Source organism: Hyphococcus sp., assembly GCF_041986965.1.
Taxonomy (GTDB): domain Bacteria; phylum Pseudomonadota; class Alphaproteobacteria; order Caulobacterales; family Parvularculaceae; genus Hyphococcus.
This window is the reverse complement of record NZ_JBHIXB010000001.1, coordinates 55,684-503,281: the sequence shown is the minus strand read 5'-3', so window position 1 is coordinate 503,281 and position 447,598 is coordinate 55,684. Positions and strand designations below refer to the sequence as shown.

432 protein-coding genes, 7 tRNA genes, 1 other RNA gene, 2 pseudogenes and 1 riboswitch (2 of these 443 running past the window's edge) are annotated in these 447,598 nt (G+C 58.8%); of the genes and pseudogenes, 239 read left to right on the top strand and 203 right to left on the bottom strand.

Features of this window, described 5'->3' with window-relative positions; genetic code table 11:
- Positions 1-431, bottom strand: the 5' portion of a protein-coding gene (locus tag ACFC5L_RS02475; protein ID WP_375201865.1) for a TVP38/TMEM64 family protein. It extends 163 nt beyond the left edge of the window; only the first 431 of its 594 coding nucleotides appear in the window; its start codon is at positions 429-431; its stop codon lies off the left edge, out of view.
- 120 nt (positions 432-551) lie between these two features.
- A complete protein-coding gene (hemH, locus tag ACFC5L_RS02470; protein WP_375201866.1) occupies positions 552-1,595 on the bottom strand; it encodes a ferrochelatase in 1,044 nt (347 codons plus the stop codon).
- A gap of 191 nt (positions 1,596-1,786) precedes the next feature.
- Between hemH and ACFC5L_RS02465 the strand changes: the two genes are divergently transcribed.
- Positions 1,787-2,779: a hypothetical protein gene (locus tag ACFC5L_RS02465; RefSeq protein ID WP_375202355.1), complete on the top strand. Its 993-nt coding sequence runs from the start codon at positions 1,787-1,789 to the stop codon at positions 2,777-2,779.
- Between the two features lie 13 nt (positions 2,780-2,792).
- Here the strand turns inward: ACFC5L_RS02465 and ACFC5L_RS02460 are convergent, their stop codons facing one another.
- Positions 2,793-3,164, bottom strand: coding sequence for a hypothetical protein (locus ACFC5L_RS02460; RefSeq protein WP_375201867.1), 372 nt, complete (start codon positions 3,162-3,164; stop codon positions 2,793-2,795).
- A gap of 166 nt (positions 3,165-3,330) precedes the next feature.
- Between ACFC5L_RS02460 and ACFC5L_RS02455 the strand changes: the two genes are divergently transcribed.
- Complete coding sequence (locus tag ACFC5L_RS02455) at positions 3,331-4,140, top strand: SDR family NAD(P)-dependent oxidoreductase (RefSeq protein ID WP_375201868.1); 810 nt, start codon at positions 3,331-3,333, stop codon at positions 4,138-4,140.
- A 138-nt stretch (positions 4,141-4,278) separates the two neighbouring features.
- Here the strand turns inward: ACFC5L_RS02455 and ACFC5L_RS02450 are convergent, their stop codons facing one another.
- Both ACFC5L_RS02450 and ACFC5L_RS02445 read right to left on the bottom strand, forming a co-directional pair.
- Positions 4,279-4,611, bottom strand: coding sequence for a UrcA family protein (locus tag ACFC5L_RS02450; protein WP_375201869.1), 333 nt, complete (start codon positions 4,609-4,611; stop codon positions 4,279-4,281).
- A gap of 257 nt (positions 4,612-4,868) precedes the next feature.
- The gene (locus ACFC5L_RS02445) at positions 4,869-7,163 is read right to left on the bottom strand and encodes an NADP-dependent malic enzyme (protein ID WP_375201870.1); all 2,295 of its coding nucleotides are present in this window, start codon (positions 7,161-7,163) and stop codon (positions 4,869-4,871) included.
- A 165-nt stretch (positions 7,164-7,328) separates the two neighbouring features.
- Between ACFC5L_RS02445 and ACFC5L_RS02440 the strand changes: the two genes are divergently transcribed.
- From ACFC5L_RS02440 to ACFC5L_RS02420, 5 genes are all read left to right on the top strand, one after another.
- Positions 7,329-8,201: a DMT family transporter gene (locus tag ACFC5L_RS02440; protein ID WP_375201871.1), complete on the top strand. Its 873-nt coding sequence runs from the start codon at positions 7,329-7,331 to the stop codon at positions 8,199-8,201.
- A gap of 77 nt (positions 8,202-8,278) precedes the next feature.
- Positions 8,279-8,863: a NifU family protein gene (locus tag ACFC5L_RS02435; protein WP_375201872.1), complete on the top strand. Its 585-nt coding sequence runs from the start codon at positions 8,279-8,281 to the stop codon at positions 8,861-8,863.
- A gap of 96 nt (positions 8,864-8,959) precedes the next feature.
- Complete coding sequence (locus tag ACFC5L_RS02430; RefSeq protein WP_375201873.1) at positions 8,960-9,169, top strand: dodecin; 210 nt, start codon at positions 8,960-8,962, stop codon at positions 9,167-9,169.
- A 42-nt stretch (positions 9,170-9,211) separates the two neighbouring features.
- Complete coding sequence (locus ACFC5L_RS02425; protein ID WP_375201874.1) at positions 9,212-9,805, top strand: malonic semialdehyde reductase; 594 nt, start codon at positions 9,212-9,214, stop codon at positions 9,803-9,805.
- An 18-nt stretch (positions 9,806-9,823) separates the two neighbouring features.
- A complete protein-coding gene (locus ACFC5L_RS02420) occupies positions 9,824-10,600 on the top strand; it encodes a class I SAM-dependent methyltransferase (protein ID WP_375201875.1) in 777 nt (258 codons plus the stop codon).
- Here ACFC5L_RS02420 and ACFC5L_RS02415 read toward each other — a convergent pair.
- Positions 10,597-11,181, bottom strand: coding sequence for an N-acetylmuramoyl-L-alanine amidase (locus tag ACFC5L_RS02415; protein ID WP_375201876.1), 585 nt, complete (start codon positions 11,179-11,181; stop codon positions 10,597-10,599). The genes ACFC5L_RS02420 and ACFC5L_RS02415 overlap by 4 nt on opposite strands.
- A gap of 66 nt (positions 11,182-11,247) precedes the next feature.
- On the opposite strand from ACFC5L_RS02415, the gene tsaB reads away from it, so the two are divergent.
- The 4 genes from tsaB (at position 11,248) to ACFC5L_RS02395 (ending at position 14,147) form a co-directional block, all read left to right on the top strand.
- The gene (gene tsaB / locus ACFC5L_RS02410) at positions 11,248-11,922 is read left to right on the top strand and encodes a tRNA (adenosine(37)-N6)-threonylcarbamoyltransferase complex dimerization subunit type 1 TsaB (RefSeq protein ID WP_375201877.1); all 675 of its coding nucleotides are present in this window, start codon (positions 11,248-11,250) and stop codon (positions 11,920-11,922) included.
- Positions 11,919-12,365, top strand: a complete 447-nt coding sequence (locus ACFC5L_RS02405; protein WP_375201878.1) for a GNAT family N-acetyltransferase — start codon at positions 11,919-11,921, stop codon at positions 12,363-12,365. Before tsaB ends, ACFC5L_RS02405 begins: the two co-directional genes overlap by 4 nt.
- Positions 12,366-12,454: 89 nt before the next feature.
- Positions 12,455-12,874, top strand: a complete 420-nt coding sequence (locus tag ACFC5L_RS02400) for a Fur family transcriptional regulator (protein WP_375201879.1) — start codon at positions 12,455-12,457, stop codon at positions 12,872-12,874.
- Between the two features lie 163 nt (positions 12,875-13,037).
- Positions 13,038-14,147, top strand: coding sequence for a ferritin-like domain-containing protein (locus ACFC5L_RS02395; RefSeq protein WP_375201880.1), 1,110 nt, complete (start codon positions 13,038-13,040; stop codon positions 14,145-14,147).
- A 77-nt stretch (positions 14,148-14,224) separates the two neighbouring features.
- Here ACFC5L_RS02395 and ACFC5L_RS02390 read toward each other — a convergent pair whose 3' ends face one another.
- Positions 14,225-14,761, bottom strand: a complete 537-nt coding sequence (locus ACFC5L_RS02390; protein ID WP_375210733.1) for a hypothetical protein — start codon at positions 14,759-14,761, stop codon at positions 14,225-14,227.
- 215 nt (positions 14,762-14,976) lie between these two features.
- Here ACFC5L_RS02390 and pip point away from each other — a divergent pair, with 215 nt between their 5' ends.
- The 3 genes from pip to ACFC5L_RS02375 all read left to right on the top strand — a co-directional run bounded on the left by pip (position 14,977) and on the right by ACFC5L_RS02375 (position 17,310).
- On the top strand, positions 14,977-15,933 hold the full coding sequence (pip, locus tag ACFC5L_RS02385; RefSeq protein WP_375201882.1) for a prolyl aminopeptidase: 957 nt from the start codon (positions 14,977-14,979) through the stop codon (positions 15,931-15,933).
- A 152-nt stretch (positions 15,934-16,085) separates the two neighbouring features.
- Positions 16,086-16,250, top strand: coding sequence for a hypothetical protein (locus ACFC5L_RS02380; protein ID WP_375201883.1), 165 nt, complete (start codon positions 16,086-16,088; stop codon positions 16,248-16,250).
- Positions 16,251-16,413: 163 nt separating this feature from the next.
- Entirely contained in the window at positions 16,414-17,310 is an 897-nt protein-coding gene (locus ACFC5L_RS02375) for a hypothetical protein (protein WP_375201884.1), read from the top strand.
- Between the two features lie 17 nt (positions 17,311-17,327).
- Here ACFC5L_RS02375 and ACFC5L_RS02370 read toward each other — a convergent pair whose 3' ends face one another.
- Together ACFC5L_RS02370 and ACFC5L_RS02365 are read right to left on the bottom strand one after the other, a co-directional pair.
- Positions 17,328-17,465, bottom strand: coding sequence for a hypothetical protein (locus tag ACFC5L_RS02370; protein ID WP_375201885.1), 138 nt, complete (start codon positions 17,463-17,465; stop codon positions 17,328-17,330).
- Between the two features lie 255 nt (positions 17,466-17,720).
- Entirely contained in the window at positions 17,721-18,464 is a 744-nt protein-coding gene (locus ACFC5L_RS02365) for a DUF1223 domain-containing protein (RefSeq protein WP_375201886.1), read from the bottom strand.
- Between the two features lie 170 nt (positions 18,465-18,634).
- On the opposite strand from ACFC5L_RS02365, the gene miaB reads away from it, so the two are divergent.
- The 7 genes from miaB to metK all read left to right on the top strand — a co-directional run bounded on the left by miaB (position 18,635) and on the right by metK (position 25,900).
- Entirely contained in the window at positions 18,635-20,014 is a 1,380-nt protein-coding gene (gene miaB, locus ACFC5L_RS02360) for a tRNA (N6-isopentenyl adenosine(37)-C2)-methylthiotransferase MiaB (protein WP_375201887.1), read from the top strand.
- Entirely contained in the window at positions 20,011-20,973 is a 963-nt protein-coding gene (locus tag ACFC5L_RS02355; protein ID WP_375201888.1) for a PhoH family protein, read from the top strand. Before miaB ends, ACFC5L_RS02355 begins: the two co-directional genes overlap by 4 nt.
- Entirely contained in the window at positions 20,948-21,439 is a 492-nt protein-coding gene (gene ybeY / locus ACFC5L_RS02350; protein ID WP_375201889.1) for an rRNA maturation RNase YbeY, read from the top strand. Before ACFC5L_RS02355 ends, ybeY begins: the two co-directional genes overlap by 26 nt.
- A 29-nt stretch (positions 21,440-21,468) precedes the next feature.
- Positions 21,469-22,365 carry a hemolysin family protein gene (locus ACFC5L_RS02345; RefSeq protein WP_375201890.1) on the top strand — a complete coding sequence of 299 codons (897 nt, stop codon included), beginning with the start codon at positions 21,469-21,471 and terminating at the stop codon, positions 22,363-22,365.
- A 16-nt stretch (positions 22,366-22,381) separates the two neighbouring features.
- Complete coding sequence (gene lnt / locus ACFC5L_RS02340) at positions 22,382-23,974, top strand: apolipoprotein N-acyltransferase (protein ID WP_375201891.1); 1,593 nt, start codon at positions 22,382-22,384, stop codon at positions 23,972-23,974.
- A 102-nt stretch (positions 23,975-24,076) separates the two neighbouring features.
- Complete coding sequence (locus ACFC5L_RS02335) at positions 24,077-24,535, top strand: helix-turn-helix domain-containing protein (protein ID WP_375201892.1); 459 nt, start codon at positions 24,077-24,079, stop codon at positions 24,533-24,535.
- A 144-nt stretch (positions 24,536-24,679) separates the two neighbouring features.
- Positions 24,680-25,900, top strand: a complete 1,221-nt coding sequence (metK, locus tag ACFC5L_RS02330) for a methionine adenosyltransferase (protein WP_375201893.1) — start codon at positions 24,680-24,682, stop codon at positions 25,898-25,900.
- Between the two features lie 28 nt (positions 25,901-25,928).
- Here metK and ACFC5L_RS02325 read toward each other — a convergent pair whose 3' ends face one another.
- Positions 25,929-26,693: a hypothetical protein gene (locus ACFC5L_RS02325; RefSeq protein WP_375201894.1), complete on the bottom strand. Its 765-nt coding sequence runs from the start codon at positions 26,691-26,693 to the stop codon at positions 25,929-25,931.
- A gap of 214 nt (positions 26,694-26,907) precedes the next feature.
- Here ACFC5L_RS02325 and ACFC5L_RS02320 point away from each other — a divergent pair, with 214 nt between their 5' ends.
- The 6 genes from ACFC5L_RS02320 to ttcA all read left to right on the top strand — a co-directional run bounded on the left by ACFC5L_RS02320 (position 26,908) and on the right by ttcA (position 31,519).
- The gene (locus ACFC5L_RS02320; RefSeq protein ID WP_375201895.1) at positions 26,908-27,408 is read left to right on the top strand and encodes a hypothetical protein; all 501 of its coding nucleotides are present in this window, start codon (positions 26,908-26,910) and stop codon (positions 27,406-27,408) included.
- A gap of 47 nt (positions 27,409-27,455) precedes the next feature.
- Positions 27,456-28,136, top strand: coding sequence for a tRNA (guanosine(46)-N7)-methyltransferase TrmB (gene trmB / locus ACFC5L_RS02315; protein ID WP_375201896.1), 681 nt, complete (start codon positions 27,456-27,458; stop codon positions 28,134-28,136).
- Between the two features lie 57 nt (positions 28,137-28,193).
- Entirely contained in the window at positions 28,194-29,486 is a 1,293-nt protein-coding gene (locus ACFC5L_RS02310; RefSeq protein ID WP_375201897.1) for an alpha/beta hydrolase family protein, read from the top strand.
- Positions 29,487-29,630: 144 nt separating this feature from the next.
- The gene (locus ACFC5L_RS02305; protein ID WP_375201898.1) at positions 29,631-29,993 is read left to right on the top strand and encodes a PilZ domain-containing protein; all 363 of its coding nucleotides are present in this window, start codon (positions 29,631-29,633) and stop codon (positions 29,991-29,993) included.
- A gap of 225 nt (positions 29,994-30,218) precedes the next feature.
- Positions 30,219-30,581, top strand: coding sequence for a PilZ domain-containing protein (locus ACFC5L_RS02300; protein ID WP_375201899.1), 363 nt, complete (start codon positions 30,219-30,221; stop codon positions 30,579-30,581).
- Between the two features lie 53 nt (positions 30,582-30,634).
- Positions 30,635-31,519 carry a tRNA 2-thiocytidine(32) synthetase TtcA gene (ttcA, locus tag ACFC5L_RS02295; RefSeq protein WP_375201900.1) on the top strand — a complete coding sequence of 295 codons (885 nt, stop codon included), beginning with the start codon at positions 30,635-30,637 and terminating at the stop codon, positions 31,517-31,519.
- Positions 31,520-31,526: 7 nt separating this feature from the next.
- Here ttcA and ACFC5L_RS02290 read toward each other — a convergent pair whose 3' ends face one another.
- Both ACFC5L_RS02290 and ACFC5L_RS02285 read right to left on the bottom strand, forming a co-directional pair.
- A complete protein-coding gene (locus ACFC5L_RS02290) occupies positions 31,527-32,072 on the bottom strand; it encodes a CDP-alcohol phosphatidyltransferase family protein (protein ID WP_375201901.1) in 546 nt (181 codons plus the stop codon).
- A gap of 36 nt (positions 32,073-32,108) precedes the next feature.
- On the bottom strand, positions 32,109-32,603 hold the full coding sequence (locus tag ACFC5L_RS02285) for a DUF2937 family protein (RefSeq protein ID WP_375201902.1): 495 nt from the start codon (positions 32,601-32,603) through the stop codon (positions 32,109-32,111).
- Positions 32,604-32,892: 289 nt separating this feature from the next.
- On the opposite strand from ACFC5L_RS02285, the gene ACFC5L_RS02280 reads away from it, so the two are divergent.
- The gene (locus ACFC5L_RS02280) at positions 32,893-33,231 is read left to right on the top strand and encodes a hypothetical protein (RefSeq protein ID WP_375201903.1); all 339 of its coding nucleotides are present in this window, start codon (positions 32,893-32,895) and stop codon (positions 33,229-33,231) included.
- A gap of 78 nt (positions 33,232-33,309) precedes the next feature.
- On the opposite strand, the gene ACFC5L_RS02275 is transcribed toward ACFC5L_RS02280, so the two are convergent.
- Both ACFC5L_RS02275 and ACFC5L_RS02270 read right to left on the bottom strand, forming a co-directional pair.
- Entirely contained in the window at positions 33,310-34,017 is a 708-nt protein-coding gene (locus tag ACFC5L_RS02275; protein ID WP_375201904.1) for a hypothetical protein, read from the bottom strand.
- Positions 34,018-34,070: 53 nt separating this feature from the next.
- Positions 34,071-35,027, bottom strand: a complete 957-nt coding sequence (locus tag ACFC5L_RS02270) for a glycosyltransferase family 2 protein (protein WP_375201905.1) — start codon at positions 35,025-35,027, stop codon at positions 34,071-34,073.
- A gap of 224 nt (positions 35,028-35,251) precedes the next feature.
- Here ACFC5L_RS02270 and rimP point away from each other — a divergent pair, with 224 nt between their 5' ends.
- From rimP to truB, 9 genes are all read left to right on the top strand, one after another.
- Entirely contained in the window at positions 35,252-35,788 is a 537-nt protein-coding gene (rimP, locus tag ACFC5L_RS02265) for a ribosome maturation factor RimP (protein WP_375201906.1), read from the top strand.
- Complete coding sequence (nusA, locus tag ACFC5L_RS02260) at positions 35,785-37,413, top strand: transcription termination factor NusA (protein ID WP_375201907.1); 1,629 nt, start codon at positions 35,785-35,787, stop codon at positions 37,411-37,413. Before rimP ends, nusA begins: the two co-directional genes overlap by 4 nt.
- Before the next feature lie 31 nt (positions 37,414-37,444).
- On the top strand, positions 37,445-38,008 hold the full coding sequence (locus tag ACFC5L_RS02255; protein WP_375201908.1) for an RNA-binding protein: 564 nt from the start codon (positions 37,445-37,447) through the stop codon (positions 38,006-38,008).
- A 106-nt stretch (positions 38,009-38,114) separates the two neighbouring features.
- A complete protein-coding gene (gene infB, locus ACFC5L_RS02250) occupies positions 38,115-40,748 on the top strand; it encodes a translation initiation factor IF-2 (protein WP_375201909.1) in 2,634 nt (877 codons plus the stop codon).
- A gap of 31 nt (positions 40,749-40,779) precedes the next feature.
- Positions 40,780-41,265, top strand: a complete 486-nt coding sequence (locus ACFC5L_RS02245; RefSeq protein ID WP_375201910.1) for a GNAT family N-acetyltransferase — start codon at positions 40,780-40,782, stop codon at positions 41,263-41,265.
- Positions 41,266-41,336: 71 nt separating this feature from the next.
- Positions 41,337-41,732 (top strand): 30S ribosome-binding factor RbfA, encoded by a 396-nt coding sequence (gene rbfA, locus ACFC5L_RS02240; protein ID WP_375201911.1) that lies wholly within the window; start codon positions 41,337-41,339, stop codon positions 41,730-41,732.
- A gap of 160 nt (positions 41,733-41,892) precedes the next feature.
- Complete coding sequence (locus tag ACFC5L_RS02235; RefSeq protein ID WP_375201912.1) at positions 41,893-42,891, top strand: glycosyltransferase 61 family protein; 999 nt, start codon at positions 41,893-41,895, stop codon at positions 42,889-42,891.
- Positions 42,888-43,973, top strand: a complete 1,086-nt coding sequence (locus ACFC5L_RS02230; protein ID WP_375201913.1) for a hypothetical protein — start codon at positions 42,888-42,890, stop codon at positions 43,971-43,973. The genes ACFC5L_RS02235 and ACFC5L_RS02230 overlap by 4 nt, the downstream gene beginning before the upstream one ends.
- A 93-nt stretch (positions 43,974-44,066) precedes the next feature.
- Positions 44,067-45,002 (top strand): tRNA pseudouridine(55) synthase TruB, encoded by a 936-nt coding sequence (gene truB, locus ACFC5L_RS02225; RefSeq protein WP_375201914.1) that lies wholly within the window; start codon positions 44,067-44,069, stop codon positions 45,000-45,002.
- Between the two features lie 22 nt (positions 45,003-45,024).
- Here truB and ACFC5L_RS02220 read toward each other — a convergent pair whose 3' ends face one another.
- Complete coding sequence (locus ACFC5L_RS02220; protein ID WP_375201915.1) at positions 45,025-45,885, bottom strand: SMP-30/gluconolactonase/LRE family protein; 861 nt, start codon at positions 45,883-45,885, stop codon at positions 45,025-45,027.
- A 197-nt stretch (positions 45,886-46,082) separates the two neighbouring features.
- On the opposite strand from ACFC5L_RS02220, the gene rpsO reads away from it, so the two are divergent.
- From rpsO to ACFC5L_RS02185, 7 genes are all read left to right on the top strand, one after another.
- Positions 46,083-46,352, top strand: a complete 270-nt coding sequence (gene rpsO / locus ACFC5L_RS02215; protein ID WP_375201916.1) for a 30S ribosomal protein S15 — start codon at positions 46,083-46,085, stop codon at positions 46,350-46,352.
- 42 nt (positions 46,353-46,394) lie between these two features.
- Positions 46,395-47,156, top strand: a complete 762-nt coding sequence (locus tag ACFC5L_RS02210; protein WP_375201917.1) for a 3-hydroxyacyl-CoA dehydrogenase — start codon at positions 46,395-46,397, stop codon at positions 47,154-47,156.
- A 101-nt stretch (positions 47,157-47,257) separates the two neighbouring features.
- Positions 47,258-49,372, top strand: a complete 2,115-nt coding sequence (gene pnp / locus ACFC5L_RS02205; RefSeq protein WP_375201918.1) for a polyribonucleotide nucleotidyltransferase — start codon at positions 47,258-47,260, stop codon at positions 49,370-49,372.
- Between the two features lie 163 nt (positions 49,373-49,535).
- A complete protein-coding gene (locus ACFC5L_RS02200) occupies positions 49,536-51,431 on the top strand; it encodes a DUF885 domain-containing protein (protein ID WP_375201919.1) in 1,896 nt (631 codons plus the stop codon).
- 37 nt (positions 51,432-51,468) lie between these two features.
- Entirely contained in the window at positions 51,469-52,989 is a 1,521-nt protein-coding gene (locus ACFC5L_RS02195) for a S10 family peptidase (RefSeq protein ID WP_375201920.1), read from the top strand.
- The gene (locus ACFC5L_RS02190; RefSeq protein ID WP_375201921.1) at positions 52,986-53,999 is read left to right on the top strand and encodes a hypothetical protein; all 1,014 of its coding nucleotides are present in this window, start codon (positions 52,986-52,988) and stop codon (positions 53,997-53,999) included. Before ACFC5L_RS02195 ends, ACFC5L_RS02190 begins: the two co-directional genes overlap by 4 nt.
- Before the next feature lie 101 nt (positions 54,000-54,100).
- Entirely contained in the window at positions 54,101-54,952 is an 852-nt protein-coding gene (locus ACFC5L_RS02185) for a DUF5694 domain-containing protein (protein WP_375201922.1), read from the top strand.
- On the opposite strand, the gene ACFC5L_RS02180 is transcribed toward ACFC5L_RS02185, so the two are convergent.
- The 3 genes from ACFC5L_RS02180 to ACFC5L_RS02170 all read right to left on the bottom strand — a co-directional run bounded on the left by ACFC5L_RS02180 (position 54,953) and on the right by ACFC5L_RS02170 (position 57,271).
- The gene (locus ACFC5L_RS02180) at positions 54,953-55,375 is read right to left on the bottom strand and encodes a cupin domain-containing protein (protein WP_375201923.1); all 423 of its coding nucleotides are present in this window, start codon (positions 55,373-55,375) and stop codon (positions 54,953-54,955) included. It lies immediately after the preceding gene.
- Positions 55,372-56,187 (bottom strand): enoyl-ACP reductase FabI, encoded by an 816-nt coding sequence (locus tag ACFC5L_RS02175; RefSeq protein ID WP_375201924.1) that lies wholly within the window; start codon positions 56,185-56,187, stop codon positions 55,372-55,374. The genes ACFC5L_RS02180 and ACFC5L_RS02175 overlap by 4 nt, the downstream gene beginning before the upstream one ends.
- A 163-nt stretch (positions 56,188-56,350) precedes the next feature.
- Positions 56,351-57,271: an alpha/beta hydrolase family protein gene (locus tag ACFC5L_RS02170; RefSeq protein ID WP_375201925.1), complete on the bottom strand. Its 921-nt coding sequence runs from the start codon at positions 57,269-57,271 to the stop codon at positions 56,351-56,353.
- Positions 57,272-57,355: 84 nt separating this feature from the next.
- On the opposite strand from ACFC5L_RS02170, the pseudogene ACFC5L_RS02165 reads away from it, so the two are divergent.
- Positions 57,356-57,676, top strand: a pseudogene (locus ACFC5L_RS02165) (AraC family ligand binding domain-containing protein); the annotation flags it as partial.
- A gap of 54 nt (positions 57,677-57,730) precedes the next feature.
- Positions 57,731-58,192, top strand: a complete 462-nt coding sequence (locus ACFC5L_RS02160; protein ID WP_375210743.1) for a helix-turn-helix domain-containing protein — start codon at positions 57,731-57,733, stop codon at positions 58,190-58,192.
- On the opposite strand, the gene ACFC5L_RS02155 is transcribed toward ACFC5L_RS02160, so the two are convergent.
- From ACFC5L_RS02155 to ACFC5L_RS02140, 4 genes are all read right to left on the bottom strand, one after another.
- Complete coding sequence (locus ACFC5L_RS02155) at positions 58,189-58,377, bottom strand: hypothetical protein (protein WP_375201927.1); 189 nt, start codon at positions 58,375-58,377, stop codon at positions 58,189-58,191. The genes ACFC5L_RS02160 and ACFC5L_RS02155 overlap by 4 nt on opposite strands.
- 3 nt (positions 58,378-58,380) lie before the next feature.
- Positions 58,381-59,595, bottom strand: coding sequence for a beta-ketoacyl-ACP synthase I (gene fabB, locus ACFC5L_RS02150; protein WP_375201928.1), 1,215 nt, complete (start codon positions 59,593-59,595; stop codon positions 58,381-58,383).
- A gap of 42 nt (positions 59,596-59,637) precedes the next feature.
- Positions 59,638-60,171 carry a bifunctional 3-hydroxydecanoyl-ACP dehydratase/trans-2-decenoyl-ACP isomerase gene (fabA, locus tag ACFC5L_RS02145; RefSeq protein ID WP_375201929.1) on the bottom strand — a complete coding sequence of 178 codons (534 nt, stop codon included), beginning with the start codon at positions 60,169-60,171 and terminating at the stop codon, positions 59,638-59,640.
- 99 nt (positions 60,172-60,270) lie between these two features.
- Positions 60,271-60,861 carry an SH3 domain-containing protein gene (locus tag ACFC5L_RS02140; protein ID WP_375201930.1) on the bottom strand — a complete coding sequence of 197 codons (591 nt, stop codon included), beginning with the start codon at positions 60,859-60,861 and terminating at the stop codon, positions 60,271-60,273.
- Between the two features lie 153 nt (positions 60,862-61,014).
- Here ACFC5L_RS02140 and ACFC5L_RS02135 point away from each other — a divergent pair, with 153 nt between their 5' ends.
- Positions 61,015-62,022 carry a 2-hydroxyacid dehydrogenase gene (locus ACFC5L_RS02135; RefSeq protein WP_375201931.1) on the top strand — a complete coding sequence of 336 codons (1,008 nt, stop codon included), beginning with the start codon at positions 61,015-61,017 and terminating at the stop codon, positions 62,020-62,022.
- On the opposite strand, the gene ACFC5L_RS02130 is transcribed toward ACFC5L_RS02135, so the two are convergent.
- Positions 62,019-63,038, bottom strand: a complete 1,020-nt coding sequence (locus ACFC5L_RS02130; protein WP_375201932.1) for a lipid A deacylase LpxR family protein — start codon at positions 63,036-63,038, stop codon at positions 62,019-62,021. The genes ACFC5L_RS02135 and ACFC5L_RS02130 overlap by 4 nt on opposite strands.
- 158 nt (positions 63,039-63,196) lie before the next feature.
- Here ACFC5L_RS02130 and ACFC5L_RS02125 point away from each other — a divergent pair, with 158 nt between their 5' ends.
- Positions 63,197-63,814, top strand: coding sequence for a class I SAM-dependent methyltransferase (locus tag ACFC5L_RS02125; protein WP_375201933.1), 618 nt, complete (start codon positions 63,197-63,199; stop codon positions 63,812-63,814).
- 226 nt (positions 63,815-64,040) lie between these two features.
- On the top strand, positions 64,041-64,508 hold the full coding sequence (locus ACFC5L_RS02120) for a DUF2141 domain-containing protein (RefSeq protein ID WP_375201934.1): 468 nt from the start codon (positions 64,041-64,043) through the stop codon (positions 64,506-64,508).
- A 14-nt stretch (positions 64,509-64,522) separates the two neighbouring features.
- On the opposite strand, the gene ACFC5L_RS02115 is transcribed toward ACFC5L_RS02120, so the two are convergent.
- The 6 genes from ACFC5L_RS02115 to rdgB are packed head-to-tail and all read right to left on the bottom strand — an operon-like array spanning position 64,523 to position 68,976.
- Positions 64,523-65,290, bottom strand: coding sequence for a HesA/MoeB/ThiF family protein (locus ACFC5L_RS02115; protein WP_375201935.1), 768 nt, complete (start codon positions 65,288-65,290; stop codon positions 64,523-64,525).
- A gap of 33 nt (positions 65,291-65,323) precedes the next feature.
- Complete coding sequence (locus ACFC5L_RS02110; protein ID WP_375201936.1) at positions 65,324-66,019, bottom strand: phytanoyl-CoA dioxygenase family protein; 696 nt, start codon at positions 66,017-66,019, stop codon at positions 65,324-65,326.
- Positions 66,016-66,462 (bottom strand): DUF2721 domain-containing protein, encoded by a 447-nt coding sequence (locus tag ACFC5L_RS02105; RefSeq protein ID WP_375201937.1) that lies wholly within the window; start codon positions 66,460-66,462, stop codon positions 66,016-66,018. Before ACFC5L_RS02105 ends, ACFC5L_RS02110 begins: the two co-directional genes overlap by 4 nt.
- Before the next feature lie 17 nt (positions 66,463-66,479).
- Entirely contained in the window at positions 66,480-67,601 is a 1,122-nt protein-coding gene (hemW, locus tag ACFC5L_RS02100; protein ID WP_375201938.1) for a radical SAM family heme chaperone HemW, read from the bottom strand.
- Positions 67,598-68,368: a subclass B1 metallo-beta-lactamase gene (gene bla, locus ACFC5L_RS02095; RefSeq protein ID WP_375201939.1), complete on the bottom strand. Its 771-nt coding sequence runs from the start codon at positions 68,366-68,368 to the stop codon at positions 67,598-67,600. The genes hemW and bla overlap by 4 nt, the downstream gene beginning before the upstream one ends.
- Positions 68,368-68,976, bottom strand: a complete 609-nt coding sequence (gene rdgB / locus ACFC5L_RS02090; protein ID WP_375201940.1) for an RdgB/HAM1 family non-canonical purine NTP pyrophosphatase — start codon at positions 68,974-68,976, stop codon at positions 68,368-68,370. Before rdgB ends, bla begins: the two co-directional genes overlap by 1 nt.
- Positions 68,977-69,342: 366 nt before the next feature.
- Between rdgB and ACFC5L_RS02085 the strand changes: the two genes are divergently transcribed.
- From ACFC5L_RS02085 to ACFC5L_RS02070, 4 genes are read left to right on the top strand one after another with little or no spacing between them, the layout of a single operon-like run.
- Positions 69,343-69,477, top strand: coding sequence for a hypothetical protein (locus ACFC5L_RS02085; protein ID WP_375201941.1), 135 nt, complete (start codon positions 69,343-69,345; stop codon positions 69,475-69,477).
- On the top strand, positions 69,477-69,632 hold the full coding sequence (locus ACFC5L_RS02080) for a hypothetical protein (protein ID WP_375201942.1): 156 nt from the start codon (positions 69,477-69,479) through the stop codon (positions 69,630-69,632). Before ACFC5L_RS02085 ends, ACFC5L_RS02080 begins: the two co-directional genes overlap by 1 nt.
- Positions 69,633-69,679: 47 nt before the next feature.
- Complete coding sequence (locus ACFC5L_RS02075; RefSeq protein WP_375201943.1) at positions 69,680-70,192, top strand: DUF2975 domain-containing protein; 513 nt, start codon at positions 69,680-69,682, stop codon at positions 70,190-70,192.
- On the top strand, positions 70,192-70,416 hold the full coding sequence (locus ACFC5L_RS02070; protein WP_375201944.1) for a helix-turn-helix domain-containing protein: 225 nt from the start codon (positions 70,192-70,194) through the stop codon (positions 70,414-70,416). Before ACFC5L_RS02075 ends, ACFC5L_RS02070 begins: the two co-directional genes overlap by 1 nt.
- A gap of 5 nt (positions 70,417-70,421) precedes the next feature.
- On the opposite strand, the gene ACFC5L_RS02065 is transcribed toward ACFC5L_RS02070, so the two are convergent.
- Complete coding sequence (locus ACFC5L_RS02065; RefSeq protein WP_375201945.1) at positions 70,422-71,717, bottom strand: MFS transporter; 1,296 nt, start codon at positions 71,715-71,717, stop codon at positions 70,422-70,424.
- 152 nt (positions 71,718-71,869) lie between these two features.
- On the opposite strand from ACFC5L_RS02065, the gene ACFC5L_RS02060 reads away from it, so the two are divergent.
- Together ACFC5L_RS02060 and rlmN are read left to right on the top strand one after the other, a co-directional pair.
- Complete coding sequence (locus tag ACFC5L_RS02060) at positions 71,870-72,367, top strand: GFA family protein (protein ID WP_375201946.1); 498 nt, start codon at positions 71,870-71,872, stop codon at positions 72,365-72,367.
- A 53-nt stretch (positions 72,368-72,420) separates the two neighbouring features.
- Positions 72,421-73,566 carry a 23S rRNA (adenine(2503)-C(2))-methyltransferase RlmN gene (rlmN, locus tag ACFC5L_RS02055; RefSeq protein WP_375201947.1) on the top strand — a complete coding sequence of 382 codons (1,146 nt, stop codon included), beginning with the start codon at positions 72,421-72,423 and terminating at the stop codon, positions 73,564-73,566.
- On the opposite strand, the gene ACFC5L_RS02050 is transcribed toward rlmN, so the two are convergent.
- Together ACFC5L_RS02050 and ACFC5L_RS02045 are read right to left on the bottom strand one after the other, a co-directional pair.
- Positions 73,563-74,459 carry a hypothetical protein gene (locus ACFC5L_RS02050; RefSeq protein WP_375201948.1) on the bottom strand — a complete coding sequence of 299 codons (897 nt, stop codon included), beginning with the start codon at positions 74,457-74,459 and terminating at the stop codon, positions 73,563-73,565. The two genes, rlmN and ACFC5L_RS02050, sit on opposite strands and share 4 nt — an antisense overlap.
- 81 nt (positions 74,460-74,540) lie before the next feature.
- Entirely contained in the window at positions 74,541-74,849 is a 309-nt protein-coding gene (locus ACFC5L_RS02045) for a DUF1244 domain-containing protein (protein WP_375201949.1), read from the bottom strand.
- Positions 74,850-74,904: 55 nt separating this feature from the next.
- On the opposite strand from ACFC5L_RS02045, the gene arfB reads away from it, so the two are divergent.
- The 8 genes from arfB to ACFC5L_RS02005 all read left to right on the top strand — a co-directional run bounded on the left by arfB (position 74,905) and on the right by ACFC5L_RS02005 (position 83,456).
- Positions 74,905-75,324: an alternative ribosome rescue aminoacyl-tRNA hydrolase ArfB gene (gene arfB, locus ACFC5L_RS02040; RefSeq protein ID WP_375201950.1), complete on the top strand. Its 420-nt coding sequence runs from the start codon at positions 74,905-74,907 to the stop codon at positions 75,322-75,324.
- Between the two features lie 74 nt (positions 75,325-75,398).
- Positions 75,399-76,118 (top strand): 2OG-Fe(II) oxygenase, encoded by a 720-nt coding sequence (locus ACFC5L_RS02035; RefSeq protein WP_375201951.1) that lies wholly within the window; start codon positions 75,399-75,401, stop codon positions 76,116-76,118.
- Positions 76,119-76,146: 28 nt separating this feature from the next.
- Entirely contained in the window at positions 76,147-76,896 is a 750-nt protein-coding gene (locus ACFC5L_RS02030) for a hypothetical protein (RefSeq protein WP_375201952.1), read from the top strand.
- 91 nt (positions 76,897-76,987) lie between these two features.
- Positions 76,988-77,566: a hypothetical protein gene (locus ACFC5L_RS02025; RefSeq protein WP_375201953.1), complete on the top strand. Its 579-nt coding sequence runs from the start codon at positions 76,988-76,990 to the stop codon at positions 77,564-77,566.
- 82 nt (positions 77,567-77,648) lie between these two features.
- Entirely contained in the window at positions 77,649-79,184 is a 1,536-nt protein-coding gene (locus ACFC5L_RS02020; RefSeq protein ID WP_375201954.1) for a M20/M25/M40 family metallo-hydrolase, read from the top strand.
- A gap of 278 nt (positions 79,185-79,462) precedes the next feature.
- Positions 79,463-80,629 carry a glycerophosphodiester phosphodiesterase family protein gene (locus ACFC5L_RS02015; protein ID WP_375201955.1) on the top strand — a complete coding sequence of 389 codons (1,167 nt, stop codon included), beginning with the start codon at positions 79,463-79,465 and terminating at the stop codon, positions 80,627-80,629.
- Positions 80,630-80,718: 89 nt separating this feature from the next.
- Entirely contained in the window at positions 80,719-82,581 is a 1,863-nt protein-coding gene (locus ACFC5L_RS02010) for a DUF885 domain-containing protein (RefSeq protein ID WP_375201956.1), read from the top strand.
- Between the two features lie 35 nt (positions 82,582-82,616).
- Complete coding sequence (locus ACFC5L_RS02005; protein ID WP_375201957.1) at positions 82,617-83,456, top strand: glycosyltransferase family 2 protein; 840 nt, start codon at positions 82,617-82,619, stop codon at positions 83,454-83,456.
- Here the strand turns inward: ACFC5L_RS02005 and ACFC5L_RS02000 are convergent.
- The 4 genes from ACFC5L_RS02000 to ACFC5L_RS01985 form a co-directional block, all read right to left on the bottom strand.
- The gene (locus tag ACFC5L_RS02000) at positions 83,453-83,923 is read right to left on the bottom strand and encodes a CC0125/CC1285 family lipoprotein (protein ID WP_375201958.1); all 471 of its coding nucleotides are present in this window, start codon (positions 83,921-83,923) and stop codon (positions 83,453-83,455) included. The two genes, ACFC5L_RS02005 and ACFC5L_RS02000, sit on opposite strands and share 4 nt — an antisense overlap.
- A 71-nt stretch (positions 83,924-83,994) precedes the next feature.
- Complete coding sequence (ppk2, locus tag ACFC5L_RS01995) at positions 83,995-84,783, bottom strand: polyphosphate kinase 2 (RefSeq protein ID WP_375201959.1); 789 nt, start codon at positions 84,781-84,783, stop codon at positions 83,995-83,997.
- Between the two features lie 4 nt (positions 84,784-84,787).
- Positions 84,788-85,681: an Hsp33 family molecular chaperone gene (locus ACFC5L_RS01990; RefSeq protein WP_375201960.1), complete on the bottom strand. Its 894-nt coding sequence runs from the start codon at positions 85,679-85,681 to the stop codon at positions 84,788-84,790.
- Positions 85,682-85,709: 28 nt separating this feature from the next.
- On the bottom strand, positions 85,710-86,567 hold the full coding sequence (locus ACFC5L_RS01985; RefSeq protein WP_375201961.1) for an ABC transporter permease: 858 nt from the start codon (positions 86,565-86,567) through the stop codon (positions 85,710-85,712).
- Positions 86,568-86,903: 336 nt separating this feature from the next.
- On the opposite strand from ACFC5L_RS01985, the gene ACFC5L_RS01980 reads away from it, so the two are divergent.
- Positions 86,904-87,416: a GcrA family cell cycle regulator gene (locus tag ACFC5L_RS01980; protein ID WP_375201962.1), complete on the top strand. Its 513-nt coding sequence runs from the start codon at positions 86,904-86,906 to the stop codon at positions 87,414-87,416.
- Positions 87,417-87,498: 82 nt separating this feature from the next.
- On the opposite strand, the gene phoB is transcribed toward ACFC5L_RS01980, so the two are convergent.
- The 3 genes from phoB to ACFC5L_RS01965 all read right to left on the bottom strand — a co-directional run bounded on the left by phoB (position 87,499) and on the right by ACFC5L_RS01965 (position 90,530).
- Complete coding sequence (phoB, locus tag ACFC5L_RS01975; protein WP_375201963.1) at positions 87,499-88,188, bottom strand: phosphate regulon transcriptional regulator PhoB; 690 nt, start codon at positions 88,186-88,188, stop codon at positions 87,499-87,501.
- Between the two features lie 15 nt (positions 88,189-88,203).
- Positions 88,204-88,935, bottom strand: coding sequence for a phosphate signaling complex protein PhoU (phoU, locus tag ACFC5L_RS01970; RefSeq protein ID WP_375201964.1), 732 nt, complete (start codon positions 88,933-88,935; stop codon positions 88,204-88,206).
- Between the two features lie 125 nt (positions 88,936-89,060).
- Entirely contained in the window at positions 89,061-90,530 is a 1,470-nt protein-coding gene (locus ACFC5L_RS01965; RefSeq protein WP_375201965.1) for an ATP-binding protein, read from the bottom strand.
- 29 nt (positions 90,531-90,559) lie between these two features.
- On the opposite strand from ACFC5L_RS01965, the gene ACFC5L_RS01960 reads away from it, so the two are divergent.
- On the top strand, positions 90,560-91,759 hold the full coding sequence (locus ACFC5L_RS01960; protein ID WP_375201966.1) for a DUF547 domain-containing protein: 1,200 nt from the start codon (positions 90,560-90,562) through the stop codon (positions 91,757-91,759).
- A 23-nt stretch (positions 91,760-91,782) separates the two neighbouring features.
- Here the strand turns inward: ACFC5L_RS01960 and ACFC5L_RS01955 are convergent, their stop codons facing one another.
- Together ACFC5L_RS01955 and ACFC5L_RS01950 are read right to left on the bottom strand one after the other, a co-directional pair.
- A complete protein-coding gene (locus tag ACFC5L_RS01955) occupies positions 91,783-93,585 on the bottom strand; it encodes a DUF885 domain-containing protein (RefSeq protein ID WP_375201967.1) in 1,803 nt (600 codons plus the stop codon).
- Positions 93,586-93,614: 29 nt separating this feature from the next.
- Positions 93,615-94,079, bottom strand: a complete 465-nt coding sequence (locus ACFC5L_RS01950; RefSeq protein ID WP_375201968.1) for a hypothetical protein — start codon at positions 94,077-94,079, stop codon at positions 93,615-93,617.
- Positions 94,080-94,206: 127 nt separating this feature from the next.
- Here ACFC5L_RS01950 and ACFC5L_RS01945 point away from each other — a divergent pair, with 127 nt between their 5' ends.
- Entirely contained in the window at positions 94,207-95,406 is a 1,200-nt protein-coding gene (locus ACFC5L_RS01945; protein WP_375201969.1) for a PQQ-dependent sugar dehydrogenase, read from the top strand.
- 17 nt (positions 95,407-95,423) lie between these two features.
- On the opposite strand, the gene ACFC5L_RS01940 is transcribed toward ACFC5L_RS01945, so the two are convergent.
- Complete coding sequence (locus ACFC5L_RS01940; RefSeq protein ID WP_375201970.1) at positions 95,424-95,906, bottom strand: MmcB family DNA repair protein; 483 nt, start codon at positions 95,904-95,906, stop codon at positions 95,424-95,426.
- 63 nt (positions 95,907-95,969) lie between these two features.
- Positions 95,970-96,290: a 2Fe-2S iron-sulfur cluster-binding protein gene (locus ACFC5L_RS01935; protein ID WP_375201971.1), complete on the bottom strand. Its 321-nt coding sequence runs from the start codon at positions 96,288-96,290 to the stop codon at positions 95,970-95,972.
- Between the two features lie 107 nt (positions 96,291-96,397).
- Between ACFC5L_RS01935 and tsaE the strand changes: the two genes are divergently transcribed.
- The 6 genes from tsaE (at position 96,398) to trxA (ending at position 105,623) form a co-directional block, all read left to right on the top strand.
- Complete coding sequence (gene tsaE / locus ACFC5L_RS01930; RefSeq protein ID WP_375201972.1) at positions 96,398-96,856, top strand: tRNA (adenosine(37)-N6)-threonylcarbamoyltransferase complex ATPase subunit type 1 TsaE; 459 nt, start codon at positions 96,398-96,400, stop codon at positions 96,854-96,856.
- A gap of 44 nt (positions 96,857-96,900) precedes the next feature.
- Positions 96,901-97,971: an aminoglycoside phosphotransferase family protein gene (locus ACFC5L_RS01925; RefSeq protein WP_375201973.1), complete on the top strand. Its 1,071-nt coding sequence runs from the start codon at positions 96,901-96,903 to the stop codon at positions 97,969-97,971.
- Positions 97,968-98,711, top strand: a complete 744-nt coding sequence (locus tag ACFC5L_RS01920) for a nucleotidyltransferase family protein (RefSeq protein ID WP_375201974.1) — start codon at positions 97,968-97,970, stop codon at positions 98,709-98,711. The genes ACFC5L_RS01925 and ACFC5L_RS01920 overlap by 4 nt, the downstream gene beginning before the upstream one ends.
- Positions 98,711-101,743 (top strand): double-strand break repair protein AddB, encoded by a 3,033-nt coding sequence (addB, locus tag ACFC5L_RS01915; protein ID WP_375201975.1) that lies wholly within the window; start codon positions 98,711-98,713, stop codon positions 101,741-101,743. The genes ACFC5L_RS01920 and addB overlap by 1 nt, the downstream gene beginning before the upstream one ends.
- Positions 101,740-105,222 carry a double-strand break repair helicase AddA gene (addA, locus tag ACFC5L_RS01910; protein ID WP_375201976.1) on the top strand — a complete coding sequence of 1,161 codons (3,483 nt, stop codon included), beginning with the start codon at positions 101,740-101,742 and terminating at the stop codon, positions 105,220-105,222. The genes addB and addA overlap by 4 nt, the downstream gene beginning before the upstream one ends.
- Positions 105,223-105,287: 65 nt before the next feature.
- On the top strand, positions 105,288-105,623 hold the full coding sequence (gene trxA / locus ACFC5L_RS01905) for a thioredoxin TrxA (RefSeq protein WP_375201977.1): 336 nt from the start codon (positions 105,288-105,290) through the stop codon (positions 105,621-105,623).
- Between the two features lie 26 nt (positions 105,624-105,649).
- On the opposite strand, the gene ACFC5L_RS01900 is transcribed toward trxA, so the two are convergent.
- The 3 genes from ACFC5L_RS01900 to trpA are packed head-to-tail and all read right to left on the bottom strand — an operon-like array spanning position 105,650 to position 108,856.
- Complete coding sequence (locus ACFC5L_RS01900) at positions 105,650-106,951, bottom strand: bifunctional folylpolyglutamate synthase/dihydrofolate synthase (protein WP_375201978.1); 1,302 nt, start codon at positions 106,949-106,951, stop codon at positions 105,650-105,652.
- Between the two features lie 42 nt (positions 106,952-106,993).
- Positions 106,994-107,971: an acetyl-CoA carboxylase, carboxyltransferase subunit beta gene (gene accD, locus ACFC5L_RS01895; protein ID WP_375201979.1), complete on the bottom strand. Its 978-nt coding sequence runs from the start codon at positions 107,969-107,971 to the stop codon at positions 106,994-106,996.
- A 60-nt stretch (positions 107,972-108,031) separates the two neighbouring features.
- Positions 108,032-108,856 carry a tryptophan synthase subunit alpha gene (trpA, locus tag ACFC5L_RS01890; protein ID WP_375201980.1) on the bottom strand — a complete coding sequence of 275 codons (825 nt, stop codon included), beginning with the start codon at positions 108,854-108,856 and terminating at the stop codon, positions 108,032-108,034.
- 107 nt (positions 108,857-108,963) lie between these two features.
- Here trpA and yidD point away from each other — a divergent pair, with 107 nt between their 5' ends.
- Positions 108,964-109,314 (top strand): membrane protein insertion efficiency factor YidD, encoded by a 351-nt coding sequence (gene yidD, locus ACFC5L_RS01885; protein WP_375201981.1) that lies wholly within the window; start codon positions 108,964-108,966, stop codon positions 109,312-109,314.
- Positions 109,315-109,375: 61 nt separating this feature from the next.
- Here the strand turns inward: yidD and ACFC5L_RS01880 are convergent, their stop codons facing one another.
- The 5 genes from ACFC5L_RS01880 to ACFC5L_RS01860 all read right to left on the bottom strand — a co-directional run bounded on the left by ACFC5L_RS01880 (position 109,376) and on the right by ACFC5L_RS01860 (position 113,036).
- Positions 109,376-110,299 (bottom strand): hypothetical protein, encoded by a 924-nt coding sequence (locus ACFC5L_RS01880; RefSeq protein WP_375201982.1) that lies wholly within the window; start codon positions 110,297-110,299, stop codon positions 109,376-109,378.
- A gap of 205 nt (positions 110,300-110,504) precedes the next feature.
- Positions 110,505-111,650, bottom strand: coding sequence for a slipin family protein (locus ACFC5L_RS01875; RefSeq protein ID WP_375201983.1), 1,146 nt, complete (start codon positions 111,648-111,650; stop codon positions 110,505-110,507).
- A gap of 592 nt (positions 111,651-112,242) precedes the next feature.
- Positions 112,243-112,307, bottom strand: a tRNA-Ser gene (locus ACFC5L_RS01870).
- A gap of 5 nt (positions 112,308-112,312) precedes the next feature.
- Positions 112,313-112,384, bottom strand: a tRNA-Gln gene (locus tag ACFC5L_RS01865).
- A 142-nt stretch (positions 112,385-112,526) separates the two neighbouring features.
- Positions 112,527-113,036 carry a DUF6265 family protein gene (locus tag ACFC5L_RS01860; RefSeq protein ID WP_375201984.1) on the bottom strand — a complete coding sequence of 170 codons (510 nt, stop codon included), beginning with the start codon at positions 113,034-113,036 and terminating at the stop codon, positions 112,527-112,529.
- Positions 113,037-113,116: 80 nt separating this feature from the next.
- Between ACFC5L_RS01860 and ACFC5L_RS01855 the strand changes: the two genes are divergently transcribed.
- Genes ACFC5L_RS01855 through ACFC5L_RS01840 form a run of 4 tightly spaced genes read left to right on the top strand, consistent with a single transcriptional unit; the run spans position 113,117 to position 118,219 of the window.
- Positions 113,117-113,968, top strand: a complete 852-nt coding sequence (locus tag ACFC5L_RS01855) for an ATP-grasp domain-containing protein (RefSeq protein ID WP_375201985.1) — start codon at positions 113,117-113,119, stop codon at positions 113,966-113,968.
- A gap of 31 nt (positions 113,969-113,999) precedes the next feature.
- Positions 114,000-115,964, top strand: a complete 1,965-nt coding sequence (thrS, locus tag ACFC5L_RS01850) for a threonine--tRNA ligase (protein WP_375201986.1) — start codon at positions 114,000-114,002, stop codon at positions 115,962-115,964.
- Between the two features lie 10 nt (positions 115,965-115,974).
- The gene (locus tag ACFC5L_RS01845) at positions 115,975-117,240 is read left to right on the top strand and encodes an O-antigen ligase family protein (RefSeq protein WP_375201987.1); all 1,266 of its coding nucleotides are present in this window, start codon (positions 115,975-115,977) and stop codon (positions 117,238-117,240) included.
- A gap of 10 nt (positions 117,241-117,250) precedes the next feature.
- Positions 117,251-118,219, top strand: a complete 969-nt coding sequence (locus tag ACFC5L_RS01840; RefSeq protein WP_375201988.1) for a glycosyltransferase — start codon at positions 117,251-117,253, stop codon at positions 118,217-118,219.
- A gap of 37 nt (positions 118,220-118,256) precedes the next feature.
- Here ACFC5L_RS01840 and ACFC5L_RS01835 read toward each other — a convergent pair whose 3' ends face one another.
- Positions 118,257-119,744: an ArnT family glycosyltransferase gene (locus ACFC5L_RS01835; RefSeq protein ID WP_375201989.1), complete on the bottom strand. Its 1,488-nt coding sequence runs from the start codon at positions 119,742-119,744 to the stop codon at positions 118,257-118,259.
- A gap of 17 nt (positions 119,745-119,761) precedes the next feature.
- A complete protein-coding gene (locus ACFC5L_RS01830) occupies positions 119,762-121,372 on the bottom strand; it encodes an ArnT family glycosyltransferase (protein ID WP_375201990.1) in 1,611 nt (536 codons plus the stop codon).
- 196 nt (positions 121,373-121,568) lie between these two features.
- On the opposite strand from ACFC5L_RS01830, the gene ACFC5L_RS01825 reads away from it, so the two are divergent.
- Together ACFC5L_RS01825 and ACFC5L_RS01820 are read left to right on the top strand one after the other, a co-directional pair.
- A complete protein-coding gene (locus ACFC5L_RS01825) occupies positions 121,569-122,309 on the top strand; it encodes a glycosyltransferase family 2 protein (protein WP_375201991.1) in 741 nt (246 codons plus the stop codon).
- Between the two features lie 139 nt (positions 122,310-122,448).
- Entirely contained in the window at positions 122,449-122,868 is a 420-nt protein-coding gene (locus ACFC5L_RS01820; protein ID WP_375201992.1) for a hypothetical protein, read from the top strand.
- A gap of 32 nt (positions 122,869-122,900) precedes the next feature.
- Here ACFC5L_RS01820 and ACFC5L_RS01815 read toward each other — a convergent pair whose 3' ends face one another.
- Entirely contained in the window at positions 122,901-123,110 is a 210-nt protein-coding gene (locus ACFC5L_RS01815; RefSeq protein WP_375201993.1) for a hypothetical protein, read from the bottom strand.
- Between the two features lie 125 nt (positions 123,111-123,235).
- Between ACFC5L_RS01815 and ACFC5L_RS01810 the strand changes: the two genes are divergently transcribed.
- Positions 123,236-125,002 carry an EAL domain-containing protein gene (locus tag ACFC5L_RS01810; RefSeq protein WP_375201994.1) on the top strand — a complete coding sequence of 589 codons (1,767 nt, stop codon included), beginning with the start codon at positions 123,236-123,238 and terminating at the stop codon, positions 125,000-125,002.
- Positions 125,003-125,023: 21 nt separating this feature from the next.
- Here the strand turns inward: ACFC5L_RS01810 and phaR are convergent, their stop codons facing one another.
- Positions 125,024-125,644, bottom strand: coding sequence for a polyhydroxyalkanoate synthesis repressor PhaR (gene phaR / locus ACFC5L_RS01805; protein WP_375201995.1), 621 nt, complete (start codon positions 125,642-125,644; stop codon positions 125,024-125,026).
- 234 nt (positions 125,645-125,878) lie between these two features.
- On the opposite strand from phaR, the gene ACFC5L_RS01800 reads away from it, so the two are divergent.
- From ACFC5L_RS01800 to ACFC5L_RS01785, 4 genes are all read left to right on the top strand, one after another.
- Positions 125,879-127,054, top strand: coding sequence for an acetyl-CoA C-acetyltransferase (locus tag ACFC5L_RS01800; protein WP_375201996.1), 1,176 nt, complete (start codon positions 125,879-125,881; stop codon positions 127,052-127,054).
- Positions 127,055-127,112: 58 nt separating this feature from the next.
- Positions 127,113-127,838 (top strand): acetoacetyl-CoA reductase, encoded by a 726-nt coding sequence (phbB, locus tag ACFC5L_RS01795; protein ID WP_375201997.1) that lies wholly within the window; start codon positions 127,113-127,115, stop codon positions 127,836-127,838.
- 93 nt (positions 127,839-127,931) lie between these two features.
- Entirely contained in the window at positions 127,932-128,828 is an 897-nt protein-coding gene (locus ACFC5L_RS01790) for a DUF4908 domain-containing protein (protein WP_375210732.1), read from the top strand.
- Between the two features lie 83 nt (positions 128,829-128,911).
- A complete protein-coding gene (locus ACFC5L_RS01785) occupies positions 128,912-129,307 on the top strand; it encodes a hypothetical protein (RefSeq protein WP_375201999.1) in 396 nt (131 codons plus the stop codon).
- Between the two features lie 9 nt (positions 129,308-129,316).
- Here ACFC5L_RS01785 and ACFC5L_RS01780 read toward each other — a convergent pair whose 3' ends face one another.
- Positions 129,317-129,961, bottom strand: a complete 645-nt coding sequence (locus tag ACFC5L_RS01780) for a MarC family protein (protein WP_375202000.1) — start codon at positions 129,959-129,961, stop codon at positions 129,317-129,319.
- A gap of 106 nt (positions 129,962-130,067) precedes the next feature.
- The gene (locus ACFC5L_RS01775) at positions 130,068-132,191 is read right to left on the bottom strand and encodes an alpha/beta fold hydrolase (protein ID WP_375202001.1); all 2,124 of its coding nucleotides are present in this window, start codon (positions 132,189-132,191) and stop codon (positions 130,068-130,070) included.
- A gap of 238 nt (positions 132,192-132,429) precedes the next feature.
- On the opposite strand from ACFC5L_RS01775, the gene ACFC5L_RS01770 reads away from it, so the two are divergent.
- A complete protein-coding gene (locus ACFC5L_RS01770) occupies positions 132,430-133,893 on the top strand; it encodes an amidohydrolase family protein (protein WP_375202002.1) in 1,464 nt (487 codons plus the stop codon).
- A gap of 87 nt (positions 133,894-133,980) precedes the next feature.
- Here ACFC5L_RS01770 and groL read toward each other — a convergent pair whose 3' ends face one another.
- Positions 133,981-135,636 carry a chaperonin GroEL gene (gene groL, locus ACFC5L_RS01765; protein ID WP_375202003.1) on the bottom strand — a complete coding sequence of 552 codons (1,656 nt, stop codon included), beginning with the start codon at positions 135,634-135,636 and terminating at the stop codon, positions 133,981-133,983.
- 34 nt (positions 135,637-135,670) lie between these two features.
- On the bottom strand, positions 135,671-135,958 hold the full coding sequence (groES, locus tag ACFC5L_RS01760) for a co-chaperone GroES (RefSeq protein ID WP_375202004.1): 288 nt from the start codon (positions 135,956-135,958) through the stop codon (positions 135,671-135,673).
- 333 nt (positions 135,959-136,291) lie between these two features.
- On the opposite strand from groES, the gene ACFC5L_RS01755 reads away from it, so the two are divergent.
- The 9 genes from ACFC5L_RS01755 to ACFC5L_RS01715 all read left to right on the top strand — a co-directional run bounded on the left by ACFC5L_RS01755 (position 136,292) and on the right by ACFC5L_RS01715 (position 145,846).
- The gene (locus ACFC5L_RS01755; RefSeq protein ID WP_375202005.1) at positions 136,292-136,960 is read left to right on the top strand and encodes an OmpA family protein; all 669 of its coding nucleotides are present in this window, start codon (positions 136,292-136,294) and stop codon (positions 136,958-136,960) included.
- 163 nt (positions 136,961-137,123) lie between these two features.
- Complete coding sequence (locus ACFC5L_RS01750) at positions 137,124-138,239, top strand: EAL domain-containing protein (RefSeq protein WP_375202006.1); 1,116 nt, start codon at positions 137,124-137,126, stop codon at positions 138,237-138,239.
- Positions 138,240-138,258: 19 nt separating this feature from the next.
- Complete coding sequence (locus ACFC5L_RS01745) at positions 138,259-138,684, top strand: hypothetical protein (RefSeq protein WP_375202007.1); 426 nt, start codon at positions 138,259-138,261, stop codon at positions 138,682-138,684.
- A gap of 36 nt (positions 138,685-138,720) precedes the next feature.
- Positions 138,721-139,569, top strand: coding sequence for a TIGR01459 family HAD-type hydrolase (locus ACFC5L_RS01740; RefSeq protein ID WP_375202008.1), 849 nt, complete (start codon positions 138,721-138,723; stop codon positions 139,567-139,569).
- Between the two features lie 11 nt (positions 139,570-139,580).
- Positions 139,581-140,459: a bifunctional riboflavin kinase/FAD synthetase gene (locus ACFC5L_RS01735; protein WP_375202009.1), complete on the top strand. Its 879-nt coding sequence runs from the start codon at positions 139,581-139,583 to the stop codon at positions 140,457-140,459.
- Positions 140,460-140,610: 151 nt separating this feature from the next.
- A complete protein-coding gene (locus ACFC5L_RS01730; RefSeq protein WP_375202010.1) occupies positions 140,611-141,312 on the top strand; it encodes a hypothetical protein in 702 nt (233 codons plus the stop codon).
- A 391-nt stretch (positions 141,313-141,703) separates the two neighbouring features.
- Complete coding sequence (gene ileS / locus ACFC5L_RS01725; RefSeq protein WP_445727732.1) at positions 141,704-144,652, top strand: isoleucine--tRNA ligase; 2,949 nt, start codon at positions 141,704-141,706, stop codon at positions 144,650-144,652.
- Between the two features lie 14 nt (positions 144,653-144,666).
- On the top strand, positions 144,667-145,200 hold the full coding sequence (gene lspA, locus ACFC5L_RS01720; RefSeq protein WP_375202011.1) for a signal peptidase II: 534 nt from the start codon (positions 144,667-144,669) through the stop codon (positions 145,198-145,200).
- A gap of 88 nt (positions 145,201-145,288) precedes the next feature.
- The gene (locus ACFC5L_RS01715; protein WP_375202012.1) at positions 145,289-145,846 is read left to right on the top strand and encodes a DUF3035 domain-containing protein; all 558 of its coding nucleotides are present in this window, start codon (positions 145,289-145,291) and stop codon (positions 145,844-145,846) included.
- A 160-nt stretch (positions 145,847-146,006) separates the two neighbouring features.
- Here the strand turns inward: ACFC5L_RS01715 and ACFC5L_RS01710 are convergent, their stop codons facing one another.
- The 3 genes from ACFC5L_RS01710 to ACFC5L_RS01700 form a co-directional block, all read right to left on the bottom strand.
- Complete coding sequence (locus ACFC5L_RS01710) at positions 146,007-146,408, bottom strand: hypothetical protein (RefSeq protein ID WP_375202013.1); 402 nt, start codon at positions 146,406-146,408, stop codon at positions 146,007-146,009.
- A gap of 214 nt (positions 146,409-146,622) precedes the next feature.
- Positions 146,623-147,351 carry a helix-turn-helix transcriptional regulator gene (locus tag ACFC5L_RS01705; protein ID WP_375202014.1) on the bottom strand — a complete coding sequence of 243 codons (729 nt, stop codon included), beginning with the start codon at positions 147,349-147,351 and terminating at the stop codon, positions 146,623-146,625.
- A 114-nt stretch (positions 147,352-147,465) separates the two neighbouring features.
- Positions 147,466-148,188 (bottom strand): helix-turn-helix transcriptional regulator, encoded by a 723-nt coding sequence (locus ACFC5L_RS01700; RefSeq protein ID WP_375202015.1) that lies wholly within the window; start codon positions 148,186-148,188, stop codon positions 147,466-147,468.
- Positions 148,189-148,387: 199 nt separating this feature from the next.
- On the opposite strand from ACFC5L_RS01700, the gene mutL reads away from it, so the two are divergent.
- The 5 genes and pseudogenes from mutL to lepA all read left to right on the top strand — a co-directional run bounded on the left by mutL (position 148,388) and on the right by lepA (position 154,193).
- Positions 148,388-150,265 (top strand): DNA mismatch repair endonuclease MutL, encoded by a 1,878-nt coding sequence (gene mutL / locus ACFC5L_RS01695; protein ID WP_375202016.1) that lies wholly within the window; start codon positions 148,388-148,390, stop codon positions 150,263-150,265.
- Positions 150,266-150,868: 603 nt separating this feature from the next.
- A pseudogene (locus ACFC5L_RS01690) lies at positions 150,869-150,952 on the top strand (ATP-binding protein); the annotation flags it as partial.
- 1 nt (position 150,953) lies between these two features.
- Positions 150,954-151,643 (top strand): nitroreductase family protein, encoded by a 690-nt coding sequence (locus ACFC5L_RS01685; RefSeq protein ID WP_375202357.1) that lies wholly within the window; start codon positions 150,954-150,956, stop codon positions 151,641-151,643.
- A 154-nt stretch (positions 151,644-151,797) separates the two neighbouring features.
- Positions 151,798-152,202, top strand: coding sequence for a large-conductance mechanosensitive channel protein MscL (mscL, locus tag ACFC5L_RS01680; protein ID WP_375202017.1), 405 nt, complete (start codon positions 151,798-151,800; stop codon positions 152,200-152,202).
- 191 nt (positions 152,203-152,393) lie between these two features.
- Complete coding sequence (gene lepA, locus ACFC5L_RS01675) at positions 152,394-154,193, top strand: translation elongation factor 4 (protein ID WP_375202018.1); 1,800 nt, start codon at positions 152,394-152,396, stop codon at positions 154,191-154,193.
- On the opposite strand, the gene ACFC5L_RS01670 is transcribed toward lepA, so the two are convergent.
- Positions 154,190-154,822: an energy transducer TonB gene (locus ACFC5L_RS01670; protein ID WP_375202019.1), complete on the bottom strand. Its 633-nt coding sequence runs from the start codon at positions 154,820-154,822 to the stop codon at positions 154,190-154,192. The genes lepA and ACFC5L_RS01670 overlap by 4 nt on opposite strands.
- Positions 154,823-154,881: 59 nt before the next feature.
- Here ACFC5L_RS01670 and ACFC5L_RS01665 point away from each other — a divergent pair, with 59 nt between their 5' ends.
- On the top strand, positions 154,882-155,817 hold the full coding sequence (locus ACFC5L_RS01665) for an alpha/beta hydrolase (protein ID WP_375202020.1): 936 nt from the start codon (positions 154,882-154,884) through the stop codon (positions 155,815-155,817).
- Positions 155,818-155,872: 55 nt separating this feature from the next.
- Here the strand turns inward: ACFC5L_RS01665 and ACFC5L_RS01660 are convergent, their stop codons facing one another.
- From ACFC5L_RS01660 to ACFC5L_RS01645, 4 genes are all read right to left on the bottom strand, one after another.
- Positions 155,873-157,324 carry a hypothetical protein gene (locus tag ACFC5L_RS01660; protein ID WP_375202021.1) on the bottom strand — a complete coding sequence of 484 codons (1,452 nt, stop codon included), beginning with the start codon at positions 157,322-157,324 and terminating at the stop codon, positions 155,873-155,875.
- 173 nt (positions 157,325-157,497) lie between these two features.
- Complete coding sequence (gene efp / locus ACFC5L_RS01655; RefSeq protein ID WP_375202022.1) at positions 157,498-158,061, bottom strand: elongation factor P; 564 nt, start codon at positions 158,059-158,061, stop codon at positions 157,498-157,500.
- 82 nt (positions 158,062-158,143) lie between these two features.
- Positions 158,144-160,375 (bottom strand): carbohydrate binding family 9 domain-containing protein, encoded by a 2,232-nt coding sequence (locus ACFC5L_RS01650; RefSeq protein ID WP_375202023.1) that lies wholly within the window; start codon positions 160,373-160,375, stop codon positions 158,144-158,146.
- Between the two features lie 218 nt (positions 160,376-160,593).
- A complete protein-coding gene (locus ACFC5L_RS01645) occupies positions 160,594-161,337 on the bottom strand; it encodes a YebC/PmpR family DNA-binding transcriptional regulator (RefSeq protein ID WP_375202024.1) in 744 nt (247 codons plus the stop codon).
- A gap of 83 nt (positions 161,338-161,420) precedes the next feature.
- Between ACFC5L_RS01645 and ACFC5L_RS01640 the strand changes: the two genes are divergently transcribed.
- Both ACFC5L_RS01640 and ACFC5L_RS01635 read left to right on the top strand, forming a co-directional pair.
- Entirely contained in the window at positions 161,421-162,164 is a 744-nt protein-coding gene (locus tag ACFC5L_RS01640) for an SDR family NAD(P)-dependent oxidoreductase (RefSeq protein ID WP_375202025.1), read from the top strand.
- A 58-nt stretch (positions 162,165-162,222) separates the two neighbouring features.
- The gene (locus ACFC5L_RS01635; protein ID WP_375202026.1) at positions 162,223-162,741 is read left to right on the top strand and encodes a hypothetical protein; all 519 of its coding nucleotides are present in this window, start codon (positions 162,223-162,225) and stop codon (positions 162,739-162,741) included.
- A 23-nt stretch (positions 162,742-162,764) separates the two neighbouring features.
- Here ACFC5L_RS01635 and ACFC5L_RS01630 read toward each other — a convergent pair whose 3' ends face one another.
- A complete protein-coding gene (locus tag ACFC5L_RS01630) occupies positions 162,765-163,976 on the bottom strand; it encodes a CaiB/BaiF CoA transferase family protein (protein ID WP_375202027.1) in 1,212 nt (403 codons plus the stop codon).
- Between the two features lie 245 nt (positions 163,977-164,221).
- On the opposite strand from ACFC5L_RS01630, the gene ACFC5L_RS01625 reads away from it, so the two are divergent.
- Both ACFC5L_RS01625 and ACFC5L_RS01620 read left to right on the top strand, forming a co-directional pair.
- Positions 164,222-164,482 (top strand): YjhX family toxin, encoded by a 261-nt coding sequence (locus ACFC5L_RS01625; protein ID WP_375202028.1) that lies wholly within the window; start codon positions 164,222-164,224, stop codon positions 164,480-164,482.
- A gap of 69 nt (positions 164,483-164,551) precedes the next feature.
- Positions 164,552-166,504 (top strand): serine hydrolase domain-containing protein, encoded by a 1,953-nt coding sequence (locus tag ACFC5L_RS01620; protein WP_375202029.1) that lies wholly within the window; start codon positions 164,552-164,554, stop codon positions 166,502-166,504.
- On the opposite strand, the gene ACFC5L_RS01615 is transcribed toward ACFC5L_RS01620, so the two are convergent.
- From ACFC5L_RS01615 to ACFC5L_RS01595, 5 genes are read right to left on the bottom strand one after another with little or no spacing between them, the layout of a single operon-like run.
- Positions 166,501-167,610, bottom strand: coding sequence for an alginate O-acetyltransferase AlgX-related protein (locus ACFC5L_RS01615; protein ID WP_375202030.1), 1,110 nt, complete (start codon positions 167,608-167,610; stop codon positions 166,501-166,503). The two genes, ACFC5L_RS01620 and ACFC5L_RS01615, sit on opposite strands and share 4 nt — an antisense overlap.
- A 7-nt stretch (positions 167,611-167,617) precedes the next feature.
- On the bottom strand, positions 167,618-169,030 hold the full coding sequence (locus ACFC5L_RS01610) for an MBOAT family O-acyltransferase (protein ID WP_375202031.1): 1,413 nt from the start codon (positions 169,028-169,030) through the stop codon (positions 167,618-167,620).
- Positions 169,031-169,037: 7 nt separating this feature from the next.
- Positions 169,038-169,850, bottom strand: a complete 813-nt coding sequence (locus ACFC5L_RS01605; RefSeq protein ID WP_375202032.1) for a TIGR00282 family metallophosphoesterase — start codon at positions 169,848-169,850, stop codon at positions 169,038-169,040.
- A 19-nt stretch (positions 169,851-169,869) separates the two neighbouring features.
- Positions 169,870-170,454 (bottom strand): 5-formyltetrahydrofolate cyclo-ligase, encoded by a 585-nt coding sequence (locus tag ACFC5L_RS01600; RefSeq protein ID WP_375202033.1) that lies wholly within the window; start codon positions 170,452-170,454, stop codon positions 169,870-169,872.
- 9 nt (positions 170,455-170,463) lie between these two features.
- Entirely contained in the window at positions 170,464-170,946 is a 483-nt protein-coding gene (locus ACFC5L_RS01595) for an Lrp/AsnC family transcriptional regulator (RefSeq protein WP_375202034.1), read from the bottom strand.
- A gap of 181 nt (positions 170,947-171,127) precedes the next feature.
- Here ACFC5L_RS01595 and ACFC5L_RS01590 point away from each other — a divergent pair, with 181 nt between their 5' ends.
- Positions 171,128-172,087 (top strand): serine hydrolase domain-containing protein, encoded by a 960-nt coding sequence (locus tag ACFC5L_RS01590; protein ID WP_375202035.1) that lies wholly within the window; start codon positions 171,128-171,130, stop codon positions 172,085-172,087.
- Here ACFC5L_RS01590 and ssrS read toward each other — a convergent pair.
- From ssrS to rsmD, 3 genes are all read right to left on the bottom strand, one after another.
- Positions 172,084-172,241, bottom strand: a non-coding RNA gene (gene ssrS, locus ACFC5L_RS01585) — 6S RNA. The genes ACFC5L_RS01590 and ssrS overlap by 4 nt on opposite strands.
- 53 nt (positions 172,242-172,294) lie before the next feature.
- Complete coding sequence (locus ACFC5L_RS01580; protein WP_375202036.1) at positions 172,295-172,579, bottom strand: XrtV sorting system accessory protein; 285 nt, start codon at positions 172,577-172,579, stop codon at positions 172,295-172,297.
- Positions 172,580-172,675: 96 nt separating this feature from the next.
- A complete protein-coding gene (rsmD, locus tag ACFC5L_RS01575) occupies positions 172,676-173,239 on the bottom strand; it encodes a 16S rRNA (guanine(966)-N(2))-methyltransferase RsmD (RefSeq protein ID WP_375202037.1) in 564 nt (187 codons plus the stop codon).
- Between the two features lie 156 nt (positions 173,240-173,395).
- Here rsmD and ACFC5L_RS01570 point away from each other — a divergent pair, with 156 nt between their 5' ends.
- Positions 173,396-175,249: a M61 family metallopeptidase gene (locus tag ACFC5L_RS01570; RefSeq protein WP_375202038.1), complete on the top strand. Its 1,854-nt coding sequence runs from the start codon at positions 173,396-173,398 to the stop codon at positions 175,247-175,249.
- Here the strand turns inward: ACFC5L_RS01570 and ACFC5L_RS01565 are convergent.
- Both ACFC5L_RS01565 and ACFC5L_RS01560 read right to left on the bottom strand, forming a co-directional pair.
- Positions 175,246-178,380, bottom strand: a complete 3,135-nt coding sequence (locus tag ACFC5L_RS01565; protein ID WP_375202039.1) for an efflux RND transporter permease subunit — start codon at positions 178,378-178,380, stop codon at positions 175,246-175,248. The two genes, ACFC5L_RS01570 and ACFC5L_RS01565, sit on opposite strands and share 4 nt — an antisense overlap.
- Before the next feature lie 4 nt (positions 178,381-178,384).
- Entirely contained in the window at positions 178,385-179,536 is a 1,152-nt protein-coding gene (locus ACFC5L_RS01560) for an efflux RND transporter periplasmic adaptor subunit (protein WP_375202040.1), read from the bottom strand.
- Positions 179,537-179,794: 258 nt separating this feature from the next.
- Here ACFC5L_RS01560 and ACFC5L_RS01555 point away from each other — a divergent pair, with 258 nt between their 5' ends.
- The 6 genes from ACFC5L_RS01555 (at position 179,795) to ACFC5L_RS01530 (ending at position 184,500) form a co-directional block, all read left to right on the top strand.
- Positions 179,795-180,811 carry an SDR family oxidoreductase gene (locus tag ACFC5L_RS01555; RefSeq protein ID WP_375202041.1) on the top strand — a complete coding sequence of 339 codons (1,017 nt, stop codon included), beginning with the start codon at positions 179,795-179,797 and terminating at the stop codon, positions 180,809-180,811.
- Positions 180,812-180,943: 132 nt separating this feature from the next.
- Complete coding sequence (locus ACFC5L_RS01550; protein ID WP_375202042.1) at positions 180,944-181,192, top strand: hypothetical protein; 249 nt, start codon at positions 180,944-180,946, stop codon at positions 181,190-181,192.
- 40 nt (positions 181,193-181,232) lie between these two features.
- Complete coding sequence (locus ACFC5L_RS01545; protein ID WP_375202043.1) at positions 181,233-181,715, top strand: Fur family transcriptional regulator; 483 nt, start codon at positions 181,233-181,235, stop codon at positions 181,713-181,715.
- A gap of 119 nt (positions 181,716-181,834) precedes the next feature.
- The gene (locus tag ACFC5L_RS01540) at positions 181,835-182,164 is read left to right on the top strand and encodes an NIPSNAP family protein (protein ID WP_375202044.1); all 330 of its coding nucleotides are present in this window, start codon (positions 181,835-181,837) and stop codon (positions 182,162-182,164) included.
- A gap of 4 nt (positions 182,165-182,168) precedes the next feature.
- Positions 182,169-182,999, top strand: a complete 831-nt coding sequence (locus tag ACFC5L_RS01535; RefSeq protein WP_375202045.1) for an isocitrate lyase/PEP mutase family protein — start codon at positions 182,169-182,171, stop codon at positions 182,997-182,999.
- A 106-nt stretch (positions 183,000-183,105) separates the two neighbouring features.
- The gene (locus ACFC5L_RS01530; protein WP_375202046.1) at positions 183,106-184,500 is read left to right on the top strand and encodes an MATE family efflux transporter; all 1,395 of its coding nucleotides are present in this window, start codon (positions 183,106-183,108) and stop codon (positions 184,498-184,500) included.
- Here ACFC5L_RS01530 and ACFC5L_RS01525 read toward each other — a convergent pair.
- The 11 genes from ACFC5L_RS01525 to ACFC5L_RS01475 form a co-directional block, all read right to left on the bottom strand.
- Positions 184,495-185,907 (bottom strand): alkaline phosphatase PhoX, encoded by a 1,413-nt coding sequence (locus ACFC5L_RS01525; protein ID WP_375202047.1) that lies wholly within the window; start codon positions 185,905-185,907, stop codon positions 184,495-184,497. The two genes, ACFC5L_RS01530 and ACFC5L_RS01525, sit on opposite strands and share 6 nt — an antisense overlap.
- 127 nt (positions 185,908-186,034) lie before the next feature.
- The gene (locus tag ACFC5L_RS01520) at positions 186,035-186,568 is read right to left on the bottom strand and encodes a DinB family protein (RefSeq protein WP_375202048.1); all 534 of its coding nucleotides are present in this window, start codon (positions 186,566-186,568) and stop codon (positions 186,035-186,037) included.
- Positions 186,569-186,665: 97 nt separating this feature from the next.
- Positions 186,666-187,358, bottom strand: coding sequence for a DUF2461 domain-containing protein (locus ACFC5L_RS01515; RefSeq protein ID WP_375202049.1), 693 nt, complete (start codon positions 187,356-187,358; stop codon positions 186,666-186,668).
- Positions 187,359-187,379: 21 nt separating this feature from the next.
- On the bottom strand, positions 187,380-187,685 hold the full coding sequence (locus tag ACFC5L_RS01510; RefSeq protein ID WP_375202050.1) for a hypothetical protein: 306 nt from the start codon (positions 187,683-187,685) through the stop codon (positions 187,380-187,382).
- A 71-nt stretch (positions 187,686-187,756) separates the two neighbouring features.
- Positions 187,757-188,194 (bottom strand): DUF4112 domain-containing protein, encoded by a 438-nt coding sequence (locus tag ACFC5L_RS01505; RefSeq protein ID WP_375202051.1) that lies wholly within the window; start codon positions 188,192-188,194, stop codon positions 187,757-187,759.
- 59 nt (positions 188,195-188,253) lie between these two features.
- Entirely contained in the window at positions 188,254-188,670 is a 417-nt protein-coding gene (locus tag ACFC5L_RS01500) for an MAPEG family protein (RefSeq protein ID WP_375202052.1), read from the bottom strand.
- Between the two features lie 73 nt (positions 188,671-188,743).
- Positions 188,744-189,661, bottom strand: a complete 918-nt coding sequence (locus ACFC5L_RS01495; RefSeq protein ID WP_375202053.1) for a DMT family transporter — start codon at positions 189,659-189,661, stop codon at positions 188,744-188,746.
- 61 nt (positions 189,662-189,722) lie between these two features.
- Complete coding sequence (locus ACFC5L_RS01490; protein WP_375202054.1) at positions 189,723-190,061, bottom strand: hypothetical protein; 339 nt, start codon at positions 190,059-190,061, stop codon at positions 189,723-189,725.
- Positions 190,062-190,122: 61 nt separating this feature from the next.
- A complete protein-coding gene (locus ACFC5L_RS01485) occupies positions 190,123-191,346 on the bottom strand; it encodes an acyl-CoA dehydrogenase family protein (protein WP_375202055.1) in 1,224 nt (407 codons plus the stop codon).
- Positions 191,347-191,412: 66 nt separating this feature from the next.
- Positions 191,413-191,826: a DoxX family protein gene (locus ACFC5L_RS01480; protein WP_375202056.1), complete on the bottom strand. Its 414-nt coding sequence runs from the start codon at positions 191,824-191,826 to the stop codon at positions 191,413-191,415.
- Positions 191,827-191,854: 28 nt separating this feature from the next.
- Positions 191,855-192,307 carry a nucleoside deaminase gene (locus tag ACFC5L_RS01475; protein WP_375202057.1) on the bottom strand — a complete coding sequence of 151 codons (453 nt, stop codon included), beginning with the start codon at positions 192,305-192,307 and terminating at the stop codon, positions 191,855-191,857.
- A gap of 103 nt (positions 192,308-192,410) precedes the next feature.
- Between ACFC5L_RS01475 and ACFC5L_RS01470 the strand changes: the two genes are divergently transcribed.
- The 4 genes from ACFC5L_RS01470 to ACFC5L_RS01455 all read left to right on the top strand — a co-directional run bounded on the left by ACFC5L_RS01470 (position 192,411) and on the right by ACFC5L_RS01455 (position 196,178).
- Positions 192,411-193,166: a pseudouridine synthase gene (locus ACFC5L_RS01470; RefSeq protein ID WP_375202058.1), complete on the top strand. Its 756-nt coding sequence runs from the start codon at positions 192,411-192,413 to the stop codon at positions 193,164-193,166.
- 351 nt (positions 193,167-193,517) lie between these two features.
- Positions 193,518-193,712 (top strand): DUF4169 family protein, encoded by a 195-nt coding sequence (locus tag ACFC5L_RS01465; protein WP_375202059.1) that lies wholly within the window; start codon positions 193,518-193,520, stop codon positions 193,710-193,712.
- A 113-nt stretch (positions 193,713-193,825) separates the two neighbouring features.
- The gene (locus tag ACFC5L_RS01460; RefSeq protein ID WP_375202060.1) at positions 193,826-194,704 is read left to right on the top strand and encodes a YihY/virulence factor BrkB family protein; all 879 of its coding nucleotides are present in this window, start codon (positions 193,826-193,828) and stop codon (positions 194,702-194,704) included.
- Positions 194,705-194,906: 202 nt separating this feature from the next.
- Complete coding sequence (locus ACFC5L_RS01455) at positions 194,907-196,178, top strand: adenylate/guanylate cyclase domain-containing protein (RefSeq protein WP_375202061.1); 1,272 nt, start codon at positions 194,907-194,909, stop codon at positions 196,176-196,178.
- Here ACFC5L_RS01455 and rpoH read toward each other — a convergent pair.
- Positions 196,175-197,101 carry an RNA polymerase sigma factor RpoH gene (rpoH, locus tag ACFC5L_RS01450; protein ID WP_375202062.1) on the bottom strand — a complete coding sequence of 309 codons (927 nt, stop codon included), beginning with the start codon at positions 197,099-197,101 and terminating at the stop codon, positions 196,175-196,177. The two genes, ACFC5L_RS01455 and rpoH, sit on opposite strands and share 4 nt — an antisense overlap.
- Positions 197,102-197,500: 399 nt before the next feature.
- On the opposite strand from rpoH, the gene ACFC5L_RS01445 reads away from it, so the two are divergent.
- The gene (locus ACFC5L_RS01445; protein WP_375202063.1) at positions 197,501-198,082 is read left to right on the top strand and encodes a murein L,D-transpeptidase catalytic domain family protein; all 582 of its coding nucleotides are present in this window, start codon (positions 197,501-197,503) and stop codon (positions 198,080-198,082) included.
- Positions 198,083-198,085: 3 nt separating this feature from the next.
- On the opposite strand, the gene ACFC5L_RS01440 is transcribed toward ACFC5L_RS01445, so the two are convergent.
- Together ACFC5L_RS01440 and ACFC5L_RS01435 are read right to left on the bottom strand one after the other, a co-directional pair.
- A complete protein-coding gene (locus ACFC5L_RS01440; protein WP_375202064.1) occupies positions 198,086-199,345 on the bottom strand; it encodes a L,D-transpeptidase family protein in 1,260 nt (419 codons plus the stop codon).
- Positions 199,346-199,370: 25 nt separating this feature from the next.
- On the bottom strand, positions 199,371-200,462 hold the full coding sequence (locus ACFC5L_RS01435; protein ID WP_375202065.1) for an RluA family pseudouridine synthase: 1,092 nt from the start codon (positions 200,460-200,462) through the stop codon (positions 199,371-199,373).
- Positions 200,463-200,525: 63 nt separating this feature from the next.
- On the opposite strand from ACFC5L_RS01435, the gene ACFC5L_RS01430 reads away from it, so the two are divergent.
- A complete protein-coding gene (locus tag ACFC5L_RS01430) occupies positions 200,526-200,954 on the top strand; it encodes a hypothetical protein (protein WP_375202066.1) in 429 nt (142 codons plus the stop codon).
- On the opposite strand, the gene ACFC5L_RS01425 is transcribed toward ACFC5L_RS01430, so the two are convergent.
- Positions 200,951-201,868, bottom strand: coding sequence for an aldo/keto reductase (locus ACFC5L_RS01425; protein ID WP_375202067.1), 918 nt, complete (start codon positions 201,866-201,868; stop codon positions 200,951-200,953). The genes ACFC5L_RS01430 and ACFC5L_RS01425 overlap by 4 nt on opposite strands.
- Positions 201,865-202,566, bottom strand: coding sequence for a hypothetical protein (locus ACFC5L_RS01420; RefSeq protein ID WP_375202068.1), 702 nt, complete (start codon positions 202,564-202,566; stop codon positions 201,865-201,867). Before ACFC5L_RS01420 ends, ACFC5L_RS01425 begins: the two co-directional genes overlap by 4 nt.
- Positions 202,567-202,729: 163 nt before the next feature.
- Here ACFC5L_RS01420 and ACFC5L_RS01415 point away from each other — a divergent pair, with 163 nt between their 5' ends.
- Both ACFC5L_RS01415 and ACFC5L_RS01410 read left to right on the top strand, forming a co-directional pair.
- A complete protein-coding gene (locus ACFC5L_RS01415) occupies positions 202,730-203,398 on the top strand; it encodes a hypothetical protein (RefSeq protein ID WP_375202069.1) in 669 nt (222 codons plus the stop codon).
- A gap of 3 nt (positions 203,399-203,401) precedes the next feature.
- Positions 203,402-203,719 carry a winged helix-turn-helix domain-containing protein gene (locus tag ACFC5L_RS01410; RefSeq protein ID WP_375202070.1) on the top strand — a complete coding sequence of 106 codons (318 nt, stop codon included), beginning with the start codon at positions 203,402-203,404 and terminating at the stop codon, positions 203,717-203,719.
- Between the two features lie 62 nt (positions 203,720-203,781).
- Here the strand turns inward: ACFC5L_RS01410 and ACFC5L_RS01405 are convergent, their stop codons facing one another.
- The 4 genes from ACFC5L_RS01405 to ACFC5L_RS01390 form a co-directional block, all read right to left on the bottom strand.
- Complete coding sequence (locus ACFC5L_RS01405) at positions 203,782-204,045, bottom strand: DUF6460 domain-containing protein (RefSeq protein ID WP_375202071.1); 264 nt, start codon at positions 204,043-204,045, stop codon at positions 203,782-203,784.
- A 142-nt stretch (positions 204,046-204,187) separates the two neighbouring features.
- Positions 204,188-205,801, bottom strand: a complete 1,614-nt coding sequence (locus ACFC5L_RS01400; protein WP_375202072.1) for a ShlB/FhaC/HecB family hemolysin secretion/activation protein — start codon at positions 205,799-205,801, stop codon at positions 204,188-204,190.
- A 64-nt stretch (positions 205,802-205,865) separates the two neighbouring features.
- Positions 205,866-206,807, bottom strand: coding sequence for a hypothetical protein (locus ACFC5L_RS01395; protein WP_375202073.1), 942 nt, complete (start codon positions 206,805-206,807; stop codon positions 205,866-205,868).
- A gap of 237 nt (positions 206,808-207,044) precedes the next feature.
- Positions 207,045-208,010, bottom strand: coding sequence for a mechanosensitive ion channel family protein (locus ACFC5L_RS01390; RefSeq protein WP_375202358.1), 966 nt, complete (start codon positions 208,008-208,010; stop codon positions 207,045-207,047).
- A gap of 85 nt (positions 208,011-208,095) precedes the next feature.
- On the opposite strand from ACFC5L_RS01390, the gene ACFC5L_RS01385 reads away from it, so the two are divergent.
- Positions 208,096-208,497: a hypothetical protein gene (locus ACFC5L_RS01385; protein ID WP_375202074.1), complete on the top strand. Its 402-nt coding sequence runs from the start codon at positions 208,096-208,098 to the stop codon at positions 208,495-208,497.
- Here ACFC5L_RS01385 and ACFC5L_RS01380 read toward each other — a convergent pair.
- Complete coding sequence (locus ACFC5L_RS01380; RefSeq protein ID WP_375202075.1) at positions 208,454-209,416, bottom strand: IS1595 family transposase; 963 nt, start codon at positions 209,414-209,416, stop codon at positions 208,454-208,456. The two genes, ACFC5L_RS01385 and ACFC5L_RS01380, sit on opposite strands and share 44 nt — an antisense overlap.
- Before the next feature lie 101 nt (positions 209,417-209,517).
- Here ACFC5L_RS01380 and ACFC5L_RS01375 point away from each other — a divergent pair, with 101 nt between their 5' ends.
- From ACFC5L_RS01375 to ACFC5L_RS01365, 3 genes are all read left to right on the top strand, one after another.
- The gene (locus tag ACFC5L_RS01375) at positions 209,518-209,763 is read left to right on the top strand and encodes a DUF6471 domain-containing protein (RefSeq protein WP_375202076.1); all 246 of its coding nucleotides are present in this window, start codon (positions 209,518-209,520) and stop codon (positions 209,761-209,763) included.
- Positions 209,718-210,719: a hypothetical protein gene (locus tag ACFC5L_RS01370; protein WP_375202077.1), complete on the top strand. Its 1,002-nt coding sequence runs from the start codon at positions 209,718-209,720 to the stop codon at positions 210,717-210,719. The genes ACFC5L_RS01375 and ACFC5L_RS01370 overlap by 46 nt, the downstream gene beginning before the upstream one ends.
- Positions 210,720-210,898: 179 nt before the next feature.
- Positions 210,899-212,383: a DUF2793 domain-containing protein gene (locus ACFC5L_RS01365; protein WP_375202078.1), complete on the top strand. Its 1,485-nt coding sequence runs from the start codon at positions 210,899-210,901 to the stop codon at positions 212,381-212,383.
- A 2-nt stretch (positions 212,384-212,385) separates the two neighbouring features.
- Here the strand turns inward: ACFC5L_RS01365 and msrB are convergent, their stop codons facing one another.
- The gene (gene msrB / locus ACFC5L_RS01360; RefSeq protein WP_375202359.1) at positions 212,386-212,811 is read right to left on the bottom strand and encodes a peptide-methionine (R)-S-oxide reductase MsrB; all 426 of its coding nucleotides are present in this window, start codon (positions 212,809-212,811) and stop codon (positions 212,386-212,388) included.
- A gap of 152 nt (positions 212,812-212,963) precedes the next feature.
- Positions 212,964-213,899, bottom strand: coding sequence for a 4-hydroxybenzoate octaprenyltransferase (gene ubiA / locus ACFC5L_RS01355; protein ID WP_375202079.1), 936 nt, complete (start codon positions 213,897-213,899; stop codon positions 212,964-212,966).
- A 147-nt stretch (positions 213,900-214,046) separates the two neighbouring features.
- Here ubiA and ACFC5L_RS01350 point away from each other — a divergent pair, with 147 nt between their 5' ends.
- The 7 genes from ACFC5L_RS01350 (at position 214,047) to ACFC5L_RS01320 (ending at position 219,133) form a co-directional block, all read left to right on the top strand.
- The gene (locus ACFC5L_RS01350; RefSeq protein ID WP_375202080.1) at positions 214,047-214,334 is read left to right on the top strand and encodes a GIY-YIG nuclease family protein; all 288 of its coding nucleotides are present in this window, start codon (positions 214,047-214,049) and stop codon (positions 214,332-214,334) included.
- Positions 214,335-214,391: 57 nt separating this feature from the next.
- The gene (locus ACFC5L_RS01345; protein WP_375202081.1) at positions 214,392-215,174 is read left to right on the top strand and encodes a 16S rRNA (uracil(1498)-N(3))-methyltransferase; all 783 of its coding nucleotides are present in this window, start codon (positions 214,392-214,394) and stop codon (positions 215,172-215,174) included.
- A 93-nt stretch (positions 215,175-215,267) separates the two neighbouring features.
- Entirely contained in the window at positions 215,268-216,641 is a 1,374-nt protein-coding gene (locus ACFC5L_RS01340; protein WP_375202082.1) for a glutamate--cysteine ligase, read from the top strand.
- Entirely contained in the window at positions 216,629-217,276 is a 648-nt protein-coding gene (locus ACFC5L_RS01335) for a DNA-3-methyladenine glycosylase family protein (RefSeq protein ID WP_375202083.1), read from the top strand. Before ACFC5L_RS01340 ends, ACFC5L_RS01335 begins: the two co-directional genes overlap by 13 nt.
- 182 nt (positions 217,277-217,458) lie before the next feature.
- Positions 217,459-218,025 carry an HNH endonuclease gene (locus ACFC5L_RS01330; protein WP_375202084.1) on the top strand — a complete coding sequence of 189 codons (567 nt, stop codon included), beginning with the start codon at positions 217,459-217,461 and terminating at the stop codon, positions 218,023-218,025.
- Between the two features lie 98 nt (positions 218,026-218,123).
- Positions 218,124-218,879 carry a M48 family metallopeptidase gene (locus ACFC5L_RS01325; RefSeq protein ID WP_375202085.1) on the top strand — a complete coding sequence of 252 codons (756 nt, stop codon included), beginning with the start codon at positions 218,124-218,126 and terminating at the stop codon, positions 218,877-218,879.
- 177 nt (positions 218,880-219,056) lie between these two features.
- A tRNA-His gene (locus ACFC5L_RS01320) sits at positions 219,057-219,133 on the top strand.
- Positions 219,134-219,148: 15 nt separating this feature from the next.
- Here ACFC5L_RS01320 and ACFC5L_RS01315 read toward each other — a convergent pair.
- The gene (locus tag ACFC5L_RS01315; RefSeq protein WP_375202086.1) at positions 219,149-219,988 is read right to left on the bottom strand and encodes a sulfotransferase family protein; all 840 of its coding nucleotides are present in this window, start codon (positions 219,986-219,988) and stop codon (positions 219,149-219,151) included.
- Positions 219,981-220,772: a sulfotransferase family protein gene (locus tag ACFC5L_RS01310; protein ID WP_375202087.1), complete on the bottom strand. Its 792-nt coding sequence runs from the start codon at positions 220,770-220,772 to the stop codon at positions 219,981-219,983. The genes ACFC5L_RS01315 and ACFC5L_RS01310 overlap by 8 nt, the downstream gene beginning before the upstream one ends.
- A gap of 414 nt (positions 220,773-221,186) precedes the next feature.
- Between ACFC5L_RS01310 and ACFC5L_RS01305 the strand changes: the two genes are divergently transcribed.
- The 6 genes from ACFC5L_RS01305 (at position 221,187) to ACFC5L_RS01280 (ending at position 230,247) form a co-directional block, all read left to right on the top strand.
- Positions 221,187-222,410: a glycosyltransferase family 4 protein gene (locus ACFC5L_RS01305; protein ID WP_375202088.1), complete on the top strand. Its 1,224-nt coding sequence runs from the start codon at positions 221,187-221,189 to the stop codon at positions 222,408-222,410.
- A complete protein-coding gene (locus ACFC5L_RS01300) occupies positions 222,407-223,999 on the top strand; it encodes an O-antigen ligase family protein (RefSeq protein ID WP_375202089.1) in 1,593 nt (530 codons plus the stop codon). The genes ACFC5L_RS01305 and ACFC5L_RS01300 overlap by 4 nt, the downstream gene beginning before the upstream one ends.
- Positions 223,983-225,356 carry an oligosaccharide flippase family protein gene (locus tag ACFC5L_RS01295; RefSeq protein WP_375202090.1) on the top strand — a complete coding sequence of 458 codons (1,374 nt, stop codon included), beginning with the start codon at positions 223,983-223,985 and terminating at the stop codon, positions 225,354-225,356. Before ACFC5L_RS01300 ends, ACFC5L_RS01295 begins: the two co-directional genes overlap by 17 nt.
- A 241-nt stretch (positions 225,357-225,597) precedes the next feature.
- Positions 225,598-227,127, top strand: a complete 1,530-nt coding sequence (locus tag ACFC5L_RS01290; protein ID WP_375202091.1) for a TolC family protein — start codon at positions 225,598-225,600, stop codon at positions 227,125-227,127.
- Positions 227,124-228,908 (top strand): type I secretion system permease/ATPase, encoded by a 1,785-nt coding sequence (locus ACFC5L_RS01285; protein ID WP_375202092.1) that lies wholly within the window; start codon positions 227,124-227,126, stop codon positions 228,906-228,908. Before ACFC5L_RS01290 ends, ACFC5L_RS01285 begins: the two co-directional genes overlap by 4 nt.
- A gap of 1 nt (position 228,909) precedes the next feature.
- Complete coding sequence (locus tag ACFC5L_RS01280) at positions 228,910-230,247, top strand: HlyD family type I secretion periplasmic adaptor subunit (RefSeq protein WP_375202093.1); 1,338 nt, start codon at positions 228,910-228,912, stop codon at positions 230,245-230,247.
- A gap of 228 nt (positions 230,248-230,475) precedes the next feature.
- Here the strand turns inward: ACFC5L_RS01280 and ACFC5L_RS01275 are convergent, their stop codons facing one another.
- From ACFC5L_RS01275 to ACFC5L_RS01255, 5 genes are all read right to left on the bottom strand, one after another.
- Complete coding sequence (locus ACFC5L_RS01275) at positions 230,476-231,699, bottom strand: AAA family ATPase (protein ID WP_375202094.1); 1,224 nt, start codon at positions 231,697-231,699, stop codon at positions 230,476-230,478.
- 343 nt (positions 231,700-232,042) lie between these two features.
- A complete protein-coding gene (locus ACFC5L_RS01270) occupies positions 232,043-232,615 on the bottom strand; it encodes a DUF5681 domain-containing protein (RefSeq protein WP_375202095.1) in 573 nt (190 codons plus the stop codon).
- Complete coding sequence (locus ACFC5L_RS01265; protein ID WP_375202096.1) at positions 232,612-233,955, bottom strand: site-specific DNA-methyltransferase; 1,344 nt, start codon at positions 233,953-233,955, stop codon at positions 232,612-232,614. Before ACFC5L_RS01265 ends, ACFC5L_RS01270 begins: the two co-directional genes overlap by 4 nt.
- Positions 233,952-234,326, bottom strand: a complete 375-nt coding sequence (locus tag ACFC5L_RS01260; RefSeq protein ID WP_375202097.1) for a hypothetical protein — start codon at positions 234,324-234,326, stop codon at positions 233,952-233,954. The genes ACFC5L_RS01265 and ACFC5L_RS01260 overlap by 4 nt, the downstream gene beginning before the upstream one ends.
- Before the next feature lie 785 nt (positions 234,327-235,111).
- Positions 235,112-236,032: a TM2 domain-containing protein gene (locus ACFC5L_RS01255; RefSeq protein WP_375202098.1), complete on the bottom strand. Its 921-nt coding sequence runs from the start codon at positions 236,030-236,032 to the stop codon at positions 235,112-235,114.
- Positions 236,033-236,123: 91 nt separating this feature from the next.
- On the opposite strand from ACFC5L_RS01255, the gene ACFC5L_RS01250 reads away from it, so the two are divergent.
- The 3 genes from ACFC5L_RS01250 to ACFC5L_RS01240 all read left to right on the top strand — a co-directional run bounded on the left by ACFC5L_RS01250 (position 236,124) and on the right by ACFC5L_RS01240 (position 238,610).
- Positions 236,124-236,357 carry a helix-turn-helix domain-containing protein gene (locus tag ACFC5L_RS01250; protein ID WP_375202099.1) on the top strand — a complete coding sequence of 78 codons (234 nt, stop codon included), beginning with the start codon at positions 236,124-236,126 and terminating at the stop codon, positions 236,355-236,357.
- Positions 236,358-236,446: 89 nt separating this feature from the next.
- The gene (locus tag ACFC5L_RS01245) at positions 236,447-237,442 is read left to right on the top strand and encodes a glycosyltransferase family 2 protein (protein WP_375202100.1); all 996 of its coding nucleotides are present in this window, start codon (positions 236,447-236,449) and stop codon (positions 237,440-237,442) included.
- 103 nt (positions 237,443-237,545) lie between these two features.
- Entirely contained in the window at positions 237,546-238,610 is a 1,065-nt protein-coding gene (locus ACFC5L_RS01240) for a glycosyltransferase (protein ID WP_375202101.1), read from the top strand.
- Here the strand turns inward: ACFC5L_RS01240 and fcl are convergent.
- The 4 genes from fcl to ACFC5L_RS01220 form a co-directional block, all read right to left on the bottom strand.
- Positions 238,607-239,569, bottom strand: a complete 963-nt coding sequence (gene fcl / locus ACFC5L_RS01235) for a GDP-L-fucose synthase (protein WP_375202102.1) — start codon at positions 239,567-239,569, stop codon at positions 238,607-238,609. The two genes, ACFC5L_RS01240 and fcl, sit on opposite strands and share 4 nt — an antisense overlap.
- Position 239,570: 1 nt before the next feature.
- The gene (gene gmd / locus ACFC5L_RS01230) at positions 239,571-240,632 is read right to left on the bottom strand and encodes a GDP-mannose 4,6-dehydratase (protein WP_375202103.1); all 1,062 of its coding nucleotides are present in this window, start codon (positions 240,630-240,632) and stop codon (positions 239,571-239,573) included.
- 120 nt (positions 240,633-240,752) lie between these two features.
- Complete coding sequence (locus ACFC5L_RS01225) at positions 240,753-245,858, bottom strand: FkbM family methyltransferase (protein WP_375202104.1); 5,106 nt, start codon at positions 245,856-245,858, stop codon at positions 240,753-240,755.
- Between the two features lie 226 nt (positions 245,859-246,084).
- A complete protein-coding gene (locus ACFC5L_RS01220; RefSeq protein ID WP_375202105.1) occupies positions 246,085-246,774 on the bottom strand; it encodes a class I SAM-dependent methyltransferase in 690 nt (229 codons plus the stop codon).
- A 166-nt stretch (positions 246,775-246,940) separates the two neighbouring features.
- Between ACFC5L_RS01220 and ACFC5L_RS01215 the strand changes: the two genes are divergently transcribed.
- A complete protein-coding gene (locus tag ACFC5L_RS01215) occupies positions 246,941-247,744 on the top strand; it encodes a putative capsular polysaccharide synthesis family protein (protein WP_375202106.1) in 804 nt (267 codons plus the stop codon).
- 18 nt (positions 247,745-247,762) lie between these two features.
- Here ACFC5L_RS01215 and ACFC5L_RS01210 read toward each other — a convergent pair whose 3' ends face one another.
- From ACFC5L_RS01210 to ACFC5L_RS01165, 10 genes are all read right to left on the bottom strand, one after another.
- Positions 247,763-248,458 (bottom strand): methyltransferase domain-containing protein, encoded by a 696-nt coding sequence (locus ACFC5L_RS01210; protein ID WP_375202107.1) that lies wholly within the window; start codon positions 248,456-248,458, stop codon positions 247,763-247,765.
- Positions 248,459-248,533: 75 nt separating this feature from the next.
- Positions 248,534-249,142 (bottom strand): hypothetical protein, encoded by a 609-nt coding sequence (locus ACFC5L_RS01205; protein ID WP_375202108.1) that lies wholly within the window; start codon positions 249,140-249,142, stop codon positions 248,534-248,536.
- 29 nt (positions 249,143-249,171) lie between these two features.
- On the bottom strand, positions 249,172-251,373 hold the full coding sequence (locus ACFC5L_RS01200) for a sulfatase-like hydrolase/transferase (RefSeq protein WP_375202109.1): 2,202 nt from the start codon (positions 251,371-251,373) through the stop codon (positions 249,172-249,174).
- A 28-nt stretch (positions 251,374-251,401) separates the two neighbouring features.
- The gene (locus tag ACFC5L_RS01195) at positions 251,402-252,064 is read right to left on the bottom strand and encodes a gamma-glutamyl-gamma-aminobutyrate hydrolase family protein (protein WP_375202110.1); all 663 of its coding nucleotides are present in this window, start codon (positions 252,062-252,064) and stop codon (positions 251,402-251,404) included.
- 17 nt (positions 252,065-252,081) lie between these two features.
- A complete protein-coding gene (locus ACFC5L_RS01190; protein WP_375202111.1) occupies positions 252,082-255,135 on the bottom strand; it encodes a PEP-utilizing enzyme in 3,054 nt (1,017 codons plus the stop codon).
- A gap of 7 nt (positions 255,136-255,142) precedes the next feature.
- Positions 255,143-255,871 (bottom strand): YidC/Oxa1 family membrane protein insertase, encoded by a 729-nt coding sequence (locus ACFC5L_RS01185; RefSeq protein ID WP_375202112.1) that lies wholly within the window; start codon positions 255,869-255,871, stop codon positions 255,143-255,145.
- Positions 255,872-255,979: 108 nt separating this feature from the next.
- Positions 255,980-256,858 (bottom strand): formyltransferase family protein, encoded by an 879-nt coding sequence (locus tag ACFC5L_RS01180; protein ID WP_375202113.1) that lies wholly within the window; start codon positions 256,856-256,858, stop codon positions 255,980-255,982.
- Positions 256,855-258,462, bottom strand: coding sequence for a hypothetical protein (locus ACFC5L_RS01175; RefSeq protein WP_375202114.1), 1,608 nt, complete (start codon positions 258,460-258,462; stop codon positions 256,855-256,857). Before ACFC5L_RS01175 ends, ACFC5L_RS01180 begins: the two co-directional genes overlap by 4 nt.
- Positions 258,463-258,471: 9 nt before the next feature.
- A complete protein-coding gene (locus ACFC5L_RS01170; protein ID WP_375202115.1) occupies positions 258,472-259,254 on the bottom strand; it encodes a phosphocholine cytidylyltransferase family protein in 783 nt (260 codons plus the stop codon).
- Between the two features lie 89 nt (positions 259,255-259,343).
- Positions 259,344-259,565: a hypothetical protein gene (locus tag ACFC5L_RS01165; RefSeq protein ID WP_375202116.1), complete on the bottom strand. Its 222-nt coding sequence runs from the start codon at positions 259,563-259,565 to the stop codon at positions 259,344-259,346.
- 352 nt (positions 259,566-259,917) lie between these two features.
- Between ACFC5L_RS01165 and ACFC5L_RS01160 the strand changes: the two genes are divergently transcribed.
- Positions 259,918-260,673, top strand: a complete 756-nt coding sequence (locus ACFC5L_RS01160) for a putative capsular polysaccharide synthesis family protein (RefSeq protein WP_375202117.1) — start codon at positions 259,918-259,920, stop codon at positions 260,671-260,673.
- A 30-nt stretch (positions 260,674-260,703) separates the two neighbouring features.
- The gene (locus tag ACFC5L_RS01155; protein ID WP_375202118.1) at positions 260,704-261,483 is read left to right on the top strand and encodes a sulfotransferase domain-containing protein; all 780 of its coding nucleotides are present in this window, start codon (positions 260,704-260,706) and stop codon (positions 261,481-261,483) included.
- A 40-nt stretch (positions 261,484-261,523) separates the two neighbouring features.
- Here ACFC5L_RS01155 and ACFC5L_RS01150 read toward each other — a convergent pair whose 3' ends face one another.
- From ACFC5L_RS01150 to ACFC5L_RS01130, 5 genes are read right to left on the bottom strand one after another with little or no spacing between them, the layout of a single operon-like run.
- Entirely contained in the window at positions 261,524-262,423 is a 900-nt protein-coding gene (locus tag ACFC5L_RS01150; protein ID WP_375202119.1) for an SMP-30/gluconolactonase/LRE family protein, read from the bottom strand.
- Positions 262,420-263,157 (bottom strand): SDR family NAD(P)-dependent oxidoreductase, encoded by a 738-nt coding sequence (locus ACFC5L_RS01145; RefSeq protein ID WP_375202120.1) that lies wholly within the window; start codon positions 263,155-263,157, stop codon positions 262,420-262,422. Before ACFC5L_RS01145 ends, ACFC5L_RS01150 begins: the two co-directional genes overlap by 4 nt.
- A complete protein-coding gene (locus ACFC5L_RS01140) occupies positions 263,154-264,098 on the bottom strand; it encodes an NAD(P)-dependent oxidoreductase (protein ID WP_375202121.1) in 945 nt (314 codons plus the stop codon). The genes ACFC5L_RS01145 and ACFC5L_RS01140 overlap by 4 nt, the downstream gene beginning before the upstream one ends.
- A gap of 4 nt (positions 264,099-264,102) precedes the next feature.
- Entirely contained in the window at positions 264,103-264,822 is a 720-nt protein-coding gene (locus ACFC5L_RS01135; RefSeq protein WP_375202122.1) for an acylneuraminate cytidylyltransferase family protein, read from the bottom strand.
- A 56-nt stretch (positions 264,823-264,878) separates the two neighbouring features.
- Positions 264,879-265,838, bottom strand: a complete 960-nt coding sequence (locus tag ACFC5L_RS01130; protein ID WP_375202123.1) for a glycosyltransferase family 2 protein — start codon at positions 265,836-265,838, stop codon at positions 264,879-264,881.
- Positions 265,839-266,257: 419 nt separating this feature from the next.
- On the opposite strand from ACFC5L_RS01130, the gene ACFC5L_RS01125 reads away from it, so the two are divergent.
- The 4 genes from ACFC5L_RS01125 (at position 266,258) to ACFC5L_RS01110 (ending at position 269,812) form a co-directional block, all read left to right on the top strand.
- Positions 266,258-266,893 carry a hypothetical protein gene (locus ACFC5L_RS01125; RefSeq protein WP_375202124.1) on the top strand — a complete coding sequence of 212 codons (636 nt, stop codon included), beginning with the start codon at positions 266,258-266,260 and terminating at the stop codon, positions 266,891-266,893.
- A 166-nt stretch (positions 266,894-267,059) separates the two neighbouring features.
- Entirely contained in the window at positions 267,060-267,905 is an 846-nt protein-coding gene (locus tag ACFC5L_RS01120; RefSeq protein WP_375202125.1) for an ABC transporter permease, read from the top strand.
- Positions 267,906-267,908: 3 nt separating this feature from the next.
- Positions 267,909-268,769 carry an ABC transporter ATP-binding protein gene (locus ACFC5L_RS01115; protein ID WP_375202126.1) on the top strand — a complete coding sequence of 287 codons (861 nt, stop codon included), beginning with the start codon at positions 267,909-267,911 and terminating at the stop codon, positions 268,767-268,769.
- Positions 268,766-269,812 (top strand): hypothetical protein, encoded by a 1,047-nt coding sequence (locus ACFC5L_RS01110; RefSeq protein ID WP_375202127.1) that lies wholly within the window; start codon positions 268,766-268,768, stop codon positions 269,810-269,812. Before ACFC5L_RS01115 ends, ACFC5L_RS01110 begins: the two co-directional genes overlap by 4 nt.
- A 10-nt stretch (positions 269,813-269,822) precedes the next feature.
- Here the strand turns inward: ACFC5L_RS01110 and rfbC are convergent, their stop codons facing one another.
- Positions 269,823-270,374, bottom strand: coding sequence for a dTDP-4-dehydrorhamnose 3,5-epimerase (gene rfbC, locus ACFC5L_RS01105; RefSeq protein WP_375202128.1), 552 nt, complete (start codon positions 270,372-270,374; stop codon positions 269,823-269,825).
- Positions 270,375-270,630: 256 nt separating this feature from the next.
- On the opposite strand from rfbC, the gene ACFC5L_RS01100 reads away from it, so the two are divergent.
- Positions 270,631-271,674, top strand: a complete 1,044-nt coding sequence (locus ACFC5L_RS01100) for a ribonucleotide-diphosphate reductase subunit beta (protein ID WP_375202129.1) — start codon at positions 270,631-270,633, stop codon at positions 271,672-271,674.
- Here ACFC5L_RS01100 and ACFC5L_RS01095 read toward each other — a convergent pair.
- Entirely contained in the window at positions 271,671-272,819 is a 1,149-nt protein-coding gene (locus ACFC5L_RS01095) for a polysialyltransferase family glycosyltransferase (protein WP_375202130.1), read from the bottom strand. The genes ACFC5L_RS01100 and ACFC5L_RS01095 overlap by 4 nt on opposite strands.
- A 12-nt stretch (positions 272,820-272,831) precedes the next feature.
- Here ACFC5L_RS01095 and ACFC5L_RS01090 point away from each other — a divergent pair, with 12 nt between their 5' ends.
- Both ACFC5L_RS01090 and ACFC5L_RS01085 read left to right on the top strand, forming a co-directional pair.
- Positions 272,832-273,548, top strand: coding sequence for a glycosyltransferase (locus ACFC5L_RS01090; RefSeq protein ID WP_375202131.1), 717 nt, complete (start codon positions 272,832-272,834; stop codon positions 273,546-273,548).
- Positions 273,535-274,200, top strand: coding sequence for a class I SAM-dependent methyltransferase (locus ACFC5L_RS01085; RefSeq protein ID WP_375202132.1), 666 nt, complete (start codon positions 273,535-273,537; stop codon positions 274,198-274,200). Before ACFC5L_RS01090 ends, ACFC5L_RS01085 begins: the two co-directional genes overlap by 14 nt.
- Positions 274,201-274,203: 3 nt before the next feature.
- Here the strand turns inward: ACFC5L_RS01085 and ACFC5L_RS01080 are convergent, their stop codons facing one another.
- Positions 274,204-276,492, bottom strand: a complete 2,289-nt coding sequence (locus ACFC5L_RS01080) for a S8 family peptidase (RefSeq protein ID WP_375202133.1) — start codon at positions 276,490-276,492, stop codon at positions 274,204-274,206.
- 216 nt (positions 276,493-276,708) lie between these two features.
- On the opposite strand from ACFC5L_RS01080, the gene ACFC5L_RS01075 reads away from it, so the two are divergent.
- Together ACFC5L_RS01075 and ACFC5L_RS01070 are read left to right on the top strand one after the other, a co-directional pair.
- Positions 276,709-276,921: an AMP nucleosidase gene (locus ACFC5L_RS01075; RefSeq protein ID WP_375202134.1), complete on the top strand. Its 213-nt coding sequence runs from the start codon at positions 276,709-276,711 to the stop codon at positions 276,919-276,921.
- Between the two features lie 85 nt (positions 276,922-277,006).
- On the top strand, positions 277,007-278,449 hold the full coding sequence (locus ACFC5L_RS01070) for an alanine/glycine:cation symporter family protein (RefSeq protein ID WP_375202135.1): 1,443 nt from the start codon (positions 277,007-277,009) through the stop codon (positions 278,447-278,449).
- Here ACFC5L_RS01070 and aguB read toward each other — a convergent pair.
- On the bottom strand, positions 278,446-279,297 hold the full coding sequence (aguB, locus tag ACFC5L_RS01065; protein ID WP_375202136.1) for an N-carbamoylputrescine amidase: 852 nt from the start codon (positions 279,295-279,297) through the stop codon (positions 278,446-278,448). The genes ACFC5L_RS01070 and aguB overlap by 4 nt on opposite strands.
- Before the next feature lie 138 nt (positions 279,298-279,435).
- Here aguB and ACFC5L_RS01060 point away from each other — a divergent pair, with 138 nt between their 5' ends.
- The 3 genes from ACFC5L_RS01060 to ACFC5L_RS01050 all read left to right on the top strand — a co-directional run bounded on the left by ACFC5L_RS01060 (position 279,436) and on the right by ACFC5L_RS01050 (position 281,593).
- Positions 279,436-280,074, top strand: coding sequence for a 2-hydroxychromene-2-carboxylate isomerase (locus ACFC5L_RS01060; RefSeq protein WP_375202137.1), 639 nt, complete (start codon positions 279,436-279,438; stop codon positions 280,072-280,074).
- A 62-nt stretch (positions 280,075-280,136) separates the two neighbouring features.
- Entirely contained in the window at positions 280,137-280,445 is a 309-nt protein-coding gene (locus ACFC5L_RS01055) for a hypothetical protein (protein ID WP_375202138.1), read from the top strand.
- A gap of 2 nt (positions 280,446-280,447) precedes the next feature.
- Positions 280,448-281,593: a serine hydrolase domain-containing protein gene (locus ACFC5L_RS01050; protein WP_375202139.1), complete on the top strand. Its 1,146-nt coding sequence runs from the start codon at positions 280,448-280,450 to the stop codon at positions 281,591-281,593.
- Here ACFC5L_RS01050 and ACFC5L_RS01045 read toward each other — a convergent pair whose 3' ends face one another.
- Positions 281,594-281,881, bottom strand: a complete 288-nt coding sequence (locus tag ACFC5L_RS01045) for a hypothetical protein (RefSeq protein ID WP_375202140.1) — start codon at positions 281,879-281,881, stop codon at positions 281,594-281,596. It lies immediately after the preceding gene.
- A 109-nt stretch (positions 281,882-281,990) separates the two neighbouring features.
- Positions 281,991-282,959, bottom strand: a complete 969-nt coding sequence (locus ACFC5L_RS01040; RefSeq protein ID WP_375202141.1) for an alpha/beta fold hydrolase — start codon at positions 282,957-282,959, stop codon at positions 281,991-281,993.
- On the opposite strand from ACFC5L_RS01040, the gene ACFC5L_RS01035 reads away from it, so the two are divergent.
- Complete coding sequence (locus ACFC5L_RS01035) at positions 282,936-283,499, top strand: PaaI family thioesterase (protein ID WP_375202142.1); 564 nt, start codon at positions 282,936-282,938, stop codon at positions 283,497-283,499. The two genes, ACFC5L_RS01040 and ACFC5L_RS01035, sit on opposite strands and share 24 nt — an antisense overlap.
- 11 nt (positions 283,500-283,510) lie before the next feature.
- Here ACFC5L_RS01035 and rarD read toward each other — a convergent pair whose 3' ends face one another.
- The 3 genes from rarD to ACFC5L_RS01020 form a co-directional block, all read right to left on the bottom strand.
- Positions 283,511-284,440 carry an EamA family transporter RarD gene (gene rarD, locus ACFC5L_RS01030; RefSeq protein WP_375202143.1) on the bottom strand — a complete coding sequence of 310 codons (930 nt, stop codon included), beginning with the start codon at positions 284,438-284,440 and terminating at the stop codon, positions 283,511-283,513.
- A 181-nt stretch (positions 284,441-284,621) separates the two neighbouring features.
- Positions 284,622-285,371 (bottom strand): hypothetical protein, encoded by a 750-nt coding sequence (locus ACFC5L_RS01025; protein WP_375202144.1) that lies wholly within the window; start codon positions 285,369-285,371, stop codon positions 284,622-284,624.
- A gap of 55 nt (positions 285,372-285,426) precedes the next feature.
- Positions 285,427-286,452, bottom strand: coding sequence for an aspartate-semialdehyde dehydrogenase (locus tag ACFC5L_RS01020; RefSeq protein WP_375202145.1), 1,026 nt, complete (start codon positions 286,450-286,452; stop codon positions 285,427-285,429).
- Positions 286,453-286,847: 395 nt separating this feature from the next.
- Here ACFC5L_RS01020 and ACFC5L_RS01015 point away from each other — a divergent pair, with 395 nt between their 5' ends.
- Positions 286,848-288,116, top strand: a complete 1,269-nt coding sequence (locus ACFC5L_RS01015; RefSeq protein ID WP_375202146.1) for an MgtC/SapB family protein — start codon at positions 286,848-286,850, stop codon at positions 288,114-288,116.
- On the opposite strand, the gene ACFC5L_RS01010 is transcribed toward ACFC5L_RS01015, so the two are convergent.
- A complete protein-coding gene (locus ACFC5L_RS01010; protein WP_375202147.1) occupies positions 288,113-288,955 on the bottom strand; it encodes an LD-carboxypeptidase in 843 nt (280 codons plus the stop codon). The two genes, ACFC5L_RS01015 and ACFC5L_RS01010, sit on opposite strands and share 4 nt — an antisense overlap.
- A 92-nt stretch (positions 288,956-289,047) precedes the next feature.
- Here ACFC5L_RS01010 and ACFC5L_RS01005 point away from each other — a divergent pair, with 92 nt between their 5' ends.
- Positions 289,048-290,439 carry a UDP-N-acetylmuramate--L-alanine ligase gene (locus ACFC5L_RS01005; protein WP_375202148.1) on the top strand — a complete coding sequence of 464 codons (1,392 nt, stop codon included), beginning with the start codon at positions 289,048-289,050 and terminating at the stop codon, positions 290,437-290,439.
- On the opposite strand, the gene ACFC5L_RS01000 is transcribed toward ACFC5L_RS01005, so the two are convergent.
- Positions 290,436-290,735 carry a putative quinol monooxygenase gene (locus ACFC5L_RS01000; protein WP_375202149.1) on the bottom strand — a complete coding sequence of 100 codons (300 nt, stop codon included), beginning with the start codon at positions 290,733-290,735 and terminating at the stop codon, positions 290,436-290,438. The two genes, ACFC5L_RS01005 and ACFC5L_RS01000, sit on opposite strands and share 4 nt — an antisense overlap.
- Before the next feature lie 4 nt (positions 290,736-290,739).
- Positions 290,740-291,045, bottom strand: coding sequence for a putative quinol monooxygenase (locus tag ACFC5L_RS00995; protein WP_375202150.1), 306 nt, complete (start codon positions 291,043-291,045; stop codon positions 290,740-290,742).
- 165 nt (positions 291,046-291,210) lie between these two features.
- On the opposite strand from ACFC5L_RS00995, the gene ACFC5L_RS00990 reads away from it, so the two are divergent.
- The 6 genes from ACFC5L_RS00990 (at position 291,211) to ACFC5L_RS00965 (ending at position 296,063) form a co-directional block, all read left to right on the top strand.
- Positions 291,211-291,867 (top strand): OmpW/AlkL family protein, encoded by a 657-nt coding sequence (locus ACFC5L_RS00990; RefSeq protein WP_375202360.1) that lies wholly within the window; start codon positions 291,211-291,213, stop codon positions 291,865-291,867.
- A 115-nt stretch (positions 291,868-291,982) separates the two neighbouring features.
- Positions 291,983-292,672 carry a GNAT family N-acetyltransferase gene (locus ACFC5L_RS00985; protein WP_375202151.1) on the top strand — a complete coding sequence of 230 codons (690 nt, stop codon included), beginning with the start codon at positions 291,983-291,985 and terminating at the stop codon, positions 292,670-292,672.
- A gap of 78 nt (positions 292,673-292,750) precedes the next feature.
- Positions 292,751-293,944, top strand: coding sequence for an ADP-forming succinate--CoA ligase subunit beta (gene sucC, locus ACFC5L_RS00980; protein ID WP_375202152.1), 1,194 nt, complete (start codon positions 292,751-292,753; stop codon positions 293,942-293,944).
- 11 nt (positions 293,945-293,955) lie between these two features.
- On the top strand, positions 293,956-294,399 hold the full coding sequence (locus ACFC5L_RS00975) for an acyl-CoA thioesterase (protein ID WP_375202153.1): 444 nt from the start codon (positions 293,956-293,958) through the stop codon (positions 294,397-294,399).
- Complete coding sequence (locus ACFC5L_RS00970; protein WP_375202154.1) at positions 294,399-295,202, top strand: class I SAM-dependent methyltransferase; 804 nt, start codon at positions 294,399-294,401, stop codon at positions 295,200-295,202. Before ACFC5L_RS00975 ends, ACFC5L_RS00970 begins: the two co-directional genes overlap by 1 nt.
- 6 nt (positions 295,203-295,208) lie before the next feature.
- Positions 295,209-296,063 (top strand): 23S rRNA (adenine(2030)-N(6))-methyltransferase RlmJ, encoded by an 855-nt coding sequence (locus ACFC5L_RS00965; protein ID WP_375202155.1) that lies wholly within the window; start codon positions 295,209-295,211, stop codon positions 296,061-296,063.
- A 36-nt stretch (positions 296,064-296,099) separates the two neighbouring features.
- On the opposite strand, the gene ACFC5L_RS00960 is transcribed toward ACFC5L_RS00965, so the two are convergent.
- Entirely contained in the window at positions 296,100-296,465 is a 366-nt protein-coding gene (locus ACFC5L_RS00960) for a PRC-barrel domain-containing protein (RefSeq protein WP_375202156.1), read from the bottom strand.
- A 105-nt stretch (positions 296,466-296,570) separates the two neighbouring features.
- Between ACFC5L_RS00960 and ACFC5L_RS00955 the strand changes: the two genes are divergently transcribed.
- Positions 296,571-296,936 carry a cupin domain-containing protein gene (locus tag ACFC5L_RS00955; RefSeq protein ID WP_375202157.1) on the top strand — a complete coding sequence of 122 codons (366 nt, stop codon included), beginning with the start codon at positions 296,571-296,573 and terminating at the stop codon, positions 296,934-296,936.
- Between the two features lie 148 nt (positions 296,937-297,084).
- On the opposite strand, the gene ACFC5L_RS00950 is transcribed toward ACFC5L_RS00955, so the two are convergent.
- A complete protein-coding gene (locus tag ACFC5L_RS00950; protein WP_375202158.1) occupies positions 297,085-297,900 on the bottom strand; it encodes a DUF1206 domain-containing protein in 816 nt (271 codons plus the stop codon).
- Positions 297,901-298,042: 142 nt separating this feature from the next.
- Between ACFC5L_RS00950 and sucD the strand changes: the two genes are divergently transcribed.
- From sucD to lpdA, 5 genes are all read left to right on the top strand, one after another.
- Positions 298,043-298,954: a succinate--CoA ligase subunit alpha gene (sucD, locus tag ACFC5L_RS00945; protein ID WP_375202159.1), complete on the top strand. Its 912-nt coding sequence runs from the start codon at positions 298,043-298,045 to the stop codon at positions 298,952-298,954.
- A 103-nt stretch (positions 298,955-299,057) separates the two neighbouring features.
- Positions 299,058-302,036, top strand: a complete 2,979-nt coding sequence (locus tag ACFC5L_RS00940; protein ID WP_375202160.1) for a 2-oxoglutarate dehydrogenase E1 component — start codon at positions 299,058-299,060, stop codon at positions 302,034-302,036.
- A 26-nt stretch (positions 302,037-302,062) separates the two neighbouring features.
- Complete coding sequence (gene odhB, locus ACFC5L_RS00935) at positions 302,063-303,589, top strand: 2-oxoglutarate dehydrogenase complex dihydrolipoyllysine-residue succinyltransferase (RefSeq protein WP_375202161.1); 1,527 nt, start codon at positions 302,063-302,065, stop codon at positions 303,587-303,589.
- 35 nt (positions 303,590-303,624) lie between these two features.
- On the top strand, positions 303,625-304,191 hold the full coding sequence (locus ACFC5L_RS00930) for a hypothetical protein (protein WP_375202162.1): 567 nt from the start codon (positions 303,625-303,627) through the stop codon (positions 304,189-304,191).
- Between the two features lie 4 nt (positions 304,192-304,195).
- Positions 304,196-305,602, top strand: coding sequence for a dihydrolipoyl dehydrogenase (gene lpdA, locus ACFC5L_RS00925; protein ID WP_375202163.1), 1,407 nt, complete (start codon positions 304,196-304,198; stop codon positions 305,600-305,602).
- A 24-nt stretch (positions 305,603-305,626) separates the two neighbouring features.
- Here lpdA and ACFC5L_RS00920 read toward each other — a convergent pair whose 3' ends face one another.
- Positions 305,627-307,726, bottom strand: coding sequence for a DUF3857 domain-containing transglutaminase family protein (locus ACFC5L_RS00920; protein WP_375202164.1), 2,100 nt, complete (start codon positions 307,724-307,726; stop codon positions 305,627-305,629).
- A gap of 242 nt (positions 307,727-307,968) precedes the next feature.
- Here ACFC5L_RS00920 and ACFC5L_RS00915 point away from each other — a divergent pair, with 242 nt between their 5' ends.
- From ACFC5L_RS00915 to ACFC5L_RS00900, 4 genes are all read left to right on the top strand, one after another.
- Complete coding sequence (locus ACFC5L_RS00915) at positions 307,969-308,574, top strand: exopolysaccharide biosynthesis protein (RefSeq protein ID WP_375202165.1); 606 nt, start codon at positions 307,969-307,971, stop codon at positions 308,572-308,574.
- Between the two features lie 52 nt (positions 308,575-308,626).
- On the top strand, positions 308,627-308,878 hold the full coding sequence (locus tag ACFC5L_RS00910) for a CBU_0592 family membrane protein (RefSeq protein ID WP_375202166.1): 252 nt from the start codon (positions 308,627-308,629) through the stop codon (positions 308,876-308,878).
- Positions 308,879-309,135: 257 nt separating this feature from the next.
- Positions 309,136-310,938, top strand: coding sequence for a peptide MFS transporter (locus ACFC5L_RS00905; protein ID WP_375202167.1), 1,803 nt, complete (start codon positions 309,136-309,138; stop codon positions 310,936-310,938).
- Between the two features lie 68 nt (positions 310,939-311,006).
- Complete coding sequence (locus ACFC5L_RS00900) at positions 311,007-311,552, top strand: cob(I)yrinic acid a,c-diamide adenosyltransferase (RefSeq protein ID WP_375202168.1); 546 nt, start codon at positions 311,007-311,009, stop codon at positions 311,550-311,552.
- 9 nt (positions 311,553-311,561) lie between these two features.
- Here the strand turns inward: ACFC5L_RS00900 and ACFC5L_RS00895 are convergent, their stop codons facing one another.
- The 6 genes from ACFC5L_RS00895 to ACFC5L_RS00870 form a co-directional block, all read right to left on the bottom strand.
- A complete protein-coding gene (locus ACFC5L_RS00895; protein WP_375202169.1) occupies positions 311,562-312,338 on the bottom strand; it encodes an ABC transporter ATP-binding protein in 777 nt (258 codons plus the stop codon).
- Positions 312,335-313,336: a FecCD family ABC transporter permease gene (locus ACFC5L_RS00890; protein ID WP_375202170.1), complete on the bottom strand. Its 1,002-nt coding sequence runs from the start codon at positions 313,334-313,336 to the stop codon at positions 312,335-312,337. The genes ACFC5L_RS00895 and ACFC5L_RS00890 overlap by 4 nt, the downstream gene beginning before the upstream one ends.
- The gene (locus ACFC5L_RS00885) at positions 313,333-314,145 is read right to left on the bottom strand and encodes an ABC transporter substrate-binding protein (RefSeq protein WP_375202171.1); all 813 of its coding nucleotides are present in this window, start codon (positions 314,143-314,145) and stop codon (positions 313,333-313,335) included. The genes ACFC5L_RS00890 and ACFC5L_RS00885 overlap by 4 nt, the downstream gene beginning before the upstream one ends.
- Entirely contained in the window at positions 314,145-315,992 is a 1,848-nt protein-coding gene (locus ACFC5L_RS00880) for a TonB-dependent receptor plug domain-containing protein (RefSeq protein ID WP_375202172.1), read from the bottom strand. The genes ACFC5L_RS00885 and ACFC5L_RS00880 overlap by 1 nt, the downstream gene beginning before the upstream one ends.
- A gap of 70 nt (positions 315,993-316,062) precedes the next feature.
- A riboswitch (cobalamin riboswitch) is annotated at positions 316,063-316,251 on the bottom strand.
- Between the two features lie 62 nt (positions 316,252-316,313).
- Positions 316,314-316,442, bottom strand: coding sequence for a hypothetical protein (locus tag ACFC5L_RS00875; RefSeq protein ID WP_375202173.1), 129 nt, complete (start codon positions 316,440-316,442; stop codon positions 316,314-316,316).
- A 197-nt stretch (positions 316,443-316,639) separates the two neighbouring features.
- Complete coding sequence (locus ACFC5L_RS00870; RefSeq protein ID WP_375202174.1) at positions 316,640-318,001, bottom strand: M28 family metallopeptidase; 1,362 nt, start codon at positions 317,999-318,001, stop codon at positions 316,640-316,642.
- Between the two features lie 258 nt (positions 318,002-318,259).
- On the opposite strand from ACFC5L_RS00870, the gene ACFC5L_RS00865 reads away from it, so the two are divergent.
- The gene (locus ACFC5L_RS00865; protein WP_375202175.1) at positions 318,260-319,411 is read left to right on the top strand and encodes an OmpA family protein; all 1,152 of its coding nucleotides are present in this window, start codon (positions 318,260-318,262) and stop codon (positions 319,409-319,411) included.
- An 87-nt stretch (positions 319,412-319,498) separates the two neighbouring features.
- On the opposite strand, the gene ACFC5L_RS00860 is transcribed toward ACFC5L_RS00865, so the two are convergent.
- On the bottom strand, positions 319,499-320,122 hold the full coding sequence (locus ACFC5L_RS00860; protein ID WP_375202176.1) for a TetR/AcrR family transcriptional regulator: 624 nt from the start codon (positions 320,120-320,122) through the stop codon (positions 319,499-319,501).
- Positions 320,123-320,394: 272 nt separating this feature from the next.
- Here ACFC5L_RS00860 and ACFC5L_RS00855 point away from each other — a divergent pair, with 272 nt between their 5' ends.
- Positions 320,395-322,257, top strand: a complete 1,863-nt coding sequence (locus tag ACFC5L_RS00855; RefSeq protein ID WP_375202177.1) for a transglycosylase domain-containing protein — start codon at positions 320,395-320,397, stop codon at positions 322,255-322,257.
- On the opposite strand, the gene ACFC5L_RS00850 is transcribed toward ACFC5L_RS00855, so the two are convergent.
- A complete protein-coding gene (locus tag ACFC5L_RS00850) occupies positions 322,242-322,994 on the bottom strand; it encodes a M48 family metallopeptidase (RefSeq protein WP_375202178.1) in 753 nt (250 codons plus the stop codon). The two genes, ACFC5L_RS00855 and ACFC5L_RS00850, sit on opposite strands and share 16 nt — an antisense overlap.
- Positions 322,995-323,108: 114 nt before the next feature.
- Between ACFC5L_RS00850 and mutS the strand changes: the two genes are divergently transcribed.
- The 5 genes from mutS to trpS all read left to right on the top strand — a co-directional run bounded on the left by mutS (position 323,109) and on the right by trpS (position 332,038).
- Entirely contained in the window at positions 323,109-325,778 is a 2,670-nt protein-coding gene (mutS, locus tag ACFC5L_RS00845; protein ID WP_375202179.1) for a DNA mismatch repair protein MutS, read from the top strand.
- Positions 325,779-325,850: 72 nt separating this feature from the next.
- Complete coding sequence (locus ACFC5L_RS00840; RefSeq protein ID WP_375202180.1) at positions 325,851-326,525, top strand: hypothetical protein; 675 nt, start codon at positions 325,851-325,853, stop codon at positions 326,523-326,525.
- 106 nt (positions 326,526-326,631) lie between these two features.
- On the top strand, positions 326,632-329,352 hold the full coding sequence (gene glnD / locus ACFC5L_RS00835) for a [protein-PII] uridylyltransferase (protein ID WP_375202181.1): 2,721 nt from the start codon (positions 326,632-326,634) through the stop codon (positions 329,350-329,352).
- Between the two features lie 23 nt (positions 329,353-329,375).
- Complete coding sequence (murJ, locus tag ACFC5L_RS00830; protein WP_375202182.1) at positions 329,376-330,971, top strand: murein biosynthesis integral membrane protein MurJ; 1,596 nt, start codon at positions 329,376-329,378, stop codon at positions 330,969-330,971.
- Positions 330,972-331,006: 35 nt separating this feature from the next.
- On the top strand, positions 331,007-332,038 hold the full coding sequence (gene trpS / locus ACFC5L_RS00825; protein WP_375202183.1) for a tryptophan--tRNA ligase: 1,032 nt from the start codon (positions 331,007-331,009) through the stop codon (positions 332,036-332,038).
- Here the strand turns inward: trpS and ACFC5L_RS00820 are convergent.
- Positions 332,035-333,303 carry a flavohemoglobin expression-modulating QEGLA motif protein gene (locus ACFC5L_RS00820; RefSeq protein ID WP_375202184.1) on the bottom strand — a complete coding sequence of 423 codons (1,269 nt, stop codon included), beginning with the start codon at positions 333,301-333,303 and terminating at the stop codon, positions 332,035-332,037. The two genes, trpS and ACFC5L_RS00820, sit on opposite strands and share 4 nt — an antisense overlap.
- Before the next feature lie 117 nt (positions 333,304-333,420).
- Between ACFC5L_RS00820 and ACFC5L_RS00815 the strand changes: the two genes are divergently transcribed.
- Genes ACFC5L_RS00815 through ACFC5L_RS00805 form a run of 3 tightly spaced genes read left to right on the top strand, consistent with a single transcriptional unit; the run spans position 333,421 to position 335,623 of the window.
- The gene (locus tag ACFC5L_RS00815) at positions 333,421-333,972 is read left to right on the top strand and encodes an RNA polymerase sigma factor (protein ID WP_375202185.1); all 552 of its coding nucleotides are present in this window, start codon (positions 333,421-333,423) and stop codon (positions 333,970-333,972) included.
- A 4-nt stretch (positions 333,973-333,976) separates the two neighbouring features.
- Positions 333,977-334,348 (top strand): DUF6768 family protein, encoded by a 372-nt coding sequence (locus tag ACFC5L_RS00810; RefSeq protein ID WP_375202186.1) that lies wholly within the window; start codon positions 333,977-333,979, stop codon positions 334,346-334,348.
- 42 nt (positions 334,349-334,390) lie between these two features.
- Positions 334,391-335,623, top strand: a complete 1,233-nt coding sequence (locus tag ACFC5L_RS00805; RefSeq protein ID WP_375202361.1) for an endonuclease/exonuclease/phosphatase family protein — start codon at positions 334,391-334,393, stop codon at positions 335,621-335,623.
- Between the two features lie 7 nt (positions 335,624-335,630).
- Here ACFC5L_RS00805 and ACFC5L_RS00800 read toward each other — a convergent pair whose 3' ends face one another.
- Complete coding sequence (locus ACFC5L_RS00800; protein WP_375202187.1) at positions 335,631-336,527, bottom strand: isoaspartyl peptidase/L-asparaginase family protein; 897 nt, start codon at positions 336,525-336,527, stop codon at positions 335,631-335,633.
- Positions 336,528-336,629: 102 nt separating this feature from the next.
- Between ACFC5L_RS00800 and gpmA the strand changes: the two genes are divergently transcribed.
- Entirely contained in the window at positions 336,630-337,346 is a 717-nt protein-coding gene (gene gpmA, locus ACFC5L_RS00795; protein ID WP_375202188.1) for a 2,3-diphosphoglycerate-dependent phosphoglycerate mutase, read from the top strand.
- 15 nt (positions 337,347-337,361) lie between these two features.
- Here gpmA and ACFC5L_RS00790 read toward each other — a convergent pair whose 3' ends face one another.
- From ACFC5L_RS00790 to ACFC5L_RS00780, 3 genes are read right to left on the bottom strand one after another with little or no spacing between them, the layout of a single operon-like run.
- The gene (locus ACFC5L_RS00790; RefSeq protein ID WP_375202189.1) at positions 337,362-338,519 is read right to left on the bottom strand and encodes a protein kinase domain-containing protein; all 1,158 of its coding nucleotides are present in this window, start codon (positions 338,517-338,519) and stop codon (positions 337,362-337,364) included.
- Positions 338,520-338,547: 28 nt separating this feature from the next.
- The gene (locus ACFC5L_RS00785) at positions 338,548-338,874 is read right to left on the bottom strand and encodes a cell division protein ZapA (protein WP_375202190.1); all 327 of its coding nucleotides are present in this window, start codon (positions 338,872-338,874) and stop codon (positions 338,548-338,550) included.
- A gap of 12 nt (positions 338,875-338,886) precedes the next feature.
- Positions 338,887-339,120: a hypothetical protein gene (locus tag ACFC5L_RS00780; RefSeq protein ID WP_375202191.1), complete on the bottom strand. Its 234-nt coding sequence runs from the start codon at positions 339,118-339,120 to the stop codon at positions 338,887-338,889.
- Between the two features lie 171 nt (positions 339,121-339,291).
- Between ACFC5L_RS00780 and tkt the strand changes: the two genes are divergently transcribed.
- The 6 genes from tkt (at position 339,292) to ACFC5L_RS00750 (ending at position 346,343) form a co-directional block, all read left to right on the top strand.
- Positions 339,292-341,277, top strand: coding sequence for a transketolase (tkt, locus tag ACFC5L_RS00775; protein WP_375202192.1), 1,986 nt, complete (start codon positions 339,292-339,294; stop codon positions 341,275-341,277).
- 11 nt (positions 341,278-341,288) lie between these two features.
- Complete coding sequence (gene gap, locus ACFC5L_RS00770; protein ID WP_375202193.1) at positions 341,289-342,296, top strand: type I glyceraldehyde-3-phosphate dehydrogenase; 1,008 nt, start codon at positions 341,289-341,291, stop codon at positions 342,294-342,296.
- A 60-nt stretch (positions 342,297-342,356) separates the two neighbouring features.
- Entirely contained in the window at positions 342,357-342,809 is a 453-nt protein-coding gene (locus tag ACFC5L_RS00765; protein WP_375202194.1) for a hypothetical protein, read from the top strand.
- 8 nt (positions 342,810-342,817) lie between these two features.
- Entirely contained in the window at positions 342,818-344,026 is a 1,209-nt protein-coding gene (locus ACFC5L_RS00760; protein ID WP_375202195.1) for a phosphoglycerate kinase, read from the top strand.
- A 94-nt stretch (positions 344,027-344,120) separates the two neighbouring features.
- Positions 344,121-345,308: a hypothetical protein gene (locus tag ACFC5L_RS00755; RefSeq protein WP_375202196.1), complete on the top strand. Its 1,188-nt coding sequence runs from the start codon at positions 344,121-344,123 to the stop codon at positions 345,306-345,308.
- A 141-nt stretch (positions 345,309-345,449) separates the two neighbouring features.
- Positions 345,450-346,343, top strand: a complete 894-nt coding sequence (locus ACFC5L_RS00750; RefSeq protein WP_375202197.1) for a fructose bisphosphate aldolase — start codon at positions 345,450-345,452, stop codon at positions 346,341-346,343.
- An 18-nt stretch (positions 346,344-346,361) separates the two neighbouring features.
- Here ACFC5L_RS00750 and ACFC5L_RS00745 read toward each other — a convergent pair whose 3' ends face one another.
- The 4 genes from ACFC5L_RS00745 to ACFC5L_RS00730 form a co-directional block, all read right to left on the bottom strand.
- The gene (locus ACFC5L_RS00745) at positions 346,362-347,594 is read right to left on the bottom strand and encodes a tetratricopeptide repeat protein (protein WP_375202198.1); all 1,233 of its coding nucleotides are present in this window, start codon (positions 347,592-347,594) and stop codon (positions 346,362-346,364) included.
- Positions 347,595-347,694: 100 nt separating this feature from the next.
- Positions 347,695-348,558 carry a sulfurtransferase gene (locus ACFC5L_RS00740; protein ID WP_375202199.1) on the bottom strand — a complete coding sequence of 288 codons (864 nt, stop codon included), beginning with the start codon at positions 348,556-348,558 and terminating at the stop codon, positions 347,695-347,697.
- A gap of 101 nt (positions 348,559-348,659) precedes the next feature.
- Positions 348,660-349,388 (bottom strand): Bax inhibitor-1/YccA family protein, encoded by a 729-nt coding sequence (locus ACFC5L_RS00735; RefSeq protein ID WP_375202200.1) that lies wholly within the window; start codon positions 349,386-349,388, stop codon positions 348,660-348,662.
- 178 nt (positions 349,389-349,566) lie between these two features.
- On the bottom strand, positions 349,567-351,051 hold the full coding sequence (locus ACFC5L_RS00730) for an RsmB/NOP family class I SAM-dependent RNA methyltransferase (protein ID WP_375202201.1): 1,485 nt from the start codon (positions 351,049-351,051) through the stop codon (positions 349,567-349,569).
- Between the two features lie 143 nt (positions 351,052-351,194).
- On the opposite strand from ACFC5L_RS00730, the gene ACFC5L_RS00725 reads away from it, so the two are divergent.
- The 3 genes from ACFC5L_RS00725 to ACFC5L_RS00715 all read left to right on the top strand — a co-directional run bounded on the left by ACFC5L_RS00725 (position 351,195) and on the right by ACFC5L_RS00715 (position 353,202).
- Positions 351,195-351,920 carry a YbjN domain-containing protein gene (locus tag ACFC5L_RS00725; protein WP_375202202.1) on the top strand — a complete coding sequence of 242 codons (726 nt, stop codon included), beginning with the start codon at positions 351,195-351,197 and terminating at the stop codon, positions 351,918-351,920.
- A 209-nt stretch (positions 351,921-352,129) separates the two neighbouring features.
- The gene (locus ACFC5L_RS00720; protein ID WP_375202203.1) at positions 352,130-352,624 is read left to right on the top strand and encodes a TadE family protein; all 495 of its coding nucleotides are present in this window, start codon (positions 352,130-352,132) and stop codon (positions 352,622-352,624) included.
- On the top strand, positions 352,624-353,202 hold the full coding sequence (locus ACFC5L_RS00715; protein ID WP_375202204.1) for a TadE/TadG family type IV pilus assembly protein: 579 nt from the start codon (positions 352,624-352,626) through the stop codon (positions 353,200-353,202). The genes ACFC5L_RS00720 and ACFC5L_RS00715 overlap by 1 nt, the downstream gene beginning before the upstream one ends.
- 42 nt (positions 353,203-353,244) lie before the next feature.
- On the opposite strand, the gene ACFC5L_RS00710 is transcribed toward ACFC5L_RS00715, so the two are convergent.
- Positions 353,245-353,320 (bottom strand) — tRNA-Ala (locus tag ACFC5L_RS00710).
- Between the two features lie 128 nt (positions 353,321-353,448).
- Complete coding sequence (locus ACFC5L_RS00705; RefSeq protein WP_375202205.1) at positions 353,449-353,883, bottom strand: TIGR02300 family protein; 435 nt, start codon at positions 353,881-353,883, stop codon at positions 353,449-353,451.
- 114 nt (positions 353,884-353,997) lie between these two features.
- Between ACFC5L_RS00705 and aroA the strand changes: the two genes are divergently transcribed.
- The 10 genes from aroA (at position 353,998) to ACFC5L_RS00655 (ending at position 367,106) form a co-directional block, all read left to right on the top strand.
- Entirely contained in the window at positions 353,998-355,368 is a 1,371-nt protein-coding gene (gene aroA, locus ACFC5L_RS00700; protein WP_375202206.1) for a 3-phosphoshikimate 1-carboxyvinyltransferase, read from the top strand.
- A 60-nt stretch (positions 355,369-355,428) separates the two neighbouring features.
- Positions 355,429-356,100, top strand: a complete 672-nt coding sequence (cmk, locus tag ACFC5L_RS00695) for a (d)CMP kinase (RefSeq protein ID WP_375202207.1) — start codon at positions 355,429-355,431, stop codon at positions 356,098-356,100.
- A gap of 175 nt (positions 356,101-356,275) precedes the next feature.
- Positions 356,276-357,979 carry a 30S ribosomal protein S1 gene (gene rpsA, locus ACFC5L_RS00690; protein ID WP_375202208.1) on the top strand — a complete coding sequence of 568 codons (1,704 nt, stop codon included), beginning with the start codon at positions 356,276-356,278 and terminating at the stop codon, positions 357,977-357,979.
- A gap of 148 nt (positions 357,980-358,127) precedes the next feature.
- On the top strand, positions 358,128-358,988 hold the full coding sequence (gene mutM / locus ACFC5L_RS00685; protein ID WP_375202209.1) for a bifunctional DNA-formamidopyrimidine glycosylase/DNA-(apurinic or apyrimidinic site) lyase: 861 nt from the start codon (positions 358,128-358,130) through the stop codon (positions 358,986-358,988).
- A gap of 128 nt (positions 358,989-359,116) precedes the next feature.
- Positions 359,117-359,383, top strand: coding sequence for a 30S ribosomal protein S20 (gene rpsT, locus ACFC5L_RS00680; RefSeq protein WP_375202210.1), 267 nt, complete (start codon positions 359,117-359,119; stop codon positions 359,381-359,383).
- A 629-nt stretch (positions 359,384-360,012) separates the two neighbouring features.
- Complete coding sequence (locus ACFC5L_RS00675; RefSeq protein WP_375202211.1) at positions 360,013-361,443, top strand: DnaA ATPase domain-containing protein; 1,431 nt, start codon at positions 360,013-360,015, stop codon at positions 361,441-361,443.
- A gap of 289 nt (positions 361,444-361,732) precedes the next feature.
- Positions 361,733-362,848, top strand: a complete 1,116-nt coding sequence (dnaN, locus tag ACFC5L_RS00670) for a DNA polymerase III subunit beta (RefSeq protein WP_375202212.1) — start codon at positions 361,733-361,735, stop codon at positions 362,846-362,848.
- A 74-nt stretch (positions 362,849-362,922) separates the two neighbouring features.
- Positions 362,923-364,041 carry a DNA replication/repair protein RecF gene (gene recF / locus ACFC5L_RS00665; RefSeq protein WP_375202362.1) on the top strand — a complete coding sequence of 373 codons (1,119 nt, stop codon included), beginning with the start codon at positions 362,923-362,925 and terminating at the stop codon, positions 364,039-364,041.
- 17 nt (positions 364,042-364,058) lie between these two features.
- Entirely contained in the window at positions 364,059-366,470 is a 2,412-nt protein-coding gene (gene gyrB, locus ACFC5L_RS00660; protein ID WP_375202213.1) for a DNA topoisomerase (ATP-hydrolyzing) subunit B, read from the top strand.
- Between the two features lie 54 nt (positions 366,471-366,524).
- Positions 366,525-367,106: a DUF2971 domain-containing protein gene (locus ACFC5L_RS00655; protein ID WP_375202214.1), complete on the top strand. Its 582-nt coding sequence runs from the start codon at positions 366,525-366,527 to the stop codon at positions 367,104-367,106.
- A gap of 9 nt (positions 367,107-367,115) precedes the next feature.
- Here the strand turns inward: ACFC5L_RS00655 and ACFC5L_RS00650 are convergent, their stop codons facing one another.
- Complete coding sequence (locus ACFC5L_RS00650; protein ID WP_375202215.1) at positions 367,116-368,090, bottom strand: TraB/GumN family protein; 975 nt, start codon at positions 368,088-368,090, stop codon at positions 367,116-367,118.
- A gap of 168 nt (positions 368,091-368,258) precedes the next feature.
- Here ACFC5L_RS00650 and ACFC5L_RS00645 point away from each other — a divergent pair.
- A tRNA-Arg gene (locus tag ACFC5L_RS00645) sits at positions 368,259-368,335 on the top strand.
- A gap of 228 nt (positions 368,336-368,563) precedes the next feature.
- On the opposite strand, the gene ACFC5L_RS00640 is transcribed toward ACFC5L_RS00645, so the two are convergent.
- From ACFC5L_RS00640 to ACFC5L_RS00625, 4 genes are all read right to left on the bottom strand, one after another.
- Positions 368,564-368,767: a cold-shock protein gene (locus ACFC5L_RS00640; protein WP_375202216.1), complete on the bottom strand. Its 204-nt coding sequence runs from the start codon at positions 368,765-368,767 to the stop codon at positions 368,564-368,566.
- A 257-nt stretch (positions 368,768-369,024) separates the two neighbouring features.
- Positions 369,025-369,915 (bottom strand): NosD domain-containing protein, encoded by an 891-nt coding sequence (locus ACFC5L_RS00635; protein ID WP_375202217.1) that lies wholly within the window; start codon positions 369,913-369,915, stop codon positions 369,025-369,027.
- A gap of 58 nt (positions 369,916-369,973) precedes the next feature.
- Positions 369,974-370,639 carry a DsbA family oxidoreductase gene (locus tag ACFC5L_RS00630; protein ID WP_375202218.1) on the bottom strand — a complete coding sequence of 222 codons (666 nt, stop codon included), beginning with the start codon at positions 370,637-370,639 and terminating at the stop codon, positions 369,974-369,976.
- Positions 370,636-371,391 carry an enoyl-CoA hydratase/isomerase family protein gene (locus ACFC5L_RS00625; protein ID WP_375202219.1) on the bottom strand — a complete coding sequence of 252 codons (756 nt, stop codon included), beginning with the start codon at positions 371,389-371,391 and terminating at the stop codon, positions 370,636-370,638. Before ACFC5L_RS00625 ends, ACFC5L_RS00630 begins: the two co-directional genes overlap by 4 nt.
- Before the next feature lie 88 nt (positions 371,392-371,479).
- Here ACFC5L_RS00625 and ACFC5L_RS00620 point away from each other — a divergent pair, with 88 nt between their 5' ends.
- Positions 371,480-372,016, top strand: a complete 537-nt coding sequence (locus tag ACFC5L_RS00620; protein WP_375202220.1) for a DsrE family protein — start codon at positions 371,480-371,482, stop codon at positions 372,014-372,016.
- Here ACFC5L_RS00620 and ACFC5L_RS00615 read toward each other — a convergent pair.
- The 10 genes from ACFC5L_RS00615 to acnA all read right to left on the bottom strand — a co-directional run bounded on the left by ACFC5L_RS00615 (position 372,013) and on the right by acnA (position 382,177).
- The gene (locus tag ACFC5L_RS00615; protein ID WP_375202221.1) at positions 372,013-373,095 is read right to left on the bottom strand and encodes a DUF2855 family protein; all 1,083 of its coding nucleotides are present in this window, start codon (positions 373,093-373,095) and stop codon (positions 372,013-372,015) included. The genes ACFC5L_RS00620 and ACFC5L_RS00615 overlap by 4 nt on opposite strands.
- A gap of 379 nt (positions 373,096-373,474) precedes the next feature.
- A complete protein-coding gene (locus ACFC5L_RS00610; protein ID WP_375202222.1) occupies positions 373,475-374,026 on the bottom strand; it encodes a GNAT family N-acetyltransferase in 552 nt (183 codons plus the stop codon).
- Between the two features lie 96 nt (positions 374,027-374,122).
- Positions 374,123-374,383 (bottom strand): 50S ribosomal protein L27, encoded by a 261-nt coding sequence (rpmA, locus tag ACFC5L_RS00605; RefSeq protein ID WP_375202223.1) that lies wholly within the window; start codon positions 374,381-374,383, stop codon positions 374,123-374,125.
- Between the two features lie 10 nt (positions 374,384-374,393).
- The gene (locus tag ACFC5L_RS00600) at positions 374,394-375,005 is read right to left on the bottom strand and encodes a 50S ribosomal protein L21 (RefSeq protein WP_375202224.1); all 612 of its coding nucleotides are present in this window, start codon (positions 375,003-375,005) and stop codon (positions 374,394-374,396) included.
- Positions 375,006-375,245: 240 nt separating this feature from the next.
- Positions 375,246-375,335, bottom strand: a tRNA-Ser gene (locus ACFC5L_RS00595).
- A 186-nt stretch (positions 375,336-375,521) separates the two neighbouring features.
- Entirely contained in the window at positions 375,522-376,100 is a 579-nt protein-coding gene (locus ACFC5L_RS00590) for a thymidine kinase (protein WP_375202225.1), read from the bottom strand.
- Between the two features lie 3 nt (positions 376,101-376,103).
- The gene (gene dapF, locus ACFC5L_RS00585; protein WP_375202226.1) at positions 376,104-376,988 is read right to left on the bottom strand and encodes a diaminopimelate epimerase; all 885 of its coding nucleotides are present in this window, start codon (positions 376,986-376,988) and stop codon (positions 376,104-376,106) included.
- Complete coding sequence (locus tag ACFC5L_RS00580; RefSeq protein ID WP_375202227.1) at positions 376,891-378,573, bottom strand: glycosyltransferase family 2 protein; 1,683 nt, start codon at positions 378,571-378,573, stop codon at positions 376,891-376,893. Before ACFC5L_RS00580 ends, dapF begins: the two co-directional genes overlap by 98 nt.
- Positions 378,570-379,373 carry a hypothetical protein gene (locus ACFC5L_RS00575; protein ID WP_375202228.1) on the bottom strand — a complete coding sequence of 268 codons (804 nt, stop codon included), beginning with the start codon at positions 379,371-379,373 and terminating at the stop codon, positions 378,570-378,572. Before ACFC5L_RS00575 ends, ACFC5L_RS00580 begins: the two co-directional genes overlap by 4 nt.
- Positions 379,374-379,501: 128 nt before the next feature.
- Positions 379,502-382,177, bottom strand: coding sequence for an aconitate hydratase AcnA (gene acnA / locus ACFC5L_RS00570; protein WP_375202229.1), 2,676 nt, complete (start codon positions 382,175-382,177; stop codon positions 379,502-379,504).
- Positions 382,178-382,366: 189 nt separating this feature from the next.
- On the opposite strand from acnA, the gene ACFC5L_RS00565 reads away from it, so the two are divergent.
- Entirely contained in the window at positions 382,367-382,888 is a 522-nt protein-coding gene (locus tag ACFC5L_RS00565) for an invasion associated locus B family protein (RefSeq protein ID WP_375202230.1), read from the top strand.
- 28 nt (positions 382,889-382,916) lie between these two features.
- Here the strand turns inward: ACFC5L_RS00565 and gor are convergent, their stop codons facing one another.
- The 4 genes from gor to glmU form a co-directional block, all read right to left on the bottom strand.
- Complete coding sequence (gene gor, locus ACFC5L_RS00560) at positions 382,917-384,302, bottom strand: glutathione-disulfide reductase (protein ID WP_375202231.1); 1,386 nt, start codon at positions 384,300-384,302, stop codon at positions 382,917-382,919.
- 8 nt (positions 384,303-384,310) lie between these two features.
- Positions 384,311-384,829: a hypothetical protein gene (locus ACFC5L_RS00555; protein ID WP_375202232.1), complete on the bottom strand. Its 519-nt coding sequence runs from the start codon at positions 384,827-384,829 to the stop codon at positions 384,311-384,313.
- 93 nt (positions 384,830-384,922) lie between these two features.
- Positions 384,923-385,621 carry a ribose-5-phosphate isomerase RpiA gene (gene rpiA / locus ACFC5L_RS00550; protein ID WP_375202233.1) on the bottom strand — a complete coding sequence of 233 codons (699 nt, stop codon included), beginning with the start codon at positions 385,619-385,621 and terminating at the stop codon, positions 384,923-384,925.
- 6 nt (positions 385,622-385,627) lie between these two features.
- A complete protein-coding gene (gene glmU / locus ACFC5L_RS00545) occupies positions 385,628-386,977 on the bottom strand; it encodes a bifunctional UDP-N-acetylglucosamine diphosphorylase/glucosamine-1-phosphate N-acetyltransferase GlmU (RefSeq protein WP_375202234.1) in 1,350 nt (449 codons plus the stop codon).
- A 139-nt stretch (positions 386,978-387,116) separates the two neighbouring features.
- On the opposite strand from glmU, the gene ACFC5L_RS00540 reads away from it, so the two are divergent.
- Positions 387,117-387,794, top strand: a complete 678-nt coding sequence (locus ACFC5L_RS00540; protein WP_375202235.1) for an HAD-IA family hydrolase — start codon at positions 387,117-387,119, stop codon at positions 387,792-387,794.
- On the opposite strand, the gene ACFC5L_RS00535 is transcribed toward ACFC5L_RS00540, so the two are convergent.
- Entirely contained in the window at positions 387,791-387,991 is a 201-nt protein-coding gene (locus ACFC5L_RS00535) for a phosphoglycolate phosphatase (protein ID WP_375202236.1), read from the bottom strand. The genes ACFC5L_RS00540 and ACFC5L_RS00535 overlap by 4 nt on opposite strands.
- Positions 387,992-388,223: 232 nt before the next feature.
- On the opposite strand from ACFC5L_RS00535, the gene ACFC5L_RS00530 reads away from it, so the two are divergent.
- Positions 388,224-388,889 carry a helix-turn-helix domain-containing protein gene (locus ACFC5L_RS00530; protein ID WP_375202237.1) on the top strand — a complete coding sequence of 222 codons (666 nt, stop codon included), beginning with the start codon at positions 388,224-388,226 and terminating at the stop codon, positions 388,887-388,889.
- 22 nt (positions 388,890-388,911) lie between these two features.
- Here the strand turns inward: ACFC5L_RS00530 and ACFC5L_RS00525 are convergent, their stop codons facing one another.
- The gene (locus tag ACFC5L_RS00525; RefSeq protein WP_375202238.1) at positions 388,912-391,671 is read right to left on the bottom strand and encodes an ATP-binding protein; all 2,760 of its coding nucleotides are present in this window, start codon (positions 391,669-391,671) and stop codon (positions 388,912-388,914) included.
- 176 nt (positions 391,672-391,847) lie between these two features.
- Here ACFC5L_RS00525 and ACFC5L_RS00520 point away from each other — a divergent pair, with 176 nt between their 5' ends.
- The 3 genes from ACFC5L_RS00520 (at position 391,848) to ACFC5L_RS00510 (ending at position 394,050) form a co-directional block, all read left to right on the top strand.
- Complete coding sequence (locus tag ACFC5L_RS00520; RefSeq protein WP_375202239.1) at positions 391,848-393,020, top strand: ATP-binding response regulator; 1,173 nt, start codon at positions 391,848-391,850, stop codon at positions 393,018-393,020.
- Positions 393,021-393,084: 64 nt separating this feature from the next.
- Positions 393,085-393,159 (top strand) — tRNA-Val (locus ACFC5L_RS00515).
- Positions 393,160-393,357: 198 nt separating this feature from the next.
- The gene (locus ACFC5L_RS00510) at positions 393,358-394,050 is read left to right on the top strand and encodes a TetR/AcrR family transcriptional regulator (RefSeq protein ID WP_375202240.1); all 693 of its coding nucleotides are present in this window, start codon (positions 393,358-393,360) and stop codon (positions 394,048-394,050) included.
- Between the two features lie 56 nt (positions 394,051-394,106).
- Here ACFC5L_RS00510 and ACFC5L_RS00505 read toward each other — a convergent pair whose 3' ends face one another.
- From ACFC5L_RS00505 to ACFC5L_RS00495, 3 genes are read right to left on the bottom strand one after another with little or no spacing between them, the layout of a single operon-like run.
- Positions 394,107-396,380 carry a TonB-dependent receptor gene (locus ACFC5L_RS00505; RefSeq protein WP_375202241.1) on the bottom strand — a complete coding sequence of 758 codons (2,274 nt, stop codon included), beginning with the start codon at positions 396,378-396,380 and terminating at the stop codon, positions 394,107-394,109.
- Between the two features lie 36 nt (positions 396,381-396,416).
- The gene (locus ACFC5L_RS00500; RefSeq protein WP_375202242.1) at positions 396,417-397,133 is read right to left on the bottom strand and encodes an alpha/beta fold hydrolase; all 717 of its coding nucleotides are present in this window, start codon (positions 397,131-397,133) and stop codon (positions 396,417-396,419) included.
- On the bottom strand, positions 397,130-398,581 hold the full coding sequence (locus ACFC5L_RS00495; RefSeq protein WP_375202243.1) for a DODA-type extradiol aromatic ring-opening family dioxygenase: 1,452 nt from the start codon (positions 398,579-398,581) through the stop codon (positions 397,130-397,132). The genes ACFC5L_RS00500 and ACFC5L_RS00495 overlap by 4 nt, the downstream gene beginning before the upstream one ends.
- Before the next feature lie 168 nt (positions 398,582-398,749).
- On the opposite strand from ACFC5L_RS00495, the gene ACFC5L_RS00490 reads away from it, so the two are divergent.
- The 4 genes from ACFC5L_RS00490 (at position 398,750) to ACFC5L_RS00475 (ending at position 402,630) form a co-directional block, all read left to right on the top strand.
- Positions 398,750-399,805: a Rieske 2Fe-2S domain-containing protein gene (locus ACFC5L_RS00490; protein ID WP_375202244.1), complete on the top strand. Its 1,056-nt coding sequence runs from the start codon at positions 398,750-398,752 to the stop codon at positions 399,803-399,805.
- Entirely contained in the window at positions 399,802-400,770 is a 969-nt protein-coding gene (locus tag ACFC5L_RS00485) for a fumarylacetoacetate hydrolase family protein (protein WP_375202245.1), read from the top strand. The genes ACFC5L_RS00490 and ACFC5L_RS00485 overlap by 4 nt, the downstream gene beginning before the upstream one ends.
- A gap of 118 nt (positions 400,771-400,888) precedes the next feature.
- Positions 400,889-401,953, top strand: a complete 1,065-nt coding sequence (locus ACFC5L_RS00480) for a VPLPA-CTERM sorting domain-containing protein (protein ID WP_375202246.1) — start codon at positions 400,889-400,891, stop codon at positions 401,951-401,953.
- A gap of 17 nt (positions 401,954-401,970) precedes the next feature.
- On the top strand, positions 401,971-402,630 hold the full coding sequence (locus ACFC5L_RS00475; RefSeq protein ID WP_375202247.1) for a hypothetical protein: 660 nt from the start codon (positions 401,971-401,973) through the stop codon (positions 402,628-402,630).
- Positions 402,631-402,642: 12 nt separating this feature from the next.
- On the opposite strand, the gene ACFC5L_RS00470 is transcribed toward ACFC5L_RS00475, so the two are convergent.
- Positions 402,643-405,264, bottom strand: coding sequence for a helix-turn-helix transcriptional regulator (locus ACFC5L_RS00470; protein WP_375202248.1), 2,622 nt, complete (start codon positions 405,262-405,264; stop codon positions 402,643-402,645).
- 201 nt (positions 405,265-405,465) lie between these two features.
- Between ACFC5L_RS00470 and ACFC5L_RS00465 the strand changes: the two genes are divergently transcribed.
- Complete coding sequence (locus ACFC5L_RS00465) at positions 405,466-405,906, top strand: hypothetical protein (RefSeq protein WP_375202249.1); 441 nt, start codon at positions 405,466-405,468, stop codon at positions 405,904-405,906.
- Positions 405,907-406,353: 447 nt separating this feature from the next.
- Here the strand turns inward: ACFC5L_RS00465 and ACFC5L_RS00460 are convergent, their stop codons facing one another.
- A complete protein-coding gene (locus ACFC5L_RS00460) occupies positions 406,354-407,571 on the bottom strand; it encodes a winged helix-turn-helix domain-containing protein (RefSeq protein WP_375202250.1) in 1,218 nt (405 codons plus the stop codon).
- 181 nt (positions 407,572-407,752) lie between these two features.
- Here ACFC5L_RS00460 and ACFC5L_RS00455 point away from each other — a divergent pair, with 181 nt between their 5' ends.
- The 3 genes from ACFC5L_RS00455 to ACFC5L_RS00445 are packed head-to-tail and all read left to right on the top strand — an operon-like array spanning position 407,753 to position 410,596.
- Positions 407,753-408,445: a hypothetical protein gene (locus ACFC5L_RS00455; protein ID WP_375202251.1), complete on the top strand. Its 693-nt coding sequence runs from the start codon at positions 407,753-407,755 to the stop codon at positions 408,443-408,445.
- Entirely contained in the window at positions 408,408-409,139 is a 732-nt protein-coding gene (locus tag ACFC5L_RS00450; protein WP_375210731.1) for a hypothetical protein, read from the top strand. The genes ACFC5L_RS00455 and ACFC5L_RS00450 overlap by 38 nt, the downstream gene beginning before the upstream one ends.
- Positions 409,140-409,144: 5 nt before the next feature.
- Positions 409,145-410,596, top strand: a complete 1,452-nt coding sequence (locus tag ACFC5L_RS00445) for a serine hydrolase domain-containing protein (protein ID WP_375202253.1) — start codon at positions 409,145-409,147, stop codon at positions 410,594-410,596.
- 48 nt (positions 410,597-410,644) lie between these two features.
- Here the strand turns inward: ACFC5L_RS00445 and ACFC5L_RS00440 are convergent, their stop codons facing one another.
- The 3 genes from ACFC5L_RS00440 to ACFC5L_RS00430 all read right to left on the bottom strand — a co-directional run bounded on the left by ACFC5L_RS00440 (position 410,645) and on the right by ACFC5L_RS00430 (position 413,514).
- Complete coding sequence (locus tag ACFC5L_RS00440; protein WP_375202254.1) at positions 410,645-412,492, bottom strand: serine hydrolase domain-containing protein; 1,848 nt, start codon at positions 412,490-412,492, stop codon at positions 410,645-410,647.
- 114 nt (positions 412,493-412,606) lie between these two features.
- Entirely contained in the window at positions 412,607-413,218 is a 612-nt protein-coding gene (locus tag ACFC5L_RS00435) for a DUF2306 domain-containing protein (RefSeq protein ID WP_375210730.1), read from the bottom strand.
- Between the two features lie 14 nt (positions 413,219-413,232).
- Positions 413,233-413,514, bottom strand: coding sequence for a hypothetical protein (locus tag ACFC5L_RS00430; RefSeq protein ID WP_375202256.1), 282 nt, complete (start codon positions 413,512-413,514; stop codon positions 413,233-413,235).
- Between the two features lie 145 nt (positions 413,515-413,659).
- Between ACFC5L_RS00430 and ACFC5L_RS00425 the strand changes: the two genes are divergently transcribed.
- The 6 genes from ACFC5L_RS00425 to ACFC5L_RS00400 all read left to right on the top strand — a co-directional run bounded on the left by ACFC5L_RS00425 (position 413,660) and on the right by ACFC5L_RS00400 (position 418,695).
- On the top strand, positions 413,660-414,799 hold the full coding sequence (locus tag ACFC5L_RS00425; RefSeq protein ID WP_375202257.1) for a sensor histidine kinase: 1,140 nt from the start codon (positions 413,660-413,662) through the stop codon (positions 414,797-414,799).
- Positions 414,796-415,551 (top strand): LytR/AlgR family response regulator transcription factor, encoded by a 756-nt coding sequence (locus ACFC5L_RS00420; RefSeq protein WP_375202258.1) that lies wholly within the window; start codon positions 414,796-414,798, stop codon positions 415,549-415,551. Before ACFC5L_RS00425 ends, ACFC5L_RS00420 begins: the two co-directional genes overlap by 4 nt.
- A 102-nt stretch (positions 415,552-415,653) precedes the next feature.
- Positions 415,654-416,232 carry a hypothetical protein gene (locus tag ACFC5L_RS00415; protein ID WP_375202259.1) on the top strand — a complete coding sequence of 193 codons (579 nt, stop codon included), beginning with the start codon at positions 415,654-415,656 and terminating at the stop codon, positions 416,230-416,232.
- Positions 416,233-416,245: 13 nt separating this feature from the next.
- Positions 416,246-416,848 (top strand): hypothetical protein, encoded by a 603-nt coding sequence (locus ACFC5L_RS00410; protein WP_375202260.1) that lies wholly within the window; start codon positions 416,246-416,248, stop codon positions 416,846-416,848.
- A gap of 50 nt (positions 416,849-416,898) precedes the next feature.
- The gene (locus ACFC5L_RS00405) at positions 416,899-417,453 is read left to right on the top strand and encodes a hypothetical protein (RefSeq protein ID WP_375202261.1); all 555 of its coding nucleotides are present in this window, start codon (positions 416,899-416,901) and stop codon (positions 417,451-417,453) included.
- A 75-nt stretch (positions 417,454-417,528) separates the two neighbouring features.
- Positions 417,529-418,695, top strand: a complete 1,167-nt coding sequence (locus ACFC5L_RS00400) for a hypothetical protein (RefSeq protein ID WP_375202262.1) — start codon at positions 417,529-417,531, stop codon at positions 418,693-418,695.
- 130 nt (positions 418,696-418,825) lie between these two features.
- On the opposite strand, the gene ACFC5L_RS00395 is transcribed toward ACFC5L_RS00400, so the two are convergent.
- Positions 418,826-419,971, bottom strand: a complete 1,146-nt coding sequence (locus ACFC5L_RS00395; protein ID WP_375202263.1) for a pyridoxal phosphate-dependent aminotransferase — start codon at positions 419,969-419,971, stop codon at positions 418,826-418,828.
- Between the two features lie 1,057 nt (positions 419,972-421,028).
- On the opposite strand from ACFC5L_RS00395, the gene ACFC5L_RS00390 reads away from it, so the two are divergent.
- From ACFC5L_RS00390 to ACFC5L_RS00370, 5 genes are all read left to right on the top strand, one after another.
- The gene (locus ACFC5L_RS00390; protein WP_375202264.1) at positions 421,029-422,030 is read left to right on the top strand and encodes a sulfite exporter TauE/SafE family protein; all 1,002 of its coding nucleotides are present in this window, start codon (positions 421,029-421,031) and stop codon (positions 422,028-422,030) included.
- Positions 422,031-422,051: 21 nt separating this feature from the next.
- Positions 422,052-423,242, top strand: a complete 1,191-nt coding sequence (locus ACFC5L_RS00385; protein ID WP_375210729.1) for a pyridoxal phosphate-dependent aminotransferase — start codon at positions 422,052-422,054, stop codon at positions 423,240-423,242.
- 408 nt (positions 423,243-423,650) lie between these two features.
- Entirely contained in the window at positions 423,651-426,206 is a 2,556-nt protein-coding gene (locus ACFC5L_RS00380; RefSeq protein WP_375202265.1) for a TonB-dependent receptor plug domain-containing protein, read from the top strand.
- Positions 426,207-426,650: 444 nt separating this feature from the next.
- On the top strand, positions 426,651-429,338 hold the full coding sequence (locus ACFC5L_RS00375) for a TonB-dependent receptor (RefSeq protein WP_375202266.1): 2,688 nt from the start codon (positions 426,651-426,653) through the stop codon (positions 429,336-429,338).
- Positions 429,339-429,596: 258 nt separating this feature from the next.
- Positions 429,597-429,998, top strand: coding sequence for a hypothetical protein (locus ACFC5L_RS00370; protein WP_375202267.1), 402 nt, complete (start codon positions 429,597-429,599; stop codon positions 429,996-429,998).
- Positions 429,999-430,244: 246 nt separating this feature from the next.
- Here the strand turns inward: ACFC5L_RS00370 and ACFC5L_RS00365 are convergent, their stop codons facing one another.
- Together ACFC5L_RS00365 and ACFC5L_RS00360 are read right to left on the bottom strand one after the other, a co-directional pair.
- The gene (locus ACFC5L_RS00365) at positions 430,245-430,601 is read right to left on the bottom strand and encodes a DUF423 domain-containing protein (protein ID WP_375202268.1); all 357 of its coding nucleotides are present in this window, start codon (positions 430,599-430,601) and stop codon (positions 430,245-430,247) included.
- Positions 430,598-431,188: a Tll0287-like domain-containing protein gene (locus ACFC5L_RS00360; RefSeq protein WP_375202269.1), complete on the bottom strand. Its 591-nt coding sequence runs from the start codon at positions 431,186-431,188 to the stop codon at positions 430,598-430,600. Before ACFC5L_RS00360 ends, ACFC5L_RS00365 begins: the two co-directional genes overlap by 4 nt.
- A gap of 425 nt (positions 431,189-431,613) precedes the next feature.
- On the opposite strand from ACFC5L_RS00360, the gene ACFC5L_RS00355 reads away from it, so the two are divergent.
- Together ACFC5L_RS00355 and ACFC5L_RS00350 are read left to right on the top strand one after the other, a co-directional pair.
- Positions 431,614-432,051 carry an FKBP-type peptidyl-prolyl cis-trans isomerase gene (locus ACFC5L_RS00355; protein ID WP_375202270.1) on the top strand — a complete coding sequence of 146 codons (438 nt, stop codon included), beginning with the start codon at positions 431,614-431,616 and terminating at the stop codon, positions 432,049-432,051.
- 163 nt (positions 432,052-432,214) lie between these two features.
- Positions 432,215-432,496: a hypothetical protein gene (locus tag ACFC5L_RS00350; protein ID WP_375202271.1), complete on the top strand. Its 282-nt coding sequence runs from the start codon at positions 432,215-432,217 to the stop codon at positions 432,494-432,496.
- A gap of 546 nt (positions 432,497-433,042) precedes the next feature.
- Here ACFC5L_RS00350 and ACFC5L_RS00345 read toward each other — a convergent pair.
- Positions 433,043-433,426, bottom strand: coding sequence for a hypothetical protein (locus ACFC5L_RS00345; RefSeq protein WP_375202272.1), 384 nt, complete (start codon positions 433,424-433,426; stop codon positions 433,043-433,045).
- 706 nt (positions 433,427-434,132) lie between these two features.
- Here ACFC5L_RS00345 and ACFC5L_RS00340 point away from each other — a divergent pair.
- On the top strand, positions 434,133-434,219 hold the full coding sequence (locus ACFC5L_RS00340; RefSeq protein WP_375202364.1) for an SEC-C metal-binding domain-containing protein: 87 nt from the start codon (positions 434,133-434,135) through the stop codon (positions 434,217-434,219).
- Positions 434,220-434,325: 106 nt separating this feature from the next.
- Here the strand turns inward: ACFC5L_RS00340 and ACFC5L_RS00335 are convergent, their stop codons facing one another.
- The 3 genes from ACFC5L_RS00335 to ACFC5L_RS00325 form a co-directional block, all read right to left on the bottom strand.
- Entirely contained in the window at positions 434,326-434,862 is a 537-nt protein-coding gene (locus ACFC5L_RS00335; RefSeq protein ID WP_375202273.1) for a hypothetical protein, read from the bottom strand.
- Between the two features lie 8 nt (positions 434,863-434,870).
- On the bottom strand, positions 434,871-436,805 hold the full coding sequence (locus tag ACFC5L_RS00330; RefSeq protein ID WP_375202365.1) for a ribonucleoside-diphosphate reductase subunit alpha: 1,935 nt from the start codon (positions 436,803-436,805) through the stop codon (positions 434,871-434,873).
- A 268-nt stretch (positions 436,806-437,073) separates the two neighbouring features.
- The gene (locus tag ACFC5L_RS00325) at positions 437,074-438,492 is read right to left on the bottom strand and encodes a hypothetical protein (protein WP_375202274.1); all 1,419 of its coding nucleotides are present in this window, start codon (positions 438,490-438,492) and stop codon (positions 437,074-437,076) included.
- 236 nt (positions 438,493-438,728) lie between these two features.
- Here ACFC5L_RS00325 and ACFC5L_RS00320 point away from each other — a divergent pair, with 236 nt between their 5' ends.
- Complete coding sequence (locus tag ACFC5L_RS00320) at positions 438,729-439,517, top strand: acyl-CoA thioesterase (protein ID WP_375202275.1); 789 nt, start codon at positions 438,729-438,731, stop codon at positions 439,515-439,517.
- Positions 439,517-439,903: a VOC family protein gene (locus tag ACFC5L_RS00315; protein WP_375202276.1), complete on the top strand. Its 387-nt coding sequence runs from the start codon at positions 439,517-439,519 to the stop codon at positions 439,901-439,903. The genes ACFC5L_RS00320 and ACFC5L_RS00315 overlap by 1 nt, the downstream gene beginning before the upstream one ends.
- A 20-nt stretch (positions 439,904-439,923) precedes the next feature.
- Here the strand turns inward: ACFC5L_RS00315 and ACFC5L_RS00310 are convergent, their stop codons facing one another.
- Together ACFC5L_RS00310 and ACFC5L_RS00305 are read right to left on the bottom strand one after the other, a co-directional pair.
- Positions 439,924-440,145 carry a hypothetical protein gene (locus tag ACFC5L_RS00310; RefSeq protein WP_375202277.1) on the bottom strand — a complete coding sequence of 74 codons (222 nt, stop codon included), beginning with the start codon at positions 440,143-440,145 and terminating at the stop codon, positions 439,924-439,926.
- Positions 440,103-441,914 carry an ABC-F family ATP-binding cassette domain-containing protein gene (locus ACFC5L_RS00305; RefSeq protein WP_375202278.1) on the bottom strand — a complete coding sequence of 604 codons (1,812 nt, stop codon included), beginning with the start codon at positions 441,912-441,914 and terminating at the stop codon, positions 440,103-440,105. Before ACFC5L_RS00305 ends, ACFC5L_RS00310 begins: the two co-directional genes overlap by 43 nt.
- Positions 441,915-442,058: 144 nt before the next feature.
- On the opposite strand from ACFC5L_RS00305, the gene ACFC5L_RS00300 reads away from it, so the two are divergent.
- From ACFC5L_RS00300 to ACFC5L_RS00290, 3 genes are all read left to right on the top strand, one after another.
- Positions 442,059-442,604 carry a helix-turn-helix domain-containing protein gene (locus ACFC5L_RS00300; RefSeq protein ID WP_375202279.1) on the top strand — a complete coding sequence of 182 codons (546 nt, stop codon included), beginning with the start codon at positions 442,059-442,061 and terminating at the stop codon, positions 442,602-442,604.
- Between the two features lie 222 nt (positions 442,605-442,826).
- Entirely contained in the window at positions 442,827-443,141 is a 315-nt protein-coding gene (locus ACFC5L_RS00295) for a hypothetical protein (RefSeq protein WP_375202280.1), read from the top strand.
- A 38-nt stretch (positions 443,142-443,179) separates the two neighbouring features.
- Complete coding sequence (locus ACFC5L_RS00290; protein ID WP_375202281.1) at positions 443,180-443,545, top strand: hypothetical protein; 366 nt, start codon at positions 443,180-443,182, stop codon at positions 443,543-443,545.
- A gap of 13 nt (positions 443,546-443,558) precedes the next feature.
- Here ACFC5L_RS00290 and ACFC5L_RS00285 read toward each other — a convergent pair whose 3' ends face one another.
- The 4 genes from ACFC5L_RS00285 to ACFC5L_RS00270 all read right to left on the bottom strand — a co-directional run.
- Positions 443,559-444,491 (bottom strand): fatty acid desaturase, encoded by a 933-nt coding sequence (locus ACFC5L_RS00285; RefSeq protein ID WP_375202282.1) that lies wholly within the window; start codon positions 444,489-444,491, stop codon positions 443,559-443,561.
- 74 nt (positions 444,492-444,565) lie between these two features.
- On the bottom strand, positions 444,566-445,408 hold the full coding sequence (locus ACFC5L_RS00280) for an alpha/beta hydrolase fold domain-containing protein (RefSeq protein ID WP_375202283.1): 843 nt from the start codon (positions 445,406-445,408) through the stop codon (positions 444,566-444,568).
- 276 nt (positions 445,409-445,684) lie between these two features.
- Positions 445,685-446,740 carry a 1,9-bis(guanidino)-5-aza-nonane synthase gene (locus ACFC5L_RS00275; RefSeq protein ID WP_375202284.1) on the bottom strand — a complete coding sequence of 352 codons (1,056 nt, stop codon included), beginning with the start codon at positions 446,738-446,740 and terminating at the stop codon, positions 445,685-445,687.
- 161 nt (positions 446,741-446,901) lie between these two features.
- On the bottom strand, positions 446,902-447,598 hold the 3' portion of the coding sequence (locus ACFC5L_RS00270; protein ID WP_375202285.1) for a type III PLP-dependent enzyme. The gene runs 503 nt beyond the window's last position; only the last 697 of its 1,200 coding nucleotides appear in the window; its start codon lies beyond the right edge, outside the window — the gene reads right to left on this strand; it ends in the stop codon at positions 446,902-446,904.

Here is a 447,598-nt window from a genome sequence, read left to right as displayed (position 1 = left end):
CATAAAAACGTGCGGAACGGAACGGGCGCCACGCCGGAGCCGTAATTGACGACCGTATAGGGGATGAGCGGTATCATCCGTATCAGGAGTAAAAACGGCGTGCCGCGTTTTTCAACCGCATGCTCGAAATGGACGAGACGCTTCGCCGACACAAAACGATGGACCAGCGGCCGGGCGATTGTCCGCGCGAGGAGGAAAGCGAGCGCGGCTGCGATCATGGCGCCGATCCAGGTGAGTATGAAGCCTTCCACGCGGCCGAAAGCCATGCCGTTGGCGATGGCCACGGTTTCGGCGGGCAGGGGCAGGAAAGAGACGATGATCATGGCCGCGACCGCCATCACTGGCGCCCAGGGGCCCATATCTTCGATCAGCGCTTCATAGCGCTCACCATCCCACAGGAAGGACCAGAAGCCGGGATCGAAGAATTCCATGATATGGGGCCCAGTCGGCTCAAAACGCCATGATGGCGCGGCTGTGGCGTCTGGCAAGCATTCTCTCGGCGAGCCGGTGGCGCGATGTGACAAAGCGAAGATGGGTAAAGCGAAGACGGGTCAGGCGGTCCAGCCAGCGGTTTCGCGCCGGGCGAGGGTTTCCATCAGTACTGTCATTTCCGGCGCGTCATTGAGGCAGGGGATTGCGGTGAACGCCTCACCACCCGCTTCCATAAAGGTTTCCCGGCCTGCAATGTCGATCTCTTCCAGCGTTTCGATGCAGTCGGCCGTAAAGCCCGGCATGATGACGGCGAGTTTTTTGACGCCCTCGCTTGCAAGGCGGTTGATGGTTTCTTCCGTCGCCGGCTCCAGCCATTTCTCGCGCCCGAATTTCGACTGGAACGCCATGGGCGCAAAGTCTTCCGTCCACCCCATTTCCTCGCGCAACAGGCGCGCGGTCTTCGCGCAATGGCAATGATACGGATCGCCGAGATCGAAATAGCGCTGGGGCAGGCCATGGAATGAGATGACCACCCGTTCCGGTGCAAAGTCCTCGCCTGCGAGATGGCGGCGGGTCACCGCGGCGAGGGCGTCGATATAGTGCGGTTCATCATGAAAGGCGGGCGCCATGCGGATCGCCGGCTGCCAGCGCATGGCTTTGACGGCGTTGAATACGGCGTCGGCGACGCTCGCCGTCGTCGTTGCGGAATATTGCGGATAGAGGGGAATGACGAGAATGCGCTCGCAGCCCGCCTGTTTCATGGCGTCGAGGCGGGAAGCGACGGATGGATTTCCGTAACGCATGGCCCAATCCACGGTGACGCCGGCAAGCCTCGCATCGAGGCTCTCGGCTTGTGCGCGGGTGTAATAGCGCAAAGGGCTTTCATTGCTCTCGGCGCGCCAGATCTTGGCGTAGTTGCGCGCTGTCGCGGCGGGCCGGACATTGAGGATGATCCCGTGCAGCACTGGCAGCCACAAAGCCCGGGGCAGATCGACGATGCGCTCATCGCTCAGGAATTCGCGAAGATAACGGCGCACGGCGCCGGGCGTGGGTTCATCGGGCGTGCCAAGATTGACGAGAAGAACGCCGACCTTTGGTTTCGCGATAGGCGGGTGATCCGCCGGCAAGGGAGAGGGCTGAGGCCCGCCTGCATCCGTCATCATAACTTCTCTGTGATCGTTTCTCTGTCGAATTGACGATTTCCGCCAGACTTGTGGCAAAAACCGCCCCTTTGTCACAATAGTGAAACATAAAAAATAGAGGGTGCGCGCGATTTTGACAGGCGGCGCGCCCAGTGCATCTGTGTTGGGCGCCGAGGGGTCCGTCTGCACGGCTGAGAAGGGCTGTTATGGACATCGACATTGGATTTTGGGCCGCGATTGGTTTTGCGTTTGCGGCCTACGCCGTTGTGGGCAATGACGCGCTCCAGACTCTCGGCACCTTTATCAACTCGAACCGGCGCCTGCCCTGGTGGGCCTTGTTCCTGTTCGCCGCGACCGTGCTCGTGATCGTGTTCGCCTATGGCTACATGACCAATGGCGGCGATCCGTCCTATGGCCGTCTCGACAACGTCAAAAAATATCCGATCTTCGAACCGCAATGGTATCACGCCGTGCCGCCGCTGGCGCTCCTGTTGCTCACGCGTCTCGGCATTCCGGTTTCCACAAGCTTCATGATCCTCGCGATTTTCGCGACCCTCGACGGCATGTATTCCATGCTGATGAAGTCGCTGATGGGGTATGCGGTCGCCTTCGTCACCGGCGGGGTCATTTATGTCGCATTGGCGCCGACACTGGAGCGCTGGTTCCTGAAAACGTCGGAGCAACAGCATGCGCCGATCTGGGTGCTGTTGCAGTGGATTTCCACAGGCTATCTCTGGTCCGTCTGGTTGATGCAGGATTTCGCCAATATCTTCATCTTCCTGCCGCGCGGCGTCGATGCGGCGGGCGCCCCGGCGCTCAATCATTATGAAGCGGGCATCGCCATCGCCGGCATCGTCGTGCTGCTCGCCTATACATTCTGGAACGGCGGCGGTCCGGTGCAAAAGGTGCTGAAGTCGAAAACGAACATCACCGATATTCGTTCGGCGACCATCATCGACTTCACCTATGCGACGCTGCTCTTCTACTTCAAGGAACTGAACAACATCCCCATGTCGACGACCTGGGTGTTTCTGGGGCTGATCGCCGGCCGGGAGTTTGCGGTCGCCACCCTCGACAAGGTCCGTTCCCCTCAAGCCACGGCGAAGATTGTCCTGACCGATATCGGCAAGGCGACGGTGGGTATTATCGTCAGTGTTGTGCTGGCCATGGGCCTGCCGCTGGTTGCGCAAAGCATCGGCGGTTAGCCGCGTCAGGGCATTAGTCTCCGGGGGCGCTCCGGCCTGTCGCCGGCTTGAATTTCGCGGCCTTGTCTTTCACGCGATAGCGCGCCTCATCCTGACGGCGAAAGCGCCTGCGCGCGGCCTCGTCATCGTCTTTCTGGACATAGGTTGAAGTGGTGGTTGATGCGGCCTTTTTTTCCTCACGGCTGTCTCGAAGCCCGGCTGGCTTGCGGGCCGTGCGGTCCTTGAGGCGATAGGAAGGGCGGCGTCCATGCTTGACGATGTCGGGGTCGTCTTTCAGGGCGAGAAAGCCCAGAAGGCCGTCGGAACGCGCCTCGGCGTTGCGCAAATACCAGATGATGACGACAGCGAAAGTCGCGACAATCAAGATGAATTCGATGCTGTCCATGGCCGTTCCGTCATCCTTCCACCGCCGATGATAGCCTTGGCGCGTTGGCAAGGAAATCACGCAGGACGGCGGAGTTTACCATGCAAGCCCCGTGCTAAGACGTCGCCGCCCGTTAACGCTGTTCGCCGCCATGGACCCTATGGGCGGACCGCACTAGACAATAGTCATGAATTACAAAGACAAATGGGCGCTCATCACAGGCGCTTCCGCAGGCATCGGCGCGACCTTCGCGCGGGCCTACGCGGCCAAAGGCGCCAATGTCATTCTCGTTGCGCGGCGTGAAGACCGTCTCAGGGAGCTCGCCGGAGAGCTTGAAAAAGCCCATGGCGTCACGGCGCGCATCCTCGCCGCCGACCTTTCAGAGCCCTCCGCGCCGCAAATGATTTTCGACGCGCTGGCGGCGGAAGGAACGCCGGTCGATATCCTGGTCAATAATGCAGGCTTCGGTATGCCGGGCTCTTACACCGATAATGACTGGCCGACGCACCGGGCTTTTCTTGAATTGATGCTCGTTTCCTATGCGCAGATGACGCGGCTTTTCCTGCCCGGCATGCGGGAGCGCGATTTCGGCCGCATCATTCAGGTGGCTTCGCTTGCCGGTCTTGTTCCCGGTTCCGCCGGTCACACGCTTTACGGTCCGTCAAAGGCGTTTCTGGTCAGTTTCGCGCAATCGCTTGCGGCCGAATGCGACGGGACCGGCGTTCATTCGACAGCTTTATGCCCGGGCTTCACTTATTCCGAATTTCATGACGCCAATAATACGCGCGGGCTGGTCTCACAGCTTCCGAAATACATGTTCATGGAAGCCGAGCCCGTGGTTGAGGGCGCCATTGAAGCGGCCGAAACCAAACGCGCTGTTTACGTGCCCGGCGCCTGGAACAAATTCGCCGCCTGGCTTGCGCGCACCTTGCCGCGGCCAATAGCGGAACGAATGGTCAGGAAACAGTCGGCGCGGTTTAGAAAGAAACACGCCTGAAAAAAGGCGGCTTCGCCAGCTTGCGATCGAAAAACGCCGTCTGCCGCCGGCGTTTCAATGTCGCCGGGCAAGACTCGGAGGCTCCTTGCCCGGCAGTCGTAGTCGTTCTGTCGCAATGCTGACGAAGCCTGCGCCGGCCTAGTTCGCCGACGCAACCTGAGGCGCGCCGTTTTGGGCGTGCAGACGGTTGAGACGTGAATCGTCGATCTCTGCGATCCAGTCAGCGACCAGGTTTTCTGTGCAGGTCTGGGCGGTTTTCTTGGCGTAAAGCGCGCGTGCGTCCGCCGCACACAGGTTTTCGGCGCGGTTTTCAATGCGCTGGAAAAGGCTTGAGACGCCAGCGGTCGATTCCAGTTCGCTTGTCTTGTAGCTGAATGAAACGCTGTCGCCAGCCTGCGCCGCCGTGACGGCGACAAGTGCGGAAATAGCGGACAGCGCAGAAATTTTAAGAGCTTTTGCGTTGAGGGGCATGGGGTTTCTCCTTTGGCGATTTCGCCTTTGTTGTTGAAACTGACCCGCGCCCCGCGGCCACAAAGCCGCCGATCGCTCTCACGCGCCGTTGGCTCTGATAAAAAGATAATAGGAATACGGATGATTTTTTGAAAGCCGTTTCGCCGTACGCGTTGAACGGTTCGTCGAAAATTGCGTCGTGAAAAGCGAACTAGGTGCGTTTAGAAAGGTTTAACGACAGATATAAGCGCGTAGCACGCATAAAATGCTAATCGGCCTTAAGCCGTCTTTTCGGCCCAGTTGCGGTGTTCGGCGTCAAGCTCGTAAGCCGCCATCGCCGCCAGCGTGACAAGATCGCCCACGGGGGCGCCCACCTGGGCAATCTGCACCGGCCGCTCAAGTCCGATGAGAACCGGGCCCAGAACGAGTGCGCCGCCCACTTCGCCGAGCAGCTTTGTAGAGATCGCGGCGGAATGAACGCCGGGCGTGATCAGCACATTCGCCTCGCCTTTAAGGCGTGAGAATGGATAGATTGCGCGCACTTTCTCGTTCAGCGCCATGCGCGGTGTCATCTCGCCTTCATATTCGAAATCGATGTCAGCGCGCTTGTCCAGAATTTCCACGGCGCCCGCGACCCGGCGCGAATGCTCCGTGTCGGGATTGCCGAAATTCGAATAGGAAACGAACGCGACTTTCGGCGGAAAGCCGAGATGGCGCGCAGCGTGAGCCACTTGCATGGCGATTTCCGCAAGGTCTTCCGGCCCGGGAAGCTCGGTCACATTCGTGTCCGCGACGAAAAGCGTGCGGTTCTTGGTGAGAATGATCGAGACGCCGATCATGCGTTCGCCGGGACGCGGGTCGAGGGCGAGGCGCACATTCGAGAGGGCGACATCGTAATGGCGGGTGACGCCCGTGACCATGCCGTCGGCGTGCCCGTGGGCGAGCATGCAGGCCCCATAGACATTGCGGTCCGTATTGACGAGGCGCACAGCGTCGCGGTGGAGATAGCCTTTGCGCTGAAGCCGCTTGTAGAGATATTCCGTATAAAGATCGCTGTGCTTTGCTGTGCGGGAATGATGAATCTCGAAGTCTGCGTCTTCGGGCAGGCCTGCGTCTTTCAGACCCTGGCGAATATACTCCTCACGGCCGATCAGGATCGCGCGCCCAAGATTTTCCTGCTGGAAACCATAGGCGGCGCGGATGACCGCCTCCTCTTCGCCTTCTGAAAAGACAACCCGTTTCGGCGTTTCTGTGGCGCGCAGGGACGAATAGATGCGCTGGAGGAACGAAGCTGCGGGATCGAGGCGCGCGGCGAGGGTGTTTTTATAAGTGGTAAAGTCTTCGATCGGTTTGCGCGCGACGCCGCTGTCGACGGCGGCTTTCGCGACCGCCGGCGGAATTTCGGAGATCAGGCGCGGATCGAACGGCGCCGGGATGATATAGCCGGGACCGTATTTCAGGCGCTTGCCATAGGCGGCGGCGACTTCGTCGGGCACATCCTCGCGCGCAAGTTTCGCCAGCGCTTCGGCGCAGGCGATTTTCATTTCTTCATTGATCGTGCGCGCCCGCGCATCAAGGGCGCCGCGGAAGATGTAGGGGAAGCCGAGAACATTGTTCACCTGGTTCGGATAGTCCGACCGCCCGGTGGCGATAATGGCGTCATCGCGCACGGCCTGGATTTCTTCGGGCAGGATTTCCGGCGTCGGGTTCGCCATGACGAAGACGATCGGGTTTTTCGCCATGGACTTGATCATGTCCTGGGAAATCGCGCCGGCGACAGAAAGGCCAATGACCACATCGGCGCCGTCCATGGCGTCGGCGAGGCTTTTCTTGTCCGTTTCGACGGCGTGGGCCGAACGCCATTGATCGAGCTGACGGCCCTTGGTGAGAATGCCCTTGGAATCGCAGACAAAGGCGTTTTCGTGGGGCAGGCCCATGGCCTTGATCAGGCCGATCACGGAAAGCGCTGACGAGCCCGCGCCTGATACAGCGACCTTGATGTCCTTGATCGACTTGCCGGTGACGTCGAGCGCATTCAAGAGGCCGGCGGCGGCGATGATCGCCGTGCCGTGCTGGTCGTCATGGAAAACGGGGATGTCCATGAGTTCCTTGAGGCGCTGTTCGATGATGAAGCTTTCCGGCGCAGCGATGTCTTCGAGATTGATGCCGCCGAAAGCGGGGCCGAGATGTTTAACCGCGTTGATGAAGGCTTCGGGGTCTTTCGTATCCACTTCCAGGTCGACCGAGTCGATATCGGCGAAGCGTTTGAACAGAACCGACTTGCCCTCCATCACAGGCTTGGACGCCAGCGCGCCGAGATCGCCCATGCCGAGGATCGCCGTGCCGTTGGAGATGACGGCCACCATGTTGCCTTTGGACGTGTAATCGTAAGCCTTGTCCGGGTCCTCCGCGATGGCGCGCACCGGCGCTGCGACGCCTGGCGAATAGGCGAGAGAAAGGTCGCGCTGGGTCGACATGGGCTTGGTCGGCGTGATCTCGAGCTTGCCGGGCTTGCCGCGGCTGTGAAAGTCCAGGGCTTCCTGATCGGTGTATTTCGTCGTGTTGTCGTCCATGGGGAGGCGTTTCCGGCTGTCTGGTGAGTGGATTGAGGCATACGCGGGTCATGCATCGCCCGCAATCCTTCAGGGAACGGCAGGCATGGAACAATTTCCTGAAATTCTCGTTTAGCTTGTATGGGCCACCAAACAACGCCGGGCGAAAGAGACAGGTTCTCCTTCATGTTGCTTGCTGCGGGCATGATCCTTTTCGGATCGGCTACGCCGGTGTCCAAGATCGTCACTGACGCCATGCCCGTTTTCGTAGCGTCCCTCCTGCGTGTCTCCATCGGCGCCCTTGCGCTGGCCCCCTTTGCGTTGGGGCGTCTCAATGAAGTGAAAAAGGCCAGCCGCAAGGATGTCATCGCCCTTGGCGCAATCGTGCTTTTCGGCATGGTCGGTTTTTCCGCCTTCATGCTTTACGGCATGCGCATGTTGTCAGGCGTTGGCGGCGCTGTCGTCATGGCGACGACACCGGCGGTTACGGCTCTGGGTGCGATTGTCTTTTTCGGTGAAAGCGCAACGGCGCGAAAACTGGTGGCGCTCGCCCTGGCGGTCGGCGGGGTCGTGCTGCTTCATGCTACTGGCGCTGCCGGCGATGAAGGCGGCGGGGCGGCGCTTGCCGGCATGGCGCTGATATTTGCGGCCGTGTGTTGTGAGGCGGCTTACACGCTCCTTGGCCGCAAGGTGAGCGCAGATCTTTCCCCGGTGGTTGTCGCATTTCTGGCTTCGCTGGCGGCGATCCCGTTATTTGCGCTGCTGTCGGTTTTTCAGTGGAGCGCATTCAATCCCGGCATGGTGAAGGCAGGCCAGTGGATAGCGGTGGCGTGGTACGGCGCAGGCACGCTCGCGCTTGGCACGGCGCTCTGGTATGTTGGCCTTTCGTGCACGCAAGGCTCCGTCGCTGCGGTGTTTATGGCCCTGATGCCCGTCTCGGCGCTGGTCCTGTCTTACATCCTTCTCGGAGAGAGCTTCCGCTGGCTTCATCTGCTAGGTTTTGGCGTTGTTTTGGCCAGCGTTATTCTGATTTCTCGCGAACATATGAAGGCCGTCTAGGGATTCCACGCCTTCTGCGGCGTTGCGGTCCGGCCTTTTCGTCCCTAGGTAGGAGGCCGGAAAGAAGAGAGTATCCGATGTTCATTCAGACCGAAGACACGCCGAACCCGCAATCCATGAAGTTCCTGCCCGGACAGCCGGTTCTGGGGCAGGGCGCCCTGGGGATCGATTTTCCGACCATCGAAGCCGCCGCCTCTTCGCCGCTTGCCGCCATGCTGTTTGAGACGGACGGGGTCATGGGGATTTATCTGGGCGCGGACTTCATCACGGTGACCAAGGCCGAAGCCGTCGAATGGGTGCACATCAAGCCGACGCTGCTCGGCGCCATCGCCGATTTTTTCGCCGCCGGCCTGCCGGTTCTGGCGGAGGGCGCCGCCGCGCCGTCATCCGCCCCGGCGACGCCGGTTGAAGACTATGAGGGCGAAGACCGCGAGATTGTCGAGCAGATCATCGAGCTAATCGAAACGCGGGTGCGTCCCGCCGTCGCCGCTGACGGCGGCGATATCGTCTTCAAGCATTATGAGCCGCGCACCGGTGTCGTCTTCCTGTCCATGCAGGGCGCCTGCGCCGGCTGCCCGTCCTCGACCATGACCCTCAAAAGCGGGATCGAGAACATGCTGAAGCACTATGTGCCCGAGGTCGCCAGCGTCGAGGCGGCGTAGCGCCGCCAATCTTCACCCTGTAAGCCGAACTTCAGCGGCGGACGCCGTGTTCCCTTCCTGAGCGCTCTATGCGCGAGAAATGGAAAGGAACGCCTCATGTCAGATAATGTCTACGCCGTCTCGAAAGTCGTCGGGACCTCGAAATCCTCCATTGAGGACGCCATTCAAAACGCCATCGCGACAGCGTCCAAAACACTGAAAAATCTCGACTGGTTCGAAGTGACGGAAACCCGCGGCCTCATCGACGATAACAAGGTCGCCTATTATCAGGTCGCGGTTGAGCTTGGCTTTCGCTATGAAAAATAGCATGAAGGGCGGCGAGCCAAGAGCCGATGGAGCAAGCCCCTCATGTCCGACAAGATGATCAACGACCAGGCCCTCGATATTATTTTCCGCGATGCGCGCACCCATAATGGCTGGGAGGAGCGCAAGGTGACGCGCCCCCTGATGCAGGCGGTTTACGATCTCATGAAATGGGGAGCGACCTCGGCCAATTGCTCGCCGGCGCGGTTTGTCTTTGTGGCGTCCGATGAGGCGAAAAAGCGGCTTGAGCCGCATCTCGGCGAGGGCAACAAAGCGAAAACCATGGCTGCGCCCTGCTGCGTCATTATCGGGCATGACATGGAGTTCTACGAAAAGTTGCCGGAGCTTTTTCCGCATACGGACGCGAAAAGCTGGTTCACCGGCAATGACGAGCTGATCAAGACAACGGCGTTTCGCAACGGCACGCTTCAAGGCGCCTATTTCATGATTGCGGCGCGCGCCGTTGGCCTCGATTGCGGGCCCATGTCCGGTTTCGACAATGAAGGCGTCGACAAGGAGTTCTTCGCCGGCACCAGCTACAAGTCGAACTTTCTGTGCAATATCGGTTACGGCACCGATGAAAATCTCTTCCCGCGCTCGCCGCGGCTGGAATTCGACGACGCCTGCCAGGTTCTTTAAGTCCATTTGGAAACGGCTGTGAAACAGCGTCTTGTCTCTGTTGCACGCGCACTCGGCCTGTTGCCGGCGTTCGATGCGCTGCGGTTCATGCGCTCCAAATGGGCGAGCGCGGAAGACAATGCGAGGTTCCGGAAAGCCCGTCCTGATTTTATCCCGCCGCCGCTCTGGTGGATGCATGACATGTATCGCCACACCTCCTTCGAGCTTTACTGGAAGACCGGACAGGCGACGGCGGAGAGGCTCGCCGGACTGATTGATGCGCATGTAAAGACGGATACGCCGCGGGTTGCCGATTGGGGGTGCGGGCTTGCGCGTGTGCTGCGTCATCTCCCGGATCGCTATCGCCGCACCGGTTTTGATTATAATGACCGCGCTATTCGTTGGTGTACGGAAAATATAAAGGATGCGCAGTTTTTCCATAACGGCCTGATGCCGCCCTTACCTGCCGCCGCCGCGTCTTTCGATGCGCTTTATGCGCTGTCGGTTTTCACCCATCTTTCTGAAGAGGCCCATGACGCATGGATGCATGACATCGCCCGTGTGCTGGCGCCGGGCGGCGTTTTCCTCGGCGCCTTTCATGTTAATCTCGCGCCGGACCAGCTTCTGCCGGAAGAGCGGGCGCGATTTGACGCCGGCAAGCTGGTTGTGCGCGGGCGGGTCAAGGAAGGCTCACGCACCTATGTCGCCTATCACCCGGAAAGCTGGCTTAGAAATCATCTTTTTCACGGCTGGGAGATATTGGAAGGCCCGGTCGATTTCTTCGGTCAATCGCTTTTTGTTGCGCGCCGCCCTTAACCGAGCACAAGTCTTTTAAATTCCGTCCACGGAAAGTTCTCGCCGGGGTCGGTGCGCCGCGATGGGTCAAGGCGCGCATGGCTGACCACATGGGAAAGGTTCGGGTATTTTCCGGCGGCGTAGCGAATAATCCCGGCTGTCGCTTCGAGCTGCCAGTTGGAAAATGGATCCTCCCCATTCTGCCGGTTGACGATTTCAATCCCGAGCGACAGGCGGTTGATGTTTGTCGCGCCGGCGCAGATGTCGGGGTGGGCGCAGGATTTTCGCACATGCCATGCGGCGAGGCGTTCAGGACAGGTCGCCCAGACATGCTCGCCATGGGCGGTTTCATCCTTACCTGGAACAATCCAGTGAAAGCTCGCGCGGCCCTCCTCCATGACAGAAACGGCGCCCGCCGTTGACGCGCCCGCTGTCGCGTGGATGACGATGACGCGGATCGCTTCCTCCGGCGGCGCCCCCCGCAATGACGCGCAGCCGCCAGCGGCGGCCCAGGCGGTCCGGTGAATGTCTTCGGCGAGCGGGATGCGCGCCCCATTGCGATCAGGCGGCAGGTCGAACTGGAATTCGGTCGGGTCGGCCATGAGGCCTCCTTTCAACTGAGCGTGCAGGGATTTGCGGAAGGGCGTCGGCGCCCTATGGAGGCGCCTATGTTGGTTTTGGGATTGGATACGGCGCTTCAACGCTGCTCGGTCGCTATCATAAGAGGCGATGAGGTGGTGGGGGATGAATCCGTCGGGATGGAGCGCGGCCATGCGGAGCGGCTCGCGCCTATGGCGGCGTCGGCGCTGAAAAAAGCGGGCGTTTCGATCCGTGATCTGGACCGGGTTGGCGTTGTGGTCGGGCCCGGGGGATTTACCGGGGTCAGGGTGGCCCTTTCTTTCGCGCGCGGGCTTGGCGTTGGGACAGGCATCCCCATTCTCGGGATCACTAGCCTTGCGGCGCTCGCGGCCCCCTTTTGGGGCGACGGGCTGGTCGCGCCGGTAATCGATGCAAGGCGGGATCAGGTCTACGCCGCCCTTTATGGAAAGGGGGGCGAGATTATCCTTCCGCCCTTTGTCTCTGAACCGAAAGAGGCTTTGAAAAAACTGGAAGAAAAGGTCTCCGGGGCTAAAGTTCGCGTCATCGGGTCGGGGGCGGGGCTCCTTGGCGTGGCGGCTGCCGGCTGGGATGTTTCGGCGGGCGGCGAGGAGATCGACGCCAGGATTGTCGCCCGCCTGGCCGCCAGCGCACCCGCGCCTGATGGGCCGCCGGCCCCGCTCTATCTGCGTCCGCCCGACGCCAAGCCGGGCAAGCCCGCTCTCTTCGGCGGCGCAGCGCCATGACAGCGTGGCGGATCTGGCCTGCCAGCCGTAAAGACGCCGATGCGCTCGCCCGGCTCGAGGCGCTCGCCTTTGGCGGGCGGAGCTGGGGCGCGGACAGCGTGCGCGAGAGTTTTGTTGCGCCGCGCGTGACAGTTCTTTTTGGCGGCGAAAGCGAAGCGGAGCCGCAAGGCTTTGCGGTCTGGCGCGACCTTGGTGAGGAAGCGGAAGTGCTCACCATCGGGGTTGTCGGCGCGGCGCGCGGGGCCGGGCTCGGCCGGGCGTTGCTGGATGGCGTTCTGGAGTCGGCCCGGACATCAGGCGCGGAGCGTTGTTTTCTGGAGGTCGACGCCCTCAATGAAGGCGCGCTAAGGCTTTACGCCCGCGCCGGTTTTGCGCAAGTGGGCGAGCGCCGGCGCTATTACCGCGATGGCGGCGATGCGGTGGTGATGGCGCTCGACTTGTAGCGCGCCCGCCCGGTTCGCTTTCGAGTTGCATGGCGCGGCGGCGGCGGCGATAAAGGCGCTCATAGCCTGCGCCGGATCAAGGAGACTACATGGATCGGCTCGAGAAAATCTGTGTCGCCAAAGGCATGCGCATGACAGAGCAGCGCCGGGTGATCGCGCGCGTCCTGTCCGTCGCCGAGGATCATCCCGATGTGGAGGAGATCCACCGCCGGGCCACAGAGATCGATGACAAGATTTCGATCGCCACCGTTTATCGCACCATGCGTCTGTTTGAGGAGGCCGGGGTCGTTGAGCGGCATGATTTTCAGGACGGCCGCGCCCGCTACGAAGAGGCGACGGAATCGCATCACGACCACCTCATCAACCTCAAATCCGGTGAAGTCATCGAATTTGTGAATGAAGAGATCGAGGCGCTGCAAAAAAAGATCGCCGAGCAACACGGCTTCAGGCTCGTGGATCACCGGCTGGAGCTCTACGGCGTGCCGCTAGATAAGGCCAAGAATTCATAATATTTTGGTTAGAAAAGCCAAAGCGCATAAGGAATTCTTGACACTCCACAGGTAAACTGGTCAGTGTAATCGCACCGGGCATGCGCGCCGACCGTAGCGTCAGAAGGAAAAACATCAGCGCGCGGCCTCCTGTCGGCTTTGAGCCAGTTTGGGAGAAAATATCATGGCGTCTTTGCGCGAGCTTTATCCGATCCCCGATATCGATCCGGTCTGGACCGTGCCCCAGGATTTCGAAACCGCTTTCGACTGGGAATATGACGACGGCCGCAAGCAGATGATGCACCTTTATCAGAAGGGCAAGGACATGCAGTGGGATGCGCTGGAGCGCATCGACTGGTCGCTTGAGCTTGGCGAAGACAATCCCATGGGCATCGCCGATGAAATGGGCGGTCTTGTTCACACGGATGTCTGGAAGAAGATGAATGACAAGGAGCGCGCCGAGCTCCGCCGTCACAATCAGGCCTGGACGATTTCGCAATTCATGCAGGGCGAGCAGGCGGCGCTGATCTGTGCGGCGAAGATCGTGCAGCAGGTGCCGGATCTCGACGCCAAGTTCTATGCGTCAACGCAAGTGATGGACGAAGCGCGCCATGTAGAAGCGTACAAAAAACTCCTGACATGTTTCGGCGTCGCCTATCCCATGACGCATCCTTTGCAGACGCTTGTGGATCAGGCGCTGCGCGACTCGCGCTGGGATATGACTTATCTCGCCATGCAGGTGGTGATTGAGGGGCTGGCGCTTGCCGCTTTCAACAATATCCGCGAGACGGCGGGCAATCCGCTGGCGCAACAGATCAACGCCTATGTGATGCAGGATGAATCCCGGCATGTCGCCTTTGGGCGTTTGACGCTGAAGGATTACTATCCGCAACTCACCGAAAAAGAGCGAGATGAGCGCGAAGAGTTTCTGGTCGAGGCCTGTTATCACATGCGCGACCGCTTCGAAGCGCGCGAGCTTTATCAAAGCCTCGGGCTGCCGGTGGACGAAATCGTCGAAGCGCAAATGGCCTCGGGCTATCAGCAGATGTTCCGCACCATGCTGTTCTCGCGCATCGTGCCGATCGTGCGCGATATCGGCTTGTGGTCTGATAAAATTCAGGCGGCCTATGGCGAAATGGGCGTCCTCGGCTTCGCAGACGTGGACTATGGCGAGCTGATGAAGAACGACAATGACCGCGCTGAAGAGTTTGACGAAATCAACAAGCGCAAGCGTCAGGAATATGTCGAGGATGTCGCCGCGCTTGGCGCATCCGGCATTGCGGCGGCGGAATAGTCTCTTTTAATGACGAAACAAAATGGCGCGTCCTTTATGGGGCGCGCCATTTGCATTTTTCAGGATCTTGAAAGCGTTTAGACGCCGGAAAGGTTGTGCATGCGCGGCTTTGTCGGCGAAGCGTAATTTTCCGACTGGTCGCGGTCGAGCCGGTCGGCAAGCGCGTCAGCGGCTTCGCCGAGATCGCGGATGGCGTGATTGTAGGCTTCGCGAATTGCGTCCAGGCGATCATCGTCAACTGTTTCACCCAGCTTTTCGATCTGGTGGGCGGCGTTTACATAAATCTGCCGGTTCTCGCGGAGCGCCTGAATGGCGTCCTCGACCATGGCGACGTCATTGCCCGTCAGGCGCGGCGCCGTGACGGCGTTTTCCGCGATGTTCAAAAGCTGGTCGGCGGCTTTGAGATTGGCGCCGGCGTCAGCCTCCAGCACGGAAAAGCGCGCGCCGGCTGGTTGTAGCTTGCTGGCGTAGACTTCGGCGGCGTCTGTCTTGGTGAAGCCGTCATCGATCGCGCCGGCCGTGATGCGGGAAACAAAGGAAACCGGTTCCGGTTTGGGCCATGGCGCATCCGCCACGGCTTCGGCGGCGTCGGCGAGGAGATCGCGCTCGGCCACAGTCTGATGCTTGACGCTGGAGTGTGAGGAAATGGGGTTCACCGCGCATCCGCCGGTAAACGCCATTGCTATTACTATCGCTGCAAACGCCCCAATAAACGACTTTGCAGTCTGAACGCCCCTGATCACCAAACTCTTATCCCACAGAAAGACTTGTTACCCATGTCTCTCCCCACTAAACGCTAACCGATTGAAAAAGGGTTGTCAGCAGGGAAATGTCCGTAGTTCGCAATTTATATCCGCCTCTTGAGCCCTTTGACGCCGGTATGCTGCGCGTCAGCGATGTTCATGAGCTCTATTATGAAGTTTCCGGCGCGCCCGACGGTAAGCCCGTTGTCGTTTGTCATGGCGGACCGGGCGGCGGCTCCACCCCGTCCATGCGCCGTTATTTCGACCCTCAGCGTTACCGCATTGTTCTTTTCGATCAGCGCGGATGCGGGAAGTCGCGCCCGCACGCCGATCTGACCGACAACACAACATGGCATCTTGTCGAGGACATGGAGAAATTGCGGCGGCATCTGGGCATAGAGCGCTGGCAGGTGTTTGGCGGCTCCTGGGGCTCGACGCTGGCCCTTGCTTATGCGCAGACCCACCCCGACGTGGTGACCGAGCTTGTCTTGCGGGGGATTTTCACCCTGCGGCGGGAAGAGCTGTTGTGGTTCTATCAGGAAGGGGCGAGCTGGCTCTTTCCCGATCTGTGGGAAGGCTATCTTGCGCCGATCCCCGAAGATGAACGCAGCGACCTCATCGCCGCCTATTACAAGCGCCTGACGGGAAGCGACCGCGCGGAACAGATCCGCGCGGCCAAGGCGTGGAGCATGTGGGAGGGCGGCACGGTTTCGCTGTTGCCGTCGGAAGAGCGCGTGCAGGCGTTTTCAAGCGACGCCTTCGCCCTCGCTTTCGCGCGCATCGAATGTCACTACTTCCAGCATGGCGGCTTTTTTGACCGCGACGATCAAATTCTCGCCAATATCGACCGTGTGCGGAATATTCCCGGCGTGATCGTGCAGGGGCGCTATGACGCCTGCACCCCCGTAAAAACCGCCTGGCAATTGCATAAGGCGTGGCCGGAAGCGGAGTTCAAACTGATCGACGATGCTGGGCACGCGGCGTCGGAGCCGGGGATTATCGACGCGCTGGTGAGGGCGACGGATGGTTTCGCCGGTCAATGAGGGGCCTGGAATCAGCGGCATAGGCGAATCCATTGTTTCTGCACGGAATATAGCCGATTCGGCCGTCGATATTCATTGCAAAGCCGTCTGGCGCGACCCATCTAATAGTCTCGCCGGCAAATCAATGCAGGTGAATTTGGAAATTAATCAAAATGTTTAAGAAAAGCGATAATCAAGGCGATAGAACCCCGAAGCCGGCCACAAAAGAAGGCGCTGAAAAAGAAACTGTAGCCGCAAATGATGCTGCGTCCGGTCAGGACAAAACAGTCGCTGCAACGACGCAGCCTGAAAAAACGCCTGAAGAAGCAAAAGCATAAATCGACGCGCGGAGGGCGCTGTGCTCCCTCCGCGACTCCAAAATAAACAGCCTTCAATTCGTTCAAGATGCTGAACGCCGCCCTTTCTCGCGCCCTAACTTAAGTGTTCAGACGCCGATTGGCGGGGCTGCGTATGTTGCACATATCAGATCGGACTATCAGGATGAGTAATCACCACACGGATTATATTTTGATGAGCTGGATGTTCAAGATTATCCTTGCAGCTTTCGCAATCATGGCGATGGGGCTTGTTATCCCCGCTCACGCTCAAGCCGCGGCGTCGGGCCTTCCCGACAACGCCCGCAGCAAGGGTTACCTTGGCGAATGGGAGTGCGAGCGAGGCTATGTAAAAGAAGCTGACGCGTGTGTTGAGGTTTCAATTCCCGAAAACGCTTATGCAACAAACTCCGCCTATGATCGTGGTTGGGAATGCCAATACGGATATCGTCGTGACGGAAACGCCTGCGCCGAAATCGTCTTGCCGGCCAATGCCTATTTAACGGCGCTGGGCTTTCAGTGGGATTGCGCCCGCGGGTTCCAAAAGATCGACAAGGCCTGCGTTCGCATCGACGTCCCCGCCAACGCTTATCTTTCCGGCGATAAATATGGTTTCGGCTGGACCTGCGACCGGGGGTTTCGCGCGCAGGAAACTACGTGCTTGCCTGTCAATGTTCCCGAAAACGCCTTCGCCACGAACGCAACTTATGGTCAGGGATGGGAATGTAATCGCGGTTACCGCGAACGCGCCGGCGCGTGCGCCTTGTTGACGGTGCCGGAAAACGGATTTCTGGTCTCGGGAAGAAATGGCAGCGACTGGGAATGCGATCGCGGCTATCGCGCGGCCGGTGACGTCTGTGCGAAAGTGAACGTTCCAGCCAATGGTTATCTCACCGACACGGCATACGGCGCAGGCTGGAATTGTGAACGTGGCTTTCAGGTCAGAGGCGCAGCTTGCGTCGCCGTCACGATGCCGGGAAACGCCCATCTCGATTATAGCGGCAACGCATGGGAATGTGATGCGCCCTACCGGCGTCAGAACAATCGCTGCGTTCGCGCCTGAAAGCTTCCCGTAGTTTATTACGTTTTTGCGCCCTTCTTTTTGGGCTTGCCGTGGAAAAGCTCCTCCGTCTGAGAGACTGGCGTTGCGGTTTTCTTGGGCTTGTTTTGTTTCGGTTTTTTCGGTTCGCGGTTGCTGCGCTGCTGGCCTTTAGCCATGGACTGGCCTTCCTTTTCGTTGGTTGTAAATATAGGCCGGATGTTTTCGGCGACACCGTTCGAGGCGTGCCGAAAACCGCGTATGAGCCATCCTTGAGACAAGGCTCATTGACGAACCATGTTCATGCGCCTGAGACTAGGCAATAGCAAGTGAAATTCCGTATACCGAGAATTACTTCGAGGTTCGCTATCCGGCGGCGTCAAGAACGCCCGCGCCCATGTTCAAAGGGCGACAAGCAAGGCGTCCGGGGGCTCTCAGCCTGGGCAGTAAGCCGCTGCGACGACGCGTTTCTGTCCGGGCTCCTGGACAATGAGCGCGCAATCCTCGCCTTCTGATGGTTTTTCAACCCACAAGTCGCCGCCGCGTTTGCGGACAACGCCAAGGGGGCGAATGCCGGTCACGACATTGACTTCTTCGAACGTCTTGCCGGTGTTGGCGCCGCCTGTAATGCGCGTCGAGGTGCGTTTCTTGAACGTGACGAGATAGGCGTTGCCGCCGGTTTCGCTGTCGTCGATCTCGAACTGCATGCCGCCGCGGGAAAGGGACGCCTCGATCGCGGCGCCGGTGCGCGGCGCCTGATCGATCAACGCCGTGATCTTTTCTTTTTTGCCGCCGACGGTTTGCGTCTCGCCGCCGACGACGACCTGAGGCGTATAGATCGAGCTTTTGTGGCGGATATTGGCGTTGTAGCGCTTCTGGCGCTTGGTGTAGGCGGCTTTGGAAAACGGGTCCTCCCAGCGGCCGTTGCGCGAACTTGTCATGTTCCAGTAGTCGACATGCCAGGACAGGGCGACGACATCGGCGCGTTCGGCGATTTCCGGAAACAGGGCGGCCGCCGGCGGGCACATGGAGCAGGCCTGGGACAGGAACAACTCCACGAGAACGGGCGGTTCCGCCTCCGCAGAGGCGGAATCCTGCGCCCCTGCCGGCCCCGAAAACAGGCTCAATCCCGCTGCTGCGCTCGCGAGCGCGCGCAAAAAACACCGATTTGACGTCATCAACACCCTCAAGAAAGCGATACGCGCTCTCTCCCTGCGTCTAATTTGCCGCGCAACCAGTGCGCGATCAAACCAATAATGCTCACAAGGCCGCGATTATCGCACACTCATTGCATTGCCGGGCCTGCCCGCCTAAATAGCGGCGCTTCCGTGATATATGACAAGAGACCATGACCGATCCGCGGCCAAAACAAGGTAAATCCGTCTTCATCCGCACCTATGGGTGCCAGATGAATGTCTATGATTCCGAGCGTATGGCGGGGCTGTTAAAGCCCCTGGGCTATGACGTCGCCGCGGCGCCGGACGGGGCGGATCTTGTTATCCTCAATACATGCCACATTCGTGAGAAGGCGGCGGAGAAAGTCTATTCCGAGCTGGGGCGGCTGAAACGTCTTAAAGCCGACAAAGCCAAAGCCGGCGGCGAGATGAAGATCGCCGTGGCGGGCTGCGTTGCGCAGGCCGAAGGGCCGGAGATTACGGCGCGCGCGCCGCAAGTGGATATGGTGGTCGGCCCGCAGGCTTATCACCGCCTGCCGGAGCTGATTGCAAAAGCGGCGCGCGAGCGCGGCGATATTCTGGATACGGACTTTGCCGTCGAGGAAAAATTCGACCGGCTCGCGATGCGTGAGGCTGACGGGCCCACGGCCTTCCTCACCGTGCAGGAAGGGTGCGACAAGTTCTGTACGTTCTGCGTCGTGCCTTACACCCGCGGCGCTGAAGTTTCGCGCAATGTGGACGCCATTGTCGCCGAAGCGCGCTCGCTTGCGGCGCAAGGCGTTCGCGAAATCACCCTGCTTGGCCAGAATGTGAACGCCTGGGGCGCGACGCCCCCGGCTGGCGTTTCCGGCGATCAATGGGGGCTTGGCGATCTGTGCCGGCATCTTGCGAAAATCGACGGGATCGAGCGCATCCGCTTCACCACCTCCCATCCGCGCGACATGGATGACGGGCTCATCGCGGCCTTTGCCGAGGAAGAGAAACTGATGCCTTATCTGCACCTTCCCGTGCAGGCGGGCTCGGATAAGATCCTGAAGGCGATGAATCGCGGCCATACCGCCGAGCACTACATCAAATTGATCGAACGGATCCGCGCCGCGCGGCCCGATATCGCCCTTTCCGGCGACTTTATCGTCGGTTTCCCCGGCGAAACGAGTGAGGATTTTGAAGCCACATTAGCCCTTGTGGAGACAGTCGGCTACGCCTCGGCCTATTCCTTCAAATATTCCCGCCGTCCCGGAACCCCGGGCGCCGCCATGGCCAAACAGGTGGCCGAAGACGAAAAGGATGGCCGCCTCGCGCGTCTGCAAAGCCTTCTCGAGACCCAGCGTCAGGCCTTTAATCAGGCGCAGATCGGCGCCGAACTCCCGGTTCTTTTTGAAAAGCCCGGCCGTCATGAAGGCCAGCTCATTGGCCGCTCCCCCTATTTGCAAAGCGTTCACGTTGAGGCGCCACAATCTTGTCTCGGAACAATTGCTAAGGTGAAGATCGAAGGCGTGACGCCGAACGCCCTTGCAGGCGTGTTGTTGAAAATGGAAGAGGCCGCCGCTTGAGCGAACAGAAATCTTCAGGCGAGATCGAACATATCGACTTTGACGACAACCGTCTGGTTGCGGCCCTTTCCGGCGAACATGACGCCCATCTCTCCATTCTCGAAGACGCCCTTGATGTGCGCATCAATCCGCGCGGCAACCGCTTTGCCGTGTCGGGCGCGCAAGGGGCCCGGTCACGCGCGATCGCCGCGCTTTCCTCTCTTTACGCCCGGCTTGCGCGCGGCGAGGCGGTGGCCGCCGGCGATGTGCGCGCCGCGGCGAAACTTTCCGAAGCGCCGGTCGAAGTTCATTCCATGAGCCCCGGCATCAAGACGCCAAAGCGGCTGATTACGGCGCGGACCCCTAATCAGGCGGCGTATCTGCGCGCGCTCTCTGAAAACGATCTGACTTTCGGCGTCGGTCCGGCGGGCACAGGCAAGACTTATCTCGCTGTCGCTCATGCGGTGGGGCTTTTGCTGTCGGGCCAGGTGGAGCGGATCATTCTTTCGCGCCCGGCGCTGGAGGCCGGTGAACGCATTGGCTTCCTGCCGGGCGAAATGCGCGAGAAGCTCGATCCTTATATGCGCCCGCTTTATGATGCGCTCTATGATATGATGCATACGGATTATGTGGAGCGACGCATTGCGGCGAACGAGATTGAAATCGCGCCGATCGCTTTTATGCGCGGGCGCACGCTTGCGCGCGCCGCCGTTATTCTTGATGAGGCGCAGAACGCGACGCCCGCCCAGATGAAGATGTTCCTGACCCGTCTCGGCGAAGGCGCTCATATGGCGATCACCGGCGATCCGACCCAGACGGACCTTCCGTCGGGCGAGGTTTCCGGCCTCGCCGATGCGCTTGGCATTCTCACCGGCGTCAAGGGCGTCGCCGAAGTGCGCTTCGAGGCGTCAGACGTTGTCCGCCATCCGCTCGTGGCGCGCATCATCGCCGCCTATGACAAACGCGGCGCCCGGAAATGATCCCCAGACGATGATCGAGGCGGTGATCGAGGATGAAGGCTGGAGCGAGCTCCTGCCGGATGCGGCGGCGCTGGCCGGGGCGTGCCAGACCCATGCGGCGGCGGTCGAGGCGGAAATCGGGCGTGAGATCGCCCTTCTGTTCTGCGATGACGCCGCCATGGCGGACCTCAATTCCCGGTTTCGGAGCAAGGACGGGCCGACCAATGTTCTGTCTTTTCCTTCCGGGGAAGCGGAGGGGTTTCTGGGCGACATCGCCCTGGCGCGCCAGACCTGCGCTACGGAAGCCGCCGGAAAAGGGATTTCATTGCGCGATCACGCGGCCCATCTCATTATCCATGGCATGCTCCACCTGATCGGCTATGATCACGAGACGGAAAGCGAAGCGCTCCAGATGGAGCGGCGCGAGACGGAGATCCTGTCAGCCATGGGGATTGAAGATCCTTATGGCCCTAAAGATGATGCATGAGCGGACGGACGAGATGAACGGCGAAGCCAATGACGACTGAAGAGAGCGGCGACGAAAACGGATTTGGCGACAGTATTCTGGCGCGGCTGCGTTCCATGATTGGAAAGCCCGGCCGCGCTGATGACATCGCCGCCGCTATCGAGAATGGCGACAATACTGTCACGCGGGTATTCGATCAGGCCCGCCGCGAAATGATCGAGCGGGTCATCGCCTTCGACGAAAAGAAAGTCTTCGATGTGATGGCGCCGCGCGCGGATATTTCCGCCGTGGATATCGATACGCCGTTGCAGGAGTTGATCCGCCTGTTCTCCGAGGCGGGCCATTCGCGCATGCCGGTTTATCGCAACGATCTCGACGATCCGGTGGGGATGGTCCACATCAAGGATGTGATCGGCCTCATCGCTGATGACGCCAAGCCCTTGCCGGCTTCGGGCCCGATCTTGAAGACGCTTCGGCGCGATGTTCTTTACGTTCCGCCCTCCATGCACGTCACCGACCTTCTCCTCAGAATGCAGGCGTCGCGCATCCATATGGCGCTTGTTATCGACGAATATGGCGGCACCGACGGCCTCGTTACAATTGAAGACCTCGTTGAAGAAATTGTCGGCGAAATCAATGACGAGCATGACGATGAAGATGAGCTTGTCATCACCGCCCTGCCCAGCGGCGGCTGGGAGGTGGACGCCCGTGTTGAGCTGGCGGATTTCGAAGAAGAAACAGGGCTTCATCTCGATACGGAGGATGATGAGATCGACACGGTCGGCGGCTTCGCGGTTTCGCTGGCGGGCCGCGTGCCTCAGCGCGGGGAAGTCCTGTCCGCGCCGAACGGCTTCGATTTCGAAGTGACCGAAGGCGATGCGCGCAAAGTCCGCAAGTTGCGCATCCGCCCGTCCGCTGCGAATGCGCCGGGCAAGGCTGCGGAGTAGGCGTTTGCAAGGCGTCTTGTCTCGATTTTCAGAAATGTTGACGCGCGGCGCTGAAAGGGTCCGTTCGGCGTCGGGCTGGCGGCGCTGGTTCATGGCCTTTGCGGCGGGGCTTGGCTCTGCAACCGCGCTGGCGCCGCTTTATCTTTTGCCGATGATGGCGGTGGGTCTGACCGTGCTGGTTCTGCTGATCGACGGCGCCGCGGCGAAAGAAAAGCCAAAGCGCAGCGCCTTCGTCGCCGGATGGTTCTGGGGCTTCGGTTATTTTCTCGCCGGCGTTTACTGGATGGCCTTGTCGTTTTTTGTGCAGGCCGATCAGTTCGCCTGGATGGCGCCTTTCGCCGTCACTGGCATGCCAGCTTTCCTTGCGCTCTTTACCGGCGCGGCGGCGGCTTGTTGCGCCGCCTTTCCCAGAACCGGCTGGGCGCGCATTCTTTTCTTCACTGGGGTTTTCGCGGCTGTCGAATATGCGCGCGGTCATATTCTGACCGGGCTGCCGTGGAATTTGACCGGGCAGGTGTTTGCGGGCGGCGCCGTCGGATCGCAGACGGCGGCCTGGTATGGCGCATACGGATTAAGCCTCGTTGCGATCTTCCTTGCAGCCGCCCCGGCGGCGGGCCTTGAGGCGCGTGAAAACGCGAAGCCGCTTTCCGGCTTCATGGTCATGTTTGGCGGCGCGGCGCTTTTGTTCGCCGCCGGCGCTCTGAGGCTCGCCCTGCCGGAGCCGCAAGGCGACGCCCGCCAGCTCGTAAGGATTGTCCAGCCGAATATTCCTCAGCGGGAAAAAATCCAGTGGAGTTACTGGGCGAAAAATTTCGAACGCCAGATGGAGCATTCCCGTGGGGCTGTGCCGCCGGACGCCCGGCTTTTCATCATCTGGCCGGAAAACGGCGCGCCCCTTCTCAACGAATCGCCGTCGGCGCTTGAGTTTTTGTCGGAGGACCTGCCGGAAAAGTCCGTGCTGATCGCCGGGACCGTGCGGCGCGAGCAGAGTGAAGATGGAGAGGAGCGCTGGTATAATTCCATTGCCGTGGTGGAGCAGGATGAAGGCCGGCGACGGATTACGGGCCACTATGACAAGCATCATCTGGTGCCCATCGGGGAATATCTGCCCTTCTACGATGTTTTGAAGCGGATCGGCGTCGCCTCGCTGACACCTTATCAGGATCGCGGATTTTTCTCAGGGCGGGGTCCGGAGACCCTCTCCGCGGGCGGCGCCTCTTTCTCCCCCATGATCTGCTACGAGGCGATTTTTCCGGGCGCCTCTTATTCGAAAGGCGACCGCCCTGACTGGCTTGTCGTCGTGACCAATGACGCCTGGTTCGGCGACAGTTCCGGTCCGCGCCAGCATCTCGACATGGCGCGACTGCGCGCTGTGGAGACGGGCCTTCCCATGGCTCGCTCGGCGAATACCGGCGTCTCGGCGCTGATTGACGCAAAAGGACGCATCCTGGCGCGTATCCCGCTCTACGAGGCGGGCCGGATTGATGCGCCTTTGCCGCCGAAATTGCCGCAAACGCTGTACGATCGCGTCGGAGACTGGCCTTTTTTGCTGTTTGTGCTGATTTTCCTGATACTGCCTTTTCAGCGAAAGCTGCTTGCAACTGCATGATTTTACTGACGCCGCCTTTGCGCGTTTATAGGCAGTGGCTTATAAGCGGCGGCTTGGTACCCGGGGCCAGAAGGCCCCGTTAGTAAGGCATTGGGAAGAACTATGGCGAAACCGCAGAAAGCGGCGGAAACAACTTCGGGGGAAGGGGGCAAGCGTAGCGGGCCGCATCCGATCGATGTGCATGTGGGTTCACGCGTCAAACTGCGCAGAATGATCCTGGGCATGAGCCAGGAAACGCTCGGGAAGTCGCTCGGGCTGACCTTCCAGCAGATCCAGAAATACGAAAAAGGCGTGAACCGCATCGGCGCGAGCCGGATGTATGAGCTCTCGCGCCTTCTCGAAGTGCCGGTGCAGTTCTTTTATGACGATTATGGCGATCGGCCGGCCGCTATCGGTTTTGCCGAAGGCGAGCCCGGCGAGCGGGTTATGGCGCTGGTGAACTCCCCTGAAGGGGTTCAGCTTTGCCGCTATTTTTCGGAAATCAAAGACCCCCAGGTCCGTAAACGGGTGCTCGATCTGGTGAAATCCATCGCCGAAACCGAAGGCGTGGTTCCCTCATAGGGGCCGAAATACCCCTTTGCATCTTTTCACACGCCATTCGCGCCGCCTCTGGAAAAACTGTTCCCTTTCGGTTGGACAGAGCGGCGTGGTTTCTGTATAGCCGGGCATATAAAGTTTTCCTTATATGTGAGGTCTAGCATTTCCATGGCTCGTCAGTCCTATCTTTTTACCAGTGAAAGCGTTTCAGAAGGCCACCCTGACAAGGTTTGCGACCGCATTTCCGATGAGATCGTCGATCTGATTTACCGGGAGGCTGCGTCCTCCGACATGAATCCCTGGGATGTGCGGGTCGCCTGCGAAACGCTCACCACCACCAACAAGGTTGTAATCGCCGGCGAAGTTCGCGCGCCTGAAGCGCTGATGGACGGCAAGGGCGGGGTGAAACCCGAGGCCTTTGTTGAGGCCGCCCGCGGCGCCATCAAGGCCATTGGCTACGAACAGGACGGCTTCCACTGGAAGACGGCTGACATCGACGTCCTTCTCCATGGCCAGTCGGCCGATATCGCCCAGGGAGTCGACAAGGCGGCGGACGCCAACGCCGAGGGCGCGGGCGACCAGGGCATCATGTTCGGCTATGCCTGCCGTGAAACGCCGTCGCTGATGCCGGCGCCGATCTATTACAGCCACAAGATTCTCGAAGATCTGGCCGCCGCCCGCCACGCGGGGAAAGGCGATGCGGGACTGCTCGGTCCTGACGCCAAGAGCCAGGTCACCGTGCGCTACCGCAATGGCGAGGCGGTGGAGATCACCTCGATCGTTCTGTCGACGCAGCATCTCGATGGATCGTGGAATTCCGCCAAGGTGCGCGAAGTGGTTGAACCCTATATCCGCAACTCCGTTGCTGAACTTCCGATCGCCGAGAATTGCGCCTGGCATGTGAACCCCACGGGCAAATTCGTCATTGGCGGGCCGGACGGCGACGCCGGCCTCACCGGCCGCAAGATTATCGTCGACACCTATGGCGGCGCGGCGCCCCATGGCGGCGGCGCTTTTTCCGGCAAAGACACAACCAAGGTCGACCGGTCAGCCGCCTATGCGGCGCGCTATCTGGCGAAAAACGTTGTTGCGGCCAATCTCGCCGACCGTTGCACCATCCAGCTTTCCTATGCGATCGGCGTTGCGCAACCGCTTTCGATCTATGTGGATCTGCATGACACGGGCAATGTCGACGAAGAGGCGCTGGAACGGGCCCTGGGCGAAGTGATGGACCTGTCGCCTTCGGGCATTCGGCGCGTGCTCGATCTTAACAAGCCGGTCTATGCGCGCACGGCGGCTTACGGGCATTTCGGCCGCGAGCCGGATGCGGAAGGCGGTTTCTCCTGGGAGAAAACCGATCTGGTCGATGCGCTGAAAAAAGCGATCTAGACGGATCGACCCTACTACACGCGCCGCGTCAGGAAAGCGGATACTTGGTCACAAGATAATCCGCGCCTACAATCGCGATGACGACGAGTAATATCGAAATAAAAGTCCTTGATCGGCCGAGGGCGAAAGCGGTGATGAGACTGATCAGCGTCATCGAAATAGCTATTCGGTATATTCGATAATCTAGCAGAGAGATATAGCTGCCGGGCTCTATCCGTTGATAGATGACCTCGATGCCGCTTCCGAAAATGCGTTGCCCTAAAACGGAAGCGGCGGACATCCAAAAAACCAAGATTAACATTTTTCTCAGGGATAGCTTGCGCCAGTAGCTTACAGCTCCCAGCAATACGGCAACCACAGCGGTGCCGATGTGCCAATAATAATCGGCTTGAAATCGTTTAAGTATCTGGTCATCCCCCCATAGCGCTGCAGAACTCGAACTGGATGGAGAGCCTAAAAAAATAATTACGAAAATGACGACCAGTGAAAGGAAGGAAATTATTGCTGATCCCGCCGCTGTCAGGCCGGACAAACGGACAGATTTAGTGTTTAAAAGGACGTACAGTGACAAAGCGCACAATGTCAGAGACCGATTCGTGTTGTCGCTGATTGAAACCTGCGTCGGAAACAAGTCTAGTAAAGCCTGCCAGAAGTCATGTGTGGCATTGCTCCATGAAGTCACAAGGGCGTGCAACGGTTCCGAGAACTGATAGAAAACGCCTAAAAAACCCAAAAGTGTCAGCACATGCCCTAAAGGGCCAAGCTGCTTAAGAATCAGTCTGAGCCAACTCATTTGCCCCGCCCCTTCAGACGCCCCAAAGCTATCCTTTCAAAATGAGGGCGCGTTATCAATGGTAATAGAGATAGAGAAATTCATGTACCGGGGTGCAACATAATGATATTATTAGATTTTTTGAGATGACGTTTAATGATGAAGGATCGGCGCAACCGTCGATTGCGGGCCGTCATACTCGTCTATGACGGCAACTATTATCTGGAGAAGAGTCATGGTCCGTACGGTGCTCACCATTATCGTGACATTGTTTTGTCTTACCCAGTCCGCTGCGGCTGGGAGCCCGTCTGTGCTGCTCAAGCAATTCGAGGGCCGCTGGACCTCGGATGGCCCAGCCTTTGGCGGCGCGGCGCAAAGCGTCATGATTTGGGCCCCGACGCTCAAGGATAAGTTCTTCCGTCTCGATTACAGCGTGGCGGTGACGCGCGATGACGGCGCGTCTTTCACCTTTGAAGGGGTCGCTCATTATCGGCTTGGCGAGGGAGAAACGCTTTCAGCCTATTGGGCGGACAATTCCGGCGATCTTCATCCGATCCGCGCGGAACGCGACGGCGATGCGCTGGTCGCTCATTGGGGCGTCGAAGGCGCCAAGCAGGGGCGCACCCGCTATGAGCTGTTGTCGTCCGCCCGGATGCAAGTGACCGACTGGATCAAGACCGAAGATGGCTGGCGTCAGTTCAATCAGAACCAATTCAATAAAGCTGCGGCGGAATAACCCTTCAAGGCTTGAGAGCGCCGTCCTGCCCCGCTAAGCACCGCGCGATGAGCAGTGAGAAATATATCCCCCGGCTTTACGGGCGACAGCAAGACAAGCCCTTGAAGCCGCGTCAGGCGCGCCTGATGGAAACCCTGCTGCCGCGCATCGCCGTTCCCATGGGCGCCGCCGTCGATCCGGAAAAACTTTTTCCGCAGGCGGAGGAGATTCATCTCGAAGTGGGCTTCGGCGGCGGCGAACACCTTGCCTGGCAGGCGGAGAAGCATCCGAAAACAGGGTTCATCGGGGCGGAGCCTTTCGTCAACGGCGTCGGCAAGTTGCTCGGGCTTGTGGATGAGGCGGGGCTTGAGAATGTGCGCATTCACCATGGCGACGCGCGGCCGCTCATTGAGGCGCTGCCGGACGCGTCGCTCACCCGCCTCTATGTTCTGCATCCTGACCCCTGGCCGAAAAAGCGCCATCACAAGCGCCGGATGATTTCTCCGTGGTTTTTTGCGGCGGCGGCGCGTCTTTTGAAGCCGGGCGGGGAACTTCGCGTCGCCTCGGACATTCGTGACTATATTCGATGGACCCTGATGCATGCGCAAAATGCGAGAGATTTTGAATGGACGGCGCAATGCGCGGCTGACTGGAAGCAGCGCCCGGACGACTGGCCGCAGACGCGCTATGAAGCGAAGTCGTTGCGCGAAGGGCGCACGCCCGCCTATCTCGTTTTTCGTCGCAAATGAGAGCCGTTTACGCGATTTTGATTTGCGGCTTTCGAGGAGGCGCAAGCAAATAGCGCCATGACAAATCCCCTTACTAAGTTGTGTTTCTTGTTGGCGTCGCTCGCGCTTGTTTCCGGTTGCGCCAAGATGACCCTCGCCTGGGCCGATCTAAAGCCTGCCGGACCGTCGCCGGCGCCGCCGGCGCTCGGCGCTTTTGCGGGTGACGCAGCCATCAACACTCCCTCGGACTGGGAGGCGCGCAAGCCGCTTATTCAAGAGGCGCTCGAAGCGGAAGTCTTCGGCGCATTTCCGGACGCCTCCTCGACGCGCGTTCTCGATAAGCGGGTGCTGAATGAAAGCGCCTTTGGGGGGCGAGGCGTTCTCGAAGAATGGACCTTGTCGGCGACGGCAATTTTTGACGACCGCGCCGTGGTCACAAAACCTTTCCCCGGTCATGACGGCTTCCTTCTCGAACTCGTCCTGCCTGCACAAGCATCGGAGCCAGTTCCGATCATCCTCATGGAAACGTTCTGCCCGTCATGGGAGGTTATTTCAGACCCTGCCGTGTCGCGCCCGGCGGATGCGCGCGAGATGGGCGGCGGGCCTTTGGGCGGGATCATGACCTATGTGTTCGGGCGCTATATCTGCACGCCGCCTTTCGAGATGATCCTGGAGCGCGGCTATGGCGTCGCTGTCCTTTATCCCAACGCCGTGCCGGACCGGCGCAGCGAAGGGCTGGCGGAATTGCGCCGCCTTTCCGCCGGTTATGAGGATGATGAAACCCGTTGGGGCGCTGTCGCCGCCTGGGGCTGGCTGTTTTCACGGGCGATTGATGCGCTGGAAACGGACCCGCGCATCGACAGCCAGGCGATCGCGACCTGGGGGCATTCGCGTTACGGCAAGGCGGCGCTGGTCGCCGCCGCCTGGGACCCGCGGGTGGCGGCTGTCGTCGCCCATCAGTCCGGCACCGGCGGCGCCTCGCTCAACCGCGAAAAGAAAGGCGAGAGCGTTGGCGATATTACCGGCGGCTATCCGCACTGGTTTGCAAAAAGCTATGCCGCCGCGGCAGGTGAGGAAGACGAGATGAGCACCGACCAGCATTTTCTGCTGGCCCTCATTGCGCCGCGGCCTGTCCTTCTCGGCAATGCGCGCCGGGATGTGTGGTCCGACCCCAACGGGGCGTTCCGCGCGGCCATGGGCGCCGATCCGGTCTATGAGCTTTTAGGATCGGACGGTTTGTCGCAGCCCCGTCTCGACGACTGGCGTCCTAAATCCGACATCGCCTTCTGGTTGCGTCCGGGCACCCATGGCGTTGTCAAAGAAGACTGGCCTGCTTTTCTTGAGTTTCTCGACGCGCAGCTCAAAAACTAGCTTTTGACGCACTGTCCTAAGCCTAAAAAAACCTTGCGGAAAAGTTTTCAAAAGAATTTCGGCTTTAAACAGGTTCGTTCATCCTTCTCGTTTAAGTTGCATCCCGCCTCGGGGGAGGCGTTTCTCAAGAGGCGAGGGAGAGAGATGGACGACAACTTGACGGACAACCGGAAAAGTTTCCGATTTGGCTTAACCGCCTCGGTTGATGTGATGGACGGCGTGGAGCGGCACGGCTTTGGCACGCTGATCGATTTTTCACGGGACGGCGTGGGCATTCGCAGCATGACGCCCTTGAATATGGGCCGGAAATACAAGTTTCATATTCGCGGGGTCGGCACCTGGAGCGGCGTCGTTGTGCGCCGGTTTGACGGCCGCAGTTATGGCGTCCGCTTTGAAAATTCAGAATCGGAAAAGCGCCAGATCGACCGTATCCTGATGGATATGATGGACGGCAAGATGGACACTTCCCAGGTCCGCAAAGCCCGCTCGCATATCCGTGCATTCTAATCAAGAAAAGATGAGTGGCTGATTGGCGTGGTTCGCCAACGGCTTCCAAGCTGACAAGCGTCTCCGGCGCTAGGATCTGTCTAATGGCGCAGCGCTGAATTTCCGTATTCGGAACAAATATTGAAGGCCGGAATAATACCTTGAAAATTGTACTTAAATGACTCAGCATGTTTTGCGCGAAATTTTCTTCCGGAGTCTATAAAGGCGCCTCATGGGGAGGACGCCATGACCAATGAAAAAGAAAATAGCGGTGATGTCAGCCGCAAGAGCTTTCGTTTCCAATACGCTGCGCCGGTGGATATTGTGCGCGGGACTGAACGCCACTCTTTTGGCACCATGATCAACGTATCAAGGGGCGGCGCTGCTTTTCGGGCCTATGCGCCCTTGCAGATGGGCGCCGCCTACGAGATTCATATTCGCGGCCTGGGATCTTATCCCGTTACGGTGGTGCGCCGGTTCAATGGGGAGTGTTACGCCGCGCGCTTTGATGTCGAAGAGGCTGTAAAGCGCCGGATCGACAAAGCCCTTGCCGCGCTATTCGGCGCCGAAAATCAAGGCGCAACTGAAAAGACTCGTTTTTCAGCGTGACAAAGGCCGGAGCTTTATGGTTTTAAAGAGCGCCCCAACAGGGATGCGCTTTCATGGCCGACGGCCCCGCCTTTGACGAGGAAACAGAAAATGGCGCCGGCAGGCTGCCGGCCGCTTACGCGCATGCGCCCTCTTCGGTCTCGTTCAAGAAGCTCAGAAAGCGTCTCCTGCGCCAGACCCAGGAAGCTGTCCGGCGTTTCGGCATGGATGGCGCGCGCAGTGACGGCAGCAGGGATGGCGGTCCGCAGAAATGGCTGGTTTGTCTCTCCGGCGGCAAGGACAGCTATACGCTGCTCGCCGCGCTTTTGGACCTGAAATGGCAGGGCGCCCTGAAAGCAGAGCTTGTCGCCTGCAATCTTGATCAGGGCCAGCCCGGCTTTCCCAAACATATTCTGCCTGACTATCTGGAAAGCCTCGGCGTCGAATATCGGATCATCACCGAAGACACATATTCCATCGTCACGGACAAACTGCCGGAAAACAAAACCTATTGTTCGCTCTGTTCGCGCCTGCGCCGCGGGATCCTCTATCGTGTGGCGCGCGAGGAAGGCTGCGACGCCATCGTTCTTGGTCACCATCGCGACGACGCGCTCGAGACATTCATGATGAACATGTTCCATGGCGGGCGCATGGCGGCGATGCCGCCGAAACTCGTCAATGACGAGGGCGATCTCTTCGTCCTGCGTCCGTTGATCCTGTGCGCCGAAGACGACATCGCGAAATTTTCAGCGGCCATGCAGTTTCCGATCATTCCCTGCAATCTCTGCGGATCGCAGGACGGGCTTCAGCGTCAGGCGATGAAAGACATGCTCGATGAGTGGGAACGCCGCCGCCCCGGCCGGCGCGAGGTGATGTTTCGCGCCTTGCAGAATGTGCGGCTTTCCCATCTCGCCGATGAGAAAGTGTGGGATTTTGAAGGGCTGACGCGTCAGGAATAAGGTTGGCTCAGTCTTGCGCAAGCGTGCGCAGGGTCGCGCGCCAATAGCCAGCCAGCGTGACTATGGCGAGGATCGCCGCCAGACCGAGAAGCGCTGCTGTCAGGACATCCTGAGCCAACCCAATATTCGGATATGCCGCGGCTGGAAGCATGGCGAGGCCAAGACCGGCAAACGCAAAAGCTATTTTCAAAGGCTCCAGCGGCGATGGGGGAATGGCGCTGCGGCCCTTCAACGCTTCTGCAAAGGCGGCCGCAAAGAGGTCGCGCAGAACCAGGATCATTGCGAAGGCGGCGCTCCAGATCGGCATGACGCCCGCAGTCAGGAGGCCGGCGACGGCGGCGAGCGTCAACATCCTGTCGCCAATAAGATCGAGCATCGCCCCAAAGGCGGAGGCTTCGCCAAGGCTACGCGCCAGCTTGCCGTCAAGGATATCGAGCGCGCCGGCGACAAGAAAGAGCGATAAGGCGATCCAGCCCGGCCCGTGTAACGCCAGCAACAGGAATAGCGGAATCGTCAAGCAAAGGCGGAACACAGTGACGGTGTTTGAGATCATCGCTGTCGGTTCAACGCCATATCGTTGTCAATGACGTCAGGCGTATCGGCGCCCGCCGGTCATGGAGCCCAGTAGTCCGAAGATAAAACTCGCGCCGCCCCACAGGACCGCAAAGCCGCCGCCCGCATAGACAAGACCGTCTGTGGTCGTCGGTACGGCGGGTTTATATTGTTCGTACACAGACAGGGTGATGTCCTCGATCTGCGTCTTGGCGAGAACGAGCGGGCGGGCCATGTCGCTGGCGGCTTCAAGCTCCGCCATATGGGCGCTCAACATCTCATAGCGCTCCACCGCCGAGACGTAAGCCGTGCACAGCGCGTCAAGAAGGCCGTCGGCGCTCTGGCATTCGTCGATGGCGCGGGCGCGGTCATAGCCATATTGGGCGATATTCGCGTCGAACTCCTGGACGATGGGGGCGAGCTCGTCGATGCGCCCTTGCAGGTTCTGCATATATTGGAGGGTGAAGCCCGGTCCCTGGCTGCCGATGACGGCGCCTGCGATGCCCAGTAAAAAAGCCAGAAAACGTCCCACGTCGATCCCCTCCGACAGTTAAAAACCCCGAATGATCTTGGCCGATTAGGCCGGCAAAATCCATAGCGGCGGAAGGCGCTGAATTCGCAGTGGTTTCGGCGGCTGACGCGGGCCGGCCGCGGCGGCGCCCTACGCTTTTCCGGCGAAGCTGTGACCGGCGTCACAACCGGAGGCGGTGACCACGAAAGCGCCACATTTGCGCGCAGATCGCGCCATGATTGACGCCAATGGTCGCCCCGCCGGCGAGGCAATTCCGCCTCAGGCCGGTTTCAACCAAGGGGGAATATCCATGAAACTCAATCGCACAGCCTTCGCCAGCGGCGCCGTCGGCGCTTTCGTCGCCAGCTTTGCTTTGTTCGCCGCGCCGCAGGCGGGCTCGGCGGCGCCGGCCGGCTCCGTCCGGCCGTCGAGCAGCCCGACCACCGCACCCATCGGCACTTACAAACCGGCCCAGCTCGACAAGTGGTGCGGCGCCAATTTCACGCGGGAAAATTACAGCCCCGGAAAATTCCAGAGCTATAGCTGTACGATGGATATCGAGACTTATTGTCAGCCCGGCATGATGATGTCGGCGGTTGTCTCTGACGGGTCGACGATCACTTACTCCTGCGCAACACCGCCGCACTAGGAACTCCCGTGACGCGTTAGCGTCGGAAAGCGCCGGATCGCGGATACGCAACCGGCGCTTTTTCTTTGGGCAAAAAGATCAGGAGCGGGCGCGTCTGCCGAAAGCGAATAGCCCGCCAAGACCGGTCAGCATCAGGGGCAGGGCGGCGGGAACGGGCGTGACAATGACATTCGGATCTTCCACCAGCGGCGGAGGACTGTCCGGATTGTCCGTAATTGGAGTTTCGGGAAGCTGAGGCGCGTCGCCGCCATTGACGGGAAACATGCCCGGAATGATGGCGCCCGGATAACCGCTGGCCTGGTTTGGCGCGCCGCCTTGTGCAACGCCGCCGCTCCCCGGCGACAGGCCCGGCGCCATGGCGAGGCTGAAGGGGGATGGCGTCTCTCCTTCGCCAGTCGCGGCTCCGCCTGCGGCGCCCGAAGGACCATCGGAAATGGCGCGCAACACCGCCTCGCGCAAGGCGGCGGGTTTTAGGGATGGCGCCCGCGGTCCGAAGGCGGCGTTTGAAACCACTCTTTCGGCGGCGGGGCCGCGGCCGGCCAGCCGGTTGTTCGCGGCGGCGTTGCTCTCCGGCGTCATGGCCGGCGCCATAGCGAGCGCGATAGGCGCGTCCGGCGTTTGTGTTTCATTTTGCGACAGGCTGTCAGCGCCGGCGGCGTCCAGCCGCGCTCTGTCCGCGCCCCGCGCCTTGCCGGTCATGAAGGCGATGGGCGTCGAAACCGCCGTGATCATCAGGAAATAGATGATCAGCGCCAGCATTCCGCGTTTTTTCAGCCTGCCGTTCATGGGTTTGCCCGTCTCCAGTCAGGAGAGGGACATTCAAGAACGGCGCCTTTTGTTTACGGCTTCTTCACCATGTTTGGCGGGGTGAAATCAGGGCTCGCCCAGATGTCGAAGGCGCGCCCTTCGGCGGTTTTTTTCGGCGCCTTCAAGGTCAGGAGCCGGGCGTAATTAACGCCGCGGCCGAGCAGCCAGAAGAGGTTGGCGGCGATGAGGCCGCCGCGTCCATAGTGATCGATGAAATAGCGCGCCCGCGCGGCGTAGAAATAGCGCGGTAGGCGCTGATAGGCGGCCGTCGCGTCCTCGACGCCGGAGGATTTCGCTTCGAAATGTTTGACGCGCGCTTCGTCGATGCGTGCGCCGCGCCAGCCCTTTGCCGCGGCCTTGAGGCCGTAGGCGCTGTCTTCGAAATACATGAAGTAGTTTTCGTCGAGGAGGCCCACTTCGTCGATCACCTCCTTGCGGATCATCACGCAAGCAAAGCTGATCCAGTCGGGGGCGTCAGCTTCGTCTTCGAAGATGGGCACCACATGCTCGCGAAAGCGGCGATAGAAAAAGTCGAGACCTGTTGCGTCCACAAACTCGCTGAAGGGCGTGCGTTTGCGGAACCGGCTGACGGCGGGCGCGCCGTTCTCATCGAGGATCATCGGCCCGGCGAGGCCGAGCTTCGGGCGGTCTTTCATGGCGGTGAGAAGCGCAGACAGCGCGCCGGGCTCGACCAGCGTGTCGGAGTTGAGGAGGAGGTAGAAATCAGCCTCTCCCGCTTTGATCCCGAGATTGTTGCCGGCGGCGAAACCGCCATTGACGGGCGACAGGACGAGTTCGACCGGCGCTTGGCGTCTTGCCGCGACCCAGGCGCGGAGTTTTTCAGCGGAATCATCCGGCGAGGCGTTGTCCACAAGGATCAGCCGCCCGCCAATCGCCTCAATCTCCGGCAAAACGCTTTCAGCGCTCGCGATGGCGAGGTCGGGCGTTCCGTAATTGAGAATAATGACGTTGAGCGGCGAGCGGGCCATATTAACCTTTTGGGGCGTCGATCCGCCCCGTTTTCCGCGGTTTATATGAAACCGGCCTTAACGAAAGCCTCTGAGGCGGCTTTATGGGGCTGAATTCCTGAGGGCATAGGCTCACAAAGGGGCTGACAAAGCAGGTTTTCAGTCCTATATACGCCATCAAACGCTGATCGATTTGATAAGCGGGCCCCGCGGGGCCCGCTTTTTCGTTCAAAAAGGGCCGTATATTGCTGCTTGAAGACCGCCTTGTCGCCATTATCGAACCCGTGGCTGAAGCCGCCGGCTTTGAACTGGTGCGCGTCAAAATCACCGGCGGCCAGACCAAGACGCTTCAGGTGATGGCCGAGCGGCCGGACCGGACCATGAGCGCGGGCGATTGCGCCAAGCTTTCCCGGGCGCTTTCGCCGGTTCTGGAAGAAGCCGACCCGATTGAAGGGGCGTATAATCTCGAAGTTTCCTCGCCCGGCATCGACCGGCCGCTGGTGAAGCTGAAAGATTTCGACCACTGGCAGGGCTGGCCGGCGAAGCTTGAATTGAACCGCCTCATCGAGGGCCGCAAGCGCTTCAAGGGCGTTGTCGCCGGCGTCGATGACGGCAAGGTCGCCTTCGATATTGAGGGCGAAGAAGATACGGCGCTGTTTCCGCTTGAATGGATCGCCAGCGCCCAGCTCGTTCTCACCGAAGAGCTGATCAAACAAACCATGAAGGCGGACAAGGAAGCCCGCCAAGCTACAGGAGAAGATGAGATGGAGACCTCTCAATGAACGCCGTCAGCGCCAACAAGCTGGAGCTCATCCAGATCGCCGACGCGGTCGCGCGCGAAAAATCCATCGACAAGGCGCTCGTCATCGAGGCCATGGAAGATGCGCTGGCCCGTGCTGCGCGCACCCGATATGGCCATGAAACGCTGGTCAAAGCCGAGATCAATCCGAAAACCGGCGAAACCAAGTTGTGGCGTCTTCTCGAGGTGGTTGAAGAGGTCGAAAACGACCAGACCCAGATGGCTCTGTCCGAAGCGCTTCACCGTAATCCGGAAGCTGAAGTCGGCGCGTTCATGTCAGAACCGCTGCCGCCGATCGATTTTGGCCGTCAGGCGGCGATGGGCGCAAAACAGGTCATCACCCAGAAAGTACGCGAAGCCGAACGCGACCGTCAGTATGAAGATTTCAAGGACCGGCTCGGCGAAATCATCAACGGCATCATCAAGCGCGTGGAATACGGTCATGTGATCGTCGATCTTGGGAAAGCGGAAGCGATCATCCGGCGCGACCAGCAATTGCCGCGCGAAAATTACCGCAATGGCGACCGCGTGCGCGCTTACATCATGGATGTGCGCCGCGAGACGCGGGGGCCGCAGATTTTCCTGTCGCGCTCGCATCCGCAATTCATGGCCAAGCTGTTCGAACAGGAAGTGCCGGAAGTTTATGACGGCGTCATCGAGATCAAGGCCGTCGCCCGCGACCCGGGCAGCCGCGCCAAAATCGGCGTCTTTTCGAACGATCCGGGCATCGATCCGGTCGGCGCCTGCGTCGGCATGCGCGGCAGCCGCGTTCAGGCTGTCGTCAATGAGCTGGGCGGAGAAAAGATCGACATCGTGCCGTGGAACGAGAATGACGCGACCTTCGTCGTCAATGCGCTCGCGCCGGCGGAAGTCACCAAAGTCGTTCTCGACGAAGATTTGAAGCGCATCGAAGTTGTGGTGCCGGACGAGCAATTGTCGCTCGCCATCGGCCGCCGCGGCCAGAATGTGCGCCTCGCGTCACAGCTTACGGGCTATGAAATCGACATCATGACCGAAGAGGAAGAGAGCGCGAAACGCCAGGAAGAATTCAAGGTTCGCTCTGAGCTCTTCATGGCCGGCCTCGACGTCGACGACATGATGGCCGGTCTTCTCGTGTCTGAGGGCTTCTCCAAGATCGAGGAGATCGCCTATGTGGACGTGGATGAGCTCATGGATATCGACGGTCTCGATGAAGAAACCGCCGAGGAGCTTCAGGCCCGCGCCAAGGACTTCATCGAGGAAGAAAATAAAAAGCTCGATGAAAAGCGCAAGGAACTCGGCGTCGCCGACGACATCCTTGAAATGGACGGCCTCGATCTCAAAATGATTGTTACGCTGGGTGAGAACGACGTGAAGTCGGTAGAAGATCTCGCCGGCTGCGCCACTGACGACCTGACTGGCTGGACCGAACGCGTCGACGGCGAACGCAAGCATTATGACGGCATGCTTGAGGCCTACAAAATCACCGCCGAAGACGCGGAAGACCTGATTATGCGCGCGCGGATTCAGGCCGGGTGGATCACGCAGGAAGATCTCGACGCCATGAAGGCGGCGGAAGAGGCGGCTGCGGCGGAAGGCGAGGAGGCGGCGGCTGACGTCAGCGCTTAAAAAGGCGAAGGCCGCTTCTGAACGGCGTTGTGTGGCGACGGGCGCCGCGTTGACGCCGGAGGACGGTTTGCGGTTCGTGGTCTCGCCGGATGGCGAACTCGCGCCTGATTTTACAGGCAACCTTCCCGGACGGGGGGCCTGGCTGACGCCGCAAAGAACGGCGCTTGAGACGGCGCTGCAAAAAGGCGCCTTTGCGCGTTCCTTTAAGCGGAGCGTTGCGGCGCCGGACGATCTGGCGGGGCGCATCGAGGCGGGCCTTGCCAAACAGGCGCTCGCCGCGCTTGGGCTGGCGCGCCGGACCGGCGATGTGGCGACGGGCTTTGAAAAGGTCCGCGCCATGCTGGCGGAAGGTTCTGCCGCCGTGCTCGTCAACGCCGCCGATGGCGGTGAGGACGGGCGGAGGAAACTGGAAGGCGCCGCCGGCGACGCCGCTGTGGTTGCGTTGTTTGAAGAGGCCGAACTCGCGGCGGCGCTTGGCCGGGAGGAGCCGACGGTTCATGTGGCCGTCAAAAAGGGCGCAGGGGCGCAGCGTTTTCTCAACGCCGCGCGACGCCTTGAAGGATTTCGAAGCGGCGATAAAGCCGCGAAACAATAGGGGTTCGCTGTGGACCCGGGCCCTTTGGGGCTGTATGTCGATGGCGGCTTCCTGAACGGGACCGCCGCTAAAGAAGGCGCTTCAGGCAAGCGCATTTGGAGATTGGATGAGCGACGACGTCGAAACTGAAACCAGCAAACCGCGCCGGCCGCTGACATTGCGCCGCACGGAGACGGGCGCCGTGAAGCAGAGCTTCAGCCACGGCCGCTCCAAGACGGTTGTTGTCGAGACTAAAAAGCGCCGCGTCCTGGCGCCGAAAAAGCCTGGCGAAGCGCCGGCGAAGGCCGAGGCTAAGGAAGCGCCTGAGAAAAAGGCCGCTAAAAAGCCTGCAGAGGATAAAGCCGCAACGGCGAAGGCTGCGGCCGCCGCCAAAGAGGCTGAGGACAAGAAGAAGAGCGCAGCCGTTCTTCGCACGCTCTCCGATGACGAAAAACAGGCCCGCGCCGCGGCGCTCGCGACTGCGCGCAAGCAAAAGGCGGAACGCGATAAACGCGACGCCGCCGAGCGCGCCGAACGCGAAGCGCGCGAAGCCGAAGAACGCTCGCGCCTCGAAGAAGAGCGCAAGCGTCAGGCCATTGAAGAAGAAAAACGCGCCCGCGAAGCTGAAGAACGCCGCAAGGCTGAAGAAGAAGCCCGCGAAGCGCTTGAGGAAGAAGAGCGCGAGCGCAAAAAGCGCAACGCAGCGAAAAGCGACGCCCGCGCCAAGGGCCGCGAAGAAGAAGAGCAGAAAGCCGACGCCAGTAAAGCGGCGGAGGCTGACAACCCGCTCGCCCAGCTTGGCGGCCGCTTGAAGACCAAGCGCAAAGGCGGCGGTGATGACCGTCGCGATACGGCCAAGGCGAAAGAAGCGCCGCGCCGCCGTTCAGGCAAGCTCACCATCGCCAATGCGCTCGATGACGAGGAGCGTCAGCGCTCGCTCGCGTCGGTGAAGCGCGCCCGCGAACGCGAAAAGCTCGCGCGTCAGCAGCGTGGCGGCGAACGTGTCTTGCGCGATGTCATCATTCCCGAAACCATCACTGTGCAGGAGCTCGCTGCGCGCATGTCCATGCGCGCCGTCGATCTCGTCAAGGAACTGATGAAGCAGGGCCAGATGGTCACGTCGAATGAAATTCTCGACGCGGACACGGCGCAGCTCATCGCCGAAGATCTCGGTCACTCCGTGAAACGCGTCGCGGAAGCCGATGTTGAAGAGGGCCTTGACGGCGCTCCGGACAATGAAGCGGATATGAAGCCGCGCCCGCCGGTCGTGACCATCATGGGCCATGTGGACCACGGCAAGACGTCGCTGCTCGACGCCATGCGTCAGACGGATGTGGTCGCTGGCGAGGCTGGCGGCATTACCCAGCATATCGGCGCCTATCAGGTGACGCTGGGCGATGACCGCAAGATCACCTTCCTCGACACGCCTGGCCACGCCGCCTTCACGCAGATGCGCGCGCGCGGCGCCAAGGTCACAGATATCATCATTCTCGTGGTTGCGGCGGACGACTCGATCATGCCGCAAACGGAAGAAGCGATCAGTCACGCCAAGGCTGCGGGCGTGCCGATCATTGTCGCGATCAACAAGGTCGACAAACCTGACGCCAATCCTGACAAAGTTCGCACCGATCTCCTCCAGCATGAGATTCAGGTCGAGAGCATGGGCGGCGATGTGCAGGATGTTGAAGTCTCGGCGCTCAAGAAGATGAATCTCGACGGCCTTCAGGACGCGATCCTGTTGCAGGCTGAACTGCTCGATCTCAAAGCCAATCCGGATCGTCCTGCGAACGGCGCCGTCGTTGAGGCGCGTCTCGACAAGGGCCGCGGCGCCGTCGCGACGCTGCTGGTTGAGCGCGGCACGCTTAAGCGCGGCGATATTCTCGTCGTCGGATCGGAATGGGGCAAAGTGCGCGCCATGACCGACGACAAAGGCAAAACCGTGCAAGAGGCGGGGCCCGCCTTCCCGGTGGAGGTGCTTGGCCTCAATGGCGCGCCGGAGCCGGGCGACACCTTCAATGTCGTCGACAGCGAAGCAAAAGCCCGCGAGATCGCCGAATTCCGCCAGCGTCAGCGGCGTGAAAAGGCGGCGGCGAAGTCGTCGGGCACGTCGCTTGAGCAGATGATGGCGCAACTGCAGGATTCGGAGATCAAGGAACTGCCGATCGTTATCAAAGGCGATGTGCAGGGCTCGATCGAAGCGATCGTTGGCTCGCTGGAAAAATTCAACAATGACGAAGTCCGTGTGCGGATTTTGCATACGGGCGTCGGCGGCATTTCCGAAAGCGACGTCATCCTTGCGGAAGCGTCGAATGCGCCGGTTATCGGCTTCAATGTCCGCGCCAACAAACAGGCGCGCGAAGAAGCGGAGCGGTCGAAGGTCGAGATCCGTTACTATTCCGTGATCTACAACCTGATCGACGATATCAAGGCGACGCTGTCCGGCATGCTTGAGCCGGAACTGCGGGAAACCTTCCTTGGCAATGCGGAAATCCTCGAAGTGTTCAACATTTCGAAGCACGGCAAGGTCGCCGGCTGCCGCGTCACCGAAGGCAAGGTGGAGCGCGGCGCCAAAGTCCGTCTTATCCGCGACAACGTCGTTATTCATGAAGGCGAGCTCTCGCAGCTCAAGCGCTTCAAGGACGATGTCAACGAAGTGCCCGGCGGTCAGGAATGCGGCATGAGCTTCGCCAATTACGAAGACATGCGCCCCGGCGACGTCATCGAATGCTTCTCCGTTGAGAAGGTGACGCGGACGCTTTAACGTCGGCTGTCGCGACTGCTGAGAAAGGTTCATGCTCCGTCCACTTGATCCCGACCGCGACGGGCCGGCTTTGCATGCGATCTTCGGCGACGAAGACTGTTGCACCTATCTTGCCGGGCCAGCTGCTAAGTCTGTTTCCGAAACCGTCAGTCTCCTGAAGAAATGGAATGAGGGCACGGAAGAGACAACCTGGGCGATTGTTGAGCATGAAAACGGTGAGGCGCGTGGACGGGCGACGCTGATCCCGCGCGGGCGCGAAATTTGGGAAATCGGCATCATGCTTTGCCCTAAGGCGCAGGGACGCGGTCTTGCGGCGAAGGCTCTCGCCGAAATCATCGAAGACGGCTTTGACCACCGCGGCGCGCGCCGGATTTTCGCCGATATCGATACGGACAATAGGCCTTCTATCCGCCTGTTTGAGCGGTTGGGATTTCAGCGCGAGGGGGTTGTTGCGGGGGACCTGGATGACCCATATGGGTCAACGCGACAGCGTTATTTTCGGGCTGTTGCGGTCTGACCCCCGGATTTGGCGGACTTAGCCGGGATATCAGGGTTTTTCTTCGCACCGCCGAGGCGTATTATCAAAGCATGGCCAATCGTTTTTCCAGTCAAAAGGGCCCCTCCCAGCGGCAGCTTCGCGCCGGCGAATTGATCCGGCATGCGCTGGTTGAGGTTTTGCAGCGGGAGACTCTGCGCGACCCGGCGCTGGCGGGCGTCTCTGTGACTATCAGCGAGGTTCGGGTTTCTCCGGATCTAAAACAGGCGAAAGTGTTCGCCAGTCCGCTTGGCGGCGGCGACGAGGCTGGCGTAGTCGCCGCCCTGAATCGCATGGCGGCCTATTTACGCGGGCTCCTGGGCAAGAAGATTGAGATGAAATTCACTCCGGCCCTGACCTTCCTCATGGATGAAACATTCGCCGAGGCGCAGAAAATCGACCGGCTTCTGTCGCGGCCAGACGTTGCTCGCGATCTTGGCGGCGAATAAAGCGCACCTTGTTCACCAGATCTTCGGAAAATAGGCTATCATTGATCCTGTAACAGGGGGATCCGCGGCGTATGCCGCGAAGACGTGACCGATGGCATCATTTTCGGCGTTGTACCGGCATTCGAAAATTCAAGCGCCGCTGGCGCGTTTTCGGAGCAATGTGAGCGGAATATGGCGCGCTCTTTTTGCTGCGGCCGGAAAATACAGACCGTTGAGCGCGGAAGAAACCGAAACAGTTCAAGGCGAATTTGTTCCGTTCAAAGGCGATATTCCCGTCAGCGCCGGCGGTGAATACGGGCAACACCGGCTATCTTTTGCGCAGGAAAGGCCCATCTTTGAAGAGGTGGGAAATCTTGTCGCCACACCGGGCGGCGGGGCTTGGAAAGACGGCGTGTTTTACGAAAAATACAGCGCTGTCAAACCCGGCCTCAGAATGTTGACCGCCGATCATCAGCCGAAAAAAACGGTGGCCGCCGGAATTTTCATCCAGTCAGAGCATGTCGATACATTTGGGGACTGGATGTCGGAATATTTGGCGCCGCTGGCGTCCCTGCCGCAGATCGATGCGCCGGTCTTTCTTCCGTCGGCCCTGGCGGCCAAAAGCTATGTGCAGCGCGACGCCGCGCGCCTTGGGATCGACTTTACGGGCATTGAGGAGCCGCTGTTGATTGAGCGCGCGACGGTGCTGCGCCAAACCCGGGTCGTGCGCTATTGGCGGCCTGAGCAGGCGCGTCGTTTGCAAGCCTTGCTAAAAGCGGCCCCGCCCGCGCCCAGACCCGGATCGCTTCTTTATCTTTCACGCGAAGGTGAAAATTCGGAAGTCGCTGACCGCACTTATCCGAGCCTCCTTGTTGAAGAGGCTGTGCGCAAGCGCGGCGGCCAGATTTTGCGCACAGCGACGGCGTCTCTTGAAGATTATTTGAATGCCGCGGAACAAGCGGAGACAGTGCTCTATGATCACGGTTCTGCTGCTTACAATATGGCTTACTGGCGCCCGCGGCGGGCGATCGAGTTTGTCAGCGACGATTGGTGGATGAACTCTTTCCTGTTCTTTGCGGCCAGTCTTGGCGTCAAGGACTACACACTTATCTGCACCGACCGGCCCGGCGTGGCGGAGCGTCTTGATATGGCGCTCGATGCGCCGGTGGAGGCGTCGTGAAGGGGCTAGCGACGGCGCTTTCCGCCATTTTGGGACCGGCGCGGGCGGCGGAACTGCGCGATGACATCTCCAAGATGTGGCGTTGGGGGTTCGCCGCCGCCGGGCGCTATCGGCCTATTCCGGCCGAGGAGACAGAAATCGTTTTCGAAAAACGCGTTCCTTTCAAAGGCGATGCGCCTTTGCAGATTACAACCGGTGTTCATGAACAAGGGCGTATGGCGTTTCGTGCGCCACGGCCTCAGCTTGAAGAGGCTGATGACCTGATCGTTACGCCCAGTGGCGGCGCATGGCGCAATGGGTGTTTTGAGGAACGCTACAGCGCCGGCCGGCCGGGTTTGCGCCGTCTGCTTGAAGGCTGCCGTCCAGATCAAACGCTGCCTGAAGCTTATATTGTTCAGTGCGCGCATAACGACACTTATGGCGACTGGGTATCGGAATATCTGGTTCCGGTTCTTGGCGCCGCGCCCTTGTCCGCGCCGCTGTTGTTGCCCGCAACAATCGCGACGAAATCATTTGTCGCGCGAGATCTGAAGGATTTGGACGTTGACTGGCGGACGATTGATCGGCCGGTCAGAATTGAGAAAGCCCGTGTGCTGCGGCAACAAAAATATTTCGTGCATTTCCCCGAAGGCAATGTGCGGCTCTTGCGTCAGGTTTTCGGCGAGCCAAAGAATGCGCCGCGTCCGGGCGGGGTGGTGTATCTTTCCCGCTATGGCGAAGCCTCCGATGTCGCGGCGCGGCGCTATCCAAGTCTTGTCATTGAAGACATGATCAGGGCGCGCGGCGGCCGGGTCATCCGAACCGGCGGCGCGACGCTTGAGGATTACGCGGCCGCCGCCGCCGACGCTGAGACCGTTGTCTTCGATCACGGATCGGCGTTTTACAATGCCCTTGGATGGCCCATGCGCCGTGCAGTGGAAATTGTGTCCGACGATTGGTGGAACAACGCTTTTTTGATGTTGTGCAACGCCGCCGGCGTGGATGACTACACGATCATTCGCGGCGATCTTGGAGATGCGCATATCAAGGAACGGCTGTTGAAAACACTAGACGCCCCGCTTGACGCCGCTGCTGCAAGCTGATTGAAAGCCGCTTCACGAGGCCTCGCCGCTGTTCAATCCGGCGCATGAGGCGGCGCAGCAAGTTGCAAATGATGAAGAACAGGACCCCGAAAGATGGGCAGACGGCGCAATAAAAAGGGCCGGCCGGTTTCCGGCTGGCTGATCATCGACAAGGCTTATGATTTCGGCTCCACCGAAGCGGTGTCAAAGGCGAAATGGTTGTTTCAGGCGCAAAAGGCCGGTCATGCGGGCACGCTCGACCCGCTTGCGACCGGCGTGTTGCCGATTGCGTTCGGTGAGGCGACCAAAACTTCCGGCTATGTCATGGACGCCGAAAAGCATTACCGTTTCACCGCGCGCTGGGGAGAGGCGCGCGCGACCGACGACGCCGAAGGCGATGTCATTGCAACTTCTGACAAACGCCCCTCGCGCGAGGAGATCGAGGCTGTGCTTGACCGCTTCATTGGCGAAATCGAGCAGGTCCCCCCGCAGTTTTCGGCAATCAAGGTCGCCGGCGAGCGCGCTTACGATCTGGCGCGCGATGGCGAGGCGGTGAAGCTCGAACCGCGTCAGGTGATGATTTATGATTTGCACATTGTTGAGACGCCGTCGGAAGATGAAACCGTTTTTGAAGCGGTGACGGGCAAGGGCGCTTATGTGCGCGCGCTGGTGCGCGACATGGCTCGTGCGCTCGGAACAGAAGGCTATGTCTCTTCGCTGCGGCGGCTTGCTGTCGGCCCCTTGCGCGCCGAAGACGGCATCTCGCTTGCGGATCTGGAAGCCATGGGGTCTCTCGATGAACGCGATGGAGCGCTGTTGCCAATCAGCCAGGCGCTTTCCTCCATGCCGCAGGCGATCATAGATGGTCCGCAAGCCGATAAATTGCGCCGGGGCCAGCCGGCGGTCGTATCGCCGGCGACAGCCAAGGGCGTGCGCGGTGAGACAGCCGGAATCATCGAGGGCGTTCTCGCCGTGCTTCATGACGAAGCGGTGGCGATTTGCGAGCTGGACGGTCTTAAATTGAAGCCAAGCCGGGTTTTCAACGCCTGAAGCCCCCGCAAAAACCGAGCGCCTAGCGCACCGCTTTCCACGCTGTCACCGTTCCCGGGCGCCAGTTCGGTACGATCACGAGATCGCCAAACATGGTGAGATCGTTTTGCAGGATTCCCGCCTCGCGCGTGTCGAGAAGTTCGGTCGTTTCCCCCTCCGGAGAAACGTAATAGATCGCGCCCGGCCAGGATGAGACCAGCCAGCCGCCGCCCGGAACAAGTCCGATGCCGTCCGCGTTTTCCATGCCGCTTGCGATTTCGGTCAGGGTTGCGTCAGCGTCCGCGGCAAAAAGCGACCCGGACTCCATCGTTGAAATATAAAGCGTGTCGCCATCGCCGAGGAGGCCGTTAATCCCGCCGAGGCGATCATTTTCAAGCCACAGGGTTGCAGCCTCGCCGTCGACTTTGTGAATGCTCGCGCCGCCGGAATCGGAAACATAGACCGCGCCGCCCCAGACCGTTGCGTCATTGAGGAACCGGGCGCCGTCGATTGCGATGGTCCCGGCCGGCTCGCCGGTCTCCGCGTTGAAGATGCGCACCTGATCGAGGTCGGCGACATAAAGGCGGCCCTCATGCACCGCCATGCCTTTCGGCGCATCCAGCCCTTCTGCGAATTTCTCCGTAACAATGTCGCCGTCTTCGGAAAGGATCGAAATCCAGCCTTCGCCGTCTTTTGCGCCGCCTTCCCCGACCACATTGGAGATGAAATAACCGCCCTGGGGCGCCGCAGCGACGCCTTCGGGCGCCGTTAAGCCTTCCGCGATCCAGATCTGTTCGAGCTTGGGCGTCGTCGAGGCTTCTTCGGCGGCGGGCGCCGCGGGGTCAGGGGCCGAACAGGCGGCGGCGAAGGCAAGCATGGCGATGGAGAAAAGGCGCATTTTCAACCTCAATTTCCTGATTTTCTGGCCAGTTCGGCCATGGCATGGTCTGGCGCTCGGGGCAAGCCGCTTATCGGAAAGGAAAGGCGGCCCACCCTTGCATCCCGTGGGCTTTTCCCCCATAAGCCGCCCACAAATTCGACCCTGCTGGACGGCGTCCCGGCGGGGCCGTCATTTTCAGGGGACGCCGCGGAGAAAAGACCATGTCGATTACGGCAAGCCGTAAGGCCGAGCTCATCAAAAAATTCGCCACGAAAGCAGACGACACCGGTTCGCCGGAGGTTCAGGTTGCGATCCTGTCAGAGCGCATTTCGAACCTCACCGAACACTTTAAAGAACATAAAAAAGACAACCATTCGCGGCGCGGTTTGCTGAAAATGGTGTCCCAGCGCCGTCGCCTGCTCGACTATGTGAAGCGCGGCGATGAAGAGCGTTATAAAAAGCTGATTGAAGAGCTTGGCCTGCGCCGCTAATCCGCGCTCCCTTAATCTGGCCCGGCCAGGAGACGCCCGCTTATGAAATTTTCCGGAACCTCAGCCATCATCACCGGCGGCGCCTCAGGCCTTGGCGCCGCGACGGCCGAAGCCCTTGCCAAAGAAGGCGTCAAAGTCGCCCTCTGGGACCTCAATGAGGAAAAGGGCGAAGCCCTCGCCAAAGAGCTTGGCGGGATTTTCTGCAAGACCAATGTCGCCGATGAAGCGAGTGTTCAAGACTCTCTCGCGAAAGCGGTCGCCGCTCACGGGACTCCCTGGATTCTTGTGAATTGCGCAGGCATCGGTACGGCGGAAAAGACTCTCGGCAAGAACGGCGTCCATAATCTCGATCACTATAAGCGCGTGATCGAGATCAATCTCATCGGCACGTTCAACTGCATTCGCCTTGTCGCCGCGGAGATGGAAAAGAACGATCCGCAGGCGGACGGCGAACGCGGCGTCATTATCAACACGGCCTCTGTCGCCGCTTTTGACGGTCAGATCGGCCAGGCCGCCTATTCGGCGTCAAAGGGCGGCGTTGTCGGCATGACGTTGCCGATTGCGCGTGATCTCATGAATATCGGCATTCGCGTCAACACCATCGCACCCGGCATCTTCTGGACGCCGATGATGGCGGGCATGGACCAGAAGGTTCAGGACGCTCTCGCCGCTATGGTGCCGTTCCCCAAACGCCTCGGCAAACCCGAGGAATATGCGTCGCTAGCGGTGGAGATTTGCCGCAACACGATGATGAACGGCGAAACAATCCGGCTCGATGGAGCCATCAGAATGCAGCCGAGATGAGTTCCCGCGCCGCCCTTAAAGAGGCGGCGCTCTCATTTTCGGCTTCATAAAAGGGCGTCATGCGATCCGCGTATGGCGCATCACGAAAGAGAAGAGAAAACATGTTCAATATCACGAAAAAATCGATTGAATGGGGCGGTCGCACGCTGACCCTCGAAACTGGACGCGTCGCGCGTCAGGCCGATGGCGCCGTGCTCGCCACTTATGGCGACACAACGGTGCTCGCCGCTGTCACCGCCGCAAAGGAACCGAACCCGAATTTCGATTTCTTTCCGCTTACAGTGCATTATCAGGAACGCTATTACGCCGCTGGCCGCGTGCCGGGCGGATATTTCAAACGTGAAGCGCGCCCCACCGAAAAAGAAACGCTGACCTCGCGCCTGATCGACCGGCCGGTTCGTCCGCTGTTTGTCAAAGGTTTCAAGAACGAGGTTCTCGTCGTGGCGCAGGTGCTGTCACACGACCTTGAAAACGATCCCGATGTCGTCGCCATGATCGCCGTTTCTGCGGCGCTGACGGTTTCCGGCGTACCGTTCATGGGCCCGATCGGCGCGGCCCGCGTTGGTTATATCAACGGCGAGTATGTCCTGAACCCGCAAATCGACGAGATGCCGGAAACGGCGCTCGACCTTGTTATGGCGGGCACCAATGACGCGGTGATGATGGTCGAATCGGAAGCCAAAGAGCTTTCCGAAGACGTCATGCTCGGCGCGGTCAATTTCGGCCACAAGGCGGCGAAAGAGGCGATCGGCCTGATCATCGACTTCGCGGAAGAATGCGCGAAAGAGCCGTGGGACTTTACGGCGCCGGATAATTCCGACGTTGAAAGCAAAGTGCGCGCGCTTGTGGAAGACGATGTTCGCGCGGCTTACAAAATTGTGGTCAAGCAGGATCGTCAGAATGCGCTCGCAGCAGCGAAATCCAAAGCGGTTGAAGCGCTCTGCAGTGAGGAAGATGAGGCCGCGCCGTCAAAATCGGTAGTCGGCGGCGCTTTCAAGTCTATCGAGTCCGACATTGTCCGGAACGGCATTCTCGACACGGGCGAGCGGATCGACGGCCGCGACACAAAGACGGTTCGTCCCATCGTCTCCGAAGCGGGCGTTCTGCCGCGCACCCACGGGTCGGCGCTGTTCACGCGCGGTGAAACCCAGGCGCTGGTTGTCGCCACGCTCGGCACCGGCGAGGATGAGCAGTTCATCGACGCGCTGGCGGGCACTTACAAAGAACAGTTCCTGCTGCATTATAACTTCCCGCCCTATTCGGTCGGCGAAGTGGGCCGTATGGGCTTTACCGGCCGCCGCGAAATCGGCCATGGCAAGCTCGCATGGCGCGCCATGAAAGCCGTGATCCCGACGCAGGAAGAATTTCCTTATGTCATCCGCCTGGTCTCGGAAATCACCGAGTCCAACGGCTCGTCGTCCATGGCGACGGTCTGCGGCTCCTCGCTGGCGCTGATGGACGCCGGTGTGCCGGTGAAACGTCCGGTGGCGGGCATCGCCATGGGGCTCATCCTTGAGGGCGAGAAGTTCGCTGTGTTGTCGGACATTCTCGGCGACGAAGACCACCTTGGCGACATGGACTTTAAAGTCGCCGGCACCGATCAGGGCGTCACATCCTTGCAGATGGACATCAAGATCGCCGGCATCACCGAGGAGATCATGAAAGTCGCGCTTGGCCAGGCGAAAGACGGACGCATGCATATTCTCGGCGAGATGTCGAAAGCGCTCGATCACGCCCGCGACGACCTTGGCGATTATGCGCCGCGTATTGAGACCATGCAGATCGCCAAAGACAAGATCCGCGATGTCATCGGTTCGGGCGGCAAGGTAATCCGCCAGATCGTTGAAGAGACCGGCGCCAAGATCAATGTCGACGATGAGGGTCTGATCAAGATCGCGTCGAACGACAAAGAGAAAATCGACGCAGCGTATAAGTGGATTCACTCCATCGTCGCTGAGCCGGAAGTGAATGAAATCTACAAAGGCAAGGTCGTCAAAACCATGGACTTCGGCGCCTTTGTGAATTTCTTCGGCGCCCGTGATGGTCTTGTTCACATTTCGCAGCTTTCCGACGGCCGTCCTGAAAAGACCACGGATGTCGTCAAGGAAGGCGATGAGGTTTACGTGAAACTTCTGGGCTTTGATGACCGCGGTAAGGTCCGCCTTTCCATGAAGGTCGTCGATCAGGAAACCGGCAAGGAGATTGAGCGCGACTAGTCGCTTGAATTTTCTTGTGAATTATTGGAAAGCGGCGCCTGTGGCAAACAGGCGCCGCTTTTGTTTTTTCCGCACGCCATAAAAGTCGCAAGCCTTTGGCGAAGGCGCGGAGGGGGTTAGACTTCGCCTGATCGGGTCACGGGAAGCCCAGGGAGGGACGGGGATGCGCAATCACAACAAGTCAGTGCTGGCGGCCATGAGCGGTCTTGCGTTGCTGGGGCTTGCCGCCTGTGGCGAGAAGACGACGGCGCCGGAACGCCAAGCGCCAGCCGCCGCAGCGCCGGCGCCGGTTCTCACCGCCAATGAGCAACTTGAGGCGATGGCGGCGCGGCATGCGGCGGCGGTCCTCAAATCGTCGCCGGAGCGCGCGAGTTTTCTTGGCGTCGGCGAGGACATCGCCGGCGACGGTTATCGCGCACGGCTTGGCGGCTATGGGTTCGCCGCTTTCGAAGATGTGCGCGCCATGAATGAGGATTTCCTGCAGGATATTCGCAGCATCGACCGGTCGACGCTGTCCGGTCCGGCGCAGGTTACCTATGACGTCTTGCGCGACGCCTATCAGACGGCGGCGCGGCGCAACCAGTTTTCCTTCGGCGGCGCGACGCCCTACGCCTCGACGAGCCCGTATCTGGTGACGCAATTGTCGGGCCCGCATCTTTACCTGCCGCGCCTGATGCTGACCCAGCACCGGTTGGAAACGCCGCAAGATGCGGAAAATTACATTGCGCGCCTGTCGGAATTCAGCCGCGCGTTTGATGAGACAATTGAAACAGTAACGGGCGACGGGGCGCAGCTCGTCACGCCGCCTGTCTTCGCGATCGACGGCGCCATGAATTCCATCGCCGGCTTCACCGCGTCGGCGCCGGCGGACAATCCGCTGGTCAAAACATTCGCGGCGAAACTGGAAAATATTGACGCCCTTTCCGAAGAAGAGCGTGCGGCGTTGACGGCGCGCGCAGTGGAAATGGTCGAGGCGAATGTCTATCCCGCTTATGCGCGGCTTGCCGCGGCGCTGGAGAATCTCAAATTCCAGGCGAGCGCCGACGCCGGCATCTGGCGGCTCGGCGATGAAGGCGCGGCGTTTTACGCACTCGCCTTGTCGGCCTATGGCGCGGGCGGCCTGACCGCCGATGAAGTGCACCAGTTGGGGCTTTCGGAAGTCGAGCGCATCTCCGGCGAGATGGATGCGATCTTGAAGGCGCAAGGACTGACGCAAGGCTCGGTCGCTGAACGCTTCGCGGCCATTGGCGCGCGTGAAGGCATGCGTTACCCGAACACTGACGAGGCGAAAGAAACGCTCCTCACCGACCTCAACGGACAGGTTGATGAAATCATGGCCCGCGCCGGCGACTGGTTTGGGACGCTGCCCGAACAACAGGTCGAGGTGCGGCGCATTCCGGTCTATGAACAGGATTCTTCACCGGGTGGATATTATTCCGCCGCGCCGCTTGACGGATCGCGCCCGGGCATTTTCTGGATCAACCTCAAGAACACCGCGGACTGGCCGAAGCACACGCTCAAAACCCTGACCTATCACGAAGCGGTGCCGGGGCATCATTTCCAGCGGTCGCTTGAACGTTCCGCCGGCCTGCCGCTGATTCGGACGATGCTCGGCTATTCGGAGTTTTCCGAAGGCTGGGCGCTTTATGCTGAACAGGTCGCGGCGGAAATGGGGATGTATGCGGGCGATCCGCTGGGCGACCTTGCGCGGTTGCAGTCGGAACTTTTCCGCGCGACGCGGCTGGTTGTTGATACAGGGCTTCATCACAAGCAATGGAGCCGCGAGCAGGCGATCGATTATATGCAAGGGGTCACCGGCGACACCATCGATCAAGTGACGCGCGAGGTTGAGCGCTATTCCGTCTGGCCGGGACAGGCTTGCGCCTACAAGCTCGGCATGCTGAAGGTCAATGAGCTTCGTGAAGAAGCCGAAGAGGCGCTGGGCGCGGATTTCGATATTCGCGAGTTCCACGACGAAGTGCTTCTCACCGGCGCCATGCCGCTCCCGGTTCTCGACCGCAAGATCACCGCGTGGATCAAGGAAAAACAGGGCGCTTAAGCGCGCCTCAAAAATCAAAAAAAAGCCAGGAGCCGTCATGATCATCCGGACCGTCGCCGTCGCCTTATTGCTATCCTTCAGCGCCGCCTGCGCGGCCGCCCAGGAAGAAGACAAAAAAGAAGACGCAGCGGCGGCGAAAGACGGCGATCAGCCGCGCCGTTATGAAACGAAAGCCCGGGTGACGGCGGGCGGCGCCAATGTCGCTTACAAAGTTATCGCCGGAGAAACCTTCATTGAGAACGACAAGGGCGAACAAGTCGCGTCGATTTTCTCTACGTCTTATATTGCTGACGGCTTCGCCGATCCACGCGAGCGGCCGGTGGCGTTCATCTTTAATGGCGGGCCGGGGTCAGCCTCCCTGTGGCTTCATATGGGCGTCTTCGGACCAAAGCGGGTCCGCCTTCCGGAAGGTCCGGACGATGACGGCGCGGCGCCCTTTGATCTGATCGCCAATCCGGAATCGATCATTGACGTTGCGGACATGGTGTTCATCGACCCTGTGGGCACCGGCTGGTCGAAGACTCTGGGGGAAGGCAAGACCGATGATTATTGGGGCGTCAAACAGGACGCGGCTTCGGTGCGCGAATTTATCCGCCGCTGGCTTGTTGAACACAAGCGCTGGAACTCTCCGAAATATCTGATTGGCGAAAGTTACGGCACGACACGGTCGGCGGCGCTTTTAGAAGCGCTCGAAAGCGGCTGGACCGATATTGCGGTGAACGGCGTTGTCCTGATTTCCACCGTTTTGAATTTCGGTCTCGACGCCACGGACGCCGGTAATGAAGTTGGCTATATCGGCCTGATGCCGGGTTACGCCGCGACCGCGTGGTATCACGACAAGGTCGACAAAGCGGCGTGGGGCGGCGACATGCAGCGCTTCCTCGATGAAGCGCGCGCCTTCGCCACCGACGACTATATGCCGGCGCTGCTCAAAGGCCAGTTAGCGTCCGAAGCGGAACAAGAAGCCGTCGCGGCGAAGCTTGCGGCCTTCACCGGCCTTTCGGAAAGCTATGTGACGCGGTCGAATATGCGCATCCCCTTGCGCCGCTTTATGCGCGAATTGTTGCGCGATGAAGGGCTTGCCGTGGGGCGTCTCGACTCGCGTTTCACCGGCGTTGAAGCCGACGGCGTTGGTGAAAACCCGGAATATGATCCGTCCGCCTATGGCATCGACGCCGCTTATACGGCCGGCATGCTCGATTATTTCGGCCGCGATCTCGGCGTCGATATCGCCGAACCCTACACGACCCTTGGCGGCGTGCGCGGCTGGAACTGGGATGCGGAAGATGGCGGCGGCCAGAACGCATATGTGAATGTGGCGCCCTGGGTGGAGCGGGCGATGCGCCAGAACAGGGACCTGCGCGTCTTGTCGGCGAACGGTTACTACGATTTGGCGACGCCGTTTTTCGGGACGGAAATGACGCTTGCGCAGCCGGGTTTCGACCGGTCGCGCCTGACCATCACCTATTATGAAGCTGGCCACATGATGTATATCCACCAGCCCTCGCTGGAAGCGCTGGCGAAAGACGTGCGCACTTTCATCAGGAATGAACAATGAGCTCTTTGTTGAAATCCGCCTGTGCGGCGCTGCTGGTTTTGGCTGCGGGATGTCAGCCGGGATCGGATGCGTCAAAGGATGCGGAGACTGATGCGGCGCCATCTGAGGGCGCTCCTGAGATTGTCGGCTTGCCGATCGCCCACATCTTGTCGGGAAAGGTTGCGTTGAACGCAGATGACGGCGCTATTTCGATTATTGATATCGAGCCCCTTCTGGCTGCGCCCACCTACCAAAATCAGCCGACTTTTTTGCAGCTTGACGATGGCAGGTTTTATTACGTCGCCGGCAATGAGAATGATAAAACAGACCTCTGGGTTTACGATCTCTCTTCCGGCGAAAAGAGCCAAGTCACTCAAACGCCTGAGAAAAGCGAATTTTCGCCCAAGCCGGCGCCGGGTGGCGGCGTCTCGTTCATTCAGGAAAGCGAAGACGGTGAAATGACGCGCGTTCATGCGCTTCGCGAAAGCGGAGACGCCGGCGCCGCCGTCATCGAGACCGGCCCGGTCGGCTATTATGAATGGTTGCAGGGCGGGTCGACAGTGGCCGTCTTTTATCGCAGCGAGCCGCCGATGTTGCAGTTTGTTGATGTTGCGACGGGCGAGGCCCGCGACATATTTGAAAATGTAGGGCGGGTTCTGCTGGCGTCTCCTGACGGCGCCACGTTGTTCGCTGCGCGCGGCGATGGCTCAGGACAAGATGGTGGCGCCGGTCAGTATGAAATCGTCGCCGTCGATGTTGCGAGCGGCGCGGCTGAACCCGTGCTGGATTTACCGCCCGGGGCTCAGGATTTTTTTCTGGTTTTCGGCGAAGGGGGGCTCCCGGTCATGGCCTACTCTTCAATGGGAACGCAGTTAATGACCTATGACTTCGCCAGCGATTCCATTTGGCATGCGGCTGCCGATATCGGCGCGCTCGGTTATGACGCCATAACGCGTGTCAGCGTCGCGAATGCTCCGGACAAGGATGGGAATTTGCCAATCGTGTTTGTGGCTCACCCGAGCGAAGAGTGACGGGCCTCGAGCTATCGCGCCTGCAAGGGCGTTCGCCGCAAACGCCTTTACGGGCCATAGCCGTTTCGGCAGCTTCATGGCTTAGCGGGAAGACGAGGGCGATGATGAAACGATTTTTGATGGTTGTTGTGTCGTTGGGCGTGGCTGCCTGCGCGACAGCCGCGCCGATTGAAACAGCGAAAGTTGATCCAGACGCCGTTCAGGTGATGGTGATCGGCTCGTTCCATATGGGCAATCCCGGTCAGGATGTGGCGAATGCCGAGATTGAAAGCATGCTGACCGAGGTGCGTCAGGCGGAAATTGCGGCGGTGGCGGAAGCGCTGGCGGCGTTCAATCCGACCGTCGTCGCTGTCGAGCGCATTACCGACGCGCCGGATTATGTGGATCCGAAATATCAGGCCTTCACGCCGGAAATGCTGACGCAAAACGCCGATGAGCGCTATCAGATCGCCTATCGTCTGGCCAATATGCAGGGCGTTGCGCGCGTTTATGGCATTGACGAGCAACCGAGCGATGATGAGCCCGATTATTTTCCGTTTGGCGAACTGATGGCGCATGCGGAGGAGACCGGTCAGGCTGAGGCGCTACAAGGACAGATTGGCGATATTCAAAATTTGATGGCGGATTTCAGCGCAACTCAGAAAGATAATTCCGTCGCGGATTTATTGCTGATGTTCAATTCGGGCGGCGAGTTGTCTAGTCCGGAATTTTATTATCGCACTTTCTTTTATGATCGCGGCGAAACGCAGCCCGGCGCCGAACTTCAGGCCTACTGGTTTATGCGCAACGCCAAGATTTTTTCAAAGCTGGTGCAGGTGACCAAGCCCGGCGACCGCGTTGTGATTGTCTACGGCGCCGGCCACAAATTCTGGCTCGATCATTTCGCGAAACAGACGCCGGGCTATATGCTGGTCGATCCGGCGCCTTATCTTGAAAAGGCCGCGGTGAAATAATCAGCCCTTTGGCGTCCAATCGGGCGGCGCCATTTCAAAACCGGAAAATTCAAAGGCTGGCGACACGGTGCAGCCGACCAGGGTGAAGTCGCCTAAGCTTTGCGCCGCTTGCCAGCCATGGGGCGGCACGATGTGTTGCGGCGTCTCGCCTTCGGAAAGATCGGGGCCGAGGATTAAATCCTCCTGGGTTTTTCCGTCTTCAGAAATCGACAGCTTCAGCGGCGCGCCAGCGTAATAATGCCAGATTTCCGTCGCATCGACGCGATGCCAATGGGAGCGTTCGCCGGCTTTCAGGAGATAATAGATTGCTGTGCCGCTGGCGCGCGTGTTGCCTACCGCGTCCGCCCGCCAGGTTTCCCGGAACCAGCCGCCTTCGGGATGCGGCTGGAGTTTTAGCGCGGCGATAATGTCGTCAGCGGTCAAGACAGGTTTGACATGTCGGGCACGGCGACGGCGTGGAAGCCGGCATCCACATGGAGCACCTCGCCCGCGCAGGAGGAGCCAAGATCAGACAACAGATAAAGCGCTGAGCCTGCGACGCCTTCCATGGTGGTGTCCTCTTTCAGGAGCGACCAGTCGCGGCCCGTGGACATCAGCTGACGCCCGCCGGTGATGCCGGCCATGGCCAGTGTTTTCATCGGCCCGGCGGAGATGGCGTTGACGCGAATGCCTTTGGGGCCGAGGTCGCGCGCTACATAACGCATGGAGGCTTCGAGTGCAGCCTTGGCGACGCCCATAACATTGTAGTTCGGAACGATGCGCTCAGAGCCGAGATAGGTGAGCGTCACCATCGCGCCGCCATCGGGCATGATTTCCGCCGACCGGCGCGCCGCATCAACGAAAGAGAATGCCGACACATCCATCGTGTCTTTGAAGTTTTGCCGCGTTGTATTTTCGACGAAGGAGCCTTTCAGCGCCTCCTTGTCGGTGAACGCGATGGCGTGGACCAGAAAGTCGATCTTGCCCCATTTGTCTTTGATTTCGGCGAACGCCTTGTCCATGTCGTCATCGTTCATGACATCGGCCTCGACCAAAAACTCAACGCCGATGGTTTCGGCGAGCTGGCGCACCCGGCTTTCCATGGCGGGAATATAGGAAAAGCAAAGCTCTGCGCCTTGCGCGGCGAGCTGCTGCGCGATGCCCCAGGCGATGGAGTTCTTGTTGGCGACGCCCATGATGAGGCCGCGCTTGCCTTTCATCAGATCGCCTGCAGGAAACTGGCCCTCTGCGCTCATAATATATTCCTTTGCTTTCTGGCGAACGCCTGGGCGGCAACGCCGATAAAACCAGCAGTGGCGATCCGATTTATTGCGGACGCCCTTGCGCTAGGCGGTTTTTAGCGAAGCAGGCGGCGAGGTGAAAGCGCCGGAGGCAGGATTTGCCGAAAAGTCCGGAGATTTAGTCCAGAAAGCCGTGTTTCATGAGCCATGGCTGCATAATGGCGACCAGATCGTAACGTTCACCCGTCGCCCTATTGGTGAAATTGTGGTCGCCAAAGGCAAACACGTGAACCTCGTGATTCGACTTCCCTGAGCTTATCAGCGCTTCCAGCCTGTCAATGGAAGGCGTCACAGGGATTACCCAATCGCGTAGCCCGAAAAACCAGAGGACAGGGATGTCGAGCGCTTCGAGCTGAGGCGCCGGGTCATAGCCGGTCATGCCGTCATACTGATAGAGGGCTTGATCGGCCTCCGCGATGGGCAGTTCATCGTAGGTCCCGGCGTCAGGTGCGTGAGTGAGAAGATAGTTCTCATGAACGGCCTCTTCGCCTGCGCTCAGCGGCACGCCCTCTCCGATAATGATGAATTTGACGAGAGGCTCATTGGACGCGGCCAAGGGCATGACCCATCCGGCCTGGCTGCCGCCAAGAAGGCCGATGCGCGAAGCATCAATACGATCCTGCTTTGCGAGCCAGCGAACGGACCAGACGACATCCATGGCGAGGTCGTGGAAAATCCGGTCGGATTGTTCGACTGTAAAGGCTTCATACTCACCGGAAGAGTCTCCCGTGCCGCGCTTGTCAAAAGAAAGGACAGCGAAGCCCATTTCCAGAGCGCGATTGGTGTAGAAACCGACACCCTCTCTCGTGGACGGCGCAGAGCCGTGAGCTGTGACGATTGCCGGCACTGCGCCGGTCACGCTGGCCGGCCGGTAAAGCGTCGCGCCGAGCATGATGTCGCCAGCCTCAATCAACACTTTTTGTTCTTGATGACGAGGCGGCTCCTTGGCGAAAGACGGGCATGCGACCAGGCATAGGGCAACGGCGCAGATAAACGCGAGAATGCGGCGAAAACGGACAACTCTGGGAATGACGGCCATTATACGGTTCCTTGCAGATCGGAATACGAAACGGCAAGCTTGATCCAAATGCGGAGCCGCTGTCTTGGACAATATTAAGGTGATGTGGTGAGTAGCAAAGCCGTAGAAAAACGGTGGTCCGGGTTCAAAAGCGATGTGAGATCGCTTGGACAGGGCATTGAGATCGCGCGCGGGGTTTGCGGAGATTTTTCTTTTCCTTTGCATGTTCACGAAGGATTGACGCTCGGCGTTGTTGTTTCCGGATGTGAGGAAGTGCAACTGCGCAGTGAACGCATACGGGTTGGCGGCGGGGCCGTTTATCTTATTCCGCCCGACACCATGCACGGCGGTCGTTCATATGAGGGCAGCGCGTGGAGTTACTGTTCTTTGTATGTGACGCTCAGCGCCTTGTCGCGGTTGCTAGGCCTTCAGGATTGGGCGCATGTCCGGTTCGATGAGCCGATAAAACAGGGGACGGTCATGGCGCGCAACGCAGCGAAATGCTTGATGGCGCTCTCGAAGCCGACCTGCGAACGGTTGTGCAGGGATACCGTTCTTTTGGAAACGCTTGGCGGCTTGTGTGACGAAACCCGTGAAGAAGCGCCTGCTGCAATGCAAGGTTGCGACGAACGGATTTCTCGCGTCCGAGATTATATCGACGCGTATCACGCACAAGACATTTCGCTGGAACAGCTGGCTTGCGTCGCGGATTTAAGCGCGCCACATCTTATTTCCATATTTAAAAAACAAGTCGGTTCTACGCCCTATGCTTATCTGATCGCCAGAAGACTATCGGCGGCGCATACGCGGCTGATAAAAGGAGAGAAACTATCGTCCATCGCGGGTGACTGCGGCTTTTATGATCAAAGTCATTTGAACCGGCATTTTATCCGCGTGTTCGGCTTGTCGCCTGCGGCTTATGCGCGAAACATCGCGTCTTAAGCGCCGCTGCGATCGATCACGATCATGGTGAGAATGAAATAAGCGAGCCAGACAATCGCGTAAACGCCGAAGCGTGTTTCTTTGGGCTGTTTTTTGACAACCGGCAGGATGAGGCGAAACCACCACAGCCCGGCGCTGGCGATCAGCGCCGCCACCAGCCCGGCGATCAGGGATTCCTGGCTCAATTTTTAGACTTTCGCGACGACGAGGCAGCCATTGGTGCCGCCGAAGCCGAAGGAGTTGGTGAGGAAACAGTCGACTTTTGCATTGTCCACGCGCTCACGGATGACGGGAAGATCCTCAAATTCCGGATCCAGATTTTCAATATGAGCCGACGCGGCGAGAAACTTGTCGCGCATCATGATGAGGCCATAGACCAGTTCCTGCGCGCCCACGGCGCCGAGGGAGTGGCCGGTCAGGGATTTCGTCGACGAGAAGGGCGGGATTTCCGAGCCGAACACTTCGCGAATGGCCGCCGTTTCTTTCTGATCGCCGACCGGCGTTGAGGTGCCGTGCGGGTTCACATAGTCGATTGGCTGGCGTGCGGTTTCAAGCGCGCCGCGCATGCACCGGACGGCGCCTTCGCCTGACAATTGCACCATGTCGTAACCGTCTGAGTTGGCGAAATAGCCGACGATTTCACCCAGAATATTTGCGCCGCGTTTCTTGGCGTATTCATATTCTTCGAGAACAACGGTCGCCGCGCCGCCGGCGATGACGAAGCCGTCGCGATCCCTGTCATAGGCGCGGCTCGCGACTTCCGGGCGGTCATTAAAGTTTGTGGACATGGCGCCCATGGCGTCGAAAATATTGGCGAGGGTCCAGTCGAGCTCTTCGCCGCCGCCGGCGAAAACAACGTCCTGTTTCCCCCACATGATCTGCTCCGCTGCGGCGCCGATGCAATGCACCGATGTGGCGCATGCGGAGGAAATCGAATAATTGACGCCGAGAATCTTGAAGGGCACGGCGAGCGTCGCCGAGTTGGTCGAACCCATGGCCTTGGGCACCACGGTGGGACCGATTTTCTTGGTGGCGCCGGTTTTGCGCGTGATGTCGGCGGCTTCGACGATTGCTTTCGTGGAAGGCCCGCCCGAGCCCATGATGATGCCGGTCATGGGATGGCTGACCTGATCGTCGGTGAGGCCGGACTGCTCCAGCGCCTCTTTCATGGCGATGTAATTCCAGCCGGCGCCGTCGCCCATGAAACGGCGCGTGCGCCGGTCGAGGGCTTCTTCAATGTTGACGGAGGGGCGCGCTGAAACCTGGCATTTAAAACCATGCTCGGCGAAACTGGAGTCATGGGCGACGCCAGAACGTCCCTCATAGAGCGATGTCTTCACCTCTTCCACATTGGCGCCGATGGATGAGACGACTCCCATACCGGTAATAACTACGCGCCGCATAAGCTTCCTTTCGCCTTCCGCCGAAAACGTGTGATCGTCGCCCTAAAGCGACAGGCCCGCGTCGAGCTGTTCGCGCGAGAAAAGTCCGACCCGCAAATCCTTGGCTTCGTAAATCTGCCGGTCGTCGACTTTCATGACGCCGTCAGCGATGCCGAGGATCAGGGGACGCGCCATCATGCGCCGGATATTGAGTTCATAGGTGACGCGTTTTGCAGACGGCACCACCATGCCGGAAAAACGCACATCCTTGGCGCCGAGCGCGCGTCCATGGCCGGGATGTCCAGACCATGTAAGAAAGAACCCCACCATTTGCCAGAGGGCGTCGAGGCCGAGACAGCCCGGCATCACCGGGTCGCCCGGAAAGTGACAATCGAAGAACCAGAGATCGGGATTGATGTCGAGCTCCGCCCTGGCGTAGCCTTTGCCATAGGCGCCGCCATCGGACGTGATCTCTGTGATCCGGTCGAACATCAACATGGGCGGCACGGGCAATTGCGCCGTGCCGGGTCCGCGAAGTCCATGATAGCCGCACTCGAGGAGCTCCTCGCGGCTGAAACTGTTTTTTTGTTCCGTCATGCGCCCTGTTCAGTTGTGATTTGCGCTTAGACGATTGTCGCGCGCTGTGGGCGCTTGGTAAAGGCGCGTCCGCACAGGGTCAATTATGCGTCGCAACATTCAGGGGCTGAGCGCGCCGGCCAGCGGCGCATCGGCTCTGGCCCCCCAGAACGCCGAGGCGCGGGCCCAGCCCTTTCGGCCATCGGCGGAAACCCGCAGCCAGCCCTCTTTTGCGCCCTCCACATGGGCGATCACGCCGCGGCCGAGCCGCGCCCGGGCCGGGGCGGTGGCGTCGGGGCGGGCCCGCAAGGCGAGCCCGTCCTCCAGCACAAGCGCGGTTTCGTCGCCGGAAAGCTTGGATTTGTGGGTCCAGCATTCATCACCCTCGGCGTCCCGGATCTTGCGCCAGTGGTCTTTGGTTTCCGCCACGACCATCACCGGCAGGCCGGCGCGCATGAAGGTCAGCCGCACCGGGTGGGAAAAACTCGGGCCTGAGCGGCAGAAAGTCTTGCTCGCCTTGAGGGAAACCAGCCGCGGCACCGGCAGGCCTGACGGTGTGTCGAGGCGCAGTTTCACAGGCGTGACTGCCGCAGCGCTTTCCGTGGCTTGCACCCGATCTTGAATAGCGGCGCCTTGCGCCGCGGGGGCGGCTCCGGTCAAATAGAGGGCGGAGATTAGGCTGACGGACAACACAGAATACAGACGCGGCATGAACAGGCGCTCGAAAAAATCAAAGATAGTGAATAAACCCTTACGTGGCGGCAAAGCCGTTAATCTTGGGTTAACTTCGGGCTCTTTTTCGGATTTGGGGAAAATTTCAAGGCCGGCGCCGATCTTCTCCGCCATCATGTCAGGAATTGTCCGATGAGCGCCAAAAAGGTCAGGGTCGCGGTGACGCGAAAATTGCCGGCGCCGGTGGAGGCGCGGCTTTCCGATCTTTTTGACGCCGTGCTGCACGATGGCGATGCGCCCCTGTCGCCTTCAGCGCTGGTGGAGCGCGCCCGGGACGCCGATGTGCTGGCCCCCACCCTGGGCGACAAGCTGGACGCGGCTTTTTTCGACGCCGCGGGGGACAGGCTCCGCCTTGTCGCCAATTTCGGCGCAGGGGTCGATCATATCGATGTCGCCGCCGCCAATAAGCGTGGAATCACCGTCACCAACACACCCTCCGTCCTCGCTGAGGACGCCGCCGACATGGCCATGGCCCTGATCCTCGCCGTGCCGCGCCGCCTTGTGGAGGGCGTCAGAGCCCTGGAGGCGGGTCAATTTCAGGGATGGTCGCCGACCTGGATGCTCGGCCGCCGGGTGCGCGGCAAGAAGCTCGGCATTATCGGTCTTGGCCGCGTGGGCGAGGCCATCGCACGGCGCGCCAAGGCCTTCGGGTTGTCCATCCACTATCACAACCGCGCGCCTATTAATCCGCATATCGAGGAAGAACTGGGCGCAACCTATTGGGACAGTCTCGACCAGATGCTGGCGCGCGTCGATATTGTCTCCGTCAATTGCCCGCATACGCCGGCGACGTTTCATCTCCTGTCGCGCCGCCGCCTGGAGCTCTTGCAGCCGCAGGCTTATGTGGTGAACATCTCCCGCGGCGAGATTGTCGATGAAGACGCGCTTGCAGAGATGATCGAGGGCGGGCGTCTCGCCGGCGCCGGGCTCGATGTTTATGAGCGCGGCGCGCCCAGCGAGAAACTGCTCAAGGCGCCGAACGTCGTCCTGTTGCCGCATATGGCGTCGGCGACCGTGGAAAGCCGGATCGAAATGGGCGAGCGCATGATCATCAACATCAAGATGTTCGCCGACGGTCACAAACCGCCTGACCGGGTGATCCTTGGCCTTGATGACGGCCGTCTGCCGAAGGCGGGCTAAAACTTCACAGAAACGCTGACGGCGCCGAAGCGCTGTGCGCTTGTCTGCATTTCAAATTCTTTGGTGCGGGTGACATAGGTGTAGGCGAGCTGCACCCGGCGGAACTGCAGTGCGAGGCCCGCCTGCACTTCGCCGACCAGCACGTTCTTGTCGACGCTTGGATCGCCGTCGCGAAACAGACTGCCGTCGAGGAAGATGTTGTGTGCGACGGCGGCGCCGTTGACGCCCGCGAAAAAATACCAGCTGACACGATCTGACGGCGTGAAGGATCCGATGCCAGTCAGGGCCGGGCGCACGCGCGGCGGACCATAGGGATTTACGTCTAAATCCCTGCCGATGCGCAAGGTGAAACCGCCGCGCAGTCGCGTATCCACATTGCCGAGGGAAACGCCGACGCTTGGCGTGATGTCTGCGCCAAAGCCGCCATCGCCGAATTCGTGCAGCGTGCGAAACTGCCGGTCGTAGGAAATAACAAATCCCGGTTCATTGCCGATCTGGTTGTCCCAGCCATTTACCGGGTCGCCGTCGATCAGATCGTGCCAGTTGTTCTGAAGCCATTCGCCCTGCGCTGCGGGACCGACGACGCCCGCCTGCAGGGTGATCTGGTGGACGCGATTGCGTTGCTCCACCGCCACTGTGTACTCGCCATAGAGCCAGCCCGCATAAGGGTGCTGATCGGGCAGCGCTTGCGTTGCCGCCGTGTCTTCCGGCGTGAAGATCGAATGGCCAACGGCGAAGCCGCGGCGAACGCCAGCGTCGTCATGAGCGCCGAGAAGATCGTAGGCGAGGAAGCTTGAAACGCCTTCGGGTTTCTTCAGCGCCGACAAATAGGAAATCCGCACGCCATTGGTGTAATTGCGGTCGGTATCGGCGAAATAGTCGTTTTCCCATACAAAAGACCATGTGGCGCCGTCATCTTTAAACGCCGCCGCGGGCGCGTCTTCTGCGCGCAAGGGCGCGGTGGAAAAGACGGCGAAGCTGGCAAGCAGCGCGGTGAAGCCGGCGGTTTTGTTCATAACGGGGTCCGATGGATCGCAGTGACAGGTCGCGCGTGCGCCATAACACTGGATGGCCTATAACAAAAGTTATGGACGCTTTAGTGTCTCGCGGCGGCGCCTCGATCCCCCGCGCTGGCGTTAAGACCACCGGCTCGTTGAAAAAAGGAACAACCGCGATGGGATTTTACGCTGATCATGTCGAGCCGCGCCTCGTCTCCTGCATCTGCGGATCCGGACAGATATCAAAGGAACGCGAGCGGATCGTCCCGAAAGCGGAAGGCCGCGTTCTCGAGATCGGCTTCGGTTCCGGCCATAATATTCCTTATTACGATCAATCAAAGATCACGCATCTTTATGCGCTGGAGCCTTCGGCGGCGTGGCGCAAGCTTGCGGCGCCCCGGGTCAGGGATCTGTCCTTTCCTCTGGAATGGCTCGATCTGCCGGGCGAGGAAATTCCCCTCGCAGATGAATCTGTGGACACGGTGCTGGTGACGTTTTCCCTGTGCACCATTCCCGGGGTGGAGGAGGCGCTGGCGGGCATGCGGCGGGTTCTGAAACCGGGCGGCAAGCTGGTGTTCCTTGAGCATGGCGCCGCGCCGGATAAGGGCGTCGCCCGGTGGCAAAATCGCGTCAACGGCCTGTGGGGCAAGCTCGCCGGCGGATGCCACCTGAACCGCAAGCCGGCGGAGATGGTGTCGTCAGCCGATTTTCGCATTGTGGAGATGGACCAGCGCTACCTGCCCTGGATGCCGAAAATCGCCGGTTTCGTGACCGGGGGCGTGGCCAGCCGGTAACATCTTCGTCACAACCTGCGAGTGTTTCCGCAATTTTAGTTGAATCGCAAGTTTCCGGGGGCATGATTGTCTTAAGGATCGGTAAAAGGCGCTTGCGCTCAGCCGATTTTGCACTAGATGATTTGTGCGGGTGCGAAGAACGCCCGGCCTGATTGGAAACGGCCCAACCGAAATTCGAGGCCGTCAGTTCGAAAGCCCGAAAAGGGCCGTTGAAAGAGAGCGTATCGTGCGTCGAGTTCTGGGGATCGGGGTGTTGTTGGCGGCCGCTGGCGTCGCGCACGCGGATTCTGTGCCCGCCGATCCTGTCTTCGCCAAATATGCAGACCCGGCTCATGTGGTCGCCGCTGTGAACACCGAGTTCAAGGCCGCGCCGGGGCAGGCTGTGCGCCTTACGATCTATAACAGCGAGGAAGCCTTCCTCGAGCAGGCCTGGGCGAAATTCGAAGCCTATACCGATGAAGAGGGCGTCGCCGTCTTGCCGCTCGGCGATCTGGAGCCCGGCGAATACGCCTTCGCCGCCTATCTCGATGAGAATGGCGACGGCGTTCTTAATCGCGGCAAAATTCTCGGCCGTCCGAAAGAGCCTGTGGCGTTCTCCAATGGCGTGAAGCCGAAGCTCAGAAAACCGCGTTTCGACGAGACCAAAGTTTCCGTCACCCATGGCAGCGTCGTCGTCATCACCCTCGACGATTGATCACCTGAAAATTTCTAGCTTGATCCGTGTGCGCCGCAATCGGGGCAAGTGGGATCCGCGTTGAGCCGGACCGTGCGGAATGCGGCGCCAAGCCCGTCATAGATCATGAGCCGCCCGGCGAGGTTCTCGCCGACGCCGAGAAGTTCTTTCAGAACTTCCATGGCGGCGAGCGTTCCCATGACGCCGGTCACGGCGCCGAGAACGCCTTCCTCCGCGCAATTGACCTGTTCGTCGCGCGGCGGTTCTTCCGGCACAAGGCAGCGATAACAGGGCAAAACGCCCGGTTGCTCGAAAGATTTGAAGGTCGCGAGTTGTCCTTCGAACCGGCCTACAGCGGCGGAGACGAGCGGTTTCTTTTCCTTGATGCATGCCCGGTTGAGCGCATAGCGCGCAGCGAAATTATCGACGCCCTCGACCACGAGATCATAAGCGGAGACGATTTCGGTTGCATTGTCGTCCGTGACTTGTGGATGCGTCGTCACGGCCACATGAGGGTTGAGGCGCGCAATCGCCTCTTTCGCCGCGGCGGTTTTTTCGCGGCCCACATCTTCTGTGCGAAAGAGCGTTTGCCGTTGAAGATTGGAAAGCGCGACCGTATCGCTGTCTGATACGCCAATCGTTCCGACGCCGGCGGCGGCGAGATAGGAAAGGATCGGACTGCCGAGCCCGCCCGCGCCAACCACCAGCACGCGCGCGGCAAGAAGTTTCTGCTGGCCCTGTCCGCCCACTTCGCGGAGCAGGATATGGCGTGCGTAGCGTTCTCGTTCTTCCGGGGTCATCATTCCACTTTGGCGTAAACGGTTGGTGTTGAGAAGCTAGGCGAACGCCCACTCCAGCGGAGAAGGCAATGGGTCCGCCGCGTAATCGATACGAACGGCGCGACGCGGTGAGGCGTCATGCGATGCTTGCGACCGATGGAGCGTCAGCATTTTTAAGACCAGAAGATCTCCGCGATCCGCCACGCAGGGTTCAATAGGCAGGCTTTCAGCCTCACCGCCCGCATTTTCGGATTTCACGAAGCCTTTCCGGTGTGAGCCGACGGCGATGTCCATGGCCCCGTTGTCACTGGTCGCCGTATCGAGATGAAGACGCACAAAGACCATGCGCGAGAGCAGCGGAAGCGGCGCTTCGCAATGCCAAATTTCGCCTTTTCGCGACCAATTGGTAAAGCCGGACGCCGCAGCTTTTTTCTTTACAGCAATCACCCGGTCCTGATGCCAGGGCAGAGTCCAGTTGTTCGCTTCGTTCTTGTCGAAAGCGAGTAGCCTTACGGGAAAGGCGCCGGGGAGAATTTTCCGAATCTGCGCGCCAATCTCGCTTCCAGGTCCGAACAATCGGCGTCGTTGGAAATCAAGATTGAGCCTTGCGCCCGGACGCCCCTCCGCCCGGCAATAGTTTTCTATCGCCATGAGATTGGCCGGGCTGACGGCGGAGCGAAACCAGTGGCGGCCATCCTGTTCGAACCGTTCGATCATGACCTCACGAGCGTTTAACGGTCGCATCGCAGTCATTTCGAAAACAGATCCGCACGCACGCGCAATACTTTCGTGGCGATGGAGATTTCCATGAGAAACAGCGCAAGCCCCGCGATCATGGCGAACATGGTGGCGATGAAGATCATGGCGACAAGCGCCGGCACGGCGAGGTCGATAAACTCGCCAATGAAAATCGCGGCGACCACGAGACAGATCAACAGGGCGGCGGTGGAGAATAAAAAGATCGCACGCTGAGCGAGGAGCATGCGCCGATCAAGGGAGATAAGTTCTGTGCGCGCGCGTGCGGCCTCCTCGTCGTTTCTCGGCGCATAGAGGCGGTCTTCAAGGTGGCGCGCGCGATCGACGACGCGGCCAAGACGAGACGTGACAACGTTCAAGAGCGCGCCGATGCCCGCCAGAAGGAAAACCGGCGCCACGGCAAGCTCCACAAGATGGGCGATGTCGGAAATATCGTTCATGGGCGCCTGTTGTGGCCTCAAGCGAAGAGTTCGTAAAGGATGCGGTTCAAAATGCGCCGGCCGTCATCCGTGGCGACAAGCAGGTCCCCGTCCCAGGCGAGGAGGCCGTCGCCGATCAGCCGGTCGAGACGTTCATAGGACCCGGCTTCAGTGAAAAAAGCATCGGCTTCGGTAAAGGGTATGCCGTTGCGCAGCCGCAGCCCCATGGAGAGACGTTCTATGGTCGCCTCACTCGCGCTGAGCGTCGTTTCCATATGCGGCGCGCCGTCGAGATAGTCTTTCGGCGCAAGCGGCGTTTCCGTGGCGATGCGCGCGCCGTTTTCCGTTAAGCGTCCATGCGCGCCGGGACCGACGCCCACATAGTCGCCATAGGTCCAATAGACGAGATTGTGCCGGCTTTCTTCGCCCGGTTTTGCGTGGTTTGAAATTTCATAGGCGGGAAGGCCGGCCCCCGCCGTCATCTCCTGTGCGGCCTCATACATGTCAGCGGTGACGTCGTCCTCCGGCGGCGTCCAGCGGCCCTTGTCGACAGCTTTGGCGAAGGCTGTCCCGGGTTCGATGGTGAGCTGGTAGAGCGACAGATGCGGGGCCCCGAGCGCCAGCGCTTCGGAAAGCTCATCACGCCAGTCCTGAAGGGGCTGGCCGGGGCGTCCGTAAATCAGATCGAAGGTGATGCGGGGGAAGGCGGCCTGCGCCGCTTCAATAGCGCGCTTCGCAGACTCGGCGTCATGATCGCGACCGAGAAACTTCAGCGCATCATCGCGCAAGCTCTGAACCCCAAGAGACAGGCGGTTGACACCCGCGCTCGCAAAACCGTCGAAGCGGGATTGTTCCGCATCCGTCGGATTGGCTTCCAGCGTGATTTCGGCGCCGCCTTCGAACCCCCACAGATGTGCGCAAGTGTCGATGACGCTCTCGATCACAGGAAGCGGCGCCAGTGACGGCGTCCCGCCGCCGAAATAAAGGCTTGTCAGTTTCTGGCCTGGCGTTCGCGCAGCATACTTTTCAAGATCGCGCGTCAGCGCCGCGATCCATGCGTCCGCGTCGATGGCGCGGTTTTTGTAGACGTTGAAATCGCAATAGGGACAGATACGCGCGCAATAAGGCCAGTGAACATAGACGCCGAGAGGTTTGTTCACTGCGCGGCGGCCGCCTCTTCCGCCAGTTCAATCGTGTGATCGAGCAGTTCTCGCCCGCCCATGGGGCCGTGGCTCGGGATCACGATTTCAGCGTCGGGAAAGGCCTCGGCGACGTTTCTGACCGCCTGCGCCCAGTGGTCCACATCGCCATCGGCGGTGTTGCCAAGGTTTTTTGAAGCGCCGGGTCGGATCAGGCATCCGCCGAACAGGACTTTCGCCGGGGCGTAATAAACGACGATGTTGTCGCGTGTGTGTCCGGCGCCGGGGTAGAAAACGGTGACTCCTTCCTCGCCTTCGAGGCCGAGCAACATTTCACGGGTCTTGCCGTCGAGAATGGAGAACATGGTTTTGCGAAGCCCGCGCGCCGGTGCGTCTTCATTGGTGAATGGGTGCGCCCGGCCGCCAATGCCATTGTCCTGCAACGCTTTCATCCCACCCATCTTGTCGGCATGGGCGTGCGTCACGATGGCGATGTCCGGGCTTTCGCCCAGCTCTGCGTTGATGAGGGAAAGAAGCGCTTCGGTTTCTTCGTCGGTCCACGCCGTATCGACAAGAGCGACGCCGCCCTCGGTTTTAACGACAAGTCCCTGCGACAGCACAAGCCCCCAGCCGCTGACATAGTCGTAGCTCTTGTGAATCCAGACATTGTCCGCGATTTTTTCAAGCGACGGCGGCGGAAGTGTTTCGGCTTCCTGAACCTTTTCTCCGGTGGATGCGCATGCGGCCAGGGAAAGAAAGGCCAGTGCGGCAAGAAACTTTTTCAACATCAAAAATGCGCTTTCATCAGTTTACGGAACGCATCCGCGCGGTGGGAGATGGCGTGTTTTTCATCGGGCTCCATTTCCGCGAAACTGACATGGTAGCCGTCCGGAATGAAGATCGGATCATAGCCGAAGCCTTTATTCCCGCGCGGGGGAAAACATAAGACGCCCGTCACCTCGCCCTCGAAGCTCTCCGTATGGCCGTCGGGCCAGGCGAGCGAGAGGACGCAGACGAATTTGGCGGAAAAATCCTCCGTCCCGCTATCGAAAAGCGCCGATTCCACCTTTTTCATGGCGGCGCCGAAATCCCGGGGCTCGCCCGCCCAGCGGGCCGAGAAAATCCCCGGCGCGCCGGAAAGCGCGGTCACGGAAAGGCCGCTGTCATCGGCCAGGGCGGGCAGGCCTGAGGCCCTTGCGGCCGCCAGAGCTTTCAATTCGGCGTTCTCGGTGAAGGTCGTTCCGGTCTCTTCGGGGTCATTCAGGCCGATTTTTTTTGCAGAGACCGCCTCGATCCCGAGGGGAGAGAGTAATTCATTGATTTCTTTGACTTTTCCGTCGTTATGAGAGGCGATAACGAGACGCCCAGGCCCCAGTTTCCGCACATTTTCGCCCATATTTTTATCCCTTATCGAAAAAAAATTATCGTTTTTCGGCAAAAACCCCTTGCATCGTTTTTCGATAAGTGTATATCGATAATCAACAAGACGGCGATCAACGCCGCAAACACAGGGCCCCGGCGGCGGAGAAATACCAGACCCGGGGTGAAAAGAAAAAGGGCCGAAAAGACCGGAAAACCGGCGAAAAGAGCCCGAAAAGGAGAAACCCGGGGAAAGGCCGGCCCCGCCCGAAGCAAAGGGAAACCGGCCAAACAACAGGGCGAAAAGGCCCAAACTGCAGCCCGAAAAAAAGAGCGGCGGATAAACCGCCGCTCAAGAAGATCAAAAACGAGCCGCTAACACAGGAAAGAAAAGGAGAAACCCATGCGCTTTGCTAACTCAAACTCAAGTGTCGATAAATTTGGCTACTTTGTCAATGGACTGGCTGTCTTCCTGACCATTTCTGTCATCGCCGCCGGCTATGTCTCGGCCCTCGGCTCCTTCGCAGGGGTGGCGTAATGTCCAAGCTTTTCCATAGAACGGCGGCGACCGTATTCGCCGCCTTCGCGGCGGCGAGCCTTTACTCCCTCGCCGTCGCCTCGCCCGCCGAAAGCGGGGCTGACGAGGCCCAGCAAAGCTGCGAAAAAGCCTTCTGCCTGATCGCCCTGTTCTAGGGACCGGGAAGGCTTTTTCGGGCGCTCGTCAAGACGGAGATTTCAATATGCGTGCGATAGGCAAAGGATCGCTATCGTCGATTCTCGCAGTCGGCCTCCATTTTACGCGCGTGATCTTGTGGATCATGCTCGGCCTGGTGACGCTTGTGCTGATCATCCTGCCTTTTGCGCCGGCGCTCGCCGACCTTTTCTCGCATTCTGACGACATCAATATCGATGGCGTTATCGACGCCGAAGACTTCATCAAGGTGTTCTACGCCTTTGTGACGACGGCGGTGATGCTGTTTGTCGTCAACCGGCTTCTGGAAATTTTAAAGGCGCTGCGGTTCGGTTCGCCTTTCGTCAAGGAAAACGCCGACCGGTTTCGCGGCATTGGCTATGCGCTGCTTATGGGCGAGGGCGCGAAATTCGCCTTTGGCTTTCTGTCGCTGATCTTCGACGCCGATGTTGAACTCAACATGACCTTTCTTTCCTGGCTCGCGATCATCACCGTTTTTGTGCTGGCGGAAGTCTTCCGCGAAGGCGCGCGCATGAAAGAAGAACAGGACCTCACCGTTTAATGTCGATCTCCGTCAAACTCGATCGGGTATTGCTTGACCGCGGCATGTCGCTGACGGAGCTGTCCGAACGTGTGGGCGTGACGATCGCCAATCTCTCCATTCTCAAAACCGGCAAGGCGAAGGCCATCCGCTTTTCAACGCTCGAAGCGATTTGCAAAGAGCTCGACTGCCAGCCGGGCGATATTCTTTTCTTTGAAGACGACGGCCAGCCGTCGGCTGACTAGGCGTCCTATTGGTAAGGCGCGGCGGCGGGTTCGCTGGTCGCCTCTTCGGGCACGTCCTCCGCATGAGGCGGGATCGCTGCGCCGACCTTTCGGCTCTTCCAGACGAAAATGAGCAACAGCGCCGCCAGCGTGGTCGACAGGATGAACGGCGCCTGTGGCGTGTGCGAATAAAGCGAAAAGGCGATGGCCGGCGAGACGATAAAGCCGGACGCGGTCGCCGCGCCCGCCAGACCGATGGCGCCGCCCTGTTCGTCCGGTTCGACGGCGAGAGAGGCGGCCGCCGTCACCGCCGGGATCGCCATGCCGGAGCCAAGACCGCTCGCCACCATGCCGAAAACCACCGGCCAGAGATGGTCCGACAGAAGGATCGTCAGGTGACCTGCGATCAACAGGGCCGGGGCGAGGCGCATCAGTCGCGCCGGCGGCAGGCGCAGGCGCTGCACGATCACAAGCTGGGCGAAGAGCGACGCCATGGCGCCGGCGGTCAGCCCGATGCTGACATAGGCGGGCGCCTCCACCGTCGAGTAGCCGAGACGGTCGATGAAATAAAAGGCGATGGTCTGGATCGGAATGGCGTTGATGACGGAAAAGGCCAGTGCGGTGATCAAGAACACTATCAGCCGCTCGTCGCGGAGCTTGACCCTTTTTCCATGCTCGCGCTGTGTCGGGCCTGTGCGTTCCGGCAGAAACGCAAACACCGCCGCCAGCATGACAAAGCCGAGCGCGGAAGCCGCGAAAAACGGAACGGTGCGCCCCAGAAGCGACGCGGCCGCGCCAAAGCCGGGGCCGAGCATGGCGCCGAAACCAAACGCCGCCGAAAAACCGGCGATGCCCGCGGTGCGCTCATGCTTTGATGTGCGGTCGGCGATATAGGCTTGCGCCGCCGGCGGCCCTGCTGAGCCGACAAGGCCGTAAATGCTGCGCATCGCCACCAGAACCAGATAAAGCGGCAGACCGGACAGGGCGCCCGCAAGGCCGAGCATGATGGAGCCGCCAAACAGCGCCATGGAAAGCGCATAGCCGACCATGCCGATCAGGATGAAAGGTTTGCGGCCGCGCAGGTCGCTGAGCCGGCCCCAGATGGGGCCGCAGAAAACCCAGCAGCATGCGGAAATGGCGAAGATGAGCCCGGTCTGGAAATTCGACAGCCCGATTTCCCGGGCCAGCGGCGGCAGGACTGAAAAAACAATGGTCTGGCCCATGCCCGCGCAAACGGCCCCCACGAGCAGGAGTGCGATGGCGATCCTGCGCTGTGTGGCGGTGGTGGCGCTTGCGCCCTCAGTCGGCGCTGTTGAGGTCATGAGGGTCCAGTCTCCGAAGCCTCACTCACCACGCTGCGCCCGCGATAGCAATCTTCAATGGCGCCCATGAGGCGCCCCATGATGTCTCCGGACGGTCTTGCGGCCTTTCGGTTTCGCCCGTTAAGCTGCGCCATATTGAGAGGGAGGCGCCGATGACAGGGTCTTTTTCTGCTGAAGGCGGCTGCGCCTGTAAAAAAGTGCGTTATCGCCTGACGGCGCCGCCATTATTCGTTCATTGTTGTCATTGCCGCTGGTGCCAGCGGGAAACCGGCGGGGCGTTCGCCCTGAACGCGATGATCGAGATGGACTGCGTTGAGATGCTGGGCGATGACCCCATGGTTGTGGACACACCGTCGGAAAGCGGGCGCGGGCAAAAGGTGCATCGCTGTCCTGACTGTCATGTGGCGTTGTGGAGCCATTATGGCGGCGCTGGGCCCGCAATCGCCTTCATCCGTGTGGGAACCCTCGACGACCCGGATGAGGTTCCGCCGGACATTCAGATTTACACCGCCTCGAAACAGCCCTGGGTTGAGCTTTCTCACGCCATGCCGGCGGTGAAGGGTTATTACAAGATGAGCGAATACTGGCCCGAGGAAAGCGTCGCGCGCCTCAAGGCCGCAAAAGAAGCCTATGCGGCGGCCCATGGCTGAAGACCGTTCCGGCGATTGCGGGATCGCGCCCAAGCGCTTATATCCCGGCCCTTATGACGACACTCGACCTTTCCAAACGCCCTGAAACAACGGGACTTGTTAACCTCGCCGGGATGACCCGCGCCGAGATCGCAGGCCAGTTGCGCGAGGCGTTCGGGCTCGACGAGAAAAAGGCGCGGATGCGCGCCACGCAACTTTGGCGCTGGATTTACCATTACGGAAAGACCGACTTCGCGGCGATGACCGACATCGCCAAGGAGATGCGCGCCAACCTCGCCGAGCGCTTTGTTGTGGCGCGGCCTGAAGTCACCGAACGGCTCGTCTCCGTCGACGGCACGCGCAAATATCTGATCAAGCTCGGGCCGGGGACGGAAGTCGAGTGCGTCTATATCCCCGATGTGGGCCGCGCCGGCGCGCTTTGCGTGTCCTCACAGGTCGGTTGCACGCTCGCCTGCACCTTCTGTCATACGGGCACGCAAAAACTTGTGCGCAATCTGACGTCGGCCGAAATCGTCAATCAGGTGATGGCGGTGAAGGACGATCTTGAAGAGTGGCCGTCCGGCGGCGAAGACCGGCGCCTTTCCAACATCGTTTTCATGGGCATGGGCGAGCCGCTCTATAATCTCGATAATGTGGCGCGCGCCATTGACGTCATTTCCGACGGCGACGGGATTTCGATTTCGCGTCGGCGCATCACCGTTTCGACGTCCGGTGTTGTGCCGGAGATGCATCGGCTGGGCGAGGAAACCGCCGCCATGCTGGCGATCTCGCTGCACGCCACCAATGATCCGCTGCGCAATGAGCTGGTGCCGATCAACAAGAAATACCCGATTGCGGAATTGATGGACGCGTGCCGCGCCTATCCGGGACTATCCAATGCGCGGCGCATCACCTTTGAATATGTGATGCTTAAGGGCGTCAACGACACCGACGCCGAAGCGCGCGAGCTTGTGCGATTGTTGAAAGGCGTTCCCGCCAAGATCAATCTCATCCCGTTCAACCCGTGGCCGGGCGCGCCTTATGAATGTTCAAGCTGGAGCCGCATCGAAGGTTTTGCGGACATTCTTTCCCGCGCCGGTTACGCCTCGCCGATCCGGACGCCGCGCGGCCGGGACATTTTCGCCGCCTGCGGGCAGTTGAAGTCCGAAAGCGTGAAGAAACGCGCGAGTGAAGCGCGCAAAGAGCGGATGGAGCTTTAATTTTCTATGTCTTTGAGCAGCTCATCAATCAACGCTGTCATAAAACCTCTGACCCTACGCGTTTTGTGCGTGCTATCTTCCATGGGGTAAATTATTGAAGAAGCGTCATAGTCTCTCATCATCGCTTGAAGCCCAAGGTCGCGGCCTTCATGAATCACTGCCTTGAAATTTGAAAGCGGGACATTTTGTCCATTTGCGATTTCGGTGGCACTAAGTTCAACGAAAGGGATATTGACTTCAAATGTTGCGCTGTAAGCTTCTTTAACACTTTCTACGTCTAAATTGGCGTGACAATGAAGTTTGACGTTGAAATCCTTCTCTTCCAAATATAACCGAGTGATGTCATAGCGTTCAAAAGATAGTATTGAAAACTCTTTTCGTGAAAGCCTTCTTTTGAATAGCTCTTTTGCGGAATTTTTTGTATGTTCGTGCGAATATACTTCTTCCAAAAACGCATCAGCAGCATTTTCGATTCGAATGTCTCCAATTACTTTCAACGCGTTTTCCCAGCGCTGTATAAAATAAGTTCGTGCACTTGCTTGAAGTGCAAGGGCCTGTCTTTCTGCCTCATCTGCAAGCCTATGTGTTTCTGCTCGTGTCAGCGTAAGTTCTTGTCGTTGGAGTTGTAACTCCTCTCTCTGCAAGAGTATCGCGGCAATTATCCATATGAATGCCAATGCTCCAGCGAAGCCGGCTAGAAAATCACCAACCTCATTTGGCTTGAGAAAAGGGAACCAGTTATAGCGACCATTTAGGCCAATTACTATCGCGCTGATAACTAGAAAAGCTGAAAGGCTAGATGACCATAGAAGAACTGTTTGTTCATTCGGTTTCGCAGATTGTTCCGTTGTAACGGGTTTTTTGTCATCACCGGGTAAGTGCAGCTTGTTCACGGGAAGCTCCGCACGAAAGGTTTTTTTTAAGTATAGTCAGGTTAACGGATCAGTACATGCTGGAGTAGATGTAAAATTCGGCTACGCCTTCTCACTCCTCCTCTTCTCAAACGCCGCCATCTGTTCCGACGTCGCTTCTTTCTGGTGCTTTGATTTCCACTCCGCATAGGGCATGCCGTAGACGCGTTCGCGCGCTTCGTCTTTGGTGAGGGAAACGCCCTCCGCTTCCGCCGCCTCGCGCCACCAGTCGCCAAGACAGTTGCGGCAGAAATCGGCAAGGATCATCAGATCGATATTCTGCACATCGGTCCGGTTCTGGAGATGTGAAAGCAGCCGACGAAAGGCGGCGGCGTCGAGCTTGTCCTGAAGCTCGGGGGAAATGTCGGTCATGGCGTTTATCCTCAAAATCGGTTTTCGTTGGTTGCTCTAAAGTGTATTGAGCCTCATGGCGATTTCAATCGGCGATATAACCATTCCCGACTGGGAGCTTGTGGAGACTTTCATTCGCGCCTCCGGGCCCGGCGGACAGAATGTCAACAAGGTGGCGAGCGCCGTTCAGCTACGGTTCAATGTCAAGAACTCGCCGTCGCTTCCCGATCCTGTAAAGGCGCGCCTGAAAACCATCGCCGGGCGGCGCATGACCCGCGACGGCGAGCTTTTGATTGAGGCGAAGCGGTTCCGCACGCAGGAGCAGAACCGCGAGGATGCGCGGGCGCGCCTCATCGCCCTTGTTGAACGCGCCGCGACGCTGCCGAAGAAGCGGGTGAAAACCCGCGTGACCCCGAGCCAGAAACGAAAGCGTCTCGAGGAAAAGCGCCGCCGGTCGGAGATAAAAGCGGGCAGAACGAAGGTGACGGGCGATTAGTCGCGACGCGGCCTCTCCCTTTCCGGCCGCCGTCATGCCACCATGGGCGCGCTTGGAGGCGACGGATTTTCAGGATGAAACTCAACCCCACTCTCGATGCGGATGCGTTGCATGAGCGCTACCAGACGCTGGGGCGTATCTCGATCCCGAAGGTCCTTGACGCTGAGGACGCGAAGTCATTGCGCAAGGCGATCGATAAAGAGCCGCACAAAAACCTGGTCTTTTTCGCCAATGGCCGCCACTTTGATGTCGACGCCGCTGGATGGCGTGAGCTTGACGAGGAAAAAGTCGGCACGACGGAAGACATTATTTATGTCGAGGCGCAAAAGGGATTTTCCTATTACTACGAAAATATTCCCGTCTATGATCGCTGGAAAGCCGGGACCGAACTTGGGGCCCGTTTGAAAGAGGCGGTGGAGTTTTTGAACGGCGAGCCGTTCCTGAGTTTTGTCCGCCGCGTCACCGGCTTCGATGACATCGCCTTCGCCGACGCCCAGGCGACGCTTTACGGGCCCGGTCATTTTCTGACCCTTCACAACGACGCCGTGGAAGGAAAAAACCGGCGTGCGGCATTCGTCTTGAATCTCACCCGGGAATGGCGTGAAGACTGGGGCGGCTATCTCAACTTCTTTGATGAAAACGGGCATATTGAAGGGGCGTTCATGCCGGCCTTTAATACGCTCAATATGTTTTCGGTGCCGGCGGCGCATTCGGTGGGGTTCGTGTCCCCATTCGCCGGGGAAACGCGCGTGTCGGTGACGGGCTGGCTGCGCGCCGGTGAAGATCAAGGCTGATAAACAGGTTTTTCGGAAGAGAACATTTATGGATCGAGCGGCGAGTATCGAAGAGCAACGAGCGGAATATGAACAGCGCGGATGGACAATGGCGCGCAAGGTCATGCCCGTCGAGGTCGCCGACGCGACCCTCTACAAATTTCAGCAGGAGCTTGGCGGCGACTGGGAAAGCTATCAGGGCGACTACATCAAGACCTTCCTGACCGACAAGAAGGCCTATGAGTGCTATTCCTTCGATTATACGCCCATGGCCATGCTGCAATGGGGGCTGACGTCCTATATGTCGACGGTTGTCGGTAAGGACCTGTTGCCGTCGCACGCCTATTTCCGCGTCTACCGCCAGGGCGATGTATGTCATCTTCACAGCGACGCCATGAATTGCGAACACGCCATGTCGCTGACGCTCGGCTATTCCAATGACTATATCTGGGAGCTGAATATCAGCGATAAATATTATGACGCCAAGGAGCGCCGCCCGGCGGACATCGCCACTGAAGAAGGCGACATCAAGCTCCATGGCGCCCCCATGGGGATTGGCGACGCCGTTATCTACAACGGGATCAACTATCTGCACGGACGGATCAGTCCCAACCCCAATCGCTGGTCGGCGCACATTTTCCTGCACTGGGTCGACCGCGCCGGAAGCTTTGCAAAATACGCCTTTGATGAGAAATGGCGCGATGTTGTGCGCCGGGCGGATTTCACCTTTCCTGATGATGATGCGCCGGAAAAGGTCAATCCGAACCGCGCGGAAATGGTGAAAGAGCGCGGCCGCTGACCCCTATAATAATTGGTAAGCCTGTCGCGCCAGAGGCGAAACTCGCCTAAACTGCGCGTGGATTATCTGATTCATCAAGGGGAGTTTTAGCATGAAAAAATTGATTATGGCGCTCGGCGCCGCGCTTGTGTTCGCGGCGGGGTCGGCCTTCGCCGGCGACAGCGCGTTGACGGCGGATACGGCGAAACGGTTCGTTGCTTCCTTGCCGTCGGTGGAAACGCTCGCGGAAAGCCTCGAGGCGGAGGGCCGGGTCGAAGAAATGCGCTTCGATACAGAGCCCAAGGCGGGCGAAGAGTTCAAGCCTTATTCCAAAGCCGTCATGGCGCTGAAGGCGAAATATCCTTCCGATTACGGAAAGCTTTCTTCGGCGGTAAAGCCTCATGGCTTCACGGCGGAGGAATGGGGCGTCGCCGGCGACAAGGTGATGATCGCTTACATGGCGCTTAAAATGGATAAGGAAGACCCGGGCGCCATGGCGCAGATGGAGGCCATGGACCCGGCCATGCTTGAGATGATGCCGCCGGAAATGAAGGCGCAGATGGAGCGGGTGAAAGCCATGATGGCGACCATCGCCGCCGCATCGCCAGAAGACAAAAAAGCCGTTGCGGAAGTCGAAGACGAGCTCGACGCCTATATGGACGAACAGGGCGCGGGCCAGTCGACCTACTGATTGGCGCGGCCTTTTGCAGACACAGCCCGGACGTGGTTTTATCCCGTCCGGGCTTTTTTTTCGGCCGGATGAGGAGCGATCAATGAAAAAAATGGCTGCGGCGCTGGCGGGCGGGCTTGTCTTGCTCTCGGGCGCGTTTGCGGAGGATGCAGAGACGGCGGTCGCTGCGGCGCGTGACTGGCGCGCCGCCCATGGCGCAGACATTCTCAGCGGCTTCGTTGATCTGTTGTCGCTTCCTAACGATGCCAATGATGCGGAAAATATTCGCCGCAATGCTGATTATATCAGTGCGCTTTTCGCCGAGCGCGGTTTTGAGATGGAGCTCTTGGAAAGCGATGAAGCGCCGCCGCTGATTTACGGGCTGCGCGAGGCGCCGGGCGCGACGCGGACCATCGCAATCTATGTTCACTATGACGGGCAACCGACCGAGCCCGCAGACTGGACCCATCCGCCATTTGAGCCGCGGCTTTATTCGCGCGTGATGACCGAAGGCGGCGAAGAAATTCCGTTTCCAAAAACGGGTGAAGCAATCGACGAAGACTGGCGGCTTTACGCCCGCTCGGCGAGCGATGACAAGGCGCCAATCCCGGCGCTGCTCGCCGCCATCGATGCGCTGGACGAAGCCGGGATTGGCTTCACCTCCAATATCAAGCTCATCTTTGACGGTGAAGAAGAAGCGGGCTCGGATTATCTTGACGATTATCTCGCGGCGCATGCGGACAAGTTCGCCGATGTCGAGCTCTGGCTCTTTTGCGACGGCCCGACACATCAGAGCGGGCGCCCGCAGCTTGTGTTTGGCGTGCGCGGCGTGACGGGGCTTGAGGTGACGGTCTACGGCCCTAATCGTGGTCTCCATAGCGGTCATTATGGCAATTGGGCGCCGGGACCGGGCTGGCGTCTGGCGCAGCTTCTCGCCAGCATGAAAGATGAAAAAGGGCGTGTGCTGATCAAGGATTTTTATACATCCACGGCGCCGATTTCGAAAGCAGAGCGCGCCGCCATTGCAGCCATGCCGGACATTGACGATGAATTGCGCGAAACCTTTGGTCTTGCCGAAACGGAAATGGACAATGCGCCGATTGCCGAGCGGTTGTTGCTGCCAGCCTTGAATTTGAAGGGTCTTAAAAGTGCGGAAGTCGGTGCGCTGTCACGCAATGTCATTCCGCCATCGGCGACGGCGTCGATTGGCGTCAGGCTGGTGAAAGGCAACGACCCGGAGGCAATGCTGACCATCCTTGAGGACCACATTAAGAAGATGGGATATTTCATCACGCGCGAAGAGCCGGACGCGGAAATCCGCGCGCGTCACCCGCTGATCGCCAGAGTCCATCGCAGCGGAGGCTATCCCGCCATGCGCAGCCGGATGGACGATCCGAGAGTCGCGCCGCTGGTCGGCGCCTTAAGAACGGTCGCAGGCGACGAGCTGATTTTGAATCCGAGCCTCGGCGGGTCGTTGCCGCTTTATATGTTTGAAAGCGTCTCCGACGCGCCCATCGTGATCCTGCCAATCGCCAATTACGACAACAACCAGCATTCGGCCGATGAAAATATCCGGATTGGCAACCTCTTTTATGGCGTCGACGCCTATGCCGCCGTGCTGACCATGAGCGCTGACTAGCGGCCAAAAGGGGCTCCCGCCGCAGCCATTCTTGGGGCGAATGGATAAGCTGCGGCGGGGAGCCGGAGGGCAATCCGCACCTTCGGTCCCGTGCATCGGGGCGCTAACGGGATCAGCGAGCGGACGAGAGTGAAACGGACGGCGAAATTATTTCCGTCGTTGATCGTGAAAATTTTTCCCAGGCCCTCCGATGGCTGGTGAAGCGGCAATATGTGCGCCGCTTGAAAGAGCGCCCGATAGCCCACACTCTAGTCCGGGAAATCGGCGGAGGGGCGTTCATGAGCGGGAAAAGATGGATGTGGCTGGCGCCGCTGCTTGTGTTGGCGGCTTGCGCAACGGGTGACGTAACGGAGACGGCTAGCGATAGCGACTGGCAGACGCTCGACGGAAACCCGCCGCTCGTCATCGCCCATCGCGGCGCCAGCGGCTATCGGCCAGAGCATACGCTTGAGGCATACGGTCTTGCGATCGATCAGGGCGCCGATGTGATCGAGCCTGATCTTGTTTTTACAAAAGACGGCATTCTGGTTGTGCGTCATGACCGCTATCTGTCGACGACGACCGATGTCGCGCAACACCCGGAATTTGCAGGCCGCAAAAAGCCCAACGCCGACCCTGATGACAGCCCCCGGGAAGACTGGTGGGTTGAGGATTTCACGCTCGAAGAACTGAAGACGCTGCGCGCCACGCAACCCTTTCCGGGCCGGTCAAAGGACTATGACGAGCTTTATGAAATCCCGACTTTCAAAGAGGCGCTGGCGTTTGTTTCGGCGCGCGCAGATGAGGCGGGGCGCCCTGTCGGCGTTTATCCTGAAACCAAGCATCCGGGGTATTTCGAATCCATCGGCCTGGATTTCGAACAGCCTTTGCTGGCCGCGCTTGAAGGGTTCGACGCGGGGCCGGTTTTTATTCAGTCTTTCGAGCCGGGAATTCTGAAACGCCTGAAAGGAAAAACCGACGCGAAACTTGTCCAGCTTGTCTATGAAGAAACGCCCGGCGCCGGGCCGAATATTCCGTTGACGGCGATTGCGGACTATGCAGATGGCGTGGGGCCGTCGAAAGATTTAATACTAGCGAATGACGGGGAGTTAACACCCTTTATTTCAGACGCTCGTAGAGTGGGCTTGTTTGTCCATCCATGGACCTTCCGGGCTGATCAGCGAAATCCAAATTTGAAGGGGCCGTTTGGTTTTAGCGGGAAAGCTCGAATTGAGGATTCAGCCGAAGGGAAGAAGCTTAGGATTGAGCAGTTCGACGAAGGCTCGACATCTTCTATCGGAAAGAGTTCCCATGATGTTGAAGGCTGGGTTCCCAAGACTTTAGGAGATGGACTTATTTACACCGAATACGATTTTTTCTTTGGTGTCGGCGTTGATGGCCTCTTCACCGACTTCCCTGATACTGCTGTGAAGGCTCGGGCTGAATACATCGCGGAGCGTCAATGACCTCGCGCCTTGCCCCTTTTCTCTGCATCGCCTAGCCTCGCAGCCAATTCGCCGGTCCCCGCCGGCTTCAGCAAATCCGGAGCGTTTGAATGACCTTTTCCCGTAAGTTTCTTCTCACTGCTGTTGCGCTTTCCGCGCTCACCGCCGCCTGCGGGCAAGGCGAAGCGCCGGCGCAAAACAGCGCCGCGGCGCCTGCCGCAACGGAGGAAACCGCGCAAAGCGAGTCGGAAAAAATCAACGCCTGGTTCGAAGCGCAGTTTGAGGCGGGCATTGCGCGCTCGCCCATGTCGCAGACATTTTTGGGCCGTAAAACCAATTACGGCGAATGGGACAACGCCACCGACGAATATGCGCAGGAAACTCATGAGCTTGAAATGGCGGCGCTGGTGGAAATGCGCGAGACATTCGATTACGACGCCCTCGATCCCTCGGCGCAGCTTTCCTACCGCCTCTATGAATATGAAGGCGAACAGTCTGAGCGCAACTTCCCCTGGCGCAATCACTGGTATGAATTCAGCCAGTTCCGCGGGCCGCACTCGTCAGTGCCAGCCTTCCTGATTAACCAGCATCGCGTCGACACGCTCGAAGACGCTGAGGCCTATATCTCACGCCTGCGCGGTGTCGAAACTTATCTCGGTCAGCATCAGGAAAACGCCGAGGCGCAATTCGCCAATGGCGTAAATCCGCCCAAATGGTCCTATCCGCAAATGATTGCGACCTCGCAGAACATCATTTCCGGCGCGCCGTTTGACGACAGCGGCAAGACGTCGACCATCCTCGAAGATTTCAACAAGAAACTGAATGCGCTCGAGATCAGCAATGAGGTCAAAGAGGATCTGCGCTCCCAGGCGATTGACGCAATGTTGAACTCGGTCAAGCCGGCTTATGAGTCTCTTGTCGCGATGTTTGAAGAACAGATGCAGACGGCGGCCGAAGATGACGGCGCCTGGAAATTGCCTGATGGCGGCGCCTATTACGCCAACCGTCTGCAACAGATGACGACGACGACCATGAGCGCCGAAGAGATTCATGATCTCGGGCTTTCCGAGGTCGCGCGCATTCACGCCGAAATGGAAGCGATCAAAGACAGCGTCGGCTTTGACGGAACATTGCAGGAATTCTTCGTTTACATGCGTGAAGATCCCGATGAGCGCTTTACTTATCCAAACACGGATAAGGGCCGCGAGGACTATCTCGCTGAGGCGACGGCGATCATTGACGATATGCGCGGCCGGCTTGACGAATTGTTCCTGACCAAACCGAAGGCGGACCTGGTCGTCAAGCGGGTGGAGCCGTTCCGTGAACGCGCGGCCGGCAAGGCTTTTTACCAGCGCCCCGCGCCGGATGGATCGCGCCCGGGCATCTATTACGCCAATCTTTATAACACGGCGGACATGCCGACCTATCAGATGCGGGCGCTCGCCTATCATGAAGGCATTCCAGGCCACCATATGCAGCTCGCTATCGCGCAGGAACTTGAGGGCGTGCCGAGCTTCCGGCGGTTCGGCGGCTTTACGGCCTATACGGAAGGTTGGGGACTTTATTCGGAATATATTCCGAAGGAAATGGGCCTTTATGACGATCCCTATTCCGACTTCGGGCGTCTCGCCATGGAGCTTTGGCGCGCCGCGCGTCTTGTCGTTGACTCCGGCCTTCATGACAAGCGCTGGACCCGCGAAGAGGCGATCAACTATCTTCTGGAAAACACGCCGAACCCGGAAGGTGACTGCATCAAGGCGATTGAGCGCTATATCGTCATGCCGGGTCAGGCGACGGCCTATAAGGTGGGTATGCTGAAAATCCTCGAATTGCGTCAGCGCGCCGAAACCGCGCTGGGCGACGGCTTCGATGTTCGTGAATTTCACGATGTCGTGCTCAAGGACGGCGCTGTGCCACTGGCGATCCTGGAGGAGAATGTCGACGCCTGGATTGCTGAAAAACAGGCGAGCTAAGCTTAACCTATGATGGCGCGGCGCACGGAGTTTCCGTGCGCCGCGTTTTCTTTTATGTCTTGGTGATGCAAGTCGAATCGCGCCCACCCCTTTCCGCCTATATCCGCACGCTCAATGAAGCGCGAATGGTCGCCGATGTGGTGCGCGCGGCTTTAAAGATTGCGGATGAAGTCGTCATCGTCGATTCCGGATCAACCGACGGCACGCAGGAGCTTGCGCGCGAAGCGGGCGCCCGCGTGATCGAGCATGAATGGCTGGGCAATGGTCATCAAAAAAGGCTGGCGGAAGATTATTGCCGGCATGACTGGCTTCTCGATCTCGATGCGGATGAAATCGTCAGCGAGGCGTTGGCGGCGGAAATCAGGACGCTTTTTCAAGGCGGAGAGCCGCCCTTGAAAATCTATCGGACGATGCTGGCGTTGGCGCCGCCGGTGGGAAAGCCATGGCGGGATTTCGGCCTGCAGGTGCGTCACAAGCTTTATGATCGCCGGGTTGTGCGGGCGCCCGCGCACAAGGCCTGGGACCAGTTTGAGATACCTGACGGCGTTAGCGTGGGCCGGCTGAGCGAACCCGTTCTTCACTACGCCTTTACCGGCGCCGCGCAATTCATGGATAAACTCAATCGCAATTCCACCGTGCGCGCCGAGGCGCTGCCGTTGAAATCTAAGCCCTATCTGGCGGCGCGGATAATGTTGGGGTTTCCGTTTTATTTCGCCAAGAAATATTTCTTGCAGCAATATTTTCGCGGCGGCGTATACGGTTTTGCGCTCGCGTCGATGTCGGCTTATGGCCGCTGGCTTCGCGACGTTAAAATGTGGGAGCGTGCGAAAAAAATTCGCACGGCTCCCGGTGAAAACACGGATGGCTTAACTTAGTAGCGACCGCCGCGTGTATATTCGAGCACGCGTCGCGCCTCGTAGACACTCGCGCTGCGTGGCGGCGGATTATTGCCCATCACGACTTCGATCACGACGAGAGCGTCATCATCATAGCGTGAATCGTAGCGGGGACGGTCATAATAGCTGTCATTGTAAGAGCGATATGGCTCATACCGTCTGAAATCATCATCGCGAAAAGTGCTGTTGCGGCTGATGATCTGGAACCAGTCATAGCGCTGATTAAGCGTCAGTTCCGCAGCGCGGCGTAAAGCCCAGTCCTGCGCCAATTGAAGGTCGCCGTTTTCGATCCGGTACTGAACGCGGTAGCGATTATCGTCGAGACGCGCTTCAGAATAGCCGTCGTCATATTGCGAGCTTGCCGATTCATAGACAGGGCCATAGCCGCCAGTTGCGCAGCCCGCCATCGCAAGCGCGGCGCACGCCGCAAACGCATATTGTTTCATCACACCCTCCTGTTTGGGACGTGAAAGAAACAGCCGCCATGGTTAATGGTTCCAGGCGCGCCGGTCGGCGCCTACTCTGCGTAATAATCCTTGACGAGATTGAGCTCTTCGAGCTCGGGCTCATCGTAATCGCTATCCTCGATTTTCGGACGATCCGGCAGTTTGATGGGATCGAACGCATCCTTGTTGAATTCATAAGGCACGCGGTCGAGGATCGCGCGGATAATGTTGAGCCGCGCTTTTTCCTTGTCATCGCCGTCGACCACGAGCCATGGCGCCTCATCCGTGCTTGTCAGCGTAAACATCTGGTCGCGATATTGCGTCGCCTCGATCCAGCGTTCGCGGCCCTTGAGGTCGATGGGCGATAGTTTCCAGCGTTTGCGCGGATCACAGGCGCGGTCCTGAAAGCGGTCTTCCTGTTCCTTTTGGGAGACGTGAATCCAGAACTTGATCAAAATCAGACCGCTGTCGACCAGCATTTTCTCAAATTGCGGGACCTCGCGCATGAACAGCCCGTATTCTTCCTGCGTGCAAAAGCCCATCACCGGTTCGATGACGGCGCGATTGTACCAGGAGCGGTCGAACAGGGTGATCTCTCCGCCCGAGGGGAGGTGTTTCACATAGCGCTCGAAATACCATTGCGTGCGTTCGCGGTCAGACGGCTTTGGCAAGGCGACCACACGCCAGATGCGCGGGTTCATGCGGTGCATGATGGTTTTGATGGCGCCGCCTTTTCCGGCGGCGTCGCGGCCTTCAAAGATGATTGCGACTTTTGTTCCCTTGCTGGCGACGGTTTCCTGCAGTTTCGCCAGTTCGAACTCAAGCTCCTCGAGTTCTTTTTCAAATTGTTTTTTCTTCATGGGCTCACTCCCCGGTTAATGGCGCGCCCGCAGGGGAGAAGCGATAATCCTTGCGGCAGAACTCGCAGGTGACGGTGATGACGCCATCCTCAACCATATCGCTGAGATCGTCTTCGCCATAGCGCGACAGCACCGCCGCAATCTTTTCTTCATTGCAGGAGCAGGCGGCGTGCAAGGGCGCGGCGTCGAATACGCGCACGCCGTCTTCATGGAATAGGCGATAAAGCAGGGTCTCGGCGCTGATCGAAGGATCGAGCAATTCGTCAGGCTGCACGGTTTCGATAAAGGCTTTTGCGCGCTCCCAGGTTTCGCGATCATCGCCGGATAGCGCCATGGAAACGCCGCGCTCTCCGCCTTCCTGGGGCACGAACTGCGCCATCAGGCCGCCGGCGCGCCATTGTTCCCCGGCCCCGGGCGTCTGGATGCGCCCGACGGCGAGTTTGATGATGGTGGGGATCTGCTCGGACTGTGCGAAATAGGCGACCGCGGTGTCGGCGAGGCTTTCGCCTTCAATGGCGGTGACGCCTTGATAGCGGTCCATGTCCGGTCCCTGGTCAATGGTCATGACGATGGAGCCGTCGCCGAGCAGCGCGCGGGCGCCGCGCGGCAAGTCCTTGTCGGCCGTCTTCGCGGTCGCACGCAAATCGCCGCCAGCGACATAGTCGGCGACGATCAGTGAAACCGGTCCGTTGCCCTGGGCCTGAAAAATCAGCTTGCCGTCGAATTTCAAGGACGCGCCCATCATGGCGACCAGCGAGACCGCTTCGCCTAAAAGCTCCGAAAGAGGGTCCGGAAATCCGTGAGCGGACAAAATGTCGTCTATGGCGCCGGCGAGCCTGACGACACGGCCGCGCACAGCTGTGTCAGCGACTTGGAAAGGAAGAACAATATCGTCCATGGCGGCGGTTTCTCGCAAGGCTCAGTCGCTACTCTTTGATCTTGTAGCCGGACCGGAGGAGAAGATAGCACGCAAACGCAAAGGCGAAAGCAAGCGCGCTGGTGACGGCGAGGCTGACGCCGAGCGACGCTTCTGCGACGCCGGTGAACCCTGCGCGAAAGCCGTCAATAAGGTAATAAACGGGGTTGTAATGGCTGATGGTGCGGAACGGCTCAGGCAGGTTGGCGACGGAATAAAAGGTGCCGGACAGGAAGGTGAGCGGCGTGATGACAAAATTCGTGACCGCCGCCATCTGGTCGAACTTGTCGGCCCAGATGCCGCCGATGGCGCCGATGGCGCCGAAGATAATTCCGGCGGCGACAGCGTAATAAAGGATCGCCCAAAGATTTACGATCTGCATGGGTGTTCCGTACACCGCCATATAGCCGGCGCAGGTCGCCGCGGTGACCGCGCCCACCAGAAGCCCGCGCGTCGCCGCGCCCGCAATAAACGCGATGGCGAGTTCCGCCGCCGATAAAGGCGGCATCAGGACGTCGACGATCGAGCCCTGCACCTTCGAAATCATGATGGATGATCCTGAATTGGTGAAGGCGTTTGTCAGCACCGCCATCATGGTGAGGCCGGGGGCGAGAAATTCAACAAACGGCACGCCGTTGACGTCGGGCCGGATGCCGCCAAAGGCCTGCGTGAAAACGATCAGGAACAGGAGCGTCGAGATCACCGGCGCGATGATGGTCTGGAAGACCACCTTCATGAAGCGCCGGACTTCCTTGACGTAAAGGGTCCAGAGCCCGAGCCAGTTCACTGTGCCGAAACGGCGGGTCCCGAAGGCGTAAGCGGCGGGCTGGGCGCTTTCGCTGGCGGCGTTGTCTTCTGTCAGGGTCATGAGCATTTCTTTTTGCATTGCAACGTTGTCTCGCCCCGTGAGGCGGCCTCCGTCAAGTCTCGTTCCCCGGGGCCGGATTGAAATCGAGGAGACGTGATCTGGTCCCTGTCTGGTCATCGCGCGCCGCACGCCATCTCGAAAGCGGACGGTGCATGAAAGCATGACAGAATATCAACATGTGGTGGGCAAAAATATGTGGGGGCGCCATGTTGTGTTTCCGGTTCTATAGGATACTATATTTTGGAGCGCAGGGAGCGGCGCGATTTCAGACCACCAGATATAGATTTTCGGGCGCGGCATAGCGCCATCCGGAAAAAGAGCAAGGAGACAGGCGGCATGGCTTGGACGGATGAGCGGGTAGAGCTTTTGAAAACCCTTTGGGCCGAGGGGCTGTCGGCGGCCCAGATCGCCAACAAGATGGGCGGCGTCACCCGCAATGCGGTGATTGGCAAGGTGCATCGTCTTGGCCTTTCCGGCCGGGCGACCCCGGCCAAGCCCCAGCGCGGCTGCGGCCCGACGGTTGTGCGCCGCGAGGAGGCCGCGCCGGCGGCCAAGCCCCAGCAGCGCCAGGAAATGAAGCCGGTGATCCCGGAGCCGGAGTCGATTACGGCGCTTGTGCTCGACAGCGGGGATCTCACCACGGTGTCGACGATCAAGAACAATATGTGCAAATGGCCTATCGGCGACCCGGCCAAGGACGACTTTCATTTCTGCGGCCAGCCCTCTGTCTCCGGCAAATCCTATTGCACCTATCATGCGCGAATGGCGTTCCAGCCTCCGCAGCGCCGCGAGCGCGAGCCTGTGCGCCGTCCGGCGGCTCAGATCGCTCAGCGCCGCGCCGCGGGATAAAACCTCGCCGCGCACTCGGGTAAGCTAACAGATTTGAGAACTAAAAAGCCCACCGGATTGGTGGGCTTTTTTATTTGACGCCTTATTTGACGTCGAGGGCGTAGCCGGCGGATCGCACGGTGCGGATCGCCTCGCCCTGCTTGTGTTTATTGAGCGCTTTTCTGAGCCGGCCGATGTGAACATCGACGGTCCTGACTTCCACAAACACGTCCGAGCCCCAGACCGCGTTCAAGAGTTGTTCGCGGGAAAAGACACGCCCCGGATGCTGCATCAAATGATCGAGCAGACGAAACTCCGTGGGGCCCAGGTGGATTTCCTTACCGTCGCGCGTCACCTTGTGAGAAACGCGGTCGACGGAAATGTCGCCGACTTCGACAATGTCGTCGGCGAGGCCGGGGCGAATGCGGCGAAGAATGGCTTTGACCCGCGCAATCAGCTCCGCCGTTGAAAAAGGCTTGGTCAGATAATCGTCCGCGCCGGTTTCAAGGCCGCGAATGCGGTCGGCCTCTTCGGAACGGGCGGTCAGCATGATGATCGGAATGTTGCGGGTTTCCGGTTTCGAGCGAATTCGCCGGCAAACCTCGATGCCGGAAACTTTGGGCAGCATCCAGTCGAGGATGATAATGTCCGGTCCGAACTCCTCGACTTTGAGCAACCCGTCCTCACCGTCTGCGGCGACGGCGACCTCGAATTTTTCCTTGGCGAGATTGTATTCGAGGATCGTCGACAGCGCGTCTTCATCCTCGATGATGAGAACCTTGGTCTCAGGCATAGTCCTCGCGTCCCATTAGCTGGCGGCCGTTCCGGACTGCTTAGGGGGCGCAACCACGGTTGTCGAGGTTTTGTCGCCTTTGGGCCGGCTCTCCATCATGCGCGAGCCCGTAATAAGGAAATGCAGGGCTTCGGCGATGTTGGTGGCGTGGTCTCCGACGCGTTCGAAATTCTTGGCCGTGAAGACAAGATGGGTGCAGGCGTTCACCAGGCTGGGCTCGCGCATCATGGCGACGAGAATTTCCTCGAATACGGAATTATAGAGCTCGTCGAGTTCGTCATCGCCGCCCCAGACGGCTTTCGCTGCTGTCAGATTGCGGCTCGAATAGGCGTTGAGAATGTCTGAAAGCTGACGAAGGCTCGCCCTGCCCATGCGGGCGACGCCTGAGGTCGGCCGGGCCGGCGATTCAAGGCTGACCACCATGGTGCGCTTGGCGACATTCTTGGCGAGATCGCCCACGCGCTCCAGCTCGCCTGCGAGTTTCGAGACGGTCATCACCTCGCGCAAGGTCTCTTCGGGCAAAGGCCCCCGGAGGAGGAGATCCATGACCTTTGCTTCAATGGCGTGATCCATGGCGTCGATGCGTTCATCGCCCTCGATAATCTTCCGTGCGGATTCAAGATCGCGGCGCTCAAAAGCGGAAACCGCGCCGGCCAGCTGGCTCTCCACCTGGGCGGCCATGCGCGACAGCGACGTCTCAAGATCGAGACGAGCCTGATAGGAGGATTGCGGTGCGAGAGCGGCCATAGGGCGTCTAATTTTTCCGAAGGTCTGGAGGAGGGCTTACATGCCCATTATTTATGACAAATTCTTGTCAGGCGCAAAAGAAAGGCGCATTTTTTGCGCCGCGCGCCCGGAATTTTTGGTGAGCCTCAGCCGGCGTGCTGGAAATAGCAGGTAAAGACGGCGCCGCCCGCCAACCGGCTTTCGATCTGAAAGCCCCCTTTGTGGCGGTTCATAATGTGCTTGACGATGGCGAGACCAAGCCCTGTGCCGCCGCTTTTGCGGCTGCGTTCAATATTGACCCGGTAAAACCGTTCGGTGAGGCGCGGCAGGTCCGCGCGTTCGATGCCGGGGCCGAAATCGCGGACCTGAACATAGACAAGCTCGTCGACGCCGACGCCAAGACGCGCCGCCACTTGTTCGGCGCTGTCGCCGGCGCGATGGGCGGGCGGGCCGTCGGTGAAAGGCGTCGGGGCTGCGCCGCGGCCGACGCGTAGCTTCACCATCGCGGGATCGCCGCCATATTTCACAGCATTGTCGATGAGATTCTGGATCGCCTGAAAAATCTCGTCATGCTCGGCGCGAACATCCGTAGACTGATCATCGTCCTTGATAAAGTCGACAATGGCGCCGCCGGATTCGAGCAATGGCGCGAGACTGTCGATGACGTCATTGGCGATATCGGCCAGGTCTACGCGGTCTCGCGGCGGCACATGTTCGTTGAGTTCAATGCGCGACAGCGACATCAGATCGGCGACGAGGCGCTGCATGCGTTCGGCCTGCGCCTGCATGGTCGACAGGAATTTTTCCTGCGCTTCCGGGTCGTCTTTGGCGTGGCCGCGCAGGGTTTCGATGAAGCCAAGCACAGAAGCGAGCGGCGTTCTCAGTTCGTGACTGGCGCTGGCGATGAAGTCGGCGCGCATCTGCTCCACGCGGCGCTCGCTGGTGAGATCGCGAATAAAGACCAGGGCGCGCGGGCGCGCCTGAATATCGGGCGAGCCTGTGTCGATGGGGGTGATGGACGCGCGGCAGGTGCGTTCAACTCCGCCAATGGTGGTGAATTCAACGCTTTGAGATTCATGTGTGGAAAGCACCGCTTCGGCAGCCTCAAAGACGTCTGGCGCGCGCAGAACGGAGGCGAAATGGCGCCCTGCAGCTTCTTTCATGCCGACAAGCTCCAGCGCCGCCGGGTTGGCGTGCTCGACAATACCGTCCGCATCAAGGACGAAAATCGGTTCGGGCAGCGCGCGCGCCACCCCTTGCACGATCCGCAGGCGCGCAAGCTCCGCCTGCTGCGCCTCCATCTGCGTGTCGACGATGCGTTGCACCGGCGCCGCCCAGACGCGGCCCGATGAAAACCGGTACCGCACGGCGAGCGCTGCCATAAACGCGCCCCAGACAATCAGGATGATGCGCCAGTCGGCGAGGCCCGAAATCAACAGCCCGGCGCACACGCCGGCGCTGATGCCGGCGGCCCAGGTAAAATCGCGCGCGCGTACGCGCGCGGCGGTGTTGCGGATCATGGCGGCGAGATCGTCCTGCATCGTCACATCATATACGGGAATGTAAAAATTGCTATTTCTCGCCTTCGGGCGGCTCGGGTTTGCTATTTGCGCCAAGCTGCTACAGGCTTTTTCAGCGATAATAAATGGGTGACATGATGATGACCCGTATTTTGCCTCTTCTGCTTGCAATCTTCGCTCTCGGCTCACTCTCTGCGCGCGCGCAGGATGATCCCTTCGCGGTTTTTGCGCCCTATGCCAGCGAGCCGCAATACAGCATCGATCACAAGCCGTGGACGGAGTTTCTGGAACGGGCGGTTTATGTAACGGGCCGGTCGGACCGGACGCCCGGCCGGCGTTCGAACAATCAATTCCGGGTCAGCGGCACGCGCCTTTCGACGACCAGCAACTCCCGTTACCGGTTTGAGGGCAACCGGGTCATGTTCCACAACTTCAATGATGAGGTGGAAGATTATATCGGGCTTTACCGGCAGGGCCTTCAGGACACAATGAACCGCGTCGACTACGGCGCCTTCAGCCGAAATGAACAGCTCGCTTTCTGGCTTAATCTTTACAACGCTGTCGTCATTCACGAGATCGCCAAGGCGCATCCCATCTCGCGCCCCGAGCGGATTCGCATTCGCGATCAAAAAGCGCGCCTTTACGATGCAAAACTTGTCGAGGTGCATGGTGTGAAGCTCAGCCTCAACGACATTCGCTACAACATTGTCTACCGCTATTGGCGCAGCCCCAGCGTGATCTATGGCTTGTGGGACGGCGCGATTGGCGGGCCGGGCATTTTGCCGGAGGCGTTTGAAGGCGGCACGGTCAATGCGCAGTTGCAACTCAATGCAAGAGAGTTTGTAAACTCCATGCGCGGCGTCGATCGCATCAGGGACGAGATGCGCGTTTCACAAGTTTATGTGGATGCGAGACCCTATTATTTCAAAAGCTGGCCAAGCGATCTTTACGCGCATCTTTCGCGCTACGCTGATTGGAAAACGGCGGAAATTCTCGCGCTCAGTCCTGAAAATCCAAGGACAACGCGTTATGCGCGCAATACGGCGGATGTTGAGAGCGGCGAGACCATTCGCTCGCCGTCGAGCGACAACCCGTCCGCGATGGCTGCGGGCAACGATCTTGGCCCGGCATGGTCTAACCTCTCAAGCGAGGCCATGCGCGGCGGACTTTCATCCGAGGCCGCACAGCTTGCACGCAAATCGCAAGCGCGGCTCAGCCGCCGCACGGGCTCAGTTTATATTCTCGATGTCGTGACCGACGATCCGGACGCCACGCAAACGCTCTCTGTTGAACCAGACGCAACAAACGAGGAGGACGCGCAATAAAGCGCGTCTCCCCCTCGGGCGTTTTAGTTCTGCTGTTCAGCGATCCAGGCGTCGATATTGTCTTCCAGCACTGACAGGGGAACGGCCCCGCTGGCGAGCAGCGCGTCGTTGAATTTGCGCAGATCGAACTCGCGGCCGAGCGCATCCGAGGCGCGCTTGCGCAATTCCTGCATTTTCAACTCACCCATCTTATAGGCGAGCGCCTGGCCCGGATTGGTGATGTAGCGGTTTACCTCCGCTTCGATGTTGTGGAGCGAAAGAGCGGTGTTGTCGGCCATATAGTCGATCGCCTGCTGCTTGGACCAGCCTTTGGTGTGAATGCCGGTATCGACAACGAGCCGGCAGGCGCGCCACATCTCATAGGACAGGCGTCCGAAATCGGAATAGGGATCTTCATAGAAGCCTGCGTCGCGCCCGAGGCTTTCGGCGTAAAGGCCCCAGCCTTCCACAAAGGCGGTTATGAAGCTGTATCTGCGGAAATCGGGAATCTCCGTTTCCTGCGCCAGCGCGATCTGGAAGTGATGGCCAGGCACGGCTTCGTGCAGCGTCAGCGCCTCGATTTCGTAAAGCGGCCGGGTGTCGAGTTTTGAAGTGTTGACGCGATAAACGCCCGGACGACTGCCGTCGCCCGCGGCCGGTTCATAATAGGCCGTGGTCGTTCCTTCGGCGATCTCTTCGGGAATGGGCTTCAGCGTGTAAGGCATGCGCGGCAGCCGGGTGAACAACTGCGTCAGCGCGCCGTCGGCTTTCTTGGCGACCAGCGCATTCGCCGCCATGAGTTCCTTCGGTGTTTTGGCGTAGAATTGCGGGTCGGTGCGCAAGAACTCCTGAAACGCCTTGAAGTCGCCTTCAAAACCGGTGGATTCAATCACTTTATCCATTTCTTTGCGGATGCGCGCCACTTCGGAAAGACCGATCTTGTGGATTTCGTCAGGCGTCTTGTCTGTTGTCGTGTAGACGCTTGCGCGATGGGCGTAATAGGCGAGTCCGTCGGGAAGCGCGCTGGCGCCGATTTCTTCCTTGCAGGCGGGCGCATATTCGCTCGCATAAAAATCCGCAAAAGCCGAAAGCGCCGGGATAACCTTGTCGTCAATGGCGTCGGCCGCATCGGCTTTCAACTGGCGCCAGTTGCGTCTTGAAATCGTCGCCAGCGGTTTTTCGAACGGTTTCATCAAAACGCTGTCATTGGCGTCGTCGATGACATGATAGCGTATGGTTTCTTCAACGCCTTCCATGGCGGCGCAAGGGCGCGTCCAGCCTGCTTCGGCGCCGGCGCGCAAGGTTTCGGTCGCCGCTTCCAGAAAAGCGGGCGCGGCCTCAAGGCGCGCTACATAGCTTTCATAATCGGCGAGGGTGAAGAACGGCAATTGACTGGCGAGATCGGTAATCTCGTTTTGAGGACCGTAACGGTTGGTCATCAGGAAATATTTGCCGCCGAATTGCGCCCCCTCAACGTCATTTTTGAGATCGAGGAGCAAAAGTTTGTAATTGACGGCGTCTTCCGCCGATAGCTGCGCGGGGTCCAGCGCTTCAAGCCGCTCAATAAACTCCGCGGTTCTGGCTTCGCGCCGCGCTTCGCCTTCTAAAGAAGGGTCGCCAAGGCGGTCGTCATAATCGCGCACGCCCAGGGTTGTCGCAAAGGTCGGGTTTTCCGACAGCGTCCAGGCCCAGTGATCCTCCATGATCTGATCGAGCGTATCAGGCGGCGCGGTCTCTTCCTGCGCGATTGCGTCAGCCGATTGTTGTTCCTGCCCTTCCTCCTGGGCGGCGGCGGTGGAAACAAAGAATGCGCAGGCGATGATGCTGCGCAGGACAACCGATTTCATGAAGGCGACTCCTAAACGTCAGAAAGTGATTAGCGCGGACGCGCGAAAGTGAAGACAGCGCCGCCAAGAAAACCGGCCAACGCTTGTAATGCAAGACCTGTTATATCGCGCGCGCCGCCGAAAACGCCTGCGCCGCCGCCGGCGACCGAACTTTCAACCAGCATGAGTACGGCGACAAGGCCTGCGGCGCCGGCGATCGGATAAGCAACGCTGGCAAGAGGTTTTATGATCCGTTTGACGACAAAGGCGACAATGTAGGCGATTGCCAAGGTAACGGTGAGAATGAGCAAAAAAGACGGCCCGGCTTCGCTATAGGCAAGGCCGGTGAGATTCTCCACAAAAGTGTCGATCTTCTGCTGTCCTGAATATTCCGCGCCGACCGCCGCCATTTTCGCGATGACTTGCTGGGTGTAAAAGCCAACCGAGAGCACATAGGTTGCGGCGAGCGAAAGCAGATAGGCGATAGGTGTTTTTGCGATCATTCCGGCGTTCATAAGTCCCCTCCCTTGCTGCAGCGCTGTGAACAGCGGCAGCAATTGCTTCGTTCTTCATATTGACGGCGATAGCTGCCGCCGCCTACCCATGGAGGTGACGTTTTACCCCATAAGAAAGGGCCCGACCATGGCGATGACGACCCGTTTTTTCATGATGACCTGTTGTGCAGCCCCGTTAGCGCTTCTGGCGACGGCTTGTTCCGGCGGCGGCGAAGCGTCCTCGCCTAAAGGCGGCGGCGATGCGAGCCTTCAGGAAACGCTTGCCGAACCGGCGCCGGAAGGCGAGGTCGCGCTCAATGTCGAGGTTCTGGCCGACGGGCTCGCTTATCCGTGGTCAATCGCCTTCCTGCCGGAAGGGGACATTCTTTTCACCGAGCGTGACGGTCGTCTCCGCGTGATCCGTGACGGCGAGCTGGTGGCGGAACCCGTCGCCGGCGTGCCCGAAGTTCTTGTTTACAACCAGGGCGGCCTGTTTGAGATTCTCCCTCATCCCGACTTTGCGGATAATGGCGTTGTCTATCTGAGCTACGCCAACGGCACGGAAAAAAAGAACGCCACGCGCATCGCGCGTGCGGTTTTCGATGGTTCATCGCTTTCCGATCTTGAAGTTCTTTATGACGCCAAACCGTTGAAAGACACGGGCCACCATTATGGCGCGCGCATGGTCTGGGGCGGCGACGGCAAACTTTATGTGACCATCGGCGAGGGCTCTAAATACAAGGAGAAGGCGCAGGACATGACGTCAAGCTTCGGCTCTGTCATTCGCCTGAATGAGGACGGTTCGATCCCTGACGACAATCCGACATTCGGCGATGACGAACGGCCGGAGCTTTTCACCAAGGGTCATCGCAACCCGCAAGGCCTCGCTTATGACGCCGAGCGCGGGATCATGTGGGAAAACGAACATGGCCCCCGGGGCGGCGATGAAATCAATATCATTGAGCGCGGCAATAATTATGGCTGGCCGCTGGCGACTTACGGCATCGATTATAACGGCGCCAAGATTTCTCCGTTTACGGAATATGAAGGCACGACCCAGCCGGAGAAATACTGGACGCCCTCCATCGGCGTTTCGGGGCTTGCCGTCTATCGCGGCGACCTGTTCGAAGGCTGGGACGGCGATCTTCTGGCGGGCGGCCTGTCCGGCGCAGCGCTTCACCGCATTATCATGGATGGCGACACCCCCGCCGGTGAAGAGCGCTATCTTTTGGATCGCGGCGAGCGCGTGCGCGATGTTCGTGTTGGTCCGGACGGCGCAATTTATGTGGCGACGGAAATGCGCGGCGATAATGCGTCAGGCAAGATTCTGCGTCTGACGCCGCAATAGCGTCGTCATAAGTTTTTTTACGTATCAATCGCGGCGGCGAAGCTTCTCGCCGCCGCCTGGCGGGCGAAGCGCAAGGTGACGGCCTTGCGTCTTGCGGCGTTCAGCGGGCGGTCTTCAGCCGCGCGCGCAATGGCGGCGCCATATTCATCGGCGATGATCAGGCCCTCATCATCGGGCAGAAGCTCGCGGGGAAAATCCGTGTCCACGGCGAAATAGAACTGGTCGCAATAGTCGCGATAGTCCGGCCATTTTTGATCGACCTCGAAATCGGCGCGGCAGGATTTTACCTCTGCGATGATCAGCCGGCCCTTGCGGTCAATGCCGGCCACATCGGCGCGGCGGCCATTGGCGAGACGAAATTCACAAAGCGGCGCCAGGCCGAGATCAAGAAACAGGCGCGTGACGCCGCGGGTCAGGGCCAGCGTGCGGTCGGGCCGGCAGGGATCGGCGTCAGTCAGGTCGGCGTCGGTCGGGGCGGGGATCGGTAAAACGTTCTGCATTTGTTCATTGAAGCCCGCCAAAAGGCCGGGCGTCAAGATTAAAGGCGTTAACAGAAGAAAGGCTTAGCCCTGGAATTCCGGCAACCGGACAACGAGACCGTCAAGCTCCGGGCTGACTGTGATCTGGCAGGACAGGCGCGAATTGGACTTCGGTTCATAGGCGAAATCGAGCATGGACTCTTCCATGCTCTCCGGCTTTCCGGTCTTTTCCGCCCAGGCTTCGTCCACATAGACATGGCAGGTGGCGCAGGCGCAGGCCCCGCCGCAATCAGCGTCAATGCCGGGCACCATGTTCTTGACAGCCGCCTCCATCACCGACACGCCTGTTTCCGCGTCGACGACATGTTCGGTTCCGTTGTTTTCGATGTAAGTGATCTTGGGCATGAGACTCGGCTGGCGACTGAAATGGAAAACGAAGCCGTGGATGTAAGGGATCAGAGCGGGAGGGCAAGCTTTTTCTGGACCGATTGCGCTAGCGGAAAGGTGATTCCGTGATCTTGAAGCAGATGGAATTGGCGGATGAAACGGCCACGACGGCGCTCGGCGCGGCGCTTGCGCCGCTCCTGCGCCGCGGCGACATTATCCGCCTTGAGGGCGATCTCGGGACCGGCAAGTCGACCCTTGCACGGGGGCTGATCGCCGCGCTCACGGGGGTTGAAGAGGCGCCCAGCCCCACTTTTACCCTTGTCGAGACCTATGACGGGCCTCGTTTCGCCTTATGGCATTTCGATCTTTACCGGCTCGAGGCGCCGGAGGATGTATGGGAGCTTGGCCTCGAAGACGCGCTTGACGGCGCGGCGGCGCTGATCGAATGGCCGGAGCGGATCGAGGAGCTGTTGCCGGTGGGGGCGTTGACTGTGCGGCTCGAGGTCGCGGGCGCGGCCCGGTCGGCGCGGCTTGAAGGAGACGGGGATTGGAAAGCGCGGCTTGAAGGCGCGGGAATCGCCTAAAGTGATAATGAAAAATGCGAGTGACGAATTGTGAGTGACCGATTGTGAGAGACCGGGACGAAGCGCGGCTCAAATTTCTGGAAGACGCCGGCTGGAGCGCCGCGGCGGCGGCGCCGCTGGCGGGCGACGCTTCGACGCGCAGCTATCAACGTCTGCGGCTGAAGGGAAAGCCAGCCGTGCTGATGGTGGCGCCGCCGGGAGAGGAGGCGCCGGCCTGCCCGCCGGACGCAGATGAGGCGTCGCGGCGCGCGCTCGGTTACAACGCCATGGCCCGGCTCGCCGGGCCCAATCTCAACGCCTTCACAACTCTGTCGGCTGCGTTGCGCGCCACGGGACTTTCCGCGCCGGAAGTTTACGCCGCTGACGCCGCCGCCGGGTTTGCGCTGCTTGAAGATCTCGGCGACGACCTGTTTGCCCGCGTCGTCGGAAAGGTTGACGAAGAAACGCTTTATCGCGCCGCGATTGACGCACTGGCGCGTCTTCACGAAAGCGGCGCCGAACCGCCAAGGGGCGCCGCCTACGCCATGCTCGATTACGATGCGCTGGCGCTCGAAGCCGAGGCGGCGTTGCTCATTGAATGGTATTGGCCGCTGAAGAAAGGCGCGCCTGCAAGCGATGATCTGACAGCGGAATATTTATCGCTCTGGCGTGAGATTTTCGGCGGACTATCGGCGCCGCATGTTTATGTGCTGCGCGATTATCATGCGGAAAATCTTTTATGGCTGCCGGAACGGGGCGGCGTTGAAAAAGTCGGCGTCATCGATTTTCAGGACGCGCTCTTCGGTCACGCCGCTTATGATCTTGTCTCCTTGCTCGAAGATGCACGCCGCGATGTTGATCCGGCGCTCGCTGAAAAGATGGTCGCCTATTATATGAGCCTTGGCGGATCGCAATTTGACGCCGAAGGGTTCAGGCGTGATTACGCTGTCCTCGCATTGCAGCGGAACGCCAAAATTCTCGGCATTTTTGCGCGCCTTGCCAAGCGCGATAACAAGCCGCGCTATCTCGATCTGCTGCCGCGTGTCGAGGGGCATTTCCGGCGAGACCTGGCGCGGAACGAAGCGGCGCCGTTGCGGGGCTTTTTCGCCAAACATCTGCCGGAGCTGGCGTCATGAGCTCAAAAAAAAGCGGGCCGCATACAGCCATGGTTCTTGCCGCGGGGCTTGGCACGCGCATGCGCCCCCTGACCGACGACAAACCGAAACCGCTTATCCCTGTCGCCGGCAAGGCGCTGATGGATTACGCCCTTGACCGTTTCGCCGCTGCTGGCGTCACGCGCGCCGTCGTCAATGTGCATTATCTCGCCGACCAGGTGGAGGCGCATGTGGCGACGCGTTCGGCGCCTGAAATCGTCATCTCCGATGAGCGCGGGCTTTTGCTCGAAACCGGCGGCGGTCTTAAAAAGGCGCGCGGACAGTTTGGCGATGCGCCTGTGTTCTGCACCAACACCGATGCGATCATGATTGATGGCGAGGACGAGGAGGCCTGCGCCGCGCTCTCTCAATGCTGGGATGATGCAACAATGGATGCGCTGTTGCTGCTCGTGCCTCTTGAGCGAACCAGCGGCTATGACGGGCGCGGCGATTTCGAACGATCAGACAACGGACAAATCGCCCTGCGTTCCGGCGAAACGGCGCCTTATGTTTTCACCGGGCTTCAGATTATTGCCCCATCGCTCATTGATGAAGGGCCGGATGGACCTTTTTCGACTCGTGTCCTTTGGGACAAGGCGGCGGCGCAGGGGCGTCTTTTCGGCGCGGTTTACGGCGGCGACTGGCTTCATGTGGGCGATCCTCAAGGTCTTGAAGATGCTGAGGCGCGTCTGTCCAATGCAGCCTTGCCCGGGCGCAGCTGATGGCGCCGGTCTTTCAAAAGCCGGGACCCCGTTATTTTTCCATTGCCTCCGGCCGTCCTTTCCTGAGCGATCTGGCGAGCGGTCTCGCCGCATCGATGCGCGAGGCCGGGTTCGACCTTCCTGACGCGACGATCTATTTGCCGACCCGCCGCGCCGCTCGTGCGCTTGCAGAGGCGTTTTTGGAAACGGCGCCTGGCGCCGCGACGCTGACGCCGCAGATCAAGGCGCTGGGCGATATCGATGAAGACGAATTCGCGCTGGATGAGCCGGAATATGGCGCCGGGCTGGAGGATGAACTGGCGCTCGATCCGGCGGTCGCGTCGGCGGAACGCCGGCTGGTCCTGGCGCGCTGGATCGCCGAGCGGGACAAGACCTGGTTTGACGGCCAGCGCCGATGGGCGGGCGCCATCTCGGCCGCGGACGAGCTCGGTCGTCTTCTCGATTCTCTTTATACAGAAGAAGTGCCGGCTGCACGCCTTGAAAAAATCGTGCCGGACGATCTGGCTGTGCATTGGGGGCAGTCGCTTGAATTTTTGAAAATCGTGACCGAGGCGTGGCCGGACCACCTTTCCGGACAACGCCTTCTGGATCCGGCGGCGCGACGGATCGCCCTCATTGACTTGCAGACCAGGCGATGGGCTGCGTCGCCGCCGCAAAAACCGGTGATTATCGCCGGCACCACGGGCTCGACGCCGGCGGTGGCGCGGATGATGAAGCTGACGGCGTCATTTCCTTTTGGATGTGTTGTTCTGCCGGGGCTTGATCTCGCCGCGAGCGCGCATGTGTGGGGGGCGGTGGATGAACCCCATCCCCAAAGCGGGCTGAAGGCGCTTTTGGAGGCGCTGGAGATTGACCGGGGCGAGGTTCTGCCATGGCCTGTGGATGATCCTGTAACGGAAAACCGGCGCGCATCACTCATTACGGTGGCGCTGCGCCCCGCCGACGCTTCCGACGATTGGCGTGACTGGGCCGAGGCGGCGAAAGCGTCGAGCAAGGATGTCGCCGTCGCGCTTCAAGGCCTTAAGCTCATCGAAGCGAATGATGAAGAGCGTGAGGCGTCGGCGATTGCGCTGAAATTCCGGGAGGCGATCGAAACGCCGGACCGCACGGCTATGCTGGTGACGCCGGACCGCGACCTTGCCCGGCGCGTCTCCATGAAAATGCGCCGCTGGGGCGTCACGGTCGATGACTCTGCGGGCGCGCCATTCGCTAATACGCCTTGCGGGATTTATCTCCGTCTTGTGGCGCGCTGGCTTGTCGACCCGTCGGACCCGGTGCGTCTGATGGCGATGCTGGATCATCGCCTTTTTTCGGGCGGCGTCAGCGCCGGCGATTGCATCAAAGCCGTACGCCTGATGGATCGAGGGTTGCGCGGACTAAAGCCGCGCGAAGGGTTAAGCGGCGTCCGGCGCAAGCTTGAAAAGACGATTGGGTTAAGTGAAAGCGTCGAACAACTCTTCGTGTCACTAGAGGCGGCGTGCGCAGTCTGGCCTGGCGGCGACGCGCCCTTTGCAGAGCGGTTTGAGGCGCATCTTGCGGCGGCCGAGCGGCTGGCCGCCAGCGATGTGGAACCGGGCGCGGAACGGCTTTGGCGCGGGGAAGACGGCGACGCCGGCGCCGCGCTGCTCGACACTTTGCGGCCGGGTCTGGCGCTCATCGTTCATGATGAAGCGGCGGAGTATGCCGATATTTTTGCGCGGCTCATTTCCGGCGGGGCGGTGCGCCGGCGCGCGCCGGCCCATCCCCGGATTTCGATTTTGGGGCCCCTCGAAGCGCGCCTGCAATCGGCGGATCTCGTTATTCTCGGGGGTCTGAATGAGGGCGTCTGGCCTCGTGATGCGGCCATTGACCCGTTCCTGTCGCGGCCCATGCGAAAGGAATTGGGCCTGCCATCGCCGGAGCGGCGCATCGGTCTCGCCGCTCATGATTTTGCGCAGCTCGCTGCGGCGCCGGACGTTGTCTTGACGCGTTCTGCACGCTCGGCCGGAAAGCCGACCAAGCCGTCGCGCTGGATCGTCCGTCTCAAGAATATTTTGAAAGGGGCGGATCTTCTGGGGCTTGTCGAGGAGAGCGCGGAGGCGGAGGCCCTCGCAGTGCTGCTGGATAAGCCGCATGCTGTTGCCGCCGCCGCGGCGCCCAGGCCCAAACCGCCGGTCGAGGCGCGCCCGAAATCTTTTTCCGTAACGCAGATCGGCACGCTGTTGCGCGATCCTTACGCGATCTATGCGTCGAAAATTCTTGGCCTTAGAAAGCTCGACCCGTTGGGGGAGGCTTTCGATCAACGCTATCTTGGCATTCTCTTTCACAAGGTGCTGGAAGACTATGTCGCCGAACCGCAGCTAAAGTCCGAAGACGAGAGAGTGCGGCGGCTCGCTGAGCTCTATGAACATCACGCCGCCGATCATGGCCTTGGCGCCGCTCATGACCGGTTCTGGCGCGCGCGCGCAAGCGAGGCGTTCCGGTTTCTGGCCGATTGGGACGGGGCGCGCCGCCTGATCGGCGAGCCTGTTGTGATCGAAGGCGACGGTGCCGCATCACTCGATCTTGACGGCGAAAGTTTCACGCTGACGGCGCGGGCCGACCGTATCGACAAACTCGCCGACGGCGCGGCGTTTATCATCGATTACAAAACCGGGGCGCCGCCCAGCCTCGATCAGGTCAAAACCAGTTTCAGCCCGCAATTGCCGCTGACGGGATTGATCGTTGAAATCGGCGGCTTTGCCGAGTTTGGCGCGGCGCCGGTTGCAGGGTTTGAATATGTGCGCGTCATCTCGCGCAAGGAAAACGAAAAATTCGCCGGCGCTGATGGCGGTGATGCAAAACAATTTATCGACGACGCAAGGGATGGCTTGGAAGACATCCTGCGTCATTTCGCTGACGGGGATCAGCCTTATCTTTCGCAGCCGCGCCCGCAATTCATGAACGAGTTCGGCGATTACGATCATCTCGCCCGCCGCAAGGAGCGAAATGCACAAGGCGCTGATGGGGGCGCCGATGGCGGTGAAGGCGGCGATGCAGGGGGCGGCGAATGACCCCGCTTGAACAGACAACCAACAATCAACGCCATGCGGCGGATCCGGCGCGCTCCGTTTTTGTCATGGCCAATGCGGGGTCGGGGAAGACGCGGGTTTTGACCAATCGCGTGGCGCGGCTTCTTCTCGCCGGCGCGCCACCGCAGAAAATCCTTTGCATAACCTTCACCAAGGCGGCGGCGGCGGAAATGGCCGAACGGCTTTTCTCCGTGCTCGGCGATTGGGCGCTCGCCAGTGATGAAAACCTTGTGAAGGAGCTGGCGAAGCTCGAGGGACCGGGCGCCGCTGCGAAATCGGCCGATGATCTGGCGCAGGCGCGGCGGTTGTTCGCGCGCGCGCTTGAAACGCCGGGCGGTTTGAAGATTCAGACCATTCACTCGTTTTGTGAAAGCGTATTGCGCCGCTTTCCCATTGAAGCCGGCGCGCCGCCGGGCTTCACCGTCGTTGAGGATGCGCCGGCGACGGCGCTCCTGAATGGCGCGCTTGACGCCGTCGCGGTGAACGCGCGCGAAGATGCGGCGCTCGCCGCCGCCTTCGACCGCCTTTCCCTGAAACGCAATGAAAACGATCTCCGCCAGCTTTTGATTGGCGCGGCGGCGAAGGGCGGTGTGGATGACATCGGTACGGCCGCCACAGAACTCGCAAAGACGCTGGCCATCAATCCGGACGAAACTGCGGATGCAGTCAAGCGCAAATTCCTGAACGAAATTTCCGTGGAAGAGTTGCGCCGCGCTCATGACGGTCTCGCCGCAGAAGGAAAGCAACCGCAGGCGGCGGCGCTGCGTCTGTCGGCCTATTTTTCTGCGGCGGATGACGCTGAGCGCTGGGATGCGCTCGTCAAAACCTTCCTGGTCGCCGATCAGTCGAAAACCGTGAACAGGATCGCGTCAAAAGCGACCGACAAGCACGACCCCTGGGTCGGGCCCTATGTGAACACGTTGAAAGAGCTTGTTTTCACTGAATTACAGGCGGTTCGCGCGCATGCGCTTTATGACGATACGCTTGCTTTCTGGCGGCTGACCTCGGCGTTGAACGAACGCTATGCCGAGGCGAAATCGGCGCGGGCGATGCTCGATTTCAACGATCTCATTGCGCGGGCTGAGGCGTTGTTTCAGCGTCATGAGGCCGCCTGGATCATGTACAAGCTCGATTACGGCATCGATCATATCCTGATTGACGAGGCGCAGGACACCTCGCCCGGCCAGTGGGCGGTGGTTGAAAATCTGTTTGCGGATTATTTCTCCGGCGCTGGCGCGCGCGCGGCGTTGCGCAGTTTTTTCGCCGTGGGCGATATGAAACAGTCGATCTATTCTTTTCAGGGCGCGGATGTGGATCTTTTCAAGGCCAAGGAATTCGATCTCGGCGAGAAGCTCAGCGCAGTCACGGAATACAAAAACATTCCGCTTACCATGTCGTTTCGCACGACGGAGCCGGTGCTGTCCTTTGTCGATGCGGCGTTCAACGATCCCCAGGCGGCCGAAGGGCTCGGCGAATTTCCCATCCCCGCCCATGGCGTCTGCCGCGAAGGCGCGGCGGGGCTTGTTGAAATCTGGCCCTTAACGCCGCGCCCGGAAAAGCCCGAAATCAATCCCTGGGACGCGCCTGTGGACGCGCCGGAGGCGAGCCATCCGGTGCGGCTTTTATGCGATCGCGTGGCGTCGACGATCAAGGGTTGGCTGGATACGAAAGAGCCACTTGAGTCGCGCGGCCGCGCTATACGCCCGGGCGACATCATGATTTTGGTGCAAAGCCGGGGCGCGCTTTTCCGTGAGATTATTCAGCGCCTTTCCGCCGCGGGCGTGCCGGTCGCCGGGCCGGACCGCTTGCAGCTGGCCGACGATCCGGCGGTTGAAGATTTGATCTCTTATGCGCGTTTCGTGTTGACGGAAGGCGATGACCTTTCGCTTGCGGAGATTTTGAAAAGCCCGCTGTTCGGTTTTGATGATGACGCCGATCTTTTTCCGTTAGCTTATGGGCGCGGCAAAGGCGTCACGCTCTGGCGATCCTTGCGGTCGCGAGCGGACGAAAAAGAAAAATGGAAACAGGCTGTAGAAGAGATTGTAACGGCAAGAGGGCTTGCGCGCGCGCAAGGACCTTATGCGTTTTTCTCTCATGTCTTGGAAACCGGCGCCATGTCAGGGCGTAAACGGTTTTTTGAACGGCTCGGCGAAGCGTCTTCCGACGCCATGGATGAATTGCTGCGTCAGGCGCTTGATTTTGAAAACGGCAATCCGCGCAGTCTTCGCGAATTCGTCGCCTGGTTCGACGGCGCTAGTGGAGACATCAAACGCGAGATGGAGCGGGAGAACCAGTCCGTCCGGGTGATGACGGTGCATGGCGCCAAGGGGCTCGAAGCCGATATTGTGTTTCTTCTCGATGCGCATCGCGAAGCGAACACCAGAAATATCGGCCCGCTGCTCGATCCTCCACCGGGCGCTGGCCTGCCGGACGGCGCCGCGCTTCTCGCCTGGTCGAAAGCGGAAGATGCGCCCTTGAGCGCTGAGGCGCGCGAGGAGAAAACTGCGCTTGCCTATCAGGAATATCGCCGGCTCTTTTACGTCGCCGCGACGCGCGCCCGCGACCGGCTTTTCATTTGCGGCATAGAGCAAGGCAACCGCAAGAACCCGCAAGACAAAGAGACAGGTCTTAAATCCTGGCATTCGCTGGCCCATGACGGCTTTGCGCGTCTGCTTGAACGGGTTGAAACCGGTGAGACGCCTTTTTGGGAAGGCGGCGAGGCGCCGTTGCTTCGGCTGTCCTGTCAGCAGACCGCGGACGTAAAAACAGATGATGCGCTCCGGTCGAAGGCGGATGCTGAAGCGCCATCATGGTTGAAACAAGAGGCGCCGAAAGAGCCGGCGCCCTTGCGGCTGACGCCCTCGAAGCTTGATGGTGAGGAAGAAAGCGAGTGGCGCGGTGATGTTGAAGGCGCCGCCTATTCTCCCGTTGCTGGCGGAGACAGATATTTCCGTGGACGGACATTACACCGCCTGCTTGAGCTCTTGCCGGATGTTACGCCGGAAAAGCGCGCCGCCGCGGCTGACCGGCTGCTCACCCGGCTCGCGCCGGAAATAGCAGCGGAGGAACGCGCAGGCTGGCGCGATGAAGTTCTCCACGTTCTGCAGGATTCACAATTTGCTGAAGTCTTCGCGCCGGGCTCTATGGCGGAAACGTCGATTGTCGGGTGTCCTAAAGGCCTCGCCGACAATGCGCGGCTGAATGGCCAGATCGACCGGCTTGCGGTCTCTGATACACGCGTTCTGGTTGTCGACTACAAAACCAACCGGCCGCCGCCAAAACGGGTCGAGGATGCTGACCCGGCCTATGTCGCGCAACTCGCCGCCTATCGCGCGCTCTTGCAGGAAATCTATCCCGAACATGAGATCGTCTGCGCGCTTTTATGGACCTATGACGCGCGGCTGATGGCCGTTCCTTCCGAAATGCTTGATCACGCTTTCGCGCGCTTGAGGCTGACCTGAAACTGACGGGTTGAAACGGGCCCGGCGCGCGCTATCTTCTCAGTTCCAGAGTTTAGGAGATTCCCATGGCTGCAAAAACCGTCACCGACGCGAGCTTCAATAGCGATGTGCTTGATAGCGGCGATACTGTGCTTATTGATTTCTGGGCTGAATGGTGCGGCCCTTGTAAGCAGATCGCGCCCGCGCTGGATGAAATTGCGCAAGAGTTTGAGGGCAAGCTCACCGTCGCCAAAGTGAACATAGACGAGAATCCGGAAACGCCGGGCAAATACGGTGTGCGCGGCATTCCGACCCTGATGATTTTTTCCGGCGGTGAACATGTGGCGACCCGCGTCGGCGCCGCGCCAAAGAGCCAGCTTCAGGCATGGGTTCAAGAGGTGCTGGGCGAAACCGCAGCCTAGGCGCGTTTCAGGAAAGCGTAAAAAGACTAGGCGTTTTCGGTCAGGATTTCGCCGGACAGATAAAGCGAGCCGCTGATGAGCAATCTTGGCGGCTCGTTTTTTTTATCCGCACACGCCTTTTTTATGGCCTCTTCCAAAGAAACGCAGGCTTCGGCTTTAAGCCCGCCGGCCTGCGCGGCTGCCGCCACTTCTTGCGGCGACAGAACGCCGTCATGATCAGCGGCGACGCAGTACACTTCACGGGCGAGCCCGGCGAAGGGTGCGAAATAACCGGCGGCGTCTTTATTCGCCTGCATGCCTGAAATCATCACCAGCGGTTTTGATGAGCGCGATTCCATGTCGGCCATAAGGCTTGAGATGGCGCGGCCGGCATGGGGGTTGTGCCCGCCGTCGAGCCAGATTTCCGGTTCCTGCCCGAGGAGGCTTTGGGCGAGGTCGATCAGCGGCCCTTTGGTGAGGCGTTGCATGCGCGCGGGCCAGTGGGCGCTGGCGAGCCCCTTTGAAATGGTGGCGTCGGAGAGGTCCAGCCCGGCTGCGCGCAGGGCGGCGATGGCGGTTCCGGCGTTTTCGATCTGATGGCCGCCGGGAAGGCGCGGCGGGTCGAGATCGCAAAGCCCGTCATCATCCTGATAGATGAGCCGTCCGTGTTCTGAATAAACATTCCACTGTTCGCCAAAGGCGTGGATATCCGCGCCGATGCGCCTTGCGCGGTCCTGCAACACCGCCATGGCGTCGGGCGTCTGGCGGGAAATGACAGCGGGCGCGCTGCGGCGGAAGATGCCGGCTTTCTCGCTGGCGACCTCTCCGAGTGTGTCGCCGAGAAACGCCTGATGATCGAGATCGACAGGCGTCACGACGGCGGCGAGTGGGGTCTCCATCACATTGGTGGCGTCGAGCCGCCCGCCCAGCCCCACTTCGATGACGGCGTAATCGGCCGGCGTTTCTGCAAAGGCGAGAAACGCCGCGCAGGTTGTCGTTTCAAAATAGGTGAGCATGTCTTCGCCCATGGCGCTGTCGACCCGTTGCAAGGCGTCGATAAGGTCTGCGTTGGAAATTTCCTTTCCGGCGGTGACGATGCGCTCATTGAAGCGCACGAGATGGGGCGACGTGTAGACGTGCACCGAATGCCCGGCCGCTTCCAGCGCCGCGCGCAGGAACGCGACGGTTGATCCCTTGCCGTTGGTGCCGGCCACATGAAAAAACGGCGGCAGTTTCTTTTGCGGATCGCCCAGCCGTGACAGGGCCGACTTGATGCGGTCCAGCGAAAGATCGATGATGACAGGGCGCCGGTTCGCGATCTGCGCGAGCACGGTTTCGATGTCGCTCACGGGCGCTTCCTTACGGTAATCGTGATATAATCAGTATGGGGTCTATTCAGCGGCCTTGTCGAGCTTCTGCGGTTCTTTCGGCGCAGGCTTTTTCGGCTTTTCAAGCTTGGCGACCTTTGCCGGCGCTGACGCAATTGCTGCGGGCTTCGCCGCAGACGCAGTGCTTTGGCGGCGTTCCTTGACCAGCACGCGGATCAGTTTCGACAGCGTCGTTTTCATGTCGGCGCGCGAGACGACCATGTCGACCATGCCTTTTTCCAGAAGGAATTCCGAACGCTGGAAGCCTTCAGGCAGTTTTTCGCGAATGGTCTGTTCAATCACGCGCGGTCCCGCAAAGCCGATCAGCGCGCCGGGCTCTGCAAGGTTGACGTCGCCGAGCATGGCGTAAGAAGCGGTGACGCCCCCGGTCGTCGGGTTTGTCAGCACAACAATGTAGGGAAGGCCCGCTTCCTTCACCATCTGCACGGCGATGGTGGTGCGCGGCATCTGCATGAGGGACAAAATCCCTTCCTGCATGCGCGCGCCGCCGGAGGCGGCGAAAACGATCAGCGGCGCACGGCGTTCAACGGCCGTCTCGGCGGCTTTCAGCATCGCTTCGCCAAGCGCCATGCCCATGGAGCCGCCCATGAATTTGAAATTCTGCACCAGCGCGACAACGCCGACGCCGTCGACCATGCCATGTGCGGCGCGCATGGCGTCCGGCTGGCCGGTTTTGCGGCGGTTTTCTTTCAGGCGGTCGACATATTTCTTTTCGTCGCGAAACTTCAAAGGATCGGTGACCGGTTCCGGCAGGTCGATCTCGTCAAAGGCGCCGTTGTCGAAAAGCAGCGCAAGACGCTCCTCTGGCGCAATCGCCAGATGGTGATCGCAAGACGGGCAGACCTGATGCGCAGCGTCGAGGTCGCGCTGGAAAATCATTTCGCCGCAACCCGGACATTTGGTCCACAGGGTGTCAGAATTGTCGTCCTTGGGCTTGAAGATGTTTTTGATGCCCGGAGGAATGTTGGAGAGCCAGCTCATATCCGACAGCGCTTTCTACGTTACCTTATTACAGTTTCGTGTATTGGGGCCGTAACCGCTTTACGAGCGTGCGGCGCGGATCGCCCCCGAAATATCCTGCGCCAGCCTCAAGACCGCGTTAACGGCATTATCGGTCTCGCCGGGGCTCGCTTCAAGGGCTTTAGCAAATTCGTCCACCAGGGCGGAGCCAACCACTACCGCGTCTGCGAAGACGGCGAACTCCCGTGCTTTTTCATCTGTTTTGATGCCGAAACCAACCGCTGCTGGCAAGCCCGATGCAGTCCGAATGCGGTCGAGGGCGTCTTTTACGGTCTCTGTCTGGCCGGTCCCCTTGCCGGTGATCCCGGCGACCGAGACGTAATAAACAAAGCCCGAGGTGTTGCGGACCACCATGGGCAGGCGTTCGTCATCGGTCGTGGGGGTCGCGAGGCGAATGAAATCAAGGCCGGCGGCGCGGGCGGGCAGGCATAATTCGGCGTCTTCCTCGGGCGGCAGGTCGACAATGATCAGCCCGTCGACCCCGGCCTGTTTGGCGTCGGCGACGAATTTGTCCGGCCCATAGGCGTAAAACGGGTTGTAATAGCCCATGAGGATGACCGGCGTCTCATCGTCTTCAGTCCGAAATGAGCGAACCATTTCAAGGGTTTTGATAAGCGTCTGGCCGGATTTGAGGGCGCGCAGCCCTGCCGCCGCGATCGACGGCCCGTCGGCCATAGGATCGGTGAAGGCGACCCCGAGCTCAATCAGGTCCGCCCCCGCGCCCGGCAGTTTTTTCATGAGGTCGAGCGACAGGGGCCCGTCCGGATCGCCCGCCATGATGAAGGGGATAAAGGCGGCGCGGTTCTCGGCCTTGAGCTTTTCAAAGCGGGCGTTGATGCGGGACATGGAAGGGGGCCGCCTGTTCAAAAATCGAAGCCGCCTGCCTAACGCCCCCGCTGGGGAATGCAAGAGGGGCGGATTGCAAGGAAAAGCTGTGCGGCTATATCCCGTCCATGGAAGACGCGCCGGAAAAAACGACCATGCGCTCAGGGTTCGCCGGGCGCGGCATGCTTGGCCTCATCTGGGTTTATCGGCGCACGCTGTCGCCGGCGCTCTATCTGATTGGCGTCAGGTGCCGGCATCAGCCGACCTGTTCGCAATATGGCGTCGACGCTTTCCACAAACACAAATTCGGCCGCGCCTTCTGGCTCACCTTTTCGCGGGTGACGCGCTGTCACCCCTTCGGCTCCCATGGGTTCGATCCCGTGCCCGATGACGCGCCGCAGGTGGGCTGGCGATTCTGGAAACTTGGCGACTGGGCCTGGACAGAACGAACGGGCGCGAGCGGCGCCGATCGGAAATAAAAACGGAGCGATGGTTGCCCATCGCTCCGCTTGCAGTGAACGGCCCTGTGGTCTGCGCCGGTTACTTGCGTAAGTAGCGCATGGAGGGGCCGGGCCGCCCAACGAAGCAGGACTTCGTGAAGCCGTAATATTTGACGACGTCGATCACTTCCTGCGCTTCCGCCTGGCTTGGCGCGGTGAACGCATAGTGGTTGCCGTTAGAGACAATGGTGAAGTGACTTCCCGAATTTTTGATCGAAAGACCGTTCGGGTTGATGTTGACGCAATCCTCGCCGGAAAGCGCGCCGCTCGGCGCTGCGCCGGCTTTCAGCCAGTAGCTCAGCGACGGGTCGGGACGTCCAACAAAGCAGTGCTGGGTAAAGCCGTAATGCTGGATGATGGTTTTCGCACGGTCCATTTCCGACTTGTTGGAGCCGGCGTCGAGCAGCCAGTGCGAACCGTCAACGACTTTCCAGCGGCCGTTTTTATTTTCAACGGAGATGGTGTTCGGATTGAGCGAAACGCAATCTTCCTTGAAGGGCTTCAGCGGCGTTGCCGTAATGACGCCCGGAATGGGCCGCACAACCAGCGGCGCCTTTTTCAGGGAAACATGCGAGACGTAATCGTCGCGGCCGCTATTGTCGGTGAAATGCGTGTACACATGGGCGCGAATGGTGTTGCCGGCGCGCCCGTCAAGCACAACGGTTTTGGTCGCGAACCCCTGATTGTAGGTTGCGATGATCGCTTCCGTGTTCGATGACGGATCGGTTGAAGCGGAATTGGAATAGGCGATCGCCGGCGCCTCGCCCCAGTCGCAAGGGTTGGGCGTGCACTCGCCTTTAACGGAAATCTTCAGATTTCCACCGCTGTTGGAAACGGACAGGCTGTCGAGCCCGTCAGTGTTTTTGACGTAATTGCCGAGCCACGTGTTCAGCGGCTGCCCGGCGTGAGCGGATGTGATGGTGAAAAGCGCTGCGGCGCCCGCAGCAAGAGCTTGCTTGATCATGGTTCTCCCCCATTTTTCAGCGCCCTGAGAATAGCGCTCCATGCGCGTCAAGGCACGTTAAGGATTGGCAGGAAAGGTGACGCAAATGGGGCGGGGAAGGGGTGATTTCCCGGCGTCCTGTGATGTGCGTCACATAAGGGGTAAAATAAAAACAGGACGGCGTATGAACGCCGCCCTGTCTTACAGTTTTCGCGTCCCCGCTTGTTCAGTCGCGGGGTTTGAGGCTCACCAGACGGTCCACAAGGACATTCAGGCCTTCGCCCGAGCCTGCATGGACGTCGATGCGGCCGATGCGTTCGGTGACGCGTTCCAGCGCTTCCAGTTCTTTCAAACGCAGAAGCGTCGGATTGTCTTCCATCAGTCGCGCCGTGTTGAGAAGCGCCCGCGTGGCGGCCGTTTCTTCGCGACGGCGGATGAGGTTCGCCTGCGCGGTTTTTTCCGCCTCGACGACCCGGTTGATAAGCTCGCGCATATCACCCGGAAGAATGACGTCCTTGACGCCAAGCTCTTTCACCGCGACGCCGATGTCGCCAAGTTCGCGGCGGACATGATTGACGATTTGCGCGTCGACCGTCTCCCGGTCGTTGAGCACTTCGTCAAGCGTGCGCCCGCCGACCGCTTCACGCACCGCGAACTGAACCAGCCGGTAGACATGGTTCTGATAGTCCGGCGTTGCGAGCGCAGCCTTTTGCGCATCCGTCACCTCAACGAACGAAGTCAGCGTGACGCGCAGCGAGACCCGGTCTTTGGTCAGGATCTCCTGCGCTGTGACTTCGACCGGCTGAGGACGCATGTTGAGCGTTTTGGTCGTCACCGTCCGGCCGATTTGCCAGTAGCCGTAACGGCCAGGCTTCAGGACATCGACCAATTCGCGGTCGAAGAACACAAGGCCTTTTTCCGTTTCGCCGACCGTGACGATAGCGATGGCCGCCGTCGAGCGTTCGTTTGTCGCCGTGGCTTTTTCATAGGCGACAAGTTCGGCTTTGGTCAGGCGCGGATTATCCCCCACATTGATGCGAACGACAGTCACCTCCTGAAGGACTTTCCAGACATAGGCCGTTGCGCCCGGACGCACGATATAGGTGGCCCGGCCGTCAACCATGACGATGGCGACTTCACCTTCGCCGACGCGAACGGTTTCAAGGTAGCGCGCCGAAAGTTCCGGATGGCGCTTTTCCATGATCTCCGCCCACGGCGAAGCGAAAACGCCCTGCGCATAGACGCATTCCAGCTTCAACCGGCCGAACACATCGAAATAGATATGCCGTCCCGGTTCGAGCACGTTGATTAAGCGGCCATCCTTGATGAGGAGGCCGCGTTGGTTCTCAGCGATTACGAATATTTTCAACATCGCTTCGCCTCCTCTATTCGCGCCCGGTTTGAAACAACGCATATGCGTTTCGACCGGACGGTTTGAGGCGAAGCAGAGGCCTTGAAAGGCCCTATTTCATTGAAAAAGAGAGCCCTAGCGGCAGATGCGTTCGCCGGACATGCGCCCAGTGAAACTCATATGTAGATCGCCAGCTTTCAAAACGGGCTCTTTTGCAAAATCGTCGGCCCCATGCCGACGAAAGGACGCGCGATGTAGCGGCGTCATTCATCTGTGTAAAGAGAAAAATGAAAAATAGTTGGAAAAAATTTGGCAGTCTGTGTTGATGAGTGCTGATGAGAAAAAAGAGGTCGGCCGGATCCATTCCCTGCAAACATGGCGGTCCGGCGCTTGAGGCGAAAATTCCCGGCGTTCGGCGTTGTCCGCAGCATCGGGCCTAAAAGCCCCGATCTGTCAGGCGGCGCGTTCCGCCATCGATCTCCGCCGGTATCCGCGCCGGCGCGCGGCCTGTTTCCAGGCGCCGTCAGGATCTGTTTCGGGCCGAAGCCTTCCACTCTTCCTTCGGGCTGAATGTCCCCGGCCTTCCCCGTTTGGTACGGTTAAAAGCCGTTTCTGGAGCGGGATTTGAACCCGCAACACCTACGTTAGCAGCGTAGTGCTCTACCAACTGAGCTATCCAATCGTGGTGTCTATGAAGGATTCGAACCTTCGCCTTCCGGACCAAAACCAGACGCTCTCCCGATGAGCTAATAGACCTTTGGCTGGTTCCACCGTGGAACACGGCGTCGGCAGCGCCGCCCGCGCCCGCGGGGCGGATAAACCCCTACGAAACGATGAAAACCGGCGGCGGCTTATAAAGCTGCGCCCGTGAATGTCCACCGTCATGCAAACTTTATTTTAGTCGACGCGGTCAAACACCAGTGAAAAGCCGCCTTCTTCGCCATCTTCGATGAGGACAATATCGGCTTGCAGCGTGTCTTCGTCCGCCATGAAGTAGCGAATGGATTTCACCGTTTCCGATGGCGGATCGGCGGAGAAAATGACGTCTTTTTCTTTCGCGTCCGTCAGCATCAGCGTCACCGGGCCGCCATCTTCCCAGGTGGAGAAGTCGCGGCGGAAATGTTTGAACCGCATGACGAGCGCGTCTTCTTCTTCGGAAACCACGATATATTCGAGGACTTTCAGTTCGCCCGATGAAACACCTCTGGCCATGCCGGTCATCACGCCGCCCTCGGCGCCGTTCCAGGTTTCTTCGAAAACAAAATCCTCGCCACCGCGCCAATGGCCTTCGAGAAAAGCGAGGTCGGCGAGGGAATAAGGCGTTTCCGCCGCCGCCGGAAGGCTGAGCATTGCGCCGAAGGCGAGCGCGAAAACAGCCCGCGCGAAGCGTATCGTCTGGATTTTCATCGATTTCCCCGTCTGTTTGACCGATCACAGGATGCCACATATCAACAGACGTTTCACGCCTGTTTGAATCTGCAAAGCTCATGACAAAAAATATCGTTTTTGCGACCTGCCTTGCACAGCCGGCTTTGCAGGAAAGCGATGCGGTGGCGGCGCGCGCGCTAGAGGCGCGCGGCGTGGCCGTGCGGGCCGCGCCGTGGAACGGGGATCAGGCGGCGTTCGGCGGGGCGGACGGGATCGTTATTCGTTCGACCTGGGACTATCAGCAAACGCCGGGCGCCTTCGCCGAATGGCTTGAGGCTCTCGATGACGGCCGCCCTGTCTTCAACCCGCCGGCGATAATGCGCGCCAATATGTCTAAGCGCTATCTGCTCGATCTGGCCGCGAAGGGCGCGCCCCTGCCGCCGACGAGGACGGCGCTGCCGGAGGCGGCGGCCATCGCCGCGGCCATGGACGAGATGGGGCTTATTGAGGCGGTGGTGAAGCCGGAATTCGGCGCGACCGCCAGCGGGTTGTCGCTTGTCAGGCGCGACGATGAGGCGGGCCTCGCCGCGGCGGCGGACACAATGGGAATGCCCGGTCTGGTGCAGGCGCTGGTCCCCGAAATCGGGGCGCTTGGCGAGACCTCATTCATGTTCATTGGCGGAGACTTCACCCATGCGGTGACAAAACGGCCAAAATCAGGGGAAATCCGCTGCCAGGCGGAACATGGGGGAAGGTCGGCGCCCGCTGACCCGCCGGACTGGGCCGTCGCTGAGGCCGCCCGGATGTTGAGCCTCATCCCCGGAGCGCCGCTCTACGCCCGCGTGGATGCGGTGGTCCTTGACGGGGCGATGCGGCTTATGGAAGTCGAACTCATTGAGCCGGAACTCTTTTTCACCTATGCCCCGGAAGGAGCGGACCGGTTCGCCGATGTCCTGATCGATCGCCTGTAAAAGAAACGCAGTAAAACAGAAGTCTGAAGCCATGGTCGCCATTACCCTTCCCGACGGTTCCGTTCGCCAGTTTGACGGACCCGTGACGGGGACGCTGATCGCCGAGAACATCTCGAAATCGCTTGCGAAAAAGGCGTTGGCGGTGAAGGTGGACGGCGAAGTCTGCGACCTCTTTGGCGAGATCGGCCATGACGCCAAGGTTGAGATTATCACCCGCGATCATGAAGACGCGCTCGATATCATCCGCCATGACGCTGCGCATCTGCTCGCGCAGGCGGTGCAGGAGCTTTATCCGGGCACGCAAGTCACCATCGGCCCGAATATCGAGGACGGGTTTTTCTACGACTTCGCACGCGACGAACCGTTTTCCAGCGACGACCTCGCTGACATTGAAAAGCGGATGATGCAGATCGTCGATCAGGACCGCCCGACCCGCAAAGAAATCTGGGATCGTGACGCCGCCATCAAGCATTTCGAAGAGATTGGCGAAAAATATAAAGCCGAGATCATTGCCGATTTGCCCGGCGATGAGGATGTGAAAATTTATTATCACGGCGACTGGCATGATCTCTGCCGGGGCCCGCATCTTCCGTCGACGAGGCATATCGGCAAGGCGTTCAAGTTGACCAAGCTTGCCGGCGCCTATTGGCGCGGCGACCATCGCAATGCGATGCTGCAACGGATTTACGGCACCGCATGGGCGAATGAGAAAGACCTGAAGGCCTATCTTCATCGCATTGAAGAGGCGGAAAAACGCGATCACAGGAAGCTCGGCCGCGAAATGGACCTCTTCCATTTTCAAGCCGAAGCGCAGGGCTCCGTCTTCTGGCATCCGAAAGGTTATCTCGTCTGGCGCCAGCTTGAGGCCTATATCCGCCGCCAGCTTGATGAAGATGGCTATGTGGAAGTGAAAACGCCGCAATTGCTCGACTCTGTTTTCTGGGAGCAGTCGGGCCACTGGGCGAAATTCCGTGAGAACATGTTCGTCGTTCCCGATGAAATTCCGTCTACGGAGGAAGAAGGCCCGGTGCTCACCGGCAAGGCCGATCTCATGGCGTTAAAGCCCATGAACTGCCCGGCCCATGTGCAGATCTTCAAACAGGGCATCAAATCCTATCGAGACATGCCGATCCGCATGGCGGAATTCGGCTGTTGTCATCGCAATGAAGCCCATGGCGCGCTGCATGGGCTGATGCGTGTGCGCCAGATGACCCAGGATGACGCGCATATCTTCTGCCGCGAAGATCAGATCAAGGAAGAGACCAGCCGTTTTCTCGACCTCTTCAGCCGCGTCTATAAAGACATGGGCATGACCGAAATCGCCTATAAGCTGGCGACGCGCCCTGAGGCGCGCGCGGGCGACGACGCCACCTGGGACCGGGCGGAAAAAGCGCTCGCCGATGCGCTGACGTCAGCGGGTCTTGAGTTTGACTATGCGGAAGGCGAGGGCGCTTTTTACGGGCCGAAACTCGAATTTCATCTCACCGACGCCATCGGCCGCACCTGGCAGGCGGGCACCTATCAGCTTGATTATGTGCTGCCGGAACGTCTCGATGCGACCTATGTGGATGAAAGCGGCGCCCGCCAGCGTCCGGTGATGCTGCATCGCGCCGTCTTCGGCACGTTTGAGCGGTTTATCGGTCTTCTGATCGAGCATTATGCCGGGCGCCTGCCGCTCTGGCTGTCGCCGGTGCAGGTCGTCGTGACTACGATTACATCGGCGGCGGATGATTATGCGCGCGAGGCGGCGGAGGCGTTGCGCGCCGCAGGACTGCGCGTTGACCTCGACGTGCGGTCGGAAAAAATCAACTACAAGGTGCGTGAACATTCCCACGCCAAGATCCCGGTGATCGCGGTCGTCGGCGCTAAAGAAGCGGAGGAAAAAGCCGTTTCGCTTCGTCGTCTCGGTTCGAAAGATCAGGAAACCATGTCGCTTTCTGCGGCGGCCGAGACGCTGGCGCACGAGGCGCTGGCGCCGGATTTGAAACGCGCGTAGCGCTCGGTTTATGGCCGCGCATTGGCGAGACAAAAGAGACAAGGCGAGCCGGCGCTGGTTTTACGCGCTGTTTTTTCTCCTGCCTTTAACGGCGGTGTTCGGTCACCGGGGGCTCGCGCCCTGGCTTTTGCTGGCGAGCCTGCCGGCTTTCGCCCGCGGCGCGTTCTGGCAGGCGGCGTTCGGCAAGCTGTTTGACAATCCTTCGCTGGACGATTCAAAATTCGCGAGCTTCGCGGCGCTCCTGTTTTTGTGTTTGTGGATTTTTCTCTCCGGCTTCTGGTCGCCGAAAGGCGATCCCGGCATGTTTTTTTATGTGCTCGGCCCTGCGCTGGTGGGCGCCAGCATCATTTGGTTCTTGCTGACCCTGACCCGGGAATGGGCGTGGCGGCTCGGCCAGGCGTTTTTATGGGCGCTGGTCGCCGGCATGATCATTCTCGCCTTTGAAGGCGTCACCGACGGATTGCTGCGCCGTTTGTTGCCGCCGAACGAACCGAGCAGCGAGCGCGACATCATCGCGCTTGGGCGCGGCGTCACCGCGCTGGCGCCGGCGCTGTTTCCGGCGGCGGCGATTGCGGTGCGGCAATGGTCGCGCACGGCGGCGGCTTTCGTTCTGGCGCTCGGCGTCGCGGCGGCGGCGACCAATGATGTGCTGGCGAATGTCATCGCGATCGGCGCCGGGCTTGTCGCCGCGTTTATGGCCATCAGCGCGCAGCGTTTTACGTTACGGTTGATCGGCGGCTGCGCCATCGCGCTTCTGCTTCTGGCGCCGTTTCTGGCGTCACAGATCCCGGTCGACGCGATTTACGCCAGCGCTCAGAAACATCTGTCGCCGGAGGTTTTGGCGCAGGCGTCGTCATCGCTGCACCGGCTTGCGATCTGGAAGGCGGCTGGCGTTGAGGCGTTATCCTGCCAGCCTTTCGGCTGCGGCGCCGATTATGCGCGCATGTGGAAAGAAACCGCGCCCATGGTCGATGTGCCCGGCGCGCGTGTTGAGCTTTCGGTGATTCCGATCCATCCCCACAATGTTTTCTTGCAATTGTGGCTGGAGCTCGGGATTCCCGGCGTTGCCGCGACTGCGGCGTTCATCTGGTTCGGGCTGACGGCCTTGTTGCGCGCGCATCTGTCGCGCGCCGTCGGCGCCGCCATCGCCGGCGCCTTTGTGGCGATCCTCATTTCCGTGATGGTGGAGGGAAGCCTCTGGCAGGTGTGGCGTCTTGCGGCGATGGCGCTGGCGGCGAGCGGCGTTGCGCTTGCGCATATGCTCGAAAAACGCTGAAACCCTTCCCATGATGGAAAGCCCTGAAACGACGCCATGCGTCTCCGCCGTCATGGTGAGCTATTTCACCGGCCCCGTGCTTGCGCGTTCCATCGCCGCGCTGCGCACGCAGCCGGAGATCGCCGAGATCATCCTCGTCAATAACGGTAATTTCGCCGGTGATGTCGAAGCGGCGAGCGCAAGCGCGGGCGCCCCCGTGCGGGTCATTGAGGGGCAGGGCAATGTAGGTTTCGCTGCGGGGTGTAACCTTGGCGCAAAGAACGCCTCAAGCGAATATCTTTTGATCATCAATCCCGATGCGCTGATGCCGGCGGGCGGTGTTGCGCGCCTGCTGACGGACAGCGCCGAGCTTGACCGGCCATGGCTTATGGGCGCGAAACTCGTCAATCCCGACGGCGCAGAACAACAGGGCTCCCGGCGTCAGGTGCTGACGCCATGGACTGCCTTTGTGGAGGCGACGCGGCTCTACAAGCTCGCGCCGCAGCACCCCTATTTCAAACGGTTTAATCTTCATACAGAGGACTGTCCGGACCAGGTGATCGACGTGCCGACCCTGTCGGGCGCGGTGATGTTTTTGCCGAAAGCCGATCATGATGCGGTGGGCGGCATGGATGAGCGCTATTTCCTCCATGTGGAGGACGTGGATTTCTGCCTGCGCTTTGCAAAGGCGGGCGGTGAGGTCTGGTTCAATCCTCATGTCGAAGTGGTCCACTACAAGAGTTCAAGCCGCGCCAATCCGGTGAAGATCGAGGCGCGCAAGACGGCGGGGATTATCCGCTACTTTCACACCCATTTTTCTGACGCCTACCCGAAACCGTTTTTGTGGTTGGTGGACAGCCTTCTCTGGGCCCTGTTCGGCGTTCTTTTTGTGAAGCGGGCTCTCTTCAAGGCCTTGCGTCTGATCGGTTTCAGAATGCGGGTCGGCGGCCGCGGACTGGAGCGCGCGCGGTCGCTGGCGCGGCGTCAATCGGAGCGGTGACGCGCATAGTCGAGCGATGCGGGAGCTCCGCTCGCGTCTAGGGAACACGCTTTCCGTAAAAACCAGAGAGTTCGTAAAGCGTATAGGTGCGGGGTTTGCTGGCGCCCGGCTCTGTTTTCACTTGGCCGAGACGCTTAATCTCATGAAAGCGGTAATCCACATGCGCCGCGTCTTTGCGCGTCGTTACGAACAGAACTCGCTTCATGCGGGTGGGGTCGAAGGGCCGAAACGCTTCGAAATGGTTGTTGATGGAGGCATTCGGATCGATGGCGGCGATCTCAATCTCACTGTCTCTTTGATGATAGAGCATTTCGCTGATGAGATAGCGATCATCGACAAGAACGGCGTCATAGCCCGGCGCATAGGTCATGATGTCATCCGTCTGCGCTTTCCAGCCGCGAAGATCCCGGACCACATTTGAAAGCCCCGCGTGATCGACAAGCGCCGGGCTTAGAACGCCAATGGTAAAAAGCGCCAACAAAATCCCGTGAAACCCGGCGCTGAATTTGACGAGGCTTGCGGTGCGATTTTCACGGCACAACCATCCGGTGACCAGCATCAGCGCCGCCGGATAGGCCGCCGCCGCCCAGTTTGCGTGGGCGCGGGATAAAAATGCTTGCCCGGCGACAATGAGGAGCGGCGTTAATGTGAAGACGAGAAGCAAGTAATCGCGGCTTTCCAAACGCCATACGGATCGCTGTGCAACGACATAAATCAGCGCTGAGAAGGGGATGATTCCGAAGACGGCGAACTGGCCTCCAAAGAATTCCAGAAAAGCGAGGGGGTGAAAAAGCTGTGCGCCCCAATCTGCATTCGCCGCCGTGTGGGAGAGTGTCTGGAAATCATTTTGCATGTTCCAGATGATGTTGGGTGCGAATAGGCCAGCCGCGAGCAGCGTGGTGAGCGCCAGAGGCGGCGACAGCAGCTTCTCGCGCGCCGCTTTTGACAAAAGAATGAGCGCAAGCGCGACCGGAAAATAGATCATGGCGTATTTGGACATGAGGCCGAGCCCGATGGCGGCGCCAAGGCCGGCGAAATCTCCGATGCGCGGCGCAGGCGCGCTCATGATCCGCGCCAGAAAAAAAAGTCCCGCCGACCAGAAGAAGAGCAGCGGCGCATCGGTCGCCATGATGAAAGACGAAAGCAAAACGCCGGGCATGGTGAGCCAGCCGAGGCCGGTCCAGAAAGCGGTGCGCTCGTCGTAAAGACGCCTCGCCGCCAGATAGAGGAATGCGCCCGCGCCAAAATGAAAGAATGGCGCCGAAAGGCGTATGGCCCAATCGCTATTTCCGAAAAGGCCGGTGGTCAACGCAATCGCCCAGGCGATCACCGGCGGCTTGGAGTAATAGCCGAAATCGACATCGCGCGACCAATACCAGTATTGCGCTTCATCGGGACCGATCCCAAGCGGCGTCAGGATCAAGACGATGACGCGAAGACCCATGATCGCGGCGGCGATGATCCAGAAGGTTCGCCCCAAATCAGCAGGCTGGGGCGCCGCATGATGAGTGTTGTCGGCGGTCATGAGGCTCCCGTGGAGGGTTACGGCGCGAGGATGTAGAGGGTGAGGCGCACATCCTTGCCGTTGGAGTAGTTGAGCCCGTCAATGACGGCAAGGCTGGCAGTCGGGACGCCGTCAAGCTGCGCAAGGAAGGCTCCTTCTTCGCGCGCTTCGACGACGGCGACGCTTGCAGCGCCGGTCTTGAGCCGCGCGGCGGCGTCCGCGCCGGAGCCGAGCATGGTTTGCGTTCCCAGGAGAAAAATCGCCGAGGGTTCTGAATAGCCGGCGAGCGCCGCCGGCGCCAAATCATCATGCAGGGGGTGGCGGTCAGCCATCTCAAGCGCGGTCGACAGGCGCGGGCTCACGGCCAGTTGCGAAAGGCCCGGCAAAACCATGGTCAGCAGGGTCCAGGCGTAAAGCGCAGCGAGGACCGAGGCGGCGACGCCGCCGGCAAAACCGCGTCCGCGCCAGAAGAGGCGTGCAATGAAAAGCGCTGCGGCGCCGGTGATCGCCGCGGCGGTGAAACAGGTTAGCGTCAGCGGCGCTGCGCTGAAATAGATCGGCGCCAGGGCGATGATCGCCGCTGCGGCAAGACCGATCCCCGCATAAATCAGCGCGCCGAGTTTTTCCGCCCAGGCCGGCCGTATCGCAGAGACGGCGCCATGGGCGGCGATGATGGCGAGGGCCGGATAAAGCGGCATCACATAATGAGGCAGCTTTGTCGCCGCGATTTCGAAGACGATCCAGGCGGGAATAAGCCAGGAAAGAAGGAAGCGGGCGCGCCAGTCTGTGCGTTGCTTCCACGCATTGAGAACGCCGGAGACGATCAGCGCGGCAGCCGGCCAGAAAAGAAGCCAGACCAGCGCGAAATGATATCCGGGCGGGCCCACATGACCTTCCTGCGCATCGCCCACCTTGCCGAGCATGTCGCCGCCGACAGCATCGGTGAAGAAGCGTCCTTCCGTCGCCTGCCAGATGGCGAAGGCCCAGGGCGCGACCATCAGCACAAGGATCAGGACGCCGGCGACCGGCCTTAAAGCGGCGATCCACTTAAAGCGCGGCGTCCCCGTCGTCAGACCAAGGCCGGTCATCAACGACACCATTGGGCCGATCGGGCCTTTCACGAGAGCGCCCGCCCCATGGGCCGCCCAGAAAATGACGGGCCACCACCAGCCGGTTTTTTCCGCCGTCTGAACGCGCGCATAGACTTCGACGAAGGCCAGTTGCGCGAGACAGATCAGCGCAAGGAGAACGCCATCGGTTTTGGCGATGGTGCCTTCCGCGGCGACGACAGGGGCGCTCACCAGCAACAGCCCGGCAAGCAGTCCGGTGCGCAGGTCATAAAGCCGCGCGCCTGCGAGAAAGGTGAAAAGCGCAGCCAGGACCACGCCGATCATCGAGGGGATGCGATAGGCCCAGATCTCCCGGGCGGTGACATCTGACAGGGAGGCGACGCTCGCCGCCTGTAGCCAGTAGATGCCGGCCGGTTTCTTGTTACGCTCGGCGTCCTGGAAACGAATGGTGATGAAATCGCCGCTTTCGAGCATCTGGGCGGTCGCCTGTGCGAACCGGGCCTCATCGCGGTCGAGAGGCGGCAGAGAAAATAGTCCCGCAAAAGCCGTCACCGCAGCGAACAGGACAACGATGAGCATTGCGGTCCGGCGCGTGAGTCCGGCCCCAGTGTTCACCCCAGCGTTCGCTCCGGTGTTCGCCCCGGTTTTCATTTCACCCCTCATAGGCTGAGAGCTTACCGGCATCTGCAGGCTTTGTCTTCGTCATGTGTCTCCTGGGTTTTATGTCCCCTGGCGGCGTGACCGGTGGACGCGGATCAGATATGAGCCTTACCTCATGGAAACGGCTTCTTCCCAAATACCCGCGATCAGCGTCGTTGCGCCCATGCACAATGAAGCCGGCGGCGCCGGCGCGCTCGCCGATGAAATTGCGGCGGCGCTCAACGGCGTCGATCATGAAATTATCATGGTCGATGACGCGTCAACGGACGAAACGGTCGAGACGCTCAAAGCCGCCCGGACGCGTCACCCGCAATTGCGCATTCTTCGTCACGAAAAGAACGCCGGGCAAAGCCGCGCCGTGCGCACAGGCATTCTGGCGGCGCGCGCGCCGGTGATCGCAACGCTCGATGGCGATGGGCAGAACGACCCGGCGGATATTCCGGCGCTCTATGAAAAGCTGATGGATGGGGGCGACCGTCTCGCCATGGTGGCGGGGGAGCGCCGCGGCCGCCAGGACAGTCAGGCGAAAAAGATCGCCTCGCGCGCCGCCAACGCCATTCGCCGCCGTCTCCTGAATGACGGGTCGGCGGATACGGGCTGCGGCCTCAAACTGTTCAAGCGCGAGGCGTTTTTGCGGCTCCCCTATTTTGATCACATCCACCGCTATCTGCCGGCGCTGATGGTGCGGGAGGGTTATGAGGTCGCCTTTGCCCCGGTTTCTCACCGGGCGCGGGCCCATGGCGTTTCGAAATACACCAATTTCGGGCGCGCACTCGTTGCGGTTCGCGATCTTATGGGCGTCATGTGGCTGAACGCGCGCGCCCGACAGCCTGGCCGGGTTGAGGAAGAGGGCTGATTTTCCACCAGGATTTCTATTTTGGCGGCGAGCCATCCCCGTGTTAAGCTCTCATTAACCGGGGGCCGCCAGACGCCCGCGCCTTTGACTGCGAAAGGCGACTTTTCGAAGGGGGGCGGCGGCAAGAGAAGGGTCGATAATGTCTATGTACCAAATGTTTCCATTGCTGGCGATCAGCCTGATTATCTTTGCGGTTCTGACGCTGACGGGCGCGGCCGGCGCAGAATGGTGGGAAATCACCTTCGTGCAGCTGCCGATGGTGTCGACCGATATCTGGAACGTCACCTGGGGCGATGTTTTCCTTTTAGCGAGCATGGGGCTGTTGTTTGTGGAGCTGTTGCGCTCCACCAAGACCGGCTCTGAATCGATCATGAATCACGCTCTGTCCGTGGTCGTGTTCGTGGTTTCGCTGCTGCTCTTCATCATCGTGAAGGGCTTTGGAAACTCGGTCTTCTTCCTGTTTATGTCGATGACATTCCTCGACTTCATGGCCGGGTTCATCGTCACCACCGTGACGGCGCGCCGGGACCTTTCGGTGGGCGGCGGCGTCTCAGCTTAGCTGATGTCACGTCTCGACTGAGGCGGAATAAACTAGAAGTAAACATCCAGCGCTTGCGGCCCGTTTTGGGACGCAAGCGTTTTTACATGGCCGTAAACCTTCTCGGCGTCAGACTGGCCGGGCGGCTCAGCGCGGCGCGTGTCGGCGGCCAGCATGACGCGGGTCTGTTCCACTGGCGCGACCGTCCGTGCGAGCGGCAGCGGGCGGCGGGCGAGAACGGGAAGATTTAGAACCGTATTCATGCCCAGGTTGCAGCAATTTCGGCGCCAGCTGTCCCTTTATGGGGCGTTCTTGGCTTTGCTCACGCTTCAAATTTTATTTACGGCTTTGGGTCTAAAGTCCCCTCGTAAATGTGTGAGTGGGTTTAATGGCTGATAACGCTAAGGCGTTCCATCATGAGAAGTCTGACGCCGAGAAGGCGCCTGTAATGGGCGCCTCGGCTGCGTTGTCTGTCGCCTTACAGGAAGGCGACGCATCCGATCGCGGCCTCCAGACCATGTTCGAGTTTGATCCAACAGCGGGCAGTCTGAAATGGTCAGACGATGAAGCGGCGGCCCGGATCTTCGGCGTCTCGCGCGATAATGTCGCCGCCACCAGCGACGCGTTCTCGGCCCGCATCCACGGCAATGAAGACGAAACACGAATCGCCGCTTTTGCGGGCGACCGCCAGAGCTATTCCTGTGAGTATCAACTGAAGCGCGATGAGGGCGACGGCCATTGGGTCGAAGAGCGCGGCGGCTGGATCGGCGCCGGCGCCGGGCGCCGCCTGATCAGCGTCATTCGCTCCATTGAAACCCGCAAGCGCCGCGAGGAGCAGCTTTCCTGGCTCGCGGTCAACGACGAACTGACCGGCCATCTCAATCGCACGCATCTGAAAAAAGCGCTCGACGCCAAAATCGCCAACATGATTTCCGGCGGAACCACCGGCGCCTATCTGATGGTGGGCATTGATGATCTGGGCGCCGTCAACGCTGATTTCGGTTTCGAAGCCGCTGACAAGGTGATCGCCGAAGTGGCGACGCGGCTCGCCAGCGTTCTCAGTCCTGACGATCGCATCGGCCGCGTCGCGGGCACCAAATTCGGCATCATTATTTCCGACACCGATTCTGACCATTTACGCCAGATCTGCGTGCGCCTTCTCAATGTGGTGCGCGAAAGCGTCATCGAAACCAAAGGCGGCGTCATCGCCGCCTCAGTCTGCCTCGGCGCGGTCAGTCTGCCGCAACAGGCCGATAATTCGAACGCGGCCATGACCCGCGCGGAAGCCGCCCTCGACGCTGCAAAACGCATTGGCAAGTCGAGCTGGTCAGCCTTCACTGACAAGACCGACGTCGTTTCCATGCGTCGTCGCAACACGCATATGTCGGATGTGATTTTGACGGCGCTCAACGAACGCCGCGTGCGTCTCGCCTTCCAGCCGATTGTCGCCGATCTCGACGAAACGCCGAAAAAATTCGAATGCCTTATCCGCATGCGCGGCGATGACGGACAGAATATTCCGGCGCCGGAATTCATTCCCGCGGCAGAGCGTCTCGGCCTTGTCCACCTGCTCGACCGCCGTGTGCTTGAGCTTGCGCTCAACACGCTCGCTGTCATTCCGAACATCCATCTCAATGTGAACATCTCCATGGAGACGGTGAAGGATTTCGTGTGGGCTGAGGGCTATATTGCGCTTCTACGCGCCAATCAGGAGCTGACGCGCCGCATTACGGTGGAGCTTACTGAAACCCAGGTGATCGACTCCATCGACGCCTCGATTGAATTCGTCTCCGAGATCAAGCGGCTTGGCTGTTCTTTCGGCATTGACGATTTCGGCGCGGGCTACACCTCGTTCCGCAATCTCAAAGCGATGGACATTGATATTCTGAAAATCGACGGATCTTTCGTCACCGGCGTTTCGTCCTCGCGCGAGAATCAGCTTTTTGTCCGGACGCTTTTGGACCTCGCTCGTAATTTCGGCATGCAGACCGTTGCCGAGTGGGTCGATAACGAAGCCGATGCGATGCTGCTCAAAGGTCTCGGCGTTGACTTCCTGCAGGGCTTTCTGATTGGCAAGCCGGAAACCAATCCGGACTGGCTGCCTGACGGCGCGCCTAATGAAACGCCGCAGCGCGCCGAGCGCCGGCAATCCTAAAAATCAGATTTTGACGAGGCGTTATTCGTCGCCTTCAAGCTTGTCGAGCTTGCGTTGCAGGGCTGCGACCTGATTTTTCAGCGCATTGATGTCGTCTGCGTCTTCAGCTTCCTTTTTCGGCGCAGCGCCGCCGCCGGCGCGTTGCGGGGAAGGTGAATAGGAAGGCCCGAGCGGCGAAAACATTTTCATCGCCTGCTCGTAAAGCTCCATATTCTTGCGGACGCTTTCCTCGAACATGGCGTAGCCCGGCGAGCCGCCGAAGGCGTCGCGCATACGGCCGCGCATTTCTTCCTGGTTGCGCGAAAAAGCATCCATGCTCATTTCGAGATAGGACGGCACAAAAGTTTGCAGGCTGTCGCCATAGAATTTGATCAACTGGCGCAGGAACTGGACCGGGAGCAGGTTCTGGCCCTTGCTCTCTTCCTCGAAAATGATCTGCGTGAGCACCGACCGGGTGATTTCCTCGCCGGACTTGGCGTCAAAGACGACAAAGTCCTCGCCGTCTTTCACCATCTCCGCAAGAAAATCGAGCGTCACATAAGACGACGTCGCCGTGTTGTAGAGGCGGCGGTTCGCATATTTCTTGATGACGACGGGTTCGCCCTCGGCCCTGCCGCGGCCTTTTGATGATTTTTCTGTCATGGTCCTGCCCTCCCGGCCCTTTGCGGCGCTGCAGAAGTGTTGCGGCGCTGCGGCGCGATGATTTTGTGCGCTTGCTAATCCTGCTATAGCATGAAAATAAGGTTTGCATACGCGTTAACCACAAGTTTTCGCGGCTTTAAACCCTTGAGATTGTTTACCCTTCGCGCCTGAAGGGCCGGGTGGGCGAGAGGCCTTCCCGCCAGCGGGCGCACAAATTCAGGTCAGGAGGCTCTTATGAGCAGGGCGGTTATTGTTTCGGCGGCGCGAACAGGCGTTGCGTCTTTCGGGGGAAGTCTGGCGTCCGTTCCGGCGGCGAAACTGGGTGAGACCGTTATCGCCGCAGCATTGAAGCGGGCCGGGATTTCCGGCGGCGATGTGGACGAAACGGTGATGGGTCATGTCCTTCAGGCGGGTCAGGGCCAGAACACCGCCCGCCAGGCCTCCATCGGCGCCGGCATCGATCAGGAAAAGCCGGCCATGACCATCAACCAGGTCTGCGGTTCAGGGCTTCGCGCGGTCGCCATGGCGGCGCAGGCGGTGCGGCTGGGCGATGCGTCTGTAGTGGTCGCCGGCGGCCATGAGAATATGTCCCTTGCGCCTCATGCGGCGCATTTGCGCGACGGTCAGAAGATGGGGCCGAAAAGCTTCGCCGACACCATGATCACCGACGGTCTCTGGGACGTTTTCAACGACTACCATATGGGCGTGACGGCGGAGAATCTCGCCGAAAAATACCAGATCACCCGCGAAGAACAGGATGCTTTCGCCGTCGCCAGCCAGAACAAGGCCGAGGCCGCGAAGAAGGAAGGCAAGTTCGAAGAGGAAATCACACCGGTCACGATCAAGACCCGCAAAGGCGAGATTGTCTTCGCTGAGGATGAATATATCCGCGAAGGCGCGACCATTGACGGCGTCTCCGGGTTGAAGCCCGCCTTCAAGCGCGATGGCGGCTCGGTGACGGCGGCGAATGCTTCGGGACTGAATGACGGCGCTGCAGCATTGGTGGTGATGTCTGAGGAAGCGGCGCAACAACGCGGTCTTGAACCGCTGGCGACGATTGCATCCTGGGCGCATTGCGGCGTTGATCCGTCGATCATGGGCATCGGCCCGGCGCCGGCGTCCCGTCTTGCGCTGCAAAAAGCCGGTTGGTCTCTTGACGATGTCGATCTTATCGAAGCCAATGAAGCCTTCGCGGCGCAGGCGCTGGCCGTCGGCAAAGAGCTTGGCTGGGACGCGTCGAAAGTGAACGTCAATGGCGGCGCCATCGCCATCGGCCACCCTATCGGCGCATCGGGCGCGCGCATTCTGACGACGCTGCTTTATGAGCTCAAACGCTCGGGCAAGTCGAAAGGCCTCGCTACGCTCTGCATCGGCGGCGGCATGGGGGTGGCGCTTTGCGTTGAACGCTAAAGGCGGGCCGAAGAGTTTGCGTAAAGCGTAGGGTGGAAACAAACCGGGAGAAAACATCATGGGCAGGAATGCAATCGTCACTGGCGGCACACGCGGCATTGGCCGCGCCATATGCCTCGCCTTGAAGGAAAAGGGTTGCACTGTCGCGGCGACCTATGCGGGCAATGACGAGGCCGCCGCGAAGTTCAAGGACGAAACCGGCGTCAACGTCTTCAAATGGGATGTGGGCGACTATGACGCCTGCAAGGCAGGCGTTGCGGAAATCGAGGCGGCGCAAGGCCCCACCGACATTCTCGTCAACAATGCGGGCATTACGCGCGATGGCATGTTTCACAAAGTTGGTCCTGAACAATGGAGCCAGGTGATCCGGGCCGATCTCGACAGCGTCTTCAACATGTCGCACCAGGTCTTTCCCGGCATGCGCGAGCGCGGCTTCGGGCGCATCGTCAACATCTCTTCGATCAACGGCCAGAAAGGCCAGATGGGTCAGACAAACTATTCCGCGGCGAAAGCGGGCATGATCGGGTTCACCCGGGCGCTGGCGCAGGAAGGCGCCTTCAAGGGCGTTACCGTGAATGCGGTCGCCCCGGGCTACATCGCCACCGAAATGGTGGCGGCGATGCCGGAAGAGGCCCTGAAAAAAATCACCGCGCAGATCCCCGTGGGCCGGCTTGGAGAGGCGTCGGAGATTGGCGATTGCGTCGCTTTCCTCGCTGATGAAAAAGCGGGCTTCATCACCGGCGCTGTGCTGACGGCCAATGGCGGGCAGTATATCGCCGCTTAACCGGCGCAAGTCCTTGATTTATCGAAGGGCTCCGGCGCAGAAAATTACCGCCGGGGCCCTTTTTTCACCAAAATCACAGGCTAAGTTTCGTCCATGACCAAGACGGGCCCCGGTCGGGGCGGCTTTCGGATGACGCGGCTTGCCGCTTTTGTCATCGCCCCATTTGTTATGGCGGCGACCCTTTCGCCTGCCGCCGTCGCCCAGGCGCAGGAGGCTCGTGTCCTGAAGCTTGCTCAGCAGTCGGACAATCCCTTTGCCGCGCTTGTGGGTAAACGCGGGAACCGAACAAGAGAATATGGTCCCGCGCGGGCGGTGGAGCGTTATGTTCTGGCGAGCGATGACCGGACCTTTCTTTTCGAGGAACGCGGCGCCAGCGCGCGCGTTCAGTTTCTTTGTTCACCCGAAGATACGCGGCTTGACTGCGTTCTCGACGCCGCCGGTCCGGCGCCGGAAATACATCAGCTGAGCGCGACGCGCGGCCCGCGAGGCGACGTCATTTACAAAACCACTGAGGGCGAAACCTTGTTGCGAATTGCGGCCTATGGCGGCGCGACCGTGTTTTGGCCGGGCGAGTTCCAGGGCGTTGCGGCGTCGAAATCATTTGGGGACGATCATCCGCTTACGCTTGTTTTTGAAGATTACGACGCTGCGCTTCGGCGCGCGCAAGGAGCCTCGGCGCAGATCAGCGCGATTGTCGGTTCGCCGGTCTTTTTTGACGTCAGCGCCGGCCGACGCGCAACGGGCGACAATTCGGCGGTCTTGTCAGACGCGGTGCTGACGGCCGCCAAGGGGCTCGCCATGGTCGCCGATGACCCTACCGGCGCGCGGGTTATTGCCGAGCGCGTGCGCCGCGTCGCCTTCCTACCGGGTGCGGCGCCGGGCGTCGCGCTCAATGGGGCGGTGCTGGAAATCCTCTATGTTCCAAATCAGGACATTGGCGGGCGGCCCTCCTCGGCGAAAGTCGCTCACTATCTGGAGGAAACCCTTTAGAGGGCCCATTTTCCTGCGTTTTCTTTATGAAATTCGTAGGCTTCTGTCTTAAAACAGCCGCATTGAGGGGGAAGATTGCGCCCATGATGCACGCAAAAGGCATATTCCGACCGAGTGTCAGATGCGGGGCCTTGCTGGCCGCCGGCGCCTTTATGTGTGCTGCGCCCACGGTGCTTGCAGCGCAGCCCTTGCGGGAAATTCGCGCGCAGGAAGCCGAAGAGGCCGCGCTTCAGCGCGAAGCGGCTTTTACCGAACAGCTCTGCGGCGTCAGCTTCGATGTGTCGATCAACTGGCGCAGCTTTTCCCACTGGCCTGATGGCAGCGCCGTGGCCCGCGCCTGCGATCGCGGCCTCTCGGAAATTGAAACCCGTTGCCGCAAGGGCGACACCCCGCGCGTGACACGCTTTGTCTGCACCGGCGACGGCTCGGGCGCCAATTACAGCGGCGGCTCCGTCACCTATGGCGCGAGCCCGCGCTGACACGCGCAGTTAAGCGGCGCTGATTTTCTCCAGAATGCCGACCCGCACGCCGTCGAACACATATTGTGTCGACAGCGCCATCAACAGCATGCCGAGGATGCGCGTGATGGCGTTCATGCCGGTGCGGCCGAGGGCGTCGCCGATGCGGCTTGCAAACGCCATCATGAACACCGCAATCATCAGCACAATGACCATGGCGGAGAGGGCGGCGCCCTTGTCGATGACTGTGGCGCCCGGTCCCATGAGCAGCATGACCGTGGCGATGGCGCCGGGCCCGGCGAGCATGGGGATCGCTAGCGGGAAGAAGGCGATATTGTCGCGCGCGGAGGCTTTGGGGCCCGGCGTTTTCGCCTGGGTTTCTGAGTCCGGATCGAAGAACATCCGAAAACCCATGATGAAAAGAATGATGCCCATGGCCGCGCGGAAGGCGGCGAAGCTGACGCCCAGATGATGCAGCATGGCGTTCCCCGCAAAACCGAACAGCATCAGCAGTCCCACTGAATAGGCCGCCGCCATGATAGCGATGCGGAGCCTTTCGCGCGGCATTTCATTTTTGGTCAGCGACGCAAAGATCGGCGTCACCAGAATGGGGTCGATGACGATGAAAAGCGTGACGAAGGCGGTGGTGAAGACGGGCAAGATGTCCGCAAGCATGGCGCTGGCTCCTTTGTCCGCCTTCTGCCTTTATGCGTCTGGCGGGGCAAGACAAAAGGCGGCTCAAAAGAGCCGCCTTTTTCGAGAATGAAGTCGCTAGCCTGACTTAAAAGGGCAGGAATCCCCAAACGGCGATCCAGGCGGCGAGGGCGACGCCCGCTGCGCCGGTGAGGAGAAGGCCGAGGCTGACCCCAATCGGCAACGGCGTTTGCATCCGCGCTTTCGCCGTCAGCCACAACAGCAACACGCCGAGCGGCCCAGCGGCAAGCCCGGCGAGCGCGGCGAGCTTTGTCCAGCCAGGCAGGCCGGCGAGCAGGAGGAGCGCATTTTCCTGCACCGCCATTGCGGCGCCGGCGGCGATCCCGCCGATGGAGGCTGTTCCTGCGAGCGCCGTCAGCCACGCGATAATGCGCGCTCCGCCGGTCGGCATGGCGCCCGAACGGTTGATGACGCGTGCGACCGGGGCGAGCGTATAAACAACGGCGCCGAAGAGGAAGATCACCGCAGCGAGGCCGATCCAGATGACCGGCAGCGCGATGGATTTCTTGTCTTCAGAGAACATGACGGCGAGGTTCGTGAGACCGTTGGTTGCAAACAGGGGACCGGAAAATTCCGGCCGCTCCATGCTTTCCGGACAGGACAGATCTAGCTCGCCTTGCGGGTCGTCATAGAATTTCGTCAGGAAGTCGCCTGCGCACTCAACCGAGCGCGTTGGTCCATGGCCCGCATAGGGGAACTCCACATAGGTTCCGTTAGCAAATCCGGGGACGATAATTTCCGCGAGCGGCGGCGGCGTAATCGGGTCCATGACGCCTTCGACAAGCAGGGTGCGAATATCCGTTTGCACCGGCAGGTATTCTTCGGCCGGTCGCGGGTCGGCGCCATAGCGCTTGCAAATTTTCGCCTGTTCGTCCGCGAGCGAGGGGTCGCCGAAGATCATCGACAGAACAGGGTGATCAAGCCCGTCTTGCTCAAATGATTTGCGGATGCCGGGGGCCCAGCCATCATTGCAGGATATGGCGTTGTACATGCCCTGGCTGATGTCGAACCCGTCGCCTCCGCCGCCAGCGGTGGCGATGCGCAGCGCATCATAATTCTCCTCTTCCACCATGCGCGTCAGCGCCGAGATGAAGGCCGGAAGGGAGGGATAATTTTTTTGTTCATAAAAGAGCGAGAAGGGAGCGCCGCCGATCAGGTCATGAAAGAAATAGGCCTTTCCGCTCGGGAAAAGCTCCTCGTCAATGGCGTCGAGTTCAATGGGGTTCGCCGCGACTTTCTTGATCGCGTTTTTGTAGCGCTCCACAAGATCGGGAAAATCGCGCGCGCAGGCGCTGTCTTCCTTGCAGGCGTCTTCAAGTATTGTCAGCACACGGTCGTAATGGCGCGCGATATGAAAGAACGTAACATCCTGTTGCAAGGGAACGATGGCGTCGATCACAGCGGCGCGGATGCCTGCGGGATCTTCTTTCAAATAGGCCTGACCGAGGATTGAGCCGTAGGAAATGCCCCAGAGATTCCACTGATCGAAGCCGAGCGCCTGACGCAAGGCGTGAACGTCGCGGGCGTTTTCGATGGTGTTATAGCCCGATAGGTCGACGCGCGCGGCTTTGGCCTTGGCGAAGCAGGCTTCCATCGCTTCCAGGCCGGCCTGTTGATAGGTCTCCCAGTCCGGGGTGTTGGCCGCCGCCGGGTCAAACAGGGCGTAGTCCTGACAGAAATCAGCCGACCAGCCGATGCCGCGCTGTTCAAGGATATAAAGATCGCGCGCATCGCGGATGCCGTGATCTTTGAACCGGTTCACATAGCCTTGCGCTTTTGCGCCCGGTCCACCGGTCAGATAAATGATTGGGTCTTCGCGCTTTTTCCACTCGCCCTTTTCTTCTGCATTCCAGTCATCGGGCTCTTTCGCGTGAAGCTTTGCGACATGAAGTTCGATCATGCGTGACCGCGCTTTTTCGCGGTTCTCGGGAACTTCAAAAAGGCTGCAGGAGATCTCGCCTCCCTTGTAATCCACTTCGCCTTTGAAGGGGCAAACGATGGGGCGTACGCGGAACGTATCTCTGGCGAACAAGTCGGGGGTTTCAGTTTCGGCGGCGCTGTTCTCCTGCACCGGCTCTTCCGCCAGAGCGTCGGCGATGTCCGCCGGCTGCGCATCTTGCGCATAAGCCGTCGTCATTGCGATGAAATAGGAAAGAAACGCCGTCCGCGCCGTGCGCAAGAATAGTGTCATGTCAGCCCCGCCTTGAATGCCCCGCCTGGAGACTAGCAAAAGAGGGGCGGTGCGCAATGACGGCGCCTGAAATTCCCGTTTAACGGGTATGGTTGCGCTGCAAAAAAGGCGGCCCTTACGAGTGCGCCTTGCGGGTGTGCTTGAATTGCTTGATTTGCGGCGCCGGCTTGGCCTGCCTGCCGGTCAGTGGAAGGGTGGGCGAGCTTACCGCTTCGAAGGCTTACGATAAGGCGCCCGCATGAAATATCTGGTTCTTTCCTGTTGGCTGATCTGTTCAGGAATTGTCTTGGGGTGCTCGCCGTCACGCCCGACCCAAACGCTTCGCATCAGCAACGTCAATATCGTCGATGTGGAGGGAAAACAGATTGTCCGCAATCAGGACATCGTGATTGCGAATGGCCGTATTGCCGAAATCATTGATCACGTTGCCGGCCGAAACGGCGGGACGGGCTCTGTTATCGACGCAAGTGGTGCTTACGCCATCGCCGGTCTTTACGATGCGCATACGCATATGGATACGGCGTCCCGGCAGGAGCTAATGTTGCCGGAGATATACGAAACACCTGTCTCCGCATCAGAGATCGACGACGATCTTGTTCCCTATATGGCGTATGGGGTAACGGGCATTCTCGTTTTCAACGGCAATGACGACATCCTTGCGGCGCGCCGCCGCGCGCAGGAAATCGGTAAGTTCGCGCCGCGAATACTATCCGCCGGGCTAATTCTGGATGGTCCAAGCTCTCACAATCCTCTTCACCTTAAAATTGAAACGCCCGATGAAGGCGTCGCCGCCGTGAAGGACGCCGAAGCGAAAGGCTATGACTTCATCAAAACCTATCATCTCGAAAGCGTCGAAGTGCGCAACGCTATTATAGCGAGCGCAGGTGAGCTCGGTCTGCCGGCCATGGGGCATCTGCCGCCGAGCATGTCGTTTGATGAAGCGATCGTACCGGGATTCGATAATGTTGCGCATGCTGAGGAAATAACGCGGCTATGGGATGGAGAAGATCGCCAATATCTGACCCATGCAATTGAACTGATGGCGCAATATGAGGTGAGTTTGACGCCGCAACTGGTTGGCTATCGAGAAATTACGGAGGAAATTTCAGACATAGACGCCAAGCTCGCCGGACTTGACTGGGATTTGACGCCGCCTTTTCCGCGTGCCTATGCGACGCCGCCCTTTAACGGATATGTCGAGGATTTTGGCGGCGATGATATGCGAGGACGCGCGGCGGCTTATTTCGGACGCATCGCGGACGTCATGGATCGGCTAACGCTGGAAGCCCATCAGGCAGGTGTCATGTTGTTAGCGGGAACGGACGCCGGTAATCCGACAATGCTGCCCGGACAAGGTCTATATCGCGAGCTTGCCCTTTTGAAAGACGCCGGGCTCGACGGGTTTGATGCGCTCGCTGCGGCCACAATCAACGTTGCGATCCTCTTTGGCGAAACGGAAGATCGCGGAATGATCGCAGAAGGCAAGGTCGCCGACATTGTTCTTTTCGGCGCGAACCCGGTTGAAAAAGACAAGCTAGAACGCAGCGACGTCGTTGCGGTCATCAAGGACGGCTTTTTATTTGACCGTGCACGCATCGCTGGCGAGGTCGCGCGGGTCAGCGCCAGCTATGACGCGCGCGAGGCGCGTTATCTTGAAGAAGCGCTAAGGAGGCGCGCTTTAAAGACTGAGCGCGAAGACTAATCGTTATAATTGTAAGGCGAACAAAAAAGGCGGCTCTTTCGAGCCGCCTTTTCTACGCAACTAAATTTGTCAGCCGGTTGGCTGGGCTTACATCATGCCGCCCATGCCGCCCATTCCGCCCATGCCGCCCATGTCGGGCATGCCGCCGCCGCCGTTATCTTTCTTCGGCGCGTCGGCGATCATGGCTTCGGTCGTGATCAGGAGGCCGGCGACAGAGGCCGCATCCTGAAGCGCGGTGCGCACCACTTTCGCCGGGTCGACGATGCCGGCCGCGATGAGGTCGACATATTCGTCGGTCTGGGCGTTGAAGCCGAACTTGTAGCTGTCCTGCTCCATCAGCTTGCCCACAACGATCGAGCCTTCGCCGCCAGCGTTTTTGACGATCTGACGGATCGGGGCCTGAACCGCACGGCGCACAATGTTGATGCCCGCAGTCTGGTCGGCGTTGTCGCCTTCAAGACCGTCAAGCGCTTTCGAGCCGTAAAGGAGGGCTGCGCCGCCGCCCGGGACAATGCCCTCTTCGACAGCCGCGCGGGTTGCGTTGAGCGCGTCATCGACGCGGTCCTTGCGCTCTTTCACTTCGACTTCTGTCACGCCGCCGACTTTGATCACCGCAACGCCGCCAGCGAGTTTCGCCAGACGCTCTTGCAGTTTTTCGCGGTCGTAATCGGAGGTCGTTTCCTCGATCTGCTTACGGATCTGGCTGGTGCGGGCTTCGATGTCCGCTTTTTCGCCAGCGCCGTCGACGATGGTGGTGTCGTCTTTGTTGATCGTGACTTTTTTGGCGGTGCCGAGCATGTCGAGGCCGACATTCTCGAGTTTAATGCCCAGGTCTTCAGAGATGACCTGACCGCCGGTGAGGATCGCAATGTCTTCGAGCATCGCTTTGCGGCGATCGCCGAAGCCCGGCGCTTTCACGGCTGCGATTTTCAGACCGCCGCGAAGCTTATTGACGACGAGGGTCGCCAGCGCTTCGCCTTCGACGTCTTCTGCGATGATCAGCAGCGGACGCGAGGACTGAACCACAGCTTCGAGCAGCGGCAGCATGGATTGCAGGTTCGAGAGTTTTTTCTCGTGCAGCAGGATGTACGGATCTTCGAGGTCCGCAATCATCTTGTCAGCATTGGTGATGAAGTAAGGCGACAGGTAGCCGCGGTCGAACTGCATGCCTTCAACGACGTCGAGTTCGGTTTCGGCTGTTTTGGCTTCCTCAACGGTGATGACGCCTTCATTGCCGACTTTTTCCATCGCTTGCGCGATCATGTCGCCGATTTCTTTTTCGCCATTCGCGGAGATCGTGCCGACCTGGGCGATTTCGGAAGAAGAGGCGATTTTGGTCGCGTGGTTGCGGATGTCTTCGATGACTTTGGCGACGGCGAGATCGACGCCGCGCTTGAGATCCATCGGGTTCATGCCGGCGGCGACGGCTTTCGCGCCTTCCTTGACGATCGCCTGGGCGAGAACGGTTGCAGTCGTGGTGCCGTCGCCGGCTTCGTCGTTGGTTTTCGACGCGACTTCGCGCACCATCTGGGCGCCCATATTTTCGAACTTGTCTTCAAGCTCGATCTCTTTGGCGACGGTCACGCCGTCTTTCGTCGTGCGCGGGGCGCCGAACGATTTGTCGATAACGACATTGCGGCCTTTGGGGCCGAGCGTCACTTTCACCGCATTGGCGAGAATGTCGACGCCGCGCAGCATTTTATCGCGCGCTTCGACATCGAATTTGACTTCCTTGGCAGCCATTGATGCTTCTCCTTAAAACTCTTTGCAGATGGGGTTAGTCGATGATCCCGAGGATGTCCGACTCCTTCATGATCAGGAGCTCCTCGCCGTCGATTTTCACTTCCGATCCGGACCATTTGCCGAACAGGATTTTGTCGCCCGCCTTCACGTCGAGGGGGATCAGTTCATTGTCGTCGCCGCGCGCGCCTGTGCCGCAAGCGACCACTTCGCCCTGCTGGGGCTTTTCCTTGGCGGTGTCGGGGATGATGATGCCGCCCGCGGTTTTCTGGTCTTCTTCGATGCGGCGGACCAGCACGCGGTCATGGAGAGGCCGAAAAGCCATGATAGAGGTCTCCCTAGGCTGTGTTTTTCAATAAAAACAACATGTTAATCCGATAAACAGGCGCTGGACGCGCCTGCTGGCACTCACTCCCGGCGAGTGCTAGCGGCGATTTAGGAGTGTGGACCGGAACCGTCAAGGGGCCAGGCTTCATGGCGCGGGCTTCTTTGCTGACAATTGTTTCGCGAATGTGAGCAACTTTTGCGCTAGTTACCTGTTTTTAATGGCGGAGCGCCCTCAATCGGCCCATATTCCGGCCGATGTCTTCGGGCCGGTCGAGGGGCGAGGGGCTGTTCGATCGATCAGGTCATTGCAACGCTGAAAGGAGCAACAGCAATGCGCAAAGCACTCATTCTCGCAACGATCACGGTTTTCGCGGTCGGCTGCACCACCAACCCTTACACGGGTGAGAAGCGGGCAAGCCGCACCGTAACCTCCGGCGCCGCAGGCGCTGGCGCGGGCGCTGCTGCAGGCGCGATTGTCGGCGCGATCGCCGGCGACGCGAAAAAAGGCGCGATCATCGGCGCCGGCGTCGGGGCCGCGACGGGCGTCGGCATCGGCGTCTATCAGGACCGCCAACAGGCCAAACTGCGCGAACGCCTCGCCAATTCAGGCGTTTCCGTCACCCGGAACGGCGACAACATCATTCTCAACATGCCGTCGGATATTACTTTTGCGGTGAACCAGTCGGATATCACGCCAGGCTTTTACGAGACCCTGAATTCGGTCGCGATCGTTTTGAAAGAATATAACAAGACGAGTGTCAGCGTTTACGGTCACGCCGATTCCACGGGGTCTGACTCATATAACCAGGCCCTGTCGGAGCGTCGCGCGCTTTCCGTTTCCAACTATCTCGCCTCGCAAGGCGTCGCGCCCGCGCGCCTTCAGGCTGTCGGCTTTGGTGAGAGCAATCCGATTGCGGACAATTCGACCGAATATGGCCGGGCCGCCAATCGCCGGGTTGAAATTGTCATCGATCCCATCGATAGCCAGTTCAACAGTTAACGCTCTCTTAAGCGAGTACGCACAAAGCCCGCCCGGCGGTATGCCGGGCGGGCTTTTTTGTGTCCGGCCTTGGCGCATGTCCCGTAAAGGTGCTCATCTTAAGCGCTTTTTTAGAGTGTTTTCCTAAAACTGTTTCATTAGTCGCGACTGGGGAGGGCGGCGGATGAAAAGGAAAGAGCGGGGCGCTGAGATGAATTTGCGTCAGAAAAGTTCGCGCTATTGCGCCGCGGTGTTGTTCGCCGCCGGAGCGGCAGGCGCCTTCCTCTTGATGGCGTCCATCAGAGCGAATTTCAAACCTGATCTTGAGATCTGGCTTGCGGCGGCTTTGGTCGTGACGCTGATCCTGCATGCGCGGGCCGGCTTCGCCCTTTCACGCGCCCAGCAGGAAATTGAACTCCTGAAAAATCTTGTCGACCGCTTCCGGCCGTCGCCGGCGAAAAAGCCGCCGTCGCTTGAATTCGAACCTGTTTCTTCTGTGGATGAAGCGGACGCTCAAGCGCTTTCCTGCGTCAAGGATGCGATCGAGAATGACCGCGTCGATCTTTATCTTCAGCCTATCGTCAGCTTGCCGCAGCGCAAGACGCGCTGCTTTGAAGCTTTCTCGCGCCTGCGCCGCGAAGACGGCGGGGTCATTAAACCCGCAGACTACATTGACGCCGCCGAGCGGGCCAACCGCATCGGCGTGATCGACAACATGATCTTGTTGCGCTCCGTGCAGGCGCTGCGCCAGCTCGGCCCGCAAAGCGCACCTTATCGCGTTTTCTGCAACATATCGCCGGCGACAATCTATGACGTCGATTTTTTCACACGCTTTTCGGATTACCTCGACGCCAATGAAGATCTCGCTCAGCGTCTTGTTTTCGAATTCACTTATCCGGCGGTGGAAATGATGCATGACCGGGTGAAGAAAAATCTTCAACTGGTGGCTGATCGCGGCTTTTCTTTCTCCGTGGACCACATCCGCCGCTTCGATCTCAACTGGGCGGCCCTGCGTGAACAGAACTTCCGTTTTGTGAAGGCGTCAGGCGCGCTTCTCTTGAGCGAGAGCTGCAAGGGCGATGTGGGTCAGGCGCGCATTCGCGCTTTCAAGAAAGCGCTGATCGAAAATGAAATCGACCTGATTGTTGAAAAGGTCGAATATGAGGAGCAGATGCCGGAGATCTTGAAACTCGGCATTGATTACGGTCAGGGCGCCCTTTTCGGCGCGCCGCGCATCGCCAGCGATTATCTGCGTCTGGATAAGTCGGCGGATGTGGCGGAACTGGCCGCCGCCTCGTAAGGGCTCAAGAGGTCCCGTTATGCCCTTTGAAACTTCCTGGAGCGATCGCGGAATCCATTGGCGTTATTACGGCGACGTGACAGCGGCCGAAACCAGACATGCTGACGCCGAGTTTTACGGCGATGCGCGGTCGGACAGAGCCATCTATCAGCTTATCGACCTGCGGGAGGTTACGCGGCTTGATTTTCCTTTGCACGATCAGGAGCTGACGGCGGCGATCGACGGCGCTGCGAGCATTTCAACGCCGCTGGTCAGGGTCGCCTTCATTGTGCCCGATGATCGCTTTGACGCGGCGCTGAAAGTTTATCTCGAGCTTATCAACCAGACGAGCTGGTCAGCGCGCACCTTCACCGACCGCCAGGCGGCGGAAGACTGGTGCGAGCGCCGGGGCGAGAACCCGGTCACGGAAAGCCGGCAGCGTTCCCTGGGTGGAAGGGGCGCTTGACCGCTCGCGGCATCGGCCTTATCGGCCTTGAGCCTCATGAACAAGATCGACGTCATTTCGTCCCTTGAAACTGTCGCGCAGCGTTATGACGCGCTGCTCTGCGACGCGTGGGGCGTTATTCACAACGGGGTCGATTTATTTCCGGGCGTCGCAGAGGCGCTTTCGCGGTTTCGCGAAACCTCCGGGCCAGTCGTCATTCTCACTAATGCGCCGCGCCCCTCCTTCGTGATTCCCGCGCAGCTTGACCGGATCGGCCTGCCGCGAGGCGCGTGGGACGATATCGTCACATCGGGCGACGCCACGCGCGCGGCCATCGAAGCGCGCCTGCCGGCGCCGGCCTTTCGTCTCGGCCCGGCGAAGGACGACCCCTTGTTTGACGGGCTCGATATCGACTTCCGGCCGCTGGAAGAGGCGGCGTTCATCATCTGCACGGGGATGGAGGATGACGCCCATGAAACGCCGGATGATTATCGCGATCTGTTAGAGCGGGCGGCGGCGCGGGGGCTGCCCATGATCTGCGCCAATCCCGACATTGTCGTGAACTGGGGCGGGCGGTTGATCTGGTGCGCCGGCGCGCTTGCGGAAATCTACAAGGATCTCGGCTGTGAGGTCGTCTATGGCGGCAAGCCCCATGCGCCGATTTACGATCTTGCGCTGGAGCGGATCGGCGCCTTGCGCGGCGCCACGGACCGCGCACGCATTCTTGCGGTGGGGGACGGTCTCAAAACCGATATTCAGGGCGCCAACAATCAGAATATCGACGTCCTGATGATCGCGGGCGACGGCGGCGTGCATGAGGGCGCGAGCGACGCTGAGGCAGTGGCGGCGAAACTTGAAGAAGCCGGCCTTCACGCCATGGGCGTTGCGGAGGCGCTCACATGGTAGGCGGCAAAAACATGATTGCGGCTTTGGGCAATTTCGACGGCGTCCATCTCGGCCACCAATATTTGCTGAAACAGACGGCGGAATTTGCGCAAGCGCACGGCGCCGCGGCGGGCGCTGTCTTGTTCGAACCGCATCCGCGCCGCTATTTCCGCCCCGATGATCCGCCTTTTCTGCTGACCCTGCCGGCGAAACGCGACGCCTTGCTGCGTGCGGCGGGCGCGGAGGAAATTTTCGCCCTGACCTTTGACAAGGCGCTTGCGTCAATGTCGCCGGAAGAGTTTGTGAACGGCGTCCTGAAGGAAAAACTTGGCCTCGCCGGCGTCGTCACCGGCGCCGATTTCCGTTTCGGCAAGGGCCGGGCCGGCGATGGCGGCGCCCTGAAAGCGTTAGGCGAAGCGGCGGGTCTGAAGGTGAAGCTCGCGGGGGTTTTGTCAGAAACGCCGGACACGGAGAAATTCGGATCAAGCGCGGTTCGGGCGGCGCTTCAGGACGGCGCCGTTGAAAAGGCGGCGTCAATGCTGGGGCGCGACTGGTCAGTGACCGGCGTCGTCGCCGAAGGCCGCAAGGTCGGACGAACCATTGGCTTCCCGACCGCGAATTTGACGCTTGGCGAGCTCATTGAGCCGCGCAAGGGCGTTTATGTCACGAGGACGCTGGTTGACGGGAAGACTTACGGCTCCGTCTCCAATTTCGGCCGTCGCCCGACGGTGGGCTCGGATGCGCCTTTGTTGGAGACCTATCTGTTCGACTTTGACGGCGATCTTTACGGACGCGAGATCGAGGTCGCTTTTGTCGCCTTCCTCCGTGAAGAACAGAAATTTGACGGTCTCGATGCGCTCAAGGCCCAGATCGCAAATGATTGCGTGAAGGCGCGGGCCATTCTTGGCTAATCGGCTCGGTTAATTTCGCCTCGCGCAAACGTGCGGCTGCGGCATGTATTTTGCCATATTGTGGACACAAACCACGACAAAATGGCGTCATGGTTCAGTTTCTCCGCCTCTCTTCCGGCGGAGATTTCTTGGAAATGTTTTGGGAGGCGTTATGGCCCGCAAACTCATTCTCTCGCTCGCCGCGGCGAGCCTTGCGCTGGGCGCGGTCTCAACGGCCTCCGCTCGCGGTTATCACGGCCATCATCACCGCCACCACGGCCACTATCATAAAGGGGGAGGCGGGAAGGGCGCGGCGATCGCGCTCGGCGTCATTGGCGGCGCGATTATCCTCAATGAGCTCGCCGAAGATCGCGCACGGGACCGGTACTATGAGGACCGCTATTACCGCGATCGCTATTACGAAAGCCGCGCCCGCGAGCGCGCTTATGAAGACGGTTATTATGACGGTCGCGCCGCCGACAGCCGGTATGACGATCGCGCTGGCGACAATGCCTATTACGGCGATGCCGACGCCTATTATGATGACGAAGGCTATGACGACAGCGGTCTCGCCGGCGGCGGCCCGGTCTATGATGCGCCGGAATACCGGACGCCGGATACGGCCTATGACCGCGCGCCGCGCGTGATTTCAGCCGCCGCGGCGTACCAGACCTGTCTGACGAAAGCGCGCAACGCCCTCGGCGAACGTGGGTTTGTCGTTTCTGCGCCCTACCGCCCCGACACGGTGGAAGATCGCGGCGGCGCGCTCCTCATGACCGCGACGGTGCGGGCGCAGCGCGGCGGCGACAGCTGGGCCCGGGCCATGTCCTGTGAGGCGAGCGAAAACCGGGTCTACCGGCTCGAGCTGATCTAGGTTCAACCCGTCCCACCATTGTCATCCCGGCCAAGCGGCCTTCAAGGCCGCGCTGAGCCGGGATCTCCAGCGGCCTTTCGTCTAAAACTTAGCAGATCCCGGATAACTCAATTCGCCAGCCAAATCGGAGATTTGGGGCGAATTGGCTTCCGGGATGACAGATTGATGGGGTCTGTTTTTTCGGCGTCTTTTCAAGTGACGGCGGCGTGGCCGGCTGATATGAGGACGGCCATGTATCAGGCTATCCTCATTATCGCGGCGCGGCGCGCGCCAATTCCCGCTCCGGCCCGCCCCCGGTCTGTGACAGGCTGAGGCCGCCCGAAAGCCGTTCCAAGGCTTGACAAAGGCGCCCGGGACCGGGCCTTCCTGAACCCCAATCGACAACGACAAGATGAGAGATGTGACGATGCCAGATGCATCGAAAGACGCGACTTCTGAAGGGCGCGATTACAAAGACACGCTGTTCCTCCCCGAAACCCAGTTTCCCATGCGCGCGGGGCTCCCGAAAGCCGAGCCGCAATGGCTGAAGCGCTGGGCCGACATGGATATGTACAAACGCCTGCGCGAGGCGGCGAAGGGCAGGACCAAATATATTCTCCATGACGGGCCGCCTTACGCCAACGGTCATCTCCATATGGGCCATGCCTTCAACAAGGTGCTGAAAGACCTTGTTGTGCGCTCGCGCCAGATGCTGGGCTATGACGCCAATTACGTGCCCGGTTGGGACTGCCACGGCCTGCCCATCGAATGGCAGGTCGAAAAGGAGTTCGCTGGAAAGGGCCGCGCCAAGCGCGAGGTTTCCAAAAACGAGTTCCGCTCCGCCTGCCGCGTCTATGCGGAAAAGTGGGTCGACATCCAGCGCGAGGAATTCAAACGCTACGGCATCGAAGGCGACTGGGATAATCCTTACACGACCATGGCGTTTGGCGCTGAGGCGGCCATTGTCAACGAGCTCTTGAAATTCGTCGATAAGGATTTGCTCTATCGCGGCTCGAAACCGGTGATGTGGTCTCCCGTCGAACAGACCGCGCTCGCAGAAGCGGAAATCGAATATCACGATCACCAGTCGACGACGATCTGGGTGAAGTTTCCGGTGCGTGATGTAATGGCGGATGGAACCAAAACTTCCGATCTCCATAAGAGCGCATCAGTTGTTATCTGGACAACGACGCCATGGACCATCCCCGGCAACCGGGCGATCTGCTACGGGCCTAAGCTTTCCTACAGCATCTATGAAGTAGAGGAGATGAAGTCTGACCTAGGCTTCGAACCATGGTCCAAGCCAGGAGACAGGCTGATTGTCGCCGATGCACTTGCAGAAAGCGTTCGGGAGGCGGGTTTAATTGGAAAGTGGAAGCGTATAGCGACTGCATTCCCGGGAGGTTTAGTTTGCGATCACCCGCTGAAAGGTCTTGGCGGCGGGTATGAGTTCGATGTGCCGTTGCTCGCAGGCGATCACGTCACCGACGAGGCGGGCACGGGCTTTGTGCACACCGCCCCGGGCCACGGTCAGGAAGACTACATCGCCTGGGTCTCCGCTTTCGGGATGGAGGCGGAAATTCCGCATACGGTCGATGAGTACGGCGCCTATACGGAAGAGGCGCCGGGCTTTGAGGGCGCGCGCGTCCTCGTCATCGAGGGTAAGAAAAAGGGCAAGGAAGGCGATGCTAACAAGCGCGTCATCGAGGCGCTCATTGAAAAGGGCAAGCTTCTCGCCCGCGGCCGTCTCGTCCACTCCTATCCCCATTCATGGCGGTCGAAGGCGCCGGTCATTTTCCGCAATACGCCGCAATGGTTCATCCGTCTTAGCGGGCAAGGCGAAGGCGGACTTCGCGACACGGCGTTGAACGCTATCGACGAAACGCAATTCACCCCGGCGTCGGGCAAGAACCGCATCCGCGCCATGGTGGAAGGCCGCCCCGACTGGCTTGTTTCCCGCCAGCGCGCCTGGGGCGTTCCCATTGCGATCTTCGTCAATACGAAGGGCGAGCCGCTGAACGATCCGAAGGTCAATGCACGCATCGTCGAGGCGGTGAAGGCCCGCGGCGCCGACGCCTGGTTCGACACGCCGGCGCAGGATTTTCTCGGCGATGATTATTCCGCGAACGAATATGAAAAGGTCGAGGACATTCTCGACGTCTGGTTCGATTCCGGCTCGACCCACGCCTTCTGTCTTGAAGGACGCGATGATCTCAAATGGCCGGCGGATTTATATCTTGAAGGCTCGGATCAGCATCGCGGCTGGTTCCAGTCGTCGCTTCTGGAAAGTTGCGGCACGCGCGGCCGCGCGCCCTATGACGCCGTGTTGACCCACGGCTTCGTGCTCGACGATCAGGGCCGCAAAATGTCGAAGTCGCTCGGCAATGTCACCGATCCGGCTGAGATCACGAAAGCATACGGCGCCGACATCCTGCGCATCTGGACGGCGAGCTCCGACTATTCCGACGATCTGAGGATCGGCAAGGAAATCATCGGCTCGGCGGTCGATTCCTATCGCAAGCTCAGAAACACGCTGCGTTACCTGCTTGGCGCCCTTGCCGGTTTTTCCGACGCCGAACGGGTCGACCCCAAAGACATGCCGGAGCTGGAGCGATACATCCTGCACCGTCTCGCCGTGCTCGATGGCGAAGTGCGCGCGGGCTATGAGAAATTCGACTTCAAGGGCGTCTGGCGCAAATGCCTCGATTTCGCCTCGCTGGAATTGTCCGCGTTCTATCTCGATATCCGCAAGGATTCGCTTTACTGCGACCGGCCAGAAGATTTGGGCCGCCGTGCGGCGCGCACGGTGATGGCGGAGGTATTTGACCGTCTCGTCATCTGGCTGGCGCCGGTTTGCGTCTTCACTATGGAGGAAGCGTGGCTGTCGCGTTATCCGTCGGATGACGGGTCGGTGCATCTGGAGCTTTTCCCGGAAACGCCGAAGTCGTGGCGCGACGACGCGCTCGGCGCCAAGTGGAAGAAGATCCGTGAGGTTCGCCGTGTCGTCACCGGCGCGCTGGAGGTTGAGCGACGGGAAAAACGCATCGGCGCCAGCCTTGAAGCCGCGCCCGTCGTTCACATCGCTGACGCCGATTTGCTCAAAGCCTATGACGGGCTCGATGCGGCGGAACTCTTCATCACCTCGGGCGCGACGCTGACCGACAAACCGGCGCCGGAAAACGCCTTCCGCCTCGAAGGGGAAACGCAGGCTGTCGCGGTGGCGCCGGTGGAAGCCGAGGGAGAGAAATGCCGGCGCTGCTGGCGCATCCTGCCTGAGGTTGGCGTTCATGAATCCCATGGGGATCTCTGCGAGCGCTGCATCGATGCGGTCGAAGCCGTTGATGCAAAGGTTGGCGCATGAACGCAGGCGAGGTCATGGCGAAGCTGAAGGACTGGTGGGGCGAAGCGCGCGCCAACAAGTTCTTCTGGCGCGGCCTCGCGCTGGCGGTTGTGATCGTCGTCGCCGATCAGGCGTCGAAAATGTGGATTGTGCACGGGATTGAGCTGCCGCGCCTCGGCAAAATCGAAATCTCCGGCGTTTTCGATCTCTCCTATGTTGAAAATCGCGGCGCCAGCTTCGGCATGCTGCACGGCATGCGCTGGCCGCTGGCGCTCATTTCCATCGGTGTGTCGCTGGGCCTTGCCTGGTGGCTTGGACGTCTGAAACGGCCGATTGCGGCCATTGGCGTCGGGCTCATCATCGGCGGGGCGCTGGGCAATCTCTATGACCGGCTCGCCTATGGCTATGTGGTCGATTTTCTCGATTTTTCCGGTCTGATGTTCCCCTGGGTCTTTAATATCGCGGATGCGGCGATCAATGTGGGCATCGCTTTTCTGCTGCTCGACGCCTGGCGGACGGGCCAGGCGGAAAAAGCTTCAGAAAAACCGGCGGAAAAACAGGCGCCATAAGGGGTTTCGCCTTTGCGGCGGGCCGGGGCCATGGCTATAGTGCGCGCCAATTCGGCGGGCGGGTGAAGAGAAGTCTGGAGTGATGCAAATGATCAAGAGTTCTACGATGCGCTTTGCCGCTGTAATGGCGCTTCTCGCCATTGGGACGGGCGGCTGCGGCATCTCGAAGGCGGTGGGCGGCAAACAGGCGCCGGATGAATTCGCCATCGCCACCAAGGCGCCGCTGGTCGTGCCGCCGGATTATGCGTTGCGGCCGCCGCGCCCGGGCGAGGCCCGTCCGCAGGAATTGTCGCCGTCAGAGCGCGCGCAACAAGTGCTGCTTGGCGACGCTTCTGCAGCGCCGCCGTCGGCTGGCGAACAGATGCTGCTCAGAAAAGCGAACGCTTTCGGCGCTGACGCGTCGATCCGTCAGCTGCTCGACGCTGAAAATGGCGGCCGGGGCGAAAAGGATCGCTCGCTCGCCAATCAGATCATGTTCTGGAAGTTCAATGACGGCAAAGTCGATGACTCAGCCGCTCCTCTTCGCGTCGACAATCCGGAAGAATGGATGGCCGCGCGCGACGAAGCGATCAAGGCGGTGATCGGCGAAGAAGGTCAGGTCGAAATCAAGGACTCCAAATCGCTGGGTCTGCCTGGCGTTTTCTAATGCTGGAACCATCAACGTGAAAAAAACGCGGCTTGCAAAAGCCGCGTTTTTTTTGATCCAAAAAAAAAGAAACGCGGCCTCCGAAGAGGCCGCGCTCCCTCGCAAGACTGAACAGATACGCTTCCCGGGACGGGGGAGAAAGAAAATTTCCCGAATAGCGTTAGTTCGCCTTGTCGAAGTCTTTCAAAACATCGCGCTCGCCCAGCATTTTGACGATGTCCAAAAACGCGGAATAAGCGATGGCGTCGGCGCGGTTCATATCTTCCATCGGCTGGTCGAGATTGGCGGCGTCCCAGCGCCACATGGCCAGCTTATAAAGAAGGTCGCGCGGACAACGGGCCGGCAGTGACGCCGCTGTGCGCAGGATAATCGTTTGCGCCTCGATCAGGCTGGCGAGCCTTTCGTCGGTTCCGTCGTGTTCCAGATTGCGATTGCCGATTTCGGCGTCGATCTGGCGAAAGACGTCAAACAGCTTCTCATGATGGTCCTCGCGCATATCCGCATGCGGCCGGGCCGTTTCCTGAATCTCAAAAATCTCTTTGCGAAGACTGGCGATGTCCATCGCGGTTTCTCCCGCCGCTATTCAAAGTCTGGACGGCGGGTCATACGCCGGGGCTATAGGGGTGTCTGTCACGTGAATAACCGACATTCTTAGGACGATTGACCTATATAGATAAGAAGAATGATAGTGCGATGCAGCATAATATTAAAAAATATCAATAGTCGTCCGGCCGAGGCAGCGTCAAAGGCGGGCTCAACTTCAGAAAGGAGGCTTGTCAGGCGACAAGTGAGAGGCCTGACCGGCAGACGGCGATCGCCGCTTCGGTGCGGTTATTGACCCCAAGCTTGCCGAAGCTGCGGGTCACCAGCGTGTTGATGGTGCTCAAGGACAGATCAAGCCGCCGGGCGATCTGCTTGTTGCTCTCGCCGCGCGCGAGGCAGGCCATCACTTCGAATTCTTTCGGCGATAATTCGCGGGCGCCATCAAGCGCAAGAAGATCGCCGGCATGGCGCATGAACATTTCGACGCAGGCCTGGAGGCGCCGGCGTTCAAACTCCGGCATGTCCTCAAGGGAGTAATCGTAAGCCATGCAGCAATAGGTGAGCCGGCCCGGCCTGTCGGAGATATGCATGGCGAGACCGTCAACCAGACTGTTGGCGCGCAAAAGGTCGAACAATCCTTTAATCTTTGCGCAAGGCTGAAACCCTTCCTCCGCTTCCTGAAAGCGCACGGGTACGGTGGAGCCAAGGGCTGCGCGCAGATAGGGATCTTCAGGCAGGCAGTTGTTTGTCCGGTAATAAGCGGAAATGTCTGCGGGGAATGAGCTGAACATCGGCGTCCAGCGGTCGGCGGCGGACTTCACGCCATAGTTGAAATTATTCAAAACCGCGTATTTCGCGCCGGAATCGGCGATGAAACCGGCGAGCACCGACATGACTGTCTCTTTATCATCGCAATCAGCGATCAGTGAGGCGAGGGCGGACGTGGACAGGGAACCGGCCATGGGTTCTGTTCCTTTGTGCAAAGATGCGATTTTCAGGATCGTGAAGCCGTTTACGCCAGGCGCTGCGGCTTGTCTGTCCCATAACCACGGGACATCTAATAATTTATTGCGCATTTAGGGCAGAATTATGCCCATGGCAACACCGGCCAGGGCCGCCTCAACGCGGGAGGTGACCCCCAGCTTGTCGAAACAGCGGCGGACCAGCGTGTCGACCGTATTTGGAGAGACCCCCAGAATGTCGCCGATCACATTGTTGCTTTTGCCCTGAGCGATCAGCTCCAGCACTTCAGTCTCGCGCTTGGACAATTTGCGCCCGCCGCCGTCGACGCGGGTCAGTTCGCTGAAGCGCAAATGCATCTGCTGACAGATCGCCTGTAGTTCCAGAAGCTGCGCCCGGGAAAACTCAACCGGCTGTTGGGTTGAGCATACGCAGAAATAGCTGATCTCTCCGGGACGTCCGTAAATGGAAAAAGCGGCGCCGTTCGCGACGTTGTTCTCACGCGCTTTTTGAAAGAGGGCTTTTTGCTTGTCTGTGAGGTTTGGCTTTTTGGCGACATCGCTCAACAGGATGGGGCCGCCATATTTGCGGGCCTCTTCCATGATGGGATCGTATTCAAAGCATTTATGGTCGATGTAGTAGCGGACATAATCTTCCGGGAAGGTCGATATCCGGAAGCCTTTGCTCAAAGGGACGCTCTTAAAGCCTTGCACGAGGACGTGATAGGCGACCACGTCGAAACCGAGCTTGCCTATAAAGTCTTCAAAGTAACGCTTCAGCTCAATGGCGTCATTGATGCGAAGTGTCGCCTCTATGAAGGCGTCGATATTGCTGCGCACGACTCTCCCTCGAACATTGTTCAGTCTGTGGCGCCCATCCCTGTTTACATTACATGGCCTTTATTGAACCGGATTTAGGTCAGCGCGGCAATTTACCGCCTCAAACGTGGCGGGCGCAACGAAATTCGGGCCTGGGTTCTGGGTAAAACCTCTTTTTCGCAGCTATTTGCGAGGCGTTCTCGCCTTGCCATAATCAGATATGACGAATCGCGCAGAACCCGTTCTAAATGCTTCCGCCCGCATCCGCCGGCTGCCGCCAGGCGCGGTCAACCGGATTGCCGCCGGCGAGGTGATCGAGCGTCCCGCTGCGGTGGTGAAAGAGCTTGTCGAGAACGCCATCGACGCCGGCGCCACGCGCATCGATATCGAAATCGAGCATGGCGGCAAGTCGCGCATCGCCATTGTCGATGACGGTTGCGGTATGGGGTCTGAAGATCTCGTTCTTGCTGTGGAACGCCATGCAACCTCAAAACTCACGCCGGGCGCCGGCGGCGATTACGATCTGATGAATATTGCAACCATGGGCTTTCGCGGTGAGGCGCTGCCTTCCATCGGCGCTGTCGCCCGCCTTTCCATCACATCGCGCGTCATTGACGGGTCGGACGCCTGGTCCTTGACGGTAGAAGGCGGCGCCATGGCCGAACCGCAGCCGGCGGCGTTTGGCGGTCATGGAACCCGTATTGAAGTGCGCGATCTTTTTTACGCGACGCCCGCGCGGTTGAAGTTTTTAAAATCCGATCAGGCGGAAACGACCGCAATAGGCGAAACGGTGCGCCGCCTCGCGATGGCGCGCCACGAAATCGCATTCACCCTTACATCCGGCGGGCGCAAGATGTTGACCCTTCCGGCGGAAGCGCCGGGCGAGGCGGGGCGATTAAAACGGCTTGCGGCGATCATGGGCCGCGAGTTTGGCGACAACGCCCTTGCCATTAACGCCGAACGGGACGGCGCGCGGGTTTCGGGGTTCGCCGGCTTGCCGACCTATAATCGCGGATTGCCCGACAAGCAGTTTTTGTTCGTGAACGGACGGCCGGTGCGCGACAAGCTGATCGTCGGCGCCGTTCGCGGCGCTTATGCGGATTTTCTCGCGCGCGACCGGCATCCTGCGGTGGCGCTTTTCCTCGATATTCCGGCGGAAATGGTGGACGTCAATGTCCATCCGGCCAAGACCGAAGTGCGGTTTCGCGACGCCGGCGGCGTGCGCGGGTTGCTGATCGGCGCGTTGCGCCATGCGCTCGCGGAGGCGGGGCACCGCGCCTCGACAACGGTCAGTTCCTATGCGCTCGGCCGCATGGAGCCGGGGCAAAGATCAGGCGTCACGCCCATGCGGCCGGGTTATGCGCCGCCGCGGCCCAATCCATATATGCGCGAGGCATTTTCGCCGCTTGAGGGCGAGGGGGGCCTTGAAGACCGTCAGCGCGGCTTTGAAGGCGGCCCCGGTAGTCTCGGGGCGCCGAGCGCCCGGGTTGACGCCGCTGCAGATATTCCGGTTGCGGATCACCCTCTTGGTGCGGCGCGGGCGCAACTGCACGAAACCTATATCGTCGCGCAGACGCCGGACGGTCTCGTCATTGTCGATCAGCATGCGGCTCATGAGCGGCTCGTTTATGAGAAGATGAAGACGGCCCTCGATGGCGGCAAGGTTCCAAGCCAGGGGCTTTTATTGCCGGAGATCGTTGATCTGACTACGGATGAAGTGAACAGGCTGGAGCCGCTGCTTGAAGATTTCGCCGCGCTTGGCCTTGTCATGGAGCGGTTCGGCGAGGATGCGGTGATGGTGCGCGAAACCCCGGCCATGCTGGGCGAGGTCGACATCAAGGGACTGGTGCAGGCGCTTGCTGACGATCTGTCCTCGCTGGGACAGGGGTTGGCGCTCAAAGAACGGCTCGAGGAGGTGTGTTCCTCCATGGCGTGTCATGGTTCGGTGCGGTCGGGCCGCCGTCTCAATGTTGATGAAATGAATGCGCTCTTGAGGCAGATGGAGGCGACGCCCCATTCCGGCCAGTGCAATCACGGGCGGCCCACTTACGTGGAATTGAAGCTCGCCGATATTGAGCGTCTGTTCGGCAGGCGTTAAGGGGCGCTTGCGCTGCCTGCGCCAATATGTAACCATAAGGATACATATTTAGGGAGGCCCGACATGAAATCAATTCTCGCCATTCTTGGCGCCGCCGCCATTTTCAACGTCGCCGGTGTCGCGGCGGCTGCAAAACCAACAGACGCCGCCTGCGCCGCCGCGCCTACCCTCTATGAGCCTATGGCGCCCTTCGCAAAGCTCGCCGGGCGCGTCTGGCGCGGCGAGGGGACAGGCCCGAATGGCAAGCCCATCGTCGATATCGCCAAATATGAAATGATCCTTGGCGGTCGGGCGTTCCAGTCAACGCACAAGCTTGAGAATGCGAGCTATGGCGGCCGCACCATCATCTTTTTCGATGAAGGCGCGAAGAAATATATTTTCCATTATTTCACAACGGCGGGCTTTCACACCACAGGCGAGATCGCGCCGACCGAGACCGGCTTTACTGCGGTGGAGCAGGTTCAAAACCACCCGGAGTTCGCCGAGGTGCGCTCTGAAGCCTTTTACGGCGACAACAGCATTCGCATCGTATCGAGCCATGTCACTCATGACGGAACGGTGTCGGAGGGCGATACGCTGGAATATGAAGAGATCGCCAATGCGGAAAACGTTCTATTGTTCGACGAAGCGGACGCGGTCTTCGGCAAGCGTTCGGATGTAAAAGATTCTGAAGATCGGTATGGCGACAATGACTGCGGCTGAAGAAAAATTCACGGCGCTCTCCGCGCTGGGCGATCAGATCGTGCACAGCGATGACGAGATGCGCGAACGGTCCGCCGCTTTTTTCGATGAAATCCGGCGCCGCCACACAGTGCGCGAATTCACCGATGCGCCTGTGCCGGTGGAGGTGATGAAAAACTGCATCGCCGCCGCCGGGCGCGCGCCCTCCGGCGCCAATCACCAGCCCTGGTTTTTCGGGTTGGTGGGGGATCCGGCGCTGAAACGGGAAATCCGGCTCGCCGCCGAAGAGGAAGAACGCGCCTTTTACGGCGGACGCGCCGGCGCGGAGTGGTTGGAGGCGCTTGAGCCGATCGGCACCGATGCGGAAAAACCCTTTCTCGAAACGGCGCCCTGGCTCATCCCCGTCTTCGCCCAGCGCCGCGGCGGCGTGGAAGACGGCATGGATAAGAAGAATTATTATATCCATGAAAGCGTCGGCATCGCCTGCGGCTTTCTGATCGCCGCGCTGCATCACGCAGGGCTGTCTGTCCTGACCCACACCCCCAATCCCATGAGCTTTCTAAACGACAAGCTTGGCCGTCCGGCTACGGAGAAACCTTATCTCCTGATTGTCGCCGGCCATGCCGCGCCGGATGCGCAGGTGCCCAACCATGCGCTCATTAAAAAGCCGCTCTCATCCATCATGAAAGTCTATTAAAGCCTTTCCAATGTTGATGATTTCGTCTTTGCGGGCCTCTCAAATCAGCCTAGCGTCCTAATTCGGGTGAGTGATTCGAATTTTTCCCGGAGACGGGAAGGCGCGACGGGCCGCCGCTGCCAACAGGGGCGGCCAGAGACAGAGGGAGGCCATTATGGGCATGATTAAAGAGTTTCAGGAGTTCGCCGTTAAGGGCAATGTCGTCGACATGGCTGTCGGCATTATCATCGGCGGCGCTTTCGGCACGATCGTCAAGTCGCTGGTCGACGACGTGATCATGCCGCCGATCGGGCTGCTGCTGGGCGGCGTCGATTTTTCCAACATCGTTGTTCCGCTGAAAGCGGCGACGGCCGACACGGAAGCCGTCACGATGAATATCGGGTCCTTCATCAACAACATTATTTCGTTTTTGATCGTCGCCTGGGCTGTCTTTCTGCTTGTGAAAGGGATGAACAGCCTTAAGAAAAAAGCCGAGGAACAACCCGCCGCCGCGCCGGAACCGCCAAAGGAACAGGTGTTGCTGACCGAGATTCGCGACTTGTTAAAGGCGCGCGCTTAAGAAAACCGAACTACCCCTACCCAGTGAGAAAAGGCCCGGCCCCCGAGAAATCAGGGGCCGGGTTTTTTTAGGGCCGTGACGGCGCGGGGCGGGATTCGCGGGCGCTTCTCCCGAAGGCCATTGTCCCCTGCCTGCCGCCCGTCTATATGCCTCGCTCGTTTGTTCTTTTTTTCCAAGGCCCAACGCTCTTCATGACGCCGCTCAAAAATATCCGCAATTTCTCCATCGTCGCCCATATCGACCATGGCAAGTCGACGCTCGCCGATCGCCTGATCCAGGTGACCGGGGGCCTCACCGACCGCGAGATGAAGGAGCAGGTGCTCGATTCCATGGAGCTGGAGCGCGAGCGCGGCATCACCATCAAGGCCCAGACCGTGCGCCTCAACTATGAGGCGAAGGACGGCGAAACCTACGTCCTCAACCTCATTGACACGCCGGGCCATGTGGATTTCACCTATGAGGTCTCCCGGTCCCTGTCAGCCTGCGAGGGCGCCCTCCTTGTCGTCGACGCCAGTCAGGGCGTCGAGGCGCAGACGCTCGCCAATGTCTATCAGGCGATTGATGTGGACCTCGAGATCGTCCCGGTGCTCAACAAGGTCGATCTACCCGCCGCCGATCCTGACCGCGTGAAGGCGCAGATCGAGGATGTCATCGGCATCGACGCATCGGATGCGCTGGAAATTTCGGCCAAGACCGGCAAGGGCGTGCCCGAGGTTCTCGAAGCGATCGTCACCAAATTGCCGGCGCCGAAGGGCGACCGCGACGCGCCGTTGAAAGCGCTGCTCGTCGATAGCTGGTACGATCCCTATCTCGGCGTTGTCGTTCTGGTGCGCATCATTGACGGCGTCATGAAAAAAGGCATGCGCGTGCGCATGATGGGCGCCAAGGCCGTCTACACGCTCGAGCAGGTTGGCGTCACGACGCCGAAAAAAACGCCGGTCGCAGAGCTTGGCCCCGGCGAGATCGGCTATTTGACGGCGTCGATCAAGGAAGTCGCGGACACTTCCGTCGGCGACACCATCACCGACGACCGGCGCCCCTGCGACAAGCCGTTGTCAGGCTTCAAACCCTCCGTGCCCGTCGTTTTCTGCGGCATCTTTCCGGTCGACGCAAACGACTTCGAGGATTTGCGCGAGGCCATGGGCAAGCTCAGGCTCAATGACGCCAGCTTCGAGTTCGAGATGGAGACGTCGGCGGCGCTCGGCTTCGGCTTCCGCTGCGGCTTTCTGGGGCTGTTGCATCTGGAGATTATCCGCGAGCGCCTGGAGCGTGAGTTCAATCTCGACCTCATCACCACGGCGCCAAGCGTTGTCTACGACATCCACATGACTGACGGGACGGTGACGGAGCTTCATAACCCCGCCGACATGCCGGACCCGGTCAGGATCGACCATATTGAAGAGCCGTGGATCAAGGCGACGATCATGGCGCCGGATGAATATCTCGGCGGCATTTTGAAACTCTGCGAAGAGCGCCGCGGCATTCAGCAGGACCTCACCTATGCGGGCTCGCGCGCCATGGTGGTTTATGAATTGCCGCTCAATGAAGTGGTGTTCGATTTTTACGACCGGCTGAAATCCGTGTCGAAAGGCTACGCCAGTTTCGATTACCAGATCCTCGACCATCGCGCCGGCGACCTTGTGAAAATGCAGGTGCTGGTGAATGAGGAGCCGGTGGACGCGCTCTCCATGATCGTCCATCGCGACAAGGCGGATTTCCGCGGTCGCGGCATGTGCGAGAAACTGAAAGACCTCATTCCCCGCCACCAGTTCAAGATCCCGATTCAGGCGGCGATTGGCGGGCGCGTCATTGCGCGCGAAACCATCTCTGCACTGAGGAAAGACGTGACAGCAAAATGCTATGGCGGCGACGCGACGCGCAAAAGAAAGCTGTTAGAGAAACAAAAAGAGGGCAAGAAAAAGATGCGCCAGTTCGGTCGCGTCGAAATCCCCCAGGAAGCCTTTATTAAAGCGCTGAAGATCGACAGCTAGTTTTCCATTACGAAGGTGAATGTCACCATGACACTGGTTTTCATCGCCGGTTTGCCATCAGGCGTGCAGTAAGGCTGATACCGATAGCGGCGAAGCACAGAGATGGTTGGCGCGTTAAGACATTCATCTGCTGATTGAATAATGGCAATATTCGCCGTGTTCCCTTCTTTGGTGATATCAAACCGGGCTGTCACTGCGCCTTGAACGCCTTTCTTCCTGCACTCTTCAGGGTACGGAGGAGGATTGCGAACGACGGGTGATGCTGCGCCCTCTTGCCGTGATTTGTCTTTTGCTGCGCAAGGGATAAGGGTGTCTTTATGAGCAGCTTGAATATCTGGCTGGACTGGCTTTGCGGGTTTATGTTTAGGGGCTTCTTTTGCGGCCTTCTCCGAATTCGTCCAGGGGTTATCCGTGTCGGCAGGTGCAATTCGGAAAATAATATCAATGATGGGTTTTGGGAGGCTGCAGTCACAAACTACCCTATCGCCAAGATAGATTTTGCCGTTACCTTCTTCTGACACGTAAACAAAAGGCTTGGGCGAAAGCTGATTATAGAGCGCCAGAAAGATCACGACCGTCACCAGCGCGGCGAGCGGCGCCGAAATCAGAAACCGGATAAATGCGCCCATATTGGTTCCCCTTCCTCGCGAATATGCTACAAATGTAGCGGAATTTTGGGAGAGCGTCCATGCGCCGTGTTTTCGGGTTTTTTGTCTCGTTTTTTGCTTTGGCGGCCTGCAGTCCGGAGGGCGCAGACGCGCCCGGCGCGTTGAAGGTGACCAAGGCGGCGTTTGCGAAAGCGCATTCTGGCGAGCAGCGCGCCTATGCGCTCCCCGGCAGCGAAGTCATCCCGCTGACATCCGAGATCAACGGCGTTGAGTACGCACTTTATGTAAAACTGCCGCGAGGGTATGAGACGTCTACGGAGGAGTATCCGTTGCTCGTCACGCTCGACGCCGATTACCAGTTCGCCGTCGCCGCCAATCATGTCGAGCATCTGTCGGCGCGCGGCCAGGCGCCGGAAATGATTATTGTCTCCATCGGGTACGCCTATGACCCGGAGGACACAGACGCCTATCGCCTCAACCGCACGCGCGATTATACGCCCGCGCATACGCTTGAAGGCGGCTATGGGCCAGACTATCAGAAAGTCTCCGGCGGCGGTCCGGCCTTTGCCGATGTCATCGCGGGTGAAATATTGCCGTTGATTGAGGAGCGGTATCGCGTCGACAAGTCAGAGCGTCTCTATGTCGGTCATTCCTATGGCGGACTGTTCGGCGCCTGGCTACTGCTTGAGCGGCCGGAGCTTTTCAATCGCTACATCCTCGTTAGCCCGTCGCTCTGGTATAATGACAAGATGATGCTGGCGGCGGCGCGGCAAGCGAAGCCTTTCGCCCGAAAAACCCATGTTTATATGGGCGTCGGTTCATGGGAGGAGCAGCCCGAGCGGTCCTACGCCATGGTGTCGGACCTCACCGCATTTGCCGGATTGTTAGCGGCGCATGACGACCCGAATCTTATTTTTGAAACGCGCGTCTTTGACGACGAAACCCATGCCAGCATCTATCCGGCGGTTTTGTCGACCGGCGTCCGTCACTTGTTTCTGGTGATGGATCAGGAGTGAGTCCGGCAAAGGTAAAAGGCGCGCGGGCAACCGCCGCGCGCCTTTCGTTTCCGTTTTAGCTGCAGATCGCGCGGCCCGACGGGCATGGGTCGGGATTATAGGCGGCGACAGCAGCCTCAAAAGCGGCCCATGAAATCGGCGCCCGGCCATGCGCCGACAGGAGCGTGCTGACATCAACGCCCAGGCCGTCGATCACCTCTTTCAACTTGACCGCGCTAAGCCCCGCAGAGGAGGGAGCGTCTTCATAAAGGCTGTTATAGTGATCGGCCTGAAAAGCAACTCCGCCTTCCGGAACATAAGCCAGCGCATAGCTTTCCGCGTGATTGGTGGCGATGTCGTAGACTTCGACGGGGCCGAGCGTCAACGAACCGTCGATGATCATCAGCCTGTCTTCGGAAATATCTTCACCGGCGGCGGTGTTGACATTGTCGACGGCGTTTGCAGGCGTCACGAATGTGGCGCCGAGCGCCAGCGCGTCGGCCATGCCGCCGAGATGATCCGTATGATGATGGGTCACCACCTGGTAGCGTAGAGGTTTGTCGCTGCCGGTGGTTTCCTTATAGGCGTCGAAACGGTCGGACAGCCCGGCATAGCCGCCGACGCCGATAATGTGGTCGCCCGCATCCACAAACATGGTGTAGGCGTTGCCCGTCCCTGCGAGATGCACGCCATCGGCGATCTCATCCACTGTCATTTCCGAGGTGTCGACGCGCGCCGGTTCTTCATCAATCCCGCGCTCGATCCTGAAGGTGGATGGCCGCACGGTGTTGACCGCAAGCGTCTGGGTCAGGCTGACGATGTTGGCGTCTTCGCCCACGAAAAACTCAAAATCCCGGCCATAGCCGACGCCATTTGTTTTCGCGTGATTGCTGTATTGATAGCTGAGCGGGCCGAACCCGGTTTCCCGGCTCATTTTCGAGATCCAGCCGCTTTCGGCGTCCACATAAAGGGTGAGCGGCGGGGAATTGGGAATTTCGAAGGTGACCAGGTCATGCGGCCGGCCGAGATAAGGCTGTTCGCCCTGATATTCTGCGGTGTCCGCGCGGTTGGCCAGCTCGTAAGCGAGCAGCGTGTCGGTCGAGCGGATCATCGGGCCGAACGCGGTATAGTAATCCGGGCTCGCCGCCGGCTGATAGTTTCCCGTGTTGTAGTTGATCGTGACGATGTCATCGTCAACGGAAACGGTGCGCGTATGGAACGCAAAATTATAGTTCGACGACCAGGCCTCGATACTTGCACGTTCATTGGCGAGGTCGAACTGGGCGTCCTGTTTTAAAGGCGTGAACTCGACATAATCGGATGTGTAGCCCTGCCCGGGAAAAGCGCTCTTGCTTTCGACCTGAAACCGCAATGAGCGCGCATTTGTCAGTTGGTCGCCGCCATAAGCCTCGACAACTTTCGCAATGACGGCGTCTTCTTGTTCGCCGGCTGTAGCGCTTGTCGCCACCAATGCGCCTGGCGCACTCACAATAAGCGCGCTGGCCAATAGCCCCATCATCTTTGTCATGATCAATCACCCTCCAAGTTGAAATGACGCGCCCCTGTCATGAGCAACTGCGCATATAGCGCGCGCGGCGGCAACGCGGCCGCACTCGCTTTGCCGCCCGGATCAAACGGTTCAGCGCGTAGGGGCGCGGATCACGCAAATGTTATCGAGGGAGGGGGGGAAGCCGTGAGCGGTTAATCCGCACGCTTCACATATTCCATCGTCTCGGTGTTGACGACGATCTTTTCGCCCGTGGTCATATAAGGCGGGATCATGATCCTGAGGCCATTGTCTGCAATGGCCGGCTTGTAGGAGGATGAAGCCGTCTGGCCTTTGACCGTCGGTTCGGTCTCAACGACTTCCAGCGTTACATGTTCCGGCAATTGCACGCCGATGGGCCGGCCCTCATGGCTTTCGACGACGACATTCATGCCGTCCTGAAGGAATGCGACACGCTCGCCGATCAGGTCTTTCGCAATGTTGATCTGCTCGTAGCTTTCGGTGTCCATGAAGACCAGCATGTCGCCTTCTGCATAGAGATAGGTGTGGTCTTTTTGTTCCAGGCGTACGCGCTCAACGGTTTCAGCGGCGCGAAAGCGTTCATTCAGTTTTGAGCCGTTTTCCAGATTTTTCAGCTCTACCTGCGCATAGGCCGGGCCCTTGCCGGGTTTCACCGCGTTCACCTTGACCGCCGCCCACAGGCCGCCCTGATGTTCGATGACATTGCCGGGACGGATTTCGTTGCCGTTGATTTTCATAAGGGTCGCCTTGCCGGAGGGGTTCTGAATGCTGGAAAGGCGCGCCTTTACCAGCCCCTCGAGGCAGTGGCAAGGCGGGCCGCTACATCCGGAAGGTGTGCCCCAGCCGCAGGGCGAGGCTGGACCCCCGAGAGCGGAAATCGCGGGGGAAATCCACCCGATCGATCAGGGCCGTATGGCCGAAGGAGAGGAAGACTTCACGCTCTGGAATAGGCTCCCAGCTGAAGCGGGAGAAGAAGGTGAAGGCTTGCGAGATATTGTCGTACTGGACTTCGGTCTTGATGGTCATATCCGGCGTGAAGGCGATGACGGAATCGATTGACGCGATGTGGATGCCGATCTGACCGGACGGCAGGTTGAAATCGACATACTCATATCCTGCGGTCAGTTCGATAAAGCGGTTGGGGCGCAGGCTCAGGCTGTTTTCGATGCTGAGATAGTCGCCGTCATAGATCCCGCCCCAAGTGACCTCGACGCCGCCGCCGACGGCGCGGGCGTTGGTCGCCACGGCTTCCAGGGAATATTGGTTCCAGCGATATTCCCCGATGGCGACAGGCACTTCGCCGGCGATCATGAACGGCTCTTGGATATCGACATAGCCACGCTCGTAATTGAACCAGACCTCATCGCCGGGATTGTTGGAGCCGCCGGCCCAGGCGCCGAAATACTGGTCGAGCCTGTCGCCCTGCCGGTCGGTGATGTAGTTGGCCCAGCCGCCAAGCTCTGCATAGCGGATGAAACTGTTATTGGGCCGGAAGGCCCGGAACGCATTTGTATTATACCGCCGGATACCGGTGCGGTTGGAAAAGCCGAGCTTTGGCGCATAGTTCTCGCCGATATCGCGAAACCGGAAGGTCGAGTTCCAGGTCTGGCTGCGATAGGCGGTCTCGTGAACAATCATGTGATCGCTCTCGCCGCCGGTGAAGCTGTGGATATAGGCGCTGTCGCTAAAGAGCGTGCCATTGCCGAAAATATTGGAGCGCTTGAATTGAAAGTCTGCGCCGGCGACGGTGCTGTCATCGGCGCCGGTCGGATCGCCATTGGTGAACACAACGCCAAGTTTCGATTCAGAAAGAACGGGTACGGAGAGCCGGGCGGCTGAAAGGAACTGGCCGTCGACGCCGGCGCTGTCATCTGCGCCGGTGCGGACCGAAATGACGCCCACATTGGCGGGACCGAGCTTGCCGGAAAGTTTTGCGCCGGCGACAAGGTCGACCGGCGCGCCGTTGACGATGCCGATATTGCGGGAAAAGAAAGGAAGGCCGTTCACCTGGTCCTGAAAAGCGCGCCCCCCGAACTCGAAAACCTGCGCGTCCTGCAAAAAGAAATCGCGGGTTTCGGGAAAGAACAGCGAAAACCGGCCCGTATTCACCTGGCGCGCATCGAGACCGGTGTCAGAGAAATCGGTGTTCACAGTCAGCGAGCCGGTCAGCGACGGTGTGATCTTGTAAAAGGCGTTGCCGCTGGGGTTGAGGTCGTAATCGGTGTCAGCGGTTTCCCAGTCATAGGCGGCCGAGCCCGTGACATAGGCCTGCACCTCAAGCCCGACGCCGCTTTCCACGTCCCGCACGCCGGCGAGGCGCCCGGGATTGGTCATGTCGATGCGGCCCCGGCTGCGGTCGATATTCGACCAGCGGATCTCTTCGTTCTTGCGCCGGATGTTGCGGACGATCTGCATGTTCCATTCTTCGAGCGCCGGGTCGAAGGAAATTGACTGAAAGGGAATGACGATTTCCGTGACCCAGCCGTCGTCAACGAGGCGGGATTTGGCCCGCCAGATCGTGTTCCACTGATTTTGATAGTTGTTGTTGTTTTCGATCAGCGCGTCGGCGCGCGCGCCATTGGCGTTGACGCCAAAAAAGTAAGCGTCGCGAAAGGAGCCGAATGTGTCGAGATAAACGCGCACGGCGTCATCGTCGCGCAGGATGAAATCGCGCTGCATCTGCGAATGACGGATGAGTTCCGGCTCGCTGTCGTAATTATAAATCCCGATATAGAGATTACGCTCGTCAAAGAGGATATAGGCTTTGGTCGGTTCGCTGGGCGCGGCGCCTTCCACCGGGTCGACCTGATAAAATTCCTCGATCGGCAAGGCCCGCCGCCAGACCGGATCGGACAGGTCGCCGTCAATGATGGGCGCGTCTTCGCGGTTGATGCGCACGGCTTCGGTGCAGGGGATGAAACTGGCGAAATCGCGTGTCGAGGACCGGCGGGAGGCGTTCTCTTGCGCCGCCGCAACGGGCGCGGCACCGGCCCATAGCGCTGCAAAGGCGGCAAGGCCCTGCCATAACGGCGATATTCCCTGTCGGCGCATCCCACCCCTCATTCGCCGTTGATGCGTAAACGGCGCAATTACGCGACGCAGCGTTCCAGGGTCTTATCACCAAACCCTTACGCGATGATCAAGGGAAACATTGCGTTTAGCGAAAGATATCACGGGCGTCGCACATGCAGCGACGGCTGCGCCATATCTGTCTGCCGCAAATGAAAGGCGTTCTGTCGCAAGCTGAATGTCGGGCGACGGGCGCCGGATCAGCCAGCGAGCTTTTCCATCTCCTCGTCGGAAATCTCGAAATTGGCGTAGACATTCTGGACATCGTCATTGTCTTCCAGCGCGTCGATCAGCTTCATCAGCGTCGCGGCCTTGTCGCCATCCACATCGATGGTGTTCTGCGGCTTCCAGAAGGGTTTTGCGGATGTCGCTTCGCCGAAGGTCTTTTCCAGCGCCGAGCTGACTTCGGCGAGCTGGTCGAAAGCGCAATAGATTTCGTGGGTTTCTTCAGATGACTGAACATCCTCTGCGCCAGCCTCGATGGCGGCCTCCAGCATTTCGTCTTCGGATGCTTTGTCGGCCGGATATTCGATATAGCCGACAAGATCGAACATGAAGGAGACGGAGCCCGTCTCGCCCATATTGCCGCCATTTTTCGAAAAGATCGCGCGAATGTCGCTCGCTGCGCGGTTGCGGTTGTCGGTCAGCGCTTCGACGATGAGGCCGACGCCGGCAGGGCCGAAGCCTTCGTACCGGATTTCCTCGAAATTGGATTCGTCCGCTGTCGATTTTTTGATCGCCCGGTCGATATTGTCCTTAGGCATGGACTGGGCTTTCGCCGCCTGAATGGCGAGGCGCAGACGCGGGTTAAAATCCGGATCGGCGGCGCCCATTTTTGCAGCGACAGTGATTTCTTTCGACAGTTTGGAGAACATTTTGGAGCGCTTGGCGTCCTGGCGCCCTTTGCGGTGCTGAATGTTCGCCCATTTGCTATGCCCGGCCATGGGGTCCTCATGATACTTGAATTGGCGTTGATTTTCCGCCTCTTATGGCGCGGGTGGGCGAAAATTCAAGAGCGGAGAGGGTAATGAGCGATTTGGCGGGCAAGACGGTGCTGGTGACAGGGGCCTCCCGGGGCATCGGCGCGGCGACGGCAAAGGCGGCGCACCAGGCGGGCGCCCGCGTCCTGCTCCACGCCTCGGCCCCAAGCGATGCGGCGGAGCAGGCGGCGGGCGCCGCCGGCGGTGAGCTGGTTTTTGAGGATTTATCGCTCCCGGGAGCCGGAGGCCGGGTGATGGCCGCGGCTGTGAAGGCGGCGGGCCGGCTCGACGCCATCGTCAATAACGCCGGGGTCTATATTCCGTCCGCCCTCGAGGCGAGCGATGAAGACTGGGCCGCGGGCTGGGCGCAGACAATGGCCGTGAATGTTCAGGCGCCGGCGGATATCTGCCGCGCCGCCGTCGCACATTTCAGAAGCCAGGGCGGCGGCGTAATCGTCAATGTGGCGAGCCGGGCGGGCCATCGCGGCGACGGGCCGGACCACGCCGCCTATGCGGCGTCCAAAGGCGCAGTGCTCGCCATGACCAAGACTTTCGCCCGCGCGCTGTCAGGCGAAAATATGCTTTTCTACGCCATCGCGCCCGGCTGGGTCGAAACACGCATGGCGCCGCAGGATATCGAGAACCGCAAAAACGCCATCAAGGACATTCCCCTCGGCCGCGTCGCGAGCCCCGAAGAAGTCGCCGAGATGATTGTCTTCTGCGCGTCGGGCACGTGCCCGTCGGCGACGGGCGCGACCTTCGACATCAACGGCGCGAGTTACGTTCGCTGATTTTCCCGTCTAGACGGTTTATTAAAAACTCCCGGCTTATGGTGAAGGAAAATCAACCATGGTCGTCGGGGGCTCAATGCATATCACGAATGTCTCATCCTATGCGGGCGTGGCCGCGCTGCAGGGAAAACAAAGTGCTGAAAACCTAAACGGCGCAGACTTTCTTGCGGAGGTGGAGGGGGAACGCGATCCCATTGCTGCGGTCATGGCGAATTACGATCTGCAGAACATAACGCCCGTCGAGATCGACCAGCTTGTGGACGAGTTGCGCGGCGCCGGCCATCCGTTCGATCAGAATCTTTTAATGCTGTCGGCGCGCGGCGCGGAATTCCGGTCGCATCTCGCAGAGGTGGTTGGCGGTGTGTATGACCCTCATCAGCAGATCGATCTTGTCGCGCAAACGCAGGATCAGTTGATCATGGCGCGCCGCTATGGCGATCCCACCGAAGCGATAGAGCGATTTCTGGACTATCTGAAGTCCTACGATGAAGGTGACGTCCATGACGCCGGTAGGACGCAGCAGCGCCTTGTTCATGAGACTATGCTGCGTGACTTTCTCGGCGCAACGCATGCCTGAAGCGAAGCCGGACGGGTTTTTGCCTACCAAAGCTGTTCTTTCGGCGCCTGTTTCACGCGTTCTCTTTGTTCTTCATGAGGGCGCGACAGTTCTTTCATGACATCGGCGCGGGCTTCGTCGAGATTGGGCGCCGGCGGGCGCGTCGGCGATTGTTCGTAGCCGGATATTTTGAATGCACTGCCGGCCATTTTGAGCTTGCCCATTTCCGGATCGTCCACTTCCACGAACATGTTGCGCGCTTTTAACTGCGGATCGTCGACGACGTCGGCCATGGTGTGGATCGGCGCCACCGGAATGCCGAGCGGACGCAGCTTGTCGACCCAGCCCGAAACCGTGTCGGCCGCGAGTATTTTTTCAAGCTCGATCTTCAGCGCCGGCTGATTGGCGTAGCGTGCAAACAGGGTGCTGTAATGCGGGTCGTCTTTCAGCGCCGGCGCGCCGAGCGCGTCGCACAATTCATTGAAGAGATGATCATTGGCGCAGGCGACCGCGATGGGACCGTCCTTCGCCTGAAAGACGTCAAACGGCGTAATCACGGGATGGCGCGAGCCTGTGGGCTTTTGCGACTCGCCGGTGGCGAACTGGCGCACCAGCGCGCTTTCCAGCAGCATCGTTTGCACATCGAGCATCGCAATGTCGATATGGCGTCCCTGTCCCGAGGCGCGGCGTTCATAAAGCGCCGAGGAGATGGCGAGCGCGGCGAAGGTTCCCGCCGCAAGATCGGCGAGGGAAATGCCGAGGCGCACGCCGCCGGATCCTTCCTCGCCATTGATGGAAATCATCCCGCCCAGGGATTGCACGATCAAATCATAGGCGGGCAGGTCGCGATAAGGGCCGGTGTCGCCGAAGCCTGAAATCGCCGCGTAAATGACATCAGGAAATTTTTTCTTCACCGCCTCATAGCCATAGCCGAGGCGCTCCATGGTGCCGGGGCGGAAATTCTCCACCAGAACGTCAGAGCGTTCGAGCAAGGCGTCGAAAGTTTTCCGATCTTCTTCGTCTTTGAGGTTGAGCGCCAGCGACCGCTTGCCGCGATTGATGCTGGCGAAATAAACGCTTTCGCCATTCTGGAAGGGCGGGAAGGCGCGGGTGTCGTCGCCATGGCCCGGCATTTCAATTTTCAGAACGTCGGCGCCGAGCTCCCACAAAAGCGTGGTGCAATAGGGCCCGGCGAGCACGCGCGTCAGATCAAGGATGCGCACGCCCGAAAGCGGTCCGCGGGGCTTTTCGCTCATGATGGGCTCTCCTCTCGATTTTATTCAACCTAGGAGCGGCGGGACGTGCTTGCAACGCGGCGAAACAGGCGCCTGCGCTCTTGCGCCGGCGCAGGTCTGCGCATAAATGAAGACCTTCAGAGGAACTATGTCAGAGCTTGTCATCCGCTAAACCGCATTCATGCGGCGCAAAAGAAACGGCGACCCGCCATGTGGCGGCGTCCGTTCGTGCGCCCGGTTTAGCTTATTCTTCAGACGAGCTTTCCATGAATATTTCGAAAGCGGAGCAGAGAACGCTCCATGCGCTCGCGCGCGGCGGCGCGATTTTGGTTGAAAAAGACGACGCCGGCAAAATCATCGCCGTCAATTGCGCCACCCGTGAGGGGTGGACGCTTGAGGATTGCACGCTCCCAGTCTTCAAACGGTTGAAACGACGGCGGCTGATCGCCTCTTCCAAGGGCGGGCCTTACCGGGCGACGCTTCTGGGGCGGCAATCAGTGCGCGCGCAGCTCGACAACAGGGCCTGATAGGGCCTTGCAAGGCGCATTGTCTGTTCTTCGGGGTCTGTTAGGTTGCCCCGATCAAGGAGACAGACGATGCGCCTTTTCCTCGCTTTTTTGCTGATGCTCGCTGCGACGCCCGGAGCGCAGGCTTGGGCGCAAATGCCGCCGCCGCCCGACGCCGCGCCATCGACCCCGGTGGATGAGGTGGCGCTGCCCGCCTTTGAGCCGACGCGGGAAGAGGCGGTGCTTGAAGGCTATGTGGATGGCGTCATCGCCGCTCATATGCGCGAACATGACGCCCCCGCCGTCACGGTGAGTGTCGTCAGAAACGGCAAGATCGTTTTTGCAAAAGCCTATGGCGAAAATGACGTGGATGCGCGCACGCCAGCCAGCGGGCAGGACACGATGTTCCGCATCGGGTCGGTGTCGAAGACATTCACCTGGACCGCGGTGATGATGCTTCAGGAGCGCGGGCTCATCGACCTCGATGCGGATGTGAATGTCTATTTGAAGGACATGCAGTTGCCGGACGCTTTCGATGCGCCGGTCACCATGAACGATCTCATGGCTCACCGGGCCGGGTTCGAAGATACGCTCGCCGTTTTTACCTATCCCGATGATGGTGATGTCACGCTGACGGATGCGCTGAAGGAAACGATGCCGAAGCGGGTTTATGCGCCGGGCGCCCGCACTTCCTATTCGAACTGGGGTTCGGCGCTGGCCGCAAAAATCGTCGAGGATGTTTCGGGTCTTTCTTTCCGCGAGTTTCTGGAAACGGAAATTCTGAAGCCCCTCGCCATGACGCACACGACCATCGCTGCGCCAGCGCAGATGAGCGAAGCCGAACGCGCGTCGCTTGCGACAGGCTATGACGTAAAAGCGGGCGCCTTTGAGCCGGCGGAATTGATGCAGATCGGGCCGTTCGCCCCGGCGGGCGCGATCGCTTCAACGGCGGACGACATGGCGCACTGGATGCTGTTTCATCTCGGCGGCGGTGAGGATGACGGCGTGCGCCTGATGCGCGCCGACACCCATGAATTGATGTGGACGCGCGCCTTTGACGATCGCGTTGCCGGCGCCGATCTAGCCCATGGTTTCATGACGAATGTCTATCGCGGCGTTGAAACCTTCGGCCATGGCGGCGCCACCACGGCCTACTACACCTATATGACGCTGGTCCCGGAACTCGAGCTTGGCGTCTTCGTGTCGCAAAGCACGACCAATGACCGCAACCTTGTTTCCGATCTCGGACCGCTGGTGATCGATCACCTGCTGGACCGGCCCTTGACGCCTGCGCATGACGATCCGAACTTCAAGGAGCGCGCTGCGGCGTTCGCCGGAAATTATCTCAACAATCGCCGGTCGTTCTCGCTGTTTGAAAAGTTGTTTGCATCAAGCGCCAGAGCGTCAGTCGCCGCAACGGAAGACGGCGGCCTGACCGTGACGGAAGGCGGCAAGTCCCAACATTTCGCGCCGCTGCCCGGCGCGGCCGATACATTCGAGAACCGCAAAGGCGCGCGCATCATCTTCGGCCGCGATGAAAAAGGACGAGTCACGCATTTCACCGACGGGTCCGGCGTTCATTCCTATGACCGGGAGACGGTGGCTTCAAACCCGGATTATCTCAGCCTTACGCTCGGGATCGCGCTCTTCTTTGCTGCCACGACCTTGATCGGCGCCTGGCGCCGGCAGGGGCGCGATGTTGCGCAGACGGGCGCCGGCGGCCTGATCGGCGTTGGCGCCATGGCGGCGGCTGTCGTGACCTTTGTCTTTGTGGGGGCGATGCTCTGGGTGCTGGCGGATTTGTCGAATCTCGGCGCGGCGGGACTGCAGGCCTATCCGCCTGCGTCAGTGGTGTCGCTACGGCTGGCCGGGCTGGTCGTCTTCGCCGTTGCGCTGGTTGGTCTCGTAAGCCTTTGGCCAGCATGGCGCGCTTCTGGGTGGGGCGTTTTCAGAAAACTCCATCACACCGCCTTCGTGATCGCGCTGGCCGGTCTTACGCTGACGCTCGTCTTCTGGAATGTCATCTTTGCGGGGACCGCTTAAGGAGCAAAGACCAGCGGATAGCTCAGTTGACGCTCCACGATTTCAAAGACAACGGCGTCATAGTCACAGGATTGAAGCGCGCTGAAGGGCGGTTCGCCCATGCGGTGATGAACGAAAGCAACGCTTGAAAAAGACTCTGTCAGAAACGGCCGCAAGGCGTTGAAAAAGGAATCGCCAAAAACAATCAGGCGGGGGGCGCCTTCCTTTGAGGATGTCCATCGTTTTGCTTCAAAACTTCGCCAGTCATAGGCCTCAAGACGATCTTCGCGGATCACATCTGCGGCGTTTTTGATACGCCAGTTGGGCGTCATTTCGGGCGGCGGATTTTCAACGCCCAGCAATCCATAAATATCCTGAGGCGCCTCATGCTCGCCATTTGGCTCAAGCCGGGAAGGGTCAACCGTTTCAATGCTCAGCCCCTGCTGCTTCAGGCTGGCGGCGATTGCGCGATAGCCTTCATAGGCGCCGCGGAACGTCCAGTGACTGTTCGTGCGATAATAGACTTGTGTGTTTCGCTTGGCGTCTCTCAACGCCTCTACCGGCGCCGAAACTGCAATTCCGAATTCCGGCGCCAGCGCAGCGAGGGTTTCAAGCCGCGTGGCGCGTCCGCTTCGGCGCGGATAGCGCGAGAGTTTCTCAGAATAGACCGTATGTTTATCCGGTGCGATGAGGATCGTGAAGGGTTTGCCGCAAGACGCGTCTTTCATGCGCTTTGCATTTTCGAACCAGGTTTCCGCTTCGCCCGGCGCAAACGGATTAAGTCCCTGATGCGAGAGGAGAGCCTGATCGAGTGCGAGAAAGAGCCAGCCGTCATCGCCCCGCACCGCAAAACGTCTGTCTTCGAGATGTAGCTCATCCCGTAGCTTCGAATAGAGTTTGGTCAGGGCGCCGCGCAGACCCAGATGGTCTTCCATCCAGCGCGAGAGTTTGTCCGGATAGGAAAGCGGCGCTGCGTAGAATTCGTTAAGCGAGGGAAACGGCGCCAGGGCGCGCCGTTCCGCCATGCTGATGCTGGCGCCGCCTGAAAACAGTTGAACGCAAAGCGGGGTGGAGAGCAGCGCGAGAAACAGCGCAGCGGCGATCCGGTTATATGTAAAACGTCTCATAGGCGGGTCAGAACCGGAAATAGATAAAGGGGTTATAGGCGCCGCCGGCCAGCATGGCGGCGCACAGGACGAACAGGATCACAAGCTGCGCCTGACTGAGCAGGAAGGCGCTGCGCCCGGAAACGACTCGCGCCGGCAAAGTCGGCTTGGGCAGCGCTGTTAAGGCTTCGCGGATCAGCGGCCAGAACGCTGTGACAGCGCATAAGGCGAAAATGTAGCCAAAGCCTTCAGGCGCGATGTCGGCGAGCGCTGTCGGGTACTCGCCGGCGTCCTTGCCAAAGAGCGCCGCATAATAAGCGCCCGCGCCCGCAAAGCTTTCCGCCCGGAACGGAACCCAGCCGAGCGCGACGACAAGCGGCAGATAGAGATGACGCAAGATACGGGGGGCTGCGGTTAGCCAGCGGCCGAGAAAGGCTCGTTCCATGACGAGGAAAGCGCCATGCCATGCGCCCCAGAAGACGAATGTCCACGCAGCGCCGTGCCACAGGCCGCACAACAAAAATACGATCCACAAATTACGGTAGGTTTTGGCGGCGCCGTCACGATTGCCGCCAAGGGGAATGTAAAGATAATCCCGGAACCAGCGCGACAGGGTCATGTGCCAGCGCCGCCAGAATTCGGTCACCGACTGCGCGACATAAGGGAAATTGAAATTGCGCGGCAGTTCGAAGCCGAACATACGGCCCATGCCGACAGCCATGTTGGAATAACCTGCAAAGTCGAAAAAGATCTGGAATGAATAGGCGGCGAGCCCGACCCAGGCGGCGCCGATGGTCAAGGCCGCCTCCGCCGGGGCGTCAAAGGCGGCGTCCGCGATGCCGGCGACATTGTTAGCGAGCAACGTTTTCTGCGCAAGGCCAAGAATGAACAGGCGTGCGCCTGATGCAAACTTGTCAGCGCTGTGGGTGCGTCCGCGCAGTTGTTCTTCGATTTCCTTGTACCGGACGATCGGGCCGGCGATGAGCTGCGGAAACATGGAGATGTAAAGCGCGGTTTCGATGAAATTTTCCGGCGCCTCGGCGTCCTTGCGGCGGACATCGATCAACAGGCTGATGGCTTGAAATGTGTAAAAAGAGATGCCGAGAGGAAGATGAGGCTGCGCAAATAGGTCCGCGCCGCCAAAAAACCCTTCTGCCGTTTCAGCAATGAGCCCCGCATATTTGAACCAGCCGAGCCCGGCGAGATTGAGTGAAATGCCGAGAAACAGAAGCCTGTTGTCTTTTTTTCGCGCGATCGCCCGGGCGAGAATGTGATTGACGACAAGCGAGAGGAGGAGAAACAGAATATGAGCCGGCTCGCCCCAGGCGTAAAAAACAAGACTGGCGCAAAGCAGCGCGATATTTTTTCCGGGGCTCACCGCATAGAGAACAAGAAAAATCGGCAGAAAATAAAAGAGAAACGGAATCGAGCTGAACGTCATCGGGCCCTTACGCCGGCAGGGTGCGGCGCAGGCGCCCGTCAACGCGGATCGGATGAATGGTTTCGGCGAGACCTGTCTTCGGATCGGTTTCGATCATCACGCCGCACAAGGTCGCCTCGCCATTGGCCGGGCTGAAGCGCCCGCCATTCATCTTGGTGGTGAAGCGGCGCAGCGGCTCCGACTTCTCCATGCCGATGACGCTGTCATAGTCGCCGCACATGCCAAGATCGGTGATGTAGCCTGTGCCGCGTTTGAGGATTTGATCGTCTGCGGTCGGAACATGAGTGTGCGTGCCGACGACAAGGCTGGCGCGGCCGTCGAGAAAATGCCCCATGGCCATTTTTTCTGATGTGGCTTCGGCATGGAAGTCGACAATGACGGCGTCGACATCCTTGCCGAGAACGGCGCCCGCAAGCTCACGATCGACCGCTGCGAAAGGGTCGTCGCAGGGATGCATGCCGATCTGGCCCTGCGCATGAACGACAAGAACGCTGGCGCCGTTTCCTGCCTCGAAGACGCCGCTGCCCCGTCCGGGATTTGAGGGCGCGAAGTTCACCGGGCGCAAGAGCCGGTCTTCGCGGTCGAAAATGTCGATCTCGTCGCGCTGGTCATAGGCGTGATTGCCGGTGGTCAGCGCATCCGCGCCAGCCTCGAGAAACGCTTCCGCGATGTCGGCGGTGACGCCGAAGCCGCCTGCCGCGTTCTCCACATTGACGATGATGAAATCGAGCGCGAGTTTTTTCTTTAAACCGGGCAGGCGGTCGAGCAGGCCATTGCGCCCGCTTCTCCCCACGACGTCACCGAATATCGCAATCCGCAAAATACGCTCCGCACTGGTCCTAACATTTCACCGCTCCGCGTTCGGTGACAATCCAGTCTAGCGGCTGGTCTAGGGGCGAGAGGGGGAGCGCGTCAACTTCCTGGGCTCCATAGGCGTAGCCGACGGCGACGGGCGCGCCGGTTTTGCGCAGTTTTTCAAGCGTCCGGTCATAATAGCCGCCGCCATAGCCCAGCCGCCCGCCATCCCGGGTGAAGGCGAGGAGGGGGATCACGAGAATGTCCGGGGTCGCCTCCGGCGCCGTTTCAGCGGGGATCTGTTCGCCATAAGAGCCCGCGACAAGAGCGTCGCCGGGCGTGTAGGCGCGAAAGACGAGCGGTGATTTTTTGCGCGCAACGACAGGCAGCGCCACCGTAACGCCGTCCTCGATCAGCGCGGCGACCAGCGGCTCGGTGTCGAGTTCATGGCGCATGGGAAAGTAGAGCGACACAACGGCGCCCTCTTTGCGCGGGATGGCGTTCATGAAATGCGCGGCGGCGTGAACGCCCGCGTCGGGCCGGGCTTTCGCCGCAGCCTTGCGTTCGCCTTTCATGCGTTCGCGCAGGACATTTTTGGGATCGAAGAAAGAGGCGATGGGCGGCAGCATGAAATCCTCCTAACGTCTCGCCAGCAATTGTTCGAGCGGCAAGGCGAAACCATATTTCACCGATCGCAAGACAACACTGGTTTCAAACCGGGCGACGTAATTGTCTTCGGTGAACATGCGGTTTGAAAAGGCCTCATAAGCGTGCGTGTCCTTCGCCGCCACCAAAAGGCAGAAATCAAATGCGCCTGTAATGTGGAAACATTGTACGACTTCCTCGGTTCCGCTGACCAGGTCCCGAAAAGCGCCGATCGTGTTGTGCTTGGTGTGGATGAGCTGAACATTGACCAGGAAAAGGGAGACGCCGCCCAACACATTGGGGGCGACCATCGCCACCTCACGCTCAATGACGCCGTCGGCGCGCATCTGGCGCAGGCGTTTTTGCACGGCGGAGGCGGAAAGGCCCACCTCTTCAGCGATCTCATCGGCTGTCAGCGCGGCGTTGTCCTGCATCAGGGAGAGGATTTTGACATTCGCCCCGTCGAGTTTTCCCATAAATCGCGTGCATCCCCCAAAACGGTCCGGAATTCTGACTACTTTCCGAATTATATCCGAAAAAAAGAGTGTCTGTCTGCTATTCTGACGCTATCTTTCAAGGAGTTTCCACCCTGTGCGATATTTCGTCTTTTTCGTTCTCTTTCTCGCCGCCTGTGGAGGCGCGCCAGCGGCGCGGGACGTGTCTTCCAGATTTGTTGGGGCCGGCGACGCGATCAGGACAGGCGACTACCCCGAGACCACCAGCGTTCTCGTCCTTCGCGGCGGCGCCATATCTTATGAAGACTATTTCAATGAAGGCGGCCCGGAGACGCTCAACAATACGCGATCGGCGACGAAATCGGTGACGGCGCTGGCGATCGGCGCCGCCATCGGCGACGGGCTGATCGGCAGTGTCGACGACAGGGCGTCTTCCTATTTTCCGGAAGGCCATCCCATGCGCGACGGCGGCGCGAAAGAAGCGATCACGATCGCCGATCTGTTGTCCATGTCGTCGGCTTTCGTCTGCAATGACAGCGATCCGGAAAGTCCCGGCAATGAAGAAAACATGTATCCGCTTGAGAATTGGGGTGACTGGATTTTCGGTCTTCCCACGGATGCGTCAGCGACAGGCCAGTGGCGCTATTGCACGGCGGGCGTGGTGCTGCTGGGGAAGGTGATTGAGCAGGCGAGCGGCGAAAAAGCCGACGCCTATATTGAACGGCGCGTGTTGCAGCCGCTCGGAATTTCCAGACAGGCGTGGTTTTACTCCGAAGCGGGCGAGGCCATGACCGGCGGCGGGCTGGAGCTGACGGCGCGCGATCTTGGAAAGCTGGCGCGTCTCATCCTTGATGAAGGACGATGGGAAGGAGAAGAGATCGTTCCCGCCGCCTTTATTCGTGACGCGCTCAGCATTCAGCGTCAGGCGAATGAGCGTCAGGATTACGGCTATCTCTTCTGGCGGCGCGATTATGAAACCGCCTGCGGCGCCTTTTCAGGCTGGTATATGGCTGGAAATGGCGGCAATGCGGTCGTGATGTTCAAAGACCTCGACGCCGCGATTGTGGTGACGCGCACCCGATACAATACGCGCGGCATGCATGATGAAACGATCGATCTGATTGAGCGGCATTTGCTGCCGCCGCTCTCCTGCGAGAAATAAGCGCCGCCCTGGCCGTTGGATTTTTTGTTCGCCCTGGACCCTAAGGTACAGGTGGGCGCCGCGTGAGAAGGGCCACGGCCCTAACCAGAGACAGCTCCCGATCGAATGGATAAGGCCCCGGGGAATGTCATCCTGACGGGCCGGGCAGCACTGGCAAAAATAGGCGTGCGGATCGCCGCCTGCAAGGGGTGTTGATCGAGGGCTGTGTTATTGGGCGTCGTCGCCGCCAGCCGTTTTTTGGCCCTCGGGTCCATTCATCGTGCGCCAGCTCGGATAAAGAAGGCAGCCGAGAAACGAAAAAGACGCCGCGACAAGAAGGGTCAGGGCGTAAACGCCGCCGCCCGTTTCGCCCAGCCAGTTGGCGACAAGGCAGGTCGAGGCGATGATCAGGTAGGGATAGACCGGCGGGTCCTGCGTCATATAGCGTTTGACGAACAGCCCCATGGAGGCGAGCAACAGCGCCAGCGAAAACACATCAAAGATTGTGAACATGGGGGCTCCCCTCTCACATGCTTTGGACAGTTTATGGAGGAGCGGTTAAGACACGCTTAACCCCGTCAAAGGCTTGGTTAACAAGCCCTTCGAAAGCTAAGCGTTGTAGAGATAGATCCCGATCTGCGCGGCGCCATAAATACGCCGGTCGTCTTCGGTGAACGCATCGACAGCGACAGGCGCTTCATCGGCGCCCTGTTCGGCGACAAGAACGGCGCCGGGTTTCAGCCAGCCGCCTTCATGCAGGATCTTCATTGCTGGCGCGCAGAGGTCCTTGCCATAGGGCGGGTCGAGAAAAGCAAGCGTGAAGGGCGGGCCGACGCCGGCGGGCTTGGGACCGAGATCGGCTGCGGAGCGGCGGTGAATGCGGGTTGTTCCGAACAGGCCGAGCGCCTCGATATTGTCCCGGATCGCGCCGCGGGCGCCGGCGTCCGTCTCCACAAACAGGCACCATTCGGCGCCGCGGGACATCGCCTCAAAGCCGAGCGCGCCCGAGCCTGCGAACAGATCGATCACGCGGGCGCCCTCGAAGTCGACATCGCCCCGTGAGGCGAGGATGTTGAACAATGCCTCGCGTGCGCGCTCCGCCGTTGGGCGCGCGACCACGCCTTTGGGGGCGATGATTTTTCTGCCGCTGAATTGTCCGCCGATGATGCGCATGAGAGCCTTTTTGAAAACGCGCTCTCTTATCAGCAAGTTCCGCAGTCCTGCAATCGCCCTGAGGCTGTCGCCCTTGGACCATTGCCCTTGGACCATTGCTTTGGGACCATTGCCCGGCGCGCGGTTTGCAGTCACGATGCAGAAAAAGGGAGCTCCATGAAGAACCAATTTGCAGCGCTCGCCAGCGGTCTCGCCGCAGTTACACTCACCGTAATCTCGCCAGCCGCCGCCGAGAATGCACCCGTCGTCTATGATGCGTCATTTGAGAACGCCGCCCATCATGAAGCGCGGATCACCGCGAGCTTTCGCGATCTCGCTGAAGGGCCGTTTGTGTTTCGCATGTCGCGCGCCTCTCCCGGGCGCTATGCGCTGCATGAGTTCGCCAAGAATGTTTATGAGGTCAGCGCTGTGGACGGCGGGGGCCATGCGCTCAAGGTTGAACAGCGCGATCCTTATAGCTGGCGGGTCGAGGGGCATGACGGCGCCGTCACCGTTTCCTATACGCTCTACGCTGATCGTGCCGACGGCACTTATAGCCAGATTGATCGTACCCACGCGCATCTCAACATGCCCGCCACATTCGTCTGGGCCGAAGGTCTGGAAGATCGCGCCATAGAAATTTCTTTCGCAGTGGCGGACAGGCGCTGGAAAGCGGCGACTCAATTGCAGCCGGCGGGCGGGCGTTTACGCTTCACTGCGCCCAATCTTCAATATCTCATGGACTCGCCGACCGAGCTTAGCGCTTTTGATTTGCGCTCATGGAAGCTTAGTGACGGCCAGACGATCCGGCTTGCGGTTCACCATGACGGAAACGACGAGGACATGGATCGTTACGCCGCGAAAGCGCAGAAAATCGTCGCCGAACAGGTCGCTGTTTTCGGCGCGGCGCCGAAGTTCGATCATGGCGTCTACACCTTTATCGCCGATTACCTGCCCCATGTCGCCGGCGACGGCATGGAGCATCGCAACTCCACCATCATCACCAGCACGAGCGGGCTTTACGAAGCGGATTTCGCCCAGATCAGCACGCTCTCTCATGAGTTCTTTCATGTCTGGAATGTGGAGCGCATGCGCCCGGCGGAACTGGAGCCGTTTGATTTCTCCCGCGCCAATCCGACGCCAAGCCTGTGGTTCGCTGAAGGGTTCACCAATTATTACGGCGATATTGCGCGGGCGCGCAGCGGTGTGACGCCTGTCGATGACTATCTGGATGATCTCGCCAAAACGCTAACATTCATCATCAATGCGCCTGGGCGCGAAGTGGGCTCGCCGCAATCGATGTCGCTTGAAGCCGCCTTTGTCGATGCGGCGCGCGCTATTGATCCCGATAATCGCGCCAATATGTTCGTCTCCTATTATCCGTATGGGGAAGTGATTGCGCTGGCGCTCGACCTTACCTTGCGCACGCAGTTCGAGGATGTGAGCCTCGATGATTATATGCGCCATCTCTGGAAGCTTCACGGCGTCACGGAAAAGCCCTACACCCATGACGATTTGCGCAAGGGCCTTACCGATGTGACAGGTGACGCTGGCTTCGCAGCGGCGTTTTTCGCCTCTTATATTGAAGATGGGGATTTGCCGGATTTTGCGCCGCTATTGGCGGCGGCGGGATTAAAACTCGAAGCCGACGATCCGGAAAAGGCCAGCCTTGGCAGGGTTGCGTTTGAAGAAAAGGGCGACGCCCTTCTCATTGCATCGAACACATTGACGGGAACACCGCTCTATAAGGCTGGACTTGACCGCGGCGATGAAATTTTAAGCGTTGGCCGGTTCACGATTGACAGCAAAGCTGATTACGAAAAAGCGATGAAGCGTCACAATCCGGGTGAAGAGGCCGTCATCCGTTTCACCAGCCGCGGCGAAGAGTTCACCGCGAAAACCATTTTCGCCGCAGACAAGACACTCAAAATCACGCCCTATGAAGAGGCGGAGATAGAGATCACCGATGCGCAAAAGGCGTTCCGTAAAAGTTGGCTGAAAACAGAAATAGACGCTGGCAAGGAAGACTAGCGCAGGGCCGAGGCCTTCACGAGCTCCTCTTCCACTTTTGCGCCTTCCGCCGCGCGCGGTTTGGAAAGCCGTGCAAAGAGCAGGAATGAAACCGGCGTCAGGAACAGCGTAAAGATGGTGGCGAAGCCAAGGCCGCCAAAAATTACCCAACCAAGGGCTGCGCGCGCTTCCGATCCGGCGCCGGATCCGAAGATCAGCGGCAGGCTCGCGAGCAAGGTCGACATGGCGGTCATCAGGACAGGTCTGAGACGCGTCATCGCGGCGTGTTCGATAGCGTCGCGAATGCTTTCCCCGCGATCGCGCAGCTGGTTGGCGAATTCCACAATGAGAATGCCGTTCTTGGCCATGATGCCGATGAGCAGAACAAGACCGATTTGACTGAAATAGTTGATGGAGCCGCCCGTCAGCAAAATGGCGTAGATCGCGGCGGCAAGGCCGAACGGCACCGTCACCATAATAATCAGAGAGCTGACGAAGCTTTCAAATTGCGCTGCAAGCACAAGAAAGACAATGATGGCCGCAAAACCGAAGACCAGGAACGTCGCCTTATTGGATTCTTCAAGGATGCGCGCCTCTCCGAGAAGGGTGACGGACTGAGCGCCGTCGAGAAGATCGGGCGCAATCTGGCGCAACGCCTGAACAGCATCGCCGAGGCGTGCGCCGTCAGCCAGCGGCGCCGTGACCGGAATGGCGCGGCGGCGCTGTTCGCGTCGCAAATCTGCAGCGACCGCCATTTCGTGGATGCTGGCCACTGATGAAAGCGGCACAAACCCGCCGGCCGAGGTGCGAACATAAAGATTGGCGAGGTCGGTCGGGTCGTTCACCGCCTCACCGCCGGATGAGACGAGCACTTCAATAATGTCGTCGCCGATAAACAATTCGGCGGCGCGGACTTCATCGGCCATCGCCTGTATTGTGGTGATGATGGCGCTGACGGACACCCCGAGCGAGGCGGCGGATTCACGGTCGATTTCGACGCTGACCTGGGGCTGCGTCGTCTGGAAGTTAAGCCGCGCGTCGGCAAAGACCGGGCTTTGCTGCAATTCTCCAGCGATCTTTTCGGCTGTGTCCGCCGCCGCAGCGTAATCATCTCCGACGACAGCGAATTGAAGGCCCTGGCCGCCGCCGCGGATGCCGAGCGAATTGCCGCTGCGCAGATTGACGGTGACGCCGGGAATATCGCTGACAAGCTGGCGAATCTTTCCTTCGACATCCTGTTGCGACAGCGATCTTTCGCTCCAGTCAGGCAAGCGCAAAAGCGTGAAGGACCAGTCGGTGCTGGTGCTCGACGTGATGACTTCAATGTCGCCGCCTTCGACCAGCGGTTGAAGCCGGTTTTCCACTTCCATGATTTTACGGTCGAGATATTCGAAGCTTGCCCCGTCCTGGGCCGCAATGCGCATGAACACGCGGCCGCGGTCTTCGTTGGGCGTCAGTTCCTTCGGCGTCAGGGTGAAGGCGGTGAAGGAGCCGGCGGCGAAAACCAGCGCAATCACGACGGCAATCATCGGACGATTAAGACAAAACCGCACTGCGGGACCGTAGAGCGCAGCAAGCGGGCCCGCCGGCTTTTCACGCATGCGTTTCAGTTCGTCGCCTTCGGCGGCCATTTCAGCCCGAAATTCGCGGCCGAGCCTGACGGTCAGAACCGGACATAAAGTCAGCGCCACAAAAGATGAGGCAATGACGGCGAAGGCGAGGACAAAGCCGAATTCAGAGAACAGCTTGCCGGCCTGCCCGGGGAGGAAGGAAATGGGAATGAACACGGCGGCGAGCGTCGCCGTCGTTGAGAGGACCGCAAAGACAATCTCTCTCGTGCCGAGGACGGCGGCGGCGCGCTTGCCGGCGCCCATGCCGCGCCAGCGCTGAATATTTTCCGTCACGACGATCGAATCGTCGACAACCAGCCCGGCGGCCATGACGAGGGCGAGCAGGGTGATGATGTTGATGGAAAAACCGGCGAGCCACATCGCCGCGACGGTGCCCATCAGCGAGACAGGGATCGTCACAGCGGGAATGATCGTCGCGCGGATCGAGCGCAAAAACAGAAAGATCACCAGGACGACAGCGCCGGTGGCGAGGAAGAGGCTGCGCACCACCTCCTTGATGGCTTCATTGATGAAAATCGAGTCATCAATCATGACTTCCACCCGCACATTCGGCGGCAGGCTGTTGTTGAGTTCGGCGACGGCGGCTCTGACGCCCTGGGCCACGGCGACGGTGTTTGATTGCGCCTGACGGATGATGCCGATGCCGATGCCCGGCGCGCCATTGACGCGCGCGGTGCGGTTCAGGTCCTCAAGGCCCCATTCGACGATGGCGACGTCGGAAAGCCGGGTTTCGTCGTCAAGCCGCAGGGCGGCGATCTGTTCAGGCGTTTTGGAAGGAGATTCTGCGCGGATCAGCAATTGCTGGGACGCCGTGCGAAGGCGTCCGCTGGGCGCGCTTTGGGCGGCGGAGGAGACAAGTTGCGACACATCCTCGACAGTGAAGCCGCGCGCGGCGAGCGAGACCGGCATGATCCGCACCCTGATGACGCGGTTGCGCACGCCGAAGGCGTCAGCCTGGGCGACGCCTTCGACCGCCTGAAGCCGCGGCAGAATGACATCGTCGACGAGATCGCCGAGATCGCCTGCTTCGAGATTGGACGCGGAAACCGAAATCCGCATGATCGGTGACGAGTCTGGGTCCGCCTTGATGACTTGCGGCTCCTCGATTTCTTCGGGAAGCTCGTCGCGAATGCCGGAGATCGCATTTTTCACGTCCGTCGCGGCGATATTGATGTCGACCGTGGAGGAAAACTCCGCCGTCACCCGGCTTTCGGCGAATTCCGAAGAAGAGGAAATCATGCGAACGCCGTCGATCTGCGCCACAGCGCCTTCAATGACCGATGTCACCTCGGCGTCCATGGTTTCCGGCGCTGCGCCCCGATAGTCGGTGCGGATCGAAACAACGGGCTGATCGACATCGGGCAGTTCGCGGACGTCGACGCCCATCATGGCCGCAAGGCCGGCGATGACGATCAAAAGACTGATGACCGCGGCGAGAATGGGCCGCTGGATGAAAACGCCGATGAAACCGCCAGTGCTCGTTCCAGTGCTCGTTGCGGAAGGCTCGCGTTCGGTGCTCACCGGATTATTCACTCCCGCCGGCGGCGCCGGGCCCGGATGCGTTTGCCGCGCCAGCGCTAGACGGCTGTGAATGCTGTGTCGTCAGGCCGGGCAACGGCATGCCTTCGCGCACGCGGTCTGCGCCCTCCCAGACAATCAGGTCGCCAGGTTTGACGGCGCCGGAGACAAGCACGGTGTCGTCCGTGCGCTGAAGGATCTCGACAGAGGCGGACTCGGCTGCGCCTTCCGGACCGCGCCGCCAGACAAACGGGCCGGACCGGTCCCATTGAATGGCGAGACCGGGAACGGAAACGGCCGGTTTTCCCGAGCTTGTCGTAGAAACAGCGAAAATGGCCCCCGGCAGAAGCGCGGTGTCGTCATTTTCAAAAGTGGCCTCGATTTTCAGCGTCCGGTTTTCCGGATCCACCCGGCTGTCGATCGCAGTGACGACGCCGTCATGGGGAATGTCGGCGCCGGCAGCGAGCTTCGCGGTTACTTTCTGGCCGATTTCAACGGCGCGGGCGGCTTCCTGGGGAATTGCAAATTCAATGACAATGGATGACGTGTCGTCGAGCGTCGTGACGATGTCGCCGGCGCGCACATAATCGCCCGCTTCGATTTCGGTAAGCCCGATCACACCGTCAAAGGGCGCGCGAATGGCGCGTTGCTGCACCGCGAACTCCGCGGCGCGCAAGTCGGCTTCAATAGCCTTGTAGTTGTTGAACGCCGCTTCAGCTTCGAGTTCTGACGCGGCTTCGGTATTCAGAAGGTCCTCATAGCGTTCAGCGTTTTGCTTGGCGATGGGATATTGGGCTTTGGCGCGTTCAAGCGCGATGCGTTGTTCTTCATCATCCAGCCGCAACAGGACATCGCCCTTGGAGACTTTCTTGCCCGGCGCAACGTTGATGTCGGCGACGATGCCGGTCGCCTCGGAAGTGAGCGCGACGCTTTTCAGCGAGCGTCCCTCGCCGATGACATCAAGGGTTTTGCCGACAGAAGCCACCTCCGCGACGACGATGCTGACCGCCGGGGCGTAGCCGCCGCGGCCCGCGCCAGCAGCCATGGAGGCGCCGGGCGCGCCATCGTTCTGGCGCGCCGACAAGACGAAGGTTGTTGCGGCGGCGCCAATGGCGAGGCCGATCAAGGCGCCGACAGCCAGTGAACCCGGCAATTTCATCCGCTTCTGTCTCCACTTCCGGCCGCGATGGCGGCGGAAACGATGATATGCCTAATATAGAGTAACGTATGAAGTCTTACGATCCGTCGGCATTTCCGGCGCAGACCTGCAGTTATTTCCCTTATCCCGTAAGCTCATGAGTTTGCTTGCCTAATAAGGCTCAACTAAGCTGTGGATCGAGACGGGCGGCGAACTACATCAACCTCAAGTCTAATACTGTGCAGGTGCACAAAACGCAAAGATTAAAGGGAGATTTCCATGTCCTCACGCCGATTTGAACCTTCCCGTCGCGCCGTTCTGGGCGGGGCTACGGTCCTCGCCGCCGCGGCTGCGTCGACCGTTAACGCGCAGCCCGCCGCAGCGGACGGCGCCGCGCCGGACCTCTCCGGACGTTCGGTCCTGATTACCGGAACGAGCTCAGGCTTCGGGCGGCTGACGGCGCTGCATCTTGCGCGCCTCGGCGCCACGGTGATCGCCTCCATGCGTAACTTTGACGGCGGTGAGCGCGCAGAGGCGCGTGCGCTTGCAGAGATCGCCAGGGACGAGAACCTCAAGCTCCACATTGTCGAGATCGACGTTCTGGATGAAGATCTCATCGCCTCGGGCGTGGCGCGCGCCGAAGAGATCGCTGGCGGCGCGCTGGACGCCCTCGTCAATAACGCCGGGGTTGGCCTCAGCGGTCCGGTGGAGCTCGCCGACATGGAGGCGACGCGCCTGATCTTTGAGACCAATCTCTTCGGCTATCTGCGCATGGCGCGCGCCGTGTTGCCGAAGATGCGCGATGAAGGCCAGGGACAGGTGTTCAATGTCTCCTCACAACTCGGGCGGATTCTGATTCCCGGTCTTGGCATGTATTGCGCGACCAAATTCGGCGTTGAGGCGATGTTTGAAACCATGGCGTATGAGCTGGCGCCGTTCGGCGTTGAGGTGACGATCATCCAGCCAGGGGGGTACCCGACGAAAATCTGGGAAAATGGCGCGCGCTACACCAATGCGCTGTTCGAGCGCGCCGACGAAGACCGCCTTGAAGCCTATGACGCCCATGTTCAGATGGCCCGTGGGATTCTCAATGGCCAGTATTCGACGGACGCCAATGATGTGCCGCGCGCGATTGCGGAGATCATGGCGATGCCCGCCGGGACGCGGCCCTTGCGCCGGCCGGTGCATCCCAACACCGCCGCGACCGATGCGGCGAACGCCGCCATGGCGCAAATTCAGGCGCAGGTTCTTGGCGGCGGCGCCTATAGAAGCTGGCATGACGCGGTGACGGATTAGGCGCGAGCGATAATGCGCGCCGTTTCAAGCATCACCGGGTTGTGATAGTATAGCGGCGTGATGGCTGAAGCGTTGAAAAAAATCAGAAGCGGAAAAGCAGGGCCGCTGTTTTTTCCTCTTCTGGCGGCCGCCATGTTTTTCATGGTCGCCGGCGCGACCCATCTTTATGCGCATGCCGATCATGGTGATGATGACGGCGTATGCGTCGCCTGCCAGGTTTCGGCGGCGGCCGCTGTCAAGATCGCGCCGGAAGGTCCGCCCTCGATTGCGCCGATACGCATAAGCGAAGCAACGCCTGTCGCCTTTGCGTCAATCGCCGTCTCTCACCCATCCAGCAACAACCGGTCCAGAGGTCCGCCCGCACGCTCCCATTCTGTCTGAACGATTGCGCGTTCCGCGCAAGACATATTGGAGAGGTGTCATGGAACTGGAAACGCCGCGGGCGTCACGTCCGCTTGCCGTTCTTGGCGGCGGCAAAACGCTGACCCGCAATGAACGAATTATCTATCGTGAGTTATGCGCGAATGCGCGGCCAATGAAGGCCTATGCGCTGCTTGAGCGGGTTCATCAGCAGGGACTGCGGGCGCCGATGACGGTTTATCGCGCGCTCAACGCCTTGATTCGGCATGGATTGGCCAAGAAAGTGGCGAGCATGAATGCGTTTGTCGCTTTGCGCCACGAAGCGGGCAAGACGGCGGAAGCGTTCATCACTTGCCGCACATGCGGGCGCACCATGGAAATCGGTCTTAGCCAGCGGCAGGTTGACGAGATCTTTTCCGCCGCCGGCATGCAGATCAGCGATGTCTTCATCGAAGCCTATGGCGAATGCGGCGCGCCTGACTGCAAAAAATCAAGCGCTGACGTCCCGCAAGAATCGGGTGGCGCAGTTTTACGCCGCGAGTAGCGTCGCGGCGCTCCAGAGCAAGGTCGTACCGATCTTGTTCTGGATTCTTAGCGGTCGCGTGATCGAACCGGAAAACCGGACACCACTTTTCCTGATCACGCTCAAAAAAGGAGCGCCCGATGATCACCTGTTTCATCAAATACGAGATTGATCCGTTCAAAAAAGAAGCCTTTGAGACTTACGCCCGCAATTGGGGGCAGGCGATTCCGCGCTGCGGCGCCGACCTCATAGGCTATTTCGCGCCCCATGAAGGCTCGGCCACAACTGCCTATGGCGTCTATACGCTGGCGTCCCTTGCGGCGTATGAAGAGTATAAAAAGCGCCTCGCGGCAGATCCGCTGGGCAAAGAGAATTACGAATTCGCCAAAGCCGAGCGGTTTATCACGCGTGAAGACCGCATTTTCCTGAAGCTCGCCTCGGCGCCGCATGGCGACCTGAAATCATACTGAGGGGATGAAAGACATGAACATCGACGCCAAAGCCGCCGCCTTTCGCGAGTTGCATAAGCCCGGCGAGCCGTTTGTCATTCCCAATCCCTGGGACGCCGGTTCCGCGCGCATCATGGAAGGGTTGGGTTTCAAAGCGCTGGCGACGACGTCGTCCGGTTTCGCCATGACACTGGGGCGCAAAGACTATGGCGTGACGAAAGATGAGGCGCTGACCCATGGCGCCGAAATTGCCGATGCGGTGGAACTTCCGGTGAACGCCGATCTTGAAAACGGGTTTGGGCTCAAGCCGGAAGATGCGGCGGACACAATTGCGCGCGCCTGTGAGACGGGTCTGGCGGGCGGTTCAATTGAGGATTCTACCGGCGACAAGCAAAGCCCTGTCATCGAAGACGACGCGCTCGCCATTGCGCGGCTTGAGGCCGCTGCCGGCGCCGGAAAAAACAGCGGACGCGATTTTGTGCTGACCGCGCGCGCCGAGGCTTTCCTTTATGGGGTCGGCGAGCTCGACAAAGTGATCGCCCGCCTCAACGCTTTTGCCGATGCGGGCGCCGATGTGCTTTATGCGCCCGGTCTTCCCGATATGGACGCCGTGCGCGCCGTGTGCGCCGGTGTGTCGAAGCCGGTGAATATCCTCATTCTCGGCAAGCTGGCGGAACATGCCGTCGCAGAGTTCGCAGATGCGGGCGCCGCACGCCTTTCCATTGGCGGCGGGCTCGCCTGGAACGCCTATGGCACGCTCGGCGCTGCAACAGAAATGCTGAACGAGGGCCGCTTCGACATGCTCTCCGCCAATCGCGACGGCGCCAAGAAGATTGCGTCTTTCCTGAAAGCGTGACTTTCCCGCAACCGTGAACGCCTAGTCGTCATCGGCCCCTTTCGCCATGAGTTTAGACCGGCTAAGCACGCCGTCCCTCCAGTGATGGAGGACGGAGAGAGTATTCGTGACGACGACGGTTCAGATGACGCCGGGCGCCGAAAGGGGCCCCTGGCGGCGCGAGTTTTTCGCGCTCATGGCCATCGGCTTGCCGATGGGCCTGACCCAGCTTGTCCAGTTTTCCATCAACACGGTCGACATTTTGATGATCGGGCGGCTGGGGCCGGAACCGCTCGCCGCCGCGGCGCTGGGCATCGTCATGTTTTATGTGCTCTTCGTCGCCGGCATGGGCCCGGCCATGGCGGTCTCGCCCATGGTGTCACAGGCGCTTGGCGCTGACGAAAACGATACGCGCGATGTGCGCCGTTCGGTGCGCATGGGGCTCTGGCTTGTCGGCATCGGCGCGCCGATCCTGTCGCTTATCTATTTCTTTGCCGAAGAGTTTGCGTTGATGACAGGCCAGCCGCCTGAAATCGCGGCGCTGGCCGAACCTTACGTGCTGGCGCTGACGCCGGGCCTGCCCTTTGCGCTCGGCGTCATTGTGCTCAGGAATTTTCTCGCCGCCATCGGGCGCGCGCGGGCGCCGCTGTATTTCATCATGGCGACAACGCTCATCAACGCGTTTCTCAACTATCTCCTGATCTACGGCAATTGGGGATTTCCGAGGCTTGAGCTTGTGGGCGCCGGGATCGCATCGTCGCTATCGCACGCCATCGGGTTTTTCATGCTCGTCGCTTATATCGGCTGGGAAAAGCGCGCAAAGACGTTTGAACTCTTCCACAATTTTTTGAACTCCGACTGGCCGCGCTTTGCGGAAGTGGCGCGGCTCGGCTGGCCGATCTCCATCACGATCGGTTTTGAGGCGATGCTGTTTAACGCGGCGGTGTTCCTGATGGGGCGCATCGGCGTCAATGAAATGGCCGCCTATCAGGTGGCGCTCAATGTTGCGGCTATCGCCTTCATGATGCCCTTGGGCCTTTCCATGGCCGGCTGCGTGCGCGTCGGGCTGATGGAGGGCGCCAAAGACCGGCCGGGCGTGCGCCGCGCCGCGGCGATGGCGGTTTTGTGCAGCGTCGGCGCGATCATGATCGTCGCCATCCCGGTGATGATCTGGCCGCTCAGCATCGCCGGATTTTATCTCGAGCCCGGCGATCCCAACAATGCCGCCGTTCTGGCGCTGGTGGCGTCCTTCCTGCCCATCGCCGCGGCGTTCGCCCTGTTTGACGCTATTCAGGTTGCGGCGGGCCAGGCCCTGCGCGGGCTCAAGGACGTCCGTATGCCGATGATTCTGACAGGGATCAGCTATTGGGTGATCGGGTTTCCGGTCGCCGCCTGGCTCGGACTTTCAACGTCGCTCGCCGCGGTCGGCGTCTGGTGGGGCCTGCTGGCGTCGCTCGCCGCCGCCGCGATTTTACTGGGCGGACGGCTATGGTTGATTACGCGCGATGAAGTGCGATCATGATCTGAGCTTCGCCCAGGGGCCTTCGATGGCGAAGGTGAAGCCCGGCGACTGGACATTAACGAACAGCACCGATCCGTCGGGTGAGAAACATGCGCCGCAAAACTCGGCGCGGTCTTCATGGGCGTTGCGGGCGAAGTCATAGACTTTGCCGTCCGGCGTCAGTCCGCGCAGAAACTGATCGCCGTAACCGTCCTCGCAGAGGATGAGATCGCCCCATGGCGAGAAAGCGAGATTGTCGCAAAGATCGACCACATCGGGCGATGGCGATTCATAGATTAGCGTCAGCGTGCCGGGCGTGTTTTTCTCGCCCCGGCGGCCCTCGCGCGGCGACGGCGTATATTTCCAGACCTGGCCGGCGCGCGCTGCGCCGCCTTGCGTGCAGTTGAAAAAGATCGAGCCTTCTTCGCCCGGACGCTTGCCATAGGCCATGCCTTCGCCGCGGCAGAAGCGCGCCGCGCCGGCGGCGTATCCACGCCGGGCGAGGTCGCTGTCCGGCGATTCAACGTCTTCAAGGTCGATCCAGTCGACGGCGTAGGTCTGACCCTGCTTGACGCTTTCGGCGCCGCCGGAGCCCCAGTCGCGGGGCCAGTTGCGGGTGTCGGCCGAGGCCCAGTCGCGGATCGCCAGCGCCTGAAGCTTGCCGCCTTTGGATAGGTCGCGCTTTTTGTTGGGAAGGAAGCGGTAAAAAAGCCCCTCCATATGGTCTTCGGTAAGATAGACAATGTCCGTATCGAGATCGACGGCGGCTGCTTCATGAGTGAAGCGGCCCATGTCCTTCAGGGGAACCGGGTCGACCGGCCCTGTCGCGGATGCCGGCACTTCAAAAACAAAGCCGTGATTTTTTTGCGCCTCACCCGGCGCGGTGACGGCCGATTCCTCGCAGGAGAGCCACGAGCCCCATGGCGTCGCCCCGCCGGCGCAATTGCCCGCCGTGCCGATGAGGGAGAGGTAATCCTTTTCCAGCCGTTTGTTTTTAAGGTCATAAACAACGGTCGTGACGCCGCCGAAGAAAGGGCTGCCGTCGGGTTTCACATCATAGAGTTTTCCATCCGGCAGATTGGCGAGCAACGCATTATCTTCGCCGAAAGGACTGCCGTCATCCGTGTCGGGCCAGTTTTCGTGATTGCGCGTGAGGATGCATTTGTCAGCACTGTCGGGATGAGCAAAGCACGCCATGCCGTCGGGCCGGCCGGGCCGCAAAAAGCCGTCCGACATGACCCCGCCGGTTTCTGAGACGAGCGTGTAGGAAAAGCCTTCCGGAAGGTCGAGCATGCCTTTCGGATCGGCGGTGAGCTTAAGCCCGGCGTTTGCGGTGTAGGCGCGGGCCGTCCCGATCATCGGGAGCGCGCTGTAGGAAATCGCGGCGGCATAGGCGCTGCGGAACAGGCGGCGGCGGGAAAGGCTCATGGGGGGTCTCCTCCTGATGTCGCCGCCCTTTTAACGGCATGGACGTGACGGCGCTGTTGCAGGGGTTGTTATTGCGACGAAGCGTTCGTTTTCGACGACGAACCGAGGCGGCTGTGCGTCTGTCTTATCATTTAGCGGCAGGCGCCGAAAGAACGGCGTCGAGATCAGGCATGAAGGGAATATCCGTATCTGACGGTTTGGCGCCGGCGGCGGTCAGCATGGCGTGAACTTGTCCGCGGTGATGGGTCTGATGGTTGAAAAAATGGGTGACAAGCGCCCAGCGCGGCAGCGTGAATTCGCGTTTTGCAGCGCCGGAAAACCACGTCAGATCGCCTGCAAGGTCGTCAGTGCTCATCGTCTTCGTCCAGTCGAGAATATAGGCGTCGGTCTTTTCGCGCTCAGTGCGCAAGGTCTCGAAGGTTTCGAATAGCGTTGGGGAGTCGGCAATGCCGACATCCGGCGCGGTCGAGGCTGTAAAACGGCTGAGCCAGGTGCGGTCGCCCCACAAGACATGGGCGAGCGTGCCGTGGATTGAGCCGAAAAACGCACCCCGGTCTTGCTTGCGCTCCTCATCGCTTAACGTGGCGGCGGCGCCGTAAAGGCTGTCATTTTGCCAATGGCTGTAAGCCGCCATCAGGCGGGCGTGGCCGGGAGTGATCATGAAAAGCGCCTTTTCGGAATTTTGCGACGCTGTCTTGATACAGGCGCTGAAGACGCGCCGCCAATATCACATGATCAAAAATACGGGAAGGCCGGGTTCAAAATGGCGCGCCGGTCGCGTTACAGAGGAACTTCATCATCGGTTTGGCGTCCGTAAAGGCGGCGGCGACGTCATCGACAAAACCCGGTTTCTTCGCCGCAGTGATCTTGCCCGGCGCCATGGCGAAAAAACTTTTGCGCTTCAAATCTTCAATCATGGGATGGTCGCCGTCGAACCCCCGCGGCGGCCGCGTCAGCGCCGCGCCGCCGACCCCGCCGAACCGTTTTGTGAAGGCCGCGCCGGTCGTTGCTTTCTTCCAGGCTGTGGATTTGTCGCGGATGGCCTCGCGCACGGCGAGGAGAGACGGCGAAGGCGGCAGCCACATGCCGCCGCCATAGAAAATCTCCTCCGGATCGATATGCACATAATAGCCCGGCGCATGCGCGTCCTTACCCAGCGCATGCCGGAACTGCACGCCGCCATGGGTCTTGTAGGGCGTCTTGTCCTTTGAAAAGCGCGTGTCTTTATAGATGCGAAACACCGAGCCGCCATTAAGGCGCGGGTCGGCGACGATATGGTTGGAAATCTTTTTCAGCTTCGGCGCCATCGCCTCGACAAAGGCGGCCAGCGGTTCCTGAACGCTTTCCCGAAATCGCGGCTTGTTGTCGTTGAACCATTCGCGATTGTTGTTGTCGCGCAGCTCACGAAAGAATTTGAAATAGTCGTTCGGCAGGCCCTGAAATGCGCTCATCTTTTTTCTCCAGAAGGCGGGTCAGGCGGCGATCTGCGCGCGCCGTTGTTCGGCGGCGATTTTCGATTCCTTCAGTCCCAGCCCGGTGTGTTCACGGATGACCTTGATCGCTTCGATCAGTTTCTTGTCCATCAACAGACGATCCACATCGGACTGAATCGACGGCGAGAGCGAGGAAAAGGCGTCAGCGGCCCTCGTCTCTTCCTCCATGCGCCGCGTTGCGCGCGCTTCCGGCGTCTCTCCGCTCTTGGACATGCGTCCGATGGTGAATGCGACATAGGCGAGAACGGCGATCAGGAGCCATTGCTCCATCGTGAAGTCGAACATGGCGGCGAAGCTCCGGTTGCGTCAGCGCTGACGCTAACCCGATTTCACCGGACTGGAAACGCATGACGGCGCTACAGCCCCGCCTTATCCATTTCAATTTTTGCGTAATGTTCTTTTAAAAGCTCCGCATTGCGGAGATTGGCCTTGAAGGCGAAGTCGAAAATGTCGCCGAAGACCGGAACCGCGCCCAAGATCGTGTCGACCAGCAGATTATAGATCATGCGCAGAACGAGGCCGAACCCGGCGCCCGCGCGCCGCGCCTCCCAGATCAGATAAGCCGACATCAGGCCGGCCGCTGCATCGCCGACGCCCGGAACAAGGCCGAGAATGCTGTCCCAGCCGAAACGGTAACCGAGGCCGGGAATGCGGTATCTGGCGTCAAGAAAGGTCGCCAGCCATTCGACCCGCGCCTTCGCCGCCGCATGAGGCTGGGCGAGGGAAGACAGGCGATCGTTCTCGGCGGCGGCCCGATCTATAGCGTCGTGGTCAATGGCGCGGTGATAGCTCATGTGATGCTAACACCGCGCGAAGAGACATGTTCCTCAGATTCGGTCAGGCCTCAGATAGGTCAGGCAAGAAGCAGCGCGAACAGGTTGCGCGCGGCGATGATCATCAGAATGACGCTGCCGGCGGCAAAAACCATGAACCGCAGCAAGACTTTCTTCAAGACGATCTGGATCAGGGAATGGACAACGCGCGCCGCCACATAGCCCCAGGCGAGCCACATATTCAACGCGTCGCCGACGCCGACAAGATAGGAATAGATCGCCAGCGCATAGAAAATCGTCGGCTGTTCGTGAAGGTGGTTATAATTGTCGGCGGCGACGCGCACGTCGGAGGGCAATGACGAGAGCGAGCCGGGGTGAATGGCGTCATCGGGATTTATTTTGGCTTTTTGCATCGCCGGGATACGCAACGCATACATCCAGCACCAGACGATCAGTGTCCAGATGACAAGCGCGAGAACGGGCGTGATCATGGTCATGGGGGAAGCCTCCTCTTTGCGGGAAAGCCTATCATGCGTCGCCGGAAACGAAATCGGCTTCAGCAGCGGCGTTTCAGGGCCGCGGGATCTGACGCGTCTGAACGACAGGCTTTGACAGCAGCATCACACCGGTGACGGTCAGGACGAGCGCCATCGCCTGCGGCGGGCCAAAAGGCTCATTGAGGATCAGCGCGGCGGCCAGCGCAGTGGCGGCGGGGCCGACGCCGCCTGTTGCGCTCATCAGGCCCGGTCCGATGCGGGCGATCGCCTCCGCAATCATCAGGGCGGGGAGCACTGTGCAGGGGATGGCGAGAAAGACGCCATTGGCGAGGATTGCAGGCGACAGCGGCGTCGTTTCAAAAGCCGAAATCGCAAAGCTGTGAATAAGGATCGGAACCGCCGCGGCGCTCATGGCGATGCTGATGAAAAGGGGCGAGCCGAGTTTTGCGATCACCGGCTTGCTGGCCGTTACGTAGAAAGCAAACAGGACAGCGGTGGCGAATACGATCCCGGCGCCCAGCATGGCGTCCGGTCCCGCCGCGCTAAACTCGTTCAGCGCCAACAGCGTCACCCCGCTATAGGAAAGAAGAAGCGCAACGGCATGGCGCCAGGTGATCTTGTCGCCAAAGGCGATCCAGGCGAACAGCGCGACAATGGTCGGATAAAGAAAGAGGATCAGCCGTTCGAGCTGCGCGGAAATATATTTAAGCCCCGTGAAATCGAGCCAGGTGCAAACATAATAGCTGAGGATCCCGAGCGCGGCCGCAGTCACGATCAGCCTGGGCGTGGGTTTTGTCTCCCGGCGTTTCGACGCCCGCCAGCCGATCCACAAGAAAAAGGGCAGGGAGATGCCCATGCGCAGCGCCATCATCTGTTCGACATTGGCGCCTTGCGCAAAGGCGAGCTTCATGGCGATCCCTTTTAAGGAAAACAGGGTCGCCCCGCCGGCGGCGAGCATCAGGCCGGAGGTGTGTCTGATGGGGGATTGCACAAAAAGCCCGATGCTTGCGGCGTTGGCGTCTCATAGGGGCGGGTAAAGCCCCGCCCTAAAGCTACTCCGGCGCGTTTTCGGCGGCGCAGGCCGCAGGCGCATTCACCATGAACATGCCAGCCTTCATCGATCCTTCAACGCCGAGGTCGCCGCGGAGCTTCTCCGTGGTTTCCATGTCGCCGGTGATGCTGGCATAGGCGAATTTCCGCTCAAGGTCCGAAAGATCGCTTTCGGCTTTTTCACCGATGCAGGTGCAAATCTCTTCGGGCACGTTCAACTGTTCGCCGCAGGCTTCAGCGAATTGTGCGCGCGTAGGGCTGTCACTCTTTTTAGCATTGTCACCGCCGCCGCAGGCGCTGAGCGCCAATGCGCCGAGGGATGCGAAAATCAGATGTTTCATTTCTTTCTCCATAAAGTCCCGCCCCGTCTTATGCGGTTCCTGGCGTCGTGGCGGCAACCCCTTACACGGCATTTGAATGTTTCTTGAATTCGATGCGTGAAATGGCGCGGCAATGGACCTCATCGGGTCCGTCGGCGAGGCGCAGGGTGCGGATGCCGGAATAGACTTTCGCAAGGCCGAAATCGGTTGTGACGCCGGCGCCGCCATGGGCCTGGATCGCGTCGTCGATCACTTTCAGGGCGACGCGCGGCGCGGCGACCTTGATCATGGCGATTTCCTGTTGCGCGGCTTTGTTGCCCACATGGTCCATCATCCATGCGGCTTTGAGCGTGAGGAGGCGAGCCATCTCGATGTCGATGCGCGCTTCGGCGACGCGTTGCTCCCAGATCGAATGTTTGTAGATCGGCTTGCCGAAGGCTTCGCGGGTTAGAAGGCGCTTGACCATTTTTTCAAGCGCGACTTCCGCCGCGCCGATCGTGCGCATGCAGTGATGGATGCGTCCCGGGCCAAGGCGGCCTTGAGCGATTTCAAAACCGCGCCCCTCGCCGAGGATCAGGTTTTCTTTTGGCACGCGAACATTGTCGAGTTCGACTTCCATGTGTCCGTGGGGCGCGTCGTCGTAACCGAAGACCGGCAGGTGGCGCAGGATTTTCACGCCCGGCGCATCGGCGGGAACGAGAATTTGCGATTGCTGTTTATGGCGCTCTGCCGATTTGTCGGTCTTGCCCATGACGATGAAAATCTTGCAGCGCGGATCGCCTGCGCCTGACGACCACCATTTGCGGCCATTGATGACATAGTCATCGCCGTCGGCGGTAATCTCGGTTTCGATATTGGTGGCGTCCGAGGAAGCGACGCGCGGCTCGGTCATCAGAAAGGCCGAGCGAATTTTCCCGTCGAGAAGCGGCTTCAGCCATGCTTCCTGCTGCTCCGGCGAGCCATATTGCATCAGGACTTCCATATTGCCGGTGTCGGGCGCGGCGCAGTTAAAGACTTCCGGCGCGATATGGCTGCGGCCCATTTGTTCGGCCAGTGGCGCGTAATCGGCGTTGGAGAGGCCCGGACCCCATTTCGGATTCGGGTGAAACAGGTTCCACAGGCCTTGCGTCTTCGCTTTGTCCTTCAGTTCCTCGATAATGGGCGGCACTTTCCAGCGGCCGTCGCCGGGACCAAATTCCGTGTGCTGACGTTCATAAATTTCATCGCCTTCATAGACATATTTGTCCATAAAGTCGGTGACGCGCTTCAGATAATCCTTGCAGCGGTCGGAATAGGCGAATTCCATGTCATGACTCCCTTGTTCGCCGCGCATGATAGCGCTCGCCGTCTCAAGGGAAAGACGTAAACGCAGTTAGCGCCAGAGCCGGTCGAGCGCGAAGCGTCCGCCGCCCATGGCCGCGAAGTGGAGATTGACCGCGATCAGGATGAGGGCCGGGAATTGAGCCCGGAAATCGTCAGCGAGATGGACCATCAAAAAGCCGACAATGAAGTTGAAGGCCATCAAGAGGCCGGCCCAGCGGGTGAAAAGCCCCAAAATGAGGAGCGCGCCGCAGCCGAACTGAACCCAGACCGAGAGCGGGGCCATCGCCTCCGGCGCCGGGAAATTGGAAGCGCGCATAAAGTCCACGAATTCAGACATGCGCGCGGGATCGGAAATATTGTCCCATGTCCCCCACATCAGGAACGCGCCGGTGAGGACGCGGGCAGTGAGAAGGGTCAGGTCCTGAAACCCGGCCAGCGGTTCCAGAAAGAGAAGTCGTTTCATGGGGCGCCTCCCTGTTTTGAGGGGGAGTTTAGCGCCTTGCCCGGAAAAAGTCCTTGAGGAGCGCGCTCGCCTCGTCGGCGAACGGGCCCGTTTCAACGACCGGCCGCCAGTGACAGGTGGGTTGTTCGAAATATTTTGGCCCGTGCCAGACGGCGCCGCCCTTGGGGTCTGAGGCCGCAATGACGAGGCGTTTGACGCGCGCGATGGAGATCGCCCCGGCGCACATGGCGCAGGGCTCAAGCGTTACATAAAGCGTCGTTTCGGGCAGACGGTAATTGCCGAGTTTTTCCGAAGCGGCGCGCAGCGCCCGGATTTCCGCATGGCCGGTGGGATCGTGCGTTGCGATCGGCGCATTGCCGGCGGCGGCGATGACCGCGCCCGACCCGTCGACAAGGACGGCGCCGATGGGCGCTTCGCCGGCTTTTCCCGCTTGCCGCGCCTCATTGAGCGCCAGCGCCATGAAGTCATCATCCGTATTCATGGAGCGGGTTCTAGCGGGCGCGGGGCCGGTTCGCCAGTTTCGCCTTTTCCCTTTTCACGGATAATATGCTACCGGCGCGCCTCCGATTTGAAAGACCTTTGAAATGGCCGATTTAAAAGATGTTGCAGGCGAACGCATCGCGAAGTTTCTCGCCCGCGCAGGCGTCGCCTCGCGCCGGGACGCGGAGAAGCTGATTGAGCAGGGGATCGTCACGGTTAATGGCGAGACCCTGACGACGCCGGCCTTCAAGGTGACGCCGGATATGGACATCCGCATCGACGGGACGCGCGTCGGCCAGCCGGAGAAGACGCGGCTCTGGCGGTATCACAAGCCGGACGGGCTGGTGACGACCCATAAGGACCCGCAAGGGCGCGAGACGGTGTTTGACGCGCTGGCCGGGCGCCTGCCGCGGGTCATTTCCGTGGGACGGCTCGACCTCACCACCGAAGGATTGTTGCTGCTGACCAATTCAGGCGCGCTGGCGCGGCGGCTTGAGCTGCCCTCGACGGGCTGGACCCGGCGTTATCGCGTTCGCGCCTATGGCCGCGTCACCCAGAGCAGGCTCGACAGTTTGAAAGACGGCGTTGAAATCGACGGCGTTCAGTATGGTCCGGTGCGCTCGACGCTTGATCAGACGCAAGGCGGCAATGTCTGGATCACGCTCTCCATCAATGAAGGCAAAAACCGCGAAGTCAGGAATGTCATGCGTCACCTCGATCTTCAGGTGAACCGCCTCATTCGCACCGCTTATGGTCCGTTTCAGCTTGGCAAACTGCCGAAGGGAGAGATCGAGGAAGTCCCCGGGAAGCAGTTGAAAGAACAGCTCGGCAAGAAAATCTGTGAAGAGGTCGGACTTTGATCTTTAAGGCGCCGCATTATGAGGTTTTGTGAGATCAAACCCACAATGGCGACATTTGCGAGGCGGAAAGGGGAGATAAACGTGCCACTTGTTGCGCAAACATGAAATGCCGCATGATGGGCATCTTGAAACAACCAACGTTAAGAATCCCAAGATAAGCGCTAAGAAATGCAGGTACGGAAGTCCCCTATAAAACCCAATAAACATGAGAACCACGCCTATGACTGGCGTGAGTATAGAAAGAGCCCATGTTTTAGAGTATGTGCTTTTCATGAGCTGAGTTTACAATCAACCAAGCCTGTGCGTCTACAACTCCAGATCATCGTGTAGTTGCAAGAAGGTACAGCCCCTTTGACCGAGATCGTCAATCTCAACAAATTCCGCAAAAAGAAGTCGCGCGACGAAAAAGAGAAACGCGCGGAGGAAAACCGCGTGAAATTCGGGCGCACCAAGGCTGAGCGCGAAAAATCGAAAACCGAGCGGGAGCAGGCTGAACGCCGCCTTGACGGCCATGCGGCCGATGACGGTGAGAACCCTCCCTCCTGACGGAAACTTTCCGGGTCCGCCATTGTTCTTACAGAATGGAGACCGTCGTGGATGAATCCGGCAGGAAGCAAAGGCGCGCTGTTTCTGACAAAAACCGTCCCCCGGCCTATAGAATGCTGACCGGTCGTCACTGGCGGCGCCTGCCGCGCCGTGTTTTCGCTCAAATCAACAATGACCGGCTGACGCTCACCGCCGCCGGGATTGCTTTTTACGCGCTGCTGGCGATTTTTCCCGGCATCGCTGTCGTCGTGTCGCTCTGGGGGTTGATCGCTGACCCGCTCGCGATTTCCCAACAGATAGAGCGTTTCTCGCCGGTCTTGCCGAGCGATGTTGTGCTTGCGCTGAGGGCGCAGGCTATTGAAGTGGCGTCGAGCGACGATCGCGCCGTCAGCGCCGCCTTGTTGCTTTCCCTCGCCATCACCGTTTTCAGTGCGTCCCGCGCGACGAAGGCGATCATGCAGGCGCTCAACATCGTCTATGATGAAAAGGAAACGCGGAATTTCCTGATCTTCAATGCACAGGCGCTCGCCATGACCTTTGCCGTCGCGGTCGGATTCGTGACGGCGCTCGCCGCTATTGCGGTTGTCCCGGTCTTCCTGAATTTCGTTGGCCTCGGTTCGATCCTTGAGCCGATCATCGGCTATGTGCGCTGGCCGATCCTGTTCGTTGGCGCATGGTTCGGCATCGCCGCGCTTTATAAATTCGCTCCGGCCCGAGAAAGCCCGCAATGGCAATGGGTCAGCCCCGGCGCCGGGGCGGCGGTGGTGTTGTGGCTTATCACGTCGGTGCTTTTTTCCGTCTATGTGCAAAATTTCGCGAACTATAATGAAACCTACGGCTCCATCGGCGCCGTTGTCGTGTTGATGATGTGGTTCTGGGTTTCCGCATTTGTCTTTCTGGTGGGCGCGGAAATCGATTCGGAAATTGAGCAACAGGCGCATATGCGGCCGAAGCGGGACATCCCCGACGAAGGCGCGCCGCCGGAAAACTAATATTGATAGGAGCGGCGCCGGATCGGCGTCTCTCTTTCGCCATGTTCCGCCTGTATGAATGCGGCGGGAGAGAGCTGCGATCCAGGCGGCCCTAACTTTTTTCAGTATCGAGTAAGCGGCGCGTCCTTTATCGACGCCGCCGACGAACACGGCCGGGCGCATCGTCCGGCGCTGAGATCCATATGCTGGGCGGGGGCGCCTGATGAAGCTGAGACAAACCATATTCCGGCCATGGCGGTTTTTACCGTTTGAACTGCCGGCCTATCTGAAGGCGCTCGTTTTTGCGGGTGTCGGCGGCTATCCGGTGAAGGATCGGCGCTTTCTCGCGGTCGCCAATATGACCGGCTATCTCGGCACGCTGTCGTCGCTTTCATTTGCGCTGACATTCGCTTTTGTGGATTTCAATGCGCTGCGGGCTGCGGTTATCGGCAATCTCGTCTCCGCGGCGGGCAGCGCGCTGACACCCTTTACTCATCGCTTCGGGCGTTGCGCGGCGGTCATCTATCTCGCTTTTGTTTTTTATTCGACGCTGTTCTTCTTCGTGTCGCAATTAGGGCGCGATGCGGGGATACAGCTCAATTACATCGCGGCGGCGGCGATTGCGATTACAATTTGCGGCGCGAAAAAACCGAAACTTGCAACGGCGCTCGCCGGGCTTGGGCTCGCCTTGCATCTTGCGGCCTGGTTCGCTTTTCCGACAGGGCTCGCCGAAGCCGCGATCACGCCCTCGCTCATGTCGGCGATCTATATCCAGTCGGCGGGGACGATCATGATCATCCTCGGCGCGGTCACATTTTACATTCTGCGCCTGTCGGAAGCGGCGGAGGAAAAAAGCGACGCGCTATTGTCGAACATGATGCCGGCCATGGTGGCGGAGCGGCTCAAGGAAAAGCCCGACACCATCATCGCGGACTTTCATCCCGCTGCGACAGTGATGTTTGCGGATCTGACGGGCTTTACGCGGCTCGCGGCCGAGCTTGGGCCGGAAAAGACAGTGGCGCTGCTCGATGAATTATTTTCAAGGTTCGATCTTCTGGCGGCGCGGCGCGGCGTCGAGAAAATCAAGACGATCGGCGACGCCTATCTTGTGGTGGCGGGCGCCCCGGCGGCGCGCGCCGATCACGCCGAAACGATCATGGGCCTCGCCATAGAGATGCGCCGCGAACTCGATTTTATTTCCGTTGACTTGGGGCAGGATCTTCAAATCCGCATCGGGATTGAATCAGGCCCGCTCATCGCCGGCGTTATCGGACGCGCGAAATTCGCTTACGATGTCTGGGGAGATACGGTGAATATGGCCGCCCGGCTGCAGCAATTAGCGGCGCCGGGCGAAATCTTGGCGGGCGGCGGTTGCAATGACGCGCTCGGCGGTCACCGTTCGTTCCGTTATCTCGGAAGCAAGGCCGTGCAAGGGGTGGGCGAAAAGCCTGTCTGGGCTCTCAGTCAGGACGCGCAAAAAGCGCTGGCGCATTAAGCGCCATGCGCCTCGGCGGCTTCCACGGTCGCCTGTTTGGCGTCCTTGTCCATACGCTTCATGGCTTTTTGCAGCTTTTCAAAAGCGCGCACCTCGATCTGGCGCACGCGTTCGCGGCTGACGCCATATTCCTGTGAAAGCTCTTCCAGCGTCGCCGGATTATCTTTCAGACGACGCTCGGTCAGGATGTGCTGCTCGCGCTCATTCAAGGTCGCCAGCGCTTCTTCGAGAAGCCCCATGCGCATGTCATATTCGTCTTCATTGGCGAGCTTGGCTTCCGGATTGACGGCGTTTTCATCGACCAGCCAGTCCTGCCATTCGCCGCCGCCTTCCGCGTCCTTGCCCATGGGCGCGTTCAGGGAGGCTTCGCCGCCCGACATGCGCCGGTTCATGGAAATGACATCGTCATTAGTGACGCCAAGCTTGGTTGCGATGTGCTCCACCTGCTCCGGGTTCAAATCGCCTTCGTCGACGGCGTCGATCTGGCCCTTGATTTTGCGGAGGTTGAAGAAAAGCTTTTTCTGCGCGGCGGTGGTGCCGATTTTCACAAGGCTCCAAGAGCGCAGGATATATTCCTGAATGGACGCGCGGATCCACCACATGGCGTAGGTGGCGAGACGGAAACCCTTTTCCGGATCAAAGCGTTTTACCGCCTGCATCAGGCCCACATTGCCTTCAGAGATGACCTCGCCGATGGGCAGGCCGTAACCGCGATAGCCCATGGCGATCTTCGCCACGAGGCGAAGATGCGAGGTGATCAGCTTTTGCGCGGCGTCCGGGTCTTCATGCTCGGCGAAGCGTTTCGCGAGCATGTATTCCTCATCCTTTTCCAGCATGGGAAATTTGCGGATCTCCGCCAGGTAACGCGACAGACTGCCCTCAGGGGTGAGGGCGGCGCCAGTTGTGGTCAGTGCGTTGCTCATATGCGCGTCATCTTTCTCTCGAACGCCAGCGGATCGGGCTGGCGTATTCTAACACGGGCGTGGCTCTTGTTGTTCGGTCGGATTGCCCCAGGGATGGAGCGCCTCTTTCGGGCGCTTACTATGCCCATATAGGAACGGGGCCGGCTTCATCCAAGAGGCTTCCTTATAGTTAGTTGTTTTTATTGGATTTTTTGTTTTTCGCTGCGTTTCTGCCTGAGTGCATGTTCCGCCAGACTGCGTCGAAACGCCAGTCACGCCTGATCTCGCCGAGCCACATTGATGTGAGGCGCCGCGGGGTCGCAGGGGGCAGGCGGGGGTTTGAAAGCGGTCCCTGGCGCTCCTAAATCTAGATGAGACAATAGAAGATGAGGCTGTTTCAACTTGGATCGCCGATTATTGATGAAAGGCGGGATTGCCGCGCTGGCAAGCTCCACCGTAACGGGAGCGGGCGCCGCGCTCGCTGGCGAGTCTGACTTTCAACAGCGCCTTGCCGGCCTTGCCAAGCGTGCGCTGGAACAAAACAAGGCGCGCATTCCTCTACATGATCGAGTCGGGCTCGCTGATTTCTCCGCGCCGTCCTGGCGGCCGCGTTTTCATCTCGTCGACATGGTGAGCGGCGAGGTGTCATCCTATCTTGTCGCCCATGGTCGCGGTTCAGATCCGGGCCACACCGGGCGGCTCCAGAAATTTTCAAACAAGATCGGGTCGAATGCGACCTCCGCCGGGGTCTATCGCACCGGCGTTGAATACACGGGCAAATATGGCCGCTCCATGCGGCTTGACGGCCTCGATCCGGATAACTCTAACGCCTTTGCGCGCGCCATTGTCATTCACGCCGCTTGGTATGTCGGCGATGACATGCTCAAAAAATACGGCAAGCTCGGCCGTAGCGAAGGCTGCTTCGCCTTTTGCGAGGACGATCGCACGGAAGTCGTGGCGCGGCTCGGTGAAGGCCGGCTTTTATACGCCGGGAAGTTCTAGCGCTCAGAGTTCGTCCGGCAGTGATGCTTCACTGATGCTTTCAGGGCAGCTTTCCTCGATCAGCGTTCCGATGGAATCGGCAATATCTTTTCCGGCGCCGCCGAATTGCGCGAGCAGCGGCGCGTCCAGTCCATAAACATCAGGATAAAAAGCAATCCGGCCGGTCTCGTCAGCGACCGCCGTGAAATAGCCGACATAAACCGGCAACGGTTTTTCGAGCTCAATTTCGACCGGACTGCGCCCCGACATGATCTTTTTGAAGTCGTCATCGCTCACCGCATCGCCCAGCAAAGTGCGCGCAAAGCCGGTCGCGCCCTCTACGCGAATGCAGCCATGGCTGAGCGCGCGATTATCGCGCTCGAAGGCGTCTTTTGCGGGCGTGTCATGGAGAAACACCGAATAAGGGTTAGGCATGACGAGCTTCATCTGACCGAGTGCATTCGCCGGTCCCGGCTTCTGCCGCACATTGCCGTCATCGCCCACATAATATCCGAGTTGCTGTGCGCGGTCCGGATTGTTTTTGATCAGGGCGCCGACGCTCTCGCGGACAATGCTCGGCGGCACGAACCAGGTGGGATTGAAAATAACGCCGGTGACGAGCGCCTGCATCTGGGGCGTTGGAAGTTTTGGCGATCCGGTCACCACGCGCCGGCGCGCAACGACTTTTCTGTCGCGCACCAGCGTCAGTTCAAAGGCGGGGACATTCACCAGAATATAGTCGCCGCCGAGGTCGTCCGGCATCCAGCGCCAGCGATCCATGTTGAGGCGCAAAAGCGCGGCTTCCTCCGCGGTCAGCGCCTGGCTGGCGAGCGCTGCTTTCAGGAACGCGTATTGCTTGTGTTTCGGCGCCAGCGACGAGAAAGCCTCGGCAAAAGCGTTGCCGTTAAAGGCGTGCTGTTTGAGATCGGCCATGGCGGCCTTATCCGGCGCGGCCTCATCCATGCGCCAGTTCAGGCGTGCGTCCCGAGAGGTGAGGCCGTCGCGCATCTCTGCTGCAACCCGGTCAAACAGGGTTTCGGCGCGCGCGCGGATCAGACCGGTCTCGCCGGCTGCGATAACGGTTTCCAGCCCCGCAATGTCGTAATGATTGTCGGGAACGCCGTCAGCGCTCAACTCTTTGACGGCGGCGATCAGGGCGTCTGCGTCTGTCTTTTTGATATCATCGGCCAGCACGCTGCGCGGCTCGCCAACAGATGCAAGCGAGCAGGCGGCGAGCAATGCGCAGGCTGTATAAGCAGTAAGAATGACAGCGAATATTTTCAAAACGGCCCCACGACTGACGCGTTTCTTATAACGCCCTGAGCGCCGTCAACAACGCCTGAAAGTCTTCCGGCGCTTCCCGCTCAAACCGCATCGCCTCGCCGGTGACGGGGTGCGTAAAGCCGAGCACCCTAGCGTGGAGCGCCTGGCGGCGGAAATTGCGGATGGTCTCAATCGCGTGGTCCGCCGCCGGCTCGCCGGGTTTGAGGCCGGAAAGGCCGGGCCCGCGTCCATAGACCTGATCGCCGATCAGGGGACAGTTGATGGAGGCGAGGTGAACGCGGATCTGATGCGTGCGTCCCGTTTCCAGCGTGCATTCGATCAGCGAGGCGAGGGCGTCGCCTTTCAATTTCGCGCGGGTCCGTCCGAACGCCTCAATGACCTTGTAATGAGTGACGGCAAGGCGCGCGCCGCGTTTCGGCACATGCGCGTCTTCTTCCTCGTCATATTCCCATTCATCGACGACAGCCATTTTCGTCCGGTCACGGACATTGCGGCCCAGCGGCGCGTCGATGGTTCCGACGCCCGGACGCGGCGCGCCGACAGCGATCGCTTCATAAACGCGCTCGATATCGTGGGTTGAAAAAGCAGCGGACAATCCCTGATGGGCGGCGTCATGCTTGGCGACAACGAGCAGGCCGGACGTATCCTTGTCGATACGGTGAACGATGCCAGGGCGGCGGGCGCCCCCAATGCCGGAAAGGCTGTCGCCGCAATGGTGCAGGAGCGCGTTCACGAGCGTGCCGGACCAGGCGCCGGGAGCCGGGTGCACGACAAGCCCCGCCGGTTTATTGACGACGATGAGGTCGTCATCTTCGTAAACTACGTCGAGGGGGATCGCTTCAGGTTTCGGCGCCGGATCTTCAAGCGGCGGCGGCGTGAGCCGATACTCCTCGCCCTCGCGCAATTTCCATGACGGAGTGGTGAACACCTCGCCGCCGCGCGTCAGGGCCCCGCCTTCGATCAGGGTTTTCAGGCGCGTGCGCGTGATCCCGGTGATTTTCTCCGCAAGCCATTTGTCGAGGCGCGCGCCGGCGGCCTCGGCATCGACGGCAAGGGTATAGGCGCCTGTTTCATCCGGCGCGCCTTCCGACTTGAGGGTTTGGTCATCTGCGGTCATAGAAGGGGGCGGTGTAGCGGGCAATCGTCCTCATCGCCAGCCTTTAAGGAGTGACAATCTCTCATGAGCGAGACCGATAACGACACAACGCAAGCGCCGGCCTCACCGGCGGCCGGGCCCAATACGGGGCCCAACACGGGAATTGGGGGCATCGCTCAGTCCATCGGCACGCGCAATCTCTGGCTCATTATCTTGACGATGCCGGCGGTGTTTCTGGTCGCTGTGGCGGCGATTATCGCGATTTTCGGCAAGCCGAAAAAAGAAGAGACGGCGGCTGCCGCGCCGGCGGCGATTGAAGGGACCGCGCCAGCGACGGCGTCATCTGCTGGCGGCGCGCCCATAGCGCTTGGCGAAGGACAATCCGCCGGGGCGATCGCCCTAGACGGCGACCGGCTCGCGGTGCGCGTCGACGGGCCCGACGGCGCCGTTGTCATTGTTTATGACATTGTGAAGGGCGAAGAGATCGCGCGGATTCCGGTGACGCGCGACTAAAGCGCGTCGAACGCTGCGCTCATGCGCTTGCGCAAGTCTGCGTCGGGCTGTGGGCCCGTCAGCGCACCCATATTCTCCCGCATGTGATCGACGCGCCGCGTCGCCGGGATCGCGACCGTCAGCGCCGGGTGAGAAATGATAAACTTCAACAAAAACTGCGCCCAGTTTTCAGCGCCGATTTCGGCGGCAATGCCGGGCAGGGGATGGCGCTTGGCGGCGTTGATCACCGCGCCTTCGCCAAAGGGACGGTTGGCGATGACGGCGACGCCCTTTTCCTGCGCCAGCGGCAACAGCCGCGCTTCGGCGCGCCGGTCGGCCATATTGTAGGTAAGCTGAATAAAATCGAGCGGATGATCGCGAAGGATGCGCTCCATCTCGTCATAGTGAAGGCCGGAATAGCTGGTGACGCCAACATAAGTCAGGCGCCCTTCGGCTTTCATGGCGAACAGCGTTTCAAGATGCGCGCGCCAGGCGACAAGATTGTGCACCTGTAACAGCGTGAAGCGCTCGAGGCCCCAGCGCCGCCGGCTTTGTTCGATCTGCACCGGTCCCTGGCCGCCATCGCCGATCCATACCTTGTCGGCGGCGAAGGTTTGCTGTGGCCGCCCGAGGGTCTCCAGCGCATGCCCGATCACGGCTTGAGAAGTCCCATACATCGGCGAGGAATCGATCACTGCGCCGCCGAGACGGAAAAATTCGCGCAACACATCCGTGCGCGCCGCGCGCAATTGCGCATTTCCGCCGACATCGAAGGTGAGCCAGGAGCCCATGCCCACAGCGGGGATTGTCGCGCCGGTCGGCGAAATGGTCTTGTGGAAATGTTGTGCGCTTTGCGCCGCGCTGAAGGACGGCGCCGCCAATGTTGCTGCGGCGCCGGTGAGAAAGGTGCGGCGGTTTTGCTTTGACGCGCTCATTCGGGCGGCGTCAGGTTCAGCGGAAACGCGTCCCGGCTGAGGTCGACAACAGTATATTCGAAACGCCAGAACCCGTTCGTCGCGGCGCCCCATGCGGGGAAGTTGATATTGCCGTAAGCGCGCACCGGACCATAAACATATTCAAGGTCCTCATCGCCCGACGGCGCGCCCCAGCGAACGGGCTGACCGGTCGCGTCGATTTCGAACCAGCCCCAATCCGCGCCACGCGGGCCTTTGAGGCGAACGGTCTGCGGCTCTACAAGCGTCAGCGTGATGCGGTTGTCGCCGCGCGCGAGATTGTGGATCACTGTGTAAAAATCGTAATTCCAGAAATCGAGATTTTCGGCGTGTTCTTCTTCGGTGAAAATGCGGGGCTCGCGTTCGGAGAATTCAAGCCATGACGCGTCTTCGGTCATGTTGAACGTGACATCTGATCGCGCGCCCTCGAACACGACTTTCTGATCGGGCGCAGCGAGGGAGCGCCAGGCGCGTTCATCCACAGGCTGCGCCGGGTCGGACCGCCAGCCGCTATATTCAAGGTAAAGCATTTGCGATTCAGACCAGATTTCGGCGCCGCCAAGACGGTCGAGCATTTTCTGCACTAACGCGACGGCGGCCTCATCGCCTTTCAGGTCCTGCGCGCCCGCCGATGACAGGAGGGTGAGAGAAAGCATGAAAGCGGCGAGAGCAATGCGCATGGGCGTCCTCCGGTTGGCTGAATCAGAAAACGCGAAGGAGCGCCGGTCAATTCGCCTCGCCGCATGTGATGCGCGCATGGTCGATTTTTCGCGGCCTGCCTTGAATATTCGGCAATATACTTTATTTTTTAAAGTGAATGTGCAAAACAGGATGGAGAGCGCCATGAGCGCCAGCGATAAGGACTATCTCGAAGGCGGCAGGCGCGAGGCCGCCCTTGCGAGCGATCTCGCCTATGTGCGCAGCCTCGCCGAAGAGGGCCGTGATGCGCCGCTTGTGGGCGGCGTTTTCTATTTCATCTGGGGCGGGCTGATGAGCGCTGCGTCGCTGTTCGCTTTTTTGATTTTAACCGGGGTCGCGCCGATTGGCGGCGTGCCGGTTCTGGCGCCCTGGGCCGTCGCCGGATTGATTGGCTGGGCGGCGTCGATGTTCATGGGCATGCGCCTCGGCGCAAAGCCCGGCGCCTTCACCATGGGCAACCGCACGGCGCGCGCCGTCTGGCTTGCGGTGGGGCTTTTCATGACCGTGTTCTGGTTGGGCCTGATGATCGTCCATGACGATTTCACAGAGTTCGGGGTGCCAAGCCATTTCCTTTTCTATCTGATGTTTCCGGTGGCTTTCGGCGTTTACGGCGTCGCGTTTTATGCAACGGCGACGGCGGCGCGGCTAAACTGGCTGAAAGGCTTCGCGCTTCTTTCCTGGGGCTTTGCGGTGGCGGCGCTATTCCTTATGACGAGTAATTATCAATTTCTTCTCGGCGCGGCGGGATGCTTTTTCTGTGCGGCGCTGCCGGGGCTGATATTGATGCGTCAGGAACCGAAAGACATAATCTAGATCATGAGCGGCGACGCCGGTTACGATTATCGCGAGATCGACGACATCATTCACGGAAGGGTGCGCCTTGCCGTGATGGCGTTTCTGTCCGGCGCCGGCGCGGCCGACTTCAATGAATTGAAAGCACGCGTCGGCGGCACTGACGGCAATCTTTCCGTCCACCTCAAGAAGCTTGAAGAAGCAGGATATGTCGCCGTTGAAAAAGGCCTTCGCGGACGGCGCCCGCAAACGACGGTGAGCCTCACCAAAAAGGGGCGCGAAGCATGGATCGCCTATATCGCGCGCATGGAGGATTTGCTGCGTCCGAAAGCGGCGGAGTAGGAGCGCCGGGCGAAAAAGTGGCCGCCGGTTTTTCGCGATGCCGGCGCGACCAACAAAGCCTGCTATTTCCGCGACGACAACAGCCGTGAAATCAGCCATATCGGAATAACGATTCCGGCGCCGATAACGAGATAGGTGAGGAGCGTTGTGACGACCTCGCCCAGATTCTCGCCGAGCATGCCGATGAAATCTTTCACATTGTGAAAGATCCCGCGCCAGAATTCAGCAACACCGATCCCTAAAATCGAAAAGACAGCGCCGACAATGATCGAGGCGATGATGAGTTTAATGGCCGTACGCCCCGCGCGCGAATGCGCGCTAATCATGGATTGGCCGCCTTCGCGGCCTGGGCCGCCGCCCGTTAGCCGGTCTCTGATGGAAGGTTCGCTCATCGCTGTTTTCCGCTGTTACGTTCGACAGGCGATGAATTTAGGCGCGAATGGCCGCGCATTCAATCGGGCGAGGCGGTTATGGCCGCCATTCAAAGCGCCAGCCCACGGAAAACCGCCAGTCCTGATCGAAACCGGGGACCGGCTGGTCGAGGGGGCGGGCGAGTTCCAGCTCTAAAACGCCCTTGTCTTCATAAGCGGCCCGCAGCCCCGCCCCGAAAGAGCCGAGATCGAAAGTGGCGGAGGCGTCGGTGAAACGCGAGAAGACATCGCCCGTGGCGTAATCAGCGAAAATGTAAATCTCGCTTTTGGAAAAATCGCCGCCGCTGATGGGCCGCCAGGCGTTTTCGATGGAAACGCCAACCCCGCGATCGGCGTTGAGGAGCGCCGTTTCAAAAGCGCGGCCCCATGGCGCCCCGCCGATGGAGAAGCGTTCATTGGCGGGCAGGAGATCGTCGGTCCATTGCGCGGCGCCGGAAAGACGTAAAAAGCCGCGGTCGCCGAGGCGGCGCGTCAGGCCGGCTTCAATTTCGGCTTTCGTGTATTGCTCCTCGCCGATGAGCGGCGACACTTCGGCGCCCAGCGCGTCGAAACCTTGCGCGACTTCGCCCTTGAGGCGCACATCGCTGCGTTCATGGCGGTCGCTATAGCTTGCGATGATGCGTGCAGCGCGCGTTCTTTCTGTTGCGATAAGCGATCCAAAGGCGGCGTTGTCGCTGTTCACGACGTCAAGAGACGCGCGCGTGACGAGATTGCGCTTGTAAGAGCGAATGACGGGCATGATGAGGGCGAGGCTGTAAAGCTGGGCGTCGCCTTCAATCACCGTTGTCGCGGGGCGCGAGCGGACGATGGTTGCGCTCGCCTCTGCGCGCAGCCCCGAGCTGCCGATGGGTGTCGAGTGGGAGAGGCCGGCCTGAAGTGAATCCTTGAAATTCACCGAAGCGGCGAAGCGCATGGTGGTGAGGTCGCCGTCGCGCAGCAAGCGATAGGCTTTGCCCAAAGCGGAAACCTGTCCGTCGCGCACCAGCCGCGTGGTGCGGTTGGAAAAGCCAACGGTCAGGGTCGGCTTCTGGTAGTCGAGTTTCATGTCGATATCGACCGTGCCCGGTTCGGCGCCATAGCGCATGACCGGTTCGATCTTGAGGCCGGGAATGTCGCGACTGAGCGAAACCGCGCGCTCCAGCGTTGCGCGCCTTGTCGGCGTGTCGCGCTTCAACCGCTCCGCATAGGCCGTGACCATGTAGTGATTGCGGCCTTCGGTTTCGCCCGATAGGCGGACATTGGCGACGCGGCCCTCTGCGGCGAGGACGCGCACAACGCCATTGTCGAAGGACTGATCCGGAATGACGACTGTGAAAAAGGCGATGCCCGCGTCCTCATAGGCCTTGCTCATGGCGGCGGTCATGTGGGTGAGGACATCATTTGTCGCCATGCCGCCAATGAAGGGCCGGGCGGCGTCGGCGACGGCCTGGGGAACATCGGTCCCTTCAAAGCTGACGCCGCGAAGAAGAAAAGGCTCGATTTCCCGCACATCGCTGCGCGCAATATTGTCGGGCGCGTCCACCTCTCCGGGCTGCAAGCGCTCTTCCTCAGCGCCGGCCGCCGGGGAGAGCAGCGAAGCGAAGAGGAAGAGCGGCAGAAGGAGCGCGCAGGCGCGCACCATCATCCGTAAGCGGAGGACGAGATAAGACATAAAAGTCCCGGGACAGTGAAGGAAGAAAGGGCGGCGGCTTTACCGCTCCTTCGATGCGATGGCGCTAGTTGTTGCCGAGCAATCCGCCGAGAAGACCGCCGCCATCCTCAACGGTGTCTTCAAGCGTTCCTGTCGGATCATCGAGCGCGCCGCCGAGCGTGCCGGTCACGCCGCCAAGATCGCCGTCGCCGCTGACCGGCAGCACTTCCGTCACGCCGCCAACAGCGCCGCCGACACCGCCTTCGACGCCGCCGACCACATCGCCGGTCACCGCCGTGTCGAGAGTGACAAGCTCGCCATTGGAGCCGAGGCCGAGCGTGACGAGGCTGCCTTCCTGCTGGTCGCCGGAAAGAAGGCTGACGCCAAGCAGGGAGTCTTCGCCGCCGCCGATCGCTGTGGCGCCGCCAATCGTTGCGGTGATGAGATCGCCCGGCGCCGCGGCAAGGCCATCAATCAGATAGATCTCGCCATTGCCGGTTTGCACCAAAGCCTGGCCGGTTGCGTCAGCAACGCCCAGCACCGTGCCGGCAATCGGCGTGCCGCCGGGCAGCATCCCGTCAACAAGGCTTGCGCTGTAAAAGGCAGCGCCCGCTGCGAGGCTCGCCTGTTCGCCGGTGATGATGAGACCTTGCGACAGCAATTCAGGGCTGTTTTCAGGATCGCCCGTATTGGCGAGAAGGCCTGTTCCTGCAAGCCCGTTTGGGCCGATAAGGCCGCCGGTCGCCAAGGCGCCGGCTGCGCCGAGATTAACATTGCCGTCTGCGCCGTCCGCGCCGGCGGGGCCTTCAGACCCTTGCGCGCCGACAGGGCCTTGCGCGCCTGCAGGACCCTGCGGTCCCGCCGGTCCTTGCGTTCCCGCCGGTCCTTGCGTTCCCGATGAGCCGCTTTGCCCCGCGCCGCCCACTGAAGAAACCCGCGTTGTGCCGTGCGAGCTGCAGGCGGAAACAAAAAACGCGCAGGCGGCGGAAAGCGCCAGCGCGCGTTTAAACGAAAGTGAGTGTGACATTAATAGCTCCCTGTTGGTCTTGCTCTTGACCCTGCAGGACGCCCGCCGTGCAAAGCCTTATTGACCCATGGTTTCGGAGCTTATCTTTTCTCCCTTAATGTCACTTCAAGCCGTACACTGAATTTCTGTAGAGTTTCTCGGCATGCAGAACAACTTTCAAAAAAAAGCTCAAGAGGCTTGAACTTCAGCCACGCCGTTTCCGCATGCCGAAAAAAACTCTACAATACGGAATAGGCTTTAGGCGGCCTTTTCCATATAGATCGAACGGCAGGGGAACGGGATGGAAACGCCTTCCGCGTCAAAGCGCTGTTTCACGGCTTTTGTGAGCGCCCATTTCACGGCGAAATAATCGGCGCGATCCATCCATACGCGGCACAAAATGTTGACCGAAGAATCGCCGAGGCTGTCGACTTCAAACACAGGCGCCGGATCGCCATTGACGCGGCTTTCCTTTTCGACTTCCGACTGGATCAGCGACATCGCCTTGTCGATATCGTCTTCATAGGAAATGCCGAACATCAGATCGATGCGGCGGGTGTCGTATCCCGAATAGTTCGTGATGACGTCATCGAAAATCTTGCCGTTGGGGACGATGATTTTCTTGTTGTCGGGGGTCGCCAGCTCCGTCGTGAACAGGCCGATATGTTTGACGGAGCCGGCAATGCCGGCGGCCTCCACATAATCGCCCACATCGAAGGGGCGAAAGCCCAGCATCATCACGCCCGACGCCACATGGCCAAGGGTGCCCTGAAGGGCAAGGCCGATGGCGAGCCCGGCGGCGCCGATAATCGCGGCGAAACTTGTTGTCGGCACGCCGAATATCCCGAGCGTGGTGATGAGAACAAGGGCGATGAGGCCGTAATGAACAAGGCTCGACAGAAAGCCGGACAGCGTCTCGTCCACCCGGCCGGAACGCGTCATCGCCGCGGCGACGATTTTCTTGATGCGTCCTGCGACCCACAGGCCGAGGATAAGAACGATGAGCGCGCCGACGACGCTCGGCAGGTAGCTCGCGGCCTTTTCGGCGAGCCCCTCCAGAAAAGTGACCGCCATGTCGAGATTTTCATCCGCGCCTTGCGCTGTCGTGGTTTGTGCGCCGTCCTGCATTATCGCCTCCTTGTTGATGATCGGGGTATAGAGCGATCCGGCGGCGGGGCAAATTTTGGCGCCCCAATAAGTTGAGCGGCGCGCCGGAAATTTCATCACATCTGTTGAATTCCTCGGCCTTATGCAGCAAACGCAGGAAGAATAACATCGCTTGAAAGTGTTGTGAATCCTATGCTGGAGCATGGCAGAAACTCACGTTATCACCGGACTGAAAGCGCGACGCGCGTCCATCGCTGAAGAGATTGACGAACTGGAGCGCCAACGCCGCAAGTTGCTTGTGAACCTTCGCCATGTAGACGGCGCGTTGAAGGTCATGGGCTATGAAGGCAACCCGGAAGCTATTCCGGCGCGCAAGAAGCGCCGCAACATGTTTCGTCGTGGTCAGTTAAGGCGCTTTATCTATGCAGCACAGCGCAAACATGGGCCGGACATAAGCCATGCCGGGATTGCTGCCATCATTCTTCAAGAAATGGAGTGGGCCGAAGAAACGGACCTTTTGCAGAAGGTTACGGAAAAGGTCAGGCAGGCCCGCAAAGACATTAGGCGGCGTGGCGCTGCCAATAACCCTTCCACTGACGGCTGACCGGGGCCGTCATGGCGTTGCGCACGATGCGGTTAGCGAGTGCGCCGTTGCTTTCGCGGCAATGGTCATCAAGCCAAGCAGCGTGGGCGGCGTACTGGTGAAGGTATTGCGCCGAAACGTGGTGGTGCTGGCCACCGACCATGCGGCGCAGGCGCGAGAAATAGCTTTCAACTTGGTTCGTGCAGATGCCGTTGGCGCTGTAAGCCTCACTGTGATTAATGCGCTTTACCGGGAAGATCATTTCCAGCGCATCCCAATGGGCGGCTTCGTCTGCATTCAGGCGCGCAGAGTGGTCTAGGCGGTCCATAGCGAACTGTACGCCTTCCGCTTCGCGGTGCGTTACTGTGGTCAGTGTCCGGCCTTTACGCTCGCGTAGGGCGATCACAACCCGGCGCTTGCCGGTCTGGTTTTCTTTCAGGCGGCGATCAACGCGGTTGAAATCGTTATTGGCTGGGCGGATGCTACCGCCAAAGTAGGCGCCGTCGATTTCACATTCATCATCAAGAACCGTGTCTTGCGTTTCGATAGCGATGGCCTCGCGGATTTTGTGCGCCAGAACAAACGCCGTGCGGTACTGAACGCCAAGGTCACGGGAAAGCTGGACCGAGGAAACACCTTTCGCAGCATTCGCGAGAATGCAGATCGCAGCCAAAAGGTCCGTGAACTCCATTTTCCGGCTGGCGAAGATCGTGCCGGACGTAACCGAGAAATGATGCTTGCAGGCCTTGCACTCGAACTTGCGGCGCGACTTGATCGAATAGGTGTCGCAGCACCCGCAGCGCGGGCAAACGGCTTCCCCGTCCGTTTCAGGCCAGCGAAGGCCGCAGAATTTGGCGTAGGCCGCATCCTCGCCGCCCTGATAAATGTCCTTTAGTTTCAGGGTCTTGGAGGCGGCGGAAAGGAGAAAGTGTTGGCTCATGTCATCGTATCCGGTGATATTACTCACCTAATATGATGACTTGTGTAGCCACTTTCAAGGGCCTATATCATCAAATACGATGATTTTTATAGGCGGACTTGATGGCAACCAGAAAAGACGACCCGGCTACCCAGGAATACGAAACGCTGGCGAAAAATCTCCTTAAAGGTGAATTGAAGCGGCGCGGCGTGACATACGCCCAACTAGCTGAAAAGCTGGCTGAAATAGGGGTTCAGGAAAACGAGAGAAACCTGAACAACAAGATCAGTCGGGGTGGGTTCAGTGCAGCCTTTTTACTTCAGTGCTTAAACGCTATTGGCTGCCGTTCGCTCTCGCTTTCGGACTAGCGGCTGCGCTGGTTGCGATTGCATGGCTATGCGAGCCGACAGAACCTTCAGCAAGGGAAGAAAACAGTGCCAGCGAAAATGACGACGCAGGCAAGCGCTACACCGTAGGCTCCAGCGCGGACGGAGGCTTTACGTTTTCCATTGAGCGCAACGCTTCCGAAGAAGAGCGTACCGAGACCGGCGCAGAAAATGCCGATGAAAGCGGCGACAGCGCGTCCAGCACCACCGAAGCAGATTTGCTTGCCCAAGAAACTATGGCGTACTGGACGCGCTGGATTGGGATTTTTACGGCTCTCGGTCTGGCGGCTCTCATGATGACCCTGTGGGCGACGCAGCAAGCCAACGCGGCCGCTTGGGCTGCGGTAGACGTGACCCGTAAAACTGGAGAGGCGCAAGCCAGAGGTTATATCACCCTCAAGCCGCTGTCGCTGACTATAGAAAAAACCGTCGCCGATTTTCGGTCTTTCCGGCTCCGATTTGAAGTATACGCTTCCGGTCAAACGCCGATCTATGAAGTTCGCATTAAACCGACCCTTATGATCCCTATCAATGGGGGCGATCCGCAACAACCTGAAAACCCACGTGTCAGAGATGCTTGGCGATCTCATCAAAATATGAATACGGGCGAGAAAGTGGTGGCCGTATCGGCCACTATGGCAGAAAATATGCTGATGGACCGGCTTAAAAGCGCCTATCCCAATGTCGGTTTCCGCTACCCTACATTCGCTTATGACCTCTTGGTGCATTGGGTCGATGCGTTCAATTATGAGCTTAGACAAAGATTTGTCGTCTATGTGTCTAGTAAATCGTTCGATGACCATTCGACTTTGCAATGCGATATTGCTGTCGTCAGCCCCATTGAGGTTTTCAAACGAAAGCAATTCCCGGTTGTGGAATGGGAGGCCGAGCAGGCCGAGATAGCCGCCCACAGAAAGAAGACCGAAGGCCGCCAGTAGCGCTGCAAATACCGCCCGGGCGTCGCTAGATGCCCGGCGAGATTCCGCCTTCCTGCGCTTGCTGCATAAGGCCGGAATTCCTGCGTTTTTTTGAGTGTTGGTGAATAGTTATCCACCACTTCGCCGGCGGGCTTAGGATTGGCGGGTCAGTGTTTCACGCCTTGTCCCGGAGCCCTCCCATGGAGCAATCGCCGCGTCTTTCCCTTTCCTATGTCGCGCCCAATCAGGCGCAAAAGCATGTGACGGTGAATGAAAGTTTCCGCCGCCTGGACGCGCTGGTGCAGGCGGTCATCCGTTCACGGACGGAGACGAGCGAGCCCGCGTCGCCGGTGGAAGGGGACGCCTATGTCATTCCCTCCGGCGCTTCGGGCGCGGCATGGAGCGCCTATGACGAAGGCGATCTTGCCGCCTTTCAGGACGGCGCCTGGGCGCGGATCGCGCCTTTCGAGGGGCTTCGCGTGTGGGTCGCCGATGATGATGAGCTTGTCATTTATGACGGCGCCGCCTGGGGCGTTGTCTCGGGCGGTGGCGGCGGTTCGTCCGAGACGGCGGCGAAATTCGGGATCAACACCACAGCGGACGCGACGAACAGGCTGGCCGCAAAGTCCGACGCCGTTCTCTTCAATCATGACGATGTGACGCCGGGATCGGGCGATTGTCAGGTCAAGATCAACAAGGCGGCGGCCGGCGACACGGGAACGCTGTTGTTTCAGACCGGCGCTTCGGGGCGCGCTGAGTTCGGCCTTGCGGGCGATGATGATTTCCATCTGAAGGTGAGCGCCGACGGGGCGGCGTGGATAGAGGCCGTCGTCATCGACAAGGATACGGGCGCGGCGAGTTTTGAAGCCGCCGGCGTCTCGCCGCTTTCCGTTTCTCTCGACGACACGACGCAGCCGATGCTGGCGCTCACCAATTATGCAAGCTCCGCCGGGGGCGGCAATTTCACCTTTCAGAAAACCCGCGGCACGAAGGCGAGCCCCTCAGCGGTGAACGCCGGCGACACGATCGGCGGCTTTTTTTGCAAGGGCTATCACAGCAGCGGCGATTTTTCCGGCAACATCGCCTTCATGGGCATGAAGGCGCATGAGAATTTCACCGCCGCGGCCAACGGGACGAGCTTTGAAGTCCACACCACATCCGACGGCGCCGTGTCGCGCGCGGTGCGCATGATTGTTCATGAGGGGCTTGTGGTCGGCGCGCCGACTGGCGGCGACAAAGGCGAGGGCACGATCAATGCAGTCGGCGTCTATGACGATAATACAATTCTATCCTGTTATGTTTTCGATCAGGCGCTGGACGGCGTCGTGGATGCGGCGAAATGGGACGGCAAGGTTCCGGACCGGCGCATTATCGAGCGCGATCCGGAAACGGGCGAGATCACGCGCGACGAAACAATAATCCGCAATCACGAGCCCATGCGAAAATTCACGAGTCGCATCGGCACGGATCATGATCCCTTGACCCTCGACGGCTACGCCAGGCACTGGAAGGAGCGGCGCCATCTCGCCGCCATGCCCAACGAGGCGGACTTTGATCCGGTGAACGGGCAATTGACGACAGGCGAATGGATCCAGCGTCTTGTAGAGACGGCGGAGATTCAGGCGGTGCTGATCGAGGAGTTGAACTCGCGCGTCGCGGCGCTCACGCCGCCGGGCAAGCCATGAGGTCAGGCGGGTTTAAAGGTCAGCGCGACGCCGTTGTTGCAATAGCGCAGCCCCGTCGGCGCCGGGCCGTCCTTGAAGACATGGCCCTGATGGCCGCCGCAGCGCGCGCAATGATATTCGGTGCGCGGCACGATGAGCTTGATGTCGGTCTTGGTGCCGAGCGCGCCGGGAATGTAATCCCAGAAGGAAGGCCAGCCGGTGCCGCTTTCGAATTTGGTGTCGGATTTGAAGAGATCGAAACCGCAGCCGGCGCAGGCGAAAATTCCCTCGCGCTTTTCATCATTCAGGGGGCTCGTTCCCGCCCGTTCCGTCGCCTCGCGGCGCAGGACCGAATAGGCTTCCGGCGACAGGCGCTCTTTCCATTCAGCGTTGGACAATTGCCATTTGTCATAATCGGGAATGGTTGCGGGATCTGGGTCTTTGGCCATCGCTTTATCCTGGGTTTGTACGCCGCAGCCCGCCGCCGCGCCAAGAAGAGAAAGGGTGAGGTGGCGTCGGGTCAGTCGAAGTTTTGTCATGGCCGGGCGTAGTCCTTGCGCTCTGTTGCGTCAATCACGCCTTCATCTAGCGCTTTCGGCGCTCACAGTGAACGTATCGCGAGTTCACAAAGCGGCGAGAGCAGGAGGAGGAGCCCGGCGTCGCGGTTCGATTTGAAGAGGCTGAGGCAGATATTGCTGTTGTGAATGTCGAGATGTTTCAACTGCCAGACGAAATGCGCGATCGCAGGCAAAAGGGCGAGATAGTAAACCGCATGGGCGTGGATGATCGCCCCGGCGAGGGCGAAGAGCGTGATCGTCATGGCGAAGAAAAGACCGAGCGCGGGCAAGGTTTTTTCACCCAGCCGCAAGGCGGTGGATTTGACGCCAATCAGCGCGTCATCTTCCGTGTCCTGATGGGCGTAGATGGTGTCGTAAAAGAGCGTCCAGAAAATCCCCGCGGCGTAGATCGCAAAGGCCTGTCCGTCGAGTTTGCCAGCCGCGGCGGCGTATCCGACAAGCGCGCCCCAGTTGAACGTAAGACCGAGCCAGGCCTGCGGCCACCAGGTGATGCGCTTCATGAACGGATAGGCGGCGACAAGCGCCAGCGACCCGAGGCCGAGAGCGATCGCGACGCGGTTGAACTGGAGAAGAACGGCGAGGCCGATGAAGGAAAGGAAGATGAGGAAGGCCCAGGCCTGTTTCACCGAAATCTCACCCGCCGGGATGGGGCGCAGCGCCGTGCGCTCCACGCGCCCGTCGAAATCCTTGTCGACAATGTCGTTATAGGCGCAGCCCGCGCCGCGCATCACATAGGCGCCGACGCTCATGAGAGCCGCGTACCAGAGGAGATGAAGACCGGCGACCCCGCTCGCCGCCGCCATAGCGAGGCCCCAGAAACAGGGAATGAGCAGAAGCCACGTCCCCACCGGCCGGTCGGCGCGCATCAACCGCAGATAGGGTTGCGCGAAGCCGGGGGCGCTATTCACCCAATTGCCGGGAACGGCGTCGGGCGTGGTTATCGGGGCGGTGTGGGTCATGGCGGTGGTTTAGCCTGTCGGGGGTTGCCGTGCAAAGAACGTTTTGTTCATGTTGGAACTCTCCTCCCCCCCGATCATCCCCGCGAAAGCGGGGATCCATGGCGCGTAGATACCGAGCGATAGGATTGCAGAGAAACGAAACCGCAAATGGCGTTCTACGTCTATATCCTCGCCAGCAAGAAAAACGGTACGCTCTATATCGGCATGACCGATGATTTGGAAAAGCGCGTTTGGGAGCATAAGGAGAAAATCTTTAAAGGCTTCACTGCCAAATATGGCGTAGACAAGGTCGTCTGGTATGAAGCTCATGATAAGCGAGGAAGCGCTTTCCGTCGGGAAAGGGCAATGAAAAAATGGAACCGTCAGTGGAAGATCGATCTGATAGAAAAAGAGAATCCATTTTGGGAAGATCTTTGGGCGGTGTGGAACAGTTGATGTTCATATGCAATGGATCCCCGCTTTCGCGAGGATGATCGGAGAAATGCTGGGCAGATGATCCCGCGTCTTTATATCGACGGCCCCTTGCATGCCGGGCTTCCCGCGCCGCTTTCGGCGGAGCAGGTTCATTACCTCAAAAACGTCCTGCGCAGGGGCGAGGGCGATGAGCTGCGCCTGTTCAACGGCAAGGATGGGGAGTTCGCGGCGACTATCGCCGAATTGCGAAAGAAAGCGGGCGCCGTTCATGTGGGCGAAAAGACCCGCGAACAGGAAGCCGAGCCCGATCTGACGCTCTGTTTTGCGCCGGTGAAACGCGGGCCCCTTGAGGTCATTGTGCAAAAGGCCGTGGAGGTCGGCGCCGCAAGACTTCAGCCCGTCATCACTGAACGCACGGTCGCGCCGAAACTCAATATTGAGCGCCTTCAGGCGATCGCGACGGAAGCAGCGGAGCAATGCGGACGCTTGACCATTCCCTCCGTAGGCCAACCAATCAAGTTTGTGAAACTTCTGGATGAATGGCCTGAAGGCCGGCGCCTTCTCTTTTGCGACGAGGCTGGCGATGACGAAGAAGAGGAGTGGGGCGGCCGTGAAGGCCGCGCGCTCCCTGTGTTAGAGGCGCTAAAGAACGCCGATAGCAATTCTGATGACAGTCATGATCGATGGGCGGTGCTTACCGGACCCGAAGGCGGGTTCTCCCGGGAGGAGCGCCATGCGTTGAGAGCGAAGTCATTTGTGACCGCCGCTACGCTCGGCCCCCGTATTTTGCGGGCGGATACAGCGGCGATTGCAGCGCTCGTCCTGTGGCAGGCGGCGCTTGGCGACTGGCGGTGTAACTGATCTGCACGATAGCGTGATGGTCTTTAGGCTTGGCGATCCGGCTTTCGCGGGATAGAGCGGAATAAAGAGATAGCGGCCTGGCCGGAGAGAGATGTGACGACTGCAAGTGAACAAACCGGCCAATCGCCGCTGATTGAGTCGCTCGATCAGCTGACGGCGCATCTCGCCAGCGGCTGCAAGCCGAAAGAGAAATGGCGCATCGGCACCGAGCATGAAAAATTCGTGTTCTGCCGCACCAGCCTCAAGCCTGTCCCCTATGAGGGCGAGGTAGGCATCCGCACAATTCTGGAAAAACTTTCAGCCGAGACGGGCTGGGACATCATTCGCGAAGGCGACAACCCCATCGGTCTTAAAGGCGAGGGCGCCAGCGTCTCGCTTGAGCCCGGCGGCCAGTTCGAGCTTTCCGGCGCGCCGCTCGAAAATGTGCACCAGACATGCGACGAGGTGCATCGCCATCTCGATGCGGTGAAAAAAGTTTGCGATCCCTTAGGGGTCGCTTTTCTCGGCATGGGCTTTGCGCCAACCTGGACCCGTGCGGAAATCCCGCATATGCCGAAAGCGCGCTACAAGATCATGCGCGACTATATGCCGAAAGTCGGCGATCTTGGCCTCGACATGATGCACCGGACCTGCACGGTGCAGGTCAATCTCGACTTCGCATCCGAAGCCGACATGGCGATGAAGTTCAAAACGTCGCTGGCGCTTCAGCCGATTGCGACGGCGCTGTTCGCCAATTCCGGCCTGAAGGAAGGAAAGCTTTCGGGCTACGCGTCTTATCGCGCGCATATCTGGACCGACACAGACCCCGACCGCACCGGGCTGTTGAATTTCGTTTTCGAAGACGGTTTCGGCTTTGAGCGCTATCGCGACTACATGCTCGACGTGCCCATGTATTTCGTGCGCCGCAACAATAAGTTCATCGATGCGGCCGGGCAATCCTTCCGCGATTTCCTCGATGGAAAGCTTCCCGCCCTGCCGGGTGAGCGGCCCACCATGGAAGACTGGGAAGATCATCTGTCCACGGCCTTTCCTGAAGTGCGGCTCAAAACCTTTCTTGAAATGCGCGGCGCCGATGGCGGGCCATGGGCGCGCATCTGTGCGTTGCCGGCGTTCTGGGTCGGCCTGCTTTATGATGATGATGCGCTTTCCGCCGCCTGGGACGTTGCAAAGGACTGGACGACCGAAATGCGCGAGGCGTTGCGCGACGACGCCGCAAGAATCGGGTTGAGCGCCGACATCGGCGGCCGCAAGGTGCAGGATGTGGCGCTGGAAGTTCTGGAAATTTCCCGCGAGGGCCTCCGGAAACGCGCGCGCATGGGCAATCTGAAAGAAGACGAAACCACCTATCTCGATCCACTCGTCAAAATCGCCAAAAGCGGCGTCACCATGGGCGAGTTTACGGCGTCGCATTTCCTCGGCGATCTCGACGGCGATGTGAAAAAACTGTTTGAAGAGTGCAAATACTGACGAACCGCCTCGACGTTTTCGGCGATACTTCTGACGCCTGCGCCGCGCTTGCGAAAAAAGACGCCTCGCTCGCCCGGGCGCTCGATGCGATTGAAAAACCCCATATCAGGCGCCGCCCCGGCGGCTTCGAAGCATTGTTCCGCATCATTGTCGAACAACAGGTTTCGGTGCCGAGCGCGCAGGCGATCTGGGCGCGCTGCCAGGCGGGCATGGACTGCGCCGATCCCGCCCATGCGCTTCGTCAGGGTGAGGATGGTTTGCGCGGCTTTGGTTTGTCGGGGCCGAAGGTCCGCTATGTCACGGCGCTTGCCGATCACTGGACGTCAGGCGACCTCGATGAGGAAAAACTCGCGCGCCTGAGCGATGAAGAGGCGTCTGTCGCGCTGCAAAAAATCAAGGGGATCGGTCCGTGGACGGCGGCGATCTATCTTCTGTTCTGCGAGGGGCGGGTCGATATCTGGCCGCCGGGCGATGTGGCGCTTCTCGGCGCCTATCGCGCCACGCGCCGCCGCGGCCCTGAACCGGACATGAAATTCCTTGATTCCCGTGCGGCGAAATGGCGGCCCTATCGGGGCGTCGCGGCGCATATTCTCTGGACTTATTACGCTCACTTGCGCGGGCGCACGCCAATTTAAGCGATTTTTGAGACTGTTGCGAAAATATCCCCTAAACCTTCAAACTTCTGTCATGCAGAATCAGATATAGGCAGAAGGGAAATGAACCGGCTAAACTGTCGCGACAGCAGGGGAGATCCCGCTTTCAAGCGTTCGAGTGAGCATCTTCGGTTTCCATGGGCCTTCGCAGTGAGGCGGTCGTCATGACTCTTGCGCTGCGATCTCCCGACTCTTGCCCTGCGCTTGTGTTGAACGCGGATTTCCGTCCGCTCAGCTATTTCCCGCTTTCGCTCTGGTCATGGCAGGATACGCTGAAAGCCGTCTTCCTCGATCGCGTCGACGTCGTTGCGCAATATGACACCAAAGTGCACAGCGCCAATTTCGAAATGCGCCTGCCCTCGGTCGTGTCGCTGAAAAGCTATGTCAGCCATTCGCGCGCGCCGGCTTTCACGCGCTTCAACGTTTTCCTGCGCGACAGTTTCAGCTGTCAGTATTGCGGCTCGTCGCAGCGCGATAATCTGACCTTCGATCATGTGAAGCCGCGTTCGCAGGGCGGGCGCACCACATGGGAAAATATCGTCGCCGCCTGTTCGGGCTGCAACATCAAAAAGGGCGGGCGTACGCCGCGCGAGGCGAAAATGTTCCCTGCGCGCGAACCGCAACGGCCAACGATGTTTGAGCTGAATGAGCGCGGCCGCGCCTTCCCGCCGCATTATCTCCATGAAAGCTGGCAGGATTTCCTCTACTGGGATTGCGAACTCGAACCCTGATTTTGGGGTTATTGAGGGTGGTTTCGTCCCCCGCATTGAGGGGCGGGCGGCAATGTCCTATGCTCGCGCAAATTTTGGGGCGCTTAGGGAGGAAATGCATGAAATCCTTGTTGAAGATCGGACTTGCAGCAGCGGGCGTCATGACGCTGGCGGCCTGCGCCTATAATGAAACGCTTGGCCGCAATCAGCTTCTCTTCGTCAGTCAGGGCCAGATGGCGCAGCTCGCCAGCTCCGCCTGGACCGATCTGAAGCAAAAGGAGCCGATCACCAACGAAGCGAAATATGTGAACCGGGTGAACCGCGTCGCGCCGAAGATCATCCGCGCGGCCGGCGGCAATCCTGCGGAATGGGAAGTCCGGGTTTTCAAATCCGACCAGATCAACGCATTTGCCCTGCCCGGCGGCAAGATCGGCATCTATACCGGCATTCTCGATATCATGGAAAATGACGCCCAGATCGCGGCGGTGATGGGCCACGAAGTTGCTCATGTGAACTTCAATCACTCGGGCGAGCGCTACAGTCAGGCGGCGGCGGCCCAGACGGCGCTCAGCGCAGGCAGCGCCATCGCCGGCGGCGGTCAGGTCTCCACGGCGGCTGTTCAGGCGCTGGGCATTGGCGCGCAATACGGGGTCCTCTTGCCCTTCTCGCGCAAGCACGAACTAGAGGCCGACAAGTTCGGCGTCCGGTACATGGCCCGCGCAGGGTATAATCCGAATGAGGCGGTCAAATTCTGGGAGAAAATGGCGGCGCAAAAGAATGGCGCACCGCCGGAATTCCTGTCGTCCCACCCGTCGGACGCCACCCGCATCGCGCAGCTCAAAAAAGAGATCGCGCTCCTCAGATCGGGCTCTTGAGGCCGGACAGTCAGGCCAGAAAAAGCGGGCCGAAAAACGCGCCAAAAACGCGCCAAAAACACGTGGGGCCCGCTTGAAATAGGGCGCGCTGGCGCGTAGGTTCCGCGCCTTCCCGAGCATGATGCGAAAAAGTGGAGCCCGGTTTTTCGCAAAGAATCATGCGTCGGAAAATGCAGGGCCGCCTTAGCTCAGTTGGTTAGAGCGCTAGATTGTGGATCTAGAGGTCGGTGGTTCGAGACCACCAGGCGGTACCATCTTCAACGCAGACTTCAGAGATACCCCAGCGCCGTCAGTGCGGGCCTTCCGCCATCCTCGAGCTGGCGGATGATGTCGGGCGTCAGGATGCGGCGGTGACGTCCGATCCGCGACGAAGTCATGGGCGCCAGCATCAAGGGCAGGCTGTCGCGCTCAAGGCCGATATAATCTTCGTTGGCGAGCGGCGGGCGCAGGGGCGCCGCCGACGGCCAGTCGATTTCCAGAAAATCGCAGATCGTTTTGATGGCGCTGTCGGGCCGGCCGGCGAGATCTTCATATCGCACGCGAATAAGCCGCCCGCTTCCCTCGAGTTTCTTTTCAGCGGCGAGGCCTGTCGCCGTGAGGCCCGACCAATAGTCGATGGCGGCCTGACGGTCGCTTACATGCGCGAAGGGCTGGCCTGTCGCCGGGTCGCGCCAGTTCCGCTCCAGAAGCGAAGCGGCGACGTCGCGCCCGTCCCGCACGACATGAATGAATTTCGCCGCGGGCAGGATGACGGCGAGGGCGTCAAAGGCGGTGATGTTGAGACTGGTTTTTTCGAGGATGATCCGCGTTTCGCTTTCGGCGCGCAAAATGGTTTCAAGAAACCGGCCCATGGTCTCGGCCACATAGTCCGGCTCCAGGTCGAAATATTTCTCATGCAGCCCGCCAAGAGACTGTGCGTAGTTGCGCCATTGCAGGCCGATCGACGGCGCGGCGCCGGTGTCGGGGCCGGCGAGAACGCGGGGGTGGCGGGCGATGACTTTGCGCAACAGGGTAAGACCGCTGCGCGGACAGCCGCCGGCGAAAACAAGTCCGGCGCCGAGTGGTTTGGTGTTCCCTTCCTCGCTGCGGCGGCCTGACGGTTCAGACATAACCGTAACGTTCAAGCCAGGGACCGGCCGTTGCGTTGACGCTGGCGAGTTGGCCGGGAGCAAGATCCTTGCGCCAGCGGCCGATGGCGGTGGTGTCGATCGGTTCGGCGACGCGCGCGGCGCTGGCTTCGTTTTCGCCCTCGAGGGCGTCGAAAACATGGTCGTGATAAAGCGCAAGGTTTGGCGTCGGCTCGCCCAGAAAATCAAACAGCTTGGTGATTTCTTCCGCCGGCGAGCGCACCAGATCTTCATAACGCAGAGAAAAGAAGCGCTTGTCGCCGGCCATGGCCTGGTCATTGGCGACGCTCGCGGCCCAAAGATTGGCCGCCATCTGTGGGGATTGGGTCACTGCCATGGGCTCGCCGGTTCGGGCGTCGCGCCATGTCATCTGCAGGAGAGACGAAACGACATCGCGGCCGTCGCGTACGATACTGATCAGGTAGGCGTCCGGAAACAGACGGCGCAGGGTTGGAAAGTGTAAAATATTCGTCGGAGTTTTCTCCGCCGCGCGGACTGCGCCGGATGCCTTCTTCGCCGGCGCCAGAAAGGCGGCGATGGCGCCGGCGGCGGCCGCGTCGATGCGGTTCTTGTCAACGCCATAGGCCCTCGACAGCGTCGGGCCCGATGCATCGGTGATGTTGTCGCAAAGCGTGCACAGGGACGGGATGGTCCTCAGTTCAGGACCACAGAAAATATTGCTGCTGGCCCCAATGATAGCGCGCAAAAGCGTTGTGCCTGACCGCGGCGCCCCGCCAATCAGGATAAGATCGTCGCCACGGTTCATGAAGCGCCTTGTTTACTGTTACGTCCGTAGCCACCCTCTCAGTGAACGCTGCGTGTTGAAAGCGGTCATTAGACGACCGGATTGAAAAACGCGGCGAGTGGATGCCAGTGGGGAAATTTCGAGGGCTCTGCTACCTGGCGTTTGACCGACGGCTCTCCGTGTCCGGTCAAACCGGGAGACCTCCTGGCGCGGGGCGGAGCTTTTTTGGAAAGGCGCCCTTCAGACCGGGCGGACGCATGGCGGGGGTGGGGAATTATTTTTTGTTCTTTTTCAAATGGTTGACGGGCGCCGTACGGCTCCCCTATCCATCGCTCCGGCAGCTGGGGAAACTGGCTGTTAACCATTCCTTTCGCAATGGCGGCCAAAGTCCGTGGTTAGTGTGTTACCGTTCTTTCAACCTCAGCGCTCCGGCTCATGCGAATCGCCTTTCTGACGCCCCTCTGGCCGCCTTCCATGGCGCAAAACGGCATTGCCACCTATGTGGACATCATGAGCCGTGCGCTGGAGCGCAAAGGCCATGAATGCGTTGTGATTCCCATGTGGGCGATCGGCGACGTTGAGGATTCCCGGATGTTTCCCGTGAGGTTGCCCCGGCTCAATGGCGCAGAAAAGCTGCTCCGGCGGGTGCGCCACAAGATCGAGGGCGGGCAGTTATTCGACTATAATTTTTTCGGTCGCGGCGTCGCCAACGCGCTGATCGACGCGGATCGCCAGAAGCCGATCGATATTCTCGAGGGCGAAGAGAGCTTCGGCCTTGCGCGTTATTGCCTGGGGGTTACCGGCGCCCCGGTCGTTTTGCGGGCTCATGGTCCGCACTATCTGGTTCATCAACCGCCTTTTGACAGGAACGACCGCCGCCGGGAAAATAAGGAGGGGCTCGCCTTCAGGGAGGCGGACGCCGCCTCCTTTCCTTCAAGGGCGTTATGCGGCGCTGTATCCGCGCATTACGGCGCAGACTTTCCCTTGAGCGCGACTTATCCCAATCCGGTCGACATCGCGCCGTCGGATGAGGCCTGGACGCTCGATGGCTGTGATCGCAATACGATACTGTTTATCGGCCGGTTTGACAGGATCAAAGGCTCCGACATTGCGCTTGAAGCCTTCGCAATCGTTGCTGAAAACCGGCCTGATATCCGGCTTGTCATGGCTGGCGCCGACAATGGCATACGCGGTAAAGACGGCGTTGTGTTGAATTTCGCCGATTACGTTCGGGCCCATCTGCCGGAATCCATCCGTGAGCGGATAGACTTTTTGGGCCCGGTGCCCCGGGAAGATATTCCGAAATTACGGCGGCGCGCACTGATCAATATGACTGCATCGCGGTTCGAAACATTTTCCTACGCCGCCGTTGAAGCGCTGGCGCTCGGCGCGCCGACAATCGCGACGGCGACGCCCGGGTTGACGGAATATCTAACCGACGGAGAAAATATTCTCTTCGCGCCAGTAGGAGATGCTCAGCTTTTGGCGCGACAGATAGCGCGCTGCCTTGACGATCATGAGTTTTCGGCGCGCATGGGCGAAAAAGGACGGGAAGCGGCGATCAGGCTTTTTTCGCCGGATGCGATCGCCGCGCGCGCTGAAGATTTTTACGCCGAAATTATTGGCCGCGCCATGCGGACAAAGGCGGCGCTCTCATGAATCCGAGTATTGTCGCCATTGCGCTTACAGGTTTTGCTGCGCTGCTTGTCCTGATGTTGATGCCCAAGGAGGACAAGCCATTCGCTGTTGCGGTGTGCGTCACCTGGGTGTTTGTTGCGGCGATTGCATTTTTGCTTGCCGACGCCTCGCTGACCTTCATTGCGCTTTTCATGCTGCTTGCGGCGGCTGGTGCGGCCAGCCCGCGAGGGGGTGTTTTTCTTTATATCGCCGTGATGCCGGCTCTCCCGGCCGGACTCCTCTATGATGTGCCGATGCCGGGCCTCAATTATCTCATCACGCTTGATTATCCCAAGCTTGCCGCGCTTGTTCTCTTGGGCCCCGCCTTCATCAAGGCGTCCTTTACCCGCGCGCCGGCGCATTTCCGCGGCATCGAACATCTTTTGCTCTTTTTTGTGCTGTTCACCGGCCTGATGGCGTTCCGCGACCTTCCGTTTACCAGCGTCTTGCGGACGATTTTTGATCTTTTTGTGCTCGTCTATCTGCCCTTCATTGCGATCAGCAGAACGCTCATCACCCAGAAGGATATCGATTGGGCGTTGCGGGCGTTTTTTGCGTCATTCCTGATGTTGGCCGTCATTGGCGTCATCAGCACGTTGCGGAGCTGGAATTACTATGCCTCCATCGGGGAGGGGAGCTTCGGCAAGGCGTATTTCGACGTCAGAAACGGCCTGCTTCGCGTGAGCGCAACGATGATCCCGTCCTTGCTTGCGGCGTTGACGTCAGCTGGCCTGATTCTCGCTCTTGTGCTTCGGGCGCGAAAAGAGATTTCGCCGCTTTTCGCCTATATCAGCATCGGCATTCTTGGTTTCACCTGCTTCGCCACAGGCGCGCGCGGGGGCTGGCTCGCCGCGATCGCCTGCGTTGCGGCTTATTTCGTTTTTTATTATGGCGGCGCGGCTTTGCGCCGGTTGGCTTACGCCGCTGCGATCATCTGCGTGCTTGTCGGCTTCAGTCTGATTTTTAGCGATAGCGATGTGCTGAATGATGAATATGGCACCGTGAATTACCGGGCGGAGCTGATCAGAACGAGCGTCGCGCAAATTCAGGAACGTCCTCTTTTCGGGGCAAGCGATATTTTCAACCTCCCCCGTTTCCAGCATTTGCGTCAGGGGGAAGGCATTATCGATCTCGTCAACGCCTATATCCAGATCGTGTTGTTTTACGGTCTTGTGGGGCTCGGCACGCTCCTTGGCGCCCATGCTCTTGGCGCTATGGGGGGGCTTCGCGAGCTGAATGAATTGCCGCGCCCGCGCGATTTGACGCCGGCGCAGGCCGAGCAACGGCGCACAGTTGCGTTTCTTCTCGCCATGCAAGGCGGCTATCTCGTGCTGATTGCGACGATCAGTTTTGTCGCGCAGGTGCCCCATTATGGCTATCTTATCCTCGCTGCTCTGGTGGCGCAGGCGCGCATTTTGAAAACGCAACGTTTGGCGGCGGCCGAACCGGATAAGACGATAGCGGAAACTGAGGCTATTGCGCCGCCGCCGCCAGAGGCGCCGCCGTCCTCCCCATCACCGGCTCCTTCCGGTCCGGTTCCTTATGGAGCGCGTTTTGTTCGCCGTCAGTGATATGCGGTCTGCGGCCGCAAAAATTCGCCCCGCGCTCGGCGACGGATCAACGCTGCTAATCGCTTCGCATGTGGCGCAACTTGTGCTGCGCATCGGCAGCAGCATGATCGTCACGCGGCTTTTGTCGCCGGAGGCTTACGGCGTCATCGGCATCGTTTCATCGATTTCATACATCCTGATCATGATCTCCGACATGGGGCTGCGCTCCTATATCATCCGGCACGAGGATGGCGGCGATGAATTAATTCAATCGGTCTGGACTGTGCGGCTGATGCGCAACCTGGCGATTTTCGCCATCATGTTTGTCGGCGCTGGCGTTTTCGCTGATATGTATAAAGCGCCCGAGATTGCGTTCGCCATCAGGATTTGCGCTTTTCCGTTTATCATTGAAGCGTTTTCGAGCCTTGCCTTTCTGACGACGGAGCGTAATCGCGGCGTCGTCAGGCTCACAGTCCTCGACTTCATCCGTTTTTTGCTGGTGACGCTGGCGACAATCATCGCCGCTTATTTCCTGCGCAACTATTGGGCGATCGTCATTGGCATGTTCGTCAACGCTCTGTTTGCATTCTTCTCAAGCTATGTCCTGTTGAAGGGGCCGCCGGTGCGGTTCCGGCTCGATCCAGAGCATGTGCGCGATCTTTGGGGATTCTGGCGCATCATTATTCCATCAAGCCTGATCACGCTTGTCCTGACCCAGACCAACACAGTCGTCATGGCTCGCTTTTTCCCGCTGGCCGAACTGGGCAAGTTCACGATCGCGACAACGCTTAGCTCGGCTGTTTTGGGTGTGACCGGAGAGTATGTGATCCGCGTGTTTTTTCCGCGCTTTGCCGAGGCCAATCGAAAAAGCGCAGCGGATGCGAAAGACATGTATTATGCGGCGCGCCGCCCGGTTACCCTGCTTTTTGCATTCGGCATCGGCGGGCTCATTGGCGGCGGCGAAGTGCTGATCCGGATTCTCTATAATGCTGAGTATCTTGGCGCCGGACTTTATCTGTCGCTGTTATGTATTGCGCCTCTTGCGCGATTGAGCTCGCTGCCGGCGGAGCAGGCGATTATCACCAAGGGGTTCGTCAAGGTTGCGCTGGTGGGCAATGCAGTGCGGCTCGCCTGGATCGCTGTTACGGGTCCTATTGCCTACATTTATTTTGGGCCATTGGCCCTCATCGCCGCCTTCTGTCTCGCCGAAGTGGCGGCGGCGCCGTACACACTGTGGAAATTGAAGCAATACGACCTGCTGAACTTGGGTGAAGAATTTTTCATCATTGCCGCAATGCTGGTCGGCGCGGCGATTGGCTATGGTTGTTATGTCAGTGTTGAAGCCCTGATTGCTTCAGGAACAATCCCGGATTTTTGATGTTTACGCGCGGATCCGGCGGCATGATGCGTCGGACCTGCGCCGCTCGTTAAAAACTAATTAAATCCTTCGCGGCGAAATTTTAAGAAAGTTTCATTTCCGTTCTTACCGTCAATCCGGCAGTAGGTCCGCCGGATTAAGCCTTTTTCAGTGATCTCGTCCTAATAAGGTTTTGGTTAACCTTAACGGCGGTTGCTGCTTCCGGGGGAGCAATGGTCGTGTAGTTGAACAGGTGCGTGTAATGATAAGGCTTCAGACGATTTTACTTTCTGGCGCCGCATTCTGCGCAGTTTTACCGACTATCGCTTCTGCGACTTCCGAAGATCCAAAATATTATGGCTCCGTTTATCCGGACGCAGCCGCGACGCCGGTTCAAAAAGCGTCGCTGGAAACGCCCGCGCCGCAGACGGGCCCTGCCGCCGGGCCGCGCGCCGGCGCCAATTTCAGCGCCGATCCAAAGCTTGAAAAGGCGCTTGGCGCGGCCGGTTATCTGGTCGCGCTGGAAGGCGCCGCGCCTGATTTCAGCGCTGCGATCCGCCGCGCTGTTGGACGCCACCCCGCCTATCATGCGCAAGCCTCTAATCTCGATGAATCGGGCGCGCTGCGCCGCCAGGCGCGCTCGGCGCTTTATCCGCAGCTGTCGACACAATTACGCGGTGATTATTCCCTGACGCGCGATTTTGCAGCAGACACGGATAATGTGGTCGAGTCCCTTCGTCCGCGTGAACAATTCACGGCCGGCGTTTCCGCCTCGCAGCTTATTTTCGACGGCGGCGCAACGATCAACCGAATTCGCAGCGCCCGCGCGCTCGATACGGAATATCGCAACGCCTTAAACACGCGCATTAACGATCTCACGCTCGGCGCGCTGACCGCCTATCACGATGTCGCTGCGCATCAGGCGCTCGCCGCTTTCAGCCTCGATTTTATCAAGCGCCAGGAACGCATTCTCGGCGATGTAAAGGAACGCGAAAGGCTGGGCGCCGGCTCAAGGGCGGATGTTACCCGCGCCGAGGCCCGTCTCGCCGCGGCGCGCGCCCGCCTTGCGGAGATCAATGAGAGCAAGCGGCTCGCCGATGTCCGCTATGAAGAGTTTTTTGGTGAAACGCCGCCGGTGCTGGCGCGTCCGGCGCTCGCTGCGCCTGACCTTGCCGGCCGCAGCGACGCGGTCGCGGCGGCGCTCGAAGAAAACCCTGAGATTGCAGCGGCTGAAGCGCGCGTCGAGGCGCGTCAGGCCGATTTCAAGGCGGCGCGTTCATCGCGCATGCCGGAAGTGCGCCTTGCGGTCGACGCCGTCAAATATGATGTTTTCGATTCCGGTGACGATTTCGATGTGCGCGCCGGCGTCACGCTCAATTACAATATCTTCGGCGGCGGCGCCCGCGCAGCCGAAATCTCGCTCGCGCGGTCACGCGCCAAACGTGAACAGTTCAACGAAGCGCAGGCGCGCCAGGATGTAGCGCGTGAAGCCGCCATGGCGTATGAGCGCCTGCAAGGCGCGGATGAGCGTCTTGCTGCGCTTGGCGACGCTGTCATCGCCCATGACATCACGCGCGATCTCGTGCTTGAGCGCTACAAGCTGTCGCGCGGCGATCTCATCGATGTGCTGCAAGCGGAAAATGATTATTTCGAAGCCGGCGTCGCCTATGTGATCGCGCTTTCCGGTCGCGATATGGCGAATTATGCATTGATGGAGCATACAGGAGATCTCCTCCGCCGGTTCTCGCCGCAAACGGATTATGAAGACGCAGTCTTCGGAGCGGCGAAATGAACAAGCCGAGTTTCCTGAAAGATATGGTGCCGACCTCGCACTGGCTGTTCGGTCCGTTGCGCGACAACGCCAAGATTTACGGACAAACGATCATGGCGGCGGCGGTCGTCAACATTCTCGGCCTTGTATCGTCTTTTTTCATCATGACGGTGTACGACCGGGTGCTGCCGAACCAGGCAATCGAGTCTCTGGTGGCGCTCACGATCGGCGTCATTCTCGCGCATATTTTTGATTTTCTTCTAAAATCACTGCGTGGGTACTTCATTGACATCGCAGGTCAGCGTCTTGATGCAACGGTCGGCGCCAGCGTTTTTGACAATCTCATGTCCATGCGCCTCGATGCGCGCCGCGGCGCGACGGGCGCCATCGCCGGCCTGGTCAAAGAGTTTGAGAATCTTCGGGATTTTTTCTCGTCCGCAACGCTCGTCACGATTGTCGATCTGCCGTTTATCTTCCTTTTTATTGCGACGATTGCGCTTATCGGTGGGCCGATTGCGCTTATTCCGCTGATCGGCGTTCTGGTTGCGATTGCCTCCGGCATCATCATTCAACCGCTCATCATGAAGCGTACGCAACAGGCGATGGCTGAAGGCCATCACAAGAATGCTGTGCTTATTGAAACGCTGGGCGGGCTTGAAACGATCAAAAGCGTCAAAGCGGATGGGCTCATGCGCGCGCGCTGGCGCTCAGGCGTTGCACGGCACGCTAAAATTTCCGCAATCGGCCGTTTTCTCAATCAGTTCGCGGTCAACGCTTCCGGCTTTGCACAGCAGGCAAGCCAGGTCGGCGTGGTTGTGGTTGGCGTCTTTCTTGTGGGCGCCAATGAAATCACCACCGGCGCGCTGATCGCCAGCGTTATCCTGACAGGGCGCGCCATGGGCCCGCTGGGTCAGGTTGCGTCGCTATTGAGCCGCGTCAATGGCGCGCTTGCTTCTTACAAATCGCTCAACCAGTTGATGACCGCGCAAAGCGAGACCGAAATTGGCCGCCAATATCTCTCGCGTCCTGAACTTCAAGGCAAAATTGAGTTTCGCGATGTCAGTTTCACCTATCCGGGTGTGACCACGAAAGCGCTCGACGATGTTTCCTTCGTCATTGAGCCGGGGGAACGGGTGGCGATCCTTGGCAAAAACGGTTCCGGCAAAAGCACCATTGTGCGCCAGATCACTGGCGTCTATCAGCCGACGGAAGGGTCGGTGCTGGTTGACGACACTGATGTTCGCCAGCTTCGCCCGGCGGATTTGCGCGCCAATATCGGCGCGGTTCTTCAGGATGTGTGTCTTTTCTCGGGAAGCATTCGCGAAAATATCGCGCTCGGTCTCGAAAATGTTTCCGACGATGACATTCTGGCGGCGGCGAAGATTGCTGGTGTTCATGATTTTGTCGGCGCGACGGCCGGCGGCTATGATCAGCATCTTTCCGAACGCGGCGAGGGGCTTTCCGGCGGTCAGCGTCAGGCGATTGCGCTCGCTCGTGCCTTGGCGCCAAAACCGTCGATCCTGCTGCTGGACGAGCCGTCAAGTGCGCTCGATGCGCAAGCCGAAGCTGCGCTCATTGCGCGCCTTGAACATGCAACGCGCGGGCGCACGCTGCTGATCGTGACTCATCGCATGTCCATGGTGCGGCTTGTGGACCGCATCATCGTTCTCGACCGCGGCCGCGTTCTGGTGGACGGTCCGCGCGATACGGTGATGCGCGCCATGGCGTCTGCACGCCAATTGAAGACCAAACGGATCACCGCAGCGAAGCCGAAGCTCGTTTCATCGACAAGGGCGGCTTAAGATGACCGGTCGTGATCTTGCCGCATCTGCGCCCCCCGCAGCCTCAACTGACGTCGATGAGGCGATGCCGATTGAGCCGGCGAAAGCTGCGCAATATCTGCTGTATCTGATTTGCGGTCTCGTGGTGCTGACTCTGGTCTGGGCGTCGCTTGCAAAGCTCGACCGGGTGACGCGAGGGCAGGGCTGGGTCGTCACATCGAACCAGTTGCAGGAGCTGCAATATCTCGAAGGCGGGATCGTCAAGGAAATCCTTGTTTCCGCCGGCGATCAGGTTGCGGCGGGCGATATTCTGGTGAAGCTCGACCCGACGCAAATGAATGTCGCTTTTGCGCAAGGCCAGGAAGGTTACAACACCCTCGCGGCGAAGATCGCCCGGCTTGAGGCTGAGGCGGCGCTGGCGCCGCTGGAATTTCCGGACGGTTTCGTGAATGCGGCGCCGCGTGTGGTGGCCAATGAGCGCCAGTTATATAAGGCGCGTCAGGCCGAACTCGACGCATCGCTTGAGATCGAAGAAAAGAAACTGGACCAACGCAAAAACGCCCTCGACGATGCGCGCGTGGCGCTTGTTACGGCGAAAGAGGCTTATACGCTGGCTGCGGAAGAACATGACATCATGCAGCGGCTTGTCTCCAAGGGTATCGAACCGAAAGTGGAGCTGTTGCGCGCCCGTCAGCGCGACGCCGCCGCGAAGGGTGAGGTGCAGCGCGCGGAAATCGCCGTCAGCCGCATCGAACTTGAGATTGGTGAGGCCGAAGGCGAGATTGAGCGCATTCGCAAGACGTTCTCCGCTACGGCTGCCGATGAACTCAACAGGGCGAAAGCCGAACTCGAAGAGTTGAAAGGCGAATTGCCGGCGCTTCAGGACAAGGTCGCCCGCACCGATGTGCGCGCGCCAGTCGCCGGCGTCGTCAACCGGGTGATGGTCTCTACGATCGGCGGCGTTGTTTCGCCGGGGGAAACCATCGTTGAACTGGTGCCCAGTGAGGATACGCTTCTTGTCGAGGCGCGGATAAAGCCCGCCGATATCGGTTTCCTCAAAATTGGGCAGGAAGCGCGGGTTTCCATTACCGCCTATGATTCATCCGTTTATGGTTCTCTTGACGGCACTATCGAAAATATCAGCCCTGACGCCATTGAAGACGAAAAAACCGGCGAGCGCTTCTATAACATCACCGTCAGGACGGCGGCGGACGCCCTTGCCAGCAAACGCGCCGGCGATCTTAAAATCCTGTCCGGGATGGCGGCGGAAGTATCGGTCCTCAATGGCAAGCGCACAGTCCTTGCCTATATCATCAAGCCCATGTCGCAGATGAGCGAGAAGGCGCTGCGGGATAAGTAAGCAGTCTTTGAGGCTCAAGACCGACTCCACGACATGCTTATCGTTGGCTCACCAAGAAACCCGATACCGTAATAATGCGAGGATTATTGGGAAGCATCCCATGGCCCAACTGTGAAATACATTCAACTGGGACGGCCTAAGGCGGTTTTTTATGCTGTTGAAGCCTCTCGACGATGTGCGTGCGTGCATATTAACTTAGTAATTCCATCGCACGCACGCAAAATCTGTTTAAACAATTCCTTGCTTTTCTATTTTTGATATACGCCAGACATAGCGGGCGTTTCGTCCGATTAGCCCGCGCGCCCGTAAGGTATCAAGATTGTCACGGATGCGAGATCTGTCACTGCTAGATAATGGTGCAGTGGCCTCTTCCGGATCGCCAATAATGCCCGCCTTACGCATTCTGTCATTGAGAATATTGCGATCGAGCGCAAGTGTTTCGGTTTGATCGGGGTCAGGCTGAAGGCGTACTCCATTTCGCGTAAGACCAATATCTATCTCTTCAAGAATCTCGCTTTGTAGGGCGGTTAATCCCTTTTCTGGATCGCTTTTTTCAAAGTCCGGCGCGTTAGATTCGAATACGGCCAGAGTGGCTACCGGGTCTCCGTCTTCATCAACGCCAAGGTGGACTTCACGACACCCGAATGCGCCAATAACGCCTGTTCGGCCGTGACGAACTTTATGAGCGATGATCAGGCCAAGATCTCGTGTATCGTCGTAAGAGATTTCGATACTGACATCTGCGTTTGCGCGCCAGGCATATGCGCCTCTCTCGCGGTTAAAGCTATGGCCTGTGTGGTGCACAAGGATGATATGCGCTCCACCCAATAGTCTCATTAAGGCCCGTAGTCGGGCGATCATTCTGGCGACCTCGCCATTATGATATTCATCAACAGAATGTAGACACACGCTTAGCGTATCAAAAATTAGCAAGTCTGCTTTGGCTTCGCCGAATGAAGACTTTATGGTTGCAAGAAGACGATTGAGGGATTGTGCGTTATCGATTGCAACCGGCGTTGGAATTAGGGCGAATTCTGTGCGAGCGTCTGGGCGGTTTTCTCGAATTGCTGCTAACCTGTTGCGGGCGTCTTCATCCCCGCCTTCGGCGCATACATAGACGACTCGTGCTTGACGTGCTCTTCTTCCATGCCAGCGTTCTTGCCCGCTCGCAATCGCCACAGCGCCATCTAAGAGTGCAAATGTTTTTCTTGACCCTGTCTCACCCCAAACGATGCTAAGACAATTTCGATGAAAAAGTCCTTTTACGATATAAGAGGATGAAAGAGCTGGATTGCACTCGTTCAGTTTGAGCAGGGGGTAGAGCTCTTTTTCATCTGTTTTTCGGCTAGGGCGCGTGTCTTTACTTTCCGCGTCAAGACGCCTTGTCAGCAGCCCATCGCCAGTATCGAGCCAAGCTGAATTGGCTTGTTTTTCGTTTTCTTCGGTCTCCATGTTGCGTTTATATCGCTCCGGCGGTCGCCGAAGTCCAGTAAAAATCATCTCTGTACGGAAGAAATAAATACTGGGGCGCGCTGTGGCGTTTTTTGCAGCCGGGGAACGCCGCTTTCAGCTGTGACTGAGGCCATAAATTTGGCCTTCCGCTTCGCTGACGACTGCGCTGCCCCCCCTTGTAGGTCTGGTTATTGAGGCCAGCGCCTGGGAAAATTGAAGCGAAGACCGCCTCCACGCATTATTTGCCGCAAAAATACAGGGAGTTTACAGGGAATTCGCATTTTTTGACGCTGATCACAGCGTGCACGCACTGTCTGCCATTTCAACAGCCTCATTTGTTCATTCATGGCGCAGCGGCAAGTTTCGCATCTTCGCCTGATTCACTGCTGTCGTCGTTCTCGTCCAGAATTTCGGGCCTGGCGAAGTTGTTCTTGTCGAAGAGGGCGTTGATCTGTGGCTCAAACTTTTTGAACTCGACGTCCACCTGCCGAAGGTAGGCGGCGATGGTCTTAATCTCGGCTGTATTGAACTTGTCCCCCGCCCTGATTTGGGCTTCATGATGATACTGCAGAATGCGATGGATCGCTTCCAGCTCTGCTTGCTGGCAGTAGGCTTTATTCTCATCATCGTAGGACTGCATCGTGTCTATGAATTTATTCAGGGAACGGGAGTCGCCAGCAAGCGCCTGGGAAACGAGCTTAGCGATGACGCCTTCCCGAATAGTGATCTTCTCGCCGCCGCCCGGCAGTTTGCCGTCGATTAGGGTGGCGGCGAGGTTTTCAAAGACGGTCTTGTTGTTCTTTGACCCTCTTGGGCGGCCGCGCGGATTGCCTGATCTGCCCTTCTGAAACTGGGTCGCCTTTGGCGGAGCTTTGTAGCCCACCGGCTCATTGCGAGGTTCGGGATTGGTCATCATTTGCCTCCTGCGGCCTGCGCCGCTTTCGGAGCCCGCTCCTCGGCGACCTCTTCAAAGGACTTCCGCATGCCGGTGAGGATCGCGACCTTATTGGTCGCCGCCTCATAGCGCCGAATAGCGAGATCCACATAGGCGGGATTGATCTCCATGGCGGCGGCGTGGCGGCCCGTCCGTTCAGCGGCGAGGATGGTGGTGCCTGAACCCACAAAGGGATCAAGAACAATGTCCCCGCGGCCTGAGGCGTCCAGAATGGCGTCAGCGACCATATCGATTGGCTTGATAGTCGGATGCGACGCCAAATCGTCATTGCGGGTTTTGCTGAAGGTGCTGGCGCTTGGATAGTCCCAAATATTAGTGCGGTAGCGTTCCGCCTTGCCAAGGGCGATATTGTTGATGCTGCCCGCCTTGCCGTTCTTAAACACAAAGACCAGCTCATGCTTGGACCGGTAGAAGGATCCCATGCCAGCATTGGCCTTGTTCCAGACGCAGAGGTTTTTCTGTTCGTTGTAGACCTTGCGGGCTGCGCTCATAACCTCGAAGGCGTGGCGCCAGTCCATGCAGATATAGTGGAGCGAGCCGTCAGCGCTCACATCCGACATGTTCTGCATGATCGTTTCGAGGAAGACGATAAAACCAGCTTCCGAAAGTTCCCCGGCGGCCATCGCGAATTCATCATGCTTGGGCCGTCCATGGCCTGAGACGAAGCCGTCAATGGGCAGATTGTAGGGCGGATCGGTGAAGATAAGCGACGCTTCTTCACGCTCTAACAATTCTGCGTATGAGCCTGGATCGGCAGCGTCGCCGCAATAGAGGCGATGAGACCCAAGCTTCCAAAGGTCCCCAGGCCTTGAGACGACTGGCCCAGCCGCCAGATCACCTAGATCCTCGTCGTCACCCGATCCATTATCATTCTCGCCCTGGCTCAGCAGCCAATCGACTGCCGGCGCCGCAAAACCGGTGACGTCAAAGTCGAAATCGGCGTCAAGCTTTGCGATGACCGAGAACTCTTGGGCAAGCAGCTCTTTATCCCAACCGGCGTTCTCGGCGAGCTTGTTATCGGCAATGATGTAGGCTTTTCGTTCAGCTTCAGATAGACTCGAGACTTGAATGGTGGGGACTTTCTCGAGTCCTAAGGTCTTTGCCGCCGCCAGCCTGCCATGGCCGGCGAGCACAGTCAGATCCTTGTCCACCAGGATCGGATTGGTCCAGCCATAGGCCTTAATGCTGTCGGCGATCTGTTTGATTTGGCGGTCTGAATGCGTTCTTGCATTGGCTCCGTAGAGCTTCAAATCTGAAGCCCTACGATAGATGATTTTCAGTTTCGATGCGGATGCGATCATAGTCGTGCCCCCGCATTGTCTTTCTTGCTATTATCGGCCTCAAGCTGATCGTTGCTGTTGGTGAATCTATCGGTCATATCAGGCGCGATAGTTTCAAAGGTTGATGTAATAACGCCTATCCACGCACAGGCTTTGAGTTGACCGATCATTTCTTGTCGGTCTGATTGTGGAATGTCGTCGTCATTCAGCCGAGCTTTCATTTTTTGCGCGACGTTATCGACAATTTGTTCTATTTTGATATAGGCTGCATTGTATCCTGCTTGGTAAGCAGCGGATTCTTCGGCAAGCGGTCGCTCTTTCCTGTGGGAAGAAATTGCGCCCGAATGAGACAGAGAACTGTCTGGCGTTGTGTTTAGTCTTTTTTTATTCATGTTTAATTCCTTATGTTATGAATAATATGAGAGCCTGATCGGCTAATTCCGGTCAGGGCAGTTATCCGTTTCCTCGTCACTCCAGCGACAGCCGTAAGCGGTGAGAAATTCGAATTCTGTGTTTTCTAGCCGGTTGAAAAACCGTCTAGAGTTCCTATTTAGTGGTCGAGGCTCGGTGGCGCATTATGGACGCGCCTGTCACATCTATTTATCGCTTAAACTCGTCTTAGCCTTCAAACCGGGCTGGCAGCATCGATTTGCGGCAAGCCACACGCAGTAATTGGCGCTAAATTCAAGTATTCTCTGCTCTTTTCTTGTTTATTTATTATCAATTTTATTGCCAATATATTTTCGATATTCCAGTAGTGCTTGCTTTGTTTTTTTGTTCTTGGAGCATATTATCCCTGATGGGTGAGCTCCGTCATACTATTTGATCAGCGCTGCTTTTTGCGGCTGTGCCAGACCGTCTCGCTTCACTTTTGGAGAAATGGCCCTCATTCAAAATGAAGCAGCAACGTTACTAATGCTCAATATGAGTATATTTATAAGAGTTGTTTTTTATGTAGTCAAGGGGGCATGCAAAAAAATTTGATATGGCAGTCTTGGCAATCCTCCAATCGCTGTTCAGCGATGAAATTGGGTGCAGTCAGGCTATTTGCGGGCAGTAGCATTTTCCGCTTAGCCTAGTGATCGCGTAGTTTTACGCATGCCTATTAAGATGATTGTTTTCAAGCGGTTTGCTTGGGTTTTATCTTGGATATTGTTGAGCAAGGAGCGCGCTGAGCTCATTCTTCTATCCGAACAAAGAACTCTGTGCGATCAAGTTCGACTTTGATGATCCAGCCAGGCTGGTGAAAGAGGCCTTCGGCAACCTCAAAGAGCTCGACGCTTCGATAGGTAATCATCGGGTTGAGATCAGAGAGAGCGTTCTCGTTCAACTCACGATCAGCCATCTCCAATCCCGTCGCCCCGTTGTCGCTGTTATACTCTGCGCCCGACGGTGCAATAAGGCTTATATCTGGCGAATTAAATGGGCCTATAGGACGGTCGCTTATGTTTGTATATTCATACTCGACGATTACAAAAAGGGCTTCTGGCTGCGCGTCCTCGCCAATAAATTCATTTCCAGCCCTGTAAGTAATCGAAATACCTGATATTGACGCTGAAATGCGCCGCCCATCGACGATTTCGTCAAATGCGGCGAAGCGACGACGGTCTTCAGGAGCTGTTGATCGACTATTGGGCCTTGATCCATCAATGTTGTCAGGCGCCAATGAGCCGATCTCCCCCTCGCTCTCTAGCGCTGAATTTTCAGTGTCTGCTGAAGGTGCGGCTGGCATGTGCCCATCGAGCGCTTCGGGATCGATTAAATATCCGATCACACAAAGGCCAAAGATCGAAATGAAAATAACAGAAATGATCTTGAGAATGAGCCCTCGGCCTTGTGGATCTCGCTGCGCAGGTTCACCACCCGTCCTGCTGTGTCGCACCATGCTAGGGATGAGGAAAAGGTCCGCCAGAACCCATACCAGCCCGATACCAAAAAGCAGGACTGTAAAGAGCTGAAGCCACCCGTTTTTCCGCAAATAGAAGCGATGTGCAGCCAAGATGCCAAGAAATAGCCAAAACAAATAGGCGATCCACATTTTTTTGGGCTTGTCACCCTCATGAGATCTCCCTGTCTCTTCCCATCTGTGATCTGACATCTGCCCTCTCCATAACCCACAATATCCTAAACTGGGATAATCCTAATACCGGATTATTACCTTGGCAAACCGTTATTTGCCAAGCGTCTAAATGCCGAAACCACTCCGATCTAAGCGACATAAGCTGTTACGCGCTTTACTGAAGGAAGCGCGCCTGAAAGCGGGTCTCACCCAGGAGGAAGTTGCTGTTTTGTTGGGGTATCCGCAAAGTTACATCGCTAAGATCGAAGGCGGCGAAAGACGGCTGGAGGTCGTCGAATTCATCGCGCTTTGCGAGGTAATTGAAGTCGAACCGGCGGCGGTGATCAAGAAAATACTAAATTAACTCAGATTCTCTCCCTTACGCCGGACCACTTTTCCCTACCCAAGTCACGCCACCTTGCGGGTGAAGGGGCGTGCAGCGTAAAGAGGCTTATGACTTCGTCTGCGCCGGCTATTTCGGTTATTATCGTCAATTACAATTCAGGACCGCGCCTAAAGCGCTGTCTCGAATATTTGCGCGCTCAGAGCTTCCGCGATTTTGAAACGCTCGTCGTCGATAATGCATCGACAGACGATTCAATTGCACAGGCGAGGGAAGGCGACTTCCAACTTATCGAGGCGGGCGACAATATCGGTTTCGCCGCAGCGAATAACCTTGCTGCGAAGTCGGCGAAAGGTGCCTTGCTCGTATTCCTCAATCCGGACGCTTACGCCGCGCCGGATTGGCTTGAGGCGCTGATGCGGGCGACAACGACTTATCCGGGCGTCGACGCCTTTGGCTCCACCCAGGTCGACCATAAGGACCATGACCGGATCGACGGCGCGGGGGACGTCTATCACGCCTTTGGCCTAGCTTATCGCGGCGGCTTTGGAAGCCCGGTGAGCGCCTTGCCGCCGGAGGGAGAATGTTTCGCGCCTTGCGCGGCGGCGTCGATGGTCCGCCGGGAAGCGTTTGCTGCATTGGGAGGGTTTTACGAGCCTTTTTTCTGCTACAGCGAGGATGTGGATTTGGGCTTTCGATTGCGTCTTTCGGGCGGGCGCTGCGTTCAGTTGCTGAGCGCTGTCGTCTACCATGAGGGGTCGGGCGTCACCGGACGGCGCAGCGACTTCACCGTCTATCATGGTCATCGCAACCGCATCTGGACCTGGTATCTCAACATGCCGCTGACGCTGCTCATTGCGACGGCGCCGTTTCACCTTTTGCTCGATCTTGTCTTGTTTGCTCAGTCGTCGTCGCGCGGCGACGGCGGCGCCTATATCCGGGGACTGCGTGACGGCTACGGCGGACTTGCCAGGCTTTCCGCTGAAAGGCGGCGCCGACAACAGGCAAGAAAAGCATCCACGGGCGAAATCGCCCAGGCGCTGACTTGGTCGCCGCTGAAGCTCATGCGCCGGGCCACCGACATTCGCCCGGTTCAAGGCCCCTGACGCCGCAGGGCTTGCCAGCGCAGCGTGACCCGGCCTATCCCGAAGGCAAGAGGCCTTTGCGTCACGGATCAGGCGCGGCGACAAGAGACGATCAAGACCCTTCATGGCTCCGACCTTTTCCATCTCCGTGCCCATCGGGGCCTGGCATCCCTTGCTGCGGGAATGTCTTCAAAGCCTCGCCATTCAAACGCCGCGGCCCAATGTGGCGTTGCTCGACGCCTCCGGCGATCCTCGCGTGAAGACGGATGCGGGCGCCTTTGACGATCTCATTGTCTATCGCCGTCATGGACCGGATGGCGGGCAATCCGACGCCATTCTGGAAGGCTGGGCCAATGCGCCCGGCGATATTCTCGGCTGGCTCAATGCCGATGACGCGCTTTATCCGGGCGCGCTCGCCAGGGCGGCGGCGAAATTTGACGACGATGAAAATCTCGATGTCGTCTATGGCCACAGCGTCATCATCGATGATGATTTTGCGGTTGTCGGTTATCACTGGGCGGTGGCGCCGCCGAGCGATCTTCTATTGTCGGGCGATATTATCTCCCAGCCGTCCTGCTTTTTCCGCCGTAGCGCTTATGACAAGGCGGGTGGGCTCGACGCTGATCTTCACTACACCATGGACTGGGATTTATGGGTGCGCCTGTGGCGCGACGGCGCCAAGTTCGATTTCATCAACGAGGTGATGTCGCGCGTCCTGTGGACGAAAGAAGCGAAGACCGGCGGTTTTGGGACGGGGCGCCGAAAAGAGCTGGCGCGCATCATCGATCAGAATGCGTCGCCGGTCCGGCGTCTCAAGAGCAAGCTCGGTTTCGCGCTGCATCACGTCTTTGAATATATGATGCCGCCTGCACTTGCGCGTGCACTTCGCGGTCGGTTGTCGCCGAGCGGCGCCGTGATTAACGGCCTTGGACGCAATGGCGAGATTGACAACGAAGCCACGCTACCGGTCGTGCATTATCTTCCAGAGCCGGCCCGAAAGCTGAGGCTTGCCTTTACTGAGAAGGCGGATATTTCCATTGCCGCGGCCGGAGGCGCGCTGTCCGCATCAGGAGCTGCTGAAATCGTTTTCGGGTTGCCGGCTGCGCAGGCGCCTGGCGAGACATTGATGCTAACGATCCGGAATGAGGGCGCGTCGCCAGCGATCTTCACCGGCCTCCGCTTCGATTAGAGGTCGCGGTTTTCAAGATACCAGTTATAGGCGAGCTTCAGCCCATCGCGCAGCGGCGTTTTCGGCGTCCAGCCCATGGAGAGAAGTTTGTCGGACGCCATAAGCTTGCGCGGTGTGCCGTCGGGTTTTGACGGATCCTTGCGCAGTTGACCGGTCAATCCCGCCGTCTCCATCACCAGTTGCGCGAGTTCGGCGATGGTGACGTCGGAGCCTGTGCCCACATTGACGAAGTCATAGCCGGAATAGTGCTTCATCAAAAAAACGAGGGCGTCGGCGCAGTCGTCCACATACATGAACTCGCGATAAGGGGAGCCTGTGCCCCAGATTTCAAGATCGTTTTCGCCAGCTTCTTTCGCGGAGCGCGCCTTGCGCAATAGCCCCGGAATGACATGGCTGTTTTCGGGATGGAAATTATCGTGCGGCCCGTATAGATTAGTCGGCATCGCCGCAATAAAGTCGTCTCCATATTGCTTGCGATATGATTGGCAAAGCTTGATGCCGGCGATCTTGGCGATGGCATACCATTCATTGGTTTTCTCAAGCGGGCCAGTGAGCAACGCTTCTTCACGCAAAGGCTGTTCGGCGTCGCGCGGATAGATGCAGGACGAGCCGAGAAATAGAAGCTTTTCGATGCCCACCTCGTGGGCGGCGTGAATGAGATTTGCGGCGATCATGAGATTCTCGTAAAGAAACTCCGCCGGGTATGTGTCATTGGCGTAAATGCCGCCGACTTTCGCTGCTGGGATGAAGACCGCCTGCGGCTTGTTCTTCAACATCCATTCGCGCACGGGCGCCTGTTGTGTCAGATCAAGTTCGGCGCGCGTCGCGGTTTGAATCTCGGCGCAGTTTTCGGTCTCGAGACAGCGAAGGATCGCCGACCCAACCATGCCGCGGTGACCGGCGACATAGACGCGTTTGCCTTCCAGCGAATAAATGACCGGGGCTTTCTCCGCCGACATCTTATTTTTCACTTTTCAAAATTGTGTCGACTTCCGTGAGGTCGGCTTCGACCATTTCCTGAACCAGGTCTTTGAAACTGGTTGTGTACGTCCAGCCTAGCACCTGTTTCGCTTTCGACGGATCAGAGAGCAGCAAGTCCACTTCCGTCGGGCGGAAATAGACCGGGTCGACACGGACGAGGACGGCGCCCGTTTTGGCGTCGAAGCCCTCTTCCTTCACGCCCTTGCCGCGCCATTCAATGGCTACGCCGATATGGTTGAAAGCGCGCTCGACGAATTCGCGCACTGAATGGGTTTCGCCGGTGCCGAGGACGAAGTCGTCAGGCTGGTCCTGCTGCACGATGCGCCACATGCCTTCCACATAGTCGCGGGCGTGGCCCCAGTCGCGCTTGGCGTCGAGATTGCCAAGGAACAACTCGTTCTGAACTCCGCGAGCGATGCGCGCCACTGCGCGGGTGATCTTGCGCGTGACGAAGGTCTCGCCGCGCACTGGGCTTTCATGGTTGAAGAGAATGCCGTTGGAAGCGTGCATGCCATAGGCTTCGCGGTAATTGACGGTGATCCAGTAGGCGTAAAGTTTTGCGGCCGCATAGGGGCTGCGCGGGTAAAACGGCGTAGTTTCGCGCTGCGGCGTTTCCTGCACGAGGCCGTATAGTTCGGACGTCGACGCTTGGTAAAACCGCGCCGTTTTCTCCATGCCGAGGATGCGGATGGCTTCGAGAATTCTGAGCGCGCCGATCGCGTCGGAGTTGGCCGTATATTCCGGCGTCTCGAAACTCACCTGGACATGGGACTGGGCGCCGAGATTGTAGATCTCGTCAGGCTGGGTTTCCTTAATGAGGCGGATGAGGTTGGTCGAATCCGTCAAGTCGCCATAATGGAGGAAAAACCGCGCATGAGGATCGTGAAAATCCTTATATATATCGTCGACGCGTCCAGTGTTGAAAGAGGAAGACCGGCGTTTGACGCCGTGCACGATATAGTCCTTTTCCAAGAGTAACCGCGCCAGATAGGAGCCGTCCTGTCCGGTGACGCCGGTGATCAGGGCTTTTTTCTTCGTCATCAGGCCAACCTTACCCCGCCCCTCCCGCGAGGGCGCTTCGGGCGGTTTCAGCCTATTTTAAGGGGAGGTGCAACCCTGAGAGGGGCTTTTCAACGGTTCGAAAAATCCGGCGCCGCCCGCCTACCAGTCCAGATTCTTCTCGTAGCCAAGGTCGATCAGGGCCTTGCCATAGCGTTCCTTGAAAATGGCGGTAAGGCGCGGCGTGAAATGATTGCGCCACGCCCCGCTGTCGGGGTTGGCGCCCTTGGCGTCGAGATTGAGCCCGGCGATGTCGGGAACTTCGAGAAAGTCCGAAATCCGTCGTAGCCACACGGCGGGTTCGGCGGCGAAGTCTTCCAGCCGGAGCGTCAGGATGCGCTCGTCACCCATGCCGGCGAGTACCTGCGTCTCAATAATTTCTTTTGAAATATGATCGAGTTCGTAGATCAGTCCGTCTTCTTCCGGGAGGTTTCGCAGAACAGGCTTGTCGCGTACAAGACTATCCCAGACCCAGCCATGAGTATCGCTGGCGTCGGCAAGGTGGTCGCCTTTGTGATGAAAGTAATTTGAGACCAGCACCTGCCGCGGATCGCGAAGAATGCGGAGCCCTTTCCAGTCGGATGCGTTCTCGTTGATCTTGTCCAGCGAGTGCGCTGTAGCGTTGGAGAACAAGACGACATCGCGTCCATTGTGGCCAAGTCCGCCGAAATCCATATTTTTCAGATCGAGGTCGTCGGAGCTTGAGTAGTGGAAGGGTCGGTTCCTGATTTCGTATTTCCGGACCCTTGCTTCGGTCGCTTCGGCGATGCGTCCAAACACCTGATTGCGGAAAAACCGCGAGCCGCATTTGTGATGTCCGAAAAGAACGAAGCAATGCGGGGCGTTGGGATAGCGCATTAGGCCGATCTGACGTTCCGCCGCAGCGGCGCGATCTTCGACGCGGCCGATTTCAATGGCGCGCATATAGGCGAGTTTCCGGGTCTCTGCGCTGAAAGTTTCAGCTGAGTCTAATTTTTGGGTGAGCCTTTCGGATGACTTTTGCAAAGCTGCAAGGTCATGCCGGCTTTGGGTGGTCTGATCTGTTATGGTTTTGAGTTCGTGTTTTAACACTTCGGCGTGTTTGTCGTGGCGGTTCTGCATCGCGGCTGCCCGGTCATGCAGCGCAACGACTTCGGCGGAAAGGCGTTGCGCAATCCGATAAAGACGCAGCGCGATAAAAAGCACCAGTATGGCCAACCCGGCGAAACCGGCTAGCGTCCAGATTTCCATGCGATAAGCGCTGAGGCCCGGTAGGAAACCGGCTCCGGCGAGCGCCGCCAATAACAAGAGCGCCGGCGCAGTGAGCGCGCGAAGGCGCCATGCCGCGGCGAGACTGCGCCGCGCCAGATGCAAAACGGCAAACGCCTTCGGCGACCGCGCCCTCAGCTTTTCACCAAAAGCGGCATAGGCGGGCCGCTTGATCTGTGACGCTCCCGCCGCGGTTTTCTTTACAGAGCCTTCCGGGTTTAACATCGCGCTGGCGAAAGCGGCACGCACAGCGTCGAGACCGGGATCTTTACGGAACGCCAGCAGGTTGCCCCAGGCGTCATCAGGGATGGAAAGCGCTGGCCCATAAGCCGCCGCGCGCCGCCAGTCATGACGCACGCCGTAGCGGACAATAGGATGCCATTCGCTGACATAGACGGCGTAGCCGCGTTCTTTCAGATAGTCGGCGATGTCCTGCCATTTGTGCCCGAGAGGAATGGTCTTGGCGTCTTCGAATTCACATTCAACCACGTCCGGTTTGAGATGGTCCCACGGAACGCCCTTGAGGACGGAGAGGTCGAAGCCTTCGACATCGATTTTGAGGAAATCGATATGCTTCAGCTTTTTGTGAGCGACGACGTCGGCGACTGTGGTGATGTCGACGCGGGCTGTTTCCTTATGGGTTTTATGGAAGGAGGAAAGACCGCTGATGCCGGTGCTTTCTTCTGACGTAAAGAAGGCGGCGCCAGACGCCGCCTTGTCACTGACGGCGCGCGGGTCGATCTCAACATTCTGGGCGCCGCCGAAACGCGCCATCAATTTTTCGCGGTTCTGAGGATCAGGTTCGAAACAGAAAATGCGCCAGCCAAGCGCGTCGAAATAGGCGGCGGATTCGCCGTAATGGCCACCCACATCGATCATTACATGCTCTTGGCCGTGTCTGCTTTCCAGCATTCTGGCGACGACCGCGGTCTCATCGACATGGAGATGTGCGTCACGCGGCGCGTCGGCAAGATTCAAAGAGGCTGCTGTCATGGCGATCTCGTTCCGGAAGCCGTCCCGGATGACGTGAATATTGAACCGCTCCGCGGCTGTCGACTGCGCCTTTTCGGCAAGCTGGAAACGCAGCTCCGCAGAGCGTGCGAGGTCGGCGAGCTTGGCTTTGATGAGCGCAAGGTCGTCTTTCATCACGCGGGCGCCGCAATCGATTTCCTCGAGCAGGGCCATGGTGGCGACCTCTTCTGGCCCCACGGCGAAAAGCGCGGCGCCGCAGGCGAGACATTCCGGCAGTTTGTTCGCGACGGAATATTTGACGTAATTCGTCGAGGTCTCGTCGAAATTGTAACCGATGACGACAATGTCGCTTTCCGATAGCCACTCGCGATATCCGGCGGGCGTCAGGTCCGTGACGATGAATTTGCTGCACGTCAGCCCTTCGAAATGGGGCGCGGCGCCGTCGCGCCACAGATCCCGCGTCTTGATTTCGAAAACGATGTCGACCCCGTCGTGTGACAAGTCTTCAACCGCTTGCCCGATGCGCTGAAGCGTCATCAGCGTCATGTTGCTGGCGAGCGAGCCCGCATAGCGCACGCGGACTGGTCCGCGCCCCTCCCGGATCGCAGCCTTCGGCCAGTCTGCGGGATCGACGCCGTTGGCGTAGGAAACGAAAGGCGCGCCATAACGGTCTTCGAAGGCTTTCCCCATCGCCTCGCCAATGCACAGGCGTGTTTGCGACTGGGCGAGAAGTCGTTTGAAATCGTCTTCAAGAGCCGGGTCAGGTTTTGCGCCCGCGTCAGAAAGATGCGCAGGCCAGTCATCCATGATCCATGTTGCAAGCGGTTTATTGAGCGCCGGGATCATTTCCATTGCAAATTTGTGCAGCACTTTTGTGTTCGGCACAGGCCGGTAGAGAATCGCGTCAGGCTGGAATGCGGCGATGCGGTCATGCAGCGCTTTCACCGCATTTCGGTCTTCGGCGTCGATCACTGTGGCCCGATTATTTTCCCAGACGCCGATCTTTTTAGGGCTGGCCTGGAAAAGCTGCAACAGTTTTGCGCGCGGCCAGTCTGCAAACAAGGTCGCCTTGAGCTCGCCTGTCGCTGTGCCGTTTCCGGTCCGGGTGTGATCGATCAGAAGAAGGCGCGGATAGGAGCCGTCCGAATGGGTGGCGGCCGGCTTTTTCTGTGCAACCGCGACCGGCCTGGAAACGGGCAAGAAAGCCGGAGACTGAAGGTTGTCGATAAGCGCTTTGACGTCGCTAGAGCGCTGCTTCTCGTTGGGCCCCAGCTCTTCGGCCAGATCGCCGCGTCGGAAAATTTCGAGATGGCCGCCCACGGTGCAGTTGACGATTTCCCGGCCGTCTTTTTCAAACGCGGCTTTGGCGAGGCGATACATCGCCTCCATATTGTCTGTGTCCGCCGCCTGCCAGACTTTTCCCTTGAAGTAGCGGGGATCGAAGTGGTTTGGATCGTCCTCATCCTGGTCGATCAGGTCGCCTTCGGTCGATTCCGGCTGGACATATGAATGATCGAAGCCCGTCAGCAGCACCTTGCGGTAGCCGAGCGCATAAGCGATTTGCATGGCGAAGAAAGAAACGGTCGAGCGCCATGAAATGTTCTTGCGGAAATCATCGCCAAACTCGGCATGACCGACGGAGCGGATGTAGCAAGTCGACTTTGCCGGTAGCAGGCAATGGGAAAGCCAGTAGGGCGTGAACTTGATCTTGTCGGCGAGGAGATTGAAGCTTTCAGGCTCCTGTTCGGCGACGAGATAATTCGTCACGCAAAGATATTGTGCAATGGCGGCGAGTTTTTTGTTCAGGAAAGCGTAATTGGTGATGAAGACGTCTGCGTTTTTCAGATCGTCCATATTCACATGGTTGAGGCTCGGCCCATTGCCCACGATGACGCATGTATCGCTTTTGCGGTTGGCGCCGAGAAGCTCCATCAGGGCGTCGGACCGCGCCAGTTCCGGTTTAAGCCAGGATTGCTTGAAGCCCCATCGCGTAGGGCCGACGACATAGGTCTGGACTCCCGCCGGCGCGTCTTCTTCCGCGGCAATCGGTTTGGCGTAATGACCCGCATGATATCCGCCGCTTTGCTCAAGCAGTTCGAGGGTTTTGCCGATGCTCTTGGGTGACGGTGGTTTTCGAAAATGTTCGAGGCTCTTCACGTCGCCATTAATGAGCCGGTTGAGGTTGAGCGCATGGCGCTCGAAATCCTTTTCGGCGCCGCCATCGGCCGAGAAACGCTGTAAGATGCCGTCATGCTTGTTGAGGTCGAAGTCGGCGAGGCTTTGAACCCACTGGTAATGGACAAAGCCGAACCGTTTTTTCAGCATCCGAATGACTTCCCGAAGGCTGTCGCCGCGCAGGGAAAGCGTCTTGTTATCAGGATAATACCGGGCTTTCGCGAGTCGGCGATTAAGGCGCATAAATTTCGCGCCGCTTTGCTGCGCGCGAATCCAGAATTCGTAATCCATGCAGAAGTGCAGATCGCGATCGACGGGCCCGATGCGATCGACGAGCGCTTTTGATATAAAGGTTGCAGGCTGAAGAATACCGACTTCCTTGGCGAGACGCCAGGGAAGTTCGTCCGGGTTCGCAATCACATAGGCGTCGCGGAGAAACTCGTCATGCTGATCCACATATACGCCGTCGCCAAAAACGATGTCGGGCTTTTCTTCCGAGGCAAACGCCTCGGCGACAGCGGCGAAGACGCCTTCGTCGTAATATTCATCATCGGAATTGAGCCAGGCGATGATGTCGCCCTTCGCCGCCAGCATGCCGCGCGCAACCGCGTCGGCCTGGCCCTCATCCTCCTCGGCGATCAGCGTGACGCCAGACGCCTTTGCCGCGATCTCGCGGCTCCCATCCGAGGAGCCAGGATCGAAAATAAGATGCTCGATAGGCTTTAAGGACTGGCGCTCAATCGAGACAATGGTTCGAGGAAGGAATTCCGCCTGATTAAAGGACGGCGTAATGACTGAAATTTTCAGGGACACTTTAGAGATTTCCGCTGCCAATCGCGATTGCGCCTAATTCCGGGTTGCCTTTGGCGTTTCGCCAAGAGCGTTTTCGTATAATGCGAAGTCCGGTGCGTAAAGCTGGCGAATCATTTCTTCGTCCTTTTGGTCTATGTCAACGGGCTTTGCGATCAAATTGACGCAGGGCTCAGATGCTCCGGATATCGATATGGCGGGACGGGCGTCAAGCAAAGCGGCTGAGGCTTCATATCTTGCGGGCGCCTACCAGAAGGGACACGCATTGGGCTTTTTTGCGCAGATCGGCCAGGCGGGGCGACAGCCGACCCCATCGGTGCATCGTATTATCGGGGTTCGAGGCGATGTCGCAACTAAACGCCGGGGGCCCGTCATAAACCGGGCCAATTGGCGAGACTGAGGGGGCGGTCGCCCAGTTGCGGATGTTTTCAAATTTCCTGATCGCATGGCCGTTCGGCTCATCCTCCACATACATGTCGACAGCGTGCAGCCAGAGGCCGCCCGATTTCAGGATTCTGACGCCATCGTCAAAGAAGCTTTTAAGATCGGGGACATGTTCAACCACTGAGATCGAAAAAACCACGTCGAAAAAATCTGATTTTAACTGCGGGTCGTTGTCGCCAAGAAATGCCTTTATATTCTCAACGCCGGCGATTTTGACTTCCTCGCTCGGCCCGCCGCCATCGCCTTCGAATTTTTCAATATTGAAGCATCGATTGCGTTTCGCGAGCGTCTGCAAGATGCGGGAATCGCCGCCGCCGATTTCCGCAATGGTCAGATTTTCCGAGCCCCGCAGATAGGAGTATACAGCCAGATCCTGCATGGATTTCAGGCAGAAAGACCCGGTTGCGCCAATCTCCTTGTTGTACGCATTGTCCCATGCTTGCCAGATGAGGGGTTTGCGAATGAAGTCAAACATCAAAGGTCTCCTGACGGCCCTCGCCGGATTGCGGGCGCTGTCCGGAGAGCTATAGAGGTTGTCGGGGGCGCGCAAAAGTCCGCCATTGTAATTTGACGGGGGTGGGCTATCCCTGTGACGACGCAAGTGATTTCGCCATGGGGGCGCTGGTTTTCAGCTTCATCCAATGGGGCCGCGCTTCCTAGCGCCCGCAAGAATTGGAAACGGTAGTGTTGAAATGTGGATTTTGAACAATCGCAAGGTGGACGCCATTGTCTACACAATGGGGAAAGTAGGGTCGAGCTCTATTTCCACATCTATCAAAAGCGCCGGGCTTCATTGTCTGGATGTGCATTTTCTGAATGAGCAACGGATTTGCAATATTCTTCAGAGTTATTTTGAGGATCCGGATGTTGAAATTGTTCCTCAACACATTATCGAATCGTTGATCGCGCACAATGCCTTGGTCAAGCAAGGGCGCATGAAAGTCGTGACACTCGTGAGAAACCCTATCATGCGGAACATCTCCGCAGTGTTTCAGAATCTGCCGCCGCGTCATAACGATGATTTTGACGAAATTTTAAAGCGCCTGCAGAAATACGGCACGAAGACGCCTGACAATTGGTTTCGGCGTGATTTTATTCCGACGACCGGCATCGATATTTTCAGCGCTAAAGTTGATCCGACATCTGACCACTTTCGCTTTTCCAGCGATAAAGCCGATGTTCTTATGCTCAAACTCGAAGCGCCCGACGACCGCAAGGAAGAGCTGTTGCGGCAATTTGTCGGGGCTAACGTGACCCTGGAGCGAGCGAATGAGGCGCGCAACAAGGGGTATTATGAAGTCTACAAGAAGATCACTGAAGATCCGAATATCGTGCGCAGCACTTTTGTGCAGGATTGTCTCAAACTGAAATATTTCAACAAGCTTTATTCGAGAGACGATGCTGCTTTGCTGCGCGACCGTTACCTTTCTTCAGCTTCGCCCTAACTTTGTCGGCGCCGTTTATCAGTTCTTCCGAAGACCGATTAGCAGCGACACGCACTGCGCATGCTGGCGCATCTTGGCTTTTTTGGGTGCGATCCGCCCCCAACGGTACATCGTATCGTCTGGGTTCGAGGCCATGTCGCAAGTGAAGGCAAGCGGGCCTTCGAAAACCTCGCCAATTGGCGTGACGGCGCTGTTCGACATCCAGGCGCGCATGGCGGCATATCGCGAAAGATAGCGTTCGCTTGGTTCGTCCTCGATATAGATGTCAACGGCGTGGAGCCATAGTCCGCCTTTTTTCAGAATGCGCAGCCCGTCGTCAAAAAAGCTATCGAGATCGGAATCTGGCACATGCTCGACGACAGAAACCGAAAAAACCACGTCGAATGAGCCTGACTGAAGGTCTTCCGAATATTCTCCGAGAAAAGCTTTGACGTTCTTGACGCCGGGTATGTGAATTTCTTCGGCGGCGCCGTTATTGGCGCCTTCGAATTTTTCCACATTGCAGCAGGTGTTTTTCTGCACAAGAGACGGCAACAGCCTCGAATCAGAGCCGCCTATTTCAGCGATCGTCAGCCCGTCGCAATCGCGAAGATATGAATAGACGGCGAGATCCTGAATAGTTTTAAGGTGAAAGCCGCCGTCTTTTTTAATCTCCTTGTCGTAATTGTTGTCCCAAGCCTGCCAAAGAAGCGGTTTGCGGATAAAATCGAACATGCGTTTCAAGATCCAGATTTTCTTGGCGGGGTTGGCGGATGCGCGGCTACCCGAAAGGCTTGCACGCGCCGCCGCTTATTTCAACGGCAGAGAGGCGATCCGTCCTTCTTCGTCAAAGCGTCCAGCCTTGGGATCGAATTCGCCAAGAACCTTCATCTGGTCGTAAATGTCGAAATAGGCAATCTCGCCGCGCCAGTAGCGTTTCCTGTGACCAACGCCGGCGAGGGCGGGTCCGGTTAACGGTGCCGGATAAGCGGTTCTTACGGCTTCACCCCCATTCACATAAATGATGAGACAGTCGGGCCCGCCGACAAAGGTAAGCCGCGTGAACTCGGCCGGGTCGCCGACGGTGGCGTTGACGAGAATGGTTTCATCAGCTTGGCGCTGCCAGAACCGGTAGCCTTCCGCCGTCAGGGATGCGCCAAGCCGTCCCAGCCGGAACGGCATGGGCGGCGTGGTTTCCGTGTTCTCATAATCAGGATCGGATGGAACCGTGCGTGACTTCAGCAGAATGTCGACGGTATAGGTTTCGGCAGTCGCCTTGGCGTCGAATGGCAGCCTGACCGATGTTTTTCCGTCAAAGCTGCGCGACGGCCCGCCATGGTCTCCTGAACAACTGACAAGCGCTGCGGCAAGCGTCATGACTGCAACGAGAAGCATTGCCGGTTTTGATCCGCGAGACATGCCGGGCCTCTGTGAAAAAAATGCGGACATCATTGCGCGCCGCCTTCAAGCTGCATGGAGACAAGGCCGACGCCGATGCGGCGGCGCTCCGCCTCGCGCCAGCTTGCGGGTGCGGGCGGCGCATCCGGCGTTTCAAACGCAACGGTGACGCAGTTATTGTCGTCAAGATCCGAAGGCTGAAGCGGTAATCGCCATGTCTGCGTTTCACGGTCGGCGGGGTTTTTGTGGGCATAGGTCTGATCGAGAACAGTGCGGCCGTTAAAGCTGGCGCGCACTTGCTGGCGGGCGCTTTTTTCGGGGAGGTAGACGCGCCCATTGAGAACCAGTTCCTCTTCACCCGTTGGCGGCGCCTCAAAACACAGATCGAAATTCGCCTGTTCTTCAGCGTTCCACCGGCCCCACCGCTCCGGAAAACCGAAGCCCGGAATGGCTCCCTCGCGGCTAAACGAAAAAGCGCGCACAAGATCATGCTTCACATCGGCGGGCGTTGCCGCTTGCGATGCGGTGACGGAAAGGGCCGTTACGGATTCCGATGCCGGTTTATCCGTGCCGAAGGCTGATTGGAACGGCCGCATGTCATAATCGTAATAGGGGCGCACGCGATCATTTGCGGGCGGCGCCTCGAACGCGTTGTAGCCTTGTGCGGAGGCGCAAAGCTCGGTGTCCTCGCAGGTCGTTGCGGGAATATCGAGAAGAGAGACGGCGTTTTCTGCGTTCAGTTGGAGAGGGCCGCGCGCGCCCTTGGGCTTGACCAGAAAAAGCGGATGGCTTGACCGCGGCGCGTTATGTCCGGCGCCGCCGGCATCCGGCGTTTCGGCGCGCGGCGCCATGAACCGCCCATCCGGGGTGATCCGGAGTTTTCCCGCATCGAGCGTCGAGACAAGATTGGCGTCGAAAGCGACCGCGCCATGATCGGCGAAAATCAGGATCGTGCTTTGATCATAGAGATTGGCGGCCTTGAGTGCGTCGATATAGTTCGCGACGCCTTTCATGGCGCAACGCATGTTGTTCATCGCAATGCGCGGATTTGAATTCTGCGGCGGAATTTCGGTGCAATCGAATTCCCGGTTGTAGGGCGTGTGGGTGTGAAGGAAGTGCAGGAAACGCACCTGCGGGCGCGCCGCCGTGGGGGAGAGGCTGGCGGCCATCGCATCGAGGACGCCGGCGTCGTTGCCGGCGGCCGACAGCGCCACAAACCACTCGGGCGCGTCGTAAAGCGCGGGCTTCAACAGGTATGGCGCGCTTCGGAACATGGAAATGGAAACAAGCACGCCCCATTGCTTCGATGCTGAACTATTCCCGCCTGCGGCCAGATCCGCCGTATGGCCGCAAATGATCTTGGCTGCGCAGACCTCGCGTTTCGGGTTGAGAAGCATGACGTCGGCTTCGGGCGTCATGGTCGAGAGGAAGGAGCCTTCGACGACAAGATCTTTGAAAGAGTCGCTGAGCGGGCGGTCGTAATAAATCATCTGTCCGCTATGGATCGCCGGCATGGCGCCGGTGGTCGTTGGCGAGACGGACGCTGCGTCCCGGAAAAACGTGAAGCCGTCCAGCGCTTGCGTCAGCGATCCGTCTTCCAGCAAGAGAAGGTCGAAAAAATGCGAATCAAAGCTGTCGAGCAGGATCAGGATAATGTTCTCGTCCTGCGAAAGCTTAAAGAAATCCTCGACAGGAAAATTGGTGGTTTCAGCCTCGCTGGACTTCTCTTGCCCGCCTGCTGTTATAGCGGCATAGGCCGCATAGCCAAGCATGAACACGGCGCCCATGACGAACATATTGATAAGGAATGAGCGCAAGTTTGCGAACTGAAAATAGAAAAGCGCAAAGAGGCCGGCGATGAGCATGATGTCGAGTGCAAGATAAAGCGGCGGTATAGAGAGCTTGGCGTCGCCGCCATCGACGAGACCCAGATCGATAGTCATGGGCGTCAGAACCGCGCCGAAGACAAAGCCGAGGACCGCCAGAACCGCAAATACAGCAGCGGCAATCCGCAAGGGCTGTTGCGGCAACGCCCGGGCCGCAAGATAGGCGCCGCCCATGGCGCCAGCGCAGATGGCGAGCGAGCGTCCCGCAATAGTCATGAAGCCTGCCTGAAAAGCTTCCAGGTTGGCGAAATAGATTTGTGCGGGAATATAAAGGAGAACCGTAAGCGACAGAAACGCCGCCGCGGAAACAAGCGCAACGCCTTCCGGGGAGAGCTTTAGAAAATTCTCATTAGCGGTTGTCGTCATGAATTTCCTCTCCGGCCGGGTCGTCGGGTTAGAGCCCGAGAAACGCCGTCATCAGTCTTTTGTCAGTTTCTGTTGCGGAGGTCTCCCGTTCGGGATGCCACATGATTCCTGCAAGCGGTTCTGCCGGGTGAAAGAACGCTTCCACATGGCCGTCACTGTCTGTTGCAGCGGCGATGAGGTCGGGGGCTAGGCCCTCCGCGGCGATGGCGTATGAGTGATAGGAATTGACCTCAATTTCGTCCGGCGCGGCGTCTAAATAGGCAGGCAGCGTCTCCCCGGTCTTTTTGATGCGATGGCGCACGCCGGCATGCCCTTCAACGGGCGTCAGTTTTCCGCCAAGGTCCATATTGAGAAACTGCATGCCGCGGCAGACGCCGAGCAACGGAACATTGCGCGCCCGCGCATAGGCGATGACGGCGCGTTCGAAATCGTCGCGGCGAAGCGAAACTTGCGAGCCGCGCGCTTCGTCAGCAAGGCCCGCAATATCATTGCCGCCGCTGAGGATGAAGCCGTCGAGTTGCGCGGCGCCCAGATAGGCGGCGATCTTCTCCGGCGCCGCTTCGAGATTCGGCAGGGGTGCGAGCGCCGCGTTAAGCACGACAAACAAATCCGCCCACGCCTGATCTAGACAGTCATGGGGCTGGCCGTAAAGCGCCGTCGTGACGCGCTGTGTGACGCCGATGCGTTTCATGAGAGCGACGTTTTCCTTCAGCGCAGGGTTTCCAACCGTTGATTGAGACAGTCAAGGAGGACGACTTTGGCGTGTTGCAATTTCTCGAACAGGACTTCGCCGACACCGATGGCCGCGGGCAGGCCGAATTCCGCGGCGCGGATCGCCATGTGGGAATTGGCGCCGCCATATTGCGTGACGAGCCCCGCCATCTCGCAACCGAAAAGCCAGTCAAAGCCGGGGTCGGCCTGGGGGATGACGACGATTTTGCCTTTGAGATCCGCCGGATCGGGCTTTGCCTCCTGGCCGACGGCGATGATGTCTGCGGTAATCGATTTCGACGTCACGAAATTCGGCGCCGAGGGCGGATAGAAGAAAGCGTGAAACTGCGTCTCATCTGTGATCAGCGGCGGCAGTTCGGCGTTGAGCGCGATCATGCGGCGTTGTTCGTAGAGGTCCGCCATGTTGCGGATGAAGTCGCCCGGATCGCCGAAGCCTTCGCCCGCGCGTAAAGAGAGGTAAGTGTCGAAAGGAATCTGCGCGAGGAGGTCGCGCCCGGCGCCGATCTCCGCGCCGAAGGCCACAAGATCGTCGAGGGCTTGGCTTAAGTTTCGGGTGAAGACGAACTTGGCGTATTCGCGTCCCTCGATGGCGCGGCGCACGAAATCGTCGAAGGCACTGAAGTCCGTAACAAGGCCGAGCTTTGAAAGCGCGCTTTGCATTTTCTCCCATGCGCCGGCGGGCCATTTCGGCGCTTCATGAGGCGGCGTTGAGGAAAGTCCGCCAATGGCGTCACGCAAAAGCCGCCCATCGTCTTCGTGATAGGCGGGCGAAAGGATGTCATAGGTGCCGGGACGCAGATGTCCGTATCGCGCGGAGAACTCCTCCCATGAAAGCCCGCCCGACGAGGCCTCAAGCCCGTCAGTGACGAACTGTCTCGCCACTGTGTTGGTGGAGTTGAGATAGGCGTCAAGAAACGCCTGATCCATATGGCCTTTCGCAACGGCGGAGCGCATGAGGGTCGCCGCGACAAAGCCGCTGCGGGCGAGATGCGCGAAGGGCAGCGTGCCGAAGCGGCGGCAGTCTTCGAGCAGCGCGCAGGCGCGCTCCAGCCGCGACAGGGGTTTCTGCATGATCGCGTCAAAGCGCGCGGCGAGCGTTTCGATGGTTGCGAAATCTTCGCGGTAACGGGCGAAGCCGTTTTGAGTGACGGCGGCGAGCCCTTGCCGCAGTTCGTCAATATCGGCTTTTGAAAACCCGGCGGGCGCCAGTTCCTTTTCCGCGCGGTCGGCAAAATCGAAAGAAAGACAGGTGAAGGCGATATTGAACTCCACCTTGTCGTGGAGTGACGGCGCGTTTGCGAGGCGCGTCAGATAATGATCGACGAGACGGCCAGCGAGATCATCCGAGATGCCGGCCGGAATGAAAGATGAAAAGCTCGCCTGCACATTGACATAAGGCCGGCCTGCGAAGGAAACGATCAGCGGCTGGGGCCGCACGTCGCGGTAGCCATATTCTGCACGCTGGCGCGCCCAGGTTTCGTCGCAGATGAGATAGCGGTAAAGGCTGATGGAAAGCAGCGACGGCCGCGTGCCGACGATCTCCGCCGGATTCCAGTCGGGCATGACGCCGAAGGCCGTCTTGCCGCCCGCCGCGCGTTCATGCTCGCGATAGCGCGCGACCGCCTGTTTCAACTCTTCGCGCAAAAGCGAATCGTCGATCGCCCATTCATCGTGATCGACGGCGATGGGGCGAAGCTGAAGCAGGCAGATCTCGCCATCCGCCGTCACTGCAAATTCCAGATCGAGCGTGTCGTAGCCCACAAGCCGGATAAGTTCGCGCGCGCCTTCCACAAGACCCGCCATCCACGAAGGCGCGTCCGGCGGCGGCGCTGGCGCGTCATGATGAAGATAGAGAACCTTGAGATCGCCGGTGCCGGCGGTGACGCCGTCGGTCGCCCCTTCGGTCTCGTCGAAATTGACGACGAAGTAAGGCGCGCCATGGCTTAAGGTGCGGGTGAAGACGACGCCGTTCGCAATGACGTCCGACAGCATGGGCTGCACCAGCACCTGATCGTCGGGGTTGCGGGGGCCGTATGAGGCGATCACTTCGTTGACGGCGCTTGCGAACTTTTCCGTTTGCCCCAGATCCACATCGGGCAGGCTCGTATAGACACCCGCATTCGCGGTGCTCCAGCAATCCTCGGCGAGGGACGATGAGCGAACGATCACTGGCGCGCCGTCAAAAGCGGAGCGGACCCTGGCGTTGATCGCCGCTTCATCGCGCTCCCACTCGCTGATGGAGAACTTCACCTGATCTTCGATGCGCATGGCGCGCACCAGCGGCTTCAGACGGTCGAGGGTTTCGGCTTTAGTGCCGAGAACGAAGCGCGCAAGATCCTGCGGCGCATTGAGTTCCGCCCAGGCGCCGGCGACATCATGAAATGAGATCGAAAACCGGTCATTCGCAATGAAATGGGAGATGAGCTTTGCGACGCCGCCGGTTTCGGCCAGCGAGGCGTTTGTCTTGCCGAGGTCATGGACCGCCTTCATGGCTGAAGGCGAAAACTTCACAAGGCCGATGAATTCCGCGTCTGCTTCATCGAAGCCGATCTCTTTGCCGATGGCGGCGAGAGCGCCGTCTTTGACGATAACTTTTTCCGCAACCGCCATATCGCGTTCGGTGCGTGCGGCGTAACGGGTCTTCCATGCGCTGTCGACGGCGAGAGAGATATCCGCCGGATCGTTGACGAGCGCCGCAGCAGCGGCCTCGTGAAAGACGATATCGGCGTAACAGACGAGCGCTTGTTTTTCTGCCGCGACCGGCGCGCAGCGAAGCGTCTTGATACTGCCGCTCATTCGCCAGTCGGGATTGAGCGTGATATGAAAATCAGGGAGCGCCGCCGCCGCTTTTTCCGCTGCGAAGCCGGCGATGAAATGGCGGACATCCACATGCGATTCGACCGCCTGCTTCACCCAGGCAAGCGCCGCGTGACCTGGCGGATGGTCGGCGGAAGTGCCTTTCGAGCCGTAGCCGGTTGGCCGTCCGGCGCCGAGAATGACAAGGTCCGTTCTGGCGGTCACCGGCGCCATGACGCGCTCACTCCGCGATTTGAGAGGAAGCGGCTTGCGCGGGCTCGGCGCTCTGGCTTGTGCGGCGCGAGCGCGCGATTGCAAGGCCAAGCGACCAGAAATTGTTGAGCGTCCAGTAAAAGACGATTGCTGACGCCAGCGAATAGATGAGGCCGAAAATCACAAAGCCGATGATGCTGGATTTTATTTTCGCGCCCACTGCGCCTTCCTGAAAGCCGAAGGATTCAACAAGCGTTGTCGCCAGCATCACAATGGGGAGAAGGTTGATATGGGCCAGACCGAAGGGCGCGCCCGGCAGGGGTAAAAGCGCGTCCGGCGCGCCGAGGTCGTGAAGGAAAAGAAACGGCACGCCCTGCATTGCCGGATAGTCCATCAAGAGGAAGAGGCCCGCGAGCAGGAAAGGAACCTGAATGAGAAGGCCGCCCGCCGTCTTCACCGATTTGATCGGATGATAATTGAACTCCTTGTAGATACGCTCAATCTCGTTGAAATGCTCTTCGCCCTTGTATTTGGCTTTGGCTTCGCGCAACGGACCGGCCATCTTCGCCTGTAATTCCGTTTCTTCTTTCTGGAGGCGTGTTGCGATTTTCCGCAAGGGCGTGATCGCGGCGTAGACAATAATGCTCAGTATGATGATCGAAACGCCCCAGCTTGACGTGACGGCGTGCGCCACCTTCAAGACGAGGTCCATCACGAAAATGACCGGGAAAAGAATGAATTCGAGCGCGGACGCCACGTCGCCCCTCCAGCTAATACGAAATACGCGCTATGTGCGCTTTGGCGCATCCAATGCGTCACGCACTTTTTGCACAGTGCGACACTATTGTGAAGGGGCGCAAACGTCCTAGAAAACCGCCGAGCCGGGCAAGTCGAACAGGCGTTTCAAGGCGGTAGCGCGCGTCAGCGGCGCCATGAAGTAATAGGTGACGCCTTCGGTCATGTCCTGCGGCGCGCCAGCGAGTGCGGCCGCGTTTTCAAGCTTGTCGAGGACGGAGCGCAGGGCGACGGCGCGCAGGATCGGATCGTAATAGCTGAAGACCATGCGATAGAGCGCCTGATTGTCGGGAACTTCCGTCTCAGCCGCCATAAAACGTAACGGCTCGGTCTCAAGCGCGGCGACAAGATCGCCCACATCGAGACCGGGCTGCATGATGAAAGCGCTGACGCCCGGACGGCCGCGCACGAGGCTGGACCATAAAAGGCCGTCCGCGCCGCGCACATGGGGCAAATATCCGGGGTGAATATGGAGAAACCGGATCTGTGGAATGTCGAACGCCGCCGGGGGCAGGATACCGCCGCCACTGAACAGGATCAGCGACTCCGGCTCGGCCTTTAGTGCCTCAAGGAAAGCAGGATCCTTGAAGTTTTCAATCTCAAGCATCTCGATGTTGTCTGAATAGGGGGAAAGGTCAGGCCCCGCTCGCAACGCCTCGAAAAAACCGTCGCCGAGATCGAAGGCGGCTTCGAGTTTTTCGGTTATGTCACCAACAAGGCCGGGATAGTGTTTGGCGAGCGCCCGCGGCCAGTGATTGGCGAGCTGATCCTGACGCGCGGCGCTCATATTGGCGCGTACGCCTTTGGGGAGCAGTTTCGAAATCCCGCCCGGCCGCGGAACCATGTGAATGATTTTCTTCACTTGAAAACCATTGCGGCGAAGCATTTCGAGATAGGCTCGTCCCGTGGGGCCTTCATAAAAAAGAACGGTGAGGTCGAGTGTTTTCACGCCCCGTCTCCGATCCTGTCGAAAGCGGCGCTTAAAAGGCTTTCAAGCGCGACGGCCGCGCGCGCGCCGCCCTTGTCTTCGTAAGCGCCAAGCGCATTGGCGGCGCCGTTCAGGAATTTCATCGCAAGTCCGGCGTCGCTCGCGCTTTTCTGCGAGGCGGCGATGAGGCAATAAGCGAGGGCGGGATAGGTTTCTTTTTTGGCGGGCGTCTTGGCGTCGGCGGGCTTCATCAGCGCGGCGTCATAGTGTTCGTGAAGTTTTTTGAAAATGTCGATGCGCCGGCACAGCGCTTCCAGCGTTGCATAGTCGTTCTCGCCAAAGGCGGATGCTCGCGCGAGCAGGTCCGCGAGCGTTTCATGAAGCGAAATAGCGCCGTCTTTTGTTTCTTCCGATGGGACGGCGCCAAGCATTTCAGAAACTGCGTTGCGGCAGCGCGCGTCAAGATTCTCAACGGCGCCGTCGTCGCCGAGAGACGCATTGAAACTAAGCCGCGCAAGCTCTGCGGCGGCGGCCTTCGCGCTCGTTCCCACATTGTAAATCCAGCGCGTGCGTTCCTCGGTGATCGCCTCCCGCACCGATCCGGCTTTGTCGACAAGTCTGCGGATCGTCTCGGGAAGGCTGGCGATGTCGGATGGATCGACAACGGCGCCGATATTGGAGCGGATCGCCGCCTCCATGGGCTCAATGCCCAGTTCGGCGTAAGACGGATTGTTCATTTTCTTTGGCGTGTCGATGAAGACGACCGGGCGCAATCTGGAAAACGCATAATCGAAGGCGGCGCCCGACCAGTCGCTGATCGCAATGTCGCTTTCGTAAAATGACGTCTTGTCCGCCATGTCCGTTTCAAGCGTGAATAGCGGATTGCCGCCGAACGCCTCTTTTAGCTCGCCGATCTTTTCGGCGCTGAGGCGGCGGGTTTGCGGATGGGGCCGGGCGGTCACCTTGAAGCCGGCGTCAAGCAGGGCCCCCACGACCTTATTACCCATGGTCTCGAACAGACCGGTCGGTCCCCATGAGGGTGCCACGAGTACATGAGCGGGCCCTTCGCGGAGGGGCTCATCCGCCGGAACATCCGCAATGATCTCGTCAAGACGGCCATAACCATGCTGGACCAGCCTTTTCTCCGGCAGCCCCTTTTGTTGTTCGCGCGCCCTGATTTCGGTTTCATGATGCGGGCCGGCGCACAGCACCGTGTCATAGTGATCGAAGGCGCCGTCGCGATAGATGAGATGCGTCGAGACCGGTGAGTGAAAGAGATAGACATACTCGCCGCAGCCGTCCGATTTTTTGAGCGTCAACTGGCCGAGATCGGGCATAGTCAGGGCCATGATGTCGGCCTCGATATCGGCGAAGAAATTCTTGCGTCCGCCGCCTTCGCCAACATTGAAGGTTCGAACAAGCGGGTGGCGCAGCTTCAGGCCCGGATCTTTTTCAGAAGAGGTGATGAAAATAAAAGGACAGTGATGCGTCTCAAGCAGCTCTTTGAGGACGCCGCGAAAATGCGGCCAGTATTCAGGGCCTTCAGAATAAATAACGAGATTGCGCCGGGCGCGCGGGAGGTTTGTGAAAGCTTCGAGCGCCTTGATTTCTTCGATGAACGACATCGGCGCCGATTACTCCGCGGGACGCCAGAACTGGGTGAGTTCGCCGCGCGCCGCCAGCGCCTCGTATTTCTGGAGATCTTCGAGCGTGTCGGTTTCAAGCCAGCCGCTTTCGACCGCCGCAGCGTGAATGGGGAACCCGGCGGCGATGAGGCGCGTCAGAAATTCGGTCATGAACATCTGGTCGAAGGACCGGCCTGCATATTGCGCGTTGCGGTCGAGATTGTCGTAAAACGCCAGAACATTGCGCTGCGCCGCCGGCGAAACTTTGGTGAGGCCGATATATTGCCCTTCAATGTCGGCGAGCGAGGCCGCGCGCTGGCCGATTTCCAGAAGCGTGCCGTCCGGGTTGAGCTTCAACGATTCCGCGTCAGCAAGCGGGTCGGGCATGCGTTCGCGCCACAGCGCCAGCCAATTGCGGTCGATGACAGTGGCGAGCGGACCTGGCGCCGCGATCAACGCTTCAAGGATGCGCGGCTCATAGACGATGTCCGAATAGGCGATGATAAGGTTTTCGGTGCCATCGAAGAGGGGCGAAGCGCAAAACAGGCTCACGACCATATTGGTGTCGGCGAAACGCTCATTGTGGAAGTGATGCGTTCCGACGCCTTCAAGGGTCTCTGCCGCATAACCGGTGACCAGCGAAACATCCTCGACGCCCGCAGCTTCAATTGCTTCGAGCTGATGAAACAGCATGGGCTTGCCGAGGAGAGGAACCATGCCTTTGGGGATGGAGTCCGTCAGCGGGCGAAGGCGCGTTCCCTGTCCCGCACACAAGATCACGACTTTCGTCATTCGCTGGTCCCAGTCATTGAGGAGGCCGGCAAAGCGTTTCGCCTTGCCGGCCTCAAATCAGTCTTGCCGCCGAAGCGGCCGATAAGCGGCTATTCGCTTTTTTCTTTTTTGGGCCCGCCGGTGAACACGCGCATAAGCTTGTGGAAATATTTGCGCAAGGTGAAGGTGATGGCCGCGAAGAAGCCGAGGATCGCCGAGGTGATGGCCGCGCCCGAACCCGGATCGAGATAGGCGTGCGCAGGTGTCACACCGAGGATGGCGAGCGCCGTAACCAAAACCAGAATGTCGCCTTTGCCGGGGTTCGTTGACATAGCTACTTGTCCTTTTCAGCTGTCCACGGCGCGCTGGAAAATCTTCCCGGGGGCTCTTTTGCAGCCCCTGCTTGACGGCGTCGCGCTTGACACAAATGTGACAAGAAATTGTCGTGAAAGCTTCGCAAAGTCAATGAAGGAGCGCAAAAAGTTCGCCATTTGGACGCCCGCGGCAATATTGACCTGTTTACCAGGCGGCGGCGTGTATTGACTAGTCGGGTAGCTGGCGTTGCCGGATTGGGACGAAGACTGGGTTGCACGATCCGCCAACGACCGGCTTGCAAAAATTCCGCATCTGCACAAAACAAGGCGCTCGGTTAGTACAAGATAGGGCAAAAACGGCGGCAAACTTATGAAACTTTTTAAGGCGAAAGCCGACGTGATCGTTTATACCATGGGCAAGGTCGGATCGAGCAGTGTATCGCAATCATTAAAGGCGGCGGGCGTCAATTGCTACGACGTGCATTTTCTTGAGACGGAGCGCATGGGAAACATGCTCAAGCGCTATCTCAACAACCCAGATCTGAAGCAAACGCCTCCGCATATTATTGAGTCCATTTTAGTCCGAGACCATATCGAAGCGAGTAACCAGGTCCGCGTAATCAGTTTAATTCGAAACCCAATAATGCGAAATATATCAGCGGTTTTTCAGAACACGCCTATACGAATGCAAAAAGATCGGGACGCAATATTTGAGCGTTTACGTAATACAAATGCACGCACGCCAGATATATGGTTCAAGAAAGACTTTATTCCGGTTACTGGCATTGATGTTTTTAAGCACGATATTGATTCTTCAGCGGATCATTTTCGATTTAACAAAGGAAAGTTCGATATTCTATTGTTGAAGCTTGAGGCGCATGATGAGCGAAAATCAAAATTGATCAGCGACTTCCTGGGCAAAAAGATCGTACTTTCACGCGCGAATGAGGCAAATAACAAGTGGTATCGAGACATTTATAAACAAGTTATGGAATCGCCTGGTGCCGTCCGCGACGGTTACATAGATGAATGTATGAACCTGAAAACGATAAAGAAGTTCTATTCAGATGATGAGCGCCAGAAGTTCCAGGAGATGGCTGCGCCCAAAACCGCGTCTGGCGGCTGATACGAGAAGTCAATTCACGAGATCAATGTTATGTTAATAGTCTGCAATGGCGCCCAAAAAAGTGGATCTTCATGGCTTGTTCAGCTTGTGCGCCGCTCCAAGCTTGCCGTCCCGTTACCGGCGGAGTTTCGCAATCCTGGCTGGAAAAACCCTTCGTTCGATCGCGATAAGGAAAACGCCGCCCTGTCGGTGGAAGCGTTCGGCGCGAGGGACTATTACGTGAAACAGCACTGGTTCCGAACCCCGCTTTTCAGCAAGATCCTGGCGGCGCCACATGTTCGAATGTTAAATATTGTCCGCGATATCCGGGATACAATCGTGTCTCGTTATTATCACAAAAAACGCGTTGATGGCTATGATGCTCCCTTTGAAGAGTTTATCGAGCGAGGAATTTTTACGCGGCATACGGAGCGCATTATCGAATTTCACGCCTCATGGCATATGAAGGGGCCGTCCCCCTTTCTGACAAGCTATGAAGCCATGCAAGAAGATTTCGATACCGAGGCGATTGAAATTCTCCAATATCTCGGCGTCGCCCCCGAAGCGCTGTCAAAGACGGTGAAGATGGCCAAAGAAGTCACCACATTTGAAAATCTTCCCAATACCGGCGACGGCAAGCATTTGCGCAAGGGTGTTTCCGGCGACTGGCGCAACCATATGACGCCTGAGCTTGAAAGCGAAGTGCTCTCCTTTGTGAAAAAACGTGGCTATGCCGACGTCAAACAGTCTATGGCAAGGCAATATCCCCGGCTTGAGAAATGGCTCTCTGAAACTGACATCGGTTTGAAAAGGCGCGGCGCTCTTGGCTGAACCAAAGCGCTACGATGTGAGAGTCTTTTCGCCTTGCTGATCACAGCTTTATATCTTCGACATATCGAACCGAAGATGCGTCTGCGAGTGCACGCGACAGTTTTACATAAAACAGGCCGCCTGAGTGCGGGTAGCTTGTCCGGTCTTCTTCCGGCAGACCGATCGATGCGGAGGTGATGAACATGGCGTCATCAATAATCGCAAGGCTGGTGGGGCGGGGAACTGGCATGGCGATTTCGTGGAGCAAACCGCCATCGGGCGAATAGCGCCTCACGGCGAACCCGTCCCAAAAGGCGATCCAGAGACACCCTTCGGCGTCGACTTCCATGCCGTCCGGATACCCGTCATTCTCGCCGAATTGGAGGAAGGGTTTCTTGTTGCGGATTGCGGTCCCGTCCGTTTCCGCGACGAACACGGTCTGTCTTGCGGAGTCGGTGAGGTAGACGCGCCCGCGCGCGGGGTCGAAGGCCGGGCCATTGGTGACGTGATAGGGGTCATCGACTTTCGTCACGGCGCCGTCGGCTGAAAGCTGCCACCATGCGCCGGAGGTTTCTTTCTCCGCGTCGTCCATAGTGCCCGCCCAGAAAAAGCCGGCGGGGTCGGCCTTGCCGTCATTGAAGCGGTTGCCAGGCTTGTCTGTTTCGGGATCAATGATCGGCGTGAAATGCGCTTTGCCGTTTTCGATGCTGAGCCGCGCAAAACCGTTGCGATAAGCGCAGATAAAACCGCCGGAGCGCGCCAGCGCCATCGCGCTGACCATACCCGGGGCTGCTATGATGTTGGTCTCGCCGCTATCCAGTGCGTGGCGGAAAATTGTTTCGCCCTTGATGTCGAGCCAGTAGAGCGCGTTTTCGCGCGGATCCCATAGCGGGCCTTCGCCCAACAACGCGCCGACATTCGCGACGACTTCCGGCGGGCTATGGGTCAGCGCCGCTGTCATGCCGGGTCATGAAGGCGGGAAAGCACGCCGCCGTCAGCGTAGATCGTTGTTCCCGTCATGAAGCTTGCCTCATCGGACGCAAGAAACAGCGCGATCTTCGCAATTTCTTCCGGGCTGGCGATGCGGCCAGCCGGGTGAATGTTTTCGAGTTCGCTGAAGGCCGCTTCCTTGCCGTCAAAGCCCGCCATAAGCATGGGCGTCGAGACCGCCGCCGGCGCGAGCGTTACGGCGCGCACTTTCGGGCCGAGATCGACCGCGAGCGCGCGGGTCAGTCCGTGAATTGCGGCTTTCGATGTCGCATAGGCGGCGAATTCAGGCTTGGTCGCCTGAGCGTGCACCGATCCCATATTGATGACGACGCCTTTGTTCGTTTCTAGTTCCGGAAGGAATTCCTTTGCGAGCAGCATCGGCGCGGCGACATTGACGTTGAAGGTTTCGACGATGGCGTCATGCTCAAGTTTGTCGAGGCGGGCGAGGCGTTGCGTTGCCGCGTTGTTGACGAGCGCGCGCAAGGGCGCGCCTTTCGCGGCTTTGCGAACCTTTTTGGCGAATTCGGCGAGCGCGCCCGTGTCCGGCGCAAAGGCGCTTAGGTCGGCTTCGATAAAGGCGCCCGAACTTTTCGCTGGTTTTTTGGCGTCGGTAGTGATCACGTTCCATCCGGCGCCCGCAAAGGCGTCAACGAGAGCAGAGCCGATGCCGCCTGCCGCACCCGTGATGAGAACGCTTTTTGTCATGCGGCTTTTCCCAGAAAACGCGCGATTTTCTCAATCGCGATATGGCTTACCCGGCGCACTGCGTCGGCGGAGTTGGAGCCGTTATGGGAGCCGAAGATGCAACGGTCGAATTTGCGCAAGGGGTTGTCCGGCGCCAGCGGCTCCACTTCAAAAACGTCGAGCGCCGCAGAATGAACGACGCCTTTTTCCAGCGCGTCGAGAAGCGCCGCTTCTTCGATCACCGGGCCGCGCGCCACATTGACGACGCGGACGCCGGGCTTGAGTTTGCCAATGATGTCGCGGTTGAACATGTGTTTCGTCGCCGGATTGAGCGGACAGGTGAAGACCAGGAAATCCGCTTCATCGAGGCGCGCGGGCCATGGCGCGGTTTCAACGTCGATCCCGGCGACAGGTTTATACATCGGGTCATAAGCGATCACCTTGCCGCCGCAGGCGATGATGCGTTTTGCGGTTTGCGATCCGATATCGCCGAACCCGACAAGAGCGACCGTGCGGCCGGCGACCGAAATCCCGCTCGGCTTCGGCCAGCCATTGTTGAACCGGATATCGCGGTCGATAAAATAGGTCTCGCGTGCAAGCCCGAGGAGATAGGTGAGCGCCACGTCCGCGACTTCGCCGCCGAAAACGCCGGGCGTGTTTTCAACCGGAAGGCCGAGATCCCTGAACGCGGCGAAATCGACATTGTCGACGCCGACGCCCCATTTGACGGCGGCTTTCAGTTTGCCTTTCGCAGCCGCCTCAACCACGCGGCGCGTCGCCGGGTCGTCGCCGATGATCCAGCCTTCATGGTTTGGGACAAGATCGAGCAATTCTTCCTCGCTCAAGATTTGCGTCACCTTCGCCGGCGTGAAATCGAGCCCGTTTTTATCGAAGCGTTCAGCGAATTCGTCGATGAGGCCGAGCATCGGCGGGCAGGTGACGAGAATGTTCGGGCGCGCCATTGGTTTATTCCTTCGGCAGCATTTCGCTGGCGGCGACGCGCATCAGAAGCGATTCGGCCATGAACCAGTCGGACGGTTCGTCAATATCGACGGACTCTAGCCGCGGCGTTTCGAAAAGGATCGGCTTCTCGCCGATGCGGGCGCCGGTTTTGGCGAAACTCTTTCCGGTGAAAAGATAACACACTGAGTTTTCTTCAAGATATGGAGGCAAATCCTGCGTGCGGATGAGATTCGCCGGGTCGTGATTAATGGGCGCGCCTTCAGGCGCATAAAACCGGGTTTGGTGCCGGTTCACTGTGAAGAGGCTGTCAGCGCGGTTTTGCTTTTCTGCGCTTAAAAACTCTTCGATCAGCTTTTCGATGGTCGCGCGCGACAAAAGCGGGTTAGTGGTGTGCGTCATCAGGTAATAATCCGACGCGACATTCTCGATGTCGTCGCCGAGCACGAGATTCATGGAAACGAAATCACCGCAGATTTCCGGCTTCCTGTCGCGGATCATCACCTTGCCGTCATAGTCGCCGTCTTTGAGGCCGTTGTCGGCGAGGATCGCGCGGGCGTCCGTATTGATGACGATCTTGTCGATGGCGGGGGACGCCGCCATTTCATCGAGCACCCAGCGAAAGAGCGGCTTGCCGGCGATGTCGCGAAAGTTTTTCGAGGTGACCCGTGCGCTATGCGCCTTCATGGGCAGAAGCGCGGTGAGGCGTTTGTTGTCGCCGATCATGGGAGTCTTTCTCTTAAATAGCGTTGCCGTCGGCGCTGTCTCTTAACGGCCTTTGCTCACTCCGCAAGGGCGTTGCGGCGCGCGGCGTCGGCCTTGTCGCCGTGATGGTGCCCGCCTTTTTGCGGGCGGGGATAATAATAGCTTTCCTTTTGCGCCCGGGAGAGGGCGCGGTGTTCATTATGGCCGCGATAGGTCCCCCAATATTGCATCAGGCGGAACATGATGATCTCCGGCGCCGTCTTCCAGAACCGGTTCTGGTCGAGCGCGACGGAAAAGTCGTGAAAGACGCCGGCCGAGAAATAGCGCAGGAAATCGCCGAAGTTGAAATGCACCTCCGGCATGATCTCGCGCAGGGTCAGCGCTTCGCGGAAATAGCGCCGGCGGACTTGCGCCCAGCTCTCTTCATGGATGTGGATCACTGGCGCGTCGGCCACATAGCCGACCTTGCCGCCGTCTTTGACGATCGCCTTGCCGAGCACCATGTCCTCCAGCCCAGTGACGGCTTCGTCGAATTTATGCCGGGCCCACAGATCCTTGCGGATCGCCGCATTGGCGTTGTTCACGAAAAAATCCGCCTGGGGCAGCTTGTTGAGGGCCGGGAAATACTGGGCGAAGACCTGATGCTCGGAAAAGCGGGTCGCTTCATGGCCGAGCTGGCGGCCATAGACATAGTCGGCCTTGCCCTCGCGGAGCGGCGCGAGGAGGCTTTCAAGCCAGCGTTCATGAGCCGGGATGCAGTGGGCGGAAATGAAGATCAGATAATCGCCCGTGGCCGCCTCGCAGCCATAGTTAAGCGAGCGCCCAAAGGTGAAATCGGCCTTCTTGATATGCACGACCCGGCAGCCGGCAGCCTCCGCGATCTCCACCGTCCGATCGGTGGAGCCGGAATCGACCAGCACTAGCTCGATGTCGACGCCTTCGGCGATCTGGCGATGGCAGGCCGCCAGGGCTTCGCCCAGCCATTTTTCCTCATTGAGGGAGCGGAAAACGATGCTTGCCCGGTGCCGGTCCGCCATGGATTCAAGTCCTGGTTCAACTGGGTGGCGGAGACAGCCCGCCGATTCCCGTAAGATATGCAGCAACACGCCTTTATGGTGAACCCCTGACGGGATTGGCCTACGCCCTTGAAAATGTTGAGCGCCGCCGCGCATAGATTGCGCAATGCAGCAATTACCCGGCGATGGCGCCGCCGCCAGCGCTTATCGCCCTTAGGTTGCGCCCTCGAAAAGCCATACGCGGAATAGGCTATTAATTTGATTTAATTGTGAAAGTTTCGAATTTGAGTTGAATTGTCCTAACTTGCTGGCTAAGAATATGGACTAGTAGATTGCCCATGGGGGATTCCGGTCTCGAAATGGAACCTTTGGTACGGTGTTTGCGTATGCGAAGGTAAGTGTCTGGGTATGGGAAACCGGAAGGTATCTAGGAGAGTATTATGCGCGTCTTGAAGACTGCGATTTTAGCGGCCACCGCTTTCGGGATGTCAGCTGGCCTGAGTAATGCGGTGGCGGCGACATATCAAATCGGCGATTATGAGGTGGATGATGCTTGGGCTGCGTCCTCGGTGACGGCGACTCAAGGTGAGTACAGCTTTTACAATGAAGGTTCAGATGCCGATATCTTCGGCGATGACTTACTGGATGGCGTGCAATGTGTCGATGCCGGCTGCGAGCTTGTGTTTTCCTTTAACCGCGATGTCGTCAATGGAGACGGCAACGATCTGATTATCGCTGGCATCGGCGGCACCAGCACTAACAGCGAAAAGTTCGACATTGTCATCAATGGCGTCACTTTGAACGATCTCAACCTGATCCAGACGGGTGAATTTCTGGGTAGATTCAGCTTGAAAGCGCTGGCTTTTGATCTTTCTGATTTCGGCGTTGCCGCAGGCGAGGCGATCAACTCTATCAAGTTTATCGTCCAACTGGGCTCTAATCCGGAAGAATTGACGTTTATCGGCGCTCTTGACGACGATGTCATTGCCAACCCGATCCCTGCGGCGGCATGGTTGTTCGGTACGGCTATTTTCGGTGGCGGCTATTTGAGCCGTAAAAAGCGCAAGACCGCTTAACGTCTCACGGATATCGATTTCGGCGCCCCTGCGAAAGCTGGGGCGTTTTTGTTTGTCGCGCCGCTCTCGTATGTGGCGGCGTCCCTCTGATAAGGCTGGAATGTCGGCGCGTATCGGTCTACAGACGGCCCGTTGTCTGATTTTGCTATGCCGAGCGCTATTTAAAATGTTTTCCGCGCCGCCCGCCGCGCCAGTGCGCAATGTCTATTCGCCGAATGCCAGAACCGGCGTCGGAACCGTTGTGCGGGACCTGGTCGACGGTTTTTTGCGCTTTCCGCTGTGGACGGCCTTCGCCTGGAACGACATCCAGAAGCGCTATCGGCGCAGCATGCTTGGCCTCGCCTGGATCGTTATTTCTTACTATATTTTCGTCGCAGCCATCGCCGTTTTTTTCGGCGGTTTCTCCGCGCGCAGCGGAACCGACTATACTGCTTACGTGGCGACCGGCTACGCGGCGTTGACCTTTTTAATGGCCAACATTTCTGACGGATGCACTGTCTTCAATAGCGCGGCGACCTGGATTAAAAGCACGCCGCTGCCATATTCAACCCACATCTATAAGAGCATATCCCGGTCCCTGTTTGTTTTCGGGGTTCAGATGGCCTCGGCGCTTGTCATCATGCCATTTCTCAACTGGCATCCAAATGCGGAGATTTGGAAAGTCATCCCGGCGCTTGCGCTGTTCCTTGTGAATGCGCTTTGGTTGCAAGTGTTTTTCGGCATGATCGCCACGCGCTGGCGCGACGTCGCGCACCTCTTCAATGCGGTGACGCGCATCCTGTTTTTTACGACGCCAATCCTGTGGGTCTATGATGAACGCACGGGCATACGAAAAACGCTGGCCGGGTTTAATCCGTTCACCCATTTTCTTGAGATTTTTCGCGGGTCGATCTTGGGTGAGCCGGCGTCCATGGGCAGTTGGTTGACGGTTCTCGCCTGGACGGTCGGCGGCTGTGTGATGGCGCTAATCACGGCGAGCCGGATGCAGCGCCGGCTTCCGTTCTGGGTGTAAGTCATGGCGCACATCATTGCTCAGAATGTAAGCCTCAGCTTTCCGCTTCACGGAAGATCGGGCGGCGGGAAGTTTCGGGCGAAAAAAGCTGATCAGGGCCGCCTTGTTTTCAATAAGGCAGGCCGGATTATCGCTGTGAAGGCGATTAATAACGTCTCGCTGGAACTGGATAGCGGTGATCGTCTCGCGATTATCGGCGGCAATGGCTCGGGCAAGACGACGTTGCTTCAACTGCTCGCCGGCATCATCCTTCCTGATGAGGGATCAATCGAGGTTGAGGGAGCGGCTACCAGCGTCATCAATCTCAATCTTGGTATGGAAGCGGAAGCCAACGGTCACCAGAATATTACGTTGCGTGGTCTCGCCGCTGGGCGTTCGCGAGAAGAAATCGAGATATGCCGGGCGGATATTGCGGAATTTTCCGAACTGGGGCGATTTCTTGACCTGCCGGTCCATACCTATTCGGCCGGAATGCGTATGCGCCTCAGCTTCGCCATCGCAACCGCTTTCAAGCCGGAGGTTTTGATTCTGGATGAATGGATGAGCGCTGGCGACGCCTCGTTCCGCAAACGCGCCAGCCAGCGGATGCAGGAGTTCGTGGATCAGGCGGGCATCCTTGTCCTCGCCTCGCACAGTAGCCGGTTGATTCTTGAAAACTGCAATAAAGCGATCTGGTTGAAAGATGGAAGCATCTCTGCGTTCGGCGATGTCGAAGAAATTGTGAACTTGTATGAATCTGACATCAGGCCGGGAGCTGAAGGGCGCAAGGCAAGACGCGCTGACAACGGGGAGGGTGACGATATTTCCGGAGGGGACAACGAAGCCGGGCGGTCGGCCACAGCGCTGAGTTCGGGTGCGGAATGACTGCAGAAGCCGAGTCCGGAAATTTGGCGAAAGCGGATGGCGCGACCTGTTTTGTTCTCGGTAATGGTCCATCCCTTCGCGGCGTCGATTTAAAATCGCTTTCGCCTTACGCAACAATCGGCCTCAACGCGGCCTATCGCTATTGGCGTGAAATCGACTGGCGTCCGCAATATTACGCCTGTCTCGATACGGTTGTCGGGCTCTCTCACCGGGATGAAATCCGCGCGCTGATCGAGGAGGGCCGCATTGAAAAATTTCTCCTGCGTGAAAATCTGATCGAGATGCTGGGCGAAGCTGGCGCCAGCCCGCGAGTGGTCAATTTCGATGCGCGCCGATGGGATACGAAAGTGTTGAGTCTGCCTGCAGTGACGACGGGGAGTCACTCTGCCTTATGGGCGGTGGCGCTTGGCTACAAGACAGTGGTTATTATTGGTGTTGACGCTCAGTATAAGGAGCTTGTTTCAGGCGCCCGTCGCCGCGAAGGCATCGAGCTTGAGATTGTTGAAAACGGTGACAACCCGAACTACTTTTTTGACGGGTACCAGCGCCCGGGGGACAAGTATAATCTGCCCAATCCACGGCCGGATCTGCATGTGGACGCCTGGCGCGACACCGCCGCCATGCTGAAAGAAACGGGCGTCAGCGTCTATAACGGCAACCCGAATTCGGCTGTGCGGGTATTTCCCTTCATTGATATTCCGGCGTTCTTAAGCGAAGGCGCTATGCCGGTCTCAGCCGGTGAAGAGGTGCCTCCGCTCGCCGCGAATGAGCCGTTGCGCGGCATGGCGCGGCTACAAAAATTTGCCGGTTCAAATGCGCTTTTGCTTCTTGTGGCCGCAGTGTTTCTGACTGCGGGCGTCGCCCTCTTTGCCACTTTGGGCGTCGCTGCAGGCCCGCTGATCTTCGCCGCCGGAATTATTTATTCGCTGTTTGTTTTCCTGCTTTATGTGCGCATGGCGGTGATTGAGCACCTCCAAAGACTGCAAGAGCAAAGCGATGCTATGCGCGCGCTGCAGAAAGATCTTTCTCGGCGCATGAGATGACGCCGACGCCTTAGAACGGCGAGTTGAATTCTTTCCATGACGGCGCAGCGGCGTCCTTGGCGGACAGGGAAACATCGGAATCGGCGACGCCCCAGTCGACAGCAAGGTCGGGATCGTTCCATTGGACGGAACCGTCGCTGGCGCCGTCATAAAAAGCGTCAACCTTGTAGGCGACTTCCGTATCCGGCTCGAGCGTCAGGAAGCCGTGCAGAAATCCCTTCGGTACGAATATCTGTTTGCTATTCTCGGCGGAGAGTTCCGCCTTCACCCATTTGCCACAAGTCGGCGACGTCTTCCGGGCGTCAACTGCGACATCGATTATCGACCCGCGCAGGACGCGCACCAGCTTTGACTGCGCGTGTGGCGGCGCCTGATAGTGCAGGCCGCGCACGGTTCCTTTTTTCGCCGAAAAGGAATGATTGTCCTGAACGAAGTCTACTTCGACGCCGGCCGCCTTGAAGGCGCGGGCGTTATAGGTTTCAGAAAAGAACCCCCGGTCGTCGGAAAACCGACTTGGCGTGATGATCTTCACTTCGGGAATGTCGAGCGCGACAACGTCCATGGAATCAACTCCTTTTACGCTGTGGCCATGAAGCCCAGCGGGCCTTGGCTTGCAAGGGGCGTGCTTGCGTCGCTGTGGAAATTGGCGGTGTGCTCCCCCAAATTATCCCCAGAATTTTCCCGCGCTGATGTCGCGGCGGTCGCGGCCGGATTTTTTTGCCCCAATCAAGCCATCTGCCGCTTGCGACTCTCATCGAAATGTCTACTAAATGTAGTGGTTCTCTTAAAGCTACAGCACCATATACGGGTATCCAGAAATGACTAACGCCGCCGAAACGACCGCTGAACTGCCTGGGCTTTTGACCCCATCCTTCGCCTATAAGCCGTTCCGTTATCCTTGGGCGTATGATTTCTGGAAGCGCCAGCAACAGGTTCACTGGATGCCGGAGGAGGTGCCGCTCGGCGAGGATTGCAAGGACTGGGCAAACAAGCTCGACGACGGCGAGCGCAATCTTCTGACCCAGATCTTCCGCTTCTTCACCCAGTCCGACATTGAGGTGAACGACAATTACATGGAGCGCTATTCCCGCGTCTTCAAGCCGACGGAAGTGAAGATGATGCTGTCGGCGTTCTCCAATATGGAGACGATCCATGTGGCGGCTTACGCGCTTCTCCTTGAAACGATCGGCATGCCGGATTCGGAATTTTCGGCGTTTCTGGAATATGAGGCGATGCGCGACAAACATGACTTCATGCAGAAATTCGGCGTCGACAGTCATGAAGACATTGCGCGCACGCTGGCCATGTTCGGCGCCTTCACCGAAGGACTGCAGCTCTTCGCGTCCTTCGCGATGCTGATGAACTTCCCGCGCTTCAACAAGATGAAGGGCATGGGCCAGATCGTCACCTGGTCAATCCGCGATGAATCGCTTCACTGCGAAGGCATGATCAGGATGTATCATGCTTTTGCCCGGGAGACGGGTTGCGTCACGAAACAAGTTGCAGACGATATTGTTGAATGCTGCCGCACCGTTGTCGGTCTCGAGGACAAGTTCATCGATCTTGCCTTTGAGATGGGCCCGGTCCAGGGCATGAGCGCTGAGGATATCAAGCAATATATCCGCTATATTGCTGACTGGCGTCTCGGTCAGCTTGAACTGCCCAAGCTTTACGGCGTTGAGAAACACCCACTACCTTGGCTGACGGAAATCCTCAACGGCGTCGAGCATGCGAACTTTTTCGAGGCGCGTGCGACAGAATATTCCAAAGCTGCGACTCGTGGTGAGTGGCACGGCGATGATGGCGTCTGGTCGAATTTCGACGCTATGATGGCCAAGCGCAATGAGGCCGCCAACGCCTAGTCTATAATGATCGGTTCGATTGCGGCCGCCAGGCCGCGATGGGGCTTTTTCTTGACCGCACGCCGCGTTTCTGTCGCGTCAATGCGAAAAGATTTCCAGCCGAAATACCGCTCAAAACTGATCAGCGATGTTGAGGCAATCCCGTAAGCTGTTCCCTTGCTGTCCGGCTTAGCGAAAGCCTCAATGGGAAGGCTGCTCTCCATGACAGAGACGCCGTCGCTTTCGAAGATAAGCGGCCTTTCCGTGGCGCGCGGATGCGATTTGAACAAGATGTCTTCGCCGCCACGTTTTTTGACGGCTTCAATGAGCCTTAAATAGACGCTGCGTTCTTCGTTCCAGCTTAAATGGCCGGTGCGATAAATGCTTGTGCCGAGAATGACATGCTCTGGCAGCCAGCCGTTTCCCGACATGGCTGCCGCTTTTCTGAAATTTGCGTAGGCGTCATCATAGTCGGAAAAGGATAGTTCCTTTATGGGGATGCCGTTGAGATAATCCGGCGCATTAAGCGGAGGGGACAAGGACAGGCAGGCGATGGACGGAACGGGAATGCCGAGTTTTGGAAATTTAACCGCCGTATCAAATTGCTGGTCCCAGTAGCTCGACAAACCATTATCGAAAAAAATGAACTCATCAGCTTTCAGGTGAGCATAGAGGAGTTGGTGAAAGCTCTTGGGAAGCGCGTTTCCATAAACAATGCGCTTCTTTGAGGTCTTTTGAAGGCGTGCTGTCGCGGCGTCATTAAAATCAATACGATCGTTGGAGACCAGTTCTGGAGGAAAAATGTAAGGCTCGACTTCGGGGAATCCCGCCTCAATCACTGACATGAATTCCTTTTGCAGCCCTGTGGGTAGAGACACTGGCAAGCCGAAAAGAACAGCTTTGATGCTGTCGCCGTCGCCATGATCGCGTTTGCCGGCAGCCGTCACCGCCGCCAGGAAATTTGCGAAATCGGCAAGGCCTGTGACAATTCCAACATGCTCGATCATTGTACTGGTGCCATCCATGGCAATGTGTTGATTGTGTTGATCAAGTTGTCTGTCCGCTTGTTTTGGCGAGGGCGCAGGAATTCCGGAAATCCCCTGTTGCCCGGGGTTGAAAACGGCTACATTCCGTAGTTCACGATGGTTGGGTTTTCTGGCTACCAAAGGATATTTTCAGTGACAACGTCCAGGTTGAAGGTTTTTATCGGCTGGGATTCCCGCGAGATCGAGGCTTATGAGGTCGCGCGGCACTCCTTGCTCAAGCACGCCTCGATCCCTGTGGACGTTATTCCCCTGAAGCAGGAAGAGTTGCGGGCCAAGGGTGTTTACGCCCGCCCGGCGGATCCGCGCGCATCGACGGAATTCACCTATACTCGCTTTCTGACGCCTTATCTCAGCGGCTATGAGGGCATGTCCCTGTTTTTCGACTGCGACTTCATGTGGCGCGACGATGTGGCGAAACTGACCGCCTGCTTTGAGCCGGGCAAGGCAGTCTCCTGCGTTCATCACGATTATCGCCCGCCGGAAAAGACCAAGATGGATGGATGCAAGCAGGAGCAATATCCCCGTAAGAACTGGTCATCACTGATTCTTTTCGATTGCAGCCATGAATATTGTAAAAGGCTGACGCCAGAATGCGTGAATACCGCGGAGCCGGCATATCTCCACCGGCTCGCCTGGGTGGAAGATGACGCCATCGGCGAACTATCGCCAAAATGGAACTGGCTTGAGGGATGGTACTCCACGGAGAGGGGTGATCCCGAGCCCGGCGCCGTTCATTTTACGCGCGGCGGCCCGTGGTTCGCAGATTGGCAGGATGTCGATTACGCTGATGAGTGGCATCGAGAACTTGATGAAGTGATGCGGGGAAAAAAGTCTAGTGCTGTATCCTGAATTTCTCCGTCGCTTTGGTGCTTCGGTCCGAACAAAAAACATTCTCCAGCCGGGCGAAGAAAAAAACCCTAAAAAGACTGCGCGCAATGCCCGCCCGCATGCGCTTCCGGAAAAATCGGAAGCGCCACGCGAATTTATCAGGCTCGATCCTTGGGAAGCGGAGTATCTATTCATCCAGGCCGCCCGGGCGCGCGAAGGCATTGTGGAGACAGGGCGTTTCCATGGCGGTAGCACCTTCGTCATGGCCTGCGCCAACGCCGATGCGCCGATCCATTCCATCGACCTGGCACCGCAGGATGACGCGCAACTGCTTAGTGTGCTGAAACAATTCGATGTCGGCTCGAATGTCGATCTGATCGTCGGCGACAGCCGCAAGACGCGTTACGACCAAATCGGCGCTTTCGACTTTCTGTTTATTGACGGCGATCACAGCTATGAAGGCTGTTTTGACGACTTAAACAACTGGTTTCCACTTTTGTCGCCGGGTGGTCATGTTGTGCTGCATGACAGTTATCACGGTCAACCAGTGATGGATGCCGTTGCTGATTTCTGCGCGCAAAATGATGTCTATGTTGTTGTGCCCGCTTATCGCACGTCAAACCACTGGTGGCATCATGCAGGATCCATGGCGCATTTCATCAAGCGCCGTTGACCCTCAAAAATCAAACCGCCCGCGTAAAAGTGCTGTTGTTTGCGCGCCGAGATCGTAACCGCCGAAGGTCTGGTGAATGAGATTGATGTCGATGACGCCATTCTCATCGGAAAGCAGGCGGTAGCCTGCTTCAAAGTCGAGCCGCCGGCCGTCGGGCGCCAGCGACGCCGTTACAGGCGAGAAAAAAACTTCTTCTGTGTAGGGATTGTAGGCGGTGGGCAGCATCAATTGGAGCGCGCCAGTTTCTATCTGCAGGGGTTGTGACACGCCGAGCCACAGGCTGTCCGCGGCGCCGAAGAGTTTCCGGCGGCTCACCACGAAGGAAAATTGTGTGGTTGTCAGGACAGGCGTGTTCTCAGTGAAAGCTTCAAAACCGAACGCATCCGCGAAAGTCAGTCCCGCTGCAACGCGGCCCTGAAGGCGCCAGAGCGGCGCGGGCGTCCATGACGCTTCCAGGGCGGAATAGACGGTGGAGGCGCTGACGTCTTCGCCAAAGCGGGCGTTGAACACGCCGCCTTGTTCCTGACGCAGGCCATGTTCAAGCCGGAGCGTCGCCTTGTCGAAAGAAAAATTGACGCCGCCGCGCAGGACAAAGACATCCGGATTGTTGTCCGGAAGCCCTTCGCCGAGAAGCGTTGCTTCAAGGTCGAGATTGCGCTCGCCGCCGCTCGTCATCATCACGTCGGCGGTGATGTTTTTCGCCGCGGAAAATTGCATCAGCGACGTCACCGCGTCTGTGCTGCGCGGCAGATAAGCGTCTGTGAAGGCGCTGTCGCTCAGGAATGGCGTCGCTCGCGCCGGCGCCGCCATGCGGTCGACAGCGGCCGCGGTGAACCCTTGCGCGGCAATGATATGCGCGCCGGCGACGTCGCCGGAAAAGGCGAAGCCGATGGATTGCTCGTCTGCGAGCGCATCCCGGCGGAAGGCGCCGCCGCCAAGGGCGATCTGATTGTCGATCAGCGACAGGCTTGAGCGGTCGCGCGATGTGAGGCGCATGTTCATGGACCAGCCGCCACCGAAAGCAGCCGACGCGTAACGGTGATCGTCAAACGGGCTATAACGGTTTTCAAGATCGAAGGCGTCCGGGGCCGTCCGGGTCACGAGCGCCGACAGCGACAGACGGAAGTCGCGGCCATAGCCGTCAAGAACGACAATATCGCCAAGTTCGGAAAGCGATGATCCGTAAACGCCGGAAAGACTTCCTCCCAGCGCGTCCGGGGCGACAGACGAGCCGCTGATGCTGGAGGTCGAGACGCCGCCAATCGGGCGCGTCGCTGCGTCGAGGTTCAACAGGCCGCGTCCATAGATCGGATCCGTGCCCGGCGCGCCGAGATCGGTCGCGCTGTCGAGCAGAATTTCAACCACTTCCTCGGCGGACAAGGTAGGCCAGAGCGACCGGATGAGCGCGACGGCGCCGGTGATCACGGGCGTTGAGGCGCTGGTGCCGGAAAAGGAGCGGGTTTGCGCCGGCGCCCCGTTCGCTACGACGGCGCGGAGAAATTCGCCAGGCGCCACGAGATAGATGTCTGCGGCGATTCCGGCGCGATCGGAAAAGGCCGAGATGACATTCAGGGAGTCGACAGAGCCGGCGATGATCACCGCGGAGTCGCCTGCAACGTCGAGCGCGCCAAGCGCCGATTGATCCGGGTCAGGGTCGCTGTCATTGCCGGCGGCGATCACGGTGACGACGTCCTTGCTTTTGAAATAGGTGAAGTCGTTTGCAAATTGCGGACGCGCAAGCGGGTCATCCGTGCCGAAGGACATGTTGACGACGCCGGCGCCAAGATTGCCTGATCGTGTGACCGCTTCGCCGATGGCGTTTCCGAGCAGGGATTCTTCATCCATGCTGTCATCGTCAACGCGGTAGATGAGCAGCGTCGCTTCCGGCGCCACGCCGTGAATGCCGGTTCCGTTTCGGGCGGCGCCGATGATGCTGGCGACCGGCGTTCCGTGATCGTCATAGTCATTGAGGTCGGGGCCGCCTGCGCGCACATCGCCCGGGGGCACGACGCCCGCAATCAACAGATCGGCGCTTTGCGGGTGAATACGTCCCAGAAATTCCGGATGATCCTCGTCGATCCCGGTGTCGATGACGGAGACGATGACGCCGTCTCCTTGCGCGCCTCTGTCATAGGCTGAAATGGCGCCGACCTGATCGAGCGCCGGCTGATTGCGATATTCTGAGTTGTTGTAGTTCACCGTCGGCGGGGGCGCCGGGGTTTGCGCCATGGGCGAGGGGGCCGCGCCGCCGCCGCCGCCGCCGCACGCCGTGAGGCCTAGGCCAGCCGCCATAAACAAGAAAAAAGCGCGATGAAACAATAACATATCCGGCGTCGCCTGTGCTGTCGCCCTCACCCGCTCGTCACCATACTGCGACTTACATGGCAAAAGGTAAACGCGCGGGAGCGGTGCGGTCAGAAGGCGTTCGACAGAGTGGACAAGGCTTCGCGGCGCTTCTAGGTTGCGCCGCAACGAAATCGCATACTCTGCGCATAAAAAAGGTCTGGCATGTCTAACGATCCTGAACGCATCACCATCATCGCCCGCGAATTCACGGCGGCCGCGCTTGAGTTTCACCGCGGCAAGATGGCGGAGAAGGGCTACCGGATGGAGGGCTCCATAACGCCGCGCACCTTCAAGATGATCGAGGGCATGGAAGCGCCCAAGGATCTGTTCGAAGGCGAACCGCTTTTCGCCGTCACTTTCGTTAAAAAAGACTAGGCTTTCTCCCAAATTCGACATTTGCGGTTGTGTCCGTTAGGTTTGTCTTTCCCGCCCATCGCTGAAGACAAACCTAGCGAGATCAATGATCGCAGCGCTCAACGCTTTGCTTTGGGGCAAGATTTTAATCTTTGTCCTGATCCCCGTCGGATTGTGGTTCACCTTTCGCTCGCGTTTCGTGCAATTCCGACATTTTGGAAGCATGTTCGCGATCTTCGGCGAGGCGCTGAAGCACAACCCCGATCATCCATCTTCATTTCAGGCTTTGGCGCTATCGGTTGCAGGGCGCGTCGGCGCCGGCAACATCGCCGGCGTTGCGGTCGCGATCACGCTTGGCGGGCCCGGTGCTGTTTTCTGGATGTGGCTTGTAGGCCTCGTCGGCATGGCGACGAGCTTTTTTGAATGTTCTCTTGCGCAGCTTTTCAAGCGGCGTGAGCCATCCGGAGATTTTCGCGGCGGCCCGGCCTTTTACATCGAACACGGATTAAGGAAACGCCTTGGGGCGCTCGCGCCCATTCTCGCCGGCGTCTATTCCATCTTGCTGCTTGTTGCGTTTGGGTTCGCCTTCAACGTGTTGCAGAGCTATGCGGTGTCCACTTCCATGAGCGGCGCCTTCGGGCTCGATCCGCGAATGATTGGCGTTGTGCTGGCGGCGCTGGTGGGGCTGGTGATTTTCGGCGGCGTGCGCCGCATCACCCGCGTCGTCGAAATCGTCGTGCCGGTGATGGCGCTCAGCTATATCGGCCTTGTTCTCTTCATTCTGGCGACGCGCATCACGGATGTGCCGGGCGCGCTCGGTCTGATTGTTGAAAGCGCGTTCGGTTTGAACGAAGCGGTGGCGGGCGGCATTGGCGCCGCGCTGACGCAAGGCATACGCCGTGGATTGTTTTCAAATGAGGCCGGCCTTGGATCGGCGCCCAATGTGGCGGCGGTCGCCTATGTGGCGCATCCCGGCCAGCAGGGCATCGTGCAGGCGTTCTCGGTCTTTATCGATACGCTGATCATCTGCACCTGCACGGCGTCAATTATTATTTTATCGGGCGTCGATCTGTCTGATCCGAATATCGACGGGGTTATCCTCACCCAAACGGCGCTCGCCGCTCATGTGGGAGATTGGGCGGATGAGTTTGTGGCAACGGCGCTCTTCCTCTTCGTCTTCTCGTCGATCATGTATAATTATTTCCTGGGTGAGAACGCGCTCGATTTTTTCACCCATGAAAACAAGATTGTTTTCACGCTTTTCCGGGTGGCGACGCTGGGCTTTGTGCTGGTGGGCTCCAATCTGGATTTAAGCGCTGCTTTCGGGTTCGCAGACGCCGCCATGGGCCTTCTTGCATTGGTCAATCTGCTGGCGCTGGTGCTGCTTTTCCCGATTGGACTGCGCATCATGCGCGACTTCGACGCGCAACGGAAAAAAGGCGTGAAGCCGGTTTTCGACCCGGCGGATTATAGCGATCTCGACATCGATGAAGCGGCGTGGGCGCTGGAGCCAGAAGATGCGGCGCGTCTTCAACAAAAACGCGCTTAACGGCCGCCTGTCAGCTTGCCATAGAGCTCCGGGCGCCGGTCGCGGAAAAAGCCCCAGCTGGCGCGGCGCTCATCCAGGTGATCGAGATCGACAGTCGCGGCGGCGAAGCCTTCTTCGGTGCGCGACAAGTCGCCGAGAAAATCGCCGCCATCATCGACGATAAAAGATGAGCCGTAAAATATCTGGCCTTCTTCGTCACCGATGCGGTTTGCGGCGGCAACGGGAACCACGTTGGAGACGGCGTGACCGGTCATGGCGCGCCGCCAGCGGTCGCGCGTGTCGAGGGACGGGTTTTCCGGCTCTGATCCGATGGCCGTCGGGTAGAACAACACTTCCGCCCCCATCAGCATCATCGCCCGCGCGGCCTCGGGGAACCATTGATCCCAGCAGATGCCGACGCCGAGCCGACCGAATTTCGTATCCCAGACCTTGAAGCCGGTGTCGCCGGGGCGGAAATAGAATTTCTCTTCGTAACCCGGGCCGTCGGGAATGTGGCTTTTGCGGTAAAGGCCCAATAAGGCGCCGTCGGCGTCTACGGTGACGAGGCTGTTGTAATATTCTTGGCCGTCGCGTTCGAAAATCGACAGCGGCAGGACAACGCCAAGCTCTTTTGCGAGCGGCGCGAGCGCTGTGACGACGGGATGGTCTTTCCACGGATAGGCGGTGGTGAAATGCACCGTGTCTTCTGTCTTGCAGAAATAGGGCCCCTGAAACAGCTCCGGCGGCAGGATGACTTGCGCGCCGTCTTTCGCGGCCGCGCGGATCAGTTTTTCAACCGCCCGGATATTCGCGCCCATGTCGTCGCCAAAGGCGGCTTGCAATACGGCGAGGCGAAGCGTGCGGGCCATAAGGTCTCTCCTGGTGACGGCGTCTGGCGAGGACGCTTGACGGGATAGCGGGGCGGCGGTGATGTTGCAATCAAGCCGGGGGAAACCGGCGTGCGCAAATAGGCCGCGCAAATAATCTGGGGGGCGAGGAAATTCAATATGGCCAAGCTGGAAATTTATTGGTCCTTCAGAAGCCCCTATTCCTATCTTGCGACGGGGCGGCTCTGTGTGATCCGGGAGCATTACGAGGTCGATGTCGCGTTTCGGCCGGTGCGCCCGCTGGCGATGCGTGAGCCTGATTTCTTCGAACGCGGCCGCAAGCAATTCGTTCCCTATCTGATGCAGGATTTCCCGCGCGAGGCGGAGCGGCTCGGTCTGCCATTCGGACTGCCGTCGCCTGATCCCATCGACATGGATATGGCGAGCGGAAAGGTGGCGCCCGCGCAGCCTTTGATGGACCGGCTGATGGCGCTGGGGATCGCCGCCTGCGAAAAAGACCGGGGGCTCGATTTTGCAAAAGCCGTGTCGGCGCGCGTGTGGACCGGCAAAGCCTGGGCCGATGATGCATCCCTTGGCGAAGCGGCAAGCGAGGCCGGACTTGATCTCGCCGCGCTGGACGGCTGGGCGACGGATAATGCGACCAGGGTCACGCAAATCATTGAGGCCAATGAGGCGGCGCAACTGAAACATCACTGGGGTGTTCCGTTGATGGTGCTCGATGGCGAAGCGTTTTTCGGGCAGGACCGCATCGATTCGCTGGAATGGCGGCTTGGACAGCGCGGGTTGCGCCGGGACTAGGGCCCCGTGGACCAGCGTCAGCAAACGGTCTAGATTTCAACCCGCTTTCAGGGAGAACATGGATGTTGAGAAAAAGCATATTGATTTGCGCAGTTTTATCATTGGCGGCCTGTGCGACCATTTCACCGCGCACGCGGATCGAAAACCGCCTCATGGAAATCGGTCTTTCCGAACGCAAGGCGGAATGTATGGCGTATGAACTGGATGAGCGTCTCGACCGCGACGATCTGAACGAGGTCGCCGACTTCCTGGGTGATGTGAATGACGCATCCTCCGCCGGTGAGAACTACGACACGCTTTTAAACATCGATAACGCCCGCGCCGCCGCCGCCATTGCAGCCTCCGGCCTTGCCTGCGCTTTTGGCGGATAACTATGCCTGACTGGTCTGAGGCTCGCGTCGCCGGTTCCGCCGGCGTGATCGACCCCGGCTTTGATAAAGTCGGGGAGGCGTTCGCCCAAAACTTCGAAGAAGGGCTCGAGCTTGGCGCTGCTTTCGCCGTGGTGATCGACGGTGAGACGGTTATCGACATACGCGGCGGCCATACGGATCGCGCTAAAGAAAAACTCTGGGACGAAACAACGCTCGCCTGCATTTATTCCAGCGGCAAGGCGGTGCTGGCGTTTCTGATGGCGCGTGCGATTTCAGACGGTTTGCTCGATTACGAGGCGCCGGTGGCGCAATACTGGCCCGAATTCGCTGCGGCCGGGAAAGAGCGCGTCACGGTCGCCGAGGCGCTTTCTCATCAGGCGGGTCTTTGCGGCTTTCCCGATGAAATGCCGCCTGAAACCTGGCTCGACTGGGACGTGATTTGCGCAAAGCTCGCGGCGATGGCGCCGCTCTGGGCGCCCGGAACGGCAAACGGCTATCATCCGCAGACGGTGGGTTTTATCGCGGGAGAATTGTTGCGGCGCGTGACTGGCAAGACCACAGGCGCGCTCATTGACGAGCTTTCCGAGACGCTCGATCTCAACCTTTATTGCGGCATGAACGAATCGGACGGCGCCCGCGCGGCTTATATGCCGAAGCCGCCAAAGGCGCCGGACCTCGGGCCCATGAATGAATTCAAGCAATATGCGTTTTTGAAGCCTTGGTCGGCGCCGGCGAAAGTCAGCCGCGAAGACTGGATGGCGGCGGAATTGCCGGCGTCTAATATGCACGCTGATGCGCACTCGCTGGCGAAAATTGCTCATCCGATGGCGACCGGGGGGCGTGATGTATCGGGCGCAGCCATATTGACGCAAGAGGCGATTAACGCCGCCCTCAAAGAGCGCATTCGCGGCGACGACCTTGTCCTGCCGTTTCATCTGTCATGGGCCGCCGGACTGATGCGCAACATCAATCGCCATTTCGGGCCCAATGAAGCCGCGTTCGGTCATGCCGGTTTTGGCGGCTCCTGCGTGATTGTCGATCCGCACAACAGTCTTACCGCTGCTTACGTCATGAACAAAATGTCACCTTATCTTGTCGGCGATCCGCGTGCGGTGAGGCTGCTTGATGCGGTTTATGCGTCGCTTTGACTAAAATTTGATGCGAAAATCGACCGTCACAAAGGCTGGTTGCGGATAGCCCGGAATGACTTTCGACATGTTCCGGCAGTCGTTGAGATGCGCACGGCGCAAGTCTGTGTCAGCGCGCGCACGGCGCGTCACGGCCAGCATTTCCACGCGTTTGGCGGCGACTGAAAACGCCGCAACGGGTCTTGGTTTCGCCTGGTAGAGCGCATTGTGAAGGAGCTGTTCTTCGGCTTTCGCCGTGCCGGCCCCCAAGCCCAATGCCATCGCCAGTAATATTGCAATCGCCCGCATATGTCCCTCGCTTCCCTGTTTATGTCGAAAGCGTGGCAGCTGCGGGTGAGTGAAAAATTAGGCGGGAAGCAGAATTTTATCTAAAAGCTCGCCGTGAAACTCTCTCAAATTAGATTGAAAAGCGCCTTTGCAGCCAGTCCAGCATCAGCGCATTCGCCGCATCCGGCTTTTCCCACATTACCCAATGACCGCAATCGGCGATGATGTGTTTTTCAAGATCGGGAACGAGCTTTTCCATTCCCTCTGCTGTTTCCGGCGGCAGGAAAAGATCAAGCTCTGCGCCGATCCACAAGGACGGCGCGCGCACCTCTTCGCCGCGGCCTTCCATCAGGCGCCAGTTTTTGTCGACATTGCGGTAAAGGTTGATCCCGCCGTGAAAGCCGCTGCGTTTATATGCATCGATATAAACTTGAATATCCGCCTCCGGAATAATGCCTGCATTTTTCGCCGGCGCCGGACCATCTTTAAAGCGCCCGGGCAAGTCATAGACATGAGGGACAAGCGAGGCCCATTTGTCTTTTGGCGCCGGTTTGCGAAACATCAGATGAAAAAAGCGCTCAGGATCGGTTTCGAACAGCGCTTCGGGAACGTCTGATTGCTGAAACTGGATGAAATAATGTTTCGGCCCGAAGCGTTTTTCGATGATCTCAAGCGGCGGGGCCGGCGGGCGCGGGCGCAGGGGCGTGCACAGGCCGATCACGCCCGCGACACGGTCAGGGTGAAGCTGGCCCATGGACCAGACCAAGGCGCCGCCCCAGTCATGACCGCAGAAAATTGCTTTCTCAATGTCGAGCGCATCGAGGAGCGCGGCAAAGTCTTTTGTCATCTGAAGCGCGTCGTAAAGCGCCGGGTCTTTCGGCGCGTCAGAGCGTCCGAAACCTTTGAGGTCGATGGCGATGGCGCGAAACCCGGCTTGTGCAAAAGCGGAAAGCTGGTTCTTCCAGGAATAAGCAATCTCCGGCCAGCCATGGATAAAAATGACCGGCGGGCGTTTGCGGCTGCGGTCGCCGTCGCTCTCATAAACAGCGAGCGCAACGCCGGCGGCGTCGATCATATGGGGGGCGGGGAAATCGGTCATAAACGGACTTTGTTCGCCGGACGCGTCGCCATCAAGAAGAAATCTCAGTTCTGGGCGTCCGCCTGCGTGAAACCGTTTCTGTTGCAGGCGACATCGGTTATGCAAAGCTCTATGAGCGCCGATCAACATTCTGAAAAGCTGCACCCCGCTCCAAAGGGCTGGAGCGTTCAATCCCATAGCGGAACCTTCAGCGGCCATGCCGGGCCCTTTTACTTCCGGGAAGAGGGCGGGCCCGCGGGCGTCGGTTTTTTCTCCGAACCGCATCACGCCAATGGTTTTGGCGTCATCCATGGCGGGGCGTTGCTGACGCTCGCAGACATGGCGTTATGGGATATCTGCCGTCGCGAAGTCGGCGTCTTCCAAGGGGTGACGGTGACGCTGAACGCCGAGTTTGTCGGTCCGGGTCCTGTGGGCGCCTTTATTGAGGCCACGGGCGACATGGTGAAAGCGGGCCGCAAGATGGTGTTCGCGCGAGGGATCATCACCGCCAATGGAGACGCACTGATGAGCTTTTCAGGAACGCTGAAGCGGATAAGTTAGGCCGGCGCCCCTTAAGCGAGTTGGCGCGCTGCGGCTTTCATCTTTCGGTTCTGGTGAACGGCGTCGAAGCTGAAAACGGCGAGTGCGGTCCAGATGAGACCGAAGCAGATAGCATGATAGGCCGTAAACGGTTCTCCGTAATAGAGTCCAAGAATGAATTGTCCGGTTGGGCCGATATATTGCAGGAACCCGATCGTTGAAAACCGCAGTCGCCTCGCGGCCAGGGCGAACAGGAGAAGCGGCACAACCGTGACGGGGCCGGCGAGGATGAGCAGCACATCCATGCCGAGGTCGCCCTGACCGAAAGCAAGACCGGTTGTCTTCGAAAACCAGATGAGAAAAACAAGCGCGAAAGGCGAGAGCAGCGCGGTCTCGATGAACAGGCCCGGCATGCCGCCGACGTCGAGCATTTTTCGCACATAGCCATAGGCGGTGAACGATACGGCAAGGACAAGTGAGACCCAGGGAAAGACGCCGGCGCCGAGCGTCAGGACGGCGACGCCAAGCGCCGCGAGCGCGACCGCAATCACCTGCGCCCGATTGAGTGTTTCTTTCAACACAAAGACGCCCGCGGCGACGAACATCAACGGATTGATGTAATAGCCAAGGCTCGCCTGTAAGACCCGGTCATTGGCGACGGCCCAGACATAGAGAAGCCAGTTGCCGGCGATAACGGCGGCGGAAAAACCGAGCAAGATGAGCATCCGCGGAGAGGCGACGGCTTTTAAAGTTTCGCTCCACTGCTTGCGGAAGGTCAAAATGAGCGCGCCAAAGGGAATGGACCACAAAATCCGGTGGCCGACGATTTCCAGCGGGTCGACGCCGCCAAGCGCTTTCAGATAAACTGGCAGCATTCCCCATAAGCCATAGGCAAAGACGCCGCAGATCAGGCCGAGCCTGACAGCGCTGTCATGAGGTTTTTCTGGCGGGGTGGCGGACATGGAATGACTTGTGGCTAGGCCTTGAAACTTTTCGAATAGGCGTGAACGGTATGACAAAGGGCGCGGGACTGTCCGCCCGAAACTTGCGCAAACACTTGCGCCTTCTCAGGCCTATGCGACTCACGGCGGGGATGCGCAAGACTTCAGCGCAACAAATTACCGTATCAAAACTGTAGAAATTCTATTGTGTGACGCCTTCAGTGCGTAACCGCCTGAGAATGCGGTCAATCGCAGCTTGCGATTGATCGGCGGCGTAAAGCGCGGTGATCACAATACGGTCATCATCAGTTTCCGCAGCAGAGATGTTTTCATAGACGAAGCTTTCGTCGAAAAGCGGCTGCGGCGACCGATAAAATTTCGGATTCTGATTGAGCTTGTTCAGCTCCTGCTCCAGCGCGCGGCGCACGATGAATTCAAGGGGCAGATATTTTGAAATCCCGGTCTGTTCTGACAGCGTAAAAGCCCCGAGCCGGGCCTGAAGTTTTCCATCCTCGATATAGGGAATGAGCGTGACATCGACTGTGCCGGTTTCCTGCGCGACGCGTCCGGGCGTTCCCTTGCCGTTCCAGCCGCAGGCCCAGTATTCGATCTCCAGATAAATGGCGAAGCGGATGGCGCTGCCTGCAAAGCTGATGCGGGGCGGGCCCGATTTCCAGCGTTCGCCGCAATCATTGCGCCGGTTCGCGATCCAGTTTTTGAGATCGTTTTCTGTTTCCACGACGAATTTGGTGACATCGGTGACGAGGGCCAGATGCGTCCTGCCGCCTGATGTTCTTTCATGAAACTCGATGTCGGCGATCACGGGGCGCCCGCCGAGATTCACTTTGGTGGGTGCGTCATAGATTTTTTCATACCCCGCAGGCGCTTGCGCCGCCGCGGCGGAAAAAAGAGCGCTCAACAAAAAGGCAGGCAAAAGAAAAAGGCTTCGCATCAGCGAAGCCTAGCAGGACGGGCCAAAGCCCGTCCAGAAGAAGCGTACAGGATAGCTACGCCGCTTGTTGCAGCATGCCCCGGTTGAGAAGGAGCTCCGCGATCTGGACGGCGTTCAGCGCGGCGCCCTTGCGGAGATTGTCAGAGACACACCAGAAGACGAGGCCGTTTTCCACGGTCGGGTCGACGCGGATGCGCGACACGAAAGTGGCGAAATCGCCGACGCATTCAACGGGCGTTACATAGCCGCCGTCCTCACGTTTATCGACGACGAGCAGACCCGGCGATTCGCGCAGGATCTCGCGGGCTTCATCGTCGGAGATTGAATTTTCGAACTCGACATTCACCGCTTCGGAATGGCCGACAAAGACCGGCACGCGCACACAGGTCGCTGTGAGTTTGATTTTCGGATCGAGGATCTTTTTCGTTTCCGCGACCATCTTCCATTCCTCTTTGGTGAAGCCGTCTTCCATGAAGACGTCAATATGAGGAATGACATTGAAGGCGATCTGTTTCGTGAACTTCTTCGGCTCGGGCGAGTCGTTGACGAAAATGCCTTTCGTCTGATTGAAGAGCTCGTCCATCGCTTCCTTGCCGCCGCCCGACGTCGACTGATAAGTCGAAACGACGACGCGCTTGATCGTGGCGGCGTCGTGCAAGGGTTTCAGCGCGACGACGAGTTGCGCCGTCGAACAGTTCGGGTTGGCGATGATGTTTTTCTTGCGCGCGCCCGCGACCGCCTCGGCGTTCACTTCCGGCACGATCAGCGGCACATCGGGGTCCATGCGGAAATGGGACGAATTGTCGATGACAATGGCGCCCGCTTTCGCGGCTTTCGGCGCCCACTCTTTTGCAACGGAGCCGCCCGCGGCCATGAGCACGATATCGACTTTTGAAAAGTCGAATGTCTCGAGGTCGCGGCATTTCAACGTTCGGTCGCCATAAGACACTTCGCGGCCAATCGACTGGCGCGAGGCGAGGGCGAAGACTTCCTTCGCCGGGAACAGGCGTTCTTCCATAATGGCCAGCATTTCCTGGCCGACATTGCCGGTGGCGCCGACAACCGCGACGTTGACTTCCATTTCAGGCACTCCAGTTAACGGGCCGCGACAAACGATGCTGAGCCGATAATGTCAAGCCGTTCGAGAGCCTCGCTCGAAAATTCCAAACCCATTAAATGTTGAGTGGCAGAAGTTGATCTGCCGGATCACGATACGGCTCGGCTCTCAAATCCTGCGAATCAGAGCCCGAAAGGTATCGGGTTCTGGCTGGCTAACGTCTGTCCATCAAGCATTCGGCGGGTTTCAGTCGTCTCGAGCAGGGCCCTAGCCCGCAGGGCTTTTGCGTCGTTATCGCGGGAATTTCCAGAGAAAAAATGTGAACTGAGGATCAGTCAGGCTATAAGGCGTGTTTCCTCGCCCCAGACGGGCCGAAACAGGACGCGCCGAAACAGGGCGGGCCGGAAAAGGGAGACGTCATGCCGGAATTCGCCAGCGATCCTGTCGTGACAGATCTTATTCATCTGGCGGTTGCGCTGGCCATCGGTTTTCTTATCGGTTTCGAGCGTGAGCATTCCCACGCGGAAGAGGCGCGCAAACACACTTTTGCGGGCGCGCGAACCTTTTCCCTGACGGCGCTTGCGGGCGGGCTTTCCGGTCTTGTGGATGACGGCCTGATCCTGCCCTCCGTGATGCTTGTCGCTATCGCGGGGCTCACCGCCGTCGCCTATTGGGCGACCGCGCGCGGCAAACCGGGCGCCGGCGGCACCACGGAGATTGCGCTTTTTCTGACCTTCCTGCTCGGGCTTGCGGCGGTGCGCGAGCATGTGCTGGCCGCCGCGATCGGCGGCGTGGCGACTGCGATCATCCTTTCCATCAAGGAGAGCGTCGAGCGCTGGGTCTCGGCGCTGACCGAAGAAGAACTTTACGCCGCGCTCCGCCTGCTTGCGATTTCGGTGATCATCCTGCCGGTCCTGCCCAACGAGCCGTTCGGTCCATATGACGCGCTCAATCTGCGCGATATCTGGCTGATGGTCGTTTTCATCAGCGGTCTGTCGTTCCTTGGCTACTGGCTGATCAAGCTGGCGGGCTCGGGACGCGGTGTGTTGCTGACGGGATTCGCCGGCGGGCTGGCGTCGTCTACGGCGACGACGCTATCGCTGTCGCGCTTCGCGAAAAGCGGCGTTGAGGCGCGCGAGCTTGCCGCCGGGATTGTCGCCGCCAATGTCATGATGCTGATCCGGATCGGACTTCTGGTCGCCGCGCTTGCGCGCGATGTCCTTCTAACGCTTGCGCCGGGACTAGCGGCTGCGGGCCTTGTCGGGGCCGCCGCCATGTTCTGGCTGCGCCAGGGCGACAACCACGCCAGCGAGCAGGAAGAGATGCTCAAGCTCGGCAATCCCATGGAGATCAAGCCGGCGCTCATTTTCGCCGGGCTGCTCGCCGTCATTTCCGTGGCGGCGAGTTTCGGCGCCGAACGCTTCGGTCAGTCGGGTCTGATGATCGTGGCGCTGATTTCGGGGCTTGCGGATGTGGACGCCATCACCCTGATCGCCGGGCGGCAGGCGGGATCGGGGGCCATCGGCATGAGCGCGGCCGCTTATGCGATCATGATCGCAGCGGCGTCGAATATCGTTTTGAAAGCCGGGATGGCGTGGGTGATTGGCGGCAAAGGGCTGGGGCTGCGCGTGGCCGCCATCTTTCTGGGGATGATCGCCGCCGGCGCTATAACGCTTCTCGCGTTTTAGGCGGCGCGTGTGACGCCGAAGGGCACGATCTTGTTCTGCGCATCATGACCGATATCGGCGCGGCCGAGATAGGGAACGCCGGCGCGCGCGCACCAGTATTTGACGAGCTCTTCGTCGCTCGATCCGAAAGGCCGGTCGTTTTCCGGCACCTCGCTGAGGCGCCCGAGCATGATCCCGGCGGCGCTATGCATGCTTTTGTCGCCCATGATGGAAAACATGGCGCGATCGGTGGCGTAGAGATACTCCCCCACATCCTCGAGCATCACGATATGGCCGGTGAGATCGGGCATCCAGTTTGTGCCGGCGAGATGGGCGAGGACGGTGATGTTGAACGCCACGCAAGGATTGCCGGTCGTCGCTGTGGGTTCAACGCCGGCGCTGTCGCCAGGCGCAAGCCAGGAAAGGGCGCGCGCAATCGCCTCTTCGCCGCCTTCTCGATTAAGATCGGTCGGGATGGGCCCATGAACGAGATTTCCGATTTTTTTCCTGTAGAGCCGCGCCAGAAGAAAACCGTTGTCGGAATAACCGAAATAGGTCTTCGCGCGGGCGTGCTCGTTCAGTTTTGCGAAGAGGCTTTCATCAAGGCGGCAGGCGCCATAGCCGCCGCGTCCGAACCAGACGGCGTCAACTTTCGGATCGTTGGCGACTTCCAGAAAAGCGGCGCTGCGCGCTGCGTCAATCCCGGCGAAATGTCCTGCGTGAGCGAAGCACTGATCATGGAAGTGAAGCTCAACGGCGTCGCCAAAGCGCGCCGCCGCGACATTTGCGGTTTTCGCCGCAAGGTCATGCGTTATGGGCCCGCCGGGGCAGACAATTGCGATATGCCTGGTCTCAGTCATTTCAGCGCAGCAGCCTAACAAGAGGGCGTAAATCAGGTCCTAACCATTTTAGTGACGCACTATAAACAGATTTCGCTTATAGGCTCGGGTCCATGACGCATTCAAAAGACTATTTCTTCTGCGGGATCGGCGGGTCGGGCATGCTGCCGCTGGCGATGATCGTCGCCGCGCGCGGGGCCCATGTGGAGGGATCGGACCGGGCCCTCGATCAGGGCCGGACGGGCGCAAAGTTCGATTATCTGAAAAGCCTCGGCATCGCGCTCCACGCCCAGGACGGCTCAGGCGTCAGCCGGCCTTCCCAGATTCTGGTCGCTTCGGCGGCGGTGGAGGACACGGTCCCCGATGTCGTCGCGGCGAAAGAGGCGGGCGCTGCGCGACTGTCGCGCGCGCAATTGCTGGCGCAGCTTTTCAACGAGTCTGAACGCCCTATCGGTGTTGCGGGCACCAGCGGCAAGTCGACCACGACGGGCATGATCGGATGGATTTTGCATCACGCCGGAAAGTCCCCGACGGTGATGAACGGCGCTGTGATGAAAAACTTCGTCAAATCCGACGCCTTGTTCGCCAGCGCGCTGGTGGGCGAGGGCGACGCGTTTGTTTCCGAGGTCGATGAAAGCGACGGCTCCATCGCCATGTTCCGTCCGAAAATTGCGGTGCTGAACAATATCGCGCTCGACCATAAATCGATGGATGAATTGCGTTCCTTGTTTGGCGGTTTTATCGGCGGCGCCGAAACGGCGGTCTTGAATCTCGACAATGAAGAAACAGCGCGCCTTGCGGCTGAGCGCCTTCAGGGACGGATCACCTATTCGCTGGTCGATCCGCGCGCCAATCTGTTTGCAGACCATATCGAACCGGAGCCCTTCGGCGTTTCTTTTGATATTGTCCGTAGCGATGGGCTTCGCGCGCGTGTTTCATTGAAGATGCCGGGCCGGCATAATGTTTCCAATGCGCTGGCGGCGATTGCAGCGTCCGGCGCCTGCGGCGTTTCTCTTGAAGACGCCGCAACAGCTTTAGGCGCGTTCGAAGGCGTCCGGCGCAGGCTCGAATATGTGGGCGAAGCCAATGGCGTTACGGTGATCGATGATTTCGGTCACAACCCGGACAAGATCACGGCGAGCCTTAAAACCCTGCATGAGTTTCCGGGGCGTTTGCTTGTCATGTTCCAGCCGCACGGCTTTGGGCCGCTTCGGCTCATGAAAAATGAATTCATCGAAACCTTTTCGAGCCATCTTTCAGAAGACGACATTCTGCTGATGCCGGAGCCGGTTTATTTCGGCGGCACGGTGGACCGGGCCGTGTCAAGCAAGGACATCGCGGCGGGCGTCGTTGCGGCGGGCCGCAAGGCTGAGGCGCTGGCGACCCGCGATGATTGCGGCGCAGCGCTGTTGAAACTTGCAAAACCCGGCGACCGCATTGTCATCATGGGCGCCCGCGACGACACCCTGTCGATTTTTGCGCAGGACCTTCTGAAACAGCTCTAGACCTCTTTGGTCACGTCGCCGTCGGCGGCGACAAGCTCGCGAGAGACAAGGCCGGCGCCGTTCAGCGCCGCGCGCCAGGCTTTCAGATGCGGCGTTTCGAAATGGGCTTCGAGCGCTTCCCAGCTTTCCCATTTTTCCAGAACGAGAAAAGCGTTCGGATCGGAAATGTCCGGGCCGTAATAATACTCAATACATCCCGACTCGGTCCGGCTTGCCGACAGCATCGCCTGCATGACGGGACGCAGTTTTTGAAGCGCGCCCTCTTTCACGACGACGCGGCCGCTGACGATGATCATGGCGTCAGCCCATCAGATTTCGTTCTTCGCCCGCTTCGATGAAACGGATCGATTGCGACACAACGCCGACCTCGCCGAGCTTCGTCATCCACACGCCCATATGCGGCTGTGTCGTGTGCGCGTGAAGCGCATCCCAGCTTTCCCAATATTCAAGAACGAGAATCGTATCCGGCTCTGTCACATCGGCGCCGTAGGAATAATCGATGCAACCCTGTTCGGCGCGTGTCGCGGCGATAACGGTCTCCATTTCCTTTTGAACCTTCTCAAGTCCGCCGGGTTTCAGTGTCGCTTTGCCTGAAACGATAATCATTCTTGTCCTCCTTCTACGTAGTTTTGCGTATTATGCGCGCGCATCGCCGGCGGGTCGATAAGTATGAACACTCGGTTGCGACATTCTGTGCAGTCACTCCTGACGCAGATCAATTTTTTTTAAACCGCAAGGCGCAATGTCCGGGCGAAGTTAATCAAGAGGGGCATTCAAATGCGCACTACTCTCCTTTCCGCCGCCGCTATCCTTTCTGCAATCTCGGCCCCCGCCGCCGCTGAGCAGGGCGACCTGCTGGTTCGCCTTCGCGGCATCATGGTCGCTCCGAATGAAGATTCGGGCGCGGTTCTCCCGACCTTTCCGACGGCCACTGTTTCCGTTGACGACGCCATCGTTCCGGAACTCGATTTCACCTATTTCCTCACCGACAATATCGGCGCTGAACTCATTCTGGCGACGAGCCCGCATGATGTTTCCGGCGAAGGCGCGCTGGCCGGCCTTGGCGAAATCGCCGACGCCATGGTGCTGCCGCCGACTTTGACGCTGCAATATCACTTCGCGCCGGATGCGGCCTTCCGTCCCTATGTGGGCGTCGGCGTAAACTGGACGATTTTCTACTCGGAAGACGCCAAGCCCGCGCTTACCAACGCCATCGGCGCGACGAATGTCTCTATGGACGACAGCTTCGGCTGGGCGGTGCAGGCCGGCTTTGATATTCCGATCTCGGACCGCGTCTTCCTCAACGCTGACGTCAAATATATCGACATTGACACCACGGCGACGCTGACCACCGGCGCGCTGGTCAACACGGTCGATGTCGACATTGATCCGTTTGTCTTCGGCATCGGCGTCGGCATGCGTTTCTAAACTGAACTCTCGATCCCTCCACTCTCGGGCCGTTCCTTCATCGTAAGGACGGCCCGTTTTTCTTGCTTGATTTTACGGCGCCGTTGTTCTCAATGCCCGCTAAGGGAGTGGAGCATTGCGCGATCTGTCAACCTGGCGAGGGTGCGGCGTCCCGGATTTGAAAACAGTCCGGGGCCGGTTTGTATCCGTAGAGCCGGCGCTGTTTCCGGCATGCGCGGAAGACCTCTTCTCTGTGCTGGGCGGCGCGGAGAATGACGATCTGTGGGCCTATATTCCGATTGGCCCGTTTGAAAACGCCGTGCAGCTCGCCGAGGTCATGGCTTTTGCCGGCGCGCAGCAGAACTGGATGACCCATCTCTTCCGCGACGCCGCAACCGCCGCGCCGCTCGGCCAACCCCTGGGCATGGCGAGCTATATGCGCATCCGCCCCGAAGCGGGTTCGGCGGAAGTTGGCTGCGTCGTCTTTTCCAAAAAGCTTCAGCGGACCCCGGCCGCGACGGAAGCCATGTATCTGATGGCCAAGCATCTCTTCGAGGATCTCGGCTATCGCCGTTATGAGTGGAAATGCAACAACGCCAATGAGGCGTCGAAACGCGCGGCCTTAAGGCTTGGGTTTTCCTTTGAGGGCGTCTTCCGTCAGGACCAGGTGGTGAAGGGCGCGAACCGCGACACCGCCTGGTATTCGATCATCGACGGGGAGTGGCCGCGGGTGAAGGCCGGGTTCGAGGCGTGGCTCGCGCCGGAGAATTTCGACGCCGCCGGGGGCCAGCGCCGGTCCCTTCTGGAAATTCGAGAAGCCCTTTAGGCCTTCTTGTTGTCATGGCGGATGGCGCGGCTATAACGGCCAGCGCTGTCCCGTTTTTCCGATTGGAGCCAAACCCCCATGAACATCCACGAATATCAGGCCAAACAAGTTCTTAAGTCCTATGGCGCGCCGGTGTCCGAGGGCCGCGTGGTGACCGATGCGGGCAAGGCCGAGGCGGCGGCGAAGGAGCTTCCCGGGCCGCTTTATGTGGTGAAGGCCCAGATCCATGCTGGCGGGCGCGGCAAGGGCACGTTCAAGGACGCCTCAGCAGGTGAGGGCGGCGGGGTCCGTCTTGCGAAATCTCCGGCCGAAGCGGCGACCTTCACCAAGGAAATGCTGGGCGCCACTCTCGTCACCAAACAGACCGGCGAAGCGGGCAAACAGGTCAACACGGTCTATATCGAAAACGGCTCCGACATTGAAACCGAGCTTTACCTTTCTGCGCTTGTCGATCGCGGCACGGGCCGTATCGCCTTCATCGCCTCTACTGAGGGCGGCATGAATATCGAGGAAGTGGCGGAAGAAACGCCGGAGAAAATCGTCACGGTGCGGATCGATCCGGCGACCGGCTGCATGCCCCATCACGGGCGGCGCATCGCCCAGGCGCTCGGCCTTTCCGGCGTCTCGGCGAAACAATGCGGCAAGCTGATCCCGACCCTCTATAAGGCGTTCACCGAAAAAGACATGTCGATGCTGGAGATCAATCCGCTGATCGTCACCAAAGGCGGCGATCTTCTGGTGCTTGACGCCAAGGTCGGCTTCGATCCGAACGCGCTGTTCCGCCATGAAGATATTCTGGCCCTGCGCGACGAGACCGAAGAAGACCCGATGGAATTGAAAGCGTCGGAATACGATCTTTCCTATGTGAAGCTCGACGGCAATATCGGCTGTATGGTGAACGGCGCGGGCCTCGCCATGTCGACCATGGACATCATCAAGCATTATGGCGCCGAGCCGGCGAACTTCCTCGATGTGGGCGGCGGCGCGACGAAGGAAAAAGTCACCGAAGCCTTCAAGATCATCACCACAGATCCCGGCGTCAAAGGCATCCTCGTCAATATTTTTGGTGGCATCATGAAATGCGACATCATCGCCGAAGGCATCGTCGCGGCGGTGAAGGAAGTCGGCCTCGAAGATCCGCTGGTCGTGCGCCTTGAAGGCACGAATGTGGAAAAAGGCAAGGAAATCCTCGCCAATTCCGGCCTCAAGATTACGCCGGCCGACGATCTGGAAGACGCTGCAAAGAAGGTTGTCGCCGCAGTGCAGGGCTGAGCGGGCTGAGCATGTTGGCGAGACCGTCCTTCACCCTCCTCTATCCCCTTCGCGTGCGCTGGGCCGAGTGCGACGCGCAAGGGATCGTTTTCAACGTCAATTATTTTCTCTATTTCGACGTGGCGATGACGGAGTGGCTGCGCGCGCTCGGGCTTCAGGGCGACAAGACCATGGATTTTTTCACCGTTCACGCGGAGGCCGATTATAAAGGCTCGGCGCGGTTCGATGAGATGCTTGAGATTGGCGCGCGTTGTGCGCGGCTTGGGCGGACATCGATGACCATCGAAGCGGCGATCTTTCGCGGGCGTGATCTGTTGACGACAGGCAAGCTGATCTATGTTCACGCCGACCGTGACACGCAGGCGAAAACGCCGCTGCCGGAAGATTTCATTGCGCGGGTGATGAGTTTTGAAAAAACGGCGCCGGAGATGAGCGCATCAGGGCGCGCGGGCTGATGTCTGCGCTGAAAAACGCCCTGCGCGGCGCGCTTTATCGCGCCGGCCTGATCCAGCTCTATTTTCGCGCGGTGGAATGGCGGCTCGCCCGCGGACAGGAGGCGCCGCCGGCGGCGGACGCACATGGCGTTCCTATTCCGCCCTTGAATCTGATGGCGCTCACGGTCGCTTACGCCGACTGGAAAGCTTTTCTGCGCATGGGCGAAGCAACGGCGGCGGCCCTTGACGGGCATGCGTCGGCGGCGGGCCTTCCTTTTTCGTCGGCGGCGCGCATTCTCGATTTCGGCTGCGGCGCCGGCCGCGTCATCCGTCATCTGCCGCGCATGACGCAGGCCGCGCTTTTTGGCGCCGACTATAATGAAACCCTGTTGAGCTGGTGCGCGGCGAACCTGCCGGGCGAATATGCGCGCAATCGCCTCGCGCCGCCGCTCGCCTTTCCGGATGCGCATTTCGATATTCTCTATGCCCTCTCGGTGTTCACCCATCTGCGTGAGGCGACGCAGCGCGACTGGCTCAGGGAATACGCCCGCATCTTAACCCCCGGCGGCCTGGCGCTGATCAGTTTTCACGAAGAGACCCAGCCCGGTTTTCCGGAAACGGAAACCGCGCGCAAGGCGATGACCGGGACGGGCCTCTATGTTCTGAACGACATGGCCGAGGGATCGAATCTGATTTCAACTTTTCAAACGCGCGCGCATCTTGAAGCGCTCGCCGCGGAGTATTTCGAGATTGCGCGCATCGTTCCCCGCGCTGAAAGCGGCGTCGGCCAGTCCCTTGCGGTTCTGCGCCGCAAGCCTGCATAAAGCGCCATGAATTACCGTCACGCCTATCACGCCGGCAATCACGCCGATGTCCTGAAGCACATCGTTCTGGCGCGCGTGATTGAACATCTGAAACAAAAGGAAGCGCCGTTCCGGTTTTATGACGCCCATGGCGGGATCGGGCGTTACGATCTTGGCGGTGTTGAGGCGGAAAAGACCTTCGAGTGGCGCGAAGGCGCGGGCCGTCTTTTTTCAACCGATGGAACGCCATTGCCCTTATACGGCGAGGCAGAAGCGCTGCTGGCGCCCTGGCGGACCTGCGTCGGCGCTCTCAATAAAGAGGGCGGGTTGAAACATTATCCGGGCTCGCCGGAGATTGCGCGGCTGATGCTGCGGCCGGTCGACCGTTTGCGCCTCAACGAACTGCATCCCGTTGATTATGAAGCCTTGCTCAAAGCTTACGCGCATGACCGCCGGACGACGCTCAGCCGCCTCGATGCGCTCGTTTTCCTGAAAAGCCAGTTGCCGCCGCCGGAACGGCGCGGGCTTGTCCTCATTGATCCGCCATACGAGAAGACCGATGAGGCCGACCGCGCTTTGCGGATGTTGAGCGAGGGTTTGAAACGCTTTGCGACCGGCGTTTTTCTGTTGTGGTTCCCGGTCACGGGCGACGGTCTCGACCGTCATATTCTGAACCGGGTGCGCGACATGCCGGTGAAACATCTCTGGGCGGTGTTGTCAGTCCGAAAACCAAAACCCGATGGCGGGCTCGCCGGGTCGGGCGTGGTCGTTATCAATCCGCCATGGAAGCTCGGCGGCGAGCTTGAAATTCTGGTGCATGCGCTTGCCGAGCGACTGTCTCAAGGCGAACCGCGCTATGAAATAAAAAACGCAGCGCCGTAGGCCGGCGCTGCGTCGTCTTCAGCTCGCTTTAAGGCGTTAAACCCAATAACGCTCAGCCTTGTAATAATCATAAGCGGCGTCACGGAAGCCAAGACCGTCATTCTCGGTCAGCTCATGCAGGGAATCACATGGCGCCTGTTCAAGCTGTTCTTTGGAATAAGGCACGATATAGCCGCCCTTTTCCTTTTGATAGTCGAGGCTCGCCCATGGAATCGGGTGATATTTTTCACCGATGCCAAGAAAACCGCCAAAACCAACGACGCCAAACATGATGTTGTTTGTCGTCTTGTCGAGCATGACGTCTTCGATTTCGCCAATCTGGTCGCCTGTCGTATTGTAGACGGGCATGCCGATGACGCGCGAGGCGCGAATGGCGGTTGTATGTCCGGCTGCTGTCGGCATAGTGACCCTCCTTTTTTGTCGATGACTTTTAACCAACAGGCAGGGACGTGATTTGTTCCGCAACCGCGATCGTGCTTATAGATTTTATCCGCAACGGAGGCTCGCTTGCAGAAGATCAATATTCCAACCGCTTTTGATCGTATCGGCGAACAATGGTCGCCGCACATCGCCGCGCGCGTAAACGGTCAGGAGGTGCGCCTCGCCAAGATTGAGGGCGCCTTTGAATGGCATCGTCACGACGGGGTTGAAGAAGCCTTCTTTGTCGTGAAGGGCGCTTTCACCATGCGCTTCCGTGATCGCGATGTGGAGATGGGGGAAGGCGACTTCATCACGGTGCCCGCCGGCGTTGAGCATATGCCGGTCGCTGAAAAGGAGTGCTGGATCCTTATGATCGAGAGCGCCGGCACGGTGAACACGGGTGAGCATGTCTCCGAGCGGACGAAAACGGACTTGCCCGACCTTGGCGCCTGAAAGAAAAAAGCCGCGCGGGTGTTCCGCGCGGCTTAAGTCGGAGGGGCTTCAAAGCGATTAGCTTTCAGCGCGGCCTATCTGGGCGCTAAATATTGCGCGCACGAGACTGTTCCGTGACAATTTCGTGGCGATTTTTCCTGCCCATTTTTCATGAGCCCTGCGCGGGCAGGTCGCTGCGAGTGATGGTCAGCGGCACGCGATAGACGGCCAGGACGAAACAATAGACGGCGAAGGCCACCATGCCTGCGCCGGCGAGCCCCAGAAGGGTGCGCCCGAAGGGTTGCGTTTCCAAAAGCGCCAGCGCTTCGCCAAGTCCGACTGCATGGTTCGGGTTGGTGGTCCATCCCGCATAGGTGACCATCCCGCCAATGATCAGCAGCACAAATCCGTGCGCCGCGAGGCCGAAACGGACAAACGGCGCGAGCCGCTGGGTCATCTTCGTTTCGCGTAAATCATCGCGATAGGTCCGCGCGCCGGATTTGAAGAAAAAATAGAGGCCGACCCCGATGGCGATGATCCCGGCAAGCGCCACCGCCCAGCGGCCGAAAGGGGCGCCCATCACCGCAGCGCTCCAGTTCGCCGCCGAGTTGCTTTCGGCCTTGGCCCCGCGGACCATGATGGTGACCGCGGTTGCGGCCAGAAAGAGATGTGCTGCGCCGGAGAATACTTTCGTCATCCGGGAGCCGGCGCCGCGCGGGTGATCGCCCTCATTTTCCAGATCCAGGGCCGCATCCGTGAAGCGCCAGAGGGCGAAGGCGAGAAATCCAAGGGCCACGGCCCCGACCAGGGCGACGCCAAAGGGCTGTCGTGAGAGATAATTGAGCGCGCCGGTGGAGCCTTCTGCTTCCCCGCCATTTACAGCGGCGAAGACCGCAAGAACGCCGATAATGAGATAAACGAAGCCGCGGGCGCCATAGCCCGCCCTCATGGCGCTTTCGAGCATCGCATTCTTATTTTCATGCATTGAGAGTCAGCCGAGCGGGAATATGGCGGAAACAGGCGATCGACCGCTAAAGTTCCCGATAAATGCGACAGCGCCATTGCAGCGCAGCGGGGCCTTGGTTACTAGAGGCTCGATTCCTTCCGCCTCAAGAGAAACTTCTCAAATGTCTATTTTGATCGACAAGAACACCAGGGTCATCTGCCAGGGCCTGACCGGAAAGACCGGCACATTTCACACAGAACAGGCGATTGCCTACGGCACCGGGATGGTCGGCGGCGTGACGCCGGGAAAGGGCGGTTCGGTCTGGGAGGCGGGAGAGGCGGCCCCAAAGAAAGCCAAAGGCGCGACCCTGCCGGTGTTCGACACGGTCGCCGAGGCGCGCGAGAAAACCGGGGCTGACGCCACCGTGATCTATGTGCCGCCCCCGTTTGCGGCGGATTCGATCCTTGAGGCGATCGACGCTGAAATCCCCCTCGCCATCTGCATCACCGAAGGCATTCCGGTCCTCGATATGGTCAAGGTCAAGCGGGCGCTTGACGGCTCAAAGACCCGGCTCGTGGGTCCGAACTGCCCCGGCGTCATTACCCCTGATGAATGCAAGATCGGCATCATGCCCGGCCATATCCACCGCAAGGGTCATGTGGGCGTCATCTCCCGTTCCGGCACGCTGACCTATGAGGCGGTTCATCAGACCACCATGGCCGGGTTGGGCCAATCGACATGCGTCGGGATCGGCGGCGACCCCGTGAAGGGCACGGATTTCATCGAAATCCTCGATATGTTCCTTCACGACGACGAGACCCATTCCATCATCATGATCGGCGAAATTGGCGGCTCGGCGGAAGCTGATGCGGCGAAGTTCCTCGCCTCCCACAAGATCAAGAAGCCCACAGTCGGCTTCATCGCAGGCGTTACGGCGCCGCCAGGCCGGCGCATGGGGCACGCCGGAGCGCTTGTTTCCGGCGCTGACGACACGGCGGCGGCGAAAATCGACGCCATGAAATCGGCCGGCATCGCCGTTTCTCCAACCCCGGCGGCGATGGGACGGACGCTCCTTGAAATTCTCAAAAAATAAACGGTTTTATCATTAATGGATCGCTCCAATAGTGATTGAATCGCCCGAAAGTTGGCGTATCTAGGGGTGCTATCGTCACACGGCGTAATGACGGACTAAAGTAATGGCCAAAGACGGGGAAGCTCCCGCAGGACCGGCTGACGGCAAGCCGGATATAGAAACGGTTCTTTCGGGATCAAATGCGCAATATCTTGAAGCGCAATACGCCCGATATGCGGCGAATCCCGCTTCTGTCAGCGAAGACTGGCGCGCATTTTTCGAAAGAGAAACAGACGCTTCACCGGCTTTTGACGGGCCGAGCTGGTCGCGCAAGGACTGGCCGCCCAAGGTCAATGGCGAACTGACGGCGGCGCTTGACGGCGACTGGTCGGCGTTTGAGCCCCAGGCTGAAAAACAGCTCAAGGCTAAAATCGAAAAAAGCTCCGTCGCCGCGCCGGTTGTCGAACAGGCCGGCGGCGTGTTGCAGGCGACCAAGGATTCCTTGCGGGCGCTGATGCTGATCCGCGCCTACCGTATTCGCGGTCACCTCATCGCCGATCTCGACCCTCTTGGCCTGACCACGCCGACTGTTCATCCCGAGCTCGACCCGAAAAGCCTCGGCTTCACCGAAGCGGATATGGACCGGCCGATTTTCATCGATCACGTGCTGGGTCTTGAAACGGCGAGCCTCAGGCAGATCCTCGATATTCTGAGACGGACCTATTGCGGCACCTTCGCTGTCGAATTCATGCATATCACCGACCCCGAGCAGAAAGCTTGGTTGCAACAGCGCATTGAGGGGCCGGACAAGGACATCACCTTCACCAAGGAAGGCAAGCGCGCCATCTTCAACAAGCTGGTTGAGACGGAAGGCTTTGAGAACTTTCTGCACACCAAATACACCGGCACAAAACGCTTCGGCGTCGATGGCGGCGAAGCCATGGTTCCCGCTCTTGAGCAGATCATCAAGCGCGGCGGCGCGCTCGGCGTTCAGGAGATTGTGATCGGCATGCCGCATCGCGGGCGGCTTAATGTGCTCGCGGCGGTGATGGGCAAGCCCTATCACCATATTTTCCACGAGTTTCAGGGCGGCTCTGTGACGCCCGACGATGTCGGCGGTTCCGGCGATGTGAAATACCATCTCGGCGCCTCATCGGATCGCGCCTTTGACGGCAACAAGGTTCATCTGTCGCTGACCGCGAACCCGTCTCACCTTGAGGCGGTGAACCCGGTCGTGCTCGGCAAGGCGCGCTCGAAACAGGATCGCATTGAAGCGCCTGATCTCGACCAGCCGCGCACCCATGTGTTGCCGCTTCTCCTGCATGGCGACGCCGCTTTCGCAGGGCAGGGGATTGTTGCGGAATGCTTCGGTTTTTCCGGTCTTCGCGGTTACCGCGCCGGCGGCACCATTCATTTCATCGTCAACAACCAGATCGGGTTTACGACGAGTCCGAAATTCTCACGCTCTTCGCCCTATCCTTCTGACGTTGCAAAGATGGTCGAGGCGCCGATTTTCCATGTGAATGGCGACGATCCCGAGGCCGTGACCTATGCGGCGAAAGTGGCGACGGAATTCCGTCAGAAATTCGGCTCTGACGTTGTCATCGACATGTTCTGCTATCGCCGCTTCGGCCACAATGAAGGCGACGAGCCGAGCTTCACCCAGCCGAAGATGTACAAGAAAATCCGCAGCCAGCCGACAACGCAGGCGATCTACGCCAAGCGGCTGGTCGCCGAAGGCGTGCTCACCGCTGAAGAAGTTGGCGCGGAACAGGCGAAGTTTCGTGATTTCCTCGATGCTGAATTCTCCGCCGCCGAGGCTTTTAAGCCGAACAAGGCCGATTGGCTTGACGGTCAATGGTCAGGCTTCGTGCCGCCGGTTGACGATGATCGCCGCGGCGACACCGCGATCAAGATCGAGGAGTTGCAACAGATCGGCGCCGCGCTGACGCATTATCCGAAGACCTTCAATATCCATAAAACCCTGGCGCGCATTCTCGATCAGAAGAAAAAAATGTTCGAGGCGGGTGAAGGGATCGACTGGGCGACCGCCGAAGCGCTCGCCTTCGGATCGCTCTTGCGCGAGGGCTTTGGCGTCCGGCTGTCGGGACAGGATTCTCGCCGCGGCACCTTCTCCCAGCGTCACGCGGTTTTCATCGATCAGGAAACGGAAAAAACCTATACGCCGCTGCGTCATCTCGATGGCGGAGAAGCGACGTTTGAGGTGCATGATTCAAGCCTCTCCGAATTTGCGGTGATGGGTTTTGAATATGGCTATTCCCTCGCCAATCCGAAATTCCTTGTTCTGTGGGAAGGGCAATTCGGCGACTTCGCCAATGGCGCCCAGACGATCATCGATCAGTTCATTTCGTCTGGTGAACGCAAATGGCTGCGCATGTGCGGCCTCGTCCTGCTCTTGCCTCATGGCTATGAAGGTCAGGGGCCGGAACATTCCTCCGCGCGTCTTGAGCGTTTCCTTCAGCTTTGCGCCCAAGACAATATGCAGGTCGCGAACTGCACGACGCCGGCGAACTATTTCCATATTCTGCGCCGTCAGATGCGCCGGAATTTCCGCAAGCCGCTCGTTCTGATGACGCCGAAATCACTGTTGCGTCACAAGAAATGCGTTTCGACGCTGGAAGAGATGGGCCCCGGTTCTTCGTTCCACCGGGTTCTCTGGGATGATGCGGAATATCGTCCCGGCTCGACGGTGAAGCTTGTTCCCGATTCCAAGATCAAGCGGGTCGTTATGTGCTCCGGCAAGGTCTATTACGACCTTCTGGAAGAGCGCGAAAAACGCGGCGTCGACAATGTCTATCTGTTGCGCGTTGAACAGTTTTATCCGTTCCCGGCCATGTCGATCATCAATGAGCTTCAGCGTTTCCGGAACGCAGAGATGATCTGGTGTCAGGAAGAACCGAAGAATATGGGCGCCTGGTTCTTTATGGACCCTAATCTTGAATGGGCGCTCGGCCAGATCGACGCCAAACACAAACGTCCGCGCTATGTGGGCCGGGCCGCAGCCGCATCTCCGGCGACGGGGCTTATGAGCCGTCACAAGCAGGAACTTGCAGAATTTCTAGACGAGGCGCTGACCGTTTAAGCGGCCACGTCATTGGAGATATAGACATGACTACCGAAATCCGCGTCCCGACCCTTGGCGAAAGCGTCACCGAGGCGACGATTGCGAAATGGATGAAGAAAGAAGGCGAAGCCGTGGCTGTCGACGAGCCGCTGGTGGAGCTTGAGACTGACAAGGTCTCGGTGGAAGTGCCTGCGCCCGCCGCCGGCGTTCTTGCATCAATTTCCGCGCAGGAAGGCGACACGGTGGAAGTGGACGCGCTTCTCGGCGCGATCGAGGCTGGCGGCGCGCCGGCCGCGAAAAAAGAAACCAAGGCCCCGGCGCCCAAGAAGACGGCGCCTTCCCATGAGGGCGAGGAGATAGAGGTCAAGGTCCCGGCCTCGGGCGAAAGCGTCACGGAAGCCGATATTGGCGAATGGTTCAAAAAACCCGGCGACGCCGTTGAGCTCGACGAACCGCTTGTCAGCCTTGAAACCGATAAGGCGGCGATGGATGTGCCGTCGCCCGCCGCCGGCGTTCTGAAAGAAGTCCGGGCCAAAGAAGGCGACACGGTCGAAGTCGGAACCGTAATTGCAGTCATTGTTGAGGGCGCTGGCGCGGCCAAAGCCAACGGCGCCGCCGCGAATGGCGTCAACGATCCGTCGCCGCGCGAAGTCGCCGCATCGGGGGAGAGCGTCATGGAAGGCGCGCGCGAACGGTCTTCGGCGGAATTGTCACCGGCGCCGCGCCGCGTCGTCGCCGAGCGCGGTCTCGACCCGTCAGCGATTGAAGGCACGGGCAAGGATGGACGCATCACCAAGGGCGATGCGCTGCGCGCCGACGCGAAACCCGCCCAAACAAAAGCGCCGGCCCCGTCTGCGCCGCGCGATCTCGGTCCGCGTGAAGAGCGGGTGAAAATGTCCCGCCTGCGCCAGACCATCGCGCGCCGTCTGAAAGAGGCGCAGGACACTGCGGCGATGCTGACAACCTTCAACGACGTCGACATGACGGCGGTGATGGAGCTGCGTTCTCAGTACAAGGACCTTTTTGACAAGAAGCACGGCATTAAGCTCGGCTTCATGTCGTTCTTCGTCAAAGCTTGCGTCCATGCGCTGAAGGAAGTGCCGGACGTCAACGCCGAAATCGACGGAACCGACATCATCTACAAGAACCATTACGACATTGGCGTCGCGGTGGGCACCGACAAGGGGCTCGTTGTGCCGATCATCCGCGATGCGGACTTGAAGTCCATGGCGGAGATCGAGCTTGAAATCGCCGAGTATGGCCGCAAGGCGCGCTCCGGCGACTTGAAACTGGAAGACATGCAGGGCGGCACCTTCACAATTTCCAATGGCGGGGTTTACGGCTCGCTTCTGTCGACGCCGATTTTGAACCAGCCGCAATCGGGCATTCTCGGTATGCACCGCATCGAACAACGGCCTATCGCCCGGAACGGCGAAGTTGTTATCCGTCCGATGATGTATCTCGCCATGTCCTATGATCACCGCATTGTCGACGGCAAAGGCGCCGTTACTTTCCTTGTGCGCGTGAAGGAAAATCTCGAAGACCCGCAGCGCTTGCTGCTCGATCTTTAGTCGTGGCTTTCAGGATCGGATCGGTTGTCAGTAGCTTGGCGCTGTTCTCTTGTTTCGGATGCGCCGAGCAGAGTGACGCTGGCTATCCCTTGCTGGACGGCGCCTGCGGTGAATATGCCGACCTCGGCGCCCAAACCGTTTCGCTTTCTCAAGACATGACGCTTTTTGTTTTCCAGGATCAGCGTTATGTCTGGTTGTGCGCGTCGCTGCCGCCGGAAAGCTTCGGCGCCGTTGATCTTGTGGTCGATTCTCCCGGTCTTGATGCGCCCCGCAATCTCCATGTCTCGGCCCAGCTGGGAGAATGGGCGGCGGAGGATGAAAACGGCGCGCCCGAGACTGCTGAAAGTGATCGCTGGTGGCGGGTTTCGGGCTGGTCCGCGAACCCTGTTCGCTTTAACGGTTATCAGGGCGAAGGCGATAGGCGCCGCGCCAAGTTTATCCCTTCCGAGGCGCGTGAGTTTCAACTGAGCAAGGCGCATTTCGGCCGCGGCCCCTGGAGTTTGAGATTCGAGTTCGGCCTGGTCAAATCGCCGAATGGTGATTTTGAATCCGTGATTTTTCCGGAAGACGCAGCCTCCCCATTAATCATTGAAGCGGAATGAACTTATGACCGATCAATATGACGTCGTGATCATCGGCGCCGGCCCCGGCGGCTATAATGCGGCGATCCGCGCCGGCCAGCTCGGGCTTAAAGCCGCGATCATCGAAAAGCGTGATAATAAAAAGCTTGGCGGCACCTGCCTTAATGTGGGTTGCATTCCGTCAAAGGCGCTCCTGCACGCCTCGCAGCTATACGAGATTGCCGAAAAGGATTTCGATGGACTCGGCATCAAGACCGGCAAGCTTTCGCTCAACCTGAAACAAATGCTGAAGCAGAAAGACGACGCGGTGGAAGGGCTCACCAAAGGCGTCGAATTCTTGATGAAGAAAAACAAGGCCGATGTCTATTTCGGGTCGGGCGAAATTCTCTCCGCTACCCGCGTCCTTGTCTCCGGCGCTGACGGCGACAAGGAGATTGAAACGAAGAACATCATTATCGCCACTGGTTCCGAAGTGACGCCGCTGCCGGGCGTTGAAATTGACGAAAAACAGATCGTCTCTTCAACGGGCGCTCTCGATTTCGCCAGCGTGCCCGATCATCTTGTGGTTATCGGCGCCGGCGTCATCGGGCTTGAGCTTGGCTCTGTCTGGCGTCGCCTTGGCGCAAAAGTGACGGTCATCGAATTCCTCGACAAAATTCTCCCGCCGATGGACGATGAAGTCTCAAAACAGTTTCAGCGCATCCTCAAAAAACAGGGCATGGAGTTCAAGCTTGGCGCGAAGGTGACGGGCGCGAAGAAATCGGAAAGGGGTGTGCACCTGACCGTTGAACCGGCTAAAGGCGGCGACGCGGAAGTCATCGACTGCAACGCGGTGCTGGTCGCCATTGGCCGCCGTCCGCACACGCAAGGGCTGGGGCTGGAAACCGTTGGCGTCAAAACCGACAAGCGCGGCTTTATCGAAACCGATCATTTCAAAACCAATGTTCCGGGCATCTGGGCGCTTGGCGACGCCATCCATGGACCCATGCTCGCCCACAAGGCGGAAGATGACGGAACCGCGTGCATCGAACTGATCGCCGGAAAGGCGGGGCATGTGAATTACGATCTCGTGCCGAGCGTCGTTTACACCTATCCGGAAGTCGCCTGCGTCGGCAAAACCGAAGAGCAATTGAAAGAGGCGGGCGTCAGCTACAAGACCGGCAAGTTCCCCTTCGCCGCCAATTCGCGCGCCAAAACCAATCACGAGACGGATGGTTTTGTGAAAATCCTCGCCGATGCAGAAACCGACAAGGTGCTCGGCGTGCATATTGTCGGCGTCGAGGCCGGCGAACTCATCGCCGAAGCCGTGAGCGTTATGGAGTTCGGGGGCGCGTCGGAAGACATCGCCCGCACCTGTCATGCTCACCCGACACGATCGGAAGCTGTCCGGCAGGCGGCCATGGGCGTTGAAGGCTGGACGATGCAGGCCTAGGCTACTGCTTCATTGACGGAGCGGTTATTCGCTTTCGATTGCAGGCATTGGCGGCAGTTTGGGTGCATTCACCACATTTTCAATAATCAGGCGGTCGGTGCTGGCCTCCTGGCTCGTGTTTTTCCTGAACCAGATGTTTCTGTCGATTGCATCCTGCAGGGCGTCGTCGTCTTGGACGAGCTGGTCATATTGCTTCGGCTCGACAGATATGGCTTTCGTTTTGAGGTTGCTTTCGAATGTCAGCATCTTGGAGTCGGCGCTGTAGGAGTAGGAAAAGAAAAATGTATCGTTAGAGATCGTCTCTTCTTCCGGCGGAAGCCGCCACGTAATTCCTTCCGGTAAGCTTATTTGCACGACATGTTTGGCGTGGGGTTGTTGCAGAATAGGCAGCCGGATAAGCGGGTCGTCATCTGGCTTTAACAGCAGGATTTGGGTTATGGCGTGCGCTTTGTATTCAAAATACCGCTTGTTCTCCTTGTCAGGGGCGTCAAACGGTTTTGACAAAGTCATTTTCATCGCGATGTCAATTTGATTGTTTTCGGGCTCGTCGCTGACTTTTTGCTCCAGAATTTCAACGTCGCCATAACGCTTGTAGTAGTTTGAAAAGTTTTTTACGAACTCTTCTTCCGATATGGCGTTCAGTGCTGCTCGCATCAGGTTGGCGGCGTCACGTCGGTAGATAAAGACGACGTCCGCCAGCCCTTCTGACGCTCCTTTGGACAAGTCGAAAAATTCACGTATTTCGGTGATGGGAGCTGGCGTGGTTGTTGCGTCGCCCATTTCTGTAAGGCCGACGCTGTACGGCTCCAAAACAAGCGCATGTCCGTAATTTGGCTGGGCCATAGAGGCGAGATCGCCTGCCTGATAAAGCAATGTGGGGTCAGCCCAATAGTGGCGGCCATCTACGCTGAAGCGGACAATAACATGATCGAACGCTAGTGGCGTCGGCGGGTAGTAATCGAGATATATCCCGTCTGTCGTATTGGCCAGCGCCGCGTGTGCTTCGAAACCTAACATGTCTAACAGGCTGACCAGGAGCAGAGCTTTGGCTTTGCAGTCGCCCGCGCGAGACCTCAGAGTTTCGTCAACCGTTTGCGGCGTGTAGCCGCCATTGCCAAAAAGACTGGCGGAATAGCGAATCTCATTTTGGACAAAGCGAAGGGCGGCGACGGCGCGCGCGGAAGCGCTGTCATGATCGAGGGTGATTTTTTGCGCAATAGATTGCAGCTCTTCGGCTTGCGTGGGCCTGTAATCATCGGTCGCCCATTCGACAATGTTCTTCCAGGACCCGAAATCCGAGACCATGATCGAGCCGTTTAGCGAAAAAGGGGCCCGCACGAGTTCGGACGTTTCTATAGCGGTCAGCGGTTGTGGGTTGATTTCCAGAACGGTGTCTTCGCCCTTTTGTGTTTTTGTCGGCGTGACGCCGCTTAACACAGGCGACGTTTTTATGGGTCCGGGCCAGGTTGATGTTAGCGAAAAGAGTCCGATTTCAGCGCCCGAGGACGCAGGGAAAATATCAGAATGTTTGCGCCCAAAACGAGGGGGCTCTCCGATTATAGTCACGCCAATATCGAGAATGTCTCCGGGCCGTATGTCGTCAATACGAATGATGCCGGTTGTATGGCCTGTGAGTATGCTGAACTCCGCCAGTTCTTCCCGTTGTGCATAGGTTATTGTGAAACCTTCGCTTCGGTCGGATATCTCTCCATCGCGAGTGATTGTCAGGTGGTTGATCTCTGCGCGTTGGAATGACGGGTCGAAGCTGATGAAATACTGCCCGAGCTGTTGTGCGCCGAGGCTGTCGACAGCTTTGAACACTTGATGGGTGTATCGCGGCGAGCCTTCCGTCGTGGCGTCATGCTGCAGATCATAAACAAGGAGTTGAATGCCGTTGGCTGACTTGGGGGAAAGTTCGTCAAAATCCGGAAAGACGCGCTTGACTACAAAACCAGGCGTCTTTCCGGTGTAGGAAATGTCCCCCGGCGGCGTTTCCTGTGTCGCGGCGCTCTTTTCTGCAACATGTTGAGGTGTGTTGAGATTGCCAGCGACATACCCTGCGCCCGCCGCCAGTGCAGCAATCAAAACGCCAGACAAAGCCAAGAAAAGAATTTTTTTACTCAATGTCGCCCACCTCTATGACGGCATTTTTCATAGAAAAGATCGTAGAGGCAAGAAGCATGTTGAAATATCTACAAAATGTTCAATTGCCACGTCATAGTTGTCCGCCTGAATCTGAAGAGAAAGATGAATTATACGCCTTCTGATTGTGGAGGTTTTGCTGGCGTCGCCTGGCGGCGGGTCTTTCATTAAGGCGCTTCCATGTCTTGCTGGAACGGTCTTGTTCGGCCAATGTTTGCATCGTTATGTCAGCATCAAAACAGTCAAACTCGATCGAAGACGGCGAAGCGCCGCTTGAATCGATCGTCGATGACGCCATCGCCCGGTCGGAAAATGGGCGGGTCAGTTTGCGTGCGGTTCTCAGCGCCTGGGACGACCGCAGCTATGGCCCGTTGTTTATTGTGCTCGGTTTTGTCGGCGGCACGCCGCTTGCCGTCATTCCGGGCGCTGCAGCGGTCGTTGGCGTCGTCATCGCAATCCTGGCGCTGCAAATGGCGCTGGGGCTCAATCACCCCTGGTTGCCGGAGGCGGCGCTCAAGCAGTCTGTCTCCGAGGACAAGCTGCGTGAGATGCGCCGTAAGTTAGACAAGCCGCTGCGTTTCATTGATCATTTGATTACACAGCGATGGACCTGGGCCGCCGGCGAGGCGATGCGGCGCGCAGCGGCGATCTTCGTGACGGCGCTCGGGGTTGTCATGATCCCGTTTGACGCCGTTCCTTTCGCCGTCGCCGCGCCGGCCTGGACGATTGTGCTTTTTGGCGTCGCCATCACCGCCCGCGACGGCCTTGTGATGACCCTTGCGCTAGCGGGCTGTCTTGCGGTCGGGTTTCTGGCTGTGCGTGCATTTTGATGCGCCCCTCCAACAAGCTCGACATCCGGGCGGAATAATCTAAACAGTGCGGATGGATTTGGCGCTTTCTGATTTTGTCGGCTTTGCCGGCGTCGGTCTCGTGGTCGGCACGTATTTCCTGTCACAAGTAGGGCGCATGGATGTGCGCCAGCCTTTATATCCCGCGCTGAACGGCGTTGGCGCGCTTCTTATTCTTTTTTCTCTTTCCCGCACATTCAATGCGGCGTCCTTTGTGATTGAGATGTTCTGGCTGCTGATTTCCGCCATCGGTCTCGCCCGGGCGTTGTTTTTCAAACCAAAATAGCGGCGCGGCCCGGCCGCGTGATTTCGCCGTCCCTGTACGAAACGCGAACTCGGGACACGATCGCGTGAAAGATTGCGCCAGCAAAAGGGTTCGCCGCGCGCCATTCATCGCAAAATACGCCTAAGCTCTGGATTTGGCGACGCTTTTCGGCCTACAGTGCGCGCCAATTGCGCGCCTCAATGCAAAATTTGCGGGGTGCGTCGAAGGGGCGAATATCCAGCGAGCGTCTTTAGAGACAGCCGCAAGAGGGAGCATTTATGAGCGAAGCGATTGACGTATCGACAACGCCGAACGCGGTGAAGGCCAGCAAAGGATTCTTTGGCCATCCGAGAGGCCTGGCCATCCTGTTTTTCACGGAGATGTGGGAGCGCTTTTCCTATTACGGGATGCGCGGCCTTCTCATTCTTTATCTGACGCAACATTTTCTGTTCTCGGATCAGCGCTCGGCGCTGATGTATGGCGCATACACCGCGCTGGTTTATGTGATGACCATCATCGGCGGCTCTCTCGCCGACCGATATCTGGGGCAGCGCAAGGCGGTGACCTTTGGCGCCATCCTTTTGGTGCTGGGTCATTTCGGCATGGCGTTTGAGGGCGAGGGGTCAAAAGAAATCCTCACCTATCAAGGCAGCGAGTATCAGGTGACGCTCGACGGCCGCGGCGGTGACGCCGATCAGGTCATTATTTCGGATACGGGCACGTCAAAGATTTCCTTTAACGAAGGCGCCACCGAAATGATTATCGACAATCCGACAGCCGTCGGCCTGCCGGTCACCATTTCAACGGCGGACTATACGACCCGCATCGAGCAAGAGCAGCTCTATGTCAACATTCTCTATCTTTCCCTTGCGTTGATCATTGCAGGCGTCGGGTATCTCAAGGCGAATATTTCCACGATTGTGGGCGCCCTTTACGGTTATGACGATCCGCGCCGCGATTCCGGCTTCACGATCTTCTATATGGGGATCAATCTTGGCTCATTCCTGTCGTCGATCACCTGCGGCATCCTTGGCATCGTTTACGGCTGGAAATATGGCTTCGGCCTTGCCGGGATCGGCATGCTGCTGGGACTGCTGGTCTTCCTCTGGGGACAGAAATATCTCGACGGCGCCGCCGAGCCGCCCAATCCCGAGAAACTGAAAAAATCTGCGATCGGTCCGATCAATATAGAGATGGGCTGCTATCTCATCGGTCTCGTCATCATTGCGGTTTCGATGCTGATGGTGATGAACGCGCATCTCATTCCCGACTGGTTTGTCGGCATGTTGGGTGTGGCTGTGTTTCTGGGGCTGTGCGCTTACGCCACGACAAAGCTTCAGGGCGATGAGCGCTCGCGCATGTTCGCCGCCATTTATTTTGTGCTGGCGCAGATTCCGTTCTGGGCGCTGTTTGAACAGGCGGGCTCGTCCTTGAATCTCTTCACTGACCGTCTGGTTGACCGCTCCTTGTTTGGATGGTCGGTGCCGGCGCCGGTTTTCCAATCGCTCAACGCGGCCTTCATCTTCATCTTCGCGCCAGTCTTCGCGTGGATGTGGATTGCGCTCGCCAAACGGAAAATGGAGCCGTCGACGCCCGTCAAATTCGCCGGCGGTGTTTTCCTGGTGGGGCTTGGCTTCCTGGCGCTCGTCGCCGGGATGAAGATTTCGGGCTCTGTCGGCATGACGGCGGTCGGCTTTATCTTCCTCGTCTACTGGGTTCACACTATGGGCGAGTTGATGTTGTCGCCGGTTGGTCTGTCTGCGGTCACCAAGATGGCGCCGGCGCGCGTTGTCGGCCTGGCGATGGGCTCGTGGTTCCTTTATTCCGGCCTGTCGAACTATCTTGCGGGCGTCATCGCGCGCGGAACGGGCGCGGAAACCATTGGCGGCCAGCTCACCGATGTGGCGGCGGCGAAGGCGACCTATGCCGAGGTCTATACCAATGTCGGCTATGTCGCGATGGGCATAGCGGTCGTGATGTTGTTAATCTCGCCGCTCATCAAGAAGCTCATGCGGCTTGACACCATTGCCGAGAAAAACGCCGCCCCGAATACGCAAGGTCTCGCGTCTCCGGCGGAATAAGCGAAATACGCTGAAATTAAACGCCCGGCGGTTTTTCCGCCGGGCGTTTTTTGTTGTAGGATGGCGCCATGTCAAATCGCCTTACAAAAATTGTCACCCGCGGCGGCGACAAGGGGGAAACCTCGCTCGCCGACGGAACGCGGCTCGCAAAGGACGACCCGCGCATCGCGCTTATTGGCGACGTCGACGAGCTGAATTCCTGGCTCGGCGTCGTTATCGGCAATGGCGCCGAGGGCGTATTGAAAGAAACGCTCGCAGCGTGCCAGCATGATCTGTTCGATCTTGGCGGCGCCTTGTCTTTTCCCGGCAGCCCGATGCTCTCCGAGGAACAAGTGAAGCGGCTCGATGCGGCGGCGGAGGAGTTGAATGCAGCGCTGCCGCCGTTGAAAGAATTCATTTTGCCGGGCGGCGCCAAAGAAATTTCTTTTTGTCATGTGGCCCGCACGGTCTGCCGCCGGGCTGAGCGGGCGATGGCCGCGTTTCAGCGGACGGCGCCGGAGGCGGCGCATGGACTGCAATACCTCAACCGGCTTTCGGATATTCTTTTTATCGCCGCACGTATTGAGGCGCGCCGACTCGGCGTTGATGAAGTCTATTGGCGCAAGGAACGTTAACCAGACAAGTTACTCGGACAGGGGGTCGAGATGGAGTCGGAATACGCCGCCCCGCGTCTCGACATTGGCGTTGACGCCAAACACATCGCGCATGAGAGCGTGGGTAAGTACGTCCTGCGGAACGCCATCAGCGACAATGCTCCCAGTGTTTAGCACCACAAGCCGCGTGCAATAACGCGCCGCGAGCGGCAATTCATGTAAGGCGGCGATCACGGTGCGGCCTTCGTTCGCCTTGGCGCGCAAGAGCGTCATGACGCTGATCTGGTGTGCGGGGTCGAGCGCCGCGACAGGCTCATCGGCGAGAATGATCGGCGTTCTCCCGGCGAGAAGGCGCGCCAGATGCACGCGCGCCAGTTCGCCGCCGGATAATGTGTGGACCAGCCTGTCGGCAAAGCCTGCGGCGCCGGCTTCCTGAAGCGCTTGCGTCACCGCGGCGGTGTCTTCTGCGTTTTCGCGCTGGGCGGCGCCCCAGGCGAAACGGCCGAGGGCCACAATCTCCCGCGCCGTCATCGCCCACGCGACTTCGCGCGCCTGAGGCAGCCAGGAAAGGCGCTGTGCGCGTTCAGGCGCTGAGAGCTTGTTTGCGGGCGCGCCATCGATTCGGCAAGAGCCGGCAGATGGTTTCTGCAACCCTGCAGCGACACGCAACAGTGTTGACTTGCCGGCGCCATTTGGACCGACAAGACCGATGAACTCGCCGGGGCCGGCGCTTAGCGACGCATCTTTGAGAATGGCGGCGCCATCGATCTGGCAGGCGATATCGTCGAGGGAGAGGAGCGCCGTCATGACGTCATCCTCCGGCTTGTCGCCGCCACCCAGATAAAGCCGGGCGCCCCGATCAGCGCCGCGGCGACGCCGAGTTTCAATTCCTGATCAAAAGGAAGGATGCGTATGAACATGTCTGCGCCTGCGAGCATGATTCCGCCAAGCAGTGCGCTCGGAATCAGGATGCGCGCCGGATTTTGTCCGGCAAAGGCGCGCGCCAGATGCGGCGCGACGATGCCGACAAAACCGATGGCGCCGGCGACAGAAACGCTGGCGCCGACCAGCAGGGCAGCGCCGATGATGACGAAGGCGCGGGCGCGGGCGAGATTGGCGCCGAGGCTGGCGGCGGTTTCCTCGCCAAGTGTCAAGGCCGCAAGTCCGGGCGCCGATAATAAAATAAGCGCGAAGCCGAGACCGGCGAAGGGCGCCGCAAGGGCGAGGTCGTCAACACTGCGATTGGCGACAGTGCCGAACAGCCAGTTGACGAGATCGGAAAGCGCAAACGGGTTTGGCGCGAGATTCATGGCGAGCGATATCAGCGCGCCACAGAAAGAAGACAGGCCAACGCCGATCAGGATGAGCCGCGCTGTCGAGACGCGTCCGGCGCCAAGGATATAGAGAAGGACGGTGGCGCCGAGTGCAAACAGGATCGCGGCAATCGGCGTCGCCCAGAAAGCGAGCGCTGCGAGGTTAAAGTATATCGCCATGATCGCGCCCAGCGCCGCAGCGGCGGAAACGCCGAGAACACCCGGGTCGGCGAGGGGATTGCGCAAGAGCCCCTGCAATCCTGCGCCGGCGGCTCCGAGGCAGGCGCCGGCAAGCCATGCGGCGAGCGCCCGGGGCAGGCGGATTTCACGGATGATCACGGCGATCGCGTCCTCGCCAGTAAAGAGCCCGCTAACAATTTTCGCGGCTGGAATGGAAACGGGACCGACAAACAAGGAGAGAAGAACAATGCCCGCACTCGCCAAGGCGAGAACAAGGATTATGCGCGGCGTTTTATCTGGACGGTCTGTCATGGTGTCCCCGCCGCTTCCGCTATCGCCTCGGCGCCATCAACAGAGAACCATGCGGCGCAACTGACGACATCCGGTCCAAGGCTGACAGTCGGGGTGCGTTGAAAAAGCTTACGCAGCGCCGGATGACGCGACGCAGACCAGTAATTGACGTCTTCATCAACAGAGTCGAAAAAGCCAGCCACAATCAATTCGGGCGGGGCCATCAACACCGCCTCGGCGGGGAGCGCCGGCCAGTAGGACTGACCGGCTTGTGCGGTGAGGTTGACGACGCCAGCCGCGTCCATCATCGCGTCTATCATGGTGTGAGCGCCGGCGGTGACGCCGCCCGGCGTCACATAAAGCGCATTTATTCGCTTTTTATGCGCTGGTTCGTTGAGCGCTGAAAGGCGGCGCTCCATCTCTGCGATCAAGGCGGCGCCTCTTTCCGGTTGATCAAGCGCATTTGCTGCGAGGCGAATGTTCTCTTTCACGCCGTCGAAGTCTTCCGGATAGCCAAGCGTCACGACTGTCGCGCCGAAGCGGGAAAAGGTTCTCTCTGCAGCACTGCCGCCGCCCCACTGCCGCAAGATAAGGTCAGGTTCGAGCGGCGCCACTTCCTCAAGAGAAGGGCGGATCTTTTTATGGGTCGCCGCGGCGTTGCGCAAATAGGAATAATCCTTGTCCGCGCCGCGGGAGACGGCGGCGATCTGCGCCGGGTCCGCCAGCTTTAAAAGATATTGATCGGCGCAATAGTCGAGAGAAACAGCATGTGGCTTGGCGAGCGCCGAAATCGGCGCCGCCAATAATAATATTACCGCGAGCCACCGCATCAAAGCTGCGCCCTGATGCCGGCGAATGCTGAAAGACCTGGCTCGCCATAACCGGAAACATCCTGATAGTCCGCGTCTGTTGCGTTTTCGATGCGTCCATAAAGTTCGAGGCCATCGGAAAATGCGTAGGCAGCGCGAAGATCAAGGCGAATGAATCCGTCATTGGGCGCAGGCGTATCGTTCTCACGGCCGTTAAAGAGCGTGCTGGCTGAGAGGGTAAGGTTATCCAGCGGCGTAACGTTTAGTGTGAGGGTTCCTTTGTGTTTCGGCTGACGCAATAATTGTGTGTCCGTCGCTTTGTTGACAGCGTCCGTGAAGCTGTAATTCGCATCGATGCTGATTGCGGAGGTCAGCGGTACCGCGCCCTCGAGCTCAACGCCGCGCGAGCGGGCCGAGGCGATATTGAAGTAACCATTGCCGGCGAAATCAAAATCGATCTGGTCAGTGACTTTTGTGTGAAACAAGGTCACGGAAAAACGGCCGTCGCCAAGGTCCTTGTCAAAGCCCAAATCAAATCCGCTTGCACGTTCAGGACGCAAGTCGGGATTGGGTGTGATGCCGAATAGATCGTAATTGAGCTCAAACAGGCTCGGCGCACGAAACCCCTCGCCCCAACTGGCGCGAAGCCGCGTTGTATCATTGAAACGCCAGACGGCTGCGGCGCGCGCGGTTGTGGCGCCATCGAAATTTGAAAATTCATCGCGGCGGACGCCGGCTGAGAAGGTAAGGACGTCAATGGGATTCGCTTCCGCGACGATAAAGCCCGCGCCTGCGGTTGCGCTTTCGTCGACGCCGGATGTGACCGCCCATGTCTTTTCCCATTCTCCGCCGCCAAGGATGCGGAGCGCGCCGGTGACATTGATGGCTGCGATATAATCCGCCGTGAAGCGTTCGCCGTCGGCTGAGAATGTTTCAAATCCGTTGTCCGCGTTTTCCCGGTCTGTCTTTGCATAAGACAAGGACAAGGCTCCATTAAAACCGTCGAACGTCTGGCGGAGTTTGCCGGCGGCGAGATAGGATTTTGTTTTTTCCGTTTCCGCTGTGTCGCTGAGTGAAAAGAGCGGCGGCGGAAACCCGTCCAGAGCGGCTTTGGCGCGAGTCGCGCGCAAAACAGTTTCGACGCTCCAATGTTGGGAAAGGTCGGCTCCGCCGGCAAAGGAGGCGTCGACGAATTTATGGCCGTCTTTTTCGTTTCCGTCAGCGGCGCGTGAAACGCCGCTAGTTCTGGCGGCGTTTAAAGAGAGCCGTCCATAGGCGCCGTCACTTGCGATCCCGGCGGAAAGGCCGCCGCGCAAGGTGTTCCGGGACCCGCTTTCAACATAGATATCGGCGCCCCCGTCTTTCTTGCTGGTGATGACGATAACGCCGCCAATAGCGTCCGCACCGTAAAGAAGGCTTTGCGGTCCGCGCAGAATTTCGATGCGGTCGATAGCGCTCGCTTCGAGATTGGCGAAATTGTATCCGCCTTGCGGGGCGGCGGGATCGTTCACGACTGCGCCGTCAAGAATAACCAGCGTTTGCCCGCTGGCGGCGCCGCGAATACGGACGCTTGACGCGGCGCCATCGCCGCCATTGCGGGCGAGAGAAACGCCGGCGGCGTCGCGCAGCGCCTCGGCCGCAAAGGCGTATTGGCGCAACTGGATTGTTTCTGCGTCGATCACGGATACGGTCGAGCCGGTTTCTGTGCGCGGCGTCGGCATTCGCATGGCGGAAACGACAAGTTCATCCGGGTCTGGATTTTCTGTCGCGCTTGCCCCGGCAAGACTTGCCGAACTCCCGATGAAGAGGGAAAAAACGGTTTTGGCTAGAAGAGACGGCGTCGCCGCCGCCCATGAGAGTCGCATCATGGCGGTTCCTTTCTGTTTCCGAAAGTCGCCATGACGGATGACCCGCTCGCATCGGCTGTTCCCGGCCGGGCGAGAGACGACAGCGACGGCAGGTCTCCTGGCTTTGCGGATCGCCGGCGCGTCGCCGCCTTCCCGGATGAAATTATCCGGTGGCGTGTGGCGGGCGCCTCACCGCTTACAGTTGCGGGCACAGCCGCGGGTTTTCACCGCGTTCCCTATTCTCTCCCGTTAAGGGAGCACCGTCATGTTGGGTAAATAGAACACGCCCTGAAGCAGCACAAGCCATGGCTTGTGCGTGAGCTTCAGGGCGCGCGCATTATTTTATTCGGAGATTGCTTCCTGCTTGGAAACTTCCACCATCGGCACATCATAGAGGTCGAAATAATCGACGATGCACGCAATGCCGACTGCAGCCAGCACAAGAAGAATAAGCCAGAACAAAGCTTTCATGTTGGACACCCCACGTTTGAATTGGTTTCCCCGCGGCGGAGCCTAACCGAACGGTAACCATATTTCTACAGTAAAGATCATGCGCAAATTGCGCAGCGCGTGCGCCCTATGCGTCATTCCCAAATAAGTTGCGCAATCCGTGCGGGACTCTTGTATTTTCTTGCCGTCAGGCGCATTTGTGCGTGTGCGAAATAAGCCTATTCGCTGAAAGCGCCAGCCGGTCCCGGGAAGACGACAGGGCTTTGTGCGCCGTCTTTCGCGACCGATGAGACACCGAAGAAATAATTGTCGATCACGATATTCTCGAGCGTGAATTCAGAAACATCGCCGACATCGATGCTGTGCGTCCATTGCGGCGCGTCTGTGAGGCGCCAGTGTACGCGATAGCCTGCAAGGTTACGCGCCGCGCGCCCCGAGGGCTTTGACCATTTCAGCGTTGTCGACGGCCGGACGGCGCCTTCAATTTCAACATTCGCCGGGAAAGGCGGCGCCGAAGCCATCGCCGCAAGCGCTGCGACATTTAATGATGTCAGTTTGCGCGCGTAATCGAAATTGACGCCTGAGAGCACGTCGCCATAGGCGACGCCCTCTTCGGTTCTGAGGTCCTGATGCTGACGCGTATAATTCTCGTGGGTTTCCATGATCCGGACGCCCGGCATGCCGGCCTCATTAAAAGGGCGGTGATGGCCGCCTCTCGAAAACCGGTCGAGGCGATAGACCATCATGACATCGAGATTGGGAATGAAGTCGTCCGCAAGCTGATCAATGTAGCGTGCGAGATTGCGGGAGGCGGAATCGACCTCGCCGCCGGTAAAGCGTCTGATGCGGGCTTCTTCCGGGGTCTCCACGACGCGCACGCCTTCGGAAAAGACGCGGGCCGTGGAATTGTCGATGACGCCGTCGACGCCCTCGATATTGCCGATCATGTCGTTGTTGAGAACGGCTTTGATGCGCCAGCCCTGGTCGAGCGCATATTTGGCGAGAATCTTGCCGCCAAACAGCCCCTGCTCCTCGCCGGACAGGCCGGCATAAACAATTGTGCCGGCGAATTTCTGCTTCGACAAAACCCGCGCTGCTTCAAGAACGCCAGCCATGCCGGAAGCGTTGTCATTGGCGCCGGGGCTGTCAGAGGTCCCGTTGAGCGGGTCGCTCACGCGCGAGTCGATATCCCCGCTCATCATGACAATTCTGTCAGGGTCGTGCTGGCCGCGCTGAATGGCGATGACGTTAACGATTTCTGTGCGATCGGGAATGCGCGTCTCGCCCTCGACGAAATCGCTCACATAGATGACGTCGAGACAGCCGCCGCAGTCTTTTGAGATTGCTTCAAATTCGCTTTTGATCCAGCGCCGGGCGGCGCCGATGCCGCGTGTTTCGGACTCCGTTTCGGACAAGGTGTGTCGTGTGCCGAAATTCACCAGCCGGGTGATGTCGGTCTCAATCCGCGCCGCCGATACATTTTTCTGCAATTCATGGAGGAGGGCGGCGTTTTCTCCCTCGGCGGCCGCCAAGGGGCTGGAAATAATGAATAAAATGGCGGCGAGCAGCAGACGCGACATAATGGCCTTTCATATTTTCCAGGACCGGAGACTGTGGTCATGATGCAACCTTTCCGGGCGCAAAGTGTCTGGAGGTTGCCCGTGGCGATGCGTTGATGCAACATCGTTAATGGGATATTAGGGGTTTGGAATAAATTCGAAGGTCCTAGGCTATATTTCGCAGTGCAAAGGCGCTACGGAAAAGGCTGAAATTCACCGGAAGCCGCCCGTGTCCTATGGTCTGGCGGCCTGTCTTTGGTCCACCTGAGGAGGGGAACGATGAAACTCAAGACGACTTTGCTCGCAGCGGCGGCGGCTCTGGCTGTTGCGCCTGCTGCTCAGGCTTATGAAGGTCTTTATGGCGCGATCGGCGCTGGCCTGAACTATATGGGCGAACAGGATGTCACCAACGACCAGCCGGGCGGCGGCGGGCCGTATGCTTTCGACTCCAGCGCTGACTATGACAGCGGCATTGGCGTTTATGCAGCGATCGGTAAGGCTTGGGGCGGCAACTACCGCACGGAAATTGAATTTTCCTATCGCGACAACAGCATTGATTCGATCAATCCAGACGGCGCTGGCTTCTCCGGCTGGCCGGCGGGCACCATCAACGGCTCGACCACGACAAAAGCGCTGATGGTGAACTTCCTCTACGACTTCGACACCGGCTCTTCTATCGCAACGCCTTATCTCGGCTTCGGCGGCGGTATCGCTCATATCGACCACGACATCGTTGGCGCTAACGCTGCGGGCGTTCCGCTCCCGGGCGGCATCGCTTACGGCGCATCGAACTTCCAGCCGGCGTTCCAGGGCATTGCTGGCCTTGCCTTCGAACTTGCTGAAGGTCTCGCGCTGGACTTCTCGTACCGTTACTTCCGCACCGGCAAAGGTGAGTATGACGGCACGCTCATCGGTATTCCGGCGGAATTCGAAACATCGAACAAAGCGCACAGCCTGTTCGCCGGCCTGCGCTGGAACTTCGGTCCCGCGGCGGCTCCGGCTGTTGAGTACAAGGATTGCTGGGATGGCTCCAGCGTTCCGGTTTCGGCTTCCTGCCCGCCGCAAGTTGTGGAGAGCCAGGCTGCTGATCTCGATCCGATCAACTTCACCGTCTATTTCGATTACGACAAATCGAACCTGACGCCGCAAGCTTCGACCCTCGTCCAGGAAGCGGCCGCGCGCGCGCTTGAAAACGACGTTGATACGGTTGTTGTTGCGGGCAACACCGACACCTCTGGCGGGTCCGCCTATAACCAGGCGCTTTCAGAACGCCGCGCCCGTGCGGTGCGTGACGCGCTGATCGCCAATGGCGTACCGGCCGACACCATCCGGCTCGAAGCGTTTGGCGAAACCAACCTCGCCAAGCCGACAGCGGACGGTGTGCGCGAGCCGCTCAACCGTCGTGCGGATGTCATGATTTCGTTCGAATAAGAACGGCATCGTCACTGTTTATTGGAAACCGGCGCAGCCAAGCTGCGCCGGTTTTCTTTTGCTACCTTTTTTGTGAGCTGGGCAGACTCAGTCGGCGCCGTAAATTTGTGTGAAGGCGATGACGCCGCGCTCGATCTGCCGGTCGATGGCCGCTTCGAGATCATCTGGCGCATCGCCGAGCAAAACCCGAGTGTAAAGCGGTTCGGTGATGAGGGCGCCCAGCTGCCAGATTGCTTCTTCCGGATTATCGATTTTAAAAGCGCCGCGGGCGGCGAGCCGGGCAAGGATCGGCGCGCATTTCTTCACCATCCATTCCGCGCCATGTTCAAGATAGGTTTTGCCTATGGCCGGATTTCGGCCGGCCTCAAAGGAGGCGATCCGGCGCAGGGAAAGCGCTTCAGGACGCAGGACGCCTTGAAGAAACTGGCGGCCGAGCGCGCGGATCAGCGCTTCCGGCGGCAGGCTCGCTTCAATGTCATCCACATTGACCGGCAACAGATCTTTGCAGCTTTCCGCAATAGCGGCGCCGAAAAGTTCTTCCTTGGAGCGAAACCGATTATAAACCGTGCGCTTTGACACGCCTGCGGTGAGGGCGATCTGGTCCATGCTCGCAGCATCAAAGCCGCGGGTCAGAAATGTCTTTCTGGCGGCCTCTACAATCGCTTCGGTTTTTTCATCGAGCGCCGCGTCCGCCGCCGCCGCTTCTGACATGCTGATACCTTTTCGCCCCTGTTGTCTCTTTTGCTGGGCGCCGGGAGAGACGCCTGGCGGCCCTGTTTTGATCGGACCGCATTTCCGCAGTATGGCGCCTATCGGCCGGGGACGGAACGTCCCATGGGGCGGCTTTGGGGCGTTTACCTGCCGTTAACCACAAGATTCGATGGATAAAGGCTATGGCGGCCAAAAAGCGCAGGAAATCGACTAAGCGCAGACCCGCCGCGCGGCGGGGTCGGGCTTCGTCTGCGCGGCGCCGGCGCGGGACTGTGTCCCGGCGCAAACGCAAAAGCGCCGCTATTCGTTTTGAGCCTTTTGCCCGCGCAGCCGCGGAGCTTGGCGTTTTCGCCTTCACCGCGCTGATCGGACTTGCGGCGCTGTTCGCCTATTTCGCGAGTGACCTGCCGGACCCGGCGGGTCTGTGGCGCGAAGGCGGCGGGCCCAGCGTTACGCTCCTCGCCGCCGACGGAGCGCCCATCATGCTGCAGGGCGTGGCGCAGGGCGCGCCTTTGCGGTTATCGCAATTGCCGGATCATGTGCCTGAAGCGGTGATGGCTGTTGAAGACCGGAATTTTTATCATCATTTCGGCGCTAACCCGGTGTCGATTGTCCGGGCGCTGATCGTCAACGCCAATGAAGGCGCCGTGCGGCAGGGTGGCTCGACGATCACGCAGCAGCTCGCGAAGAATGTTTTCCTCTCAAGCGACCGCACCATAAAGCGCAAGATTCAGGAGCTGATGCTGGCTTTCTGGCTGGAGCGGAAATTCACCAAGGATGAAATTCTGACGCTCTATCTCAATCGGGTGTATTTCGGCGCCGGCGCCTATGGGGTTGATGCGGCGAGCTATCGCTATTTCGGCAAATCCGCGCGTCATCTGTCGGTCGGCGAGGCGGCGGTGCTTGCAGGGTTGTTGAAAGCGCCGTCCCGTTATTCTCCCACCTCCAATCCGGAAGATTCAGGAAAGCGCGGGCGCCTTGTCATTGAGCAAATGGTGACGGCAAAGTTTCTCACGCGCGCAGAAGCCGATACGGCGATTGCGGCGCCGGTGCTTCTTGCCGCGCCGCGTTTCGAGGCCGCGCCCTATTTTGTTGATCATGCGCTTAAAGAAGTGCGGGCGCTCACAGCAGGCGTTGACGCCGATTTTATCGTTCGCACCACTTTTGATCCAAGGGTGCAAGCTGCCGCGGAAACCGGGCTGCTCGCCGGTCTCGCGATGGCGGGCGACGGTCTCACCGGCGTTGAGGCGGCGGCGATTATTATTGACGGCGAAGGCGCGGTGCGTGGCATGATTGGCGGGCGTGATTATACGAGGAGCCAATATAACCGGGCGACCCAGGCAAAGCGTCAGCCGGGCTCGGCGTTCAAGCCTTTTGTCTATCTTGCGGGGCTCACGCGCGGTGAAACGCCGGACTCGGCGGTGCTTGATGCGCCGATTGAAATCGGCGCCTATGCGCCGGGCAACTACAAAGACAAATATTATGGCGAAGTAAGCTTGCGCGAAGCGCTGGCGCGGTCATTGAACAGCGCGGCGGTGCGTGTGCAGGAGCGAACCGGGCGGGCTTTTGTGCGTGAGACCGCGCGCCGTATGGGCTGGGCGGGCGAGCTTACATCCGGCCCGTCGCTGGCGCTTGGCGTCGACGCCGTTTCACCGCTGCAGCTTGCGACCGCTTATGCGCCATTCGCCAATGGGGGGTTCCGGGTTGCGCCGCATGTCATCGACAGGATCGAAACCACCGATGGCGATCTGGTCTATCAGCGCAAGGGCTCGATCATCGAAGAGGCGGCCCCGGCCAGCGCCATCGCCGAAACCAATGATATGCTGGCGAGCGTTGTGGTGTGGGGGACGGGGCGAGCGGCTGCGGTTCCCGGTTATCGGGTCGCCGGAAAGACCGGCACGTCGCAGGAAAGCCGGGACGCCTGGTTCGCCGGCCATGCCGGCGGTCTTGTCGGCGTCGTCTGGCTGGGTCGCGACGACAATAAGCCGATGGACAACATCACTGGCGGTCGCGCGCCTGCGGTCATCTGGCGGGAGATCTTTTCACGGGCGTTGCCGCCCGCAACTTACAGTCCGCAAGTTCCGCAGCGCGATGACATCGACCCGATTGCGGCGATCCTTCACGCAGGCGGCTGATGGCGCGTCGCATCCGGCGTTACGCCATACGCGTAGAGCGCAGGGCCATGGGCGTTGAGCCAATCAGCGGCGCCGCGCGCATCGGCGCCAAGGTCGCGCACGACGCGCCAGAATGCGGGGGAATGATCCATGTGAACAAGATGAGCGCATTCATGGGCCGCGACATAGTCGAGAATTTCCATCGGCGCAAAAATCAGACGCCAGCAAAACGACATATCGCCTTCCGATGAACATGAGCCCCAACGCGTCCGCGTGTCGCGAATGCGCAAGGCGCCTCGTTTTTTTCCAAGCTCGGCGCAATGAAAGTCGACGCGTTCCATCAGTTTTTTGCGCGCCTGACGTTTTAGCCAGTCGCAAACCCGGCGGTTCAGGTGTTCCGGAGCCCCGCCGACGCGAATAACCGGTATCAACTCGTTGTCGATATGCGGGGCGCCGCGCAATTTTTCATCATGAATGATGATATGATCTGCGCCTTCATAGGGAAATTTCATGCCGCTCACGAACGGCCTGGCGCGCAGATTGTCGCAAAGCTGGCTGGCGATCCAGTCGACTCGTTCATGAGCGAATCGAATCGCTTCCGGCACGGCGCGCTTTGAGGGGGCCGTCACATGAATTTCCCCAGCTACCGGATCGACCTTGAGAATCAGCCGTTTGGCGCGGCGATTGACGCGGGTGATCAAGGGCGTCGCGCGCGCGCCGATATTGATTTCGGTTCGGGTGATATGATTCATCGCCATAAGGGGGTACGCTCTCACAAACCTCTATCCTTGCCGGTTTCGCCCAAAGATCAATTTGTTTTGAGGCGTCGGCGACATTTTTTTTAGCGCCGGCATACGGTAAAGACCAATCTGATGAACGCCCCGCAACCAACGCCCATGATGATGCAGTATCTCGCCATCAAGGAACAGGCGGGCGATGCGCTTCTTTTTTATCGCATGGGTGATTTTTACGAATTGTTTTTTGATGATGCGGTCGCCGCGTCGGCGGCCCTTGATATTGCCCTAACGAAACGCGGACAGCATGCGGGCCAGGACATTCCGATGTGCGGCGTGCCGTTTCACGCTTATGAGTCCTATCTCGCCAAGCTGATCCGCGCCGGGTTCAAGGTTGCTATCTGCGAACAAATGGAAAGCCCGGAGGCGGCGAAGAAGCGCGGTTCGAAGTCTGTCGTCAAACGCGAGATTATTCGCACGGTGACGCCGGGAACAATCATCGAAGACTCGCTGCTCGATGCGCGGTCGAACAATTTTCTGGCGGCGCTGGCGCTCTTGCGCGACGGCGCGGAGGCGGCGCTTTCCTGGGTCGATGTCTCTACCGGCGAATTGTCCGTGCGTGAGACGAGCCTTGATAATCTCGCCGCAGATCTTGCCGCTGTGTCGCCAAAGGAACTAGTCGCGCCCGATCTTGAAGAAGACCATCCCTGGCGCGAGATTTTGTCGGCGCGCGAAGGCGCCATGACGATCACGCGTCAGGCGGCGCATCTGTTCGATTCCACCAGCGGTCAGCGGCGGATCATGGAAACCTATAATGTGGGGTCGCTGGACGGCTTCGGCGATTTTTCCCGAGCTGAATGCGGCGCTCTCGGCGCGCTGTTGAATTATGTGACCCTGACCCAGGCGGGGCGGCTTCCGTCGCTCAATCCGCCCCGGCGCGCGGCGCTTTCGGAAACTATGGTGATAGACGCCGCTACGCGCGTCTCGCTTGAGCTTTTGCAAACACAGAGCGGCGCCAGAAAAGGCTCTCTTCTCTGGGCGGTCGATCGCACGGTGACGGGCGCCGGCGCGCGGCTGCTCGCGTCGCGGATTTCATCGCCGCTCACCGATATTGCGGCGATCAGCGCGCGGCATGATGCGGTCGGTTTTTTTGATGCGCAAAAAGACCTGGCTGACGACGTGCGCAAGCGGCTGAAAGAAACGCCGGACGCGGCGCGCGCGTTGTCCCGGCTTGCTGCCGAGCGCGGCGGACCGCGCGATCTCGCGGCTTTGCGCGATGCGTTGATGCGCGCGCGGGAAATCGCCGGACTGTTGTCTGCCGACAGCGCCGCCTTGCCGGCGCTCCTGCGCCGGGCGGTGGAGACGCTTGAGAACAGACAAGGCGAAGGTTTTTCAGCGCTCATCACCAAGTTGCGTGAGGCGCTCAGCGAAGACCTGCCCATGCTGGCGCGCGACGGCGGCTTTATCGCGAAGGGCTATGACGCCGGTCTCGATTCGGTGCGGATGCTGCGTGACGAATCCCGCCGCGTCATCGCCGGTCTTGAATCGAAATACCGCGAACTTGCCGGTCTGAAAACGCTCAAGATCAAACATAACAATGTGCTTGGTTATTTTGTGGAGACCCCGCCGTCACAGGGCGACAAGTTGATGGCCGCGCCGTTGAGCGAAACCTTCATTCATCGCCAGACGCTGGCGAGCGCCGTGCGGTTCACCACCGGAGAACTCGCCGATCTCGACGCGAAGATCACGCGCGCGCGCGATGAAGCGCTGGCGCGCGAGCTTGAACTGTTCGAAACCTTGTGCGCGGCTGTGACAGAGCGCCGTCAGGATATCGCCGCCGCGGCCGCCGCGCTCGCCGAAGTCGATGTCGCCGCGGGCGGCGCCGTCCTCGCGCTGGAGCAGCGCTATGTCCGGCCGAAAATGGAAGAGAGCCTTGCTTTCGACATCAAAGGCGGGCGCCACCCTGTGGTCGAGCGCGTCAGCGGCGATGCTTTCATCGCCAATGACTGCATGCTGGGCGAGCCCGAAGAGGCGCGGCTGTGGCTTGTCACCGGCCCGAACATGGCGGGCAAGTCGACCTTTCTGCGCCAGAATGCGTTGATCGCGATCCTGGCGCAGGCGGGGCTCTATGTGCCCGCAAGCGAGGCGCAGATCGGCGTGGTCGATCGTGTTTTTTCCCGTGTCGGCGCCTCCGACGATCTTGCGGGCGGCCGCTCGACTTTCATGGTGGAAATGGTGGAGACGGCCGCGATCCTCAATCAGGCGACGGATCGCTCGCTTGTCGTGCTCGATGAAATCGGCCGCGGCACTTCGACCTTTGACGGCATGTCGATCGCCTGGGCGGCGGTCGAGCATCTGCATGACGTCAATCGCTGTCGCGGCCTGTTCGCGACGCATTATCACGAACTGACGGCGCTCGCGGAAAAGCTGGCCCGCCTCCACAATGTCTCCATGAAAGTGCGCGAATGGAAAGGCGATGTCGTCTTTCTGCATGAAGTTGCGTCCGGCCCTGCCGACCGGTCATACGGCGTTGCGGTTGCGCGTCTTGCGGGGCTTCCGCCGAAAGCGGTGAAGCGCGCCGAAGCGGTGTTGAAACTGCTTGAGGAGCGGGGCCAGGGCAGCGGCGCCATGTCGGAGTTGCCGCTCTTTGCAGCGGCGCTTGATGCGCCCCGGGATGAGACAGAAACTGAAGCTTGTCATGAAACTGTCATTGTAGACGCACTTAATGCGCTCGATCCGGACGCCATGACGCCGCGCGAGGCGCTCGAATCGCTTTACCGGTTGAAATCCATTTTGGATGAGCTATAGGGCGCACAAATTACGCGTCCAAGCTTGCCCTTTTTGGGGTTGGGCAAAGGCGAAATCGGCAAGGCTCTAGGCATGACATTCCGCTTGAACCTCATCGTCGCGGCGTTCTTCTCCCTTCTCGCCGCAAGCGCCGCCATGGCGCAATCATCCGTGTCCGTCATAAATGAAGGCGTCGCCGCCTATCGCGCCGGCGATGCGGCGCGCGCATGGGCGCTGCTGGATGACGGTGCGTCGAAGGGCGACGTCAAAGCGAAGCGCTATCTCGCCTATATCATTCTGGATGGCGACGCGCCGGCAGATGCGGGCGTGGATCTTTTTGGCGGCGTTGCGCTCCTCAAAGAGGCGGCGGCCAGCGGCGATTATATGGCGCTTATCAGGCTCGAAGATTTGCGGCGTCAGCGTCTGGCGCATAGCCCCAGCCTTGACGATATGATTGCGCTGGAAGCCTCTCGTGCGGAAAATGGCGATCCGGTGGCGGCCTGGCGGCTTGCGGAACGCTTTGAAACTGGCGACGGCGTTGCTGTTTCACTCGCCGATGAGGCGAAATGGCTGGAAGTCGCGGCTGAGGCGAACACCGCTCATTTTCCCAAGGCGCCGGAGGCGGCCTATCGACTTTGCATGTTGAACGCGCTTGACGGCGAGATGCAAAACCCGGCGGCGGCGCGGCGCTGGTGCGCCCAGGCGGCCCAAAACGGCCATACCGGGGCGACCATCGTTCTGAAAAGGCTGGCGCAACTGCAGGATTGATTAAGTTCCCTTTCTTTCGCCGGGACGCCAGGGCAGTTGAAATTATGGGCGCCGCGCGCGACAATGCGGGCGTAGCCGCACCCCGCACCCTCTTGTTCGCAATCTTGTGACCAACCCTTCAACGCCTTCAGGCGACACATCCACTCCCGCGAACCAGTCGCTGGATGAGCAGATTGCTGCGGCGATGGCCGCAGAGCGTGCGGGCCAAGCCCATGGCGCGACGGGGAAGGTCCTGAAGCGTGCGCTGCTGGACCTTCGTCGCCAGACCATGCGGGATGTCGTTCGCGGCGACAGGATTGCGGCGCGGCTGTCCAGGGGCGTCGACAATATAGTCCGGACCTTGTTTCTTTTGTCGAAAGACGGGATCGCCAAGGAGATCGCCGTTTGCGCCGTCGGCGGGTATGGCCGGTCGGAGCTTGCGCCCTATTCAGACATTGACCTTTTGTTTCTTCACCGCCCGCAAGCGGAAAAGACGCTGCGCGATACGCTGAACAAACTTCTCTATCCCTTATGGGATTCCGGCGTGAAGCTGGGATATGCAGCGCATACGCCAGCAAGCGCGGTGGAGTTCGCCAAGGGCGATATGGTCGCCCGCACCGCATATCTGGATGCGCGCTTTCTGTGTGGCGCCAAGGATGTTTATGACGAATTTCACGAGGCTTACGACAAGCTTCGCCGCAGGAGCGTTCCGGAATTCGTCGCCGCCAAGCTTGAAGAACAAAGTGAGCGACAGGCGAAATCTTTTGAAACCCGGTATCTGGTCGAGCCGGATATAAAAGAAGGCAAGGGTGGGTTGCGCGATTTGCAGACCATCCGCTGGATTTACCGTTACGCCTTTGGCGACATTTTGAATGACAAGGCGACGGCGGATAAAATCGTCGGCAAGGCTGAGCGCCAGACCATCGTCAAGGCGAAGCGGTTTTTGTGGTCGGTGAGGGCACATCTCCATGACCTGCGCGGGCGCGCCGACGAAAAGCTGACCTTTGACGTGCAGCCGGAAATCGCCGCGCGGCTCGGCTATGCCGACCGCTCGAACATGACGGCGGCTGAACGATTGATGAAGCACTATTTCGTCAATGCGGTGGAAGTGGGGCGCCTTACAAGGATCTTGTGCACCCGGCTTGAAGAAGAGCGCACGATGCGCCTTCCGCGTCTTCCCAAACTGCTGCCGAAAGCGCTGCAAACAGACGAGGCGCCGGGAAAACCGAATCTGCGTATCAAGAACGGTCGGCTTGATTTTGAAAGCCCGGCGAAGGCGCGCCGTCAGCCGCGGGATTTCTTCAGGCTTTTTCGGGCCTTCGGCAAACAGCCCAAGTTTGATTTTCATCCCGATGCCCTGGCGTTAATCGCCCATGAAACGCCAAGCGTGACGCTTGAGGTGCGCCGAGATCCCATCATCGCGAAATTGTTTGCTGGCATTTTGACCGACAGCGAAGACCCGGCGCGGGTGCTGCGCATCATGACCGAGACCGGTCTGCTCGGGAAATATATTCCCGCTTTCGGCTCCATAGTGGGGCGCATCGATTACGGGCTTTACCGGCGCTTCACGCTCGATGAACATGTGCTTCGCTGTATAAGTCTGCTGGCGAATATATATCGCGGCGAGCTGCAGGAAGATCATCCCATCGCCACGCATATCGTCCGCAATGCCGACAGTCCGCTTCTCTATTTTTACGGCGTGCTGCTCCATGAGGCGCGCTGGTCGCTGAAAGAACCATCGGCCGATGCTTGCGAAAAGCTTGTGATCAGAGTGACCAAGCGTCTCGGATTATCGCCGGAAGACGCGGCGCTGGCCGGCTGGGCGGCGGCGCGTCATTTGATGCTGGTCCGGACGGCGGAGCGCCGCAATCTCACTGAGGCTCACGCGATTTCTGAATTTGCGCAGTCAGTCGGGTCGCGCGCTCACCTTGATCTGATGCTGGTGTTGTCGGTCTGCCATTTGCGTGTAGTAGGCCTTCAATCCTGGGATGAGATGACGCGCCGGCGCCTTTCCGAGCTTTATGACGCGACGGCGTTGTGGTTCGAACATGGCGAGGCGGCGCTGGAGAAAAAACTTGCAGATCGCGCCGTCCTGGTCCGCCAGGAGGCGCATGCGCGGCTTACAGGCTGGAGCACGGAGGAAAAGAGGGCCTTTTTGGATCGCCTCGACGATTCAATGATGCGCTCTCTCGATCCGGACATTATCGTCCGTTTTGCGACGCTCGCGCGCGCTGCGGAAAAGGACGCGGCCAATAGCGCTGTCGTCGTGACGCCGCGCGATGGAGACCTTGAGGCGATTGTCTATACCGATGACCGCGCGGGATTGCTTGCTGATCTCGCCGGCGCCGTCGCATCGACCGGCATGAGCCTCAGGACGGTGCAGGCGCTCACCACCAGTGACGGCAAAGCGATCGACATTTTTATCGTTCAGTCGCCGGACGGCATACCCGTTGAAGATATGGAGCAGGGACGCCGGCTCCATGAAGCGCTTTTGACCGCCGCTTCGGCGCATCCCGAAAAGCCGCCGGAGCTGCGCCGGCGCATCGGCGACCGGCGGGGCATCTTTTCCGTGGAGCCGAGCGTGCGCATTGAGGCCGGGGCGTCAACGGAGGCGACTGTCGTGGAGACAGAGGGGCTCGACCGGCCCGGGCTTCTCTTTGAGCTGACGCAGGCCCTTGCCCAGGAGGGGGCGACCATCACCTCCGCCCATATTTCGACTTATGGGGAACGCGCTGTGGACGCGTTTTACCTCCAGAACCGGGATGGTGGAAAGTTGAGCGACAAGGCTTCGCTCGCCCGCATTAAAAAGGCGCTGGGCGAGGTGCTGGCGTCTGGTTCTGGGGCGTGAACCGGTCTAATCCGGCGACATCCATGAGCGGCAATATTTTCAAATCCCTGGCGACAGTTAGCGGCATGACTATGGCGAGCCGCGTTCTCGGCTTTGTGCGCCAGATTTTCATGGCCGGCATTATCGGGGCCGGAGGCAATCCGGTGGCGGACGCTTTCTGGGCGGCGTTTCGCTTGCCGAACATGTTTCGGCGGCTTTTCGCCGAAGGGGCCTTTCACGCCGCTTTTATCCCCATGTTTCAGGGGCGGCGCGTTGAAGGCGATGAGCGTGATGCAAAGGCCTTCGCGGAAGAGGTTCTTTCCGGTCTTATCTTTATACTGACGATTTTAACGGCGCTGGTGGAAATCGCCGCGCCGGCCTTTGTCTTCCTGCTGGCGTCCGGTTTTGAAGATGATCCGGAGAAATTCGCGCTGACGACTTTCTACACGCGCATCATGTTTCCCTATCTGATGATGATGTCGCTTGTCGGGCTATATAGCGGCATTTTGAATTCTCTCGGCCGCTTCGCGGCGGCCGCGGCGGCCCCGATTGCGCTCAATGTGTTCATGATCGGCGCGTTGTTGCTTTACGCCAACGCGGAGATCCGTGTCTCGGGCGAGGCTGTCGCCTGGGGCGTTTCCCTTGGCGGCGTGGCGCAGCTCGCGCTGCTCATTTTCGGCGCATGGCGGCAGGGTTATCTTTTAAAGCTGCGCATGCCGCGGATGACGCCGGGCGTCAAACGCCTGTTGGCCCTTGGGGCGCCCGGTTTCATCAGCGCCGGCGCTGTGCAGATCAATCTCATTATCGGCACGAATATCGCCAGCCAGGAGCCGGGCGCCGTGTCCTGGCTCATGAACGCCGACCAGCTTTATCAGCTGCCCTTGTCGGTGATCGGGATTGCGCTGGGCGTCGTGTTGCTGCCCATGCTCTCGGCGCGGGTGAAAGCCGGCGATGAAGTTGGCGCGTCGCGCGCGCTTAATCGCTCGCTTGAATTATCAGCCTTGCTAAGCCTTCCCGCCGCGGCGGCGTTTCTCATCATGGGCGTGCCGATCTGTGACGCGCTGTTTCGCGGGCTGGCGGGTGATGCGCTCAGCATATTTGGCGTTCACCGTTCCGCTTTCACACCGGAAGACGTCAGGCAAACGGGCCTTGCGCTTGGCGTGTTTGGCGCCGGACTGCCCGCTTTTGTCTGGCACAAGATTTTCTCACCCGCCTATTTCGCGCGGGAGGACACGAAAACGCCCATGCGCTATGCGTTGATTGCGATTGGCGTCAATGCGGGGCTCTCACTGGCGCTGTTTCCGTTTTTCGGCTTCATCGCCGTCGCCTTCGCCACGTCTTTCGCCGCATGGTTGCAGGTCGTTCTTCTCGCGCAGCGGCTTTATCGCCAGCATCTGTTCCGGCCCAGCGCCAAGCTGATGAGTCGGTTCGGGCGGATCGTAATCGCCGTTCTCGGGATGAGCGTATTTCTCATATGGGCGCTGAGCCTGACGCCGACTTTTGCCGGCTGGGTCTGGGACCGGGAGTGGGTCGTCGTGGTGGCGCTCTCAGGCGCTGGGGCCGCAATCTACAGCGTTCTCGCCTATGCGCTTGGCGCCGTGCGTCTCGCCGACTACAAGACGGGCCCCGGCGGGAAATAACCCGCCCTCTTGTGAAAATCCGAAAGAGCCTATCAATGAGCGGTTATCAGGGTCCCATGCGCGTTTTATCAGGCATTCAGACGTCTGGCGAAATGCATCTCGGCAACTATATCGGCGCGATCCGCAAGTTCGTCGCGCTTCAGCACGAATATGATTGCCATTATTTTCTCGCCGACATGCATGCGATCACTGTCTGGCAAGAACCCGAGCAGCTTCGCCGTCAGATCCGTCACATTGCGGCGTCTTACCTGGCGGCTGGCATCGATCCCGAAATCGCAACCGTTTTTCCTCAGTCAATGGTGCGCGCTCATGCAGAGCTCGCCTGGATTTTCAATTGCGTTGCGCGCCTCGGCTGGCTCGACCGCATGACCCAGTTCAAGGAAAAAGCCGGCAAGAACGCCGAGCGTTCGTCGGTGGGTCTTTACACTTACCCCGTGCTTCAGGCCGCGGACATCCTCGTCTACAAGGCGACGCATGTGCCTGTCGGCGAGGACCAGAAGCAGCATCTTGAGCTCTCGCGCGATATCGCCGGCAAGTTCAATCACGACTTCAAGCAGGAGGGTTTTTTCCCGCTGCCTGAGCCGTTAATCAAGGGCGGTCAGTTCGGCGATGCGGGCGCGCGCATCATGTCCCTGAAGGACGGGTCGAAGAAAATGTCGAAATCCGATCCGTCGGAAAACGCCTGCATCTTTCTTCGGGACGACGCCGATACGATTGCGCGCAAAATCAAGAAGGCGAAGTCGGATGCTGACGTCCTGCCGTCTGAACCGGACGGCCTTGAAGGCCGGGCGGAGGCGGCGAACCTCGTCGCTATTTATGCGGCGTTGTCGGGAAAATCGTCTGCGGATATTCTTTCCGAATTTGGCGGACAGGGTTTTGGCGCCTTCAAGCCGGCGCTTGCAGACCTTGTCGTTGAAAAGATCGCGCCGATTGGTGAAGAACTGCGCCGGCTCGAAAGCGATCCTGCACATCTTGATGCGATCTTGACGGCGGGCGCGGAAAAAGCGGCGATTATCGCCGACCAGACGGTCAAAGAAGTGAAAGAGGTCGTCGGCTTTCTTGTCTAGGCCTGAAAAAGCGTCTCGTAGCGGGCGGCGACGCTTTTCAGATCGATGCCGTTGAGGAAGGTCGAGTAAGCGAGATAGGAGAGGAGCCAGCGTAAATCCGTCGCCCAGGGCGGCAGATAGCGCGGCTCCGCCAACAAACCTTCGTCGCGCAGGAACTTCATGGCGGCGAGATCGTCGAGGTCTATTTTTCCGGCGAAAAGCAGGCGGATATAGGCGGCGTCGCCCTCCCGCACGGCTGTGCGCAGATAGTTGTGCACTTCAAGAAGGCCCTGAAGATAGATTGAGTCCTTCGTAAAGGGCCCGCCGCCATTGACGAGACCGCCGCGCACAACCCTGCGCGCGCTTTCAAACGCTTCGAACGGCGCATCCTTTTCGCTGCGTTCGCGGAAGAATTGATAAAGCTGGATAAAGTCGGCGCCTTCCGCCGACATGTGGATGGCGATGACGCGGTCGGCGAGACGCTTAAAGCGGCGCGGATCGAGCGCGCCCGAAATAAACTCTGCGAAAACGGCGAGGCCTTCCTGTGTCCGGGCATTGCCGGGATAGGCTTCGCCAAGAATAGGGAAATGCGGCTGCGCGACGCCGTTAAGGCCGGTCGCGATATGGACGAGGGCTTCATGTTGCAAAAGTTGCTGTTCGTCGAGATCGGAAAACAAGGCGTCTTCGCGCAGCTTGATATAGTCGCGCCCCGCCGCTGCTTTGGCGGACACATTGGACGTGATGTCGATGCGCGGCGCCGCCTTGCCGAAATATTCCGGCAGAGCGGCGTCAAGCCGCGCTTTCAGCGCCGCCGCCGAGAGTTCCGGCGCTGGCTCAAGCCGGTCTGCGGGCGCATCGAATTCACTCAACAGCGTATCGAGACGTCTTGCAAGATCGAGCGCCGTTGTCTTGCCGTCAGCGACGGGTGAGGTCGGGCCGCCATAAAGCGCGCGGGAATGGCCGTGAAACATCGGCGTGCCGACAACGCTCAGAAGAAGGGCGGTTTCTTCCGTGATGTCAGCGAAACGCATCAACCATTGATGCGCCTCGCTTGAGCCGTCGATCATCGCCCGTGCGCGCAGGACAAGCTCCAGGGAAGGTGTCGGGTTAACGGGGGCATATTCGGGGCGGGGTGGTTCTTTCTCGCCGCTTTTGAAAAAGGCGTCGGCGTGCGCGCGATCCCAGCTCAGGGTGCGCAGGACCGGCAAGCGCTTTTCCGCTTCTTCCAGAAGGGCGGCCGCCTGTTTCAGTTTTTCGAGTTCCGGTTTGGAGAGAGCCGCCGCCATAAGGTCCTGAAAAATTCAGCAATCCCGGCATGTTAGAAGCAATCGGCACGGAAATGAACCGATTTGCGCGGGATGGCGACTTACTATTCAAAGAAGGAAAAAGCGAGGCCAGCCCTCATGTCCCGGCGTAAGGCGCGCATCTTTGACGAATATCTGGCGGCGTCAGCTCGCGCCGGCGACCGCGCCGCCTTTGCGCGGCTCGCGGAGCGCTGGCAGCCGAAGCTGCTGGCTCACGCTTACCGCCTGCTCGGTGACGGAGAGGCGGCGCGCGACGCGGTTCAGGAGGCGTGGGCCGATATCGTAAGAGGCCTGTCGCGTCTTGATGATGCGCGCGCTTTTCCGGCCTGGGCCTATCGCATCGTGACGCGGCGGGCGGCGGATATAATTCGCAAACGCCAGCGCGATCGCAAATTGAGCGCTGCTTATTCGTCGGAGACGAAATCTGCGTTGCAATATGAGGCGCCTGTTGAAGCAATCGCCGACGCAGGACCTTTGCGGGCTGCGATGGTCACGCTTCCCGCTGAGCAGCGGGCGGCCATTGCGCTTTTTTATACGGAAGATTTCAGCGTCGCAGAAATTGCGGCGGCGCTGAATGTGCCGGCGGGCACGGTGAAAACCCGCCTGATGCATGCGCGGCGCAAGTTACGCGCCGCCCTGGAAGGAGTCTAAGCTCATGGATGATCTTGATCGGAAAATTGAAGAAGCCTTGAATGCTGAAGATCGTGCGCTTCTCGGGAGCTTTGAGGAGCAGGGCCTGTTCGGCCAGGTCTTTGGAATTTACAGCGGCAAGCTCGGCGCTCTTGCGCTCTTTGCAACGCTCCTCACCCTCGTTCTTTTCGGCGGCGCGGTTTATTGCGGCTGGAAGTTCTTCGAGGCGACGGCCGCCATTGATGCTGCGCGCTGGGGCGCCGGCGCCGTCATGCTGATGGTGATGGTCGGGTTTTTGAAAATCTGGTTCTGGATGCGCATGGAATCGAACCGTATCCTGCGCGAAGTGAAGCGTCTCGAATTGCAATTGGCGCGCCGGCAGGGCACACAAGCCTGACAAGGGCTGGCGCTGACAAAAGGAGATGCGGACGTGAAATACATGATGGCGGTCATCGCGCTCGCATGTCTTGCCGGTTGCGGAAAGGCAAATGACGTGAAAGCGGAATCTGTTGTCCGGTTTGCGACCTTCAATGTTTATCTCAATCGCCCGAGCGAAGGCGCACTGATTGAGGATTTGAAAACAGGCGATACGGCGCAGGCGCAAAAGGTCGCCGAGATCATTCAGCGCGTCGCGCCGGATGTCCTTTTGCTCAATGAATTTGACTATGATGCGGCGGGCGAAGGGCTGGCGCTTTTTCAGGAAAAGTATCTTGGCGTTTCGCAAAACGGCGCTGCGCCCGCGCTTTATCCTTATGTTTATGTCGCGCCGTCCAATACGGGGCTGGCTTCAGGCCGTGACTTTGATCGCGACGGCGTCGTGACGATAGAGCCCGGCTCGCGCGCCTATGGCGGCGATGCGTTCGGCTATGGCGAGTTTCCCGGACAATACGCCATGGCCCTCCTGTCGAAATATCCGATTGATGAAGCGGGCGTCAGAACGTTTCAGACTTTCCTCTGGAAAGACATGCCGGGCGCCATGTTGCCTGACGATGCGGCGACGCCTGAGCCTGACGACTGGTACAGCGCCGAGGCGCTTGAGGTCTTCCGGCTTTCCTCCAAGAACCATTGGGATGTGCCGGTGATCATTGGCGGCGCGCGCGTGCATGTGCTGGCGAGCCATCCGACGCCGCCGAGCTATGACGGCGAGGAAGACCGGAACGGCAAACGCAACCACGATGAGCTTCGTTTGTGGGCTGATTACATCGCCGGCGATCCTGAGAGTTATATTTACGACGACAAAGGCATGCGCGGCGGTCTGGCGGCGGGCGAGCGCTTTGTAATTATGGGCGATCTCAACGCCGACCCCCATGACGCCGGGGCGGTTCCGGGCGCCATCGGACAATTGCTGACCTCGCCGCTGGTCGCCGATGCGCCGTTTCCCAAAAGCACGGGCGGCGCCGAACAGGCGGCGCTGCAAGGCGGCGCGAATGAGAGCCATGAAGGCGATCCGGCAGAGGACACGGCGGATTTCAACGACGACCCGGAGGCCGGCGTCGGCAATCTCCATCTCGACTATGTCATCGTTTCAAAAGCCGGTTTGAAAGAAATTGCCTCGGGCGTGTTCTGGCCGGGTCCCGAAGATGAGCACTACGATTTGCTCGGGCCCGGCTTTCCCGTAGAAAGCTCGGACCACCGTCTGGTGTGGCGCGACCTGCAAGTCGTCGAAGAGTGATCGCGCTCTAGAATGTCGCGGCGAACAGCTCCTGACTGGGGCCGAAACCCGCGCGTTTCATACCGTCAGAATTCCAGGCGAAAGCCACATCCCCTTCGCGCGACACCGCAATGACGCCGCCGTCGCCGCCAAGCCGGGCGACGTCCTTGATGAGGCCCGCGGCCGCCGTCTGAAGATCAGAGCCCTGATAGCGCACCCGGCTCGCCACATCCTGCGCGCCGCCGGCGAGAATGAAATATTCGCCGAGCCCGGTGCAGGACGCGCCGACAAATTCGTCGGCCCAGGTGCCGGATCCGATCAGCGGCGTGTCGCCGACACGGCCTTCCAGCTTGCCGAAGACGCCGCCGGTGGAGGTTGCGGCGGCGATTCGGCCTTCCGCGTCGAGGGCGACGGCGCCGACGGTGCCGTGACCGAGTTCAGCCTGCGTCATCTCTTCCGGTTCGACGCCCACAGGGACGACGTAATAGCTTTCCGGATTGTCGATGAATTCAAGGCTATGTTTGAAGCAGAAATTCTCAGCGCCGCGTCCCGCGAGCATGACATGGGGCGTTAAGTCCATTACCGCGCGCGCGGCTTTCACGGGCGATTTCAGATGTTTCACGGCGGCGACCGATCCCGCCTTGCGGGCGAGCGTCCCGCATTCGCTCGCCATGATGGAGGCGTCGAGCTCGGCGTAGCCGGCGCGGTTCGGGGGCGCCCCCTTGCCGGCGATATAAAGGCCGGACGCCTCCATGTCCTCCACCAGCGCCTCAACCACATCGACGGCGGCGGCGCCGTCATTGAGCATCGTCTCCCCGCGCCGGGCGAGGTCCAGAAGATGCGCTTCGGCTTTGGAATAGTCGCGGCCCTTGCGCGCGCCGGCGCCGCCATGAAGGGCGAGGGCGATTTTTGCTTTTTTGGACATGGGTCCTCCTTTTCGGCGGCATGCTACGCCCGCCCCCCAAGGCTAGCCAATAAGCCTTCGAGCTTTTAAGAGAGCGCGGCGCATAGTTTTGAGGAGAATGTGATGGCCCGCCTTGCCCTGATCCGCCACGGACAAAGTCAGTGGAACCTTGAAAACCGGTTCACCGGCTGGGTCGATGTGGACCTGACGGATCGCGGCCGCGCCGAAGCGAAAAAGGCCGGCGATCTGTTGAAGGCGAGCGGCGTTGAATTTTCCGCCTGTTTCACCTCGGTGCAAAAGCGCGCGATCAGAACGCTGTGGATCGCGCTTGATGACATGGACCGTATGTGGCTGCCGGTGACGCGGGCCTGGCAGTTGAACGAGCGCCACTATGGCGGGCTGACCGGGCTCAACAAGGCCGAGACGGCGAAGAAGCATGGCGAGGAACAGGTGAAAATCTGGCGACGCTCCTATGACATTCCGCCGCCGCCGCTTGAGAAGGGAAGTGAGTTCGATCTCTCAGACGACCCGCGTTACAAGCTTTATGGCTGTGAGGTGCCGGCGACGGAATCGCTCAAACTGACGCTCGATCGCGTCCAGCCTTATTTCGAAAAAGAAATTGCGCCTCTGTTGAAGACCGACAAGTCATTGATGATCGCGGCGCATGGCAACTCACTGCGCGCGCTCGTGAAGATTCTTTTCAACGTCTCCGACGACAAAATCGTGCATGTCGAAATCCCGACTGGCAATCCGCTGTTGATCGATCTCGACGAGGGGTTGAAGCCGAAGTCTGCGAAATATCTCGATGAGGAGCGCGCTACGAAGATTCCATCACCTTGATCTGATTTTCCTTTGTTAAAAAGGAATATCATCATCTAATTCATAGGTTGGGGGGGATGTGCGCTTAACTGTATCTAAGCGCATATACAAATTCCCGATTAGGATATTTCTTTTTTCAGGCGACGAGGCTTTGAAAACACCGATAAAATTTTTCAGCGTAGTTACAAGTATCTGGTGATTTTTCCAGTAGTTGAACGCTCCGTCAACGAATATTCGCGCCAATCTGTTTGGCCCAGGAATAGTGCTTTCCAGCATTGTATTCTTATACAAATCCTCAAGCCGGCGTAACAATTCCTGTGGATCTCGCCTATAAGTGGCCTCATTGGAAATTTGGGAAAACGTATCTGAGAGGCTCTCGGCAAATTCTCGATAAGCAAGAACTTCTTGTTCAGAGAAGTCTATTTCATCGAACTGCTCAGATAATATTTTTGTTTGTATCTTTAGAAAACTCGACGGTCGTTTAGAACGTTCATCCAAGCACATTTCATGGACAAGGCGAATGTATTTAAAGTCGGCTAGTGAGTTTTCTTCGATACATTTTTCAAACAATTTACCGACGAAATAAATTTCAGTTTGATGATCGTAAATCGAATCGTTGAAATCGGTCGGAGGTGCGCACCACCAATTCAGCGAGATGCTCTTGTCATAATTCGCTGAGTCAATAGCAAGTTCTTTACCGAAGCCAAAATCAATTATTTTTGGAACACCATCGTTTGTGACTAGAAAATTTAATGGGCGAATATCGCGGTGCAACACTCGTTGTTGCTCTAGGTGTGCAAATCCGTCAATAATACCTTCAAAAATTTTGTCGGCATTTTCGGGATTTTTCCCAATGTATTCTAATATGTTTTCTCCAGGGATGAATTCCATGAGAATGTAGGCGGTGTTTTTCTCGCCATAGTCGAAGAAATTAAAAACACGTACGATGTTAGGGTGGTTGAGGCGAAATAATATTCTGGCCTCTTCGCGGAAACGGTCGAAATAATCTTCGTATGCAGGTGTCGCGTTTATTTCTGGCAGTGGCTTATATTTTTTTGCAACGCAGTCCAGCCCCAATTCTTCATCTCGAAGTTGGACCGTTTCGCCGCAAGCACCTCTGCCCAGTTCTTTAATGACGCGATATTTTTTTGGGCGATCAAATTTAACTTGGGTTGGTAGCTTTCGAGAGCTCATATTAGCTTGCCCGTGAGCATGTCGGTGCTCAGCCGTCCAGCTTGGCTGTGATGTCGCTCACGCGTTTTGCGGCGGCTTCGATGGCGCGGCTGGCGCCGCCAAGCGTGTCGGAGTCGAGCGCGACGCCGGCGTCTTCTAAATCCAGCGCTCGCTCGCGCGCTTCAAAAAGCTCGTCGCATATTGTCAGCGCCGCCAGCAGCATCAGGCGCGTCTCGCTGATGTCAGGCAGGTCCGCCGACATGGCGGAGACGCGTTTGTCGAGGAACGCCGCCGATTTTTGCAGGCGGTCTTCCTGTCCCTTTTCACAGGTGACCCGGTATTCGCGGCCATGGACCTTGATTTCTACCTGGCTCATGAGGGGTCCTCCTTATTCTGGCTTTTTTCTGTCGTCTTCGGCGAGGATCAGCTTGAGGTCGGTGATCGCGGCGGCGACCCCCTTGGCGGCGGTATCCGTCTGTTTGCGGGCGGCTGTGGCCTGACGCCGGGCGGCGTCGGCCGCCTCATCGCTGGCTGCAGCATCGTCCAGCCGGGCGTCCAGGCGCGATTCGAGGGCTTCAATCGCCTCGGCGAGGCTTTGGACCGCTTTTTCGAGCACCGTCATTATCAAAATCTTCCAATTTGTTCGCCGCAGGGAGCGCCAATTTGGCCTTCGGCGCCGATTCTGTCCAGCCGCGCCCCAAGCTCTTTACCGGCGAGCCTTGACCCTCGCACGCGCGCGATGCATGAAGCCCCGCATATTCCGGATTTTAGAGGACAAATGGGGGCTTCCCGCATGACCGGCGCCGGCCCGAAACGGGCAAATTTTCCACAGATGGCGAACGCCATTCGCGCTCTCGCCATGGACGCGGTCGAAGCGGCGAAATCCGGACACCCCGGCATGCCCATGGGGATGGCCGATGTTGCGACCACCCTGTTCGCAGAGCATCTGAAATTTGACGCCGCCGCGCCGGACTGGCCCGACCGGGACCGGTTTATCCTGTCCGCCGGCCATGGCTCCATGCTGATTTATTCTCTTGGCTATCTTCTCGGTTATGACGGGATGAGCCTCGATCAGCTCAAAGATTTCCGCCAGATGGGCTCGAAAACCGCTGGCCATCCGGAATATGGCCACGCCCCGGCGGTGGAGACGACGACCGGCCCCTTGGGGCAGGGGCTCGCCAATGCGGTCGGGATGGCGATTGCGGAAGCGCATTTGAACGCCCGCTTCGGCGATGACGCCGTCGATCACCGGACCTATGTGATCGCCGGCGACGGGTGCCTGATGGAAGGCATTAGCCAGGAGGCGATTTCGCTCGCCGGACATCTGAAGCTCCGCAAGCTGATTGTTCTGTGGGACGACAACAACATCTCCATCGACGGCCCGATTTCGCTGTCGGATTCGACCGATCAACTGGCGCGTTTTGCCGCGAGCGGCTGGGCGACTTGCCGTGTCGACGGACATGACCCGGCGGCGATTTCCGCCGCTATTGAAAAAGCGAAATCCTCCAGCCAGCCGACCTTGATCGCCTGTCGCACGACAATCGGCTATGGCGCGCCCACAAAGGCGGGAACGTCCGCCACGCATGGCGCGCCTTTGGGAGCTGAAGAAATCGAAGGAACGCGCAAGGCCCTCGACTGGCCTTATGCGCCGTTTGAAATTCCTGATGACGTTCTTTCGAACTGGCGCGACGCCGGCGCCCGCGGCGGCGATGTGCGCGCCGCATGGGAAAAACGCATCAGCGCGGACAAAAACTGCGACGCGTTCAAAACCGCCATGTCTGGCGATTACGCCGGCGTGCTGACCAAGGCGATCGCCGATTACAAGAAAGCTCTTGTTGAAACGCCGCAAAAGCTGGCGACCCGCAAGGCGTCAGAGCTGGCGCTCTGCGTGATCAACGACGTGATCAAGGAAACTGTCGGCGGCTCGGCGGACCTGACAGGGTCGAACAACACCAAGACAAAAGATCAAAACCCTCTGTCTGCGGAGAATTACGCCGGGCGTTATATCTATTACGGCATTCGCGAACATGGCATGGCCGCTGCGATGAACGGCATGGCGCTCCACGGCGGCGTCGTTCCCTATGGCGGCACGTTCCTGGTCTTTACCGATTATTGCCGCCCTGCGATCCGGTTGTCGGCCCTGATGGGGGTGCGCGTCGTTTATGTGATGACTCATGATTCCATCGGGCTTGGCGAAGACGGCCCGACGCACCAGCCGGTTGAACATCTGGCGGCGCTGCGCGCGATCCCGAATTTGAATGTCTACCGTCCCTGCGACGGCGTTGAGACGGCCGAATGCTGGGAATTGTCCCTCAAAACCATTGCGACGCCGTCGGTGATCGCGCTGACCCGTCAGGGGCTCGAGCAGGCGCGGCTGAAGCAATCCGGCGAAAATCTCTGCGCCAGGGGCGCTTATGTGATCGCCGGCAAGGACGCCGAGGACGTGACGCTGATTGCGTCAGGCTCTGAAGTCTCGCTGGCGCTGAAGGCGCGTGAGGCGTTGAAACAGGACGGGATCAAGGCGCGGGTTGTGTCCGCGCCCTGTTTTGAGCTTTTCGCCTCGCAGCCGGAATCCTATCACAAAGAGGTTCTTGGCAAAGGCCCGCGCGTCGGCGTCGAAGCGGCCGTGCGCCAGGGATGGGATTTGTTCCTGCGGCGCAAGGATGCGTTCGTGGGCATGTCGGGCTTTGGCGCGTCAGCGCCGGCGAATGAGTTGTTTGAACATTTCGGCATTACGCCTGCGGCGGTCGCGGCGGAAGCGAAACGGTTGATTGGTTAGGAGAAAAAATCATGGCGCTCAAAATTGCAATTAACGGCTTTGGACGGATCGGCCGCCTCGCGCTGCGTTCGATCGTCGAGACCGGACGCAAGGGCGTGGATATCGTCGCGATCAACGATCTTGGTCCGGTGGAAACCAACGGCCACCTCGTTCAGTACGACTCAATTCACGGCAAGTTCCCGCATGAGGTGAAAGTCCGCAATGACACTATCGATGTGGGCCTCGGGCCGATCAAGGTGTTCGCCGAGCGCGATCCGTCGAAACTCCCCTGGGGCGAGCTCGGTGTCGATATTGTCTACGAATGCACCGGCATCTTCACGGCGCGCGACAAAGCGGCGCTGCATCTTGAAGCGGGCGCCAAGCGCGTGCTCGTTTCCGCCCCGGCCTCCGGCGCTGACAAGACCATCGTTTTCGGCGTCAATCACGGCACGCTGACCGGTCAGGACCATGTCGTTTCGAATGCATCCTGCACCACCAATTGCCTCGCGCCGGTGGCGAAAGTGCTCAATGACGCAGTCGGCATCGAGCGCGGCTACATGACGACGATCCACTCTTACACGGGCGACCAGCCAACCCTCGACACCATGCACAAGGATCTTTATCGCGCCCGCGCCGCGGCCATGAACATGATCCCGACCTCGACGGGCGCTGCAAAAGCGGTTGGGCTCGTTCTTCCCGATCTCAACGGCAAGCTCGACGGCTCGTCGATCCGCGTGCCGACCGCAAACGTCTCCGTTGTCGATCTCGTCTTCACGCCGAAGAAAGACACCACGGTTGAAGAGGTCAATAACGCGATCATCGAAGCGGCGAACGGAAAGCTGCGCGGGATTCTCGGCTGCACCGACAAGCCGCTCGTTTCATCGGATTTCAACCACGATCCGCATTCCTCGACCTTTGCGCTGAACCAGACGCAAATCCTGGAAGGCAAGCTCGTGCGCATCCTCACCTGGTACGACAATGAGTGGGGCTTTTCCACGCGCATGACCGATACGGCTCTCGAAATGGCGCGTCATATTTAGGAAACGAAACTCATGCGGCGGTGTTGTCATTGATCACGCCGCCGCTAGGTGCAAACTCACATGACGTCCGGATTTCGTCTCTTTATCCTGATTTTGTGCGGCCTGTTGGCCGGCTGCAATCGTCAGGTCTCGATTGAAGAGCCCGCTGTCCCGGAACGGGTGAAAACCGAAAAAGGTGAAATTCCCAACACCTTACCGCCCCTCTTTATCGGTATTTGGGCGGCCGATCCCGCCTGGTGCGACAATGACGAGGGAGAGCCTGGTCCGATCGAGTTCACATCGGACCGCTTCCTCGGTTATGAAAATAGCTGCGACATTGCTTCGGCCGTAGAGGGCACCGATGGCGGCTGGAGCCTCGATCTGCGCTGCGTTGCTGAAGGCGACGTGCATGAGGAGACGATGGACGTCGATATTGACGGTGACATGTTGCGAATTGCCCGCAATGATGGCGATCTGATCGAACTCACCCGTTGCGAAGTGCAGGAACAAGTCGAAGATCAGGCGGAAGAATAGGGATCCTCATGGCGCAATACCGAACGATTGACGATCTCGATGTGGCCGGAAAACGTGTTCTGGTGCGCGTCGATTTCAACGTGCCCATGAAAGACGGTGTTGTCACCGACGCCACCCGGATCGAGCGGGCCCTGCCGACCATTCAGGAGCTTTCGAAAAAAGGGGCGAAGGTTCTCCTTCTTTCCCATTTCGGGCGGCCGAAAGGCAAAGCCGATCCGGAGATGTCCTTGAAGCCGGTGGCTAAGGCGCTTGAGAAATTTCTCGGCGGGCCGGTTGAGTTCGCCGAAGACTGCATTGGCGATGCGGCGAAGAAAACCGTCAAGCGGATGCTCGACGGCGATGTCGCCGTTTTTGAAAACACCCGGTTTCACGCTGGCGAAGAAAAGAACGATCCAGATTTCGCAAAAGCGCTCGCCGAAAATGGCGACATCTATGTGAATGACGCCTTCTCCGCCGCGCATCGCGCCCACGCTTCGACTGAGGGGATTGCGCATCTCCTCCCGTCAGCGGCGGGCCGCGCCATGGAGCGTGAGCTGGATTATCTGAAATCCGCCTTGTCGGCGCCGGTGCGGCCGATGATGGCGGTGGTCGGCGGCGCCAAAGTGTCGACCAAAATCGAACTCCTGCTGAACCTTGTCGGCAAGGCTGACATGCTCGCTGTCGGCGGCGGCATGGCGAACACGTTTTTGTTCGCGAAAGGAATTTCCGTCGGCAAGTCGCTCTGCGAGCCGGACCTTGCTGACACCGCGCGCGAGATCATGACCCAGGCGTCGGCCAAAGGCTGTGAGATCATCCTGCCGCTTGATGTGGTTGTCGCCAAAGAGTTCAAGGAAGGGGCTGATCGCGAAGTCAAAGCCGCAGATGCTGTCGGCGCCGACGACATGATCCTCGATCTTGGCCCCGACACGGTGAATCTGATTGCGGAAAAGATTGAAGCCGCCAAAACGCTGGTCTGGAACGGGCCGCTCGGCGCTTTCGAAATAAAACCGTTCGATACGGCGACCGTGGAAGCGGCGCGTTACGCCGCCAAACGAGTTAAAGAAGACGGCCTTGTGGCCGTTGCAGGCGGGGGAGACACCGTCGCGGCCCTGGCGCATGCCGGGGTCGAAGACGACTTTACTTATGTTTCAACGGCAGGCGGCGCGTTCCTTGAATGGCTTGAGGGCAAAACGCTGCCGGGCGTGGCGGCGCTGGAAAATAGCGCAAACAACACTTAAACTAAACTAATCCTCTAATAAGTAACGGTATATTATTGTTGCAAAACTCTGCCAGAAATCCGACATAGTTAATGTGGGGTTTGTGGGGAGCAACATGACAATAATGGATAATCCGCACGCAAAAGCGTCCGAAGAACCAGCCGCGACTGAGCCGCCGGAAGAACAAGTTGCGGATCGCCCGCAAGGTGATGTCGCGCCGCATGCGGATGTTTCGGATGTGCCGCGTTCAGGCGTCAACGCAGACGATTTTGATGCGTTGCTGACGGAAGTGGACAGTCATTTCAATAGGGCCCGGTTTGGCCAGTATAGCGGTTACAAGCCGCCTTTCACTCGTCAGTACAAGGCCGAAATAAAACGACTGTTTCCAAAAGACGGTCCCGTCTTTGACCACCTCAATGTGAATGAGGCGGCGACGATCAGGCGCGCTATCGCAATGCGTAGCATTACCTTGGTCACTTTTTTCTACTTTGCCTTCGGTTTTATCAACGTCATTTCGCAGTATCGCGGCGGGAAGTTTGAAATGACGTTCGGCGCCATCGCATCGTCCCCGGTTTTGTATTTCCGTAACATTGAAGCCGGGTCGGTGCAGGGCGCTGTTGTCGCGCTATTGATGTATTTCGCAATTGCTTTCGCCGTCAGGACGCTGACCAGGTACATTCTGGTCGACAAGATAGGTCAGGGTGCAACCAGAGCCGCGAATGTCACTTTCCGTTACCTTTCCGCTATCAATAATTCCCTGGACAAGGCCATTGATAATTCGTCCGTTGATGAAATGTATCGTTCGCAATGGCCCCAGCGGTCGTCCGACTGGATCAAGATCGCCCAGTGGCACGCCAAGAGATATGAATATATTGATCGCTATGTCACCGCTGTGGCGTGGCGCATCGAGGACCGGTTTTCGTGGATTGAAGTTTTGGCGCTCGGCGTCAAATATGGGGTTCTGGTTTTTCTGGCCTTGTCGGTTTTCAATTTGACGGGGGCTGATTGGTTGCCGGACGCCGGCGCCCCGCCCGGAGGCGGTGATGCGGCCCTGACCGCGATCTTCGCCGGGCTCGTCTTTGTTTGCTGGGGGCTTGCGCTGCCGCTGTTATGGCTTTGGTCTTCCCTCTTGCCCGATTTCATCAGCGGGGCGGCCAGTAACAACTTGTGGGTAAAGAAATTTCTTGAGAGCGTCGAGGGTTTCGACAGCGCCCGTGACCACATTATCCAGAAAATCGCCAGCGTCGTCTCTGCGGACAAGACCACCATCATGAATATGCGCCCAGGCCAGGGCGGCTCCTAGGGGGCGGCGCTAGCCCATTCAGCATTGCGCTGCACGGTAGGGTTGGCTACTAAGCGTGCCCAAATGCCGGCAGTTTTTCGGGTGGCGCCGGAAGGACTGGCCAGCGCTGGGCAGTCCAGATTGCAGATGCGGGAGTTCTTGATGACGCAAGCTAAGATGGCCGATCAGGCAGCGAACAAAGACGGCTTTATCGCCGCCCTCGATCAGTCCGGCGGGTCGACGCCGAAAGCGCTGAAGCTTTATGGGGTCGATGAAAGCCAATATTCCAATGACGAAGAGATGTTCGGGCTGATCCATGACATGCGGGCGCGGATCATCAAGTCACCGGCGTTTACTGGCGACAAGGTGATGGGCGCCATCCTGTTCGAGCGCACCATGGACGGCGAGATCGACGGAACGCCAACTGCACAATATCTCTGGGAAAAGCGCGGCGTTGTGCCTTTCCTCAAAGTGGACAAGGGCCTTGCCGAAGAAAAAGACGGCGTGAAGCTGATGAAGCCGATGCCGGATCTTGACGCGCTGCTTGAGCGCGCCGTCAAGAAAGGCGTCTTCGGCACCAAGATGCGCTCGGTCATCGATGCTGCGAACCCCAAGGGCATTGCGGCGAATGTCGCCCAGCAATTTGAGGTTGGAAACCAGATTCTGTCTCATGGCCTTGTGCCGATCATTGAGCCGGAAGTGACAATTTCAATCGCGGACAAGGCGGAAGCTGAAGACATCCTGCTCGCCGAAATCAAAAAGAATCTCGACAAGGTGCCGGCTGGCAAACAGGTCATGCTGAAACTGACGCTGCCGACCAAGGCGAATCTTTACAAACCGCTTATTGACGATCCCCGCGTCATGCGCGTGGTTGCGCTTTCGGGCGGGTATTCCCGCGAGGAGGCGAATGCGAAACTGGCGCAGAACACCGGCATGATCGCCAGCTTTTCGCGCGCCCTGACCGAAGGCCTTTCCGCCAAGCAAAGTGACGCGGAGTTTGACGCCAAGCTTGCCGAGGCGATCAACAGCATCTTCGAGGCGTCCCGCGCAGGCTGATCCCGCCGGTTTTTCGATTTACGCGTCAAAAGCCCCGGCCTCGCGCCGGGGTTTTTTCATGCAGGCCTCCAGCGTCTCCACAAAGACATGACGCTGGGCGTGGCTGCCGCCGATACGGTGAAGACCGGTGAGGGCGGGAGAAATTTTTTCCAGCGCCGTTTCAGGGTCGCCGCGCAGATGGGCGACAAGTCCTTCGGCGACAGGAAAGCAGACGTCGCTCCAGACGCCGGTGGCGTCTTCTTCCGCTTTCCTGTGCAGCGTGGCGAGGAAGTCGTCCGCTTCATGGGGCTCGCCGGCGCGCGCGAGGGCGTAGAGATAATGGAGATCGTGAAAGGCAAAGAGGTGATCGCCTGCGCGTTCGCGCGCTTCGCGCACCACCGGCGTCCAGCGATCCCCGGCGTCTATCCCGCGCAGTTCAAGGCGCCACAACATCGAGACAGCGCCGATCTGTTCCTGCGGGAATTCCGTCCATGCGCCCCAGAGATATTTGTCGTAAATAGCGAGCGCTTCATTTTCCTGTCCGAGGGAAAGCCGGAACAGCGCTGCGTGCCAGTGATTATGGTCGCGGATGAAAACGCCTTTATGTTCCCATGTATGGGCGCAATGATCGAGCCAGCGCACGCCCTCGCGGGCGCGGCTTTGGGTTTCCATCACATGCGCGACGGCGTGATGGGCCCAGGCGTCATCAATGGCGATTTCCGACGCCCGCATGCCTTCGTCTTCCGCTTCATCGAGGCGGTGGTTCTGTTCCAGCGCGAAAGCGGTCATGCCATGCGCATAGGGCGTGTTTTCATGGGCGATGCGCGCGCGTTCGCCGAAGCGAAGCAGCGCTTCCGCATCGCCGAGATTGAACGCGTGATACTGGCCCCATTTGATGGCGCAAAGATCGGCGGGCCAGCGCACGGTAAGTTCGTCGAGCGCTTCAAGCGATCCTGCGAAGTTTTTGTCATGCCATGCGGCAACGGCGGCGCAGAAAAGTTTTTCGCGTTCGGTTCCGCTTTCTTGCGTCTCTTTCATGCGCGCAAGATAAGGCGCCGCCGCCGTCCAGCCATCCGCCGCTTCGAACGCCATATGTAGCGCCGCCGCATGCGCGTTTAATAGCGGCGCCCCGGGATTTTCATCAGCGGCTTCGAAAAGACAGCGCAGCTCGGGGCCGTAGCTTAAAAATTCGCCCACATAGCGGTCATACGTTTTTGCCCCGGCGCAATCAGCGCTGGTGATGGGCAACTCGAAACGATCAAGATTTTGCATGTATGCTTTCTACGAGGCGCAGGCGGCGGCGGCAAATCGCGATCGATGACATTAAGCTCAGCCGGTCTCACTTTTGCGACAGCTTAGCCCATTTTTCCGTTTAACCGGTCTCCATGGGCGCGTCGGGGTCAGACGTCCATTCGGCGAGCGATCCGTCATAAACCGCGACATCGTCGAAGCCGAGCAGGGTCAGCGCCAGCGCATTGGAGCAGGCGGCGACGCCGCCGCCGCAATAAGCGATCACGGGTCGATCGCGACTGACGCCGGCGGTCTGGTAATGGGTGAGCAGCGCCTCTTTTTGCTTATAGGCGCCGGTGTCGGGATTGATGAGCGCGTTCGCTGGCGCGCTGACACTGGTCTTGATGCGGCCCGCACGCGGCATCACCTGCTTTTCGCCGGTGAATTCTTCGCGCGACAGGGAGTGGATGAGCGTTGCTGCGTTTCCGTCAATCGCCGTCAGCACCTCCTCTTTTGCAACGATCCGCTGCGGCTGATGCTTGGGCGTGAAGGAGCCGGGTTTAACGTCAGGCGCATCCGTTGAAACCGGGCGGCCTTCCGCCGTCCATTTCGCCCAGCCGCCGTCAAGCACAGCGGCGTTGTCAAAACCGTAGGTTTTAAGACTCCACCAGACGCGCGCCGCCCAGGCGTGATTGCCGCGATCGTAAAGCACGACAGAAGACGCATCGCTGACGCCGAGCGCCTCCATGGCGGTTTTGAAGGCGTCCGGCTTCGGCATCATCAAAGGACGCGAGTCGTTCTTGTCGGCGAGCGTTTCGAGAACATTGCAAAAGACGGCGCCGGGAACATGGCCCTTGGCGTAGGCGTCTTTACCGGGAGCAAATGCATAGGAGCCGTCAGGCGTCGCTTCCTGCACCGTGGTGCAGTCGAGAATGACAAGATCCGGCGCGCTGAGATTGTCCGCGAGCCAGTCCGTTGAAGCCAGGGGTGAGGTCAGAGTTGTCATTGGGCGTCTCCCGTTTCAGGCGATCTTCCCGCCTTCACCCGCCCCTGTAAAGAAAAAGCCCCGCCATTGGCGGGGCTTTTGTCTTTGAAAGGTGAGCGCTTTTAGTCGCGCATGATGCCGAGAATGTTGAGAATATGCACGAAGAGCGTGACGAAGGAGCCATAAAGCGCGAAAGCGCCGAAGATCGCCGTGCGTTCATTCATGGCGCTGCCCTCTCGATAAAGCGACTTGATCATTTGTGTTTCATAGGCGGTCACTGCCGAGAATACGAGCACCACAAGCGATGACGTGATGAGGCTTCCCAATCCGCTCTTGAAGATGAGCGCATTGACGATGATCGCAATCACCAGTCCGATGGAAGCCATGAACAGGAAGCTCGCCCAGCCGGACAAGTCCCGTTTCGTCGTGTAGCCGTAAAGGCTCATGGAGCCAAAGACCGTCGCGGTGATGAAAAACGCCTTGTAGATTTCAACCGCGGCGCCTTGCTGCTGGAACATGAACAGCATGGGGGCGATCATCGCGCCCCAAAGCGCGGCGTAGACCCAGAACATGCCATGGGCGGCGGCTTTGGAACCGCTCAGCATCACGCGCGGCGCAAACCAGCCGATGCCGAGAATGCCGATAAAGCCCACCCATTTCAGGGGGGTTGTCATGATCTGGATCATCAGCGCGGGATTGGACGCCATGAGCATGGCGATGAAGCCGGTGCCGGCGACGCCGAGCGCCATATAGTTGTAAACGCCGAGCATGTACTGGCGCAGGCCCTGATCGATGGCGACGCCTCCGGTATGCGGGACGGCGCTGCCGAATTGTCTGCGGGGTTCGTTCATGTGACGCTAATCCTTTCAAGTTCTCCCGATCCGTCAGAATTTTTCGCCTGACGGAAATCAACGGCTAATATCGGGGGCCTTGGGGCTCCGATCAAGGGGCGCCGGGACCGATTTCGGTCGATTTTCGCCCCGGTAAGCCCGGCTTAAATGTTTAATTTTTAACGATTTATCGGGGCCGTCAGCCGTTTAGGCGGAACCGGGCGGCGAAGAAGCCGTCCATGCCGCCTTTTCCGGCGAGCATCGAGGGCAGTGTTCTGAGGTCTCCGTCGCGAGTGACGGCCTTTTCAAGGCCGCCGATCTCGTCCGCCGCAACGGCGATGCGCTCAAGCGAAGAATGCCGCGTGAGCGCCGCTTTCGCCTGGGCCTCGCCCTCCTCGCGCTGGAGCGAGCAGACACAATAGACGAGAAGCCCGCCAGGTTTGAGCAGGTTCTTCACCGCATGGTCGATCATCTTGCCCTGTAGCTCAGCAAGCGCTGAGAGCGCTGTTTCGCCTTTTGACCAGGGAATATCGGGATGGCGGCGAATGGTCCCTGTCGCCGTACAGGGCGCATCGAGCAGGATCATGTCGGCTTTCTCCTGCGGTTTGAAACGCAGCGCATCGTCTTCGACGATCTTGGCGGTGAGTTTGGTGCGCAGAAGATTCTCGCTGACGCGCTCCATGCGTGTGCCGGATTTGTCGACGGCGGTCACATTCGCGCCCGCGCTTGCAAGTTGCAGCGTCTTGCCGCCCGGCGCGGCGCAGAGGTCGAAAACGGTTTTGCCGGCGACATCGCCCATGAGCCGGACAGGCAGGCTCGCGGCGATATCCTGCACCCACCATGCGCCGTCTTCGTAACCGGGCAGCGCTTTGACATCGCTGGCCCTGGCGAGACGCAGGGTCGCCGGCGCAATATGAGCGGCCTCATGGCCGGCTTCTGCAAAGCGCGCCGCCCACTCGTCGAGATTTGCGGACGGCTTGAAGGTGAGGTCGAGCGGCGGCGTGCTGCGGTGAGCCTCCGCGATGGCCTTGGCGCCGTGGGGGCCGTAGCTGCGCTCCCAGGCGCGCCACATCCATGACGGCGTGTCGGTGCGCGCCGGAATTTTTTCAAACGCGCCGGTTCCCGCATCTGCAATCTTGCGAGCGATGGCGTTGATAAGCGATGCGTAGCCGCCGGTTTCTCCACGCTCATTGGCGAGTTCGACGGAGGTGGCGACCGCGGCGTGCGGCGGCGTTTCGAGAATCAAAAGCTGAGCGGCGGCGATCCGCAGAATGTCCATCACGCGTGCAGATTTTTTCGGCAGCGGCCGGTCGAGCCAGTTGCCGATCATGTGATCGATGGCGCCGCGGCGTCGCAGGGTCACCGTCGCCAGAAGACGCGCAAAGTTGCGGTCCGGGCCTTCAAGATGTGCGAATGGGCGGGTGCGGGCGATCGCGTCATCAAGCGTGGCCCCCTCGCTGACGCGGTCGAGAATTTCGAGGACGGTGCGGCGCGCTTCGACGCCCGGCATCGTTGACAGCGGACGGGCTGGCGCGCCGTCTTCCTTGCCGTCTCGTTGGTTATCCGGGCGGCCGTCATCGTCATCACGCCGGCGTTTAGGACGCGGCTTGTCAAAAGCCCGGTCGGGCTTGCTGCGCCGGGCGCCGTCGCGGCTTTTCGGTCCTGAAAACGGTCGTTTTTCCATAAGGGCCCGCGTAAACCACGCCTAAGGCGGAAAGTCACCCAAAATCAGTGGGAAAACCCGCATCTGGCCGTGCGCGCTCTTTTCGCCTAAGGTTAAGGCTCGCCAGTGAGGGCTGGCGCGAGTTTTTAAGGGGAAGAGGGGTCATGAAGAAGATTACCGCTATTTTGGGCGCTGCGGCGATGGCGCTGTCGGCAGGGGTGTCGTCCGGCGCATCGGCGCAAAATGAGATGAGCGCCGGATCGAGCCTGTCCAATCCGGAAACGGTGGTTCGCAAATTCAGCGTTCAGTCGGTCGGGCCCGTTCTGAATGAACTCGGGATGCCCTGGCAGGTGCGCCAGCTCGACAATGGGGCGCAATATATTCACGCCGCCAGCGGCTCCATGCAGTTCATTCTGTTTTTCACCGTGTGCAACGGCGCCGAGTGCTCCGGCATGCAGGCGGTGACGTTCTTTACCGACGCCAACGCCAACCCGCAGACGGTGCAGGCGTTTAATGTGCGCTATCCCTTCGGCACCGCCGGCATCGATCAAAGCGGCGCCGCTTATGTGAGCCGTTACGACATCGCCGATTATGGCATTCCGCGCGGCAATATTGCGTCGTCCGTCGTCAACTTCCTCGGGCTTGCGGAAATGTTTGCGGGCGAGCTCGCCAATGCGCATCAGACGGTGAGCCTGGAAGGTTATGCGGATGATCTGGCCTCGTCATCGCTGAACCGTCAGGCGCTTAATCACTTCACCGGCGTTGACTCGGCGATGACGATGCAGGCTGATGAGCATCGCGAAGGTTTCGAGCAAGGCGCGGAAATGATCCAGATGCTTCTCAAGGATGAAACTGCGCCGCGCAACAAGATCGAAAATAAACTCGATTAGCGGCGGCTTCACCTCTTGAAAGAGCGCCCCTCAGGGGCGCTTTTTCTTTTTGTTAAGCATGTTTCCTGACCCTTCTTTAAGGCCGCCGTTTTACTTCTTAACGATAGATTGCCGGCGCAAAATATGCGTCCGGTGTTGCGTGTTTTGGGCGGGAAATGCCTCTTAGAACGGCTAGAGCGTGGGTCGGAAACCGAAAGGGATCGACGGCGGTGGAGTTCGCCATCGTCGCGCCCGTGTTGCTGGCTCTTATTTTCTCGATCCTTGAAGCGGGCTGGTACTTTTTTGTCACCACCTCGGTTCAGCAGGCGAGTGCAAACGCCGCGCGGCTGATCAGGACGGGACAGGCCCAAAATAACAACATGTCTTCGGACGCTTTTTTCGATGAGATTTGCAGGGTTGTCAGCAATTTTGGAGATTGCAGCGAAAAGCTGACGATAGACATTTCCAAGTTTTCCAACTTTGCGGCGCTGGCCGACGATCTCTCTGAGCCGGTGTGTCGCGACAGGGATGACCCGACGATCGCCGGCGCGCAATTTGGCGCAAGCGATTATGGGCGTCAGCGGGATATTATCCGGGTGCGGATATGTTTTCTGTACAAGCCTGTGAACCCCGGGCTCGGTCTTAGTCTGGGGCAAACAAAACATGGCGACCGTGAAATTATCTCCGTCTCGATTTTCCGTAATGAACCGTTCGAGGGGTTTTAATGTTGCGGCGGATTGACATTGCGGGAAGGTTTGTCCGGCGTTGGCGGTCTTGCCGGTCCGGCATGGCGACGGCGGAGTTTGCGCTTGTGGCGCCGGTGTTGATCCTGCTCTTCTTTGGCGTTGTGGAGAGCGCGGACGGTCTTGCGCGCAGCCGGCAAGTCGACCTTGCCGTGAATACGCTGGCCGATCTGGCGTCACAGGAAACGAAACTCCTGACGTCTGACGCGGATGATCTCTTCGGCGGCGTCCGGCAAATCGTCGATGACGCTGATGCGCCCATGAGCATCCGTCTGGTTAGCGTAATCAATGACCCTGAGGGCGATCCGGTCGTGCATTGGAGCCGCGACAATGAAGGCGGCGAGCCTTACGCCAAGGGCGCCGCCTATAACGCCTTGCCCACAGCGACCCTGATCGATCCCGGGTCATCCATTCTTGTCGCTGAAATTTCTTACTCTTACAGCTCTGCGATATCGAAAATGGTCATCCCGCCGATCAATTTTGAAAGCACGGCGTCGCGCTGGCCGCGTCGCTCTGTGCGTGTACAGCTTTGCACGACCCCGGCGTCGTGCACGTCGTAAGCGCTGGCTAAAATCAGAAAGACTGTTTGATATTAAGGGAAATGGTGGAGCTAGTCGGAATCGAACCGACGACCTCTTGCATGCCATGCAAGCGCTCTCCCAACTGAGCTATAGCCCCGATCCATTCCGGGCGCGATTGGGGCGCGCCCCTCGGTTTTCACACTCCCCTGCCGGGCGCGTGAGCAGCGGAACCTAGCGACGCCGCTGCGTTGATGCAAGACGATTTTTCGAGTGCGCCGCGTCCGGCTAGTCGTCGCTTTCGCCGCCTTTTTTCACGATGCCGGTTACGTCGTCATCGTCATCGTCGTCGAGGAGACCGCTATTGTCCTCCTCGTCGTCATCGTCGTCGAGGTCGACGCCGATATCTGCGATGCCCGCCAGTTCATCATCATCATCGTCGTCCTCGTCATCCTTGTCTTCATCAAGGGCCGGACGGCGATTTGATTTGGGCGCGCGTTTTTCTTTTTCGGCTTTTTCGAGCGTTGTTTCCTTTTCGGAGGTTTTGGTCTCCTCCGTCGTTTGCTCTTCATCTTCCTTGCGCGCGCGGCGCGGTTTCAAAAGCGCTTCGGGAATGAACTCATGGTCGCATTTTGGGCAATGCGCGGGTTCTTTGTTGAGGTCGTAAAAGCGGGCGCCACATTCGGGACAATCGCGCTTAACGCCGAGTTCTGGTTTCGTCATGTATAGTGCCGTCCGTGGGGAAATCTGTGATGAAAGCGGACCTGTTGCCACGGGCGGGGGCGGCTGTCAAAAGGATTGCGCCCGGCGAGAGGGCTTCAAGGAGAACTGAGCTTCATGAATGCGACGAAGGCGCGCTGGCGGCGCGCCCCATCTGGACGCGCTGACGCCCGCCGAACGGGGCCGCTAACCGGCGTCGTGACAGCGCCGGGGGACAAGTCCATTTCGCACCGCGCCTTGATCCTCGGCGCGCTGGCGAGAGGCGAGACCCGGATTACCGGCCTTCTTGAGGCGGATGACGTCTTGCGGACGGCGGCGGCCATGCGTGCGCTTGGCGTTGGCGTGGAGCGGGACCGGAGTTCCAGCGGGGCGATCTGGCGCGTTGAGGGCGCGGCTTGGGCCGCGCCGACAAGGCCGCTTTATTTCGGCAATTCGGGGACCGGCGTGCGGCTCATCATGGGCGCTGCGGCCGGGGCGCATGTGGCGACGTCTTTCGAGGGCGATGTTTCCTTGCGCTCGCGGCCCATGGGCCGTGTTCTGGAACCCCTGCGCATGATGGGGGTGGAGGCGACGGACCGCGATGGGCGCCTGCCTGTGGACCTTGAGGCATGCGAGGACCTGAAAGCCATTAATGTGAAGTTGGCGACCCCGTCCGCGCAGGTGAAGTCGGCGATTTTGCTGGCGGCGCTTGGGGCTGACGGCGTCACCCGGGTGCATGAGCCGGAGCTTTGCCGCGACCATACGGAACGGATGCTGGCGGCCTTCGGTGCGTCGCTTTCCATGACGCCGGATGGCGAGGGCGGGCGGTTCATCGAAGTCGCAGGCGGACAACCCCTTAACGCCTGCGACGTGGCGGTTCCGGGCGATCCGTCTTCGGCGGCGTTCCCGATTGCGGCGGCCCTGATTACCGAAGGCTCTGACGTCACGGTGAAGGGCGTTCTCATCAATCCGCTGCGTATCGGCTTTTATGAGACATTGAAGGAGATGGGCGCGGATATCTCCTTTGAAAATGAGCGCGATGAAAATGGTGAACCGGTGGCGGATATTCGCGCGCGCCATTCGCTGCTCCATGGCGTTGAAGTTCCCGCGTCGCGCGCGCCTTCCATGATTGACGAATATCCGATCCTCGCGATCGTTGCGGCCCATGCGCATGGGGAGACCATGATGCGCGGGCTCGGCGAATTGCGGGTCAAGGAAAGTGATCGCATCGCTTGTGTCGAAGCGGGGCTGGCGGCGATTGGCGGCGACGCCGCAAGCGGGCCTGATTGGCTGCGCGTGCGCGGAAAAGGCTCAGGGCCGAAGGGCGGCTTGAAGGGTGGGGCGCTGATCAAGACCCATCATGATCATCGCATCGCGATGAGCTTTCTTGTCGCCGGGCTGGCGAGCGAAAAACCCGTGGAAATTGATGACGCTTCGATGATCGCGACCAGCTTTCCGGAATTTTTTGGCCTCATGATGTCGCTCGGCGGAGATATGGGCGCGGTGTGACGGCCTGTTCTGATTTGGCGCCTTGCCTTGGGCGCGCGCATACGCATAAGTGACCTCCCCATGGACCATGTATCCGGGACCCCTTCTATTGTGATCGCGCTCGACGGGCCCGCCGCATCCGGCAAAGGCACCTTGGCGCGCCTTATCTCCGATCATTACGGACTGGCCTATCTCGATACGGGCACGCTTTATCGCGGTGTCGCCTGGCTGGTTTTGCATGAGGGCGGCGATCCGGCCGATCCCGCCATCGCTGCGGCGGCGGCCGAGGGCTACGCCATCGACAAGATCGCCGGCGTTGATATCCGCACCAAGGAAGTGGGGGCCGCGGCGAGCGTGGTCGCTGCCAATCCAGAGGTCCGTGCGGCGCTCCTCGACTTTCAGCGCCGCTTCGCCCGCAAGCCGCCGAAAGGGGCCAAGGGCGCGGTTTTGGACGGCCGGGATATTGGCACCGTGGTCTGTCCGGACGCGACCGTGAAGTTCTTTGTCACGGCGAGCCCGGAAGTGCGCGCCCACCGGCGCTGGCTGGAGCTGGCTCCGGCCCGTCCGGGGCTGGAAGAAACCGAGATATATCAGGATCTTCTGGAGCGTGACGCGAGGGACGCCGCCCGCGACGACGCGCCCATGGCGGCGGCGGACGATGCGGAGTTGCTAGACACGACTCATTTGTCTATAGACGCGGCCTTCGCGGCGGCGCGCCGCGTGATTGACGGCGTTTTCCGGCGCTGCGGCTGAGTTTCAGCCCTTCGCCGATCCACATCAGAAAACGTGTTTTTGTGTCCGTCTATCCGGAATGAGCGCCGTCATAACTTTAACTCGGCTCAATTGTCCGGCGGGGCCAACCCTCCGGAAAGACCGCCGGATAAACCGGTTGGCACTTAAAGCTGAAACCTGGAGATAAGTGACACTCGTGTCTGAAACCCTTAACCCGACCCGCGACGATTTCGCGGAAATGCTCGAAGCCTCCCTTGTTGGCCGTCAGGATTTTGAAGAAACGGTCGTTCAAGGCAAAATCACCGCCATCGAAAAAGACGTCGCCGTCATCGATGTTGGTTTGAAAACCGAAGGCCGCGTGCCTCTCAAAGAATTTTCCCAGCCTGGCAAGCCCGCTGATCTCAGCGTCGGCGACACCGTCGAAGTCTTTGTCGAACGCGTTGAAAACGCAAACGGCGAAGCGGTGATCAGCCGCGAAAAAGCGCGCCGCGAGGAAGCCTGGGACCGCCTCGAGAAAACGTTCGAAAAGAACGAACGCGTCGACGGCGAAATCTTCAACCGCGTCAAAGGCGGCTTCACGGTCGATCTCGGCGGCGCCGTTGCGTTCCTTCCCGGTTCACAGGTCGACATTCGCCCCGTGCGCGACGCCGGCCCGTTGATGAACATTCCGCAGCCTTTCCGCATTTTGAAAATGGACAAGCGCCGCGGCAATATCGTTGTTTCGCGCCGCGCCATTCTTGAAGAAGATCGCGCCGAACAGCGTCAGGAAGTCGTCAAGGAACTGAACGAGGGGGATGAGCGCGAAGGCGTAGTGAAGAACATCACCGAATACGGCGCCTTCGTTGAGCTGGCGCCAGGCGTTGATGGTCTTCTCCATGTCACCGACATGTCCTGGTCGCGCGTCAATCATCCGTCGGAAGTGCTCGGCGTCAATGACACCGTTCGCGTCAAGATCATCAAGATCAATCCGGAAACGCACCGTATTTCACTCGGCATCAAGCAGCTTACGCCTGATCCGTGGGAAGGCGTGGCGGCGAAATATCCGGTCGGCGCCAAGTTCTCCGGCAAAGTCACGAACATCACCGACTACGGCGCGTTTGTTGAGCTGGAAGACGGCATCGAAGGCCTCGTCCACGTCTCTGAAATGAGCTGGGTGAAGAAGAACGTCCATCCGGGCAAGATCGTTTCCACTTCTCAGGAAGTCGAAGTGATGGTGCTCGAAGTCGACGAACAGAAACGCCGCATTTCGCTTGGCCTGAAACAGTGCGCCGACAATCCGTGGGAGCGCTTCGCGGAAGAGCATCCGATCGGCTCCATGATCGAGGGCGAGATCAAGAACATCACCGAATTCGGTCTGTTCGTCGGTCTCAATGAAGAGATGGACGGTATGGTCCACCTTTCCGATCTCGACTGGAACCGTCAGGGCGAAGAAGCGATCAAGGATTATCAGAAAGGCCAGGTCATTCAGGCCAAGGTTCTCGATGTTGATCCGGAAAAAGAGCGCATTTCGCTTGGCGTCAAACAGGTCGGCTCCGATCCCATGGACGCCATTGGCGACATTTCCCGCGGCTCTGACGTCACTTGCACCGTCACCGCCATCGAAAGCGGCGGCATTGAGGTTCAGATTGGCGCCGACGAAGGCCCGAAAGCCTTCATCCGCAAGTCGGATCTGTCGAAAGACCGCTCCGAGCAGCGCCCTGAGCGTTTCGCCGTCGGCGACAAGATCGATGCGCGCGTCACGTCGATCGACTCCAAGACGCGCCGCATCAACGTCTCCATCAAGGCGCGCGAAGTGGCGGAAGAAAAACAGGCCGTGGAGCAGTTCGGATCTGCGGATTCCGGCGCATCGCTCGGCGACATTCTCGGCGCTGCGCTCAAAGGCGCCAACAAAGACGACTAACGCAAAGCTTTTTGCGTGTGTTTTTAACGCCCCTGCGGTCTCCGCGGGGGCGTTTTTCTATGGGAATTGGCGCTCCACAGGTTTAGGTATTGGCGGCGGTTTTCAAAAAATTCGCCCTGTTTTTAACCTCTTGGCGCTGACGCTGTTCATGCCTGAATTACCCGAAGTCGAAACGGTTCGCCGCGGCCTCCAGCCGGTGATGGAGGGGGCTGTCTTTGAGCGCGTGGAGGCGCGCCGTCCGGATTTGCGTTTCCCCCTGCCGGAGGGGTTTGCGGAGCGGCTTGAAGGGCGCAGGGTCGAAAGCCTTGACCGCCGGGGCAAATATCTGATCGCGCGGCTGTCTTCGGGCGAAAGTCTGATCATGCATCTTGGCATGTCGGGGCGTTTCACCATTGAGGAGGCGGACCGGTCCCGTCCGGGCGTTTTCGCCCTGGCGCAGGAATGTGATCCCAAACATGACCATGTGGTTTTTGAGATGACCGGGCCCAGGCCCGCCCGGATCACCTATAATGATCCGCGCCGGTTCGGGTTTATGGATATCGCCGCGCCGGACGGGCTGGAGACTTGTCGTCATTTCAAGGCAATGGGTCCCGAGCCGCTCGGCAACAGCTTTTCGGCGGCAACGCTGAAAGAAGCGCTTTCCGGCAAGGGCGCCCCTATCAAGGCCGCGCTTCTTGATCAGGGGGTCGTCGCGGGACTGGGCAATATCTATGTCTGCGAAGCGCTCTACCGGGCGGGCGTTTCCCCCCGCCGCAAAGCCGCATCGGTCGCCGGAAAGCGCTCAGACCGGCTCTATGGCGAGATAATCGCCGTTTTGCGGGAGGCGATAGAGGCGGGCGGCTCCAGCCTCAGGGATTTTGCGGCGGCGGACGGGGCGCTCGGCTATTTTCAGCACCGCTTTGACGTTTATGACCGGGAAGGTGAAAATTGTCGCCGCTGCGACAAACCGATCCGCCGTATGGTGCAGGGCGGAAGGTCGACCTTTTTCTGCCCGTCTTGTCAGCGTTAATATTCGCGAAAAATAAGGCTCTTTCCGCTGTTGACGGCCTCCGCCCCGGGGTCTATAGACCGCCGCTCGCGCCGACATTGAGACAATGAAAGCGCTAAAAGATTGACCTCCAGATTGAGTGACGAAACATGGCTAATACATCGTCGGCGAAAAAAATGGTCCGCAAGATTGCGCGCCGCACGGCAGTGAATAAATCCCGCCGTTCACGTGTGCGCACATTCCTGCGCAAAGTCGAGGAAGCGATTTCCTCCGGCGACAAAGCGGCTGCGGAAAGTGCGTTCAAGGATGCGCAACCTGAATTGCATCGCGCTGTGAACAAAGGCGTCTTTCATTCGAAGACGGTTGCTCGCAAATTGTCGCGTCTTTCTTCGCGCATTAAATCGCTCGCTGCATAACCGATTATCGTTTTTTTCAATTTTAGTTTCGAAGCGCGTTCGTAAAATCTTGCGAACGCGTTTTTGTTTTTTCTAATGTAAATTTAAGGCAGACGCGCACAACATGCTCATGCATTGATTGCGCGCTCGCTTATAATGTAGGCTTCGTAGCGTAACGATTTGTTTTTGCTGTAAGCGTGATTTTTGTTGATGTTTTGCAATAAAGTCAGCGTAAAAAAAACGACATAAAAAACACCGTAGGGGCGAATCAAAGCTTGACGCTCATCCTTAAGATTAACTACACTGTGTTTTGTCAATTATGACGCGTGCGGACGAATTACCGCGCCATCAGTTACAGTTTGTTCGGTGTTTTTGGTCGGCCGTTTTCTCTCTCTCACAACGGCTGCCGCGTAGGCACGCTTTTGACTTTAAAAGTCGGGGACATAAAAATGAAAAGCGGCGAAACTCTTCCATACCTGTTTATTGCTAATAAGATTATGGACGCCGCGGGTCTTCTCAGTTAACCCGACATTACGCGTCGGCCCTTTGGCCGACTTTCTGACAACATCGTTAAATCGAAAACTTTGCGCGGAGCAGGGGGTGGTCCGCGCAATGGGGGAATTTGACCTTAAATTTCGGGCGGCTTCAAAATGGACAACGAAAAAGAAATGAGCGGGCGGGAAAATCAGTCAGAGTTGTTTAAGCGTTATCACGCTGCGCTGCGCGTGCGCGTTGGCGATGCGAAATATGTATCCTGGTTCAAGGACCTTGGGCTGGAAGATTACAATGATGAGTGCGTGACGCTGTCGACGGGGTCTGAAGCAAAGCGGGACATGCTCGACCACCGGTTCTTTCCAGTGCTTGAAGAGACCTGGCGCAAGGAAGTTGGGCCGTTTCAAAAGATGCGTCTGACGGTTCTTAAAACCAAACTCAGCGAATATGCGGCGCGTATCGACGCTCAGGAAGAGCGCCGCGCCGCCGCGCCGGAAGCGGCGACGCCTGCGGTGAGAGCGCGCCAGAAAGATGGAAAAGAAACGGCGTCTTTCGAAGGGCTCGCAACGGGCCTCGATCCGCGCCGGACATTCGATGCGTTCGCGGTTCATGCATCCAACCGCATCGCCTGGGCGGCGGCGCAGGAAGCGTTGTCGGAAGGGCGCGCGCGGGAGCTGATTTACTTTTACGGTCCCTCGGGCGTCGGCAAGACCCACCTTCTGCAGGCGATTGCGCATGCCTGGTCGCAGGATCAAAGCCGCGGTGAGGCGGGTTATGTGACCTACAACAATCTTTCCAACGCCTGCGTCAGCGCGGTCTGGTCCAACTCGACCGCCGCGCTCCACAAGGCGCTTTTGTCTTTCGGCTTTCTCGGCTTTGACGACATTCATTTCTTGAACGGTAAAAATCGCACACAGGAGGAGTTACTTATCGTGATCGACGCAGCGCTCGACAGCGGCAAACAGGTAGTCATTGCAGGCGAGCTTCCGCCTGCGAAACTGGCGGAGGCGGGTCTTAACCAGCGTCTTGCTGACCGTCTTGCGGGCGGCATTTGCGCCCCGATCCATCCTGGTGATGAGGCGCTGCGCCTCGCCGTTCTGAAAAAGCGCGTTGAACAAAGCCCGGCCGCCTGCCGCATCTCCGATGAAGCGCTCGCCTATATCGCCCGCACTTTCACCCAGTCGACGCGTGAAACCATTGGCGCCCTCAATCAGCTCCTTTTGATGTACGGGTCGGAAGAGGTTGTGGTCGATCTTGATGAGGCGAAATCGGTCCTTAAATCGCGTCTGGACGACCGCCGCCGGGCGGCCACCGTCGACGACGCCATCGCCGCCGGGGCTGAGGCGTTCGGCCTGAAGCTCGAGGACATGACCGGCCGGTCCCAGCCGCAGCGCATTGTCCGCGCCCGTCATGCGGTGGTCTGGTGCGCGCGCGAGGTCCTCAAGGAGTCCTTTCCGCGCATTGGCAAGGCGCTGAAACGCGATCATACGACGGTGATGTCGTCCTATCGCCGCGCCCAGGCGCTGATCGAGCGCGACAAGGCGTTTCAGGACGGCGTGAAGCGAATTCGCGAGGCGCTTGAGGGCTGATTTCGGGCTCGGATTTCCGGGCCGAAAAAGCACATAAAAACAGTCCTGTGGAAAGACCGCGCCGGCGTGTGAAATACGCGCCGGCGCTAGCTTTTTAAGGGCTGTTTCGGCTATACTGGCAAAGGGTTTTTCGCCTTTCGATTCGCTGTTTTCACGCCCCTTTTCGCTGGCGCTGAAGCGCCGGAGCGGAGGGCCTTCCGAACGGCGTTTCCGGGCCGGTTTATTCGGCGGATATCCACGCCGCTTGGCGGCATTTTGCAGGCAGCATTTTCGAGAGAGCATTCCGCATATGAAAGTTACGATTGAACGGTCGGCCCTGTCCAAGGCGCTGGGGCATGTGCAAAGCGTTGTGGAGCGGCGGAACACGATCCCGATTTTGTCCAATGTGCTGTTGCAGGCGCAGGGCGGCGCGCTCACGCTCACCGCAACCGATCTCGATATCGAAATCTCCGAAGAGGCGCCGGCGGATGTCGCCGGCAAGGGCGCGACCACGGTGTCGGCGCTGACGTTGTTTGAGATCGTCAAGCGCCTGCCTGACGGCGCGCAGGTGCGGCTTGAGCTTTCCGGCGATGAGGGCCGCCTTCAGGTTTCGTCGGGGCGTTCCCAGTTTGCGCTCGCTATTTTGCCCGAAGATGATTTTCCGAGCCTTTCAACTGACGATCTGGAAACACGGTTCTCCATGCCGACCGCCGATCTGCGCCGCCTTCTCGGCAAGGCGCGGTTCGCCATGTCGCAGGAAGAAACGCGCTATTATCTCAACGGCGTCTATTTGCACGCCCATGACGGCGACGCGCCGGCGCTGCGCGCCGCGGCGACCGACGGCCACCGTCTTGCGCGCATCGATGCGCCGTTGCCGGACGGCGCTGCATCGATGCCCGGCGTTATCGTGCCGCGCAAGGCGATCGCCGAGCTCGGGCGGCTTCTTGAAGATGCTGAGGAAAATGTCGAGATCGCGGTGTCGCCGGCGAAAATTCGTTTCGGGTTCGGCGCCGGGTATCTGACGTCAAAGCTGATCGACGGATCGTTCCCCGATTACGAACGCGTCATTCCAAAAGGCAACGCCAATGTCCTACGCGTAGAGACCAAGGATTTCTCGCAGGCTGTCGACCGTGTTTCGACGGTCTCGGCGGACCGCACGCGCTCGGTGAAGCTGGCCCTTGAGGCGGACCGGCTGCGGCTTACCGTCAACAATCCGGAGGCGGGCTCCGCGCTTGAGGAGCTTTCCGTCGACTATGGCGGCGATCCGTTGGAGATCGGTTTCAATGCGCGTTATCTCCTTGATGTTGCGCAACAGGTCGATGGTGAAACGGCGACATTCAAGCTCGCCGATCCGTCCTCGCCCACCGTTATCCTCGATGAAGAGGACGAGAACGCGCTTTACGTCCTGATGCCGCTAAGGGTCTGATCTTGAGCGAAGCGGTCGCCAGAAAATGGGATAGCGAAACGCAGCAGGATGCGGCGGCGGCGAAACGCGCGCGCATCACGCGACTGACCGTGACCAATTTCCGTTCTTACGCCCGCGCCGACATTTCTTTTGACGGGCGGCCGGCCGCGATCTCCGGCGCCAATGGCGCGGGCAAGACCAACATTCTCGAAGCGATTTCGCTGATCGGTCCGGGCCGCGGCGTGCGCGGCGCGCGCCTTGACGAATTGCCGCGCCTAGACGGTGACGGCGGCTGGGCGGTTTCCGCGCGCGTCGATGACGGCGAAGACGAACGGCGTTTCGGCGTCGGCGCCGCCGCATCCAATCCGGCGCGGCGGGTCTGCCGCATTGATGATCGCGACGCCTCGGGTCCCGGCGCCTTTGCCGACCATCTGCGGTTTATGTGGCTGACGCCGGCGCAGGATCGTCTGTTCATGGAAGGCGCAGGCGACCGGCGCAAATTTCTCGATCGCATGACGCTCGCCCATGATCCGGCGCATGGCCGCCGTTCGAGCGCCTATGAGCAGGCCATGCGCCAGCGTCAAAGACTGCTGGAGGATGGCGGCCGCGACGAGGAATGGCTGGCTGCCGTGGAAAGCCAGATGGCCGAAGCGGGCGCGGCCATCGCCGCCGCGCGCCGGGCTATGGTGTCCCGGCTTGAGGCGGCGGAAGTGACGTCCGATGACAGCGTATTCCCCGACGCCGATCTGGCGCTTGAGGGCGAACTTGAAACCGCGCTGCAATCGGCGCCGCGCGAAGATGTTGAGCGGGACTTCGCCGACAATCTGCGTGCCCGCCGGCGCCGCGACGCAGAAGCGGGACGGGCCCTGTCCGGTCCCCATCGCAGCGATCTTCTGGTCACCCATCGCGCCAAGGGCCGGGCCGCGCGGCTTTGCTCCACAGGCGAGCAAAAGGCGCTGCTGATCGGCCTCGTTCTCGCCAATGCGCGGGCCTTGAGCCTTTCAGATCCGAATGCGCCGCTTATATTATTACTGGACGAAATCGCCGCGCATCTCGACGAGGGAAGACGCGCAGCGCTTTTTTCCATTCTCGACGATCTCGGCTTCCAGGCGTTCATGACCGGGACAGACCGGTCCCTGTTTGAAGCCTGGGGCGCGCGCGCCCAGCATTTCGACGTGTCGGATGGCGCGGTTCATGAAACCCAATTGACGTAAAAAAGAAAGAAAAGACCATGGCGAACAACGCCGCGCCGAATGAAGAGTACGGCGCCCAATCCATCAAGGTGCTCAAAGGCCTCGACGCTGTGCGCAAGCGGCCGGGCATGTATATCGGCGACACCGATGACGGATCGGGCCTGCATCACATGGTCTATGAGGTGGTCGACAACGCCATTGACGAAGCGCTCGCCGGCTATTGCGACACGGTTGAGGTGATCCTCAATGAAAACGGTTCTGTCACCGTGACCGACAATGGCCGTGGCATTCCAACCGATATTCACGAGGAAGAAGGCGTTTCCGCCGCGCAGGTCATCATGACCCAGCTGCATGCCGGCGGGAAGTTCGATCAGAATTCCTACAAGGTCTCGGGCGGACTTCACGGCGTTGGCGTGTCGGTGGTGAACGCCTTGTCTGAATATCTCGACCTCAGAATTCGCCGCAACGGCAAAGAACATTTCATGCGCTTCAAGATGGGCGAGCCGGAAGGCGATCTTGAGATCGTCGGGGACGCCATCAAGACCGGCACGGAAGTGACGTTCATGCCGTCGGACACGATCTTCACCGGCATTGAATTCGATTTCGACACGCTCGAACATCGCCTGCGCGAACTGGCGTTCTTGAACTCCGGCGTTTCCATCAGGCTCATCGACAAGCGCCATGTGGAAACGCGCACCGAAGAGATGATGTATGAAGGCGGTCTCGAGGCCTTTGTGCGCTATCTTGACGACGCAAAGTCTCCTCTCGTCGACAAGCCGATCTCATTTTCCGTTGAAAAAGACGGGCTCGCCGTCGAAGTCGCCATGTGGTGGAATGACAGCTACCACGAAAAGGTGCTGTGTTTCACGAACAACATCCCGCAGCGCGACGGCGGCACGCACTTGGCCGGTTTCCGCGCGGCGCTGACGCGCATCATCAACAACTATTCGCAAAGCTCCGGCATCGCCAAAAAGGAAAAAGTGACCTTGACCGGCGACGATGCGCGCGAAGGCCTCACCTGTGTTCTGTCGGTGAAAGTCCCTGATCCGAAATTTTCTTCGCAGACGAAAGACAAGCTTGTTTCCTCGGAAGTGCGTCCCGTTGTGGAGAGCGCCGTCAACGAAAAACTCAGCGAATGGTTCGAGGAAAACCCGGCTGAGGCGAAGCGCGTTGTCCAGAAGATCGCCGAAGCGGCGGCCGCGCGCGAAGCTGCGCGCAAGGCGCGCGAACTGACGCGGCGCAAATCCGCGCTCGACGTCGCTTCGCTGCCGGGCAAGCTCGCCGATTGTCAGGAGCGCGATCCGGCCAAGTCCGAACTTTTCATCGTCGAGGGCGATTCCGCCGGCGGCTCCGCCAAACAGGCGCGCAACCGCGAGAACCAGGCGGTGCTGCCCTTGCGTGGCAAGATCTTGAATGTCGAGCGCGCGCGCTTTGACAAGATGCTGTCGAGCCAGGAAATCGGCACGCTCATCACGGCGCTTGGCACGGGCATCGGCCGCGACGATTTCAACCCGGACAAGCTGCGCTACCACAAGATCGTCATCATGACCGACGCCGACGTTGACGGCGCCCATATCCGGACGCTGCTGTTGACGTTCTTCTTCCGGCAGATGCCCGAGCTCATCCGCCGCGGGCATTTGTTCATCGCCCAGCCGCCGCTCTACAAGGTCGCGCGCGGCAAGTCGGAGCAATATCTCCTCGATGATAAATCGCTCAACGACCACCTTTTCGCGGAAGGCATCGTTGAGGCGTCGCTGATGCTTGAAGGCGGCGAGACCATCGCCGGGCCGGATCTCGCCGATCTGGTGGCGCGCGCGCGCAAGGTGCGCGACTCCATTGATGAATTTCCGCATCGGTTTAATCGCGACCTGATCGTGCAGGCGGCGCTCGCCCGGGCCTTGTCGGAAGCGCCCGACGGGCCGGAGGCGCAGACGCGGGCGGACAAGGTGGCGGCGCGGCTCGACATGGTCGCCGATGAGTTCGAGCGCGGCTGGAAAGGCGCGCCGGACGGCGAGGGCGGCTATGTGTTCGAGCGTGAATTGCGCGGCGTCAAAGAGACCCATGCGCTGCCTCGCGACCTGCTGCTTTCCGCTGACGCCAAGAAAGTGCAGGCCGGCATGGAAGGGCTTGCGGATGCGTTCGACAAGCCGGCGACTTGGGCGCGCAAGGATCAGCGGGTGCGCGTCACCGGGCCTAACAGTCTTCTCCGCGCGGTCCGCGCCGCAGGCGAGGCGGGAGTCAAGATGCAGCGCTACAAGGGTCTCGGCGAAATGAACCCGGATCAGCTCTGGGAGACAACGCTCGATGAAAATGCGCGCGTTCTCTTGCAGGTGAAGGTGAAGGAGGCCGATGACGCCGACGACATCTTCTCGCGCCTTATGGGCGATATCGTCGAGCCGCGCCGGGAGTTCATTCAGGAAAACGCCCTGTCAGCGGCGCTGGACGTTTAGCGCGTGGAGGCAGGCCTTCGCCGATACACGACCCTTTCGTCAGCGCTTCATATATTGCAAAACCGCTGCCTGACGCTGCTCAGTCCCGACAAGTGGGATGATCGCAACGACGCCTATTTTCTGAGCCAGTACCGGCGACGGTCTGGCGCCGGATCGGTGCTTGCGTTGTGTTTCGCCGAAGCGCCCGAAACCTATCACCACTGGCGCGTCTTTGCGCATGGCCCGGAAGGCGTCTGCATTCAGTTCAGGAAAGAAACCCTTGAGGAGTATCTCGCGGATTGCAACGGGCTCATTTTCAGAAATGTTCAGTACAAGAAGCTGAACACGCCGGGCCGCAAGCCTTTTGCGGTTTCGGAGCTTCCTTTCGTCAAGCGCTGGCCCTATCGCGATGAAAAAGAATACCGGATCATCCATGTCTGCGATGACGAGATCGAAGCGCAGCCCATCGAAATCGGGCTGGAGACAATCGAAAGAATTACCTTGAGCCCATGGATCCCGAAGCCGCTGTCAGAGACGATCAAGGCGTCCATGAAGAGCATACGCGGCTGTTCAAAGCTGCATGTCTACCGCTCTACGCTCGTTGACACAGAGTCGTGGAAACGGCGCGCAAATCCGAACCTCACAAAGGTGTTTTGACACCTTTGCCTAGTTATCGTTCGCAGCTTCCGGCGCGTCTTCAACGCCATAACGCGAAACCTCATAGCCCTTGGCTTTCAAAAGCGCGGGCACAGAAAATTCTCCGCCCACAAGATGCGCGGCGCCAACGGCGACCATCACCTTGCCGCTTTGTTCTTTCAGCTCCGCGTCGAGCATTTCCGCCCAGGCGGCGTTTCGGTCGACAATCAGGCGCTGATAAACTTCCGGCGCTTGTTCGCGCATATCTTCATTCATATTGACGTCGATCAGATCAGTGTCGCCTGTCGCCCAGGCGGTGAAGAGTTCGTCAAAGGCGTCCGCCTGCTTGTCCCAGTCGCGGATAGTGATGACGAGAAGGTCTTTCTCCACTTCCGGCGACAGGCCGGTGAAAAACGCCAGTTGCTCTTCAATGGTTTCGAAAAACCGCACATCCTTGCCGGCGGCCTTGGCGTCGGCGAGGAGCACATGGTCGACCCCGGCGCCGGGCTGAAACCCCTGATTGATGATGAACTGAACGCTCAACGTCAAAAACGCGTTCCACGGCCGCATGGTGTCGATGGCGGCGTATGGCAGTTTCAACTCGGCGGCGATCTCCTGGAGTTTTTGCGCATCCGCACGGTCGAGCATCGATGCGAGCGTGACATCCTTCGGATTGAAGCCCTGGGTCATGACCGTATTGAGCGTTTTCGCCTGGGCGTCAGCGGCGGTCGCATCCACTTCGAAATAGATGGTCTCGGCGTTGTCGAACGCTTCGGACAAATCGTCGTTCCGCCATTGCAGCGAGGGCGGCAGGATGTGAAACGTGCCCAGGAGGATGAATTCGGAATCCTCATCCGCGACGCGCCACATGGCAGGGGTTGCGGTTTCCGCGGCGGCGACGACTGGCTCCGCCGGCAAGGGCTGTGCTTGCGCGAGGGCGGGGGCCGCGCCGGAAAGCGCCGTGAAAATCGAGAGCCCAATGGCCGCTGTCTTGAAATGGTTCATATAACTCGCCTTTTCGGTTCCATGCGGGAGGCGCGATGGCGGGGCGCCGGTCCTATCTCGCATCTGGAGCATATGCCTTCAAGGGGGCGAAATCAGGGCGCCCCGCGCTTATGGCGGGCCGCTTGCTCAGGAGGGCCCAATCGCGTACACCCCGGGACCTCAAAAGCGGGTCCCTTAGCTCAGCTGGATAGAGCGCTGCCCTCCGAAGGCAGAGGCCAGAGGTTCGAATCCTCTAGGGACCGCCATTCTCCCGCATCATCTGATTACGGCCCTCTGCCGGTCGCCTTGTCCTGCTTTGTCCTGCCTTATCCTGATTGTGGATTGGTGTTTGCTGCTGGATGCGTGCGCCGACGAAAAAGGCGCGGGCCTCCGTAGACGGATTGAAATTGCCAGGCCCGCCATTCCCGCAAAAGAAAACCGCCGCGGACGGCGGTGTCCGCGGCGGTTTATTCATCTTGTGCGGTGTGTCTGGCTTAAATCGCTTTCAGATTCCCGGCGGAAGTTTTTCCGCGCTGATCGACCAGTTCGTAGGACACTTTTTGTCCTTCCTGCAAATCGGGCATGCCTGCTTCTTTTACCGCGGAAATATGCACGAATACGTCCTTGCCGCCGTCATCGGGGGCGATAAATCCGTATCCTTTCGTGGCGTTGAACCATTTAACAGCGCCTGTAGCCATTGTTCGATCTCCTATTCATGGCGTCGTCTTCCTCCGCATAACCGCAGAAGAAGGTCTTTGTAGGCAACCATGTCTTGGGATCTTAACTCGGCCAGTAAGCCCGGTAAGGGGCGGGGTCGTAAAGCTCGGGCAAAACAAAGTCGCAAGATGAAATTTAGAATACAGCTACGGCAAGTCGTCAAGGCTGCGCAGAGTGCGCTTCAGCGCAAAATTTGGATGTTATAGCAACGTGATAAAGCGCTAACCGCGCGCCTTTCTCAGTTTAGGACAAGCCGTCCACCCGCTTCATTTGTGATCTCATTGCCGTCGATGACGGGTGTGAGTTCCGTTCCGTTGCGCAGGAGGCGGCCATTCTGATTGCGGTTGAGAATCTTGTTGCCGGTGATGACAAGCGCATCCGCATCGCCGCCGCGTGTCTGATCGTAATTGATCAGGGTTGAATTATCGCCGTCGGCCGCATGAATAAAGCTGTTGCCGGTGATCGTCACTGCGCCGCCGCGCGAAGCGTCGATTGAATAACTCGTCTTGCCGTCTGCGTCGTCAAAGCTTGAGCCGGTGATTTTGGTGACGGCGGCGAGCGACTTCACATGATGGCCGATGCGTGTGCCGGTGAAGCGGCTTGCGGTGACCGTCAGCGTGTGACCGCTGGCCATGTAAATCCCGTGGGAATAGCCGTCGCCATAGCCGTTATTGATGAATGCCGAACCGGTAATCGTGACGACGCCTTCGTCCTGGCCGGTCGCAAGGATGCCGTCCTCATTGGAATCGAAGATGCAGTTTACGACGGTAAGGTTCATGCCGTCATGGCGGATACCGGCGCCGTTAAAGTCCGGCGCCCGGGCGCCTTCAAAGCGGATATTCTCTACACGGAGCGACGCGTCCCAGAGCGGATTCAAAATGCCTTTTTCTGTGGGCCGGGTTGTGTAGAAAATAACGTCGCCCTGGCCTTCAAAAGTCATGTCCCGCGGAATTTTCAGATCGGTCAGGTCGTAGCGGCCGGACGCGATAACGATCGTCTCGCCCTTGCGCGCTTTCCTCACCGCTTTTTCGAGCGCGTCGGCATTGTCGACGGTGATCTCCGCAACCGCCGGGGCGGAGAAAGCGAGGGCGGCGCAGGATGCGATAAAACCGAAAAATAGATGTTTCATGAGCCTAGTATAAGCGAAACTCATGCCGCGCCCTACAGCAAAAACGGCGGCGGAAAATTTACTGAACCCGCGTAACGTTCGCCGCCTCGCGCAGCGTGTCCGCCAGCCGTGTGGGCGGCTGGGCGCCGGCGAAGCCGGTGCGCTCGTTCACGATGAAGGTGGGCACGCCGGTGACGCCCGCCTGGCGGAACGCCTCGGCCTCGGATTTGATTTCGGCGATGCTCTTGGGGTTTTTGAGGTCCTGCCGGGCGTTCTCCGGATCGAGACCGGCCTTTTCGGCCAGCGCGGCCAGCGTTTCGTCATCGCCGATATCGGCGTCATCGTCCCAATAGGCGCTGTAGAGCGTCAGCGCGAGGCGCTCCTGTGCGCCGTCAAAATGGGCGAGACGGATGATCTGATGGGCTTTCAGCGTATTCGGCAGATGCGTCGGTTTCGATGGGTCGAAGGTGAAGCCCGCGCCCAGCGCGGCGGCTTTCAGCTGGTGTATCATCTCGGCGCGCTGCGCCTCGTCGGGAAATTTTTTGGCGTAATAGGCCTGGCGGTCGACGCCTTGCGCGGGCGTGTCCGGATTGAGCTGGTAGGCGCGAATGCGCGGCAGCAGGATGAACTCGTCCTTCAGCCGGTCTTTCGCCGCCATGAACGACCTCAGGCCCACATAGCACCAGGGACAGACCGGGTCGGCGACGATGTCGACGAGTAGGCGCGGACGGTCGCCGCCAGTCATCGCGCAAACCCTTTCAGGCGATCCATTGTGTCGGTGATCTCCGGATAGTCGCGGCGCTGTTCTTCGGCGAGGGCGTCTTCCAGCGCCGGGTTTTCCTCTGCGAGGCGATAAAGATCCTTATACGCCGCAACCGCGCCCGGACTCGCCTCGGCGATGGCGGCGGCGCGTGTGGCTGTTTCGGCGTCCAGCATTTCCTTGTCTTCAAACGCGGCGTTGGCGAGACCCCATTGCGCCGCCTCCGCGCCTGTGAAGGTGGCGGCGGTGTAGGAAAGCTCCCGCACCTTTCGAACGCCGACGGCCCGGGCGAGATTCTGGCTCATGCCCCAGCTCGGCCGAAGGCCCCATTTCGCATGCGTGTCGCCATATTTCGTGCTCTCGGTCGTCAGGATGAAATCGGCGTGGAGCGCCAGCTCCAGCGCGCCGGTGAAACAAAACCCATGCACCTTGGCGATGACGGGCGCCGCGCAATGGCGCAGGGCGTCGATCGCCTTGACGGAAATATTGTCGAAGACGTTGTCGACTTTGCCCTTTTCGAAAGTTGCGTCCTGCAGCATTTTCAGATCGACCCCGGCGGAAAAGGCGCGGCCCGCGCCGGACAGGACGATCACGCGCGCCTGCGCCTCGGCCTCTTTCACGGCGGCGATCAGCGCCTTCAGGAGGTCCGGCGTGAATGCATTCAGCGCGTCGGCGCGGTTGAGGGTGATTTCAGCGACGCCGTTTTCTACGCGGGATTTGACGAGTGGTTCTGACATCAGGCTATAGTCCTTCCATCAATTCTTATAAGCCGATGCGGTCTTTGTCGGCCAGCTTTGCGGGCGCCATTTGAACAGGAAAAAACACATGAAAAACTGGATTGGCGTTATTGCGCTGCAATTTGTCATCTCGCCTGCTTTTGCGCAGAGCGACGCCTTTTCGCCGGGCCCGGTGTTCGAGGATTATGGGGCGGTCGCCGATATTGATGCGACTTTCGATGTCCCCAAAGGCATGGCGTTCAAGGTGAGCTTCGATGTGCGCGAAGCCGGCGAAGCGGGCGCGCGCAACCGGCGGCTGGAGACGGCGGCGCGTTTCATCAACATGCATGCGCGCGCCGGCGTTCCCGAAAAGAAGATGAAGCTTGCGCTCGTTATTCACGGCAAAGCGGTGAATGACGTGACGAAAGCGGCGCATTACGAAGAAGCAGTCGGCGGCGAGAACGCTAATGCGCCGATGCTGGCGGCGCTTATGGAAAAGGGCGTGCGCGTCATTATATGCGGTCAAAGCGCCGCCTATTACCATGTCACCAATGAAGATTTGTTGCCCGGCGTCGAGATGGCGCCGTCCGCCATGACCGCCCATGCGGTTCTGCAACAAGAAGGCTACACGCTGAACCCGTTTTAAAACCCAACCACCCACGCCGCATCGGCGGGCGTCTTGCCTTCATAGACATCGGCCCAGGCGCGCTTGACGGCGTCGGGCCCGTCTTCACGCCGGATAATCAGCCAGTCACGGGATTTCAGCGCAGCCTCTTTCCAGAATCCGTGGGCCTGTTTCTCAAAGGCGCCGGGGCCCCATTCCTGGGTTCTTTTCTGGATGTGTCCCGGCGCGAAAAACATTTCGCTCCGCTCCCGGATGAAATCGGCGCCCATTGTGTTGGCGTCATAATGGGTGACGCCAACATTGGAGGTGTATTTCATGTTGTCGCCGAGATGTTTGTGCAGGCGGCCGAGCAAATAGCCATTGCCGGACATATCGATGATAACAGCAGGGATGGAGGCGTCGATTTTTTCCGCCTCGTCATAGGTCAGCACGTCTGCATAAAGCTTCAGCTTCTCCACGGACGCCTTGTTGCGCCTGGAGGTAAGCCCGACAAGGCGCGGCGCATTCGGATCAGCTGCGATCGCATAGGCGCAGCCAATAGCGGTTTTTGACGATGCGCTCGGGATGATCACCTGCTTTGCGCCGAACCAGTTTTTGTCCTTCATGAAATCGTAAAGGCAATAGGATGTGGCGTAGAGCGGGAAGAGCGCCATGCGGTCATCATCCATGCTCTTTTCATAGCCGGGCTCTGCCTTGACGCGGGCGTATGAATTATAAACCGGGGGCAAGTCCGCCCGATGGGACGCGCCGTCGAAAAGGCGTTTATCGGTCACCTTCGTTGGCGCCATGACAAGATGGCTCGCCATGGGAAAATAGCCGTATAGCCGCTCGCCCACGGGGATGGCGGGATGTTTTGACTCGATCACATCAGCAAAGCCCCAGACCGGGATGATCCCGTCGCCGTCTTCAGCGACCGGAAAGAATTTCCAATAGCCGATGCGTTCGCCGACGACGCCATAGGTGACGTTGTTCGCGGTGATCGCGAAGCGGTCGACCTTCGCCAGCACTTCGCCGTCTTTGAGCGCTGGGGCTTCGCGGGTTTCGACGCGTCCTTCGCCGAGATTGTCCTTGCGGACGATGAATTCGCTGATGCTTGTCATGGCGGCCTCTTTCCGTTTCGCTGACGCTAACATCCCGGCACGCAAAGGTTGAGCGTTAAGCGCAGAAAATCCCGGGCCGCGCGAAAACCGGGGCTTAAACCATTGTTCGGTGAATAGTTATCCACGGGGGTGCGCGTCAGGCCTATCCTGCAGCGTGCGGCCGCATGGTTGTGACGTCATCACATGTGATGACGGGCGCGACAGCGGCGCCGATCTCATCAGGAGCAGGAAATCGCGTGGAACAATTTTGCGAAACAGCGGCGGCGCAAGGCGGCAAGCTCAGCATTTTCGCCGTTTCCTCTCCGGGGAAAGAAGAGAGGGAGGAGGTTGTGCAATTGTTCCACGCTTGCGCGCATTTGCGCGCGGGCGCGCTCAACGGTCAGGCGAAATTGATGCCCGCCGGCGCAGCAAATTCCGCCCTGTCGAGGCGGACGCGCGCGCAATCGGCTTCGCCGCCGCGGCCGAGCGAGAATTGCTTGCGGATCTCGCCCGTCTTTGCGAAGCCGGTTTTTTCGAGCACGCGGCCCGACACCGGATTGTCAGTGTAGTGACCGGCGAGCAGGGTTTCAGCGCCAAGGCGTTCAAACGCGAAACAGGCGACGGCGCACGCCGCTTCGCCGGCGACGCCCTTGCCTCTAGCATGTTCGGCGACCCAGTAGCCGAGGTCGTAGACTTCGTTCGTCACCCGCATCACGCCGCAGCAGCCGATGATCTCATCGCCATTGCAGATGGCGAAGGCGTATTCGGTGCCGAGGGCGAAGGCGCGGCTGATGGCCAGACAAAAAGTCTCGGCGTCTTCCACCGTGTAAGGATGCGGGATGCGGGCGGTGTTGCGCGCGATCAGCGCGTCATTGCAAAGGCGCGCGAAAACGGGAGCGTCGTCGACCTCGATCGGACGCAGGAGAAAGCGGTTTGTCTGGATGAAAGTCATGGATCGAAAGCTCCAAAAGAAAAAAGGCGCCGGATTGGCGCCTTTTTTCGGAAACTTTCAATCAGCGGCGCCCAGAGCGCCATTGATGCGGCGCGGTTAGTTGTCGCCCGTAATAACGGACACAAAGTTCTTACCGCCGCGCTTTTGCGCGAACGACACTTTGCCGCCGGAAAGGGCGAAGAGCGTGTGATCCTTGCCGATGCCGACATTGTCGCCCGGATGATATTTGGTGCCGCGCTGGCGCACGATGATGTTGCCCGGGACGACGCCTTCGCCGCCGAATTTCTTCACGCCGAGACGGCGACCAGCCGAGTCGCGTCCGTTACGGGATGAACCGCCTGCTTTTTTATGTGCCATCTCTTAACTCCTATTCGCCTTTGGCGAGTTTCTTCGCCTGCTCAACCCAGCCTTCGCGCTCAATGCGGCCTTTGAAGGAGAGTTTTTCGTCGAACTCTTCAATGTCTTTCGGGCCCCAGGCGGCGATCTGTGCAAAGGACGTCACGCCTGCGTCAATCAGTTTTTGCTCCAACACCGGCCCGACGCCGGAAAGAAGCTTCAGATCATCAGCGTCCGCCGCCGCTTTTTTGGTTTCAGCTTTGGGAGCGTCTTTCTTGGGCTCTTCTTTTTTCGGAGCCGCTTTCTTCGCCGCCGGCTTCGGTTTGGCGCCGTCGGTGAGGATGTCCGTCACTTTCAGGACCGTCAGGTGCTGACGGTGGCCGGCCTTGCGGCGATAATTCTGGCGGCGGCGTTTTTTGAAGACGATGATCTTCTTGTCGCGCTTTTGCTCCAGAATTTCGGCGGCGACCGAAGCGCCGTCGACTTTCGGCGCGCCAACGGTGACGTCCGCGCCGTCACCCAGCATCAGGACGTCGTCCAGCGTGATGACGTCGCCAGCCTCGCCGGGCAGGCGCTCAACCTTCAAAATATCGTCTTTGGAAACGCGGTATTGCTTACCGCCAGTCTTCACGACTGCGTACATATCCGACTCCGTGAGGCGTCTATTTTGGCCTCAGTGTCCTTTTTCGCCCCGGTTTCTGTCGCCCGGTTGTTGATTGGAGCGCGGTCTCTAGCCGCTGGGCGTGAGCCCGTCAAGCCGGAAAAATGGCGGAGAATGGGAGGAGTGGCCGACCTTGGAGCGGCTGCAAGGCCGACTGGCCGCCGCGCGGTCAGCGCGCCCTGCCGGAGGCGATTGCCAAGCAATTCGCCGCGAGGCCGAAAATGGCGGAGAGAGAGGGATTCGAACCCTCGGTACGATTGCTCGCACAACGGTTTTCGAGACCGCCCCGTTCAACCACTCCGGCACCTCTCCAAGAGACTATTCTGGTCAAAAATAGCCTCCCCTTATCGGGGAGGGTGGTCTCTAGCGCTTGATTTCCGGAGGCGCAATATAGCGCGCGAGAAAAGGTGCAGACGAACTGCACAGAATAGGATGGCGGGTTGCGCGGCAGTGGTTCTTGCCAAAATGCGCAAATATTGCGCCTTTTGGGGCCGGGAGCTAGCCTTTGAAGGCTTCGTAGAAATGTTTGCGGCAGAGCGGCACATAGCGGTCATTGCCGCCGATCTCGATTTTCTCGCCGCTGGTGACCGCCTTGCCGGCCCCGTCGATGCGCAGATTCATGGTCGCCTTGCGCCCGCATTTGCAGATGGTCTTGAGCTCGCGGATTTCATCGGCGACGGCGAGAAGGCGGGCGCTGCCCTCGAAAAGCTCGCCCATGAAGTCGGTGCGCAAGCCATAACAGATGACGGGGATGTCGAGTTCGTCAACGGCCTGGGCCAGTTGCATCACCTGTTCGCCCGTCAGGAATTGCGCCTCATCCAGAAAGACGCAGGCTGCGGTCATCTCCGCGCTTTCACGTTTGATGATATCGAACAGATTGGTTGCGTCGTCGAAGACATGGGCCTCCTTGCTAAGTCCGATGCGCGACGCGATCACGCCTCTTTCCACGCGGTCATCGACCTTCGCCGTGAACTCGATCGTATCCATGCCGCGTTCGCGATAATTGAAGCTCGCCTGAAGCAGCGTTGTCGATTTGCCGGCGTTCATGGCGGCGTAGTTGTAATAAAGCTTGGCCATGGTTTAGTAATCGTCTGCGAAGCGCCCTTCGCCTTCAAGGGTGATGGGCCCGGTCATGATGATGCGGTTGTCTTCCTCACGCCATTCGATAGCGAGGTCGCCGCCGTCAAGGGTGACGGTGGCCTTGCGCGCGGTCAGGCGGCGGCGATGGGCGGCGACAACCGCAGCGCAGGCGGCGGTGCCGCAAGCCTCGGTGATCCCGACGCCGCGCTCCCAGACGCGCAGGCGGATCGCGTGTTTGCTCAAAACTTGCGCAACGGAAACATTCGCCTGCTCGGGAAACAGCGGATGGTGTTCGATCATGGGGCCGAATTTATCAAGGGCTTGAGCCTCGGCGTCCTCGACAAAAAAGATGCAATGAGGATTGCCGACATTGACCGCCGACGGCCCCCAAAGCACCGGCTTGTCGATAGGGCCGAGCTTGATGTCGACAAAACGGGTGTCGTCCATCTGCTCCGACAACGGAATATCGCGCCAGCCGAATTTCGGCTCGCCCATGTCAACGGCGATACGCTTGTCGCCAATGCGCTCTGCGTGAAGCGGTTCGGAAAGCGTTGCAAAGTCGATCTCGCTGGCGCCGGTTTCCTCCATCAACAGCCACGCCACACAGCGGGCCGCGTTGCCGCAGGCGCCGACTTCGGAACCGTCAGCGTTGTAAACGCCCATAAAGACGCCGCCATGGCCTTTGCGGTGTTCAAGCGTGATGAACTGATCGCAGCCCGGCCCGGTTTTCGGATCCGACGCTTTGCGGATCGCCGCCTCGTCCAGCGTTACGGGATCGTCGCGCAGGTCAAGAATGATGAACCTGTTGCCGAGCCCGTTCATTTTCAGATAGGGTCGGCCCGCGAGAACCGTTGGCGTCTGGGATGTGATGGCGGCGTCGGTCATAAGGCGGTTGTTCGTCAAAAAATTCGGCGAGGGCGACTTCGCGTCTCTTCCGGGCGGCGTCACTGATGACGTGGTCGGTTTTCTCCCAGTAATGCGGCCGGCGGAAAGCCTGCCACAACGCTTTATAGGCGGCGAGAGAGCTTAGCAACCAGTAGGCGGGCGCCGTTAGTCCATAAGGGACGAGGTTACGCCAGCCGCGTTTCAGCGGCCCGATCATCATGGTCAGGACAAAAAGGAGATTGCCTGCGAAAAGCGCGAACAGATTGAGCCAGACCAATGGAGCGGGAAGCATTCCTTCAAGCGACGCAGGCCGCCATACCGCCCAGAGGACGAAAGCGCTCCACATGACCGGGTTGATGAGGGCGCTGAAGACATTGCCGGCGACGAAAAGCTGGACGCCCAGAAAGCCCCGCCAGCCTGTCGTCGCGATGATCTGCTGCGGCCGGCGCATATGGACCAGCCATGTTTGCAGATACCCCTTTAACCAGCGCGAGCGTTGACGCATCCAGTTGCCAAGCTCGCAATTGGCTTCTTCAAACGTTGTCGAACCGATGACCTCGACCCGATAGCCGAGCCGGGCGAGGCGCAGACCAAGATCGGCGTCTTCGGTCACATTGTAGGGATCCCAGCCGCCTATGGTGACCAGCGTCTCGGTTCTGAAAAAATTCGACGTGCCGCCGAGGGGGATCGGCGCCCTCATTTTTTGCAGCGCCGGCAAGAGCCAGTCGAACCATAGAGAATATTCAAGCGTGAAGAGGCGGGTAAGCCAGTTATCGTCGCGATTATAGTAGTTAAGCCGCGCCTGGACGCAGGCGAGGTTTTTGTCGCCGTCATGAAAGGCGGCGGCGGCTTTTTTGAGCTGGTTCGGTTCGGGCTGGTCTTCCGCGTCATAGATGACGATGAGATCGCCGCGCGCCAGTTGGAGACCGATATTGCAGGCCTTTGGTTTTGTGCGCGGCTCGCAATGCGGCGCAACGATCATGTGATATCGGTGGGAGAGGCCAAGCCTGACCGCTTCTTCAATGGTGACGTGGTCATCTTCTTCCAGAAGGAGCTTCACATCTTTCTTGCTGTCAGGATAGTCGAGCGCATCGACATGCTGCGCCAGCATGGGTAGCGCCGCCTCATCGCGATAAAGCGGCAATAAGATCGTAATGGCCGGTAGATCTTCGTCATGGAGTTTGTGTTTTGGCGCTGCATCGATTCTTTCCTCCCAACCTACGATGAGAAGCCAGAAACGGAAGACGATCGCTGCCGTAAAATAGAGCGCTGTTACGGCGTTAAACGCCACAAAGGCGCTGAGCGGCCAGCATAATGAAACAGCTGCTGCGAGGCTTAACGTTATGAAAGCGATAACAGCCTGACGGCGCGTCAGTAATCGCTTTGCTGATTCTTCAGGCCGCCTCGATGCGAGGTTGTTGACGGCATGGTTCAGCATGGCGGGCGATGGAACAAACTTCGCCGGAAAGGAAGCGCCTGGCGCTGCGAGTGGGACGACATTTTCTGACGATTGCAGTGGATGGCGTGCGCGAATCGCGTCGGCGCTTTCAGCCTTTGGCTGTTGATCTGGGCGGGGCGCCGTCAAAATGCGCTCCACAGGCTGAAAAAATATGTCCGCCCGCGCGCAAGATTTCTGTCCGCAACCTCTTCGGTGACGCCGGCTTGTATGGCCCACCGACGATTAAACCGGTAAATGACCGAAGGCTTGATTTTGACAATGTCGTAGTCAGCTCCGGCGGCGTCTTCGTTTCTCATGGAAACTGCCGCAAAAGTCTCCAGAAGCAGCACCCAGTGTTTGCTAGGCTCTATGCCTATGGTTCCCTGGGTTCTGACAATGTCGGCATTATCGCCGAGGCGTTTTCGAAAACCGGCTTCGGCGGCGACGAATATTTTGACGGGTTCATACATCACATTGCGCCCGTAAAGCGCGGCGAGTTCCACATCAGCGCCGCTGCCTCCGCTATTGTTGCGGGCGCCTGACTGAAACGCCGCCGGTTTGCCTGCAGAGAGTTTCACGGATGCGGCATGTGTCATCGTGCGCAGAAACTGATATTGCCCGTAGGCCTCAATTTCAGAAAAGCCGCTGTCGTTGAAGTTCCCGGCGCTATTGGTCAGCGAGGAGTTTGCGTAAATCGCCTTGCCGCCGATGGTGATGTCGTCAGTGAGGCCGAATTCAAAATATGTGTCGCTTTCGATGCTCTCAAAGAGGCCGCCATTCGGGTCCTGCGAAGAAAGGTCTGAGCGGAAATAGTTCACACCGCTAATAACGAGAATTTCGCCGTCAAGACGCGCCCATGGCGACGCGTGAGCGTTAGCGCCGGCCATGGCCGTCAGCAAAAGCGCAATCGCGCCGCCCGGAAATCTGATTGCGGCCCCGCTCCGCACTTCCCCCGCCCTTCTGGCTTCCTAGTCTAGAACTATTCCAGAAACAGATAGGCGACGCTAGTCACGCGCAAATAAAAAGGCCCGGCGGGGAAAGCCTGCCGGGCCTTATATTCCTGATTTTGTTTGCTTTACGCCGCCAGATTGCGAATGACGTAATGCAGGATGCCGCCATGGCGGAAATAGTCGAGTTCATCGGCCGTATCGATCCGTACGAGAACATCTACATCCTTGGTTTCGCCATTGGCGAATTTTACAGAAATGGTGACATTCGTTCTCGGCTCGATTTTGTCGACATTGTGGATGGTGACTTCTTCATCGCCCGTAAGGCCAAGCGATTCCCACGAGTCACCTTCCTTAAATTGCAGCGGCAAGACGCCCATGCCGATGAGGTTAGAGCGGTGGATGCGTTCAAAGCTCTGGGCGATGACAGCGCGCACGCCGAGGAGGATTGTGCCTTTCGCCGCCCAGTCGCGCGAGGAGCCGGTGCCGTATTCCTTGCCGGCGAAAACGACGCTCGGCGTATTTGCGGCTTTGTACTTCATGGCGGCGTCATAGATCGGCATTTCTGCGCCATCCGGCATGTGTTTGGTCACGCCGCCTTCGGTGCCGGGAACCATTTGGTTTTTGATGCGGATATTGGCGAAGGTGCCGCGCATCATCACTTCGTGGTTGCCTCGGCGCGAACCATAGGAGTTGAACTCCGAGACCGGAACCTGATGAGATTTCAGATATTCACCGGCGGGACCGTCCGCCTTGATGGAGCCGGCGGGCGAGATGTGGTCGGTTGTGATCGAGTCGCCGAACAGCGCCAACACGCGGGCGTTGTTGATCGGCTCAACCGGTTTCGGTTCTTTGGTCATGCCTTCGAAATAGGGCGGGTTCGCGACATAGGTTGAAGCCGGCCAGCGATATGTCTGGCCGTCGCCAGCGTCGATCGCCTGCCATTGCGCGTCGCCTTTGAAGACATCGGCGTAACGCGTGGCGAACATTTTCGCCGTGACATGCTCGCGCACGACTTCGGCGATTTCCTTATTCGAGGGCCAAATGTCTTTCAGGAAAACGTCTTTGCCGTCCTTGTCCTGACCGAGGGGATCGGTGGTCAGATTTACATTCATGGAGCCCGCAATGGCATAAGCGACGACGAGCGGCGGCGAAGCGAGGAAGTTTGCGCGCACATCCTGTGAGATGCGCCCCTCGAAATTCCGGTTGCCGGAAAGAACCGACGCGACCGCAAGATCGTTTTCATTGATTGCTTTGGAAATCGGTTCAGGAAGCGGGCCTGAATTGCCGATGCAGGTGGTGCAGCCATAACCGACAAGGTTGAAGCCGAGCGCATCGAGATCATCGGTGAGGTTCGCGGCGTCAAGATAGTCAGTTACGACCTGACTGCCTGGCGCCAGAGATGTTTTTACCCACGGTTTCACGGTCAGGCCTTTGGCGTGCGCATTGCGCGCGACAAGACCTGCAGCGATAAGCACAGAAGGGTTCGAGGTGTTTGTGCATGACGTGATGGCGGCGACGGCGACATCGCCATGGCCGAGGTCGAATTTTTCGCCGGCGACGGGGACGCGCTTATTCGCTTCGTCAGCCTTGCCATATTCTTTGTCGAGAGCGGCGGCGAATCCTTGCGGCGCCTTGGTCAGTTCGATGCGGTCCTGCGGGCGTTTGGGGCCGGCAAGCGAGGGAACAACCGAGGCGAGGTCTAGCTCCAGCGTATCGGTGAAGACCGGATCGGGCGTGTCTTTCGTGCGCCACATGCCTTGCTCTTTCGCATAGGCTTCGACCAGCGCCACGCGGTCGTCAGAGCGGCCAGTGGCTTTGAGGTAGCGTAAGGTTTCCTCATCCACCGGGAAGAAGCCGCAGGTTGCGCCATATTCGGGCGCCATATTGGCGATCGTCGCCTGGTCTTCGAGGGCGAGATGATCGAGGCCCGGGCCAAAGAATTCCACAAATTTGCCGACGACGCCTTTCTTGCGCAACATTTCAACGATGACGAGAACAAGGTCGGTCGCCGTTGCGCCTTCGGGCAGTTTGCCGGTGAGTTTGAAGCCGATCACTTCGGGAATGAGCATCGACACCGGCTGGCCGAGCATGGCGGCTTCCGCCTCAATGCCGCCGACGCCCCAGCCGAGAACGGAAAGACCATTGACCATCGTGGTGTGGCTGTCTGTGCCGACGAGCGTGTCGGGATAGGCGTAGGTTTCGCCTTTATAGTCCGCGGTCCACACGGTCTGCGCCAGATATTCAAGGTTCACCTGATGGCAGATGCCTGTGCCCGGCGGGACGACGCGGAAATTATTGAAAGCGCCCTGGCCCCATTTCAGGAACTGATAGCGCTCGGCGTTGCGCTCATATTCGCGATCGACGTTTTTCTTGAAGGCGTCCGGGCCGCCGAAATAATCGACCATGACGGAGTGGTCGATGACGAGATCGACCGGCGCCAGCGGATTGATCTTTTCAGGATCCTCACCGAGCGTTTTCATGGCGTCGCGCATGGCGGCGAGGTCGACCACGGCGGGAACGCCTGTGAAATCCTGCATCAGCACGCGCGCCGGGCGGTAAGCGATCTCCCGCGTCGACTTGCCGGTCTTCAGCCAGTCGGCGAAGGCCTTGACGTCGTCCACAGTGACGGAGCGGTCGTCCTCAAACCGGAGGAGGTTTTCCAGAAGGACTTTCAGCGAGAAAGGCAGGCGGGAAATATCGCCGATCTGTTTGGACGCTTCAGCAAGGCTGTAATAGGCATAGGTCGCGCCGCCGGCGGAAAGCGTTTTCTTTGTCTTCAAGGAATCGCGTCCGGGTATCATCAAGTCTCTCCAGTAGGGTAAAAAGCCGTGAAATTCCGCGCCGTTATGGCGCAAGGCCCTGAGGCTTGCAATGGCGCCCAAAAATCTCCGCCCGGTCACGGTCGCGACATATTTCGAACTATGTTATCAGCATCGAAAAGGTGGGTTTTCCCGCCCCATATCTGTCCGTCTGAAGGGAGCCTTGCGTCCATGCCTCGTTCGTCCTTAGCCCTTGTTCTCGCCTCGCTTTCCGGCCTTGCTGTCACATTTTCCACAGGCGCCGCCGTCGCCCAGCAGCCGGAGGCCAAGGCGACTTATCGGGATTGGAGCGTTTTCGTGCGCGAGACTGACGGCGATAAAATCTGCTTTGCGGCGACCGAAGCTGCGGACAAATCGCCAAAATCGGTCAATCATGGCGACGTCTTTTTCCTGATCGCCACCTGGAAATCGGGCGCTGCGAAAGAGCAGCCAAGCCTTATGACGGGCTATACGCTCAACGCCAAGCCGGAGCCGACGCTCAGGATCGGTTCAGACAAGTGGGAAATGTATTCCTCGGAAAATGAGGCGTTTATCGAAGCGTCGAGCGAGGAGCAGCGTTTGATCAACGCCATGCGCCGTGGCGCCGATATGCGCATCGGCGCCGTTTCCCAGCGCGGCACCGCGACGAGCTATGTGATTTCCCTGCGCGGCGTGTCGGCTGCTCTGGATCGCGCCGCGGCAGAGTGCCGCTAGCGCAAAGCCGCAATCGGGAAATCCCGTGTTACGGCGTGTCCGATGACGTCGGCACGAATTTGGTTTTAAGCGTCACCAGTTCTTCGGCGATGGTCGGGTGCAGCGCCACCGTGTCGTCGAAGTCTTTTTTCTTGAGGCCGGCTTTTACGGCGATCGCGACGCACTGGATCATCTCCGCGGAGTATTCGCCGACAATGTGACAGCCTAAAACGCGGTCTGTGTCGCCATCGACAACGATTTTCATCAAGACGCGTTCGCCGGACTCCGTCAGGATGTGTTTCATAGACCGAAACTCGGTCTTGTAGATGTCCACATTTTTGAACTCGTGGCGCGCTTCATGTTCGGCGTAGCCGACAGAGCCTACGGGCGGCTGTGAGAAGACAGCTTTCGGAATGAAGCGGTAATCGGTTTCTGTCGGATTATTATTGTAGAACGTTTCGGCGAAGGCGGCGCCTTCACGGATGGCGACGGGCGTTAAGTTGACGCGATCTGTCACGTCGCCAACAGCGAAAATGCTCGGGACGGAAGATTGCGACTGGTCGTTGACCTTGATGGCGCCGTTCTTGTCGAGTTCGACGCCGGCGTTTTCAAGTCCCAGCCCTTTTGTCACCGGTTTGCGGCCAACGGCCCAGAAGACACAATCCGTATCAATATGAACGCCGGTGGAAAGGTGAACGCGCTTTTGATCGCCATCCAGTTTTTCGATTTTGTCGAAAACAGCCTGGGTGATGACGCGAATGCCCTGGCGCTGGAGCTCTTTGTGCACCTGTGTCGAGACATCGGCGTCGAAGTAACGGAGAATGTCTTCACCGCGATAAACGAGACAGACATCAGCGCCGAGGCCTTTAAAGATGCAGGCGAATTCAATAGCGATATAGCCGCCCCCGGCGACGACGACATGTTTAGGCAGGTCCTCAAGGTGAAACGCTTCGTTTGACGTGATGCCGAGTTCGTGGCCCGGCACGGTTTCGTCAACCCATGGCGCGCCGCCCACTGCGACGAGAATGCGTTCGGCGGTGACGTCGCGATTTTCCGCTTCGAGATGAACCGTGTGGGCGTCTTTGATGGTTGCGCGTGACTGGAAAATGTCCGCGCCGGCGTTTTTCAGATTGCGAATATAAATCCCGTTAAGACGATCGATCTCATTGTCCTTGTTCGCGATCAGTTTCGACCAGTCGAAAGAGACATTGTCTGCGCTCCAGCCATAGCCCTTGGCGTCTTGAAATCCATGACCATACTCGCTGGCGTAAACCAGGTATTTTTTCGGCACGCAGCCGCGAATGACACAGGTGCCGCCGACTCGATATTCTTCTGCGACTCCAACCTTCGCTCCATAGCTTGACGCCAGCCGTGAAGCGCGCACGCCGCCGGAGCCGGCGCCAATGGTGAAGAGGTTATAATCATAGTTGGTCATGGAGAGCCTTATGTTTCTTTTTCCGGCACGAAGCCAATGCGGGTTTCAAAACGTTTGTCATTGAACTCGAGCACTTCAAGCTGGAACGTGTTCAAGAATTCGCGATAGATCGCGTCAAAGACCGGCTCAAGTTTGTCACTGTAGTCGAGCGGGACGTGAATGATTGGCTGCTGCGCCACAAAGACGTCGAAACTGTCGCCGGTGACTTCAATGGAAAGCGCGGTTCTGAGCCAGAGCGCGCCCGAATCTTCCATATTCTTGATGGTTAGCGCGACGCCGAACTGGATCGGCTCCAATACGATCACTTCCTTGTGACGATAGCTGAACGCCTCTTCACCGTAATCCTTGCGCGGATCAAATGGACCCTCTGGCGGAACTGCGGTTACGCAGTCTGAGGAGCAGCCGAGAAAGCCGGGCAATCCTTCAACGATCGCCTCGCCAAATCCCTTGCAGCGCAGAAGGTTTTCGAACGCAGCGGCGCCGTAATCCTTGATCGCCTCCTGCAGCTTTTGAAAGCGCGTGGTCATGAAATCAGATCCTGATGCGAGGGCAACCTAACGCGGGGGCGGCGCGGGCGCAAAGACGAAACGGGAAGTCAAAAGATAGAGCCCAAGAGGCGCTTACGGGGTTGCGATGCTGATCCCGCCTTCATCGCCATAAATCACCATATCTGCCATGCCGCAAAAGAGCCCGCATTCGAGAACGCCGGGAATGGCGGCGAGGGCTTTTTCGAGCGCGGCCGGATCATCGATGCGGCCAAGCTTACAGTCGATGATGAGATTGCCGCCATCCGTTTTTACCGGGGCGCCGTCCAGCGAGCGCAGCTCCAATGGGGCGCCGTCAAATCCGTTATCGGAAAGTGTGCGGCGCATGGCGGCGACAGTGAGCGCCCAGCTAAAGGGGGAAATTTCAACAGGCAACGGAAAGGCGCCGAGCGCAGCGACACGCTTTGACTTGTCGGCGATGACGATGAATTTCCTCGCTGCGTGAGCGATGATTTTTTCGCGCAGGAGGGCGGCCCCGCCGCCCTTAATCAGATTGAGCGACGGATCGGCTTCGTCGGCGCCGTCAACGGCGAGGTCAATGGCGGTCGTTTCGTCCGGTTCGATGATGTCGACGCCAAGCCCTTCCGCTTGCGCGCGCGTCGCCTCCGAGGTGGGAACGCCGCGGAGGTCCCAGCCCTCGGAAACAAGCTTGCCGACAATGTCGACAAAATGCGCCGCGGTGGAGCCGGTGCCGAGGCCCAGCGTCATGCCGCGCTCAATATGTTTTGCGGCTTCTTCGGCGGCGCGTTTTTTGCCGGCGTCTTTATCCATCATCTGTTCCTATTTCTTCTTGGGCGTGTGATTTTCGTGAAAGCGCGCGGCCCATCCTTTGATTGCCGTCTGGCGTCCACGCGCGACCGCCAGATCGCCGGGCGCTACATCTTTCGTGACGACTGAGCCGGACCCAACGTAAGCGCCGTCGCCAATCGTCACCGGCGCAACAAGGGACGAGTTCGATCCGATAAAGGCGCCTTTGCCAATGGTCGTTTTGTATTTGTTATAGCCGTCGTAATTGCAGGTGATGGTTCCGGCTCCGATATTGGCGTCGGCGCCCACGTCGGCGTCGCCGATATAGGTAAGGTGCGAAACTTTTGCACTATCGCCGATGATCGCTTTCTTGATTTCAACAAAGTTCCCGACTTTGGCGCCGGCTTTCAGGTCTGCGCCGGGACGCAGGCGTGCGAAAGGCCCGGCGCTTGCTTTCCCGGCGAGGCGCGCGCCTTCGAGATGGGAGAAAGGCTTGATTTCGGCATTGTCAGCGATTTCAACGCCGGGCGCGAAAACGACATGCTGGCCGATGATGACATCCTTGCCGATTTTTGTGTCCCAAGAGAAGTGAACCGTCGATGGATCGGCGAGCGTTGCGCCGTTTTCCATGGCGGTTTTGCGCATGCGGTCCTGGAAGACGGCTTCGGCTTCGGCCAATTCTACACGCGAGTTAACCCCCAGCACTTCCTCCGCGCTCGCTTCGATAACAACGCAATTTTTTCCGTCCTTGCGGGCGAGGGCAACGATGTCAGTGAGGTAATATTCTTTCTTGGCGTTCTTGTTGTCGATGTCTTTTAGGCGCGCTCGTAGGAACTCCGCATCGATCGCCATGACGCCGGAGTTGCATAAGGGGATGTTCAGTTCTTCGGCGCTTGCGTCCTTCGCCTCCACGATGGCGGCAAGCGCGCCTTTATCATCGAGTTTTAAGCGGCCATAGGCGCCGGGATCGTCGGGTGAGAAACCGAGCACCGCGACGGCGGCGCCATTGGCGACTTCTCCGGACAGCGCGCGAAGGGTCTCCGGCGTCACCAAAGGAGTGTCTGCATAAAGGACAAGCGCGGCGCCGGAAAATCCTTCGAGCGCGGGCAGGGCCTGCATGACGGCATGGCCGGTGCCTTGCGGGGGGGATTGGACGGCGACTGAGACATCGTCGCGGATTGTTTGCGCGAACTCACCCACTTCCGGCGCGTGGTCGCCGATGATGACCGCCATGCGCTCAGGCGCGAGGGCGCTCGCCGCATCCATGACATGAGCGATCATCGCCCGGCCGCCGATTTGGTGCATGACTTTCGGCAGGGCCGATTTCATTCTCGTTCCATGCCCTGCAGCGAGAATAACGGCGGCGGTCTTGAGTTCGGTCATGGTTGGTCTCAATTTCCAGAAGCGGATTTATCTGCGGGGTCGTCTATCACATTGAGGGCGAAGCGGCCTATGCCCTGCAAGTTGAGGGATTGGCGCGATTCGCGTCCGAGGGACGTAAAGGAAAAAAACAGGCAGGGTTATGGCGGAAGACCTTAAGGGGACGGCGCTTCTTTTCGATCTCGACGGCACGCTGGTGGACACGGTCGAAGATCTCGCGGCCGCCATGAACCACGCTCTTAGCGAGGCCGGGCTCGCCGCTGTTCCGACCGCCGAGGTTCGCCATCTCGTGGGGCATGGGGCGCGGCGGATGCTGATGCGCGGCTATATGGTGAGCGCCGGCCGGGAAGCCGAGGCGGCGGAGCTCGATCTCGCGATGACCCGATTTCTGGACCACTATCAGGCGAATATCGCTGTCCATTCCCGCCCCTTCGATCACGCGATCGAGATGATTGAGGGTTTTCTGGCGCGCGGCGCCCGCGCTGCGATCTGCACCAACAAGCGTGAGCAAATGGCGCGGCTTTTGATTGAGACGCTTGGCGTTTCGCCCCTTTTTGACGCGATTGTAGGCGCGGATACAACGGTGGCGGCCAAGCCTGATCCGGCGCCCGTGCGTTTTTGCCTGGAAAAAACCGGCGCCCGGCGCGCGGTCTTTATCGGTGACAGCGACACCGATATTCGCGCCGCCAAAGCGGCTGATTTACCCTGTTTTGTTGCGGATTTTGGTTACGGCCCGATCACCCTCGCCGCCGAAGCGGCGGGGCGGTTTTCGCATTACCGGGAAGCCTCCCGGCTGATCGATTCTGCGCTGCGGACCTAGCTGGCTTCAGCGCCCGCAAATTTGGTCGGCATGCCGTTGATCATGTTGGAGCGCAGGTCAGTGCGGGCCGACCGCATGGTCGAGACAAAGCCTTCGTCTTTCATCTCCACCACGACATCAAAGCCGCGTTTGCGCCAGAAATCCTGTATTTTTGCTGCGAGACGGTTTGCGCCGTCTTTGTCGCACAGGTCAGTCATCTGAATAACCCCGATCTATGCATTGAACGTTTCCACCGGCGCTGAGGATATAAGGGAAACTGATTTTTTCAAGTCTTATCCAAATATTTTTTATACCAGTCAGTTTACGGCAAAAAGCGTGATATTCTCACGGTTTGCGGTGTAACGAGTGCGCTTCATATGCGTGCTGCGAAATTTTATAGCGCATCTGGGTCAAATAATATAAGATAAACTTATAAGCAGGGAGGCGCTTATGGAATTGCCGCAAACAGCCGCCGCCAGATCCATCGGCGAGCGAATCCGTCAGGCCCGCAAGTCGCGGGGCATGAGTCAGGCAGATCTCGCCCTCAAGGTTGGCGTCAGCCAGCCCGCCATCGCCAACTGGGAGAGTGGGGTGCATGACCCGCGGCGGCTCACCCTTGCAAAGCTCGCAGACGCGCTGGACGCGCCGCTTGACTGGCTCGCCGCCGGCGACCGGTCATCGGCGGAAAGCGATAAGCACGCCGCCGCCGCCTATATCCGCCGGCCGGTGCGCCATGTTCCCGTGATCTCGCTGCGCGCCGCATCGCTCCTGGCGCAGGATGCAAACGCCGATCCGCATGTGATGGCTGAAGACTACATTCCGGTGACGATCGGGCCGGCTAAGCTTTTCGCGGTGTTCGTGAATGATCCTGCCGTCGACCTTGCATTTCTTCCGGATACAGTGGTGGTCATCGACTATCAAGACCGCCTGCCAGATGACGGTGATTTTTGTCTGGCGCATGTGAATGAGACACCGATCCTTCGCCGGTGGCGCGGTCGTCGCGACGGCGCGGCGAGGCTCGAACCCTGCTCCAGCGAAGATGGTCACCCGGTGATTGCCGTAACGCGCGCTATCTCCATCATTGGATGTGTACGAGTTTCGATCCGCGTCCATTGACGCATGGCGTCAAGCGGTACGGTCAGGCAGCGTTTTTCTGATACAGGTTCAATGTTGCAGGGAGTGCGCGTCGGGCGTCACGGTAATGGTCCGCCGTGGCCTTGCAAAGCGCCACAAGCTCTTTTGTAGAAGCGCCGCCGCGTGCGGCGTGTTCGACAGCGGCGCAGGCCTCGCCTAATGCGCGCGCGCCGACATTGACGCTCATGGATTTAAGCGCATGAGCCGCTTTGGCGATTTGTTCCTTGTTTCCGCCTTTAAGGCTCGCAGCCAATTGGCGAATTGCGTCTTGGGAGTGTTCCTCGAACAGATGTAACGCCCTGACGGGCAGATTGACGCCCGACGTTTGCATGGCGGCGATTTGGTCAAGCACAGCGGGATCAAACACAAGACCGTCTTCTGTCGTTGTCGTTGCGGCGGGCTCGCTGCTTACAGTTGGGGCTTCCTCTTTCGCACCATCGGGCCTGCTTTCGAGATAGTTGGTCAGCACCGTGCTTAGAGAGTCCAGAGTAAAGGGCTTGGTCAGATAGTCGTCCATCCCGGCCGCGCGCCAGTCATTTTCCTTGCCAGCGACATGGGCGGTGAGCGCGACAACGGGCACGCGCATTCGGCCTTTGTGCTGCTCAAAGGCGCGCAGCGCCATGGTCGCTTCAAAGCCATCCATTTCGGGCATAGAGCAATCCATCAGCACCAGATCGAACTCTTGTTGTTGCGCGAGCGCAAGCGCTTCCTTGCCGTTTCCTGCGAGCGTGACTTTAAGGTTGAGACGCGACAGCGCCTCCTGAACGACTTCGCGGTTCACAGCGCTATCGTCGGCGGCAAGCACATGTTGGCCTTTGAAGACAACGTGGCCGTCGCTGGCATTTTCTGTGTTTACGAGCGCTGCTTTGCCGCGAAGCGCATCGTCAAAGATTCGTCCAATCTGCGCCATCACTTCCTTACGGGAAAGCGGGGCCAATAGAATATCTTCAACAACACCGTTTTCAACGAGTTCATCCGGCGCCGTGTCGCCTAACTCGCAAACGCAAATGCGCGCAGGGATCCACTGCGCCTTACCCTCGCTGATAGTTTGTTGATAGACATGATAAAATGCCGGTGATGCGAAAATCATATCAGCGCAGGCGATATGTGCGCCGAAATCTGCTCCTTTTTCGACAACATGTGGAATGACGCCGCTTTCGCGCAAATATAGCGCCAACATTTTGGGCGCAGCATCGCCGTCGATCGCGACAACGGCGCGTTTTTCGCCTTCAGCTTTGCGGATTTTGGGCGGCGAGGACAACAGTTTTGTTTTCATACTGAAGAAAAAGCGCGAGCCTTTTCCAGGTTTACTGGTGAGGCCAATATCGCCTTGCATCGCTTCCACCAGTTTTTGACAAATGGCGAGGCCGAGGCCGGTGCCGCCATAACGTCGTGTCGTTGTCTGGTCGGCCTGCGAGAAGGCTTCAAAAATCGCCGCCTGTTTGTCCTTGGCGATGCCGACGCCCGTATCGGAGACGGAAAATTCTAGAACGCCTTCTGCGTTTTCCGAGCTTTCATGACCGGCTTTCAGCGAAACGGAGACGACAACATGACCTTCTTCGGTGAATTTCAACGCGTTATTGACGAGATTTGAAAGAACCTGACTGATGCGCACCGGATCGCCTTCCACCACTTCCGGTGTATTCGCAGCCACATAGGCCGCGAGGTCGATATTTTTCGAAGCGGCGCGTTCCCAGAAAAGGCTGACCACATCATCCAGAATATCGGCGGGGCGCACAGGGATAGTTTCCAGTTCAAGGCGGCCAGCCTCGATTTTGGAAAAGTCGAGGATGTCGTTGATGATGGCCAGAAGGCTCTGGCCTGATTTCGCAATCACTTCTGCATAGCGCTTGTGACGCGGCGCCAATTTGGCTTTGCTGAGCAGATCCGCCATGGCGAGCATGCCGTTCATCGGTGTGCGGATTTCGTGGCTCATCGTTGCAAGGAAATCTGACTTCGCCATATTGGCGGCCTCAGCGGACTCTTTCGCTTTGCGCATTTCCTGCGTTCTGATGTCAACGGTTTTCTCCAGCGTGCGCTGGTGTGTTTGCAGCTTGCTGTCGCGTTCCTGAATCTGGTCGAGCATGGTGTTGAATGTGTCGACCAGCTGCGCAATTTCTTCGTCTTCCACCGGTTTTGCCCGCACGGAAAAATCATCAGACTCGCGCACACGTCCCATCACTTTTGACAGATTTAGAATGGGCTGTGTGATCGTGCGCTGCATTTTCAGCGCGATCAGGACGCCGATTCCGCCCGCGAAAGCGGCGGCGACGAAAGCGTCATAAAGTAACTGACCAATACGCTCGGACAGAGAATTGGTGTTTGCGTGGAGTGTCAGATACGCAATGGTTTCTCCGCCACGAATGACCGGCACTGTGGCGGTCGCCGACCGCGACGTCAGCATGCCAAGCGCTGTGTTCTCCTCGAAAAGCTTGACGCCGTCATTGCGAACCGTTGTCGCGCTGCCAAGCTCGACAAATGTCACATCTTCCGAGAGAGAAACGCGTACATATTCGATGCTTGGGATGTAAGAGATGGCGCGCAGAGAGTTCAGTGTCGCCGCTTTGTCTTTTTCATAGACAGTTTCGGAAATGGCCGTCGCGAAGATATTGGCCGAGGCGTAGAGTTCCGCGCGCTTACCCGCGCCGAATTGGCTCATTTCACGCATAACCGAGGAGGCCGTGGCGATTGCCACGGCGCCAAATATGGCGACGATGACAAGCGTGGTTAACCGGCTGCGCAGGGTCTGTTTGCGCTTCGACATGCTCAAAGGCCTCTTCCCCCGCCACGGTGCGAGACGGCGATATTGGCGGCAATTGCTTGAAATTTGCTTTCCCGAAGATGAATGAACGGGGTGGAAATCGCTTGTTAAGATAATTTTGCGTTAATCGGCCGTCGGACGCACCTCTTTGTGCGCCGCATGTGGGAGATCAGCCAGCCGTGGACGCCGAGCGGAAGATCATACTTGCCGATGATGATGCGATTATGCGTGAGCTCGCCAACGCGAAGTTGCTTGAGGCGGGTTACCAGGTTGTAACCGCCTGCAACGGCGCTGAAGCGTTGAGCCTTCTTAAAAGAGAAGGCGCCGATATGGTCATTTCCGACCTGGACATGCCGGTCATGAATGGTTTTGAACTGACGGAAGCTATCCGCAGCGACAGCGCTATCGGAGAAACGCCGGTCATGGTGATCACGGCAAGCGATCGCGGCGACGCCGTTGATCGCGCCTTTGCGGCTGGCGCCACATCATTTCTCGCCAAACCGATGAACTGGTCATTGTTCCATCACGCCGTGAAATTCGTCTTGCGCGCAAATGATGACCGTAAGGCGTTGAAGGCGGCGCGCGATCAGGCGGAAGCGGGCGCGAAATTCAAGGATAGCCTGATGTCGGTGATGAGCCATGAATTAAGGACACCGCTCAACGCTATTATCGGTTTCGGCCAAATCATCGCTGACCAGTTTTCAAAACAGAATGACAATCTGCATAAAGAGTACGCAGACTATATCGTTGACGGCGGTCGCCGCTTGTTGAACTCAGTGTCGGACATGCTGCTTGCGTCCGATGCGCGTTCCGGTCCGATTGTGCTCAACGAAACCGATGTGAGCCTTGGCGTCCTGGTGGACGATGCGCTCGCCGGTGTGGAAAAAACCTTGCGTCTCGCTGAAGCGTCGGTTTCGTTGAAGCTGTGTTCGCGTGAGGTCGAAGTTTGTTGCGACCGGGCTCTTCTCGCCCGGGCGATCCGAAAGCTCGTGGACAATTCCGTTAAGTTCGGGCCGCGCGGCGTTGAGATTGTTCTTGGGGCTGCTCTCACGCGCCAGGGCGGTCTCGCCATCATGGTCAAGGACAATGGTCCCGGGGTCAAAGCGGAACGGATGGAGGAATTGACCGCGCCATTCGCTCAGCTCGATATGTCGTTGCGCCGTTCCCGGGAGGGGCTTGGGCTAGGCCTGCCGCTGGTCAAGGTCATCGCTGACGCCCATGGCGGGTCTTTTCGCCTTGATTCCAGACCGGATGAAGGCGCGCGGGCGATCATCATGATGCCGAAGTCTCGCATTATGACAACGTCGGCGGCAGGGGCTGGCGACAGCGGTGAGCGGCAACAGGTCGCTTGACCCATTCTGTCAAATGAGTATGAACAGCCTTCCTCCGGGAGGCGGGCAGCCGTCATTCCGGATCGGGCGCGTAGCTCAGCGGGAGAGCACTACGTTCACACCGTAGGGGTCACTGGTTCAATCCCAGTCGCGCCCACCATTTTGAGAATAGAATAATAGCAAATAGCATTTGCGTGAAATGTTGCTGACGTCCCCAGCATAGCATGCCTTGAAACCTGAGTGCATAGTAACGATCAAGTAATCTAAATTTCAAACCGACCTTATGCCAATTGGTTGTATTTATTGCATTTCCCGACAATAACAGGAATGTTGGCAGGTGCTTTACGGATAACGACGGATGGCGATGAAAGTCAATCTTGTACGGCGCGCAGAAATCGGCGTGGAACGCCGCAGGCGCACGCGCGCGGGAATGCTCCGCGCTGGGTTTCATCTCATTGGCCAAGAGCATGGGCGTTTCCAGCGGATTGAGGACATCTGCGCCGAGGCTAGCGTCTCGCGTGGCACATTTTACAATTACTTCAGCGGACTTGAAGACTTTTACGGCGCTTTGTCTTTCGAATTGTCGTCCGATTTTGAAGTCGCCGTTGAAAAACAGATGCAACGCCTGACGACGGTATCGGCCCGAACGGGAGCTGCGATCCGCTATCACCTTCACGCCGCCAGACAGAATCCGCACTGGGGATGGGCGATGCTCCACACCAGTATCGACAAGGAGATTTTCGGACCTGAAGCGGCAAAACGCGTCAAAACGACCATTCAAGAGGGCATCGATAGCGGTGAATTTCACGTCGCAAACGCCGAAGCTGGAAAGTCGCTGCTGCTTGGCGCCAGTCTCGGCGCCACCTTGGACATTCTTTATCGGCGTGCGCGTAAGGATTATCCCGAAGATGTGGCATTTTCGATTTTGACTGGCCTTGGCGTTACGAAATCGCGCGCGGGCGCTATTGTCCGCAGCGCGCTTCCTGAACTTGAGCCGATTATGGACGCCGATGAATCGAGTCCAGTGAATTTCTGGTCCGAAGAAGTGTAAACCGCATAAAAAGGGCCCGTGAACGGGCCCCTTTTTCTTCGCTAATAATAATAAAATCAGAAGCTGAATGTCACCCTGCCGCCATAAGTGCGCGGCGCGCCGATAGTGACATAGGCAAGCGGCGGCACGAAAGCCTGAAGGCTGCCGCCTGTATAATAGGGCTTGTCGGTCAGGTTGCGGCCGAAAAGGCTGACCGACCAGGTCCCGTCCGGCGACACATAGCTGAGATCGGCATTGAGCAGTGTGTAGTCGTCCGCGCGGACGTTGGGAACGAATTCCGTGCTGAGCCAGCGGCTCGACACATATTGCATGTCCACATGGGGGGTCAGCGTGGCCCCGCCGCCCAATTCGAAAACATGGTCATAGCTTGCCGTGGCCGTGACTTTCGGCGTTCTGGAAAGTTGAAAGCCGCTGCAATCGAGCGTCGTCACCAGCGTGCCGAAGGTTGCGCCGGGGAACGGGGCGCTGGGTGTGCAACCCGTCGAGGCCGGATTGAACAACGGCGATCCGAAAATGCTGAACGCCGTGTCGTAGGAGAACTCGTTATACTTCGCGTCGTTGTACTCAACGAAGAAACGCAGCGTGTCGTTCGGCGTCGGCATGGCGATGATGTCGACATTGCCGCCCTTGATCTTGGCGTTGCCCGCATTCTGGGTGAGAAGGCTGACATTGCCCAAAGGGTCGAACACGACTGAGGCAACCTGGCTGTCCTCATAGGTCCAGTGGAAGAGTTCGGCGTTGAATTGCAACCGGCCATCGAAGAAACGGTTGCGGAAACCAAGCTCCAGGGCGCGGAGTTTTTCCGGGTCATAGGTGGCGAGCGGCTCCACCGTCTGGTTGTGTCCGCCCGCCTTGAAGCCTGTGCTGGCGTTGAAGAACACCATGCTGTCCGGAGCGATGTCGAGCTCGACGCCTGCTTTCCAGGTGAGCGAGTCGAAGCTTGTCTTTCCGCCGAACTCTACAAGCAACGCCGGCAGCGGCGTCATCGGCGGAACGCTGGCGGGGCTGTTGGTGTAGATGTCGCCTATAACGGTGGAGCTTTCATCCGTATAGCGTAATCCGCCCGTAATACGCGCCCAGTCGGTGACGCTGAATGTAGCCTGGCCGAAAGCAGCATAGCTTTTCACGTCCGGTGCGAAATGGATGATATTGTCCTGCAGAATGCCTTCGTAAATCTGTTGTTCGGACACCTGTTTTTCACTGAAAAAATAGAAACCTGCGACCCAGCTTAAGCGGTCGGTTTCGTTGCTGAGGCGCGCCTCCACCGAGGTCGCTTCCGACGTGCCTTCGGGAATGGTGTTGCGCAGGCCGGCCGGATAGTTGCGTTCGGAAATGACCGCGTCGCGATAAGCGGGCAGCACGGTCAGGGTTGCAAAGCCGAGATCGACATTAAGCTCCGCGCTGACGCTCCAGAACTGGTTGTCGCGATAGTTGTCCGTTCCTACGGGCGGCACGATAAAGCCGAGCGGCGGCGTCGTGGTGAGGATCGCATTGGCTTCCGGACTGGACGATGAATCCCAAGGGTCCGTGCCGGGGATGCGCGGCAGGAATACGGTGCCCGGACCGCGGCCGTCCTCGTCGGCGTAGTCGGCGTTCAGAAGAAGCGAAACGGTTTCGGATGGCTCCCACAGGAAGCGCACGCGAAAAGCCTGTTTCACATCGTCGTCATTGCCGTCGGAAAGATAGCCGTCGCGATCGATCACGCCGAATGATGCTCGTAGGGCGGCGTTCTCGCCCAAGGGAACATTGAGGGCGCCTTCTCCGCGCTTGCGCGAATAGTTTCCGTATTCAAAGGTCGCATAACCGCCGAACTCGCCGAGCTCTGGCCTGTTGGTGATGAGGTTGATGGCCCCGCCGGAGGCGTTCCGGCCGTAGAGTGTTCCCTGTGGACCTTTGAGCACTTCCACGCGTGAGAGGTCGAAGAAGCTGCTGTTCACGCCTTGCGGCCGGGCGATATAGACGCCGTCTATATTGACAGCGACGGCAGGGTTCGAAAGGGCGCTCGCCGCGAAGTCGCCGACACCGCGGATATAGATTTGCGCGGCGTTGCCGCCGGCGCCGATCTGGATGCCCGGCACAAGGCGGTTAAGATCGACCGCCTGGCTGAGCTGGCCCCGCGCCATGGCTTCGGGGTCGAGGACCTGAATGGAAAGCGGCGTTTCCTGAAAGGACTGTTCGCGCCTCTGCGCCGTGACGACAATGTCGTCGACGCCGTAGCGTGCGCTGGCGGGCGCGTCGCCGTCGTCTCTGGTTTGCGCAAAAACCGGCCCTCCCGAAACAAGCGCAGCCGCACCCGCGAAGCCGTAAAGCTTCGTTTTGAATTTTCTCATGTTTGCCTCCCTAATCCTTCTTACTGTTATGTGTTTTTATTTTTGTTTTGCGTTTATGTTTTCAGACAGGAACGCGGCCGCCGCTTCCGCAAAGCGCGGATCGTCAGGCAAGTCGATATGTCCTGTTTTCGATAGCGTCATTGAAGCGCAGCCTGGAATGCAGTCAGCGAGCTCTGTAACCGGCGCCACGCCTTTGTCGTTTTCGCCATTGATGAAAAGAATTTTGGCTTTGACGCGCGCAAGGCGCTCGCGGGTGAACTGCGGATTGGGCGCGCGGCGCAGTACGGCGGCAAGCGCTAAAGGATCGCTACGGCTCGGCGCCGCGTAACGGATCATCATTTTGACGGGTTCAGGCGCGTCGTCGACAGCGCCGGATTCGAGAACATCCGCGACGGCCTCAACACCGCGTTCCGGCGCAAAGACATTCGCGCCGACGCCGCCCAGTACGAGGCGGCGAAAGCGCCCCGGCTTACGGCATTCAAGTTCGAGAAGTAGCTTGGAGCCGAGCGAAAACCCAACCGCGTCCTCGATGTCGTCCCTAATGTCTTTCTCCGCCGCGCCCGCGAGATCGCCGTAGTCTGCAGCGTCATGGGACGCCGGCCGCCTTCCGTGGCCGGGTAGGTCTAAGCCGGCGACGCTGAGCCCGGCATCGGCGAAAATGTCATGCCAGAAGGCTGCGCCATAGGTGGCGTCGAACGAACCGCCCCAGCCATGAGCGAGCAAGACCGGAGGAAGTGCGGCGCGATCGTTCATGCGCGTTTCTTTCCCGCATGGGCCAGGCCAAGGCCGAACCCAAGGGTCGATTGCGGCGTGAAAAAGTCAATTTCAATAGGGCTGGAGCCGGCGGCGAGGCTCGCCGCTCCCGCTGCAATCCACATGCGCACTTCGCCGCCGCCGGAACCGCCGCCGGCCAGGACAAGTTCGTCCGTCCACGCATCGAATGCACGGAGATCGCCGGCAAAAGCGTCGAGAAATTTCTTGTCCCAGTCCGGATTGGCCGCAACAGGACTTTCGCCGCCTTTCAACAGGTCCTCGGCATGTCCGGTCATGATCTGGCGCACTGTCTCGAGCGATTCCTGTAAATTGAGGCCGAGCTTTTCGTGCCCATGCACCATGATGTCGCGCACGTCCTCGTTCGGCGCGTCTTCATATTGCGGAAAGATCATGGAGACGTCATGGGAGAGACCGCCCGAGCCTAAAAAGGCGACGCGCTTGCCAAGCGACGACGCCCAGCTCCCGATCGCCTCCCCAAGTTCGCGACAGCGTTTCAGCGATGGGCGGGGGCGGTAATGGGAATTGATGAAAACCGGAATGACGGGGATTGAATCGAGCCGGCCGACAAGAAAGGCTTCAAGCACGGCGGAAAAGCCGTGATCCACCTTCATCGCGTAAGAGGTGGCGATGTCGAATTCTTTTTCGACCAAGTTGTCCGCCAGATCGATGGCGAGGTCCGCAGGCACGTCAAGCGCGCCGGGCGCGCCGCCCCAATCCTCAATGGCTTCGGCGGACTGGCCGATGACGAAGGATGGCATCAGCGACAGATGCATGGTGTTCACATGATCGCCGCCGAAAACAATGACCAGCTCCGGCTCGTATTTCTGAAACTCGCTCACCAGCCTGTCATATTCCGCCCAGAAATCTTCATTGTGATGACGCGCCTGAAGCTTCAGCATCGGCGCATGCGGAACGCAGGCGCAAAAAGCGTCGCGCATGGCGGAGGCTTCATTTTTGCCCTTGGCGAAGGCGGGCGCTGCGTCACCGGCGAAAATGCTGTCGCCTTCGATTTTCACAATGCGCCAGGTCCCGTCAGGCGTTCGGGCGCAGTGAAATTCGAAGTCGCCAACGCCGCTCGGCGCTTCCGAAGGAAGCGGCAAAGTTCCGGCGCCGGCGTAAACCTGAAGGGTTGCATGAAGCCTCGCGGTGCGGTCGCCTGTCAGAGACATCCGGTAATTTGAAACCACATGGCGCGTGACGCGCTTCTGCGCCTCATTGGCTGTTTCGCGCTTGCGAAGAAAGTCGACGATTTGTTCGCGTCCCGAGAGGGTTAACGCAGCCAGTCGCATGACGGCGTCTTCAGAGAAGAAGTCTGCAAAATCTTTTTCAGCGCCGGGCTGCCGGTCGACCCGCGCCCAGTATTGCTGGACGAGGCGGCGCACTTCGTAATCGACGCCGGCGGCGCTGTTTTGCAAGTCGCCCGTCATTCACTCTCCTCCGGGCGCTGTTTTTTTGTTGACTTTGCGCTCCGGTTTGTAGCTAATTCCAAATTGAACAATTCGTCAAGTTGAAAAATTTGATACCATAAACGGAAAAGCGCACCCTGACGGCGGTCAGATCTAAGTGCTTCGGTTTGCAATCGGGAGGAACTGAGCGTGGCCTTGCTCAAGAATGTCTGGCATGCAGCCGCCTGGTCGCAGGAGGTTGGAGATAAACCCTTTGCGCGCACTATCGCCAATGAACACATATTGCTTTACCGCAAGGCGGGCGGCTCTATTGTCGCGTTGAACGACACTTGTCCGCATCGGTTTGCGCCATTGCATCGCGGAAAAATCGTCAACGGCGAAATCGAATGCGGCTATCACGGTCTGCGGTTTAATGACAAAGGCGCGTGCGTTCACAATCCCCATGGCGATGGGACCGTTCCAAAGTCAGCGGCGGTCAAGGTGTATCCCGTGGCGGAGAAAGACACGCTGATCTGGGTGTGGCTCGGCGACCCGGCGCGCGCCGACAAGGCGGCGATCCCTGAATTTCCCTGGCTCAATGAAACCGACACATATGATTTTTCCGGCGGACATGTAATGCATATGCCTCTCGCCTGGGATTTAATCCTCGACAATCTTCTCGATCTTACGCATGGCGCCTATCTGCATCCGGACACATTGGCGCCGACGCCGGATCTGCGAACGGAAACGAATCTTCGGCGCGATGGCGACCGGGTTTACTCGCTCCTCTCAACATTCGACGCGCCGCCGCCGCCGATCTGGACGGCGACAGGCGCAGCGACCGGCAAGGTGCATGTAGACACATGGCTTGAAATGCGCTGGGACGCGCCGGCGACCTTTTTTCTCGATGTCGGCGTCATGCCGACCGGTCATGGCCGCGAAGATGGCAACGCCTTGCCGACGGTGCATATCATCACGCCGGAGACGGAAGAGACGTCGCATTATTTCTGGAAAATGTTCCGCAACTTCAGTCGCGGCAATCCGAAGGTCAGCGAGGTGATGGAGGAGTTTGCGACCCGCGCCTTCCAGGATGAAGACAGACCCATGATTCGCGCGGTGCAGGAGCGCATGGCGGGCCGTGATTTCTGGGAGATGGATCCGGTGCTGTTGCCGACCGACGCCGCCGCGATTCAGGCGCGCCGCATGATCAAGAAATTGCTGAAGGAAGAAGCGGATGAGGCCGCCGGCGGAGCGGCGCGCTCATGAAGCTGGCGACGATTGTGATGGATGGCCGGCGTGTCGGCGTTTTTGAATATGCGCCCGGAAAGCTTGTTTCTTTGTCAGCGCTCGATCTGGGTTGCGATAGCGTGCGCCATTTTATTGAACTCGGCGATGAAGCGCTGGCGGCGGCGCAAAATTACGAAACTGAACGCGACGAAGATTTAATTAATGCGGGCAATGCGGAATGGGCCGCTGTGATCCCGGATCCCACGAAAATTCTGTGTATCGCGCTCAACAATTCCGCCGCGGATTCGCAGCTTACCTATCGTCCAGATTTTCCTGTCTACTTTCCGAAACTGCCTTCGGCGCTTACCGGGCACCTGCAAGCCGTAGACCTCTACCCTCATTACGGTCTTGTTCATCCCGAACCAGAAGTGGCGGTCATTATCGGCAAGCAAGCCAGGAACGTCTCTATTGATGAGGCGATGGAGCATGTTTTTGGCTACACGATCTTCAACGACATCACATCAGTGGGTATGCGCAAGGAAGACCGTTTCGTCGCCGAATACCCTATCCCCGACGGCAAGGGCGGCTTCACGCCAACGACTGAACATGTGGTCTATCAGGGGCGTTACAAAAGCGCTGATGGTTTTGCGCCCATGGGGCCTTATATCGTGCACAAGAAGGATGTGCCCGATCCGATGAAGCTGCGCGTCCGGTGCTGGCTGGATGACGACGTTCTGATGGACGACAATACCAGCGCGTATCATTTCTCCATACCGGAAGTCATCTGCTGGATATCTCAACATGCAACGCTGCAGCCGGGCGACGTCATTCCGCTTGGCACCGCGCTTCATCCGGATGAACATCGCCGGCCAATCTCCTATGGAAACCTCAATAAATTCGGTGACAAGGTGACAATTGAGATCGAAACGTTAGGGCGTCTGGAATCGCCTATTCGACGGGTTGATGCGCTAGATCCCAGGACGTCTTTCGCAAGCGCTAAATGACATGAGCCTCCCCGAAAAATGGGGGAGTTCGTCACGTAAATTAAGTGCGCTCTCCCATGCCTGCCGCTGGCGGGGCATTTAGCCTTTGAGCCAGTTTGGTTTGTATGGGGTGGGCTCAATGTCCAAACAGTTGCGTATTTTCAAATCTATCGCCGCGCCTTGCGCGATTGCGGCTTCATTATCCGTTTCGAGCATGACAGCGGTCGCTCACGCGGCGACGCTGGATATCGGCGCATCGGCTTCCACGAACGCCGGTCTGCAGGTCAATAGCGGCGTCATTGCTGACGACATTTCGATTCCGCCCGGCGTCGCTGTCATCGTGACGGGCAGCGCGGACAGCGCCGTGGATGATGCGTCCGCCGTGAACACCACCGATAGCTATGCTCAGGTTGGCAATCCCTTCACGGATCCCCCAACACCGTTCATCGCCACGGCGTTCGATGAAACCACGCAGCCGGATGGCGATCAGGCGCGAGGGCTTTATTATGTCGAGTCGACGGTTACGCCCGATGATAATGGCAAACCAGTCCTGAATGATCGAATACTGACGAGCACTGCTGACCTTGACTTCGCGGACCTCGCCGTCAACGCCAGCGCGTCAAGCGGTTTTGAGTTCAGCCGCGACTTGATTTTAACAAATACGAGTGAAACGACGGCATACGCCTTTTCCATCAGCACCGGTTTTGACGTGGATCTCATGGCGTCCACGGACGATTTTGGGTCTCAGTCAATCGCTGAGGCCGTTTTCAGTCTTTCTTTTATTACAAGCGGGACTGTGGCTCTTGAGTATTTTGGGCCCTCTGCAAGATCGAGCGAAATTGACGATGCTGATCCCGGCGTGTCCGTCTCTGAAAATTTAGTGACAAGCAATGTCCTGTTCGATGGCGTTTATTATGAAGCCAGCGTTTCCGCGATGGGCTTAGGAGCGCCGACAGAGGGAGCGCTAAGCGCAGTAGGCCGCTTCCTCTTCTCAGTGATGATGTATCCGAGTTCGAGCTTGAGACTGAGTTTTTTCCAGTCACAAAGCACGATGACGAGCTATATCGATCCGTCTGTTGCGGAGGTTCCGCTTCCAGCCTCTGCGCTGCTCTTTCTTGGCGGCGTTGGTGCTTTCGCCGGCGCCAAGCGGAAACGAAGTCAGCATCACGACGCGTTGTCGTCAACTTATGTCGACCAAATCTAGAAAAGCAGGGGGCTAAAATGACGCCGCACAGCAAACTTTCTAAAGCACTCTCCGTCGCCATAGCGGTTTGCCTTATGACCTCACAAGCCAGTGCCGACATTCATCGCGGCTGTTCCGGAGCTATATACTCAGCCTCCGTCGCCTGGGTGAACAAAAAGGGCGAGCATATAAAATCAGGCAACGCATCGGCGGCGCCCGCAGAAATGGTTGTTGATCTTGAAGGACGCGGTTTTTGCAAAAGAAAAGCTCAAGCCCATGAATGCAGAAAAGACGCCAAAAATGCTATCGTGGCATGCGGCCGCTGGATTTGGGAGCACCGTTGGAGTTCGACCATGGCGGAGCGCATTGGGGGATGCGTCACGGCGTTTAGCGGCTCGCGCGCGCAAGCAAAGGTTAATGATTGGGCGCGTTCAGACCAGCCTGACGTCAATCTTTATGGCGATATTAAACGCACCATCGAATATAATTCCTGCTGCGTACAGCGGCCCCATGCGCAAGATGTGTGGAGTATTGTCAGACTTAGAAGCACCTCGACTAATCCGGCGACGTGGAGCCCACAAGCAAGCTGCTCCCACACAATGGACTTTTCCACGGATTACCATTCCGATTGCACCAAACTCCGCGCTGAAGGACTTTGCGGCGCTGCAAAAATTCCGCCAAGACGGAGCAACGGATAATGTGTAAGAGGGTTAGCGTCTTAGTATCCAAGGTTCACTCTGAACGCGCAGTAAAACGTCAATTCGGTTAGATACGTCCAGTTTTGAAAATATGGACGAAATATGATGTTCCACTGTGCGTTTTGAGCGTGATAGCTGATCTGCGATGTCCTGATTGTTCGTGCCGTCCACCATCAGGAGAAGAATTTCCTGTTCTTTTTTCGTAAGCCCAAGGGGATGGGAGCGTGCCGCGCGATAAGGCCCGCGCGGAGTTTTGAAGTGTTTTGCGTCAAAACCTGCATTAAGCGCCGCGGCTCGAATCTTCATCATGAGGGGAACAGCCTGTATTTTTTTTGACAGCGCATATCCCGATTTTAAGCTCTCTTCCGATATTTCTTCACTCAAAAGCGCGGCGGCGAAATAGCTCGATCCCAGGTCCATGAAACGCTGAGCGGCCGCTGCCGCATCGCCTTCAAAGTAAGGCGCGTATGGCGATGGTAATTCTTTTTCAGGCGATAGCGGGACTTCATATCCGCATTTTGCGCTCCAGAAGACGAACTCACTATAAACCCATTCGCTGACAGTTTGGGAAATATCCGGCTCCAAGGCGTCAATATGCGCAGCGGCGACATCATGCCGGTTGTTAAGCCATGCCTGTTCGATGCAAGCGATGCGAAGCGGAGCTATGTACTGAATTTCATCTGTCTGCAGCGCGTGTTCGAGCGCGTCATCAAGAGATTGCTGGGCATTGTCATCTCCAAGACGGAGCTGGGCTTTGGCGAGAACAATTTTCGCCGGCAGGCGCATCAGCAGTGTTTGATCTTTTCGTGAAAGAACGCTGTTTGCGATCGCAATAGCTTCGTCAAAGCGGGCCTCCTCAAGACGCAGTTGGGCGAGGCGTCCGACAAGATAGAACGTCCATGAATCAAGATCATGCTTAGTATCGAAAACAATGCCTTCATTTAAGACACGCTGAGCCAAGTCGAACTCCCGGAATTCGACGGCGTATTCTGCAAGATTTGTATAAACGCGCGCGGCGTCTTCATGGAGGTCATGAGCCTTGGCGAGGGAAAGGCTCTTTTCCAGATCTTTCAAGCCGCTCCGGTCGCCGCGAAAAATCTTGGCGGTTCCGATATTGTTCAGGGCGTGAGCCTCAATGTCAGGGCCATCGATGGCGTCAGCCGCTTTCAGCGCTTTTTGTCCCCATAAAATTGCATCATCCATTCGTCCGTTGAGCATGTGAATCTGCGAGCGCAGGCTAAGGGCCAGCGCCTTTTCACGCGATGGCGAGGTGTTTTCGAGAATACGTACAGCCTCGTCTGCGTAACGGTTCGCTTGTACCGCCTCGCCTTGATACCATAGCAGACGGGAGAGCCAGCGCAGATTGTCGCCGACTTTTTCCATGCGCCCCAGCGCGCGCCAAAGTGTTATTGCATGGCGACGCGCTTCAATGACATCTTCGTCAATGCGAAGGGAAAGGCCGGCTTCGTAGGCCCATTTTTCATATAACAAGGCGGCTTGTTCCGGCTCCGCGTTATCAACGAATTTCAGCGCCGTCTCCAGATGCGCCGCCGCTTCGCGATGCGATCCGGCTGTCGATGCCTGATCTGCGGCGGCCGGGGCGTACTTCAACACAGCCTTGGCGTCGCCGGCGCCCTCAGCATGATGAACGATCTGTGAAGCAAACCTTGTGTCGGACCCTCTTGTAAGCTGCGCCAGCAACGCTGCATGGTGCCTGCGTAATTTTCCTGAAGAGAGGCGGGAAAGGGTCGCCAGCCTTGCAAGTTCATGGCGAAAGCGCAGCGCGCCATCTGCGTCGAGTTTCAAGATGTTTCGGCCGACGCACGCCATGGCCAGCATTTCGGCATCTGGCATGCAAGCTGCGACTATGTCCAGGTCGATTGCGCCTGGAATAATGCTCACGAATTCCACGAAGTCTCGTTCAGCTTCTGTAAGGCGGTTTAGCCGCGCATTTACAGTTTCCTTGATGGAGATGGGAACGCTTCGGATGTCTTCGGACGGAAAGGCCAATAGTTCTGAAAGAAAAAAGGGGTTTCCGCCCGTTACTTTCATCAAATGATTGGTGTCATAGAGTGCGGATGTGTTTAGTGTTTCAACTGCCAATCGCGAAAGCGGTGAGATATTGATGCGGGTGATCTGGCGTGACTGCAGGTCGCCAAACACGGCTTGAACAGGATGCGTATGGTCGATCTCGTCATCTCGAAAGGATGCGATCAAAACCGTATTCAGTACGGGTATGCGCCGGGCGATATATTTGACGAAGTCCAAGGTGGCGTAATCCGCCCAGTGAATATCCTCAATGACAAGAATTTGCGGAACTGGCTTGCTGAGTTCTGAAAGCAGTGCTGGAAACAGCGCCGCTGAATTCGCCCCGCTTTCGGCCAAGGTGCGCGTTCTTTCGCAAAGAGAAATAGCGATATCGTAAATCGGGCCTAGTGTCTGGGGGGTGTATAAGGCGTCGCACATTCCCCAACAGATTTTCGCTTCGCTGTGTTGATCGGCGAAAGCGCGCAACAGAGAAGTTTTTCCGACGCCGGCTTCACCGGAGACCAAGACGACCGAGCCGCGCCCGTTCATCGCTTGGTCAAGACAATGATTCAATGTGGTGAACTCATTGTCGCGCTCTAGCAGCATAATGTAGCGCCTAACTCAGTCGAGGAAAATGTTGCCGGGCAAAGACCTTACCAAGATGTATTGGCTAGGCAAGATTTGTGAATGGGTGAATGTAGTTGAGTGAAAAATAGGCATAGCCTGCGCCAAATATGGGTGTAGCCCTCATCACCATCCGCTTCGAAAGGCATAGCGTGCAATTGTGATAATCAAGGGATGGTTCCTATGCCGAACCCAATCGTAAAACGCCCAAACGTGAAAAAATTGTTCTGCGCCAGCATAGTGTTCATGTGCCTCTATGCTGTGAGCCCAACGATATCGGCGCAGGCGAAAGGTCGGGATGCCGGGCCGTATATCAGCGCCAGTGACTTCAATCGCCGTGAAGGCCTTAAGCTCAATGTGCCTGGGCGAGGCGTTTTTTCTATCGTCGGCATTGAGCCTGATCGGCGCGATGACAAAGAATGCAAGATCGATAGCGCATCGCTGATTGAGCTTATCTTGGAGAGCGACTTTCGGGCTCCGCAAACTGAATATGCTGCTGCAAAGAAGGCAATCAAGATGAAGGGTGAAAAGCAGGGGGACGAAATCATCTGTAGTGGAAGTGGCGACGGCTGTACTGTCATGGTCACTGTCTGGGATCCTGACGATCCGGTGCTGCCAAACTGAGGGGCGAGTTTTTCGGCTAATGCGCAATGTCTGCGATGGCTATCCTAAATCACGGCGCGTAATCCTCGCAGAAGATTTATGGCGTCCAGCATGCTTAAGCGAAGTGGTTTATAGTAGGTCGCAGAATATAATCGGACTGGTGTCGCACGTCTCGATAGCAAAGAGTTCAATAGCGCTGATCTGCCAAACATGAGCCAACAAAACTAGCGCATTTCAATTTTAGATGCTGTAATAAATTGAAATGTAATAGATAATCACAATTACATCTACGTTCACACCGTAGGGGTCACTGGTTCAATCCCAGTCGCGCCCACCATTTTTTCAAGACCGGCGTTTTGTTGGTTTTATTCTTTTCTTTGATTTTTGGATTGCGCTGGCAATCGAGGGGCTCAAAGGCTTGGCGCCTCAGCCGACCTGGTAAGCTTTTGAGGAGGCTATTCTTGTTGATTACTTTTTTGAGCGGTTCTGAATAGCGATCAAATCCCGCTCTGCAAAGGGCAATGTCTCTACTGCGACAGACAGCTCTTCAAGCGCGCGCTCGTTTTCACCGTCCGCAAAAAGCGCAAGGCCATAAGAATAATGCGCCAGCGCTGAATCAGGGGTTTGGTTCAGCGCAAGCTCCGCATGTTTAATTGCCGGTCCTGCGGCGCTTTCATCATCGAAACGAAGGGCGAGACGGGCGTATACTTCCGCAAGGCGCGCCTGCGCCGTTGAAAACGTTTCATCTTTTTCCACGGAAGCGATCAAAAGCTCGCGCGCTTTCAACAAGCCTTCTTCGTCTCCTGCGTAAAAGGGGGCAAGCGCATTCAGAAAATCCGTGCGGGCGGCCATGTTTCTTGACCCGCCGACGCGGGCGTTGGCAAGCTGAGTCATAAGGGCGGCGTCCTGTAAATACCGGCTTGCATGTTGCGCGATACGGCGCGCAGCGCCGGGAGGGGCGGACGGGTCGGGAACGTAACGATAAGACCAGACTATAATCTCGCTTTGCGCATCGACGCCCCGCAAGTCGATGATTTCTGTTTCGCCTTCAAATCGAAATGACCCTTCAACCAGAACTGACGCTTTTGTCTCATGATAGATATCCCGCGCCCTGACATCGGAAAGGGCCGCCATTGTTTGCCCTGAGACAAGGTGTATTCCCTGTAGACGGCCCAAAGCAGAAAGCAGTTCCGCGTCGATCACGCTGGCAGAGCCAGCTTCGGCTTGCGCTCCTATCACCGGCAGCGGCATAACGGCGATTGCCGGTTCGGACGTATCGGATGGTGACCGAAACAGCAGCAGCGCTGAAGCGGTAAGAAGCGCCAGAAGCAGGGCGCCAGCGATATATCGCTTGGGAATCCAAAAGACGCGCGTTTGAGGCTCGGGCAAAACCAGCCGATAGCCGACCCCCCTTATGGTCTGAATGACGTCTTTCTCGGCGCCAGCTTTAACCAGCGCCTCGCGAACAAGTTTGACGCGCTGTTTGATGGTATCCTGGGTGATCGCCTGCCCCGACCAGACCTCTTTCATTAGATCGTCGTAAGTGGTTGGCTGCACGCCTCGTGAGGCGAGGCTGGCAAGAAACTGGAAAGACAATTCCGGCAGTTCGATAGGAGCGCCCGCCCAATACGCCTCGCTGCGATCATTGTTGAGCTCGAGCAAGCTCTGCTTGTCATTTTTGGGCATGCGCCTTGATGATTGAAGGTATTCCGTCGCCGGTTTCACTAAAATTCACCTTCTCTTCACGGTAATTTACGTGTCCCGCCAGCCGGAAACGTCCATCCTGCCAAGATAAAGCAAGCCTCTATGGGGTCAATTAAGAGTCCTGTGGGCTGGCCATATAGCGTTCTGCAAGAGAGGATCTGATGTGGTTAAAAACCTCCATCGTGCAGCATTCTGCCTGATTGCGGGCGCTCTTGTTGTGTCATCACCTGTCGCTTTAGCCCAGCCTGAGAAGCTAAAGGTTTCGGAAGAGGCTGTCAGCACGGCGTATTTTACAGCGCTACCTTTCCGGGAATCGCCATTTGCAGATCTGAGGGGCGTTCACCCGATCATGCGTGCCAAGGCCATGGCGCAAAATCACTTCCGCTTTGAGTATGACGGCGAGGGCAGGCCGATCCGGGTTACGTTTCTGTTAGGCGATACGCCGCGTCCGTTGAACGACCATACGGATAATTTCTTTTTTCAGACCCCGCGTGTTGATATCTTTTACGAAGAAGGGCGCGAGACCCGCCGCTTCTTTGATGAGCATGGTAACCCCGCCAAAATGAGGGGGGTGTTCCGGGAGGTCTACGAGCTTGACCATCTCGGCTATCGCCAACGGTTGACGTTTTACAATTCGGACGGGGAACGCATCGAAAATAGTTGGGGCATCGCTGAATATGTCTGGGTCATCGAAAAGGATGGCCTGGTCATTGAGGATCACTTCAATCTTGCCGGCGAAGTTGTTCCCAAAAGGCCTAATCTTCCGTTTATGCGTCTGCGCCTGCATTACGGCCCGGCTGGCTGGCTGGCTGGCGCTCATGGAAAATTACGGGACAGAGAACGTCCTCGTGAATAACGCCATGAATGCGGCGCAGGACAAGCTTGAGTATGAAGCCGATGGCGATATGCGCGCCTGGAATGTTTATGATGAGCGCGAACAGCGCGTGAAAGGAAACTCGCCGGGCGTCGCCCGTGGCATCCGCGAGTTTGATTCGAACGGATATGTCATCCGTTCGTATTATGAAGACGAAAACGGCGAGCGCATGCGCAGCGCTTATGGCTGGGGTGAAACGGAAAACCAGTATGACAGTTACGGGAATTTAGTCGCCCGTTGGTCTGGCGATGAGTTTGGCGGTCCCGGCGTCAATGAGCAGCTTGAATATCATGGATATCGCCTGACCTGGGATAAATCAGGGCGTTATAACACCGAAATTCGATTTTTTGGTGTGGATAAGAAAACGCCTGCAATCCACAAGCGGATGGGCGCCCATGGCTTCAGCATGACCTATGATGACAAAGGCAATCGAACTTCCGTCAGTTATTTCGATGCAAATGAGAGCCCAGTCGCCAGAAAAGATTATGGCGCCGCTGTCATAGAATATTCCTACGACACAGAGGCGAGGCTGGTTGAAACGCGCCGGCTGGGGCTGAACGGCAAGCTCTCTGACAACAATCGTCAAGCCTGGGCGGTTGAGCGCGTTAGCTATGGCGATGCCGGCATTGAGAGCGGGCGTCAGCTTTTTTACGCCGACATGACGCCTTTTGATTGAGCCCTATGAACATGCATCAATTATTCACTGCGGCGGCGAGCGCCGCTATTCTCTCCTCCTGCGCGTCAGCATCCGCAAAGGATGAATGGTCCATAACAGCAGGCGAGTATCTCGTCGAAGGGCTATTGGATGCAAACGGCGTTCCCGGCATGTCGTTTGCGGTCGAGGTCGACGGGGAACAGCAATGGAATATCGGTATAGGCCTTCGCGATATTGAAGCGAATGTTCCGGTGACAACGGAGACGCAATTTCGCTTCGCCAGCGTTTCGAAGACGTTTGCAGCAACCGCGGCGGCGAAACTGTATGAAGAAGGAATGCTCGATATCGACGCGCCTGTAACGGACTATGTGCCTGATTATCCCCCTACGGGGCGTGACATGACGGCAAGACAACTGGCCGCTCACATGTCGGGTATTCCGCATTATCAGGCTGAGGACGCCGGGCGCGGCATAGTGCATTTTGACAGTGTTGCTGATGCTCTCGATATTTTCAAAGATAGGGCGTTATTGTTTCCGCCAGGTGAAGGCTATAATTATTCATCATACGGATATACGCTGCTTAGCGCCGTCATAGAGGGCGCGTCGGGTAAACAGTATCTGGACTACGTGCATGATGTATTGCTTGCGCCTGCAGGCGTTGACGAAATCGGCCCTGAGGATGTCACTGTTGAAAATTCGGCCCTGACGAAAATGTATGAAGTATCGGGCGGCGGCGCTTATGAACTATCTGCGCATGATTATAGCTATAGCTGGGGCGGCGCCGGCATGCGCGGCACCGCCAGCGATCTGGCGGCGTTCGGATCGGCCGTCTTTAATGGCGAGTTGATCGCCCGCGATACTCTTGAGTTTGTGTTGACGCCGACGCTTACCGCCGCCGGCGAAACGGTCGGGCGATATGACTACCGCGTGGGATTTGGCTGGCGCATCGGCGCCGACTATGCCGGGCGACGAATCGCGCATCATGCCGGGGTGACGCCCGGCGCGCGAAGCGTGGCGCTGATCTATCCCGACGACGGCGCCAGTGTCGCGGTGCTGTCGAATGCGCGTTGGACTTCGCAGATCGAACGGACAGCCTACATGATTGCTTCGCTCTTTTTGTCGGGGTCGCCCATTCAGTCTCCCGGCGCCTGTCCTGCCGGCGCAAAGTTTTTCAGTGGTGTCTTTGACGGAGCGGAAACATCCGGATCGGTGCGGCTCGATTATATCGATGGGGTTTGTCGCGGGGTTCTGACCCTATCCGGCGCCTTTGCCGATTATCTTGGCGAGTATGCGCCCAATGGCGGGAGGGATTTTCGCGTTGTTGCGTTAGAGCGTCGCGAAGACAAAATGATTCTCGCCGTGGCGACGCCACTGGGCGTTATCGATGTGACATATGACGAGAAGGAGGAGAAGCTTTCGACGGTCATCGGCTCATCGCGTCGGTTCGAGGCGCAAGTGCAGGTTCTGACCTCGCCATAAAGTCACCCTAGGACCCAATTGCGCGCATGCAGTCTGCGGCTCGAAAGATTAGCAGGATGACTTAACTTCTTCTGCGGCCTGCACCAGCGGCGTGATATTGTAATCGTTTCGATCCATGAATCTCAGCGCAACGACGCCACTCGGCAACAGCACCGCATAGTTTCCTCCGTGTCCCTCCATATAGGAGGCGGTCAGGGAGCAACCGTTCACGACGCGATCGGTCGTCCAAAAACTGTTTTTGTAATCGATCTCGCCATTTACGATATAACCTGGCCAGGAAGTTTTGCTGAGCGCATCTCTTGTGCGCGCGCGGTGAAGCACTTGTGCGCCGTTATGTTCTCCTTCGTTTTGGAACAGGAGGGCGATCTTCGCCACGTCATCGGCGGTGGGAAAAGCGCCCCAGCCAAGGGTGGGGATGCCGTCTGCGCCGCCCGGCTCAAGGGTCTTCTGGATGGGAAAATGATAGACGCCAATCGGCTCCAGCACATTTTCTTCAACGAGGTCCCAGTAATTCACATTCGCGCCTTCTTTCGTCTTCACATATTCTTGCATGGCGTATGAAAGCGTGAAGGTGTGTAGCGAAGAATATCGGAACGCGGCGCCTGGGGCGGGAGGGGCATCGTCATATCCCGCGATCACCGCGAGGCCTTGATCGGCGCTCTCGGCGTCCTGAAAGGGACCGATATATTGATATCTATCATCGGTGACGAGGCCGGTGACCATGTTCAGCGCATGTTCGAACGTAACGCCTTGCCAGCCGGGATGCGTTGCAAGCGCCGGCGCATAATCGGTGATCTTTGCATCGAAGATACTCTCGCCGTATCTTTCTGCGAGATAGAGGAGTGAGAGCGCGCCGCTCATCGATTTTGTTACAGAAAAAGCCCCGTACCGCATGTCTTTCGGATAGGGATAGGGTCCATGACGGGTCCGCCGCGTCTGTTCATAAAGAACGCCCTGATATAAAAGCCCGCCATAGGACTGCTCATTCAAGGGTATGGCGCCCGTATTGAAAGTCGCCATCAGGGATCCATTCGCATCATCAATAGCCGACCAGGCTTGTGTTGGCAGGCGGTCGGATATTTCCGCCTGATAGTCGGACAAGGCTTTCGCTTCATCGGCGATGGTCGACGGCTTGTAGCTCAGTGGAACCAGCGCGCGCATGTCTCCGGGATTGAAAACATCAACGGGCGAGGACTCCTGGCTGCACTGAACATAGCTCTTGCTGACGCGCGTCATGTCAAAAAGGAAAAGCGCGATGCAATTGCGCGCCTGCCCTGTCCGCCTTGAGGCGAGCGTGAGCGGAATGGAGGCGCGGTTCCAGTTCTGGTCGCCGTTCTCGACCCATATCTTTCCTGCGCCGACAATAACGTCCCAATAGCTGGCGCCGCTCCCCCATGTCGAAATCAGACCGCGCTGCACGGGGATGAGATCATCGCCATCGGACAGCAGTTGAACGGAAAAGCCGGGAAAGTTGAGTGTCCCGTATGAGCCGTCGAACTCTTCTCCGAAATTGGCCGTGATGCGGGTTTGTCTGAAAGCGATTGTGCCGCTGAACGGCGTAAACGCCGCCATGGCGTTTGAAGGGGCTGCAAGCTCCGACATCTTGACGAGGCCTGGCGTCGACGAGCCTGTCAGGTCGGAAACCTCGATCGTTCCCTGAGGCGTTGGCGTAGGGCTCGGCGCCGGCGCTGGGACGCTGCTCTGGCCGCCGCCTGAGCAGGCGACGCAAAGCGTTGCGATAAGGGCTGCGCAGAGTGCGTGCTTCCTGTCGGCGCCGAATACTTCCTGTTCGCCCTTGTGCGAAAACGACTGCCGTCTGGCGACAAAACGTCTTGCCGTCTTCTCAAACCCGCTCGCTGGCGCCGATAGGCTCGTCGCTAAACTCTCTCGTCTCATGTTGTCGCCCCACCCATACTGATACTTCAGGCGAAGCTTAAAGATTGCGGCGGAGGTCAGTAGGTTTTTGCAGTGAGCGGGTAAACAGTTGCAGTGAACAAGCGCTATTGTTGTTCACTTCGCGGAACGACGCATCAGCGCAGGAAGAAGAAACCATTCCAGAATAATCAGATTTATCGTCCAAGACGCCCATGCAACAACAGTGTAGGCAGCCGCCTCAGGGAAAGAGAGGCCGAAAATCAACCCGCCGATACCGAACCGCAGCGTCACCGCTGCAAAAGTCAAAGCGTAAGACCGCAGCATCCATTTTTTATGTTCTGTGAAATTTCTCTGAAGTGCAAAGCGAAACCCTTGAGCGGTTGATAACACCCACAAGGCCGCAAGCATGTAAAAAGCAAATGAATTTGCTTCGTTGCCGATAGGATTCGCCGCCATGATGACGGCGCCTGTCGCGCCGATGGCGACGGCAACGACGTAAAGCCCGCCGATCCAGTGATGGACTATGGCATGGTTTTTACGAAGATAGCCGATGAACTGGAGCGGGCCGAAAACAAGCGCGAGAATACCGCCAAGACCGTGCAAGCGGAAAGCAAGCGCCTCGCCGTCGTCAGGCTTTAGCCGTACTTCGGACAGGGGAGCATATATGTAGGCGCTTGACTGAATGGCGATGAATAAAGCGCTCGCAAAAATAATAATCCAGAAAACAGACTTGGAGATTTTCGCCATGACAGGAAACCTTCCTAGAGCGCCTGCGCAACATGCTTGCTAGTGGCTTTCATGGCTGGGCGGTATGCCGCAAAGTATTTCTGGAAAGTCGTTGGAGCAGGTAAGCGGTGCAAGGAAGGTTTACTCGCAGGGGTCATGTCAAGACTGGCAGGAGCGTAAGTGGTTGCCTCTTCAAAATCGGCATTGCGTATTGAATCGACTTCATTTTTTCGGGAGGTAATAAATTCAGTTAGCTTCGCCAGAACGTTCTGGAGCCAAATGCGGCGCGGATTGCTGGCCGCTACACTTAACTTCATGCACGCAGTTCTCCTGGAGACTGATCGGAGTTATGAGTACTGCAATCACCAGTCGCCTTCTCCCATTATGCAGCAAGCGGCGACGTAAATGCAGTAAAGAGAAAGGCTAAAAAATATCTGGTATGCGAGAAAGCGCTCAAACAATATGACGCTGTTGAATGGACATAAGAAGTCAGCCGCTATTGCAAGGCGCGGCGCGCCAGAAGCTACGCGACCTTACTGGCTTTTTGGAACCATACTCGCCATATGCGTCATCGCCCAGTTTTTTAACTACAGAATTTTGCTGAACGCTGGCGCTTCGACCCTCAGCAATTGGAATCTCATTCTTATCTGTTTTCTGGATTTTTTACCCTGGTTGCTGCTTGCTCCGGCGATTATCGCTGCTGCGAGAAGATACTCTCCCATTTCAGTCAAGCCTGTTCTGCTTTTTCATTTGCCGTTGAGCGTTGTTTGCGCTGTAGCGGTTCTGGTCGTCACGACGATCACGCGCTTCTATCTGGAGCCTACTGAATCGTCTTTCGCCGAGAGGCTGCACCGCAGATTGTTTCTCGAATTTACCTGGACGTTTGTTTTTTACTGGTTCCTCGTTGGAACGGTTTTCATGACGACCTACCATTTCGAGTATAGGAAAAAAGCTGAAAACGAACTCCGCTTGATCGCCGAAAAAGCCGCGCTTGAAAAAGAGCTTTTTTCCACCAAGCTTGACGCGTTGCACCAGCAATTCAAACCGCATTTTCTCTTTAATGCGCTACATACGGTTTCTGCGTTGATGGAGACTGATGTCGTGAAGGCGCGTTCTGCGTTGATTGCCATTTCACGGCTGTTGCGAACTGCGCTGCAATTCAACGATGTGGAAAAGCATAGTTTAAGCGCGGAACTAAATTGGCTGAAAGACTACGTGGCTCTGGAACAATTACGCTACGCTAGGAATCTGTCCCTTGAGATCAATTCGATGATAGACGCCGAACTCTACAGCCTTCCACCAATGATCCTCCAGCCGCTTGTGGAAAATGCAATACGTCACGGGGCTGTAAAAACAGAAAAAGGCGGGCGCATTCTTCTTTTAATTCAAGCCTGCAACGAAGGATTGTCCGTTTTCATTGACGACGATGGCCAGGGCTTTAGTGATGATGCGCCGTCCGATGGATTTGGCATAGGCCTCGTCAGGGATAGGCTTCGCCTTACCTATGGCGTCGCCGCAAAACTTTCGTTCGAAACGTCGCCCCTCGGCGGCGCGCGAGCAGTATTACTATTGCCTGAAACGGCGCAAAAAACGTCAAGATGAGAACTTTGCAAAGACCGCTTCGTGTTTTGCTCGTTGAAGATGAGCGCCCTGCGCGCACGCTGCTATGCGATTGGTTGTCACAATTTCCGGAGCTCAAGGTCGTCGCTGAAGTGGATTCCCTGAAGGCTGCGAAAGAAAGCCTCAAGTCTCACGAACCTGATATTGTGTTTCTGGATATTGAGCTTCCTGATGGCACAGGTTTCAATTTATTTGACGGTCGCGATGGTGTGAAAAGGCCATATGTCGTGTTCACGACTGCTTATGATGCGTATGCGGCAAAAGCTTTTCGCGTTGACGCCGTCGACTACCTCGTCAAACCCTTCGATAAAGAGCAGTTGACCGAAGCAGTGGATCGTATCCTTCGGCGTTTCCAGTCAGATGGCGCAGAAGTTCAGGGAGGTGATGACCAGTTCAGGAAAATTATACGCATCAAACATCGCGGGCAGACGATTCTACTGATGGCGTCCGATATCGAATATCTCAAATCTGAAGACTATTATACGGCCATTCACACCAGCGACCGGCAATATTTATCGCGAACCTCCTTAAAGGTTTTTAGCAAGGATCTCGCCAAGTTTGGGTTTGTGCAAATTCATCGTTCCTACATTATCAACATCGCCCAGGTCACTGCGACGAAGTCAGTGTCCGGCGGGGATGCGCAAGTGATGCTGCATTCAGGTTTGGCGATAAGAATGAGTCGGCGTTACAAAAAAGATTTTCAAAACTTGCTTCGGAAATATTCGGTTGTTTAGAGGTTCGCTGCAGAGAATGGACCGGTTACTGCCAAATCATTTCATTCATTTTTTTTAATCGGTAAATTCGTACGTGAAGTAAAACTTTTCACGACATAGATCATGCGCAAAATAGTTATATCCGCTCTTCTTTTTGGCATGATGAGTGCAATGGGGCTTCGCGCCAGCGACAGCCCGCCTATTCTCTCCCAGCCTGACCCGGACTCTCCTGTCGGCGCACGCAATCCAAAAGCGTCGGAGGGTCTGGCGCAGTATGATTTTCTCATTGGCGACTGGGACGTGGACATCATCTGGACGCCTGGCGCGCAAAAATTCCAATATAAGGCAAGGTGGCACAATGTCTGGATCGTAGACGGGCTGGTTGTCATGCAGGAATGGCGCGGCCCCTATCAGACGGGAGCGGAATTTCGCAGCTACGATGCAGAAACCGACAGTTGGTCGGGATATAATATCTATCCGACTTACAAAGGGTGGACTAGGGCAACCGCAAGAGTTGAAGGTGACCGGATGATCGTTTTGGTCGAAGGATTTTCTGATGACAAGGGCGCGTATGTTAATCGCGAAACCTACCACGACATCTCTGAGCATACTTTTACAATGTATAGTGAGAAATCATATGACAGCGGAGAAACATGGTCGCCCGGTGATTACAGCATGACCGCTGTCAGAAGCCGCCAGTAGCCGTAAAAGTGTCATGACAACCATACTTGGATTTATTGCCTTTGCGTTGCTTGCGTGCAGTTGCTCCAGTCCTTCTGCCGCTTCAGTGCGCTCGCCGGCGTTGCCGCCTATAATATCCACCCCTAATCCGGACAGCCCTTTCGGTGAGCGCAGTTCCGACGGACCGGAACACCTTAGACAATTTGCATTCGTCATCGGTGATTGGGATGTTGATGTGACTGTTCATGGCGAGAACGCTCAATCGATGAGTTACAAAGCGAAATGGCATAATATCTGGATCGTCGACGGTATGGCCGTCTTTCAGGAATGGCGCGGACCTTACGTGACCGGTGCTGAAATCCGCACTTATGATCCGAAATCAGATAGTTGGCCTGGTTATAACTATTATCCCGGGGGGAAGGACGTGAATCTATACGCAACTACGTCCTTCTGGAACGAGAAAAAGCATGAGATGGTCGTGACAAGTCGAAAAATGACAGCTCGTGGAGAGAGGGTCACTCGCGAATTATATTACGACATTACGGAGAACAGTTTCAGTATCCGTTCTGAAATATCTCATGATGATGGAAAAACCTGGGAACGCGGGCCGTTCAGTCTGACGGCGGTGCGTCTTTAGGGTGTCGCTTCTGGCACGCTAAATCGATATGAGGATTTAGAGAGGGTAAAGTGAAATATACAGGGATGTTGTGCGCAATTTTCTGTGCTGTGTTCAAGATGTCGGCGGCGCATGCACAAGATGACCGGGCGCCGCAAAGTGAAGACGTTTTGAAGCAACTCGTCTTCATGGAAGGTGACTGGGCGCTGACGACATACATTTATCACGAAGACGGTTCGCTCGCTCAGAAATCTTCTGCACTAATGACGGTGAAATCCATATTGGGAGGAAAAGGTTATGTCGAGGAGCGTAAGTTCAATATTGACGACCCTAAACGGTTCTATGCTGCAGCTACACTATTCTCCGTAAAGCCGCAGACAGATCAGCTCGTTGGCGCCTTGAACAATACGCTTGGAAATCGGAAGTTGCTCAATCAGGTGATGGACAGTGACGGGCTTGTTTTCGAAATGCGTGGAGAGCTTTTTCAAGGTGCGCCCGGATATGCGCGACTGACATATAAGAATATCACCGAAGACAGTTTCGAATTTGTTCAGGATTATTGCCCTGAAGATGGTAACTCCTGCCAGGAAAGAACATTCGCATTCACGGCGACGAGAAGACAGTAATCTTTCAAAGTGAATGCGTACACGCCAAGTGCGAAAGTGAAAGTTTTTATGCAACCTATCAATGGAACAGGCGTAATGACCCAATCAGGAAAATTAAAAGCGCCGTTGTGGGTATGCGCTGTTATCTGGGGCGCGCACATGTTTTCCGGAGGAGGCGCGCAGGCGAAAGACTGCACCAATGATGCGGGTGGCGTGAAACATTACAGAAGACTGGCGGAAATAAGTTCTATCGCTGAGCCTATCATAGGCGTTTTCGAAGTCGCGCCCAAAAAAGCAAAGGCTATCGCTCACTTTCGCATCTTATATGACGGTTGTGAGCAAATTAAGGAAATTCAATATTACCATGGGGGTACGCCGAAGCCGATAGACGAAAACTTCGCCTCCAACCGATTTTTACCCGCTTCAAAAGTTATTTTTGACCGTGATGGTGGGCGCGCGCGCATTCGTTATTACGATAACGCCGGTAACCCGAAGTCGGTTTTTGAAAATGTTCGGTCTGTAATGCTCGTGCATGACGAAGCTGGTAAATTGTCGAGTGCAGAATTTCTGGATGAAAATGATGAGCTTGTTTTTGGCGGTCTCGGTTACGCCCGTGCAGAATGGATATGGCGTGATAACGGAAGCGCCATTGAGACGCATTACGATGCAGCCGGGAACATCGTTGAGAGCAGTGGTGAATTTCCTTTCAGAGAAGCGCAACTCGATTTTGGCCCTGACGGATTTGTAAAAACGATCAATCCGGAAGGTCTGTCGTATCATATAGAAATTGCTCGCAATGAAGACCGCACGCGGCGTTTCTGGCGAATTGTGAACGCTGATCACTCTCCCGGACGAGGCGGGGCGGCTGGCGTTTCACGTATTGATTATTCATACGATGAAAATGGATATCTGATCCGGGCGAAATATCTGGATGAAAACGGCGAACCTTTGGTCGCCCTGTCGGGGCATATGGGGTTCAGGCGAGTCTACAACGAAGCCGGCAATCGCTTGGCGTACCATTTTCTCAATGAAAATGATGAGGTCTGGATTCCGCCCGATCGAGGATACGCAGGCCAGATTTTCCGTTGGAGGCAGGATGGCGTCGTCAGGATGAGCACAAGTTATGTCAACGCTTCTGAGCAGGTGATGGCGCATCCTGGCAGGGGCTATGCAACGATCGTCTATGACTTTGATGAATATGATCTCGAAATCAGGCGCCGTTTCCTTGATGTGGCGGGTGATCCGGTTGAGGCAACTCAATGAACTGGCTCAATCCCAATCGCGCTCATCGTTTTGGTCAGTTAGAAAATTTGAGAGCTTCCCACACCAGGCGCTAGCTTTCCGGCCTTGGCCTGGTGTGGTTGTATTGAGAGGATTATCTGGTCGCGCGGCTCTAGGCGCCGACCGCTTCCGGCAGGAAGTTGCAAAAGCGTTCTACATCTTCCAGCTTGCCCATAGAGACGCGTGTCCAGTCTGTGTAATCCATATACTGTCCGCGCACGATTATTTTCTCATTCTCCATCACCTTCTGCACTTCATTCGCAGGCTTGCCTGATTTGAAATAGACAAAATTGGTTTGTGACGGGAGAGTCTCCATGCCGAGAGAGGCCGTTTTGTCCATCACCATTTGCCGGGCTTCAACGATTTTCGATTTTGAAAAGTCCAAAAACGCGTGGTCGTTGTAGGCGCCGATTGCTGCGGCGAGACCGGTTCCTGCTATCCATGACATCGCCGTGCCGCGAATCTTCTCGGCGGTCTCTTCGGAAGAGATCGTATAGCCGATACGCAGGCCCGCCATGCCGTAGATCTTGGAGAAGGTGCGGGAGACAATAACGTCTTTGCCGGCCTTCACGAGATCGACGCAGGTGTTGCCTTCCGGATCGTCGGCGAGCTCCATATAGGCCTCGTCGACCAGTACGGTGGTTTTGTCCGCCATGCGTTTTACTGCGGCCTTGAATGTTTTGGCGTCGGAAACAAGTCCCGTGGGATTGTTTGGGTTACAAAGTTGCACCAGTCCGGTGTCCTTGGTGACCGCCGCTTCGATGCCGGCGAGATCAACGCCCATATCGTCTGTAAGCGGGATGCGAGTGATGTCCGCCATGCCGAGGCGCACGGCGTAAAGCGCGGTTGTGTCCCAGAAAAGGCGAGGTGCAACGATAGGCCCTTTCGGCCCGTAAAGCACTGCGATTGCGGATAGGGCTTCGCCTGAACCGGTGGTGATGACGATTTGTTGGGGGTCGACGCCGTGCCGCTCAGCGATCATTTCCGCAAGGGTGATATTGGCTTGCCCGGGATAATAGGCGCCTTTCTTGCCTGCATATTCGACCATGCGCAGCGCGGATTCTGAAGGGCCGTAAGGGTTTTCGTTGCGGGCAAGAAGGGCGATGCCGTCATCCGGTCCCAGCAATGCGTGGTCAAGATGCATCGCTTCAGGCGGAAACGCTTCTTCTTTTTTCGCTGCGACGGCCCGGGTCGCGCCGGCCAGTGTTGCTCCGGCGGCTCCTGTCAGGATTAGACGCCTTGAAAGTTCTATCGACATGGTTGGAAGCTCCTTTGGTCTTGGAAAGTGGATGGTTCGGCTAGAGAAACGCGCCGTGCAGAATTGTGAGAAACTCGTGTTGAGTGCGTGATTCTTGGGGTGCATAAGGCGGCGAGCAATTCGGCAACAACATCGGCCGCAGCGCATAACTCTGGCAGCGTGCCTGGCGGCGTGATTGAGTTTGCGGCTTTGTCTTGTTTCTTCGGCGCGCCAGGAATGATTTCAATCGCAAAGGAGCGACGGTTTGGTCCGGAAAGAGCTGGCCAAAAACCGAATGCAGGCGTCACATTGCTTCCCCAATTTCGACTCAGGGCCTTCACCCTGGCAAGCGTCGGCGTCTTGCGGCCGGCATACGCCTGCAAGTTTGTGTTTCCTGCCCTGGTTTATTGATTTTGAAAAAGCTTATCGCAACTCTGAAAGGAATGCATCCTTTTTATAATGATTTTGCGAATTCAAAACTTCGCTTGTCTGAAGCTCCGTGTAGAGAAGAAGTTGTGAATGCTTGCGATAGGCTCGCAAAGCTCGTCTCGCGACAAATGTCGAAATCTTGAGCCGAGCCTGATATTTGTTTGGAATATACTGCTAATATCAGTGCTTATGAGTTGGCGGGCGCCGCTCGAGTGCGGACTGCTTTTGGTGATTGAGGCTGCTTTTCTCGCGCGTGTTCGTTGTCTTGTCGGTCACCCTGATTCGGATGCGCGGATGGTTTCGATAAAGCAAAATATCATAACCGGACGCACGAATAATGCGCTGTGTTGAACGATCTATTTTATTCCGCACTCTGATTTCTGGCGTCGCGACAGTTCGTCTTCATGAGCGCAAACAAACTTGAAAGTTCGATATTCTTGCGGTACGTCTTCATAAGCGGTTGTGTTTGAAAAAAAATAATCACCGCACTCTCTGGGAAGGAATCGTCTTCAAGCTGGCGCGCGACTGCGTGGTTTTTCGGCTGTGCTCATTGTGCTTGTGGAATGGCAAGGCTCCGGGGCCCGGCATCGGGAACAAAATTGACCCCGCTGACAGGATGCGGGGAGGGCAGCGGAAGGATGATTGAATAATGGCCGGAGTCGAGTGGGCTGAATTTCTACCGACGCTGCTGGCGATGCTGGCGGCCGGTTTGTTCGCCGGGTTTGCGGCTGGTATTTTTGGAATTGGCGGCGGTTTTGTTGTCGTACCCGCGCTTTACGCCATATTCACTGTCATGGGCGGAGACCCTTCTGTCACGACGCATGTGGCGATTGGCACATCGCTGGGGACAATCATTGTCACCTCCCTGCGTTCAGTGCAGGCGCATGCGCGCCGCGGCGCCGTCGATTTTGAAGTGCTAAAGACATGGGCGCCGTGGATCGTGCTTGGCGTTTTGTTGGGACTTGCGCTGGCGAAATCCATTGACGGCGAGTCTTTGACCCTGGTTTTCGCAATTGGCGTCTTCATCATGGGTCTTTACATGATGTTCGGTCGCGCCGGCGCGCTGAAAATAGCTGACACCATGCCCGCGGGCTGGTTGCGCGCAGTGCTGGCGACCTTTGTGGGTTCTTTCGCTTCGCTGATGGGCATAGGCGGCGGCACCTTCGCTATTCTGGTGATGACGCTTTTCGGAAAGCCTATTCACAGCGCCATCGCGACGGCGGCGGGTTTTGGTTTTATTATCGCCGTCCCTGGCGCAATTGGCTTCGCCATTATCGGTCAGGGCGTTGAAGGGCTGCCGCCCGGTTCGGTCGGCTATATAAATGTCATCGGTCTTGTCGCCATCACGGCGATGACGGCGCTAACCGCCCCCGCCGGAGCCTTCGTCGCTCACAAAATGAACCCGGCGCTCTTAAAGAGAGTCTTCGCTACTTATCTTATGTTCACGACCGGGGTGATGTTCTTTGACGCTTATAAGGCGCGCGTCGAACCGGACCCGACAACACCCTATATCGCCGAGGCGGCGACGCTTAAGCATTTTGATAACGCAGTGTTGGAGAGAGAGTATCAGGCTCTTTCCGGGGCGCCGCCTGAAGAAGGCTTGTCTTATTACGAGGCGACGCAGCGATCTGACGGCGGGGCCTCAGAATAAAAGAAGAGCTTGGCTTGAAAAATGGGGCAAGGAACTGATGAGGGGCAGACTATGGGGTTAGAGAAGCGGGGCGTAACGCAGACGCGGCGAAATTTCGTCCGAGCCACAGCGTTGGCGGCTTTGGCGCCCGTTATGACGCCAGCCATGGCCCAGAGCGGGGATGGGGCTGATAAGACCGCCCATTTGTCGGGCCCGGGGTTTGGTCCGGCTCCGGGCGTGGCGCTTCTTTCCCGAAATGAAAATCCTTATGGCCCGAGCGAGAAGGCGGTCGCAGCGGGTTGTGCGGCGACTGAGCAGGGCGCGTATTATGCGGACAGATCGCTTCTCTATCTTGTGGACATGATTGCGGAGCGGAACCGCATTCCGCGCGAGTTTGTCAGTGTTAGCGCCGGATCCGGCGAAGGCTTGTGCGCGGCGGCTCAGTCATGGACGCGTGATGGCGGCAAGATCGCGGCGCCGACTTTGTTCTGGGACACAACGGTCAGATATGCAGAGCGCCAAGGGGCGAAAATCGTCACGGCGCCGATGAAAAGCGATCTGGGCGTGGATCTTGATGCCCTTGAGGCTGTTATCGATGATAACGTCAGTCTGGTGCACATAACCAATCCCAATAACCCAACGGGCATGCTTCTTGATCCGGATGAACTGCGCGCCTTCATCGGGCGGATTGAAAAACGTGCAACGGTCTTGGTGGACGAAGCTTATAATGAATTGACCGATATTCCTGAAACCGCATCCATGGTTGACTTGGTGCGTGACGGAAAAAATGTGATCGTGTCGCGCACCTTTTCCAAAATTTACGGCATGGCCGGATTGCGGGTCGGCTATTTGATGGCGCGTGCTGACCTTACCGCCCGCATCCGCAGCAATATTATGTCATGGATCAGTGGTCCCGGTCTCGCAGCGGCTATCGCCAGTTACGATGACCAAGAGTTTTTGGCCGAATCGAGGGCGAGAATTATCGAAGGAAGAGAGATGGTGATTGCCGCCGCGCAATCCCACGGCCTTGTCTGCCTACCTTCGCAAACAAATTTCGCTTTTGTGAATGTCAAAGGCGACGCCAACATGTTCCGGGACAAGATGGCGAGTGAGCGCATTTACATTCGCGGCGCTTATCAGGGGCTGCCCAATTGGTCACGCGTTTCAATGGGACGCCTTGAAGATCTGTCGCGTTATATCGCCGCGCTGCCGAAGGCGATCGCCGCAGGTTAAAACATGTCGCGGGCATCGCCGCATCGTGCGAACGCGTAGCATTTTCGCCCAAGGGTGTTTGGGTGAAAAGCTTTCCTTTAACTTACTCCTTATACGGAATTATGCTTACGCGCGTGCGTTGCGTCGGTGAACGTTGTTTGTGATGGCGCCTGTTGCGATAAAATCCCTATAAGGAACGATTTTCAGAAATACGTCAAAAAAATGTTGCAAAGAGCAGGAATTTGCTTTCACCTGAACTTATAGGCGTATGCTGATCATCTAAGAGGCATACGTTGAAATATTCATCTCAAATGCCTGGGTTCAGGTATTTGTGATGGATAAATTATATTTCGGCTGAAACGCAGTCATAAGCGTTCGGTCGGTGGGAGGCGACGTCCGCGGTTTAACATCAACTCTGCGGGGGTTCGCATGAAAAAAGCTTATAAACTTAAGAAAACCCAGATTTTTGCGTCGGTATGCGTGGCCGCGCTATTCTCTGTTCAATCCGTTTCGGCGCAAGATGAAAGCACCGATGACGAAGTCGTGGTCACTGGCGTCCGCGGTTTACCAAGGTCTGTTCAAGATTCGGCCGTGCCGATTGACGTCTTCAACGAAGGAGACCTCGAAGGCGTCTCCTACACTGATGTCAATGACGTGCTTTTGACGCTAGTGCCTTCTTACACGTTGAGCCGGCAACCGATCAGTGACGGCTCAACTTTTATCCGGCCAGCGTCTTTGAGAGGTCTTCCTACAGACAAGACCCTTGTGCTCGTCAATTCCAAGCGCCGTCACCGCGCTGCGCTCGTTTCAATTGGCGGATCAGGCACGCAGGGCCCTGACGTGGCGACGATACCCGCGGTTGCGCTGAAAAGCGTTGAGGTGCTGCGTGACGGCGCTGCTGCGCAATATGGCTCGGACGCAATCGCCGGCGTTATCAACTTTATCCTGAAAGATTCCGCTGACGGCATCACCCTGACTGCGCAAACCGGACAATTTTACGAAGGCGACGGCTTTGAATATATCTTCGCCGGCAATGCTGGCTTTGGTCTCGGTGAAGACGGTTTTGTCAACATATCGCTGGAATATTCTCACTCCGATTCGACAGTGCGTGCTGAGCAATATTGTGAAAGCTGGTTCTGCGTTCCCACTGTCGCTGCTATGGATCCGACTTTCGCCGCTGGCGTCGAAGCGGCGTCATTATCGGATGGCGACATTGTACAGCCCTGGGGGCGTCCGAACGCCGAAGCGTTCCGGTCCTTTGTCAATATGGGCTACACTTTCTCCGATGCGCTCGAATTTTATGCTTTCGGCAACTATTCCGACAGCACCGCCGACGGTAACTTCTTCTATCGTTATCCCGGCAACGGCACGATTGAAGACATTCGTCTTGAAGACGGTTCAGTTTACAATTTCCTGGAAATCTTTCCGGGTGGTTTCACACCGCAATTTCATGGCGATGTGACCGACTATTCCGGCGCAGGTGGTTTCAGAGGCGATCTTGGCGGCGGTTTCTATTATGATGTGTCCGGTCGCGTGGGCGTCAACAAGATCGAATATTTCATTGAAAATACGGTCAACCCATCGCTTGGACCCGACACACCGACGGAATTCTACCCTGGCGACCTGATCAACAAGGAAGCGCAGTTCCAGGCTGATCTTGCGCAAGTTGTCGATCTTGATGCGCTCGCGGGGCCGCTGACTATCGGTTTCGGCGCGAGCTATCTGAAAGAAAGCTATGAACTCGTCGAAGGTGATCCGGCTTCTTATGCGAGCGGCCCGTTTGCCTTGCCTGATCCGTTTGATTTTTGCGATGGCATGACGGGCCCAACAGCCGCCGGCATGGGCATCGCAGGGCTTGATTGCACCAATCCGGACGACCCGGTCTTCACTGTCATTGGCGTCGGCTCAAACGGCTTTCCGGGCTATTCCCCGGAGTTCTCGGGTAAATATACGCGAAACAGTAAAGCATTTTACCTTGATGTCAGTGCGGACGTAACGGAGAGCTGGTTCCTGCAAGGGGCGGTGCGTTATGAAAACTACTCTGACTTCGATAGCCAGCTTATCTACAAATTCGCCACCCGGTATGAAATTGTAGATGGATTCGCTGTGCGGGGCTCTTATGGCACCGGCTTCCGCGCGCCGACACCAGGGCAGCAAGGCACAACGAACGTTTCCACGCGTCTGCCCAATGGCTTTCCTGTGGCGACGGGCCTTTTCCCGGCGTCTAGTCCTGTTGCCCAAGCACTCGGTGCTGACGCGCTCGAGCCTGAAACATCGAAGAACATCGCCGCTGGCGTTACGGCCAGCTATGGCGGAATCAATCTTTCAGTCGACTTTTATCGCATCGCACTTGAAGACCGGGTGAATGCGATCTCGACTCAGGATGTTTCGTCTGATCCGATGGCGGGCGATGCTTATGACAACTATCTGGCGCTTGTTGGCGCGGGTGTTGTCGGCGCCGAATCAATTGGCGGCGTGTTCTATTTCGCCAATGCCTTCGATACGGTGACAAAAGGTGTCGATATTGTCGCCACCACGGATCTTGATCTTGGCGAGGCGGGAACAACATCCCTGTCGCTTGCGGCGAACTACAATGAAACGGAGTTTGACGGAGACGTCGACGCCCTGTTCAACGCCGAAGATCAATTTGACTTTGTTAACGGTGAGCCGAATTGGCGCGGTATTTTCACCGCAATTCACAATATCGGCGGTTTCACGGCGCTTGGGCGGGTCAGCTATTACGGCTCCTATGAAAACGACAATGGCCCTATACAGGAATTCGGCTCTGAATTTCTGGTCGACCTTGAGCTGAGCTACACCTTCATGGACCACTATAAGCTGTCAGTGGGCGCCCGAAATATTCTGGATAACTATCCGGACCCGGGTATGATCGGGGAAACCTGCTGCGGCCGGATCTACCGGTCCGACTCCATCGTCGACTGGCAGGGCGGCTATTACTACGGCCGGGTTGAGGTCTCCTTCTAAGACTGCAAACCGACTGAGAACAAAGAAGAGGCGAAGCGGGCCGACCGCTTCGCCTCTTTTCTTTATGAAATCTTCCCTTGCAACCGCGGGGCGGCATTGCGTCAGCCATAATCTGTTTGAAGCGCCGGGCCCTTAAAACGCGTGTCGCCGGAAGATGGGTTTCGTGGCAGCTTTTTTAGAGCCGGGCCGGGCGTCTATAGGGTTAATTCTTTCTTGACCAATTTGGCGGCATTCTAAGAGGCGTAAAATATTGCTGCATCGCAACATTGTTCTGCGTTTGGCGCACTTGTTGTAATTTTGTAACGCTTTTGGGCGGAGCGCAGTTGTCCGCCACTGTTCGCTGGACGGCGCGTCGGCAGTGAGAGAAAAGGATTCAACGCCCGGAAACGCGTAACAACCGGGAATAACGCCCCAACAGGGAGGGGCCAGATTAGGGGTTACAGGATGAAAATGAATTCCAACATGAATGCATTTGCCGCGCGCCTGCTTGCAGGCGCCGCCATTAGTGCGATTGCGGCAACAGGCGCAGCGGCGCAATCCGACGAGATTGTCGTCACCGCCACCAAGCGTCCGCAAACGCTGCAGGAAGTGCCGATCGCGGTCAGCGTCGTCGGCGCTGAAACGATTCAAAAGGCTCAGATCAATGATCTCATCGATCTGCAGACCGTTGTCCCGTCCCTGCGCGTGACTCAGCTTCAGAACTCGTCCCAGACCAACTTCACGATCCGCGGGTTCGGCAATGGCGCCAACAACCCGGGTATTGAAAGCTCGGTCGGTGTGTTTATTGACGGCGTTTACCGGTCTCGCTCTGCGGCGGCCATTCTTGACCTGCCGACTTTGGAGCGTGTCGAGGTTCTGCGCGGCCCGCAATCGACGCTGTTTGGCAAAAACGTGTCCGCCGGCGCCATCTCGATCACCACAAAATTGCCGACCTTTGACTGGAGCGGCAATGTAGAGGCGAGCTATGGCAACTATGACCAGATGCTCTTCAAGGGCACGTTGTCGGGCCCGCTTTCTGACAATGTTGCTTTCCGCGTTTCCGGTAGCGCCAATAAGCGTGATGGGTATTACACCAATATCGTAGACGGCACCGATCAGAACGAGCGGAACCGCTGGGCGCTTCGCGGTCAGCTCCTCTGGGAAGCGAGCGATGCGCTCACCTTCCGCGTCATTGGCGATTATAACAAGATCGACGAGAACTGCTGCGGCGCCGTGACGATTTTGAACGGCCCCGCGACACAGGTGCTTGCAGCGCCGCCGCCCTTTGGTCTCGGAGAGGAAATTTCCGACGGCACAGACCCGTTCTCACGTAATGTCGCTGTTGACACAGCAACCGACAACAAACTCACCGGCAAAGGCATTTCGTTGCAAGCCGATTGGGAGCTTGGCGACGGCTTCGCCCAGCTGACGTCGATCACGGCCTATCGTGAGCAGTCTGACACCGCGAATACCGACGTCGATTTCAGCGGCGCCGATCTCGCCCAGAACCCGCAGGATCGCAAATACGAAACCTTCACTCAGGAAATTCGTCTTTCATCCGTCGGGGATAACCGCTTCGACTGGATGGTCGGCGCATTCTATTTCAATGAAGATGTGTTCCTCCAGCGTGATGTCATCTTTGGCGCCCAGGAGCGCGCCAATATTGACTTCCTGATCTCCGGCGCAGGCGTGAGCCTTGCCGATGTTGAGGGGGTTTCGCAGCTTGCCCAGGCGTTGACGACTGGCCCTGGCGCGCTGTTTCCGGAGTTCCTGCCCATGGGTAGCGCCGGCGTTGATTCGCTGGCCTTTGGTTCGTCTTTCGCGCCGGGAACCGGCGTGTTCGGCACCTATAATATGGACAACGAGTCCTATTCGTTCTTCGGTCAGGCTGATTTCGAAATCACCGACCGCCTGACGATTTCAGGCGGCATCTCCTATATTGATGACAGCAAGAGCGCGACCGGCGTCAGCAATCTGACCGACGTGTTCTCGAATTTCGATCTGTCGACATTTGCTTCGACCGGCGGTTCATTTGTTGCGGCGAACATCTTTGGCGGCTTGATCCCGGGCGCCTATGGCGGGCCGGTAGCCTTTGATCCAGCGAACCCGGTTCCGTTCTTTACGGCGGCCGGCACTTTCGCGGCGTTGGATCCGCTTGTTTTCGCGGCTACTCGCGACGGCGCCGTCGCCGCCGCTCAAGGCGCGCTGACAGGGGATCCAACCTTGAACCCGCTGCTTGGCCTTACCGGTTTGACGGCCGTTCAATTCTTCGCGCCGCAGACGAATTTCCCGGATCCGTCGAACCCGTTTGACGACGGCAAGCTTGATAGCAACGATGTGACTTGGACGGCGCGTCTTGCCTATGACGTGACGGACAACTTCAATGCCTACTTCACCTATGCGACGGGTTATAAGGCTGGCGCGTTCAATCTTTCTTCCGACTCGCGTCCGCCTGTTGACGCTTCGAAACTGGGTCGCGCGGCGTCGCCGGAAGATGTGCGTCTCTTCGAGCTTGGCTTTAAAGCCAATTTCGACGGCGGTTATGTCAACATTGCGCTCTTCGATCAGAAGATCGAAGGCTTCCAGTCCAACGTCTTTAACGGCGTCGGCTTTGACCTCGCCAATGCGGGTGAGCAGACATCGAGAGGGTTCGAAGTTGAATCGCTTTATTCGCCCTGGAATCCGTTGGCGCTGACTTTCGCGCTGACCTATCTCGATCCTGAGTACAAGTCATTCACCATGGCCGGGTGTACGCCATTTGACGTCGTGAACTGCGGCATGGGCGAGAGCTTCCGTGATCTTTCCGGCACGCGTGTGCCGGGCGTTCACGAAGTGAGCCTGTCGACTTCGGCGACCTATAGCTTCGATGTGAACGACAATTGGGGCGGGTATGCACGCATTGAATATCTCTATGAATCGGACGTGCCGCTCATTGAGAATATTCCCGACAGCATTACCCGTGAAGTGAATGTCCTGAACGCCAGCATCGGCTTTGAAACCCAGGACGGTTTCGAGGTCATGGTTTGGGGCCGCAACCTTACGGATGATGAGTACTTCCTGCAGGGCTTCCCGACTGTTGCACAGACGGGCAGTGTTTCCGGTTACACCAACCCGCCGCGCACTTACGGCGTCACAGTGCGCAAGAGCTTCTAGGTCGTAGGGCGTTAAACGTCCTTACGATCCAGTTAGTGGTCGCGCCGGTAGCATAGAAACCGGCTTCCACTTTTCCCGGCGCTCCGGCGCCGGACGCGCCAGGGGGCTGACAAGAGGGGACTTGGAAAAGGGCGGCTTTAGCCGCCCTTTTTCTTTGCGAAGCGGTTTTAGGTGAGGTTTGATAAAATTGCCTCTAGTTCATTGAGGCTGTTTCAACCTCTTTTTCGCAAAACTGAAGGCTTGTCAGGGGAGAGACCCATGGCCTTTGCAAAAAAGCAGGAGGCGCCGCGAATTAGCGCCGACCGTCTCGCCAGTGTTGCTGGGGGAGGCGGCGCCATGGCGAGCGAAGCCGCTGTTGCTACGCCGGAAAGCGCGCCGCGCGTGCGTGTCGAACTTCAACCAGACCTGTCGCGCATGCGTCCGCGCGGCCTCGCCATGGAGACGCCCGAAGAGCGCAAGAAGCGCCTCGCCGCCAAGACCATCAACTTCACCGCGACGTTTTTTGCGCGGATTGTGATCATGGGGGTCGTCGCCTATCTCATGTATGAAGTTTATCAGGGAACGGGCGCGATTCATCGCGGCTACGCCATGGGTATGTTCGCCATGGTTGCCGATTTTGGCCGGGTCCTCATGAAGGCCATGGAGCCCGGCACGAAATAGCCGGCCGCACTCAATCGAACTGGCGCAAAAGGGCCGCCTCTCGCCGCAAGCACGCAGGCGTGATCGCCAATGGCCCTTGTATCGCCGCCGGTCCGCCCCATTTCGACCGCAATGCAGCATCCCAATAGACAGGCATCGATTTGTCTGGGGAGAGAGAGCGATGAGTATCTTGGAAATCTTGTTGATCGGCTTTATCGGCGTTACGTCTTTTCTGGGCGCGACCAGTCTGTTTATTCGCACCCGTCACTAACGCTTGCGTGCAGCCGCGATTATAATGAGCGTCCAGCCGGCGAGAAATGAGACCCCGCCGAGGGGCGTGATTATGCCGAACCATCGCGGCATGCCAAGCGACATGGCGTAAAGCGAGCCTGAAAACAGCGCGGCGCCGAAAAGAAACGCCCAGCCGGCGCGGCGAAGCGGCGGGAAGTCATTGAGCGACAGGGCAAGGGCTGCGACGGCGTGTGTGAGGCCGTAAAACGTCGCCGTTTGCCACCAGTCTTGAGCTTCAACAGACAATTTGCCTTCAAGCCCGTGAGCGCCAAACGCTCCGAGTGCGACAGCGATAAAGCCGACAAGACCGGCGAACAGGGCGAGCGGGTTCATCCTTCAAGGTCTTTCGTAATGGAAAAGGCGCCGCGGAATTCGCCAAGCGCAAAACCTGTAGCCTGATCGTCGGGATAGCGCGCCAGAATGGCGGCTTTCACCTCGTCTGATACATCTGTCCCGTGACACAGGGTGCAAGGCCCCCCGGTCATGATGGGTTTCATGTAACGTAACTGCCGGCCTTGGGGCGTCGTGACGATTTCGGCGCGCTCCAGCATCGCCGGGTCCGCGCCGCCGACGATCTGTGAGCGAAAATCTTCCATCGCAGCGCGTTCAAAATCATCTGGTGCGTTCGCCGGATTGCGCCAGCGCAGGGCGGTTCGGCCGACGCTCATGTGTGTTTCGCCGGAAAGAACGGTCGCGATCTTCGGCGCTTCCAGATTGCAGACCTCGATGGCGGCGACCGGGCCGCCTGTCGCCAGGGCGTCCAGTAGGCGCGTCTTTAATCGCGCGCCCAAATCGTTTGCCGCAGCGCGCGCTGCGGCGACATCTGCCGGCGCCGGCGTTTGCGTTGCCGCCTCTTCGCGTGCGCAGGCTGTCAGGATGCAAGCGGCGGCAAAGCTTATGAAGGCCAACTGACGGTTCATGGGCGACTCCATCTCATGTTTGCGCTTACCTTACTGCGCGGCCCGGATTTGGGCACAGGTTCACATGGACGCATCATAGGCCCTCCGTCCAACTGGTGAAAAATTATCCACGGAGTGCAAAACGGGCTTACAGTTGCTGGCGCCCCTTGCGACCATCATGCACTGGTTGCGCCTCTTGCGCCTTGACCCTCGCGCCCCCATTTGCGAGGTCTGGGGTCTGACTTCAGGCTGGCCAGGTGTCTTATGGCGCTTTCTATCAATGGCTGGCTTTTCTTCTCGCGTCCGTTGAGGGGCGTCGAGCGAGATGGCGCATTTCCGCGCCCCGCGCCAGCAAAGGGCATGCGCGCCGACTGGCCGCGCGCCTTTCCGCGAGTTCGCTTTCGCGATCGGGTGCGACACGAAATTAAAGACGAAAGGCAATTGCCATGACTACAGCCAAGAAAGGCGACATCGTCGCCATCGATTATGTCGTGCGCACGGGCGACGGCCGCGTTGTCGGCGGCACCGAGAAGGAAGGGCCGCAAACGCTCACCCTCGGCCAGGCGGAAATTTTTCCGGAAATTGAGGCTGCTCTCGACGGCATGGAAGTGGGCGAGGAAAAGGCGGTCACAGTCCCGTCTGACAACGCCTTCGGGCCGCGGCGTGAGGAAATGGTGGTGCAGATTCCCCGCGCGCAATTGCCGAGCGATCAGCCGCCGCAGCCGGGGCTTCAGCTTTCTGCGAAGATGCAGGATGGCTCCACAGTCAATCTCACCATCACCGATGTGGGTGAGGAAGCCGTCGTCGCCGACGGCAATCATCCGCTTGCCGGGCAGGACCTCCATTTCGGTCTGACCCTGGTTGAGATCAAAGAGGCCGCGTAACAAAAGCGGCTTGCGTCGCGTAACGCGACCCTTCCTATACGGCAAAGCTGCTGTAATCACCACCGCCCAGTGACGTGCGTCACTGGGCGTTTGCATGTCCGGTCCTATGTCTTCCCCAACGCCAACAAGGCGTTTCGATAAGCAAATTAAAGGGGAGAAATCCATGAACGCGATAAAAACACTTCTTCTAGCCGGTGTCGTCACTGCGGCTCTTGCCGGCAACGCTGGCGCCGCCGTCTTCGCCAAATATGACGGCGTGGACGGCGAATCCAAAGCGACGGCGGCATGCGCCGATGTGCAATCGGCTGCGCGCCATCGCCAGGCGGGCGGGGCGTCGAAACGCGCCTCATCCGAAGACGCCGCAACCTGCGCCACGGCTTATGGCAAGGACGGCAAGAAAGGCGGCAATGTTGAAACGACATGGAAAGTCGAGGAAGGCGAATAGTCCGGCTTTTTCTCCATTGAATAGAAACGGCGCCTCTCGATGAGCGGGCGCCGTTTTTTTTCGCGCTAGCGCGCAAAGTTCAATCGTCCACATATCATTGTCACCGCCTTTCTGATGAAAGCGAGTGGATAAGGGCGGAGAGGTTGCGCGAGACGCAAAACTTCCATGTCAAATGTAACAGCGGAGGCTTTGCGCCTCGCGCGGGGCGGCGTTTTATCGGACCGTCTGGCCCGGCCGTAATCATGACCGCCGGACGGTTTTACCCGCCAGACGTTGAGCCATGAGAAAGCCCGGGCTCTGCGGCCGGCAAACCTGGGCTCCCCTCCGTATCGCGGGTCGACCAGCTTGCGCGCTGCAATCCGGATCGTTGAAGAACGGTCGCGACAACGCCTCTCCATATCCGGACTGCCGCGCAGTATAAGGCAGGAAAAAAACTGGTGAAAAATTATCCACGGGGTTCCGTTTGGCCTTATACTCGGCCGGCCCCCATCACCCCTTGAGGATTTCGGCGTCATAAAAAACAGCGCCCGCGATGAGCGGGCGCCGTCAGTTCATGTATTTATAGTCTCTCGGCGGCATCGCGACGATCTGATGCGCGTCGCGATAGATGATGTCGCCCGGCGAGTCGGTTTTCAAACGCGTCACCGGCACGCCTGCTTCGCCCAAGAGGGCCGCGAGCGTGTAAGCGTGGGCGATGCAGTCCCGCGCATCGTCGCGGAACCAGCAAACGCCGCCATAACGCCGGTTCGACTTGCGTGTGACCACGCCGAACCGGTTCGGCACGGGCAGATGCTTGTTGAACCAGTCATATTCGCGCCAGATCGCCTGACGCAGCCATAGCGGCGCGCCGTTGGTGCGCGTTCTGAAAACGCCCACTGGAACGCCGCGCGCATCGCCAGCGCGCGCGGGCGTGACGAAACGGATATACATCTTATTCCTGCTTTCATCCGTTGACGGATTTCTCCCCGAGCGCCCCGGCGCAGGCCGGGGCCCAGTCACATGAAAAAGTCGGGCTTTGCCCGGCGTTATTCCTTGCTGGATCCCGGCCTGCGCCGGGATGATCGGAGAGAAACACACACGGCTATTCTGCCGCCGAATGCGCCGCATCCGTCGTTGTTGTCGTTCATTGGTGATGAAGGGGCCGCGCGCCGACCGCAAACGCGGTCAAATTGAAATTTCGCGGCGCTCCCTTCCGGGTCTCCGCCTAACGGAGTTTCATGCTCCGGAAGGGCGGAGGCGCAATAAACATAAACTGTCTCATGTTCAGCCTCCTGATGGTTTTAAAGAACGCGCGGGATAGTCGCGGCGAAAAGAATTGTCAAGGCGCACTTCTCCTCCCCCGTTTACGGGGGAGGTGTCGCGAAGCGACGGAGGGGGTTAGCCCCCATCCCCTCGCTACGCTCGGGACTTCCCCCGTAAACGGGGGAAGAGGGACGCTGCGTTTTGCGCGTTGACTTTCCCTCTTGTTTCGTTAATCAGCACCCGTCACAACCAATGGAGGACGTCATGACAAACCATCGCGACATCGAAAACCTCCCTTGCTTTCGAGCGTTCGTCTAAACGCCGAAAAGGGTTCCCTTCGGAAACCAGCGTCAAACGCGGTCTTCGCACCATTAAGGGCGGAGAGGTTGAGCTATTGGAAAAGCTCGGCCGCAAAGATCTGTGCCCCTGCGGCTCGGGACGCAGATTTCAAGAAATGCTGCCTGACATCGGGCCGTTATGACGGCGCGAACCGTGGAGAGTATTTTTAGGTGAACCGTAGGGCGGGTTAGCGCAGCGTAACCCGCCGCCTCATCCGGCGACTGGCAATATGGCGGGTATCGCTTCGCTCAACCCGCCCTACTTGCTGGCCCACCTTTCTCTGAAATTATTTCTTTGCCAGTTCTTACTATCTTCTCTAGCAAGTAAACGTGGTATTTTAGAGCAGAAATTTGCGCTTTTGGATTATACTTGTGTAGGCTTTTTTGGTCAGCCTTGAGAATGAATAATAGTCGGTGGAATTTTACAATCTTTGCGACGATATTTTTATCGATTAACCCCAAACGAGAAAGCTGGCTTTCAAAAATCGGCTCTTGATCTGGCAGCTCTGGCAATATGACTATTGTTGGTCGTGTGAGTCTCTTAATGACTTCTGACTCTAGCAGTGCTGCCTCTTTGTTCATTAGTTGTGCAAATGGCCTGCTTTCAATGATTTCTACTAGGTACTCTATCTCGGAAATTACAGCGCTGGTTATCGCTTCTCGTTCAAACCGCTGTTTCCGGGCATCGTGAAACCACTGCGCGCCGTTACTAGCTATGAACCCGGCAATGCTGCCAGTGAGGGCGATTAGGATCGGGGAACCAAAGAGGTTTTCAAGCGATCCCAATTACTTCCTCACTGGCAAGCCAGACACTCATCGTAATCGGTCTTCGCGGCGGCCTGCATCATCGCGGCCATGGGGTCGGCGCCGATATTTTCCGCGCCGGGCTCTGATTTCATTTCCTGTTCCGCTTCGGCGGTGGTGACGCGTGTGCCGTTGGCGAAGCCCGCGCGCTGGATCGATTTCGAGCGGCAATAGTAAAGCGACTTGCAGCCCTTCTCCCACGCCATCCAGTGCAGCATGTGGAGGTCCCATTTATCGATGTCGCCCGGCAGGAAGACATTCACCGACTGGCCCTGACAGATATAGGGCGTGCGGTCCGCGGCAAGTTCGATCACCCAGCGCTGGTCAAGTTCGAAGGCGGTTTTGAAAACGTCCTTCTCGTCCTGGGTCAGGCATTCAAGATGCTGCACCGATCCTTCATGCTCAAGGATCGAGGTCCAGGTCTCGTCATTGTCTTCGCCTTTTTCCTCGAGCAGTTTTTTGAGCGCCGCGTTCTTCACCGTGAAGGAGCCCGAGAGGGTCTTGTGGGTGAAGACATTGGCCGGGATCGGCTCGATGCAGGGCGAGCAGCCGCCGCAGATGATGGAGATCGACGCCGTCGGGGCGATCGCCATTTTGTGGCTGAAGCGTTGCTTGACGCCGCGCTCTTCCGCGTCGGGGCAGGGCCCGCGCTCTTCGGCGAGCGCAACCGAGGCCGCATCCGCGCCCATGCGGATATGTTTGAACAGGCGCGTATTCCACGACTTCGCCATGGCGCTCTCGAACGGAATGTTCATGGACTGAAGGAAGGAGTGGAAACCCATCAGGCCGAGCCCCACGGACCGCTCGCGCATGGCGGAATATTTCGCCTTCGCCATGGCTTCGGGCGCGCGGTCGATGAAGTCCTGCAGCACATTGTCGAGGAAGCGCATGACATCCTCGATGAATTGCGGCTCGTCCTTCCACTCCCAGTATTTCTCGGCGTTGATCGAGGAGAGGCAGCACACCGCCGTGCGGTCTTCGCCAAGATGGTCCTTGCCGGTGTGGAGCATGATCTCCGAGCAGAGATTGGAGGTCGAGACTTTGAGGCCCAGATCGCGCTGGTGCTTGGCCATCTGCTTGTTCACCGTGTCGGAGAACAGGAGATAGGGCTCGCCCGTCGCAAGGCGCACATCGAGAATCTTCTGCCACAGCTTGCGCGCAGGGATCGTACGCAGGACTTCGCCGGTCTTTGGTGAGCGCAGGCCGAAATCCTCGTCATTCTGGATCGCCAGCATGAACTCGTCCGTGATGTTGACGCCGTGATGCAGGTTCAGGGATTTGCGGTTGAAGTCGCCCGACGGTTTGCGGATTTCGAGGAACTCCTCGATTTCCGGGTGGTGGACGTCGAGATAGCAGGCGGCCGAGCCGCGGCGTAAGGAGCCTTGGGAAATTGCCAGCGTCAGCGAATCCATGACCCGGATGAAGGGGATGATGCCGGAGGTCGCGCCGGCGTGCTTCACCTTCTCGCCGATGGAGCGGACATTGCCCCAATAGGTGCCGATGCCGCCGCCATTGGAGGCGAGCGCCACATTCTCGTTCCAGGTCGAAACGATGTCGCCGAGCGAATCGCCGACGCCGTTCAAAAAGCAGGAAATGGGCAGGCCGCGATTCGCGCCGCCATTGGAAAGAACGGGCGTCGCCGGCATGAACCAGAGTTTGGAGATATAGTCATAGATGCGCTGGGCGTGGTCGGCGTCGTCGCCATAGGTGCGCGCGACCCGCGCGAACATGTCCTGGAACGACTCACCCGGCAGGAGGTAACGGTCCTCCATGGTGGTCTTGCCGAAATCGGTGAGCAGCGCGTCGCGGGAACGGTCGACAACGATGTCGCGCACCACCTTAAGGGCCGGTTTTTTGGCGTTCTTTTGGGCGTCCTTATGGGCCTCAGCGCCCGGCTCAACATTGGCTGGTGCGGCGGTTTCCATCTCTTTGGCGGCTTCTGACAACGACATTCTTGCCCCGTCCCTCTTTACTTTCGCCTTCGAAAAGGCGCGCAAAAACCCTCAGCCCGAATTGCCCAAAAGGGGCCGCATCCGGCGCGGCTTTCCGTTTCTGTTGTGAATCGCCAACGCCCCGCGTCGACACAACATATAGTGATAGAGCCTCAGCCCAACGTCAACATGAAGTTGGTCCGTGGGCAAAAGTTTTTGGTTAAGGAGGTCTTAACGGGGTGCAACCAGTGCGCCTGAAGGGTTAATCGCGGCGGCGCTTTTTCGCGCCTTCGCCGTCTCGTTTCGCCTCCGAGCCGCGCAATTCGTGCGCCTCAAATTTTTTGGCGAAAGCGTCCGTGCGCCAGCTTTCCGGCGCCGGGGAGAAGCCGGCGTCGACGAATTTCACCGAAGAATCGCGGCGGCGCCATTCGGGCTCGCGGCTTTCTGGAGTTTCAGAGGAAAAATAGGCGCCGGAGTGATTCGTTTGCGCTGGCGCCGGCCCCGTTGCGGATCGGGATGCGCCGCCGCGCGCGCCGCCCCCGCTACCGCCACCGCCGACGCGGGCCCGGAACACATCGACCGCATCCTTGATTCGATGGCTGATGTCGGCCGGGTGAAGAACACTCCTGGCGGCAAAGCCTGAGCGGATGGCGGTCAGGGCGTCGGCCCGGGCCTTCTCGGCGACGCGGTCGGTGAGCGGGCCAGTGAAGAAGGAAAGCGCTGCGCCGACAAGTGCATAGATGAGCCCGCCGATGACGATCAGCTTCGCCGCCCAGGGATATTGCATGATCGCGAGGGTTGCTTTTCCAACGCCTTCAATCTCTTCCGGCCGCGGCGGCGCGACGAGGGCGTAAGTTATGAAAGCGCCTAAAAGGCCGCCGGAAGCGAAGGTCAGCAAGGGCGAAGGACCTGCGCCGCCGCCTGCCGCCCGGGCGAGAAACCCGCGCAGCATGCGCCGCGAATGTTCATCTTCGGCGCCGTTGAGAAAGCTGATTTCACGAAAGAAATCATGGGCCTCCAGCGCCGTCAGATGCGCCCGGGAAAGATCGTCCACGGCGTCCGCCGGGTGTCCGCGCCGATCCATGGCGCTCCTGAGCGCCGAGAGCGTCGAATCGAATTCATCTGCGGCATCGGCGATCGCGCCGCCAAAAGCGGCGGCGTCTTTCTTGATGCGGTCATTGTCCGCATTGCCGAAGGCGCGGGTGAGCGCCGCGACGCCAAAGGCGACGCCAAGTCCCGCTCCGGCGACAATCAAAAAGACCTGCATGAGGACGCTTGCGTCATCAAGCGGGATGCCCGGACCGACCACGGAGACGCCGTCGGCGCGCGCGTTGAGGACGGCGATATAAAGCCAGATCGCAACGCCGAGCCAGACAAGGCCGATCAGAACGCGAAAGGCCTGCGCGGCGAGGGTCACTTCGCCTTCACGCCGCTCGGCGATGCGGGCGGCGAGGCGGGCTGCCGGTTCGCGCAAATCGTCTTTGCGGCGCGCCATGGCGTGCGCGGATTGTTCAAGCAGGGTCGTCAGGGGCAGGGAGCCGGCCTCTCCCTCATCGCCGGTTTGGCCCGGAAAGAGCGCCACAGTGGGGTCCATGGGCGCGAAAGCCCGCCCGGCAGTGGAGGCTTTGGGGGAGGCGGTTTTTGCTGAAAAGCGTGATGAAAAAGGAAGACGGGAGAACATCGCGCCAGCGCTTTTTTGCAAGCCCTGGAGCGTTCCCCCCTTATTCTCTTTCGTGCTCATCACCTCGGCCCCCCTCGGCAACCCCGCATAAATACGGGGTTTTCTACCCACCGCCGGCATTCTATCGGAAAAGGACGGGAGGGTTAATCCCCGGGCCGGCGGCGCATTAGGCAAGGCGCTTCTTCCGCTGCCTTTCGGTCTTGCTGAGAATGGCTTTCACCCCGCATAGAGCGGGCATGACGCATTCTTTTTCACAATTGATGTCGGGCGCCGTTTTCGAAGACGGCGTTCTTTCCCTGACCATTCCACCGGACTGGATGCAGGGGCGCACTACCTATGGCGGCCTATCGGCGGCGATCTGTCTTGAGGCGGCGCGCCGCGCCTTTCCCGATGCGCCGCCTTTGCGGTCGGCCATGGTGTCGTTCATCGGCCCCGCAGGCGGCGCTGTTGAGGGGAGAGCGAAGCTTTTGCGCCAAGGCAAGTCGGTGACTTTTGTGGAAGCCGAGGTGACGGGCGAGAAAGGCATCGCCACACGCTGCGAGTTCGCTTTCGGCGGCGCGCGCCCGTCGCAATGGAACCGCACTTTTACGCCGACGCCCGACCTGCCGGCGCCGGAGGAATGCGGTCCATTCGGTCCGCCGGACGGCGCCGTCCATTTCACGCGTCATTTCGACAGCCGTCTCGCTAAAGGGGGCCTCCCTGTCAGCGGGTCAAAAGACCATGACCATTTCATCTGGGTGCGTCACACAGATGATGCGGCGAACGGTATTGTCGCGCTGCTCGCGCTTGCCGACATGCCGCCGCCGGCGCTCATGCCCATGTTTACGGATTTTGCGCCGATCAGCTCCATGACGTGGATGGTGAATGTTCTTTGCGACGAACCGAAGACGCGCGATGGCTGGTGGCTTTTGGAGTCGCGCGCCGAACATGCTGGCGCAGGCTATTCCAGTCAGGACATGCTGGTCTGGAACCGCGACGGCGAGCTTGTTATCGCAGGGCGCCAGTCAGTGGCGATTTTCGCGTGATGCGGCTGGCTTTGGTCACGATTGTCGTTCGCGATTATGATGAAGCCATAGCTTTTTATTGCGGTGCGCTCGGTTTCACCCTCAAGGAAGATGCGCCGCAATCTTCCGAAAAGCGCTGGGTCGTCGTGTCGCCGGGCTCCGGCGGGGCGGATCTTCTGCTGGCGAAATCGGCGGAAGACGTGCAGCGCGCCGCAATCGGCAACCAGACTGGCGGGCGCGTGTTTCTGTTTCTTCACACGGATGATTTCGACCGGGACTATGATCGCTTCAAGGCGGCAGGCGTTGAGTTTCTGGAAAAGCCTCGCAACGAAGCTTATGGCCGAGTCGTCGTTTTCCGAGATCTTTTCGGCAACAAGTGGGACTTGATTGAGCCGTTCACGATTTAGGGGGGCGTCGCTTTGGCTCGTCAGGCGTCCTTGATGAAGATTTTCAAGGTTCGGCCGTCATCCTGCAATCCGAGTTCAACCTCGCAAGCGGCGTCGGACGCGGGCACGATCACATGGCGGTTTTTGTCGCCAGCAGCTTTGCGATGGTCGATCACTTCCACCCGGGTGACGGTTGCGCGCAAACCGGAAAGACTGTCTGTCAGCTTTCCAGTTCCTCCTTTTTCATCTCCAGCGTGAGCCATTCTTCCTCCTTTTGCGCAAGGGTCTCTTCTGCGGCGGCGAGGGATTTAGCTGTTTTATCGAACAGCGCCGCATCGCGCGCGAAGAGATCCGGATCGTCGAGCTTGGCTTTCAATGCCGCGATTTCCGTTTGCAGTTTGTCGATTTCGCCTGGCAGATTTTCCAGCGCATATTGCTCCTTGTAGGAGAGTTTTGTTTTGGCGGCGGGTTTCGGTTTTTCCAGGGACGGCGATGGCTTTTGTTTTGGTTTCGCCGCCGCGCTTTCAAGGCCCGGTGCGCTTCCGCGCTGCGCCACCATGTCGTCATAACCGCCGGCGTAACGGATCCAGCGGCCCGGCTTTTCCGGATCGGTGGCGATGACGCTGGTGACGAGATTGTCGAGAAACGCCCGGTCATGGGAGATGAGCAAGAGCGTACCCTCATAAGCGGATAATTGTTCTTCCAGCATCTCCAGCGTCTCAAGGTCGAGATCGTTGGTGGGTTCGTCGAGGACAAGAAGGTTTGACGGCTTCGCCAGCGCCGCCGCGAGCGCCAGGCGTCCCCGTTCGCCGCCGGACAGCGCCTCAACGGGCTGGCGCCATTGCTCGGGGCCGAACAAAAAGTCTTTGAGATAGGTCGCCACATGGCGCTTGTCGCCATTGACCATCACCCAGTCGCCGGTCCCGTCATTGACCGCGTCGGCGACGCGCATATCGGGCCGAAGCCGCGCGCGGCGCTGGTCAAGGGAGACGATTTCGAGATTGGTCCCGAGCTTTATCTTGCCCTCATCGGGCTCCAGCGCCCCGATGAGAAGGTTGATCAATGTGGTCTTGCCGGCGCCGTTAGGCCCGACAAGGCCGATGCGGTCGCCGCGGGCGATCTCCACCGAGACATCATCGACAATTTTTCGTCCGCCGAATGATTTGGAGACATGCTCGGCGACGATGGCGCGCTTGCCTGAGGCGCCGCCCGCCTGAAAGGTGAAGTTTGGTCCGCCTTGAATGCGCTTGGCCTCGCGCAATTGTTTGCGCATGTCCTGAAGCTCACCGACCCGGCGCATATTGCGTTTGCGGCGCGCCGTGACGCCGTAGCGCATCCAGTGTTCTTCCGCGACGATCTTGCGCCCCAGCTTGTGCAGCGCAGCTTCCTCTTCTTCTAGGAATTTGTCGCGCCAGACTTCGAAGTTTTTAAAGCCGACGCCGGTCCGGCGGGTTTCGCCGCGATCGATCCAGACGGTGTCATTAGTGACGGTTTCGAGAAACCGCCGGTCATGGCTGATGATGACCATGGCGCTGGGAAGGGCGCGCAATTTTTCTTCCAGCCACGCGATCGCCGGCAGGTCGAGATGGTTGGTCGGCTCGTCAAGAAAAAGGATGTCCGGCGCGGCGGCGAGCGCCTGCGCAATCGCTGCGCGGCGCAACTCGCCGCCTGAAAGCTTCGCCGGATTTGCAGCGGGATCGAGCCCCAGCTCATAGAGCAGGGTTTCCGCCTCATGGCCCTTGCCGGTTTCGTCGAGACCGGCGTTCGCGAAATCGCCGATGGTAGCAAAACCCGATGCGTCGGGCTCCTGCGGCAGATATCGCAAGGTGACGCCCGGATGAACAAAGCGGTCTCCCTGATCCGGCTCCACCATGCCGGCGGCAATCTTCATCAGGGTCGATTTGCCGGAGCCGTTGCGCCCGACCAATGCAATGCGCGCCCGCTCGCCCACATTCAGCGATGCATTTTCGAACAGCGCCGTCGCGCCGATCTGAAGACGGACGTCATTCAAGGTTAAGAGGAGCGCGCTCATGGCGGTTATCGTGCTTTCTCGCCGGGTCCATGCCGCCGGGTCCGCCGGTCATAGAAGGTCTTTCGCGGCGCAGCAATTCTTTACTTAATGTTGCGAGTCTCGTGACAAATTTTTTCCGCGTAAATGCGCGCTTAGGGGAACGTCATGCATCCGTTGAAACAATATCTCCGCGAAGTGGAGGAGGGGTTTCAGGATTTTGCAGCGCGGGTCGGCGTGTCGCGCCAGACCCTGTATCGTATCGTTTCCGGCGTGCAGGCGCCAAGACCGATGCTGGCGCGCCGGATTGTGGAGGCCACAGGCGGGGCGGTGACCCTCGCCATGCTGTATGGCGACGCATCCGCCAGCGCGGAAGTGGTGAGCCTTAACGCCGCCGGCGACGAAACGCTGCTCGACGAGGAGCGCTTGCGCCTCGCCCTGGCGGTGGTGATTAACCATCTGCGTGCGGAAGAAGATGCGCCGGTTTCATCTGACATGATGGCCGTGGCGGCGGAAGCGACGGTCAATACTTATGCGGCGTTGAGCCGTCTGACGACGTGTCAGGGCCCGGCTCGTCTTGCGCAAGCTCTTCGGCCAGTTCTCGAAGAAATTCTGAAAGAGTCAGGGGGCGTTCCGGCGCCGTCGGCGCTTGATCGCGGCGCGGAGCTGGCGGCGGAGCTGTATTTTCAACACCGCTCGCTTCTGCGCCGCTAAATGCCGCCCGTTCCGGCGCGCGGCCATACAGGCGGATCTCCTCGGCCCGCCTTTTGGCGACCCGCCACATCATGCGCCCGATCCGCGCCGCGTAATTGTCCTCATCTATACTCAAAATGACTTTCCCGCTTAAGTTGTATTTTGGTCTAGATTTCAACTGTATTCGCGTTATGGTTGTATTTCTGTAATGAGTACCACATTTTTTACTTATGAGGATAAGAGATGACAGATCTCCGAAAAGAACAGTTAGTGTTGCTGCGATTTGAGAAGCAAATTGCGGGCCTTGCTGCGACGCTCGCCGCCGGCGCCGTCGCCGCCAAAGGCCTTGATGGCAAACTTCATGCATCAGAAGGGGCAGAAGCTTTTGCAAACATCCAGACCGCGCTGGTTAATCTGGCGGAGGTCACGACACAGGCGCATGGCGCGATGAACGCGAAAGCAATGGAGGCTGGCGCAGACCTGTTTCAGGCGGCAGGCGGCGGGCTTCCAAAGTTTGAACCGTTGGGGGCCGTTCGATCAATTCTTGGGCTTGGATAACCATTAGTCTTTACGCCGCGGCCATCGGCGTCATGCTGATGGCCGCTCTTCATTCACGTTCGGAACAACTCTCCGCCGCGGCGCGGATTATTTTCGTCAATTGGGCGGCCGCGCTTCAATTGTGGCTGGTGCTTGGCGGCGCGGCGCTGACCGTTGGCTATATCGTCATCGACGCGATTACGATGGCGTTGTTTTTCCGCATGTCGCGGGGACGCTGGTTTCCGGCGCCGCTATGTTTCATGCATGGCGTGCTGGTAATCTATCACATCGGCACTCTGCTGAATACAGGCGGGCTTTTCTGGGAGAAATTCGTTCTGAACAGGCTGTTTGATATTGAGCTTGTTTATGTGACGGCGTGCGCGCTTTACCGCATCGTTGCCGTCAATCGCGCCGGGCGGGCGTAAGGCGTTTTAAAACTCAGGAAACATCAATGATATTGACGCCCTCACCGCGCAGGAAATCCTCGCTGCGTTCAAACACCCGGTCGTAGCGATAAAACGGCGTGCGCGGATAGATATGATGGATCAGATGGTAATTCTGGCCGAGCAGCGCAGCTTTCAGCATGGGGCGTTTCCAGCCTGTGCGCGCGGCGAAAACGCGTGTGCCGCCGAGCAGCGACTTGTCCTTATGCGGGTGGTGGACAATCCAGTCGAAGCACACGCCGAGAACGCCGACAGCGAGGACGAGCGAGCCGAACCAGGCGATCAGCGCAACCTGCCACAGTCCCGCCGAAACAAGCACGGCGACGCCAATCAGCGTGGGCGCCCCTTGAAGCGCAATTTTCGCCAGAAACTTTACCCCGCCCGGTTCTTTCAGTTTGTTGCCGATCGTGAAGGACCAATAGCGCCAGGGCAGCGTCGCAGCTCTGGCGAAAACGGCCAGAAAGCTGTCCCCACGCATCCAGGCGTCAGGGTCTTTTTTGAAATCGTTGGCGTTCGCGTGATGGGTAAGGTGAATATAGTCATGCATGGAGTAGGGGTAGAACATGATCCACCCGATGATCAGGCCATAGACATGGTTGATCCATCGCATGGAGCGGTTGCGGCCGTGATAATTGCGGTGGGAAGTTTCATGAAGGCCCGTATAGAGCACATAATAAACCGGGAAATTCAGGATCGCTGCAATCCAGACCGGAAGCGCGCCGGCGATGGTCAGGGTGATTATCAGCCCAAAGGCCGCAATCCCCGCCGTCGACAGCGCGATTGTGGGCCAGGCAAGTCCGCCGACTTGCGCTTCGGCGCAACGCTGCACCGATTTCAGATTGCGGATTTCGTCCAGGCCAAGGACGGTTGACGGCGTCCGCAAGGCTGCGCCTTGCGCTTCGGTCTCCGCTGCTTCGCTGACAGACATGATTAACGCCGCTCTCATCAGGGTTTCTTGAAAGAGAGCATATCACCCGGGGCGGGTGTGGAAAAGCGCGGGGGTCACACGTTGCGGATGAATTCCGCGATGTCGTCATGGGCCGCTTTGGCTTCCGATAGCGACCAGTGCATGTGAAACAGGTGGAACATGCCGTCAAAGACCCGGATTGTGCTGTCGACGCCAGCGCGGCGCGCGGCTTCCGCAAGGCGTGCGGCGTCGCCGAGCAGGACCTCGCGTGAGCCCACATGAATCAGCATGGGCGGCAGACCTGAGAAATAGCCATAGATCGGGGAGATCAGCGGATTGTGCAGATCCTCGCCCGGCGCATAGAACTGAAAGAGCTTCTGGACGTTACGGCCCTGATTTGACTTCAGGTGCGGGTCATGGCCGTCAATCGTGCGGTGGGTGTCGCTGGCGCCGACGCCGTCAACGGCGGGAGAGGCCAGCACCACGCGATCGGGCAGCCTGACGCCTTCATCGCGCCAGCGCATGAGATTTGCGAGAAGGATGCCGCCGCCTATGGAGTCGCCAAACGCGACGATGCGCTTGCCCTCATGTTGTTTCAGCGCATCCTTATAGATGCGGTCGACTTCATCGAGAGGCGTGGGGAAACGTCCTTCGGGGAGCAATGTGTAGGAAGCGCCGAGGCAGTGGGCGCCGGTATTGCGGACAACCGGCAGGATCATGGATGCGTTGACGCGCGGCGAGCCGCTGACAAATGCGCCGCCATGAACATAGAACACAAAGAGGTCGTCGCGGCGGTCTCCGGCGGTCTCATATGTAACGCAAGGACGTCCGCCGACTTCAACTTCGTTCATGCGGTATTCGAAGTCGATTTCGGCGAGGCACTTTTCCCATTCATGATTTGCGAGCCGTCTCGCAAGGCCGCGCGTGACAGGATTCATCCATGTCTCGATCGTGGGATAGGCCTTCAGCTCCGTAATACGCTTGCGTGTATTTTTGCTGAGTGCCGTACTGATACGCCGCGCCGCCAGTGACATAATATTCCCGTCTTACAGAATGCGGCATGCGCGCCCCATCTGGAGGGCATTTTCACCGCCCGCCGGAAACATCTGGTTAATCGGCTCGGTGCAATTTTTCCGATAATGCAGAACGCCGCCGCATTTTTCGAATGCGGCGGCGCGATTTTGGTAAGTTGGATGAAAAAAGACTAAACGGGTTCAGGCGTTTTCGAAAAGCTTCGCCCAGCGGCGGGGCTCACGCTTTTTCCAGCCGCCGCGGTGGTAAGCGTCGGAGACGATCAGCGGCGCGACGGAGGTCGCTTCGGCGAAGACCATCTGTTCATGGACGGTTGAGACCTTGCCCCAGCTTGCCGCTTCCTGAAGCGTCGAGGAGGAGCAGGCGCCGTCGCGCACATCGGCGACGGTGATCTGCACAGCGTATTTGTGCATTTCCACGTCGTCATGGCCAAGGATTTCGGCGCAAACGACAGTGTCTTGAGCAAAGTTCTTGGGCACGCCGCCGCCGACCATGAAAAGGCCTGTGGTGCCGGCTGCAAGTTTGATTTCCGTCAGCTCGCGAAAGTCCCCGGCCGAGTCGATGGTGACAAAAGGCTTGCCCGCCTTGCGGCGTTCGACCTGATGCTTGACGATGCCGAATCCGGCGGAGCAATCCGAAAACGCCGGCACGAAAATCGGCACGCCTTTTTCATAAGCCCGCTGGATCAGTGAATCCGGCTTCTTGGCGTTGCCGGCCGCGAGCCATTTGCCGATCTCATGGATGAATTCGCGGGACGTGTAGGGCCGGGGCTCCAGCTGCTCGCAGATCTCGTAGATCGTATGATCCACATGCTGCAGCTCTTCCTCGTCGATATAGGTGTCGTAGATGCGGTCGATATAAAGCGAGCGCAGCGTGTTGTCGTCAGGGATTTCATTCGCCTGGTAATGCTTGAAGCCGAGGGCTTCGAGGAAATCCATGTCGATGATCGAGGCGCCTGTGGCGACCACAGCATCGATCATGTTGTATTCAATCATGTCGCGCCAGACATGGAGGCAGCCGCCGGCGCCGGTGGAGCCCGCCATGATCAGCCAGGGCGAACACTCTTCGTCCTCGATCGCCATATTGAGGATTTGCGCCGCGCGCGCCGCATCGCGGCTGGTGAAGCTCATCTTGCCCCAGGCGTCGATGATCGGGCGGGCGTCGAATTCTGCAATGTCGATATGTTCGACAGGGTTCGCCAGCAACTCAGCTTTGCGGTTGTCTTGGGGTTTGGTCATGAAGTCGGTCCTTTCTCGTAACCGGGTTTCTTAAAGAACCGGATCCGGGCCGCATTCGTTCCATAGGAGCGTCTGCGCGGAGGGCCGTAGAGGTGGCGCTGACCTAACCGATCAGCGCCGCATTTTCCACCGTCTGGCGAAAAGAAACTAAACCGCGCCGCCTAGAGTTCGCCGATCGCGATGACTTTCGCAGAGCGCCGTTTCGGCTTTTGGGTTTCGAAAACGCTCATCATCGGCGCGTCTTCAACTTGCGCTTCGATATACTCGCCAAAGCCGTTGAATTTCGTGGCGAGCGCTGAGCCATAGGCGCCCGTCAGGCCGAATTCGATATAGTCGCCTTCCGAGACATCAGCCGGCAGCATGAAAGGGCCTTCCATGACATCAATGGAATCGCAGGTCGGCCCATAAAGTTTGAACGGGCGCAGCGGACGTCGCGGGGCGCCTTTTTCGCGAAGCATTTTCACCGGATAGACCAGCCCGTCATGGGCGGCGTCGAAGAGCGCGCCATAGGCGCCGTCATTGAGGTAGAGGCAATCGCCTTTCCGCAGCTCGACGCGCACCACATGGCTGCCGGCTTCAGCGCAAAGCGCGCGGCCGGGCTCGCACCACAGATCGGCGTTTTCAAGCACCGGCATGTCTTCGAAACAGGCTTCGATTTCACGCATGTAATCTTCAAGCGGCGGCGGCGTCAGGCCCGGATAGGCGACCGGGAAACCGCCGCCGACATCGACGATATCGACTGTGACGCCGGCTTCGCGGATGAGGCCGCTCACATGGTTCATCGCGACGCGCCAGGCCTCGGGGCGCATGCATTGCGACCCGACATGGAAGGAAACGCCGAGCTCGTCCGCAACGGCG

What these genes read in the sequence shown, in the direction of transcription:
- aguB (WP_375202136.1), bottom strand. Translation starts at nt 279,297, where the DNA reads ATGGCCCGCACGCTTCGCCTCGCCGTATTGCAAGCCGCCTTTGGCGAC.
- ACFC5L_RS01955 (WP_375201967.1), bottom strand. Translation starts at nt 93,585, where the DNA reads ATGAAATCGGTTGTCCTGCGCAGCATCATCGCCTGCGCATTCTTTGTT.
- glmU (WP_375202234.1), bottom strand. Translation starts at nt 386,977, where the DNA reads ATGACCGAACTCAAGACCGCCGCCGTTATTCTCGCTGCAGGGCATGGA.
- ACFC5L_RS01000 (WP_375202149.1), bottom strand. Translation starts at nt 290,735, where the DNA reads ATGATCATCGTCAGCGGCCGCGTCGTCGTGAAAGAGGGCGCGCTTCAA.
- ACFC5L_RS00330 (WP_375202365.1), bottom strand. Translation starts at nt 436,805, where the DNA reads ATGGAAACCGCCGCACCAGCCAATGTTGAGCCGGGCGCTGAGGCCCAT.
- ACFC5L_RS00610 (WP_375202222.1), bottom strand. Translation starts at nt 374,026, where the DNA reads ATGACTTTCATCCAGACAAACCGCTTTCTCCTGCGTCCGATCGAGGTC.
- ACFC5L_RS01265 (WP_375202096.1), bottom strand. Translation starts at nt 233,955, where the DNA reads ATGATCGCATCCGCATCGAAACTGAAAATCATCTATCGTAGGGCTTCA.
- ACFC5L_RS00750 (WP_375202197.1), top strand. Translation starts at nt 345,450, where the DNA reads ATGACGCAAGCTAAGATGGCCGATCAGGCAGCGAACAAAGACGGCTTT.
- ACFC5L_RS02065 (WP_375201945.1), bottom strand. Translation starts at nt 71,717, where the DNA reads ATGACCTCAACAGCGCCGACTGAGGGCGCAAGCGCCACCACCGCCACA.
- ACFC5L_RS00675 (WP_375202211.1), top strand. Translation starts at nt 360,013, where the DNA reads ATGGACAACGAAAAAGAAATGAGCGGGCGGGAAAATCAGTCAGAGTTG.
- ACFC5L_RS02290 (WP_375201901.1), bottom strand. Translation starts at nt 32,072, where the DNA reads ATGATCTCAAACACCGTCACTGTGTTCCGCCTTTGCTTGACGATTCCG.
- trxA (WP_375201977.1), top strand. Translation starts at nt 105,288, where the DNA reads ATGGCTGCAAAAACCGTCACCGACGCGAGCTTCAATAGCGATGTGCTT.
- ACFC5L_RS01390 (WP_375202358.1), bottom strand. Translation starts at nt 208,010, where the DNA reads ATGAAATTTCCGGCGCGCCGCTCAACTTATTGGGGCGCCAAAATTTGC.
- ACFC5L_RS00390 (WP_375202264.1), top strand. Translation starts at nt 421,029, where the DNA reads ATGGCCGGAGTCGAGTGGGCTGAATTTCTACCGACGCTGCTGGCGATG.
- ACFC5L_RS01810 (WP_375201994.1), top strand. Translation starts at nt 123,236, where the DNA reads ATGGCTGATAACGCTAAGGCGTTCCATCATGAGAAGTCTGACGCCGAG.
- ACFC5L_RS01410 (WP_375202070.1), top strand. Translation starts at nt 203,402, where the DNA reads ATGAGCGGCGACGCCGGTTACGATTATCGCGAGATCGACGACATCATT.
- ACFC5L_RS00510 (WP_375202240.1), top strand. Translation starts at nt 393,358, where the DNA reads ATGGCGATGAAAGTCAATCTTGTACGGCGCGCAGAAATCGGCGTGGAA.
- ACFC5L_RS01945 (WP_375201969.1), top strand. Translation starts at nt 94,207, where the DNA reads ATGGCGATGACGACCCGTTTTTTCATGATGACCTGTTGTGCAGCCCCG.
- ACFC5L_RS02460 (WP_375201867.1), bottom strand. Translation starts at nt 3,164, where the DNA reads ATGGACAGCATCGAATTCATCTTGATTGTCGCGACTTTCGCTGTCGTC.
- ACFC5L_RS01280 (WP_375202093.1), top strand. Translation starts at nt 228,910, where the DNA reads ATGACCGGTCGTGATCTTGCCGCATCTGCGCCCCCCGCAGCCTCAACT.
- rarD (WP_375202143.1), bottom strand. Translation starts at nt 284,440, where the DNA reads ATGTCCGCCACCCCGCCAGAAAAACCTCATGACAGCGCTGTCAGGCTC.
- ACFC5L_RS01640 (WP_375202025.1), top strand. Translation starts at nt 161,421, where the DNA reads ATGAGCGATTTGGCGGGCAAGACGGTGCTGGTGACAGGGGCCTCCCGG.
- fabB (WP_375201928.1), bottom strand. Translation starts at nt 59,595, where the DNA reads ATGCGGCGCGTAGTTATTACCGGTATGGGAGTCGTCTCATCCATCGGC.
- groL (WP_375202003.1), bottom strand. Translation starts at nt 135,636, where the DNA reads ATGGCTGCCAAGGAAGTCAAATTCGATGTCGAAGCGCGCGATAAAATG.
- ACFC5L_RS01160 (WP_375202117.1), top strand. Translation starts at nt 259,918, where the DNA reads ATGAAACTTTTTAAGGCGAAAGCCGACGTGATCGTTTATACCATGGGC.
- ACFC5L_RS01520 (WP_375202048.1), bottom strand. Translation starts at nt 186,568, where the DNA reads ATGATCACTCCCGGCCACGCCCGCCTGATGGCGGCTTACAGCCATTGG.
- ACFC5L_RS01630 (WP_375202027.1), bottom strand. Translation starts at nt 163,976, where the DNA reads ATGAGCGAAAAGCCCCGCGGACCGCTTTCGGGCGTGCGCATCCTTGAT.
- ACFC5L_RS02335 (WP_375201892.1), top strand. Translation starts at nt 24,077, where the DNA reads ATGGCGAAACCGCAGAAAGCGGCGGAAACAACTTCGGGGGAAGGGGGC.
- ACFC5L_RS00555 (WP_375202232.1), bottom strand. Translation starts at nt 384,829, where the DNA reads ATGACCACGCGCTTTCAAAAGCTGCAGGAGGCGATCAAGGATTACGGC.
- ACFC5L_RS01835 (WP_375201989.1), bottom strand. Translation starts at nt 119,744, where the DNA reads ATGACCGCCGACAACACTCATCATGCGGCGCCCCAGCCTGCTGATTTG.
- ACFC5L_RS02280 (WP_375201903.1), top strand. Translation starts at nt 32,893, where the DNA reads ATGAAACTCAATCGCACAGCCTTCGCCAGCGGCGCCGTCGGCGCTTTC.
- ACFC5L_RS00705 (WP_375202205.1), bottom strand. Translation starts at nt 353,883, where the DNA reads ATGACGAAACCAGAACTCGGCGTTAAGCGCGATTGTCCCGAATGTGGC.
- thrS (WP_375201986.1), top strand. Translation starts at nt 114,000, where the DNA reads ATGGTCGCCATTACCCTTCCCGACGGTTCCGTTCGCCAGTTTGACGGA.
- ACFC5L_RS01055 (WP_375202138.1), top strand. Translation starts at nt 280,137, where the DNA reads ATGTTGAGAAAAAGCATATTGATTTGCGCAGTTTTATCATTGGCGGCC.
- ACFC5L_RS00910 (WP_375202166.1), top strand. Translation starts at nt 308,627, where the DNA reads ATGGATTTGGCGCTTTCTGATTTTGTCGGCTTTGCCGGCGTCGGTCTC.
- infB (WP_375201909.1), top strand. Translation starts at nt 38,115, where the DNA reads ATGAGCGACGACGTCGAAACTGAAACCAGCAAACCGCGCCGGCCGCTG.
- ACFC5L_RS00500 (WP_375202242.1), bottom strand. Translation starts at nt 397,133, where the DNA reads ATGAACGATCGCGCCGCACTTCCTCCGGTCTTGCTCGCTCATGGCTGG.
- ACFC5L_RS01100 (WP_375202129.1), top strand. Translation starts at nt 270,631, where the DNA reads ATGACTAACGCCGCCGAAACGACCGCTGAACTGCCTGGGCTTTTGACC.
- ACFC5L_RS01635 (WP_375202026.1), top strand. Translation starts at nt 162,223, where the DNA reads ATGGTCGTCGGGGGCTCAATGCATATCACGAATGTCTCATCCTATGCG.
- ACFC5L_RS00380 (WP_375202265.1), top strand. Translation starts at nt 423,651, where the DNA reads ATGAAAAAAGCTTATAAACTTAAGAAAACCCAGATTTTTGCGTCGGTA.
- ACFC5L_RS01940 (WP_375201970.1), bottom strand. Translation starts at nt 95,906, where the DNA reads ATGCAGAACGTTTTACCGATCCCCGCCCCGACCGACGCCGACCTGACT.
- ACFC5L_RS01220 (WP_375202105.1), bottom strand. Translation starts at nt 246,774, where the DNA reads ATGTTTGACTTCATTCGCAAACCCCTCATCTGGCAAGCATGGGACAAT.
- gyrB (WP_375202213.1), top strand. Translation starts at nt 364,059, where the DNA reads ATGGCGAACAACGCCGCGCCGAATGAAGAGTACGGCGCCCAATCCATC.
- ACFC5L_RS00995 (WP_375202150.1), bottom strand. Translation starts at nt 291,045, where the DNA reads ATGATTATCGTTTCAGGCAAAGCGACACTGAAACCCGGCGGACTTGAG.
- ACFC5L_RS02175 (WP_375201924.1), bottom strand. Translation starts at nt 56,187, where the DNA reads ATGAGCGCAGAGGGCCAGTTTCCTGCAGGCGATCTGATGAAAGGCAAG.
- ACFC5L_RS01525 (WP_375202047.1), bottom strand. Translation starts at nt 185,907, where the DNA reads ATGAGCCTTTCCCGCCGCCGCCTGTTCCGCAGCGCCTATGCCGCCGCG.
- ACFC5L_RS00315 (WP_375202276.1), top strand. Translation starts at nt 439,517, where the DNA reads ATGCGGCTGGCTTTGGTCACGATTGTCGTTCGCGATTATGATGAAGCC.
- ACFC5L_RS00290 (WP_375202281.1), top strand. Translation starts at nt 443,180, where the DNA reads ATGGCCGCTCTTCATTCACGTTCGGAACAACTCTCCGCCGCGGCGCGG.
- ACFC5L_RS02070 (WP_375201944.1), top strand. Translation starts at nt 70,192, where the DNA reads ATGTCGATCTCCGTCAAACTCGATCGGGTATTGCTTGACCGCGGCATG.
- ACFC5L_RS00740 (WP_375202199.1), bottom strand. Translation starts at nt 348,558, where the DNA reads ATGACAACTCTGACCTCACCCCTGGCTTCAACGGACTGGCTCGCGGAC.
- ACFC5L_RS02015 (WP_375201955.1), top strand. Translation starts at nt 79,463, where the DNA reads ATGAGCGGGAAAAGATGGATGTGGCTGGCGCCGCTGCTTGTGTTGGCG.
- ACFC5L_RS01785 (WP_375201999.1), top strand. Translation starts at nt 128,912, where the DNA reads ATGATGCACGCAAAAGGCATATTCCGACCGAGTGTCAGATGCGGGGCC.
- ttcA (WP_375201900.1), top strand. Translation starts at nt 30,635, where the DNA reads ATGGCCGACGGCCCCGCCTTTGACGAGGAAACAGAAAATGGCGCCGGC.
- ACFC5L_RS00495 (WP_375202243.1), bottom strand. Translation starts at nt 398,581, where the DNA reads ATGACGGGCGACTTGCAAAACAGCGCCGCCGGCGTCGATTACGAAGTG.
- mutL (WP_375202016.1), top strand. Translation starts at nt 148,388, where the DNA reads ATGACGAATCGCGCAGAACCCGTTCTAAATGCTTCCGCCCGCATCCGC.
- fabA (WP_375201929.1), bottom strand. Translation starts at nt 60,171, where the DNA reads ATGACGGAACAAAAAAACAGTTTCAGCCGCGAGGAGCTCCTCGAGTGC.
- ACFC5L_RS01165 (WP_375202116.1), bottom strand. Translation starts at nt 259,565, where the DNA reads ATGTCAACGAACCCCGGCAAAGGCGACATTCTGGTTTTGGTTACGGCG.
- ACFC5L_RS01505 (WP_375202051.1), bottom strand. Translation starts at nt 188,194, where the DNA reads ATGAGCTATCACCGCGCCATTGACCACGACGCTATAGATCGGGCCGCC.
- ACFC5L_RS01595 (WP_375202034.1), bottom strand. Translation starts at nt 170,946, where the DNA reads ATGGGAAAACTCGACGGGGCGAATGTCAAAATCCTCTCCCTGATGCAG.
- ACFC5L_RS01040 (WP_375202141.1), bottom strand. Translation starts at nt 282,959, where the DNA reads ATGACCGATTTCCCCGCCCCCCATATGATCGACGCCGCCGGCGTTGCG.
- ACFC5L_RS01960 (WP_375201966.1), top strand. Translation starts at nt 90,560, where the DNA reads ATGGGTGACATGATGATGACCCGTATTTTGCCTCTTCTGCTTGCAATC.
- ACFC5L_RS02405 (WP_375201878.1), top strand. Translation starts at nt 11,919, where the DNA reads ATGACAGCGTGGCGGATCTGGCCTGCCAGCCGTAAAGACGCCGATGCG.
- ACFC5L_RS00960 (WP_375202156.1), bottom strand. Translation starts at nt 296,465, where the DNA reads ATGCCGACAGCAGCCGGACATACAACCGCCATTCGCGCCTCGCGCGTC.
- ACFC5L_RS00395 (WP_375202263.1), bottom strand. Translation starts at nt 419,971, where the DNA reads ATGTCGATAGAACTTTCAAGGCGTCTAATCCTGACAGGAGCCGCCGGA.
- ACFC5L_RS01685 (WP_375202357.1), top strand. Translation starts at nt 150,954, where the DNA reads ATGACTGCGGCTGAAGAAAAATTCACGGCGCTCTCCGCGCTGGGCGAT.
- ACFC5L_RS01435 (WP_375202065.1), bottom strand. Translation starts at nt 200,462, where the DNA reads ATGACCGCAGATGACCAAACCCTCAAGTCGGAAGGCGCGCCGGATGAA.
- ACFC5L_RS01485 (WP_375202055.1), bottom strand. Translation starts at nt 191,346, where the DNA reads ATGGAATTCGCCTATTCCGACCGCTGCAAGGATTATCTGAAGCGCGTC.
- ACFC5L_RS00790 (WP_375202189.1), bottom strand. Translation starts at nt 338,519, where the DNA reads ATGAGCTCTCGAAAGCTACCAACCCAAGTTAAATTTGATCGCCCAAAA.
- ACFC5L_RS01350 (WP_375202080.1), top strand. Translation starts at nt 214,047, where the DNA reads ATGGCGTTCTACGTCTATATCCTCGCCAGCAAGAAAAACGGTACGCTC.
- rbfA (WP_375201911.1), top strand. Translation starts at nt 41,337, where the DNA reads ATGGCCAATCGTTTTTCCAGTCAAAAGGGCCCCTCCCAGCGGCAGCTT.
- ACFC5L_RS00885 (WP_375202171.1), bottom strand. Translation starts at nt 314,145, where the DNA reads ATGCGGTGGCTCGCGGTAATATTATTATTGGCGGCGCCGATTTCGGCG.
- ACFC5L_RS01540 (WP_375202044.1), top strand. Translation starts at nt 181,835, where the DNA reads ATGATCACCTGTTTCATCAAATACGAGATTGATCCGTTCAAAAAAGAA.
- ACFC5L_RS01820 (WP_375201992.1), top strand. Translation starts at nt 122,449, where the DNA reads ATGTCTATGTACCAAATGTTTCCATTGCTGGCGATCAGCCTGATTATC.
- ACFC5L_RS01025 (WP_375202144.1), bottom strand. Translation starts at nt 285,371, where the DNA reads ATGCGAAGCCTTTTTCTTTTGCCTGCCTTTTTGTTGAGCGCTCTTTTT.
- ACFC5L_RS02140 (WP_375201930.1), bottom strand. Translation starts at nt 60,861, where the DNA reads ATGCCGCGTCTGTATTCTGTGTTGTCCGTCAGCCTAATCTCCGCCCTC.
- ACFC5L_RS00810 (WP_375202186.1), top strand. Translation starts at nt 333,977, where the DNA reads ATGGATGATCTTGATCGGAAAATTGAAGAAGCCTTGAATGCTGAAGAT.
- ACFC5L_RS00905 (WP_375202167.1), top strand. Translation starts at nt 309,136, where the DNA reads ATGAGCGAAGCGATTGACGTATCGACAACGCCGAACGCGGTGAAGGCC.
- ACFC5L_RS01275 (WP_375202094.1), bottom strand. Translation starts at nt 231,699, where the DNA reads ATGGAGACCGAAGAAAACGAAAAACAAGCCAATTCAGCTTGGCTCGAT.
- ACFC5L_RS00870 (WP_375202174.1), bottom strand. Translation starts at nt 318,001, where the DNA reads ATGTCGCGTCTGCTGCTCGCCGCCATTTTATTCATTATTTCCAGCCCC.
- ACFC5L_RS01475 (WP_375202057.1), bottom strand. Translation starts at nt 192,307, where the DNA reads ATGAATACGGATGATGACTTCATGGCGCTGGCGCTCAATGAGGCGCGG.
- ACFC5L_RS01255 (WP_375202098.1), bottom strand. Translation starts at nt 236,032, where the DNA reads ATGTCAGATCACAGATGGGAAGAGACAGGGAGATCTCATGAGGGTGAC.
- ACFC5L_RS02020 (WP_375201954.1), top strand. Translation starts at nt 77,649, where the DNA reads ATGAAAAAAATGGCTGCGGCGCTGGCGGGCGGGCTTGTCTTGCTCTCG.
- ACFC5L_RS00475 (WP_375202247.1), top strand. Translation starts at nt 401,971, where the DNA reads ATGACGCCGCACAGCAAACTTTCTAAAGCACTCTCCGTCGCCATAGCG.
- ACFC5L_RS00800 (WP_375202187.1), bottom strand. Translation starts at nt 336,527, where the DNA reads ATGTCCAAAAAAGCAAAAATCGCCCTCGCCCTTCATGGCGGCGCCGGC.
- ACFC5L_RS02170 (WP_375201925.1), bottom strand. Translation starts at nt 57,271, where the DNA reads ATGGCCGTCATTCCCAGAGTTGTCCGTTTTCGCCGCATTCTCGCGTTT.
- ACFC5L_RS01155 (WP_375202118.1), top strand. Translation starts at nt 260,704, where the DNA reads ATGTTAATAGTCTGCAATGGCGCCCAAAAAAGTGGATCTTCATGGCTT.
- ACFC5L_RS01120 (WP_375202125.1), top strand. Translation starts at nt 267,060, where the DNA reads ATGTTTTCCGCGCCGCCCGCCGCGCCAGTGCGCAATGTCTATTCGCCG.
- arfB (WP_375201950.1), top strand. Translation starts at nt 74,905, where the DNA reads ATGGCGATTTCAATCGGCGATATAACCATTCCCGACTGGGAGCTTGTG.
- ACFC5L_RS01375 (WP_375202076.1), top strand. Translation starts at nt 209,518, where the DNA reads ATGGCAACCAGAAAAGACGACCCGGCTACCCAGGAATACGAAACGCTG.
- ACFC5L_RS01200 (WP_375202109.1), bottom strand. Translation starts at nt 251,373, where the DNA reads ATGACGACAACCGCTAATGAGAATTTTCTAAAGCTCTCCCCGGAAGGC.
- ACFC5L_RS01855 (WP_375201985.1), top strand. Translation starts at nt 113,117, where the DNA reads ATGACAAAAAATATCGTTTTTGCGACCTGCCTTGCACAGCCGGCTTTG.
- ACFC5L_RS00565 (WP_375202230.1), top strand. Translation starts at nt 382,367, where the DNA reads ATGCCTCGTTCGTCCTTAGCCCTTGTTCTCGCCTCGCTTTCCGGCCTT.
- ACFC5L_RS01470 (WP_375202058.1), top strand. Translation starts at nt 192,411, where the DNA reads ATGGCCGATTTAAAAGATGTTGCAGGCGAACGCATCGCGAAGTTTCTC.
- ACFC5L_RS01600 (WP_375202033.1), bottom strand. Translation starts at nt 170,454, where the DNA reads ATGCTGCCGCCCATCGCCTCTTTCTTCGATCCCAAAAATGTCCTGCGC.
- ACFC5L_RS00725 (WP_375202202.1), top strand. Translation starts at nt 351,195, where the DNA reads ATGAAGAAGATTACCGCTATTTTGGGCGCTGCGGCGATGGCGCTGTCG.
- ACFC5L_RS02115 (WP_375201935.1), bottom strand. Translation starts at nt 65,290, where the DNA reads ATGATGACCCCGGAAGAACGAGAACGCTACGCACGCCATATCCTGCTC.
- ACFC5L_RS00865 (WP_375202175.1), top strand. Translation starts at nt 318,260, where the DNA reads ATGAAACTCAAGACGACTTTGCTCGCAGCGGCGGCGGCTCTGGCTGTT.
- ACFC5L_RS00360 (WP_375202269.1), bottom strand. Translation starts at nt 431,188, where the DNA reads ATGAACCGTCAGTTGGCCTTCATAAGCTTTGCCGCCGCTTGCATCCTG.
- ACFC5L_RS00860 (WP_375202176.1), bottom strand. Translation starts at nt 320,122, where the DNA reads ATGTCAGAAGCGGCGGCGGCGGACGCGGCGCTCGATGAAAAAACCGAA.
- ACFC5L_RS01750 (WP_375202006.1), top strand. Translation starts at nt 137,124, where the DNA reads ATGAAAAGGAAAGAGCGGGGCGCTGAGATGAATTTGCGTCAGAAAAGT.
- ACFC5L_RS00895 (WP_375202169.1), bottom strand. Translation starts at nt 312,338, where the DNA reads ATGACGGCGCTCCTCTCCCTCGACGATATCGCCTGCCAGATCGATGGC.
- ACFC5L_RS00430 (WP_375202256.1), bottom strand. Translation starts at nt 413,514, where the DNA reads ATGAAGTTAAGTGTAGCGGCCAGCAATCCGCGCCGCATTTGGCTCCAG.
- ACFC5L_RS01075 (WP_375202134.1), top strand. Translation starts at nt 276,709, where the DNA reads ATGTCTAACGATCCTGAACGCATCACCATCATCGCCCGCGAATTCACG.
- ACFC5L_RS01425 (WP_375202067.1), bottom strand. Translation starts at nt 201,868, where the DNA reads ATGAGCGCGTCAAAGCAAAACCGCCGCACCTTTCTCACCGGCGCCGCA.
- ppk2 (WP_375201959.1), bottom strand. Translation starts at nt 84,783, where the DNA reads ATGAAGAAAAAACAATTTGAAAAAGAACTCGAGGAGCTTGAGTTCGAA.
- ACFC5L_RS01300 (WP_375202089.1), top strand. Translation starts at nt 222,407, where the DNA reads ATGAATCCGAGTATTGTCGCCATTGCGCTTACAGGTTTTGCTGCGCTG.
- ACFC5L_RS00345 (WP_375202272.1), bottom strand. Translation starts at nt 433,426, where the DNA reads ATGTATATCCGTTTCGTCACGCCCGCGCGCGCTGGCGATGCGCGCGGC.
- ACFC5L_RS01860 (WP_375201984.1), bottom strand. Translation starts at nt 113,036, where the DNA reads ATGAAAATCCAGACGATACGCTTCGCGCGGGCTGTTTTCGCGCTCGCC.
- ACFC5L_RS02400 (WP_375201879.1), top strand. Translation starts at nt 12,455, where the DNA reads ATGGATCGGCTCGAGAAAATCTGTGTCGCCAAAGGCATGCGCATGACA.
- ACFC5L_RS00765 (WP_375202194.1), top strand. Translation starts at nt 342,357, where the DNA reads ATGACGTCCGGATTTCGTCTCTTTATCCTGATTTTGTGCGGCCTGTTG.
- ACFC5L_RS01345 (WP_375202081.1), top strand. Translation starts at nt 214,392, where the DNA reads ATGATCCCGCGTCTTTATATCGACGGCCCCTTGCATGCCGGGCTTCCC.
- ACFC5L_RS01045 (WP_375202140.1), bottom strand. Translation starts at nt 281,881, where the DNA reads ATGCGGGCGATTGCAATATTACTGGCGATGGCATTGGGCTTGGGGGCC.
- ACFC5L_RS00625 (WP_375202219.1), bottom strand. Translation starts at nt 371,391, where the DNA reads ATGTCAGAACCACTCGTCAAATCCCGCGTAGAAAACGGCGTCGCTGAA.
- ACFC5L_RS01875 (WP_375201983.1), bottom strand. Translation starts at nt 111,650, where the DNA reads ATGTTGAAAATATTCGTAATCGCTGAGAACCAACGCGGCCTCCTCATC.
- ACFC5L_RS00535 (WP_375202236.1), bottom strand. Translation starts at nt 387,991, where the DNA reads ATGACTGACCTGTGCGACAAAGACGGCGCAAACCGTCTCGCAGCAAAA.
- ACFC5L_RS01400 (WP_375202072.1), bottom strand. Translation starts at nt 205,801, where the DNA reads ATGTCTTATCTCGTCCTCCGCTTACGGATGATGGTGCGCGCCTGCGCG.
- ACFC5L_RS00480 (WP_375202246.1), top strand. Translation starts at nt 400,889, where the DNA reads ATGTCCAAACAGTTGCGTATTTTCAAATCTATCGCCGCGCCTTGCGCG.
- ACFC5L_RS00365 (WP_375202268.1), bottom strand. Translation starts at nt 430,601, where the DNA reads ATGAACCCGCTCGCCCTGTTCGCCGGTCTTGTCGGCTTTATCGCTGTC.
- miaB (WP_375201887.1), top strand. Translation starts at nt 18,635, where the DNA reads ATGACCGATCCGCGGCCAAAACAAGGTAAATCCGTCTTCATCCGCACC.
- ACFC5L_RS00540 (WP_375202235.1), top strand. Translation starts at nt 387,117, where the DNA reads ATGGCGGAAGACCTTAAGGGGACGGCGCTTCTTTTCGATCTCGACGGC.
- ACFC5L_RS00915 (WP_375202165.1), top strand. Translation starts at nt 307,969, where the DNA reads ATGTCAGCATCAAAACAGTCAAACTCGATCGAAGACGGCGAAGCGCCG.
- ACFC5L_RS02160 (WP_375210743.1), top strand. Translation starts at nt 57,731, where the DNA reads ATGGCGCGCAACGCAGCGAAATGCTTGATGGCGCTCTCGAAGCCGACC.
- ACFC5L_RS00320 (WP_375202275.1), top strand. Translation starts at nt 438,729, where the DNA reads ATGACGCATTCTTTTTCACAATTGATGTCGGGCGCCGTTTTCGAAGAC.
- rpmA (WP_375202223.1), bottom strand. Translation starts at nt 374,383, where the DNA reads ATGGCACATAAAAAAGCAGGCGGTTCATCCCGTAACGGACGCGACTCG.
- efp (WP_375202022.1), bottom strand. Translation starts at nt 158,061, where the DNA reads ATGAAAATCAACGGCAACGAAATCCGTCCCGGCAATGTCATCGAACAT.
- ACFC5L_RS01650 (WP_375202023.1), bottom strand. Translation starts at nt 160,375, where the DNA reads ATGCGCCGACAGGGAATATCGCCGTTATGGCAGGGCCTTGCCGCCTTT.
- ACFC5L_RS01510 (WP_375202050.1), bottom strand. Translation starts at nt 187,685, where the DNA reads ATGTTCGACTTCACGATGGAGCAATGGCTCCTGATCGCCGTTCTCGCC.
- ACFC5L_RS02425 (WP_375201874.1), top strand. Translation starts at nt 9,212, where the DNA reads ATGTCCGACAAGATGATCAACGACCAGGCCCTCGATATTATTTTCCGC.
- ACFC5L_RS00355 (WP_375202270.1), top strand. Translation starts at nt 431,614, where the DNA reads ATGACTACAGCCAAGAAAGGCGACATCGTCGCCATCGATTATGTCGTG.
- ACFC5L_RS01175 (WP_375202114.1), bottom strand. Translation starts at nt 258,462, where the DNA reads ATGTCGTTCATCGAAGAAATCAAGGCGCTCGAAGCTTTCACAAACCTC.
- ACFC5L_RS02010 (WP_375201956.1), top strand. Translation starts at nt 80,719, where the DNA reads ATGACCTTTTCCCGTAAGTTTCTTCTCACTGCTGTTGCGCTTTCCGCG.
- trpA (WP_375201980.1), bottom strand. Translation starts at nt 108,856, where the DNA reads ATGTCCCGCATCAACGCCCGCTTTGAAAAGCTCAAGGCCGAGAACCGC.
- ACFC5L_RS02105 (WP_375201937.1), bottom strand. Translation starts at nt 66,462, where the DNA reads ATGAACGATATTTCCGACATCGCCCATCTTGTGGAGCTTGCCGTGGCG.
- ACFC5L_RS00650 (WP_375202215.1), bottom strand. Translation starts at nt 368,090, where the DNA reads ATGAACCATTTCAAGACAGCGGCCATTGGGCTCTCGATTTTCACGGCG.
- ACFC5L_RS00385 (WP_375210729.1), top strand. Translation starts at nt 422,052, where the DNA reads ATGGGGCAAGGAACTGATGAGGGGCAGACTATGGGGTTAGAGAAGCGG.
- rdgB (WP_375201940.1), bottom strand. Translation starts at nt 68,976, where the DNA reads ATGGGCGAAAATGTGCGGAAACTGGGGCCTGGGCGTCTCGTTATCGCC.
- ACFC5L_RS01755 (WP_375202005.1), top strand. Translation starts at nt 136,292, where the DNA reads ATGCGCAAAGCACTCATTCTCGCAACGATCACGGTTTTCGCGGTCGGC.
- ACFC5L_RS00975 (WP_375202153.1), top strand. Translation starts at nt 293,956, where the DNA reads ATGTTGGCGAGACCGTCCTTCACCCTCCTCTATCCCCTTCGCGTGCGC.
- ACFC5L_RS02395 (WP_375201880.1), top strand. Translation starts at nt 13,038, where the DNA reads ATGGCGTCTTTGCGCGAGCTTTATCCGATCCCCGATATCGATCCGGTC.
- rlmN (WP_375201947.1), top strand. Translation starts at nt 72,421, where the DNA reads ATGACGACACTCGACCTTTCCAAACGCCCTGAAACAACGGGACTTGTT.
- ACFC5L_RS02185 (WP_375201922.1), top strand. Translation starts at nt 54,101, where the DNA reads ATGATGAAACGATTTTTGATGGTTGTTGTGTCGTTGGGCGTGGCTGCC.
- ACFC5L_RS01715 (WP_375202012.1), top strand. Translation starts at nt 145,289, where the DNA reads ATGATCAAGAGTTCTACGATGCGCTTTGCCGCTGTAATGGCGCTTCTC.
- ACFC5L_RS00420 (WP_375202258.1), top strand. Translation starts at nt 414,796, where the DNA reads ATGAGAACTTTGCAAAGACCGCTTCGTGTTTTGCTCGTTGAAGATGAG.
- ACFC5L_RS02045 (WP_375201949.1), bottom strand. Translation starts at nt 74,849, where the DNA reads ATGACCGACATTTCCCCCGAGCTTCAGGACAAGCTCGACGCCGCCGCC.
- rpiA (WP_375202233.1), bottom strand. Translation starts at nt 385,621, where the DNA reads ATGATGGATAAAGACGCCGGCAAAAAACGCGCCGCCGAAGAAGCCGCA.
- ACFC5L_RS01305 (WP_375202088.1), top strand. Translation starts at nt 221,187, where the DNA reads ATGCGAATCGCCTTTCTGACGCCCCTCTGGCCGCCTTCCATGGCGCAA.
- ACFC5L_RS00815 (WP_375202185.1), top strand. Translation starts at nt 333,421, where the DNA reads ATGTCCCGGCGTAAGGCGCGCATCTTTGACGAATATCTGGCGGCGTCA.
- rpoH (WP_375202062.1), bottom strand. Translation starts at nt 197,101, where the DNA reads ATGAGCAACGCACTGACCACAACTGGCGCCGCCCTCACCCCTGAGGGC.
- ACFC5L_RS01380 (WP_375202075.1), bottom strand. Translation starts at nt 209,416, where the DNA reads ATGAGCCAACACTTTCTCCTTTCCGCCGCCTCCAAGACCCTGAAACTA.
- ACFC5L_RS01620 (WP_375202029.1), top strand. Translation starts at nt 164,552, where the DNA reads ATGCGCCTTTTCCTCGCTTTTTTGCTGATGCTCGCTGCGACGCCCGGA.
- nusA (WP_375201907.1), top strand. Translation starts at nt 35,785, where the DNA reads ATGAACGCCGTCAGCGCCAACAAGCTGGAGCTCATCCAGATCGCCGAC.
- ACFC5L_RS01145 (WP_375202120.1), bottom strand. Translation starts at nt 263,157, where the DNA reads ATGACAAAAAGCGTTCTCATCACGGGTGCGGCAGGCGGCATCGGCTCT.
- odhB (WP_375202161.1), top strand. Translation starts at nt 302,063, where the DNA reads ATGACTACCGAAATCCGCGTCCCGACCCTTGGCGAAAGCGTCACCGAG.
- dnaN (WP_375202212.1), top strand. Translation starts at nt 361,733, where the DNA reads ATGAAAGTTACGATTGAACGGTCGGCCCTGTCCAAGGCGCTGGGGCAT.
- ACFC5L_RS00890 (WP_375202170.1), bottom strand. Translation starts at nt 313,336, where the DNA reads ATGACAGACCGTCCAGATAAAACGCCGCGCATAATCCTTGTTCTCGCC.
- ACFC5L_RS02320 (WP_375201895.1), top strand. Translation starts at nt 26,908, where the DNA reads ATGGTCCGTACGGTGCTCACCATTATCGTGACATTGTTTTGTCTTACC.
- ACFC5L_RS00400 (WP_375202262.1), top strand. Translation starts at nt 417,529, where the DNA reads ATGACCCAATCAGGAAAATTAAAAGCGCCGTTGTGGGTATGCGCTGTT.
- ACFC5L_RS01670 (WP_375202019.1), bottom strand. Translation starts at nt 154,822, where the DNA reads ATGGGCGCATTTATCCGGTTTCTGATTTCGGCGCCGCTCGCCGCGCTG.
- ACFC5L_RS01415 (WP_375202069.1), top strand. Translation starts at nt 202,730, where the DNA reads ATGAGCGCCAGCGATAAGGACTATCTCGAAGGCGGCAGGCGCGAGGCC.
- ACFC5L_RS01260 (WP_375202097.1), bottom strand. Translation starts at nt 234,326, where the DNA reads ATGAATAAAAAAAGACTAAACACAACGCCAGACAGTTCTCTGTCTCAT.
- ACFC5L_RS00735 (WP_375202200.1), bottom strand. Translation starts at nt 349,388, where the DNA reads ATGAACGAACCCCGCAGACAATTCGGCAGCGCCGTCCCGCATACCGGA.
- aroA (WP_375202206.1), top strand. Translation starts at nt 353,998, where the DNA reads ATGAATGCGACGAAGGCGCGCTGGCGGCGCGCCCCATCTGGACGCGCT.
- ACFC5L_RS01570 (WP_375202038.1), top strand. Translation starts at nt 173,396, where the DNA reads ATGAAGAACCAATTTGCAGCGCTCGCCAGCGGTCTCGCCGCAGTTACA.
- dapF (WP_375202226.1), bottom strand. Translation starts at nt 376,988, where the DNA reads ATGACCGACGCCGCCATCACATCCCAGACGCCAACGGTTCTCGCGGGC.
- pip (WP_375201882.1), top strand. Translation starts at nt 14,977, where the DNA reads ATGTCCGTAGTTCGCAATTTATATCCGCCTCTTGAGCCCTTTGACGCC.
- ACFC5L_RS01825 (WP_375201991.1), top strand. Translation starts at nt 121,569, where the DNA reads ATGGAAACGGCTTCTTCCCAAATACCCGCGATCAGCGTCGTTGCGCCC.
- ACFC5L_RS00840 (WP_375202180.1), top strand. Translation starts at nt 325,851, where the DNA reads ATGACATTCCGCTTGAACCTCATCGTCGCGGCGTTCTTCTCCCTTCTC.
- ACFC5L_RS01645 (WP_375202024.1), bottom strand. Translation starts at nt 161,337, where the DNA reads ATGGCCGGGCATAGCAAATGGGCGAACATTCAGCACCGCAAAGGGCGC.
- msrB (WP_375202359.1), bottom strand. Translation starts at nt 212,811, where the DNA reads ATGGCCAAAGACCCAGATCCCGCAACCATTCCCGATTATGACAAATGG.
- ACFC5L_RS01770 (WP_375202002.1), top strand. Translation starts at nt 132,430, where the DNA reads ATGAAATATCTGGTTCTTTCCTGTTGGCTGATCTGTTCAGGAATTGTC.
- ACFC5L_RS00615 (WP_375202221.1), bottom strand. Translation starts at nt 373,095, where the DNA reads ATGACAAGCATCAGCGAATTCATCGTCCGCAAGGACAATCTCGGCGAA.
- ACFC5L_RS00505 (WP_375202241.1), bottom strand. Translation starts at nt 396,380, where the DNA reads ATGAGAAAATTCAAAACGAAGCTTTACGGCTTCGCGGGTGCGGCTGCG.
- rfbC (WP_375202128.1), bottom strand. Translation starts at nt 270,374, where the DNA reads ATGGACGTTGTCGCGCTCGACATTCCCGAAGTGAAGATCATCACGCCA.
- gmd (WP_375202103.1), bottom strand. Translation starts at nt 240,632, where the DNA reads ATGACGAAGAAAAAAGCCCTGATCACCGGCGTCACCGGACAGGACGGC.
- ACFC5L_RS02300 (WP_375201899.1), top strand. Translation starts at nt 30,219, where the DNA reads ATGACCAATGAAAAAGAAAATAGCGGTGATGTCAGCCGCAAGAGCTTT.
- phaR (WP_375201995.1), bottom strand. Translation starts at nt 125,644, where the DNA reads ATGACAGAAAAATCATCAAAAGGCCGCGGCAGGGCCGAGGGCGAACCC.
- ACFC5L_RS01880 (WP_375201982.1), bottom strand. Translation starts at nt 110,299, where the DNA reads ATGATCAAGCAAGCTCTTGCTGCGGGCGCCGCAGCGCTTTTCACCATC.
- ACFC5L_RS02325 (WP_375201894.1), bottom strand. Translation starts at nt 26,693, where the DNA reads ATGAGTTGGCTCAGACTGATTCTTAAGCAGCTTGGCCCTTTAGGGCAT.
- ACFC5L_RS01330 (WP_375202084.1), top strand. Translation starts at nt 217,459, where the DNA reads ATGACTCTTGCGCTGCGATCTCCCGACTCTTGCCCTGCGCTTGTGTTG.
- ACFC5L_RS01555 (WP_375202041.1), top strand. Translation starts at nt 179,795, where the DNA reads ATGTCCTCACGCCGATTTGAACCTTCCCGTCGCGCCGTTCTGGGCGGG.
- ACFC5L_RS01325 (WP_375202085.1), top strand. Translation starts at nt 218,124, where the DNA reads ATGAAATCCTTGTTGAAGATCGGACTTGCAGCAGCGGGCGTCATGACG.
- ACFC5L_RS00760 (WP_375202195.1), top strand. Translation starts at nt 342,818, where the DNA reads ATGGCGCAATACCGAACGATTGACGATCTCGATGTGGCCGGAAAACGT.
- tsaB (WP_375201877.1), top strand. Translation starts at nt 11,248, where the DNA reads ATGTTGGTTTTGGGATTGGATACGGCGCTTCAACGCTGCTCGGTCGCT.
- ACFC5L_RS01245 (WP_375202100.1), top strand. Translation starts at nt 236,447, where the DNA reads ATGACTTCGTCTGCGCCGGCTATTTCGGTTATTATCGTCAATTACAAT.
- lpdA (WP_375202163.1), top strand. Translation starts at nt 304,196, where the DNA reads ATGACCGATCAATATGACGTCGTGATCATCGGCGCCGGCCCCGGCGGC.
- ACFC5L_RS02030 (WP_375201952.1), top strand. Translation starts at nt 76,147, where the DNA reads ATGGATCGAGCGGCGAGTATCGAAGAGCAACGAGCGGAATATGAACAG.
- ACFC5L_RS01535 (WP_375202045.1), top strand. Translation starts at nt 182,169, where the DNA reads ATGAAAGACATGAACATCGACGCCAAAGCCGCCGCCTTTCGCGAGTTG.
- lepA (WP_375202018.1), top strand. Translation starts at nt 152,394, where the DNA reads ATGACGCCGCTCAAAAATATCCGCAATTTCTCCATCGTCGCCCATATC.
- ACFC5L_RS00285 (WP_375202282.1), bottom strand. Translation starts at nt 444,491, where the DNA reads ATGTCTGTCAGCGAAGCAGCGGAGACCGAAGCGCAAGGCGCAGCCTTG.
- trmB (WP_375201896.1), top strand. Translation starts at nt 27,456, where the DNA reads ATGAGCAGTGAGAAATATATCCCCCGGCTTTACGGGCGACAGCAAGAC.
- lspA (WP_375202011.1), top strand. Translation starts at nt 144,667, where the DNA reads ATGGCGAAGCTGAAGGACTGGTGGGGCGAAGCGCGCGCCAACAAGTTC.
- sucC (WP_375202152.1), top strand. Translation starts at nt 292,751, where the DNA reads ATGAACATCCACGAATATCAGGCCAAACAAGTTCTTAAGTCCTATGGC.
- ACFC5L_RS02430 (WP_375201873.1), top strand. Translation starts at nt 8,960, where the DNA reads ATGTCAGATAATGTCTACGCCGTCTCGAAAGTCGTCGGGACCTCGAAA.
- ACFC5L_RS00275 (WP_375202284.1), bottom strand. Translation starts at nt 446,740, where the DNA reads ATGACCAAACCCCAAGACAACCGCAAAGCTGAGTTGCTGGCGAACCCT.
- ACFC5L_RS02450 (WP_375201869.1), bottom strand. Translation starts at nt 4,611, where the DNA reads ATGCCCCTCAACGCAAAAGCTCTTAAAATTTCTGCGCTGTCCGCTATT.
- ACFC5L_RS01420 (WP_375202068.1), bottom strand. Translation starts at nt 202,566, where the DNA reads ATGCGCATTGCTCTCGCCGCTTTCATGCTTTCTCTCACCCTCCTGTCA.
- ACFC5L_RS01935 (WP_375201971.1), bottom strand. Translation starts at nt 96,290, where the DNA reads ATGCCCAAGATCACTTACATCGAAAACAACGGAACCGAACATGTCGTC.
- gpmA (WP_375202188.1), top strand. Translation starts at nt 336,630, where the DNA reads ATGGCCCGCCTTGCCCTGATCCGCCACGGACAAAGTCAGTGGAACCTT.
- ACFC5L_RS00780 (WP_375202191.1), bottom strand. Translation starts at nt 339,120, where the DNA reads ATGACGGTGCTCGAAAAAGCGGTCCAAAGCCTCGCCGAGGCGATTGAA.
- pnp (WP_375201918.1), top strand. Translation starts at nt 47,258, where the DNA reads ATGTTCAATATCACGAAAAAATCGATTGAATGGGGCGGTCGCACGCTG.
- ACFC5L_RS00435 (WP_375210730.1), bottom strand. Translation starts at nt 413,218, where the DNA reads ATGGCGAAAATCTCCAAGTCTGTTTTCTGGATTATTATTTTTGCGAGC.
- ACFC5L_RS02130 (WP_375201932.1), bottom strand. Translation starts at nt 63,038, where the DNA reads ATGAACAAAACCGCCGGCTTCACCGCGCTGCTTGCCAGCTTCGCCGTC.
- ACFC5L_RS01210 (WP_375202107.1), bottom strand. Translation starts at nt 248,458, where the DNA reads ATGTTCGATTTTATCCGCAAACCGCTTCTTTGGCAGGCTTGGGACAAC.
- ACFC5L_RS02190 (WP_375201921.1), top strand. Translation starts at nt 52,986, where the DNA reads ATGAGCTCTTTGTTGAAATCCGCCTGTGCGGCGCTGCTGGTTTTGGCT.
- ACFC5L_RS00445 (WP_375202253.1), top strand. Translation starts at nt 409,145, where the DNA reads ATGAACATGCATCAATTATTCACTGCGGCGGCGAGCGCCGCTATTCTC.
- ACFC5L_RS00460 (WP_375202250.1), bottom strand. Translation starts at nt 407,571, where the DNA reads ATGCCCAAAAATGACAAGCAGAGCTTGCTCGAGCTCAACAATGATCGC.
- ACFC5L_RS01010 (WP_375202147.1), bottom strand. Translation starts at nt 288,955, where the DNA reads ATGACTGAGACCAGGCATATCGCAATTGTCTGCCCCGGCGGGCCCATA.
- ACFC5L_RS00805 (WP_375202361.1), top strand. Translation starts at nt 334,391, where the DNA reads ATGATGGCGGTCATCGCGCTCGCATGTCTTGCCGGTTGCGGAAAGGCA.
- ACFC5L_RS02455 (WP_375201868.1), top strand. Translation starts at nt 3,331, where the DNA reads ATGAATTACAAAGACAAATGGGCGCTCATCACAGGCGCTTCCGCAGGC.
- ACFC5L_RS01035 (WP_375202142.1), top strand. Translation starts at nt 282,936, where the DNA reads ATGGGGGGCGGGGAAATCGGTCATAAACGGACTTTGTTCGCCGGACGC.
- phoU (WP_375201964.1), bottom strand. Translation starts at nt 88,935, where the DNA reads ATGGCCGCTCTCGCACCGCAATCCTCCTATCAGGCTCGTCTCGATCTT.
- ACFC5L_RS02080 (WP_375201942.1), top strand. Translation starts at nt 69,477, where the DNA reads ATGTCCAAGCTTTTCCATAGAACGGCGGCGACCGTATTCGCCGCCTTC.
- addB (WP_375201975.1), top strand. Translation starts at nt 98,711, where the DNA reads ATGGCGCCGGTCTTTCAAAAGCCGGGACCCCGTTATTTTTCCATTGCC.
- ACFC5L_RS02125 (WP_375201933.1), top strand. Translation starts at nt 63,197, where the DNA reads ATGGGATTTTACGCTGATCATGTCGAGCCGCGCCTCGTCTCCTGCATC.
- ACFC5L_RS02110 (WP_375201936.1), bottom strand. Translation starts at nt 66,019, where the DNA reads ATGACTGCGATGCGACCGTTAAACGCTCGTGAGGTCATGATCGAACGG.
- ACFC5L_RS01490 (WP_375202054.1), bottom strand. Translation starts at nt 190,061, where the DNA reads ATGAAACATCTGATTTTCGCATCCCTCGGCGCATTGGCGCTCAGCGCC.
- ACFC5L_RS01170 (WP_375202115.1), bottom strand. Translation starts at nt 259,254, where the DNA reads ATGACGAAAGTCGTGATCTTGTGTGCGGGACAGGGAACGCGCCTTCGC.
- ACFC5L_RS00635 (WP_375202217.1), bottom strand. Translation starts at nt 369,915, where the DNA reads ATGAAACATCTATTTTTCGGTTTTATCGCATCCTGCGCCGCCCTCGCT.
- ACFC5L_RS01815 (WP_375201993.1), bottom strand. Translation starts at nt 123,110, where the DNA reads ATGAATACGGTTCTAAATCTTCCCGTTCTCGCCCGCCGCCCGCTGCCG.
- addA (WP_375201976.1), top strand. Translation starts at nt 101,740, where the DNA reads ATGACCCCGCTTGAACAGACAACCAACAATCAACGCCATGCGGCGGAT.
- ACFC5L_RS02435 (WP_375201872.1), top strand. Translation starts at nt 8,279, where the DNA reads ATGTTCATTCAGACCGAAGACACGCCGAACCCGCAATCCATGAAGTTC.
- ACFC5L_RS00715 (WP_375202204.1), top strand. Translation starts at nt 352,624, where the DNA reads ATGTTGCGGCGGATTGACATTGCGGGAAGGTTTGTCCGGCGTTGGCGG.
- fcl (WP_375202102.1), bottom strand. Translation starts at nt 239,569, where the DNA reads ATGTCGGCGGAGAAAGCCCCGGTCATTTATTCGCTGGAAGGCAAACGC.
- ACFC5L_RS01310 (WP_375202087.1), bottom strand. Translation starts at nt 220,772, where the DNA reads ATGAACCGTGGCGACGATCTTATCCTGATTGGCGGGGCGCCGCGGTCA.
- gap (WP_375202193.1), top strand. Translation starts at nt 341,289, where the DNA reads ATGGCGCTCAAAATTGCAATTAACGGCTTTGGACGGATCGGCCGCCTC.
- ACFC5L_RS02025 (WP_375201953.1), top strand. Translation starts at nt 76,988, where the DNA reads ATGAAAAAATTGATTATGGCGCTCGGCGCCGCGCTTGTGTTCGCGGCG.
- ACFC5L_RS01545 (WP_375202043.1), top strand. Translation starts at nt 181,233, where the DNA reads ATGGAACTGGAAACGCCGCGGGCGTCACGTCCGCTTGCCGTTCTTGGC.
- ACFC5L_RS01610 (WP_375202031.1), bottom strand. Translation starts at nt 169,030, where the DNA reads ATGACGTTCAGCTCGATTCCGTTTCTCTTTTATTTTCTGCCGATTTTT.
- ACFC5L_RS01920 (WP_375201974.1), top strand. Translation starts at nt 97,968, where the DNA reads ATGAGCTCAAAAAAAAGCGGGCCGCATACAGCCATGGTTCTTGCCGCG.
- ACFC5L_RS00410 (WP_375202260.1), top strand. Translation starts at nt 416,246, where the DNA reads ATGACAACCATACTTGGATTTATTGCCTTTGCGTTGCTTGCGTGCAGT.
- ACFC5L_RS01150 (WP_375202119.1), bottom strand. Translation starts at nt 262,423, where the DNA reads ATGACAGCGGCGCTGACCCATAGCCCGCCGGAAGTCGTCGCGAATGTC.
- ACFC5L_RS01060 (WP_375202137.1), top strand. Translation starts at nt 279,436, where the DNA reads ATGGCCAAGCTGGAAATTTATTGGTCCTTCAGAAGCCCCTATTCCTAT.
- ACFC5L_RS01625 (WP_375202028.1), top strand. Translation starts at nt 164,222, where the DNA reads ATGAATATTTCGAAAGCGGAGCAGAGAACGCTCCATGCGCTCGCGCGC.
- ACFC5L_RS00600 (WP_375202224.1), bottom strand. Translation starts at nt 375,005, where the DNA reads ATGTACGCAGTCGTGAAGACTGGCGGTAAGCAATACCGCGTTTCCAAA.
- ACFC5L_RS02445 (WP_375201870.1), bottom strand. Translation starts at nt 7,163, where the DNA reads ATGGACGACAACACGACGAAATACACCGATCAGGAAGCCCTGGACTTT.
- ACFC5L_RS01500 (WP_375202052.1), bottom strand. Translation starts at nt 188,670, where the DNA reads ATGACCATGATCACGCCCGTTCTCGCGCTTGTCATCTGGACACTGATC.
- ACFC5L_RS00295 (WP_375202280.1), top strand. Translation starts at nt 442,827, where the DNA reads ATGACAGATCTCCGAAAAGAACAGTTAGTGTTGCTGCGATTTGAGAAG.
- ACFC5L_RS01215 (WP_375202106.1), top strand. Translation starts at nt 246,941, where the DNA reads ATGGGGCCGCGCTTCCTAGCGCCCGCAAGAATTGGAAACGGTAGTGTT.
- ACFC5L_RS01790 (WP_375210732.1), top strand. Translation starts at nt 127,932, where the DNA reads ATGACCAAGACGGGCCCCGGTCGGGGCGGCTTTCGGATGACGCGGCTT.
- ACFC5L_RS00325 (WP_375202274.1), bottom strand. Translation starts at nt 438,492, where the DNA reads ATGTTCTCCCGTCTTCCTTTTTCATCACGCTTTTCAGCAAAAACCGCC.
- ACFC5L_RS01775 (WP_375202001.1), bottom strand. Translation starts at nt 132,191, where the DNA reads ATGACACTATTCTTGCGCACGGCGCGGACGGCGTTTCTTTCCTATTTC.
- ybeY (WP_375201889.1), top strand. Translation starts at nt 20,948, where the DNA reads ATGACAAACGCGGCGCCCGGAAATGATCCCCAGACGATGATCGAGGCG.
- mutM (WP_375202209.1), top strand. Translation starts at nt 358,128, where the DNA reads ATGCCTGAATTACCCGAAGTCGAAACGGTTCGCCGCGGCCTCCAGCCG.
- ACFC5L_RS01195 (WP_375202110.1), bottom strand. Translation starts at nt 252,064, where the DNA reads ATGAAACGCATCGGCGTCACACAGCGCGTCACGACGGCGCTTTACGGC.
- ACFC5L_RS01550 (WP_375202042.1), top strand. Translation starts at nt 180,944, where the DNA reads ATGTTTTTCATGGTCGCCGGCGCGACCCATCTTTATGCGCATGCCGAT.
- ACFC5L_RS02375 (WP_375201884.1), top strand. Translation starts at nt 16,414, where the DNA reads ATGAGTAATCACCACACGGATTATATTTTGATGAGCTGGATGTTCAAG.
- mscL (WP_375202017.1), top strand. Translation starts at nt 151,798, where the DNA reads ATGGGCATGATTAAAGAGTTTCAGGAGTTCGCCGTTAAGGGCAATGTC.
- ACFC5L_RS01980 (WP_375201962.1), top strand. Translation starts at nt 86,904, where the DNA reads ATGGCTTGGACGGATGAGCGGGTAGAGCTTTTGAAAACCCTTTGGGCC.
- ACFC5L_RS00310 (WP_375202277.1), bottom strand. Translation starts at nt 440,145, where the DNA reads ATGGCTCACGCTGGAGATGAAAAAGGAGGAACTGGAAAGCTGACAGAC.
- ACFC5L_RS01020 (WP_375202145.1), bottom strand. Translation starts at nt 286,452, where the DNA reads ATGGAAGTCAACGTCGCGGTTGTCGGCGCCACCGGCAATGTCGGCCAG.
- rpsT (WP_375202210.1), top strand. Translation starts at nt 359,117, where the DNA reads ATGGCTAATACATCGTCGGCGAAAAAAATGGTCCGCAAGATTGCGCGC.
- ACFC5L_RS01080 (WP_375202133.1), bottom strand. Translation starts at nt 276,492, where the DNA reads ATGGCGGCTGGCCTAGGCCTCACGGCGTGCGGCGGCGGCGGCGGCGGC.
- ACFC5L_RS00940 (WP_375202160.1), top strand. Translation starts at nt 299,058, where the DNA reads ATGGCCAAAGACGGGGAAGCTCCCGCAGGACCGGCTGACGGCAAGCCG.
- ACFC5L_RS01990 (WP_375201960.1), bottom strand. Translation starts at nt 85,681, where the DNA reads ATGGACGATATTGTTCTTCCTTTCCAAGTCGCTGACACAGCTGTGCGC.
- ACFC5L_RS01950 (WP_375201968.1), bottom strand. Translation starts at nt 94,079, where the DNA reads ATGAACGCCGGAATGATCGCAAAAACACCTATCGCCTATCTGCTTTCG.
- ACFC5L_RS01285 (WP_375202092.1), top strand. Translation starts at nt 227,124, where the DNA reads ATGAACAAGCCGAGTTTCCTGAAAGATATGGTGCCGACCTCGCACTGG.
- ACFC5L_RS02275 (WP_375201904.1), bottom strand. Translation starts at nt 34,017, where the DNA reads ATGAACGGCAGGCTGAAAAAACGCGGAATGCTGGCGCTGATCATCTAT.
- ACFC5L_RS01290 (WP_375202091.1), top strand. Translation starts at nt 225,598, where the DNA reads ATGATAAGGCTTCAGACGATTTTACTTTCTGGCGCCGCATTCTGCGCA.
- ACFC5L_RS00450 (WP_375210731.1), top strand. Translation starts at nt 408,408, where the DNA reads ATGGAAAATTACGGGACAGAGAACGTCCTCGTGAATAACGCCATGAAT.
- ACFC5L_RS01250 (WP_375202099.1), top strand. Translation starts at nt 236,124, where the DNA reads ATGCCGAAACCACTCCGATCTAAGCGACATAAGCTGTTACGCGCTTTA.
- ACFC5L_RS01110 (WP_375202127.1), top strand. Translation starts at nt 268,766, where the DNA reads ATGACTGCAGAAGCCGAGTCCGGAAATTTGGCGAAAGCGGATGGCGCG.
- ACFC5L_RS01385 (WP_375202074.1), top strand. Translation starts at nt 208,096, where the DNA reads ATGGCAGAAACTCACGTTATCACCGGACTGAAAGCGCGACGCGCGTCC.
- ACFC5L_RS01515 (WP_375202049.1), bottom strand. Translation starts at nt 187,358, where the DNA reads ATGAGCGCATTTCAGGGCCTGCCGAACGACTATTTCAAATTCTTTCGT.
- ACFC5L_RS02345 (WP_375201890.1), top strand. Translation starts at nt 21,469, where the DNA reads ATGACGACTGAAGAGAGCGGCGACGAAAACGGATTTGGCGACAGTATT.
- ACFC5L_RS00470 (WP_375202248.1), bottom strand. Translation starts at nt 405,264, where the DNA reads ATGCTGCTAGAGCGCGACAATGAGTTCACCACATTGAATCATTGTCTT.
- hemH (WP_375201866.1), bottom strand. Translation starts at nt 1,595, where the DNA reads ATGATGACGGATGCAGGCGGGCCTCAGCCCTCTCCCTTGCCGGCGGAT.
- ACFC5L_RS01125 (WP_375202124.1), top strand. Translation starts at nt 266,258, where the DNA reads ATGCGCGTCTTGAAGACTGCGATTTTAGCGGCCACCGCTTTCGGGATG.
- ACFC5L_RS00730 (WP_375202201.1), bottom strand. Translation starts at nt 351,051, where the DNA reads ATGGAAAAACGACCGTTTTCAGGACCGAAAAGCCGCGACGGCGCCCGG.
- ACFC5L_RS02440 (WP_375201871.1), top strand. Translation starts at nt 7,329, where the DNA reads ATGTTGCTTGCTGCGGGCATGATCCTTTTCGGATCGGCTACGCCGGTG.
- ACFC5L_RS01985 (WP_375201961.1), bottom strand. Translation starts at nt 86,567, where the DNA reads ATGACCCTGACAGAAGACAACGCCGCCAGCGAAAGCGCCCAGCCCGCC.
- ACFC5L_RS01800 (WP_375201996.1), top strand. Translation starts at nt 125,879, where the DNA reads ATGAGCAGGGCGGTTATTGTTTCGGCGGCGCGAACAGGCGTTGCGTCT.
- truB (WP_375201914.1), top strand. Translation starts at nt 44,067, where the DNA reads ATGGGCAGACGGCGCAATAAAAAGGGCCGGCCGGTTTCCGGCTGGCTG.
- ACFC5L_RS01365 (WP_375202078.1), top strand. Translation starts at nt 210,899, where the DNA reads ATGGAGCAATCGCCGCGTCTTTCCCTTTCCTATGTCGCGCCCAATCAG.
- ACFC5L_RS01315 (WP_375202086.1), bottom strand. Translation starts at nt 219,988, where the DNA reads ATGTCTGAACCGTCAGGCCGCCGCAGCGAGGAAGGGAACACCAAACCA.
- ACFC5L_RS00305 (WP_375202278.1), bottom strand. Translation starts at nt 441,914, where the DNA reads ATGAGCGCGCTCCTCTTAACCTTGAATGACGTCCGTCTTCAGATCGGC.
- ACFC5L_RS02310 (WP_375201897.1), top strand. Translation starts at nt 28,194, where the DNA reads ATGACAAATCCCCTTACTAAGTTGTGTTTCTTGTTGGCGTCGCTCGCG.
- murJ (WP_375202182.1), top strand. Translation starts at nt 329,376, where the DNA reads ATGAGCGGCAATATTTTCAAATCCCTGGCGACAGTTAGCGGCATGACT.
- rsmD (WP_375202037.1), bottom strand. Translation starts at nt 173,239, where the DNA reads ATGCGCATCATCGGCGGACAATTCAGCGGCAGAAAAATCATCGCCCCC.
- ACFC5L_RS00300 (WP_375202279.1), top strand. Translation starts at nt 442,059, where the DNA reads ATGCATCCGTTGAAACAATATCTCCGCGAAGTGGAGGAGGGGTTTCAG.
- ACFC5L_RS00755 (WP_375202196.1), top strand. Translation starts at nt 344,121, where the DNA reads ATGACAATAATGGATAATCCGCACGCAAAAGCGTCCGAAGAACCAGCC.
- ACFC5L_RS01050 (WP_375202139.1), top strand. Translation starts at nt 280,448, where the DNA reads ATGCCTGACTGGTCTGAGGCTCGCGTCGCCGGTTCCGCCGGCGTGATC.
- ileS (WP_445727732.1), top strand. Translation starts at nt 141,704, where the DNA reads ATGAGAGATGTGACGATGCCAGATGCATCGAAAGACGCGACTTCTGAA.
- ACFC5L_RS00280 (WP_375202283.1), bottom strand. Translation starts at nt 445,408, where the DNA reads ATGAATCCTGTCACGCGCGGCCTTGCGAGACGGCTCGCAAATCATGAA.
- phoB (WP_375201963.1), bottom strand. Translation starts at nt 88,188, where the DNA reads ATGCCTGAGACCAAGGTTCTCATCATCGAGGATGAAGACGCGCTGTCG.
- ACFC5L_RS01845 (WP_375201987.1), top strand. Translation starts at nt 115,975, where the DNA reads ATGGCCGCGCATTGGCGAGACAAAAGAGACAAGGCGAGCCGGCGCTGG.
- groES (WP_375202004.1), bottom strand. Translation starts at nt 135,958, where the DNA reads ATGGCTTTTCGGCCTCTCCATGACCGCGTGCTGGTCCGCCGCATCGAA.
- ACFC5L_RS00525 (WP_375202238.1), bottom strand. Translation starts at nt 391,671, where the DNA reads ATGTCGAAGCGCAAACAGACCCTGCGCAGCCGGTTAACCACGCTTGTC.
- ACFC5L_RS00850 (WP_375202178.1), bottom strand. Translation starts at nt 322,994, where the DNA reads ATGGCGATGAATCATATCACCCGAACCGAAATCAATATCGGCGCGCGC.
- metK (WP_375201893.1), top strand. Translation starts at nt 24,680, where the DNA reads ATGGCTCGTCAGTCCTATCTTTTTACCAGTGAAAGCGTTTCAGAAGGC.
- ACFC5L_RS02035 (WP_375201951.1), top strand. Translation starts at nt 75,399, where the DNA reads ATGAAACTCAACCCCACTCTCGATGCGGATGCGTTGCATGAGCGCTAC.
- ACFC5L_RS00630 (WP_375202218.1), bottom strand. Translation starts at nt 370,639, where the DNA reads ATGACTGGCGGCGACCGTCCGCGCCTACTCGTCGACATCGTCGCCGAC.
- ACFC5L_RS02245 (WP_375201910.1), top strand. Translation starts at nt 40,780, where the DNA reads ATGCTCCGTCCACTTGATCCCGACCGCGACGGGCCGGCTTTGCATGCG.
- ACFC5L_RS00950 (WP_375202158.1), bottom strand. Translation starts at nt 297,900, where the DNA reads ATGCATGAAAATAAGAATGCGATGCTCGAAAGCGCCATGAGGGCGGGC.
- ACFC5L_RS00745 (WP_375202198.1), bottom strand. Translation starts at nt 347,594, where the DNA reads ATGCAAAATCTTGATCGTTTCGAGTTGCCCATCACCAGCGCTGATTGC.
- ACFC5L_RS01615 (WP_375202030.1), bottom strand. Translation starts at nt 167,610, where the DNA reads ATGAGACGTTTTACATATAACCGGATCGCCGCTGCGCTGTTTCTCGCG.
- ACFC5L_RS02200 (WP_375201919.1), top strand. Translation starts at nt 49,536, where the DNA reads ATGCGCAATCACAACAAGTCAGTGCTGGCGGCCATGAGCGGTCTTGCG.
- ACFC5L_RS00965 (WP_375202155.1), top strand. Translation starts at nt 295,209, where the DNA reads ATGAATTACCGTCACGCCTATCACGCCGGCAATCACGCCGATGTCCTG.
- ACFC5L_RS01455 (WP_375202061.1), top strand. Translation starts at nt 194,907, where the DNA reads ATGAAGCTGAGACAAACCATATTCCGGCCATGGCGGTTTTTACCGTTT.
- ACFC5L_RS00970 (WP_375202154.1), top strand. Translation starts at nt 294,399, where the DNA reads ATGTCTGCGCTGAAAAACGCCCTGCGCGGCGCGCTTTATCGCGCCGGC.
- ACFC5L_RS01710 (WP_375202013.1), bottom strand. Translation starts at nt 146,408, where the DNA reads ATGGACATCGCCAGTCTTCGCAAAGAGATTTTTGAGATTCAGGAAACG.
- ACFC5L_RS01190 (WP_375202111.1), bottom strand. Translation starts at nt 255,135, where the DNA reads ATGGCGCCGGTGACCGCCAGAACGGACCTTGTCATTCTCGGCGCCGGA.
- ACFC5L_RS00425 (WP_375202257.1), top strand. Translation starts at nt 413,660, where the DNA reads ATGACGCTGTTGAATGGACATAAGAAGTCAGCCGCTATTGCAAGGCGC.
- ACFC5L_RS01070 (WP_375202135.1), top strand. Translation starts at nt 277,007, where the DNA reads ATGATCGCAGCGCTCAACGCTTTGCTTTGGGGCAAGATTTTAATCTTT.
- ACFC5L_RS02195 (WP_375201920.1), top strand. Translation starts at nt 51,469, where the DNA reads ATGATCATCCGGACCGTCGCCGTCGCCTTATTGCTATCCTTCAGCGCC.
- mutS (WP_375202179.1), top strand. Translation starts at nt 323,109, where the DNA reads ATGAACGCCCCGCAACCAACGCCCATGATGATGCAGTATCTCGCCATC.
- ACFC5L_RS01665 (WP_375202020.1), top strand. Translation starts at nt 154,882, where the DNA reads ATGCGCCGTGTTTTCGGGTTTTTTGTCTCGTTTTTTGCTTTGGCGGCC.
- ACFC5L_RS01460 (WP_375202060.1), top strand. Translation starts at nt 193,826, where the DNA reads ATGCTGACCGGTCGTCACTGGCGGCGCCTGCCGCGCCGTGTTTTCGCT.
- ACFC5L_RS01205 (WP_375202108.1), bottom strand. Translation starts at nt 249,142, where the DNA reads ATGTCTCGCGGATCAAAACCGGCAATGCTTCTCGTTGCAGTCATGACG.
- ACFC5L_RS02135 (WP_375201931.1), top strand. Translation starts at nt 61,015, where the DNA reads ATGAGCGCCAAAAAGGTCAGGGTCGCGGTGACGCGAAAATTGCCGGCG.
- ACFC5L_RS01560 (WP_375202040.1), bottom strand. Translation starts at nt 179,536, where the DNA reads ATGAAATTGCCGGGTTCACTGGCTGTCGGCGCCTTGATCGGCCTCGCC.
- ACFC5L_RS01580 (WP_375202036.1), bottom strand. Translation starts at nt 172,579, where the DNA reads ATGTTCACAATCTTTGATGTGTTTTCGCTGGCGCTGTTGCTCGCCTCC.
- ACFC5L_RS00440 (WP_375202254.1), bottom strand. Translation starts at nt 412,492, where the DNA reads ATGAGACGAGAGAGTTTAGCGACGAGCCTATCGGCGCCAGCGAGCGGG.
- ACFC5L_RS01405 (WP_375202071.1), bottom strand. Translation starts at nt 204,045, where the DNA reads ATGATTAGCGCGCATTCGCGCGCGGGGCGTACGGCCATTAAACTCATC.
- ACFC5L_RS01745 (WP_375202007.1), top strand. Translation starts at nt 138,259, where the DNA reads ATGCCCTTTGAAACTTCCTGGAGCGATCGCGGAATCCATTGGCGTTAT.
- ACFC5L_RS00785 (WP_375202190.1), bottom strand. Translation starts at nt 338,874, where the DNA reads ATGAGCCAGGTAGAAATCAAGGTCCATGGCCGCGAATACCGGGTCACC.
- ACFC5L_RS02415 (WP_375201876.1), bottom strand. Translation starts at nt 11,181, where the DNA reads ATGGCCGACCCGACCGAATTCCAGTTCGACCTGCCGCCTGATCGCAAT.
- ACFC5L_RS00350 (WP_375202271.1), top strand. Translation starts at nt 432,215, where the DNA reads ATGAACGCGATAAAAACACTTCTTCTAGCCGGTGTCGTCACTGCGGCT.
- ACFC5L_RS01480 (WP_375202056.1), bottom strand. Translation starts at nt 191,826, where the DNA reads ATGAAACGACTTCTCTTTCTGGAACCGCTGGCCGGGTTTCAGGACCTG.
- ACFC5L_RS02305 (WP_375201898.1), top strand. Translation starts at nt 29,631, where the DNA reads ATGGACGACAACTTGACGGACAACCGGAAAAGTTTCCGATTTGGCTTA.
- ACFC5L_RS00620 (WP_375202220.1), top strand. Translation starts at nt 371,480, where the DNA reads ATGAAAAACTGGATTGGCGTTATTGCGCTGCAATTTGTCATCTCGCCT.
- tkt (WP_375202192.1), top strand. Translation starts at nt 339,292, where the DNA reads ATGACCGGCGCCGGCCCGAAACGGGCAAATTTTCCACAGATGGCGAAC.
- ACFC5L_RS00900 (WP_375202168.1), top strand. Translation starts at nt 311,007, where the DNA reads ATGTCAAATCGCCTTACAAAAATTGTCACCCGCGGCGGCGACAAGGGG.
- ACFC5L_RS01735 (WP_375202009.1), top strand. Translation starts at nt 139,581, where the DNA reads ATGATTGCGGCTTTGGGCAATTTCGACGGCGTCCATCTCGGCCACCAA.
- ubiA (WP_375202079.1), bottom strand. Translation starts at nt 213,899, where the DNA reads ATGACCCACACCGCCCCGATAACCACGCCCGACGCCGTTCCCGGCAAT.
- ACFC5L_RS02060 (WP_375201946.1), top strand. Translation starts at nt 71,870, where the DNA reads ATGACAGGGTCTTTTTCTGCTGAAGGCGGCTGCGCCTGTAAAAAAGTG.
- ACFC5L_RS01730 (WP_375202010.1), top strand. Translation starts at nt 140,611, where the DNA reads ATGGCCCGCAAACTCATTCTCTCGCTCGCCGCGGCGAGCCTTGCGCTG.
- ACFC5L_RS01130 (WP_375202123.1), bottom strand. Translation starts at nt 265,838, where the DNA reads ATGGCGGACCGGCACCGGGCAAGCATCGTTTTCCGCTCCCTCAATGAG.
- ACFC5L_RS00875 (WP_375202173.1), bottom strand. Translation starts at nt 316,442, where the DNA reads ATGAAAGCTTTGTTCTGGCTTATTCTTCTTGTGCTGGCTGCAGTCGGC.
- ACFC5L_RS00485 (WP_375202245.1), top strand. Translation starts at nt 399,802, where the DNA reads ATGAAGCTGGCGACGATTGTGATGGATGGCCGGCGTGTCGGCGTTTTT.
- ACFC5L_RS00415 (WP_375202259.1), top strand. Translation starts at nt 415,654, where the DNA reads ATGCGCAAAATAGTTATATCCGCTCTTCTTTTTGGCATGATGAGTGCA.
- ACFC5L_RS01740 (WP_375202008.1), top strand. Translation starts at nt 138,721, where the DNA reads ATGAACAAGATCGACGTCATTTCGTCCCTTGAAACTGTCGCGCAGCGT.
- ACFC5L_RS02085 (WP_375201941.1), top strand. Translation starts at nt 69,343, where the DNA reads ATGCGCTTTGCTAACTCAAACTCAAGTGTCGATAAATTTGGCTACTTT.
- ACFC5L_RS00370 (WP_375202267.1), top strand. Translation starts at nt 429,597, where the DNA reads ATGGCCTTTGCAAAAAAGCAGGAGGCGCCGCGAATTAGCGCCGACCGT.
- rpsO (WP_375201916.1), top strand. Translation starts at nt 46,083, where the DNA reads ATGTCGATTACGGCAAGCCGTAAGGCCGAGCTCATCAAAAAATTCGCC.
- ACFC5L_RS00530 (WP_375202237.1), top strand. Translation starts at nt 388,224, where the DNA reads ATGGAATTGCCGCAAACAGCCGCCGCCAGATCCATCGGCGAGCGAATC.
- ACFC5L_RS02365 (WP_375201886.1), bottom strand. Translation starts at nt 18,464, where the DNA reads ATGACGTCAAATCGGTGTTTTTTGCGCGCGCTCGCGAGCGCAGCAGCG.
- ACFC5L_RS01705 (WP_375202014.1), bottom strand. Translation starts at nt 147,351, where the DNA reads ATGGCCGGTTCCCTGTCCACGTCCGCCCTCGCCTCACTGATCGCTGAT.
- ACFC5L_RS01240 (WP_375202101.1), top strand. Translation starts at nt 237,546, where the DNA reads ATGGCTCCGACCTTTTCCATCTCCGTGCCCATCGGGGCCTGGCATCCC.
- ACFC5L_RS02000 (WP_375201958.1), bottom strand. Translation starts at nt 83,923, where the DNA reads ATGAAACAATATGCGTTTGCGGCGTGCGCCGCGCTTGCGATGGCGGGC.
- ACFC5L_RS00590 (WP_375202225.1), bottom strand. Translation starts at nt 376,100, where the DNA reads ATGGCCAAGCTTTATTACAACTACGCCGCCATGAACGCCGGCAAATCG.
- ACFC5L_RS02270 (WP_375201905.1), bottom strand. Translation starts at nt 35,027, where the DNA reads ATGGCCCGCTCGCCGCTCAACGTCATTATTCTCAATTACGGAACGCCC.
- bla (WP_375201939.1), bottom strand. Translation starts at nt 68,368, where the DNA reads ATGTTGAAAAAGTTTCTTGCCGCACTGGCCTTTCTTTCCCTGGCCGCA.
- ACFC5L_RS00880 (WP_375202172.1), bottom strand. Translation starts at nt 315,992, where the DNA reads ATGATGCGACTCTCATGGGCGGCGGCGACGCCGTCTCTTCTAGCCAAA.
- ACFC5L_RS01395 (WP_375202073.1), bottom strand. Translation starts at nt 206,807, where the DNA reads ATGTCACACTCACTTTCGTTTAAACGCGCGCTGGCGCTTTCCGCCGCC.
- ACFC5L_RS01135 (WP_375202122.1), bottom strand. Translation starts at nt 264,822, where the DNA reads ATGATCGGCGACAACAAACGCCTCACCGCGCTTCTGCCCATGAAGGCG.
- ACFC5L_RS01445 (WP_375202063.1), top strand. Translation starts at nt 197,501, where the DNA reads ATGAAAGGCGGGATTGCCGCGCTGGCAAGCTCCACCGTAACGGGAGCG.
- yidD (WP_375201981.1), top strand. Translation starts at nt 108,964, where the DNA reads ATGGAAGACGCGCCGGAAAAAACGACCATGCGCTCAGGGTTCGCCGGG.
- ACFC5L_RS00820 (WP_375202184.1), bottom strand. Translation starts at nt 333,303, where the DNA reads ATGGCGGCGGCTCTCTCCAAACCGGAACTCGAAAAACTGAAACAGGCG.
- ACFC5L_RS01430 (WP_375202066.1), top strand. Translation starts at nt 200,526, where the DNA reads ATGAGCGAGACCGATAACGACACAACGCAAGCGCCGGCCTCACCGGCG.
- ACFC5L_RS02075 (WP_375201943.1), top strand. Translation starts at nt 69,680, where the DNA reads ATGCGTGCGATAGGCAAAGGATCGCTATCGTCGATTCTCGCAGTCGGC.
- acnA (WP_375202229.1), bottom strand. Translation starts at nt 382,177, where the DNA reads ATGATACCCGGACGCGATTCCTTGAAGACAAAGAAAACGCTTTCCGCC.
- gor (WP_375202231.1), bottom strand. Translation starts at nt 384,302, where the DNA reads ATGACCAACTATGATTATAACCTCTTCACCATTGGCGCCGGCTCCGGC.
- sucD (WP_375202159.1), top strand. Translation starts at nt 298,043, where the DNA reads ATGTCTATTTTGATCGACAAGAACACCAGGGTCATCTGCCAGGGCCTG.
- ACFC5L_RS00375 (WP_375202266.1), top strand. Translation starts at nt 426,651, where the DNA reads ATGAAAATGAATTCCAACATGAATGCATTTGCCGCGCGCCTGCTTGCA.
- ACFC5L_RS02380 (WP_375201883.1), top strand. Translation starts at nt 16,086, where the DNA reads ATGTTTAAGAAAAGCGATAATCAAGGCGATAGAACCCCGAAGCCGGCC.
- phbB (WP_375201997.1), top strand. Translation starts at nt 127,113, where the DNA reads ATGGGCAGGAATGCAATCGTCACTGGCGGCACACGCGGCATTGGCCGC.
- accD (WP_375201979.1), bottom strand. Translation starts at nt 107,971, where the DNA reads ATGAGCTGGCTCTCCAACATTCCTCCGGGCATCAAAAACATCTTCAAG.
- ACFC5L_RS00640 (WP_375202216.1), bottom strand. Translation starts at nt 368,767, where the DNA reads ATGGCTACAGGCGCTGTTAAATGGTTCAACGCCACGAAAGGATACGGA.
- ACFC5L_RS01780 (WP_375202000.1), bottom strand. Translation starts at nt 129,961, where the DNA reads ATGCTTGCGGACATCTTGCCCGTCTTCACCACCGCCTTCGTCACGCTT.
- ACFC5L_RS01140 (WP_375202121.1), bottom strand. Translation starts at nt 264,098, where the DNA reads ATGGCGCGCCCGAACATTCTCGTCACCTGCCCGCCGATGCTCGGCCTC.
- ACFC5L_RS01015 (WP_375202146.1), top strand. Translation starts at nt 286,848, where the DNA reads ATGCCGGAATTCGCCAGCGATCCTGTCGTGACAGATCTTATTCATCTG.
- cmk (WP_375202207.1), top strand. Translation starts at nt 355,429, where the DNA reads ATGGACCATGTATCCGGGACCCCTTCTATTGTGATCGCGCTCGACGGG.
- ACFC5L_RS01115 (WP_375202126.1), top strand. Translation starts at nt 267,909, where the DNA reads ATGGCGCACATCATTGCTCAGAATGTAAGCCTCAGCTTTCCGCTTCAC.
- ACFC5L_RS00465 (WP_375202249.1), top strand. Translation starts at nt 405,466, where the DNA reads ATGCCGAACCCAATCGTAAAACGCCCAAACGTGAAAAAATTGTTCTGC.
- ACFC5L_RS01830 (WP_375201990.1), bottom strand. Translation starts at nt 121,372, where the DNA reads ATGCTCATCGTTGTCCTGTTCGCTGCGGTGACGGCTTTTGCGGGACTA.
- ACFC5L_RS01840 (WP_375201988.1), top strand. Translation starts at nt 117,251, where the DNA reads ATGATGGAAAGCCCTGAAACGACGCCATGCGTCTCCGCCGTCATGGTG.
- ACFC5L_RS02370 (WP_375201885.1), bottom strand. Translation starts at nt 17,465, where the DNA reads ATGGCTAAAGGCCAGCAGCGCAGCAACCGCGAACCGAAAAAACCGAAA.
- ACFC5L_RS02210 (WP_375201917.1), top strand. Translation starts at nt 46,395, where the DNA reads ATGAAATTTTCCGGAACCTCAGCCATCATCACCGGCGGCGCCTCAGGC.
- ACFC5L_RS01270 (WP_375202095.1), bottom strand. Translation starts at nt 232,615, where the DNA reads ATGATGACCAATCCCGAACCTCGCAATGAGCCGGTGGGCTACAAAGCT.
- ACFC5L_RS01660 (WP_375202021.1), bottom strand. Translation starts at nt 157,324, where the DNA reads ATGACAAAGATGATGGGGCTATTGGCCAGCGCGCTTATTGTGAGTGCG.
- ACFC5L_RS01005 (WP_375202148.1), top strand. Translation starts at nt 289,048, where the DNA reads ATGACGCATTCAAAAGACTATTTCTTCTGCGGGATCGGCGGGTCGGGC.
- trpS (WP_375202183.1), top strand. Translation starts at nt 331,007, where the DNA reads ATGAGCGGTTATCAGGGTCCCATGCGCGTTTTATCAGGCATTCAGACG.